Source organism: Phenylobacterium sp. (genome assembly GCF_030679875.1).
Taxonomy (GTDB): domain Bacteria; phylum Pseudomonadota; class Alphaproteobacteria; order Caulobacterales; family Caulobacteraceae; genus Phenylobacterium.
Window position 1 is genome coordinate 1 of the sequence record NZ_JAUXSP010000019.1, and the last position, 450451, is coordinate 450451.

Genomic DNA, 450451 nt, shown 5'->3' on the forward strand with positions numbered 1-450451 from the left:
GCGACCCAGCCTCAGCCTTGTTGGAGGTCCTCGATCCCTCGCAGAACTCGACCTTCGCCGACCACTATCTGGAGGTCGACTACGACCTGTCGCCTGTGATGTTCGTCACCACGGCCAACTCGCTCAACATGCCCCAGCCCCAGCTGGATCGCATGGAGATCATCCGCATCCCCGGCTACACCGAGGACGAGAAGGTCGAGATCGCCAAGCGCCACGTCCTGCCCAAGCTGACCAAGGACCATGGGCTGACGCCTGAGGAGTTCGCGGTCTCCGAGGACACGATCCGCGAGCTGATCCGCTACTATACGCGGGAGGCCGGGGTCCGTTCGCTGGAGCGGGAACTGGGCAATCTGGCGCGCAAGACCGTTCGCGATCTCGCCCGGGAAAACGTCACCAGCATCACCATCGATCCGGAACGTCTGGCCAAGTACGCCGGGGTCCGTAAGTACCGGTATGGGGAGATGGACGCCGAGGATCAGGTCGGGATCATCACCGGCCTGGCCTATACGGACTTTGGCGGCGACATCCTGACCATCGAGGCGGTCAAGATGCCGGGCAAGGGGCGCATGTCCATCACGGGCAACCTGAAGGACGTGATGAAGGAGTCCATCGCGGCGGCCAATTCCTACGTCCGCAGCCGGGCCACCCAGTTCGGCATCGAACCCCCGGCCTTCGAGAAGACCGACGTTCACATCCACGTGCCGGACGGCGCCACCCCCAAGGATGGTCCCAGCGCCGGCGCCGCCATGGCGACCGCCATCGTCTCGGTCCTGACCGGCATACCGATCCGCAAGGATATCGCCATGACCGGCGAGGTCACCCTGCGTGGCCGGGTGACGGCCATTGGCGGCCTGAAGGAAAAGCTGCTCGCGGCCCTGCGTTCGGGGGTCAAGACCGTGCTGATCCCGCAGGAGAACGAAAAAGACCTGGCGGACATTCCGGCCAAGGTGAAGGAGGCCCTGGAGATCATCCCGGTGAACACCATGGATGAGGTCTTGGTCCGCGCCCTGACCCGGATGCCGGACCCGATCGAGTGGACCGAGCCTCCGACCAAGGGGCCGGTCGCCGGCGACGATGGCGAAGCTGAGGCGATCATGACCCACTAGGGTCGGGGCGCTTCCATACCAGACCACAGGCGGCGCGGGCTCACCCCCGCGCCGCTTTGTTTGACGCGCCTGCTTTAGCCCGCATAATCCCTTGGCGCGAAGGCGTTCGCCGCTGCCGGTGCTTCGCGAAAAACAGAAAAAGGGCAGGGAGAGGAAACCACTATGACCAAGGCTGAACTGGTTTCGGCGATGGCCGACAAGGCGGGGATCACCAAGTCGCAGGCAAAGGACGCCCTGGAAGCGTTTGTCGATTCCGTCACCGGGTCGCTCAAGGGTGGCCAGGAGGTGCGTCTCGTCGGCTTCGGCAGTTTTGTGCCGGTGAGCCGAGCCGCAGGCGTCGCGCGCAATCCGCGCACCGGCGAGAGCGTGAACCGCCCGGCCTCGCAGACCGCGCGGTTCCGGATAGGTGAGGGCCTGAAGAACGCGCTCAATAGTTAGACGATCGAGATACGCAGGATTTTAGAGGGGGCGGCCGCCACAGGTGACCGTCCCCTCTTTGCGTCATCGCCCAAAAGCGGCTCCGAATCTGCGCCAGGAGCAGGTATGAGTGCCGGCGAGGGCGGCTAGCTCAGTTGGTCAGAGCACCTGGTTTACACCCAGGGGGTCGGGGGTTCGAGCCCCTCGCCGCCCACCATTGGTCCAAGGCCCAGCCTGACCGGAGGACGCATGCGATACCGTCCCCTGGGCCGAACCGGGCTCACCGTCTCAGAGATCGGCTTCGGCTGCGCCAGCTATTGGGGCCTGCCCAGGTTCGATGAGGATGAGGCGGTGCGGCTGGTTCATCGCGCCCTCGATCTGGGGATCACCCTGTTCGACACCGCGCCGGGCTACTCCCGGGGCGAGGCTGAGCCGCGATTGGGCCGCGCCCTGAAGGGGCGGGTGACCAATGGTCTCGTGATCGCCACCAAGGTCGGCACCTTCCATGCCGGCGGGGGCCGCACAGGGAGGGACTTCTCGCCCGCCGCCATCACCCCCAGCGTCGAGGCGAGCCTGAAGCGACTGGGGGTCGAGCACCTCCAGCTGGTTCAACTGCATGGCCCGGCGGTCCCTGAGCTGAATGATGATCTGTTCGCCGTGCTGGAGCGTCTGCGAGATCGGGGTCTGGTGACGGCCTTCGGGGCCAACAGCTTCGATCCCGCCGTGATCGCCGCCATCATCGCCGCGCCCAGCCTCGATGTGGTGATGCTGGACTACAACGTTCTGAGGCCAGAGCGCCGAACGCTCATCGATGCGGCTGTGGCGCAGGGCAAGGGGGTGCTGGCGGGCATGCCTTTGGCCATGGGGCATGTGGACGGCCAGATCCGAAAGGTGAGGGGCCTGCGCGATCTCTGGTACGCGGCCCGCGCCCTGAAGAACCATCGGGAAGAGCTGTTGCTGGCCGAGCGGTTCGGCTTTCTGAGGCGTCTGGAGGGCATGAGCGCCGCCCAGGCGAGCCTTTCCTATGTGCTGGAGCATCCCGGCGTGTCGGCTGCGGTGACAGGCACCACCCGTCTGGCCCATCTGGAGGCCAATGTGGCGGCGTCCGGCATGGTGTTGCCGCCGGAGACGCGGACGCGCCTGCGCGCTGCTCAGGGGGTCTGAGGCTTCGTCCTCTGGCGAGCCTTATATTGGCGCTCGGCGTCCCGACCTATGACGATGGAGCCGATACCGCGCCGCGGCGCCGGATCAGACCGTGATCGAGCTAATCACCCTGGCCGGAGGCGGCTTCCAGGCCACGATGCTGGCTTCGGCCAAGGCCGAACGGATCAAGCCCTTCGCCAAGCTCTTCGCCCGGCAGGAACGATGTCGTCTGAGGAGAGGGGCCCGCGCCAGGTTTTCTCAAAGAAGACCATGGCGCGAGTGACGGGACTCGAACCCGCGACCTCCGGCGTGACAGGCCGGCGCTCTAACCAACTGAGCTACACCCGCATATGGCGCTCGCGTCGCCGCGAGGGGCGTCTGATAGGTCCCGACCGGAATCGTGTCAACTGGGCACGAGCGATGATGTGGCCTGCGGCGGCGAATAATGCACGCCAGCCTGTGGACCGAGGGGCAACTCCAGCGCCGACCACAGCCCGACCAGGATCAATCCGGCGCTCATCATCGCCGCCGAGTAGGGCAGCATGGCGCTGATCAGGCCGCCGACGCCAAAGCCTGGCCGCCATCTTTGGCAGAATCCGAGGACCAGCGCGAAATAGGGCATGAGCGGCGAGGCCATGTTCACGCTGGAATCCCCCATCCGATAGGCGGCCGTGGTCATCTCGGGGCTCACCCCCAGCAGCATCAGCATGGGCACCAGGACCGGCGCCAGCGCGGCCCACTTGGCTGAGGCCGAGCCGATCAGCATGTCGAGGCCGGCGGTCAGGACAACGATCGCCATCAGCAACACCGGGATCGGCAGGCCGGAGGCTCGCACGGCCTCCGCCCCATTGATGGCGATGATGACGCCCAGGTTTGACCAGGTGAACATGGCGATGAAGTGGGCGGCGGCGAAGGCGAGCACGATGTAGGGCGCCATGGCCGCCATCGAGTCCGAGGCCAGACGCACCACATCCTTGTCTGAACGAATCTGCCCGGTCAGCCGGCCATAGGTCAGGCCGCCGGCCAGGAAGAGGATGAAGAACCCGGCGACCAGCGACCGGAAGAACGGGGTCCAACGGCCTGGGCCCTCCAGGCTGTCATCGACGAGGGGCGCACCGGGCGCCAGCGCGAGCGCGGCCCAGAGGACCATCACGCTCAGCACGGCGACTCCGGACCACCGCAAGGCGCGGCGCTCCTGCGTAGACAAGGGCGCGTCCTGTGGGGGCAGGTCTGCGGGGGGTGTCCAGGGACCCAGGCGAGGCTCAACCACATTGGCGGTCACCCACCAGGCGACGGGAATGAACACTACGGCGGCTGCGGCGGTGAAGTACCAGTTTCCCACCAGGTTGGCGGTCCAGGTCGGATCGATCAGCCGGGCGGCGGGTTCAGACAGGCCAAGAATCAGGGCGTCGAACTGACCGGGCAGGGGATTGCCGGCGAAGCTGCCCACCACGCCGGCGAAGGCCGCGGCGATTCCCGCCACGGGATGGCGGCCAACCGCAGCGAAGGCCGCGCCTGCCAGGGGCAGGAGGATGACAAAGCCCGTATCGGCGGCGTGGTTGGCGATCAGGCCCAGAAAGATGACCACGGGGGTCACGAGCCTGTGGGGGGTGCGGCTCATCATGGCGCGAATCGCCGCTGAGAGCAGACCGACCCGCTCGGCGATTCCCGCCCCGAGCATGATCAAGAGGACGTAGCCGAGAGGGGCGAAGCCCGTGAGAGTCCTGGGCATCTCCACCAGCAGGGTGCGGATATTGTCCGGGGCGAGCAGGCTCTGGGCGCGGAGGAGCTGTCCATCCACTGGATTGATCGCGCTGACGCCGACCCAGGCGCAGAGGACGCTGGCGAGCACCAGGGCGCCAATGATCCAGGCGAAGATGAATACGGGATCGGGCAGGCGGTCGCCCAGGCGCTCAATGGCGTCGAGCGCCCGGTGAAGTATGGGTCTTGCGGTCAATTTCCCCTCCCCGCTGGACGATCAGCCTAGGCCGCAGGGGAGGTCGCGCAAACCGGCGTCGCAGCTCTTGCGAGGCATTCGCAGAATAATCCCAACAATGCCCGGTTCTCAGGCGCGCCGCTCCACTCGCGACGTCTGGCCGCAGCCGCGGGAGGCGTGGCCATGGCGTATCTCTGTTGTCGGAATCCGCTGTTTGAACCCTGCGCATTGCTGGTCTAGAAGGGCCCGCGACTCCTTCGAGGACTCCATGAACGCGTTCCTTCTGCAGTACCTGCCCATCGTGATTTTCTTAGGGATCGCGGCGGTCCTGGGCCTGGCCTTCGTGCTGGCCGCGGCCGTTCTGGCGCCCAAGGCGCCCGACCCGGAAAAGCTCTCGACCTACGAGTGCGGCTTCAACGCCTTTGACGATGCGCGGATGAAGTTCGACGTCCGCTTCTATCTGGTGTCGATCCTCTTCATCATCTTCGACCTGGAAGTCGCGTTCCTGTTCCCCTGGGCCGTCAGCCTGATGAACCTGCCCACCGAAGCCATGCAGTTCGCCTTCTGGTCGATGATGAGCTTCCTGGGCATCCTGACGGTGGGATTCATCTATGAATGGAAGAAGGGGGCCCTCGAATGGGAGTGATCGTTCCGGCCAATTCGGCCGCCCGGGCGACCGTCGAGGGCTATGATCCCAAGGTCCACGACCCCTTCTTCGATGGGGTCAACGATCAGCTGGCCGACAAGGGCTTCATCACCGCGGCCGCCGATGACCTGATCACCTGGGCGCGCACCGGCTCGCTCATGTGGATGACCTTCGGCCTGGCCTGCTGCGCGGTGGAAATGATGCAGGCCTCGATGCCGCGCTATGACCTGGAGCGCTACGGCTTTGCGCCGCGGGCCAGCCCGCGCCAGTCGGACGTGATGATCGTGGCCGGCACCCTGTGTAACAAGATGGCTCCAGCCCTGCGCAAGGTCTACGACCAGATGCCAGAGCCCCGCTACGTCATCTCCATGGGCTCCTGCGCCAATGGCGGCGGCTACTACTATTTCAGCTACTCCGTCGTTCGCGGCTGTGACCGGATTGTGCCGGTGGACATCTATGTCCCGGGTTGCCCGCCGACCGCCGAGGCGCTGGTCTACGGCGTGCTGCAGCTTCAGAAGAAGATCCGCCGCACCGGGACGATCGAGCGATGAGCTGGCCCGTTTCCGCCACCGACCTGCAGGTTCTCGGCCAGGCCATGGTCGCCAACAGCGCCGGGTCGCTGACCAGCGCTCAGGTGGCCTTTGATGAGCTCAGCCTGACGGCGCCGCTGCCGCGGATCGTCGAGGCTCTGACCTTCCTGCGCGACCATCCTGATTACAGGTTTGAGGTGTTGGTCGACCTGACCGCGGTGGATTACCCCGAGCGCGAGAAGCGCTTCGAGGTGGTCTATCACCTGCTGTCGATGAGCAAGAACCTGCGCGTGCGGATCAAGCTGGTGACCGACGAGGATACTCCGGTCCCCACCGCGACGCCGGCTTACCCTTGCGCCAACTGGTATGAGCGCGAGGCCTTCGACATGTACGGGGTCTTCTTCGAAGGCCATCCGGACCTGCGCCGCATCCTCACCGACTATGGCTTCCACGGCCACCCGCTGCGCAAGGACTTCCCCATGAGCGGCTATGTGGAGCTGCGCTATGACGACGAGCTCAAGCGCGTGGTCTATGAGCCGATCAAGATGACCGAGTGGCGCAACTGGGACTTCCTCAGCCCCTGGGAAGGCGCCGAGCGCGGCTTCGCCGCCCTTCCGGGCGACGAAAAGGCGGAGCCCAAGGCATGACCGGCGAAGTCGTCCCCGCCTCCGAGGCCCAGCTGGCCCACAGCCCCTCGACCGAAACCGAGATTCGTAAGTTCACCATCAACTTCGGTCCCCAGCATCCGGCCGCGCACGGGGTGCTGCGCCTGATCCTGGAGCTGGACGGCGAAGTCGTCGAGCGGGTGGACCCCCATGTGGGCCTGCTTCATCGCGGCACCGAAAAGCTGATGGAGTACCGGCCCTATCAGCAGACGATCCCCTATTTCGATCGCCTGGACTATGTGGCCCCGATGAACCAGGAGCACGCCTATGTGCTCGCCATCGAGAAGTTGCTGGCCGTCGAGGTTCCCTATCGGGCGCAGCTGATCCGGGTGCTCTACTCGGAAATCGGCCGGATTCTGAACCACCTGCTCAACGTCACTACCCAGGCCATGGATGTCGGCGCGCTTACCCCGCCGCTCTGGGGTTTCGAAGAGCGCGAAAAGCTCATGGTCTTCTATGAGCGGGCTTCGGGCGCGCGCCTGCACGCCAACTATTTCCGCGTCGGCGGCGTGCGTCAGGACCTCCCGCCGGCCCTGGTGGCCGACATCTCGTCTTGGTGCGACGCCTTCCCCAGGGCGCTCAAAGACATCGACAGCCTGATCACCGGCAACCGCATCTTTAAGCAGCGCAATGTCGATATCGGCGTGGTCAGCAAGCAGGAGGCTCTGGATTGGGGCTTTTCCGGCGTCATGGTTCGTGGCTCGGGCATCGCCTGGGACTTGCGCCGCAACCAGCCCTACGAGTGCTACAACGAGCTCGAATTCGACATTCCGCTTGGGGTGAACGGCGACTGCTACGACCGCTACCTCTGCCGGATGGAAGAGATGCGCCAGTCGGTCCGCATCATGAAGCAGTGCTGTGATCGCCTCGAAAAGACGCCAGGCCCGGTGCTGATCGAGGACAACAAGATCGGCGCGCCGCGGCGCGGCGAGATGAAGCGCTCGATGGAGGCGCTCATCCATCACTTCAAGCTGTTCACCGAAGGCTACCGGACGCCGGCCGGCGAGGTCTATGCCTGCGTCGAAGCCCCGAAGGGCGAGTTCGGCGTCTTCCTGGTCTCGGACGGCTCCAACAAGCCCTACAAGTGCAAGATCCGCGCGCCGGGCTATCCCCACCTGCAGGCCATGGACTGGATCAACCGCGGCCACATGCTGGCTGACGTCTCGGCCATTCTCGGCTCGCTCGATATCGTGTTCGGGGAGATCGACCGATGAATGCGACCGCAACGCCCACGCCGTCCGATCTCGCCCAGGGCCAGCTTGACGCCTACAACGCCCAGGACGTGGACGCCCTGTGCGGCTTCTTCGCCCAGGATCTGATCGTGGCCGACTTCAATGGCGCGGTGACCGTCGACGGGCTTGAGGCCTTTCGGGCCAGGCACGTGGCCCTGTTCGCCGAGCACCCGCAGAACCGCGCCGAACTCGCCCATCGCGTGGTGATCGGTGACCGGGTGATCGACCACGAGCGCGTCTATCGCCAGCCTGGGCCAGTGAGCTTCGAAGTGGCGGCCATCTACACCATCGCCGGCGGCAAGATCGCCCGCATCGACTTCGTCAAGTGAGGGGCAAGTGAGCGTTCGTCGTCTTTCGCCCAATCAGCCTGCCAGTTTCGCCTTCCAGCCTGAGACGCTGGAGAAGGCCAAGTGGTGGATCGCCAAGTTCCCGCAAGGCCGCCAGCAGTCGGCGGTCATCCCGATCCTGTGGCTGATTCAGAAGCAGGACGGCTGGGTCAGCGAGCCAGCCATTCGCCTGGTGGCCGAGATGCTGGGCATGGCCCGCATCCGGGTGCTGGAGGTCGCGACCTTCTACACCATGTTCATGCTGGAGCCTGTGGGCAGCGTCGCCCTGGTCCAGGTCTGCGGCACCACGCCTTGCCAACTGCGCGGGTCCGAGAGCCTGATGGCGGTCTGCAAGCGCAAGATCGGCGCGAAGGATCACCTGTCGGCCGACGGCAAGTTCACCTGGCAGGAGGTGGAATGCCTCGGCGCCTGCGCCAACGCCCCCATGGCCGCCATCAACGACTATTACTACGAAGACCTGACGCCCGAGAGCTTCGAGGCGCTGCTGGACGATTTTGCGGCCGGCAAGGCGCCAGCGCCGGGCTCGGCTGTGAAACGCCAGGGTTCCGCGCCTGAGGGCGGGGCTCTGACCCTGTCTGATCCGGCGCTCTATGACGGCTCAGCCGCCAAGCCGCTGAAGAAGATTCCGAATGCTGCGCCTAAGGCGACAGCCAAGGCGGAGCCGACGGCGTGAGCGCAGACGCAGGCATCAAGACGCGATTCATGCGCATGGCGGTGATCAACGGCGTTTGTGTGGCGATCGCCGTGGCCGCGGTGATCGGGGCGCTGATCTCAGGCCAGGACTGGCTGTTCGCCATCTTCGGCGTCGCTCTGGCTGCGGGGTTCGCGGCGCAGATCTGGTTCATCGCCGCCTTCCGGCGCGCGAAAGAAGGAGTTTGAGGGGCGTGGTCGGGATTCTCGAAGACAAGGACCGCATCTTCACGAACCTCTATGGCCTGCACGACTTCGGGCTTGAGGGCGCGAAGCGGCGCGGCGCCTGGAACGGCGTGCGTGAAATCCTGTCGCAGACCCCGGAGTGGATCTGCGATCAGGTCAAGAATTCCGGCCTGCGCGGTCGCGGCGGGGCGGGCTTCGGCACCGGCCTGAAGTGGACCTTCATGCCCAAGCAGGAGAGCGAGCGCCCGCACTTCCTGGTGGTCAACGCCGATGAGTCTGAGCCGGGCACCTGCAAGGACCGCGAGATCCTGCGCAACGATCCGCATCTGTTGATCGAGGGCTGCCTGATCGCCAGCTACGCGATCCGCGCCCACGCCTGCTACATCTACATCCGTGGCGAATATGTCTTCGAGCGCGAGCGCCTGGAGGCCGCCATCAAGCAGGCCTATGAGGCTCGTCTGATCGGCAAGGACAATGTCCACGGTTGGGACTTCGAACTCTATGTGACCCACGGGGGCGGGGCCTATATCTGCGGCGACGAAACCGCCCTGATGGAAAGCCTCGAAGGCAAGAAGGGGCAGCCGCGACTCAAACCCCCGTTCCCGGCCGGCGCTGGCATCTATGGCTGCCCGACCACCATCAACAATGTCGAGACCATCGCCACGGTCGGCTCGATCCTGCGCCGCGGGGCGGAGTGGTTCGCGGGTTTTGGCCGGCCCAACAATACCGGCACCAAGCTGATGGCCATTTCCGGTCATGTGAACCGGCCCTGCGTGGTCGAAGAGACCATGTCGATCCCCCTGCGCCAGCTCCTCGAAGAGCATTGCGGTGGGATTCGGGGCGGCTGGGGCAATCTGAAGGCGATCATTCCCGGCGGCTCGTCGGTGCCGATGATCACCGCCGAGATGGCCGAGACCGCGCTGATGGACTTCGACTCCCTGCGCGAGATGCGCTCGGGCCTCGGCACGGCGGCGGTCATCGTCATGGACAAGGACGCCGACATCGTGAAGTCGATCGCCCGACTGTCCTATTTCTACAAGCATGAGAGCTGCGGCCAGTGCACCCCGTGCCGCGAAGGCACCGGCTGGATGTGGCGGGTCATGGAGCGGATGGTGACGGGCGAGGCCGACATGGCCGAGATCGACATGCTGCTCGACGTCGCATCGCAGGTGGAAGGTCACACGATCTGCGGCCTCGGCGACGCCGCCGCCTGGCCGATCCAGGGCCTCTTCCGCCACTTCCGCCATGAGGTGGAGGATCGCATCACCCAGTACCGCGCCGGACGCCCGCACGTGCAGGGCGCCACGCTCGTGGCGGCGGAGTAAAACACATGCCCATCGCAAAGGTCGACGGCGTCGAGGTCGAGTTCGAACCCGGCATGACAGTGCTGCAGGTGGCGGAGCTGGCTGGGAAGGAAATCCCGCGTTTCTGCTATCACGAGCGCCTGTCCATCGCCGGCAACTGCCGCATGTGCCTGGTCGAGGTGAAGCCTGGTCCGCCCAAGCCGCAGGCCTCCTGCGCCCTGCCGGCCGCCGAGGGCCAGGAGATCTTCACCGACACGCCGATGGTCAAGAAGGCCCGTCACGGGGTGATGGAATTCCTGCTGATCAACCATCCGCTCGACTGCCCGATCTGCGACCAGGGCGGCGAGTGCGACCTGCAGGACCAGGCCATGGGCTATGGCCGCGACGATTCCCGCTATGGCGAGAACAAGCGCGCGGTCGAAGAGAAGTTCATGGGGCCGCTCATCAAGACAGTGATGACCCGCTGCATCCAGTGCACCCGCTGCGTCCGCTTCATCACCGAAGTGGCCGGCGTGCCGGAGATCGGCCTGATCTCCCGGGGCGAAGACGTTGAAATCACCACCTATCTCGACGCGGCGGTGACCTCGGAACTCAGCGCCAACGTCATCGACCTGTGCCCGGTCGGCGCGCTGACCTCCAAGCCTTACGCCTTCAATGCGCGGCCCTGGGAGCTGAAGAAGACCGAGAGCATCGACGTCATGGACGCCCTGGGTTCGGCCATCCGCGTGGACGCTCGCGGCCCGGCCGTGCTTCGCGTGCTGCCGCGCATCAATGACGACGTCAACGAAGAGTGGATCAGCGACAAGACCCGCTACGCCGTCGATGGCCTGTCGCGGCAACGCCTGGACCGCCCCTACATCCGCGAGAGTGGCAAGCTGCGCCCCGCGACCTGGACCGAAGCCCTGCAGACCGTAGCCGCCAAGGTAAAGGCGACGTCGCCCGACCGCATGGGTGTGATCGCCGGTGACCTGCAGGACGCCGAATCCATGAAGGCGGCGCTGGACCTGTTCGGCGGGCTGGGCGTGACCAGCCTTGACTGCCGCCAGGACGGCATGGCCCTGGGCGACGGGCCCCGGGAAAGCTGGCTGCTCAACTCGACCATCGCCGGCATCGAAGACGCTGACGTGATCCTGCTGGTGGGGACCAATCCCCGCCTGGAAGCCCCGGTGTTCAACGCCCGCCTGCGCAAGCGCTGGCTGGCCGGCGCCCTGCGGATCGGTGTGATCGGCGAACAGGCCGACCTGTCCTACAGCTATGACTATCTCGGCGCCGGGCCTGAGACCCTCATGGGTCTCGCCAAGTCCCGGAGCGACTTCGCCAAGGCGTTCAAGGGGGCCGAGAAGGCCGCGATCATCGTCGGCGCTGGGGCTCTGGCCCGCACCGATGGCGGCGCCGTCGTCAAGGCCGCCGCCAGTGTGGCCCAGACCTTCAAGGCGACCTGGAATGTGCTGCATACCGCCGCGGCCCGGGTCGGCGGCCTCGATCTCGGCTTTGTGCCCAAGGCCGGCGGCAAGACGGCCCTGGAGCTCACCGCCAAGGGCGGCGCCGACCTGCTGTTCCTCATGGGCGCCGACGAGATCGACCTGTCGGCCACCGACGCCTTCGTCGTCTATATGGGGACCCATGGGGACGCGGGCGCTCACCGGGCCGACGTCATCCTGCCGGGCGCAGCCTACACCGAGAAGAACGGCCTCTACGTGAACACTGAGGGCCGTGTGCAGCGCGGCGAGCGTTCGGTCTTCCCCAAGGGCGAGGCCAAGGAAGACTGGGCCATCCTGCGGGCGCTCTCCGAGCTGCTGGACGCCAAGCTGCCCTATGACAGCCTCGACCAGCTGCGCGCCCGCCTGTTCGCCGATCACCCCACCTTCGGCCGAATCGACTATGTGCCTGAGGCGCCCGGCGCCCTGGACCTGTCGGCTCTGGGCGGGGAGGGCGCGCTTTCGGATGCGCCCTTCGCCAGCCCGGTGAAGGCCTTCTATCTGACCAACCCGATCGCACGCGCCAGCGTGACCATGGCCGAGTGCCAGGCGCTCGTGCCGGGCGCCGAAAAGATCGCCGCGGAGTAGGGCATGGACGCCACCACAAGTTTCTGGGCGACGCCGGGCGGCTGGACCTTGATCACCGTGGGCCAGATCCTGGCCGTGATGATCTGGATCCTGCTGTCCCTGGCCTTCCTGCTGCTGGCTGACCGCAAGATCTGGGCCGGCGTGCAGATGCGCAAGGGGCCCAACGTCGTGGGTCCTTTCGGCCTGCTGCAGTCCTTCGCCGACTTCCTGAAGTTCGTCCTGAAGGAGATCGTCATTCCTGACGGGGCCGACAAGGTGGTCTTCATCCTGGCCCCCCTGATCAGCTTCGTCCTGGCCTTCGCCGCCTGGGCCGTGGTGCCCCTGGCGCCGGGCTGGGTGGTCTCCGACATCAATGTCGGCGTCCTCTACCTGCTGGCGATCAGCTCGCTCGGCGTCTACGGCATCATCATGGGCGGCTGGGCGTCCAACTCGAAATACCCCTTCCTGGGCAGCCTACGGTCAGCCGCCCAGATGGTCAGCTACGAGGTCTCCATCGGCTTTGTGATCATCACGGTGATCCTGCTGGCCGGCACCATGAACCTGCAGACCATTGTTGAGCAGCAGGGCGGCGGATTCTGGAACTGGTACGTGTTCGGCGGCGGCCTTTCCAACCTGCCGATGATCCTGATCATGGTCCCCATGGCGGTCGTATTCTTCATCTCGGCCCTGGCTGAGACCAACCGCCCGCCCTTTGACCTGCCCGAAGCCGAGTCTGAGCTCGTGGCCGGCTATCAGGTGGAATACTCCTCGACCCCGTACCTGCTGTTCATGATCGGCGAGTACGCCAACATCGTGCTGATGTGCGCCATCATCACCATCCTGTTCTTCGGCGGGTGGCAGGCGCCGTTCCCGACGCCGTTCATCGAGAGCTGGCCGGCCACCGCGCAGAGCTTCTTTGGCTTCATGTGGTTCTTCGCCAAGACGGTGTTCTTCTTCTTCCTGATCGCCATGGTGAAGGCGATCGTGCCGCGCTACCGCTATGACCAGCTGATGCGCCTGGGGTGGAAGGTGTTCCTGCCCTTCTCCCTGGTGGCCGTGGTGCTGGTCGCCGCCTGGCGGGTGTTTGGCCCGGCCCAAGGAGCGATCTGATGAGTTTCGCCGCCCGTATCAGCCAGGCCGCCAAGGGCGCGGCGCTGATGGACTTCATCGGGGCCTTTGGCCTGGGCATGAAGTACATGATGCGCCCCAAGGCGACCGTCATCTATCCGAACGAGCGCAACCCGCAGTCGCCCCGTTTCCGCGGCGAGCACGCCCTGCGTCGCTATCCCAATGGGGAAGAGCGCTGCATCGCCTGCAAACTCTGCGAGGCCATCTGCCCGGCCCAGGCGATCACCATCGAGGCCGAGCCCCGGGACGACGGCAGCCGCCGGACGACCCGCTACGACATCGACATGGTCAAGTGCATCTACTGCGGCCTGTGCCAGGAGGCCTGCCCGGTGGACGCCATCGTCGAGGGACCGAACCTGGAGTTCGCCACCGAGACGCGCGAAGAGCTCTATTACGAAAAGGATCGCTTGCTCGACAACGGGGACCGTTGGGAGCGGGAGATCGCGAAGAACCTGGAACTCGACGCGCCCTATCGCTAAGAGACAGGCGCGATTCCGGGGCTTTTGGACGTTGGCGTCCGACCGGGGCCAAGCGCCCTGCGGGCGGACCAACCTGATGATTGAGGGGCGAAAGTAGAGCCGTCATGGCCTTGCAGGCGATCGCATTCTATCTGCTGGCGACAGTCACGATCGGCTCCGGTCTGGCCGTGGTGTCCGTCAGGAATCCCGTGCACTCGGTGCTGTTCCTCATCCTGACCTTCTTTTCAGCCGCAGGCCTCTTCCTGCTGCTGGGGGCGGAGTTCCTGGCGATGCTGCTGGTGGTCGTCTATGTGGGCGCCGTCGCGGTGTTGTTCCTCTTCGTCGTCATGATGCTCGATGTGGACTTTGGAGCCTTGAAGCAGGGCTTCGCTCGCTACGCGCCTGTCGGCGCCTTAGTGGGCGGCATTCTGGCGATTGAGATGATCATCGTCGCCACGGCGGTGGCCCGGGGCGGGGCGGCCAGCGGAGTTCGCGAGCCGATGTCGGCCCTGGACGGCCTGTCCAACACCGAGACCATCGGCCGGGTGCTCTACACCGACTATGTCTACTTCTTCCAGGCCGCGGGGCTGGTGCTGCTGGTGGCCATGATCGGCGCCATCGTCCTGACCCTGCGCCACAAGCCCGGCGTCCGCCGCCAGGTGATCTCCGACCAGGTGGCGCGCACGGCCGAGAGCGGCATGCGCACCGTTCAGATCAAGCCGGGCGAAGGGATGGGCGAATGACCATCGGGCTCAGTCACTATCTGGCGGTCGCCGCCATCCTGTTCACGATCGGGGTCTTCGGGATCTTCGTGAACCGCAAGAACGTCATCGTCATCCTGATGTCGATCGAGCTCATCCTCCTGGCGGTGAACATCAATTTCGTCGCCTTCTCCGCCTACCTGCATGACGTGGTGGGGCAGATCTTCGCCATGTTCGTCCTGACCGTGGCCGCCGCCGAGGCGGCTGTGGGCCTGGCCATCCTCGTCACCTTCTTCCGCAACCGCGGCGGCATCGCCGTGGACGACGCCGCCGTGATGAAAGGCTGACGGAGCCCATGACCCCTCAGTCTATCGCCATCACTCTGGTCTTTGCGCCCCTCCTGGGCGCCCTGATCGCGGGTCTGTTTGGCCGCCGCATCGGCGATTTCGCCTCCCAGGCCGTGACTACGGGCCTGCTGATCCTCGCCTGCATCCTGTCCTGGACCCTCTTCATCCAGTGGACCTGGGGGGGGCTTGAGGCCTTCACGCTCACCCTGTTGCCCTTCATCAATGTCGGCGACTTCCAGTCGGCCTGGTCGATCCGTATCGACGGGCTCTCGGCGGTGATGCTGATAGTCGTCACCTCGGTCTCGGCCCTGGTTCACGTCTATTCGTGGGGCTACATGGCCGAGGACGACTCCCGGCCGCGCTTCTTCGCCTACCTGTCGCTGTTCACCTTCGCCATGTTGGCCTTGGTGACGGCCGCCGACTTCATGCAGCTGTTCTTCGGCTGGGAAGGGGTGGGGCTGGCCAGCTACCTGCTGATCGGCTTCTGGTTCAAGAAGCCCACGGCCAACGCCGCCTCCATCAAGGCGTTCGTGGTCAACCGGGTGGGCGACTTCGGCTTCGCCCTGGGCATCATCACCGTCTTCTGGATGTTCGGCACCATCGAGTTCGCCGAGATCTTCCCGCGGGTCGAGGAATTCGCCGCTGTCGGCTGGCAGTTCGCTGGCCAGACCTGGCGCGCCATGGACCTGGCCTGCGCCCTGCTGTTCATCGGCGCCATGGGCAAGTCGGCCCAGTTCTTCCTGCACACCTGGCTGCCCGACGCCATGGAAGGCCCGACGCCGGTCTCGGCCCTGATCCACGCCGCCACCATGGTGACGGCGGGCGTCTATATGGTCTGCCTGCTGTCGCCGATGTTCGAATACGCCCCGGTCACCAAGCAGATCGTCACCCTGGTCGGGGCGATCACCGCGCTCTTCGCGGCCACGGTCGGCTTGGCGCAGAACGACATCAAGCGGGTCATCGCCTATTCGACCTGTTCGCAGCTCGGCTACATGTTCTTCGCCGCCGGCGTCGGCGCCTATCAGGCGGCCATGTTCCACCTGTTCACCCACGCCTTCTTCAAGGCCCTGCTGTTCCTCGGCGCCGGCTCGGTGATCCATGGCATGCACCACGAGCAGGACATGCGGAAGATGGGCGCCCTGTGGAAGCTGCTGCCGGTCACCTATGCGGTGATGGTCATCGGCACCCTGGCCATCACCGGCTTCGGCATCCCTGACCTGCACCTTGGCTTCGCCGGCTTCTATTCCAAGGACACGATCATCGAGGCGGCCTACGCCGCCGGTGAAGAGAACGGCATCGCCTACTTCGCCTTTGTGATCGGCATCCTGGCGGCGGGGCTGACCGCCTACTATTCGTGGCGCCTGGCCTTCATGACCTTCCATGGCCACGCCAAATGGGGTCACGAGCCCCATGACGACCACGCCCATGCTCCGGCTCAGCATGAGACCCACGATGAGCCGTTGCCGGACGCTCACGACCATGGGCATCACCACGCCCATACCCCGCACGAGAGCCCCTTGGTGATGATCGTTCCGCTGCTGCTGCTCGCCCTGGGCGCCGTGGCCGCCGGTTTCGCCTTCGTCGAGCATTTCGTGGGCGATCATCAGGCGGAGTTCTGGCGCGGCGCCATCTTCACCGCGCCCACCAACCATGTGCTCGAGCACGCCCACCATGTGCCGCATTGGGTGCTCTATGCGCCCCTGGTGGCCTCGATGCTGGGCTTGGCGATCGCCTTCTACATCTACGTGCTGCGTGAGGGCCTGGGCGCCCGGATGGCGGCCAAGGAAGGGCCGGTCTGGAGCTTCCTGTACAATAAGTGGTTCTTCGACGAGCTGTACAACGCCACCTTTGTCCGCGCCGCCCGCGGTCTGGGCGACCTTTTCTGGAAGGTCGGAGACCAGAAGATTATCGACGGACTGGGCCCCAATGGCGTGGCGGCTGTTTCGGCGGCGGTTGGCCGGCGGACCGGCAAGCTGCAGACCGGCTTCGTCTACCACTATGCATTTGTGATGTTGCTTGGCGTGGCGGGGCTTCTGGCCGTCGCGCTCGCGTTCTGGCGCGCTTGAGGCGGGGATAGGTCATGACTGGCATTCTCTCCCTCATCACCTATGCGCCGCTGGCGGGCGTCGCGGCCATCCTGGCCCTGCGCTTCGTGGCGCCCTCGGGCAGTCCGCGGTCAGCTGAACTGGCCAAGTGGATCGCGCTGGTCACCACACTGGTGACCCTGGCCCTGTCCCTGGTCATGCTCGGTCTGTTCGACCGCACCACGGCCGACTTCCAGTTTGTCGAGGACTTCGCCTGGTTCGCCGGGCTCCACTACCGGATGGGTGTGGACGGCATTTCGGTGCTGTTCGTGGTCCTCACCGCCTTCCTGATGCCGCTCTGCATCGCCGCCTCCTGGCGTTCGATCGAGCACCGCATCGAGGAATATCTCATCGCCTTTCTGGCGCTGGAGACCCTGGTCATTGGCGTGTTCTGCGCGCTGGACCTGATCCTCTTCTATCTGTTCTTTGAGTTCGGCCTGGCGCCGATGTTCCTGATCATCGGGGTCTGGGGCGGCAAGAACCGGGTCTATGCGGCCTTCAAGTTCTTCCTCTACACCCTGCTGGGTTCGGTGCTGATGCTGGCCGCGGTGCTGGGCATGATCGGCATCACCGGCACCTCCTCGATCCCCGAACTCATGACCTATGACTTCGGTCAGGAGATCCAGATCTGGCTGTGGCTGGCCTTCTTCGCATCGTTCGCGGTGAAGATGCCCATGTGGCCGGTGCACACCTGGCTGCCCGACGCCCACGTGGAAGCGCCAACCGCAGGCTCGGTGATCCTGGCCGGCGTGCTGCTGAAGATGGGCGGCTATGGCTTCATGCGCTTCTCGCTGCCCATGTTCCCCGACGCCTCGGCCTATTTTACGCCCCTGGTCTTCGCCCTGTCGGTGATCGCCATCGTCTACACCTCGCTGGTGGCCTTCCGGCAGACCGACATCAAGAAGCTGATCGCCTATTCGTCCGTGGCCCACATGGGCTTCGTGACCCTGGGCATCTTCTCGGGCAACGCCCAGGGCGAGCAGGGGGCCATCTTCCAGATGGTCAGCCACGGCCTGATCTCCGGCGCCCTCTTCCTCTGTGTCGGCGTGGTCTATGACCGGATGCACACCCGCGAGATCGCCTTCTATGGCGGGTTGGTGAACCGGATGCCCTGGTACGCGGCGATCTTCCTCTTGTTCACCATGGGCAATGTCGGCCTGCCTGGCACCTCGGGCTTTGTGGGCGAGATCCTGACCATGACCGGCGCCTATCAGGCCTCGACCTGGGCGGCCATCGTGGCGGCCAGCGGCGTCATTCTCTCGGCCGTCTACGCCCTTAGCCTCTACCGGCGGGTGGTGTTTGGCGAGATCACCAATCCGGCCCTGGCCGAGATCAAGGACCTGAACTGGCGGGAGGTGGCGATCTTCGCCCCCCTGATCATCGGCACCCTCTATCTCGGCATCTATCCGGCCGCCGTTTTCGATATCACCCAGGCCTCGGTCGACAATCTGGTCGCGGTCTACCGCGCTGCGACCGGCGGGTGAGGGGGCTTTTGCGATGAATTTTTCCGCTGATCTGAGCCTCGCCCTACCCGAGGTGATCCTGGCCGTAGGCGCCCTCGCCCTGCTGGTGTGGGGCGCCTTTCAAAGCCGGGCCAACATGGTGTTCAGCCTTGCGGCTGTGGCCCTGCTGGTGGCCGCCGGCGCGGCCGCCGTTCTCGGCCCCATGGGCCGTGGATTCTCCGGCGGACTGATCGCCGATCAGGCTTCGGCCTTCGCCAAGGTGGCCATCTACGCCGCCAGCGCCATCGCCATCCCTCTCGGCCAACCGTGGTTCCAACGCCGGGGCGTGAACAATTTCGAGTTCCCGATCCTGATCGTCCTGGCCGCGCTCGGCATGGGCATGATGGCCTCGGCGGGCGATCTGATCTCGCTCTATATCGGGGTCGAACTCCACTCCCTGGCGCTCTACGTCCTGGCGGCGATCCACCGCGACAACGCCAAGGCCTCCGAAGCCGGCCTGAAGTATTTCGTGCTCGGCGCTCTGTCCTCCGGCCTGCTGCTGTACGGCGCCTCACTGATCTATGGCTTCGCCGGCTCCACGCATTTCGACATCATCGCGCAGTCCGTCGAGGGCGGGGCCAATGTCGGCGTGCTGTTTGGCCTGGTCTTCCTGATCTGCGGTCTGGCCTTCAAGATCTCAGCCGCCCCGTTCCACATGTGGACCCCTGACGTCTATGAGGGCGCCCCGACCCCGGTTGTGGCCTTCTTTGGCGCGGCCCCCAAGATGGCGGCCATGGTGCTGCTGGCCCGTGTCCTGGCCGAGGGCTTTGGCGGCGCCGCCGAGCAGTGGGCTCAGATCCTGGTGATCGTGGCGCTGGCCTCGGTCGCGGTCGGCGCCTTCGCCGGTCTTGTCCAGACCAACCTGAAGCGTCTCTGGGCCTATTCCTCCATCGCCAATATTGGCTATGCGGTCCTGGGCCTGGCCTCTGGGGACGCCGCCGGCGTTCAAGCCATGCTGGTCTTCATGGTGCTCTACATGGTCGACGTGACGGGCTTCTTCGCCTGCCTCGCGGCCCTGTCGCGCGATGGCCGTCCCATGGAGACGATCTCCGACATGGCGGGCCTGTTCAAGGAGCGCCCTGGCATCGCCTTGGCCATGAGCGCCTTTGCGCTGTCCGCCCTCGGGCTTCCGCCCTTCTCAGGGTTCTGGGCCAAGTTCTACGTGTTCAAGGCCGCCATTGGCGCAGGCCTCGGCGTGGTCGCGGTCATCGCCCTGGTCGGTAGCGTGGTCGCGGCCTTCTATTATCTGCGACTGATCAAGGTGATGTGGTTCGACGCCTCGGCCGGCGCCACTGATACGCCACCGGTAGAGGCGCGAGTCATCGCCCTTAGCCTGGCGCTGTTCACCTTCCCCGTGGTTCTGGTGGCGCTGGTCTTCATCGATCCGCTCGCAGCGGCTGCGGCCGCCGCCTTCGGCCTGGCCTGAATTGGCTTCCGCTAGCCCGCCGATCGCGTTCTACGACGAGCTCGACTCCACCAATGCCGAGGCCCGTCGTCGGGCTGAGGCTGGGGAGAGCGGTCCAGTCTGGATCGCCGCCCTTCGGCAGACCGCGGGCCGGGGCCGTCGGGGCCGGGCCTGGGAGACCGGGGTCGGCAATCTCGCCGCGACCCTACTGATGACCACGGACCGCCCGGCCGCAGAAGCCGCCCAACTGTCCTTCGTCGCCGCCCTGGCCGCCGCAGACCTGGCCGACACCTGCCTGCGGCCTGGTCTGGTCAGTGTGAAATGGCCCAATGATCTGCTGATCGCGGGACGCAAGGCCGCGGGCATCCTGGTGGAATCGGGCGCCCGTCCGGACGGCCGCCTCTGGCTTGCGGTCGGCATCGGGATCAATCTCGTCAGCGGCCCTGAGGCGGCTGAGCGACCCTCCAGCACCTTCGCCGAACACATGGCTGTCGACCCGCCAACGCCCCAGGCGGCCCTGGGCGTGCTGGCGGACTCCTTCGAGACCTGGCGCAGCGCCTGGAGCGCTCAGGGCTTTCCCGCCATCGCCGAGGGCTGGACCCATCGGGCCCATGGCCTGGGTCAGGCCTGCGTCGCCCGACTGCCACAGGAGACCGTCGAGGGCGTGGCCGAGGGGATGGAGCCTGATGGCGCCCTACGCCTGCGCCTGGCGGATGGTCAGATCCGGCGGATCACCGCCGGTGACGTATTCTTTGGAGACGCCTGATGCTGTTGGCTATCGAGCAGGGCAACACCAACACCCTTTTCGCCGTCCATGATGGTCAGACCTGGATCGCCCAATGGCGGGCGGCGACCGACTCCACCCGTACGGCCGACGAGTACGCCGTCTGGCTCTCCCAGCTGCTGCACATGGCCGGCCTGCAGTTCGGTGTGCTGGACGCCTGCATCATTTCCAGCGTCGTGCCGCAGTCGATCTTTAATCTGCGGAACCTCGCCCGGCGCTACCTGCATGTGGAGCCCCTGGTCATCGGCGAGAACGCCGAGCTCGGGATCGAGGTGCGCATAGACAAGCCCTCGGAGGCCGGCGCGGACCGCCTGGTCAACGCCATCGGGGCGCACATGGTCTATCCTGGCCCCTTGATCGTCATCGACTCCGGCACAGCCACCACCTTCGACGTGATCGCCGGCGATGGTGGGTTTGAGGGCGGGGTCATCGCCCCCGGCATCAACCTGTCCATGGAAGCCCTGCACGCCGCGGCCGCCAAGCTGCCGCGGGTGGCGATCCAGAAGCCGCAACGGGTGATCGGCAAGGATACGGTGGGCGCCATGCAGTCTGGCGTGTTCTGGGGCTATATCGCCCTCATTGAGGGCCTGATCAGTCGTATCAAGTCAGAGTGGCCCGAGCCCCTGACGGTCATTGCAACCGGCGGCGTCGCGTCGCTGTTCCATGGGGCCAGTCTGCAGATCGACCACTTCGATCCAGACCTGACCATAAGGGGTCTCCTCGAGATCCATCGCCGTAATTCCGGAGGCGCCTGATGGCTGCCAACAAGACCCAGGACGAACTCGTCTTCCTCCCGCTGGGGGGGTCGAACGAGATCGGGATGAACTTCAACCTCTATGGGTTCGGACCACCCCACGCCCGCAAGTGGATCATTGTCGATCTGGGCGTCACCTTTGGCGATCTCACGACGCCGGGGGTCGATCTGATCCTGCCCGATCCGACCTTCATCGAAGAGCATGCCGATGACATCCTCGGCATTGTCCTCACCCACGCCCATGAGGACCATATCGGCGCCGTATCCTGGCTGTGGCCGCGGCTTCGTGCCCCCCTCTACGCCACCCCATTCACCGCCTTCCTGCTGCGCGAAAAGCTGCGCGAGGGCGGGCTCGAGGGCCAGGTCGAGATCAATGTCGTCCCCCTGGGCGGCCGCGTGACACTGGGTCCGTTCGAGATTGACCTGATCACCCTGACCCACTCGATCCCTGAGCCCAACGGCCTGTCCATCCGCACGCCCCTGGGCACAGTGCTGCACACCGGCGACTGGAAGATCGATCCCGACCCGGTTCTGGGTGAGGCGACCGATGAGGCCTTCATCCGCCAGCTTGGGGACGAGGGCGTCCTGGCCATGGTCTGCGACTCCACCAACGTCTTTGTCGAAGGTGAGTCAGGCTCCGAGGCCGATGTGCGCGATGCGCTGGCACGGCTGATCGGCGAGCTGAAGGGCAAGGTCGCCGTCGCCTGCTTCGCCTCGAATGTGGCGCGGATGGATTCGGTGATCCGGGCGGCGGAAACCAATGGCCGCCGGGTATGCCTGGTGGGTCGCTCCATGCACCGCATGGCCGCGGCCGCGCGCTCGGTGGGCCTGTTCAAGGGTCTCAAGGATTTCGTCAATGAGAGCGAGGCGGGCTATTTCCCCGCCGACTCCATCCTCTACCTCTGCACCGGCAGCCAGGGGGAGGCCCGCGCCGCCCTGTCGCGCATCTCCGAGGGAACCCATCCCCATGTAAACCTGGGCAAGGGCGATTCCTGCGTCTTCTCCTCCCGGGTCATTCCCGGCAACGAGATCGCCATCCGCAACCTGCAGAACCGCATGGCTGACCGGGGCGTGCGGCTCTACACCGATAACGACCATCCGGGCATCCACGTGTCTGGCCACCCCTGCCGGGATGAACTGGCCCGCATGTACGCCTGGGCCCGCCCGCAGATCGCCATCCCCACGCACGGGGAGCGCCGCCACCTCCTGGAGCATGCGGCCTTTGCGCGGGACCTGCAGGTTCCGCAGACGGTCGCGCCGCGGAACGGTGACATGGTTCGACTCGCGCCTGGCCGCGCGGAGATCATCGACGAGACGCCCGCAGGCCGGCTCTACGTCGACGCCAATGTGGTGGTCAGTGAGAACGGCGAGGCCCTGCGCGAGCGTCGTCACGCCGCACACAATGGCGTGGTGACGGTGGCCGTGGTCCTGGATGGCCGGGGTAAGATCACCTCGGGCCCGCAGGTGCGCGCCATCGGCCTGCCCACGGACGAAGACTATCCCCTGGACGAAGCCCTGGATGACTTGGCCGAGGAGGCCGAGCGCGCTCTCGGACGGCTGTCGGGGGCCGATCGTGAGGTCGATCAGGCGGTGGAGACCGCCATGTCCCGGGCGGTGAAAAAGGCCTGCCAGCGGGTGTGGGGGCGTCGCCCTGTGGTCGAGACGACGGTGCTGCGACTTTAGGGCCTTCGCGCCGTAGGGGCAGGGGGCGTATAGGTGCCTGCATGATCGGGAAACTGAACCATGTGGGCGTGGCCACGCCGTCCATCGACGCCGCCGTCGCCCTCTATCGCGATGTCCTGGGCGCCACCTCCATCACCGAGAAATGGGCGATGGAGGAACAGGGTGTCTGGGTGTGCTTCGTCAACCTGCCCAATTCGCAGATCGAGCTGATCGAGCCCTTGGGGGACAATTCCCCGCTGAAGGGATTCCTGGCCAAGAACCCCGCCGGGGGCCAGCATCACGTCTGTTTCGAGGTCGAGGATATCCTGGCCGCCCGCGATGAGATGCGCGCCAAGGGCGCCACGGTGCTGGGCACGGGCGAACCCCGCATCGGGGCCCATGGAACACCCGTCATCTTTGTCCACCCCAAGGACATGGGCGGGGTGCTGGTTGAGCTCATGGAAACGCCGAAGGAGAACCACTGATGGGCGTCACGACGGCGATCGCCATCTATCTGATCATCTGGTGGGTGGTGCTCTTCACCATCCTGCCCCTGGGCGTGATCAGCCATGCCGAGGCGGGCATCGACAAGGGTGACGGGGGAGACCCCGGCGCGCCGGTAGATCCCAAGCTGAAGAAGAAGTTCTTCACGACCACCTGGGTCTCGGCCCTCGTTTTCGCCGTGGTCTATCTCGTGATCCGCCTGGGTCTGGTGCCGATGCCAAGCTCGGCCGCCAACTTCTGAGGTCGTCTTTAGGCTCAGGCTGTAGCGTTCTGCGCCAAATGCGGCCGGTAGCGCCTGCAAAATGGGCGAAGCTGGCCTGGTGAGCGTCAAGGCGCCCGCCGCGGTAGGTCACCGATGTTACAACGGTTACTTTGGGGTCAGCCAAACCGGTCCGGCCGGCTTGCGCGCGTTTTCCCCGATGACCGACTTGGAGGCCGCCCGCCCACAGCAGGCGGCCTTCTTTTCGCCGCTTCGATTGCCAAGGTCGGACGCACGGGGCTAATCAGGGCCTCCCGTCCGAGTTTCGTGTCCGAAGGCCCGCCGCATGCGTCTGTCGCGCTATTTCATTCCCACGCTGCGTGAGGCGCCATCTGACGCCCAGATCGCCTCGCACCAGCTGATGCTGCGGGCCGGGATGATCCGGCAGGAAGCCGCCGGCATCTATGCCTGGCTGCCGCTCGGCCTGCGGGTCCTGAAGAAGATCGAACAGATCGTCCGTGAGGAAATGGACCGCGCCGGGGCTATCGAGGTGTTGATGCCCACCTTGCAGCTGGCCGATCTGTGGCGCGAGAGCGGTCGCTATGACGACTATGGCGACGAGATGCTGCGCATCAAGGATCGCCATGAGCGTGACCTGCTCTATGGGCCCACCGCCGAGGAGGTCATCACCGACATCTTCCGGGCCCATGTGAAGAGCTACAAAGAGCTGCCCAAGAACTTCTACAACATCCAATGGAAGTTCCGCGACGAGCGCCGCCCCCGGTTCGGCGTGATGCGTGGCCGCGAGTTCCTGATGAAGGACGCCTATTCCTTCGACGTGGACGAGGCCGCCGCCCGCCGTTCCTACAACCGCATGTTCGTCGCCTATCTGAACACCTTCTCGCGCCTGGGGCTGAAGGCGGTTCCCATGCGGGCTGATCCTGGTCCCATTGGCGGCGATTTGAGTCATGAGTTCATCATTCTGGCAGAGACCGGCGAGAGTCAGGTGTTCTGCCACCGCGACCTGGTGGAAATGCCGCCGCCCGGCGAGGTCGACTGGGACGGCGATCTGCAGCCCATCGTCGATCAGCGCACCGCCCTCTATGCGGCCACCGAGGACATGCACGACCAGGGCCGGTTTGAGGCCGAGGTCGCGGAGTCAGACCGTCTCTCAGCCCGTGGCATCGAGGTCGGGCATATCTTTTATTTCGGCGAGAAGTACTCCAAGCCCATGCGCGCCGTGGTCACGGGCTCCGATGGTCAGGAGCGGCCGATTCACGGAGGCTCCTATGGGGTTGGCGTGTCGCGTCTGGTGGGGGGCATCATCGAGGCCAGCCACGACTCGGCGGGCATCATCTGGCCCGAGGCGGTCGCGCCGTTCGGCGTCGCCATCATCAACCTGCGCCCGGGCGACTCCGCCGTCGACCTCGCCTGCGAGCAGGCCTATGGCGCGTTGCGCGAGGCGGGTAAGGACCCCCTCCTGGATGACACCGACGAGCGGCCTGGCGCCAAGTTCGCCGCCATGGACCTGATCGGCACCCCCTGGCAGCTGATCATCGGCCCCAAGGGCGTCGCCGAAGGCAAGGTGGAGATCAAACGTCGCGCCACCGGCGAGCGGCAGTCCCTGCCTCTGGAAGATGCATTGAAGGCGATCACAGCGTGAGCACCGTGGCCGCGCCTTTCGGACGCTGGGAGCGCATGCTCGCCAGCCGCTATCTGCGCGCCAAACGCAGCCAGGGCGGCGTGGCGCTGATCTCCATCATCTCGTTCGTCGGGATTATGCTCGCCGTGGCGGTGCTCATCATCGTCATGTCCGTGATGAACGGTTTCCGCACAGAGCTGCTGGATCGCACCCTGGGCTTCAACGGTCATGTCTATGTGGCCGGCGGTTCGCTCTATGAGCCTGAGGTCCAGACCCTGGCCGGCGAAATCGCCGCCCTGCCCGGGGTGGTCCAGGCCTCGCCCCTGGTGGAGGCTCAGGCCATGGCCCTGGGCCAGGGACAGATCAGCGGCGTCGTGGTGCGGGGCATCAGCGAGCCTGACCTTCGCCGGACCGAGATCGTGTCCGGCAATATCGTCCGCGGCTCCCTGGAGGGCTTCGGCGCCGGGGAGTACGGCGGCGACATGCTGCTGATTGGCGACCGGCTGGCCGAGACCCTCGGGGTCCAGCCAGGTGATCCCCTGACCCTGATTTCCCCTAGCGGGGGGGCCACGGCGTTCGGCTACACCCCCCAGCGCAAGACCTACACCGTCGGCGGCACCTTCAGCGTGGGGATGAGCGAGTACGACCAGCTCTTCATCTATATGCCGCTGGAGCAGGCCCAGCTGTTCTTCGCCCGCGAGGGCATGGTCGATGTGGTGGAGATCCGCGTGGCCGATCCCGACCGCGCTCCAGCCATGAAATCGGCCATCGCCGAACTGGCCGGTCCTGGCGCGATCGTCACCGACTGGACCCAGCGCAACGCCAGCTTCTGGAACGCGCTGAAGATCGAACGCAGTGTCATGCGTCTGATCCTCATGCTCATCGTCGCCATCGCGGCCATGAACATCATCTCTGGTCTGGTCATGCTGGTGAAGAACAAGGGGCGCGATATCGCCATCCTGCGCACCATGGGGGCCGGTCGGGGCGCGATCCTGCGCATCTTCTTCATGGCTGGCGCCTCGGTGGGCGCGCTTGGCACCCTGGTCGGGCTCGTGCTCGGCGTGCTGTTCTGCCTCTTCATCGGGCCAATTCAGAACGCCGTTGAGTGGGCGACCGGCGCCGAAGTGTTCAGCTCAGACATCTATTACCTCGCCCATATCCCAGCCAAGGTCGACTCCCTGGAGGTGATGATCGTGGTGGGCTGGGCCCTTGCGGTCTCGTTCCTGGCGACCCTGCCTCCGGCCCTGCGGGCCTCTCGTCTCGATCCTGTGGAGGCCCTTCGCTATGAGTGAGCCGCCCATTCTTTCGGTACGGGGCCTGGAGCGCACCTACGTCACCGGCGACCGTAGCCTGACGGTCCTGCGCGGCGTGGATCTGGATGTTTCCCCGGGGGAGATTGTCGGCCTGATCGGCCCGTCCGGGTCGGGCAAGTCATCCCTGCTACACGCCGCGGGATTGCTGGAACGTCCCAACGCTGGACAGATCTTCATCGAAGGTCGCGACTGCTCGACGCTCAATGAGCGGGCGCGGACCCGGGTTCGCCTGGGCTCCATCGGATTTGTCTATCAGTTCCACCATCTCCTGGCCGAGTTCAGCGCCCTGGACAATGTGGCCCTGCCGATGATGATCGCCGGTCAGGACCACGAGGCGGCCAGGGAACGGGCGGCCATGCTGCTGGGGCAGTTGGGCCTTGCCGAACGGGTCGATCATCAGCCGGCCCAGATGTCTGGCGGGGAACAACAGCGGGTGGCGCTCGCCCGCGCGCTCGCCAATGCGCCGCGACTGCTGCTGGCGGACGAACCCACGGGCAACCTGGATCCCACCACCTCAAGCGAGGTGTTTGAGAGCCTTTACCGTCTGGCCCGGGAGACCGGGGTGGCGGCTGTGATCGCCACCCACAATCTCGAACTGGCCCGCCATATGGACCGGGTTCTCGCCCTCAAGGATGGCCACCTGGAGCCGCAGTCGCTGTTCTAGGACAGGATCTCAGGCGCCGAAGGTGGTCGAGCCATCGGCGCCGATCACGCTGCCCGGATTGTGCGCCACCTCCCAGACATGGCCGTCAGGATCGGCGAAATACCCGGAATAGCCGCCCCAGAACACCGGCTCAGGCGCCTTTAGCGCCTGGCCGCCTGCGGCCAGCGCCTCAGCGAATGTGCCGTCCACCGCCTCGCGGCTGGGCTCATTGATCGCAATGGTCACGCCGCTGAAGGTTCCATCGATGGGGCGCCTGGCGTCCTCCGCCAGGGCCGCGCGGCCAAACAGTCCCAGGGCCAGACCGCGGAGCTGATAGAAGCAGACGTCCTCGGTGGCGCTCACCGGGCGCCAGCCCAGGCCTTCCTCGTAGAACTGACGCGCTCGGTTGAGGTCATCGACCCCCAGGGTGATCAGGCTGAGACGTTGATCCATTAAGAACCTCCAGAACGCCTGGGCGGCGGGGTTGACGAGGAGAACAAAACTAGAATAAGAACATAAACGGAACATCCACAAGGGGTATGTCATGGTCGTTCATCTGGCGCGGGAATCGCTGGCTTTTGTCTCGGTGGCGGGCTTCGTGTGGGTCGTCTGTCAGTTCGCCTATCTGGTGGGCTAGACCAGCGAAGGCGGGGAGGCGGAGATGAACCAGCAGCAGAACGAGGGCTTCGTTCACCTGCGGGTGCGTTCGGCCTACTCCCTCCTGGAGGGAGCCATCAAGGCCGACGCCATTGGCGCCTTGGCGGCCGCCCATGACATGCCCGCCGTCGCCTTGACCGACCGCACCAACCTCTACGGCGCCCTTGAATTCTCGGTGGCGACCCAGGGGCAGGGGGTTCAGCCGATCATTGGCTGCGCCCTGGCGGTGAGCGGGATTGGCGAACGGCAGCCCGACAAATGGGCCAGAACCCCGACTGTCGTTCTGCTGGCCCAGACGGAAGCTGGCTATCTCAACCTCTCTCGCCTTTCGTCCATGGCCTATATCGACAGCGTCGGGGGGGTCGAGGAGCCGGCGGTGAGCTGGGCCAAGGTGGTCGAGCACTCAGAGGGTTTGATACTGCTGTCGGGGGGCTGGGATGGCCCGGTCGATCCCCTGATGGCGGCCGGGAAGGTGGCTGAGGGTCGAGCCGCGCTTGGCGAAATGTTCCGCGTGTTCGGAGACCGCTTCTATGTAGAACTTCAGCGTCATGGCCTGGCGCCGCAAGCCCTGGCTGAACCGGAGCTGGTGGCCTTCGCCTATGAGATGGACGTCCCGTTGGTGGCCACCAATGACGCCCACTTCACCTTGCCGGACATGCACGCGGCCCATGACGCCCTGCTGTGTATCGCTGACGGCGCCTTTGTCGGGCAGGACGAGCGCCGTCGGGTGAGCGGAGAGCACTGGTTCAAGCCGGCCGCCGATATGCGCGCCCTGTTCGCCGACCTGCCTGAAGCCTGCGACAACACCCTGGAGATCGCGCGCCGGTGCGCCTTCATGGTCCGCAAGCGTGATCCCATCCTGCCGCGCTTCCCCACCGAAGGCGATCGCACCGAGGCCGATGAACTGGCCCACCAGGCCCGTGAGGGCCTGAAGGGTCGGATCGCCCGCGGGCAGGCGAACCACGCCCCGGAAGCGGAATATTTCGAGCGCTTGGAGCGGGAGATCGGGGTCATCACCGAGATGGGCTTCCCGGGTTACTTCCTGATCGTTGCGGATTTCATCAAGTGGGCCAAGGCCCATGACATCCCTGTGGGGCCTGGCCGGGGTTCCGGCGCGGGTTCGCTGGTGGCCTATTCCTTGACCATCACCGACCTCGACCCCCTGCGCTATGGCCTGCTGTTTGAGCGGTTCCTGAATCCTGAGCGGGTGTCCATGCCCGACTTCGACATCGACTTCTGCCAGGACCGGCGGGAAGAGGTGATCTCTTATGTGCAGCAGCGCTATGGCCGGGACCGGGTGGCCCAGATCATCACCTTCGGCACCCTGCAGGCCCGGGCCGTCCTGCGTGATGTGGGCCGCGTCCTTCAGCTACCCCTGGGCCAGGTGGACCGACTGGCCAAGATGGTGCCCGCCAACCCGGCCAATCCCGTGACCCTGGCCAAGGCCATCGAGATCGAACCTCGCCTGCGGGCGGCTCGCGACGAGGACGAGGCGGTCTCCCGCCTGCTGGACGTCGCCCTGAAGCTGGAGGGGCTCTATCGCAACGCCTCCACCCACGCCGCTGGCGTGGTGATCTCCGATCGGCCCCTGACCGAGTTGACGCCCCTCTATCAGGACCCCCGCTCGGACCTGCCAGCCACCCAGTTCAACATGAAGTGGGTCGAGAGCGCCGGCCTGGTGAAGTTCGACTTCCTTGGCCTGAAGACCCTGACGGTGATCGACAAGGCGCTGAAGTTCCTGGATCAGCGTGGCGCCCGGGTGGATATGGGCGTCCTGCCCGTGGACGACGCCAAGACCTATGAGCTCATGTCGGCGGGCCATACGGTGGGGGTCTTCCAGATGGAAGGTCAGGGGATGCGCGACACCCTGCGCCAGCTTCGACCGAACTCTATCGAGGACGTCACCGCTGTTGGCGCGCTCTACCGGCCAGGCCCGATGGATAACATCCCGGCCTTTGTCGACTGCAAGTTCGGCCGCCGGACCATCGACTACCTGCACCCCTCCCTGGAGCCCGTGCTCAAGGAGACCTACGGGATCATCGTCTACCAGGAACAGGTGATGCAGATCGCCCAGATCCTGGCGGGCTATTCCCTGGGCGGCGCCGACCTGTTGCGTCGGGCCATGGGCAAGAAGAAGAAGGACGAGATGGCCGAGCAGAAGGCCATGTTCGTCGCCGGGGCCTCCACCCGTGGGGTGCCGGAAAGCCAGGCGGCCTCCATCTTCGAGCTTGTCGACAAGTTCGCGGGCTATGGCTTCAACAAGAGCCATGCGGCGGCCTATGCCGTCGTGTCCTACCAGACGGCCTGGCTTAAGGCGAACGCCCCGGTGGAGTTCTTCGCGGCCTCCATGAGCCTGGACATGGCCAATACCGACAAGCTGGCGGTCTTCTACCAGGACGCCAAGCGGTTCGGCGTGGAGATCCGGGCCCCCGACATCAACCGATCCGGCGCTGACTTCGAGGTGGAGGACGGCGAAGTGCTCTATGCCCTGGGCGCTGTTCGCAATGTCGGCCTGGCGGCCATGCAACACGTCGCTGACCTGCGCCGGGAGGGCGGGCCCTTCCGCGACATCTTTGATTTCGTCGAACGGGTCGACCCGCGGCATGTGAACAAGCGGACCTTCGAGACCTTGGCCAGGGCCGGCGCCTTTGAGTCCATCCACCCCAACCGGGCTCAGCTGGTCGCCGCCGCCGACGGCCTGATCGGCTACGCTCAGAGCGTAGCGGCTGACCGGGCCTCAGCGCAGGCCAGCCTGTTCGGCGGCGACCAGGCGGGCGTGGGGCGTCCGCGGATGCCACGGGCCGAGATGTGGACGCCTGTGGAGCGGCTGGATGAGGAATTGGCGGCGGTAGGATTCTATCTCTCCGGCCATCCCCTGGAAGACATGATTCCGGCCCTGCGCCGACGCCGGACCGAGCTGCTCACCGAGGTGATCGTCAAGGCCGAGGCTGGCGCGGAGGTGTTCCGCATGGCCGGCGTGGTGCGCCGCAAGCAGGAGCGCGCCTCCCAGTCCAGCGGGGAGAAGTTCGCCTTCGTCACCCTGTCGGACCCGACCGGGGAGTACGAGGTGCTGTTTCCGCCGGAGTCCCTGCGCCGCTGTCGCGACGTGCTGGAGCCGGGCAAGGCGGTGTCGATCAAGGTCCGCGCCAAGGCCAGGGACGGGGAGGTGCGCTTTTTCGGCGACGAGGCCGAACCCGTGGAGAAGGCGATTGAGAACGCCGTGGCCGGCCTACGGGTCCACATCTCGCCACGGAGCGCAGAGATCGATGCGCTGAAGCGACGGCTCGAAGGCGCCGCCAACGCCCGTGGCGGCGAGATCATCCTTACCGCGCCCCTTGGGGGCGGACGCGAGGTGGAGGTGAAGCTACCAGGCCGGTTCACCCTTGATGGGGCCATGCGCGGCGCGCTGAAGACGGCGCCTGGGGTTCTCTACGTCGAGGAACTCTAGGTTCCGCAGCCCAGGGCGCGTGGGCGCTGGGCGTGGCGGGCTTGCATTTTCTGTCATCTGGACGTATGCCGCGCCCATCACACACGCAGGCGTGCGGCGACTCTCGGGGAGACATCCTGTGAGTTACCGTTCCGGGCTCCTCGAAATAGGGGTTTTGGCTTGCGGAGGCATACCGGAAAAAGGAGCCATTCATGGCGCTTCCCGACTTCTCCATGCGTCAGCTTTTGGAAGCTGGCGCCCACTTCGGTCACCAGACGCACCGCTGGAATCCGAAGATGGAACGCTACATCTTCGGTTCGCGGTCGAACATCCACATCATCGACCTGTCGCAGACCATCCCTCTGCTGCACCAGGCCCTGGTCAAGGCCCGCGACGTGGCCGCCGGCGGCGGTCGCATCCTGTTCGTGGGCACCAAGCGCCAAGCCTCGGATCCGGTGTCTGTCGCGGCCAAGCGCTGCGCCCAGTACTACGTCAACCATCGCTGGCTGGGCGGCACGCTCACCAACTGGCGCACCGTGTCGGGCTCCATCGCCCGCCTGCGCGAGCTGGAAGGCCTGCTGGAGGGCGAAGGCGCCAAGCGCGGCAAGAAGGAACTGCTGCAGCTCACCCGCGAGCGGGACAAGCTTGAGCTCTCCCTCGGCGGCATCAAGGACATGGGCGGCATTCCCGACCTGATGTTCGTGATCGACACCAACAAGGAAGCCATCGCCATCCAGGAAGCCCGGAAGCTGAACATTCCGGTGATCTCCATCCTGGACACCAACTGCGATCCGGCCGGCATCACCTATCCGATCCCGGGCAATGATGACGCCGCCCGCGCCCTGCAGCTCTATTGCGACCTGATGGCTGACGCGATCCTCGACGGCCTGACGGCTGGCCAGGTCGCGGCCGGTGTCGATCTCGGCGCCTCGGAGGCTCCCATGGAGCCGGCCCTGGCCATGACGGCTGCGGCCGAGCCTGCGCCTGCCGCCGCTGAAGGCGAGACCACCCAGGCCTAAGGCCGGTCCGCCCCTTATGGGGTGGGCCTCGACATTAAACTGTGACGGCTGGGGCTCTATCCAGAGGCCCAGCCGTTGATTCTAGATCAAGGGAGCCGAGCCATGGCGGAGATCACCGCTGCGCTGGTCAAAGAGCTGCGCGAGAAGTCTGGCGCAGGCATGATGGACTGCAAGAAGGCGTTGCAGGAGAACGGCGGCGATATCGACGCCGCGATCGACTGGCTGCGCACCAAGGGCCTTTCCAAGGCCGCCAAGAAATCCGACCGCGCCGCGGCCGAGGGTCTGGTGGCCGCCGCGGTCCGCAAGGATGGCGCGGGCATGACAGGGGTCGTGGTCGAGCTGAACGCCGAAACCGATTTCGTGGCGCGGAACGAGCTGTTCCAGTCTGCCGCCAAGGACATCGCCCAGGTCGCCCTGGACGTCGAGGGTGTCGAGGCCATCTCGGCGGCCAAGACCGCCAAGGGCGAACAGGTGAGCGACGTCGTCACCAACCTGATCGCCACCATCGGCGAAAACATGATGCTGCGCCGGGCCTCGCGCCTGACCGTGGCTCAGGGCGCTGTCGCCGCCTATATCCATGCCGCGGCCGCCCCTGACCTTGGCCGCATTGGTGTGCTGGTGGCCCTTGAGGGCGCTGGCGATCAGGCCAAGCTGCAGGAAGTCGGCCGCAAGATCGCCATGCACGTGGCCGCCACCAATCCCATGTCGCTCTCGACGGACGACCTCGATCCCGAGGCCGTTGAACGCGAAAAGGCGATCTTCACCGAACAGGCGCTGGCGTCCGGCAAGCCGGCCGGCGTGGTGGAGAAGATGGTCGAAGGCCGCATCCGCAAGTTCTTCGAAGAAGTGGTCCTGCTCAAGCAGGCCTTCGTGATGAACCCGGACCAGACGGTCGAGCAGCTGATCGCCGAGCTGGCCAAGGAGACCGGCGCGCCGGTGACCATGACCGGCTTTGTGCGCTTCGGCCTCGGCGATGGCGTGGAAAAGAAGGTCGACGACTTCGCCGCCGAAGTGGCCCAGCTCAGCGGCCAGGCCTAGTCCTCAGACGATCTGCACTGCGGGGCGCGACGCGTTCGACGCGGGTCGCGCCCTTGCGCTATCTTGCCCAAGCCAGATTCGGAAAGACGCGCCAATGCCCACGACCACCCCCGCCCTGCGCTACAAGCGGATCCTGCTGAAGGTCTCCGGCGAGGTTCTGATGGGCGAACAGGGATTCGGTATCGATCCGAACACCCTGGAAGCGGTGGCCAAGGACATCGCCGAGGTGGTCAGCCACGGGGTCGAGCTGTGCCTGGTGATCGGCGGCGGCAATATCTTCCGCGGCGTCTCGCTGGCGGGCAAGGGCATGGAGCGTTCCAGCGCCGACTATATGGGCATGCTGGCGACGGTGATGAACGCCCTGGCCCTGCAGGGCGCCCTCGAAAAGGAAGGCGTCTTCACCCGGGTCCAGTCAGCCATCCCCATGGACGCGGTCTGCGAGCCCTATATTCGGCGTCGCGCCATGCGCCATCTGGAAAAGGGACGGGTGGTGATCTTCGCCGCTGGCCTGGGCGCGCCCTATTTCACCACCGATACCCCTGCGGCCCTGCGGTCGGCCGAGATGGGCTGCGAGGCCCTGTTCAAGGGCACCAGCGTCGACGGGGTCTACACCGCCGACCCGAAGAAGGACCCGGCGGCCGTCCGCTATGAGTCCCTCAGCTATCACGACGTCCTGGCGCAGGACCTGCGGGTGATGGACGCTTCGGCGATCGCCCTGATGCGTGACAACGACATTCCGATCGTGGTGTTTTCGATCCGCGAACGGGGAAATTTTCTGAAGGTTCTAAAGGGGCAGGGCGTCTTCACCACGATCGCCTGATCCCTCTTAGACGCCCACCTGAGATCGAATGGAGGAGCCCCATGGCCGTTGCACCCAAGCCGGTTCTCGCTAACTACAAGGACCGCATGGACAAGACCGTCCTGACCTTGAAGGACGAGTTCGCCTCTCTCCGTACCGGACGGGCCTCGGCAGGCCTCCTGGACCAGATCATGGTCGACGCCTATGGCGCGATGGTGCCGATCAGCCAGGTCGCCGCGGTCAGCGTTCCTGAGGCTCGGATGCTGACGGTCAGCGTCTGGGACAAGGGCGTCGCTGTGTCTGTGGAAAAGGCTATCCGAAACAGCGGCCTGGGTCTCAATCCCGTGGTCGATGGCCAGACCCTGCGAATCCCGATCCCGCCCCTGACGGAAGAGCGACGCAAGGACCTGGTCAAGGTCGCAGGCAAGTATGCCGAGCAGCAGAAGGTGGCGGTGCGCAACATCCGCCGTGACGCCAATGACGACCTGAAGCGGGCTGAAAAGGACGGCGTCATCAGCCAGGACGAGCAAAAACGCATGGAGACCGAGGTGCAGAAGCTCACCGATGAGTCGGTCAAGCGCGTGGACGAAGCCTTGAAAATCAAAGAACAAGAGATCATGCAGGTTTGATCGGCTAGCCTGTCGCCAAAGGACGCGCGAGAAACCCATGGCCCGCAGCCCAGAGCCGAACGCCGCCGGACCGGCCGCCGAACATCCGGCGGGCGAGGCTCTGCATGTGGCCCTCGTGATGGACGGAAATGGCCGTTGGGCCAAGCGTCGGGGCTTGCCGCGCAGCCTGGGCCACAGGGCCGGCGTCGAGGCGCTCAAACGTACAGTCGCCGCCGCCCCAGACCTCAACATCCGCTATCTCACCGTCTTCGGTTTCTCGACGGAGAACTGGAGCCGGCCCGCCACCGAAGTGGCCGAACTGATGGCCCTGCCGCGTCGCTATTTCGAAAGCGATCTTGGCCGGCTGGAGCGTGAAGGGGTCCGGGTAAGAGTGATCGGCCGCCGCGCGGGGCTGAATCCCGACCTGATCCAGATCATTGAAGAAGCTGAGCGACGCACGGCTGGCAACGACACCTTCTTCCTGCAGGTGGCGTTCAACTACGGCGGCCAGGCCGACCTGACGGACGCCGCCCGCCGGTTCGCCCAGGACGTCGCCGCCGGGCTCGCGCGCCCCGAGGATCTGGATGAGGCCCGATTCACGGCCTATCTCTCCACCGCATCAACCCCGCCGCCCGACCTGATTGTGCGCCCGTCGGGCGAGCAGCGACTGTCGAACTTCCTCCTGTGGGAAGCGGCCTATTCCGAGCTCATCTTCCAGGATGTCCTCTGGCCCGACTATGGCCCTGAGCACCTGAAAGCCGCCATAGACGCCTTCCGCACCCGCGATCGGCGCTATGGCGCCGTCGCCGATGACGCCCTTGCCGCCGGGTAAACACTTCGACTGGTCAAACCTCGCCATTCGCGCGGCCTCGGCCCTGGTGCTTGTGCCAGCGGCCGTCGGTGCGGTCTGGTGGGGCGGTCTGCCCTTCCTTCTGCTGATATCCGTGGGCGTGGCTCTGCTGTCGATCGAGTGGTCGGGCATGTCTGCGCCCAGAGCGCCCTTGCGGGTGCTGAGCGTCGTACTGGTTTCAGTCCTGGCCGGCGTCTTTCTGATCTATCTGCTCTATGTGCCGCTGGCCTGGGCAAGCCTTGCGCTTGGGGCCGCCATCGCCGCGCTGATCGCCAGACGGGTCGCCGAACGGCCCGCAGACGCCGCCTTTGGCGTCGTCTATATCGGCATCCCATGCTTGGCCCTGGTCTGGCTCAGGGGCACTCCGGAAGGGGCGCTCTGGGTTCTGATGTTGTTTGCGGTCACCTGGTCAGCCGACATTGCGGCCTTCCTGGTGGGAAGTCTGCTGAAGGGTCCGAAGCTCTGGCCCCGGTTCTCGCCCAACAAGACCTGGTCGGGTTTCGTCGGTGGACTGGCCGCGTCCACAGCGACCGGGGCCCTCTGCTCGGCCCTGTTTGGCGTAGGCATGGGGCCGGTCACAGGCGCGGTCATCGGGTTTATGGGCGGCTTGGCGACCATGGGCGGCGATCTCTGGGAGTCGATGCTCAAGCGCCGGTTCGGTGTAAAGGACTCAGGGGATCTGATCCCCGGTCACGGGGGACTCCTGGACCGGGTCGACGGCCTTATGTTCGCCGTGCTGGTGCTGGCAATTGCCCGTCTTGCGGAGCTTTTTAGATGAACGCCCACGCTCTTCCGCGGAAGGTCACCGTCCTTGGCGCGACAGGCTCGGTGGGCATGTCGACGCTCGACCTGTTTGATCTGGCCAAGGTCGAGGTTGAGGTAGTCGGCCTGACCGGCGGGCGCAATGTGGCGCGCCTGGCCGAGCAGGCCCTGCGTTGGCGGCCGCAGATCGCAGTGATCGAGGATGAGGCGGGGCTGCCCGAACTGCGCGATCGGCTGAAGGGCTCTGGTGTGCAGGCTGCAGCCGGGGCCAACGCTATCGCCGAGGTGGCCGCCGCTGACGCTCAGTGGGTGATGTCGGCGATCGTCGGCTTTGCGGGCCTGGCCCCGACCCTGGCCGCTGCGCGGGCCGGGGCGGTCGTGGCTCTGGCCAACAAGGAGAGCCTGGTCTGTGGCGGACCAGGGCTTCTCAGGACGGCCAAGCTGGCGGGCGGGGTGATCATCCCCGTCGATTCCGAGCACTCTGCGATCTTCCAGGTCTTTGATTCCCGGGCCAATGCTCAGGTGACGCGGGTGATCCTGACCTCATCGGGCGGGCCGTTCCGAACCTGGACCCGGGCGCAGATGGTCCATGCGACCCCCGAACAGGCGGTCGCGCATCCGAACTTCAGTATGGGCGCCAAGATTTCGGTCGATTCAGCGTCCATGATGAATAAAGGCCTCGAAATCATCGAGGCCGCCTATCTGTTCGCCATGCCGCCGGAGCGTCTTGAGGTCTTGATCCACCACCAGCAGATCATCCACTCCATGGTGGAGTACGCCGACGGATCCACCCTGGCCCAGCTGGGGCCGCCGGACATGCGTGCGCCGATCGCCTGCGCCTATGCCTGGCCCGACCGGCTCCCCTGGCCCGCGCCGCGGCTGGACCTGGTGGCGTCGGGTCCGCTCACCTTCGAGGAGCCCGACCTCGAAAAGTTTCCCGCCCTGGGGCTGGCCAAGGCGGCCCTGGCGGCCGGCGGCGCCGCGCCAGGCGCCCTGAACGCCGCCAATGAGGTGGCGGTCGCCGCCTTCCTTGACCGAAAGATCGGCTTTCTCGATATTGCCGCCACCGTGGCCGAGACCCTGGAGCGCCTGGAGCGCACTGGGGACCTCGCCGGAGGGGCGAGCGGAGACGCCTTGGAATCAGCTCGGGAAACAGACGCTGCGGCCCGGCGCATCGCCTCGGTCGTCACCGCTGGGCTTTCTGGCTCTCGCCAGGCCCACTAGGAGCATAGCCCCCTTCGATGTTCAGCCTCATTGAGACCGCGCTGACCTACATCATCCCGTTTTTGCTCGTGCTCACTGTCGTGGTGACCATTCACGAGCTTGGGCACTATTGGGCTGCGCGCGCCTGCGGCGTGGCCATCGACCAGTTCTCCATCGGCTTTGGCCGCCGGATTTTTGGCTGGCGCGATCGGCAAGGGGTGGAGTGGCGGATTGGCTGGATCCCCTTGGGGGGCTACGTAAAGTTCTCAGGCGATGAGAACGCCGCCAGCGTTCCGGACCACGAAAACCTTGAAGCCATGCGGCAGCGGATCGACGCCGAACAGGGGCCGGGATCCTCCAGCCGCTATTTTCACTTCAAGCCTGTGGAGCAGCGGGCCTTCATCACCGCAGCCGGGCCGCTGGCCAACTTTGTCCTGGCGATCGTGCTGTTCGCCTTCCTGTTGATGAGCGTGGGCGAGACGGTGATCCCAGCCCGGGTCGCCGCTGTGCAACCCGATAGCCCCGCGGCGCGGGCAGGCTTCATCGTGGACGACATGGTGGTGCGGGCGAACGGCCAGAAGATCGACAACTTCTTTGATCTCCAGCAGATCATCGCCGTCCGTTCCAACGCCCCGACGGCCTTTGTCGTCGACCGGGGAGGGCAGTTGGTCTCCCTGACGGCCACGCCGGAACGGCGACTGGTGTCCGACCGCATGGGCGGTGAGCAGAAGATCGGGGTGCTGGGCATCGCCAGCCCCGCCCAGATGGGCGAGCGCACCGTCCGTCGCTATGGGCCTCTGGAGGCCGTGGCAGGCGGGGTGGAGCGAACCTGGCGGGTGCTGAGCACGACGGTCTACTATCTGGGCCGCGTGGTCACGGGGCGCGAGAGCGCCGATCAGCTGGGCGGCCCGCTTCGGATTGCTCAAGCCTCGGGTCAGGTGGCGCAGTCAGGCGCCCAGGGCGCGCCAGACACCGCCTCCATGCTACTGGGCAGCGGGGTCGCCCTGCTGGGGCTGACTGCGGTGCTCTCGGTGGGCATTGGGTTCATGAACCTGTTGCCAGTCCCGGTTCTCGATGGCGGGCATCTGGTCTTCTACGCCTATGAGGCCATCGCGCGCCGCCCTCTTGCGGCCAAGGTTCAGGCGGCAGGGTATCGCGTGGGCCTTGCGCTGCTGCTCGGATTGATGTTGTTCGCCACCTGGAACGATCTGCAGCAACTGCGTGTGTTCAAATTTCTCGGCGGCCTGATTTCCTAGGCCCGCCTTCCTCCCTTTACGGCTGATCAGATGCAAAGATCTCGCGCTCGCAGCGCTGCGCTCGCTTCCGGCTTCGCCCTGCTGCTCTCCTCGACCGCCCTGACGGCGCCGACACTGGCCGTAGCCCAGGCCCAGGCGCAGGCCGAGGTCGTCCAGCGCATTGCGGTCCGCGGCAATGAGCGGATCGAACAGGCGACGGTGCTGTCCTATCTGCCAATCCAGCCCGGCGATCGGGTTGACGCTGCGCAGCTCGATCTGGCGCTGAAGGCCCTCTACCGGACCGACCTGTTCGCCGATGTCCGCATCAGTGCTGTAAATGGCGAGGTGATCGTCGAGGTGGTGGAAAACCCCATCATCAATCGGGTCATCTTCGAGGGGAACCGGGGCCTTAAGGAAGACAAGCTTCGCGACGAGGTCACCCTGCGCCCCCGCGGCATCTTTACCCGCGCGCGTATCCAGCAGGATGTGCAGCGGATCGTGGAGCTCTATCGGCGGTCCGGTCGGATTTCGGCCAATGTCACCCCCAAAATCGTCGAGCTGCCGCAGAAGCGGGTCGATGTCATCTTCGAGATTGACGAGGGGGCCAAGAGCGGCGTCCTGCGCACCAGCTTTCTCGGCAATGTTCAGTTTTCCGACAACGACCTGCGCGATGTGATCGTGACCGAGCAGAGCGCCTGGTACAAGCTGTTCACCAGCAACGCGAACTATGACCCTGATCGACTTGAGTTCGATAAGGAAAAGCTCCGCGAACACTACCGAAATCGGGGCTTCTACGACTTTCGTGTCGTCTCGGCGATCGCTGAGCTTGCCCCGGACAAGAACGGCTTCGTGGTGACTTACACGATCGAGGAGGGCCCCGAATACAAGTTCGGGAACATCCAGGTCGCCACTGAGCTTGAGAAGCTCAACAAGGAAACCCTCGTCCAGATCCTTCCCATCCGGGAAGGCCAGATCTATCAGGACGAACGTATCGAGCAGGCGACTGACACCCTGACCTTCGCCGCTGGCGCAGCCGGGTTTGCCTTCGTGGATGTCCGTCCCCGCTACACGCCCAATCGCGAGACCCGGACCGTCGACGTGACCTTCCAGGTCAACGAAGGTCCCCGGGTCTATGTTGAGCGCATCGACATCATCGGCAACACCCGCACCCTGGACTACGTGGTCCGCCGTGAGATGAACCTGGCTGAGGGCGACGCCTATAACCGGGTGCTCGTGGATCGGTCGCGAAATCGCATCCGCGCCCTTGGCTTCTTTAAGGATGTCACGATCGAGGAAATCCCGGGGTCGGCGCCTGACCGCACCGGCCTCCAGGTGCAGGTGGAAGAACAGCCGACGGGCGAGTTGTCGTTCAGCGCCGGCTACAGCTCAGTCGATCAGCTGATCCTCGATCTGGGCGTCACGGAGCGGAACTTCCGCGGCCGTGGCCAGAACGTGCGGGCTCGGATTTCGGTCGGATCTCTGCGCCAACAGGTCGACTTCTCGTTCACAGAGCCCCGGTTCATGGGCCGTGATCTCGGGGCTGGCCTGGACCTCTATTCCTATCGCTATGACCTGACCGACTTTTCAGCCTACCGGACCAACACCATCGGCGGCGGCGTGCGTCTGGGCTTCCCCTTGACCCTCAATGCCCGCGGTTCGGCCCGTTACACCCTGCGGCGCGATGAGGTCGAGATCCCGGCCTCGTTCTGCGACCCGGGCGCGCCTGTGGTGTCGATCTCGCTCTGCCAGCAGCGCGGATCCTACACCACCTCCCTGGTGGGCTACGGGGTTCGCCTGGACCGACGGAACGATCCAATCAATCCGACCCGAGGCTTCTACACCGCCTTGAACCAGGATCTGGCCGGGGTCGGGGGTGATGTGAACTATCTGAAGACCGAGCTCGAGGGCGGAATCTACTACGGCTTCTCGCCGAGCTTCATCCTCAGCGGCACCGGCTCGGCGGGTTATGTCGATGGCTGGAACGGCGACACGGTGCGGATCAATGAGCGGTTCTACAAAGGCGGCAACAGCTTCCGTGGCTTTGAGACGGCGGGCATCGGCGCCCGCGATCTGAATTCCAGCCGTGGTGACGCCTTGGGCGGTAAGGCCTATGCTATCGGTTCGGTCGAGCTGACCGTGCCGACCTTCCTTCCGGAACAGTACGGGGTGAAGGCGGCGATCTTCTCCGACTTCGGCACCTTGGGGATGCTGGACGATGAGGATAAGCTGACCGTCGCTGGAGCCGTTGATCCGAACATCGTCGACGACCTCTCCCTGCGCGCCTCCGCAGGGGTCAGCATCTTCTGGCGCTCGCCCATGGGTCCGATCCGTTTCGACTTCAGCCAAGTTTTGGCCAAAGAAGATTACGATAAGACCGAAACCTTCCGGTTCTCCACCTCAACTAGGTTCTGATTTCATGACCACCAAAACCCTCGCCGCCGGCCTCTCCGCCGCGGTGCTCGCGCTGGCGCTCGCCCAGGGCGCCCAGGCCCAGCAAGCGCCCGCCGCTCCGCAGGTCACTCATGGCGCCGCCATTCCGGGGGTCTGTGTGATGTCTCTCGACGGCGCGATCGGAGGCTCCACCGTGGGCCAGTATGTGCAGACGCGCCTGCAACAGATCGCCACGCAGGTCGAAGCCGAGCTGAAGGGTGAGGAGACCGCGATCACGAACGAGGCCCAGGCCATCGAGACTGGCCGCGCCAGCCTGAGCCAGGACGCCTTCGACAAGCGCCGGGCTGACCTGCAGGTGCGGGTCAACGCCTTCCAGCGCAAGGCCACCCTGCGCGAGCGTGAACTGGCTGTGACCCAGCAGAAGGCCATCGCGCGCGTCGGTCAGGAAATGGAGCCGCTGATCCGGCAGGTCTATCAGCAGCGTCAGTGCGCCATGCTGGTCAACCGGGAGGCCCTGCTGTTCTCCAATCCCCAGATGGATGTCACGGCCACCCTGGTCACCGCCCTGAACGGCAAGATCACCCAGTTCGCTTTCGACCGTGAACGGCTGGACCAGCAAGCCGCGGGCGCCCAGACTAGATAAGCCAGCGACTCGCCCACGGGGCGCGGGTTGCGCCTGGAATCCAAATGCCTGACCCGCGCTTCTTCGAGGACCTCGGTCCCATTGGCCTCTCCCGCCTCGCCGAACTGACGGGCGCCCAGCTTGCGCCCGGCGCAGGGCATGTGGGCGACGTGACGGGGGTGGCGGTATTGAACCGGGCGACGCCTGGGACCGTCACCTTTCTGTCTGATCCCCGCCGCGCCGACGAACTTGCGTCGACCAAGGCCGCCGCCTGTTTCGTCCATCCCAAGCAGGCCGCAGCTGCGCCCGTCGGATGTGCAGCCCTTCTGACTCCGTCACCCCAGGCCGCCTACGCGCTGGCCGCGGGGGCCCTCCACCGGCCCCGCCGCAACACCGCTGATCGGATGGTCTCCCCCAGCGCCAGGCTCGAAGATGGCGTCCGGGTGGAACCCGGGGCGGTGATCGGTGACGGGGCCCAGATTGGCGCTCGCTCGGTGATCGGCGCCGGCGCCGTCATCGGTCCAGGCGTAACCATCGGCCGGGACTGCGAAATTGGCCCACGCGCGACCGTCACCTTCGCCGTGATCGGCGACCGGGTGCGGATTTTCGCGGGCGCGATGATCGGAGAGGCCGGGTTTGGCGCCACCGTCGGCGCGGGCGGTCTGATCGATATTCCACAGCTGGGCCGGGTCATCGTACAGGACGGGGTCACCATCGGCGCAGGCGTCTGCGTTGACCGCGGGGCCTTTGACGACACGGTGATCGGCGAGAACACCAAGATCGACAACATGGTCCAGATCGCTCACAACGTGCGGATCGGGCGCAACTGCGCCATCGCCGCCCAGACAGGGATCTCGGGCAGCGTCGTGGTCGGGGACGGGGTGCAGTTTGGCGGTCGCGCAGGCGTGGCTGACCACCTGATCATCGGAGAGGGCGCGCGGGTCGCAGCGGCTGCGGGCGTCATGCGGGATATTCCCCCGGGCGAGACCTGGGGCGGCTTTCCGGCCCGACCTTTGAAGAAATGGATGCGCGAGGTTGCGTGGCTGTCGAGGATGGCTGAGCGTCGCGGAAATGGAGCAGGCGCATGAGCCGCAAAGCGCCGGTCAACGAAAACCCGGACGAGATCGACATCTCGGAGATTCTGCGGCGGATACCCCACCGCTATCCCTTCCTGCTTGTCGACCGCGCAGAAGACTACAAGGCCAGCGAGTCGATCGTCGGCATCAAGTGCGTGACGTTCAACGAGCCATTTTTTGCCGGGCATTTCCCCGAGTATCCGGTGATGCCAGGCGTGCTGATCGTCGAGGCTCTGGCTCAAACGGGCGCGGTGCTGATGTCCAAGTCACTGGATGTCGATGTGGCCGGCAAGACGATCCTTTTCATCTCCCTCGACAACTGCCGTTTCCGCCAGCCGGTGCGGCCGGGAGACGTTCTGAGAATGCCGGTCGAGGTCGTCCGCCATCGTGGTGACCTGTTCAAATTCAAGGGACGGGCCATGGTTGGCGACAAGGTCGCCGCCGAGGCCGAGTTCGCCGCCATGGTGGTGGCCACACAATGAGCGCCGACATCCATCCCACCGCCATCATCGCGCCGGGCGCCCAGCTGGCCGAAGACGTGAAGATCGGGCCGTACTCGATTGTTGGCGAACATGTACGGATCGGGCCGCGGACCGAACTTCTGTCCCATGTGGTGGTCGAGGGGCACACGACCATCGGTGCAGACTGCAGCGTGCGCAATTTCAGTAATCTGGGCGGACCGCCGCACCATACGGGCTACAAAGGCGAGCCGACCGAGTTGATCATCGGAGACCGCAACCGCCTGTGGGAGCATGTCACCATGCACATCGGAACCCCCGATGGCGGCGGCGTCACCCGGGTGGGCAACGATGGCATGTACATGGCCACCAGCCATGTAGGCCACGACTGCACCGTGGGGGACAATGTCGTCCTGGCGCACTCGGCCACACTGGGCGGACATGTCGATGTCGGCGACTTCGTGATGGTCAGTGGACTGGCGGCGGTTCACCAGCACTGTCGGGTGGGGCGCTATTCCTTCATCGGCGGCCTGGCGGCGGTGACAAAGGACGTCATTCCCTACGGCCTGGTCTGGGGCAACCATGCCCATCTCGAAGGCCTGAACCTGGTAGGCCTCAAGCGCCGCAACTTCTCCCGCGAGATGATCGCGGAGTTGCGGTCGGCCTACAGGCTGATGTTTGCCGAGGAAGGCACCTTCCAGGAGCGGATCGAGGACGCCACGGCCACATTCGGTCACAGCGCGCCGGTCATGGAGATCATCGACTTCATTCGCGCCGAGGCCAACCGGCCGCTCTGCCTGCCGGAGCGGGAGGTCTAGGATAGTGTCCAGGCTCGGCCTGATCGCGGGTGGCGGCGGACTTCCGGTGGAGATCGCCACGGCCTGCCAGCAGGCGGGCCGGCCGCTGTTCGTCGTGCGACTCAAGGGATTCGCCGGCCCTCAACTGGCCGGGTTTGCAGGCGCCGATATCGGCATCGCCGAGCTCGGGAAGTGTATCCGGGCTTTGAAGGCGGCCGGCTGCGACGCCATCTGCTTTGCAGGCCAGGTGAACCGGCCAGACTTTGCCGCCCTACGCCCTGATGTACGTGGCTTGAAGGCTCTGCCTGGGTTGATCGCCGCGGCGCGTCACGGGGATGACGGCCTGCTGCGGGCGCTGCTGCAGGAGTTCGAGAAGGAGGGGTTCCGGATCGAGGGCGCCGACGAGGCCATGGGCGATCTTCGCCTGCCCCTGGGGGTGCTGGGACGGATCAGCCCGGAAATTCGCCATCAGGCCGACATCGACCGGGCCCTTCATGTGGCGCGCGAGATGGGACGAATGGATATCGGCCAGGGGGCCGTGGTCTGCGAGGGACTGATCCTGGCCGTGGAGGCTCAGGAGGGCACTGACGCCATGCTTCGCCGCGTGGCCGATTTGCCGGGCGCCATTCGTGGCGCGCCGGACGCCCTGCGCGGCGTTCTGGCCAAGGCGCCCAAGCCGATTCAGGAAACCCGCGTCGACCTGCCCACCATCGGTCTGGCCACCATCCAGCGTGCGGCGCGGGCTGGCCTGGCCGGGGTGGTGGGGGAGGCGGGGCGGCTCCTTGTGCTTGATCGCGCGGAGCTAATCACCATGGCCGACGACCTGGGCCTGTTCGTGCTGGGCGTCGAACCCAAGGCGTCATGACCCGGCCCGTCTGCATCATGCTGGTCGCCGCCGAAGCTTCGGGAGATGATCGCGGCGCCGGCCTGATGGCGGCCCTGAAGCGCCACCTTGGGGCCGATGGCGTCAGGTTTGTCGGCCTGGGCGGCGCCGGTATGAACGCTGAAGGGCTCACCAGCCCCTTCGACATGTCCGAACTCTCGATCCTGGGCCTTCTGGAAGGCCTGCTGGCCTATCGCCGTGTGGTGCGTCGGGCCGACGAGATGGCCGCCCTGGCCCGGCGCGAACAGCCCGACATGGCGATCTTGATCGACTCGTGGGGCTTCACCCTCAGGGTGGCTCAGCGACTGAAGGCTCAGTCGCCCGATCTGCCGGTGGTGAAGTATGTCGCGCCTCAGGTCTGGGCCTCGCGACCCGGTCGCGCCGCGGTCCTGGCGAAGGCGGTGGACCACCTGCTGTCCATCCACACCTTCGATGCGCCGTTCTTCGAGAAGGTCGGTCTTCCGACCACTTTTGTGGGCAACAGCACGCTCAGCCTTGATTTTGGCGCCGCTGATCCAGCCACGCTGCGCCGCAGGCTAGGCATCAGTCCCGATGCGCCGGTCGTGATCGTGCTGCCGGGAAGCCGCCGCAGCGAGATTGAGCGGGTCATGCCGGCCTTCGAGGACGCGGTGGCTCTGCTCAAGGCCGCCCGGCCAGAGCTTCAGATCATCATACCGGCCGCATCCACAGTCGCCGACATGGTCAAGACCCGGGTGGCGGGCTGGCCCTACAGGGCTCATGTGTTGGAAGGCGAGGCCGATCGGTACTCGGCGATGAAGGCCGCGACCGTCGCCCTGGCCTGTTCAGGCACGGTGACCACGGAACTCGCTCTGGCGGGCGTGCCCATGGTGGTGGGCTACCGTCTCGGCCCGGTGACCTACGCCATCCTCAAGCCGCTGATCCGCACCGAATATGTGACGTTGTTCAACATCGCCGCGCAACGCTTCGTGGCGCCCGAACTCATCCAGTCCGACTGCACGGGGTCGGCCCTCGCGCGGGAAGTCGCCCGCCGGCTGGATGATGCTGATCTGCGGCGCTCGCAGATCGCCGCACAGGATGAAGCCTTGGTCCAAATGGGACGCGGCGGCCCCGATCCCTCGGAGGCCGCCGCGCAGGTCGTTCTGAAAATCCTGGGCCGGGGCGCCGCTTAACCGCGCTTGTCGACCGAGGAGTAGTCCCGCTGGGCCGCGCCGGTATAGATCTGGCGCGGACGCCCGATCTTCTGTGACGGATCCTCGACCATTTCCTTCCACTGGGCGATCCAGCCGACGGTCCGCGCAAGGGCGAACAGCACCGTGAACATCTCCGGCGGGAAGCCAAGGGCCCGCAGGGTGATGCCCGAATAGAAGTCCACGTTCGGATAGAGCTTGCGCTCGACGAAGTAGGGGTCGCTGAGCGCGATCCTCTCGAGCTCCATGGCCACCTTCAGGAGCGGGTCGTCGGTATTGCCCACCTCGGCCAGCACTTCGTGGCAGGTGGCCTGCATGACCTTGGCGCGGGGATCGTAGTTCTTGTAGACCCGATGGCCAAAGCCCATGAGCCGGTAGCGACGATCCTTCACCCCTTGAACGTATTCGGGGATGTTCTCCACCGACCCGATCTCGGCCAGCATATTGAGCGCCTCTTCGTTGGCGCCCCCATGGCTGGGGCCCCACAGGCAGGCGATGCCGGCGGCGATGCAGGCGAAGGGATTGGCTCCTGACGAACCGGCCAGACGAACGGTGGATGTCGAGGCGTTCTGCTCGTGGTCAGCGTGCAGGATGAAGATGCGGTCCATGGCCCGGGTCAGGACCGGATTGGGCTTCCAGTCCTCGGCCGGGACCGAGAAGCACATCCGCAGGAAGTTTTCGGCATAGGACTCGTCGTTGCGCGGATGCACGAACGGCTGGCCCTTGGAGTATTTGAAGGCCCGCGCGGCGATCGTCGGCATCTTGGCGATCATGCGGTGAGCCGAGATCATCCGCTGCTGCGGATCATCGATGTTGGTGCTGTCGTGATAGAAGGCCGACAGAGCGCCGACCGCGCCGACCATGATGGCCATCGGGTGGGCGTCGCGGCGGAAACCGGCGAAGAAGCGGTCGAACTGCTCATGCAACATCGTGTGATAGGTGATGTTGTGATCGAACTCGGCGAACTGGCTCGCCGTGGGCAATTCCCCGTGCAGCAGCAGGTAGCAGACTTCGAGGAAGCTCGACTTCTCTGCCAGCTGGTCGATCGGGTAACCCCGGTGCAGCAGGATGCCGGCGTCACCGTCGATATAGGTGATCTTGCTCTCGCAGCTCGCTGTCGACGTAAACCCCGGATCGTAGGTGAAGACATCGGCCTCGGCGTAGAGTTTGCGCACGTCCACCACATCCGGACCCGTCGTACCCTTCAAGATGGGTAGTTCGACGGTTTTGGCGCCGATGCTGATCTTCGCCGTATCGCCCATGCCATCCCCTTTCAATGAGTAGGAATTAAAACGTCTGTTCGCTTGGCCTTATAGCGGTTTACGCAGCGGGCGAAAGCGCGTCGTGGAGCCGCCCCAGGCTTTCATCCTGTCCGAGGGCGGTAAGGGCGCCGGCCAGGTCTGGGGCCGAGGCCGCGCCGGCCAGACAGATCCGCAGGGCCGGGCCGAACTTGCCGATGCCCACGCCTTCAGACTCGGCGAAAGCGCGGATCTCCAGCTCGAGAGCCGAGACGTCCCAGGCCTCTGTCGCAGCCAGCCGCTCGCTCAGGCGCGAGAGCCTTGCGCGGGTCTCCTCGCTCAGCAAGGTGGCCGCCTTCTCGGGAAGCTCGAGGGGCCGTCGCCCCAGGATGAACACCGTGGAGTCGGCCAGATCCAGCAAGGTCTTGGCCCCGTCCCGCACCAGGGGAATGGTCCGCTCGAGCACGGGACGCGCCTCTGACGACACCTCGAGGCCTCGGCTGGAATGGATCGCGGAGACGAGATCGGTCAGTCGCTCGATCTGCGCCTGACGGATATAGTGGTTGTTGATGTGGTTGAGCTTGGCCCAGTCGAGGCGGGCCGGGGCGCTGACCACGTCGACGATGTCAAACCAGGCGACGGCGTCGTCGTCACTGAAGATCTCGTCGTCGCCATGGCCCCAACCCAGCCGCGCCAGATAGTTGCGCATGGCCTCGGGGAGATAGCCCATCGAATCGAACTCGCTCACCGCCTGGGCGCCGTGGCGCTTGGAGAGCTTGGCGCCGTCCGGCCCGTGGATCAGCGGCAGGTGCGCCCAGACCGGAACCTCCCACCCCAGGGCCTTGTAGATCAGGGTCTGTCGGGCGGCGTTGTTCAGATGGTCATCGCCTCGGATGACGTGGGTCACACCCATGTCATGGTCATCCACGACCACGGCCAGATTATAGGTCGGCGATCCGTCGGTGCGCAGCAGGATCAGGTCGTCCAGATCCTTGTTCTGGAACCGCACATCGCCCTTCACCTTGTCGGCCACCAGGGTGTCGCCCGACAGCGGGCTCTTGAGCCGTACGACGAAGGGGCGGTCAGGGGCGTCGTTGGGGGCGATGTCGCGCCAGGGCGAGCGGACGACCCGGCCTTCGGCCCGGGCGGTCTCTCGCTCGGCCTCGAGCTCCTCGGCGGTCATGTAGTCGCGATAGGCGCCGCCGCGGGCCAGGAGCTCATCGGCGGCTTCGCGATGACGATTCGCGCGGGCGGCCTGGAACACCGGCGGCGCGTCTGGTTCGAGGCCTAGCCACCGCATCCCCTCGAAGATCACTTCGACGGCGGCCTCAGTAGAGCGCTCGCGATCAGTGTCTTCCACGCGCAACAGGAACGTGCCGCCGGTGTGGCGGGCGTAAAGCCAGTTGAAAAGCGCTGTCCGGGCCGTGCCTATATGCATCGAGCCAGTGGGCGAGGGGGCGATCCGGGTGACGACGGGGCGTTCGGGCATAGAGGTCGGGGGTCTTGAGGGGTCGCAAACCGGCGGGATCGCCGGGCGATGGGGCCGGCGTCTTAGCATGCGCCTGTCGCGGCCTCCTAGTGCGCGGGACCTGCTGATCGGCCTGGGTCGTCAGATGGTCAACCAGGCGGACCGCTGGAGCCTGTGGACGCCGGTGGCCTTTGGCCTCGGCTGTGCGGGTTATTTCGCCCTGGATCGGGAGCCGCTAGGGCTGGTGGCCGTCGGATGCGCCTGTCTGGCCGTCGCCCTGCTGGTCTGCGCCCGGCGTCTGCCAATCAGCCGCGAAGCAGCCCTGGCGCTCATCCTGGCGGCCTTCGCCCTGGGAGGGTTTGCGACCGCCAAGTTCAGAACAGAGGCGGTCGCAGGTCCCATCGCCCCGGCGATTGACGGCCCCAGCCACGTGGAAGGTTGGGTGGTGGACCTGGCGAGTCCCGGACAGGGCGGCGGCAGCCGCATCATTATCGCGCCCACCCGCATCGACGGCCTCTCGCCGGCCGAGACCCCCACCCGGGTCCGCCTGACCTTGCGTGACACCATCCCGCCCGTTCCCGGCACGGCGGTTCGCACACTGGCGCTGATCAACCCGCCCCCGCCGCCGGCCAGCCCGGGAAGCTACGACTTCGCCAGAGACGCCTTCTACGAGAGCATCGGCGGCGTAGGCTTCGCCCTGACGCCTCCCGCGCTTATCGATCTTCCGCCGCCCCCGGCCCGGCTGGCCCTGGATATGAAGATCAACGCCGCCCGATGGAGCCTGGCGCGTCAGATCGTGAAGAGTATGGGCCCAGAGACCGGGGGCCTGGCCGCGGCCATGGTCATGGGCAACCAGGCGTTCATTCCCCCCGAGCAGATCGAGCATATGAGGGCTTCGGGCCTCGCCCACCTGATCGCGATTTCGGGCCTCCACATGGCCATTGTCGGGGGTTTTGTCTTCGCCGCCGTCCGGGCCGGCGTCGCCGCCTGGCCCTGGCTCGCCCTTCGGGTGTCGAGCAAGAAGGTCGCCGCCCTGATGGGCCTGGGCGCGGTGGGTTGTTACCTCGTCGTCTCTGGAGCCCCCGCGCCGGCCGAGCGCGCGGCGATCACCGCCTCGGTGGCCTTTGCCGCGGTCATATTTGATCGCAGAGCCATCAGCCTGCACGGCCTGGCCCTGGCCGCCCTCATCGTCTTGCTGATCCACCCCGAGGCGGTGACCGAGCCTGGCTTTCAGATGTCGTTCTCAGCCACAGCAGCCCTGGTCGCCCTGGCTGAAGTCTGGCCCAGGGCGATCCGGGAAATCAGCGCGCCCTGGCCCATCCGCGCGGCCCAGACGGCGATGACCTGGCTGGCCGCCAGCCTGGCGGCGAGTTTCGTCGCCGGCATGGCCACGGGCCCCTTCGCCCTGCAGCACTTCAATCGCATGGCCACCTATGGCTTAGCGGCCAACCTCGCGGCCTCACCAATTTCGTCCTTTCTGATGATGCCCAGCCTGGCCCTCGGCGCGGCCCTCACGCCGCTGGGTCTGGGAGACGTGCCGCTGATGGTGTCCGGATGGGGGATTGAAGCCATCACCCGCGTGGCCCAGGCGGCGGCCGAGGCCCCGGGGGCGAACCTGCTGGTGGCGAGCGCCCCGGCCTGGGCGCTTCCCAGCGCCTTCCTGGGCATCCTCTGGCTGTGCCTGTGGCGTGGCCCCGTGCGCTGGATCGGTCTTCCGTTTGCGCTGGCCGTGAGCCTGGCGCCCCGACCGGAGCCGCCGAACCTATGGATCGCCGCTGACGGGGCGCAGGTGGCCTTGCGAGTTGGGGATGAGGCCATTCTCATGCGACCCGATGTGAAGCGGTTCGGCGCCGAACGGTGGGCCCAGCGGCATGGACTGGCGCCCACTTCGGATGGGGCCCGGGAGCCGTACTTCGCCTGTGATCGCTGGACCTGCCGTCCCGCACCAGGCGCGCCCGTGGCGGTCGCAACCTACTGGAGTCGAAAGATCCCGGAGGCCGATGTGCTGGATGAGCTTTGCAAGTCGGCCGATCTGGTGGTGATCCGGCCGGCGATGCCCGCCAGCGCCTGTCCCGGAAAGATCGTGTTGAGCGGCGCTGACTTCGCGCGTGGGGGCTCGGTAGAGCTAGGGCTGGGCCGCGACGGTGTCTGGCGCGCCCAGTGGGCCCAGGATCTGCGCGGCCGCAGACCCTGGAGCTGGGGCGTCAGTGATAGCGGCGAATGAGGCCCACCAGTCGGCCTTGGACCGCCACCTGATCTGGGCCGAAGATGCGGGTTTCATAGGCCGGATTGGCGGCCTCCAGCGCGATTGAGGCGCCCTTGCGCCTCAGGCGCTTGAGGGTGGCTTCCTCGCCCATGACCAGGGCCACGACGATCTCTCCGGAATTGGCCGAGTCGGCGCGCCGGATCACCACATAATCCCCGTCCAGAATGCCGGCGTTGATCATCGAATCACCCTGGACCTCCAGGACAAAGTGCTCGCCGGCGCCGAGCATCGACTCCGGCACATGCAGCCGATCGCGCTCCTGCTGGATGGCTTCGATGGGGGTGCCCGCGGCGATCTTGCCGAGAACCGACAGCTCCCGGGTGTCGTTGGCCGCGGTGGCCGGCGCTGGGTCGCCAGGGCCGACCAGCTGCGGCTTGAAGGCCTGACGCCCCTTGGGCGGCGCGGACGTGGTGGCGTCCTGAGGAAGCTTCACGACTTCAAGCGCCCGGGCCCGGTGCGGGAGACGGCGAAGAAAGCCGCGTTCCTCCAGAGCCGTGATCAGCCGGTGGATCCCGGACTTGGACGCCAGGTCCAGCGCCTCCTTCATCTCATCGAAGGACGGCGAGACGCCGGTCTCTTTGATCCGCTCATGAATGAACATGAGCAATTCGTGCTGCTTACGGGTCAGCATTGGACTTCCCAACCTTGAGAACAAAGCGCAAACGTTAGCGATGTTCTCTAGGCGTTCTATCTTAATGTCAAGTTACCGGCCGGTGGCGCCCCGGAGTGGGCGTCTGCTCGCATCAGGGGGCTGCGAAATTCAGCGGCACCGTGGTCGGGTAGGTGGCCAGAAAGCGTTCTGCGACAAAGTGCAGGACGATATCGGGCTGCTCTCGACGGATGATCTCAGCCAGGACGTCGCCGTCATGCCAGACATAGACTGACCGGGAGAAGTGCTCGGCCAGGAACGGAATTGATTCGGTGGCGGTGGAGTCCCGAAAGACCACGGCCCGGGGCAGGCTCGGATCGGGCGTCTCGTAGATCAGCATCTCGCGACCGTGGAAGCCGGTCTGATCTTCAGGAGTGAGAGCCAGACGTTTCGCCCGGACCAGCGCTTCGTCCAAATTGTACTTCAGGGTGATCTCGAGCATGGCGCGCCAGCGGGCATAGTCAGCGTCGATGTCGAAGCCCGGCTTCTGGTTCTCGTCGAGCTGGACGAACAGATCGCCTTCGAAGCCGGCCCGGGCCGGCAGGAGTTCGCTGGAAGTGATCGCCGGGCGGGTCGTCAGACCGGCGGCGTCCAGGGTCTCGATCACAAACCGGTAGAGCAGGTAGCCGCCGAGCCAGTTCACATGGGTGTCGCCGCGGAAATACAGGAAGCCCAGCCGCTTCATCCGCTCGAACCACGGCTGCAGATAGTGGATCTGGGCCGGAAAGCGCTTGGCGAGCCAGGTGGCGGGACGGCTCGGGTCTGAGTTCAGATCCACCAGACCCTTGGGCAGGTATTCCTGATAGGCGACGCTCTTTTCCGGCGTGATGAACATCAGGTAGGGCGTGGGCGCCAGCGCCTCAAGCCGGGCCTTAATGACCCCCTCGACCTGAGTCCGCTCACGCCGTGTCCAGCGCGTCACGCCAAACTGCCAAGGCAGGAAGTCATTGGTGTCGTTGACCAGGAAGACCCAGCCCCCAGGCGCGGCCAGGGCCTTACCTGGCTGACGCGCCTTGGCGGCCGCGACGCGGCGAGCGGCCCTGCGCGGCCAGATCAAGACATCAGGCCGCGGACAGCCGCCGTGACGTCGGCCTGACGCATCAGGCTTTCCCCCACCAGCATGGCCCGGGCGCCGGCCGCCTCCAGCCGACGGACATCGGCGGGGCCAGCTATGCCGCTCTCGGTGACCAAGAGGGCGCCTTGCGGCGCCAGGGCCGCCAGTCGTTCTGTTGTGGCCAGGTCTGTCTCAAAGGTGCGCAGGTTGCGGTTGTTCACCCCCACCAGGGTCGCGCCCATCCGACCGGCGCGGTGCATTTCGTTCTCGTCATGCACCTCGACCAGGGCGTCCATGCCCAGCCGGGCGGCTTCGGACTGCAGCTCTCCAGCCAGCACATCATCGACCATGGCCAGGATGATCAGGATGGCGTCGGCCCCCAGGGCCCGTGACTCGGCCACCTGCCAGGGGTCCACAAGGAACTCCTTGCGCAAGGCCGGCAGACCGACGGCGTCTCGGCCTGCGGTGAGGTAGGAGTCCGCGCCCTGGAAGCTGGGGGTGTCGGTGAGAATGGAAAGGCAGGCGGCGCCGCCCGCCTCATAGGCTCTGGCCAGGTTCGGGGGATCAAAGTCGGCCCGGATCAAGCCCTTTGAGGGGGAAGCCTTCTTGATCTCGGCGATGAGCGCCAAACGTCCCGGGGCATGAGCGCGAACCAAGGCCGCGCGAAACCCGCGGGGGGGCGAAGGGGCGGCGGCGGCGGCCTCGACCTGCGCCTGTGAACGCTCGCGCTTGCGGCTCGCCACCTCGTCGCGCTTGTAAGCGGCGATCTTGTCCAGCACGTCGCTCATCAGGCGGTGATCTCGCAAAGCTTGTTCAAGGCGTGGAGTGCGCGACCGTCGTCCAGCACCTGGGCGGCCAGTTCAACGCCCTCACGCAGGGTTTCGACCCGCTCGCCCACCAGGAAGGCGGCCGCGGCGTTCAGGGCGACGATGTCGCGATAGGGGCCCGTCTCGCCCTCCAGCAGGCGACGCAGGGCCGCGGCGTTGACCTCGGGCGCGCCGCCGGTGAGATCTGACAGGGCCGCCCGGGGCAGGCCGACGGCCTCTGGCGTGACCGTGAACAGGCGCACCTGACCGTCTTTCCACTCAGCCACCTGGGTCTCACCTGTGGTGGTCATCTCGTCCATGCCGCCACCATGGACGACCCAGGCGCGTTCGGCCCCCAGACCGCCCAGGACACGAGCCAACGGCTCAACCCAGCGTTCGGAAAACACCCCAAGCACCTGCCGTTGGGCGCCGGCGGGATTGGCCAGAGGCCCCAGCAGGTTGAACAGGGTGCGAAAGCCAAGCTCGGCGCGGATCGGCGAGACATGCTTCATCGCCCCGTGGTGGGCCTGGGCGAAGAGAAAACAGATGCCAGCCTCATCAAGCCCGCGACGCTGTTGCTCACGGCCAGCGGTGATGTTCACGCCCAGCGCAGAGAGCACGTCGGCGGCTCCTGAGCGGGAGGACAGGGCGCGATTGCCGTGCTTGGCCACCTTCAGCCCGCCGCCCGCGGCCACGAACGCGACGGCGGTGGAGATGTTCAAAGTGTGCAGCCCATCGCCGCCCGTGCCGCAGACATCGATCACCTGATAGGGATGATCGAGCACGATGGCGGCCTCGCGCATGGCCCGGGCGCTGGCGGTGATCTCGCCGACGGTCTCGCCGCGCATGCGCATGGCGGTGAGCGCGGCGGCCACCTGGGCTGGGGTCGGCTCGCCGCGCAGACAGGCGGCGAAGAAGACCTGGGCGTCTTCCTCAGACAGCGTCGCCCCGTCGGCGAGGCGGGCAAGGAGGGGCTTGAAGGCCTCGGACATCTGCGCCCCTCAGGCTGGGCTCAGGCGGCGGGCGCCAGCGAGGTCCAGGAAGTTGGAGAGCAGGGCGTGACCGCCCTCCGTGGCGATGGACTCCGGGTGGAACTGCACGCCGAAGATTGGCCGGCTCACATGCTGGACCCCCATGACCTCGCCGTCCTCGGTCCAGGCGGTGATCTCCAGCACCTCGGGCATGGTCTCGCGACGCACCGAAAGGCTGTGATAGCGGGTGGCGGTGAAGGGATTGGGCAGGCCAGCGAAGACGCCCTTGCCGGTGTGGTGGATGGCGCTGGTCTTGCCGTGCATCAGGCTTGCCGCCCGGATGACCTCGCCGCCAAAAGCCTGGCCGATGGCCTGATGGCCCAGGCAGACCCCCAGGATCGGCAGGTCCGTGGGCGCCTTGGAGAGCAGGTCAAGGCAGATGCCCGCCTCATTGGGCGTGCAGGGCCCTGGCGACAGCAGCACGCCTTCCGGTTTCAGCGCGATCGCCTCTTCGGCGCTCAGCGCGTCATTGCGATGGACCAGCGTTTCGGCCCCAAGCTCGTTCAGATAGTGAACGAGATTGTAGGTGAAGCTGTCGTAGTTATCGACGACCAGGATCATGGATTTTCTCTAGGCCAAAGCTCAGGGCGGCGCAAAGCGCCACATTGCATATGGGCGCGGGCAGGGCGATGCTCCAGCCCATGTCGCTCACCGATTCCGCGCTCGATCCCGACGCCATGGCCCAGGCGCGCACCTTGCTGACGCCGGCGCCCGTCCGGGAACGACTGTGGCCGGTGGTCGCCGCCGCCGCCTTCGCTGCGATTGCCGCCTTGGCCCTCGCCGGCGCCATGATCACCGCCCCGCCGGTGGTCAGCCAACCGATGACGACCAGCCAGGATGAGACCCTGACCCCCGTCCTCTAGACGAAGCGCCAGGCGTCCTCGGCGGCCCGACGAAGCGCCCGGGCCTTGTGCATAGTCTCGTCGTATTCGGCGTCAGGATCGGAATCGGCCACCACCCCGCCGCCTGCCTGGATGTACATTTGGCCATCCTTGAAGCAGGCAGTCCGCAGGACGATGCAGGTGTCGACCGAGCCGTCCGCGCCGAAATAGCCCACGGCGCCGGCATAGGCGATGCCCCGCTTCTCGATCTCAAGCTCGTCGATGATCTGCATCGCCCGGACCTTGGGCGCCCCTGAGAGGGTTCCAGCCGGCAGGGCCGCCATCAGCACGTCCACAGGATCGACCCCCTCGGGGGCGTCCCCCTCCACATTGGAGACCAGATGCATGACGTGGCTATAGCGCTCGACAAAGAAGCTGTCGGTCACGCGCACAGCCGGGCCCTTGGCCCGGGGCGCCTCGGCGTTGCGACCTGGCTGGCGCAGCATGGCCACCCGGCCCACATCATTGCGGCCGAGATCGAGCAGCATCAGGTGTTCGGCCCGTTCTTTCGGGTCGGCGATCAGCTCCTGCTCCAGGGCCAGGTCCTCTTCCGGCGTCGCGCCACGGGGGCGGGTGCCGGCGATCGGACGGATGGTGATCTTTCCGTCCCGCAGACGCACGAGGATTTCGGGGCTGGAGCCCGCCAGCTGGAAGTCGCCAAAGTTCAGATAGAACAGGAAGGGCGACGGGTTGGTCCGGCGCAGTGACCGGTAGAGGGCCAGGGGATCGAACGGGAAGGGCGCCCGGAACCGATGGCTCGGCACCACCTGGAAGATGTCGCCCGCCCGGATATAGGCCTTGGCCTTCTCGACAATCCCTCGATAGGTCTCGCGACTGACCGGCGTGGTGAAGGCGTCGGGGGCGGCGACGCCCTCGCCCGTCAGTCCGGGGGCAGGGGCGCGCAGGTCCTCGCGGACCGCCTCAAGGCGCGCCTTGGCAGCCTCATAGGCCGCCTCTGCCGTTAGGGCGCCGGGACGCACCGTGGTGGCCAGGATGATCTCCTGGCCGATCGAGTCGAAGATCGCCACGATGGAAGGACGGGTCATGATGCCGTCGGGCAGATCAAGCGGGTCAGGATTGACGTGGGGCAGCCGCTCCACCAACCGGACCATGTCATAGCCCAGGGCGCCGAACACCCCGGCCACCATCGGAGGGAGCCCTTTGGGGATATCCAGCCTCGCGCTGGCCACCAGATCCCGAAGGGAATCCAGCGTGCCCGCCGCCTGGGTCGTGAACCGGCCCGCGGCGATGTCGCCCCCTTCGGCGATTTCAGCGACCTGACCCCGGCAACGCCAGACGAGGTCCGGCTTGAGGGTGATCACGGAATAGCGGCCACGCCAGGCGCCGCCCTCGACTGATTCGAACAGGAAGGCGTAGGGCTGCCCCTGACCGATCTTCAGATAGGCCGAGACCGGCGTCTCCAGATCATCGATCAGGCGGGTCCAGACCACCTGCGCCGCACCGTTCGCATGGCGTGTGGCGAAATCAGCAAATTCCGGCTCAAGGCTCACTCAGCCGATTCCTTCGTCGCAGGCGCCTTGGGCGCCGCCTTGGACGGGGGGGCTTCAGGCTCCAGTCCGAGCGCGGCCCGCGCCCGCGCCTCGCTGGTGCGAACCTTGACCTTGTCACGGGCCGCCAGACTCGAGGCTTCGGCCATGTCGCGGAACAGGGCCATGCTGGCCTGGCCGCGGCCGTCCTCCACCGCCTGGGCGACCTGGGCGGTCGCCCCAGGCCGAACGGCTTCGAGCTTGCCCACAATCATGCCGAGGGTGACGTCTCGAGCGGTGAACACTTCCAGCGGCGCGGCGCCGAAGGCCCGGACCAGGGCGTCTTCGGAGAGTTGCTCGCCAGGACGCGCCGTCGTCCGGCTCAGGCCCGTGGCGCGGGTGACCCGGGCCCCGACGCTGGTCGCCGCAGCCTCCAGGGTCTGGCCGCCGCGGACGCGTTCGGCCACCTCGGTCGCCTTGGCCTCGAGCCGCTGCACCATTTCCCGCTGCATCCACACCTGGGTCAGGAGGGGGCGGACGTCGTCGAGGGGGGGCAGGGCGGCGGGAATGACCCGTTCGGCGCGGACCGCGAAATACTCCCCTTCCGTCAATTCGGTCAGGTCAGACTCGCTGCCCTCAGCCAGGGCGAAGGCGGCCTCCAGCAGTTGAGGCGTCACGCCCTGGACCGGCTGGCCCTCCTGGTTGCGGCCCTGCTGGCTCACGGCGGGCAGGGTGATCACGGTGGCCCCCGCCGCCTGGGCGGCTTCGGCCAGGGAGGCGCCGCCGATATGGGCCTCCTCATAGGCTTGGGTGCGCTCATAGACCTTCTCGGCGGCCTGATCGCGGCGGATTTCAGCTTCCAACATGGGCCGGACATCTTCGAGGGTCGGCTCGCGCCCTGGATTCACCGCCGTCACCTTGACGACGGAGAGGCCCAGGTCGCCCTCGATGGTGTTGCTGACCGCGCCGGCGGCCAGGGCGAAGGCCGCTTCGGCCACCTTGCGGTCGGCGATGGCGCTGCGGGGGCGAGAGTCGTAGGTGACCGGCTCCACACCGATATCCTGGGCCACGGCGACGGGATCCTCACCCTCGCGCAGGCGCTGGGCGATCCGCGTCGCCGTCGCCTGATCCCGGGCCGGAATCTGCACCAGGGTCCGGGTTTCGGGCTGGGAGAGGGTGTCCTTTCGGAACGCGAAGCGCTCCTCGAGGTCTGCTGCGCTGATCGGGCCCGCCATGTCCTGGGGGCGAGGGGCGAAACGCACCACCGACAGGACCCGGTACTCGGGCATGCGCAGTTGCTCGGCGTTCTCCTGCATGAAGGCCTGAAGCTGCTCGTCGGTCGGCAAGCCCGGCGCCTCGACGGAGGAAATTCCGATCTGGAAGTAGCCAATGTCGCGTTCTTCAAGATCGACCATGGCCGCCAGGGCGCCATAGGCCCGGGGGGCCCTAAGTCCGCTGACCAGGCCCGAGGCGAAATGCTGTTGGGCGATCTCGTCCTCCAGCAGGGCGATGAAGCCGTCGGAGGTCAGGTTGGTCTCCCCCAGACGCTGCTCCATCAGGTTCCGATCGAAGCGACCGCTGATCGGGTCGAAGAAGGCGGGGATCTGCCGCAGTTGATCGGCCACAAGGCTGTCGCCGGGGCGCAGGCCAATGCGGTCCAGCATCTCGGCCAGGGCCTCGCGGGTGGCGATCTGTTCCAGCAGGCTGGGGATGACGCCGTTTTCCGCCGCCATCTGGGGGGTGATCGGCTGGCCCATCTGCTGCTCGGCGTTCTGGCGCCACTCATCATACGCCCGCCGGAAGCCTTGATCGTTGACGCTGCGGCCACCGGCCTTGACGACCCATGTGGAGAACTGGCCCTGCAGCACATCGGACATGCCGAACACGGCGAAGCTGATGACCAACAGGCCAATCAGGATGGCGGCCACCCAGGATTTGGCGAAGGCGCGGAACGCGGTAATCATGGAGGACCCTTCCTCGGGCGCGAAGTCCAGTGGAGGCGGGTATAGTGGAGGCGGCTTCCCCCCCGCAAGCACGTGACAGCGTCGATCGCTTGGCTTATCGGCCTGACCGACCCCACGGAGAGGCCAAATGAGCGCACCCATCCCCCTGATCGCGGGCAATTGGAAGATGAACGGGGCCGGCCCGGCCCTGGCCGAGGCCAGCGCCATCGCCGCTGGCGCGCCCGCCGCTGGGGTTCGTGTCGCCCTCTGCCCGCCAGCCACTCTGGTCGAGCGGATGAGCCGGGCCCTGGCTGGCTCGCCGGTCGAATTGGGCGGCCAGGACTGCCATGCCCAGCCAGGCGGCGCCTTCACCGGCGATATCTCGGCCGAAATGCTCGCCGACGCCGGGGCGAGCCTGGTGATTCTCGGCCATTCGGAGCGTCGTGCGGGTCATGATGAGGGTGACGCCGATGTCGCCGCCAAGGTCAGCGCCGCCTTGAAGGCCGGGCTGGAGCCCATTGTCTGCGTGGGTGAGACCCAGGCTGAGCGGGAGGCAGGCCAGGCGCTTGAGGTGGTGACCCGTCAGGTGCGCGCGTCCCTGCCGGCCGAGCTGGCCGGTCGCGCCTTCACCCTGGCCTATGAGCCGGTCTGGGCCATCGGAACGGGCCTGACCCCCAGCCTGCAGGACATTGTCGAGGTCCATCAGGCGATCCGCGCCACCCTGCGGGACATGTTCGGCCAAGCCGGGGCGGCGCCCGCCATTCTCTATGGCGGCTCGGTGAAGCCCGGCAACGCAGCTGAAATCCTGGCCCTTCCAGAGGTGGGCGGCGCCCTGGTCGGCGGCGCATCGTTGAAGGCCGCGGAGTTCCTGGCCATTGTCGAGGGCGCGCCCAGGGCTTAGCTAGGGGCGTCGCCACCTTGGCGGCCGCGCCCTTGATCTCCATCTCGTCGGTCCACGGCCCTATGGCCTTGAGCCCCGTGGGATGATAGAGCGCGCGCTTGGTTTTTCGGCGCGGGTTTCCTCCAGGAGCCCCGCGTCAAGACGTTTTGGACTAGTCCATGCTTCTGAACATTCTGCTCGCCATTCAAATCGTCGTCTGTCTCACCCTCATCGGCCTTGTGCTGCTGCAGCGGTCGGAGGGCGGCGCGCTGGGCATGGGCGGCGGCGGGTCCGGCAATTTCATGAGCGCCCGGGGCGCTGGGGATTTCCTGTCGCGCTTCACCTGGATCCTGGGCGGGGTGTTCTTCGCGCTCAGCCTGACCATCACCCTGGTGGCGGGTCGGGTCAGCGGCGGGTCTGCCGTCGACCGACTGAATATTGAGGCGCTGGATCCGAGCCAGCTCAACCAGGCTCCCGCTGTCCCCGCACCCGCGGCGCCCGCGACCGCGCCAGCCACGGGCGGCGCGCTGGACGCCCCGGCAGCCCAGATCCGCAACCCGTTCCTCGACGCCGAAATGGGCGAAGGGGAGGGCGCGCCGGCCGCGCCTGCGCCCGCACCTGCGCCCTAGCGCTCAACGCCTGCACGGCTCTGGCGTCCCATCGCGTGTCGCCAGGGGCGTAAGCTTCCAGTCACCGGCCGCCCCTTGCGGCCACCCAAGACGTTATGGCGCACCCGTTGATGCGGGGCCGCGCCCCGAATCGATGGTAGGTTGACCGCCCATGACCCGGTACATTTTCATCACCGGCGGCGTGGTCTCCTCCTTGGGAAAAGGTCTCGCCTCCGCCGCCCTTGGCGCGCTCCTGCAGGCCCGCGGCTATAAGGTCCGCCTGCGCAAGCTCGACCCCTATCTGAACGTCGATCCGGGCACGATGAGCCCCTATCAGCACGGGGAGGTCTTCGTCACCGAGGACGGGGCCGAGACCGACCTGGACCTGGGCCACTACGAGCGGTTCACCGGCGTCAACGCCACCCGCGGCGACAACGTCACCACGGGCCAGATCTATAAGACCATCCTCGAGAAGGAGCGGCGCGGCGACTATCTGGGCGCCACCGTCCAGGTGATTCCCCACGTCACCGACGAGATCAAACGCTTCGTCCTGTCCGATCCGGGCGAAGGGGTGGACTTCGTGCTGGTGGAGATCGGCGGCACGGTCGGCGACATCGAGGGCCTGCCCTTCTTCGAGGCGATCCGTCAGCTCGGCCAGCAGCTGCCCCGGGGCCATGTGTGTTTCGTCCACCTGACCCTGCTGCCCTATATCAAGACCGCCGGTGAGATGAAGACCAAGCCGACCCAGCACTCGGTCAAGGAGCTGCGGTCCATCGGCATCCAGCCCGACATCCTGCTCTGCCGCTGCGAGACCGAGATTCCGGCCAGCGAGCGGCGCAAGATCGCCCTGTTCTGCAATGTCCGCGAGAGCGCGGTGATCGAGGCCCAGGACTCCTCCAGCATCTACACCGTGCCGCTGGACTATCACCGCCAGGGCCTGGACACCGAGGTGCTGGAGGTGTTCGGCATCACCGATGCGCCGGCCCCGGACCTGTCGCGCTGGGAGACCATCGGCCACACCCTGACCCACCCGGACGGCGAGGTGAATATCGCCATCGTCGGCAAGTACACCGGCCTGACCGACGCTTATAAGTCCCTGGTCGAGGCCCTGGTCCACGGGGGCGTGGCCAACAATGTCCGCGTCCGCTTCGACTGGGTTGAGGGCGAGGCCTTCGAGGGCGGCGAGGAGGCGATGATCGCCGAGCGTCTGACCGGCGTACACGGCGTGCTGGTGCCCGGCGCCTTCGGCCAGCGGGGCTCCGAGGGCATGATCGAGGCGGTCCGGTTCGCCCGGGAACACGAAATCCCCTATTTCGGCATCTGTTTCGGCATGCAGATGGCGATGATCGAGGCGGCCCGGAACCTGGTCGGTCTCAAGGACGCCTCCTCCACCGAGTTCGGCCCGACCTCAGAGCCTGTGGTCGGCCTGATGACCGAATGGGTGCGGGGAAACGCCCGGGAGACCCGGGTTGAGGGCGACAACCTCGGCGGGACCATGCGCCTGGGCGCCTATGACGCCGTCCTGACCCCAGGCTCGAAGGTGTTCGACATCTATGGCGGCCCGGCCATCAGCGAGCGCCACCGGCACCGCTATGAGGTCAATATCGGCTATCGGGAAGCCATCGAGGGCACGGGCCTGACCTTCTCTGGCCTGTCGCCGGACGGCGTCCTGCCGGAAATCTGCGAGCGGGCCGACCATCCCTGGTTCATCGGCGTCCAGTTCCACCCCGAGCTGAAAAGCCGTCCCTTCGAACCCCACCCCCTCTTCGCCAGCTTCATCGGCGCGGCGAAAGAGCGGAGCCGGCTGGTTTAGGGGGAGGAGACCTGCATTCAGCTTGCAAAGACGTCCGCACGGCCGCGCATGCAAGATCAACGGGCCACGGTGTTCCTCTCCCCCAGACAGGCGCTTGAAAGTCCCGGCGGATTGCGTCATACACGCGCGCTCATGTCGGCGGCCCCCGCGGCCGCCGTCTCAATTTTTATACGCCTGCGAGATTCCCATGGCCGTTCCTAAGCGAAAAGTATCGCCCTCGCGGCGCAACATGCGGCGCTCCCACGATGCGCTGGGCAAGAATTCCTTCGTCGAAGACAAGGAAACCGGCGAGCTGAAGCGCCCCCACCACATCGACCTGAAGACCGGCATGTATAAGGGCCGTCAGGTCCTGACGCCGAAGGAAGACTAGGCGCTCCACGCCTGTCGACCTGTCGCAAGACATCGAGGCCTCGCCCTGATCGGGCGGGGCCTTTTGCGTGGCCGATTGCCCGCCCGGGCGAAGGTGGCTAAGCCTCCCGGGCCTTTCTGAAAACCCTGCGCCGCCCAGCCTGTGAGGACCGCCATGACCGAGATCGTCGACATCACCGCCCGCGAGATTCTCGACAGCCGCGGCAACCCGACCATCGAGGTCGATGTGATCCTGGAAGACGGCGCGCTCGGCCGCGCCGCCGTGCCCTCAGGCGCGTCGACCGGCGCGCATGAGGCCGTCGAGAAGCGGGACGGGGACAAGGCCCGCTATCTCGGCAAGGGCGTGCTGGAGGCCATCGATGCGGTGAATGGCGAGATCTATGACGCCCTGGCGGGCTTCGAGGCCGAAGACCAGCGCCGGCTGGACGCCACCCTGATCGCCCTCGACGGGACGGCCAACAAGTCGCGCCTGGGCGCCAACGCCATCCTCGGCGTCAGCCTGGCCGTCGCCAAGGCCGCCGCCATCAGCGCCGACCTGCCGCTCTATAAGTATGTGGGCGGGGTCTCGGCCCGGGTGCTGCCGGTGCCGATGATGAACATCATCAATGGCGGCGCACACGCCGACAATCCCATCGACATCCAGGAATTCATGATCCTGCCCACCGGCGCCGACACCTTCGCCGAGGGCCTGCGCATGGGCGCCGAGATCTTCCATGGCTTGAAGAAGGCCCTGAAGGACGCCGGTCACAACACCAATGTCGGCGACGAGGGCGGCTTTGCGCCGAACATCGGCAGCGCCGAAGAGGCCCTGGCCTTCATCGTCAAGGCCGGCGAGGCGGCGGGCTATCGCTGCGGCGACCACTTCCACCTGGCCCTCGACGTGGCCTCGACCGAGTTCTTCAAGGACGGCAGGTACGTGCTGGACGGGGAGGGCCAGACCTTCGATCCGGCTGGCATGGTCGACTATCTCGCCGCCCTGGTGGCCAAGTTCCCCATCGTCTCCATCGAGGACGGCTGCGCCGAGGATGACTTCGCCGGCTGGAAGCTCCTGACCGACAAGCTGGGCGCCAAGGTCCAGCTGGTGGGCGATGACCTGTTCGTCACCAATCCGGCCCGGCTGTCCGACGGCATCGACCAGGGGCTGGCCAACTCCATCCTGGTGAAGGTCAACCAGATCGGCACCCTGTCGGAGACCCTGGACGCCGTCGATATGGCCCACCGCGCCGGCTACACCGCCGTGATGAGCCACCGTTCGGGCGAGACCGAGGACTCCACCATCGCCGACCTGGCGGTCGCCACCAACTGCGGGCAGATCAAGACGGGCTCTCTGGCTCGCTCCGACCGGACGGCCAAGTACAACCAGCTGCTGCGCATCGAGCAGGAACTGGGCGACCAGGCCCTCTATATGGGCCGCAAGGCGATCAAGCAGGCCTAGGCGTCCCGCCGCAGAACCAGCGTCAGGACCAGCAGGAGCGCGGGGACGGCCACATAGAGGCCGAGCCCCGCCCCCAGCCCCCACTGGTCGGCGACCCGCCCCACAAGGGCGGGGAAGGCCGCTCCGGCCAGGCCGATGACCGACACCACCGCGCCGGTCGACCCGGCCTGACCCGGCCGCAGGGTCAGGACCAGGCTCTGGAGGGCGGTGTAGAAGACCGCGCCGCTGAAGCCGAACACCAGCCCGCCCGCGACCACCATCCAGGCCTGTGCGCCAAAGGCCAGAACCGGCAGGCTAAGCGCCATGGCCAGGGCGCCGGGCGCCAGGACCGCTGCGGGCGAATCATCCGGGATCAGGCGCTCGGCGAGGCCGTATCCGATCAACCCGCCGACCAAGGCGCTGGCGGACAAGGCCACCGCCATGCCCGGGCCGTGGCCGGCGATGTCCTCCAGATAGGCGATGAGGAAGGCCAGGAGCGGTTCGTCCAGCAGGGCGAACAGGCCCATCATGACCGCCATCATCAGCACCCGCCCATCGGTCAGCACCGCCAGCAGTTCGCGGCCAGCATCGGCGTGCGCGCGGGCATGGGGCGGGGGAAAGGGCTGACGGGCCAGCCACAGCCCATAGCCCAGCATCAGGACGCCCCCGGCCAGGAAGGGCCCCCGCCAGCCCAGGCCGAACGCCCCAGCCAGCACCAGGGTTAGGGGCGCGAGCAGGTCGCCGGCCGCCGACCAGGCGTTCACCCGCGCCAGGGCTCGGGGCAGGTCTGATCCCGCCACGTCCACCAGGGCCACCTCGCACCCATGAACGAAAGCGTCGCTGGCCGCGCCCCAGACAAAGGCCGCCATGAACAGGGGCCAGAACGAATCGGCCAGACCAAAGGCGATCATCGACCCGCCATAGGCCAGGGTGCCGAGGGCTGAGAGGGCGCGCCGGCTCACATAGTCTGCGGCCGCCTGGAAGACGACGCCGACGACGCCGCCAAGACTCAGGGCTGCGAGGACTAGTCCGCCCTGGGCGTAACTTAGGCCTGCATCTTCACGCAGGTCCTGGAGCAGGCCGGCCGGCAGGAAGGTGAACCACTCGTCGGCGAAACCGACCAGCATCAGGGCCGCCGTCAGGGCATAGGGGGCCCGGGCGAGCGGCGGCAGCGCCCAGAATGCGACGCGCTTCAGTCGGGCTGCGAGAGCCTCAGATCAATTGGGCGGGTGCTTGCGATCCATGGAGCAGAGTTTCCCCGGCAAACGGCTGAGCTGCAACGCAAAATTAAGCACAACTGGCGAGTCTGTCCCAATCAGCAGCGTAGAATCACAGTGCTCACAGCCGTCCGCTCCTACATCTCGACCGCCGCCCTGGCGCTCCTGATCACCTATTTCGCCTACCACGCCTTCACCGGCGATCAGGGCCTGCTGACCTCGACCCAGCGGGACTACGCCTTGGCGGTCAAGTCGGCGGAGTTGAAGCAGCTGAGCGCCCAGAGGCAGGACCTGGAGACTCGCGCCCTGCTGCTGCGCGACACCTCTCTGTCGGCGGACCTTCTGGAAGAGCGCGCCCGGTCTCTCCTAGGCTACAGCCACCCCAGAGACTATGTGATCCGCATCCATCAGGATGACTCGGCGGGCGGCTGACGAAGCAGCCGGCTCTGGGTTAGGGTGGCTGAACGCAACACGACCCGGGAGACAGACATGGCGCGCGCCAAACAGGCGGCCAAGACCGGCGGTACGCCGGCCGAGGCGGGCGAGAGCCTCAGCAAGGACCAACTGCTGGGCTTCTATCGCGACATGCTGCTCATCCGACGGTTCGAGGAACGGGCCGGACAGCTCTACGGCATGGGGCTGATTGGCGGGTTCTGCCACCTCTATATCGGCCAGGAAGCCATCGCCGTGGGCGTCCAGTCGATTCAGGAGGACGGCGACCAGGTCATCACCGCCTATCGCGACCACGGCCATATGCTGGCCTGCGGCATGGACCCCAACGAGGTCATGGCCGAGCTCACCGGCCGGTCCGGCGGCTCGTCCAAGGGCAAGGGCGGGTCGATGCACATGTTCTCCCGCGAGGCGGAGTTCTATGGCGGCCACGGGATCGTCGGCGCGCCGGCGCCCCTGGGCACCGGCCTGGCGCTGGCCAACCGCTACAAGGACAACGGCAAGGTGGCCTTCACCTATTTCGGCGACGGGGCCGCCAACCAGGGCCAGGTCTATGAAAGCTTCAACATGGCCGCCCTGTGGAAGCTGCCGGTCGTCTATGTGATCGAGAACAACCAGTACGCCATGGGCACCTCCCTGGAGCGGTCCTCGTCCGAAACCCACATGTACAAGCGCGGCGCCTCCTTCCGGATTCCCGGGGAAGAGGTCGATGGCATGGACGTGCTGGCGGTACGCGACGCGGCCAGACGGGCGGCGGCCCATGCCCGCAGCGGCGAGGGCCCCTTCATCCTGGAAATGAAGACCTATCGCTATCGCGGCCATTCTATGAGCGATCCGGCCAAGTACCGCACCCGCGAGGAAGTGGACGAGGTTCGCAAGACCCGCGATCCCATCGAGCATCTGCGGGAGAAACTCGAACGGGACGGTGTGGCCGACGAGGCGACGCTGAAGGCCATCGACGCCGAGGTGAAGCGGATCGTCGCTGACGCGGCTGAATTCGCCCGGACGTCCCCCGAGCCGGAACTGTCCGAGCTGTATACTGAGGTCTATGTGGAGGCGCCCCAGTGACCGACATCCTGATGCCGGCCCTGTCTCCGACCATGGAGGAGGGGACGCTGGCCAAGTGGCACGTACAGGTGGGCGACACCGTTTCCGCCGGGGACGTGATCGCTGAAATCGAGACCGACAAGGCGACCATGGAGGTCGAAGCCGTCGACGAAGGCGTCGTCGAGGAATTGCTGGTTGAGGCCGGCGCGGAGGGGGTCAAGGTCAACGCGCCGATCGCCCGCCTCGCGGGCGGCGCTGCGCCTGCGGTCGCTGAGCCGGCCGCCAAGGCTCCAGCGGAGGCCTCCGGCGATCCCGAAAAGAAGGGCCCCGCCGAGGCCAAAGGCGATGAGCCCGAGGGCGAAGGCCCTGCTGCGGTGCGTCCCGCAGCCCCCCTGGCCGATCCGGAGATCCCGGAGGGCGCCAAGCTGGTCAAGACCACGGTCCGCGACGCCCTGCGCGACGCCATGGCCGAGGAGATGCGCCGGGACGAGACTGTCTTCCTGATGGGCGAGGAGGTCGCCCAGTACCAGGGCGCCTACAAGGTCAGCCGGGGTCTGCTGGAGGAGTTTGGCGAGCGTCGGGTGATCGACACCCCGATCACCGAGCATGGTTTTGCAGGGCTCGGCGTCGGCGCGGCCATGGCGGGTCTGAAGCCCATCGTGGAGTTCATGACCTGGAACTTCGCCATGCAGGCCATCGACCACATCATCAACTCGGCGGCCAAGACGCACTACATGTCCGGCGGCCAGATCACCACGCCCATGGTCTTCCGCGGGCCCAACGGCGCGGCCTCGCGCGTGGCGGCCCAGCACAGCCAGGACTATGCCGCATGGTACGCCCACATTCCCGGTCTGAAAGTCATCGCGCCCTATGACGCGGCCGACGCCAAGGGCCTGCTGAAGGCGGCGATCCGCGACCCCAACCCCGTCGTCTTCCTCGAGCACGAGATGCTCTATGGCCAGGAATTCGACGTTCCTGAGGGCGATGACTATGTGGTCCCCATCGGCAAGGCCAAGGTCCGTCGGACCGGCGCTGATGTGACCATCACGGCCTATTCCCGCATGGTGGGCTTGGCGCTGAAAGCCGCCGAGGAGCTGGCGGCTGAGGGGATCGAGGCCGAGGTCGTCGACCTGCGCACTATTCGCCCCATGGACCACGCCACGATTGTGGAAAGCGTCCGCAAAACCCATCGCCTGGTCACCGTCGAGGAGGGCTGGGGTCCCATGGGCGTCGGCGCCGAGGTGATCACCCGGGTGATCGAGCACGCCTTTGACTATCTGGACGCGCCGCCGGCGCGGGTTTGCCAGGAGGACGTGCCTCTGCCCTATGCGGCCAACCTGGAGGCCCTGTCGCTGCCGTCGGTGGAGAAGATCGTCAAGGCGGCCAAGGCGGTCTGCTACAGGCCATGACTGAGGCGGGCGATCTGATCTGGCGCGGTGGCGGATGCCATTGCCGGGCGGTGCGGTTCGAAGCGTCCCTGCCTGGGCGCGTGGCCGCCCAGGCCTGTAACTGTTCAATCTGCGCCATGACAGGCTTCATCCACGCCATTGTGCCAGCCAGTCGCTTCCGCCTGATCCAGGGCCAGGACCAGATCACCACCTATGTTTTCAACACCGGCGTCGCGCAGCACACCTTCTGCAAGGTCTGCGGGGTGAAGAGCTTCTACCGGCCCCGGTCCAATCCCGACGGCTGGTCGGTCAATGTCCGCTGCCTTGATCCGGCGCAGGACCTGGACTTCGACATCGAGCCATTCGACGGCCAGAACTGGGAGGCCCACGCCGGGGGCCTCGCGCATCTCTCCAAGGAATCCGCATGACCGACATCCTGATGCCGGCGCTGTCGCCCACCATGGAGGAGGGCACCCTCGCCAAATGGCTGGTCAAGGCGGGCGACACGGTCGCCGCCGGCGACGTGATCGCCGAGATCGAGACCGACAAGGCGACCATGGAGGTCGAGGCGGTGGACGAAGGCGTCGTCGAGGAAATCCTCGTCGAGGCCGGGACGGAGGGCGTCAAGGTCAATGCGCCCATCGCTCGCCTGTCGGGCGGAACCGAGGCCAAGGCGCCTGAGCCCAAGCCTGCGGAAAGGACGCCAGCTGAGGCGCCGCCGGCCAAGGCCGCGGCCAGGACGGAGGCGCCGACCAAGGCCGATCCAGCTCCAGCCAAGCGCCAGGAGGGAGAGCGTATCTTCGCCTCGCCCCTGGCCCGGCGGATCGCCGAGCAGAAGGGGCTCGACCTGTCAGCGATCAAGGGCTCAGGCCCCCACGGCCGGGTCATCGAGCGCGACGTCAAGGACGCCAAGCCGGGCGCGAAACCCGCCGCGACGGCGGCCGCCGCGCCGGCCGAGCGCCGGGGCGAAACCCGGCCGGTCCAGTCCCTGCAGCAGATGGGCATCCCAGAAGGCAGCTACGACCTGATCCCACTGGATGGCATGCGCAAGACTGTGGCGCGGCGGATGACCGACTCTTTCCGCGATGTGCCGCACTTCCCCCTGACCATCGACCTCGAGATCGACCGCCTGCTCGAAGCGCGCGGGCGCATCAACAAGATGCTCGAAAAGGACGGGGTTAAGGTCAGCGTCAACGACATCATCCTCAAGGCCTGCGCCGTGGCGTTGAAGCGGGTGCCGGAGGCCAACGCCTCATATTCCCCCGAGGGCATCGCCCTCCACCACCATGCGGACATCGCCATGGCGGTCGCCGTCGAGGGCGGCCTGATCACCCCGATCATCCGCAAGTGCGAGACCAAGGGCCTGGCGCAGATCGCCCTAGAGACCAAGGACCTCGCCGAGCGGGCCCGGACCCGCAAGCTCAAGCCCGAGGAGTTCCAGGGCGGCACCTTCAGCGTCTCCAACCTGGGCATGTTCGGGATCAAGTCATTCGGCTCGATCATCAACGAGCCACAGGGCGCGATCCTGTCGGTGGGCGCGGGCACCAAACAGCCCGTGGTTCGCGGCGACCAGCTGGCCATCGCCACGGTGATGTCAGTGACCATGACCTGTGACCACCGCGTGGTGGATGGGGCGACCGGCGCCCGCTGGCTCGAAGCGTTCAAGGCTCTGATTGAAGAGCCCCTGGCGATGATGGTCTGAGGGGCCGAGAACCATGGATTTTGACGTCATCATCGTGGGCGCGGGCCCAGGCGGCTATGTGGCCGCGATCCGCGCCAGCCAGCTTGGCCTGAAGACCGCCATCGTTGAGCGCGAGGCCCTGGGCGGGGTCTGTCTGAACTGGGGCTGCATCCCCACCAAGGCCCTGCTCAAGTCAGGCGAGGTCTATGAACAACTGCATCATCTGGCCGACTACGGCCTGGCCGCCGACAAGCCGCGGTTCGACTTCACCAAGGTGGTGGAGCGGTCCCGCAAGGTGGCGGGCCAGCTGAACTCCGGCGTCGGCTTCCTGATGCGCAAGCACAAGATCGAGGTGATCGAGGGGACCGCCAGGCTCGAGAAGGGGACCCCCGCGCCCAAGGTGGTCATCGCCCAGAAGCGGGGCGGCGAGCGCACCATCCAGGCCAAACACGTGATCCTGGCCACAGGCGCCCGGGCGCGCACCCTGCCGCAGATCGGGCTGGAGCCGGACGGCGACCGTGTGTGGTCTTACCGCGAGGCCATGGTTCCCAAGGCCGCGCCCAAGTCGCTCATTGTCATCGGATCAGGCGCCATCGGCATCGAGTTCGCCAGCTTCTACCGCGCCCTGGGCGCCGAGGTCATGGTGGTCGAAGCCCTGTCACGCATCCTGCCGGTGGAGGACGAAGAGGTGTCCACGGCCGCCCGCAAGGCCTTTGAGCGCCGGGGGCTGAAATTCCGCATTGGGGCCACCGTCAAGAAGCTGACCAAGTCCAAGACCGGCGTCGCCGTCGAGATCGAGACCGGCGGCAAGACCGAGACCCTGGAGGCCGAGCGCGCCATCGTCGCGGTCGGCATTGTCGGCAATGTCGAGGATCTTGGCCTTGAGGCGCTGGGCGTGAAGATCGACAAGACCCACATCGTCACCGACGCTCACAGCGCAACGGGCGTGCCCGGCCTCTACGCTATCGGTGACGTGGCGGGTCCGCCCTGGCTGGCGCACAAGGCGAGCCATGAGGGCCTCCACTGCGTCGAGCATATCGCCGGCCAACCGGCCAAGAATCTCAACGCCCCGATCCCAGGCTGCACCTACGCCAACCCGCAGATCGCTTCGGTCGGCCTGACCGAGGCGGCGGCCAAGACGGCGGGTCGCAAGGTCAAGGTGGGTCGGTTCGCCTTCCGCGCCAATGGCAAGGCGATCGCCGCGGGCGAGACCGAGGGCTTTGTGAAGACCCTGTTCGATGCGGAAACCGGGGCCCTGGTCGGCGCGCACATGATCGGCGCCGAGGTGACCGAGATGATCCAGGGTTTCGCCCTGGCCATGACGCTGGAAGCCACGGAGGCCGAGCTTCATGCGACGGTCTTCGCCCATCCGACCCTGAGCGAGGCGATGCACGAGTCCGCCCTCGACGCCTATGGCCTCGTCCTGCACGCCTGACCTGGGATCACAGCTGGCGAGGCCTTAAGCCACCCGACGCAGTTCGGCCTCCGCCATCCGCTGGATGGCGACATAGTCCGTCTTGCCGGTGCCGAGGACCGGAATTTCCGGGACGCAGACGATCTTGCGCGGCACGGTCAACTCCGGGGCGCCGATGGTCTTGGCGTGCGCCAACAGGGCGTCGACCTCAGCCTGGCGACGATCCGTCAGCAGGATAAGTCGCTCACCTTTGCGCGGATCGGGCACGGCGATGACGGCATGACGGCTGTCAGGCCAGACCGCGACGGCGATGTCCTCGGCCGCTGTGAGGGAGACCATCTCCCCGCCCACCTTGGCGAAGCGCTTCACCCGACCCTGGATCTTGATCCAATGATCGTCGGTCATGCTGACCACATCCCCGGTGTCATGCCAGCCGTTCAAGGGGGCTTCGATGGTCCCGTCTGCGGCCAGATAGCCGGACATGATGTTGGGGCCGCGGACAAAGAGCTGGCCGCCGCCTGGAATACCCTCGACCGGCTCCAGCCGGGTCTCGATGCCTGGCAGCAGGCCCCCGACGGTGCCGCGGCGGTTGTCGAGCGGCTTGTTCACCGCGATGACGGGCGCCGCCTCGGTGGCGCCATAGCCCTCCAGCAGCGGAATGGGACCAAAGCGCTCGGCCACCAGATTGTGTGTCTCCTCACGGACCTTCTCAGCCCCGCAGACCACGAACTTCAGCCCCGACAACTCTCCCGGCTCAGCGGCCCGGGCGTACTGATTCACGAAGGTGTCCGTGGCCAGTAGGATCGAGGCTTGGGAGTCGCGGATCAGCGGCGGAATCTGCTTGGTGTGCAGGGGAGAGGGGTACTGAAAGGCCTTCATGCCGGTCAGAATTGGCAGCAGGACCCCGCCGGTGAGGCCAAAGCAGTGGAAGATGGGCAGGGGGTTGAACATCACCCAGTCGGGATCAAGGGCGATGTGGGCGGCGATCTGCTGGACGTTAGCCACCAGGTTGGCCTGGCTCAGCACCACGCCTCGCGGCGCGCCAAAACTGCCGGAGGTGAACAGAATGACCCCCGGATCAGAGGGCTTGCTGGCCGCCCGGAACTGCCGGGTCATCACCCCGCCGGCCGCAGCGAACAGCTTGTCGGCCAGGCCGACCTTCTCTCGAACCTCTTCGAGATAGACCACCTTGGCGATCGGCTCGAGGGCGTCGACCAGGTCGTGCAGCTTGCCCTGCTCGATGAACCGGTGAGACGTCAGCACTGTCCGCACCCCCGCAAGCTCGCACGCTGCCTTCAGGTTCCGGATTCCGGCGGTGAAGTTCAGCATGGTCGGCGTACGGCCGATGGCGTGCAGGGCGAAGAAGGTGACGACGCCGCCAGCGCTGGAGGGCAGCATCACGCCCACCCGTTCTCCCTTGGCGGTGAAGCCCGCGATCCTGCGGCCCAGGGCGAAAGAGGCCTGGATCAGGCCGGTATAGGTGAGCGGATTGCGCTCCTGGTCTTCCAGGATCGGCTTCTTGGCGCCGAACTGCGCCCGGGCGGCGATCAAGGCGTCGAAGATCGAGATCTGGCTGTCACGGGGATCATATGCGGCGGTCACGGGCGAAGGCCTCCCAAGTCCCTGACGCCATTCTGTCGGGCGTCTTATGCTGGCCGCGACCGTAGAGGCGTCGCTCGCCGATGAAAAGATGTGTGACAGTTCGTGATCTTGAGGTGGCTATTCAATGCCACCGTCGTCGCGGGCCGCTGGGGCCGTCGGGGGAATCTGTTCGTCCAGGAAGGTGGTCACCTCGGTGAGCCAGGCTGCGCGGACCGCCTCAAGCGACAGATGAGGCGCAGATCCAAACTGGGGCTGGATGGCCAGCCTGCAGCCCTGTTCCGTCCGGCAGGTGTCCGCCGTGGCGATCCCCTCGGCCTGAGCAGCCAGGATCAGGAGAGGGCGAGACATTGACAGTTGAGGGACTCCGCCCGCGTGGGCCTCCGACCGCGTAGCGCGCCAGCCCAGGCTCTGGCCGCTCTGACGCAGATCGGGGTTGGCGAGGCGCCAGCTGTGGATCAGTCGTCCGCGCCAGGGGTCTGCGCCAGGCGGTTGGGCCTGAGCGGAGTCTGACCGCGACCACGGCCGCCAGTCTGGACTGGGCAGGCGACTGAGGCCCGCCCGCACGGCGAGCCCCTCCCAGGGCGTCTGAGACTGGGCGGCCGTCAGTCTTGGGGCGCTCAGTATGGCCGCGCCCACGGGGGCGTTCCCTTGGAGGGCCGCAAGGGCGACGGTAGCGCTGTCCCCGGACGCCATCAGGGTCAGGGGGCGGTCTGGGCTAGGGCGGATCACCTGGGAAATGAGCGCGGCGACGGCGTTCGCCCCGGCGCCCGCGGTTTGAGCGTGGATCATGTCATAGGGGGGCAGGGGGCGGCCTGACCCGCCAAACCCCTCCCATTCCAGGGTCCACACCACATAGCCCGCTGCATTGAGAGCCGCGGCGGTTTCGAACCAGACCTCCGCCGGCTCATCGCTGTCGGGCAGGATCAGGACCTCCGCCCGGCGCCCCGTTCCCGGCGGCGCGGTGACGCCATATCGTAGCTCCGGACCGTCCGGGGGCTGGACGGCGCCCCAGGCCCAGCCCTCGGGCGCCAGGAAGCGGGGCGCCAGACCGGGAGGCGCGCGGCTGTCCAGGAGCGCCGGGCGCGGACCGCCCGAATCGCAGGCCGCCAAAGCGAGGGCGGCGAGGAGGGGGAGCCATGGGCGCATGGGGCAGTTTCAGCGCAGTTGGGGCCTGCTACGCAAGAGCGCACAATCGCGGCTTGATCCTGAGCCTCGGAGGGACGATCTAGGCCACTATGACCGTCGTCATCGACAATCTGGCTAAGCCCCGTCCACGCCATCCTGAAAAACAGGCTAGGCCCGACACCCCGCTCCTGCGTAAACCCGACTGGTTGCGCGTGCGCGCGCCCGGCTCCGAGGGCTATGCCGCCACCCGCAGCATCGTGAAGACCCACGGCCTGGTCACGGTCTGCGAAGAGGCCGCCTGTCCCAATATCGGCGAATGCTGGTCCCAGAACCACGCCACCATGATGATCATGGGCGAAATCTGCACCCGGGCCTGCGCCTTCTGCAATGTCACCACGGGCAAGCCGAACCCTCTGGATCCCACAGAGCCCGCCCGGGTGGCGGACGCGGTGGCCAAGATGGGCCTGAAGCATGTGGTCATCACCTCAGTTGACCGGGACGATCTGGCCGATGGCGGCGCCGCCCACTTCGCCGAGGTGGTGCGCGCCATACGCGCGGCTGCGCCCCTGGCCACGGTGGAGATCCTGACGCCCGACTTCCTGCGCAAGCCGGTCTCGGCGATGGAGACGGTGATCGACGCCCGTCCGGACGTCTTCAACCACAATCTCGAGACCGTGCCGCGGCTCTATCTGTCGATCCGCCCCGGAGCCCGCTACTACAATTCCCTGCGCCTGCTGGAGCGCGTGAAAGAGCGTGATCCCATCCAGTTCACCAAGTCCGGCCTGATGGTCGGTCTCGGTGAAAGCAAGGAGGAGGTCATGCAGGTCATGGACGACATGCGTTCGGCCGGCGTCGATTTCCTGACCATCGGCCAGTACCTGCAGCCAACCCGCAAGCACGCGGCCATTGACCGGTATGTGACGCCTGAGGAGTTCGGGGCCTATGAAGAGATCGCCCGGGCCAAGGGGTTTCTTATGGTCTCGGCTAGTCCGCTGACCCGCTCGTCGCACCATGCTGGCGAGGATTTCGCCAAGCTGCAGGCCGCGCGACAGGCGCAGGACGCTCGCGCGGCCGCCCAGGCGGCGATACAGGCCTAGGCCGACCCACTTGTACCATCGGGTCCAGAAGGTGTTGCCCTATGGGGCTGACCAGTTGTTCACCCTGGTCGGGGACGTGGACCGCTATCCGGAGTTCGTGCCCTGGATCACCGGGATGCGAAGCTGGAACCAGCGGCCGGCGGGCGAGGGGATCGATATGCTCGACGCCGAGGCCGCGGTCGGGTTCTCGTTCCTCAAGGAGCGGTTCTCCACCCGGGTGAGACGGGATTCAAACAGCCGAACCATCCAGGTCAGCCTGATCTCTGGGCCCTTCAAGAGGCTGGAGAACCGCTGGCGGTTCCACGAGGACCCGGCCGGGACCCGGATCGAGTTCGAAATCGACTTCGAGTTCAAGTCGCGGATGCTGGCCGCCCTGTTGAGCGCCAATTTCCACAGCGCCGTCGACCGGCTGATCGGCTGCTTCGAGGCCAGGGCGCGCACCCTCTATGGCGCGGGGGATGGGATAGGCTGAGATTGTCAGGCCAGGCGCTCGCGTAGCATCTCGAGGGCGGCCTGGGTCGCCGCCTGCTGGATCTCGAACCGGGTCTCAAGCTCGAATAGCTCAACCCGGTGAGTCAGGCCGTGATTGGTCCGCGCTGTGGCGATGTGCACGGTGCCCACCGGCTTCATCCGGGTGCCGCCGTCAGGACCAGCTATTCCGGTTATGGCCACGGCGAGATGGGCGTTGGAATTTTCCAGGGCGCCTTCGGCCATCATGCGGGCGACGGGTTCGGAGACCGCGCCCAGGTCAGCGATCAGGTCCCCTGGCACCCCGAGCATTTCCTGCTTGGCGCGGTTGGAATAGGTGACGAACCCCCGCTCCAAAACGTCGGAGGCCCCGGGAATCGCGCAGATGGCGGCGCTGACCAGCCCTCCGGTGCAGCTTTCAGCAGTGACGATTCGCAGGGATTTCTGCCGAGCTTCGTCGATGAGAAGCCGCGCCAAGGTCTCGATTTCCAAGGAAAACATGGGCGTATCCGATGCCAGGAACGAAAGGGCGCTAGGCGCCGGGTCGGCCAGACCACAACATCGGCCGCCCTGACCTTACAAGCCGAATCGGCCACATGACCCTGCAGGACACCCTTCCGAAGACCGGGCGCACGGTCGCCCCGGCCCTGTTCGGGATCACGGTCTTCGCCAGTGCGACCCTGGTCTTCATGGTCCAGCCCATGGCGGCAAAGCTCCTCCTGCCGCTCATGGGGGGCGCGCCGGCGGTGTGGAACACCAGCATGGCCTTCTTCCAGGGCGCGCTGCTGGTCGGCTACGCCTACGCCCATCTGTTGCAGCGGGCCGGGACTGTGCGCCGTCAGGCGATGATCCACGGGACCGCTCTGCTGCTGGCGGCGTTGGTGCTCCCCTTGCGGGTGCACGAGCTGCTCGGACCGCCGACCTCGGATCACCCGGCGCTCTGGCTGCTCGGCGCCCTGGCGCTCATGGTCGGCGCGCCGTTTGCGGTCCTGTCAGCCACGGCGCCGCTGGCCCAGGCCTGGCATGCGCGAATCTATCAGGAGGGGGAGGGGCGCGGCCCCTATGTTCTCTATGCGGCGAGCAATCTCGGCAGCCTGATCGCCCTGCTGGCCTATCCCCTTGTGGTGGAACCCTCGCTGGCGGTCCAGGCCCAGACCTTTGTCTGGAGCCTCGCCTACGGCGGCTTCGTGGTGCTGATGGCCAGCCTGGGTCTGTTGGTGGCCCGAGCGCCTGCCGTCGAAAACGCAGCGCCTCATCCTGCCGCCCAACTTTCAGCCGCGCTCAGCGGTCGCCCCTGGCGCCGGCGGCTGATCTGGATTGGCCTTGCCGCCATACCGTCGAGCCTCATGCTGGGGGTCACCACCCACATCACCACGGATGTGGCCTCAGCGCCCTTTATCTGGGTGGTGCCGCTGGCGCTCTATCTGCTGACCTTCATCATCGCCTTCCAGGATCGGCCGCTGATCTCGACCGAGAGCGCGCTGATGTTCCAGGCCGCCGCCGTGGTGGCCTGTGCGGTGATCATGCCCTTCCACACCACCAACCTGGTGATCCAGCTGGGCATCCACTTGGCGGCCTTCTTCCTGACGGCCCTGGTTTGCCATCAGGCTCTGGTGGCCCGTCGACCCCCGCCGGCTCAACTCACCGAATTCTATCTGTGCCTGTCGATCGGCGGCGTCGTCGGCGGAGCTTTCAACGCCTTTGTCGCGCCCGTCATCTTCACGAACGTGTGGGAGTACCCCCTGGTCCTGGCCCTGTCGTGCCTGGCGCGGCCCTGGGCCTGGGAGACCGGCAAGGCCTGGCGGTGGGGGCTGTTCGCCATCAGCATCGTCGCCGTCATCGCCGCACCGGTGCTGGCGGGACTGTATGCGCAGAGCGAGGCTGTGGTCCGCATCCTGCTTGGCGTCGTCACGGTTTCGGCCTTTCTCCTTCGCGGCAGCACCCTGCTGTTCATGGCCGTGGTCTCAATGCTGCTCATTTCAGCCCAGATGGCCGGGGACAGGGTGGATGTCCGGCAGACCTGGCGCAGCTTCTTTGGGGTCGCCCGCCAGTCCGTGATGCCGGTGCAGGCCCTCGGCGGCACCGTTCATATGCTGGCCCACGGGACGACCTTGCACGGCGCTCAGGCCCGGGCGCCAGAGCATCGCTGCCGGCCCCTGGTCTACTACGCTCCCGAAACCCCCATCGGGCAGGTCTTCGCCGCCAAGCGCGCGGAGAAGGCGAGCCTGACCATTGGAGCCGTCGGGCTCGGCACCGGAACCGTCGCGACCTATGTCCGGGCCGAGGACCGGCTGACCTTCTTCGAGATCGACCCGCTCATGGTGCAGATCGCCAATGATCCCGCCTATTTCACCTACACCACAGAATGCGCCAAGGGGCCCATCGACTACGTCATCGGCGACGCCCGCCTGACCCTGGAGGATCAGCCCGAGGGGCAGTACGATCTGCTGCTGCTGGATGCGTTCTCGTCAGACGCTGTCCCGGCCCATCTGCTGACCGTCGAGGCGGTCCAGATGTATCTGGCCAAGCTGAAGCCGGACGGGATCTTGGTGATGCACCTGTCCAATCGCAACCTGGACCTCATCTCGCCCGCCATGGCCGTGGCCGAGGCGGCTGGCGGCTCTGCGCTGCTGCAACGTCACGCCGCAGCCTACAACAGTCCTGTTCTGTGGGAGTCCGCCGAGGACGTTCTCATCGTCACCCGGACGCCCGAAGGCCTGCTGCCCTACGAGAATGACGTCCGGTGGGAAGCATCTGACGGCAGTCTGGTCGCCCCCTGGACGGACGCCTACACCAACCTTCCTGGGGCGCTCTACGCCCGGATGAGGGAGGTTTGGACCTGGCTACCGTGAGCCACGGGACCACCTTAGCCGTCCAGACGCCCGGAAGTGTTGAATCACGCTCCGGGCGCGCTCAGCGCGGCAGCTCAATCGTGGCGATCGCCTGGGCCGCCAGGCCCTCCTGGCGACCGGTGAACCCCATGCCTTCGGTCGTTGTCGCCTTCACGCTGACCTGATCTTCCAGCAGGCCCAGAATTTCCGCCAGTCTCGCCCGCATGGCGTCGCGATGCGGTCTGATCTTCGGTCGCTCGCAGATCAGGGTGACGTCCACATTGACGATCTGACCGCCGCGGGCGCGAACCAGATCCGCCGCGTGGGCGAGAAACCGGTCGGAGGACACCCCGCGCCATTGGGGATCGGTCGGGGGGAAGTGCTCCCCGATATCGCCGGCGCCCAGCGCCCCCAGCAGGGCGTCGGTGAGGGCGTGCAGGCCGGCGTCCGCGTCAGAGTGGCCGACCAGCGTCTGGTCATGGTCAATGCGGACACCACAGAGCCAGACCGCGTCACCTGGTCCCCACCGGTGGGCGTCATAGCCCAGGCCCGTGCGCACCTGTCGCGCGCCGCTCGCCAGATGCTCGGCCATGGCGAAGTCCTCCGGGTAGGTGAGCTTGAACAGCATGGGATCACCAGGGGCGAGCACCACGCGCCCCCCTGCGCCGGTGACCACCTGGGCGTCATCAGTGGGGTCTGTCTGGAAGTCCCAAGCGCCATATCCTCGCCGCAGAACGGCGAGTTCGAACGCCTGCGGTGTCTGGGCCCGCCAGAGCCCGTCACGAGCCGGTGTCGCCAGATGATTGGGCTCGTCTCGTTTCAGGGTGTCAGCCAGGGGCAGGGCGAGCACCGCGCCATCGGCGCCGGTCAAGGCGCCGAGGAGTCGTTGAACATGCGCTCTCGTGACGAACGGGCGGGCCGCGTCATGGATCAGCACCGGGCGGTCTGGTCCCTGTTGCGCCAGCGCAGCCAACCCGGCCTGGACCGACGCGGCGCGGGTCGGGCCGCCGGCGACAAAAACCACTTCGGACAGGCCTGCCAGCGCCCTCTGGGCTTCCGACCGCATGTCGTCGGCGACCACCACCACGACCGGGCTCGCGCCCGCAGCCGCCAGGGCCTCGACCGACCACCTGGCGACGGCGCGACCGCCGAGATCTCGCCAGGCCTTGGGGGGTCCCGATCCCGCGCGAAGGCCGCTTCCCGCGGCGACCACTATGGCCGAAAAGCTCATGGCCCGTGTTTAGGCGCTCGGGCGTTGTTGTCCAGGCTTTACGGCGCCGCACAAATTGCCTAAAAAGGCAGCGGTAGGGGTGATCATAAAATGAGCAGACAGCTCAAGGTCGGTACGGTCAAGGTTGGCGGGCGCGTCTGGATCGCGCCGATGACCGGCGTGTCTGACCTTCCATTCCGTCGTCTGGCCAGCCGTCTCGGGGCGTCATACGTGGCGACCGAGATGGTCGCTTCGGATGAGTTCGCCAAGGGGCGCCCCGACGTGGTCCGCCGGGCCGCGGTCGGTGAGGGCTTGCCGCTGATGGTGGTCCAGCTGGTAGGCAAGGACCCGGCGACCATGGCCCAGGGCGCGCGTCTGGCCGTTCGCGCTGGGGCCCAGATCATCGACCTCAACTTCGGGTGTCCGGCCCGTGAAGTGACCGGCGTGGCCTGCGGTTCGGCCCTGATGCGCGAGCCCGACCTGGCCGAAGACATTGTCGCCGCTGTGGTCGAGGCCGCAGAGGTCCCGGTGACGGTGAAAATGCGCCTGGGATGGGACGAGGGGTCACGCAACGCCGCTGAGCTCGCCGTGCGGTTCCAGGCCCGGGGCGTTCAGGCGATGACCGTGCACGGTCGCACCCGCAGTCAGTTCTATCGCGGCGCAGCCGACTGGCGCGCCGTGGCCTCGGTGAAGGCCGCCGTGGATGTGCCGGTGATCGTCAATGGCGACATCGTCGATGGGCGTACCGCCCAACTGGCTCTCGACCAGTCGGGCGCCGACGGGGTGATGGTCGGCCGCGCGGTGTACGGCCGGCCTTGGATCGCCGCCGAGATCGAGGCCGCCCTGGCAGGAACGCCGTTCGAGAGTCCTGACGTGGAGACGCGGCTGGCCCTGGTGATGGCTCATCTCGACGACAGCCTGGAATTCTATGGCGAGCGCCTGGGCCTGCGCATCTTCCGCAAGCACCTCGCCGCCTACATCGATAACGCGCCCTGGCCCATGCAGGCCGAGGCCAGGCGAGCCGCCCGCGGGCGGCTCTGCCGACTGGAGGATCCGTCCCAGGTGAAACTGGAGTTAATCGCCTTGTGGCGTGATCCCGAAACGAGGTTGGCCGCATGACCAGTCGGACCCGAAGCACACAGGCGGGGGTTGATTTGAACGCCCTGAAGTCCGCCGCCTTTGACCTTAGCCCCGAGCCTGCCCTGGTCATCGACGGAGAGGGCGCGCTGGTCGCGGTCAACGAGGCCGCCGAGGCCCTATTCGGCCAGGGCCTCGGCCTGTTGGCCCGGGGCCGGTTCCGCGCTGCGCTTCCGCCGGGCTCGCCCATGGTCGCCCTTCTGAACCGCGCCCTGGAAGAGGGCGGCGCCGTGCGGGAACGGGGCCTGGAGATCAGCCTCTTTGGCCAGCCGACCTTCGAGGCCGACGGCGCGGCGGTTCCGCTGGGGGACGGTTCGGTCCTGCTCTCCCTGCAGGTCAAGGGCGGTGTCTTCTCTGAGTTTGGCGGCGACGCCGCGGGCCTCCGCTCGATCATGGGTCTGGGGCGCATGCTCGCCCACGAGATCAAGAACCCCCTGGCCGGCATCCGCGGGGCCGCCCAGTTGCTGAAGGCCGGCGCAAAGGCCGACGACGTGCCCCTGGCGCAATTGATCGTCGATGAGACCGATCGGGTGAAGCGGCTGGTGGACCGGATGGAGGTTTTCGCCGACGACGCGCCGCCGGCTCGTGATCCGGTCAACATCCACGAGGTGCTCGACCGGGTTCGGGCCTTGGCCGTCAACGGCGTGGCCGATGGCCTGCTGCTGCGCGAGCAGTACGATCCGTCTCTGCCTTCGACGCCAGGGGATGAGGATCAGCTGATCCAGGTCTTCCTGAACCTGGTGAAAAACGCCTCGGAGGCCGCCCACATGCGCGGTGATGGTCGCGGCGAGGTGCTGATCACCACGGCCTATCGTCATGGGGTTCGGGTGCGTTCGGCCAAGGACCGGCAGCTCCGCGGGGCGCCCCTGGAAATTCGCATCCAGGACAACGGTCCCGGCGTGCCAGTCCATCTTCGCGAAAGCCTCTTCCAGCCGTTCGTGACCACCAAGCCGATGGGTGCGGGCCTCGGCCTGGCCCTGGTGTCCAAGCTGGTCGTCGGCCACGGCGGCATGATCGACTTCGAATCCGAGCCCGGTCGGACAGTGTTCCGGGTGCTGCTTCCCATTGTGACTGAAAAGGACGTTACGGCATGAGCGCCGCCGGAAAGAAGATCCTGATCGCCGATGATGACTCCTCCATCCGGCTCGTGCTTTCGCAGTCCTTCACCCGGCTCGGCTACCAGGTCCGCGCCACGGGCAACGCCTCGACCCTGCTGAAATGGGTGTCTGAGGGCGAGGGCGACCTGGTCATCACCGACGTGATGATGCCGGACGAGAACGTGTTCGATGTCCTGCCCCGCATCCGCAAGGAGCGGCCCAAACTGCCGGTCATCATCATGAGCGCGCAGAACACCCTGCTGACCGCCGTCAACGCCGCCGAGATCGGCGCCTTTGACTATGTGCCAAAGCCCTTCGACCTGGACGACATGACCGCCCTGGCGCGGCGGGCCCTGGCGCGCCCGGCCGATCCGGAGGCGTCCAGGGCCCAGGCCCGCGCCATTCGCGACGAACGTCTGCCGCTGATTGGCCGCTCAGCCCCGATGCAGGAGGTCTATCGCACCATCGCGCGCCTGGTTGGCGCGGACCTCACCGTTCTGATCCTGGGGGAATCCGGCACGGGCAAAGAGCTTGTGGCTCGCGCCCTTCATGACATGGGACGGCGCAAGGACGGCAAGTTCGTCGTCATCAACCTGGCCGCCACCCCGCGGGAGCGCGTTGAGGCCGAGCTGTTTGGTCGGGCAGACGGCGACAGCGGCAAGCTGGTCGAGGCCGACGGTGGCACCCTGTTCCTCGACGAAATCGGCGACATGCCCCTGGACGCCCAGACCAGGCTGCTGCGGGTCATCGACGGATCGGAACCTGCCCTCAATCCCAAGACTGGCCGGCGGCCCAACGCTCGGCTCATCGCCGCCACCAACCGCGACCTGCGGGCGCTGATCGCCCAGGGCCTGTTCCGAGAGGACCTTTATTTCCGCCTGAACGTGGCTCCGATCCGTTTGCCGCCCCTGCGCGACCGCACAGAGGACATTCCAGATCTCGCCCGCTCCTTCCTGCTGCGCGCCAACCGCGAAGGGCTGCCTTCCAAGACGATCGACCAGGCCGCCCTTGAGCGTCTGAAGCTGCATGCCTGGCCCGGCAATGTGCGCGAACTTGAAAACCTCATCCGCCGGGTCTGCGCCCTCTATGCTGAAGAGCTGATCACCGCCCGCATCGTCGAGAAGGAGCTGGCCGATCAGCAACCGAGCCAGCCCGGCCAGGAGGGGCCGCTGACTCTCGCCCAACTCGTCGAGCGCCACCTGGGCGGCTACTTCGCCGAGCAGCCTGATGGCGTGCCACCGGTCGGTCTCTATGACCGGGTCCTGGAGGAGGTCGAACGTCCGCTCATCCAGCTGACCCTGGCGGCGACCCGCGGAAATCAGGTGAGGGCGGCTGAGATCCTCGGCTTGAACCGCAACACTCTGCGCAAGAAAATCCAGGATCTCGGCGTAGATCTAACCCGCGGCCGCCGTTGACGCCGGGCGATCTCGCAGCAGGCAACAACCTGACGTAATCAAGCAACATCTGTGTTGAGTTCCAGACACAGTTGGGCCTAGGCTGCGTCATCATGACCTCGCTGCTCGGGAGCCTGGAAGCCACCAAACCGTCCGCCAGACTCTGGCGCGCGATGCAGTCCCGCTATGTCCTCGGCGGCGGGTATCTGCTGGCGTCAATCCTGACGGCGGTGGCGATCCTGCTGGCGGCCTCGCCGCCTGAGGCCGGGCCCCTGCGGCCGGCGTCAAACGCCATCCTGACCGTGCTCAGCCTCAATCTGGTGCTGATCCTGATCCTGGCCGCCCTGGTGGGGTTTCGTCTCCTCGCCCTGTTGGACGCCCGATCTGTCGACGCTGGCGCGCGACTGCACCTGCGCTTCGTCACCCTATTCGCCGTGGCTGCGGTCGCGCCGGCGGTGGTGGTCGCCCTGTTCTATGGCGTGCTGGTCAATCGCGGGGTCGACAACTGGTTCAGCGAACGGGTCCAGACGGTGGTGGAGAACTCCGCCACTGTGGCGCGGTCCTATGTGGAGGACCAGAAGCGCTACATCGGCGAACATGTGTCCCTGATGTCGGTCGACCTCAACCGGGCGGCCCCGGCGCTGGCCACCTCGCCGGTCACATTTGCGCATTTCCTGTCCTATCAGGCGGCCTATCACGCCTTTCCGGCCGCCTATCTGATTGATCGGGAAGGCCGGGTCCTGGCGCGGTCCGAGGCGCCTGATGCGCCGCCGTTCGTCATGCCCCCGGAGTCGAGTTTCCAGGCGGCTGACGAGGGCGATATCTCGGTGCCCGCGTTCGACTCCTCAGACCTCATGCGGGCGCTCTATCGCCTCAATGACTACGATGACGCCTACCTCTATGTGGCGCGGCCCGTGGAGACGGGAATCATCACCCATCTGATCGAGGCGGAAGGCTCCCTGATATCCTATCGGGAAGCCGCCCAGAGCCGGGCCCGGATCCAGACCGTGTTCGCCTTGAGCTATGTGGAGACCGCCCTGCTGGTCCTGGTCGGGGCGGTGTGGCTCGGCATGTCGGCGGCCAACGCCATCTCCGGGCCTGTGGCCCGACTTGTTCAGGCGGCGGGCCGGGTGGCCGGGGGCGATCTCAGCGCCCGGGTCGACGCCAGGAATGATCTTGAAGAGATCGCCGTTTTGTCACGCGCCTTCAACAGCATGACTCACGACCTTCAAGCCCAACAGGAGGCGTTGAAGCGGGCCAGTGACGAGGCCGAGGGGCGACGGGAATTCATTGAGACGGTGTTGTCGGAGGTCAGCGCCGGCGTGATCGGCTTGGACAGTCATGGGCGGATTTCCGCACTGAACCGGCAGGCCGCGCAACTGCTGGATCTGAAAGAGGGACCTGTGGAAGGTCTCACCTTGGCCGAGCTGGCGCCGGAGCTTAGCGCTGTGGCCGGACAGGCTGCAGTCTCCGGGGAGGCCGAGGCCGAGGTCGACCTGCAGCGGGACCGGGAAAGCCATCGCCTGAGGGTTCGCGCCAGCCGGAGCGAGAGCGGCCTTGTGCTGACCTTTGACGACATAACCCGCCTGGTCGCCGCACAGCGGAATGCGGCCTGGAAGGACGTGGCCCGACGCATCGCCCACGAGATCAAGAACCCGCTGACCCCGATCCAGCTGTCGGCCGAACGCCTCCGCCGCAAATTCCGCAAGGACGTGTCGGCCGCCGACCTGGAGACCTTTGACCGTTGCACCGACACCATAGTGCGGCAGGTCGGCGACATCGGTCGGATGGTGGACGAGTTCTCGGCCTTCGCCCGGATGCCGGCCCCGAGATTTTCGCCTCAGGACCTCGCCGAACTGGTTCGGGCCCAGATCTTCGCTCAAGGGGTGGCCAATCCCGACCTCAAGATCGTCCTGGCGGCGCCGGCGCCCGAGGTGACCGTCATGGCGGATGGTCGAATGCTGGCTCAGGCCCTGACCAATATCCTCAAAAACGCCGCTGAGGCCGTGCACGCCCGCCTTGAGATCAGCCCCCGTCCAGCTGGCCGCATCAATGTGCGCATGTCCGCGTCGGCCGAGACCGTCACCATATCGATCGAGGACAATGGAGTCGGCCTTCCCGATAAGGATCGCGACCGCCTGACCGAACCCTATGTGACGACCCGGGAAAAGGGCACGGGACTGGGGCTGGCCATCGTCAAGCGCATCCTGGAAGACCATGGGGGCGAACTGTCCCTGACCGACGCCGCCCGGGGGCGGGGCGCGCGTGTGATCCTGAGCCTGCCGGTGGCTGGCCGTCCTGCCAGCGCCTCGCATGACCCTGAATTGATGTTCGAAGGAGAAGCCCATGGCCGCTGACGTGCTGGTGGTGGACGACGAGGTCGACATCCGCGACCTGGTGGCCGGAATCCTGGCCGACGAAGGCTATGAGGTCCGCACAGCGTCGGATTCCGAAAGCGCGCTGGCGGCGGTTCGCGCCAGGCGGCCGTCCCTCCTCATCCTCGACATCTGGATGCAGGGCGGAGGCATGGACGGTCTGGAACTGCTGGACCTGCTCAAGTCGCTGGATCCAGACCTGCCTGTGGTCATGATTTCCGGGCACGGCAATATTGAAACCGCCGTCAGCGCCATCAAGCGCGGGGCCTACGACTTCCTGGAAAAGCCCTTCAAGTCCGATCGGCTGCTGCTGGTGGTCGATCGCGCCCTGGAGGCGGCCAATCTGCGCCGGGAGAACCGTCGACTGCGGACCCAGGCGATCATGCCTGAGGGCCTGATCGGCAAGTCCATGCCCGCCCAGCATCTCCGCCAGATGATCGCCAAGCTGGCCGCCGCCAACAGCCGTGTGCTGATCGCGGGGCCTCCGGGCTCCGGCAAGGAGACGGTGGCGCGCCTGATCCATTCGGCCAGCCCGCGGGCCAAGGGCGAGTTCGTCGCCATCAGCGCCGCCGGTATGACACCCGAGCGCATGGACGTGGAGTTGTTCGGCGTCGAAGGGGAGGGCGGTCGGCCAGGCAAGATCGGGGTCTTTGAACGCGCCCATGCCGGCACGCTCTATCTTGACGAGGTCGCCGACATGCCCCGCGAGACCCAGAGCCGCATCCTGCGGGTGCTGGTGGAGCAGCGGTTCCGCAGGGTCAATGGCGACGCCGACGTCCAGGTGGATGTGAGGGTGATGTCCTCGACCTCACGCAATCTGCGTGAGGAGATCGCCGAGGGCCGGTTCCGCGAGGACCTGTTCCACCGTCTCAACGTCGTCCCCGTGGCTGTGCCGGGCGTGGCGGAGCGGCGGGAGGACATTCCAGAGCTTGTGGAAAACTTCATTGAGCGGATCTGCGAGGCCAGCGGCATGCCGCGGCGGGTGCTCTCGGAGGACGCTATCGGCGCACTTCAGGTCCGGCCGTGGCCGGGGAATCTGAGGCAGTTGCGCAATGTGGTCGAACGGATGCTCATCCTGACCTCAGGCGATCCCAAGGAGCCGATCACCGCCGAAATGGTGCCATCTGACGCGCCGCCGACCGATGGCGGCGGCCTGCTGGGGGCTGACAGGATTATCGCCCTGCCGCTGCGCGAGGCCCGCGAAACCTTCGAACGGGAGTATCTCAGCGCCCAGATGATGCGGTTTTCCGGCAATATTTCGCGCACCGCAGCCTTTATCGGCATGGAGCGCTCCGCGCTCCATCGGAAACTCAAATCCCTTGGCTTGTCGGGGGCCCGCGCGCTTGAGGAGGGCGTCGAATAGTCATGGGGCGCATCGCCTATGTAAACGGTCGCTACCAGCGGCACGCCGAGGCCGCGGTTCATATCGAGGACCGGGGCTATCAGCTTGCGGACGCGGTCTATGAGGTCTGGTCCATATTTGGCGGCAGGCTTGCAGACGCCGAAGGTCACTTCGCCCGGCTCAAGCGAAGCCTGACTGAGCTGCAGATCCCTGAACCCATGTCACGGGCCGCGCTCACGATCGTCCTGCGCGAGGTGCTGCGACGCAACCATGTGCGGGAAGGTTTGATCTATCTCCAGGTCAGCCGCGGCGTCGCCCCCCGTGACCACGCCTTTCCGGATGGCGACATCTCCCCTTCGGTGGTGATCACCGCCAAGTCACTCGACCGCGCGGCCTCCGAAGCCAAGGCTGCTCAGGGAATCTCGGTGATCACCACGCCTGAGAACCGCTGGGGCCGTTGCGACATCAAGACTGTGGGCCTGCTGCCCAACGTCCTGGCCCGGCAGGCCGCCCGTGAGCGCGGGGCCGGCGAGGCGCTGTTTGTCGATGAGCTTGGGTTGATTACGGAAGGCGCCTCAGCCAATGCCTGGATTCTGGATACCGCTGGTGTGCTGCGCACCCGTGACACCCAGGCCAACATCCTGCGCGGCGTTACGCGCCACACCCTGCTCGAGGTCATCGGCCAGGCGGGGCTGAGGGTCGAAGAGCGCCCCTTCACGCCCGAGGAGATGGCGCAGGCGAAGGAAGCCTTCATCACCGGCGCCGGCTCATTGGTCCTGCCGGTGATCGCCATCGACGGCAAGCCCATCGGGGGCGGGGCGCCGGGGCCGGTGGCGAAGCATCTGCGGAGCCTCTATATCGAGCGGGCGAAGCAGACCGCCCTCTGACGGGCCGACCGTGATTGCACGGCGGCTCCGGTATGGACTAGCTTGCCTTGTGTGTGTGGGGGCGCGTGGCCCCTTAATCGGAGAAAAGGGCGAAAAGCCATGAGCGAAAAAAAGCAGAACCTGCAGGACACCTTTCTCAACAGCGTCCGCAAGGCCAAGACTCCCCTGACCATCTTCCTCGTCAACGGCGTCAAGCTGCAGGGCGTGGTCAGCTGGTTCGATAATTTCTGCGTGCTCCTGCGCCGTGATGGTCAGTCACAACTGGTCTATAAACACGCCATCTCCACCATTATGCCGGCCCAGCCCGTCCAACTGTACGAGCCGGCGGAAGACGAGACCGATTGAGTTCCGCACCCGTAGACCACGAGACGCCCGTCCAGGGCGCGCTCATCATCCATCCTGAGCGGGAAGGTCGCGGCGGCGCCCGTTCCTCCCTGGCGCGCCTGGAAGAAGCCCAGGGCCTGGCCCTGGCTCTGGATCTTGAAATTCGCCGCGGCCTGGTTGCGCCTGTTCGAAAGCGCATGCCCGCCACCTTGTTCGGCAAGGGCAAGGTGGCCGAGCTCGGCGAGCTCTGCGAAGAGCTTGAGATCGATGTCGCGGTTGTCGACGACGCCCTGACGCCGGTCCAGCAGCGCAATCTGGAAAAGGCCTGGAAGGTAAAGGTCATAGACCGCACCGGCCTGATCCTGGAAATCTTCGCAAGGCGAGCTCGAACCCGCGAGGGGCGGCTTCAGGTCGAATTGGCCAGGCTCTCCTATGAGCGTTCCCGCCTGGTGCGGACCTGGACTCACCTGGAGCGCCAGCGGGGCGGCTTTGGCGTCATGGGCGGGCCTGGCGAAACCCAGATCGAGACCGACCGCCGCCTGCTGGCCGAGAAAATCGGGCGGCTGAAAAAGGAACTGGTGGAGGTCCGCCGCACCCGCACCCTGCAGCGCTCAGCCCGCAAACGCCGGCCGTACCCGGTCGTCGCCCTGGTTGGTTATACCAACGCCGGCAAGTCGACCCTGTTCAACCGACTGACCAATGCCGAGGTCATGGCGGAGGACATGCTGTTCGCCACCCTCGACCCGACGTTGCGGATGCTGAACCTGCCGGACGGGCGCCCCGCCATCCTGTCGGACACGGTCGGCTTCATCTCAGACCTGCCGCACGAACTGGTGGAGTCGTTCAGGGCCACCCTGGAAGAGGTGAAGGAGGCCGACGTAATCCTGCACGTCCGCGACATCGCCAGCCCTGAAAGCGCCGCCGAGGCCGCCGATGTCCGCGAGGTGCTTGAGCGTCTGGGCGTCGACATGGACGAGCGCCGCGTGCTTGAGGTCTGGAACAAGATCGATCTGACCGACGCCGAAGACCGGCCAATGATCGAGGGGGACGCGCGGCGCGCCCATCCTCCGGCCCTGCTGGTCTCAGCCGTGACGGGGGAGGGAGTCACCCCTCTGCTGCTGGCCGTCGCGGGTCTGGTGGACGAGTCGCCGGCTGTGGAGGCTCATCTTCCCGCCGGCGAAGGGGCGGCCATCGCGTGGCTCTATCAGAACGGCCGGGTGATCGATCGGCATACCGAGGACGACGGCGCCGTGCGCATGGCTGTCCGATTGACGCCTAAGGCCTTGGGCCAGTTCGAACAGCTTTTTCCCCGGATCGATCTGGGCGCCGTGTCGGTCGCCGAGGATGAGGCCTAGGCCCGCTCGGCGACCTTGGCGGCGTCCCACAGGGCGTCCATCTCGGCCAGGTCGGACTGGTCAGCGGTGCGGCCGCGCTCGGCCAGCGCCGCCTCAATGAACTGGAAGCGCCTGGCGAACTTGGCGTTGGTGGAGCGCAGGGCGTCCTCGGGCTCGATATCCAGCTTGCGGGCCAAATTGGCCATGACGAACAGCACGTCGCCGATCTCCCCGCGCAGGGCCTCAATGTCCCCAGAGGCGATCTCGGCCTCCATCTCGCTGATCTCCTCGCGGAGCTTTTCCAAGACGAAGGACACGTCTGGCCAGTCGAAACCGACCCGGGCTGCGCGCTGGGTGAGCTTCACGGCCCGCGTCATGGCCGGCAGGCCTGCGGGCACGTCGTCGAGCAGACTGTGATTCCGCCCTTTGCCGGCTCGCTCCTGCGCCTTCATGGCCTCCCAGGCGGCGGTCTGGGCCTGCCCCGTGGCATAGGTTTCCTCACCAAAGACGTGGGGATGACGCCGGATCATCTTGTCATTGATCGCCTGGGCCACGTCTTCGAAGGCGAAGGCGCCCTGTTCCTGCGCGATACGGGCATGGAACACCACCTGCAGCAGAAGGTCGCCGAGCTCTTCCTTGAGGTCGACGAGATCATTGCGCTCGATGGCGTCGGCCACCTCATAAGCTTCTTCCACCGTGTAGGGGGCGATGGTCGCGAAGCTCTGCGCCAGGTCCCAAGGACAGCCCTCCTTGGGATCACGCAGGCGAGCCATGATCGCCAGCAGGCGCTCGAGGGGCGGCAAATCGCTGGGCGGGGCGGGTGACGGCATGAATCTCCTCAGACGTCATGAGCTTGACGCCGAATTCTGGGCTCAGCGCAAGGCGTAGAGTTGCCCCCGGCTGAGGCGGTGGCTGAACCGCTCGAAGGTCCACTGAGCGTCACCCCAGACAGACTGCCGCCGGGAATCGGCCAGGTCAGAGGCGTACCAAGTGTAGGCGACAGGCGTGGTCGCGCCATCAAAGCTGGTCATCTGGCCCTGGATGCTGGCGCCGCCGAGGGCCGCGCTGCGGAACGACAGCCCTGGGCGGGAAGACATCTCCTGCCGGGTCGGCCGGCTAGGGCGCACATCGACCAAGATCAACGTGACCTGCCCGCCAGCCATGACCCCCATGCGCTGCAGATCCTCCGCCACCAGGGCGCGAAGGCGCTCAGCCTGCGCCTCGACCTCGGCCAGTCCGTAGGTGTCCTGCGCTTTCTTCGCCAGTTCAGGGCTGAGCTGGATGCTCACCTGGGGCGCCAAGGGGCGCGCAGTAAGCGTCGCCTCGGCAGGATCAGCCAGGGCGAGGCCGCCGATCGTGAAGGTCAGGATCAGACTGAGCGCCGGCGCAATGCTGCGGATGACACGCATGGAACAGCCTCCTTTGGGTCGCCGACAGGTTGAGGCGAAACCGTGGCGCGACTGTGACGCTCACCAGGATGTCGCCGCCGAGCAACTAATCGACTGCGTGCAGCCCTTTTGCTTCCAGAAGGCTCCAGATTTCCTCTGGGGTTTCGGCGTAGCCGAACAGGTCGAGATCCTCGGGCGAGATCATCCCGTGTTCTGCCAGGGCCTCAAAATTGATCACGTTCGACCAATAGGCCTTGTCGCAGAGAACGATGGGAATGGGCGGACTCTTGTGGGTCTGGCGAAGGGTGAGGAGTTCGAACAACTCGTCCAGAGTGCCGAAGCCGCCCGGAAAGATCACCAGGGCGCTCGCCCGCATCGCCAGGTGCATTTTGCGCATCGCGAAGTAGTGGAACTGAAAGGTGAGTTCCGGGGTGGAGTAGGGATTGGGCGCCTGCTCGTGGGGGAGGGTGATATTGAAACCGATGGAGGGCGCTCCCGCGTCGTGGGCGCCGCGATTGGCCGCCTCCATGATGCCCGGTCCACCGCCGGTGGCGATGACATTGTGACGGCCCTCCCGGCCATCCAGCAGGGCGCCGCCGACCTCGGACGCCAGACGACCGAACCCGCGGGCAGTCTCGTACCATTGCGCCTGGCGGCCAGGTCCCTCAGAGGAGACCCGGGCGCTGCCGAACACGACGATCGTGGACACCACCCCCCAAGCCCGCAGCGCCTCCTCGGCCTTGGCGAATTCGAGCAGGAATCGGACGCCGCGCATGGAGTCTCCCAACAGAAATTCCTGATCCAACGCGGCCAGTCGATAGGACGGCGAAGCGAGGTGCGCGCTGACATCTGGCGGGGGGGTGGGGGTGACAGGCATGCCCAAACCGTGCCGGAGTCGCGGCTCCAGGTCCACCGCAGCAGGGCGAAACCGAAACCCCAGGCGGACAAGTGACACCGCCATTCACCTTAAGCGTGCAAAATTCCCTTGAATCCGGGGCGATTGGACCATTTGCTAAGGTGACACCGGCGCCGGCCCTTGGCAGTGTCGGAAGCTGATTCCCAACCTGGAGCCATCCATGAACACCTCCGACATCATCGATCGCGTCGCCGCGGCCGACGACAAGCTGACCAAGGCGCAGGCCAAGCAGATTGTGGATGGCGTTTTCGCCGCGATCCGCGACGCCGCCATCAGCGGCGAGGAAGTGTCCCTGCCAGGCTTCGGCAAGTTCAAGGTGCAGAACAAGCCGGCGCGCACGGGCCGCAACCCCCAGACCGGCGAAGCCGTCCAGATCGCCGCCTCCAAGAAGGTGTCGTTCCAGCCGGCCAAGGCCCTCAAGGACGCCGTCAACGGCTAAGGCTGCGACCGCCCTTAAAGCCAGCGCCGCATTTGATGGCCGCCACCTGCGCGTGGCGCCTGTAGAACTCGGCGAACAAGGCCGGCGCCACCGCGGCGCCGGCCTTTGTCTTGAGCGCCATCTTCCGAACCGCGCCTGGCGCGGGGCAGGGAGGCGGCCGCCGCTGACACGTCAGGCTTCCACGGTGAAGTGTTGAGCTTCCTCATGGGCCTCATTCGGATATCCGTCCCATGGGGACAGGCGCCTGTGAGTCTTGGCCGCGAGTTCAGCGCAACGTCGCAACGCATCAGCCAGTCCAAGGGCGCGATCCAACTCCGCAACGGGCAGACGACCCTGGGCTGTCGCCTGCAGCAGGTCGGCCTTCACATCCTGATACGCCTGTTCTGAATTGCCGATCAGACGGTCGTATCCGGGATCAGATCCGCCCTCACTCGCCCTGGCGGTCTCGAGAGACTCCGACAGGGCCTGCTGCAGGTCTGACCAGCGCGGGGAAGCCGCACTGGCCTGTGCAGGCGCCGACTGAAGGCGAAAACTGATGCGCTCCAGCTCCTCCAGGTGCTGAACAGCCCGGATCACATCGGGGATGGCCTTCACCACGGGGGCGGGAAGGGCGCCCGTGCTCATGTGGCCGATGAAGTTTCGGATGGCTTGCCCCAAAGGTTGAAGCTGACTTTCGGCGTCTATCGGAGACAGGTTTCCAGCGAGACGCCGCTGAGCGACCATCGCAAACGCGGCCTCGCGCATCCGCTCGACCTCAAGGATCAACCCCCTCAGGGCCAGTGACGGCACGGAGGCCAAGGTCGCATCCAGGTGCCGGGGCCTTGAGAGGCTTTCCTCGGCCGAAACGAACCGCCTTTGCAGGAAGGCGACCAGTGTGCCCCCCGTCAGGGCCATGGGCAGCACGCCGAGCAAATTGAAAAGCGTGTGAAACATAGCGAGGGTCGCAGGGGTGTCTCCCTCCAGCCCAACGACGCCGATCAACCAACGGCTCAATGCCAGCAGGGGGGCCAACAGGATCAACGCCGCGGCCGCCGCCACGATGTTAAAAATGACGTGGGCGCTGGCCACGCGCCGCGCGGCCGGCGTAGCGCTAAGGGCTGCGAAGATCGCCGTCGACGTTGTGCCGATGTTGGTGCCAATGACCGCCATGGCAGCGATCTCAACAGGCACGCTGCCGCTGGCGGCTGCGGTCAAGGTGAGGGCGATCGCCGCGCTGGATGATTGGGTGAGGACGGTGACCATGACCCCGATCCCCAGGGCCACCAGCAGACTTGAAGCCGTCGCCGCTGTAGGAACCAGATGGCCGACCTCGCCCAGGAGTTCGCCAAACCCTTCCTGCAAGACGCCAACGCCGAGGAAGAACGCCCCGAACCCCGCGATAGCCTGGCCGGCCCCGTACAGCCGCGACCGGCCCCGAAACGCAAGCCGGGTCAGCATTCCCACCCCGACCAAGGGGAGCGCCAAGGCGCCGACATCGATCTTGACGCCGACCATGGCGACCAACCAACCGGTCATGGTGGTTCCGACATTGGCTCCGATGATCAGCCATACGGCCTGAGCTAGGCTCAGGAGGCCTGCATTCACAAAGCCAAGCGTCGCAACTGTGACGGCGCTCGATGACTGCAACAGCGCCGTGATCAACACGCCGGCCAAAAAGGCGCGAGGCGCAGATCGCGTCCAGGACTCCAGGACAGCTTGAAGGGCGCCGCCGGCCGCCAGCTTGAGCCCTTCGGTCATCAGCCACATGCCCAGCAGGAACAGACCAATCCCGCCCACCAGCGACGCCAGCACACTCAGGCTCATCGGCGATCATCCACAGTCAGCCACCTCCATCCGGCGAGCGGGGGGAGACCATACAGCGACCCGCCAGCGCGCCACAGCCAAAGGGGCGGCTACACACCATGTCGACGCCGACTGGAGAGGACGCTGTTCGCCCAGACAGAGATGTCACCCACCAGCGTTGGGCGGGGGCGGCGGCTGTCGCGGAAGGAGCGGCAGAGTAACCCGATCTCCATGGTTGCCGAATAATTTCGCAACGGCCTAGCTTGGGGGGAAATATGTCGGACTGCGTCGAAGGGGAGAGGTTGCGGTCGCTCCGTAGCTACGGCGTGCTGGATACGCTGCCCGAAGAGGCCTTCGATCGACTAACCAGCCTGGCCGCCGAATTGTTTGATAGCCCCATTGCGCTGGTCTCTCTGATCGACGAGCAACGGCAGTGGTTCAAGTCCCATCACGGGCTCGACGCGACTTCCACACCAAGGGAGTGGTCCTTCTGCGCGCACGCTATCAAGCAATCGCCAGGGACGACCTTTGTGGTCGAAGATGCGTCAGTTGATCCACGTTTCAGCGCCAACCCGTTGGTGACGGGCGATCCGAATATACGCTTCTATGCCGGGGTCGTTCTGACAGGGTCAGACGGCCACAACCTTGGCACGCTGTGCATCATCGATCGCGAGCCCCGTCCCACACCTACGGCCAACGAGCTGGAGCGTCTGCAGACCCTGTCCAAGGTTGTGGTTGACCAACTGGAACTGCAACGGAGTCGCCGAAAGATCGATGAGAAGAATGCGCTTCTCCAAATGGCGGAGCGCATGTCCGGGTTGGGTCGTTGGCGCTTTGATGTGGCTGACGCCAAAATCTCTTGGTCCGACGAAGTGTTTCGAATCCACGGCCTGCCGGTGGGTGCAAATGAACCTGACTTTGAAAGTCTCTTGGCGCTTTATCACGACGAGGATCGCGACATCCTCGCCGGTCTCGTCGATCGCGCGCTGACGACCGGGCAGGGCTATGAATTGGAAGCTCGGGTGCGCCGGCCAAACGGCGAAGTGAGGAACGTCACCACCAAGGCTGAGTGCATCCTGGACGAAGCTGGCGCCATCCAGTCCCTCATCGGTGTGTTCCAGGACGCCACAGATCAGGTCGACGCCGCTCGCTTTGTACGAGCGGTGACGGACAGTGTTCCTGGCATGATCGGCTATTGGGACAACGACTTACGGTGTCGTTTCGCCAACGCCGCCTACCTCGATTGGTTTGGGCGCTCCTCGGAACAGATGCTCGGGATCACCATGCAAGACCTGATGGGCGAGCGCCTGTTTGCTGAGAACGAGCCTTTCATTCGCGCGGCGATGCGCGGCGAGCATCAAAATTTCGAACGTACTCTGACCAAGCCATCAGGCGTCATTGGCCACACGAGCGCCAACTACATTCCGGATGTCGATGATGCCGGGCGGGTCAGGGGAATGTTCGTCCAGGTGACGGACGTGACCGCGCTCAAAGAGGCGGGATTGCGCCTTGAGCACACCAATCAACTGTTGGAAGAGGCTCGCGACCGCGCCGAGACGGCCACGGCGGTGAAAAGCGAATTTCTCGCCAATATGAGCCACGAAATCCGCACGCCGTTGACCTCGATTCTGGGGTTCACGAATCTTCTCAAGGAACGCGCAGACCTCGACGTGTCGGCGCGCACGCAGATCTCCAGCGTCGCCGGCGCCAGTCAGGCCCTTCTGTCGATCGTCAACGATATTCTGGACTTCTCGAAGCTTGAGGCGGGTCACGTAAAAATAAAGCCACAGCCGGTCGCCCTGTCCGCAATGTTGCGCGACGCGCTGCTGCTGTTTTCACCGATGGCTCAGGCCAAGGGACTTGGCCTTGAATTCGTGGCGGCCGGTCTCCTCCCCGAGGGGGTTTCGATCGACCCGGACAAGACCCGTCAAATCCTGATCAACCTCATTGGCAACGCCGTGAAGTTCACCGACTCTGGCGTCGTCAAACTTGTCGCGACGTATGATAGGGCGGCCGAACGCCTGAACATCGACATTGAAGATACCGGCGCCGGTATGACGCCTGAACAGCAATCAGTCTTGTTTCAACGGTTCTCGCAAGTGGACGGTTCATCAACCCGTAGCCACGGCGGGACCGGTTTGGGATTGGCGATTTGCAAAGGACTTAGTGTGGCCATGGGCGGCGACATCGGCGTCCGCAGCAGCGTTGGAAAAGGGACGACGTTCTTTTTTCACATCGCCGCCCCCATCACCAAGCTCGCGGATGCTAGGTCGGAAACGACGTCTTCCTCGGCGGCGCCTCTTGAGGATCTGCGCGTCCTGGTCGTCGATGATAACCCATCCAATCGGGAACTGGCGCGCATCATCCTGGAAGGGTTAGGGGCCATCGTAACCGACGCAGAGGACGGATTTGTAGGTCTGCAGGCCGCCAGGACAGAGCCCGTGGACGTCATTCTGCTTGATTTGCGTATGCCGCGTCTGAGCGGTCCCGAAGTATTGATGCGTCTGCGATCAGAAGACGGGCCCAACCAAAACGTTCCTGTTGTGGCCTTCACGGCCGGCTCCGATATTGACCGGCTTGATGATGCTCACAGCTTTAACGGACTAGTTCACAAACCCATTGCACCCTTGGAGCTCATCGAGACAATCATCAGCTCAGTGAATGGTCACAATCGCCTATCTATGTAATTGGCAACACTCATTCGGTCGTTTAGACGCGCCTACAAACGCCTTGTGATCGTCGACGACGGGGCTCGCCCCCCTCGATCATATTGCCACCAGTCTCTCGCTTGCTGAATACCACACTGTTGTCGCAAGAGACGGTCGCCGCGCCCTTAATCCCCTTGGCGAATTCACGCCTACCGTTCTGCACCAACAGCAGGTGCTTCAGACGGCCAGTGGCGTCATTGATGAAGACGAGTAGGGGGCATTGCGGCTCGCGAGCCTCGAGCCACCAATGCTCCGAACCATCCGCTTGGACCACGGACCTCGCGCAGCGTCTCAACGGCCAGGGTCGGACCGAAGTCCGCCTAACGCGCCTTGATCAGGTCCAGGGCCGGGACTTGATGTCGGTCGGCATCTGCCGGTTGGCCAGGTCGCGCTTTTTGGAAATCAGGGGCGACGCGTCGCACACCAACATCGCCTAAGATAGATTATCGGAAATATTGTATCGGGGTCAGGCCGGTTGTCGGGTCGCGGGAAAATCTGGCTGAGTTGGGCGGTTCGGCGATGGGACGGCGGATGGCTCAGAACAGATCGAGGTCGCCGTCGTCCTGATCAGAGCCATAGCTTGCGCCGGTGGCCGCGCCTTCGATCCGCTTGACGACATCGCCGAGCGTGATGTGGCTCAAGGCTGACGTCAGGTCGACAGCGGCTTCTTCGCTGGCCTGCAGGCCCAGGTCTCGGGCGAAGTTGGCCAGGGCCGTCAGGTGCTGGTTCAGAAGGTCGATGGCGTGCAGATCCTGCATCACCTTCAGCCGCTCTTCCGGCGCGATAAGTTCCAGCATCTTGCCGAGGGTGTCGTCGAGATGCTGTGACGCATGGCACGCCATGGCGATTTCGCCGGCCAGCAGATCAAGCGCCTTCGCCGGGCTGATGCGAACGCGTTCCATAATCGTGGCGGCCGTTGCGGTCATGAATCGCTCCCCTAGGACGCCTCACACTGCCCCGCCGCCGCTTAAAGGCAAATGAATGATGTTCGGCGAAAACGTCGCACCGTGACGAGCAAGCTTACGTCGTCTGCGGACCTCAAGGCGGAGGCAGAACGCGGTCCCCGCGGGCGATTTCCTGAAGCGTTTGCAGGTAAAAAGAAGGCTCAAGCGCCGTCATCCTGCCTTCCAGGCTCTCAGCCGTCTCTCCCGGCTGCAGCGGCAGGTCGAGACGGGCGACCTCTGGGCCATGGTCATACTCGCCATCGACCAGATGGATGACTGCGGCGCTTTGCCTTTGGCCCTGAGCGATGACCGCCTCATGGACGCGCCGCCCATACATCCCCTCCCCGCCGAAGGCCGGCAGGGGGCCCGGATGAATGTTCAGCACCCGTCCACGGAAACGCGCCAGGAAGATGGGACCCAGGCGGCGCAGATATCCCGACAGGATCACCAGGTTCACCCCTGCGTCGGCCATGGCGTCAGCGAGCGCCCGATCCGAGGCTTCTGGATCAGCCTTGGTGGGAATGCAGGCCGTGGCCACCCCGGCGGCGGCGGCATGGGCCAGCGCCGGCGCATTGCGGTTGTTGCTGACCACAAGGCGCGGCTCGGCGGGGAGTTCGCCCTGCGCAATGGCCGCCAGGATAGCGCGCATGGAGCTACCATTTCTTGAGGCGAGAAATCCGAGTCTAAGTGGCTCAGACATCATTGAAAAATAGCCCCTAGATCATGTTCAAAGCGAAGGCCGTCATAGGCCGGTTCCACCCCAGCCGGCAGGCGTGTGGCGAGATCGGCGAAGTCCAGGTCGATATGCATGTTGGTCAAAATCGCCCGCCGCGGGGCGACCCGCTCGATCCATGAGAGGGCCAGGTCCACATGGGCATGGGTCGGATGGGGCCGCCAGCGAAGGGCGTCCACGATCCAGACATCCAGACCTCGAAGGGCCTCGAACGACGCCTCGGGAAGGTCGACGAGATCGCTGGAATAGGCCACATCGCCAAAGCGGTAGCCCACGGAGCGAACGCCGCCGTGGTCCTGGTCAAAGGTGGTGACGGGAACGATGCCGGACGGGCCTGATACTGAGAACCCCTCCCCTAGCGGCGGCAACGCGACAGGCTCGCAGATGGCGGGATAGCCGCCCTCGGCTTCGAAAATATAGCCGAACCTGCGCTGCAAGGTGGCCCAGGTGGCCGCGTCCATGTGGCACGGAATCCGCGCCCTCTGGCGGATGAAGAAGGCCCGCACGTCGTCTATGCCGTGCACCTGGTCGGCATGATCGTGGGTCAGCAGCACAGCGTCCAGGCGGCGAACGCCAGCGGCGGCCGTCTGCAGCCGCAAGTCGGGCGAGGTGTCCACGAGGATCGAGGTCATGGCCGCGCCATCTACGTCAGCCTCAGCAGCCTTACGCCTGACCAGCAGAGAGCAGCGCGAGCGTCGGTTGCGAGGGTCGGTGGGGTCGCAGGCGCCCCAGTCCCCGTCCGCCCGGGGCACGCCGCCGGACGACCCGCTGCCCAGAATGGTGAACTCCAGAGCTCCGCTCACGGACGCGGTATCCGATGGAACAGATCGAAGAAGGCGGCCTCGGTGCGGGCCTCGGCCTCCCCCAGGGTCCAGCCGCGAATCTCAGCCAGCTTGGCCACAATATGTGGCAGATAGGCCGGCTCATTGCGTCGTCCGCGCTGGGGAACAGGCGCCAGGTAGGGGCAGTCGGTTTCGACGATGATGCGCTCAGCCGGCATGTCCGCAATTACATCGCGCACATCCTGGGCGGCTTTGAAGGTGGCGATCCCCGACACCGAGAACCAAGCGCCGAGCGCCGCCGCCCGTCGAGCCAGGTCAGCCCCGCTGGTGTAGCAGTGCATCAGGATCCTGAAGGGGCCTGCGGCATATTCCTCCTCCAGGATCTGGCCCATCACCTCGTCCGCCTCACGGGTGTGGACCACCAGGGGCAGGCCAGTCTCCCGGGCTGCGGCCACATGGGCGCGAAAAACGCGGGCCTGGATGTCCCGAGGGCTGAGATCATAGTGAAAGTCGAGGCCGGTCTCGCCGATCCCGACCACCTTGGGATCGGCCGCGAGATCGATCAGGGTCCGGGCCGACAGGTCAGGGTCTTCCTTGGCCTCGTGGGGATGGGTGCCCACGGTGCACCAGATGTCGGGCGCCTCGGCCACGGCCCGCACGGCGGCGAAGCCAGAGACCTTGTCGCTGATATTGACCATCAGGGCGATGCCGGCGGCGCGCGCGCGGGCGATCACCTCAGCCCGGTCTTCATTGAACTGGGGGGCGTGCAGATTGACGTGGCTGTCGATGAGCATGGATCAGGGACGATCGGTCAGGCGCGGGCGGCGGTCCGCAACTCGCGAAGCGCCATGAACAGGGCGTCGGCGCGGTCGAGGTTCAGGCCCTCCACCTCGCGCGGCAAGGCCGTCAGCCTCTCCCATGCCTGCGCCCAGGGATCAAGGCCGCCCCGCCCCACGGCCGCCCGCTCCCGCGCAAGGGTGTGAACGCGCTCGCCCAGGCGTTCCATGAACAGGGAGAAATTGGCCGCCCCCTCGCCGCCCCGGAACCGGTCAGTGAGCGCCAGGGCGGCGGCTTCATCCAGATCCGGGAGGCGGGCGAGGATCTCCCGGGCGGCGTCGTCGAGGGCCAGGGCCGCGCCGGCCGCCATGGTCAGGGCCCGCCCGGGCGCTTCCCCTGACATGCGGGCCAGCCGCAAGGCCTCCTCGGGATTGGCTCGCGTATGGTCGCGCACGAAGGCCGCCGTCGCCTCAAGCCCCAAGGGACGGAACAGCAGGCGGCGGCAACGGGACCGGATGGTGGGCAGAAGCCGGCCTGGCGAATGTGACACGAGGAAGATCACGCCCCTGGGCGGGGGCTCCTCCAGGGTCTTCAGCACCGCATTGGCGGCGTTGATGTTCAGATCATCGGCGGGGTCAATGATCGCCACCCTGTGGGGAGCGGCCGCAGGGGACTTGGAGAAGAAGTCCGAGAGCTTGCGGGCCTCGTCCACCGGGATGGATTTGCGGAGCTTCCCGTCCTCGCCCATCCGCTCGATGACCAGCAGGTCGGGATGGGATCTGGCCGCCACCTGGCGGCTCACCGGATGGTCAGGATCAACGCCGAGCAGGCCATGCCCCTTGGCGGGGGGCGCGCCCAGCAGGCGGCGCGCCGCACGGTAGGCGAAGGTGGCCTTGCCCACGCCTTCCGGACCCGTCAGCAACCAGGCGTGATGCAGGCGGCCTCGGGCTCGGGCGTCCTCAAAGGCGGCCTCCGGACCCTCGTGACCGATCAGGTCGTAGACGTCCCTGGGATGGGGCGGCGTCGCGGTCTCAGCCATCGCCACGGCTCAGCAGGTCTTCAACCGCCGACCATATGTCGGCGCTCACCGTCTCCAGGGACCGGCTCGCATCGATCACCCGGCATCGCTCAGGCTCGGCGGCGGCGATGTCCAGGAAGGCCTCGCGCAGCCGGGCATGGAAGGCCTCGCCTTTGGACTCAAAACGGGTTTCGAGCCCCGCCCGGTCCGCAGCCCGGCCGAGACCCGTCTCAGGCGGCAGGTCGAGGACCAGGGTGAGGTCAGGGCGAACGCCCGCAAGAACATGGTCTTCAAGAGCGGATATCAAGGCCGGATCTGTCCCGCCGGCCGCCCCCTGATAGGCGCGAGTAGAATCGGCGAACCGGTCGCAGAGAACCCAGGCGCCCCGCTCAAGGGCTGGTCCGATCACCCGCTCCACATGGTCCCGGCGGGCGGCGTACATGAGCAAGGTCTCGGTCAAGGCTGACCAGCGATCAGCCTGACCCCTGACCAGCAGATCGCGGATGGCCTCTGCGCCGGGCGAGCCCCCCGGCTCACGGGTCGATACGACGTCCCGGCCAGGACCTGAGAGACGCTGCGCCAACAGACGCAGCTGGGTGGACTTTCCGCCCCCCTCCCCGCCTTCAAATGTAATGAAACGACCCTGGTTCACGCCCTTCAAATTGGCCGTTTCGCCGCGTAAGTCCAGCCACGGCGACTCAGTAGGGGTGGATGACCCTGGCGTCAGCAAAACCGGCGCTCGCCACCTGATCGCGGACCGCCCAGGCCCGGCCCTCGTCGGCCCCGACCTCCAGGACGACCCGGAAGAGCCCCGCACCGGTGGGCTCAATGGTGGCCGCGCCGGCATGGGCCAGCTGACTGGCCGCCCGCTCGGCGTTGATACGGTCGCCAAAAGCCCCGGCCTGCACCCGGTAGCTCACCGTCGGGGCCTGGACGACGGCCTCTGGCGCCGGCGGCGGCGCAGATTGTGGCGTGGCGATCGGGGGGGGCGGCGCGGATCGGGACAGGGCGGCATAGGGGACCGGCGCTGCGGGTAGGCCCGTCGGCGCCTGAGCCCGGCGCACCCCTGGATCACCCCGGCCGCCGAGGGGGGCTGGCCCCACATAGCGTACGCGCACCTTGGCCAGGCCCTTGGATTGAAAATCGAGCTCCCGCGCGGCGGCCCGTGACATGTCGATGATTCGATCGCCCACAAAGGGCCCACGGTCATTGACCCGGACCACCACCTTGCGGCCGTTCTCAAGGTTGGTGACCTCCACCAGGCTGGGCAGAGGCAAGGTGGTGTGGGCCGCCGTCATGGCGTCCATGTCGAAGATCTCACCATTGGCCGTCGTCTTGGCGTGAAACTGCGCGCCATACCAGGAGGCGGTGCCGACCCGGTTGTAGCCGGGATCCTCCTTGGGCACGTACCAGACGCCGGCCACCTGGTAGGGTTTGCCGACCTTGTAGACGCCGCCCGCGCCGCTGGGCGCCTTGCCGACCTGGGACTGAGCCTGGGGAACGCGGCTGGCGAGCTTGGGCTTGGGCGCCGCGCAGGCGGTGATCACCAGGGCGGCGAGACTCAGGCCCACCAGGGATCGGATCGTTGCGGTTCGCCCCCGCGGCTTCTCGAGCATGGCCGGCTCCTCTGCGCGTCCTTACCCGAGTGTGAACATTGAGCCTTGAGACGAGGTTAAGCCTAGCTGGGGCCTTGGAACATGCGGCCGGCCCCTGCTATAGCCCGCCCCTCCGGACGGGTGGCCGAGTGGTTTAAGGCAGCGGTCTTGAAAACCGCCGTGGGTGAAAGCCCACCGTGGGTTCGAATCCCACCCCGTCCGCCGCCCCAGGCGTTCGCCCATGAGCGCACGCGTTCGACAAAATCCGATTTTTCCTATATATTACAAAGCGGCGTGGCAGTTTCTTGCTGGGCCAATGTTCGTTGGCATTCGCCGACGACCGCCGAAATCACCAATCAATTTGTATAAACCTTTGTAGGAAGGGTTAGCGATGACGCGCGCGTCAGCGAGGCTAAAGCCTATTGAAGTCCCCCGCCTGGCTAGGAAGCCAGGCATGTATTGCGACGGCGCAGGTTTGTATCTGCGAGTCGCGCCACCAAGCGCCGCGTCGTGGGTGCTCCGCTACATGCTGGATGGAAAGGCCCGTACGATGGGCCTCGGCCCCTTTCCGGAAATCGACCTCAAGGAGGCGCGCGCTCGCGCGTTGGAGGCTCGGAAGCTAAAGGCAGATGGCATTGACCCGATAGAAACACGCAAAGCCGCTAAGCTGGCTAAACGCTTATCTGCGGCTAAGGCTCTGACGTTCAAGCAGTGTGCGCAAGCTTATATCGCGTCTCAACGCGATGGCTGGCGCAACAATAAACATGCGGCTCAATGGGATAGCACCCTTAAAGCTTACGCTTATCCAATCATCGGTGATTTGCCCGTAGCAGCCATAGATACGGCTCTCGTGATGCAGGTTTTAGAGCAGGAGGTGGGACCCACTGATAACCGGCAGCGTCTTTGGAGCGCTAAGAACGAAACAGCGAGCCGCGTTAGAGGCCGTATCGAGTGTGTTTTAGGTTGGGCGGCGGCGAGGGAGCTTAGAAGCGGGGACAATCCCGCCCGCTGGAAAGGACATCTGGCGCACCAACTGCCCGCGCGCTCTAAAGTCGCTAAGGTTAAGCACCATCCAGCGCTACCATATGGTGATATGCCAACATTTTTCTTAGCCTTACGTCAGCAACCGGGCTTAGCCGCTAAGGCGCTGGAGTTTACCGTTTTAACCGCAGCTAGAACCGGTGAAGTGTTAGGCGCTAAGTGGCGCGAGATCGACGCTGCTAACAAGCTCTGGATAGTCCCGGCCGAACGTATGAAATCCGGCCGGGAGCACCGCGTGCCGCTTAGCGACCGAGCTATTGCCGTCCTTTCGCTGCTTAAACCAGAGGAAGGCGCGACAGAAAGCGAGAGCTATATTTTTCCTGGCGCTAAGCCCGGGAAGCCGTTGTCCAATATGTCGATGCTAAAGCTATTGGAGCGAATGAAGCGGACGGATTTAACCGCTCACGGCTTCCGTTCAACCTTTCGCGACTGGGCGGCTGAACAAACCAGCACGCCTCGCGATGTGGCCGAGATGGCTTTAGCACACGTCGTTAGCAACGCTGTTGAGGCTGCTTACAGGCGTGGTGACATGTTAGATAAACGCATTGAGCTTATGGAAATCTGGGCCGCTTACTGCGCTAGCAAGCTACACTTAGAAGCTAACAATAGCGATCCTTGCAGCCCTCAGTCCGACGCCACACAGGCTTGAATATAAAATACAAGCAGCAGCAGCATTGTATGGGTAGATATATATAAACCCCTATAAGAGGGCAGCAAGGACACAACAATCCAATATAATAGCAATTGTATCCATTAGTTCATACGCATTTCTATGGGCATATTATCTACGATAACGCCACCCCTAACAGCCACATTTATTAAAACGTATAGCTTAGAAAATGGTATGGCATTCAACACCGATAAGTAATGTGTAGCAAATGGCTCGGGGACACGGCCACCACTATGGCGAACCCTATCCGCACCCCTAAGCCCATTATTGGTGCCTTTTACCCAATGCGATTTGCTTATGTAGCTGACCTGATAAGCTGGGTTACCCAGTGCGCTAACGAATACCGGCCGGACAATATAATCGTCACCTCGATAGGCGGGTTTTTTGGCCACCCTGCCCCTTAGAAAGCTAGCCATTTCCCCGGTGCATATGCAGTGGAAATGGAGAACGAAAAGCTCGTTATCGACGTCGAACTCGCCATCCAGCTTGGCAATCAAATGGCCCTTCAAACCTTGAGCCTCTTGCCGACGAAAGTTTTCCTCGAACTCCCTTAGGATGCTGAGCACCCGGCCTGTCGTTAGTTCCTCAGGCTTTAGGACCCATTTTTTGGACATAACGGTAGCGGCGTAAGCGCTATAACCCCGTGGCCCTAGCTCGCTTAGAAGCCGCAGGATTGCTCCGGTTATCCGAACCTGCACCCAGCGAAAATGTACCCATCCGGCGTGGGCCGCAGCCGGTGAAGGATCGCGAAGCAGATCTGGCTGGTCTGCTCAGGCCGCGGCGGCGGTGAGCGCCTCTTGGCGCAAAGCCTTCCAGTTCCAGGGCAGGAGCTCCTCGATCCGGTGAGCTGGATGGGTGGCGATGCGGGCGAGCACATCGGCGAGCCAGGCGTGGGGATCGACGTCGTTCATCTTGGCCGTGACGATCAGACTGTACATGGCTGCGGCCCGCTGACCGCCCCGATCTGAACCGCAGAACAGCCAGGACTTACGGCCGAGCGCGATGCCGCGCAGGGCGCGCTCGGCGGCGTTGTTGCTGAGGCAGACCCTGCCGTCATCGAGAAACAGGGTGAAGGCGGGCCAGCGCTTCAGTAGATATCTGATCGCCTTGTAGAGGTCGTGGGTGCGGGAGAAGCTGAATTGCTTCTCCTCGAGATAGGCGTGCAGCGCCAGGGCGATCGGCTTGCTCAGCTCCTGCCGGACGGCGTGGCGCGTCTCGGGGGGCTGGCCATTGATGTCGCGCTCGATGTCGAAGAGAGCGTCGATCCTGCGGACCACCTCAAGGGCGACGGGCGAGACCACGACGGGCTTCTTGCCTGCAGCCTTGCGACGGGCGGCCTCTTGGAGATCGGCGAAGATGAAGAACGGCCGGCGCGCGTGGGCCCAGCAGGCGGCCTGCAGGATCTGTCCGGGGGTGCGATCTGGCGCATAGAGCTTGTCGTAGCCACTGAAGGCGTCAGCCTGGAAAACCCCAGACCACTGGGCAAGATGGGCCTGCGGGTGCACGCCGCTGCGATCGCGCGAATAGTAAAACATCGCGGCGGGTGGGTCTGTGCCGCCGAACGGCTTGTCGTCGGCGACATAGCCCCAACATCGGGCGATATCGGTCTTGCCGGCGGCGAGAACGGGCACGGTCGTGTCATCGCCATGGAGCCGCTCGGCTGAAAAGACGTGGCGCTCCAGCGCGCTCAAGATCGGGCTGAGCGCGAAGCAGCCGGCGCCCACGGCGTCGGCCATGGTGGACAAGGCGATCGGAACGCCCTCCAGGGCGTAGCGCTCACAGAGGCGGTTGAGCGGCTGGTGGGCGCCGAACTTCTCATAGAGGATCATCGCCAGCAGGCTGGGGCCGGCCCATCCCCGGGGAATGACGTGGAAGGGCGCCGGCGCCTGGCTGATCTTCTCGCAGTCTCGGCAGGTGAACTTCTCGCGCACCGTCTCGATCACCTTCCACTGGCGGGGGATGGACTCCAGGGTGCGGGTCACGTCCTCGCCGAGCTTGCGGAGCCGGCCGCTGCCGCAGCAATCGCACGCCGTCGGCGGGGCGAGCACGACGCGCTCCCTGGGCAGATGATCGGGAAAGGTGGTGCGAGGCTGGGGGCGTTTGCGCACGAAGCCTGCCACGGTCGTGGTCTTGGCTACGGCGATCTCGGCGGCGATCTCATCTTCGGTGGCGCTGGCCTCGCGCTCCTCGAGCTCAAGCTCCATCTGGTCCTGGAGCTGGGCGCCACGCTCCTTGCGTGACCCGTAGACCTGGCGCTCCAGCTTGGCGATCTTGAGCGCCTGATGGGTGATGAGGGCTTTGTCCTCTGACGCCATGGCCTTGGCCACGGCCAGCTCGGCAGCGACATCGAAGTGCTTCTGCTCGGCGCTCGTCGCCTTATCCTGGGCCTCGCCGGCCTTGGCGAGCGCGATCTTCAGCGCTGCCTTGAGCGCTTCGACATCGTCCGGAATGGGCAGGGCCGTGACGTCCATAACCCTGATGGAATCATACTTTTGCGCGCTTGTGGCGCCCCTAAATGCAGGCCCAGAAAAGAAAAATGAGCCCCTATCCGGCGCTGGTCGGACGCCAGGTGTGCTGGGGGTTACGCCAGTCGATCCCCTCCAGCATGTAGCCCAGCTGGGCCGACGTCAGGGCGACCGCACCGCCCTCCGTGGCGGGCCACACAAACCGCCCGCGGTCCAGGCGCTTGGCGTAGAGCGACATGCCCAGGCCGTCATGCCAGATGATCTTGACCAGGCTGCCGCCGCGGCCTCGGAACACGAATAGATCGCCGGCATGGGGATCGCGCTTCAAGTGCTCCTGGACCAGCAGGGCCAGGCCCTGCATGCCCTTGCGCATGTCTGTGTGGCCAGTGGCGATCCAGACCCTGACGCCCGATGGAACTGGGATCATCGAAGCGCCCGGAGCGTGGCGGTGACCAAGGCCGCGGGCGTGTCGGCGCTGATCGTCACCCGGGCGCCACGCGGCAGATCAACGACGATGGCGGGCCCCAGGCTCGCAGCCGGCCCAACGTCCGCGCCGCCATCGACGACAACCGCCGGGACGAAGCCGCCCTCATCGCGGGCGGCCAACACTTCGCGTCGCCACTTGTAGATCAGGCTCGTGGCGACCTCGTACTGCCGCGCCACGTCTGACACCACGGCGCCGGGCGAGAAAGCCGCCATCAGGATCTCGCGCTGCTCGTCTGCGCTCCAACGACGACGGCGCTCGGGCCCCGTCATCAACGTCATATGGGCCATGCTGCACAGCTATGAGCGCTCATAAGGTCTCCTTACGAGCGCAGCATCACGTCCAGGCTACCCCTCAGCAAGGCGGCCGACGGCGGAGGGGTACCGTCAATCTCGCCGTCCAACTGCTTGAGGATGGACGGGTCATCGGATCGGTTAGGCTGGGGCTGGATGGGCAAGATGGGGCCGACCTAGGTTACGTCTTCGGAAGTTCCTGGTGGGGCGTCGGTTACGGCTACGAGGCAGCGTCAGCGGTTCTTGCAGCTGCGTTTGAGACGCTTGAGCTCCATCGGGTCTGGGCGACCTGCGATACGCGCAATGCCGCCTCGGCCAGACTTCTGGAGAAACTCGGAATGCGCCAGGAGGGAATGATGCTCCAAGACCGCAAGGTTAGGGATGGGGGGCGCGACACTGGCCTGTTTGCCCGGCTAAATGAAGAGTGGCGCGCCTGACCTGGCAGATGAATGTCCGCAGTCTGGCTCGGGGTTTATGCCCGCTCCTGGCGCATCTTTGCCATCGCCCTCATCGCCGAGCGGGCGGCCGCATTGCGGACGTCATGAACCGCCGGGAAGGGTGGGAAGCTGACTTCGTGTCGGGCAGACTGGCGAGGGCGCTGCAGCCTGGGTTGCTAGGTCGATTGCCAATGAGGATAGTCATTTCCGCCATCGCCCTCCTTGCGCTGGGGGTCTCAAGCGGTGCCGACGCCGCACCAATATTCACGGACATGTATCGCGTACGCGTCGTGGCCGGTCACTATACGGGGCTGTACGAGAGTGTCGCGCTGCGGAAGGTCGCGTCATCCGGAGGTCCGTTCTGGATGGCCGAGCGCCGCAAACGGACGACGGCGGGCATCACGGGGCCGACCGTTCAAATCGAACGTCACTGGATAGACGGGAGGCAATGCCCAGCCCTCGCAATGGTCGTCGAGAGTATCGCCGCCATTCCTCAGCCAAAGACTTCAGCGTCGATTCCGCCGTTCCATGGCGCGCGTGTCTACCTGGGCTCTAATGAGGCCGACAGCGGCTACGCTGTGCGGTCCGACTACGAGGGGCCGATCACCGCGTGGTGGAGGCAGGCCGAGGAAACGCTCAAGCCATGCTGGGGCACGCCGATTTTCACCAGCGACGGCGAACGTCTGCCACTCACGCTTGAACTAGACACAGATGAGGAACCCTACAGGGCTTTGGAACGCATGGAGTAACCGCCCGATCGCGGACTATGCAATGTCCGCAACGGGGTCGGGTTCAGCCGCAACCAATGGGCCGGCAACCGGACCCTCGTCCGGCTGAGGAATGTCTCGAATCCGGCCGTCAGCCAATGACCGCAACTGGCGCGATCCTGAAGTATTGCACCCTGTGAGGCGCGGGCTAGCCCGCTCGCGCCCGGGATAACCAGTCGTGAGCAATGTCCGGATAGCCTGCTGGCGCCGTTGGTCCGGAGGTGAACGCCATGACGTCGCTGTCTCGTCGAACTCTGCTGGGCGTCCCGATTGTCCTACTAGTTCCTGCGTGCGGGCCGAGTGCGCCGTCGGCGAGCCGCGCTTCATTGGTGATCCCACACCTTCGCCAGGAGACTCTGCTTTGCGTCCCAACGGCGGCCGCGATGGTGCTAGCCCACTATGGTGATCCGCAGTCGCCGCGGAAGTTGAAAGCCCTGGCATCTGGGCGTGACTACAATCCAGGTCAACCGTTCGCCGACTATTCGATCACACCCTTCGCGGCCTTGATCTCAGGCCTTAGAACGCTGGGGTACGAGTGGGAAGAAGTCACATTCCCGCAGACTCAAGGCGGTTTCCGTAACGGCGTCAGCTTGATCGAAGCTGATGTCGACCAAGGGCGGCCGCCCTTGGTCGACATCAGCGTCGGCGGCATCGGCCACACTTTGGTTGTCTCGGGCTTCGACCGTGAGCGTCAGCGTCTTACGTTTGTGGACCCAGACTTGCCAGACCCCGGCGTGTCGTCGGCAACCTACAAAGAGTTCGAAGCCGTCTGGAACGAAGCGGCCTACGGCGGCGCCTTTAGAGCGATGATCCGTACATCAAGGGCGTAACAGGCCCACCGGCGTGACGACGTAGTCAGCAACCGGCGCCACGTTGTCGTCGACGACCCGCCCGATCGCTCCAGACCTCGCAGTCCTAACGGTCGAGATGGCGCCGATGCGCGCGCCAATCGGCCTGGGTCAGCCGCCAGTAGGCCTTGTTTCTGACCCCCTCCACATAGCTGTCAGTCGCCATACCGACCGGCGGCGAGGTCTCCGACATCAAGGGCTACGGCTCGCTGTGGTCTAGTCAGGGCCTCAGCCAAAGGTGCTCATGGGCGACAAGGGCTATGACACCGACGCCATCTTGGGCGACCTCGAAGCCCGAGGGATCGAGCCCGTCAACCCGCCCAAGCGAACACGCGGGATCTGCGGGCCGATCAGCGGCCAACTCTATGCACGGAGGAATCTCGTCGAGCGGTGCTTCTCCACGCTCAAGCACAGCCGCAGACTGGCCACCCGATATGACGGGGCCGCGACAACTATCACGGCTTCACACACGTCCCCTCGGCTCGACTATGGGTTAGACACCTCGTCAACAGAGCCTAGGCTAGCGGCCAGTGTAATCTTCTCTGTTCAAACCTCTAGACAGCGAAAATCCAGTCACCTGTCAGGCTGCCAATATCGACGCCGACGAGGACCATCTGAGCCCCGCCAACCATGTTGATCGCAACGTCAGCGCCGACCTGCGCAACTGTGTAAGCTGTGCCTTTCTCGAGCTGCACTCTGTCCCCCTGCGCTCGACTGAAGTCCAACACCATATCGATGCCGGCATCGCCGAAGGTATGGAAGATATCGCTGCCTGCCCCCCCGCTGAGCGTATCAGCGTCCCTATCACCTGAAATCCAATCATCGCCGGGGCCACCGTAGAGCACATCGTTTCCCTTGCCCCCTCGGATAAGGTCACCACCCCCTAAACTCGTCTTGGCGCCGCCATAGCAAGTATCATTCCCGAGGTTTCCATAGACGATATCCCGCCCTTCGCCTCCAATCAGAAGGTCATTGCCTTTTCCACCAACAACCCAGTCATCGCCTTTGCCGCCATTCAGACTATCATCTCCAGCGTTACCGTGAAGGTCATCAAATTCGTCGCTACCTTCAATGGAGTCGTTGCCATCTTCCCCCCGAACATAACCCGATCGACCGACCCTGATGACATCGTCCCCACTCCCACCAAAGACGGTATCGTTTTCCAACATCTGGCTTGTGTTTACAGATGTCGAAATTGTGTCGTTTCCTCCGCCTGCAAAAATAACATCGCTTCCCAACCCCGAATAAATGCGATCTGATAAATCCGAACCATATACAAAGTCATCACCGTCAAGGAACGGATAAAATCCCATTTGTATATCGTAGGCTACATCGGCTAAATTAGTAGATATATCCTCAATTGAACCGACAAATTGCCCACTTGTAAAAACTTCAATTCTATTGACAATGCCGTTTGTCAAAGAATTGTTGCTATTAATACCAAATGTTCCCCACACACGGATTTCGTGGGTGAAATTCGTCAGCTTTGCAAATGAGCTGGAATATTCTTCGACCTCGAAATATTTGATCGTACTCAGTACGTTAACGAAGTTAATCCCGGATACATTTACGATAGCCATAGTTTTAACCCAACCTAACAACTGTATATATTGTGGGGCGGTCTAATTTTCTATCTAGAGATTTTCGACGCTGCCTAGCGCTCAGAAAGTTAGCGACAGAATTAAATCAATAAAATCACCGGCTCCTGTGTGGTGATTTTTAACCACGGTCAGTCAACTCCGCGTTGAAATTTTACTGACCCGGTTCGCGAAAGCTGGATCGTTCTGAGCTAGAATTTTCGGCGCCGGATTTCCCAAACGGGGGCGCGCGAAGGTCCGGTTTCTGATCCGGGCCCAAGGTCTGTTGATGGCGCGATGCGGCGCTACCGGACATGGGCGTTCAGCCTGGCCCTTCGTCGTCTGCCGCAATGCCGAACAGTCGCTCGAATAGATCGGGATCGAGTTCAGTTGGCTCGCCCGGCACGGGTAGGTTGGCCGCCCTACGAAAGTCCCCAATCGCGGCGAGAAGGTCTTCCAACTCTTTTGGCTTGTTTATGCGGCCGGGCGATTTACGTACCGCGTCGACGGCACTCTCCACCTCCTGCAGAGATCTGCTGAGCCAAAGGAGCCTTCGCCGGAGCTTGGCTCGAGCACTGGCGCGAGGCCTTTTGGAAGCACGCCCGAACGTGCTTCGGCGGAAAAGCTCCCGAAGTTCGGCAGGGGAGATGTCGCTCCCATATTCCTCCCGAATCTCGTCGTCGGTGACGCCATCAGGATCGGCCTCCATTCGACGTTGGAAGGCCAACAAAGACTCAAACGAAAAATCGTCTTCGCGAAGCCCTATGCCAGCAAGGCCTTCGTTCTCAGCCATGTCTCTTTCTCGTGTCGCCAGCGGAAAGCGTCAGGCATGCGCCTTCCGCAGTCAGGAGCATGTCCGACTTGGGGCGCGGTGCCAACGTCCGCTCTTGGCGCAGACCTGAAATGGGGCAGCCGGGGCCCTCCCGCGTCAGCTGGTTCACGGTCGGCCGTAAGCTCGCAGCGTCCGCACCGCACGCACTGTTACCAGGCCCCTCCACTCGGCAACGGCAGCCGACCCCGGCGGAGTCCAGTTGATGGGCCATCCGCCGTCATCCTGTTGCGCCTGCTCCAATTGCGTGAGCGTCGTTCAGTCCCAGGCGAGGACCTGGCTCTGTCCTCACAGCAGCGTCAACGAGAGCAAGAGGGTGCTGCTCGGAACCGGACCGGGACTATGGCCCGTGGATGACAATCCCTCGGACCCTGCCATCACAGCACCCCCCATTTCCGCAGATCGCGAGACACTCGCCCGGGCCAACCGGCCCGCCAACCCTGACGCTACGGACTTCGTAGACCGGGTGAGGGCCGTCTTTGGCCCAGGCGTCGCGGTCACATACTTGGGCCCCGCTCGCCCTCGACGCGTTGGGGGGACCCGCCCTCGGGCCGCTAAGTTACAGGGTTATATTCTCTGTTAAGGGTAGTTGCCGGGCTCACAACCTACTGGAAAAGCAGCGTTCTTGACCAAATCCAGTTCCCATCATCCCGAACGCGAGTTCCGTGAAACCCGACCGTGGGGTTCCCACACTCCCGCGCCCCCAGTTCCTGTAGTCCCGAAATCGCCGAGATCGGCCTTCTATGGTGCGGCTGAAGTTCCCCATTTCCCGAGGCTAGTTCCTATAAGCCCGTGCCAACCCCCTAAAAGGGTTCCTGTAATCCCGACTCACGCGCGATTTTGGTTCCCACAATCCCGTGCTCGCCGCCGCCAGCAGAGAAAGCAGCCATTGTGTAGCTTCGCTGGCCCCCTTCCGTTCCGCTCTTGTTCCTGGTTCCTTCCTCGACCCGGGATTTGAGGAACCTCTACTGCCCAGCTTTGTCGGCCTGCCCGGACGATTCGAGCATCAAACCGGGCTGCGACTAGCGGTCGCGCGGGATTAGCGGAACCTCACGCACCGCCGTCGACCTTCAGGTCGGGATTTCGGGAACCACCCAATTGCGAGAGCGCAGCGCGAATGAGCGCATGCTCCATCCATTGGGCCACCCAGGCCGTAGGCGTGCGGGCATAGAACAGTGCGTCGAGGCCGTATTCTGAAGCGGCCGGATCCGACTTGAACATCCGCGTACTCGGAAGCTGGCGCACTAGGCGCTCGGCGAGTTCTTCGGCGCGGCGGCCACGATTGCGCTGAGGTTCGCGGTAGATGATCCAGTCGCCGACGGCCGCCTGGGCGGCGTCTACATAGTTGCGCTGCGTAGGAAAGTGACAGCGGCGCACGGCCTCATCGTCGTAGCCGGAATTCGGCTTGGTATCGAAGACCGCCTTCATCGGTGCAGTGGAGCTTTGCTCGGTGGTCGCGTCAATGGGCGAGCGTCCGGCCTCCGGCGTAGACCACGCGCGCCACTCACCGGCGGCCGGGCGACTGAGATTACCAAGCTGGCCTAGCCGACCAGCCTGCAGCTCCGAGACCGTCCCTCCGCGGCTTCATTCCGAGGGGCCGAACGGCAGGTGATTTCGTTAACGGGGCGGGGGCTGAGCCGGCGAATTTCAATAGTCTTACGGTCGTCCCACGATCGTCTCACATTCTGTCCGATTTTGGCTCACGTGAGCTCGATCTTCTCACTTCCTTCTCACTTCCTTCTCACTTGCTTCTCACTTGCTTCTCACTTGCTTCCTACTTCCTTCCTACTTCCTTCCTATTCGTCTCACGTTTGGCCCTCTGCGCGGTCCATGCGCCACCGCCTCCGGCTGCGCTGGTTGGAGACCCCCTTTTTTGACGTTTCTGACCCCCTTTTCGGCTGCTGTTGTCTCGAGGTTTGGTGATTTTCCGACCCTTAATCTGGCGATAGACCATACGCACCCTCACAGGGTGGGTAAGTCTCTGTAATTTAATGGAAACGCGGCGTGCCCAGTCGTGAAGTGGTAGTACCAGAGCGACTACAGCGCGCTGCTAAGTCTTTGAACTTAAAGCGTGAGATGCCCGAAATTGGTATTACCAACGGTATTCCAGCGGTCCTGCAAACCGGCGATGGCAGAGGCCTTGCGCGCTGAGACGCCAGTCAGGCCGCGAAAGGCCGCTACGACCGGCGAGCCGGTCGCCAAACTGTTAACTGCCTTTGCCCCGGACGACCGGGTGATTGCATCAATTGAAACCGCGACCTTGGGCCGGCGCTCATCCTCGAGAAAGGGAGAAGGAAGGGAGGAGGGGAGCGACGAAGCGTTTGAAGGAGAGATCGCATGTCGCACTCACATGTCTCGGAATCCCCTGGCGGGGGTCAGTTGTCGGCTGAGGCCGCGGCCCTGATCGAGGAGCAGCTTTGTACCTCCATCCCCGATGGCGCCGGGCGGGTCGCCCACCACAATATCGTTCAGCGGCGGCTGAAAGCGGTAGGGGACCGCCTGGGGTACGAGGCCAGATTGGAGCACCACGTCCCGATCGGGTGTCGTGGCGACGCCGGGCGTGTCGATCTGGTCTGGGAGAGCGCCGATGGCCGCCGCCGGGTGGCCTTCGAGGTGGGCTCCTATCGCCGTCGCGGGTCCGCCGCCAAGCTGCTGCACATGGCCACCACCCATCAGCCTGTGTGGGTCTTGATCGGTCCCACCAGCCCGCCGCGCTAGCGCGACCTCGATCTCTCAGAGTTACAGTTCATCTGCGTCGACCGAGAGCGGCTGCCGCCATTCAAGCCCAAGACGCCGCATCATTTCGTCTATGCTGCGGTTGTGCGGCGCGGGCAGGCGGGGTTCACCCGGGCATGATCCGCGCTATCATCCGCCGTGCCCAACCGACCGTCGCTGCAACCCAGGAAAAGATGATGGACAGCGCCAATGACGCCCCGAGACAACCCGCCACCAGCGCTGATCTCGATGCGAGGTTCGAGCAACTTGGGAAGCGGGTCAGCTTCCGCATTGTGCAGCTCTGCTTTGTCGTGGCGCTAACCTACACCGCGGTGCAGATCTGGCTGGCGGGGTAAGGCGGGCCAGCGGGAGGCCGCCTAGGGCGCTGATCCTCAGCGAGTCCGGGGGGCGCTGCAGTCCCTAGCGTGCCGACCGATTGATGTTGGCGCATTCGGATCGTCGCCACAAAAGCTGAGAAAATCTGATCCGGTCCCCGAACCCCTTGCTGTCGCCGGTTGAGAGACGGGCGCCGGGTCAAGGAGCCCAATCACGCGTCTGGGTTGCCAGGATGCGTCCGGATGGTGCTAGCTAAGCCGCTCGGGGGCGTGCGCTTATGAACCACCAGACATTGTCGGCCTTCATCTGGTCCGTGGCGGACCTTCTGCGGGGGGATTATAAGCCCGCCGACTACGCCAAGGTGATCCTGCCCTTCACGGTGCTGCGGCGGCTGGACTGCGTCCTCGCCCCGACGAAGGCCGCTGTGCTGGCGGAGCTGGCGGTGCGCTCTCAGGCCGGCGTGAACCCCGACCCCTTCCTGAAGCGCAAGGCCGGTCAGAGCTTCTTCAACGCCTCGCCCATGGACCTGCAGAAGCTGCTGGGCGACCCGGACAATGTGCGGGCCAACCTGGAGGCCTACGTCCAGGGCTTCTCCGAAGAGGTCCGCGACATCTTCGAGCGGTTCGAGTTCGCCGTTCAGATCGACCGGCTGGCCAAGTCCAAGCTGCTCTATCAGGTGGCCGAGAAGTTCGCGGCCATCGATCTGCATCCCGACCGGGTGACGAACAGCCAGATGGGCTCGGTCTTCGAGGAGCTGATCCGCAAGTTCGCCGAGCTGTCCAACGAGACCGCGGGCGAGCACTTCACCCCCCGCGACGTCATCCGCCTCATGGTGGACCTGCTGTTCGTCGAGGACGATGACGCCCTGACCAAGCCCGGCATCGTCCGCAGCATCTATGACCCCACGGCGGGCACCGGCGGCATGCTCTCGGTGGCCGAAGAGTATCTGACCAGCGGCGGCCATCAGGCGGCGGTGCGGCTGTTTGGCCAGGAGTTGAACCCGGAGTCCTACGCGATCTGCAAGGCCGACATGCTGATCAAGGGTCAGGACGTGTCGAACATCGCGTTTGGCAACACGCTCTCGGAGGACGGTCACGTCGGGAAGACCTTCGACTACATGCTGGCCAATCCGCCCTTCGGCGTGGAGTGGAAGAAGGTCGAGAAGGAGGTCCGGCGGGAGCATGATCAGATGGGCCATGCCGGCCGCTTTGGCCCTGGCCTGCCCCGGGTGTCGGACGGCTCGCTGCTGTTCCTCATGCACATGCTGTCCAAGATGCGGCCCCATGCGGAGGGCGGCTGTCGGTTCGGCATCGTGCTGAACGGCTCGCCCCTGTTCACCGGCGGGGCCGGCAGCGGCGAGAGCGACATCAGACGCCACCTGCTGGAGAACGATCTGGTGGAAGCCATCGTCGCCATGCCCACCGACATGTTCTTCAACACCGGCATCGCCACCTATGTCTGGATCATCAGCAACCGGAAGCCGGACCACCGCCGGGGCCTCGTCCAGCTGATCGACGGCTCGGGCTTCGGCCGCAAGATGCGCAAGACCCTCGGCTCCAAGCGCAAGGAGCTGGGGGAGGCGGAGATCGCCGCGATCACCCAGCTGTTTGGCCGCTGCGAAGCCGCAGATGTCGCTATCACTTTCGACGCCGCCGGCAAGGAGGTGGACCGGGTGGCGGTTCCTGAAGGCGAGGCCGCGCCCGCCCCGCCGGTAGGGGGGAGGGTGAAGATCGCTCCCTTGTCGCGCCTCTTGCCGACCACTGCCTTTGGCTATCGCACCATCACCGTCGAGCGGCCGCTGCTGGACGAGCTAGGCCGCCCTGTGACGTTCGAGAAGGGCAAGAACAAGGGCAAGCCCCAGCCCGACAGCGCCTTGCGGGATACCGAGAATGTGCCGTTGTCCGAGGATGTGCAGGCCTATTTCGAGCGCGAGGTCCTGCCCCACGCCCCCGACGCCTGGATCGACCCCGCCAAAACCAAGGTCGGCTTTGAGATACCCTTCAACCGCCAGTTCTATGTCTTCGAACCCCCACGCCTCCTGGAGGAGATCGACGCAGACCTGAAGTTGGTGACGGACAGGATCAAGGCGATGATAGCGGAGTTGGCCGCGTGAGCCTTCGACATCGAAATGGTTTTAGGGATGCCGGAATCGAGTGGGTAGACAGTCTCCCGACGGACTGGAGGGAAGGCCGCCTTCGATGGCTAGCCCGGCTCTACGCCGGCGGCACTCCTAACCGTGCGGACGAAAGCTTTTGGACAGACGGCACGATCCCCTGGCTGAACTCTGGCACGGTCAATCAGGGGCTTATCAAGGAGCCTTCAGCATTCATTACTGAAGATGCGTTGGCGAACAGTAGCGCGCGGTGGGTTCCTGCTGGGGCTCTGGTGATGGCCCTCGCTGGGCAGGGCAAGACCAAGGGCATGGTCGCGCAAATGGGCTTCACTGCGACTTGCAATCAATCCATGGCGGCTATCGTGCCGAGAAGAGGGGTCGATGCTCGCTACGTCATGTGGTGGCTGACCGCCAACTATCAGAACATAAGAAACATGGCCGGAGGCGACCTGCGCGACGGGCTTAACCTGGATCTTCTTGGCGATATCGGGTGCCCAGTGCCGCCAACTGATGAGCAACAATTCATCGCGTCTTTCCTCGACCGCGAGACGGTCAAGATCGACGCCCTAGTGGATGAGCAGCGGCGGCTCATCGAGCTGTTGAAAGAGAAGCGACAGGCCGTCATCTCCCACGCCGTCACCAAGGGCCTCGACCCCTCCGTGCCCATGAAGGACTCCGGCTTCGAGTGGTTAGGCGAGGTGCCGGAGCATTGGGATCTGGTCAGTGTTGGCCGATCCTGTGAATTGCTGTCATACGGCTTCACCAACCCGATGCCGACCACGGATGAAGGTCCCTATCTGCTGACGGCAAACGATATTGGTGAAAACGTTGTTGCCTATGAAACGGCAAGAAGGACAAGCCGAGAAGCGTTTGAGCAGCTCCTTACCGACAAGAGTCGTCCAAGGCGTGGAGATGTGTTGCTGACGAAGGATGGAACACTTGGCCGACTGGCCGTGCATGACGGCCGAGCCGCGTGTATAAATCAATCCGTTGCGGTTCTCCGCCCGCGGCAAGAAGTTGTTCCTGAGTTTCTCGCCAATGCGTTAGCTAGCGAGCCCTACCAAGGCAGAATGATCTTTGAGGCGGGGGGCACGACAATCAAGCACATCTACGTGAGCAGATTGGCCAAGATGCCGTTCGCCCTGCCCCCAAGGCAAGAGATGACACGCATTGCCAAGTTCGCCAGCGAGCAACGACTTAAGCTTGATGGCCTGAGCCGGGCAGCGGCTGATGTGGAGGCGCTATTGCTCGAGCGACGCGCGGCCCTGATCTCAGCCGCCGTCACCGGCGAGATTGACGTTCGCGCGTCTGAGGAGGGGTCCAGAGCAGCATGAACCTCCAGTCGCTTCTGGCGCGCCTCCCGTCCCTCTCGAATGCAGACCGCGCCCAACTCCGGGCAAACTGCGAGCGTTGGCGTGCGAGCGGGACGGCTGAACAGAAGGCCGCCGCTGAAGCCGTCTTTGAGGCGATGGCAGCGCAGGAGGAGGCAGACGTCGCCAGCCTTTATGAGCGACTAAAGAATCAACCCCTCTCGCATCGTGTGGTCGAGGCCTTTCGCGTCGCACCGATGAGCGAGAATGAGCGCAAGACGATCCAGGCGCTGCTGGACAACCCCGGTGCGTCATCGACCGAGTTGAGCCGTGTGTGCGGACACGACAGCATGATCTGGCAAATGCACTTCGGGAACCTCTGCAAGGAGCGGGAAGCCCGCCTGTGGCCCGCGCCCAAGGCTGAGACCCGTGAGGGGCATTTTTATAGTGGCATCCTGGCGGACATCGATCCTGAGACCAACCGGTTCACCATGAGGCCCGAAGCGGTCGCGGCGTTCGCCGAGCTGGGTCTGAAAGCGCGCCCACGGTGAGTTTGCACCAAGAGGTCAGCTTCGAGGACGAGGTCTGCACCGTCCTTGCCGGCAATGGCTGGCTCTATCAAGTGGGCGACGGGCAGGCCTATGACCGCGCCCGCGCCCTGTTTCCTACTGATCTGATCGCGTGGGTGGCGGCGAGCCAGCCCAAGGCCTGGGAGGCCCTCCAGAAGGCCCACGGGGCAGCCGCAGAGGCCGCCCTACTGGACCGGGCGCGCAAGTCCCTGGACGCCCGTGGAACGCTGGACGTGATCCGCAATGGGATCGACCTGTTGCCGGCCCGGGGCACCATCCAGATGGCGCAGTTCAAGCCGGCCATGGGCATGAACCCGGACATCGTCGCCCGCTACGCCGCCAACCGTCTGCGGGTGGTTCGGCAGGTGCGATACTCTCTGGCCAACGAGAACTGTATCGACCTGGTGCTGTTCCTGAACGGCATCCCCGTGGCGACGGTGGAGCTGAAGACCGACTTCACGCAAGGGGTCGGCGATGCGGTGGACCAGTATCGGTTCGACCGCAATCCGCGCCCCGCCGGCGGCAAGGCTGAACCCCTGCTGACCTTCCCGTCCGGCGCGCTGGTCCATTTCGCGGTGTCGAACCGCGAGGTGCGGATGACCACCAAGCTGGAGGGACCGAAGACCATCTTCCTGCCGTTCAACAAGGGCGACAACGGCGGGGCGGGCAATCCCACGCCGCCCTTCGGCCACCCCACCGGCTACCTTTGGGAAGAGATCTGGAGCCCTGACAGCTGGCTGGAGATCATTGGCCGTTATCTGGTGACCGAGAAGGACGACAAGGGGCAGATCAAGCGTATCCTGTTCCCCCGCTTCCACCAGCTGGACGTGACCCGCAAGCTGCAGGCTCAGGTGCTGGAGGAGGGGGCCGGGGGCCGGTTCCTGGTCCAGCATTCGGCGGGCTCGGGGAAGACCAACTCCATCGCGTGGTCGGCGCACTTCCTGTCGGAACTGCACGACGCCAAGGACGAAAAGCTGTTCTCGACGGTGATCGTCGTTTCTGACCGCCGGGTGATCGATGGCCAGCTTCAGCGGGCGATCTTCGACTTCGAGCGCACCAAGGGTGTGGTCGAGACCATCAAGAGCGAGGGCGAGGCCAAGGGCGAGCAGCTGGCCAAGGCCCTGGCTGGCGGCAAGAAGGTCATCGTCTGCACCATCCAGTCCTTCCCCACGGCGCTGAAGAAGGTCCGCGAGCTGGCGGCCACCGAGGGCAAGCGGTTCGCGGTGATCGCCGACGAGGCCCATTCCAGTCAGACGGGCGAGGCCGCCGCCAAGCTGAAAGAGGTTTTGTCGCCTGAGGAGCTGGCGCAGCTGGCCGATGGCGGCGAGGTGGATGTCGAAGACCTGCTGGCCGCCCAGATGACCGCGCGGGCGAGCGAGACGGGCATCACCTATGTGGCCTTTACCGCCACCCCCAAGGCCAAGACGCTGCAGCTGTTTGGGCGATCTCCGGGGCCTGACGGATTGCCGGAGGCCTTCCACGTCTATTCGATGCGCCAAGCCATCGAGGAGGGCTTCATCCTCGACGTGCTGAAGAACTACACGCCATACAAGATGGCCTTCAAACTGGCCCATGATGGCCAGGAGCTGGACGAGGTCGCCGTCGAGCGCAGCGCGGCCATGAAGGGCATCATGCGCTGGGTGCGGCTGCACCCTTACAACATCGCCCAGAAGGTCCAGATCGTCGTCGAGCACTTCCGCGAGAACGTCGCGCCGCTGCTGGAGGGCAAGGCCAAGGCCATGGTGGTGCTGGCCAGCCGCCAGGAGGCGGTGCGGTGGAAGCTGGCCATCGACCGTTACATCAAGGAGCAGGGCTATCGCCTGGGCGCCCTCGTTGCCTTCTCAGGCGACATCGAGGTGGAGGAGGCCGGCCCTGACAAGGTGACCGAGACCAGCGCGTCCCTAAACCCAGGCCTGAAGGGCCGCGACATCCGCGACGCCTTTGAGGACGAGGCGTTCCACCTGCTGCTGGTGGCCAACAAGTTCCAGACCGGCTTCGACCAGCCCCTGCTGTGCGGCATGTATGTGGACCGCAAGCTAGCGGGCATCCAGGCGGTGCAGACCCTGTCGCGGCTGAACCGCTCGCACCCTGGCAAGGACACCACCTACGTCCTCGACTTCGTCAACAGCTCCGAAGAGGTGCTGGGGGCCTTCAAGACTTACTATGACGTGGCCGAGCTGGAGGGGCTGACCGACCCCAACCTGATCTTCGACCTGCGGGCCAAGCTGGACGCCACGGGCCACTATGACGCCTATGAGGTGGACCGCGCCGCCCGGGTGATCATGGACGTGAAGTCCACCCAGGGCGACCTGATCAGCGCCATGGAGCCTGTGGCCGACCGCCTGCTGAAACTCTATGCCGCCGCCAAGGCCCGTTGGGCCGCCGCCGTGGCGCGGGAGGACGAGAAGGCGACTGCGGAGGCCCACGACGAGATGGAGGCCCTGGTCCTGTTCAAGGGCGACCTGGGCAGCTTCGTGCGGGTTTACACCTTCCTGTCTCAGATCTTCGATTACGGAAACACCGAGATCGAGAAACGCTTCCTGTTCTTCAAGCACCTGATCCGACTCTTGGAGTTCGGCCGCGAGCGCGACACGGTGGACCTGTCGCAGCTGGTCCTGACGCACCACACACTGAGGAGCCTGGGCAAGCAGAACTTCACCCTTGGCGAGGGCGACGCCCCCAAGCTGCCCCCGGTCGGCGAGGTGGGGTCCGGCTCGGTGCAGGAGAAGCAGAAGGCCCTGCTGAACGAGATCATCGCCAAGGTGAACGACCTGTTCGGCAACGACGTGTCCGAAGACCACGCGCTCGCCTATGTGAATGGGTTCCTCCGCAGTCAGATGATGGCCTCTGAGGAGCTGAAGGTTCAGGCCAGGAACAACACGAAGGCGCAGTTCTCCGCCTCACCAAGCCTTCGCGGCCGGCTTTTAGACGCCGCCATGGATAGCGACGCTGCATTCCAGAGCATGAGCCGGCAGCTGCTGGCCTCAGCCGAGAAGCAAGAGGAGCTGCTGCGACTGCTGCTGGGACCAGCGCAGCTCTATGAGGCGTTGCGAGGTGAGCAACCCAAGGGGCGTCCATGACCGGGAAAGGCCCGGCGCGCGGCGGCGCTTCCAAGGCCGCCGTTCGGAAGCGCCGGACCAAGTCAAAGCGGTCGGCTCGCCCGGCCCCCGCTTCTCCGAGAGAACTGAATGTTCGCGCTGGTCCTGTCCTGGCCCGCCTACCGCTGCAGGGGCCGGAGGAGACGCTAACCATCTGGGCGAATGCACTCCGGATTATCTCCACCTCGATAGATGCCGCGAAGCGTCGGGAGGCGCAGATGGTCGCAGACGCTGTCGAGGATGTCTGGGCTATACGCGCTGGCGGTGACCTGCCTGAGGGCTGGTTCAAATGGCCGACGACGAATGCGCCGGGCGGCAACGGCAGCCTTGATGGGTCAAGGTGGCTTGAGATCGGCCCCCTCAAAGCCTTGGGCTACGTGGTGGGAAATGAAGGCAAGCCAGCGGCCTTGCGCCGGGCGATCCTGAAGCGTGTGTTTGAGGGCTCCATACCGCCCCTCTTCCCGCCGACCTACCTCCGGGCCTGGGGCGTTCCGAAGTCTCCCGGGCGCCTGGAGCGGATCGCCGATTCGATTGCCAGCTTCGCCCGTTCCGCAAAGCGCCGCGATCCTGAGGCGCTTGCCGAGGCCATCGCCGATTGGGAGGCTGACTTAAGGCACCTACACTCGACCTATTATGTGGGCCGCTACGGCTTTGCGTGGCCGGCGGTCGGCGTCACCTCTTCCTAAGCGGGGTCACCTGAGCGTCTGCGGGAGCGCGGCGCGCCATGGCTTCGCGGATGCCCTTGCAGTTCTCTTGCTGAGCTCCCAGAGCCGCGCTGGCTCCGCTACGTGCTTCATCGAGGTGGCGATATCGGCGTGGCTAACGGTCAGCATGATGTAGATGGCGCTGGCTCCCGCCCTCCGCCAGCTGGGTGACGAAGGTGTGCCGGAACGAGTGGGGCACGCTGAACGCGCACTAGGTCGCGTGGCCCTTGTAGTAGACGTTATAGGCTGGATTGGCTGGCGTTGGCTGGATCGCCCACTTGGGCGGCGTGCGCTTACCCAGGCCAATCGCAGCCCGAAAGCGTCTTTCGTCGGTCTTGGTGAACCTAGCTCCGCTTTCGAACTTGCTCTCCCTGCGGCTGTTGAAGAATGGGATCGCCCCATTCGCTTTCTGGAAATCGCGAATAAGCCGGGCCTCCACATGTTTGAAGAGATCGGCACGAGCACGGCGGCGCGGGCGGCAGATTCGCACCTCGATGCGGATTTCGTGCCCAAAGGTTCGCACCTCGGTCAGCCAGTTACGAAGGTGGTGGCCCAGGCGTACCGAGGCATCGCCCCGTCCGATATAGAGCACTGGCGAGTAGTCCTCAGGATAGGCAATCGAGAAATCGCCGATCATGCGGATGACGTAGACGCAGCGCTCAAGATCCTTACGCTCGTACCCCTGGGCCTCAAGCGCCGCTCCCAACTCGCGACGCAGGGCTGAGGCCAAGGCCTTGGGCGTGGCATGACCCGACTGTTCGGGATTAAGGACGATGGGGTCTAGCCAAACAAGGTGGCCCTGCAGTTCGGTCGCCATGCAGCTCCGTCGGACCCCCTGGGCATTGGGTTGATCTGTTTTCACGGTAGAGCCCCACCGTCTGGACGCAAGGGTCTCTCGCCGTCCTTGGTCCCCTCGCGAGGACGTCCACGGCTCAAGACTCTCGACTTGGTTGCGTTCGGTGCGCCAACTGGTGAACGGTGAACGTGCCAGCATGAGCGAAACGCCCAATTCAGAGCCTGATCTATCCGTCAGAGAAGTCGGCAAAAAGTTCTCCCTGAGGGGCGAGCAACTCCGGAAGGCGGCACCATTCCTAAAGCTCGACCAGGTCCGGGCTGGCGATGTCTTGATCAGTTGCAGCGAAAACCCGCGCGGAAAGGCGACAGCCATCGGCAGCGACGGGCTCTATTCCCATGCCGCACTCTTTCTTCCGGGTCGGCCCATTCCGGACTTTCCGCCTCATCTCGAGCTCGTCGAGGCCGACGAGCACGGCGTCGGCGCGACTTGGCAGGACATCCTGTCGCTCAGCCAGGGCAAGGTCGCGCCAATACCTGTGGTGTCTTTCCCGGGCCTCCGCCGCCTGCTGCTTCTGCGCCATCCGCAGTTGGCAGCAATGTCACCCGACCTCATCCTCTCTGCCGCCGAACGCCTGCGTGCACAGGAGTTTTACAGGGCCTATTCGCTATATGAGCGCTTGGCACGAGTCTCCTTTCTTGGTCCGCTGTGGCATCCAATTCTGCGGCGAGCTCTCCGCCTGATTGACCGGCGGCGCGCCTACGATCCTGGTGCTTTTTGTTCCGAGCTCGTAGCCAAGTTCTTCCAGGAGCTGGACGTCCCGCTCTTTCACCATCATCTCGAGCCGGCCAGCGTATCGCCCAGCCGCCTTATCGCCCTAGATTGCCGCCTGGTGCTGGCGTCGGCCCAACCCGTCATCTGGGAAGAGAGCCTTGACGTCCATGACGTCGCCACAGGAGTCATCCCATCCAACGCCGGAGGCATTGCTCGCGCGACGTTGTTGCCCCGCCAAGTCCGCCAGCACGAAGCGATGCAAAAGGTCACCAGTGCCGTTGAGGTCTTCAATAAGGGGTTTGAGGCGGTCGGCGCCGAGCGACGCGAGGACGCTCGGGCGGCAAGCGCCGTGCGGGCGCAACTGATTCAATCGCAGGCGTTCGAAGGCGGCACTTGGCATCCTGCTGTCATCCATGCGAGCGCAGCGCGCCTGCTCCGCAGGGTCGACGCCTTGCAGCAACTGGAACATGCGCTCGCCGACCTCGAGTCGGGGCCTGATTGGCTCAGCACTTTGCCCGCGCAGTTTGCACTACGCGAGTTCGCAGCTATGCTTGGTCGAGAGCTTAGTTTTCAGGCGTCACGCCGTCAGGCTCTAGCCGCACTTTGGAGCTCCCGGGGCCGCTGTGGCGGTCCCAAGGCGCGTCGGCGAATCGCCCGCATATCAATTCTGCACCGCAGGGATCACTACAGAGACCTGAACTTCTCAATTCGGCTCGGTAGACCGCGCACAATAGACGCTCTAATGGCAAGTGTCGAGGCTGACCAGCGACAAATACTCGTCGATATATTCGACGGACTGGATACCCAGGCAGGCGGGGGCTGGAGCCGTCCGTGGAGTCGAGAGTGACGCAAGCCCGCGCCCGAGTCCACACGTCCTAACTTTTCGGCTCGGCACCACCCGAGCCCGCAAGCGGAAGCTCGCAGCTCAATAGATCGATGGACTTGGGACCCGCTCCGCCGCGACCTCGTAGATTGCTGGCCCCTGAGCAGGCTCGCGGCTTTTTATGACCGCGACGCGAGCGCCGCACAGACACATGGGCGGTTTCGCGTCCGATTATGCCGTCGGGTCACCCAACCGCTTGAAGCTGCCGCCAACGGCCGTGATCGCCGAGCCGACGATGCTGGCGAGCTCATCCATGAATGCCTTAGCTTCCTGGCTCATAACGACGTCGGGCACGGGCGCCGCCGCCGCGTAGATCGCGGCGATGCGGCGCGCACGCCGGCTTGTCGACCCTGCGCCCTTCTCGGCAAACGCCTCTCGCCAAGGTTCGAGGCTCTGCCCGACAAGGCGTTGCCGGACCACCTTCCTCAAGCTCGCGGCCACCAACTGGCGAATCCGCGTGGTGGCAGGCTGTTCCTCGTCGACCTCCGGTGCAGGTTCGCTCGCCGGAGCGTCGAGATAGCGTGAGATGGCCTCGAGCAGGCTGGTCTGAAGGTCGGCGAGTGGGCGTAGGGTATCGTATTCAACGCCTTCCTCCGTGGCGAAGCGCTTGTTTAGCGCCTTGATTCGCGTCCAATGCTCCTTGCGCAGGTTCGCCTCGGATCCCAGCCCGAGTCTCGCCTGCCAAGTGCGATTAAAGCGCGCCGCGCCGCTCTGCACCGCGAAGGAAATGCCGATCGGGTCGTAGGTGATCGCGACGTCCGCGTCGGTCTTCGGTTCAGCGGCCTTGATGCACAGCTCGATGAGGCCTTTGAGCTGCCCTGTCATGTAGGTGGCTGACTTCGGGTTCATGCTGCTGAGTTTTCTCTGGGTGCCGCCGAGCATGAAGCAACGATCATCGACGCCCCTTTCCAACGTGCGGACGATCCTCCCCCCAACAGCTTCCTGTAGGCTCGACAGGGCGCTCATTACGGAGGCCATCACGTGGGCGCGCCGTTCGGTCAAGTTCCGAAGGTTCTGCCCCTTGATCTGGTCAAAGTGGGTGAAGGCGATGGCCAGCTTGTCCTCATAGCCACTAATCGCCAGGGCCTTCATAACTGACAGCGGGGCCGCCTGCATGGGTTGCTGGGCGTTGTCGACCAGAAGCACGATGTCGACGTCCGCAAACCTGTCCGTGATGTGGGTGGTCACGCTGGTGGCGTCGTCGGGCGTGTGGCCAAGCCCCTGGCCGTCGATCAACACCAACTTCGCGCCTTCCGGCATGATGTCGGGATAGAGTGGGCCCCGTACCCGGATGCCGTTGACGATCGGCGTGAGCAATCGACCGAATTGCGGCCAGTAGTTGCTGGAGAACCACCGAATGTGGCGGATGAAGTCTGTCCGATCAGCTGTCGCGTAGGCCCAGGATTGCGGCCAGCCGGACGGCGCCAGAGTGATTTGGCCCTGCTCAATGCGATCGAAGCGAGCGCGGATCAGGTCAATGACGTCGTGAACCAGATTGTGGAAGGCGTCGTGCGCGTGGAGTTCACGTTCGAATTCCTCGCCGAAGAGTTCAAGGTAGGCATCTTGGTCCTCCTTGGAAACCTGGACGTCAACGACCCCAAGGCTCTCGTCAATCTGCTCCGAAGTCTTCCGCGCAAGCGCGACGATTCGGCCCAGTAGCTTCTCAAGCGCTTCACCGTTGGCGCGCCGCTCGTCCGCGGGAACCGCGTCTTCACCTAGCAGGGCCAGATCGGGCTCATCGTCCCCGTCGTCGTCCTCGTCGAACGACAGTTCGTCGTCGTCATCATCCACACCATCGCGGGCCCAGGGGCCGAGGATGTAGCTCAGGCGGAACTTCTGATCGCGGTGGTTTAGGAATCGCTCGGCGACGCGGGCAAGGGGTTGCTGGGCGTGCGACGCCAGCGCGGCGTCGAGGATGCACTCCTCGACATAAGTCTGGACTTGGAACTCCGTGAAAAAGGTGACGATTGCATCGAACGAGCCGCTGGCGGCGATCACCTCGATGTCGGCGATGGTCGTCTTCGCTGGCGCCGTAGACGGGAATCGATCGATGTCCGGGTCCGAACCGATCAACTGTCGAAGCAGCGTCGTCTTGCCCGCACCGGTGGTTCCGACGAACAGCACCCTCGAGTACCCGGCGTCCTTCCCTGGGAGCTCCATATATTGCTCCCGCAGTTGATGATGCGGGGTAGCGCCAGCCTGCAGGTCGTCGAAGAATGCCTTGATTATCGGCGTGGCGAATTTCTTCTCCGCCTCTCCCCGCCGCGATAGACTCCACCAAGCCGGGTCACGCAGCAACTCATTCATCTGGCCGACCAATTCGTCGGCCTCTGCGGCGTCGCTGGTGCCGAGGCCGCGTCGCACTTTCAGGCCGCGCTTGCCCTGGCTGTCCTGCCGCAAAGGGTGCCGGAATGTGATCGACCATCCGGGTCTATTGGTCCGGGTCTTAGAGGCCGTCAGCGTTCTCGTCATGTTGTTCCGCGTTATCCCGAATGAGCCGTTGACTCTGGGTCCGGGCTTCGACACCCTCTCAGAGGACAACAGGGAACAACGTACCCGCCGAAGGGCGCGGATACAAGGACAGCGGCTATGGACGGCAGCGACAGTGACCAGCGTACGACTAGCAGTCACCTCGCGGCGGGGACGCTTCTGGTCTGGGAAGTCGACACCCAACGCGCTGCCAGCATGGCGGCGACCGTGGCCACCATGGTGCTCGGGTCGTCATCGATCAACCCCATCGGCCTCCGCGGCCAGAGTTGTTACTTCGACGTCATCCTTGAACGCGAGGAGAGCGAGCTGGCCATTACGCTGGCGCTGGGCGCACAGCCCCGACGCTACTAAATGGCGGCGGATTCGTGGCTGCTCCCGAAGCGAGTGCGTGAGCTACGCGTCTCCCAACTAACCAAGGCCTCCAGTCGCCGCAACGCCGCAGCAGCCCGGGCCTTTGCCGACCGCGCTCAACGGCGAAGCAGCACGTTACGGCCCGATCACCATCCGGCAGATAGCTCGATAAAAGCATAGGTTGAGAACGCCAGGATGCGGTTCTCCGGTGGCCTCGGAACGCTTGGCTTGGTGTGCTGATGATGCGTGATGACGATGTCTGCGGCCCATCGGATCAAGGTGCTGGCAGGTTCGAGACAGCGCAGGCCTTTGAGCGGAGACATCTCACGCCGAAGTCCAACGAGCTCAGGCGCTACTCGCGGGTCAAAGTGGCTCGGCTGGACGCCTCGTTGGATTAGTTTCCGCGAAGTCTCGTGGCCCTGGCGGGTGTTCCCGGCGTTTCAGGATGACCTTGAAAGGCGGGCCGGCGTCCCACGCGCACTGGCGACCTGAGGTGATCGCCATTTTCCAACAGAGGTTTTCCGGCGGGCGCCCAGTAGAGTGAGCAAGCTGGGATCGTTGTCAGCTGGAGAGACCGCTCCGCCCTCGGGCCCATTGCCAAACATGGACTTCTGTCTTGCGACACGTCGAGCATTTGTCCTGACCTTCTATAGACCCTGCGACAGGCAATGGCCGACATAGATGCAGGGAAGTCTGCGACGCACGAGGAGGTGAGCGCTTGGCTCGAGCGATGGGGTCAACCTGGTGGGCCCGGCCCAGCACCTCGGCCTTGGCTCGATAAGGATCGTTGAGATAGACGTCGGGCGTAGCTCCCCGCCAGCAAGGACGCCTGGCGCCGCCTTCCAACTTGTAGGCTTGACCTAGATGGGCTGCCCAGGTCGGTTGGGTATCGCTTTGGTTGATTCGAAGGGGATACGCAACGCGGCCAACTATGGGCGAACTTCTTAACCTAATGCTGGCCTGGTTACGGTGCCCTCAACGAGCGCCGGAGCTGCACGACCCCATGGATCACACCCGTCGGGCCCGAATTACGATTCCCGGACGCCGCCCCGTTATCGCGGACCTCTTCGCCGGTGCTGGCGGATTCAGCTTGGGCGCCTATATGGCCGGCGCGGATATCGGCGTCGCCGTAGAGAACAATAGGAACGCAGCAGAGACTTACAGGCGGAACCTGGTCCAGAGCCGCCTCACGAGCGCTAGGCTCTTTGATGAGGACATCCTCGACCTCGATCCCTCGGACCTAATGCGGCAGACAGGGATCGATCCCGGCGACTGCGATATCCTGCTGGGCGGTCCACCCTGTCAGGGCTTCTCGGCGCATCGCCTGAACGACGCGGGAGTGGGTGACCCCCGCAATCGCCTGCTCCTGCGCTACTTCGAGTACGTCAGGGCACTCCGGCCAGCGTTCTTCCTCGTAGAAAATGTACCGGGACTCCTGTGGCCGAGGCATAAGGACTTCGTCGAGACGTTCTATGCCACGGCCGACGCTGCGGACTACGGTACGTTCCAGCCCATTTTGCTGAACGCGTGCGACTACGGCGTTCCACAGAACCGCCGTAGGGTCTTCATCCTGGGTTATGATCGCAGACGCACAGACGCTCCGACCTGGCCGCCAGCGCCGACTCACCAGGCGCCCAGCCTCACCCCGACGGGGGCTACCTGGAAGACGGCCGCGGAGATTTTTGCGACACCCGCGCCGCGAGGCGACATCAATGACGTGCATATGAACCACGGTGCCACCCTGCTAGAGGCCTTTGCGCGGACCCCCCCCAATGGCGGATCACGGAAGGATTCTGGTCGGGTGCTGCCGTGCCACGCCGAGCATCGAGGACATCACGACGTCTACGGGCGCATCGATCCCGCGCGGCCGGGGCCCACCATGACCACGGCGTGTATCAATCCCTCCAAGGGCCGCTTCGTGCACCCGACCGAACACCACGGGATTACACTGCGCCATGCCGCGCGCTTCCAGACTTTCCCCGACTGGTACACCTTCGAAGGCGGACTGATGGCGGGAGGTGTGCAGGTCGGAAACGCTGTGCCGGTGGACATGGCGCGAGTGCTCGTCGAACCGTTGGTCCAGGCAGCGCTCGAGCTCCGCGCCGCCGAGACCGTCGCGAGGGACGGCACATACGGATGACACGCGAGGTCAGCTTCCAGACCCGAGCGCGGACGATCGACCACCTGGGCCGCGGTCAGATCGCCGACGCACCCACCGCAGTCTCCGAACTCTGGAAGAATGCCTACGACGCCTACGCATCGCGGGTCTCGCTTCACGTCTTCTCGGGAGCCCCCGCGATCGCAGCCATCTTCGACGACGGCTTCGGGATGTGTCAGCGTGACCTGCTGGAGCGGTGGCTAGTGATCGGCACCGAGTCCAAAGTCGAGGACGCTCTCGCCGGTCCCGATACGCTGGGCCTGAAACATCGTCCGCGCCAGGGCGAGAAGGGCATCGGGCGGCTCTCGGCGGCCTTCCTGGCGCCGGCGACGATCCTGCTCTCGAAGCAGCTCGGCGGCGGCTTCGCGGCGCTGCTGGTCGATTGGCGGCTGTTCGAGAATCCATTCCTGGCCCTCCAGGACGTTCGGCTGCCCGTCGCGGAGTTCGATACGGCCGACGAGGTCCTCGAGGGGCTGACCTCGATGGTGGAGGTCCTCCTCTCAAATCTCGAACCTGGGCCGGATGGTTCGGATGACGAGGGGCGCGTCGAGGCGTGGCGGCGCTACGCCGCCTACGAGCTCAAACTTGAGCAGCCGCAGACGGCGGAGGCGATCCGCCGAACCTGGTCCCAATTCCCGCTCGGCCAGCGGCACCTCGAGGAATGGCCGGTCTTCGTGGGCTTGGCCGACCACGGTACCGCGATGTTCCTGGTGGGAGTGAACCGCGAGCTCGACGTCCTGGTCCGCCCGTCGGACCTGTCAACCGAGGCGAAAATGGTCAAGGACGACCTGCGCGAGACGCTGATCGGATTCACCGATCCGTTCGCAGAGCCTCGACCGGACTTCGACTACGAAGTGTGGGCCCACCATGCCGACGGCGCGAACGAGTGTGTCATATCGGCGGATGCGGTGTTCGGCGCTGGCGATTTCGCGGGACTGGAGCACTCGGTCGAGGGGGTATTCGACGAGAGCGGTGTCTTCAGCGGCCGCGTTGTCGCCTTCGGCCGCGACCTCGGCATACAGAGCTTCGTGCCGCGTGAGCCGCCGCCGTCGTCGCCCCGCGATCGCGTGGGCAGCTTCCGCTTCTGCATCGGCACGTTCGAACAGGAGCTTCGCCGGTCGACCCACGACGAGCAGGTGCATGCGGGGCTCATGAAGAAGGCCGAGCAGTTCGGCGGCATCAACGTGTATCGCGACGACCTGCGGGTGATGCCCTATGGTCGGGAGGACGCGGACTTCCTCGGGATAGAGGCACGGCGCGGGCGCCATGCCGGTCGCTACTTCTGGGCCCATCGGCGAAGCTTCGGGCGGATCGCCTTCCGCCGGGGCGAGAATCCGAACCTCCGCGACAAGGCGGGGCGCGAGGGCCTCGTTGACAATCGCGCGCGGCGTGAGCTTCGCCGCATCGTCACCGACTTGCTGGTCGACTTCGCCGCCCGGTTCTTCGGCACCGACTCCTCCTACCGGAAGGACCTCCTCCCGGAGATTATGGCGCGCAACGCCGCAGCGAAAGCCGCGGCGGACAAGGCCCGGACCAATCGCAGGAAGGGCATCCGGCAGTTCCTGCGGGAGCAGCAGGCACCTTTGGACGACGCGCTGCAGCGGCTCGAGTCGCTCCAGTCGCTGGCTGAGTCGGTCCGCGAATCTGGGGATCAAGTCGAGGCGACTGTTATGCAGTCGCGCTATCACGACATGCTCGCCGCGCGGGATGGACTTCGGCCTCCGGTGGTGGCGTCGAAGCTCGGCGAGCTCGAGGCCGACTACCGCGCATATCGGGACGGCTACTCGACATTCACCGAGCGGCTGAGCGACCTGGGACGCGTCACCGCTGAGGTCGAGGCCGTGGTCGGCACAATGTCGCCAGCGGAGGCCCTGGAGCGGAGCTTCGCACGGCACGAGGAGACTCTCGGACGCCGGCTCGACGCCTATGACAGCTCCATCGGTCAGGCTTTGGGCCAGCTTGGCAACCGCTGGCGAGAGACGATCACGGGGGAGCGCAGCGAGTATCGCCGTCGGTTCTCCCACTACATGTCGGGGCAGCTCGAGAGCCAAGGACTGCTGGCCGCCCTGAACTTGCTCGACGCCGGGCGCGCGGAGATGGAGGAGGAGTTCGCTGGCCGCTATCCCCCGCTCCTGCGGGCGCTGCAGCAGCTGCGGGACGGGATCGACCTCGACAGCGCCTTCGCGGCCACGGAGGACGACCGGGCAGAGCTCGAGGATCGCCTTCGTGACCTGCACACCGTCGCGCAGGTCGGCGTTACGGTGGAGATCCTCGGCCATGAGCTCGAGTCCTTGGAAGGAGAGGTGCGGCGCAACCTCGGCAACCTGCCGACGGAGGTCAGGGCATCCACGGCGTTCCAGCGCGCGATGCATGCCCACGTCGCGCTCGCGGAACGGCTGCGCTTTCTCTCGCCGATGAAGGTGGCGGGCTACCGTGCGAGGGAGACGATCACCGGCGCCGACATCGCGGACTACGTCGGCGAGTTCTTCGAGAAGGTGTTCCGCGATCAGAGGATCGACTTCACGGCGAGTGCCGCCTTCCGCGATGTCCGGATCGTGGACATCCCGGCCCGCATCTATCCGGTGTTCCTGAACCTCGTGAACAATGCCGTCTACTGGGTGTCGCAGCGCGAGGAACGGCGCATCCGCTTGGACTTCGTCGACGGAAAGGTCGTCATCGCCGACAGTGGTCCGGGTGTCGATCGCGATGACGTCCCCAGCCTCTTCGACCTCTTCTTCACCCGGCGCAGCTTCGGTCGCGGCGTCGGCCTCTATCTCAGCCGAGCCAACTTGGCGCTGGGCAATCACCGCATCCGCTATGCGACAGCTGAGGATCCGAAGGTCCTCGACGGCGCAAATTTCATCATCGAGTTCCGAGGGGTTGAGCCGCAATGACGGATGCGTACGAGGGCGCGATCGTCGAGACGTTCCGCAGGAACGCCCTGCGCACGGCGCACATCATCGACGACTGCTTCCCGACCTACGGCGAGCTGGCCGAGGGCGAGAAGGCCAAAACCAAGTTCAAGGAATGGAAGCTCGCCACGGAGCTCTATGATCTGTTCCGCGCGAACCAGATCCCCTGTGATGTCGAGAACACCGTCAACTCCATTCAGGAGGACGTGGAGCGGATCCGGAAGAGCGACCTCATCGTCCTCGACTACAATCTTCGGCCCATGGACACGCGGCTCTCGATCTCGCTGGTCCGATCCCTGGCGAGAACAAAGCACTTCAACACCATCATCGTCTACACGGCCGCCGACGACCTGCACGAGGTCTGGCTGAATATCGCGATGGCGCTTCGCGGCGGCTGGGCGCGTGCGGCGGATGAGAGCGGCCCCGAGGCTCGCCTGGAAGGGCTCGAAGACGAAGACAAGAAGTTCCAACCGCCCTCACGCGAGCTGATGGCCGACCATATCGTGGGGCGGTCCGTTCCGGTGCATCATACCGGCGAGTGGAAAGCCATCTGTGACGAGGTCGCTGACCGAGACCTCACGAAGGAGCAGCGGCTCGAGGTCGTGGACGCCCTCGTCAGGCGTGAGGTTCGGAAGATGCTAAAGGACGACCAAGACAGCATCCACGCCGAGGTCCACAGCGTCGACGGTCGGTGGAAGAAGGACGGGCCGCTCTGGCTGCAAAGCGGCAATTGCTTCGTCGCGATCATGGGCAAGCCGACCTCTGACGGTCGGTCTGTCGCGCCCGACAAGCTGTTCGACGCGCTCGACGCGGCCCTGTGCGACTGGCGGCCTAACCTGCTTCAGATCATCGTCTCTGAGATCCAGAACATCCTGGAGTCGGACGCTATCGCGACACACGAGCTGCACCTCCGCGATCCCCACACCCAGGTCAGCCTCAGTTATTTCCTCCTCCTCGCGCTGAGCGGCGGGGCTCCCCCGCGGGACTCGCTCGACGGCCCGATCCATGCCCTGCTCGACAAGCTCGTGGAGGGGGTGCGCCAGAGGCTCGTCACCGATCGCGATCTCAGCAAGCTCGCCGGTGACCTCCTGGCGAAGGAGCTCGAGCGTCTCGAGATCCCCGACTACGGCAATGATCGAAGAGCGCGACGGACCGGCCTATTCAAGAAGGCGCAAGAGATGGCGGGTCGGGAAGACGAGCTCGACGCCCTGCAGGCGCTTCTTAAGCTGAACGCGTTCCTTTCGTCCGAGCCGTTCCGCGGGCAGCTCACGACCGGGACAGTCTTCGAGAGCGGCGGAGTCCACTGGGTCTGCATGACGCCGTCCTGCGACATGGTCGATCGCCCACCCGCCGACGATCAGGATTGGTTGAAGCGGCTTCATCCGATGAAGCCGATCGTCGCCATCCGCCTGAAGTCGAAGGACGCGCCGAAGGGCCTGAAGGAGGCGGAGAACTCGCGTAGCCTCTTCATCCGCAAGGACAAGGTGGTTCACGTCTTCGACGTCACCTCCGACGTGGGCAGCCAGAACTACGAGTTCATTTACCTCCGTGGCGGTCCCATGGTCCTCGATGAGGAGACCCCAACGTTCGAGGGCTTCAGGATGTGGAGGGACGAGAACGCCGTTGAGCTGCCGGCGACGCTTCAACCGATCACGTACAGGGTCGTTGGGCAGGTGCGCGCCGACTACGCCAGCCGCTTCCTCCAGCAGACCGGCGCCTGGCTCTCACGGATCGGCGTGGACTTCATCCGTTCCGCTAACTGAAGCTTACCGAGACGTCGCCTTCGCAACCGGACCGATCGACATGACGCCCCTGGAGCGGCGCTGGCCAGGTCGACATCCTCCGGGAGGACCTGACCCCCGTTTCTCATCCAGCGATAACGAGAGGCTCGGGTTAATTTTGACCTTGGTTGAGTTGGCTGGCAAGAGGCCGGTGCGAGGAGTGGCGAGGATGGATTGGGAGATGTCAGGTTCAATTTGGTCCATGGATTGAGAGACGTTCAAGCTCAGCCTTGCTCGCGAAACGAACTGCGCTCACCGGAAGAGCCCCGCGACCGCCTCTTGCGCTGCTAACACCTCGCCCCTGGACCGGCTGGTGACCCCAGCCTCGGTCGCCAAGCGCCCCCACTCGGCGACCGCGGCACGGACCTCCTCGACAACCACATCGATGACCCGGTTGGATAGGCCGTGGCGGCGACCAAGAGCCTGTACGTGCTCTCGCGTGGGGTTTCGGCCTTCGCCCTCGATGTCGAGATAGTGCTCGCCGCCGGGGCCGGCGGAATAGGTGAGGTCATAGGCCGGCGCCAGGCGCCATTGGCCGTGCTCGTCCATCAGATAGCTGTGCTGGCGGGTGCGGTCTCCCCTTCGGCGACCGAGATCCGCCCTTGTCCGTCGAACCCCACATGGATCTTGGGCCGCGCCCCGCCCGAGCCGCCGCCCAGGGTCGCGAGCGTTGCGGCGAGTTCGCCCTCGTCACCGGCCAGGAGGGCCTGGGACTCTTTGGCCAGGGCGTCCAGGTCGAGACTTTGCACCTCTGGAGGCGGCGCGGTGGCAGGCCTGTAGGTCAGCGCGCCACGGCCGCCGTCGCCCACCAAGGCCAGGCGATCGAGGGGCGTCAGGGCGTCTATGTTCACGCCTAGCCGGCTCAATCGCCGTCGCATGACCAGATGGCCCCAGCCTTCGGGCAAGCTGTCGGACAGGAAGCCGTGCAGTCCGTCAAACTCACGACTACGGGCGGGATGGAGTCCTGGCTGCGGTGGATAGAGGAGGCCCGACACAGGCAGGTCGGCCGCGATCATCTCCGGTGACCACTCGAGCTGCGCCAAGCCGTCGGCCATCGCCAGGCGCCCGACGGGGGAGCCGGGGGCGTCCTCCTCGAAGCACAGGCTGGCGGCCAGCGGAGTCCCGGGAACGAGCCTCATGATTTGCCGGTCCTGGTCCGCGGAGCGCGCGTGCGGGATGGGCGCTTCGCGGTGAGGGCCTGCCGCGCCAGAAGCTCATCCAAACTGGCGGCGGCCGGCAGGGGAAACAGCGCCTCCAGGCCTTCGTCGCATCGCAGCGCCACAGCGGCCTTCACCATGTCCTCCAAGGAGGCCTGGCCCCCATTCTCCAGCCGGCGCCAGGTCCGATAGGCGACACCGGCCCGCTGAGCGGCGTCGACCTGCGTCCAGCCCAAGGCCACACGGCGGGCCTTGAGGCGCCCCGCGAGGGAGTGCAGAAGTTCGGTCGGGGTCTGTAGCATTGTCCATATGTGGCCGATTCAGTCAAGGAAGCCAAGTTAAATGGCCAAAATAGGAAGATGGCGAGATCCTGCGGCGGGTCGGGTGCAGCTATTGTTTGCCTCTGTCGGAACGCTCTGAGCCCCGCCCGATCGGGTACCCGCCCTGCGAACCGATGCTGCGACCCGCCGCTCAACCCACTCGGTGGCGCGTCCACGGCCTGGCCAATCAGCCGCCGCAACAGCAGCGCTCGGCCGCCCTCAAGCGCGGCCACCGCAGCGAAGCGGTCGGCGAGGTCGTCCGGGAGGCGGAGGTTGATCACAGCCACGGCGCAGCCCTGTCATACAACGGCGCCGCTAGGCCTATCCTGCCCTAGACAGCGACCCACGCAGACTGGCTCATTTCGCCCGGGTTCCTCGATACGTAAGCTTACGGGCCCTCGACTCGCCGGCGCACGCAACCTGCCCACTCAATGTCGCTGGCATCTGCCCCCACCGGCTCGCTGCGCTCGCCGCCCGGCCGAGGTCTGAGAACGCGCACACCGTAAGCTTACGGACCGCGCGCGTGAGACCGGCCTCCTACGGTGCGACAGGGGGCGCGGCTCCGGCTTGGCCGGAAGCAGGGTGAGATGGCGATGGTCACGGCCCCGCCCTGGCCGGTATTCATGCGGACCCGTGAAGTGGCCGACTTACTGGGCCTGTCTCCCCGCACCCTGGAGAAGCACCGCACCAGCGGCACCGGACCCAAGTTCCGCAAGGTGGGCGGCTGCGTGATCTACGCCCTGTCCGACGTCGAGGCCCGGACCGACGACGGCGCCACCTTCAAGACCGATGGGCGTCGCACGCGTGGTCTCGACCCCTGGGCCAATGCGACCCAACCCGACCTGCCGTTCTAGACGGGCCGCGCGCGCCGAGGTCCGCTGGATCACGCGGCGCGAGGCATGGCGACGCTAGCCTATCGCGCGAGGTCCACGAGGACATAGCTGGTGCTCCGTCCTCCGCCCGGCTCCTTGGCGAGGATGCCCCGGTCGACAAGGTCATTGATGTCGCGAAGGGCGGTGTCGGGCGAGGTCTTCGCCAGGGCCGCCCATTTCGAACTGGTGAGCTTGCCTTCGAACCCGTCGAGCAAGCGGTTGATGACCTTGCGCTGGCGGTCATTGAGCGCCTGCCCGGCCAGCGCTTCCCAAACCCTGGCCTTGGCGAGGACTGCGCTCAGGATGGTCTCGGCGCCGTCAAAGGCTCGCTCCAGACAGAGCAGGAACCACGCCAGCCAAGCGGTGATGTCGAGATCGCCCTTCTGGGTGGATTCGAGGAGGTCATAGTAGGCCTTCCGCTCCAGCTGGATCTGCGCCGACATGCTGTAGAAGCGCTGCGGACTGCCCTCGGAGCGGGCGAGGGTCATATCGGCGATGGCTCGCGCGATACGGCCGTTGCCGTCTTCGAATGGGTGGATGGTGACGAACCACAGGTGGGCGACGGCCGCCTTCAAGACGGGGTCGATCGTGGCGTCGCCATCGAACCACGACAGAAAGCCATCCATCTCCTCCGAGAGCCGTTTGCCGGCCGGCGCTTCGAAGTGGACCTTCTGGCGGCCGTAGGCCCCGGAGACGACCTGCATCGGATCAACCTCGGCCGGCCTCCAGGCCCCGACCGTGAGCTTCGAAACACCGCTGTAGCCTGTCGGGAACAGGGAAGCGTGCCAGCCGAACAGTCGATCGACCGTGAGGGGTCGGGCGAAATTCTGGGTTGCGTCGAGCATCATCTCGACAACGCCTTCGACGTTGCGGTCAGCCTCGACGGCGCCGCCGGCGTCCATGCCCAGCCGCCGCGCGATCGACGAACGAACCTGGTCCTTGTCGAGGATTTCGCCCTCGATCTCGCTCGATTTGATGACGTCCTCGGTGAGGGTTTCGAGCAGGGCTTCGGCCCGCAGTTCGAACCCGAGGGCCTCCATTCGGCCGAACAGTCGGCCCTGACGGTAGCGAACCGCGCTGAGCTGTTGGAGCAGCGCGTCCGTGTCCCACCGGAACTCAGGCCAGTTCTCCCTCTCATGGATATAGCCAGACATCATATTCCCCGCATTTTATGCCGGGAACATACACCGCAATCTCCGCACAGCAAGGTTATTCACCGCACATTATGCAGAGATTAAGCGCGGTATTCGCCGCATCGGCATGTGCGAATGTCCGCGCCCAATGGCCTCACGAGGCTGAGGTTACGATCACTTCCGGATCGTCGTCTAACGGCGTGCTGCCATCTTCGGCCCCTTCTGTTCGAGCGAAGGAATTCCGGCTCCAGGCTTCAGGCGAAGAATTGGCGGGCGGCTCCAGCGAGTCGCCCGCCCTCTGCAGCCCGCAACAGCCCGACAGACGGAAAATGACCGGGGCTCAATTCAGTCGGAGCTTCTCCCGCAGCCAAGCCTGAATGACCGGCTCGATGGATTGCCTCAGTCCGTCATTGGCATAGCCACACCAGTAGACGGGGCTTTCAACATCACACGTTGCATCCAGCTCGCGGCCATAGCGGTGTCGCGTCGGCGCACCGTGACCGACAGGGCCCGTGCGAGGGTATCCTGTGCGGGCCAGGTGGATTGGCTCTCACCGAACATGTGGGTCAGGTGGCAGGGGAGCAGCTTGGCGAGCTGTCCGAGGTCTGGATCCACAATGACGCGCGCCTGCCAGGAGAGCTACGCTGCGGTGAACGCGCGGCTGTCCAACTGCGGGCTCAAGGTGCAAAGCCCCCATGATTCGCCAGGATGAGGGGGCCAAATCGGTTTGCAGCCGCCCAAAAATCTCTAACGAAAACAAACCCCCCCGGAGGGGGTGGTTTGCAACTTTCCTCAATCAAATCAACGAAAAACGTCAGCCTACGAATCTGAGGGTCGGACGTTCGAATCGTTCCGGGCGCGCCATTTCTCTTCCAGAGCGGTTCAGGTCTCGGCCTGCGGGCGGGCCGGGAGTCAGGGTTTGTGGAACCCATCTGAGCCCCCACGGATTTTCCCTCGATCAACTGAGGGAGCTCAAACATGAAACGTTATCTGATCGCGACCGCTGGCGCGGCCGCCCTGCTGGGGCTGGCGGCGTGCGGCGACCAGAATGATGGGACGACCGTCGGCCAGAGTGAGCCGGTGAACGCCGCCCAGGACGCCACCTCTGCGGTGGTCGGACAGACCTCGGCGGCGACGCTCGGGGCCAACACCCTGGGGGGCTATGTGAGCAACGCCGCCATCGGCGACATGTACGAGGTCGAGGCCGGCCGCATGGCCCAGGAGCGGGGGAGCCGCGCCGAAACCCGGGCGCTTGGCGAGATGCTGGTGAGCGACCACACGGCCGCCTCTGAGCGAATGGCGGGTCTCGCCCGGGCGGCGGGTGAAACCCCACCCACCGAAATGGACGAGCGTCGCAAGGGCCTGCTGGACAACCTCCGGGCGGCTCAGGGCGCGGAGTTCGACCGCGTCTTCGCCGAACAACAGGTCGCCGCCCACCAGGAGGCCCTGACCCTGCACGAGGGCTTCGCCGACAATACCGACCACCCGACGCTGGCGGCTCACGCCCGGGAGACCGTTCCCAAACTGCAGGCGCATCTCGAACGGGCCCGCGCCCTGGAGACAGCGACCGCTCAATAGGCTTCGCCCTGTTGAAAGAAGGGGAGCCCGCCGCGCCTGCGCGGCGGGTTTCTTCGTGCCTGTGACTATTCGCCGGGCACGTTGGCTGGCTCGCCCAGGGTGTTGCGGATGTAGAGGATCTTCACCATCACGAAGAGCACCACCAGCAGGGGGGCGGCGAAGACCACGCCCAGGGGGCCAAACAACACCCCGAAGCCGAGCACCGAGAACAGGGTGAGGGCCGGCGGCAGGTCCACCGCCTTCCGCTGGATCAGCGGATAAGTCAGGTTGCTCTCGATCTGCTGGACGATGATGTAGACCAGGATGGTCCAGACCACCATCATCGGCCCGTCCTGCAGCGCCAGCATCACGGCCGGGACCACAGACACAATGGGCCCGACGATCGGGACAAAGGCGGCGATGGCGGCAAACAACCCCAGCGCCACCGGCGAGGGCAGCCCGATCATCCAGACTCCCAGACCGGTCAGGACCCCGACGATGGTCATCGAGACGAATTGGCCCAGCAGCCAGCGCCTCAAGACATTCCCACTGACGTTCATCGCGTGGCGCACCGGTTCCCGGGGGCCGGCGGGCACCAGGCTGAGCAAGCCATCGCGCGCGGTCAGGGGACTGATCGCCAGGTAGATGCCGGCGAAGATCACCACCAGCAGATTGGTCAAGGCGCCGGCCGCCGTCATGGCGAAGCCGCCAACCTGGCCAAGGATGCTCTGGATTGGGCCTGCGGCGCTGCGGGCCGACTCCATGTCGAAATTTTCGAGCTGGGCGCTGATTTCCCCGGCGAGGGGCAGTTGAGCCAGGCGCGCCTGGAACTCCTCAGGGGACTGCGGAAGACTTTCGATCAGCTCCTGAATCTGCTGGGTCACCGTCGCCCCGAACAGCCATCCCGCGCCCGTCAGCAGCGCGATGATGATCAGGCCTGCCGCCAGCAGGGACAGGCCCTCGGGCAGCGGCGTGAGGCGGTGGATGGGATTGGCGAGGCTGCGCAGCAGGACCGCAACCAGTATGGCCCCGAAGACGAGGAGCAGGACGTCCAGCAGCTTCCAGGCCACCAGGAGAACTAGGCCGACACCCACCAGGAACAACACCCGGCGTACGAAGACAGGGGAAAGAGCGGCGGCGACAGCCCCGTTTTTCGCCGGGACCGGTGTGGGGCGCGCTTCGGTGTCAGCCAAGGTCTAGCCCCTTTGCGATCAGTACCCGCCGATGATCGGCAGGATTTCACCGGTGATGTAGCTCGACATCTGAGGGGACGCCAGAAAGACGAAGGCCGGCGCGATTTCCTCAGGTTGAGCCGGCCGTCCCATAGGAACCCCGGATCCGAACTGGGTCACATCCGGGCGATCGGCGGGATTCAGCGGCGTCCAGACTGGACCGGGCGCCACCACATTGACCCGGATCCCCCTGGGGATCAGCTGGGCCGAGAGGGAGCGTGCGAAGGCGTGCAGGCCGCCTTTGGTCATCCCGTAGTCAAGCAGTTCCCCCGAGCCCTGCAACCCGACCACTGAGCCGGTCATCAGGATGGCAGACCCTGGCTTCATATGCGGAACCGCCGCCCGGACCAGATAGAAGCCGCCATAAAGATTGGTCTTCAGGGTCCGGTCGAAGTGCGCATCGGTGATCTGTTCCAGATCGTCGGCGTGTTCCTGGAAGGCGGCGTTGTGGACCAGGACGTCGAGGCGGCCGAAGGCCTCCAGGGTCTTGTCCACAGCGTGGCGGGCATAGGCGGGATCGGCGACGTCGCCGGGCAGCAGGATGGCCCGGCGCCCCTCCTTCTCCACCGCGGCCTTGGTGACCTGGGCGTCCTCGTCCTCATTGAGATAGCCGATGGCCACGTCGCAGCCCTCCCGGGCATAGAGGACAGCGACGGCCCGGCCGATGCCGGAGTCCGCGCCGGTGATCAGGGCCGCAAACCCCTCAAGCTTGCCGGAGCCCTTGTAGAAGGGGGCGTCGTACATCGGCTCAAGCTTGAGGTCCGCCTCAAGGCCCGGCTTCTTCAGATGCTGCTGGGGAAGCGGCGGAGCGGGGTATTCTCGGGCGCCGGCCTGCATGGCCTTGGGCTCATCTTCAGAGTCGCCGGCCTTGGCGTCATGGCGATCAATTGTCTTCTGAATGTCCCGCTCGTCGCGGGCGACGCGCTCGGCGTCTTCTCGAAAGCCCTCGTCGGGGGGTGTAGCTTTGTCGTCGGTCATGGCGGGTCCCTCTCTGACGAGGCTCCAATCCGCAGGCGCGCCAGAGAGTTCCGGGAATGATGGGGCCGCCCGGGGCCTAGCGCTCGAACTTGGTCGACAGCACGATGGAGGAGTTGGTCCGCTCGACGCCTTCAAGCCCGCCGATCTCGTCGATCAGGGCGTCCATGGCCGCCACCTCGGCGGCGGAGACCGTGGCGATCAGATCGAAGGCGCCGCTGACTGACTGCAGCCGGCGCACGCCGGGCATCTTGCGCATGGCGCTGGCCACCACACCGGCCGCCTTGGGCTGGACGGTCAGCATGACGAAGGCGTGGATCTGCCCCTGCTCGTGGGCCTGCGAGGTGCGGACCGCATAGCCGGCGATGATCCCCCGCCGCTCCAGCCGGGCGATCCGGCTCTGGACGGTGGTGCGCGACAGACCAAGGCTGCGAGCCAGTTCGGCCACCGGGGCGCGGGCGTTCTCCTGCAGGCGTGCGAGCAGGTGCTGGTCCAGATCGTCCATGACAGATCGCCCGAAATATTCGGCATATCGCCGAGAATTACCGTCATTTACGCCGAAACTGCAATTGGTGTCGACGACGAACTCGATGACCTTGGCGATGGACTCGCAAGGAGGGGTGGTCATGCGGAAAATAGCGGTTGTGGGGGCCGGCAAGATCGGCTCCGCGATTGTCGACATGTTGCGGAGCTCCGGCGCCTACCAGGTCGCCGTGCTCGACCGTGACCCCGGCCGCCTGCGGGCCGCCGAGGCTGGCCTGGAGCAGATCAGTGTCGATGTGGCCGACTCCGCGGCCCTGGCCCGCGCCCTGGAGGGCGCCTTCGCGGTGATCAGCGCCGCCCCCTATCAGCTGACCGTCCCCATCGCCCAGGCCGTGAAGATGGCCGGCGCCCACTATCTGGACCTCACCGAGGATGTCGCCGCCACCCGGGAGGTGCGCGCCCTGGCCGAGGGCGCCGACAGCGCCTTCATCCCCCAGTGCGGCCTGGCGCCGGGCTTCATCTCCATCGTGGCCAGCGATCTGGCGCGGCGGTTCGATGACCTGCACGAGGTGCGCCTGCGGGTCGGCGCCCTGCCGCGCTATCCCACCAACGGGCTGAACTACAATCTCACCTGGAGCACCGAAGGGGTGATCAACGAGTACTGCGAGCCCTGCGAGGCCATTGTCCAGGGCCGACGCCAGGAGGTCGCCGCCCTGGAGGGGCTGGAGGAATTCGCCCTGGATGGGGTGACCTATGAGGCCTTCAACACCTCCGGCGGCCTGGGCAGTCTGTGCGAAACCCTGGCCGGCAAGGTGCGCAACCTGAACTATCGCACCATCCGCTACCCCGGCCATGCGGCGATCATGCGGACCCTGCTGGATGATCTGGGCCTGCGACACCGCCGGGACCTTCTGAAGGACATCCTGGAGCACGCGGTGCCAGCCACAATGCAGGACGTGGTCATCGTCTTTGTCACGGTCAGCGGCATGAAGGCCGGCGCCCTGATGCAGGAGACCTATGTGAACAAGATCTATGCCCAGCCTGTGGCCGGGACCCAGAAGAGCGCCATCCAGATCACCACAGCCGCCTCGGTCTGCGCGGTGGCCGACATGCTGGCGAGCGGTGACCTGCCGTCCCGCGGCTTCATCCGGCAGGAAGACATCCCCCTGGACCGGTTCCTCGCCAATCGCTTCGGCCGCTGGTACGCCGGCGACGATCAAGCCCTGCGCAGCGCCTGAGAGAGGGCCCCATGACCCTGACCCTGAAACCCGCCCCCGCCCAGGACGCCGCCGCCGACGTCGCCGCCACCCTGTCGCGCCTGGGGGTCGCCCCCTCCCTCTGGCAAGAGGGAGAGCGGACCGTCTCATCGCCCATCACAGGCGAGGCTGTGGCCACGGTGCGAGACGCCACGGCAGGCGAGGTCCAGGCGGCGATCGCAAAGGCTCAGGTGGCGTACCTGGCCTGGCGTAGAGTTCCCGCGCCACGACGGGGAGAGCTGGTCCGGCTGCTCGGCGACGAGCTTCGAACGGCCAAGGCTGACCTTGGGCGTCTCGTCACCCTGGAAGCCGGCAAGGTGGTCTCCGAGGGCCTCGGCGAGGTGCAGGAGATGATCGACATCTGCGACTATGCGGTCGGTCTTTCCCGCCAGCTGTTTGGCCTGACCCTGGCCACGGAGCGTCCGGACCACCGGATGATGGAGACCTGGCACCCCCTGGGCGTGGTGGGGGTCATCAGCGCCTTCAACTTCCCCGTGGCGGTGTGGTCCTGGAATGCGGCGCTGGCCCTGGTGTGCGGCGATCCGGTGATCTGGAAGCCCTCGGAAAAGACCCCGCTGACGGCCCTTGCGGTGCAGGCCGCCTTCGACCGCGCCGCCGCCCGGTTCGGGGAGGCGCCCCCCGGCCTGTCCCAGGTGCTGATCGGCGGCCGTGAGGTGGGCGAAGCCCTGGTGGATGACCCCCGCGTGGCCCTCGTCTCGGCCACCGGCTCCACCGCCATGGGCCGGGCCGTGGCGCCAAGGCTGGCGCAGCGGTTCGCCCGCGCCCTGCTGGAGCTGGGCGGCAACAACGCCGCCATCGTGGCCCCCTCGGCCGATCTTGACCTGACCCTGCGCGGCGTCGCCTTTGCGGCCATGGGCACGGCGGGCCAGAGGTGCACCACCCTGCGCCGGCTGTTCGTGCATGAGAGCCTGTATGACGCCTTCATTCCCCGGCTGAAGGGGGCCTACGACTCGGTTTCCGTGGGGGATCCCCGGGCCGACGGAGTGCTGATCGGACCATTGATCGACGGGGCGGCGGGCGAGGCCATGGACCGCGCCCTGGCGCAGGCCCGTGGCGAGGGTGGCCAGGTTCACGGGGGACAGCGGCTGGAGGGGCCCGGCGTCTATGTCCGTCCAGCCCTGGTGGAAATGCCGATCCAGAGTGCGGTGATGCTGCGCGAGACCTTCGCGCCGATCCTCTATGTGACCCGATACCATGAGCTCGGCGAGGCCATCGCCGCCCAGAACGCCGCCCCCCAGGGCCTGTCGTCCGCCATCTTCACCAACGACCTGCGGGAAGCCGAGCAGTTCACCTCGGCCTGGGGATCGGACTGCGGCATCGCCAATGTGAACATCGGCCCCTCGGGCGCGGAGATCGGCGGAGCCTTCGGCGGCGAGAAGGAGACGGGCGGCGGCCGGGAGGCGGGCTCTGACTCCTGGAAAACCTACATGCGCCGGACGACCAATACGGTGAACTTCGGCGCGACCCTGCCCCTGGCTCAGGGCGTTCGCTTCGACCTTTAGGCGCGGCGCCTCAACGGCCCTGGGCGGCCCGCATTGCGGCGGCCTTCACCGCGTCGGGCAGGGTGGTGAACCAGGCCTGCGGCGATAGCCGCTCGGCCACCCGCCGGCGGCCGGCGGCGGCCATCCGCGCCCGCCGCTCCGGCTCGGCCCGCAGGGCGCGCAGGGCGCCGGCGGCCTGATCGACATCGGGCTCGGCCCAGCTTTGTCCGGCATAGATGCCCTGGGGGTCCTCCACCGGCGTGCGGCCAGCCGAGATCAGCACCGCCACCTCATCGTCGAGAAAGTCCGTCACGCCCGACCAGCCTGTGGCCACAGCCGGCGTGCCGAGCGCCAGGGCTTCGGCCAGGGTCAGGCCAAAGCCCTCGGCCCGGTGCAGGGAGATCAGCACATCGGACCCGGCGATCAGGCTCTTGACCGCCTCATAGGGCCAGACGCCGTCGATCACCTCGACATTGGCGGGCGCCGCAGCCCGCAGGGCGTTCAGGGCGTGTGGAAAGCGCGCGCCGTTCTGAGTCTTGATCACCAGCCGCGCAGACCCATCCTCGCCAAAGGCCCGGGCGAAGGCGGCGAGCGCCCCGTGCGGGTTCTTCCGGGCGGCGGAGGAATTGAAGTCGAACAGACTGACAGCCTGAAACTCGGCCTGGCGCGGGGCGGGGCGCACGGAGTCGTAGTCTTCGAGAAACAGCGGATGGGGGACCACGCGGACGGGCGCCTGCGCCCCCGACATGGCCTGAGCCACATAGCGGCTGGGAACCCAGACCTCATCAATGAGGCCGGCGTCCTTCAGCCAGAGGGGCGGGGCCTTCGGCAGCTCCCACGCCCAATAGCCGTAACGGGGCCCGACCAGCCGCGCGGCCCCCATCTGACCCAGGGCGGCCAGCAATTCGGGGGGGTTAAGATGAAAAATCCAGGCGCTGGCTGGCGTGGGCGCCGGGCCCTTCGCCTCCCAGGTCAAGGCCGCGCCAGCGGCGTCGATCTGTTCGACGGGGACGCCCAGGGCGGTGAAGGCCCGCGCAGCCAACCGGGCCGATGCGGCGATGCCATGCGATCCGGAGAAGTAGCCCACGATCCGCAGAGGGCCGCCGGCCTCGCCGCCGGCGCCATGGGGGCGGCGGGCCTGTCGGCGGACATGGGCCTCGAGCAGGGGCGAAAGGAACGGCTGAACCGCCCGCCGCAGGCTCTCGGGCGCCAAGCCTCGCCAGGACCGGCGCAGACCGCCCACCAGGCTCATGACGCCATCAGTCCGGCGAGTTGCGCCTGCAGCGGCATGTCGGATGACAGGATATCGACCGGGCGGGGCCTGGTCCGCGTGGCGGCCGCATTGCTCCAGACCTCGTCGACGAAGCCCCAGGCGGGGTGGTCATCGTCAAGCGCGTTCAAGGTGGCGGCGCTCCAGACGGCGGCGGCATGGCGCCAGCTCACCCCTTGGGCGATCAGCGTCTGGGCGTCGGCGGCGACAAAGCCCGGGCATGAGCCAAAGATGACCGTGTCGACCTCCGTCGGCCCGACGGGGGCGCCGTCCGGCCTGCGAAGGCGCCCGGAGCTGGCCTCGCAGATGAGAACCCCGTTGGGCCAATCCGCCATGGCCGGGGTGAGCGTCTGGACCACCACGATCGCCGCCGCCCGGCCGGGACTTCCCCGCCGGGCAGGGGGGCGGGCGTCGCGCACGCTGAGCCGGGCCAGGCGGTAGACCACGCTGTGGGTCAGGCTCTCCGGCAGGCCGTCGGGCTCGATGTCGTATTCGCGGAGCCCCCCGCCGATGAGCCAGCGCAGATAGGCCAGCCGCCCGACAAGGGTGTGGAGCGCAAACAGCCTTTGCAGATCGGGGCGACTGTCCCAGATGCGCAGCAGCACCCGGGGGAAGGGGTAGGGGCCAGACAGACTTCCCACCAGCCGGTCGCCCTCGCCGCGAACGGCCCGGCGCAGGGTTTCGGGCCAGCGGGCCCGCACGGCGACCCCATAGCCCGCCGAGATCTGCAGGCGAATATCGGAGGTCTCCCCATGGGCGGCGCGGGCGAATCGGGCCGCGTCCAGCAGGGGCGCGATGTCCTGGCTCAGGTCGAGAAGGGTGGGGCCGTCCAGAAGCGCCGGGGCGAAACGCCCGGCCTCGGCCTCGGGCCCCAGGAGCCAGGCGAGCAGGGTCTCGGGCGAAGCCTCGCCAAAACGCTCGCGCAGGTCCCCCCGGGCGGCGAGCAGGCCCGCAGCGGCCCGCGGCCACGGCCCTTCCGACGGCGCCGAGACCCAGTCGGCCACGCCGGCCGACGGACCGGTCCAAGGGGCGTCGACCTGCGGCCAGGGGGCGCTACGGCGGGCGCCGGCGCGCCAGGCCTCAACCAGCCCGCTGGCTGCGGCCGCGGCGGCGGGATGGGTGTCGCTGCGGGCGACGAACCAGGCGTGTAGGGCCAGCCGGTCTTGGAGAGAGTTGCGGGAAAAACGGACCGCCGCGGTGGGATCGTCGCGCCAGACCTGGTCCATCTCCCGGCTGATGTCAGGCAGGCCATCGACGGCGGCCAGGGGCTCTGGCGCGTCCATCCAGGCTTCGACCTCAGGGGTCAGGCCTGACTCGAAGGACTGGCCCGCCCGCGCGGCGCGCAGGGCGCACCGACGCATGGCCCGGCTGACCGGGCGGCCGGAGGGGAAGGCGCCATAGGCGTAGGCGATCCGGCTGGCCTGATCATGGCCGTTGTCCAGCAGCGCCTGGGCGTAGTCCGCCAGCAGCTGCGACAGGGGGGAGTCCCGCGCCACGACGATCCGGTCCTGGTGCTTGCTCAGGACATCCTTCCGCCGGGGGTCGAAACCGGAAAAGTGGAAAAATCCCAGGGGCTGGCCATTGACCCGCCAGCCCTCAGGACCCCGCGCCAGGGTGCGCCCTTCCAGGTTCCAGTAGGCGATGTCGAGGCCCGGATCTCGCAGGATCGCCACATCGCTGACCAGGCCGGGCGCCAGGTCCATCCACTTCTGGTCGGTGAACAGGCCGTTGGCGAAGTCCACCCGACAGTCGAAGCGGCACTTCTCGGCCCACCAGTCCATCAGGGCGAAGATCTCGCTGGTCCGCCGGGCGGCCAGGAAGCCGAGATTATAGGCGCCCGAGGTCAGGATGGTGTGGTCGTTGGGACTGGCCTCGCCGGCCAGCGGCCGGGTCAGGTGAGGGATCAGCGCCAGGGGCGCCTGCGCCAGCGCCTCGCGCACCGGCGTCAGGGGCGCATAGACGAAGATATCGGGGTCCAGATAGGTGACCGAGGTCACGCCGGGCTCGGCCAGAAGCCTTCGGAAGGCGTGGGGCTTGATGGCGGTGTTCAGCTCCAGGGCGTCGTAATAGACGCTCATGGCTGGGATGGGCGCGCCGGTGTCGGACGCCTCGATCACCCGCGCGAGGGACTCGAGCTGCGGAATGGGGCCGTCGGCGGCGATCACCACCCGGGCGGCGTCCGGCTCAGCCGCAGCCAGGCTGCGCATGAGCACAGCGGCCTGGGCGGCGTAGTTCCGCGAAACGATGGTGAAGACGACGTCCAAGGGCCCGCTCCCGACGGCTGCGCCTGTCTAACAGCGGGCTGAGGCGCCCGGCAATGTCAGGCCGCGGCGAGAAGTTCGTCGAGGCGCCTGATGTCCTTGACCTCGGAGGCCACGCCGCCTTCGAGGCGCATGACCTTGTTGCAGTAGAGCCGCAGCAGTCCCGCGTCGTGCGACGACAGCACCAGGATGCCGGCCCGCTCCACCAGGTTGAGCAGGCGGCGATGGGCCAGCTTCTGGAAATCGGCGTCGCCCACAGAGATCCACTCGTCCATCAGCAGCACATCGGCCTCGACCGCGGTGGCCACGGCGAAGGCGAGCCTGGCCTGCATGCCCGCCGAATAGGTCTTCATGGGCATGGCCAGGAAGGGGCCGAGGCCGCTGAACTCGGCGATCTCGTCCATCTTGTCCTCGATCTCCTTGGAGGACATGCCCGCGATCCGGCCGCGGAGGCGGATGTTGTCGACGCCGGTGGCCGAAGGGTCGATGCCGAGCGACAGGTCGAGCAGGGCGGCGATGCGTCCACGGACCTCGATCTGGCCCTCGTCGGGCTCATAGGCGCCAGACAGCGCCCGCAGCAGGGTGGTCTTGCCCGAGCCATTGTGGCCGATCAGCCCCAGCCGGTCGCCGGCCCGCAGGTTCAGGTTCAGGTGCGACAGGGCCGTGACTTCGGTGGCGCCCGTCTGGGAAGAGCTGAGGCGTCCCCCCACCGTCACCCGGGCCAGGTTCTTTTTCAGCGACTTGGCGTCGACCCCATAGACCGGGAAGCGCAGAGTCAGGTCGGTGACCTTGATGGAGACTTCGGTCATAGGAAGTGGACGATCCGGCGGCGGGTGATGGCGAAGACCGAGAAGGTGAGCGCCCATCCCAGCACGGCCATGATGGCCAGGACGACGTAGGACAGCCCGTCCGCCTCTTGACCCAGCAAGGGCGCCCGGATGGTGGTCAGCATATGGTAAAATGGGTTCAGCGTCAGGAAAGCGTGACGATCGGGGAAGGCGTCGGGCTTCCAGAACACCGGCGTCATGAAGATGGCGAACTGCATCACCGACATGACGAACTGGGGAATGTCCCGGAACCTGGCTGAGGCGATGGCCACCAGCATGCTGATCCAGGCCAGATTGACGATGGTCAGCAGCAGGCCGCCGAGGGCCGGAAACACGTCCATCACCCGCCAGAGACCAAAAAACAGGATCACGCCCACGATGATCACGGCATGGTGCGCCAGGTTGATCAGGTTGCGCAGGACCGTGCGCCAGATGAAGGTGAACATCGGCAGGGAGGTCTGGCTCAACATGCTTGAGGCCTGCACGAAGGTGTCGCACCCTTCGTTGATCGTCCCAGCCATCAGGCCGAAGAAGACGATGCCCATGGCCACATAGGGCATGAACTCGGCCACTGAGATGCCGAACAGCTTAGCGTAGAGCAGGCCGATGCCCAGCACCATCAGGCCCATCGAAATGGTGATCCAGAACGGGCCGAGGATGGAGCCGCGATAGCGCGAGACCACGTCGTGCCAGGCCAGGGACCAGGCCAGCCCCCGGCGATGATAGGACGTGACGAGGTCCCTCAGAGCCATGCTGAACTCGAACAGCGTGCCACGCCGTCCGGTCCGCAGCATGTGTTGACCGGATTCCATAGGGTCTCCCAAAGCGAGCGCCGCTGGTATCAGGTGGATTTTTGCGGCGCAAGCATGGCGCCTTGCCTTCGACTTGGCCGCAGGCGGGCCCCGTGCTAGCCCACGACCCGAGCGCGTTCCGTAAAAGGGAAACCGGTTTTGCGGCCGACACGCGCTCAAACTTTGGATTCTGGGGCATGATTCAACGGTCAGACGGGTCCGTCTGATCGCGTTACGCTCTAGGGAGGCCGCGCCGCATGTCGTCCATGGATCAGTTCGCCCGGCCTCACTTCGTCCCGCCGCAGGACCTCCGCAATCTCGAGCCCGCCCTTGAAGGCGCCGGGGTCTGGCTGGTCATTCCCTGCTACAAGGTCACCGATCACATCATGAGGGTGATCTCCCGCACCCCGGCCTGGGTCGAAGGGATTGTGTGCGTCGATGACGCCTGCCCCGACCGGTCCGGCGACCTGATCGAGGCTCAGAGCGACGATCCCCGGGTGCGCGTCTTGCGTCTGGCCCAGAACCAGGGCGTCGGCGGCGCGACCCTGGCCGGCTATCAGGAGGCCGCGCGCCTCGGCGGCCAGATCCTCGTCAAGGTGGACGGGGACGACCAGATGGACCTGGGCTACCTGCCTCAGCTGGTGACGCCGATCCTGTTGGGGGAGGCCGACTACGCCAAGGGCAACCGGTTCTCCTCGGTCAGTCACCTGCAGGCCATGCCGGGCCTGCGCATCTTCGGCAATGCGGGCCTGAGTTTCCTGGCCAAGCTCTCGACCGGCTACTGGAACGTGTTTGATCCCACCAACGGGTTCACGGCCATCGAGGCCAGCGTGGCCCGCCTTGTGGCGCAGAAGCCGGTGGCCCGACGGTTCTTCTTCGAGACCGACCTTCTTTATCACCTGGGCACCCTGCGGGCCGTGGTTCGCGATGTGCCCATCCCCGCCCGCTATGGCGACGAGGTAAGCAATCTCAAGGTCAGCCAGATCATTGGCCCCTTCGCCGGGCGTCACCTGCGCAACTTCATCCGCCGGGTGTTGGGGCAGTACTTCGTCCGCGATTTCAATGTTGCGACCCTGGAGCTCATCTTCGGCGCCCTCTTCCTGGGCTTCGGAACCCTCTATGCGCTGAACTGGATGGCGGTCCGCGAACCGGGCATGGCGGCCTCGGCCGGCGTGGTGATGACCGCGGCCCTGCCGATCATCATCGGCGTCCAACTGCTGTTGCAGGCCATGAATTTCGATGTGGTCAATGTGCCGGTGCGGCCCATCCACCCCTATCTGCGCACCCTGGCGCGGATCGAAGCCGCCGCCCAGGTCGAGGGCGAGTTGGCCGACGGCTCTCTATCGGCGGCGCCCCAGGCATGATGGCTCTGCGCGACACCCTGCTGTGCGTCGTCTTCGCCGCGGCCCTGCCCCTGGGTCAGATCATGTTCAAGTGGGCGGCCCTCTACAACGAGCGCCTGGACGGGCCGCTGATCCTGCGGCTGATGAAGAACCTGCCGCTGATCGGCGCCTTCTCCTGGTACGGGCTGACCGCGCTCCTGTGGTTCTACATCCTGACGCGGGTGCCGTTGTCCCAGGCCTATGTCTTTTCCATCCTGGGCTCGGCCCTGGTGCCGATCCTGGCCTGGGTCCTGTTCAAGGAGCCGATGTCCTGGCGCTTCGCCCTGGGCTACGGCCTGATGCTGGCCGGCTTCGTCGTGGTCATGCAGGCGCAGGGCAAGGCCTGAGCTCCGGTCCGACGACCCCTGCGACGGCGGCGGCCACCGCCGCGTAGGACACCCCGAAGCGCCGCTCGTACAGGAGGTCGCCCTCGTGGGGCCGCTGAAAGAGGCGGGCGGGATCCAGGGCCTGAACGCCGTAACCGCCCCGCAGCAGAAAGCCGGCGAACATCGAGGGCCAGAGGCCAAGCCAGCTGGTCGCCTGTGAGGGATAGCAGCGCACCAGCAGCGCCCACCGCAGCCACTCAGCAGGGCTGAGCCTAAGCTGGCGCACGGCCCCGTTTTCCGGGATCGGCGCGCAGGCCTGGAAGGGCAGGATCGTCAGGCCGCGGCGATTATAGAGGCTGAACTGCTCGATCTCGACGCCGCGCTCGGCGGCCAGTACGGCGGCCAAGGCCGCGCAGGCGTCGTGGTCTGGGTGCCCGCCCTCCCAGGCGGCGATGATGATCCTGTCCACCCGCGCGATCGCCTGAAGCCGTTGGCGCAACGCAGCCAGACAGGCGGGCAGATGAAGGTGGACCTGGCCGTCATAGGCCCCCGAACCTGGCGCGGCGTACTGCGCGCGCTCAGGCGGCAGACCAAGCTCAGCCAGGAAGGCTCGCACCTCGGCAAGGCGCCTGTCGGGCAGGTCTGGCCCGGGATTTTCCGCCACATAGAGGAACATCTGATCGCGACCTGCGGCCCTAGCTTCCAGGATCAGGGGCAGGGCGGCGTACTCGTCGTCGCAATGGGCGAGGATATAGACGTCTGCCATCTCAGTAGGGATCGAAGTCCAGGAAGCTGATCGCCGTGGCCCGGGGGTCCAGGCTGCGCGGCGCCCGTGCGCTCAACGGCCGGTAGATCAGGTTCAGGGGCGAGGGGCGGAAGCGGTCCGGCAAGGGCCAGTAGCCGAGCTGACCCAGTTTTATCCGGGGGTCCAACCCCATGAACAGTGTCAGGCCGAGCGGGGCGGGCCGTGGGGCTTCGCCGGCGTCAGTCTCGACAAATCCGGCGCATCGCACGCCGGGAAGGTGGGTGTCGGCATAGACGGCCGTGAGATCGCCCCGCCGAACGGTCCTGTAGGCCGCCGCCGGATTGGCCAGACGCCAGGCCAGGGTCGCCTCGTCCCAGGTCCCGCTGAACTGCAGCTCAGCGGGGGCGAACCGGCGCGGCGTCCGCAACAGCAGGCCGGCCTCAAGGCGGCCCACCTGCTGGAAGCCGAGGCGACCGAGGAAGCCCGGCGTGCTCTGGGCGTTGGCGACGCCGATCACGAAGTCATAGCCGAGCTCCGCGCCCTGGTCATAGGCGGTCCGGGCCAGCCGGGTGAACAGACCCTGGCCCTGGAAGTCGGGGTGGGTGGCGGTGTTCAGGGACAGCAGGCCCTTCAGCGCCTGGCCCTCGACGCTCGCCCGCAGGGGGCAGGCGACGTAGTGGGCGGCCAGGGTCTCGCCGGACCAGGCGTCGGCCCCGACCACGGACCCGGCAGGGTTGTCGCGATAGCGCCAGGCCAGCGCCTGGGCCGCGAACTTCGGCCCGTCGCCGAACACCGTCGACAGCAGACCGGAATAGGCGTCCAGGGCCTCAGCCGAGGTCTGCGTGGGGCGCACGTGTAGGGGGGCGTTGTCCATCGGCGTCAAATGACCACGAATGGGCGGTTGCGCCAAGAAAGCGACGATTGGCGCTTTGCGTCTGCGCGGCCCGGTCGTACCAGAGGGCGATCAGGGGGCGGGCTCGATCAGAATGATGACTTTGCCAAGGCCGAGCTTCACGGCCAGTCAGGCCCTGGGGGCCGTACTTCTCACCGGCTATGTGCTGATGCTGGCGCTCAACCTGCCAGGGCATCTGTCCTACGACTCGCTGGCCCAGCTGCACGAGGGCCGGATGCAGGTCCGTGAGACCTGGGGCCCGGCCCTCTACGCCTGGATCCTGGGGGCCTTTGATTCGGTCTCGCCGGGAACGGGCCTCTATGTGGCCGCCAGCGGGTTTTTGGTCACCGGCAGCCTGCTGTCCTTCCGCCGATTGCGGCGTCAGGTCTCCTGGGCGGCGGTGGTGCTGGGCGCCCTGATGGTCCTGACCCCGACTCTGCTGATCTATCAGGGGGTGGTCTGGAAGGACGTGCTGTTCGCCAATCTGGCCCTGGCCGGCTTCGCCTGCCTGGCGCAGGCGGCCAGGGTCTGGGACGCCCCTCGCCGGCCGTGGTGGGCGCTGGCCGGCGCCCTCCTGGCCTTCGCCGCCGCCGCCCAGGTGCGCCAGAACGGCCTGGTCGCGCCGGTCTTCGGGTCCCTGGCCCTGGCCTGGATCGCCTATGGTCGAGGCTGGCGCTCCAGCCTCGCCTGGGGACTGGGCGGGCTCGTCGCCACCCTGGCGGCCTCCATGGCCATGGGATTGCTGTCCCAGCCCGCGCAGGCGGGCCCTGACCAGGCCGGCTCCCGGGGCGTCCGCATCGTCGCCCACTACGACATCATCGGCTCGGCGGCGGTCAAGCCGACCCTGCCCCTGGATGTCATCCGCAACCACGACCCCCTGGCTGAGCAACAGATTCGCCATCGGGCGACGCCCCTCTACACACCCGAGCGGGTGGACTATCTCGGTCACGACGACAAGATCGGCGCCGCCCTGTGGGGCCTGCCTGACGAGGTGGTGTTCGCCCAGTGGCGGGCCATCCTGATCCAGCATCCCGACGCCTATCTGCGCCACCGGTGGGATGTGTTCCGCTGGGTGTTCGCCACGCCCAAGATCGATTCCTGCCTGCCGGTCTATGTGGGGGTCAGCGGACCCGAGGCCCTGACCACCGCCCTGGGGATCGCCCCGCTGATGGAGCCCTCCGATCAGGCGCTCTACAACTACAGCACCTGGTATCTGGACACCCCGCTGTTTTCCCACGTCTTCTACGCCCTGGTGGCGCTGGTCAGCGCCGGCGTGCTGCTCTGGCGCCGGGAAGCCGCCGACGTGGTGATCGCCGCCATGCTGCTGTCGGCCCTGGCCTTCACGGCGAGCTTCGCCCTGATCTCGATCGCCTGTGACTACCGCTACCTCTACTATCTCGACCTGGCGGCCCTGGCGGGGCTGCTCTATCTGGCGCTTGATCCACCCTATGGCCGCCTGCGCCGACGTTGGCGCTGGAGTCGCCGGGAGATCGCCCCATGAAGTCGCCCGTCCTGTCGATGCTCGCCCTTTGCGCCGTGCTGCTGGCGGCCTGTGATGAACCGCGCCCGCGGGAGCCCCAGCTCAATCCCAGACCCCAGCCGGCCGACGACCGGGTCCTGCCGCCCCCCGCTCGCTCTGCGGCGACGGCGGTGGAGCGCCCTGGCCCCTATGCCTGGGACGCCGCGGCGGGGGCCTTCACGTTCGAGGGCCAGCCCCTGCGGGCTGGCCGGCTCTGGACCTTCGAGGGCTCCACGGACGGTTTCGTCATGGCCGGCGGCGAGGTGCTGCCCGCCGAGACCAGCGGCCTGCGTCTGGCGGCCCGGGCCTTCGACCCGGCCCTGCGCAGCCCCTCAGGCCTGGCCCTGGAGGGTCGGCGGTTCAGCCATGTCCTGGTCCGGGTCACGCGGCTGGCGGCGGCCTCCGATTGGGACGGCGCCCTGCACTATGTCACCGCTGCTCACCCCGAGGCGGCTGGCTTCATGGCCAAGCCCTTCCAGGGCGCAGCCCCAGAGGTCAATGAAACCGTGATCCTGGCCTATGACATGCGCAACCCCACCCTGGGCGGCGAGGATTGGGTCACATCCCTGATCGAGAGCATTCGTCTCGACTTCGACGACGCCGCCGGCGGTGAATTCCTGATCCACCAGATCGCTGTCACCGAGCCGCCAGCCAACGCCCCGGCCCCCACCCTGCGCCCGGCCGCCTGAGGCGCGCGGGGTCAGGCGGACCGCAGGGCCTCCAGCGCCTCCAGCCCGACGGTCTTGGGATTGAGGTGGACGCGGATGCTGCGCCGCGCGCGCTCGGCCATGGCCCGCGCCTGGGCCGGACGATCCAGCACCTGCTCAATCAGCCGGCTGGCCTGGGCGACGTCGGGCTCGGCCCAGTGCTGCCCCTCCCCATGCAGATATTCACCGGGTTTCACAGGAACCAGGCGATGGTCGACGAGCAGGGCCGTCTCGGCGTCCATGAAGTCCATATTGCCCGACCATCCCGTCGCGACCACCGGCGTCCCCAGGGCCATGGCTTCGGCCAGGCCCCGTCCGAAGCCCTCGGATCGGTGCAGGGAGACGAAAACATCGGCGTTGCGGAACAGGTTCTTGACCTCGTTGTCCGACATCTCCCGGGTGATGGTCTGGACCCGGCCGTTCAGACGCGCGATCCGGCCCTCCAGGGCCTTGCGGTCAGGATTGTTCGGGTCGCCGCCCTTGTACTTGATCAGGGCGTGGAGGGGGGCCTCAGGGCGCCGCTTCACCAGTTGTTCGAAGGCTTCCAGAACCGCGAAGGGGTTCTTGCGCGCCGCGTAGGAGGAGAAGTCGAAGGCGAACATGACCACGAAGGCATGCTCGGGAATGTCCGACCAGCGACGCCCCAGAAAGGCCGAGAGCTTCATGTCCACCGCCAGGGGAATCCGGGTCACCGGGCGGCCCGTCGCCCGGGCTATGGCGTCCTGGACAAAGGCGCTCGGGGCCCAGAGGCCGTCGAAGGCCGCCAGCGTCTCCACCCAGGCTTGCGGATAGTCGGGCAACTCCCAGGCGGGAAAGATGATGTTGCGGGCCTGGGCGAAGTCCGCCGGATCCAGCCGGGCGCAGACCTCGTCGACCTCATTGGCGTTGATGCAGAAGAGGTTCACGGACCGGGAGAGCTTGCGGGTCACGTCGGGGCCATAGGCGCGTTCCAGGTCGGGATCGCGCCCCCGGTCCAGCCCATAGACGTCCAGCAGTCCAGGTCTCAGGCCCGCCGCCCGTAGGGCGCGCACGGTGGAACGCATATGTTCCCCCATGCCGATGGGGGCGAAGGGGTGACCCACCACCACCAGGTCGGAAAGATCGCCGTCGCGGTCGGGGGCGCTCATGGGCGGGGCTCCAGCAGGTCGGCCTCGGCGGCGTTGCGCAGGGCCTCCAGCCAGCCGTGGCCGAAGCGGACGTCGGGCTCCAGGTGGGCGCCCTCGGCCCATTCGTTCCAGGCGTTGATGAAGACGATCCGCTCATCGCCGAAGTTCTGGCGCCTGGTCTCGGCCAGCATGGCCTCGGTCCAGGCCTGGAAGGCGCCGGGGCTGGCATGGTGGAAGACATAGGCGTTGTCCTGCCTGCGCGCGGTGTTGTCCCAGGAGGGCGCCACCCCGCGGAAGCGGGTGTGGGCCGGGGTCGGCGCCTTCAGGAAGTGCCGCACCAGTTCGCGGTAGTCGCTGACCACCCCCTTGAACCCGCGGTTCTGCAGCGGACCTGGCGGGTTGATGGGCTGGGCGGCCCCCATGGGCGGAAACTCGATGGCCGCATCAAAGCCCAGGGCGGCGGGGTCGGGATAGGTCCCGGCCACGTCGAAGGTCTCCACGAAGGCCAGATAGATTTCCCCAAGACCAAGGGTGCAGGCGGTCTCCCGCCAGGTCCTGGCCCAGGCCGCGGCGTCCGGCAGCAGGCCCGGACGATAGATGACCAGCAGGGGCCGGCCGTCCACCCGGATATAGTTCGGCAGCGCCATGAGCGGGGCCATGTCGGTGATCAGGGCCACGGCGTCTTCTGGGCTGTAGGTCTGGGCCAGCAGCACGTCCTGCTCCTGGCCGTCCCAGGTCCGGGTCCAGTTCTCATTGGCCCAGCAGACGCAGAACGGGAAGTCTGGCCCGTCCTTGGCCATCAGATGATTGAGCGGAGTCTCCAGCACCCGTCGCCCGCCGGAGAACCAGTAGTAGTAGAAGCAGAAGCCCCCCAGGCCATAGCGGGCCGCCAGCGCCGCCTGGCGCTTCAGGGCCGCGGGATCGGACAGGTCATAGAAGCCCAGGTCGGCGGGCAGGTGCGGCTGATAGTGCCCGCGGTAGCTCGGCAGGGCCCGGGTGACATTGGTCCACTCGGTGAAGCCCGCGCCCCACCAGCGGTCATTCTCCGGAATGGCGTGGAACTGCGGCAGGTGGAAGGCGATGGTGCGCACCTGGTTCAGGGCGTCCAGCCGGTGGGCCCAGCGCTTGACGAAGCGCTGCTGGTTGCGGGTCGCCAGGCGCAGCTTGTAGCCGGCGTCGATGGAGTTGGCCGTGATGCTGAGGTGGTGGATGATCTCCGAGCGCGGCTCGTAGACGATCTTGGCGCCCCGTTCCCGCAGGCGGAAACAGAGGTCGGCGTCCTCGCAATAGGCCGGGGCGAAGGCCAGGTCGAAGCCCTCCAGCGCCTCGAAATCGGCCCGCCGCACGGCGAGGCAGGCGCCCGAGGCGTAGTCCACCTCTCGGCGGACGTTCCACCGGGGCAGGTCCGGGTCCTGGAACAGGCCGATCATCTCGCTGGTGCCGTCGGCGTTGATCCGGGCGCCGGCCTCCTGAAGCCGTCCGTCCGGGAACAGCATCTTGGGCGCCACGGCGCCGACCTTCTGATCGGCGAGGGCCTCGACCAGGGGGCTGAGCCAGCCCGGCCGGACCTGGACATCGTTGTTCAGGAAGATCAGCACCTCGCCGCGGGCTTCGCTGGCGGCCCGGTTGCAGGTGCGGATGAACCCCAGGTTCTCGGTGTTGGTGACGATCCTCAGGCCCGAGACGGCCGGCAGAACGGCGGCCGTGTCGTCGGTGGAGGCGTCGTCGATCACCAGGGTTTCGGCCTCGTCCAGCCCCCCGGCCTCGGTCAGGGCCTGGAGGCACTCCAGGGTGAAGCGCAGATTGTTGAAGGCCGGGACGATGATCGAGACCTTGGGCTTGGCGGGCGCCGGAACGGTGATCTTCCGCGCCGCCGCCGCCAGGTCGCCGCTGACCGTGACCATCCTGGGCGGGGTGGGCGCGAACCCTTCCACCCGCTCGGCCTGGATCCTGGCCCAGTTGCGGGTCAGATCATCATAGGCCTGCAGGTCATAGGCGGCCGGATCGCGCCGACGGCTCGTCTCGCGCAACTGGTCGAACAGGGCCGCAGACCCCTGCGCCCCGGAGCCGGCCAGGGGCGCAGGCTTGGCGCCGTCATGGCGGGCCCAATGCTCCAGGCTGCTGTAGGGGGCGGCCGCGGCCTCAGGATTGGCCAGAAGATAGGCGGCCTCGTCAAAGTCCGCCGCCGGCCACAGTCCTTGGAAGGCGCCGCGGGTGACATAGTCGCTCAAGGGGTCGGTCCCCGCGTGCTCGGCGACGCCGTCCTGTTGCAGGTAGTAGGCGGTGTCGAAATGCGGGCAGGGGTCGCGATGCTCCCGGGCCCCGAAGCGGACAAAGTGGGCGAGCGGGTTAAAGCCCGGCGTGCGCAGGTCCCGGTAGCGCTCGGCGTACCAGGCGCCGTCGAACAGCGGATGCGGGTCGCGGCCCAGCTCCGCGCCGCCGCTGACATAGTCCAGCAGGGGCGCGATCCCGGCGGCCGCCACCTCCGGGTGACGTTCCAGGTACCAGTCATTGGCGAACAGGGGGTGGGGGTCGAGCCCCTGGCGCCAGCCTTCGCGCAGATAGTGGATCAGGGGATCTTCCCCGGAGAGCGCCACCGCCTCGCACTGTCCCACATAGTGGCGCAGGTCGAACAGCGGGTGGGGATCAAGGCCCTGGCCCGCGCCGACCAGCAGGTAGTGCTGAAGCACGCTCAGCCCACTGGCCTCCAGCGCCGCCCCATGGCGCAGGCGGTAGTCATTGACGCTGAGCAGGGGATGGGGATCCAGGCCGGCGCCATCGCCCAGGGTCAGGTAGTGGGCCAGCGGCGCCCACCGCGAGCCGGCCAGCTCGGGCGCCCTGGCCAGATAGGCCGACTGGTCGAACAGGGCGCGCGGCTGAGCGGCGGGGTCAGGTCCGGCGCGGACATAGTCGTCGAGATTGGCGGTCAGGGTCGGCTCGCCGCCAAGCCCCTGAAGCTCGTCGCTCCTCCAGACCCCCGACAACAGGATCAGAAGCGCCCGCCCGGGCCACTTGCCCCGGGCCAGGATCGCGGCGGCCCGCCGGGAAAGCCGTGGCAGGACGAGGCTGGCGGCCTGCCGCGCCCGGGCTTCGCGATAGCGTCGCCAGCGTTGGGCGGCGGCGGCGGCGGCCTGCAGGCGGACATAGCGCCGCTGGCCAAGGCGTTCGGCGGCCTGATCGGTCGGCGAGGAAGAGCTGGAATCTGACACGGCGATCCGTCGGTAAGCGGGATTTCAGCTTTCGCCGAGGAAGTCGTCGAGGAGGTCGTTCACCGCCCCCTCCAGCCTGCGATGCGCCTCGGCCTGAGCCGCATGCTCGGCCATCTGGGCCTCAAGGGCGCGGATCTTGGACTGTTCGAAGGCGGCGATCTGGCGCGCTTCCAGCAGCTCGGCGCGGGCCAGGGCGAGGTCGGATGTCACCGGCGAGACGAACACCCCCATGGACTGGCGCATGTCTTCCAGGGTGCGGGCCGCGGCGGCCAGCTCCTCGGCGGGGCGCGGCTGGTCGCTGGCGGCGGCCTCGAACCAGGCATAAACCCGGGCCGCCAGGGGGCCGACCAGGGGGATCTGGGTCAGATCGTCCGCCGCGGCGTTGTGTCGAAGCTCTCGGGTCAGGAACCCGTCGATGGCCTTGGCGGCCTTCGGGGTAAGGGCGGGCAGGGGCGCGCCGTGGGCGGCTTCAATCCGCGCCGCCTGTCCTCGCCAGTCGCTGAGCAGTCCGTCATAGGAGACAAAGGCCCGGGGCATGTCGCGGCTGCAGTTCTCGGCGCCGAGCATGTAGGCCACCCACAGCAGGAGCGACTTCTCCACCGGGAATCCATCGCGTTTGGCGAGCGAGCCGGCCACTTCCAGAGGATGGCGCACAGGGATGACCGCCCGGGCTGTAAGACCGAGGTCCTGCAGCACCGTCCGCCACAGGGGGCCCAGTACGCTGACCCGGGGATCCTTCATCAAGGGATGGCGGGCGCCGGCGAATTCCTCGTCGAACAGGTCCGTGGCCCGGGTGATCCAGCGTTTCTCCTCCCGGGGGTCCAGGGCGCGATAGGGGAAGATGAACGGGTCGTCCCAGGCGCCGCCGGCGGCGCGAAGGCGTTGATCGTTGAACACCGCGATCCGCCAGGGCTCGAAATAGCCCTTGGCGTTGTGCTCGTCCCCCGGCATCACGTTTTCGGGCAGGGAGGCGCCGGCCAGGGCCAGCACCTGGGTGATGGCCGAGGTGCCGGAGCGGTGCATGCCCAGCACGACATAGGCCGCCCGGCTCGATGAAGAGCTGACGGCTTGGCGGTCCTCAGGCTGGCTTGCGGCTTGGGTCACACAAGGTGCTGTATGGCCGTGCGGGCCGCGCGGCAAGACGCGAACGCTGCGGTTGATCCCTTCGATCAACTGATGCACACAACCCTCCGGCCTCTACAGGGAGCCCCGCATGGCCGCTCCGGCCGCCCAAGACTTCACCTTTGCGCTCGTCAGCACCGCTCTCGACCCGGTTTTTTACCGGGGCGCCTATCCCGACGTGGTCGCCGCCGGCTCAGATCCCTACTCGCACTATGTCACGGCGGGCTGGCGCGAAGGTCGCGACCCCGCGCCCTGGTTTTCCAGCGCCGCCTATCTTGAGGACCATCCCGACGTCGCTGCGACCGGCGGCGAGCCGTTTGCGCACTTTCTGCAGTTTGGCGCCGGCGAAGGCCGCCAGATTCGCCCCTCGGCCCTGGCGCCAGAGCGACGGGGCGGAGACGTCGCTTGGTCGGGATGGGACTACAGGCCGGCGCCGAGCGCGAACCTCGAGCCGCCCAGTCCGACGCAGGAGGCTGGAGCGGCGCAGGAGGATCACCAAGACCCCGTCTACGATCTCGTCGCCGAGGCTTTCGACCACCGATTCTATCTGGCGGAGAATCCGGACGTCGCCGAAAGCGGTCTTGATCCGGTCGCACATTTTCTCGAAGCAGGCTGGCGGGAAGGTCGCGATCCGGCGCCGTGGTTTTCGGTGTCCGACTATCTAGAGCTCAATCCCGATGTCGCGGCCTCGGCCATGCATCCCTTTGTGCATTTTCTCCAGGCCGGTCGTCAGGAAGGGCGTGTCGCGCGCCTGGAACTCGGGTTCCGCTACCGCATCCTCGCCGCCCTTGCGCCCCTGGAGGCGCGTATCGAGGCGGCGGAGATCCATGACGAATGGCCAGAGCCCGGCGATGCGCAGCACCTCGCCAGCCTGCTGGCGGAGTCTCGTTCGGGCCTCGCCGATCTGCATCTGACCTTCAGTCATGACGACTATTCAACCAATCTGGGCGGCGTGCAGCTCTGCCTTCAGCGGGAGGGTGCAGCGGCCGCCGCGACGGGCCGCGATCACCTGCACCTCTATCCCGTCAATTCCCGGCCTCTGCTGAGGCGCCCTGGCCATGCCGAGCCCCTGGGCGTGGTGTGGAACGGGACGCCGGTCGGGATCTTCGGCCTCTCCACCCTGGTCGAGGGGCTAGAGGCGCATCTGGCCGACATCTCCCCTGGGCGGCGGAGCCTGGCCATCCACAGCCTGCTGGGCCATTCGGTGAGCGACGTTCTGGCCATCGCCCGGGCCGTCGGCCTCACTGAAGGCTGGTTCTGGGTCCATGATTTCGCCAGCGCCTGCGCCAGCTATCACCTGCTGCGCAACGATGTGGCCGACTGCGGCGCGCCCCCGCCGGGCAGCGCGGCCTGCGGGGTCTGCGTCTATGGCCCCTATCGGCAGTTTCACCTGGACGAGCATGAGCGGCTGTTCAGGGCCCTGCGGATGTCGGTCGCCGCGCCAAGCCAGGCGGCCCTGGACACCTGGCGCCGCGGCGCAAACCTGCCGGCGGCGCAGACGGTGGTGGCGCCCCTGGCCAAGCTTGTGTCTCGGGCGACCAGACCAGCCTCGGCGACCGAGACGGATCGACCCTTCCGCCTGGCCTTCCCGGGTCTGCCGAGTCCGCTCAAGGGCTGGCCGGTGTTCCGCGACCTCGTCCTGCGGTTCGCCGACGATCCCCGCTATGACTTCCTCCACCTGGCCCGCGATCCGGCCGTAGGCCTGCCGCTGGCCTTCCACTCGGTGACGGTGACGCAGAAAAACCCCAAGGCCATGCAGGCGGCGATCGAGGCCGAGGGCGTGGACGCCGTAATGGTCTGGTCCCTGTGCCGCGAGACCTTTTCCTTCACCACCCACGAGGCCGCCGCGGCGGGGGCCGCCATCCTCACCGGGCCCGACAGCGGCAATGTGGCCGCCTTCGTGCAGGCCACCGGCCTTGGCGAAGTGATCGCCGACCAGCAGGCCCTGTTCGACCTGTTCGAGAGCGGCGACATCGTGCGGCTGTCGCGCGCCCGCCGGACCCCGGCGCCGGCTGACCTGACCTACAGCCGCCTGACCATCGACCTGCTCGACGGGGAGGACGCCCGATGAAGGTGCTCTGCTATTCCAGCTTCACCTTCTCCTATCTCAACCGCGCCCGGGTGCTCTATTCGACCCTGAGGCGCTTCCACCCGGACTGGGAGCTGGTGGCCCTGATCACCGACGCGCCGCCGCCGGGATTTGATTTCGACCCCGCCAGCGAGCCCTTCGACCGGGTGGTCTGGGCGCAGGACCTGGGCATCGAGAACTTCCGCAACTGGCTGTTCCGCCACGACGTGGTCGAGGTCTGTACGGCGGTGAAGGGCCCCTTCCTTCACCAGGCCTGCGACCAGGCCGACATCGCCATCTATCTGGACCCGGACACCGCCCTGCTGGCGCCGCTGGACCCGCTGATCGAGCTGTTGGGCGAGCATCAGATCCTGCTCACGCCGCACCTGATCGATCCCAATACCGAGCGGACGGCGATCCTCGACAACGACCTGTCGGCCTCGAGGACCGGAATCTATAATCTGGGCTTCGTGGCCATCCGCACCACCGGCGAGGGCGCGCGCTTCGCCAAGTGGTGGAATGATCGTCTGCTGGAGTACTGCTACGACGACATGCCCCGGGGCCTGTTCGTCGATCAGCGGTGGTGCGACCATGTCCCGGCCCTGTTCGACGGGGTCAAGGTGGTGCGCGATCCGGGCTACAATGTCGCCAGCTGGAACCTGTCCCAGCGCAAGGTGGCCATCGGCAAGGACGGGTCGATCACGGTCAACGGCTCCCCCTTGCGCTTCTGGCACTTCACCAAGCTGGGCCCCACGGGTGATCTGATGACCAAGAAGTACGCGGGCGACAACTTCGAGGTCTATGAGATCTGGAACTGGTACAAGCGCCAGGTGGCCCAGGCGACCGACCCCGCCATCCCTGGACGCTACTGGGCCTATGGCGCCTTCGCCGACGGGACCCCCATCGACAAGGCCCATCGGGTGCAGTGGCGCGAAAGCCCCGACCTTCAGGCCCATTTCGACGACCCTTTCGCCTCGGGACCGGGCAGCTATCAGGAATGGCTGGTCGCCCACGGCCGCGCGGCGCCGACGGGAGCCGCCGCATGATCGCCCCTGCGCCCCGGGACCGGGAGACCGCTCATCCCCTGCTGGCGAAGGTCCAGCGCCTGGTCGAGCGCCACGCCGAGCGCGAGCGCACCCTTGAGACCGCGCGGCTCAACGCCGAGACCGAAACGGCCTTCACGCGGGCCCGCCTGACTCTGGCCCTGATGCACGCCCTGGAGGGCCGCGCCACGGCCGAGGCGGGCCTCCGGGCCCAGCGGACGAGCCTCTACAGACGCTCAGCCCTCCAGTCGCCGCGACGGCGTAACCGGATATCCAAGACCCTGGACCGGCTTCTGCTGCGGCTCGGCGGCCCGGGCCGGATCACCGTGATCCTGCGGTCGGGGCTTTGGCCGAGGCCGCCTGGGGCGGGATTGATCCAGACAATGGGCGAGATCAGAACCTGTCTGGCCGCCGGCTCCTCGGCCGCGATCCAGCCGCCGACCCTGGTGGACGAGGAATTCTATCTGGCCTGCAACCCTGATCTGACTGGGGTGAGCTCGCCGCTTCTGCACTATGTGACCAGGGGAGCGGACGAGGGCCGCGCGCCCCATCCGCTGTTTGATCCGGCCTATTACACGGCGCGCAACGCCCTGGCCCTGAGCGGCTGCGGACTGGGGGCGCTGGAGCATTTCGTTCGGGTCGGGGCGGCCGAGGGCTGCAGCCCCCACCCCCTCTTCGACATCGACTGGTATGTCGCCCAGGATCCGGAACTGGCGCAGAGCGGCGCCAATCCCCTGGTCCACTACATGACCGAGGGCTGGCGGGCGGGCCTGAGCCCCCATCCCCTGTTCGCCCCTGACTTCTATGTGGCGCAGCTGCCGCAGGCCGAGCGCCAGGGCCCGCCCCTGGTCCATTATGTCACCCGCGGCTGGCGCGCCGGGCTGAAGCCCCATCCCCTGTTCGATCCGGCCTGGTATGTGCGCCAGGACCCGGAGATCGAGGCCCAGGGGGTCGAGCCCCTGTCCCACTTCCTGGGGGAGGGGGCCGCCCATGGTCTTGACCCCAGCGGCTGGTTCTCCTGCGCGGCCCATCGTCAGGCCCGCGGGGCAGGTCTGGCTGCGGACGCCAACCCGCTGGTCGACTACCTCACCGGGGGCGCCTGGCTCGCCGATACGGCGCGGCCGGGGTTCGCCCCTGCAGCCTATCTGGCGGCCAATCCCGACCTGGTTGCGGGCGGCCTGACGCCCCTGGAGCACTGGGCCCTGCGCAGCCAGCCGCCATCCTCACACCGGTGAGGTCGTCGCGTCTCCGGCGCCCAGTTCAGCCAGGGCGTGGCTGATGTCGTCATAATAGGCCGGCACATAGTGGAAGGGGCTCAGCCCCCAGCGATGATCCGGATCGGCCAGCAGGTGCTCTGGCCTTGCGCGCACCACATGAACTTCCGGGATCATGGCCAGGAAGTAGGCCTCATAGCGCGCCAGCATCTGGTTGTGCGCCGCCAGATCGGCCGGGCGGCCATCCCAGATGTGCGGATATCCTTGCAGGGGTTCGGACGAACCGTCTGAGGCGCCCTGGCGGCTGGCCCATTGGGCGGTGTGCAGAATGATCTTCGCCTCCCGCAGGACTGTGTGCCGGAGAAGCCCGACCAACTGGACCACCGCGTCCCGCCAGAGGCGCTCGGCGGCCGCCGACAGTCGGGGGATCGGCTGCGGATCAGCCAGCGCCGGATGCTGCAGATAGCCCCCGCTCTCCAGCTCCCAGCTATGGGTGATCAACGAGCCGGCGGGCAGCCGCAGCAGATCGAAGCGCTCATCGATGAAATCGAAAATCAGATGGGTGGGCCGGTGGGCCAGGAGTTGGGGCAGGCCGGTCTTCAGGAGATCAGCCTCCACCGCCATGTGCTGATAGCGGGTGAAATCAGGCGGCGGGCTTGGCCGTGGGGAATAGTCGGCGACCGGCAGCGACAGCAGGCTCGGAAGGCTGGTCCGCGACACATAGAGCAGGTCCCGTGGGGCGGCCTCGCGCAGGGGCCAGAGGTCACGGGTGATGCAGCTTCCAATGATGGCGATCCTGGCCATGAATCCTTCCCCGGGCCGGTTTCAACCCTGGCCTTAGCATGTTCGCCACATAAGGGCGGCGCCATTGACTCGCCCCGCTAGCCTCGTCATGTGTCGCGGCCTCAACCGCCCCAGGCCCTCGGGGCGAATTGGCTCCGACGGACGCCCGCACGCATGAAGATCCTCAATCCGTTCGCGTCGCTGCCGGACAACTTGCTGACGCGGGCGCTCAAGGATGGCTCCACGCCGCTGGCCTTCGCCGGCGGGTTCAGCCTCGTCAGCAACCTGCTCTATCTCGCCCTGCCGCTCTACACCTTCCAGATCTATGGCCGGGTGCTGGCGAGCTACAGTATTTCCACCCTCGTGGTCCTGACGATCGGGGCGGTCCTGGTCTTCGTGGTCTCCGCGGTGATCGATGAACTGCGCACCCGGGTGCTGATCAACTACGGCATCGCCCTGGACCAGAAGGTGTCGAGCCATGTGTTCGCCGCCCTGTTCGAGGCTGAGACCAAGGGGCAGGGGCAGGGGAGCGCCCAGGCCCTGCGCGATCTGGACAGTTTCCGTCAGCTGCTGACCGGGGCGGTCTTCGCGGCCATCTTCGACCTTCCGTGGATGCCGATCTTCATCGCCATCCTGTTCGTCATTGATCCCGCCGTGGGCTTCATCACCCTGTTTGGCGCCTTCGCCCTGTTTGGCCTCGCCATGCTGCAGGACCGGCTGTCGCGCCCGCCGCTGCAGGAGGCCAATGAGGCCACCTTGAAGGGCTACGCCTTCACCGACGCCGCCCTGCGCAATGGTGAGGTGGTCCGGGCCATGGGCATGCTGCAGGCGATCGGCGCCCGCTGGTCGGCCTATCGCGCCCGCGCCATTGAGCGCGGCGCCTGGGCCTCCCAGCGCGCCAGCTTCATGGGCAACGCCACCAAGTTCACTCGCATGTTCATCCAGATTCTGGTGATCGGCGTCGGCGCCTATCTGGTGGTGATCGGCAAGATCGGTCCGGCCATGCTGTTCGCCAACATGATCCTGGCCAGCCGCGCCCTGCAACCAATCGAAAAGCTCGTCAGCGCCTGGGACGGCATCGTCAACGGCGGTCGAGCCTATGACCGGCTGAACAAGGCCCTCGAAGGCTACAAGCCGGCCGCCTCCACGACCACCCTGCCGCGCCCCCTGGGCCAGCTCAGCATCGAGGGCGTCAGCTTCGCCCCGGCCGGGGCCGACCGCTATGTGCTTCAGGGGCTGAACTTCAAGATCGAGCCCGGTGAGATGCTGGGAGTCATCGGCCCGTCCGGCGCCGGCAAATCGACCCTGGCCCGGCTGCTGATGGGGGTCTGGCGCCCCAACATCGGTCATGTCCGCCTCGATGGCGCCGACGTCTTCTCGTGGAACCGGGCGGAGTTTGGCCGCCATGTGGGGTATCTGCCCCAGGACACGGAGCTGTTCGCCGGCACCCTGCGCGACAACATCGCCCGTTTTCTGCCCGACATCACGGACGAGGCGGTGGTCAGAGCCGCCACCCTGGCCGATGTCCACAGCCTGATCCTGCGCCTGCCCAAGGGCTATGAGACCGAGCTGACCGATGGCGGCTACATGCTCTCGGCCGGCCAGCGCCAGCGGGTCGGCCTGGCCCGGGCCCTGCTCGGCGATCCCCGGCTGCTGGTGCTCGACGAGCCCAACGCCAGCCTGGATGCTGAGGGCGAGGACGCCCTGATGCGGGTCATCGATACTCTGAAGGCCCAGGGGACGACCATCGTGGTGGTCTCCCACAAGCCCACCATCCTGCGCGCCGCCGACAAGATGCTCGTCCTGCGCGACGGGCGGATGGAGCTGTTTGGCCCCAAGGACGCGGTGATGGCCAGGTTCACACAACCGGCGCCCGCGCGGCCCGTCGAGGCAGGTCAATGAAGTTCGACCTCGAGCCCATCAAGCGGATCCTGGGCCCTGTCCGCCCCGTGGACGCGCGCTTCGACGTCACTGAGCCTGGGCCCGACAAGGCCTTGGACAAGCGCATGTGGCGGCCCATTCTGATTGGCTGCGCCGTGGTCGGCGTCTTTGTGTTCGGGGCGCTGATCTGGGCGGCCATCGCGCAGATCAGCTCGGCCACCTCGGCGCCCGCCGAGGTTCGCGTCGAGGCCAGCCGCAAGACCCTGCGCCACCGGGAAGGTGGCGTGGTCTCCGAGATTCTGGTCCGCGAGGGCCAGCGGGTGGCGGCCGGGGCCCCCCTCCTGCGTTTCGACGCCGTCCAGGCTGACGCCGCCGTCGACGTCCTGCAGAATCAGCATGACGCGGTCCTGGCAGCATGTCCTCGACTGCGTGGCCGGCTACCTGGTCTTCGCCCAGGCCCTGGTGCAGAGACCCGACACCCCGCGCGCCCTGAACTTTGGCCCCCGTCCCGGCGCGGCCGAGATCACCGTCGGCGACCTGGCCACCCAGGCCATCGCCGCCCTGGACGCCGCCCCCTGGCGCCACGAACCCGACCCGGCTTCCATCGAGGCCCGGAGCCTGGCGGTGGACGCCAGCCTCGCTCGCAAAACCCTCGACTTCGAGAGCACGCTCGACGGCCCCGCCGCCGTGGCCTGGACCATGGACTGGTACCGTCGTCAGGGCCTGGGCGAAGCCGCCCGGGACCTTTGCCTGGCGCAGATCGAAGCCTACGAAAGCCTGTGATGACGACGCCTGTCTGCCGTTTCTGCCGCACACCACTCACCCACACCCTGGTGGACCTGGGCCGTCAGCCGCTCGCCAACAGCAACCTGACCGCCGAGCAGCTCGCCGCCGGGGGCGAGAAGACCTACCCCTTGCACGCCCGGGTTTGCCCTGAGTGCTTCCTGGTGCAGGTGGATGACCCCGTCGCCGCCGACGAGATCTTCGACGCCGGCTACGCCTATTTCTCCTCCTATTCGGCCAGTTGGGTGGAGCATGCCCGCCGCTATGCTCAGGCGATGATCGGGCGCTTTGGCCTCGGCCCGGACTCCCTGGTGGTCGAGATCGCCTCCAACGACGGCTACCTGCTGCAGCACTTCAAGGCCGCCGGCGTGCCCGTGCTGGGGATCGAACCCACCGCCAACACCGCCCAGGCGGCTATCGAAAAGGGCGTGCCCACCGAGGTCATGTTCTTCCATGGCGAGACGGGCAGGGCCCTGGCGGCGCGGGGCGTCAAGGCCGACCTGATGGCGGCTAACAATGTGCTGGCCCATGTGCCGGACATCGGCGGCTTCGTGGCCGGCTTCCGCGAGGTGTTGAAGCCCGAGGGCGTGCTCACCTTCGAGTTTCCGCACTTCCTGAACATGCTGGAGATGGTGCAGTTCGACACCATCTATCACGAGCACTTCTCCTATCTGTCCCTGCTGGCCGTGGCTCAGGTGCTGCGGGCCAATGGCCTGCGGGCCTTTGATGTGGAGCTGCTGCCGACCCACGGGGGGTCCTTGCGGCTGTTCTGCGCCCATGAGGCGTCGGGCCATCAGGAGACCGAGGCGCTCAAGACCCTTCGCGCCCGCGAGGCGGCGGCCGGCCTGCACGCCCTGGCGACCTATGAGGGCTATGCCGCTCGGGTCGATGAGGTGCGCGACAGCTTCCTGGCCTTCCTTCGCCAGGCCAAGGCGCAGGGCAAGACCGTCGCGGCCTATGGGGCGGCGGCCAAGGGCAACACCTTCCTCAACTATGCTGGCGTCGGGCCTGGCGACATCGTCTGCGCCTTCGACGCCAATCCGCACAAGCAGGGCCGCTTCCTGCCCGGCAGCCATGCGCCCATCTACGGGCCCGACAAGGTCGCCGAGATCAAGCCGGACTATGTGTTGATCCTGCCCTGGAACCTGAAGGACGAGATCATGGGCCAGCTGGCCTATATCCGCGACTGGGGCGGCCAGTTCGTCATCGCCTCGCCGGTGACCAAGGTCCTCGACTGATGCGGTTTGCGCCGACGATGATCGCGGGGGTGGTGGTGGTCGAGGCTGACCCCGTTCTCGACGATCGCGGCGCCTTCGCCCGGCTGCATTGCCCCGCCGAGTTCGCAGACGCCGGCATCGATTTCGCCCCGGCCCAGACCAGTCTGTCGCGGAACACTGCGGCGCTCACCCTGCGTGGCATGCACTATCAGCCGGCGCCCCATGGGGAGACCAAGCTGGTGCGGGTCGTGCGGGGACGGATCTTCGATGTGGCCCTTGATCTGCGCCCGGGCAGCGCCACCCTCGGCCGCTGGACCGGGGTGGAGCTGGACGCCGCCGGCGCGCGCGCCCTCTTCATCCCCGAAGGCGTCGCCCATGGCTTCCTGACCCTGGAGCCTGACACCGACGTGCTCTACCAGATCGCGCCGATGTTCGAGCCGGGACACGGGGAGGGCGTGCGCTGGAACGACCCGGCCTTCGCCATCGCCTGGCCGGCGGCGCCTCAGGTGATTTCCGAACGGGACGCCAGCTATGCTGATTACCGTCCCGAGCCCGGGCCTGGAGGCCGCTGATGCTCAAGATCGATCCTACGGCCGTCATCTCGCCCCTGGCTGACATCGAGCGCTCGGTGCGGGGCACGCTGATCGAGATCGGGCCCGGTGTGCTCATCGACTCCTTCGTCAAGATCAAGGCGGTCGGCGGGTCTGGCGAGGTGGTCATCGGCGCGGATTCCGCGGTCAATTCCGGCACCGTGATCTACACCGGCAACGGCGTGCGCATTGGCGAGGGGGTTCTGATCGCCGCCAATTGCACCCTGGCGCCGACCAATCACGAAATCGCCGACCGAAACGCCCGCATCCGCGACCAGGGCTTCATGGAAAGCCGCGGCGGCATCGTCATCGAGGATGATGTCTGGCTGGGCGCCGGGGTCGTGGTCCTGGACGGGGCTGTGATCGGCAAGGGTTGCGTGGTGGCGGCCGGCGCGGTGGTGCGCGGCACGCTCGAGCCCTACGGGATCTATGCTGGCGTGCCGGTCCGCCGCATTGGCGAGCGCGGCAAGGCGTGACCGGCTGGACCGTCATCGGCGCTGGCGGCTTCATCGGCGGACGGCTGGTCCACGCCCTGCGGGCCCGCGGCGAGGACGTCTATGCCCCGGCCCGGGGCGAGGGCGGCCTGTTCGAGCGCGATCTGGGCCGGGTCTTCTATTGCGCGGGCCTGACTGGCGACTTCGCCGTCCGGCCCTTCGATACGGTCGAGGCCCACGTCACCCTGCTCGCCCAGGTGCTGGCCAAGGCCCGCTTCGAGCGCCTGATCTACCTGTCCTCCACCAGGCTCTATGACAGCCTGGGCGCCGCCGGCGGGCGGGAGGACGACATCCTGGCCTTCGACCCTGCCGCCCCGCGCAATGTCTATGACCTGTCCAAGGCCCTGGGGGAGAACCTGACCCTGGCCAGGTCCGATGGCCGTGGCGCTGTGGCCCGCCTGTCCAATGTGTTCGACCTGGCGCAGGGGGCCAGCGGCTTCCTGCCGGAGCTGTTGCAGAAGGCGCGGCTGGCCAAGGCGATCACCCTGGACTCCGCGCCCGGCGCCGTGCGCGACTATATCCACGCCGACGATGTGATCGCCGCCCTGCTGGCCATGGGCGAGGGGGATACCTCCGGCATCGTGAATGTCGCCAGCGGCCGGAACGTCTCCAACGCCGACCTGGCCCAGGTCTTCGCCGCGGCCGGCTGGACCCTGAACCTGGCGCCTGAGCGCCCCATGCCGCCGGCCCCGCATTGTGCGGTCGAACGGCTGCTCGCCCATGGGATCAGTCCCCGCGATCCCCGCGAGCTGATCGCAGAGGCCCTGGCCGCGCCCGGCTTCTACCTAGGCTAGGGCCTCGGCGGGCTCATCCCGCGCGGCCTGTTCGGCGGCGCGCCGGGTGGCCACCGCAGCTTCCAGCATCTTGTAGAAATCGACGGCGAAGGCCTTGGTCTGTCCCAGGCGGCTGGCCTTCAGCGTCGGCCGCAGCCCCCGCCGCAGCTTGCGCAGCCGTTCTACGTCGCCGGCCAGCCTGACCGCGGCCTCGCGATAGCCGTCCAGGTCGCCGGTGCAGAGGTCGTGCAGCCCCGCATTTCCGAGGATCGAGCAGCTCAGGCGCTCGAATAGCCCCGCCCCCACCAGGGTGACGACTGGGACACCCATCCAGAGAGACTCGCACGTCGTGGTGCCGCCGGTCTGGGGGAAGGTGTCCAGGGAGATGTCCATCTCATTGTAGAAGGGCATGTGGGCCCCGCGCACCGCCTCAAAGCGCAGGCGGTCACGGCTGACCCCTTCGGCCTCGAAGATGGCCGAGATATTGTCGCGGAAGGCCGCCGTGCCGCCTTCGGGCCGCACGAACATGAAGCGGGAATTGGGAACCGCGGCGGTCACCTTGGCCCATTCAGCGACCATGGCGCGGCTGTACTTGTAGGGGTTGTTGGCGGTCCCGAAGGTGACATAGCCATTGGCCACGACGGGCGGCTCGGCGGCCATGGGGCGCTCAGGGAAGGCCAGCTCACCCATGGCGATCCAGCTGGCCGGCATCAGCAGGGGCTGCTCAATCAGCAGATCGCGCCGCGGCGGCACGAGATAGGGGTCGAGGATCAGATGGTCGATCGTGTCCAGGCCCGAGGAATGCGGATAGCCCAGCCAGCTGGCCTGCAGCGGCGCGGCCTTCCAGGCCATCACATTGAGCTTGTTCATGTGGGTCGAGCCTCCCAGCTCGATCAGCATGTCCAGCTGGTCGTCGCAGATCATCTGGGCGGCGTCGAAATCGCTGATTTCCTGCTCCCAGCGGAAGACGTCCACCAGGTCGGTGATCCGCTTCTGCAGGCTGTCTTCCTGGCCCTGATAGTAGGAGTAGCAATAGATCTCGAAGCGATCGCGCGGGATGTTCTCGAACAGGGGCAGCGAGAAATAGGCCACCGGATGCATCCGGAGGTCCGAGGACATGAACCCGATCCGGATCTTGCCATTGTCCGGCCGCGGCGTGGTGGGGCGCCGCAGGGGATAGTGCTTCACACGCTCCTGAACATATTCCCCCCAGATTCGGTGCTGAAGGATCAGCTCACCGCGATCCTCCGGCGTCTTCACCCGGGAGAGCTGGCTCAGCAGGGCGGTGTGGCGCCCTTGGTCAGCCCACAGACGGCCCGTCTCCTTGAAGTCGCAGACCGCATCCAGGCCTTCGAAATCCGCCACCCGGGACAGCACCTCGGAGGCGACCTTGAGCTGGGCCGGGCTGGTCAGGGTTCTAAGTGCGCTGGCTGCCTTCAGTTCGGCATAGGCGTCGTCCAGGTGGGCGGCCTCATCCCCATGGCGTGAGCGCACCAGGCTTTCGACCAGGGCCATCCGATAGTCCAGATCCTCTGGATTCAGCTCGACGGCCCGTCGCAGGTGGATATTGGCCCGGGGGCGATCGATGTCGGAAATCACCCCGCCCAGCTGATAGTGGGCCCAGGCTTCATTGGGGTTGTCCGCCAGGACCTCCTTCAGATAGGCCTCGGCCTGGCGCAGTTTCTGGCCGCGGCGGATGGCGACGGCCTTGGCCTCCATCAATCGGGGCGATGACTGGCTCTTCAGCGCCTCCTCCAGCACGGCGATGGCCTCATCGGCGCCCTTGGTCTCCGCCAGCAGGGCTGAGAGGTCCAGCCAGGCGTCGGCGAGATCAGGCTTCAGCTTGGTGGCCAGACGAAAGCGCATCTCAGCCTTGTCCGTGTCGCTGGCGTGCCAGTACCCCCGGCCCAGGGCGCGCTGCATCTCGGCGTTGGTCGGCGCATTCCGGACGAGCTTGGTGAACACCGCAACGGCGCCCGGACCATCCTTCAGATCATTGAGCACATTGCCCTTGTTCTGCAGCAGGCCGTCGTGCCGGGGCTGGATCTTCAGCCCGGCGTCCAGGGCCTTCACCGCCGCCTCCGGCTCGCCCATCCTGCGCAGGCAGACGCCGAGGATGTTCCAGAGCTCTATGTCCCTGGGATGGACCTCCAGGCCCGCGCGGCACCATCGGGCGCCCTTCTCGAACATGCCCTTGCGGAAAAGGAGGCCGGTAAAATTCTGATAGAGCCGCAAGGGGGAGCGGGGCTCGTCCGTAAGCACGGCCTCAATCAGGGCGACGCCCTCCTCAAGGCGGCCAGCCTGCAGGGCGGCCTCTGCTTCGGCGATCCGATCGGTCATGTGCAGGTCCTGGGAAGCGGCGTCGGGCGCCCACGCCCCGGGGGCGCGGGAATGGCGCTGATCCTAGTGACCCGGCGCCCCGGCGCCAACCGCATCCCCCGCCGCCTCGCGCCGGGCCACATGGTCGGGGCGCGAGAAGCGCCACTTCATGGCCAGGATCAGGGCTGAGAGCATCAGGCAAACCGAGTTGGTCAGCATGACTGGCAGGCTGCCGATCATCACCCCGTAGGTCACCCACAGGCCAAAGCCGGTCACCGTGACCACGTACATTCGAAGGGAGATGGAGCGGGCGTCCTTCTCCCGCCAGGTCTTGATGATCTGTGGCGTGAAGCTGACCATGGAGCACAGGCCGGCGCAGAAGCCGATCGCCTCAGGCAGGAAGGCGTGTTCCATCACCTAGCCCGCCGCCTCTAGCTGATCGACTCCCCAGCGCCGCACGAATGTCTCTGACAAAACCAGTCCTGGGGGCGGGAGCTCCGGCGCGGCGCCATCACGCAGACACCGCGCCACGAAGGTGATGGCCCGGCGGACCGCCCGGTCGGAATAGGGTTTGCCGATCACTCCGCACGCCCCGGCCAGATCGTCGGGCAGACGCTTCAGGTTCGCGGTCATGAACAGAACGATGGCCCCCGCCGACCCGGCGATCTCACGGGCGGCGTCCACGCCGGTCGGTCCGTCAGACAGATGCACGTCAACCAGGGCCAGGTCGGGCTTGAGCGTCCGCGCCAGTCGGACGGCGTCGGCCGAATCCAGGGCGTGACCGACATCAACCCCTCCAGCCTCCCGGACCAGAAAGCCTAGCTCGACAGCCAGCAGCACCTCGTCCTCGACGATCAGGACAGACAGCGGGTGGGACATGGGGGCCTGCCTATCCATCGGCCGGGAGCTTCAGGGTTGCGCGGACACCAGGCTCACCCGACTCGAAGGTCAGGGTCGCCCGGAGCTGTTGCGCCAGAAGTTGGGTGATGGTCAGGCCAAAGCCGGGTTCGAACTGTCCACCGGGAGGCAATCCGGGTCCGTCGTCGCAGACCTCGATAATAAAGTGCCCGTTCAAACGTCGGACCCTCAGGGCCAGGCGTCCGGGTCGGCCAGGCGCCAGGCCGTGCTTGAAAGCATTGTCCACCAGCTCGTTCACGGCCAGCGCCAGGGGCGCAGCCTGGGCGGCGGCGATGTCGACACTTTCCAGGTCAAGCTCAACCTCCACCTCTTCGCGGCCTGACGTGGCGTCGCCCATCAGGTCGCGGACAAAGGTCGCCACGTCGAACCGCTCCAGATCGTGGCTCTGGAACAGACGCCGATGCACCGTGGCGATGGCGCCGACCCGTGACAGCATGCTTTGCAGGGCCGCCCGGGTGCTGTCGTCCAGGGTGCGCCTGGTCTGAAGCACCAGCAGAGACGTGATGAGCTGGAGGTTGTTCTTGACCCGGTGGTCCACCTCATGGAGCAGGGCGGTGCGGTCGGCCAAAGCCTGCTGCGCGGTCTTGGCCTGCTCCGCGGCGGCGGCTTCAAGGGCGGTCTCGGCGGCCTTGCGGGCGGTGACGTCAACCTGGGAGCCGATGAAGTACACGACCTGGCCTTCGGCGTTGCGGACCGGGCTGATCTGCAGGGCGTTCCAGAAGGGGACGCCATCCTTGCGGTAGTTGAGAATGTCGAGGTTCACCGGCTCGCCGGCGCTTGTCGCGCGCGCCAGTCCGCGGATCGCGTCCTGCTCGGTGTCTGGGCCCTGCAGGAACCGGCAGTTGCGGCCCAGCACCTCGTTGCGCGCATAGCCGGTCATGTTCAGGAAGGCGTCGTTGACGAATACGAGGGGCATGTCGGGCGCCTGGGCGTCGACGATGGTCATCGACATGCGGGTGGCGTGAACGGCCGCGGCGAAAGGATCGTCAATCCCCACCTTGGGAGCCAGAAGGCTGTCGGCCAAAAATCTGTTTCCTTGTTCCGCCATGCTCGACGCCGCCTTACCCCGGATGCAGCAAACGCCGGCTCCCCTCCCGGGTTCCACGCGGGCGCGGCGGACGGCCGCAGCTTGAGCGATCAAGGTTTCATGTGTCACGCCAATGACACATGCCTGCGGCTTGGTGGATGATCCGGCGAACGGAGATTCGATTGTGCCGCAGCCGACCTCATCCCTGCCCCTGAGACCCCGACCCGGGTTCGTCGCCAGGCCAGTGGTCGTAACGGGCCTCGCCGGCCTTCTGGCGCTGGTCGCCATGGCTCTGGTGACGGACGCCGAGGTCCTGGCCGCCCTTGTCCTGGCCGCCCCCCTGACGGCGCTGACCCTGTTCCAGGCGAGGCGGGCCAGACAGGAGGCTGACCGCCTGCGGGCCGAACTGGCCCAGACCCATGTGGAGGTGGCCGAGGGAGCCCTGTCGCTGCCCTATACCTCGGTGCTGAACGCCCTGCCGGATCCGGTCATGGTGATCTCCGCCCACGAGCCCGACGATTTGACCGGACGACGCTTTGTGATGGTCAACCGGGCCGGCAGGCGGGTTCTGAAGATCCAGCGGGAGGCCGGGCTGCTGGTGACCGCCATCCGGGATCCCGACGTCCTGGAGGTCGTGGACGAGGCGCTGTTTGGCGGGCTGGAGGGCGAGGCCGTCTATGAGCCGGGCGGCATGCAGGAGCGAATCTTCCGGGTCTATGCCCGACCGCTGGGCGCCGCCGGTGACGGGTCGCGGCTGGCGCTCCTGGTCCTGCATGACGAGACCGACATCCGCCGGGTGGAACGGATGCGCGCTGACTTTCTGGCCAATGCCAGCCACGAACTGCGCACGCCGCTGGCCTCCCTTTCAGGTTTCATCGAAACCCTGAGGGGCCACGCCCGGGGCGACGAACTGGCCAGGGACCGGTTTCTGGGAATCATGCATGTCCAGGCCGAACGGATGTCGCGGCTGATCGACGACCTGATGTCGCTCAGCCGGATCGAGCTGAACGAACACGTGCGGCCGCTCCAGGACGTCGACCTGTCGGCCGCCGTGCTTGACGTCATCGATGCGCTCGCCCCCCTGGCCCGGGACAAGGGCGTCACCCTGGAGGCTGAGGCTCCCCCCAGGGGCGAGGTGACCATCACCGGAGACCGGGACCAGGTGATCCAGGTGGCGCAGAACCTGGTCGACAACGCCCTGAAATACTCCGAGCGTGGCGGGCGCATTCGCATCCTTCTGGAGACGGGCCTGGCCGCCGAGGCCTGTGTGGCGCCCCGGATGGAGCCCGCGGCCCGCCTGTCCCTGCTGACGCCTGACCATGGACCCGAACGCTACGCCACCCTGTCAGTGATCGACGCCGGCCCTGGGATGCAGCGCGAGCACCTTCCCAGGCTGACCGAACGATTCTACCGGGTGGAGGGGCAAAAGAGCGGCGAGAAACTCGGCACGGGCCTGGGTCTGGCCATCGTCAAGCACATCATGAACCGCCACCGGGGCGGCCTGTCCGTAGAAAGCCGCCCCGGAGCCGGGACGGTCTTCACCGCCTACTTCCCCCTGGCGGAAACGGGCGCGGCGCCTGCGCCCGACAACTTTTACGATGTCGCAAAACTGTCATGAAACTGTCGCGTTCCGTCAGCAAACGGTAGGCAGGTTCCGCCCCGCGCGAGCCTGGGCGGCGATGGGCCATCCGGGCCGCATGACGCGCGTCTCCACCGGCAAGACGAAGGCCTGAATGCTCATCTGGATCGCCCTCCTGGGGCTCATCCTGTTCTCCGTCACGGCCTATACGGCCGGCCGCCGCAAGGTGCTCAGCGCCGCGGGGGGACGCTCGCGCCTGCTTCACTCCCTGCCGGGCTATCACGGCGCCTATCTGGCGCTCTGGACCGCAGCGCCGGCGATCATCCTGCTGCTCCTGGTGGGCATGCTGGGCGCCCAGGTCGAGGAGCTCATCCTGCGCGGCGAGCCGCCGGCGGCCGTGTCCGCCCTGCCGGCCAGTACGCAGGACGTCTTCTATAATGATGTGGTGGCCACGGCGACCGGCGGGCAGGTCAGCCAGACCGTTTATGACGGAGCCCTGGGGGACGCCTTCGCGGCAAAGCTCGCCCAGGCCCACGAGATTCATCGCAATCTGATCACCGGCGTCCTCGCCGCCGCCCTCCTCATGGCCCTGGCCGGCGCCGCGATAGCCTGGCCGCGCCTGAGCGCCGACTTCGCCGCCCGGCCGAGGGTGGAGCGATGGGTCGCGGCCCTGTTCCTGGCCTGCTCGGTGGTGGCGGTGCTGACCACGCTCGGAATCGTCGCCTCTCTGGTTTGGGAAAGCTGGCGGTTCTTCCAGGCGGTGCCGATCTTTGACTTCCTGTTTGGCCTGACCTGGGACCCGCAGATCGCCATTCGCGCCGACCAGGTGGCCTCGTCGGGCGCCTTCGGGGCCGTGCCCCTGTTCATGGGCACCTTCCTGATCATGATGATCGCCATGACCGTGGCTGCGCCGGTGGGCCTGTTCGCGGCCATCTACCTGTCAGAATATGCAGGGCCATCCGTCCGCGCGGTGGTCAAGCCGCTTCTGGAGATCCTGGCCGGCATCCCGACGGTGGTTTACGGCTTCTTCGCCGCCCTGACCGTGGGACCCCTGTTCCGGGGCTTCTTCAACGACATCGGCGCGCAGTTGATCGGCGGCCCCTTCGACAGCCTGGGCCTCTATCTGATGCAGGTTCAGAACCAGATGGCCCTGGTGGCCGGCGCGGTCATGGGCATCATGCTGATCCCGTTCGTCTCTTCCCTGTCGGACGACATCCTCAACGCCGTGCCCCAGTCCCTGAGGGACGGGTCCCTGGCCATGGGCGCCACCCGCTCAGAGACCATCACCCGGGTGATCATGCCTGCGGCCCTGCCAGGGGTCATGGGCGCCCTGATGCTGGCGGTCTCCCGCGCCGTGGGCGAGACGATGATCGTCACCATGGCTGCGGGCCTTCAGGCCCGCGCCACCATCAATCCCCTCGACACGGTGACCACGGTGACGGTGCAGATCGTCACCCTGCTGACCGGCGACCAGGAGTTCGACAGCCCCAAGACCCTGTCGGCCTTTGGCCTGGGCCTGACCCTTTTCCTGATCACCCTGATGCTCAACATCATCGCCCTGCGGATCGTCCAGCGCTATCGGGAACAGTATGACTGACGCGGTCATCTCCCCCGCCCAGGCCGCCAAGGCCCGCGCCCGCGCCGAGGCTGAAGCCCGCCTGAAGCGTCGCTACCGGGCCGAGGCGCGGTTCCGGTTCTATGGCCGGACCGCCATCGTCCTGGCCCTGGCCTTCCTGGTGCTCCTGCTCGGCCGGATCGGCCTGCAAGGCTATTCCACCTTCACCGACTACCGGGTCAGTCTGCCGGTCCAGGTGACCGCCGAGCGGGTGGACCTGTCGGACCTTGGCGGGTCGAACTTCAACCTGATGGTGGCGGAATCCGCCCTGGCCCTGCTGGGTGAGACCGACGATCCGTACGGCGAGGCCAGCGCGGAGATGATGGCCATCCTGTCAGGCGACCTGGGATTCCAGATCCTCGACCGCCTGCGCGCCGATCCGAGCCTGGTGGGTCAGACCATCACGGTGCAGGGCCCGATGAAGGCTAACGCCAGTCTCTACTACAAGGGTCAGATCAGCCGCGACACCGAGGTGGGCGGGCGGTTGCTGAGCGATCGGCAACTGGACTGGCTTGATGAGCTTCGCGAGCGCGAGCTGGTCTCCGGGGGCTTCAACTGGACCTTCCTGTCGCGCTCGGACTCCACCGAGCCTGAACAGGCCGGGGTCTGGGGGGCGGTGGTCGGCTCGGCCATGATGCTGTTTGTCACCGCCATGCTCGCCGCGCCCATCGGCGTCCTGGCCGCCACCTATCTCGAGGAGTTCGCACCGAAGAACCGGTGGACCGATCTGATCGAGGTGAACATCAACAATCTCGCCGCGGTCCCCTCGATCATCTACGGCCTCCTGGGCCTTGCCGTGTTCATCAACTGGCTGGCCGTGCCACGCTCCTCGCCCCTGCTGGGGGGCCTTGTGCTGGCGCTGATGTCCCTGCCCACCATCATCATCGCCACCCGCTCAGCCCTGCGCGCGGTGCCGCCCTCGATCCGTGAAGCGGCCCTGGCCGTGGGCGCTTCGCGAACCCAGACCGTCTTCCACCATGTCCTGCCCCTGGCCATGCCCGGCATGATGACCGGCGTCATCCTGTCCCTGGCCCACGCCCTGGGGGAGACCGCCCCCCTGCTGATGATCGGCATGGTCTCCTTCGTGCCCGGCGCGCCGGAGACCCTGACCAGCGCAGCCACCGTGCTGCCCGTTCAGATCTTCATCTGGGAGAACGCCTCGGAGCGGGCCTTCCACGAGCGGACGGCCGCGGCCATCATCGTGCTGCTGGTCTTCATGGTGCTCATGAACCTGACGGCGGTGATGGTGCGTCGCCGCTTCGAGCGCCGGTGGTGATCTGATGACCCTTTCGACCAACCCCAGTTCGAGCCTCAAGATGACCGCGCAAAGCGATGACGCCCTGGCCGCGGGCCTTTCGGCTGCGGCCCGCCCGGTCCCGGTCGGCAAGGTTTCGGCCAGCGACGTCAGTGTATTCTACGGGGACAAGCAGGCCCTGTTCGACGTCTCGTTGGAGATGCCCGACCGCATGGTCACCGCCCTGATCGGTCCATCGGGCTGCGGCAAGTCCACCTTCCTGCGCTGCATCAACCGGATGAACGACACCATCCCCGGCGCACGGGTCGAGGGACGGATCATGCTCGAGGGCGAGAACATCAACGACCGCGGCGTTGACCCCGTCCTGCTGCGCGCTCGGGTGGGCATGGTCTTCCAGAAACCCAATCCCTTTCCCAAGAGCATCTTTGAAAACGTGGCCTATGGCCCGCGCATCCACGGCTTCGCCGACAACAAGGCCGAGCTGGCCGACATCGTGGAGTCGTCGCTCAAGCGGGCCGGTCTGTGGAAGGAAGTGGCCGACCGCCTGCAGGCGCCGGGCACCAGCCTTTCCGGGGGCCAGCAGCAGCGCCTGGTGATCGCCCGGGCCATCGCGGTCAGCCCGGAGGTGATCCTGATGGATGAGCCCTGCTCGGCGCTGGACCCCATCGCCACGGCCAAGATCGAGGAACTGATCGACGATCTGCGCAGCCAGTACTGCATCATCATGGTCACCCACTCCATGGCGCAGGCCGCACGGGTCTCTCAGCGCACCGCCTTCTTCCACATGGGCGCGGTCATCGAGGCCGGCGCCACCGACGAAATCTTCACCAACCCCCGGGACTCCCGCACCCAGGACTACATCACCGGCCGCTTCGGCTGACCGGAAGGACGCCGCCATGAACGAACACATCGTCAAGGCCTACGAAGACGAGCTCAACATGCTCACCGCCGAGTGCGCGCGGATGGGCGGCCTGACCGAGGCCGCTGTCGCCGACGCCCTGGAAGCGGTGGTCCGCCGCGACCAGCAGGTGGCCGATTCCGTGGTCGCCCGGGACGAACGGCTGGACGTGCTGCAGGCTGATATCGAGCGCAAGGCGATCCGCATGATCGCGCTGCGTCAGCCGCTGGCCAATGACCTGCGCCGCACGGTGGCGGCGATGAAGATCGCCAACAACCTCGAGCGGGTGGGCGACCTGGCCAAGAACATCGCCAAGCGCACCATCGTCATCATCGACTCCGATCCGATGGTGCCCCTGACCCGGTCCATCGAGCGGATGGGCCGCCTGGTGGTCACCCGTCTGAAGGAGGTGCTCGACGCCTATACCGCCTCCGACCTGGAGCGGGCCATGTCGGTCTGGTCGCGGGACGACGAGGTGGACGAGCACTACAACAGCCTGTTCCGCGAACTGCTGACCTACATGATGGGCGACCCGCGGACGATCACCGCCTGCGCCCACCTGCTGTTCGTGGCCAAGAACCTGGAACGCATCGGCGACCACGCCACCAACATCGCCGAGATCATCCACTACGAGATCACCGGGGATGAGGTGATCGCCGCCACCCGTCCCAAGACTGATCCCCTTCAGCGCCCGTGACGGGAGCCAGAACCTTGATCCCCAATATCCTGATCGCCGAGGACGAGGACTCCCTCGCCACCTTGCTGAACTACAACCTCGAAAAAGAGGGCTACGCCGTCGCGGTCGCCGCGGACGGCGAAGAAGCCCTGATGCTGATCGACGAGAAGCTGCCGGACCTGATCCTGCTGGACTGGATGCTGCCGAAGGTCTCCGGGATCGAGGTCTGCCGCCGGCTCCGGGCGCGCACCGAAACCCGCAACATCCCGATCATCATGCTCACCGCCCGCGGGGAGGAGACCGACCGTATCCGCGGCCTCGACACCGGCGCCGATGACTACATCGTCAAACCCTTCTCCATGTCCGAGCTCTCGGCCCGCATCCGCGCGGTGCTGCGCCGCCTGCGGCCGGGCCTGGCTGAGGACCGGGTGCGGATCGGGGATCTGGTCATCGACCGGGTGGCCCACCGGGTGCGCCGCGGCGGCCAGGAGATCCATCTCGGCCCCACCGAATTCCGCCTGCTCGACTATCTGATGCAGCATCCCGGCCGGGTCTTCTCCCGCGAGCAGCTGCTGGACGCCGTCTGGGGCTCGGATGTCTATGTGGAGGCCCGTACGGTGGACGTCCATGTGGGCCGCCTGCGCAAGGCCCTGAACCGTGAGGCCGCCGCCGATCCCATCCGCACGGTGCGCTCGGCGGGCTATTCCCTCGACCTCGAGGCCTGAGGCCGCCAGCTTGACGCCCCGGGCCGGGCGCGGCAAAGCGCGCCCATGAACATCCTCCTCGTCGGTTCGGGCGGGCGCGAGCATGCGCTGGCCTGGAAGATCACCCAGTCGCCCCGGCTCAGCCGTCTGGTTATGGCCCCGGGCAACCCCGGCATGGCCGCCCTGGGGGAGACCCGGCCGGTCAAGGTCACCGACGTCCCGGCCCTCGTTTCCCTGGCCCGGGAGATCCAAGCGGACCTGGTGGTGATCGGCCCGGAGTCGGCGGTGGAGGCGGGTCTCGCCGACGCCCTGGCCGCCGCGGGCGTCCCCTGCTTCGGCCCCAGCCGCGCCGCCGGACAACTTGAATCCTCCAAGGCCTTCACCAAGGCCTTCTGCGCCCGCCACGGCCTGCCCACCGGCGCCTATGTGGTCAGCGACCAGGCCGCCGAGGCCAAGGCCGCCCTGGACCAGTTCCAACCGCCCTATGTGATCAAGGCCGATGGCCTGGCCGCCGGCAAGGGCGTGGTCATCGCCCCCACCCGGGGCGAGGCCGAGGCCGCCATCGACGACGCCCTGGGGGGCCGCTTCGGCGCCGCCGGCGCCCGGGTGGTGATCGAAGAGTTTCTCGACGGCGAGATCGGCTCCCTGTTCGCCCTGTGCGACGGGACCCACGCCATGGTCTTCGGCCACGCCCAGGACCACAAGCGCGCCTATGACGGCGAGCAGGGCCCCAATACCGGCGGCATGGGGACCTATGCCCCCGCGCCCCTGTTCACCGACGACCTCGTGGAGCGGGTGCGCAAGGAGCTGGCCGAGCCCGCCTTCGCCGCCATCGCCGCCGAGGGCTTTCCCTATCGCGGGGTGCTGTTCGTCGAGTTCATGGCCACCGCCGAAGGGCCCAAGCTGGTCGAATTCAATGTGCGGTTCGGCGATCCGGAATGCCAGGTGCTGATGCTGCGCCTGGAGAGCGACCTCGTCCCCTATCTGATGGCCTGCGCCACCGGCGAGCTGAATCGGCTGGCCCCGCCCGTCTGGCGCGATCAGGCCGCGGTCTGTGTGGTGATGGCCGCCGAGGGCTATCCTGACGCCCCGGTGGCCGGCGCCTCGATCACCGGGGCCGACGGCGACTTCGGGCGCGAGGTCGAAGTCTTCCATGCCGGCACGCGACGGGACGAGACCGGCGTCTTGCAGGCGGCGGGGGGCCGCGTCCTCAATGTCTGCGCCCTGGGGAGCGACCTCGTTCAGGCCCGGGCCCGGGCCTATGAGGCGGTGTCGCGCATCGATCTGCCCGGCGGCTTCCATCGCACCGATATCGGCTGGCGCGCCCTCGATCGCTGACCTGCCCCAGGCGTTGCTTTTCTAGAGCCTGGTATGGGCAGGCGCCGAACGCCTTGCGGCGCCCCGTCGCAGGTCGGTAAGGTGGGTTCAAACAAGCGTAAGACACACGCGAACCCAGACGTGAGTAAAGGGAAACCGCCCATGGCCGTGGACGCCGCCGAACAACAGCGCGAACAGCTGAACACCGGCACCAAGGAGGTCGCCGAGTCCCATCGGTTCGACGAGGCGCGGCTTGAAGCCTGGATGCAGGCCCATGTGGAAGGCTTCCAGGGCCCCCTGGAGGTTCGCCAGTTCAAGGGCGGCCAGTCCAACCCCACCTACCAGCTTGTGACGCCCACCAAGAAGTACGTCATGCGCCGCAAGCCCCCAGGCAAGCTCTTGCCCTCGGCCCATGCGGTGGACCGGGAATACAAGGTCATCAGCGCCCTCTACCCCACCGGCTTCCCGGTGGCCCGCAGCTATGGCCTTTGCACCGACGATGACGTCATCGGCACCATGTTCTACGTGATGGACATGGTCGAGGGGCGCATCCTCTGGGACCAGCAATTGCCCCAGTATGCGCCCGAGGAGCGCCGGGCGATCTTCATGGCCAAGCTCAAGACCCTGGCCGACCTGCACAACACCGACCATGAGGCCATCGGCCTGGGCGACTACGGCAAGCCCGGCAACTATATGGGCCGGCAGGTCGATCGCTGGACCAAGCAGTACCGGGCCTCCGAGACGGTCAAGCTCGAGGACATGGAGCGGCTGATGGAGTGGCTGCCCCGCACGGTGCCGCCTCAGGAGCGCACCTCCGTCGTCCACGGGGACTACCGGCTGGACAACATGGTGCTGCACCCCACTGAGCCCCGGGTCATCGCGGTCCTGGACTGGGAGCTGTCGACCCTCGGCGAGCCCCTGGCCGACTTCACCTATCTGCTGATGAACTGGGTCAACGGCTCCATCGCCCAGATCCCGGACCTGGAGGCCCATGGGGTCCCCTCGATCGAGGAATATGTGGCCGAATACTGCCGCCTCACCGGCCGCGACAGCCTGCCGGACCTCAACTGGTACTTCGCCTACAACATCTTCCGTCTGGCGGGCATCATCCAGGGGATTGTCGGCCGCGTCCGCGACGGCACGGCCAACAGCCCCCAGGCCGCGGCCATGGCCGAACGGGTCCCGCTGCTGGCCAAGGCCGGCTGGAGCTTCGCCCAGAAGGCCGGCGCGACAGCCTAAGGGGCAGGGGTCATCGCCCTGGACAACAGCGCGTCCAGGGCGGCCTCGTTCTCGAACTTCGCCCGCACTGGCCAGGCGTTGACCCGGTCACGCCAGTCGGCGGGCAGTCGGGCCCAGTCCTTCTCCGTCGTCACCAACCCTGCGCCAAAATCCTCAGCCCGGGCCGCGAGCCGGCGAAGGGTGGCGGCGTCATAGGCGAAGTGGTCCGGAAAGGGCGCGAAGTCGGCCAGCTCGCAGCCGGCGGCCTTCAGGGCCCGCTCCACCTTCCAGGGCTTGCCGACGCCGGCGAACCCCACCTGCGGCCCCGGCGGCGGGGGGGTGACAGCGCTCAGGCGTGCGATCAAGACGGGCGTGGCGCCAAACAGGGCCAGCAGTTCGGGGTCGGGCGCCGCCACCTCTTCGGGCAGCATCAGCACGACGGCGTCGGCCCGGGCGAGGCCCGCGGCCAGGGGCTCGCGCAGGGGGCCGGAGGGAAACACCGCCCCGTCGCCGAACGGCCACTCTCCATCGCGGGTCTCGCCATCGACGACGATCAGCGACAGGCGCTTGGCGAGGCCCGGATTCTGGTGGCCGTCATCCATGACGATGGCCCGCGCACCGGCGGCTGCAGCGGCCAGGGCGCCGGCCGCCCGGTCCCGGGCGATCCAGATGGGCCCGTCCTTGGCCATCATCAGCGGCTCATCCCCCACATCGGCGGCGGTGTGGACGGCCAGGTCCACCGAGACAGGGCCAGGCAGGCGGCCCCCATAGCCCCGGGACAGGCCCTGGGCCTCGACGCCCATGGCGCGCAGCCGGGCGAGGATCTCCCGGACCACCGGGGTCTTGCCGGTCCCGCCCATGGTGATGTTGCCGACGCAGATCACCGGCGCGCCGGGATCGACAGGTCTCGCCCGGGCGATCTTCCGCGCCGTGACCGCCGCCCAGATCCAGGACAGGGGTTTCAGCAGGATCCGGGTCATGGGCATGGACGCCCGGTCGCGTTCGCGAACATACCACCAGCGGGGCGTGGACAGCTTCATGGGGACTCTCGAGGCGGCAGCAGCGGCGCAAGCTGCGCCAGGGCCTCATCAAGGGCGGCCCCATATTGCTGCGCGTGGGCCAGGGCCGCCTCGCCCATGCGTTGGGCGATGGCGGGATTGTCCAGCAGGCCCCCCAGATGGCGGGTCAGCGTCGCCCCATCGGGGGCGCACAGGGCGGCGACCTCCTCGAACATCGCCTGGTAGGTCGCCGAAGCGTTGAACACCGAGGGCCCGGTGAGGATGGTCGCCCCCAGACGGGCCGGCTCCAGGGGGTTGTGGCCGCCCACGCCCGGGGCGTAGCCGCCCCCCATCACCACCAGGTCAGCCAGGCGAAAGAAGAGACCAAGCTCGCCCAGGGTGTCGGCCACATAGGCCGTGGTGAGGGGGCCGGGGATCTCGCCAGCGCTGCGGCGGGCGGTGTTGAACCCGGCATCGGTCAGGAGTTCGGCCACCGCAGCGCCCCGTTCGGGATGCCGCGGGGCGATGATCAGCAGCAGGCCCGGCTGGTGGGCGCGCAGGGCGTGGACCGCCTCGGCGATCAGGGTTTCCTCGCCGGGATGGGTGCTGGCGGCCAGGACCACTGGCCGGCCAGCGGTGAGCGTCCGTAGACGGATCAGTTCGCCGGCGTCGCAGGGCAGGGGCGCGCCCACCTGCTTGAGGTTCAGTCGCCGCCCGGTCGCTCCGCCCAGCCCTTGCAGGCGCCGGTCGGTCTCCGCATCCTGCGGCAGGATCAGGTCGAAGCTCGCCAGCAGGGCGCGGGCGGCGCCCGGCGCCTGGGCCCAGCCATCGGCGCTCTTCTGCGTCATTCGCGCCGAAACCAGGGCCAGGCGAACCCCCCGCTGGATGGCGGCGGTGATGAGATTGGGCCAGAGCTCGCTCTCCACCAGCACGCCGGCCGCCGGCCGCCAGTGGTCGAGGAAGCCCGCCACGGCCCTTGGCCCGTCCACCGGGGCGTACTGGTGGATCACGCCGGCGGGCAGGCGACGGGCCAGAAGCTCGGCCGCCGTGCGGGTGCCGGACGTCACCAGCAGGGTGAGGTCAGGCCGGCGTGTCATCAGGGCCTCGGCCAGGGGCAGCAGGGAGACGCTCTCCCCGACGCTGACCCCGTGCAGCCAGACCACCTCGCCGGGCGGGCGCAGGGCGTGGGGGCGGCCCAGGCGCTCATCCAGGCGGTCGGCGTCTTCCTTGCCCCGCCGGGCGCGGGCCCGCAGCAGGGCGGGCGCCAGGGGCTCCAGGGCCGCCAGGGCCAGGGCGTAGGCGCGCAGGCCCAGGGAGCGCGGCGGGGCCTTCACACCACCTCGGCCGGGGAGAGGCGACAGTGGGCGGCTTCGCCCGTCTCCACCTGCAAGGTGGCGTGGCCGATGCCGAACCGGTCCTGCAGACCCGCGCAGACGGCGTGCAGAAAGGCGTCGGACTCGGTGTTTTCAGGGCGGGTGATGTGCACGGTCAGGGCCGTTTCGGTGGTGCTCATGGCCCAGATGTGCAGGTCGTGGATGTCGCTCACCCCGGGCAGGCCGGCGAGCCAGGTCCGCACGGCCTCGACATCAATCCCCCGGGGCGCCGCGTCCAGGGCCAGGTCGACGGAGTCCCGCAGGAGACCCCAGGTGCCGACCAGGATCACCGCGACAATCAGCAGGCTGAGCGCCGGATCGAGCCAGTAGAGGCTGGTGAGCGCGATGACCCCTGCGCCGATGACCACGGCCAGCGAGACCGCCGCGTCGGCGGCCATGTGCAGGAAGGCCCCGCGGATGTTCAGGTCGCCCTTGGCGCCGCCCATGAACATCAGGGCCGTGGCGGTGTTGATGACCACGCCGATGGCCGCGACGATCATCACCGGGCCTGCGGCCACCTCGGCGGGCTCGGCGATGCGGCGGACGGCTTCGGAGACGATGGCGCCGACGGCGACCAGCAGGAGGATGGCGTTGGCCAGAGAGGCCAGGATCGTCGCCTTGCGAAGCCCGTAGGTGCGGCGGCCCGAGGGCTTGCGCTTGGCCAGGCCCACCGCCCCCCAGGCCAGCAGCAGGCTCATCACGTCCGACAGGTTGTGGCCGGCGTCAGCCAGCAGGGCCAGCGACCCGAACCACAGGCCCGCGGCCACCTCGGCGGCGACGAAGCCGGTGTTCAGGATCACCCCGACGGCGAAGGCCCGGCCGAAATCCTTCGGCGCGTGGTGGTGGTGACCGCCCAGGCCGTGGGCATGGTCGTGCCCATGATCGTGCCCGTGATCGTGGCTGTGGGCATGACCATGATGGGGGCCATGATGGGGGTCTGTGTGATCGTGCGCCACGGGTTCAGGCCTCGCTGGGTCTGGCGGCGGGGGCGCCGACCAGGGCCTCGGCCTGTCGGGTGGCGGCCGAGAGCCTCGCCGACCAGTCTGCGCCGAGGGCCGTGATCTCGGCCTCGCCGGCGCCCGGCGGCACATGCAGCGGGCCGTCCCAGACCACCACGCCGCGGCCGAACGGGGCGGCCAGCATGACGTGGTCCCAGGTGTCCAGCCGCAGGGCGGGGCTTGCGGCGATACCCATCAGGAAGACCGGGGCTTCGGTGCGCTTGGCGATCTGCAGGGCGCCCGAGGCGATCACCTCATGGGGCCCGCGGGGGCCATCGGGTGTGATGATCAGGGCCCCGCCGCCGCCGACGAAGTTGAGGGCCTCGCGGAAGCCGGCCACGGCGGCCCGGGCCTTGGTGGCGTCGCCCTTCTTGGCCGAAGACATGCGGATGGCCGGAAAGCCCGCCCGCTCCAAAGCCTGGGCGACGAACTCCCCGTCCGCGGAAGGGGAGATCAGGGCCTTGGTTCCGGCCTTGCGCCACCATTGCGGGGCCACCGACAGGCAGAGCGGGATGCGGCCGTGCCAGAACAGGGCCACCGCCCCCGAGGGTCCGGCCAGCACCGGCTCGACACAGTCCACATTCACATGGCGCCAGCGCACGGTGCGCAGGATCAGCTTCAGATAGGCGGCCAGCATCCAGCCCAGAAAGGTCTGGACGCCCGGACGGCGCAGCAGGCCCTTCACGCGGCGCTCTCCGTCTCCAGGTCCTGACTCTTGGCCAGACGGGCATAGAGCCCCTCGGCCCGGACCAGGCTGGCATGGTCGCCGGTCTCCACCACCTGGCCCTTGTCGATGACATAGATGCGGTCGGCGCCGCGCACGGTCGACAGGCGGTGGGCGATCAGCATGGTGGTCCGCCCGGCCATCAGGCGGGTCAGCGCGGCCTGAACCTGGGCCTCACTCTCGGTGTCGAGCGCGCTGGTGGCCTCATCCAGCAGCAGGATGGGGGCGTCCTTCAGGAAGGCCCGGGCGATGGCGATCCGCTGGCGCTGGCCGCCGGACAGCCGCGCGCCGGCCTCGCCCACCAGGGTGGCGTAGCCCTCGGGCAGGCTGGAGATGAAGTCGTGGGCCGCCGCCGCCCGGGCGGCCGCCTCGATCTCGGCCTCGCTGGCCGTGGGCCGCGCATAGGCGATATTGGCCCGGATGGTGTCGTCGAACAGGAAGGGCTCCTGGGTCACCAGCGCGATCTGGTCGCGCAGGGAGGCCACTGTCAGATCGCGGACGTCGATCCCGTCGATGGTCACCTGGCCCGCGGTCACGTCATAGAAGCGCGGGATCAGGTTCAGGATGGTGCTCTTGCCGCCGCCCGACGGACCCACCAGGGCGATGGTCTCGCCGCGACGGGCGCTTAAGCTCACCCCGGTGAGCGCCGGCGCCCCCTCGCCATAGGCGAAGCTGACGGTCTCGAACGCGATGGCTCCTTCGCTGTGGGGCAGGGGGCGGGGGCTGACCGGCTCCCGGATCAGCGGCTCCACGTCCAGGGCGGTAAACAGCCGTCTCGCGCCCGCCAGTCCCTCGGCGAAGACGGTCTGCAGATTGGCTAGCTGGCGCAGGGACTGGGACGCCATGCCCAGCGCGCCGATGAAGGCCACGAAGGCCCCGACATTCATCGCACCCGTCGAGGCCCGCCAGCCGGCATAGGCCATGACGCCGGCCACGATCAGGGTCATCAGGGTCTCGGTGGCCGGCGCGGCGGCGGCCCGGGCGTTGGCGCCCTTGACCAGATGGGCCTGGCGCCTGGCCACCACCTCGGCGACGCGGGCCTCCTCGAAGGCCTCGCGGTTCTCGATCTTGACGACGCGGACCCCGTCCAGGCTCTCCATGATGGCGGTCGAGAGCGCCGAGGTCTCGGCCATGGCGCCCCGGGCGGCCTTGGTGGTCTTCTTGGAGAACCGCCGCATGATGCCCGTCGCCAGCGGCGCGGCCATCAGGATGGCCAGGGTCAGGATCGGATCGTTGGACAGCATGACCAGCACCGCGCCGATCACGGTCAGGAAGTGCTGGGTGTAGTTGACCAGGCCCGAGGTCGCCGCCTCGCGGATCAGGCCGGCGTCATACAGCACCGAGGAGACATAGGCGCCCGAATGCTGGCCCCGCAGGCGGGCGAGGTCGGCCCGCACCAGCTTGCCAAACAGCTGCACCTGAACATCGCCCACCACCCCATTGCCGATCCGGTTGACCAGGGAGGCCTGAGTCACCTGGGCCACGCCCCGCAGGATGGCGTAGCCGGCGATGGCCAGCGGAATGGCCCAGATGGCGCCGGGCTTCTGCTCCACCAGCAGGTCGTTGATCGCCGGCTCCAGGATCTGCACCAGCTTTGCGCTGGAGAAGGCGACGATGACGGCGGCCACCAGCGCCAGGGCGAAGCCCTTCCAGCGCGGCTTCAGATAGACCTGCGCGATGCGGCCGATCAGGACGCGGGCGGGCGTCTGGACCGGCTCCGGTGTGGCCGTGGAACTCATGGTCCTGGCGTCGTCCGTCACGGCCCGCAAGTCAAGTAAGCCCCGGGGCCAGACGCGGCCTCAAGGCTTCCGTTCAGGCCCCCGACCGCCTAGTTATGCGGCAAATCCCGGAGCGCCCCTTGGCCCAATTCGACCTCAGCACCCCCGAAGGCCGCAAGCGCGCCCGGCGGGACTATATGTGGAACGACCACGCCTTCCTGCGCCTGCGCTTCCAGAACGCCCACTGGATCAGCGACGAGCTGGTGCGCACCAACCAGCCCTCGCCCGAGCAGCTGGCCGGCTGGAAGGCCCGGGGGATCAAGACCATCATCAACCTGCGCGGCGGCTTCGACGGCAGCTTCCACGTCCTGGAAAAAGAGGCCTGCGAGGCCCTCGGCCTGACCCTGGTGGACTTCACCATCACCTCGCGCGAAGTGCCCAGTCGCGCCCGGGTCCTGGGCGCCCGGGACCTGTTCCAGACCATCGCGTACCCGGCCCTGATGCACTGCAAGTCCGGCGCGGATCGGGCCGGCATCATGAGCGTCTTCTACATGCACTTTCGCAAGGGCAAGACGATCGCTGAGGCCCTCGACCAGCTTCACCTGCGCTACCTGCACGTGAAGGCCGGCAAGACCGGCGTGCTGGACTACACCTTCGAACGCTACTTGGCCGAGGGCGAACCCGCCGGTCTGTCCTTCATCGAATGGGTCGAAAGCCCCGCCTACCAGCCCGACGCCATCAAGGCCGACTTCCGCGCCAAGTGGTGGGGAAGTTTCTTCACCGAGCGCCTGCTGAAGCGGGAATAGGCGGCGGACGCCCGCGCCAGGGGCTTTAGCTGCGCACGCGCTCTACAAGCTCGTGCACGTTGCCGCCGGGCGCCAGGAAAGCGGCGTAGCTGAGCCCCGCAAGCGCGTTGCGGCCAGGGCTCTCATGCAGGAAGGTCACGCCGCGCGCTCGCAATCGGGCCATCTCGGCGTCCAGGCATTGCACCTCGAACGTGACGACGGAGGCAGCATCCTCGCCGTGCTGAATTTCGGTTCTCTGCTTCTGGCACCGGAAGACGTGAAGGGAGCTTGCGCCCACGTCGAAGACCAATTGGTCTTCTGCCCGTTCCCTCAGGGGCAGGCCTAGAACCTCTCCATAGAACGCCAGCGCTGCGTCAAGGTCGGGCGTCATGACGAGCGCGGGGCCAAGTTTCATTCTACCGCTACCGCACCGTTTCCTTCTCCCGCGGCGCCGACACCTTCTGGGGCTTGGCCTGCGCCTTGGGCTTGGGCAGCAGGCGGAACCGCGACTGGCACCAGGCGAAGTCGATGCCGACATCGATGAGCGCGTCGGAGCGGCCGCAGGGGCAGACGAAATCCATCACCGCCCAGACCCGATAGGTCTCACCGGCCTGCAGGGGCACCGGCCGCCCCGTCGCGTGATTGGGGGCCGCATTGACGCACAGAACCAGATCGCCAGGGCCGACCGCGTCGCTCATCTCATCCATCCACTTGCCTGCGGCGAGTTTAAACCCTTCGCCGTCCTGGGACAAAGACCGTCTCCACCCGCCCCCTCCGCCCACCAAAGGCCGGTGACGTTCCTGTGTCCGATGGGCGACAATTGGCGTCGTGACGCTCCCTGATCCCCATGCCAGGATGCGGGGTCGGCCGTCGCGGCCAGAGCGTCGCGGGGCCGGCCAGGGCGTCGGCGGTCTCGCCGCCTTCCCTGCCAAAAACCAAAAAGCCCGGCGACATGATCGGGCACGGGAAGGAAACGAAGATGCGCGTCGCACACGAGGCGGCGGCGGAGGGGACGACCTTGGTCGGTCCGCCCTTCCTGTCGCGCCCCATGGCCGGTCCCCTTGGCGGGGCGGACAATCTGGACTCCTTTGTCCCCCTGCTGATCGAGATGTTTGGCGAGGGCTGGTGCGCCGGCGGCAATCTGTCGGTGATGTTCAAGGGATCGGCCGCCGAAGGCGACCCCCTGCGGGCTGAGGCGACGCCGGGGCGGGAGCGGGCGAGGCTGGAGCTTCGCACCAAGGCCATGGTCCTGGTGTGCCAGGGCACAGGCGCCGACCATGCGGACGCCGGCTCGGAGCTGTCCCGGCGCCTGCTGAGCCAGGAGGCCGCGCCCCGCAGCGCCGTCCGGATCCTGACGGGCCTCACCGTCGGCGCTGAGGCCCAGGGCATCGCCCTCAGCCTCCCGGCCGAGGCGGCGAAGGCCGCGCCCCAGGCGGCGCTGGCGCCCTCGCAGGCGGTGGAGCTGGCCGGTGTCGCGATATCTCATGCAGTGGGGGCTGAGCTGGCGGCCTCGGGTCGTCTGGGCGGGGTGGAGATCCAGTTCCTGGAGGGGCCCTTGCGCGCCGGCGCGGACTATCTCGCCCGCACCCGGCTGCACGCCGTCACCGAGAGCCTGGAGGCCGAGGCCGTCTGGTTCGACGTGCTGATCGCCGATCCGAAGACCGGCCGAGACCAGGCGCGGCTCACCTTCTGCCTGACCTTCAGCAAGGCCGCCTCGCCGCTCTGGACCTAGCGCCGGCGGAGCTGGACGAAATATTCCCGGTCAAACAGCCGGTAGTAGAGCCAGGCCGGCAGGCGGTCATAATAGGGCTGTACGTCGGCGATGATCTTGGCCTGAGACGCATGCACGTCCAGCAGGGCCCGCTTGGTGTGCGCCTCATAGGCGATGTTCACCGCCATCTGCGGCGGGGGCAGGCCCTGGCCCTTCCCCTTGGGATAGTTGTTGCGAAACGCCTCGACCAGCCGCAGGGCTAGCCGCACCAGGGCCTTGGGCAGGGTCACCTGATAAAGCAGGCGCGGCCAGGCGCCGTCCCGCGGCGGACTTTCGAACAGCTCGCGGACCCAGGCGCCGGTGCGCACATGGTCGGGATGGCCGTAGAAGCCGACCTTCTCGTCAAAGCTCACCAGCACCTGCGGGCGATAGCGGCCGATCAGCTCGGCGATGGCGGCTTTCGGCCCGGCGGGATCGATCCGCGACAGGCCGCCGTCTGGAAAGTCGAGCACCTCCACGGCGTCGGCGCCCAGCAGGCGTCCGGCGGCCTTGGCCTCCTCGATGCGCACCTTGGCCAGCGCCGCGGGGGCGTAGCCGGTGTCCTGGGCGGCCTCGCCCCTTGTGAGATAGACCAGCACCACCCGCGCCCCGGCCTTGACCATCTGGGCGAGGGTTCCGGCGCAGGTGATCTCGTCGTCGGGGTGGGCCCAGATGGCCAGCACCGTCACCCCCTCGCCGACCCCGGGCAGGACCCGGGTCTGGGGCACCGATTCGTCGTTCAGCTGGCCCCGGGCCAGCAGGAAGCCGCCCACCAGGGCGGTGGGGATGGCCACGGCGGTCAGCAGGGCCCAGGGGACGCCCCGGCCCCCTTCGGTCTGACGGTCTGCGCGGTGACGAGGTCCCACCGATCTATCCCCCATAACGCGCCTCGGCCGGCCGGGCGCCGTCGCCCCTGGCCGCCTGGGTCGCCCAGTCCAGATCCGCCAGATAGGTATCGGCGACCGACTTGTGAACGGGCGACAGCATCAGGTGCAGGCCGGCCGGCTCGGTCACCGCACTGGTCACCCAGCCGCGCTCATAGAGCTTCTTGAGCACCGCGAACGGGTTCACGTCGTCCCGGGTGAAGGCCAGTATGCCCAGCCTCGGATCGCCGAGCAGGCGCCAGCCTTGGGCCTGGGCGCCCTCGGCTATGGCCTGGCGGGCGTCGGTGACCTCGGCGTGCTTGGCCCGGTAGCCCTCGACGCCGAGCACATTCATCACCGCCCAGGCCGCGGCGATGGCCCCGCCGGGCCGGGTGCCGGCCAGGGTCGGGGTGACCATCTTGCCGGCCGGCCAGTCGCCAACCTCGAAGATCATGTGGGCGCGCAGGGCCTCGCTGCGGAAGAAGACGGTCGAGGCCCCCTTGGCGCAGTAGCCGTACTTGTGCAGGTCCGCCGAGATCGACGAGACGCCCTCGACCTCGAAGTCGAAGGGTGGGATTGGCGCGCCATTCATCCGCACGAAAGGCGCGATATAGCCGCCGACGCAGGCGTCCACATGCAGCCAGACCCCCCGCCGAAGGGCCAGCGCGCCCAGGGCCTCAATGGGGTCGATCAGGCCGAAGGGAAAACAGGGCGCCGAGCCGACGATCATGATGGTCTGGCCATCGATGGCCGCCTCCATCGCGCCCGGATCAGCCAGCAGATCCTTCAGCGGCGTGCGCCGGACCTCGATCTCCATCACTGCGCAGGCCTTGTCGAAAGCCGGATGGGCTGAGCGTGGCAGGACGAGGTTCAGCCGCCCCGTCAGGCCACGCACCTTGCGGGCATGGTCGCGGGCGGCCTTCACCGCCATCAGGATGGAGTCGGTGCCGCCGCTGGTCATGTTGCCGACGCAGGTTCCATCGCCGTGCAGCAGGCCAAGGCCAAAGCCGACCACCTCGGCCTCCATCTGCTTCAGGCTCGGAAAGGCCGCCGGCCCCAGACCGTTTTCGGAGGCGAACTTCGCATAGGCCTCCTTCTGCACCTGTTCGATCTCCGGGCCGGCGTTGAAGACATAGACGGCGGCCTTGCCCTCGCGCCACTTCACGTCGCCCTGGCCCATCTGGTCCATGCGCGCGGAAACCTCGGCCCAGGGCGCGCCCTTGGCCGGCAGTCCCTCGGTCGGTGGCCCCTTCGTGGGTGGAATCGTCATCGGGTTCGCCCTCCCCGGGGCTGGTCGGCCGCTTGGCGGCTCTGATCGTTAGAGGCCCCCAAGGTGGCACAACGCAGGGTGATCGCAAGGGGGCCCACGCTCATGCTCGCCTGCGTCGGAGGCCAGGCCCTCACCCTCAGCGACCCCATGATTCGTGGTTCGGAAGCGGGATGGGCCTTCAGGCCGGCGGGGGCGCCTGATCGAGATCAGCCATGGGCGGCTTTCCACGCCCCCATGGAGCCCAGATAGACATCGAGCTTGTCGAAGCCGCGACTGGCGAGCCACCCCGCGGCTACGGTCGCCCGCATCCCGCTGGCGCACATGAGGGTGTAGTGTTTCGCCGGGTCGAGGTCGCGATAGCGCTCATTGAGCTCACCCACATAGATATGCTGCGACCCGTCGATCGCACCTTCTTCCCGTTCGTCGGCGTCGCGCACATCCAGCAGAACCCAGCCGTCGGGACGACTGTCGAGGCGGTTTTCGACTTCTCTGGTCCCGATCATCGGAATGGTCTTCATGGCTTGGCCCTGCGCGGCCGCGGGAACAACGCCCACATAGCCGCCGGCGACATTGTCGAGCGAGATGCGAACGAGGTGGGTCATGGCGGCTTCGAGCTCCCCCTCGCCCGATGCGACCAGGGCGACCTCCTCCCCCTCACGGACGAACCAGCCGGCGAAGGCGGAGATCATGCCGACGGGCAGGTTCATCGCCCCGGGCAGGTGGCCTGCTGCGTAGGCCAGCGGCTCGCGCACATCGATCAGGTGGTCAACATTGAGCGCCTGCAGTTCGCGCAGGGACAGGGGGCGCGGACGCATGACGCGAGGCGCAGGAGATCCGCCTTCGAGGTTCAGCCGCTCCATCAGCCGGAAATAGGGCGGCTGATAGTGGTTCTCTTCAATCTTGAGGTCGATGAAGGCCTCGCGGCTGTTGATCTGCAGACGCGGGTTGTTTGCGCGCTCGTGCCCAAGCGTGGAAAATTCCCGTTCCGCCATGCCGGACCCGCAGACCGAGCCTGCGCCGTGGGCGGGGTAGAGGATGACCTGATCGCCGAGCGCCAGAATCTTCTGGAGGGAATCGTAGAGCAGTCCCGCCACTTCGCGTTTCCGGTCGGGGTAGAAATCAGTTCGCCCCACATCGCCGACGAACAGGGCGTCGCCGGTGAACACGCCCACCGCGCCCTTGGGATAGGCCGTATCGTACAGGACGAAAGCCAGATGGTCGTCGGTGTGGCCCGGTGTTTCAAGCACGTCGATCTTCAACTGGCCGATCTCGAAGGCGTCACCTTCACGGGTGGTGTCGGCATAGACCACCTCACCACCGGGATTGGGGCCGTGCAGCACGCGGGCGCCGGTCAGCGCCTTGAGAATCGGCGCCCCCGAGACAAGGTCCTCGTTGCGGTGGGTTTCGAAAATGTGCGTGATTTCCAGGCCTTCGGCGCGGGCCATCTCCAGATAGCATTCGCAATCCCGCCGGGGATCGATCACGGCCGCCTTGCCGCCGGAGCCAATGAGATAGGACAGGTGGGAAAGGCCGGGGGTCTTGATCTTTTCGAGCAGCATATTTCTCTCCTCCGGTAGGAAAAGCGGGAACGGCGCGAAGCGATCCCGAATTTTTCAGGCCATCGTCGCGCTTGCGTTCCAACGACCTTGACCGTCCGCAGGCCGGGGCAAGCCGCGGGGTCGCCAGAGGCGGAGACTTGACCTCACTGGCGGCGGAGGCCAAGGCGATGGCCTCGACGGGAGGGGAAACCATGTCGCAAGCCACAGAGGTGCTGAAGGCGCCCTCCACCCGCCGCGTGCTGGGCGCAAGCCTGGTGGGGACGGCGGTGGAGTTCTACGACTTCTACATCTACGCCACGGCTGCGGCCCTGGTGTTCGGTCCCCTGTTCTTCCCGGCCGCCTCGCCCTCGGCCCAGCTGCTGTCGTCCTACGCCACCTTCGCCATCGCCTTTTTCGCGAGGCCCGTCGGGGCGGCGCTGTTTGGCCACTATGGCGACCGGATCGGGCGCAAATCGACCCTGGTGGCCTCCCTGATGCTCATGGGGGTCTCCACCTTCGCCATCGCCTTCCTGCCCACCTATGCCACGGCCGGTTGGATCGCCCCGGCCCTGCTCTGTCTGCTGCGCTTTGGCCAGGGGCTTGGGCTGGGCGGCGAGTGGGGCGGGGCGGCCCTGCTGGCGGTGGAAAACGCCCCGCCCGGCTGGAAGGCGCGGTTCGGCATGTTCCCGCAACTGGGCGCCCCGGTGGGCTTCATCGCCGCCAACGGCCTGTTCCTCATTCTCGGCCTGCTGCTCACCCCTGAACAGTTCATCGCCTGGGGCTGGCGGATCCCCTTCCTGCTCAGCGCGGTCCTGGTCGGCGTCGGTCTCTGGGTGCGCCTGAAACTCACTGAGACCCCGGCCTTCGCCAAGGCCCTGGAAGAAGCCCCGCCGCCGAAGACGCCCCTGTTCGAACTCCTGGCCCGCCATCCTCTGGAGACGCTCGGCGGCACCTTCGCCGTGGTGGCCTGTTTCGCCACCTACTACCTCTCGACCTCGTTTGCGCTGGGCTACGGCGTCACGACGCTCGGCTATTCTCGCGAAGCCTTCCTGGCCATCCAGCTGGGCGCCATCCTGTTCATGGCCATCGGCATCGTCATCGCCGGCTACTGGTCGGACGCCACCACGCCCCGGGGCGTGCTGATGTGGGGCTGCGGCATGGTGATCATCGCAGGCCTCCTGCTGGCGCCGATGCTGGGCTCGGGCTCGCTGCTGCTGGTGTTCGGCTTCCTGTCGCTCAGCCTGTTCTGCATGGGCTTCGTCTACGGCCCGCTCGGCGCCTTCCTGCCGGGCCTGTTCCCGGCCCGGGTCCGCTACACCGGCGCCTCGGTGGCCTTCAATGTCGGCGGCATCCTGGGCGGCGGCCTCGCCCCCCTGGTGGCCCAGCTCCTGGCCGACCGGGGCGGCCTTGTGCCCGTCGGCTTCTACCTCGGCGCCGCGGCCCTGGTCAGCCTCGTGGCGCTCGCCCCCCTGCGGCGGACGGTGGAGGACTAGACGCTTACCGCAAGGCGCCGAGATGCGTTGGGATATCGCGGTTCGGCAGGTCTGCTTTCTGGCGTGTGCGCTGAGGTCCGCTTTTGGCTCCGGGCTCTGTGACGGGATTCGACCCTTAGGTGGCTTTGGCGTGTTGCGCAGAACCGGATATTGAACCCACGCGGTGGCAGATGCTGTCGACCGCCCCCCTAGCCGCAGGCCCGCCCGATGTTCTCGCCACAATTCCAAGCTCTGACTAGCGAAGCCGGGATCGCCGCGTCGGCCATCGCTCACGGCATCACCAGCATCGGCAAGGCGAACTACGCGGCCAAGGACTACTACCTCGCCGCCTTCTTCAACCTGTCGATCGCTTTCGAGCGGCTGGCCAAGCTGAGCTTCGTCCTCGACCATCTGTTGGCCAATAATGCTTATCCGACCGACGCTCAGCTGCGAGTGCTGGGCCACAGGTTGGTCGACCTACTTGCGGCCGTGGAGGAGATCAGGGTCCGACGGGGCCTCGAGCGGGCGGTCCCGCTGCCGACCGACCCTATCCGGGTCGGCATCATCGACGTACTGTCCGACTTCGCGACGGCGACGCGCTATTACAATCTCGACCTACTGGTGGGTGGTCGAGCCGCGAGGATGCAAGAGCCGATCGCGGCGTGGCACGCACGCGTCGGAGCTCCCATCCTCGTCGCTCACTACAGCAATCGTCAACGAGCTAAGGACGAAATGCAGGCTCAGATCATGGGGCCGCTGCTAGGCGACGTAACCTCCGTGCTGCACACAGCCGAGGATGGCTCCATGATCACCTCGATCACCGCGGCATCGACGGCGTCGGGCCAGATCAACACGCTGCAGCGCTATGGCCGGATGTATAGTCTCGGGATCATCCGCTTTCTGAGCCTCGCTATGAATGAGTTAGGTCACCAAGCCCAGCTCGCGGGCCACGAGGTGCCCTATTTCAGCGAGTCATTCGGCATCTTCGGCAACGACGACGCGTACTTCCTGCGGCGCAAAACGTGGGACCCTTACCGCCCCTAGTGCATGGGGTGTATCTCGAGCGTCACCGCGACATCCGGGCGGGACCAAGGAATACCGCATGACGATCTCGCTCGCATGGGTGCGGCGGAATAGGGACGCCGTCGAGTTGGTTGTCGCCTCCGACAGCCGACTCCGCAGTCGCGGGGCGCTCAACCAGGCTCAGAAGATCATCAGACTGGAGCGTGGAGATTGCGCACTCAGCTTCTGCGGCGATGCGCAGGTGGCCTACCCGCTGTTTATGCAGGCCGGGTCCACCCTCAACAACTTCATCAAGACCCGGTCCCGCGCAACGGACCTCAATGTCCTGTCCCACATCTTCAGCGAATTGCTCAACGCTCTGGTGGGCAGCTGGGACCTTGCCGCCAACGAGAAGGCGGAGGAACTGAACAGCACCCGGATCGTGCTGACCGGCTGGTCCGCACGGTCACAGGAATTTCGCCTGGGTCTGTTCGAGTACGAAAATGGCGAATTTGTCTTCAGGCGCGCGCGGACCAAAATTCCACACCCCTGGTACGAGAACGATCGGTCCTTCCTTTTTGTAGGCGACTACAAGCGGCAGTACCTCGACGAACTTGCCGCGGTCTTGGCGGAGAGACATGGCGTGTCGGAGCGGCGCGATGAGAAGCGGTTTGTCGATCTGGAGTATGAGCCGCTTATAGCTTTGCAGAGGCTGCTCGCCCGACCGGGCGCCGAGCACGAGTTCTCCGCCATTGGCGGTGCACCTCAGATGTTGAAGATCTATCCGTTTAGCCAGAGCCTACCTTTTGTGGTGCGGACCGCACCCGACGCGCATTACCTGTTCGGTAGGAAGCTGTTCGAATGGGAAAAGACCGAGTACCCCGTGATCGATCTCACCGGCGAGCAGCTAAGGTTCCTCTACCCGATGAGCGAAATCCCCCTTCCCGCTGATCTCCAGGATGGCAAAGAGGAGGAAATCGGGCCGGAACCACTCGCTGCGGAACCGGGCGTCGCCACGGAGTAGCGGACGGTGATCGCGCTGGAAGCAAGCCAGACGTCGTCATGCGCTGGAGGATTGAGGCCCTTGACGCCAGAAGACGGGGCGCGGCGCGAGCGGTGAAATTAAAGACGCGCCAGATTCAAAATCTGGCGGGTTTTGGAAGCAGACGTTTGGAGAGTCGCCTTTCCACCCTTCTCAGCCGCTCAGAGTGTCGGCTACTGGAGCTTGAGGGAGAATGCCCTATCGGCCGCTTCCGAGCAGGGTGGGAGCCAAGGGGCTCTACCGGAAAGCGTCGACCACCTGGGCGATCCAGGCTTTCACATTGTCCTTCTTGTCCAGCGGCGTCTTGCCGTGGCGGACGACGATCAGGTCGAGGTCGGGGACCAGGACCGTGTACTGGCCCTCATAGCCGTTGGCGCTGAACGAGCCGGGGCCCGCGATATTCAGCCACCAGTGGGCGCCATAGTCGCCCTCGCGCACCGCCGGCTGCGGCGTGGGCGTGCGGGCATAGTCGACCCAGTCGGCCGGCAGCAGCTGGCGATCCTCCCAGCGGCCGCCGCGCAGATAGAGCAGACCAAACCGCGCAAAATCCCGCGCCGTCGCAAAGCAGAAGGACGAGCCGATGAAGGTCCCGGCCGCGTCGAACTTGGGGACCGGGCTGGTCATGCCCAGGGGGCCAAACAGGCGCTCACGCATGAAGGCCTCGAACCCCGCCTCATCGACGCCCAGCGCCCTGGCCGCGCAACGGGCGACGATGTTGGTCGTGCCGCTGGCATAGGACCAGGCAGTCCCCGGCGGATGGGCCAGGGGTCGGCTGGCGGCATAGTGGGCCACATCGGCCTTGCCGGAGCCGAACAGCATCTCGATCACGTCGGAGACGTGGCCCGGCACATAGTCCTCCACAAAGGCCAGCCCGCTGGACATGCGCAGCAGCTGGTCCAGCGTGATCGCCGCCCGGGGGTCACCCGGGGTCTCACGCCATTCGGGGACATCGGCCGGGGCGTGGATATCGATCCTTCCGTCGGCGACCAGCAGACCCGCCAGGGCCTGGGTGATGCTCTTGCCCTTGGACCAGGAGGGATAGGTGGCGTCCGGGCCAAAGCCCTCGCCATAGCGCTCCAGAACCAGCCGGCCCCCCTGGATGATGACCAGGGCGTGGGTTTCGCCCAGCAGCTCGGTGTCTGGCGCGGCGAAGGCCGTTTCGACCAGGGCGTCCAGAATCACGCCGTCAGCATGTTCAGGCTCTCCCAGCGGCCATTGCGCCGTGGGCCAGGGCGTGTGGGCGGGTTGGGTCGGCAGGATGGGAAGGCTCATGGCGCCCAGGTGAACGCGCCGAGGCGGCGATGTCAAAGGCGGCCCCTAGGTCAACTTCGCCGCCACGGCCCCTGTCCGTCGCGCCCGGTTGGAGTCAGGATGGGGCCATGGAAACCCCCGACACCCGATCGCCCGCCCATCCCCTGGACCTTGGCGGCGAGGCTGGCGATGACGCCCGCGAGGTCCGGCTGCAGGCTGGCCTGCTGTCTCAGCTGCTGCGCGAGGCCATCGCCTATCTGGACGGGGAGGCCGCCGCCGCCGGGGTGGACGCGGCCCGGGCGGCCGAGGGCCTGCGCCCCTATGAGGAGCTGTCGGCCGACGAGGCCGAGTTCCTGGCGCGCGCCTTCGCCTGCCACGCCCTGTTGGAAAACATGGCCGAGGAGGTGACCGGTCGGCGCCGTCAGGCCGAGGGCCGCTCGGCCGGGGCCAGTCGCGCCGTCACCCTGCGCGGGGCCGTCGAGGCCCTGGCCAAGGCCGGCCGCAGCGAGCGCGAGATCGCCGAGACCCTGTCGCGCCTGCGGGTCGCGCCGGTCTTCACCGCCCACCCCACCGAGGTCCGCCGCCGGGCCCTGGTGGACCGGGAAGGCGAGATCACCCGGCTCATGGCGCTGCGCCGCCACCGGCTGCCGAGCGCCCTGGAGGCCGAGGCCCGCGAGGCCCTGTTCCGGGAGGTGGCGCTGCTCTGGCGCACGCGACTGAACCGGCCCGAAAAGATCGCCGTCGCCGACGAGATCCGCAATGTGCTCTCGGTGGTGCGCCAGTCGGTGCTGCCGGCCGTCGCCGCCCTCTATGCCGACTGGCAGGGCCTGCTCAGCGACGCCGAGACGCCGCCAGTGCTCAGCCTGGGATCGTGGCTGGGGGGCGACCGGGACGGCCATCCCGGCGTCGACGCCGAGGCTCTGCGCACCGCGCTGGAGGCCCAGGCCCGGCTGATCTGCGACTTCTATGCCGGCGAATTGCGCGCCCTATGGCGTGATCTGGCCATTTCATCGGGCTTTTCGGAGGTTTCTGAGGCGGTTCGCGCCCTGGGCGAAACCATGCCCGACCCGTCCCCCCACCGCCGCGACGAACCCTATCGCCTGGCGCTCGAGGCCATCTTCGACCGGCTGGGCGCGGTGTCCCAGAAGCTGACCGGCCAGCCGGTGGCCTTCGCCCTGACCGCCTCGGAGGTCGAGCCCTATGGCGAGCCCGAGGACTTCATCGCCGATCTCCGCGCGGTGGCGGAGTCCCTGGAGGCCAACGGCGGCGAGCGGATGGTCGGTCCGCGTCTGAAGCGGCTGATCCTGGCCGTGCAGGCCTTTGGCTTCCACCTGCTGACCATCGACCTGCGGCAGAACGCCGACGTGCATGACCGGGTGATCGCCGAGCTGCTGGACCGCGCCGGCGTCACCAAGGACTATGCCGCCCTGGACGAGGCGGCGCGGCGGCGCGTCCTGCTGGCCGAGCTCGCCCATGAGCGGCCCCTGCGCTCGCCCTATCTCGACTATTCGGCCGAGACGACCAAGGAGCTGTCCATTCTCGACGCTGCGGCCCGGGCGCTGGACCTCTACGGGCCCAAGGCGCTGGGGGCCTATGTGATCTCCAAGGCTGCGGCGGTGTCGGACATCCTGGCCCTGCTGGTGCTGATGAAGCAGGCGGGCCTGGCGCGGGGCGGGGCGCGACCGACGACGCGGATGCGGCTCAGCCCCCTGTTCGAGACCATCACCGACCTGGAGCAGGCGCCGGACATCCTGCGCGACTGGCTGGCCATGGCGCCGGCCCGGGCCATTGTCGGTCAGGCGGGCTACCAGGAGGTGATGCTCGGCTATTCGGACTCCAACAAGGACGGCGGCTACATCGCCTCGCGGCTGCATGTGGCCCTGGCCGCCAGCGCGCTCTCCACCGCCTGCCTGGAGAACGGGGCGGCCCTGCAGATCTTCCACGGCCGCGGCGGCTCCATCGGCCGGGGCGGGGGGCCAGCGGCGGCCTCGGTCATGGCCCAGCCCTTCGAGGTCATCCCCAGCCGCATGCGCTGGACCGAGCAGGGCGAGATGATCTCCCGCCGCTACGGCGACGAGGAGTCTGCAAAGCGCCGCATGGACGAGCTGGTCGGCGCCGTCCTGGCCGCCGGCGCCCGCCAGCAGATCTCCCCCAGCGAAGCCCACGCCGAGCGCCTGGCCCGGCTGCGGAAGGGGGCGTTTTCCGCCTATCGGGAGCTGGTCTATGAGAACCCGGCGTTTGAGGACTTCTTCTGGTCGGCGACGCCGGTCGGGGAAATCGCCGAGCTGAACATCGGCAGCCGGCCGGCTTCGCGGACGAAAAGCCGGAAGATTGAAGACCTTAGGGCCATTCCGTGGGTGTTCAGCTGGACCCAGTCGCGGTTCATGCTGCCGGGCTGGTTCGGCTTTGCGGGGGGGGTGAAGCGGGCCGGACTGACCCCCTCAGAACTGGCCGAAATGGCGCATATTGGGCGCATTTTCCCCGCTTTATTGGCCGATATGGAGATGGCCCTGGCCCAGGCCGACATGGAGCTGGCGGGCGCCTATGCCGAGCTGTCGCCGGACCGGGACGCCGCGCGCGCGATCATGGACGTCATCCGCGCCGACCATGAGCAGGCCTGCGAACTGGCGGTGTCGATCCGCCGCGGCACGCGGCTGCTGGATGATCGCCCGGCGCTCGCCGAATGGGTGCAGGTGGCCTCAGACTCCATCGCTCCGCTGAACCGGCTGCAACTGGAACTGCTGGCAAGGCGGCGCCGTGGGGATGACGATCCGCGTCTAAAACGGGCGGTGGAGTTCACGGTTGCGGGCATTTCCGCCGGACTTCGCGGCACCGGCTGAGCGGCCCTGGCCACGGCGTAGCCGGCGTCTATGGTCCCGGCCTTCGTTCTCTTCAGCGATGAGTGTCCCATGAGCGCCGGCGTCTTCGACCTCTTCAAGCTCGGGGTCGGGCCTTCCAGTTCCCACACCATGGGGCCGATGACCGCGGCGGCCCGCTTCCTGGCGCGGCTGGAGGCGGCCGGCGCGCTGGCGGCCACGGCGCGGGTGGAGACGACGCTCTATGCGTCCCTGGCCATGACGGGCCGCGGCCACGCCACCGACCGGGCGGTGATCCTGGGCCTGGCGGGGTTCGAGCCGGCGACCATCGATCCGGACGCCGCCGAGGCGCAGCTGGCGCAGGTCAGCGAAAGCGGCCGCCTGACCCTGGGGGCCGGCGGCCCGGAGATCGGGTTTTCGGCGGCCGAAGACATCCTCTGGCAGGGGCGCACCCGCCTGCCGCAGCATCCCAACGCCCTGCGGTTCCGGGCCCTGGACGGGGCCGGTGAGACCCTGGCCGAGGGGCTCTACTTCTCCATCGGCGGGGGCTTCGTGGTCGATGAGGCGCAGTTCGACGCCCCGCCGGCGCCGTCGGGCCCGCCCATCCCCTTCGACTTCGCCAGCGCTGACGAACTGTTGGAGATGGCGCAAAGGGAAGGGGTGAGCATCGCGCAACTGATGTGGCGCAACGAGATCGCCCGGCGGAGCCCTGAAGAGGTGAACGCCGGCCTCGACGCCATCTTCGAGGCCATGGAGGCCTGTATCGAGCGGGGGCTGCGCCAGGACGGCTGCCTGCCCGGCGGCCTGAAGGTCCGGCGCCGGGCCCGCCAGCACTTCAACGAACTGACCCGGCGGATGGAGCGCAATATCAGCGACCCCCTGGCCGCCCTTGACTGGGTGAACCTGTGGGCCCTGTCGGTGAACGAGGAGAACGCCTCGGGCGGCAAGGTGGTGACGGCGCCGACCAATGGGGCCGCAGGCCTGCTGCCCGCCGTGCTGCGCTTCTATGACCGCTTCTACCGGGGCGGGGCCGAGGGGCGCCGGACCTTCCTGCTGACGGCCGCAGCCATCGGGGCGCTCTATAAGCGCAACGCCTCGATCTCGGGCGCCGAGGTGGGCTGTCAGGGGGAGGTCGGCGTGGCCTGCTCGATGGCCGCAGCCGGACTGACGGCGGCGCTGGGCGGAACCAACGCCCAGATCGAGAACGCCGCCGAGATCGCCATGGAGCACAATCTGGGCCTCACCTGCGATCCCATCGGGGGCCTGGTTCAGGTGCCCTGCATCGAGCGCAACGCCATGGGGGCGGTGAAGGCCATCGACGCCTCGCGCCTGGCGCTGTTGGGGGATGGCCAGCACTCGGTGAGCCTGGACAAGGTCATCGCTACGATGAAGCGGACAGGCGAGGACATGAACGAGATCTACAAGGAGACCTCGCTCGGCGGACTGGCCGTCAATGTGGTGGAGTGCTGAGGCGGGCGGGCCTTAGCTGGCGCGCGTTTCGCTCCGATAACCGGTTCCCACTTATCGGAACGCGCTTTAGGCCGCCGCCAGCTCCGGGGCGGGCAGGATGCCGCTCATGTCGATCAGGGTGATGATGCCCTCATCAGTGGTGATCATGCCCCGGGCCAGACCCTTTGAGGAGGCTGAGCCAATGACCGGCGCGGGCTGGATCTCGCCCTCGCCCACATTGATGATGTCGGAGACGGCGTCCACCAGCAGGCCGACCGTGCGGCCCACCAGATCGACGACGATGACGACGGAGGAGGAGCGGGCCTCGCTGGCCGGCAGGCCCAGGCGGGCGGCCAGGTTCAGCACCGGCAGCACCGCGCCGCGCAGATTGATGACGCCCAGCACATAGTCCGGCGCATTGGGCAGGGGGGTCGAGTTGGTCCAGCCGCGGATTTCCCGGACCAGCTGAATGTCGATGGCGAACCGCTGTTCGCCAATGACGACGGTGATCAGTTCGCCGCTGGTGGCGAGGGGCTGTCCGGTCATGCTCAGAACGCCTCCCAGCGCTCGGCTGTGGCCCAAGGGGGCCGGCTGGGATGGGCTATCCCGAATCCAACGCCCGTGATCGCACTGTCGATGATGATCAATGAGGGGAGGTTAACGAGACCTCTCCGGCCAAGCTTTTTGCTGCGACCTTTTGTCGGGGGGCGCTCTGCGTCCTTCGAGGCTCGCTGGCGCTCGCACCCCAGGATGAGGGAGTGGGGTTGGGGTGGGTCTCGCTCACGCCGTCATGGTCGGGCTTGACCCGACCATCCATGAACACGGGACTGGCCGCGGTGTGCATGGACCCTCGGGTCAAGCCCGAGGGTGACGGAGAGTGCGGGCGCGTTGCGTCCTTCGAGGCTCGCTGGCGCTCGCACCTCAGGATGAGGGAGGTGGGGGGCTGAGGCGTCGCGGGGGCGCTGGTCGCTTAGGCAGCCTGGCGGGCTTCCACGGGGGCGAGGCGGATCAGGTAGTCGAAGGCCGACAGCGCCGCCTGGGAGCCTTCGCCCATGGCGATGACGATCTGCTTGTAGGGCGTCGTCGTGGCGTCGCCGGCGGCGAACACCCCGGCCACCGAGGTCTGGCCCTTGGCGTCGACCTCGATCTCGCCGCGCTGGGACAGGGCCACCCCGCCCTCGGCCAGCCATTCGGTGTTGGGCACCAGGCCGATCTGCACGAAGATGCCGTCCAGCTCGACGGTATGACCCTCGCCCGTGCCCCGGTCGTTATAGGTCAGCGCCGTGACCTTGGCGCCGTCGCCGATGACCTCGGTGGTCAGGGCCGAGGTGATCACGTCGACATTCTTCAGGCTCTTCAGCTTGCGCTGCAGGACCTCGTCGGCGCGGAGCTTGCCGTCGTATTCGATCAGGGTGACGTGGGCGACGATGCCGGCCAGGTCGATGGCGGCCTCGACGCCGGAATTGCCGCCGCCGATCACGGCCACGCGCTTGCCCTTATAGAGGGGGCCGTCGCAGTGGGGGCAGTAGGCCACGCCCTTGTTGCGATACTTGTCTTCGCCAGGCACGTTCATCTGCCGCCAGCGGGCGCCGGGCGCCAGGATGACGGTGCGCGACTTAAGCGACGCGCCGTTCTCCAGCACCACCTCGACCAGCCCGCCGGTCTCAGACGCCGGGATCAGCTTGGCGGCCTTCTGCAGGTTCATGATGTCGACCTCATAGTCGCGCACATGGCGCTCCAGGTCGGCGGCGAGCTTGGGGCCCTCGGTGTGCGGGGTGCCGGTCAGGTTCTCGATGGCCATGGTGTCGAGCACCTGGCCGCCGAAGCGTTCGGCCGCGACGCCGGTGCGGATGCCCTTGCGCGCCGCATAGATGGCCGCGGCCGCGCCAGCCGGACCGCCGCCGATGACCAGCACCTCGAAGGGCTCCTTGGCCTTGATCTTGGCGGCGTCGCGGGCGGCCGCCCCGGTGTCGAGCTTGGCCAGCACCTGTTCCAGGGTCATGCGGCCCTGACCGAACTCGACGCCGTTCAGCATGATGGTCGGCACGGCCATGATCCCGCGCGCCTCGACCTCGGCCTGGAACAAGCCGCCGTCGATGGCGGTGTGGCGGATGCGCGGGTTCAGCGCGGCCATGGTGTTCAGCGCCTGCACCACGTCGGGGCAGTTCTGGCACGACAGCGAGAAATAGGTTTCGAACACGAAGTCGCCGTCGAGCGCCTTCACCTGTTCGATGGCCTCAGCGTCGACCTTGGGCGGATGGCCGCCCACATGCAGCAGGGCCAGCACCAGCGAGGTGAATTCGTGGCCCATGGGCAGGCCGGCGAAGGTCACGGCCACATCGGTTCCGGCGCGGCGGATCTCGAAGGAGGGCTTGCGGGCGTCATCGCCGTCGGTGCGCAGGGTGACCTTGCCGCCCGACACCGAGACGATGTCTTCCAGCAGTTCGCCCATCTCCGCGGCCTTGGGGCCGTCGCCCAGCGAGGCGACCAGCTCGACCGGCTGGGTCACGTTCTGCAGATAGCCCTGCAGCTGGCTCTTCAGCGTGGCGTCCAACATGGCTCGGGTCCGGTGTCTTTAAGCAAGAGCGCGCAGGGCCGTGATCGGCGCGCACCCCCGCAGGCGGGGAGGGCGAGAGAGGTCTTCAAAGGATAGGGACGGCGGGGCCCCCAGCGTCCAGGGGACGCCGGGGCCGGTGGGGGGCGCCGCCCTCGCCTGCCAGCCGCAAGGCCAGATGGCGGGGGGCGACGCCCCTTATTCCGTCAGTTCGTCCGGTCAGTTCGTCCGGTCAGTTCGTCGGGGGGGGGGCGCTTGGCGCGCCCTTAGATCTTGCCGACGAGGTCGAGGGAGGGCGACAGGGTCTTTTCGCCTTCTTCCCACTTGGCCGGGCAGACTTCGCCCGGATGGGCGGCCACGTACTGGGCCGCGCGGATCTTGCGCAGCAGCTCCATGGCGTTGCGGCCGATGCCCTCGGCGGTGACTTCCATGAACTGGATCACGCCTTGCGGGTCGATCAGGAAGGTGCCGCGGTCAGCCAGGCCCTGGCCCGCGCGCATCATGCCGAAGTTGTTGGTGACCACGCCCGAGGGGTCGCCGATCATGGTGTAGGCGATCTTGCCGATGGCCGGCGAGGAGTCGTGCCAGGCCTTGTGCGAGAAGTGGGTGTCGGTCGAGACCGAATAGATCTCCACGCCCAGCTTCTGGAATTGCGCGTAGTTGTCGGCCAGGTCCTCAAGCTCGGTCGGGCAGACGAAGGTGAAGTCGGCCGGGTAGAAGAACACCACCGACCACTTGCCCTTCAGGTCGGTGTCGCTGACCTCGACGAACTTGCCGCCCTTATAGGCCTGGGCGGTGAAGGGAAGAATGGACGTGTTGACGGAAGCCATGCGCGATCTCTCCGGGCGTTGGTTTGGATAGGAGGGGGAGGAAACACCGCCTTCCTACCACCGCATGCTGCATCGCAGAAATCGATTTTATCTGGGGGGTCGATAGAGGGGGTCGATGGGGCTGGCCAGTGAAGCATCCTCGCAGCGATGCCAGCGAGCCCAGACTGAAATTGGATTCCAAGCGACTACTACGTCGAGGCTTCTCGGCGCCTGCGACCAAACGTGTGAACACCCACCCTTTTGGTTGGGCAGACCAGACGATCGGGCGAGTGGGCTATTTGAGCCACTAGCCCACAAGGCCTCACGCGCCGATCGCCGTCATTCTTGGCAGAAACCGGAAAGAAATTCGTTCAGATTGTGTTCATAGCGATATCGGCAGATATTCGGTCGTGGCCGATACTGGCTCGCTGGCTCAGCCAATCTGTATTTTTGCTGCGCCAATTCGAAAATGGGGGGAACAGGAAGTGAATAAAAAGATCGGGCTTATAGTTGCTTCTGTCGTCTTGCTGGGCAGCGGCGGTGCTGCCTTCGCCGACGCTGTTTGGGACGCTGCGGACAAGGCCTGCAAAGGAGCAGGTGCTGACTGCTGCGCCGTAGCCGACGCAAACGGTAATCCGAAAAAGACCAATGGCATGCAACACTGCGCTTGCGGTTTGGCTATCGCCTCAGCTGGCCCCATTACGAACCTGCGGCAACGGCTGAAGCTGACCACGGCAAAGGGCGTGAGGCAGTCACTCGCGCAGGTCAGGCTTGCGCCGGACAACAAAGCCGCCATTCGCAACTGAGCGCGCGGGGGCGCCGTGAGCCTAGGCGCCCCCGCCAATTCTCTGGAGAGACTTTTGATGAAAAAGAATGTTCTTTCTGTAGTTCTCGGGGTGGGGCTACTGGCCTCCAGTGCGAGTTTCGCTGCCGAGCCCAACTGGGATGCGGCAGATGCCGCTTGTGCGCCTGGCTGCGCCGAGGTCGGGCCTGATGGCTATCCGACTTATGTTGGCGAGCGATACGGATGCATCACCGGCAAGCTTGTCGCGGCGACGCCCCGCGAGAAGCTAACTCCGAAGTTGCGGCGGGAATTCGCTGCGCGCTATGGCGTAAGATACGTCGGCGTCCACAAAGAAAAGAAGACGGTTAGATAGCTTAGAATACAGAGATAAATGGATTTATTGCCCGCTTTGTTCGGTGGATTTTATTCGATACCGGCGATAATTCGCGGCTTTAAATTCGGCTATGTATAGACCTAATGAGCTTCATGAATTGATGCCTGTTGATTTTATGGCATCAATTGTTCTTTTTAGCTGAAGGTCATGGGCGGATTTCAGGTGTGCGACCCTCTACAAGCGGTGTCGCCCGTCTCTCGCCCCGCCCGATCTCCTTCATCAGATCATGGACGTAGACCCCGAAGTCCACCTGGATGGTGTGGCGCTGGCTCTTGTAGAAGTGGCCGAGGTGGGTGGCTTCGTCCTTGGCGATGATGGCTTCCATCTCAGCGCGCGGCGGCGGGACGTAGCGGCCGGTGAGGCAGGCGGCCGCCAGCTTGGCCTGCTGCTCGGCGAAGTTGACCAGGGTCGGCAGGGGCTGGGCCAGGCCCATGAAGAAGAGGTTGGGCACGCCGGGCTTCATCATCCGCTTGAACAGGGGGAAGCGGTGCTCGGCGTCCGGCAATAGGTCCGGGTCGTCGAAGAAGGGGAAGCTGATCTTGTAGCCCGTGGCGTAGATGATGACGTCGACCGCCTCCACGCTGCCGTCCTCGAAGCGGACCTGATCGCCCATCAGCTGCGCGATGTTCGGCTTGAACTTGATGTCGCCGCAGCCGGCCCGGGTGAGGAATTCGCCGGAGACCGAGGGGTGGGCGGTGAGCGGCTCATGGTCGGGCTTGGGCAGGCCATAGTCCTCCATGTTGCCCACCAGCTTGCGGATGCGTTTGGCGGCCAGGCGCAGGCCCAGCTTGCGCGGCATCCAGTGGGGCATGGCGGCTTTGTCGGCGACCTTGCCGTTCATGTATTTGGGCAGCACCCAGACGCCCCGGCGCGCAGCCACCCACAGGGTTTTGGCGATCGGCTTCTGCGACAGCTCCGAGGCGATATCCATGGCCGAATTGCCCATGCCGACCACGACGATGGTCTTGCCGCGCAGGTCCACGGGCGCGAACGGGCTGCGATAGGCGTGCGCATGCATGGCCACCCCTGAGAACGGACCGGGATAGTCCGGCGTGCGCGGGTTCCAGTGGTGGCCGTTGGCGACGAAGAGGACGTCATAGGTCCTGGTCTCGCCGGTCGAGAGCGTGATGGCCCAGGCGCCTTCGTCGGTGCGGGCGGCCTTCGTCACGGCGGTGTTGAAGGTGATGTGCGGGCGTAAGCCGAAGTGGTCCACATAGTCGCGGAAATAGGCCAGCAGCTGGCTGTGGTGGGGGAAGTCTGGCCAGTCGGCGGGCACGGGATAGTCCTCGAAGGCCAGGCGCCATTTCGAGGTGTCGATGTGCAGGCTCTCGTAGCAGGCCGACATGCCGTTGGGATTGTTGAAGTACCAGTTGCCGCCCACGTCGTCGGACATCTCGAAGACGTCGAAGGATATGCCCTCGTCCTTCAGCCGCTTGGCCGTGGTGAAGCCCGAGGGGCCGGCGCCGATGATGCAGGCGGTGGGGCGGCTCGTCATGGTCATCCTCCCGCGCCGATGTCGCCTCGGCGTCCGCGGGCGAGGATGGCGCCCCTTCCCCTAGGGTCGGCAACCGGGGGGCCTTCGCGTCCTTCGAGGCTCGCCTTGGCTCGCACCTCAGGATGAGGGAGGTGGGTGACAAGGACCCTCCGGGAAAGCCCGAGGGTGACGGTGCGCGCGAAGGCGCTAAGCTTCACCATCAGAGACGGCGAAAAGCCGCTGGGACCGTGGGAGCGAGACGATGGATGCCAATGGCGGATTGCCCGGCGTGCGGCGCGTGGGCCTGTTCGACCCGTTTCTCTGGCTCGGCCAGGGATTTTCCGACCTGATGCGGGCGCCGGTCCCCATGCTGGCCTATGGCATGGTGATCGCCGGTCTGAGCTCTGGCCTGCTTTACGGACTCTATGTGTCGGACGCGGCCTTCTGGGCCCTGACCCTGACCTTCGGCTTTGTCTTCATCGCCCCGATCCTGGCCATGGGGCCCTATGAGGCCGGGCGGCGGCTGGAGGCCGGCGAGGCGCCGAGCCTCATCCAGGTAGCCCTGGTCAAGCCCGCCTTCCGCCAGGACGTGGCCTATCTGGGGCTGGCGCTTCTGCTGATCTATCTGTTCTGGGGGCGGATCGCCCAGATCGTGTTCGGGCTTTCCACCTACCAGATGTACGACACGGTCGAGGCGTTCACGACCTTCGCCCTGACCACGGCTGAGGGGCACAACATGCTGCTGGCCGGGACCGTGGTGGGCGGGGTCTTCGCCTTCTTCACCTTCACCCTGATCGTGGTCTCGGCGCCGATGCTGCTGGATCCGCGGGCCAATGTGTTCGCCGCCACCCTGACCAGCTTCCGCACCGTGGCGCTCAATCCCGCGCCCATGATCCTGTGGGCGGCCCTGATCGCGGGCCTGCTGCTGGCCAGCGCGGCGACGGGTTTCCTGGCCCTGGTGGTGGTGTTCCCCTGGCTGGGGCTGTCCAGCTGGCGGGCCTATCGCGCCCTGGTGGCCGAACCTGAGCCCGCGCCCCTGGGCGTCCAGCCGGCCTGAGGCCTCAGCCCGTCGCCGCCAGGCGCGGGGCGCTCAGATGGACGATGGGTAGCGACTCAAAGGCCGGCCGGGCCAGCAGATAGCCCTGGATATGGCGCACGCCGATGGCGCGCAGGGCCGCCAGCTCGCCCTCGGTCTCGATCCCCTCGGCGATGACGTTGATCCCGAGTTCGGCGCACATGCGCACGATGCCGGCGACAATGATCCGCCGGGGCAGGCTCTCGTCCAGGCCGCGGACCAGCTCCATGTCGATCTTGATGATGTCCGGCTGGAAGCGGGCCAGCAGGTTCAGCCCCGCATGGCCGGCGCCGAAGTCGTCCAGGGCGGTGCCAAAGCCCATCTGCTGATAGCTGGCGACGATATTGGCCACATGGGTCGGGTCGGCCATCTGCTCGTTCTCGGTGAACTCGAAGATCAGCCGCTCGGAGGGCAGGGCCACGGCGCTGGCGGTGGCCAGGGTCAGCCGGATACAGGCCTTGGGCGAATAGACCGCATTGGGCAGGAAGTTGATCGACAGCCGCGCAGGCCCGTCCAAGAGGCCGGCTCGCACGGCGGTCTCGATGGCCTTGACCCGGCACTGCTGGTCGAAGGCGTAGCGGTTTTCCTCGGTGACCTGGGAGAGCACGCTCCAGGCCGATTCCCCGGCCGGACCCCGCACCAGGGCCTCATAGGCGAAGGGCTGGCCGGTCTCCATGTCCATGATCGGCTGGAAGGCCATGGAGAAGTCGAAGTCGAGGCCGGCGCCGTCACGGCAACCCTGGCAGGGGACGGCGGCGGCAGACGCGTTGATGGTCATGCAAATGAATCCCAGAAACAGGCCGCAACCCTGCCGGGAAAGTTTGAATCAAGGGTGGAGGGCCCCCGCGACAGCCGGTCGCAGGGGCCACCGCTTCAGATCCCCTGGCGCGCCTTGCCGCCGGGGGCCGACTGGATCAGGTCGAGGATGGCCTCGGTGACCTTGGGCTCCAGGCCCTCGGTGTGGCCTTTGTTGATCCGCACCACGTCGGCGACGACGCGGCCGTCCTGGCAATCGGACCAGGCGAAGATCTCCGCCGTCCCGGGCGCGGCCGCCAAGCCCCAGACCTTGTAGGTCGAGCGGGCATAGTCCCAGACGTGGCCGGGCTGGTCATCGACCACATCAGGCCGGCGGACGCGGGGTCCGCAGGCGTATTTTTCAGCCCAGGGCGAGGTGTCGGGCAGGGACTCGATCTCATGCTCGCCAATGGCGAAGATGTGGGAGATGTCGCAGGCGATGGTCATCTCGCCGCGCATGGCCGTCCGCGGGGGCGGCGGGGAGCCGTCGGCCAGGGGCGGACCGAAAGCCGCCACGAAGGGCGCCTGGCCGATGCGGCCGCCCGAGAGGCTGAGCCAGCCGTCGACCTTGTCCTTGAAGAAGTCCGAGCAGACGATCCGGCTGGAGGTGAAGCCCCCCTGGCTGTGGCCCGCGAGCCAGAAGGCCGCCACATTGGCCAGGCCGACCTTCTCGAACACCATCTCGGTGATGTTCTGCAGATGGGCGTCGTCGGCCTCGCCATCCCAGCGGCGCACCGCCGCGCCCCCCGGCCACATCGAGGTCTCCGTCGCCGCCGTGGGGGTGGCGATCACCAGCCGGCGCTGATCCTTGTAGTCAGCGGCTGGGAAGTAATGCCGCTGCCAGTTTCCGATGGAGCCTGCGCCATGGAGGTTGAGGATGAAGGTCACCTCTTCCCCCGGCTTCAGATCACAGGGCATGTCGAGGAAGAAGCTGCGGCCGGTCTTGGGATCGGTCACATCGCCCAGATTGGCGAGGACGGGCGAGGTGGCGCATTCGGCGCCCGAACAGCGAGCCACGGGCGGCGTCTCGCAGGCGGACTGGGCCGCAGCCGGGCCAGCCAACAGAGCCCCGAAGGCGGCGAGCGTGAACAGTCTGGTCTTCATGATTGTTGTTTTCCCCTTGGCCCGGACTCCGCCAGGCGCCTGAGCCCATGATAGGCGAACAGCGGTTGGGGAGTCTCGTCTCTACGCTACGGTATGTTGGTGTTATAATGTTTCAAGAACCGGCTTGACCGCCCTGCACCCCTTGTAGATGTTATAGTATAACATCAAGAGGATCGGGCGCATGACGCGACTGCCGGTGACCGTGCTCTCAGGCTTTCTGGGGGCGGGCAAGACCACCCTGCTGAACCACGTCCTGCGCAATCGCGAGGGGCTCCGCGTCGCCGTGATCGTCAACGACATGAGCGAGGTGAACATCGACGCCGAGCTGGTCCGCGACGGCGGCGCCGAGTTGTCGCGCACCGAGGAGCGGCTGGTGGAGATGAGCAATGGCTGCATCTGCTGCACCCTGCGGGAGGATTTGCTGGCCGAGGTGCGCCGCCTGGCCGCCGAGGGACGCTTTGACTACCTGCTGATCGAGAGCACGGGCATTTCCGAGCCCATGCCGGTGGCCGCCACCTTCGATTTCCTGGAGGAGAGCGGCGACTCCCTGCGCGACGTGACCCGTCTGGACACCATGGTGACGGTGGTCGACGCGCTGAACTTCCACCGTGACTATGGCAGCTATGATCGCCTGGCCGACCGTGGCGAGAGCCTGGGGGAGGACGATGTCCGCTCCATCGTCGACCTGCTGGTCGATCAGGTGGAGTTCGCCGACGTCATCGTGCTGAGCAAGATCGACCTCGTCGAGGCCGTCGTCGCCGATGAGGTGGAGGCGGTCTGCCGGGCCCTAAATCCCAGCGCCCGGATCGTCCGCGCCGTGAGGGGCGAGGTTCGGCTCGCCGACATCCTTGATACCGGCCTGTTCGACATGGAGAAGGCCGCCGCCGCCCCGGGCTGGCGCCAGGCCCTGGAGTTCGGGGCGCCCTCGGAGTCGGAGGAGTACGGCGTGGCGACCTTCGTCTACCGCGCCCGGCGGCCCTTCCACCCCGAGCGTCTGAAGGCGCTGCTGGATCAGGAATGGCCCGGCGTCTGGCGCTCCAAGGGATTCCTCTGGATGGCGACCCGGATGTCCAAGGCCGGCGCCTGGAGCCAGGCCGGGGCCGCCATGACCTTTGAATGGGGAGGCTATTGGTGGGCGGCGATCCCGCCGGAGCGTCGCCCCCAGGATGCGGAGACCCGGGCGGCCATCTCCAGCCGCTGGCGCGCGCCCTACGGGGACCGCCGACAGGAACTTGTTCTGATCGGCAAGGACATGGACCAGGCCGGCCTCACGGCGCTCTTTGACGCGGCGCTGCTGACGCCGGAGGAGACCCGACGCGGCCCTGACGCCTGGAAGCGTCTGGCCGATCCCTTTCCGGAATGGGGGCCTGCGCCCCAGCCCGAAGTCGCGCTCGCCTGAGCCCTGCGATCTGACGAAATCGAGTCTCCCATGAAGCTGTCCACCCCCCACCTTCTCGATGGGTCCGCCATCGGTCTTTCTGGCCTGTGCCTGATCCATTGCCTCGCCCTACCGGTCGCCGCCGCCTTCGCCCCCCTGCTGGGGGTATGGAGCGAGGCCGAGTGGGTCCACTTGACCCTCGTCCTGCTGGCCGCCCCCCTGTCCGCGGGCGCCCTGCTCCTGACGCGGCCCCGCCGCCCCCTGGCCATCGCTCTGGCGGCGACGGGGCTTGCCCTGATGGCGACAGCCCTGTCCTATCCGGACGCAGAGACCCTGATGACGGTCGCCGGCGGATTGACCCTGGCCGGCGGTCATCTGGTGAACTGGAGAGGCCGCGCCGTCCCGCCCCATGCGCATTCGACCTGACTCCGCCCTGCTCCTGGCCGTGCTGCTGCTTGGAGCCTGCGGCGAGCGACCGGCAGAGGCGCCAGATGCAGCCCCGCTGGCCCCGATCGCGGCTGTAACGGCAGAGGCTGGCGAACCGACAGAATCAGATGTGACCGCTGAGGCGGCTCCCAACGCGGAGATGTGGGCTGAGTTTGAGTCGGGTCAGTCGCCGATGGTCGAAGAACTGGCCAGCGAGCGGGCGCTGCAGCTGACCTTGCCCACCGCCGATGGCCCCCAGTGGGCGAAGCTGCGCAAGACGACGGTCTGGGTCGATGAACCCACCCAGCTGTTCCGCGCCCGGCACCCGGCCGAGGTCCGCGCCCTGGCGGGCAAGACGTTCAAGATCCAGGGCTTCATGCTCCCCCTGGAAATGGCCGAACGGACCCGGCGCTTTCTGATCTCGCCCTATACGCCGGTCTGTTTCTACCATCCCCCAGCCGAGCCCAATGAGGTGATCGAGGTCTGGCTCGATAAGCCGATCCGCGCCGGCTACCATCTGGTGGAAGTCGAAGGGGTTCTGGCGCTCACCGACAACGGTGAGAAGGGCCTGTTCTTTCAGATCCACAATGGCGCGGCCCGGGTCGTCCAGGAAGTGGACGGCGGCCTCTGATCGCCTCAGCCCGCCAGCGCCGCGGCGCTCACCGCCTCCAGGTCCTCAGCCCCTTGCGTCACCGCCGCCACGAGGCCTGGGGCGCCGGCCAGGACCTGGCCGGCATAGAGGCGCAGCAGGGGCAGGCGGGCCTGCAACCAGGGATCCTCCGATCCCGCGGCGGCCAGGGCCTGACGGGCCAGGACGAAGCCGCCGAGCACATCGCCGGCCAGCTTTAGATAGGGCGTCGCGCCCGCAGCCGACGGGGTCCCACGGTTCTTCAGCAGCCAGTCCGTCGCGGCCTCCAGGGCGGCGACCCCCTGCGCCAGGCGCCGGCCGGCCTCGGTCAGGTCCGGGCGTTCGGTGAGCGCCTCGGCGGTCATGGCCATCTCGGCGCAAAGCGCGTCCATCACCGAGCCTTCGCCGATGGAGAGCTTGCGCCCGGCCAGGTCCAGGGCCTGGATGCCGTTCGTGCCCTCATAGATCGGGCCGATCCGGGCGTCGCGATAGTGCTGGGCGGCGCCGGTTTCCTCGATGAAGCCCATGCCCCCGTGGACCTGGACGCCCAGGGAGGCCACCTCGACCCCCACATCGGTGGACCAGGCCTTGGCGATGGGAGTCAGCAGTTCCTGGCGGGCCTTGGCGCTGGCCCGGGCCTCAGGGGTCGGCGCCAGCCGCGCATGATCGGCCAGCACGCCGGTCATGAAGCAGATGCCCCGGGCCGCCTCGATCTTGGCCTTCATCAGCATCAGGGTGCGGCGCACGTCAGGATGGTCATAGATCGGGGCCGGCGAAGCGCCGGTCCAGGCCGACTTTCCTTGCGTGCGGTCCTGGGCGTAGGCCAGGGCCTGCTGGAAGGCGCGCTCGGCGATGCCGACGCCCTCGACGCCGACCTGCAGGCGGGCGGCGTTCATCATGACGAACATGTGGGCCAGACCCTGGTTCAGCTCGCCGACCAGTTCAGCCCGGGCGCCCTCGAACATCATCACGCAGGTCGGCGAGGCATGGATGCCGAGCTTGTGCTCGATGGAGGCCGGCCACAGGCTGTTGGCCTCGCCAAGGGAGCCGTCGTCTTGGACGATCCGCTTGGTGGCCAGGAAGAGCGAGATGCCCTTCACCCCGGGCGGGGCGTCGGGCAGCCTCGCCAGGACCAGGTGGCAGATATTGTCGGCGGCGTCGTGGTCGCCCCAGGTGATGAAGATCTTCTGGCCAAAGAGCTTGTAGCCGCCATTCCCGTCCGGCTCGGCGCGGGTGGTCAGGGCCGCCAGGTCGGTGCCGGCCTGGGGCTCGGTCAGGTTCATGGTGCCGGTCCATTCGCCGGAGACCAGCCTGGGCAGGACCAGGCGCTTCTGGCGCTCATCCCCGTGCAGGGTCAGGGCCTCGATCGCCGCCTGGGTCAGCATGGGGCAGAGACCAAACGCCATGTTGGCGGCATGAACCATCTCGAAGACGGCCAGCTCCATGGCCTTGGTCAGGCCCTGGCCCCCATGTTCGGGGTCGGCCGACAGGCTGTTCCAGCCCTGCTGCGCAAACGCGCGATAGGCCTCGGCGAAGCCCGGCGCAGCGGTGACCTTGTTGTCCGCATGACTGGCGCCGGCCTGATCGCCGGCCCAGTTCAGCGGCGCCAGCACCTCGGTGGTGAAGGCGCCGGCGGCCTCCAGCACGGCCGCGACCGTGTCGGCGTCCAGCTCCGGGAAGCTCGTTTCCACAAGGTCCCCGTGGCCGGCGACGTGCAGGGCGAAGGCGATGTCGCGGACCGGGGCGCGAAAGGTCATGGGCGGCTCCTGTTGAGGCAGGGCTATTTAGGCCCGGTGACGTGGCGTCACCAAGGCTTGCGGGGCCGCGAGGCGACAAGCCCAGGACTTTGCGGCTATCACCGGCGCGATTTCAGGATGGAACCGAGACCATGACGCACGCCGATGAGGCCGCCTCTCGCGCCGCCCGGGCCCTGGCCAGCGGCGCGCTCGCCATCCTGCCCACTGAGACGGTCTATGGACTGGCCGCCGACGCCGCCGATCCCCGGGCCGTCGCCGCCCTGTTCGAGGCCAAGGGTCGGCCGCGGTTCAATCCCCTGATCGCCCATGTGTCCGATATCGCCATGGGGCGGCGGGTCGGGGTGTTTGATGCGCGCGCCTCCGCCCTGGCTGAGGCCTTCTGGCCTGGTCCCCTGACCCTGGTCCTGCCGGTGGCGGATACCGAGGCGGTCTGTGATCTGGCGCGCGCGGGCCTCGACAGCGTCGCCATCCGCGTCCCGGCCCACCCCGTCGCCCGGGCGGTGATCGCCGCCCTGGGGCGTCCGGTGGTGGCGCCGTCGGCCAACCGCTCAGGCCGACCCAGCCCCACCACATTCGCAGACGCCCTGGAGGAGACCGGGGTCTTCGCCCTGGCCGCCCTGGACGGCGGGCCCTGCGCCGTGGGCCTGGAGTCCACCGTCGTCGCCCTGCTGGACGCCCCGCGGCTGCTGCGCCCCGGGGCGGTGACCCGTGAGCAGATCGAGGCGGTGATCGGCCCGCTGGCTGAGGCCGAGGATGACGCGCGGCGCTCGCCTGGCCGCATGGCCCGCCACTACGCCCCCCAGGCGCCGGTGCGCCTGGATGTCACCGCGCCAGAGCCGGACGAGGCCTATCTGGCCTTTGGACCCGGCGCGCCGGAAGGCCCGCGGGTGTTCAATCTCAGCCCGACCGGCGACCTGGCCGAGGCGGCGGCCCATCTGTTCGCCTATCTGCGGGCGGCGGACCGCACCGCGCCGCGGGCCATCGCCGTGGCGCCGATCCCCCGCCACGGCCTGGGCGAGGCCATAGAAGATCGCCTGCGCCGGGCGGCGGGCTTTGTCGGCTAGGCTTTGAGAGGCTAGATTTCCGCCATGACCATTTCCGTGCCTGCTGACGTCATTTCCCGCCTGAAGGCCGTGCTCGGCGAGGGCGGCTGGAGCCAGGACCCTGAGCGCCTGGCGCCCAAGCTGCTGGAGTGGCGTGACCGCTGGAGCGGCCAGACCCCCTTCCTCGCCCTGCCGGGCTCGACCCAGGACGTGGCCGCGGTGGTGGGGATCTGTTTCGAGGCTGGCGTCCCCATCACCCCGCAGGGGGGAAACACCGGCCTGGTGGGCGGCCAGATCCCGATGGGCGAGATTCTGCTGTCCACCGAGCGCCTGCGAGCGGTCCGCGATGTGGACGCCCTGGACGATGTCATGGTGGTGGAGGCCGGCGTGACCCTGGCCGGCGCCCATGAGGCGGCCCTGGCCAAGAACCGCCGGTTCCCCCTGGACCTGGCCTCCCAGGGGACGGCCACGATCGGTGGGGTGATCTCGACCAACGCCGGCGGCACGGCTGTGCTGCGCTACGGGACCACCCGGGACCTGGTGCTTGGCCTGGAGGCTGTGCTGCCCAATGGCGAGGTTTGGAACGGCCTGAAACGCCTGCGCAAGGACAATACCGGCTATGACCTCAAGCAGCTGCTGATCGGCGCCGAGGGCACCCTCGGCGTGGTGACCGCCGCCAGCCTGAAGCTCTTTCCCATTCTGCCGTCCCGGGCCGTGGCCATGGTCGGCCTGGCCAGTCCCCGGGCGGCGCTGGAGCTGCTGGCCCGGGCCAAGGAGACGGCCGGCGGCGGCGTCGAGGCCTTCGAGCTGATCAGCCGGGTGGGGGTGGATTTCGCCCTGAAGAACATCGCTGGCCAGCGCGACCCCTTGGACGAGGTCCATCCCTGGTACGTGCTGGTGGAGCTCGCCTCGGGCGAGCCGGGATCGGCCGAAGCCGCGCTCGAGCGGCTGTTGGGCCAGGCCCTGGAGTCTGGCCTGATCGCCGACGCCGTCGTGGCCCAGACCAAGACCCAGGCCCACGCCCTGTGGTCCCTGCGGGAGAACCAGTCCCCGGCCCAGAAGCCCGAGGGCGCGACCTGGAAACATGACGTCTCGGTGCCGGTGAGCCGTGTCGCCGACTTCCTGGACCAGGCCGGCGACGCCATGAACGCCTTTGCGCCGGGCTGCCGCATCTGCGCCTTCGGCCATGTGGGAGACGGCAACATCCACTATGACGTCCTGCGCCCCGATGGCGGGGACGACGCCGCCCATTCGGCGGCCCGCGACGAAGGATCGCGCCGGGTTCACGATATTGTCGCCAGCCTCGAGGGATCGATCTCCGCCGAGCACGGCCTGGGCGCCATGAAGACCCAGGAGGCCTTGCGCTATAAGGCCCCGGTGGAGGTGAACGCCCTGCGGGCGATCCGCACCGCCCTCGATCCCAAGCGCATCATGAATCCGCGGGTTCATTTCTGAAGCCGCTAACCGCCTTGGCTTTGTCACGAAGACAGGTCAAAGGACCGCGCCATGCTGTTCCTCCTTTCACCGGCCAAGGCGCTGGATTTCTCCGCCCCCGACAAACTCCTGGGCATGACCGCCCCGCAGTTCGACCAGGACGTGGCTGAACTCGCCAAGACGACCCGCAAGCTCAGCGTCGCGGACCTCAAACGCCTGATGTCCCTGTCGGACAATCTGGCGGAGCTGAACCGCGCCCGGTTCCAGGCCTTCGATCCGCAGAGCGAGGACGGCCTGCAGGCGGCGCTCGCCTTCAACGGCGACGTCTATGCCGGGCTGGCGGCCCGTCAGATGAGCAAGGCTGATCTGGATTGGGCGCAGGATCACCTGCGGATTCTGTCGGGCCTCTATGGCCTGCTGCGGCCCCTGGACGTGATCCAACCCTATCGCCTGGAAATGGGCACGCGGCTGAAGACCAAGCGCGGGGCGACCCTCTATGACTTCTGGGCCGACAGGATCGCCCTGGCCCTGAACGTGGCCGGCGAGGGTCATGCCGACCCGACCCTGGTGAACCTGGCCAGCCAGGAATATTTCGGCGCCGTCGACGCCCGGGCCCTGAAGCTGCCGGTCCTGACCATCCGGTTCCTGGACGAGAAGGACGGCCATGCCCGCATCGTCAGCTTCTACGCCAAGAAGGCCCGGGGCCTGATGGCCCGCTGGGCCATCGACAACCGGATCAGCCGGGCCGATGATCTGAAGGGCTTTGATGGGGAAGGCTACCGTTTCGCGGCGGCCGACTCCCAGCCCGGCGAATGGACCTTTATCCGTCAGCAACCCAACGCCGCCGCCGCGGCCTGAGACCACCCCGGGAGAGCGCAGCATGGCCGTGGACTATGGAATCGCCGGGCATGTGGCCATCGTCACCGGCTCCACCAGCGGCATCGGCTATGCGCTCGCCTCGGCCCTGGCCGAACAAGGGGTGCATGTGATCCTCAACGGCCTGGGGGACCCCGCCCAGATCGAGACCAACCGGCGCGAGCTGCAGGCCCGCACCAATGCGTCGATCCGCTATCACGGCGCCGACATGACCCGGCCCGACGAGATCGCCGATCTGGTGGACTATGCGGTGCGCGAGTTCGGCCGGCTCGACATCCTGGTCAACAACGCCGGCATCCAGCATGTCTCGCCCATCGAGGACTTCCCGCCCGAAAAGTGGGACGCCCTGATCGCCATCATCCTGTCCTCGGCCTTCCACGCCACCCGCGCGGCCGTGCCGATCATGAAGGCGCAAGCGCGCGGCCGGATCGTCAATATCGCCTCGGCCCACGGCCTGGTCGCCTCGCCCTTCAAGTCGGCCTATGTGGCGGCCAAGTTCGGGGTGGTGGGTCTGACCAAGGCGGTCGGTGTCGAGCTGGCCCGCACCGGCGTCACCTGCAACGCCATCTGCCCGGGCTATGTGAAGACCCCCCTGGTGGAGGCCCAGATCGGCGACCAGGCCCGCTCCCGGGGCATTTCCGAAGACCGGGTGGTCGAAGAGGTGATCCTGGCGGCCCAGCCCAACCGCGCCTTCGTGGAATACGATCACCTGGCCGGCATGCTGCTCTACCTGGTGTCCGACATGGGCGCCTCCGCCACCGGCGCCGCGCTGTCTGTAGACGGCGGCTGGACGGCGACCTGAGGGTAAAGGGCGCGTCGTATATTTTGGCGGCCAGATCCGGACGTATCGCGGTTAGAGTTTTGGCTTGGTCGCGAACATCGGGAAGAATGATCGCTGACGCTTGAGCCGCAGGGTGTCCTCGACCGAGATCGTATTGCCCTTGCGTCGCACGCCCCCTTCCGGCGTCAGCACTTCAAGGTCCTCGTTTTCAAGCATTGCTGAGTGGATGTCGTCCTTGTGGGCGGGCGTGGCGCTGTAGGCGGACTCGTAGAAGTCGCTCATCGGCATGACGTCGCCAGCTTCCATCACCAACTTTGGGATGTCCGAGTGGAGTTGGTTTCGGGCTGCGGCGCGGTCGTCGTCCTTGAAGAGGTAGAGGCGCCCTTCGTTGGCGGGGTTGTAGTTGAACATCCGCAGGCCCGATCGGCCGAAGTGGTCGAGTTCGCCGTTGTCGTGGAGGACGTTGTTATAGACTTGGCGTGCCCGGTAGTTGTTGGCGAGGTGGAGCATCCAGTATCGCCATCCATCGGGATTGCGGATCGAGAAGGGGCTGACAAAGGGCGCGCACGATTTGAGCGCCTCATAGACCGTCTTCTCTGCGGCCCCAAGCCACTCCTTCTTGGACATCAGTTTGTCGTCCAAGTGGCGCAACTGCTCCGGCGTCACGCTTAGATGTCTCAGTTGGCGTTCTAGAAGTTCAGGGTCGCGTTGACTAAGGTAGGTCACCAGCGTCTGGATCGCAAAGGTGTAAAAGACTTCTGTCGAGGCCGTGGTGCGCATGATGTCCTGGACGGTTGCGACTTGAACGTCGGCGTGTCCGTACTGGTCGAGGTTGAAGATGACGCTGCGATAGCGCCCCCCTTCAACGATCGCCTTCATCGCCGGGTAAGCGATCTCGAAAGGGTCGGAGAAGTATTGAGTTTGGATGTGAAGCTTGGAGGGCTTGTCCTTGATCGCCGCCACCAGCGGCTCACATCGCGAGCGCAGCAGTTCCACGACATCGGGTGACGCGTCGTTGAACACCAACATCGCTTCGATTTCGATCGGACTAATACCCTGCACAGCGCGTTGGGTGTTGATCGCATCGAGGGTGTTTTCGAGTTCTTCGAGGAAGATCACGGGTGAGCCTGCGGAGCCGCAGTTGTACCGGCCGCCGCCCGCAAACCCGTCGACGATCGCGAGGCGAAACCGCTCGCGCTTGGGCAGTTGGCAACGCACGATCAGGTACTGACGGAAGTAATCTCGCAGGATCTTGTGCTTACGCCGACTATGGTCGTCCAGCTTGGCCTTTTCGAGCCAATCGTCATAACCCGCAGTCTTCAAGCCCCATCCCCCGTCGAACCTGGCCCCGGCGTTAAGCCTCCAGTGCCGCTGGCATGTCGTTCCAGGTGCGGCCGCGATACTCGCGGCCGTTGGCCTTCTTGGAACGCTTCTTGTTATCCTTGCCCCAGGTGCCCCACTGCTTGAAGAAGAAAGCGGTACCGTAGGTATCGCATTGCGTGTAAATTTCGTCGATCCAATCTTCTTTGATTGGACGAGCGTTGAGCCCGCTCTCCCCGCCAACGATGGCCCAGTGCACGTCGGTGAGATTAACGTCACCAACCGGGCCGATCAGAGGCTCGAAAGAGATAAAGCGGATCGCCGCGGGCACGTCGCGCAGATGGTCGATACGCTCGGCGACATCGGCGTTTTCAACGCTGGTGCCCAGCCAGACATTTGGCAGGACGTCGGGGATCAGGCGCGCGACCACTTCGGCCATTCGCTCGGGGCGCTTGGTAAGGATCTGATAGTTGTGGTGGGGCGTCTCGCGCATCACGCGCCAAACGTCGACGATGAATTCCTCGCTCACCGCGTCGTGGAAGAGGTCGCTCATCGAGTTGACGAAGATCTTCTTGGGCTTGCGCCAGCCGTAAGGGATTTCGAGTGCCGCACGGTCCTCGCGGACCACGCCATTCCAGATGACGCGTTTGCCACTCTTGCGAGTCAGGCCCTTGTACTTGGGGACGCCCATGGCCTCTAGCCGACTAGCCATCTGCATGGCGTAGCAGTTGGTGCAGCCGGCGGTGACGATGGAGCATCCCGCCACGGGGTTCCAGGTGGAGTCGGTCCACTCGATTTGCGTCTCAGCCATGGTCAAACTCTTCTGTCGCGTCTCATGCGAAGCTTGCGTCGCGGCGCACCATCCACTCCAAGCGGAAAGGCTTTCTTAAGCATAACCTTTCCGTGGAAAAATTCCTGCAACTACTCTGAAACACCTCGACGCCAATTGCGGACGTGAGCGGACCCTCAACAGGATCAGGCCGCGCCGCAGACATGTCCTGCGGATAGGTGGCCGAGCTCCTGCGTTGCCAGGATCGACGTCGCTAGCGCGTCGGCCGCTGCAGGAGACAGACCTTCCCAAGGTCGCCTCAGAGCCCATCTCCGACCATTGGGCGCACCCCACCCCACCCTCGCCCTTGACCTCCCGCCTTCGCCCGCCTCTCTTCAAGCCCAACAAGTGTTTGAAAATGAGGAGGACGCCGTGGCCTACAATCCCTTCGACCTGACCGGGAAGGTGGCCCTGGTCACCGGCGGCAATGGCGGCATCGGCTTTGGCATGGTCGAGGCGATGGCCCAGGCCGGCGCCGACATCGTCATCTGGGGCTCCAATCCCGACAAGAACCGGGCGGCGGAAGAGAAGCTCAAACCCACCGGCGTGAGGGTCCTGACCCAGGTGGTCAATGTGGCCGATGAGGCCGCCGTGGCTGACGGGATGGTAGAGGCCGTGGCCAGGATGGGGGCGGTCCACACCGTCATCGCCAACGCCGGCATCGGCGGCGGGGCCAGGTCCTTTTCGGAGTTTCCCACCGAGACCTATCGCAAGGTGCTGTCGGTCAATCTGGACGGGGTGTTCTTCACCTTCCGGGAGGCGTGCAAGCACATGGTCGCCCGGGGCGCAGACGGGCAGGGGGGCTCTCTGGTAGCGATCTCGTCCCTGTCGGCCCTGGACGGGGCGGCGCGCAACCAGGCCTATGCGGCCACCAAGGGCGCCCTGATCCCCATGGTCCGGGCCATCGCCGTGGAGCACGCGCGATATGGGGTTCGGGCCAATGTGATCCTGCCCGGCTGGGTCGCCACCGACATGACGGCTGCGGCCCAGGACAATGACAAGTTCAATGAGAGCGTCATCAAGCGCGTGCCCATGCGCCGGTGGGGCGATCCGGCCGATTTTGGCGGCATGGCGGTCTATCTGGCCTCGGACGCCTCGCGCTTTCACACCGGCGATTCCTTCCTGATCGACGGCGGCTACGGCGTCTTCTGACCCCCGATCACCGCTTGGTGGTCGATCTTCGGGCTTCGCCCCTGACGCAGGGTCAGTGTTTGCGGCCGGGGCCGACGGCGCCATGGTGGGGACAAAGAGAACACCACGGGAGATGACGCCATGACCTTGCACACGCCCCTTTGCGACCTGTTGGAGGTCAAGCACCCGATCATGCAGGCCGGCATGGGCGGGGTGGCCTATGCCGAGCTCGTCGCCGCGGTCTGCGAGGCTGGCGGCTATGGGGTGCTGGGCATGGCGGGCCGCTCGCCGGACTTCATCCGCGAGGAGATGCGCAAGGTCCGCAAGCTGACCGACAAGCCCTTCGGCGTCGACCTGCTGGCCGCCTCGCCCGAGAGCCTGACGGCCTCGGTGGAGATCATCATTGAAGAGGGCGCGTCCTCCTTCATCGCCGGCCTCGGCGTGCCCATGCCGATCATGGAGAAGCTCAAGGCCGCCGGCCTTCTGGTGATGGTGGTCTGCGGGGCGGTGAAACATGCGGTCAAGGCCGAGCAGGCCGGCTGCGACGCGGTCATCTGCCAGGGAGGGGAGGGCGGCGGCCATACGGGCCTGGTCGGCACCCTGCCGCTGGTCTCCCAGGCTGTGGAGGCGGTGAAGATCCCGGTGGTCGCCGCAGGCGGTATTTCAGATGGTCGGGGCCTGGCCGCGGCATTGGCCCTGGGGGCGCAAGGAGTCTGGATCGGCACCCGGTTCATCGCCTCGACCGAGGCCCATGCGGGTCAGGCCTATCGCGAGGCTGTGGTCGCGGCCCAGGACGTCGATACGGTCCGCACCCGCTGCTATTCGGGCAAGCCCATGCGGGTGGTGAAGAACCCCTATGTGGAGGACTGGGAGACCCGGCCCCAGGAGATCCAGCCCTTCCCCATGCAGGCCATGCATTCGTCCAAGGCCGGCGTCATGGGCGGCATCGGCGGACAGATCGAGGGCCTCGATCCCGACAAGTCCTGCTTCGCCATGGGTCAGTCAGCCGGGGGGGTGCACGACATCAAGCCCGCCGCCCAGATCGTCGCTGAAATGGTCGCCGAGGCCGAGGCGGCCATTGACCGGATGGCCCGGCTTCGGGGTCTCGTTCCGGCCTGAACCGCCTCAAGGCGCCCCGAGGAAGGCCTCGGGGTCGTTGGCCAGGCCGGCGAAGGCGCCCAGGCACCGCTGCCAGACGGCGACCTGATCGCGCAGGTCGCCTTCTGTCTGGCTGTCAGCCAGCAGCAGGCCATAGCGGATATCGGCCTGGTCCCCCCGCATCACGGTGCGGCAGAGGATGTCGCGGCTGTTGAAGGCGTTGAGATGCTCGAGGGTCAGGGCGCGCTTCTCCACGCTGGCCGAGAAGCCCAGCGCCCGACAGGCCCGGCCGGCCTCGTCGCAGCCGATGAATTCGGCGCCGAATATGCCCCCCGGGGTCACAACGTTGAGGCGGACCTGACCGCCTTCGCGGCCCTCCATCTCGCCCCGCGCGCCCATGCCGGCCAGCACGGCGATCAGGGTGCTGGGATCGCGCGCCGGGGCCTCGGCCCGGGCCGCGCCTGCGACCATGGCCAGCGCCAGACCGATGGCCAGGGCCTTTGTGAGCTCAGCTTTAGCCATCATCTCTTCCCCCAAGGATCTCCTCTGATCCGCTATCAGAAGTGCGTGACCCGCGCGAGCATTCGCCCCACAGGCGCGAGATCGTGACAAGGACGCCCGGCGACGCTTAACCTCGCCCCATGCGTCCTGCCGCCCTTCTCCTTGCCGCATCCCTGCTGGTCCTGGCCACGGCTCCGCCGGCCGCGGCGCAGGAGCGCACGCCATCTCAGCGCCAGACCCTGGCGGACATCGCCTATGTGCTGGGGGAGAGCCACGCGCTTCGACAGTCCTGCGAGGGCGCCTATGACCAGCACTGGCGCGACCGCATGATGGGGGTCACCGACGCCGAGGCCCCCGATGCGGCCCTGGACCGGCGGCTGAAGGAGGCGTTCAACGCCGGCTTCGCCAGCCGTCGGGCGGAATATCCCGAATGCAGCCGGGCCAGCCGCATCGCCGAGGCGGCCGCCGCCCGCCGGGGTCAGGCTTTGGCCTCCAGCCTCGCCGCCGTCCGCCACCGGGTCGACCCCCGGGAGGCTGAGGCCCGGCGCAAGGCCTTGGAAATGGAGCAGATGGAGGAGGATCTCGCCCTGAGACCGTGACGGGGTTCGCGCCAGGCGCGACGGACCTTGACAGCGAACGGCGCGACGCCAATTTGTCCGCTGCGGACCGGGCCCCTCTGACAGTCGTGGTGACTGTGATGTCGGACCGCATCGAGGGTGCTCGATGCCTGGGCTCGGACCGATTTCATCGCATTGTGCGTTTGATCGCGATGTCCGCCGTCCAGCCGGCGCGGGCGCCAGAAGTGCAATGGGGCCTGAGGGCCGTCGTGGAGACATCCGATCCCGATGATTATTAGCCTGCTCATTCTTGGAGGTTTGGTCCTGCTCGCCGTGGGTGGCGAGTCCCTGGTCAGGGGCGCGGTCGGCGTCGCCCGCACCCTGGGGGTCTCACCCCTGCTCACCGGCCTGGTCATTGTGGGCTTTGGCACCTCGACCCCGGAACTGGTCACCAGTCTGATGGCCGCGCTTCAGCATTCTCCCGGCATCGCCGTGGGCAATGTGGTCGGCTCCAATATCGCCAACATCCTGCTGATCCTCGGGGTGACGGCCGTCATCTCGCCCATCATGATCCGGCCGTCGGCGATCCGTCGCGACATGATCGTGCTGGGCCTGTCGTCGGCTGCGGCCCTGCTGGCGGTGCTCGCCGGCTTCATCGACCGGTGGTTCGGCGGGCTGCTGGTGGCCGTGCTGATCGCCTATGTGGCTTTCGCCTATGTGCGCGAGCGTCGGCGGATGGCGGCCGTGAACGCGGCCTCCGACGTGACGCGCGCGCCGGCGGACCTCAGGGCGGTCGGCAAGTTTCTGCTGATGGCCGCGGCTGGGATCGCGCTCACCGTGCTGGGCGCTCGCCTTCTGGTGAGCGGGGCTATCGATCTGGCCGAAGGGTTCGGCGTGTCCCAGACCGTCATCGGCCTGACCATCGTGGCCGTGGGCACCTCGCTGCCGGAGATGGTGGCCTGCGTCATCGCCGCCCTGCGCCGTCACTCTGATGTCGCGGTGGGCAATGTGATCGGCTCGAACATCTACAATGTGTTCGGCGTGCTGGGCGTCACCGCCATGGTCTATCCGATCCGCATCCCGCCAGAGATCGCCAGCCTGGACATTTGGGTGCTGCTGGGGGCCACGGGCCTGCTGGTGGTGTTCCTGCGCACCGGTGGCGGACTGCAGCGGCTGGAGGGCGTCGCCTTCCTGATCGCCTACGCCGCCTATCTGGGCTTCCTGGCCATGGGGTGATCCCACGGCGGGCTGATCAGACCCTGGCGGCCTGAGCCTCTCGCAGGCCCTTGCCCGCCAGGGCGTCGGCTCGTTCGTTGAGGACGTGGCCGGCGTGACCCTTGACCCAGCGCCAGTCCACCTGATGGCGCAGGCGAGCCTCGTCCAGTCGCACCCACAGGTCGGCGTTCTTGACCGGCGCCTTGGCGGCGGTCTTCCAGCCGCGGGCCTTCCAGCCCGGCAGCCACTCGGTGATGCCCTTCATCACATACTGGCTGTCGGTGTGCAGTTCGACGTGGCAGGGACGATTGAGGGTTTCGAGCGCCTGGATGGCGGCCATCATCTCCATGCGGTTATTGGTGGTCGCCGGCTCGCCGCCACAGATCTCCTTTTCCTTGTCGCCAAAGATCAGGATGGCGCCCCAGCCGCCGGGGCCGGGATTGCCGCTGCAGGCGCCGTCAGTGAAGACCGTCACCTTGGGCGTCACGACCGATCTCCGAACAGGACCAGGTCGGTGGCGCTGCGATGCACCGCCAGCTTGCGTTCGTATTCCAGGGGATCCTTGGGCCGCACCAGGGCGCCGGCGGGCGTCGCGCCCCAGTCGTTCAGTCGGGTCAGGAAGAACCGCATGGCCGCCCCGTGCGCCAGGATCGGCAGGGCGTCGCGCTCAGGCCCGCTCAGCGGACGGTGGCGCTCATAGCCGGCCACCATGGCGCGGGCGCTGGTGATGTTGAAACTGCCATCGGCCTCGAAACACCAGGCGTTCAGGGCCACGGCGAGGTCGTAGGCCAGCGCGTCGACACAGGCGAAGTAGAAGTCGATGGCCGCGGCGAACCGCTCGCCCTGGAAAAAGACATTGTCGGGAAAATAATCGGCGTGGATGACGCCTTGGGGAAGGTCCGTCGGCCAACGGGCGGCCAGATGCGCAAGGTCAGCGGCGATGGTGGCGGCCAGGCCGGGCTTCAGGCTCTCGGCCGCATCTTTCAGGCCTGAGAACAGCGGCTCCCATGCGGCCTGACCCAGGTCATTGGCCCGGCCCATGGGGAAGCCCTCGGCCGCCAGATGCAGTCGGGCCAAGCCTTCGCCGGCCTCGCGGCAATGGGCGACGCCAGGACGCCGGACCGACAGGCCCTGCAGGAAGCCGACGATGGCGGCGGGCTTTCCCCGCACCGTCTGGATCAGCTCGCCGTCGCGGCCGGGCATGGGGGTGGCGCAGGGATAGTCGTGATCGGCCAGCCAGCTCATAAGGCCGAGGAAGAAGGGCAGGTCTTCTGGCCGCACCCGGCGCTCATAGATGGTCAGGATGAAGCGGCCGCGATCAGTCTCCAGCAGGAAGTTGGAGTTCTCCACCCCCTCGGCGATGCCCTTGAAAGCCTGTGCCGCGCCCAGGTCATAGCGGGCGAGCAGCTCGGCGAGCTCTTCATCGGAGATGTCGGTATAGACGGCCATGGCGCGGGCATGGGGGAGGCTGTTGGCGCGGTCAAGCCAGAGGACGGTCGGCCGTCCATTTTCCTCTGGCAGGCTAGGCGGTCTCGGTCTCGGTCTCGGCCAGCAGCCGCGGCAGCTTGAAGGTCACGGCCTCGCGGGCGGCCTCTTCCATCTCGATGGTGAGGTCGAACCGCTCGGCAAGCTTGTCGATCACGCCCTGAACGAGGTCCTCCGGCGCCGAGGCGCCCGCGGTCACGCCCACGACGCGCACGCCGGCAAGCCAGGCGAAGTCCAGGGCCTGGGCGTCGTCGATCAGGTGGGCGGGGCAACCGGCCCGAGCGCCGACCTCAGCCAGCCGGACCGAGTTGGAGGAGTTCGCCGAGCCGATCACCAGCAGCAGGTCAGCCCGGGTCGACACCGACTTCACCGCCTCCTGGCGATTGGTGGTGGCGTAGCAGATGTCTTCCTTGTGCGGCGCCGCCATCAGCGGAAAGCGAGCGCGCAGGGCGCTGACGATGCCGGCCGTGTCATCGACCGACAGTGTGGTCTGGGTCGCGAAGGCGAGGTTGGCGGGGTCCTTGGGCGTGAAGGTCTGCACGTCTTCCACGGTCTCGATCAGGGTCACCGCGCCGTCAGGCAGCTGGCCCATGGTGCCGATGACTTCCGGGTGGCCGGCATGGCCGATCAGCACGATCTCCTTGCCGGCCTCATGGTGGCGCTGGGCTTCCACATGGACCTTGGAGACCAGGGGGCAGGTGGCGTCGAGATAGAGCATCTGCCGGCGGCCCGCCTCGGCCGGCACCGACTTGGGCACGCCATGGGCCGAGAACACCACGGGGCGGTCATCGGGACACTCGTCCAGCTCCTCGACGAACACCGCGCCCAAGTCCCGCAGCCGATCGACGACGTGGCGGTTGTGGACGATCTCGTGGCGCACATAGACCGGCGCCCCGAATTTCTCGATGGCCCGCTCGACGATCTGGATGGCGCGGTCGACGCCGGCGCAGAACCCCCTGGGGGCGGCCAACAGGACGGTGAGCGGCGGTCGGGCGGGGGCGAGGGTCATGGGGGGAATTTAAGGGTTCCGACGCGAGGCCGCCAGCCGCGTTGCGGCCTCAATCGAGAACCATTAGTAGAGGCATCTCATGCGCGGTCCCACCGCGCCGACAGAGTTGGACGTTTTATGCGCCGTTCCCTGCTATCGGTCCTCGCCCTGGCGCTCGCCGTCACCTCGTTCCCGCTGGAAAGCGCGGCGCAAAACCGTCGCGGCCAGGAGGCTGACGGTCAGGAACAGGCCACTGACCGCCGCCGTCGTCAGTCCGAATGGGGCGACCGTCAGGCCCCGCTGCCGCAACTGCGCAACGCCGGCCCCTGCCCCTTCGCCAAGACGCTCTACGACGCCAGTCGCTATGTGGAGTTCGAGGGTGGCCGGGAAGCCTCCGCTGCGGTGGGCTTTTCCGGTGAGGTCCAGGGCATTTCCGCCGGCTGCTCCTACGAGGATGAGCAGCCGATCAAGATGGCCATGGAGGTCCTGTTCGAGCTAGGACGCGGGCCGACCGCCCAGGGATCGCAGAAGACCTATCGCTACTGGGTGGCCGTGACCAAGCGCAACGACGCGGTTATCGCCAAGGAATATTTCGACCTTCCCGTCACCTTTGCGTCAGGCCAGGACCGGGTCTACGCCCGTCAGATGATCGAGGGCATCGTCATTCCGCGGGCCCAGCTGACCACCAGCGGCGCCAACTTCGAAGTCCTCGTCGGCTTCGACGTCACCCCCGAGATGGCCGAGTTCAACCGCGCCGGTAAGCGGTTCCGTATCGATGTCGGGACCGATGTCGCCGCTGGGACCGCCCAAGCCAACCAATGACCGATCTCAAGCGCGGCCTGGGTGAGGCGGTTGCGGCCGCCTTCGCCTCTGCGGGTCTGTCGGCCGAGCTTGGCCGTGTGACGCCGTCCGACCGGCCCGACCTGGCCGACTTCCAATGCAACGGCGCGCTGGCCGCGGCCAAGCAGGCCCGTCGCGATCCTCGGGAGATCGCCGCCGGCGTGGTGGCCGAACTCGCCAAGGACCCACGACTGGCCTCGGTGGAGATCGCCGGGCTCGGCTTCATCAATATGCGGGTTGCGCCTGAGGCCCTGTCGGCCCGGGCCAACGAGATCGCCGCAGACCCCCGCCTGGGCGCGTCAAAGGTCGAGGCGGCGCGACGGATCCTCGTGGACTATGGCGGCCCCAACGTCGCCAAGCCCATGCATGTGGGGCATCTGCGGTCCTCGATCATCGGCGAGGCGGTCAAGCGGCTCTATCGGTTCCGCGGCGATGAGGTCGTCGGCGACGCCCATTTCGGCGATTGGGGCTACCAGATGGGGCTGCTGATCGGCGCGGTCTGCGATGAGGACGCCTTCGTCGCCCGGCTGGTCGAGCAGGTCAGCGCCCGCACCTCACCCCTGTCGCCGCAGGATGAGGTCCAGGCCTTCGCCGCTCTGGACGAGCGGATCAGCCTGGCTGATCTGGACCGGCTCTATCCCCTGGCTGCGGCCAAGGGCAAGGAAGACCCTGACTATCGCGACCGGGCCCGCAAACTGACCGCTGAGCTCCAGGCGCACAATCGCGGCTATCATTTGCTGTGGCGGCACTTCGCCCGGGTGACCCAGGTAGCCCTGGCCCGGGACTTTCACGCCATCGGCGTGGACTTCGACCTCTGGAAGGGGGAGAGCGACGCTGATCCCCTGATCCCTGACATGGTCAAGGACCTCGAGGACAAGGCCCTGCTGGTCGAGGACCAGGGCGCGCGGATCATCCGGGTGAATCGTCAGGGGGACAAGCGCGAGCTGCCCCCCCTGCTGGTGGTCTCCTCCGAAGGCTCGGCCATGTATGGGACGACCGATCTCGCCACCATCCTGGACCGCAAGCAGGGCTTTGACCCGCACCAGGTTCTCTATGTGGTCGACCAGCGTCAGGCCGACCATTTCGAGATCGTCTTCCGGGCCGCCTATCTGGCGGGCTATGCCGAGGAGGGCAGTCTCGAGCACATCGGTTTTGGCACCATGAACGGGATTGACGGCAAGCCGTTCAAGACCCGCGAGGGCGGGGTGCTCAAGCTGCACGACCTGATCGAGATGACCCGGGACAAGGCCCGCGAGCGCCTGAAAGAGGCGGATCTCGGCGCCGGTCTCGACCCCGAGGCCTTCGAGGACACCGCCCACAAGGTCGCCGTCGCGGCCCTGAAGTTCGCAGACCTGCAGAACTTCCGCGGCACATCCTATGTGTTCGATCTCGACCGCTTCACCAGTTTCGAGGGCAAGACCGGCCCCTATCTCCTTTACCAGGCGGTGCGGGTGAAGTCGGTCCTGCGCAAGGCCGCCGACGAGGGCGCCCCTGCCGGAGAGATCGTGATTGTCGAGCCGGCCGAGCGCGAGCTCGCCCTCTTGCTGGACGCTTTCGACCACGCTCTGGCTGAGGCCTATGAGCGCAAGGCGCCGAACTTCATCGCCGATCACGCCTACAAGCTGGCCCAGGCCTTTTCGCGTTTCTACGCCGCCTGTCCGATCCTGATCGCCGAGCCGCCGGTCAAGGCCTCGCGCCTGGCCCTGGCCAGGGTCACTCTGCAGCAGCTTGAGCTCGCCCTGGAGCTCCTGGGTATCGCGACGCCCGAACGGATGTAGGCTGTCCCGCTCCAGCAGAGGCGGGGACCCATGCAGATTTCGCTCCTGGCCTATGTGGGCGCCGCGATCGCCGAGATCGCCGGCTGTTTCGCCTTCTGGGCCTGGCTGCGACAGGGACAGAGCATCCTCTGGCTGATCCCGGGCATGGCGGCCCTGGCCCTGTTCGCCTGGCTCCTGACCCTGGTGGACGCCCCTCATGCAGGACGGACCTACGCCGCCTATGGCGGGATCTACATCGCCTCGGCCCTGATCTGGCTCTGGGCGGTGGAGGGGGTGCGGCCCGACCGATGGGACGTCATCGGGCTCCTGGTCTGCCTGATCGGCGCGGCGATCATTCTGTTTGGACCCCGCCAGCCCGTGGCCTGACCCCTTGACGGCCCTCCTTATTTCTATAATCATAGAAATATAGAAACGAGCTGGGGTTCGAGGCCTGTGAGCCAGAAGATCCGCAGCGCCTCTGAAGGAGCCTGCCATGAAGCGTTTGCATGTTCACGTCTCGGTCGAGGATCTCGACCGGTCCATCGGTTTTTACGCCACCCTGTTCGGGAGCGCCCCGGCTGTGGTCAAGGGTGACTACGCCAAGTGGATGCTGGAGGATCCGCGGGTGAACTTCGCCATCTCGACCCATGGCGCGCAAGTGGGCGTGGACCATCTGGGCATCCAGGTCGATGAGGCTGAGGAACTGACCGAGCTCTCGGGCCGGCTGAAAGCCGCAGGCGAGACCACGTTCGATCAGGAGAACGCCACCTGCTGCTACGCCCGCTCAGACAAGGCCTGGGTCAGCGATCCGGCGGGCCTGCGCTGGGAGACCTTCCACACCTTCGGTGAAGCGGTCACCTATGGCGAGGACGACGTTCCCGCCGCCGTCGAAATGCAGCCTGAAACCGCGGCCTGCTGTGGTCCGGCGCCGAAGGCTGAGCCTGTCGCCGCCTGCTGCTGAGGCGCCTTTGCCGGTCGGGGGGAGGCGTCGACTTTGCGCGTTGACTCCCGCCCGGTGATCGCGGAGTTTCGGCCTACTCCTCGCGGGAGAGACCGACCCCTGATTGGGTCGGCGCCGAAGGCGCAACCGCCCCGGAAACGCTCAGGCAAACGGACCGCGAAGAGCTGATGAACGCTGGAAAGCAGCCCGCCGACAGGTAGGGCTCGCCGAAGGAGCAATGGGCGCGGGCCCGCTTGTCCGCCTCTAAATCTCTCAGGCTCAAGGACAGCGGGGGCGCGTATGGGGAATGGGCGACCAGGCCCCCGGCGCGTCGCAACATCAGCCGGAGGCCCGCCGTGTCGGACGAGACGCTCAAACTGACCCCCCTCTACGCCGCCCATCTGGAGGCCGGCGCCCGGATGGTCCCGTTCGCCGGCTATTCCATGCCGGTGCAGTACAGGGACGGCGTGCTCAAGGAACACCTCTGGACCCGCGAGAACGCCGGCCTGTTCGATGTCTCCCATATGGGCCAGGCCCGCCTGCGCGGGGTTTCGCCCCTGTCGGCCTTCGAAGAGGTCACGCCGGGCGACTTCATCGGCCTCAAGCCCGGCAAGCAGCGCTACTCCGTCCTTTTGAACAAGAAGGGTGGGATCATCGATGATCTGATGGCCGGTCGTCCCGATGACGACGGCCTGTTTGTGGTGGTCAACGGGGCCTGCAAGGAAAACGACTTCAAGGTCATAGACGACGAACTGGCCGGTCAGGTGCGAATCGATCGTCTCGAGGATCGGGCCCTGCTGGCTCTGCAGGGGCCGAAGGCTGCAGAGGTGCTGGCCATTCATGCGCCGGACGCCGCAAAACTGGCCTTCATGGAGACGGCCGCCCTGCAGGCCTTCGGGGTCGACGCCATCGTGTCGCGCTCGGGCTATACCGGCGAGGACGGCTACGAGATTTCCGTGCCGGGCGAGGCGGCTTTGCGCATCTGGAACACCCTGTTGGCCGATGAGCGGGTGCGACCCATCGGCCTGGGCGCCCGTGACAGCCTGCGCCTGGAGGCGGGACTCCCCCTCTACGGCCACGACCTGGATGAGACGGTCTCCCCCATTGAGGCGGGCCTGGGATTTGCGGTGTCCAAGAAGCGCCGCGACGCCGGCGACTTCCCCGGCGCCCGCCGCATCACCGCCGAGCTGGCAGGGGACCTGACCCGCAAGACGGTGGGCCTGAAGGTCGAGGGCGCCCCGGCCCGGGAAGGCGCCGAGATCGCCGATGCTGATGGCGATGTCGTCGGCCTCGTCACCTCCGGGGGATTTGCGCCGAGCCTGGGCTACCCCATCGCCCTGGGCTTCGTGCCGCCGGCCCTGGCCGCCGTCGGGACCGAGCTGAAGGTGATCGTCCGGGGCAGGGCCCAGCCCGCCCAGGTGGTTGCAACCCCATTCGTCCCCCATCGCTATGTGCGCAAGGTTTAGAGAAGGAACGTCCCGAAATGCGCTTCACCAAGGATCATGAATGGGTTTCCCTGGACGGGGACGTGGCCACCATCGGGATCACCGCCTACGCCGCTGAGCAGCTCGGCGACGTGGTCTTCGTCGAGACCCCGGACGTCGGCAAGACCGTCGCGGCGGGTGACGGCCTCGCCGTCGTCGAGAGCGTCAAGGCGGCTTCGGATGTCTACGCGCCCCTGTCGGGCGAGGTCCTGGAGGCCAACGGCGCCCTGGCCGAGGCCCCTGAGACCGTCAACCAGGCGCCTGAGGCCGGCGGCTGGTTCGCCAAGGTCAAGATCGCCGATGCTTCGGCCTATGAGGCGCTGATGGATCGCGCCGCCTATGACGCCTATCTGGAGACCCTGTAACCCCCATGCGCTACCTGCCGCTCACACCCGACGACCGCGCCCAGATGCTGGGGGTGATCGGCGCTGCGACCATTGATGACCTGTTCGCCGACGTGCCCGCCGCGGCGCGCAAGTCCGAGCCTTTCGCCCTGCAGCACCATGCCGGCGAGCTTGAGGTGGAACGCGAGCTGTCGGCCCTGGCGGGGCTGAATCGCGCCGCCGGCGCGGGGCCGTTCTTCTGCGGCGCAGGCGCCTACCGCCACCACGTTCCGGCGACGGTGGACCACATCATCCAGCGTTCGGAATTCCTGACCAGCTACACGCCCTACCAGCCCGAAATCGCCCAGGGCACCCTGCAGGTCCTGTTTGAGTTCCAGACTCAGGTCGCCGCCCTGACCGGCCTCGATGTGGCCAATGCTTCGATGTACGACGGCTCCACGGCCTGCGCTGAGGCGGTGATGATGGCCAGGCGGGTCACACGCCGGAAGCGGGCGGTGCTCTCAGGCGGCCTGCATCCGCACTATGCCGCCACCACCCAGACCATCGCCCATGCCGAGGGCATGGACATTGTGCGCCAGGCGGTCGCCCTGGACGCCGAGGCCGCGGTGATCGACGCCATTGATTCTGAGACCGCCTGCGTCGTGGTTCAGACGCCGAACGTCTTTGGGACCGCGACCGACGTGACCGCCATCGCCGAAGCCGCCCATGCGGCCGGCGCCCTGCTGATCGTGGTGACCACCGAGGCGGTGTCCTATGGCCTTCTGAAGTCGCCCGGCGAGATGGGCGCCGACATCGCCGTCGCCGAGGGGCAGTCCATCGGCAATGCGCTGAACTTCGGCGGCCCCTATATCGGCCTGTTCACCTGTCGGGAAAAGCTGGTCCGCCAGATGCCGGGTCGGCTCTGCGGCGAGACCGTGGACGCCGAGGGGCGTCGGGGCTTCGTGCTCACCCTGTCGACCCGTGAACAGCATATCCGCCGGGACAAGGCGACCTCCAACATCTGCACCAATTCGGGTCTGTGCGCGCTCGCCTTCACCGTCCATCTCTCCCTGCTGGGGGAGACGGGCCTGCGCCAGCTGGCGGCGATCAATCACGCCAAGGCCCAGCGTCTGGCCGGGGCCCTGGGCGCGGTCACAGGCGTCGAGGTTCTGACGCGGCGCTACTTCAACGAGATCGCCATCCGGCTTCCGGGGGACGCCGCCCGGATGGTCGAGGCGCTGCTGGAGGACGGGATCGTCGCCGGCGTGCCCTTCTCGCGGCTCGACCCGGCCGCCGGGCTGGACGATGTGCTGCTCTGCGCGGCGACCGAAACCACCCTGGATGAGGATATCGACGCCTTCGCCCAGGCCCTGTCCCGGAGGATCGGCCAATGACCATGCAGACTGTCGGCCGGCCCACCCGGCCTGAGGATGTCCAGCCCCTGGACGCCGGCTTCACCTCCCTGACCGGCGGCCGTGGCCTGTTGCAGGACGAAGCCCTGATCTTCGAGCGGGACGGCTGGGGCAAGACCGGCGTCGACCTCCCGCCCGTCGAGGGATCAGCCGATGACCTCGGGGACCTGGTTCGCACGCGCCCGATCGGCCTGCCTGGCCTGTCGGAGCCCGAGGCCATGCGCCACTATGTGCGCCTGTCGCAGAAGAACCACGCCATCGACTTGGCCCTCTATCCCCTGGGGTCCTGCACGATGAAGCACAATCCCCGCCTGAACGAGAAGATGGCGCGGCTGGCCGGTTTCGCCGATCTGCATCCCATGGCGCCCCTGGCCACCATCCAGGGTGCGCTGACCCTGATGGACCGGCTCTCCCACTGGCTGAAGACGCTGACCGGCATGCCGGCCGTGGCCCTGTCGCCCAAGGCCGGCGCGCACGGGGAGCTGTGCGGCCTGCTGGCCATCCGGGCGGCCCATGAGGCGAAGGGCGATCCCCGCCGCCGCGTCCTGGTGCCGACCTCCGCCCATGGCACCAATCCGGCCACCGCGGCCTTCGTCGGCTATTCGGTGACCGAGATCGCCCAGACCGATGACGGGCGCGTCGATCTCGCCGACCTGGCCGCCAAGCTGGGTCCGGACGTGGCGGCCATCATGGTCACCAATCCGAACACCTGCGGCCTGTTCGAGCGCGATATCATCGAGATCGCCCGCCTGACCCATGAGGCCGGGGCCTACTTCTATTGTGACGGCGCCAATTTCAACGCCATCGTCGGCCGGGTCCGCCCCGGCGACCTGGGCGTCGACGCCATGCACATCAACCTGCACAAGACCTTCTCCACCCCCCACGGGGGCGGTGGTCCTGGCGCGGGCCCCGTGGTGCTGTCGGAGGCCCTGGCGCCCTTCGCGCCGGCCCCCTGGGTCGTGCACGGGCCTGACGGCCTGACCCTCGTGGAGGAAACGGTGGAAGAGGCCGCCCAGGCCTTTGGCCGGATGAGCGCCTTCCACGGCCAGATGGGCATGTTTGTCCGCGCCTACGCCTACATGCGCAGCCACGGCGCCGATGGTCTGCGCCAGGTGGCCGAGGACGCCGTCCTCAACGCCAACTACATCAAGGCGCGCCTGTCGGGCGTCATGACCCCGGCGTTCCCGGAGGGGCCGTGCATGCATGAGGCCCTGTTCGACGATTCCTGGCTTGAGGGGACCGGCGTCACCACGCTCGACTTCGCCAAGGCGATGATCGACGAGGGCTTCCACCCCATGACCATGTATTTCCCGCTGGTGGTCCATGGGGCGATGCTGATCGAGCCCACCGAAACGGAGTCCAAGCAGGAACTCGACCGGTTCTGCGACGCGCTCATCGCCCTGGCCGAGGCGGCGAAGGCCGGTGATGTGGATCGCTTCAAGGGGGCGCCCTATCTGGCTCCCATGCGCCGTCTGGACGAGACCCTGGCGGCGCGCAAGCCGCGGCTGACCTGGAAACCGGAGCCGGGTGTGGCGCCGGCGCCGCTCGCCGCAGAATAGCAGCGGTCGGGCCTCGAAAGGGCCCGGCTGTCGCCTTACTTTCAGACTGACGCTGCACATATGAGGAAGATGCGCGGGGGCCCCGCCTCCCCGGAAGGGTCGGCCCGCGCACCATTCCAGGTTTGCCAGCGTGTCTCTCGCCCTCTCCGCGCGGACTTATGACCCCACCGCCGCCCGCGGGGGCCTTGGCCGGCTGTCGCGTCGGCTGATCCGGCTTGGGCTGACGACGCTTGGCGGGGTGATTGTACTGGCCGGGGTCCTCATCGCGCCCTTGCCGGGGCCCATGGGGCTGCCGGTGGCGACGGTGGGCCTGATCCTGATTCTGCGAAATTCCTACAAGGCTCGCCGGGCCTTTGTGCGCTTCCAGCGCGCTCACCCGCGGGCCTTGCGTCCGGTCCGAAGACTTCTGCGGCGTCGACCAGAAGTGCTTTCGGTGATGTGGGAAATGACCCTGAAGACCGAGCGTCTGCTGGTCCCGCGGCGCTACCGGGTGGCGATCCGCGGGCGGCGCCTGTTCCGGCGCCGCCGCAGGGCTTCGACTATTGTAGCTTAGCGGCCATCTGGCCGATGGCCTTGTCCACCAGGGGATCGGTGGTCGCAGCCGCCAGGCGGCCGGCCAGGACGGTGCGCGCGGCCTCGGCGGCGAGCTCCGCAGCCGCGGCCTTGACGTCGGCCATGGCCTGCGCCTCGGCGGTGGCGATCTTGCGCTCAGCCATTTCGGTGCGGCGGACAATCTGCTCCTCGAGCTTCACGGCTGCGTCCTTGCGCATCCGCTCGGCGTCGTCCTTGGCCTGGGCCAGCATGTCGGCGGCCAGGCGTTCGGTCTCTTCCCGCTGAGCCTTGATCTCCGTCAGCAGGCGCTCGGCCTCGGCCCGCAGCTTCTGGGCCTCGTCCAGCTCAGCCTGGATCCGCTCAGCGCGGGCGTCCAGGGCCCCCGCCAGGGCGGCGGGCACCTTCAGATAGATCAGCAGCCCGAAGAAGATCAGGACGGCGACCAGAACCCAGAATTCGGCGGTTATGAAAAAGGACATCTGGTCTCTCCTCAGGCGGCGTTGCGCGCGATCGCAGCGTCCACCTCGGCGCGAGTCGGCGCCTGGCCGCTCAGCTTCTCGACGATGGCTTCAGCGGTCTCGGCGGCCAGGCTGCGCACATTGGCCATGGCCTTCTCGCGGCCGGCCTGAATGCCGGCCTCGGCGACGGCCAGCCGTTCGTGCAGCTTGGCTTCCTCGGCGGCGTTGCGGGTGTCAGCCTCAGCCTTGGCCGCGGCCTTGGCGTCGGCGGCGGTCTTCTGCGCGCGTCCCCGGGCCTGGGCGAGTTCCGCAGCGGCCTCGGCCGACTGGCGCTCGGCCTCATCGCGGGCGGCGCGGGCGTCGGCGAGGTCACCCTCGATCTTCGCCGCCCGGGCCTCGATGGCCCCGCCCACCCGGGGCAGGAACAGCTTGGACAGGATGACGTAGAGAATGGCGAAAACGATGAGCAGCCAGAAGATCTGGCCCGGCCAGTAGCCGAACTCGAACTGGGGCAGGCCCGACGTACCGTGTTCGGCCGCTTCCGTGCTCTCGTGCAGATCGTGGCTCAGGGTGGTCGGTGGGGTCTCGACGATCGCCCCGCCCGGCTCAAGCTCTGTTGTGGTCTGGGCCATTCAAGGCGCTCCGTTGAGTCTGCTCAGGTCCATGCGGCTGTAGGGGCCCTCCGCAGGGCGGGCCATGCGAAAGGCGGGCCGTTCTCCAGCCCGCCCCCCAACGCACGGATAGTCTCGCCTTAGGCGGCGAACAGGATCAGCAGCGCGACCACGAAGGCGAAGATGCCGAGGGCTTCGGTCAGGGCCATGCCCAGGAAGAGCATCGGACGCTCGCCGGCCGAGGCCGACGGGTTGCGCAGGGCGCCGTTGAGGTATTGGCCGAACATGGTGCCGAGGCCGATACCGGCGCCGATCATGCCCAACATCGCCAGGCCAGCGCCGACGTATTTAGCAGCAAGGGGATCCATCGAGAGTGCTCCGTGTAAGCGATGGGGTCGGGAAACGGGGGTGAGCAGTCGGTCGTGATCAGTGGCTATGCAGGTTCACGACGTCGTTCAGATAGACGCAGGCCAGCACGGCGAAGACGAACGCCTGCAGGAACGCGACCATGAACTCAAGGGCGGTGATGGCTACGGTGCCGGTCAGGGTGACCAGGGCGCCGACGATCCCCAGCGCGCCCAGCGCGCCCAGGGAGACCACGAAGCCGCCGAAGACCTTCAGGACGACGTGGCCGCCGACCATGTTGCCAAACAGTCGAAGGGCCAGGGTCACCGGACGAACCAGGAAGGAGATGACCTCAATCACCACCACCAGGGGCAGGACGAAGAAGGGCACGCCTGAGGGGACGAACAGCTTGAAGAAGCCCAGGCCGTTGCGGGCGAAGCCCACGGCGATGACCACGGCGATCACCAGGACGCCCAGGGTGGCGGTCACCGCCAGCTGCGAGGTCGAGGTGAAGAAATAGGGGACCATGCCCAGGAGGTTCATGGCCAGGATGAAGGCGAACAGGGTGAAGACGAAGGGGAAGTAGCGCTTGCCCTCGTGGCCGATGATCGAGTCGGTCAGATTGTGGATCAGCTCATAGAGCATCTCGCCAACCGACTGCAGTCGGCCCGGCACCACGGCGGCCTTGGCCGAGGCGGCGGCGAAAAACAGGGTGACGCTGGCCGCGGCGATGATCATCCACAGGGCCGAATTGGTGATCGAAAGATCGAAGCCCGCAACAGCAGGAAGCTCGAGAACCTGCTGGATCTCGAACTGGTGCATCGGATCGGCCACGCCTCAGTCCCTCTTATTCTGGCCAGGCCCCGCGGGCCAGCCGTCGTCGTCTGCGTCTTCGTCGTCGAAGGGGACCGAGGAAACCGGTCCGGCCTTCGCCGCCGCCTGCGCGCTCATGCGTCCCGCAGAGCGCGAGATCAAGAACATCGCCAGGGCGGTACCCACTAGCACGCCCAGGAGCAAGCCCCACGGCGAGGTTCCAGCCCATTGATCGAAGAGCCAGCCAAGGCCGAGCCCCCCAAGAACACCCCCGATCAGCTCCGCCACCAGCTTGTAGCCAGAGCCGATCGCGCCCGTATCGAACTTCCCCTTCCGCTCGCGCGCCGCGCGCTGGACATCGACGGCGTCCAGTTGAGCATCGAGGCGTTTCAGCGCCTCTTCGTGCGGATCGGTCGGTTGCGACATGAGCGGATGGCGCCTTCCGGGGGCGTGGGCGGCCTGCCGGCGCCCCTGGTTCGATCGCGGCGGAACCTAAAGGGGCGAGGGTACAGCGTCAAGGCGCTGACGCCTGTGTCTAATTGTTTGATTTGTATTGGCTATCGGCCTAGTCCGTCGATTCGGCCCCTGTCGGGCCTATTCCGCGGCCAGGGCCTCGGCCTGGCGAAGGTCCACCGAGACCAGCTGGGAGACCCCCCGCTCGGCCATGGTCACCCCAAACAGCCGGTCCATGCGGGCCATGGTCACCGGATTGTGGGTGATGGTGATGAACCGGGTCTCGGTGCGGCTGCGCATCTCGTCGAGCATATTGCAGAACCGGTCCACATTGGCGTCGTCCAGGGGGGCGTCCACCTCGTCCAGCACGCAGATGGGCGCCGGATTGGCCAGGAAGACAGCGAAGATCAGGGCCGCGGCCGTCAGGGCCTGCTCGCCGCCGCTCATCAGGCTCATGGTCGCCATGCGCTTGCCCGGTGGGCAGGCGAAGATCTCCAGGCCGGCCTCAAGGGGGTCGTCGGACTCCACCAGGCGCAGCTCGGCCTGCCCGCCTTCGAACAGGGTTTGAAACAGGGTCTTGAAGTGGCCGTTGATCACCTCGAAGGCGGCGGTCAGCCGCTCCCGGCCTTCGCTGTTCAGTTCGTCGATGCCCTGCCGCAGCCGGGCGATGGCGCCGGTCAGATCGGCGCGCTCGGTCTGCATGGTCTCCAGGCGCGTGGCGCTCTCGCGGGCCTCGTCTTCGGCGCGCAGATTGACGGCGCCGATAGACTCCCGTTGCCGCTCCAGGGCCACGAGGTGGGCCTCCATGCCGCCGGCGTCGGCGGGAATGGCGACCGCCTCATCGGCCAGCAGGCGGGCCAGTTCCGCGGGCTCCACCTGGGCGGTGTCCCGGATCTGCTCGGTGATCTCGGCCAGCCGCTGCGCCGCGGCCTCCCGATGGGCGTCCAGGGCGGCGCGGGCTTCGCGCGCCTGGGCGGCGGCGGCTTCAGCGGCGCGCAGGGCCCGCTCGGTGGTCGATCGCGCCGTCTCGGCGCCCAGCATGGCGTCGCGAGCCTGAGCCCGTCGGGTCTCGGCCGCGGCGAAGGCGTCCAGCAGGGCGATGCGGCGGGACTCCAGGGCCTTGGGGGCCTCCCGGGCGGCGTCCAGGGCCTGCAGGCTGCGGGTCCGCTCGGCCTCCAGGCTCTCCAGCCGCCGGGCGGCGGTGTCGGCCCGCCGCGCCCAGTCGTCGCGTTCGCGGACCAGGGTGGCCAGGCGCCGGGAGCGCCCCTCCCGTTCGCGGGTCTCGACATCCAGCGCCGAGCGGGCGGCCGCGGCGGCTTCCCGGGCAGGGCCAGCGGCGGTGCGGGCCGTGGCCAGCGCCTGGGCCAGGTCGCCATTCGCGCTCGCGCCTCCCAGCTCGGCGAGGACGGCGGCGTGGTGGCTTTCGGCCTCGGCCAATTCGGCCTCGAACCGGCCGATCATGTCATCCAGGGACTGGGCCTGAGCCTCCCGTCGGGCGGAGTCCCGCTCCAGCCGCTCCAGCGCCGCGCGGGCCTGTCCCAGGCGGTGTTCGCAGGCCGGCGGCTCCCGCCGCGCCGCCCTCTGGGCGAGTTCGGCCTCCGCCTGCATGCGCTGTGCGGCCGCCAGGGTCGCCTGGGCGCCCTGGGCGGCGGGGGTCAGCGCCTCGATCTCCGCCTCGACCTCGGCCAGCCGCGTCTTCTGCTCCAGCCGCACCGCGGCGGGCTTCTTGGCCTCGGCCCGGGCGGTGAAGCCGTCCCAGCGCCAGAGATCGCCTTCGCGGGAGACCAGCCGGCAGCCGGGGGCGATCAGCTTGGCCAGAGCCTCGCCGGCGTCCCGGGACACCAGCGCGACAAAGGCGAGCCGCGCGGCCAGCTGCGGCGGCGCCTTGATGTGGTCGCTCAGGGGCGTGGCGCCAGCCGGCCAGATGGGCGCCTCGGCCTCCCCGCCGCCCCAATAGGCCGGCGCCTTGGCGTCGAGGGCGGCCTCAAGGTCATCGCCGAGGGCCGCGGCCAGGGCCATTTCATAGCCCCGCTCAGGCGCGACGGCGTCCAGGGCCGGGGCGAAGCCGCCCCGCAACTGGGGGGCGACGATCTGGGCCAGCGCCCGGGCCTCGGCGGTGAGGCGGGCGATAACCTCGTCTTGCTTTCGTGCGGCCTCGCGGGCCTCGGCCTCGGCGGCGGCCGCCCGGCTCTGGGCCTCCTCGGCGGCCTCGAGTTGCGCTCGCGCGGCGCTTAGGGCGGCGAGGTCGGCGTCGAACCGGGCCTTGGCCTCTATGATGGCGGGATCCTGCGCCGGCCCGATGGCGGCCCGCTCGGCGCGGGTCTGATCAAGGGTGCGGCGGGTCCGGGCGACCCGCGTCTCGGCTTCGCTGATCCGGGCGGCGGCTGCGCGGCTTTGAGCCTCCTGGGCGGCCAGGGCGGCGGCCAGGCGCTCGACCTCGGCGTCGGCGGCCGCCCGCACGGCCTCGGCCTCGCTGAGGGCGGCCTGAAGCTCGGGCTGGCGTTCGGGCGCCTGGGCCACGGCGGCCTCCAGGGCCTCGACGTCTTCGACCAGGCGGGCGAGGGCGGCCTGAGCGTCCTCGACCATCTGGCTTTCGCGACCCCGGTCAGCGTCGATGCGGTTGATCTCCGCCTCGCCGCGGGTCACTTCGGCGGCCAGGGCCTCGTCTTCCCGTTCGATGCGGTCCTTGTCGATGGCGAGCTTGCCCAGCACGGCGGCGGCCACCGCTTCGGCCTCACGCAGGGGGGCGAGCGCCGCCTCGGCGATGGCGGCGTCTGTCGTGGCGGCGGCGGCGGCGCGAGCGGCCGCCTCCACGGCGCGACCTGCTTCGCCAGCCTCCCTGTGCAACCGCTCCGCAGCCAGGCGCGCCTCAGTCCAGCGGGCGTGGAGCAGGGCCGATTGCAGGGTGCGGATCTCGGCGGACAGGCGCTTGTAGCGCTCGGCCTGCCGGGCTTCCCGGCGCAGGCGGTTGAGCCCGCCTTCCAGTTCCTGGGCCACGTCGTCCAGGCGGGCGAGGTTGGTCTCGGCCGCCCGCAGCCGCAGCTCGGCCTCATGGCGGCGTGAATGCAGGCCTGAGACGCCGGCCGCCTCCTCGAGGATCAGCCGCCGGTTCTGCGGCTTGGCGGCGATCAGCTCGGAAATCTGTCCCTGGCGCACCAGGGCGGGGGAGTTGGAACCGGTGGAGGCGTCGGCGAACAGCAGCTGGACGTCCCGGGCGCGGACCTCCTTGCCATTGATGCGGTAGGTGGAGCCCGAGCCCCGGTCGATCCGGCGCACCACCTCGAGAACCGGATGGTCGTTGTAGGCGGCCGGCGCGCGTCGGTCGGCATTGTCGATGGTCAGGGTGACGTCGGCATGGTTGCGGGACGGACGCTTGCCCGACCCCGCAAAGATGACGTCGTCCATGCCGCCGGCCCGCATGGCCTTGGCGGAATTGGCGCCCATGACCCAGCGCAGGGCTTCCAGCAGGTTCGACTTGCCGCAGCCGTTCGGCCCGACAATTCCCGTCAGCCCCGGCTCGATCCGGAACTCGGTCGGATCGACGAAGGACTTGAAGCCGGTGAGCCGAAGCCGCTGGAAGCGCACGGGCGCCTAGGTCCCCCTCAGGCCTATTTCTGGGCTGCAGCCACGGCGGCGTCGATCTCGGCCATGCTCATCGCGCCTTCCTTGGCCACCTTGCCATTGATCGTGAAGGTGGGGGTCGAGGTGATACGCGCTTCGCGCTGCGTCTTGTCGATCCGCGCGTTCAGGGCGCGCAGGCCCTCTTCGCTCGAAATGCAGGACTGGAACTGCTCTTCGCTGAGCCCAGCCGAGCGCGCCACTCTCAGCAGGGTCCCGCGGATGTCGCCGGAGGTGAACATCTCCTGCTGGCTGTGGAAGATCGAGTCGATCACGCCGAAGTACTTGTCGTCGCCCGCGCAGCGCGCCAGCAGGAAGCCCGCCGCGGCCACCTCGTTCGGCGGCGTCAGGAATTCCTTGAGGGTGTAGTGGACTGTGCCGGTGTCGATGTACTTGGCCTTCAACTCCGGAAAGACCTCGTTGTTGAAGGTGGCGCAGTGCACGCAGCTCAGGGAGGCGTACTCCACCATCTTCACCGGCGCATTGGGGTCGCCCAGGCTCATGTCGCCATCGGCGGCGGCGGAGGACTGGCCCGAGCAGGCGCCCAGGAAGAGGGTCGCAGCGGCGACGGCCATCATTAGGCGGCGGCTGAGGTTCGGCATGGTGGTCGGCCCTTTGTGCATGAAGGTCGAGATTGTGAAGTAAAACGCGATTCCCAGGGTAAGGCCCATGGCGCCTTTGGACGGCAAGAACGGCCGCAGACCAACAATGTCAACGTCGCTGGGCGTTCCGCATCACGCCGCGCCCCAGGGCCAGCAAGGCGGACTTGAGGGGCCCCTCGGCGGCGCCGGCAAGGCTCTGGCTCAGCTCGGCCTCCTGAGCGGCGTCCAGGGGGGCTTGCCGTTTGCGGGGCGCCTGGGCTGTGCTGGCCGGCGCGGGCCTCAAGGGGCCCTGGACGATGCGCAGGCGCTCCACCGCGCCGGAGCCCAGAAACAGATTCACCCGGGACAGGATCTCCGGCGCCTGGTGCTGGACGAGGGCCGCTGAGGGCCCGGCCACCCGGATCTCAAGGGCGGCGCCGGCGCCATTGCGACCCTTGACCAATTTCACAGGTTCGGTGCGCCGGGCGATCTGCTCGCCGACGATCTCGCGCCAGCGGGCCTGCAGGGCGCCGGGGCCCTGGCCAAAGCGGGCGTCGAGCTCGCGGATCAGCTTGGACAGGCCGCGCCCCGCCGGCGGCGGCGGTCGCGGCGCCGGGCGCGTGCGACGGCTGGCCAGGATCTGACGGGTCTCTTCCAGGTCGGGCAGGGAGCGGGGGGCCATGTCGGCGCTACGATACACCCGGATACGCCCGTCGCGGAGTCCCCCTGCACAAGGCCGGCAAGAGGCCTTAAGTCTCTGGCGGTGAGCCCTGAACAGATCCGCCTCAACCTGTTGTCCTGGTACGACGCCCATGCCCGCGACCTGCCCTGGCGCACGGGCCCCGCGGCCGGGCAGGACGGGTTGCGTTCCGATCCCTACCGGGTCTGGCTGTCGGAGGTGATGCTGCAGCAGACCACCGTGCCGCACGCCGCCCCCTACTTCCTGAAGTTCACCGCCCGCTGGCCCACTGTGTCTGACCTGGCCGCCGCGCCGGACCATGAGGTCATGGCCGCCTGGGCCGGCCTTGGCTACTACGCCCGCGCCCGCAACCTGCTGGCCTGCGCCCGGGCGGTGGCCGATCAGCATGGGGGCGTCTTTCCCGACACCGAGGCGGCCCTGCGCGCCCTGCCGGGGCTCGGCCCCTATACGGCCGCGGCGGTGGCGGCGATCGCCTTTGACGAGGCGACCAATGTGGTCGACGGCAATGTGGAGCGAGTAATGGCGCGGCTGTTCGCCGTGGAGACGCCCCTGCCGGCCGCCAAGCCGGAGCTCAAGAGCCTGGCCGCCGCCCTGGTCCGAGGTGAGCGCCCCGGCGACTGGGCTCAGGCGCTGATGGACCTGGGGGCCACGGTCTGTCGGCCGAAGTCGCCGCTGTGCGACCGCTGTCCTCTGACGAGCGCCTGTGCGGGCCTCGCGACGGGCGCGCCTGAGACCTATCCGCGCAAGACCGCCAAGGCGGCCCGGCCCCATCGCCACGGGGTGGCCTATATCCTGACCCGTGGAGACGAGGTGGCCCTGGTGCGCCGCCCGCCCAAGGGCCTGCTCGGCGGTATGCTGGCCCTGCCGACCAGCGACTGGCGGGACGCCCGGTGGTCAGAGGCCGAGGCGAGGACTGCAGCCCCTGTGTCAGCCGACTGGCGGGGCGCTGGCGAGGTGGAGCATGTCTTCACCCACTTCTCACTGACCCTGCGGCTGCTGCGGGCCGAGGGCGAGGCCGACGGCGTGATCTGGAGCGCCCGGCGCGACCTCGACGCCCTGCCGAGCGTTTTCCTGAAGGCTGCGCGCGCGGGGCTGTCGAACCTGCTTTAAGCCGCGACCGCCGGGATTTCCTTGCGCATCTTGATCCGCAGGACGTCGATGGGGGCGAGGCCCGCGTCGGTCTTGAAGTGCCAGTAGGTCCAGCCGTTGCAGGCTGGGGCCGACTGCACCATCGCCCCGACCTTGTGGATCGAGCCGGTCATCTCGCCGACCGCCAGGCTGCCGTCGGCGCGGACCCGGGCCGCCCGCTCACCCTTGGGGCAATAGAGGACGTCACCAGGCCGCAGCAGGCCGGCCTCAACGATCTGGCCGAAGGGCACCCGGGGCTCGGAGCGCTTGGAGCCGGTCACCTGAACGTCTTCGGGCGAAACGGGAAGCACCTTGGAGATACGGGTCTTGGCGACGGCGATGTACTCGTCTTCCTTCTCCAGGCCGATGAAGCGCCGGCCCAGGCGCTTGGCGGCCGCGCCGGTGGTGCCCGAGCCGAAGAAGGGGTCGAGGATGACGTCGCCGGGCCTGGTCGAGGCCAGGATCAGGCGGTGCAGCAAGGCTTCGGGCTTCTGGGTCGGATGGGCCTTGGCGCCGGTGGCGTCCTTGATCCGCTCCTCCCCAGTGCACAGGGGAAAGGTCCAGTCCGAGCGCATCTGCAGTTCGTCATTGGCCATCTTCATGGCGTCATAGTTGAAGGTGTAGCGCCGCCCGCCCCGGGACTTGGCCGCCCAGATCAGGGTTTCATGGGCGTTGGTGAAGCGGGTGCCCTTGAAGTTCGGCATCGGGTTGGTCTTGCGCCAGACCACGTCGTTCAGGATCCAGAAGCCCAGGTCCTGCAGGGTCACACCGACCCGGAAGATGTTGTGGTAGCTGCCGATGACCCAAAGGGCGCCGTCGTCCTTCAGGACGCGGCGGCATTCCGCCATCCAGGCCTTGGTGAAGGCGTCATAGGCCGCGAAGCTCTCGAACTGATCCCAGTCGTCGTCCACCGCGTCGACCTTGGAATTGTCCGGCCGCAGCAAGTCGCCGCCCAGCTGCAGATTGTAGGGCGGGTCGGCGAACACCAGGTCCACAGACCCCGTCGGGAGCTTCTTCAGCTCCTCGATGCAATCGCCCTGGATGATGGTCTCGGCGGGAAAGCTCATGGACGCCCCTCAGATCTACAGAAGGGAATCTTCCCCTATCGTGGTGAAGGGGCCGTTTCGAAACGTAGTGAACGAGGGGTTAAGTCAAGAACGACCTAGGCTGTCGCCAGGGCTTCCAGCTGGGCCAGGGTGCGGGCCAGCTCGCTCTGCCGGCGGAGCCCGAGCTTGTCGAAGATGGCCCGGAGCTGGTTGCGGACCGTGTTGACGGAGATGTCGAGGTCGCGCCCGGCCTCGGCGAGGGTCAGGCCAGCCTGGAGCGTGAGAGCCAGCCGGGTCTCCGCCGGCGTCAGTCCAAAACTGCTCATCAGGGCGCCGGCCACCGCTTCAGTGCGGGCGAGCGGGGGCAGGACCAGGGCGTAGCAGTCGCCGCCGCCTGACAGGAGGGCGAAGAAGGGTCCGCCCGCGTCGGCCTCGAACCGGATGATGACCTCGCCCAGGCGGTCCTGGCGCAGGCGCTGCCGGGCGGCGGCCAGGGCCTCGGCGCAGGCGACGTCCCGGAAGGCCAGCCGATCACCCTCAATCACACCCAGCATGGCGTTGAACTGGGCCGCACCGGCGGGGTTTCCGCCCAGAACCCGATCGCCGCCATCGACCACCAGCACCGCGCCGCTGGACTGGGTCAGCGGCGGTGCGAGCGCCCAGGCGGTCGAGACGGGGATGTGAGGCCAGGTGTTCAGGGTCTGGTGCGTCATGATGGCCGAGGATGCGGCCGGTCACGCTGGCCAGGAATCCCCGGTTGGGGGGTCAGGTAAGGCCCGCCACAACCTCGGCCACGATCTCGGGGTGGGAGGCGTGGATCAGCCGGCCAGCCTCCGGAATTCGGATCACCCGGTGGCCGGGCAGGGCCTCGTCCCACACCTCGTCGCCTTCGCCTGGCAGATAGAGGACATCCTGCTCGCCCAGCAGCCGCGTCCAGGCCCGACCGTCCGCCATGGGAGGCGGGCGCCAGCCGACATAGGCGCTCTGTTCCTGGATGAAGCCCCACGGCGTGGCCAGGGCGGCCAGGCGCGCAGACGCCACATAGTCGGCCAGGATCCTTTGGTCCTCCAGAGCAGCGAGGTCAGACGGGCTGGCCTTCACCGCCTCGCGCACAATACCGGCCATTGACCTCGGACTGGCGCGCCGCACTAGGAAGGCGGCGATCGACTCGATCAGGTGTGGCTGGGCGGCGATCATCCGCTTGGCCATGTTCATCAACCCGTCCCACCGGGTGTCGACCTCATAGGGCCGAAAGGGATTGAGCAGGACGCCGCCCGCGAACAGTTGGGGATGGGCCTCGGCGAAGATCAGGGCGGCGGCTTCGCCCCCTCGGCAGAGGAGGCGGACCCGCTTCAGTTTCAGCGCCTCGGCGGCCAGGGCCATGTCGGCGGCGGCCCGTTCGGCCGCGCTCTCGCTGCCGGTCGGTGGTGGATCGGTGAGGCCAAAACCCGGCCGCTCGATGGCGATAGGCCGAAGGCCCCGGCGCTGCAGGGCCTTGATCAGGCCCCGGTCGATGAGGCTGCCGGTCAGCGCGCTATGCATGAGGAAGGTTGGCGCGCCGCTGGCCGGTCCGTAGTCCGACAGGGCGATCCGGCCGCCCCCTTCGGGCCGGCTCAGTAGACGAAGGGGCCGCAACTCGTCAGCCTGGGCCGCATGGGCCAGATTGTCGGCGCCCGCCAAGGCGAGGAGGATCGAGGCCTGGACGGCCACCTCGCTCAAGGCGCCGGCTGTGCGCACCCCAAGGGTTTCGAACAGGCGCTTGAGCTCGGCCTTCACCACATGCTCGCTGACCCGCAGGGTGGCGGCGATCTCAGGCCGCGTCAGGCCCATGGCCACCAGTCGGCACACCGCCGCCTGGCGAAGGGGCAGACCAAGAGCCGGGGCGAAGAGACCGACCTCCGCCAGATCAAACTCTCCGACTCCGGCGGCCATGTGCAGGCGGCGGACCAGATCGGCCTGCCGGCGCGCGCCGGCCTTGCGCAGGGCCGCGGCGATTGCTTCCCGGGCGGTCTCATAGGCGACGCCAGCCGTCCGGGCGGCGACCTTAAGGTTGTCGTTCGCGAGAAGGGCGGAAACCACCCGGGTCTCCAGGGAGGTCAGCCGCCACCCCTCACAAGCCCGCCCGACCAGGTTGGGGTGGGCGAAGGGGCGATAGGTCAGGGCGACAAACCGGGCTTCGCCCGCCACAGCGGCTATCGTCGGTGACAGGGGCCAGCCCCGGGCGGCCAGGGGCGAAGCGATCAGCATCACCGCCACCGAGCCGTCCTCGCATGGCTGGACGAGGAGCCGATAGGCCCCTGGGGCCGGGGCGGCGTCCAGCTGCAGATCGAGTCCGAAGGCGTCTGTGAAGGCGGGGTCGGCGATGATCAGACGGCCGGAGCTGGAAAAGGCGGCGCTGGCCAGGGCCTGGGCGGGCACGGACAGGGGCGCCCCCGTCGCTGGCGCATCCTGAGACACGCGGGCGATCGAGGCCAGGAGGCGCTCAGCCCCCAGCCCGCCGGTTGCGGTCCCCGCCGCCAGCTTACGCTTCTCTCCTGGCTGCATGACCGCGGCCAAGCCCCTGTTCACACCAACACGTCCTGGTTGTCATTCGCCGGGGGCGGAGGGCGCAGGTCAAGCGCCATCGGTCGGTGAACCCGAGTCGCCAATCAGCCTTGCGGGGGGGCGGCGTCGAACTCGGCGAGGTTCCCCGTGATCTTCTCGCCGCGCAGCACCTTTTGCACCGGCGCCCAGGTGGTGCGGTGAATCTCGCAGGGGCCAAGCCGTTCCAGGGCGTTGATATGGATCGGCGCGCCATAGCCCTTGTGGCCGGCGAAGCCGTAGCCGGGATAGCGCTCGTCCATCTCGACCATCAGCCGGTCCCGGGCGACCTTGGCCAGGATCGAAGCCGCGGCGATGGACAGGGACTTGCCGTCGCCGCCGACCACCGTCTTGACCGGGCAGGGGAGCTTGAAGGGATAGTTGCCGTCTACCAGGGCGAAGACCGGCGTCACCTCCAGCGCCTCGATGGCCCGGCACATGGCCAGGCCCGCGGCGTGCAGGATGTTGAGCTCGCCGATCTCCCCCACCGAGGCGAAGCCCACGCCCCAGGCGATGGCGCAGGCCTTGATCTCGATCTCCAGGCCGGCGCGGGCCTTGGCGGTCAGCTTTTTGGAATCGTTCAGGCCGGCCGGAATGCGCGCCGGATCGAGGATCACGGCCCCGGCGCTGACTGGCCCCGCCCAGGGCCCGCGGCCCGCCTCGTCCACGCCGCACACCGGCGAGGGACAGGCGGTTTCCAGCAGCAGGTCGGGGACGACAAGAAGGGGGGCGGGCTTGCGGGCCATCAGGCGCTCATAGCCGCAACGTCGTCGTGACGGAAGCAGCAGGTGAGGTGGTCGTTGACCATGCCCACGGCCTGCATGAAGGCGTAGACGATCACCGGACCGACGAACTTGTAGCCCTGCGCCTTCAGCGCCTTGGACACCTCCACGGCCAGGGGCGTCTGGGCGGGAACCTGGCCGATCTCGCTCCACTGGTTCTGGATCGGCTTGCCGTCGGTGAAGGCCCAGAGGAAGGACGACAGGTCCTGGCCCTTCTCGCGCATGTCCAGATAGATCCGCGCACTGTTGATCGCCGCGTCGATCTTGGCGTTGGAGCGCACGATGCCAGCGTCCGCCATCAGCCGGGCGCGGTCGGTCTCGCCGAAGCGGGCGACGATCTCGGGATCAAAGCCGCCAAAGGCTTCGCGGAAAGCCTCACGCTTGCGCAGGATGGTGATCCAGGAAAGGCCGGCCTGGAAGCCGTCGAGCACCAGCTTCTCCCACAGCGCCTGGGGGTCGTACTCGGGCACGCCCCAGTCGGTGTCGTGATAGGCCTCGTACAGGGGATCGCCCGCCATGCCGCGCCAACCGCATCGAATCAGGTCGCTGCTCATGCCAGCGAGTCTTGCGACCCAGGCCGCTTCGGGCAAGCGCCCCTAGAAAGGGGCGGCCATTCGCGCATCGAACCAGTCCGGCCGAACCACCCGCGCGGGTTGGCCGTCCACGCTCAGGTCGGCGCCTGCGATTCGGTCGAGGCGCAGGGAGGCCATGGCCAGGCCGTCGGCGCCGCTCAGCACAACGCCGGCCCTCAGCTCGCCGGCCAGGATTTCGGCGCCGGGCGGCGGCGTCTCGCCGTCGAAGGCGATGGGCAGGAAGCGCGTCTTCACCGTCCCGCGGCGCTTCATGCGCGAGGTGGTCTCCTGGCCGACAAAACAGCCCTTCTTGAAGTCGATCCCGTCCAGCAGGTCGAAATTGGCCTCGATGGGATAGGTCTGCTCTACCCCCCAGTCCGCCGGTCCCGGCACGCCGAGCGACCGGGAGAAGGCGGCGTAGTCAGCTTCACCACCTTCGATCAGTCCCTGCGGGGCCGGAAGACCATAGCCCCGCCAGCCCAGGTCCGGCAGGCGCGGATCGGCCAGCCAGCCTTCACCTGGCGCAGGCCCCCCGCCGAACAGAACGGTCACCGGTGCCTCCTCTGCGGCGATCGTCACCTTGGCCCGCAGGCGGTAGATCATCAGCCGCTGCAGGATGGCGTCGCGGTGCTCGGCGGCCACGTCCAGCCAGCAGCCGTCCTCGCGGCCGACCACGAACAGGTCGTAGAGCACCTTGCCCTGCGGGGTGAGCAGGGCCCCGAAGCGGATCTCGCCCACGGCCAGAGTTTCGACATTCTGGCTGATCAGATTGTGCAGGAAGTCCCGCCAATCTGGCCCCCCCAGGGCGATCAGGCTTCGGGAGTCGAGGCGGGCGTAATGCAGAGTCTGGACCATGGTGTCGCACTTAGGATCGCGGCGGCTCGCGCGCCAGCCAGACCCACTCTATAACCGGCAGATGACGCAAGGGTCCTTCCCCATACTATTCATCACGGCGACCCGGATCGGGGACGCCGTGCTGTCGTCAGGCCTTCTGGCCAAGCTTCGCGAAGAAATTCCCCACGCCCGCTTCACCATCGTCGCGGGTCCCGCCGCTGCGCCCCTGTTCGCCGATACGCCCAGCCTGGACGAACTGATCGTTCTTCAGAAGTCCCCCCATGGCGGCCATTGGCTGTCCCTATGGCGCCAGGTGCGCCGCCGTCGCTGGGGCCTGGTGGTCGACCTGCGCGGCTCAGCCATGGCCAGCTTCGTGCGCACCAAGCGCCGGGCGATCTTCAGGCGCCAGCCGGGCTTGCCGCTTCACAAGGTGGTGGAGGCCGCTCGCCTGCTGAAGCTGGAGGAGGAGCCGCCGGCCCCGCATCTGTTTACCAGCCCCGAGACCGAGGCCGCCGCGGCGGCCCTGACCCGCGGCGAAGGGCCGATCCTGGCGCTGGCCCCGGCCGCCAACTGGGTCGGCAAGACCTGGCCCCTGGAGCGCTTCGCCCAATTGGCGATCCGGCTGCTGGGGGAGGGGGGCGCCTTGCAGGGCGCGCGGCTGATGGTGCTCGGTTCATCCGATGACACCGGCGTCGTCGCCTCCCTGCGCCACGTGGTTCCCAAGGCGCGGTTCATCGACCTCGTGGGCAAGGTTGATCTGCTGACCAGCTATGCGGCGCTCAAACACGCACGGCTGTTCGTGGGCAATGATTCGGGCTTGATGCACATGGCCGCCGCCGCCGGCGCGCCGACGCTCGGCCTGTTTGGCCCCTCGGATGATACGCAATATGGGCCGTGGGGCCCGCACACCCGCGTGGTCCGCGGGGTCCGTGATTTCGAGCAAATCCGCCTGCAGGATCCAGGTCTCAATCAGAGCTTCTGTCACATGATGGACCTCAGCGTCGACACCGTGGCGAAGGCGGCTTACGACCTCTTGGCGCAGACGGAGAAGAGCCATGGCTGAGACCTATGACCTGATCGTCCATGGGGGCGAGATCGTCAATCATGACGGCCGTGGGGCCGCCGACATCGGCGTGCGGGGCGGCAAGATCGTCGCCATCGGCGATCTGTCCCAGGCCTCGGCCGGCGAGCGTTTCGACGCCACGGGGCTGACTGTCCTGCCGGGCGTCATCGACACCCAGGTCCACTTCCGCGAGCCCGGACTGGAGTGGAAGGAAGACCTGGAGACCGGCTCCCGCGGGGCGGTGCTCGGGGGCGTGGTCGCCGTCTTCGAGATGCCCAACACCGAGCCCACCACCACCGACCCCGACGCGCTGGCCGACAAGCTGGCCAGGGCCAAGGGGCGCATGCACTGCGACCACGCCTTTTATGTGGGCGGCACCCATGAGAACGCGACCTTCCTGGGAGAGCTGGAGCGTCTGCCCGGCTGCTGCGGGATCAAGGTGTTCATGGGCGCGTCGACCGGCACCTTGCTGGTGCAGGACGATGAGGGCGTGGAACAGGTCCTGCGCCATGTGAACCGCCGGGCGGCCTTTCACTCCGAGGACGAGTACCGCCTGGCCGATCGCCGGGACCTGGCCCGAACCGGCGACTGGACCAGCCACCCCGAGGTGCGCGACGCCCAGGCCGCCATCCAGTCCACCGAACGGCTGCTGCGCATCGCCCGCAAGCTCGGCAAGCGTATCCACGTCCTGCACGTGACCACGGCTGAAGAGGTGGAGATCCTGGCCCGTCACAAGGACGTCGCCAGCGTTGAGATGACCCCCCAGCACCTGACCCTGGAAGGTCCCGAGGCCTATGAGCGGCTGAAGGGCTTCGCCCAGATGAACCCGCCGATCCGGGACGCCCGCCACCGAGCAGGCCTCTGGCGGGGTCTGGCGGCTGGCGTCACCGACGTTATCGGCTCCGACCATGCGCCCCACACTCGGGAGGAGAAGGCCAGGCCCTATCCCGCCTCGCCCTCGGGCATGCCCGGCGTCCAGACCCTGGTCCCCATCATGCTGACCCATGTGGCCGAGGGGCGGCTGTCCCTTGAGCGGTTCGTGGACCTGACCAGCCATGGCGCCAACCGGCTGTTTGGCCTGGCCGACAAGGGTCGGCTGGCGGAGGGCTATGACGCCGACCTGACCATCGTCGATCTGAAGGCTCGCCGCACCATCACCCACGCCGCCCAGGCCAACCGCGCCGGCTGGACCCCGTTTGACGGCATGGAGGCCAAGGGCTGGCCCGTGGCGACGATCATCCGCGGCCGGGTCGTGATGCGTGACGACGAGGTGGTGGCCGAGGGGACTGGGGAGCCGGTGCGCTTCGCTGAGACGTTGTCGGGCTAGGGGGCCTGCAACCAGACGTTGGCGACCTTCACATTTCCATGCCAAGCTCCGCCTTAGGGGAAGGGGAGTTTTCAGGTCATGCCGGAATCTATGGTCGCGCCAGAGGCGGCGGGGACGTCGTTGCGCCTGGAGCAGAGGGCGAAGCTCTCGTCCTATCTCGGGCTCAGCCTGAAGAACGGGTTTCTCAACCTTCTGACGCTGACGCTCTACCGGTTCTGGGGCAAGACCGAGGTTCGCAGACGCATCTGGTCTTCGACCTATCTCAATGACGAGGCGTTCGAATATACCGGGCGCGGCATGGAGCTGTTCATCGGCTTCCTGATCGCCACCGGCCTGACCCTGGTGTTCCTGCTCTTTGTCTTCGGTATCCAGTTCCTGGGGCCCTTCGCCGTCCTGCTGATCCTCCCCCTGTATGTCGGGCTGATCGGTCTGATCGGTTTTGCGATCTATGCGGCCTTTCGCTACCTGGCCAGCCGCACCGCCTGGCGCGGGGTGAGATTCCATCTGGCCGGCTCAGCCGCCAGCTATGGCTTGAAGTATTTCGGCCTGATGATCCTGACCGGCGTCACCCTGGGTTGGGCCTGGCCGTTCGTCGAACGCAAGCTCGCCGAGCCGCTCTGGGCCAATCTTCGCTTCGGCGACCGCCCCTTCCGGTTCAGCCTCGTCGCCGCCCGCAAGGAGAATGTCTACGGCGCCTTCACCCTGATGTGGCTGGGCGGCATCGTAGGTTACGCCGTCTTGGCGAGCCTCTTCATGGGCGTGGCCATGCAGCCTGACTTCGATCCTGAGGGGGACCCTGCTGCCTTCTTCGCCATCTACGCCGTGGCGCTTCTATTCGGCCTTCTCTTCCTGCTGATCAGCCTGCCCTACCGGGCGGCTATGATGCGATCAGTGGCCCGCGGCATTCAGTTCGAAGGGGTGAAGGTCCGCCTGAAGATCGGCGCGTTGGCCGTCGGCTGGCTGTACCTTGGCAACTTCCTGCTGGTCATAATCTCCCTCGGCTTTCTCATGCCCCTGGTGCAGGCGCGATCGGCCAGGTTCATCCTCAACCGCCTGGTCCTGGAGGGCCAGGTGGACTTTGACGCCATCCACCAGTCGGCGGAGTCTGGTCCCCGACAGGGCGAAGGCCTCGCCGACGCCTTCGGCCTTTCGATCATCTGAGCATGCGCGCCCGCGCCCATGATGGTGAGACCGCCGCGGTCCATGAGGTTGAGGTGGAGGTCTCCAGCTGGGCGATCAGCTTTCGCCTGGGAGGCGAAGCCCAGCTCTGGCGCATGTCGGAGGTCGAGGTCGAGTCCCTGGGCGATCAGGTCCGCCTGAGACGCCGCGGCCAGGCTGCGCGCCTGACGGTGGCCGCCGAGGACTGGCGCGCTGCGGTGGCCGGCGACGCCGCGCCCGTAGAGCGTCGCCATAGACGGCGGGAGCGGCGTCTGGTCATCGGTCTGTTCATCGCCGCCGCCGCCATTCTGCTGTTCGTCTTCGTCGGCGTGCCCCTGGCCTCGGGTCCCCTGGCGAGAATGACTCCCCCGGCCCTGGAGGAGAGTCTGGGCGACACCTATGCCGCCCAACTCAGCATCGCCTTTCCTCCCTGCGCCGGACAGGAGGGCCAGGATGTCCTCCACGCGTTCGGCGATCGCCTCGAAGACGGCATGGACAGCCCGTTCAACATCATGGTCGAGGCGGTGGAGGCGCCCATGGTCAACGCCTTCGCCCTGCCGGGCGGGCGCGTCCTGATCACCGGCGACCTCATCGCCGAGGTCGAGACCCCTGACGAACTGGCGGCCGTCATCGCGCACGAGGCCGCCCATGTGGAACAGCGCCATGTCATGCAGGCGGTCTGGCGTTCCCTTGGTCTTGGCCTGATCCTTGACGCCGTGGTCGGCGGCGGCACAGGCGCTGGCCAGCAGGCGGTGCTGTTGGCGGGATCGGTGACGGAACTCCGCTACAGTCGGGACGCCGAGGCTGAGGCTGATGTGCGCGGGCAGGAAATCCTGCAGTCGCTGGGCTATTCCTCAGAAGGCATGGGCCCCTTCTTCCGCCGCCTGGCGGGTGAGGAGCAGCGCGGCGAGCCCGCGGCGGGCGTGATGGAATTTCTGTCGACCCACCCCGACAGCCTGCGCCGCGCGGAGGCCAGCAATCTACGCGCCCGGCCCGGCGCCCCGGCGTTTTCGCCCGACGACTGGCGAAAGATCAAAGCCGCCTGCGATGACCAGCCGCGCCGCCCTAGTTCGGACTAGCCGGGCGCGTGAGCTGCACAGCCCCCCTTTCCAGGCGCCATCGCCCGCGTCCATAAAGTCGCATGGACGCAGAGCTTCGCATCGAGACGGTCCCGTTCCGTGATCCCCGCTACGCCCCGCGGCGGCTGGAGATTGAGCGGCGGGCGGACGGGACCCTGGTCCTGGCCAACCCCACGCCGTTTTCCCACGAGTTCCAGACCGCCCTGGACGCCCTGGACCATTGGCGGACCGCCGCGCCAGACCGGGTCTGGCTGGCTGAACGGGCGGGCGAGGGCTGGCGCGCCCTGACCTATGGCGAGGCCTGGCATGCGGTGACTCACCTGGCCGGCGGGCTGGTCGCCCGGGGACTGACGGGTCCCAGGCCGATCCTGATCCTGGCGCATAACGGCATCGACCATGCGCTCCTGATGTATGCGGCCATGAGTCAGGGGACGCCGGTGGCGCCGGTCTCGCCCCAGTATGGGCTGGCGGGGGCGAACCTGTCGCGGCTGACTCACGCCTGCGAAGTGCTGAAGCCGGCGGCGGTGTTCACCGAGGACGCCGAGCGCTTCGCCACCGGCCTGTCGGCCGAGATCCTGGCGGGCCTGCCGGTCGTGGCCGCGCATAATGCCCATGCGGGCCACATCGCCTTGGCCGAACTCTATGGAGCGCCGACCTCGCCCGTCGCACGGGCCGACCACCATGCCAAGTATCTGCTGACCTCCGGCTCCACCGGCCTGCCCAAGGCGGTGATCATCACCCAGCAGGCGCTCGCCCTGAACTCCGCCCAGATCACCGCCGGCTTCGAGGACGCCGAGCCGCCGGTGATGGTCAATTCCGCCCCCTGGAGCCACAGCCTGGGGGCCAATTCGATCCTGCACATGTGCGCCACCCGCGGCGGCACGCTTTACATCGACGCCGGACAGCCCACGGCCGCGCGGTTCGCCGAGACGGTGCGCAATCTGCGGGAGATCGCGCCCACCTATCACAACATGGTCCCGGCCGGCTGGATGCTGCTGGTGGACGAACTGGAGAAGGACGAGGCGCTCGCCCGCACCTTCTTCTCGCGATTACGCCTGATGCAGTACGGCGGCGCCAGCCTCGGCCAGGACATCAGCGACCGCATCCAGGCCGTCGCCGTGCGAACGGTGGGCGAGAAGATCAGCTTCGCCAGCGGCTATGGCGCCACCGAGACCGGCCCCACCGCCTGCAACGTCCACTGGCCCAACGACCGTATGGGTCTGATCGGCCTGCCCATCCCCGGCACGGCGGTGAAGCTGGTCCCCGTGGCCGGCAAGATGGAGTTCCGGGTCAAGGGACCACAGGTCAGTCCCGGCTATCTCGGTCGGCCGGAGCTTTCGGCCCAGGCCTTCGACGAGGACGGCTTCTATATCCTGGGGGACGCCGCGCGGCTGGTGGACCTGGAGGCGCCGGAGCAAGGCCTGGCCTTCGACGGACGTATCTCGGAGAATTTCAAGCTGGCCAGCGGCACCTTTGTCGCCGTGGGCGAGGTGCGGATCGCGGCCCTGTCGGCGGTGGGCGGGACGGTCACCGACGCGGTGGTCTGCGGCGAGGGCCAGGCGGGGCTGGGCCTCATGTTCTATCCCGACCCCCGCAGACCGCGGGCCGAGGTCGAAGCCGCTGTCCAGGCGGGGTTGGTGGCCTACAACGCCAAGACCCGGGGTGGTGGTCGAATCCCCCGGGCGCTTGTCCTGCCCGACGGCCCCGACGGCGCCTCGGGCGAGATCACCGACAAGGGCTATATCGCCCAGGCCCTGGCCCGCACCCTTCGCGCGGAGGCGCTAAGCCGCCTGTTCGCTGATCCTCCACCCCCTGAAGTGATGGTGTTTGACTGATGAATGGCGCCGACGCCCTGATCGAGACCCTGTTGGCCAATGAGGTCGACGCCTGTTTCGCCAATCCCGGCACGAGCGAGATGCAGTTTGTCGCCGCCCTGGACCGGCGACCGACCATGCGTCCGGTGCTCTGCCTGTTCGAAGGGGTGGCCACCGGGGCCGCCGATGGCTTTGGCCGCATGGCTGACCGCCCGGCCTGCACCCTGCTGCACCTGGGCCCCGGCTACGGCAACGGCCTGGCCAACCTGCACAATGCGCGCCGCGCCTACACGCCCCTGGTCAATGTGATCGGCGACCACGCCACCTATCACCGCCAGTATGACGCGCCCTTGAACTCCGACATCCCGACGCTGGTGGGACCCAACTCCCTGTGGGTGAAGTCAGCGGACCGGGCCGACGATGTGGCCGCCATCACCGCCGAGGCGATCGCCGCCAGCTACGGCCCTCCGGGCGGACCGGTCAGCCTGATCCTGCCGGCCGATTCCGCCTGGACCGAAACCCAGGCCGGTGCGGTAAAGGCGCGCAAGCCGCAGAGGGCCGCGCCATCAGCGGACGCCGTCGAGGCCGCGGCGCGGGCGGTCCGCGCAGCGCAGAAACCCGTGATCCTCATCGGCGGTCAGGCCTGTCGCGCTGAGGCCATGGTCCAGGCCGCCCGGCTGGCGGCCCACGGGGTTCGGGTGCTGGCTGACACCTTTGTCGCCAGGCAGGCTCGAGGCGCCGGCGCTTTCCAGCCTGGCCGGATGCAGTACTTTGGCGAGGCGGCTCTGGCGGACCTGGAGGGGACCGATCTGATGCTGCTGGCCGGTACGACCCAGCCGGTGGCCTTCTTCGCCTATCCCGACCGTCCAAGCCTGCTGGTCCCGGAGGGCTGCGCCCTGATGACCCTGGCCACCCGCGCCGAGGACGCCGCGGCGGGCCTGCGCGCCCTGGCCGACGCCCTGGGCGCCCCGGCCTCTGGCCCGGTGCAGCCGCTCAAGCGGCCGGAGGGCGCGCCCACGGGGCCGATGACCCCCCAGGCGGCCGGAGTCTCCATCGCCCGTCACCTGCCCGAAGGCGCCATTATCTGCGACGACTCGGTGACATCTGGCGGCGGCGTGGCCAGCCAGACCGGCACGGCGGCGCCCCATGAGGTGCTGTCGCTCACCGGCGGGGCGATCGGCCAGGCCATTCCGCTGTCCATTGGCGCGGCTGTCGCCTGCCCTGATCGGAAAGTCCTGTCGCTGAACGGCGACGGGGCGGCGATGTATACGGTCCAGGGGTTGTGGACGATCGCGCGGGAGAACCTGGACGTCACGGTCGTGGTCTTCGCCAACCACGCCTATCGGATCCTGGGGATCGAGCTTGGCCGCACCGGCGCGGGCGAGGCGGGGCCGTCTGCGGCCAAGCTGCTGGACCTGGGCGATCCGCGGATCGACTGGGTGTCCATGGCCAAGGCCATGGGTCTTCCCGCAGTGCGCTGCGAGACCGCCGAATCCTTCGAGACCACCTTCGCCTCAGCCATGCGTCAGACCGGCCCGATGTTCATTGAGGCGGCCATCGCCTGATCGGTCCGATCTTCGGCCAAAGCAAAGGGCCCGCGGCTTGCGCCGCGGGCCCTTCTTCGTGCTGTCTGATCCGAGGGATCAGGTGTTGCCCGGCAGCTTGCAGCCGCCGGCGATGCCCTTGGCGAAAGCGCAGCCCATGGCTTCCACCGAATTGATCGGGTTCTGCTTGTACTCGATCATGTAGCCGGCCAGGCCGTCGGAGCAGGCGACCTCGATATAGGCCGAGCCGTCGGCGGTCTTGCCCACCAGGCGCTGGCCCGAAACCGTGCAGCTGTCGCGGCCGTGCTTCTTCAGGTCGGCGGTGAGAGCGGCATAGGCGCTGTTCTCGGGGTTCAGGCCGCAGCGGTAGCCGACGATCGGGGCGTAGGCGCAGTTGTATATGGCGCTCTTGGTGGCTTCGAAGACGCCAACGCCGCCGGGCTTGCCGCCCTGGCAGACCAGCTCGACCACGTCCTTGCCGCCGGACGCCGGGAAGACCGCATACTTCTCGACATCGCAGTCGAAGCCCGCGGCCTTGGACAGGCGGGTATAGAGGGCGGCCTGTTCGGTGGCCGCTTCACGGGCGTCGGTCAGGGTGCAGCCGCCCAGGATGCCCAGCGCACGGGCGCAGTCCCAGGATTCCGCCAGCTGGCCGGTGTTGGCCACCTTGTAGATGTAGCCCTTGCCGTCTTCGCAGGCGGCTTCGAAATAGTTGGAGCCGTCGGTGGTGGCCCCGACAAAGCGGCGCTCCTTGACGGCGCAGCTCTTGGCGTCGGCGGTCGCCATCTGGTCCACGACCCGCAGGCGCGAGGCGGCGTCGCCCAGCTCGCAACGGATGTTGGTCTCGGTCTGGTCGTAGACGAGGCAGTTGGTGGCGTCGACCTTGGTGTCGGCGGTGGCCGGATAGCCGGTGTTCAGGATGTAGCCCGAGACGCCGTCCTCGCACGCCACTTCAAAGAAGGTGTTGGTGGCCGAACGGCCGATGGCGCGGCTGTTGACGATGGGGCAGGTCACCCCGTCCTTGGCGGCCAGCTTGGCCAGCTCAGCCTGCGGGTTCTGGTTGCCGGGCAGTTGGCAGGCCAGGGCCGACGGCTTGCCATCGGGGGTCGGGGCCGCAGCCTCGATGCAGCTATAGAGGTTGGTCGCGCCGCCGGCCACGGCCTCAATGACGAAGCCCATACCCTCCTGGCAGTCGACTTCGTAGTAGGAGGTCGAGGTCTTGGCCCGGCGGTCTTCGTTCTTGCCGACGAAACGGGCGTCGACGACCTGACAGTTCAGACCTGCGGCCTGCGCCACGGCGGGGGCCTCGGCCATGCCCTGGGTGCGGGCCTTTTCGGTGACGCCGGCGTCGCGGGACTGCGACATGACTGCGGCCGGCGCCAGGGCGACCAGGGCCAGGGCTGCGGCGAGCCCGATTGTCTTGCGCCTCATGATAAGCTCATCTCCTGGGGGTGGTTCCTCTGCGCGGAGATAAGCCTCCGCGAACCATTGGGGTCAAGGTCGTGTCTTTTGACGACCGAACTGTGGCGCCGCTACGGACGGCTGAGTGACGAGCGCCGCAAGCAAGCTTTCGCCTGGCTTTTGGCCTGGATCCACCATCGGATATGGAAGATGAACGACGGCTGACGGGGACGCGCACTGTTGCGGCGCGTCGTTGGTCCTCAATCGGATCAGCGGGAAGAAGGCCGTCGACGGTGGCGGCGTCCGGGCCTAGAATTTACGAAGTAAGATCAATTGGGAGGACCGACATGAGCCAGCATGTCATCGCCGAGACGTCCGACGGGGTCCTGACCCTGACCTTGAATCGTCCGGAAAAGAAGAACGCGCTCACCCGGGACATGTACCAGGCCCTGGGCGACGCCATCGACGGCGCAGAGTTCGACAAGGACGTGCGCTGCGTCCTGTTCCAGGCCGAGGGCGACATGTTCACCGCCGGCAACGACCTGTCTGACTTCGCCGCGGTGAACGCTGGCGAGGCGCCGGCCAATGAGGCCCGTCGCGGCGGCAATCCGCTGCTGGCCGCGCTCGCCCGGGCCAAGACTCCCCTGGTGGCCGCGGTCAATGGCCGCGCCGTCGGCGTCGGCGTGACCATGCTGCTGCACTGCGACCTGGTCTATCTGAGCGAGGATTCGGTGTTGACCACCCCGTTCGTGAACCTGGCCCTGGTGCCGGAGGCCGCTTCCAGCCTGACCCTGCCCGACCGCATCGGCCATGCGCGGGCCTTTTCCATGTTCGTGCTGGGCGAGGCGGTGGACGCCCAGAAGGCGCTGGCCTGGGGCATCGCCAATGAGGTCCTGCCCCGCTCGGAGCTGCGCGCCCGGGCCCGGGCCGCGGCGCTCGCCGTCGCCGCCCGGCCGCCGGCCGCCGTCACCATCACCAAGGCCCTGATGCGCGATCCCGTCGCCCTGGCCGAACGGATGGACCGGGAGGGCCGTCACTTCTCCGACCAGCTCAAGTCGCCGGAGGCCAAGGAAGCCTTCTCGGCCTTCGCCGAAAAGCGCGCGCCCGACTTCGCCAAGGTCGGCGGCCGGTGAGGTTCGGCGCCTTTACCCCCGCCCGCATCGTCGCCGGCGAGCATGACCTGAACGGCCGCAACATCATCGTCACTGGCGGGGCCAGCGGCATCGGCCTGGAGACCGCCCGGGCCCTGGCCGGGGCTGGGGCCGACGTCATGCTGGCGGTCCGCGACCGTTCGGCCGGCGAGCGGGCGGCGGTGCAGATCAATGAGAGCATCGGCGCCGACAAGGTGGTGGCCGGCACGCTCGACCTGTCCAGCCTGTCCTCGGTCAGCTCCTTCGTCGACGCCTGGGGGGATGAGCCCCTGGACGTGCTGATCAACAACGCCGGGGTCATGGCCTGCCCGCTGGAATACACGTCCGACGATCTGGAGATGCAGATCGGGGTCAATCACTTCGGCCATTTCCTGCTGAGCATCGGCCTGGCGCGGGCGCTGATGAACGCCGCTGACGAGGACCGCGCCGCCCGTGTGGTCACCCTGTCCTCCATCGGCCACCGCCGCAGCCCGATCCATTTCGACGACATCCACTATCGCAACCGCCCCTACGACAAGTGGGAGGCCTATGGTCAGTCGAAGACCGCCAACGCCCTGTTCGCACTGGCCTTCGATGAGCGCTTCGCCGAGCACGGCATCAACGCCAACGCCGTCATGCCCGGGGGCATCATGACCCCGCTGCAGCGCCATCTCTCCCAGGAAGAGATGGCGGCCATGGGTTGGCTGGACGAGGACGGCAAGCCGGTCGAGGGCTTCAAGACCCCCGAACAGGGGGCGTCCACCAGTGTCTGGGCCGCCGTGGCCGATGAACTGGAAGGAGAGGGCGGCCTCTATCTGGAGGACTGCTCCGTCGCCATGCCCTGGACCAAGGACAAGCCCAACCATGGCGTGATGGACCACGCCCAGGATCCCGAAGCCGCCGAACGGCTGTGGATCCTCACAGAAGAAACCGTGGGAGCGACCCTATGAGCCTGCAAGGCAAGACCCTGTTCGTCACCGGCGCCAGCCGCGGCATCGGCCTGGCCATCGCGCTCCGCGCCGCCCGCGACGGCGCCAATGTGGCCATCGCCGCCAAGACCGCCGAGGCCCACAAGCACCTGCCCGGCACCATCTATTCCGCCGCCGAGGAGATCGAGAAGGCCGGCGGCAAGGCCCTGCCGCTGATCGTCGATGTCCGCGACGAGGCCAATGTGATGGACGCGGTGGAACAGGCCGCGGCGAAGTTCGGCGGCATCGACATCTGCGTGAACAACGCCTCGGCCATCCAGCTGACCGGCACGCTTGCGACCGACATGAAGCGCTATGACCTGATGAACCAGGTCAATGCGCGCGGGACCTATCTGACCTCCAAGGCCTGCCTCCCGCACCTGAAGCGGGCCGCCAATCCTCACGTCCTGATGCTGTCGCCGCCGCTGGACATGAACCCCCGCTGGTTCAAGGGTCATGTGGCCTACACCATGGCCAAGTTCGGCATGAGCATGTGCGTTCTGGGCATGGCCGAGGAGTTCCGCGAGGACGGGGTGGCCTTCAACGCGCTGTGGCCCCGGACCGGCATCGCCACGGCCGCCATCCAGTTCGCCCTGGCCGGCGAGGACGGCATGAAGAGCTGCCGCACCACCGACATCATGGCTGATGCGGCCTACGCCATCTTCAACAAGCGCTCGCGAGACTTCACTGGCAACTTCCTGATCGACGACACCTTCCTCTATGGCGAGGGCGAGCGGGACTTCGACAAGTACCGGGTCGATCCCACCGCCCCCCTGATGCCGGACTTCTTCGTGCCGGAAGACTCCGTTCCGCCGCCGGGCGTCAAGATCGGCTAGGGCGAGACCCATGAGCGCCCCGCCGGTCACGGTGCTGCAGGCGACCCCGGAGGAGGAAGCCGCCATCCGCGCGGCCGTGCGGGCGGTGAACGACCGGGTGCTGGCCGGACCGGAGCATGTGGAGGGTCTGCTGGCCCTCTTCCTCGACCCCCGGGTGTCCGAGCCGATCTACGACCTGCCCCGGCCCTTCACACGGGCCTCGGTGGCCGCATGGGTGGAGGAGGGCCGGGCGGCCCATGAGCGGGGGGAGTGCATCCTGTCGGTGACCCTGGATGATGCGGGCGAGGTGGCCGGCTATGCCCGCATCACCGTCTGGCCCGACCGGTCCTCGGCCGAGATCGCCGGCGCTGCGCGGGCCGACCGCCAGAACGCCGGCCGAGGGCGCGGCGGGGTGTCCAATGCAGCGGCCTTCATGTTCGAGACCCTGGGCGTGCGCCTGATCGGCCTGACCGCGGCGCTGGACAATGTCCGCTCCATCGCCGCCATCGATGGCGCGGGCTTCGTCCGTAGGGGCGAGCGGGAGACGGTGCGCCCCGATGGGACTGTCCGGCGGAGCGTCTATTGGGAGCTGACGCGAGAGGCTTGGCGCGCTGGACCACCTTAGACTGGACGGCGATTTGAGCGTCCATGCGTCGCCAACCGGTGCGCCCCAGGGTCAACACGAAGGTGCGGCCCGCAAATTGCGTAGAGCATCCTCAGGAAGGCCCGCACACTAGACCGTTACAGCGCCCAAGCTTGGCCGTGAGCGGTTGCTTCGAAGCCATTGCCACGGCGCGGGCGCCTTTCTACTGATACGCAGCAGCCTAATTCCTCGAGCAATGATTCCGTCAGCATGCCACAGTCAGTCGGGTTGGATAGGGAACGACTTGGCCGAATCGTCGAGGAAGCCGCGAGCGAGGTCTATGTTTTTTCAGCCGACGACTTTCGCTTCAGGCTTGTCAACAAGGGCGCGCGGGAAAATCTCGGATACAGTCTTGATGAGCTCGCCGGCCTGACCCCCTGGGATCTGAAGCCCCATCTGAGTCGCGAAGACTTCCTCGATCTCGTTAAACCTCTGCAGGACGGTCGAGTTGACCGCGTTGATTTCGAGACGGTTCACCGGCGGAAGAACGGCACGGAATATGACGTCTCCGTCAAATTACAGCTCTTCGATGAGGGTGATGACGCCGTCTACTATGCGTCCGTCCAAGATGTGACAGAGGCCCGGAACCTCGAATCTGAGCTGAGACGAACAGCCAGACGCTTTGACAGCATTTTGGGCAACACAACCATGGCCGTGTTCCTCATGGATGAGCAGCAGCACTGTGTATTCATGAACAAGGCGGCAGAGCAGCTCACAGGCTACGCTTTCGATGAGACGAGAGGGCGTCCGCTGCACGACGTCATCCATCACACCTATCCTGATGGTTCACATTTCCCGATTTCGGAGTGCGCCATCGATCGCGCCTTTCCGGAGAAGTCCGGAACGCAAGGGGAGGAGATTTTCGTCCATAAGGACGGCTCATTCTATCCTGTCGCCTTCACCGCGAGCCCGATCCGCGACGACGAGGCGAAGGTGGTCGGGACCGTCATCGAGGCCCGTGACATCAGCGAGGATAAGCGCAACGAAAAGGCGCGCAGACTTCTGATGCACGAGGTGGACCATCGGGCGCGCAACGTCCTGTCCATTGTCCTGTCCCTCACGCGTTTCACGAGCGCCGACGATCTGGAGACCTACAAGGACATCCTGGCCGGGCGCATCAGCGCGCTGGCGCGGGCTCAGTCCTCCCTCGCCAGCCGCCGGTGGGAAGGCGGGCGGCTGGAAGATGTGGTCCGGGAGGAATTGGAGGCCCTTTGCCCTAAGGACAGCGTGGTCATAGAAGGCCCTGAGGTTAACCTCGCCCCTCAGCAGGTTCAGCCTATCAGCATGCTGCTCCACGAGTTGGCGACCAACGCCAACAAGTACGGGGCCTGCAGCCGCAACGGCGGGCGGGTGTCGGTGACCTGGACGCTGGACGGGCCTCAGGTGAGGCTTCAGTGGCGGGAGGCGGGCGGCCCGTCGGTGGCGGCGCCCACGCGAGAAGGTTTCGGATCCTCCCTCAAGGCCAATGTGGTGCGCCAGCTCAATGGCGAGATTTCGCGCCACTGGGAGCCGACGGGCCTGGTCGTCGACGTCACCTTCCCCCTTTAAGGTCTAGGTCGCATCCAGCCTCCGGAGGCTCACCTGTCATCCGTCACCCTCGGGCTTGACCCGAGGTCCATGCACACCCTGCTGGCCGCGGTGTTCATGGGGTCAGATCAAGTCCGACCATGACGTGGAGAGAGTCGTGCGTCCCCACTTCCAAACCTCGCCTTTGGGCTCAGCCGCTGACATGCAGGATTTGGCTCAGGCACAAACCCACGCCAACGAAAAGGCCCCGGCTCTTTCGAACCGGGGCCTCGTCGTTTGGTCTAGGTCGACCGGCTAACGCTTAGGAACCGGCCTTGGCCGGCGCCGCGGCGCCCTGGCTGGCGAGCGGCGGGCGCGAGAGCGGGAAGAACTTGTCGCTCATGGCCGGCATGGCTTCGGACAGGATGGTGTCGACGCTCCAGCCCTCTTCCTTGGTCTGGGTCGAGATCGGGCGGGGCTGCGAGTAGAGGATGATGTTCTCGCCCGAGGCGCCGAACACCTGGCCCGAGATGTGGGCGGCGGACGGCGAGACGAGCGCCACCGACAGGCGGGCCGGCTGGTCGGCGCGGATGGCCTGGGCCATGACTTCGCGGCGCTTGGCGGCGGCTTCGTCCTTGATCGGCACCGACTGGGTCATGCGGGTCCAGGCGACGGGCGCCAGGCAGTTGGAGCGGACGTTATTGCGTTCGCCCTCCATGGCGATGATCCGCGACAGGCCGGCGATCCCCATCTTGGCCGCGCCGTAATTGGCCTGGCCGATATTGCCCAACAGCCCCGAGGTCGAGGTGAAGAACATGTAGGCGCCGTCGTTCTGGTTGCGGAACAGCTCAATGGTGGCGCGGGCCACATTGAACGAGCCGCGCATGTGCACGTCGATGACCTTGTCCCAGTCGTCTTCCGACATCTTGTGGAACATCACGTCACGCAGGATCCCGGCCGGATTGATCACCGCATGCAGGCCGCCAAAGGTGTCCATGGCCTGCTCGACCATGCCTTGAACCGCCTTGTAGTTGGTGACGCTCTCGGAGTTGGAGGCCGCTTCGCCGCCGGCGGCGCGGATTTCCTGAGCGACCTGTTCGGCCGGACCGGCGGAACCTTCGTCCTCGCCCTTCAGGCTGCCGCCCAGGTCATTGACCAGAACCTTGGCGCCCTGTTGCGCGGCGATCAGCGCGCACTCCCGGCCAATGCCGTTGCCGCCCCCGGTGACGAGGACAACCTTGCCGTCTAATACGCCCATGGATCTATCTCCCTAAAAGAATATCGCGCGAATTGTTATTCGAGGCGGTCAGCCTTGCGCAAGTCGGGAAAGAGCTTGGCCCAAAGGCCGGTGACGATCAACGTCCCCACCCCACCGACCACGGCGGCCGCCACCACCCCCATGAAGCGGGCGAAGACCCCGGCGCGAAACTCGCCAAGTTCGTTGGAGGCGCCGATGAACAGGGTCGAGACCGCCGCCACCCGGCCGCGCATATTGTCGGGAATGACCAGTTGGATCAGGGTCTGGCGCACATAGACGCTGAGCATGTCCGCCCCGCCGAGGATGGCCAGCGCCGCGACCGACAGCCAGAGCGAGCGCGAGACCCCGAAGATGATGGTCGCCAGGCCAAAGACGGCGACGCCGGCGAACATGGTCACCCCGGCGTTGGAGCGGATTGGCCGGGCCGCCAGGATCAGGGCGATGACCGTGGCGCCGGCGGCAGGCGCGGCGCGCAGCAGGCCAAAGCCCTCCTCGCCCACATGCAGGATGTCCCGGGCGAACACCGGCAGCAGGGCCGTGGCGCCTCCCAGCAGCACGGCGAACAGATCCAGGGATATGGCGCCGAAGACGATCTTCTGGCGCCAGACATAGACTAGGCCTTCCTTGATCAGGGCCAGGCGCGAGCCCGGCTGCAGATCAGGCTTGGTGCGGCCGTTGATGAAGAAGGTCAGGGTCGCGGCGGCGATGTAGAGGCAGAACGCCGTCTCATAGGCGAGCGCCGTCGAGCGGGCGAGCAGCAGGCCGCCAATGGCCGGGCCCACGATCGAGGCCGTCTGCCAGGCCAGCGAGTTCCAGGCGATGGCCCGGGGCAGCAGGCTGCGGGGCACCAGCATGGGGCCCAGCGCCGTGCCGGCCGGCGACATGAAGGCGCGGCCCGCCCCGAACATGGCCGCAACGCACAGCAGCAGGGTCACCGAGGCGAAGCCCTGCCAGGTGGCCACCGCCAGAATGCCGGCGCTGGTCATCTCGATCACGTAGCAGGCCAGCAGGATCTTGCGCCGGTCATAGCGGTCCACCGCCTCGCCGGCCGGCAGGGTCAGGAGGAAGACCGGAATGAAGGTCACCAGGCCGACCATGCCGACCACAAAGGCGGCCTCGGCCACGCTCATGGTCTCCCGGGCCAGCGCATAGATGTGCCAGCCCAGGGCGACGCTCTGGATCTGCACCGCCAGGGAGCCGGCCCAGCGCGAGCCCCAGAACAGCAGGTAGCTCCGCTGGCTCAGCAGGGCGCGGGCGGAGGGAAGCGGCTCGGGGGCGGGGGGCTGCGACATGGGCGGCGAACTTGGCCTGAGCCGCCCCGCCCCGCAACGGCCGTTTCGGGTTTCCATTGACCTGGCGGAGCTTGCGCCTTATCCGCGCGTTTCCGGCGATGAGATCGCCGAGGCCGACTGCGAGGGGCGCCATGCGTGCGCTGCGACGAACCGGGCGCGTGATCCGCGCCCTCTAGAGCCGACTGGACCTGCCAAACGGCGGGCCGGTTTCGTCTGTCCCGCAGCCTGCAAAGTTCATCCATGACCGCCGCCGTCGCCTCCCTCGCGGACTCCGCCCCGAGTCTCGTCCCTGAAATCCGCCCCGAGACGCCCCAGGACCGCGGCGCCATCGAGGCCCTGCTGGACCACGCCTTCGGTCCCGGCCGCTTCGCCAAGGCCTCGGAGCGGGTGCGGGAGTTCGCGCCCCTGCGGCCAGACCTGTCCTTCTGCGCCTGGGAGGCCGGACGCCTGGTGGGCGTGGTGCGTCAGTCCGAGATCGCGGTGGGGGGCCACCGGCTGATCTTTCTCGGCCCCCTGGCGGTGGACACCCGGGCCCGGCGCCTGGGGGCCGGGGCCAAGCTGGTGGAGATCGCCTGCGCGGCGGCCCAGGCGGCCGGCTTTGGCGAGGTGCTGCTGGTGGGCGATCCGTCCTTCTTTGGGCGGCTGGGTTTCTCCGCCCAGGCCACGGGCCAGATCCTCATGCCCGGCCCAATCGATCCCCGCCGCCTGCTGCTCAAGCCGCTTGGCCTGGCGGGCGAGGGCGACGACTTGGTCCTGCAGGGCGCCGTTACGGCGCCTTGAGGCGTCCCGCCCACGCGCCTACCTTCTGGCGATGACAGAGATCGACGCCAAACCCGGCCTGGACGGGGTGATCGCAGCGGCCAAACAGGCGCCGGGGCGCGGGCTGCCGCCGGTTCACCTGTGGAACCCCGCCCATTCCGGCGAGATCGACATCGTCATCGCCGCCGATGGTCGCTGGATTCACGAGGGCGCGACGATCAACCGCGCGCCCCTGGTGCGGCTGTTCTCCACCGTCCTGCGCAAGGACCCGGACGGCTACTGGCTGGTGACGCCGGTGGAGAAGATGAAGATCACCGTCGAGGACGCGCCGTTCATCGCAACTGCTCTGGACGCCGCCCCTGACGGCCCCTCTGACGCCGATGCACGCCCCCGCCTGCGCTTCACCACCAATGTGGGCGATGAGGTCGAGGCCGGGCCAGACCACGCGATCCGGGTCGAGATCGACCCCGCCACCCAGGAGCCCAGGCCCTATCTGCACGTTCGCCGGGGACTGGAGGCCCTGATCAGCCGCCCGGTCTTCTATGAGCTGGTGGAGATGGCGCAGGAGCGGGACGGCATGCTGGGCGTCGAGTCTGGCGGGACCTGGTTTCCCATCGGCCCAGTGGAGGCGCCGGTCTCGTGAGCCCCAATGCGCCCTTTGGCGCCTTGCGCGAGTGGATCACCCAGCGCCTGGACCCCCTGGAAGACCGCGAGCCGGCCGAAGGTCTGGTGGAGTCGGATTTCGGACCGCACAGCGCCGATCTGGCCGATGCGCCTGCGCCCCTGACGCCGGCGGCGGTGCTGGTGGGTCTGGTGGAGCGGGAGCACGGCTATTCGGTCCTGCTCACCCGGCGGGCCGACACCCTGCGTCGCCACACCGGCCAGATCGCCTTTCCCGGCGGCCGCCGGGACCCGGGCGAGACCATCTGGGAGACCGCCCTGCGGGAGACCGAGGAAGAGGTGGGCATTTCCCGCAGCCTGGTGACCCTGGGCGGCCTCTCGACCCCCTATCGCACCGGCACGGGCTTTCTGGTGACGCCGGTGGTGGGCTTCATCGCGTCGGACTTCACCCTGACGCCCAATCCCGCCGAGGTCGCCGACGTGTTCGAAACCCCCTTCGGCTTTCTCATGGATCCGACCAACCATGAGGAGCACGAACGGGAATTCGCGGGCCAGTTGCGCCGCTTCTATGCCATGACCCACGAGAACAGATTCATCTGGGGCGCCACCGCCGGCATGCTCCGATCCCTGTACGACCGGCTATACGGAGGCGCGCTTGCTTAGGGTCATCCTCATCCGCTCAGTGCTGATCGCGCTGCCCTTCATCATCTGGTTCGCCTGGGCCGAGTGGGCCAAGCGCAACGGCCGCCCCATGGGCGCCACCCCCTGGGCCTGGCTGGCCACGGCCTCAGCTGTGCTGTTTGGCCTTTCTCTGATGTTCATGGTCGTGTTCCAATCGGACAACCGCGGCGAGGTCTATGTGCCCGCGGAAGTCACAGAAGGCGGCCGGGTCAGCCCAGGCCGCTTCCAGGAGAAGGAAACGCCGGCCCGATGAGCGAGAGTCTTGGTCCCCGTCCCTGGTTGAGCGCGCCCGCGACAGCTGCGGTGTTTGACGCCCTGGAAGCCAAGGGCGGCCCAGGTTGCGCCCGGGTGGTGGGCGGCGCGGTGCGCAATGCGGTGATCGGCGCGCCCGTGGGCGATATCGACATCGCCACCCAGCTCACCCCCGATGTCGTCACAGAGGCCCTGATGGCGGCGGGGCTGAAGGCCATTCCCACCGGCGTCGATCATGGCACGGTGACAGCGCTGGCCCAGGGCCAGACCTTCGAGATCACCACCCTGCGCCAGGACGTCGAGACGGACGGCCGCCGCGCGGTGGTGGCCTTTACGACGGACTGGGCGCAGGACGCCCAACGTCGGGATTTCACCCTCAACGCCCTCTATGCTGATCGCGATGGGACGCTGCATGACCCCCTGGGAAGCGGCCTGGCCGACGCCAGAGCCCGCCGGGTGGTGTTTGTCGGCGAGGCTCGCACCCGGATCGCCGAGGACTATCTGCGCATCCTGCGCTTCTTCCGCTTCCAGGCCTGGTATGGCCGCGGCGAGGCCGATCCAGACGCCCTGGCCGCCTGTGAGGCCCTGCGCGACACCTTGGCTGACCGGCCAGGGGAGCGGATCTCCAAGGAGCTGCTGAAGCTGCTCGCCGCCGACGATCCGCGAGCCAGCATCCGCCAGATGGCCGCCGCCGGAATCCTCGACGTGATCCTGCCTCCTGTGGGCGACCTCCACGACTTTGAGGCCCTGGTCGAGATTGAGAGCGAGATGCTGTTCGAGTGCGATCCCGTCCTGCGCCTGGCCTGCCTGTTGCCGGCCGACCAGATCGCCGTGGCCCAGGCGGCCGAACGCCTGCGGCTTTCGAACGCCGAGCGGGACCGTCTGGTCGCCGCCAAGGGGCAGGGGCCGCGGATCACCAGCTGGATGAGCCCGCGGGAAGCCCGCCGGGCGGTCTATGCGCTGTCTGCGCCGACCTTCCATGACCGGATCAAGCTCGCCTGGGCCAAGTCAAACCGCACCGCCACGGCCGCCCAGTGGCGGGGCCTGCTGGCCCTCTGCGACAGCTGGGCGCCGCCGCCCTTCCCCCTGACCGGGGACGAGGTGGTCCATGCCGGCGTGCCGAAGGGTCCGATGGTCGGCCAGGTGCTCCGCGAGGTCGAGGACTGGTGGATCGACCACGACTTCCTGGAGGACAAGTTCTCGGCCATCGAGAAGCTCAAGGCCGTGGCCCAGGGCCTGGCCTACTGACCGGCATGAGGCTTGGCATTCTGAAGACGGGCGCGCCGCCAGCTCCGCTGGACGCGCAGTTCGGGAGCTATCCCGACATGTTCCAGAACCTGCTGGGACCCGACGCCTACGACTACGTGATCTTTGATGTGGCGGCGGGTGAAACCCCCGCGCGCCCAGAGACCTGTGACGCCTATCTGGTCACGGGGTCCTCGGTCGGGGTCTATGACCCCGAGCCCTGGATCGCCGACCTGATCGCCTTCCTGCGGGCCGCCCGGGGCAGGGCGGGTCTGGTCGGCGTCTGTTTCGGTCACCAGGTCATGGCTCAGGCCTTCGGTGGTCAGGTCACCAAGTCGCCGAAGGGCTGGGGGATCGGCCTGCATGCCTATGCGCTCCAGGAGAAGGTCCCTGGTCTGGAACAGCGGCAGGCGCTTTCGGCGCCGGCTTCTCACCAGGATCAGGTGGTGAGCCTGCCGCCCGGTGCGCGGGTCCTGGCCTCCAGCGCCTTCACCCCCTTTGGCATGCTGGCCTATGGCGACCAGCCAGCCACCTCTGTCCAGCTTCATCCCGAATTCGAGCCCGCCTACGCCCAGGCGCTGATCGAGGCCCGTCGCGGCAGCCGCTATGAGGATGCGCAGGCCGATCAGGCGCTGGCCAGTTATGCGGCGCCGGACGACCGGGCCGCCCTGGGCGAGTGGATTTCAACCTTTCTCGCAACACTTCCGAGCACCAGGGATTAGGTCTGTCTGGAGCCCGCCAAACAGGGAGCCTCGTTAATGAAGCCCTTTCGTCTGATGATTGTCGTCGCCAGCGCCGCAGCCGCCCTGATGGTGGCGGGGATGGAATCCGAGGCCGCCAATCCAGAGCCGATTTCGCCCGATGTCTTTGTCGCCATGCTCGACGATCTGACCTGAGTCAGGGCGCGCCGTAGCGGATCAGACCTCCGCGGCCGTCCACATGAAGGCGCTCAGCCGCGCACTTTGATCGAGGTACTCGGCCTCAGGGGTCTGATCCTCAAGCCCCTCGAATCCGGGCAGATCCACCACATAGCCGAGGCGCGGCGCCCCGGCCCGGTAGCAGATCAAGGCGTGCGACATATCGTCCTGACCGCGGCCGCAGGATTCGGCGTCGAAACCCAGAGACTGCCAGTCCGAGCCGATCTCTTCGCCGAGCGGACCCACCACCGGTCCGGCCAGCCCGACGATCTTTCCCACCTGCTTGGGGTCGGCGCCGGGGTGCAGTTCAAGCCTCAGACCGTCCGGTCGGCTCACGGTGATGACGCCTGATCCGGAAGGGCCTGCGCGCTGGACCGTCGAATTGGGGAAGTAGTCGCCGACGCTGCGCAGGCTGAACGGCGTGGCGCCGTTGATCTCGCCGGCCCCCGTCTCATTGAAGGTGATCAGGATCGGGCCAACCACCGCCGGGCTCTGGGAGCGCTGGGCCGCCGCCGAGGGCGATGGCCCGGCTGGCTCGGGGGTCTGCGGGCCGCAGGCGGCCAGAAAAAGGCCGACCGCGACAGTACTCAACAGGGCTCGCATGTCGTGACCCTCGCATAGCCAAGCTGGGTAAGGCAAATTTGCCGGGGCGGCCTCAGGGCCAGCTGACCATCGGCGGCATGGACGACAGGATCGAGGTGATGTTGCCGCCAGTCTTCAGCCCGAACATGGTGCCGCGGTCGTAGAGCAGGTTGAACTCCACATAGCGGCCGCGGCGGACCAGCTGCTCCTGCCGGTCGGCCTCGGTCCAGGGGGTGGCCATGCGGCCCCGGGCGATGGCGGGATAGACCTCGGCGAAGGCCCGGCCCACATCCCGGGTGAAGGCGAAGTCCCGCTCCCAGTCCCCGGAATTGTGGTGGTCATAGAAGATGCCGCCGATGCCCCGGGGCTCATTGCGGTGGGGCAGGAAGAAATACTCGTCACAACGGGCCTTGTAGGGGGCGTACCAGGCCGGATCGTGAGCGTCGCAGGCGGCCTTCATGGCGGCGTGAAACCCAATGGCGTCAGGGTTTTCCTGGGTGCGCTGATAGTCCTGGGTCGGCGTCAGGTCGGCGCCGCCGCCGAACCAGCTCTGGCTGGTGGCCAGGAAGCGGGTGTTCATGTGCACGGCCGGCACATGGGGATTGTGCATGTGGGCGATCAGGCTGATGCCCGTGGCGGTGAAGCGGGGGTCCTTGTCCGCGCCGGGCATGGTGGCGGCCATTTCCGGGGTGAAGGTCCCGTGGACAAGACTGATGTGGACGCCGCACTTCTCGAAGAAGCGGCCGCCCTTCATGAAGCCCATCACGCCGCCGCCGCCGGCGGGTCGGTCCCACGGGGTCAGCTCGAAACGGCCTGGCTCGCCGGGATAGAGATCGCCTGGCGCTTCATCCTCGAGCTGCTCGAAGGCGGCGACAATCTGGTCGCGGAGGGAATCAAACCAGGCCCGGGCGCGGGTGTTGCGGTCTTCAAGCGTGGCGGCGAGTTCGGCGGCGTCTGTCATGAGGCAAAGGGCTTAGGGAATCCGTTGGTTTGGCGCAACGCCTCCGAAAGGCCGATGGCCGCCGAAACGGTCAGGTTGAGGGAGCGGGCCTCTGGCGCCAGGGGGATGAGGAGCCTCGCCTGGGCCGCCTCATGCACATCTGCAGGTACGCCGGAGCTCTCCCGGCCAAACAGCAGCGTGTCCCCCGGCTGGAAGGCGAAGCTGTGCAGGGGCTGGGCGGCGCGGGTGGTGAACAGGACCAGACGGCCCGTCTGGCGCTCTGGCGCGGCCATGAAGGCCGCGAAGCTTTCCCGCCTCGTCCACCTGGCCAGACGCCCGTAATCCAGGGCTGCGCGCTTCACCGCCTTATCGGATAGCGGGAATCCACAGGGCTCGATCACCTCGAGATCAATGTCGAGGCAGGCGGCGAGACGAAGAGCCGCGCCGACGTTTTGCGGAATGTCCGGTTGAAAAAGGGCCAAACGCATTCTAAGCGATCCACCGACGGAATTAGCTGGGGCGTGGGACGAATCGCGAGGCTTGTCGCTGCATATGTGCGGCATGGCTAGTGCGACATTTCCCGTGGCCCTGTATGGGTTCCATAGCAGGCTTGGCTCAGGGCTCCTGATCAGGCCGACAGACGGGGCGTCGCGGCATACTTCGTGAGCGTCCGAACGGGCGGCGGTTCCAAGGGGCCGGCGCCAAAACCGAAGGGTAGCTTAAAGGTGGCTGACACCGTCGTGGGCGAAAATCCCGATCCGCATGCCGCGGGCGAAGACCCGAACCGGCGCGACTTCATTCATATCGCCGCAGGCGCTGCGGCCGTGGGCGCGGTGGGCGCGCTGGCCTGGCCGTTCATCGATCAGATGAACCCCTCGGCCGATACGCTGGCCCTGGCCTCGGTTGAGTTCGATCTGTCCAAGGTCGCGCTGGGGCAGCAGGTCACGATCAAGTGGCGCGGCAAGCCCCTGTTCATTCGCAAGCGCACCGAGGCCGAGATCGCCGCGGCGATCGCCGATGACGGCGCCAACCTGCCTGACCCGCAGACCGACGCCGAGCGTCATAAGCCCGGCAAGGCCGAGTGGATGATCCTGATTGGCGCCTGCACCCATCTGGGCTGTGTGCCGACCTTCGCGGGCGGCGACTACGGCGGGTGGTTCTGCCCCTGCCACGGTTCGCACTACGACACGTCAGGCCGGATCCGCAGGGGGCCTGCACCCCTGAACCTGCCGGTGCCGGACTACGAATTCCTTTCCGACACGACGGTCAAGGTGGGCTGACAGCGATGAGCGGACACTCCACTTACGAACCCAAGACTGGCGTCGAGCGCTGGCTCGACACCCGCCTGCCGATCATCCGGCTCGGCTGGGACAGCATTGTCGATTATCCGACGCCCAAGAACCTGAACTACTGGTGGACCTTCGGCGGGATTCTGGCGGTCTGCCTGATGATCCAGATCGTCACCGGCGTCGTGCTGGCCATGCACTATGTGCCGCACATCGACCACGCCTTCGCCTCGGTCGAGCGCATCATGCGCGACGTGAACTATGGCTGGCTGGTGCGCTACATGCACGCCAACGGGGCCTCGATGTTCTTCATCGCGGTCTACATCCACATGTTCCGCGGCCTCTATTACGGGTCTTACAAGGCGCCCCGCGAGGTGCTGTGGATCCTGGGCTGCATCATCTACCTGCTGATGATGGCCACGGCCTTCATGGGCTATGTCCTGCCCTGGGGTCAGATGAGCTTCCACGGCGCGGTGGTCATCACCAACCTGTTCGGCGCTCTGCCGATCGTGGGCGAGGCCATCACCACCTGGCTGTGGGGCGGCTTTGCGGTGGATAACGCCACCCTGAACCGCTTCTTCTCCCTGCACTTCCTGCTGCCGTTCATGATCGCTGGCGTGGTGGGCCTGCACATCTGGGCCCTGCACGTGCCGGGGAACAACAACCCGACCGGCGTGAACGTGAAGTCCAAGGCCGACACGGTGCCCTTCCATCCGTACTATACGGTGAAGGATGGCTTCGCGATCGTGCTGTTCCTGATCCTGTTCGCCACCTTCCTGTTCTACAATCCCAACGCTCTTGGCCACGCCGACAACTACATCCCGGCCAACCCGCTGGTGACGCCGACCCACATCGTGCCCGAATGGTACTTCCTGCCCTTCTACGCGATCCTGCGGGCGGTGCCGGACAAGCTCGGCGGCGTGATCCTGATGTTCGGCGCCATCGCGGTGCTGTTCGTCCTGCCCTGGCTCGACACCTCCAAGGTGCGGTCCATGCGCTATCGGCCGACGGGCAAGCTCTACTTCCTGATCTTCGTCCTGGCCTGCCTGGTGCTCGGCTATTGCGGTGGTCAGCTCCCCGACGACCATGTGATCCCGGGGCTGTCGACCTTCACCCTGATCGACGCCGATCTGAACAGCTTCGTCTGGCTCTCGCGCTTGGCCACGCTCTACTACTTCGGCTATTTCCTGGTGGTCCTGCCGATCCTAGGCCTCACCGAGACGCCGACGGCCCAGCCAGAATCCATCTCTACGCCTGTCCTGTCCCATCCGGCGGGTATGCCGGCCGGCGCAGTCGCTGCGCCTGAAAAGAAGGGTTGAGCCCAGATGCTGCGTAAAGGTATCGCCCTGGCGGCGCTTGGACTGGCCCTGGTGGGCGGCCCGGCGCTCGCCGCGGGGGCCGCTGCGGCCCCCAAGCACGTCGACTTCAGCTTCAAGGGTCCGTTCGGCAAGTTCGACCAGGCCCAGCTGCAGCGCGGCTACAAGGTCTATCGGGAGGTCTGCGCGGCCTGTCATGGCATGGACCTGCTCTCGTTCCGCAACCTTGGCCAAAAGGGCGGACCGTTCTACGTCCCTGGCGTCCAGGAAAACGACAACCCGTACGTGAAGACCATCGCGGCGGAGTACCAGATCAACGACATCGACTCCGAGACCGGTGACGTGATCCAGCGTCCCGGCACCTCGGCCGACGCCTTCCCGAACCCCTATCCCAATGAGGCGGCGGCGCGGGCTGGCAATGGCGGCGCCATGCCGCCGGACCTGTCGGTGATGGCCAAGGCCCGCCACCATGGGGCCGACTACATCTACTCGCTGCTGTCGGGCTATCGCGAGCCGCCGGCCGGCCTGACGGTGACGCCGGGTCAGTACTACAACCCCTATATGGCCGGGGACACGACCCCGTTCTGGAGCGGTGATGGCCATGCGCCGGAGGGTGGCTTCATCGCCATGCCCCCGCAGCTGGCGCCGGACAAGATCACCTTTGACGATGGCACTCCCTCGACCATCGATCAGCAGGCCAAGGACGTGGCCGCATTCCTCTACTGGGCGGCCGAGCCCAAGATGGAAGAACGCAAGGCTTTCGGCTTCGGCGCCATGATCTATCTCGTGATCTTCGCCGGCCTGCTCTATGCGAGCTACCGCCGTATCTGGCGCAACGTCGCCCACTAGGCGATCAGCCAGACCTGACGAAAGACCCGCCGGGGAGACCCGGCGGGTTTTGTCTTACCGGTCCGCCAGATAGAGCCGCGCGGCCGGAAAGTCGAACCGCAGCCGCCAGCGTCCCAGAACCTGAAGGCCCAAGGCGCCGTCTGCGGCCCCCGCGCCATCGGTCAGGCCTGTCTGCACAGCTTCAAAGAGCTCGCCCCCGAGGGACAGGGCGCGCAGCTCCGCCCGCCCGCTCTCAAAGGGCCCCACGGTTTTTGCGTCGGCCCCCGGGATGTCGGCGATCTGCGGCGAGAGCCGCAGCCCGGCGTCCAGGCCTGTGGCGGGAGTCAGGGCCAAAACCATCGCCCTCGGACCATCGCTGACCGCGGCGTCAATGGTGGGCGATGGGCCAGTCCAGCTGATCGGCAGGCCGAGGCCTCGCGCCGGCGGCGGCTCGCTCCCAGTGGCCAGGGTCAGGCGACACGGCGCGACGTCCAGTTCGACCACGAAGGCCCGCAGGATGTCCGCGCCGATCACCCCGGCGATGGGGGTGGGAAAGGCCCAGGTCCGGGCGTCCAGGTCCTCGATGGCCAGGCCCTGACGCACGACCCTCGCACCCGCCAGGCTGACCTCGCCTGACAGGGTCTCGCCCTCATATCCGGCCGCCTGGGCCCGGGTGTTGTGGATCGCGCTGTGGTCGGCGCCCGTATCGATGATGAAGTCGCCGCTCACCCCAGCGGCCGTGGCCGGCGCCACGAGCACCCCGCGGTCCAGCCAGCAGGCGATCTCCGAGGCGAGGGCTTCGCCGCTCCAGGCGGCCAAACCGCAGGCCAGTAGGGCGGCGCGCGCAATCATCGTCAGATCCCGTCGCGGCCATAGCCAGGGCCGCATCCCGTCGGCCATAACAGAGGCCCGCCAGAGAGGGGAGAGGTCATGGACCTGCGCGCCGCTATTCGCACCATTCCGGACTATCCCAAGCCGGGCATCCAGTTTCGCGACATCACAACCCTGCTCGCCGATGCGCGGGCCTTCCGCCGGGCCGTGGACGAACTGGTGCAGCCCTTTGCGGGGCTGAAGATCGACAAGGTGGCCGGCATTGAGGCCCGCGGCTTCATCCTGGGCGGGGCGGTCGCCCACCAGCTGTCGGCGGGGTTCGTTCCGCTGCGCAAGAAGGGCAAGCTGCCGCACCAGACGCGGGCGGTGGAATACGCCCTGGAATACGGCTCAGACACCCTGGAGGTTCACCTGGACGCCTTCGTGGCCGGCGAAAGGATCATGTTGGTCGACGATCTGATCGCCACCGGTGGCACGGCCCTGGCCGCGGTCGATCTGCTTCGCCAGGGCGGGGCGGAGATCGTGGCCGCAGCCTTCGTCGTCGACCTGCCCGACCTCGGCGGCGCGGCGCAGCTCGCGGCCGCCGGCGTGCCCGTCTCGACCCTGGTGGCGTTCGAAGGGCATTGATCTCGGTAGGCCTTGATCAAGCCCCTTCGCCCCGGCCTCCGCCGCTGCGGGCGAAGAGTTGCAGGGTGCGCAGGCGGGCCAGGCGGGCGGCGTCAGGCTGGTAGTCCTTGCGCCGGTCCGAGGCGAAGCCGTGGCCGGCGTCGTACAGGTGCACAGGCATGTCGGGATAGCGCTCGCGAATCTCCTCGACCTTTTCCATCGGGATGGAGGCGTCGGTCTTCCCAAAGTGCAGGATGGTAGGACAGCGGGGCGGCTCACTCAGCAGCTCGCTGATCCGCCGGCCGTAGAAGCAGGAGGCGGCCGCTACGCCCTCGCAACGGGCCGCCACGGCCCAGCTCGCCGCGCCGCCCCAGCAGAAGCCGGTCACGAAGACAGGGCCCTGAAGGGCGTCTATCGCCGCCTGGGCGTCGCCTGCGACCTTGTCCCACGGGGCGGCCTGCGACAGAGCCACCGCCCGCGTCATGTCGTCGGCCTCATAGGTGGCCTCAAAGCTTCGCTGCTGGCGGTCGAAGAAGGCTGGCGCGATCACCTCATAGCCATCCACAGCGAAGCCGTCGGCCACCTCGCGGATGTGGTCGGTGACCCCGAAGATCTCCTGGATCAGCACCAGGCCGCCGCGGCGGGCGTCGCCGGGCTTCACATGATAGGCGTCGAAGGAAAAGCCGTCGGCGCGGCTCTCAAGCCGGATCGTCTCGCCGGCCCGGCTCATGCGCTTTCGAACAGTTCGCGGGTGCGCAGGCGGGCGAGGTCGGCGGCCTCCTCGTGATAGCGCTCGGGGCTCTCATTGTTGAAGCCGTGGCCCGCGCCCTCATAGATATAGACCGGGACATCCGGATGGGCGGACTTCACCGCGGTCTCCACCTCCTCGGCTTTGATGCCGGGATCGGTGTGGCCGAGGTGGACGATGACCGGGCAGGCCAGCGGCAGCTCGGCATTGGCCTTGACCATGCTGCCGTAATAGCTGGAGGCGGCGGCGATCCCCTCGACCTTGGCCGCGCTCAGCCAGGCCAGAGAGCCGCCATAGCAGTAGCCGACCACGCAGACCTTGCCTCGGGGTTGAAGAAAGTCGCGGGCCGCGGCGATGTCGGCCAGGGCCTGATCCAACGGAGTCGCCCGGGCATGGGCGATGCCGGCGGCCATGCCCTCGGCGTCATGGCCGGCGGTGAAGCCCCGCTCGCGGCGATCAAACAGGGATGGGGCGAGCGCCTCGTAGCCCGCCTTGGCCCAGCGCTCGACATCGGCGCGGACATATTTGTCGATGCCGAAAATCTCCTGCAGCACGATGACCCCGCCCTTGCGCGGGGTGAACGGCGCCTCGTGATAGGCCGACAGCTGATAGCCGTCGGCGCCGCTTTTCAGCGTGATGGTCTCGCCCATGGTGTTCTCCCTTGGCCTCAAGCCTAGGGGGAGGACCGGGGTGCTGTCACGCCCTGTGAGCGATCAGACGTTGAAGCGGAAGTTCATCACGTCACCGTCCTGGACGACGTACTCCTTGCCCTCCTGGCGCAGCTTGCCAGCGTCCCGGGCTCCGGATTCGCCATTGAACTTGATGTAGTCCTCAAAGGCGACGGTTTCGGCGCGGATGAAGCCCTTCTCGAAGTCGGTGTGGATCACGCCCGCGGACTGCGGGGCGGTGGCGCCCACGGGGATGGTCCAGGCCCGGGTCTCCTTGGGGCCGCAGGTGAAGTAGCTCTGCAGGCCAAGCAGCTTGAAGGCTTCGCGGATCATCCGGTTCAGGCCCGGCTCCTCGAGGCCGAGGGTCTCCAGGAACTCCGCCCGCTCGGCGGCGTCCAGCATGGCGATCTCGCTCTCGATCTGGGCGGAGATGACCACGCTCTCGGCGTCGTCGCGCTTGGCCCGCTCGGCCACGGCGTTGGACATCTCGTTGCCGGTCCCGGCCGCGCCCTCGTCCACATTGCAGACATAGAGGGTCGGCTTGGCGGTCAACAGTTGCAGCATCCGCCAGGCCTTCTCGTCATCCTCGGAGATCTTGGCTACCCGGGCCGGGCGTCCGGCGTTCAGCTCTTCCAGGGCGAGTTTGGCCAGGCGCAGGGTGTTGGCGCTCTCCTTGTCGCCGGTCTTGGCGCGCTTATCGAGGTTGCTGACCCGCTTTTCCAGGCTCTCCAGATCGGCCAGCATCAGCTCGGTCTCGATGATCTCCAGGTCAGCCAGGGGATCGATGCGCCCTTCGACGTGGGTGATGTCGTCATTGACGAAGCAGCGGGCGACGAAGGCGACGGCGTCGCAGTCGCGGATATTGGCCAGGAACTGGTTGCCCAGCCCTTCGCCCTTGGACGCGCCGCGGACGAGGCCCGCCACATCGACAAAGTTGATGCGGGCTGGAATGATCTCCTTGGAGCCGGCCACCTTGGCCAGGGCCTCCAGGCGGGGCTCAGGCACGGCCACGTCGCCCACATTGGGTTCGATGGTGCAGAACGGATAGTTGGCCGCCTGGGCCGCTGCGGTCTGGGTGAGCGCGTTGAACAGGGTGGACTTGCCGACATTGGGCAGGCCGACGATGGCGACTTTGAGAGCCATGGAGTCCTCGGAGAATTGGAGCCGGGGCCGTCTTAGCCGAGCCGGCCGGGATTGTCGTCAACGGCGGAGCCTAAGGGGTCTCGCGGCCCTGGCGCTGCTGGCGGGTGTCGGCCTTGTCGGCCGGGGCCAGGCGCATGACCTCAGCCTGGTATTTTTCATCTTCGCCCGCCGCCAGCAGGGGGGCGGCGTCGGCGCAAGCCCGCAGCAGATCGTTCAGCCAGGCCTGCTCGACCTTGTGGAAGTCTGACAGCACATGGCCCTGGACCAGTTCCTTGTGGCCGGGATGGCCGACGCCCAGCCGGGCGCGGCGGAAGTCAGGACCCACCTGGCCGGTGATGGAGCGGATACCGTTGTTGCCCGCCGCCCCGCCCCCGGCCTTCATGCGAAAGCGGCCGGGCGCCAGATCGATCTCATCGTGGAAGACGACCAGGTCGGCCGGCGTCAGCTTGTAGAATTTCAGCGCCTCGCCGACGGCGTTGCCGCTGTCATTGTAGTAGGTCTGCGGCTTCAGGATCAGGGTGCGGACAGCGCCGGTCGGCGTGTCGATGCCGCCTTCGCGGGCCAGGGACTGAAACCGGGATCGCTCGGGGCCAAAGCTCCAGCGGCGGGCGATCTCGTCGACCGCCATGGCGCCGACATTATGCCGGTTGGCGCCGTAGCGGCCGCCCGGATTGCCCAGGCCAGCGAAGATCAGCATGCGACCCTCCGCGACAGATGGCCGCCGGATGGACGGCTCCGGGCTCGGCGCAGCGTCAAGGGCGGGCCTGGCCCGGTTCAGATGAGGCCATCTGAACCGGAAAGAAACCTAGGCCTCGGTGGCGCCGGTGGGACCAGCGGTCTCAGCGTCGGCGGCGGCGTCTTGGGCGGCCTGGGCTGAGGAGCCGGCCAGGGTCGCGACGACGAAGTCACGGTCCAGGGTGGTCTCGACGCCCTTGGGGAGCTTGAAGCCTGAGATGCGGATGGTGTCGCCGATTTCCAAGCCCGTCAGGTCGAAGATCAGCTCTTCGGGGATGGCGTCGGCCAGGCAGGACAGCTCGACATCGTGACGCACGACATTGAGGGTGCCGCCGCGCTTCAGGCCTGGGGACTCTTCGTGGTTGGTGAAGTGCACCGGCACGGAGATCTTGATCTTCTGGTGCTCATCGACCCGGTAGAGGTCGAAGTGCCAGGGCTCGTCGGACACCGGATGCATATCGATGGCCTTGGCGATGACCGGCTGGGTCTCGTCGCCATACTTCAGGGTCACCAGGTGGCCCAGCAGCTTGCCCGTGTAGAGCGCCTTGCGGAACTCGTTGGCCGGCACGGCGATCGCCACCGGATCCTTGGAGCCACCATACAGCACGCCTGGGACCTTGCCGCTGCGGCGCACACTGCGCGTGGCGCCGGTGCCGGTCTGCTCACGCACTTCAACATTCAATACGATATCGGCCATCGCCCTGCCTCAAAACGAAACCGCCGCGCGAACCCGCGCGGCGTGGGTCGCGATCCCAGGGGGGATCGGAAGGTGGGCGTCATTACACAGAAGTTGTCCCTCTGGCAACGGCGCCCGCCGTCTTCAGCGCGCTTTTACGCCGCTAAGAGCCACGGTCTCGGCCGAGGCGCCGGTTTCGGCCACCTGGACCGGCGCGGCCTTGGTCGGATCAGGCAGGCCCGCGCCCTTCATCAGGCATTGACCCGTGTCCATCAAGGCGTGCTGACCCAGGCAGAAAACGTCCTCGTAGTGCGGCTTGGAGACGGCCAGACACTGATAGAGATTGAGCTTGGCCATGTTGAGGCAAGAGGCCGAGGTCGGCTCCACCATCACCGCGGTGAGCAATTCAGCGCGGTTCTCGCCGGCCTCGCCCAGGACGGCCAGGGCGGCCACGGCCAGGCTTCGCAGGACCATCCGGCTGTAGGGCGGCTCCACTGGGCCTGCGGCCAGGTCCAGGACGCCCGCCCCGACCGCCGCCTGCTGGAGACGGACGGTTTCTTCAATCTCGCCGACAATCGGGGTCGCTGACAGGGCCTTGGCCTGGGACAGGCGCAGGGCGCGGTTCTCGACGTCGGCTTTGGACCACTTGGCCTTCTGGACGTCATAGGCGGCCTGCTTCACCGCAGAGCCGGTTTCGAACAGACGCTTGCCCTCGGCGCCATAGGCGGCGATCACCAGGCCAGCCGCGCTGCGGGCGCCCGGCAGGGTCGCGGCATAGGTGGGATCGGCCACCAGATCGGCGAACATCTTGTTTCGGGTTTCGGGGTTGGTGGAATAGCTCCGCACCGCGGCGACGAATTCCGGATCCTGCAGGGCGGCCACGGCGCCATAGGCCACCGCGCCCTTCAGGAGCTGGATCGGCTCATAGGCCGCGCTGGTCTTGAGCGATTCGGCGATCTCGGCGCCGTCGTCAAAGGCCGGCGAAATGGCCGAGGAGCGGGACATGTAATAGCGATAAGCGCTGGCCTGTTCGATCAGCGAAGGGGCGAGCGCCAGGGCCGGCGGAGCCGGCGCGGGCGCCTCCGGCTTGGGCTCGGCGCACCCTGCAAGCACCGTGGCGCTGATCAGCGCCAGCGCGGTCAGCGCGCTACGAAAGCCAATAGCCGAGCTCATGGGTCTGTGTTCCCCTAAATGGTTCGCGTCGAACATAGCATGTTCGGTCAGGCGAGATCATGGCCCCCAGATCGTAAACTATTGTTCACCAAGCTTAGCCAGTTGTCTCACCTGTGAAGCGAGGCCGAGAGGCGCAGGGGTCAGTCGAACAGCTTGGAGACAGACTCCTCGTTGGCGATGCGACGAACCGCCTCACCGATCAGGGCCGCGCAGCTGACATAGCGGATCTTTGGCGCCGAGGCGGCGCGCTCCGGGGCGCTGATCGAATCGGTCATCACCAGCTCCTTGAGCACCGAGGCGTCGACCCGCTCGATGGCCGCGCCTGACAGCACCCCGTGCGTCACATAGGCCGAGACCTCCGACGCGCCGCCGTCCACGAGGGCCTGAGCCGCGTTGCAGAGCGTGCCGCCGCCGTCGATGATGTCGTCAAACAGCACGCAGCGCCGGCCCTGGACGTCGCCGATGATGTTGGCCACCTCGCTCTTGCCGGGCCCCGAACGACGCTTGTCGACGATGGCCAGCTCGGCGTTCAGGCGGCTGGCCACCGACAGGGCGCGGACCACGCCGCCCACGTCGGGGGAGACGATCATCAACTCGTCGGGTTTGGGGTAGTGGGCCTTGATATCGTTGGCCAGCAGGGGCGCTGAGAGCAGATTATCGGTCGGAATGTCGAAGAAGCCCTGAATCTGACCCGAGTGCAGATCCATGGTCAGGACCCGATCGGCGCCGGCGCGGGTGATCAGGTTGGAGACCAGCTTGGCCGAAATCGGCGTGCGACCGCCGGTCTTCCGGTCCTGACGGGCATAGCCGAAATAGGGCATGACCGCGGTGATCCGCCGGGCCGAGGCGCGCTTGAGCGCATCGATGCAGATCAGCAGCTCCATCAGATTATCGTTGGTGGGATAGCTGGTGGACTGGATGACGAAGACGTCCTCGCCGCGGACGTTCTCGTCGATGGTCACCCAGACCTCGTTGTCGGCGAACCGTTTGACCTGAGCCCGCGTCAGGGGGACGTCGAGATGGTCGGAGACGGCCTGGGCGAGGGCCTGGTTAGAATTGCCCGCCAGCAGCTTCATGGGATCCCTCGGGGTCGTTCCGCATCTGTCAGGCGGGCTTTAATGCAGGGGGCCGACCCCCGGCAACCCTCAGCTAGAGAACTATGGCCGAGAGCAGGCGACCATAGTCCTCCTCGCCGCGCTGAAAGGCCCGGCGGTTGGAGAAGAAGTGGTCGGCCTCCGCGCAGGTGTCGCGCCCGACCCATTCCCGCTGCTCCACGCCCGCAGCGGCCAGTTGGGCCAGGACAAAGGCCGGCAGGTCGAACTGGCGCTTGTCCGGCGCAGCGCCCGGCCTGAAGAACCGTCCATGAGCTGCGTCGGCCTCCACGAAGCGGTCGATGAACTCCAGGCCAACCTCATAAGAGGCTGGCCCGATGCACGGGCCGACGGCGGCCAGGATGCGATCGCGCCGGGCGCCCAGCCGCTCCATCTGCGCCACCGTATCTGCGACGATCCCTGAGAGGGCGCCTTTCCACCCGGCATGGGCGGCGGCCACCACGCGACCTTCCGGGTCGGCCAGCAGGATGGGGGCGCAGTCGGCCGCCAGGGCGCCGCAGATCAGGCCAGGGGTGGCCGTCACCACCCCGTCGGCCTCCGGCCGCGCCGCGCCCCAGGACCGCTCGGCGATCTCGGCCCTGGCGGAATGAACCTGGTGGCAGGTGTTGAGGGCTTCGTGCGGCAAACCAAAATGGGCGGCGGTCCGGCGGCGGTTCTCAGACACGTCTTCGGGCGAGTCCGCCGATCCAGGCCCCACATTGAGTGAGGCGTAAAGGCCCGCCGAAGCGCCCCCCTGTCGCGTGAAGAAGGCGTGGCTCACGCCCGCTTGGGTCAGCAGGGGCGAGGTGATCACCGGCAGGGCGGCGGTGGATTCAGTCATATGGTCAATCCGCCTCGAAGGCCGGAGGGATGAAACCTGGCCCATGCAGGGCCAGGACCTTGAACAGAACCCCCATCTGGTCGGGGGCGGTCAGCCGGTCGAACTGGCGGCCGATCTGATCAGCCAGGTCGGGGCGATTCCCGGCCAAGCTCGCGGCCCGGGTCTCGATCCCGAGCCGGCGGAGAAATTCTGCCTGGGTCAGCAGCCGCCTCGCCAGAGCGCCTTCGGCGCAGGCCGCCTGGGCCACCCCCGCGAAATCGGCGTGGAAGGTCAGGTCGGCCTCACCAGGACAGGCCAGGGGATCGACCTTTTGATGACCCTTCAGGGCCTGAAAGGTGTCGCCGCCCGCTTCGCCGGTCGCGGGCCCATAGTCGATCAGCAAGGCCGCGCCCCCGTCGGCGGCCAGGCGGGCGCCGATCTCTGAACCCAGGGCGGCCTGGGCGGGCGAGGCTTCAACCACGGCCCCCAACGCCCCGGGGCGGCCTTCGCCGGGCAGGGGGGCCGACAGGCCAAAGACCAGGCCCCCCGCCTCGTCCAGCCCCACCATCCGCTCAGCCCAACCCTGCGGGGTGCGGACGAATTGGCGGCTCGGCAGACAGTCCAGCAGTTCATTGGCCACGAGGATCATCGGCGCCCCCTCAGGCACCGCCGCCAGGCTTTCAGCCCACTGTGGGGCGGCAGGCGCCAGACGCTCGGCTTGCAGGACCCGCAGGGGCGGCGAGACCTCGACCAGCCACAGATCGGCGGCGGCGAGAAAGCCGGGGACGGTTTCTCCCGCCCGCAGCAGGTCAGCCATCAGGGTTCCGTCGCCGGGGCCCATCTCCACCAGCCGGAAATGGGATGGCGCGCCCAGGCTCCGCCAGCAGGCCGCCGCCCACAGGCCGATCAACTCGCCAAACATCTGGCTGACGAGTGGCGCGGTGAGGAAGTCTCCCCCCGCCCCCAGGCCGGGGCGTGTGGCGTAGTAGCCGGCCTGCGGATCATGCAGGCAGATCGTCATGTATTCGGCGAGGCTTATGGGCCCGGTGGCCGCGATCTGACCTGCGAGCCGTTCACGCAGGGCCATCGGATCCCGGGGCCGGACGGATACTGAAGGGGTCTTCGGCCTTGGTGTTCGGCTGCGATTCCGCGAGCAGGGGTTCGGACGGCGCCTGGCCGGCCGGAACGGGCTCGCGCAGGCCGCGCCAGATCAGGAAGGCGCCGCCCAGCAGCATGGGCAGGCTCAGCATCATCCCCATGGTCAGGCCAAGCGGAAAGTCCGGGAGATAGGAGTCGGGCTCGCGCACCTGCTCCACCAGGGTCCGAAACACCGCATAGCCCACGAGGAACAGGCCTGCGACCGCCCCGCGGCGCTCTAGCCAATGGGCCTTATGGGTGGCCAGGCGGAGGAGGATGAACAGGACCAGGCCTTCCAGCAGAGCCTCGTAGAGCTGGCTGGGATGCCGGGCATAGGGCCCCGCCCCGGGGAAGACGACGCCCCAGGGGAGCTCTGTCGGCCGTCCCCACAGCTCGCCATTGATGAAGTTGGCGATCCGGCCGAAGAACAGGCCGATGGGCGCGCAGGCGGCCACCAGGTCCCCCAGGCGCAGAAGGTCGATGCCGTTGGACCTGGCGAAGGCGGCCACCGCGATGGCGACGCCGAGGGCGCCCCCGTGGAAGCTCATCCCGCCCTGCCAGACCTGCAGGATTTCCAGCGGGTTCGTCCAGATGGTCTCGGGCGTGTAGAAGAGGATGTAGCCGAGCCGTCCGCCGAGGATGATGCCCAGGGTCACCCAGAGGATCAGGTCGTCGATCTGAGCCGGGGTGGCCGCGGGCCCGCGGGTCGGCGCCAGCCGCGGATTGCGGACCAGCGTCACCACGTATCGCCAGCCGATCAGGATGCCGGCCACATAGGCCAGGGCGTACCAACGGATGGCGAAAGGCCCGATCTGGATCAGAATGGGGTCGAAATCAGGAAAGGGCACCGGCGCGTTCTCCAGCCAATTGTCGCCTGTTTAGCCGACAAGGCCTTCGCATTCATCCCCCGGCGCCCCATATTGATGGTGCGCGGCGGAAAGTCCCGCGCCTCTTGAGCCCCCTATGCAGACCCAGAACCCATTTCTCGACGAAATCGCCAAGCTGACCACCGCCGCCATGGGCATGGCCCAGGCCGCCAGCGAAGAGGCCAGGTCCGCCTTTCGGGCCCAGGCTGATCGGGCGGCGGCCGAACTGGACCTGATCCGACGCGAGGAATTCGAGGCCCTGAAGGCCGAGGTGGCGGGCCTGAGAGCGGAAATCCAGACCCTTCGCGGACAGGCCGCCGAGGACTGAGCCCCGCGTTCACGAATACGCGAAGGGGCTCGCGCACCGGAAGAACCCGGTGACGGGGCCCCTGCAAAGCAGATTAGTTTCACGACTGCCGGTGAGTCGGTCGGGCCACGCGCCTGATCCGCCGCAGCGAAAGGACCCTGGGTTCCATGGATATGCCCCAGCCTGACGAAGACGTCGTCCTCGGCCTCGATCCCCTGGACGTCGTCGAACACGTGCTCACGGCCGAGAATCTGGAGTTCGACCGCACTGAGGACGGCGACCTGGCCTTCACCCTGGCCGGTGAGTGGAAGGACTATGAGCTCTGGTTCGCCTGGCGGCCGGAAGCTGACTGTCTGCAGCTCTGCCTTTCGCTGGGCCACACGATCGATGCGGCGGCGCGGCCTGCGGCCCATGAGTTGGTGGGCCTGGTCAACCAGCGTCTGTGGCTTGGCCACTTCGAGCTATGGGACGATGGCGAGATCGTCTTCCGTCACGCCATGGCCCTGACCAGCGCCGAGCGGCCCAGCCTGTCCCAGGCCGCCGCCATGATCGACATTGCGGTGGAAGGCGCCGACCGGTTCTTCCCTGCCTTCGACTTCATGGTCCGCGGCGCCAAGACACCCGCCGAGGCCATGGCCGCCTGCATGTTCGAGACGGTCGGCGAGGCCTGAGGCCGCGCGCCGGCCCTCGCCCCGGGGCTTGGATTCGATGCGTCAGGCGGTATCGTCTGGTCTTTGAATCATGACCTAGATTCAAAAGGTTGAGCGCGTTTCGACCGCGAGACCGGGTTCCACTTTTACGGAACGCGCTCTAGAACCTTCGCTCCAAGAGGCGGAGGAGGATCCCATGGGGCCGTTACTGATGCTGGGCGCTGGCCGCATGGGCGGCGCGCTGATCTCGGGCTGGCGACTCGCCGGTTTCATGATCCCTCAGGACCTGATGATCCGCGACCCGCACCCCGGCGACGAGGCCCGGCTGGCGATTGCCCAGGGCGCCCTCCATGATCCCGACGCCCAGACCATGGGCCGGGCCGCCATTGTCCTGCTGGCCACAAAGCCCCAGCTCTGGCGCGAGGCCGCCGCGGAGGTGAACGCAGCCCTGTCGCCGGACGCCGTCATCGTCTCCATCGCCGCCGGTGTGTCGTCCGCAGATATCTCCCGCGCCTTTGGCGGCCGGCCGGTGGCCCGTATCATGCCGACCACGGCGGCGGCGATCGGCCAGGGCACGGCCAGTCTCTACGCCGCCGATCCCAGGGCGGCGGAGATCGCCCGCAGGCTGTTCAGCGCCGTGGGCGCGGTGGTGGAATTGGAGGACGAATCTCTGATGCACGCGGCCACCGCGGTTTCAGGCTCGGCTCCGGCCTATCTCTACGCCTTTGTCGAGGCCCTGGAGGCCGCAGGCGCCGGGGCGGGTCTGTCGCCAGACGCGGCCCGCACCCTGGCGCGGGCGACCATCAGCGGCGCGGCGGCCCTGCTGGCGCAGAGCGGGGCTGAGCCGGCCGAGCTTCGCCAACAGGTGACGTCGCCCGGGGGGACAACCCAGGCGGCCCTGGAGGTCCTGATGGGTCCCGATGGTCTGGGTCAGCTGCTGGCGCGGGCGGTGGATGCGGCCGCCGATCGCTCCCGCGTCCTGGGCGCCTGAGCCGCGCGTCGGATCGAGGCGTTCAGAGCAGGTTGATCAGGCTCTCAAACGAATCTCCCAGGGCGCCGACAAAGGTCACCGCCGCCAGGATCAGGGCGTTCCAGATCAGGGCCAGGATGATCACGCTGAGGGCCGCGGCCACGGCGCCCACCAGGCCTGCTACCCCGTCACGCTCCAGCAGGCCGAAGCCGAAGGCGGCGATGGCGAAGGAAGGCAGCATGTTGCCAAAGGGGATGGGCAGAAAAACGATCACGGCCAGCATCAGGCAGACCGCCCCGATGAACCGGTCGGCCACGCGTCCGTACAGAACCCGCCAACGGGGCCGCAGGTGGCGCTCCAGGCGCTGAAGATGGGGCGCCAGGCGCACGGCCATGGTCTGAAATTCGGCCCGCTGCATCGAACGGTTCATCAGCGCCTTGGGCAGCCAGAGCGTCGGTCGGCCGATCATCAGCTGAAAGGCGATGAAGATCAGCGGGGCGCCCAGAATGGCGGAAACCCCGGGGGGCATGGGCAGGGCCAGCGGCGCGGCGAACACCGCCAGCAGGGCGCCGAACGCCCGGTCTCCGAACGCGTCGAGCACGTCGGCGACCGTCACCTTGGGGTGCGACCGCTCGGCGAGACCGGCGAGAATGTCGGAGAATCGGTGGACGTCGTCGACCACGGTCGGACCTGCGGGCTGGAAGGTTTCGGCTGTGGCGTTCAAATGGACGTGCGCGGGGCAAAATGCACCCCCCCAATGCGACATCCTGGACGAAATAGCGGCCTTGTGGCCCAAGGCCCACGGAGAGCTCTTGCGCGTGGGCTCAGGCTGCGGCGTGCTGACCCAGAACCACGCCCACCAGCACGGCGGCATAGTGGACGCCTGCGCCCCCAATCACATGGCCATGCCAGATAGCCCGGCGGAAGGGGAGGCGGTGCATCATGTAGAAGATGACGCCAAGGCTGTAGACCGCCCCGCCGATGGCCAGCAGCAACATGGCCGTCGCTGGCAAGGCCGCCATCAGGGGCTGCAAGGCCACCACCACCGCCCAGCCCAGGGCCAGATAGATGCCCACCCACAGTTTGCGGTCCAGGCCGTTCAGGAACAGCTTGCCGGCCACGCCCAGGGCCGCGACGCCCCAGATCACGGCGGTCATGGCGACAGCCCAGGCGCCGCTCAGTCCCGCCACGGTGAAGGGGGTATAGGAGCCGGCGATCATGATGAAGATGCCCGCATGGTCGAGGCGCCGGAGCAGGGGGCGGTGCCGGGCTGGGGCGAAGTTGTAGGCGGTGGAGCAGGCCAGCATGAGCAGCAGGCCAGCCGAATAGATGCCTACCGCCGTCGTCAGCAGGGGCGATCCCCGCCAGACCGACAGGCCGATCAGGACGCTCCCGCCGATCAGGGCCGCCGTCAGCCCGATCACGTGGACGCAGAGGTCCGCGCACTTGGCCGAGGGGGTCGGATAGTGACGGGGTGGCTTGGACGTCTGGACAGGTACGGTGTTCATCTCAATGCGCCCCTTGTACCCTTCCGCAACTCGGGGCGCCTAGGGCCTCTGGTCGGTTTGTCGCCGATGCGGCCCCGGCGCCTCAGTTGACGCCCGCGACCGCCAGGATGGCGAGCAGGCCGACCGTCATGCCCCGCAGGCTCTCCACGGGCTCGACGTCGATCCACTCGTCCAGGGCGTGCGCCCGGCCGCCGGTCCCACCAGCCCCCATGGTGATGGCTGGGATTCCCAGGCTCATGGGGATGTTGGAGTCGGTGGAGGAGGCCGACAACTTCGGCTCAAACCCCTGAAGCCGGTTGGCCGCCATCACGCTGCGCACCAGCAGGCTCTCGGGATCGGTTCCTCCTGCGGGCCGGTCGCCGATGACCAGGGGCTCCACGGTGATCTCGCCCTCGGAGACCGAGCGGGCCGAGTTTTCCGCCGCGACCGCCTCATTGAAGACGGCCAGCAGCTGGGCTTCCAGGCGGGCGAGCGCCTCGGGGCTCTCTGAGCGCATGTCGTACTCGGTATAGACCTCGGCCGGGATCGAGTTCACCGATACGCCGCCACCGGTGACGCTGGCGGAATAGGTGGTGCGCGGGGTCTGCGGGACCTCAATCTCATAGAGCCCCACCGTCGCCCGGGCCATGGCGGCCATGGGATTGACCAGGCCGAAGGCGCCATAGGAATGGCCGCCAGGTCCGCGGAAGAATGTCCTGTAGCGCTTGGATCCCACAGCCCCGGTCACCACCCGCGAAGGATCAGACCCGTCAAACGAGAAGAAGGCCTCGACCCGGTCCTTGTAGGCGCCCTGGGTGAACAGGTGGCGCACCCCGCGCAGGTCGCCGGGCCCCTCCTCGCCGACGGTGCCGACGAACAGGATGTCCTTTTCCGTGACGATCCTGGCGGCATCCATCGCCCGGATATAGGCCAGCAGCGTCGCCAGGGAGCGCGTGTCGTCGCCGACGCCGGGCGCCATGAGCCGTGTACCCTCCCGACGGACGGTCACGTCCGTATCCGCGGGGAAGACGGTGTCCAGATGGGCCGAGACCACCAGGACCGGGCCGCCCGGGGCGCCCGAACCCCGCCGCAGCCCCATAACATTGCCTTCATCGTCGGTGGTCGTCTCCGTCAGGCCGTGCGCCGAGAGCATGGCCAGATAGGCCTTGGCCCGTTCAGCCTCCTGGAAGGGCGGAGCGGGGATCTCGGTCAGGGTGATGATGTCGGCCACGGTGCGCTCAAAGTCCTTGGCGAGATAAGCCTTGGCCTCAGCGAAGGCCGCCGAGGCGGCGATGGCGGGAACCGGTGTCTCCTGCGCCTGCGCCGCCCCGCCCAGGCTGAGAAAACAGGCCGCCGAAAGACCGGCGAGGGCGGGCGCGAGACGGTCTCGAAGGGTCATCCGTGGGGTCTCTCTTGTGGCTTATGGCTGCGACGCAGGCGCCATGATGCGCTGAACGCTCCTGCAGCGCACAGGTCTTTCGTTGCTGGTGGGGCCCCAGGCTCCATGATGCGTGGCCCCTGGTCAAATCCGCGCCAGGAGAGCTAGGTTCGCGACTTCGCGCGACGGGCGCCTGTCTAGGGGGACATTCATGCCGGAAGAGACCAGCGCCGTAGAGGCCTTCTACGCTCAGGTGACCAATGTCAGCGACTTCATCTGGGGGGGCTCCTGGAACGGGGTTGCGGTTCTGCCCTTCCCGCCGATGGTCATCGCCCTGTTTGGGGTCGGCCTATGGATGATGTTCGGTCTGCGCTTCTACCCCATCACTCACCTGGGCAAGGCCTTCGTCGGCCTGTTCAAGAGTGAGAAGGACGCCGACGCCTCCGGTGATGGAAAGAAGGGCGAGATCTCTCCCTTCGCCGCTCTGTCCACCGCCCTGTCGGGGCAGGTCGGCACCGGCAACCTGGCGGGCGTGGCTACGGCCATCACCCTGGGAGGGCCAGGCGCCCTCTTTTGGATGTGGGTCACCGCGCTGATCGGCATGGCCTTGGCCTTCGCCGAGGGCGCGCTGGCCATCCGCTATCGCGAACAGGGGCCCAATGGCGACTACCGTGGCGGCCCCATGACCTATATCCGCCTCGGTCTTGGCAAGAAGTGGGGCTGGCTGGCGGGGCTGTTCTGCGTCGGCACCCTGTTTTCCTCGGTCACCACCGGCAACATGATCCAGGCCAATTCGGTGGCCGACTCGATCCACGCGATCACCGGCGCGCCAGAGTGGGTGGCGGGGCTGGTTGTCGCCGCCGCGGTGTTCGCCGTGATTATCGGCGGTATCAAGTCCATCGGCTCCATCGCCGAGAAGGTCGTGCCGACCATGGCCCTGGCCTATGTGACCATGGCCGTCATCGCCCTGATCCTCAATTTCGAGGATCTGCCCGGCGCCTTCGCGACCATCTTCGAAAGCGCCTTCACCGGCCATGCGGCGGCCGGCGGCTTTGTCGGCGCTGGCATGATCATGGCCATCCGGGCAGGGGTAGCCCGGGGCCTGTTCTCCAACGAGGCGGGGCAGGGCTCCACCCCCATCGCCCACGCCGTGGCCCAGACCGAGGATCCAGCCCGCCAGGGCCGGTTCGCCATGATGGGCACCTTCATCGACACCCTGGTGATCTGTACGGCGACGGGACTTGTCCTTCTGACCGTCCAGGGCGCCTTCCCGGCCACCAACGCCGAAGGCGTCACGGTGATGCAGGAGCATGTGTGGAGCTCCGACCTCAACGGTTTCGCCATGACCGAGGCGGCCTATTCAGCGGCCTTCCCCTTGGAGGTATTCGGCTTCGCCATCGGCGGACTGATCGCCTCTGTGGCCCTGATCCTGTTCGTCTTCACGACCCTGTTGACCTGGAGCTACTACGGCGAACGGGCGGTCACCCACCTGTTCGGCGAGAAGCTGGCCATCCCGTTCCGCCTGCTGTGGGTGCTGATGATCTTCATCGGGTCGTTCCAGGAGATCACCTTCGTCTGGCGACTGGGGGATATCTCCAACGCCAGTATGGCCCTGCCCAATCTCGTGGCCCTGGCCCTGCTGTCTGGGGTGGTGTTCAAGCTCGCCAAGGGTGATCGGAAGGCCGGTCCTGACCACGACTGAGTCCGCTGTCGCGGGATCGGCGCCAAATTTCGGGGCCGATCCCGCCTTTCGGGTTTTCCTCGCGAGCCACGCCCCTTAGCGTGGCTGGTAACAGAGGTAACAGTCACCGTGAGGAATTCCGTCGTGCAGACCCGTCGTCAGATGCTCTTTGGCGCGGCCGGCGCCCTGGCCTTGGCCGGGACCGCAGGGCGCGCCAACCTGGCCTTCGCCCAGACGCCCGCTCTGGCAGGAGACCGTCTCGACACCCTGCTGGAGGCCTTCTACCAGCAGGCGCTGGACGATGTGCCCGAGCTTGTCACCCGGCTTGGCCTGGACTCCGGCGCCCGCGCCGGCGCCAAGGCGCAGTTGAGCCCCGCCTCCGTCGCCGCCCTTCAGTCTGACCGGGCCAAGACCGCCGATCAGCTGGCGCGGATGCAGACCCTGCCGCGGGCCGAGCTCTCCGGGATGGACGCCATCAACTATGACGCGGTGAAGTTCTCCCTGGAGACTGAGCACGCGGCCAATCGCAGTTTCGTCTATGGCCGGCGTGGCGCAGGCCAGCCCTATGTCATCTCGCAGCTGTCGGGCGCCTATCAGAGCGTGCCGGACTTCCTGGGATCTCAGCACGTCATCGAGACCAAGGGCGACGCCGACGCCTATCTTTCCCGCCTTGAGGCCTTCGCCACGGTGATGGACCAGGAGGTCGAGCGGGTGCGTCGCGACGTGGACCTCGGCGTCATCCCGCCGGACTTCGTCATCGAACGCACCCTGACCCAGATGAGCGGCCTACGCGCCGAACCGGGGCAATCCCCCCTGGTCACATCGGTGGCTGAGCGGGCCGCGGCCAAGGGGATCGCCGGAGACTATGCCGCCCAGGCCCAGGCCATCTATGCCGACAAGGTGCTGCCGGCCCTGGAGCGCCAGATCGCCCTGATGGGCGAGCTGGCCCCCCGGGCGGTCCATGACGCCGGCGTCTGGCGGCTGCCCGATGGGGAAGCCTATTACGAGCACGCCCTGCGCGCCTCCACCACCACCACACTGAGCGCCGAGGAGGTCCATCAGATGGGCCTGGAGCAGGCCCGTCAGCTATCGGCCCGGGCCGATGTCATCCTCAAGGCGGAAGGCTACACCCAGGGGACGGTCGGCGAGCGGATCGCGGCCCTGTTCAAGGAGCCGAAATATCACTTCCCCGACACCGACGCCGGCAAGGAGGAGCTGATCGAGTCCCTCAACACCATGACCGAGGCCATGTACAAGCGCCTGCCCGAATATTTCGGGACCCTGCCCAAGGCGCCGGTCGAGGTCCGTCGGGTTCCCAAGTTCATCGAGGCCGGCGCGCCCGGGGGCTACTACAACCAGCCGACCCTGGACGGCTCCCGGCCGGGCATCTTCTGGATCAACCTGCGGGATTCGGCTGAAAACCCCACCTGGACCCTGCCGACCCTGACCTATCACGAGGCGGCGCCAGGTCATCACATGCAGCTCGCCCTGCAGCAGGAGGCGGATCTGCCAATGATCCGGCGCGCGACCTTCCTGTCGGCCTATGGCGAGGGCTGGGCGCTCTATGCCGCGGAGCTGGCCAAGGAGATGGGGGTCTATGAGGACAACCCGCTCGGCGAGGTCGGCTATCTGCAGGCGGCTCTGTTCCGCGCCGCCCGTCTGGTGGTCGACACCGGCATTCACGCCAAGCGCTGGAGCCGTGAGCAGGCCATCGAGACCATGTCTTCGATTGACGGCTCTCCGATCTCATCTTCGACCACCGAGATTGAGCGTTACGCCGTGTGGCCGGGCCAGGCCTGCAGCTACATGGTGGGCAAGCTCGTCTGGCTGCGGCTGCGGGAAAAGGCCCGGACGGCCCTGGGCGACCAGTTCGACCTGCGGGCCTTCCATGATGCTGGCCTGCTGTCGGGGGCCGTGCCCCTGACCGTGCTCGAGGCGGTGATCGACAACCACATCGCCGCCCGCCGGGCCGCCTGACCTGCGCCGCAATGAACCCTGGGCGATCGCCCAGGGATTCAGGCCGGCAGGCGGATGACGGCCCGCAGGCCGCCCAGGGGCGAGCGGTCGAGCAGCACCTCGCCCCCATGGCCCCTCGCCACGTCCCGGGCTATGGCCAGGCCCAGGCCGACACCCTTGATGTTCTGATTGCGCGCCTCGTCCAGGCGGTTGAAGGCCTTGAAGGCGTCCTCGTGCTGGGCGACCGGAATGCCGGGGCCGTCGTCGTCCACCGCGATCTCGACCCCGCCCGAGGGGAGCCTGCGGGCGATCACTTCGACGGTCTCGCCGTGAACGGCGGCGTTCATCACCAGATTGGAGACCGCCCGGCGTAGGGCGCTTGGGCGGACCCGGGCTGTCAGGCCCTCGGGCGCCTCGACTCGCACGGCCGCGCCCGCGCGGATGGCGCCCTCGGCGACCTCCTCCAGGAGGGGGCGCAGCAGGATGTCCTCGACGCTCTCGCCCCCCTCGCCGCGGGCGAAGGCGAGGTACTCATCGATCATGTGCTCCATCTCGGCCAGGTCGCGCTTCATGTCGCCCGTGCGCGAGGACGGCGGCGCCAGGGCGAGCTCCAGTTTCAGGCGCGTGAGGGGCGTGCGCAGGTCGTGGCTGACCGAGGCCAGCAGGGCGGTGCGCTGTTCGATATGGCGTTGGATGCGGGACTTCATGGCCAGGAAGGCGTGGGCCGCCTGTCGCACTTCCCGGGCGCCGTGCGGCTTGAAGGCCTTGTCGTCTTCGCCTCGGCCGAAGGCGTCCGCCGCCGTCGCCAGCCGTTCGATGGCCCGGGTCTGGTTGCGGATGAACAGGATGGCGATCGCTGTGAGCAACAGGGTCGCCACGGTCATCCACAGGATGAAGATATGTCCCTGAGTTGCGAAGGCCCGGTCCCGCGGCGCCAGAATGCGCAGCACGCCCTCGTCCACCTGCACCCGGATGTCCACATAGGCCGGGTAGCGGGTCGTATCGAACCAGAAGGGGACGTCCAGTTGCTCCGACAGGGCCCGCTTCAGGGACCTGTCGACGGGGGCGAAGAAGGAGTAGCGGCGGTTCAGGGGCAGGTCGCGCCCCTCCTGCAGCGCGATCGACAGACTGAGTGATTCTTCAGCCCGGGCGGCGAGCACGGCGAAGGCCTCGGGGCTCTTGTCGTCCTCATAGCCCGCCACCGCCCAGGCCACCTCGCCCGCCAGGCCATCGGACAGGCGGCTGGTGACAGTGTCCCAGTGGGCGTCGAAGAAAATCCAGGTGACCGCCACCTGCATGAGGGCCACCGGCAGGACGATGATCAGCAGGGAGCGGCCGAACAGGCTGGTCGGCAGCCGGCGCTTGATCAGCCGGCCCAGATAGCGCGGCGGCAGCCGGACCCGCATCAGTCCGGCGCCAGCATGTAACCGACCCCGCGGACGGTCTGCAGATAGCGCGGCGCCTTTGGGTCGGCCTCAATCTTGCGGCGCAGGCGCGTGACCTGCACGTCCACGGCCCGGCCAGAGGGATCGACGGTGTCGCGAGCCAGCTCCAGCCGGTCGACCGGCTCATGCGGAGATTGGGCGAGCCGGCGCAGCAGCACGGCCTCGCCCTCGGTCAGGCGCACCGGCGCCCCCTCCCGTGACAGTTCGCCCCGGGCCAGATCAAAGGCGCAGGCCCCAAGTGAGAAGCGGCCGGCGGCCGGCGCGCGCTGGGCCGTGCGGCGCAGGATGGCCTCGATGCGCAGCAGCAGCTCCTGGGGCTCGAAGGGCTTGCCCAGATAGTCGTCGGCGCCGACCTGCAGGCCCTCGATCCTGTGCTCGGCCTCGCCCAGGGCGGTCAGCATCAGCACGGGCGTGCGCCCCGTCTCGCCCCCGCGGCCGCGCAGCCAGCGCGTGAGAGAGACCCCGTCTTCACCGGGCATCATCACGTCGAACACCGCCAGATCGAAATCCAGGCTGTCCAGAAGCCGCCGCGCAGCCGGCCCGCCGGCCGCCGTGGTGACGCGAAACCCCTCACGGCTGAGAAAGGCTTTCAGCAGTTCGCGGATGCGGTCGTCGTCATCGACCACCAGCAGATGGCGGGCCAGGGGCCCAGAAGCTTCAGCAAGGCTCATGCGTCTGGCGGCTCCCCGTGGCGCAGGGTGACAGGATAGGCCGCTCTGGTCTCCGCGGCCATCGCGTCGGCGTGGCCATTTCGTTTGACGAGCGCGATCTGGAGCGTTGTAAGGGGGGCGCATTGAAAGGAAGGCTCTACGCCGATGGCTCTCGTTCCCTTTGACGATCGCGATGGATGGATCTGGCTGGATGGCCAGTTCGTGGCCTGGCGCGAGGCGAAGGTGCACGTATTGACGCACGGCCTCCACTACGCCTCGGCGGTGTTCGAAGGCGAGCGGATGTATGGCGGAGAGATCTACAAGCTTACCGAACATACGGAGCGCCTGTTCAAGTCGGCGGAGATGCTGGATTTCGAGATCCCCTTCACGGTGGCCGAGATCGATCAGGCCTGCAAGGACACCTGCGCCAAGAACGGCCTGACCGACGCCTATGTCCGGCCTATCGCGTGGCGCGGATCGGAGATGATCGGCGTCTCGGCCCAGGACACCAAGATCCACGTGTCCGTGGCGGTGTGGGAGTGGCCGAGCTACTTCTCGCCAGAGGAGAAGGCCAAGGGCATTCGGATGTGCTGGGCCAAGTACAAGCGCCCCTCGCCTGAAACCGAGCCGGTCCACGCCAAGGCCACCGGCCTCTACATGATCTGCACCATCTCCAAACATGCGGCGGAGAAGGACGGCTACACCGACGCCATGATGCTCGACTATCGCGGCTATGTGGCCGAGAGCACCGGGTCCAACGTGTTCTTTGTCCAGGACGGGGTGCTGCACACGCCGACGCCCGATTGCTTCCTGAACGGCATCACCCGCCAGTCGGTGATCGCCCTGGCCAAGGGCAAGGGCTTCGAGGTGGTCGAGCGCCACATCAAGCCCGAGGAGCTGGCCGGCTTCACCGAGTGCTTCGTGGTGGGGACGGCGGCCGAGGTGACTCCGGTCTCGCAGATCGGCGAGTACCGCTTCACCCCCGGAAACATCTCGCTGAGCCTGATGGACGATTACGCCAAGATGGTCCGCCGTCAGTTGCAGCCGGCCTGAGTACGCCCCTGGCGTCCGCCGACAGACACGCCCCCTTCGCCCCTGGCGGAGGGGGCGCTTTCGTTCAGGCCATGATCCGGGCCTCAAGCTCCTCAAGGCGCAGTCGGGTGGCGGCCAGATCGGCGCCGTACCGACCGGCGTCGGTCTCGGCCAGATCGGCGGCGATCGCCTCGCTCTCGCGGTAGAGATCAAGCGCGCGGGTGCGGTGACCCCGATCCTCGCGGGCGTCGGCCAGACGCTCCAGGGCTATGGACAGGGCGCGGCGGGCGTCGGCGTCGCCGACCTCCTGGGCGATCTGGCGACGCAGGATCAGCGCCGTCTCATAGGACTCCACCGCGGCGTCCAACCGGTGTTCCTCATAGGCCATGTCCCCCACATTGAGCAGGGCGTCGGCGATCAGCTCCGGCGCCTCGGCCTGGCGGGCATAGGCCAGGGCCAGGTCATAGGACTCGATGGCGTCGTCGGTGCGCCCCTGGGCGCGGGCGAAATCCCCCGCGTCCTGGGCGGCCAGCATCTGCTGGCGATCGGTGGCGGCCAGGGCGGAAACCCGTTGCAGGGCCTGGGCGGCGGGAGCCCAGGCCTCTGCCCGGGCGTGGGTGCGCAGTTCGGCGCGGGCGGCGTCGAAATCGTGTCCGGCCGGCGGCGGCGAATCGGGCGCGCCCTCGTCCAAGATGGTCGAGGGCGACGCGGCTTCTGAGGCGGGCTCAATCCCAGGCTCAATCCCGGCCTCGGACGGCGGGGTGAGCGAGGCGGCCGCCACCGCGGCCAGGGGCGCCGGAAGTTCGGCCGCGGGCTCAGACTCTTCCTCAGCAGAGGGCAGGGCGCCCGTCGCCGGGGGCGCAGGCTCGATCACTTCTGTTTCCAGCTCCGGCTCGGGGGCGCTGTCGAGGGCGTCCGCCACGGTCGCGGCGGGGAAGGGCGCAGGCTCAGGAACCGGCGAAGCCTCAAGGGCTTGAAGCGGGCTCAGGCCTGGAAAGGGACGGGGCTCTTCCGGGAGCGCCGCCTCCTTTGCGTCCTGGACGTCGTCGGCGAACTTGAAATCGGCGATGACCGGCAGCCCGTCGCGGGCCTTGCGTCGTGCGGGGCTGCGCATCAAGGCCGCGACCACCAGGGCGGCGCCCAGGAGGCCCGCGGCCAGAGCGACGCCGCGCCGCACGCCCTCAAAGGCGCCAAGATCAATGGAAGGTATCTGTCCCTCCAGGCCGCCTGGATTGAGGACAGCATAGGCGAGGCCGCCCAGTCCGAGCCCCAGAAGCAATCCGATAATCCGCCCCAGCATGCCAACTCCCCCGTTGTCCGCCTGTATGGTTAAGCTAGGTGAGCTACGGGCGGCGGCCTCAAGGGGATGCAACCCCTGGGGTAGGGCGGCGGGCCCCGGCCGCCCCCGAATTGGGCAGGGCGCCTCTAAATCAGCCAGTTCAAAGGCCGCGGATAGGCTTCGCCGCGCGCCAGATAGATGACCCCCAGCACGCAGCGCACCGCAAACCAGATCCAGACGGCGCCCATGATGAAGACGCCCAGCATCACAGCTGGGATGCCGATCAGGACGAACGACAGCGGGATGCCAAACAGCAGCAGCAGGCCGCCGATGACGAACCAGCCGATCGAGAGCCAGAAGGTGCGAATCTGGAAGGTGTAGTGGCTGGCCATCACCGGCCCCGCCCTGTCGCGATTAACATAGGCGATGACCAGTCCAATAAAGATGGTGATCACATTGGCCAGACCCAGCAGGTAGAGCCCGTAGACGACCGCGGGCATGGTGCGGTCTTCGCTCGGGGCGGCCGGCGGCGTGGCGTCGGTCAAGGCGTCGGTCATGGCGGGATCCTTCAAGGCGTTGGTCGTGATCTTGCGGCGCCGGGGGGCCGCGAGCACCTTAATTCGGCGTTATCTGCTGTCGATCGATCCAGGGCAGAGCGGCGGCCGTCAGGATCAGGACGAAGATCAGTCGCGCCGCCAGGGCCAGGCCCAGCGCCCAGGCGCCGATCATGGCGGCTGCAGCCATTACCGCCAGGGCCCCTGAGCCGCACAGGACAATGGTCCAGACCAACATCTCCGCCGCCTGGCGCCGGGGTCGCCCCAGGCGAAGCTGCGGGGCGTAGGCCGCACTCTCGGAGGCCAGGGCTTCCGTCAATTGGACGAAGCTTGGCCCATGATCATCCAACCGCCCGCCTCGGCCAAAGCTGCGAGCGGGAATACGCACCCGGCCCCGGGCGAAGTCAGCCCGCGCCAGCCCCTCGGTGATCGACAGACGCCGCAATTCGCTCAGAGGGAATCGACGAACCCGGACGCCACGCCGTTCTGTCAGTTCGCCCTCGACCAGGGTCCATTCCGTGATGGGCAGGAGGGGCGAAATCCGCGCGCGGTGGACCGTCGCCATGCTGTCAGGTCCGAACGAGGACAACCTCGACGCCGGCGCTCGCGGCGTGCGGGGCCAAAGCCTGCGGCTTGTCGACCCGCACCCGGGCGCGGGTGACCCTGGGATCGGCCAGGCAGGCCCGGGCCAGCATCTCGGCGAAGGTCTCCACCAGGCCGATATGGCCTGATGCGGCCAGGGACCGGGCGGCCTCCGCCACCAGTTCATAGTTCACGGTGTCGGACAGGAGCTCAGCGCCGGCGACGGCGGCGTCTAGCTCGACATCGATGACCAGGGGCTGGCTGCGCCCGCGCTCATGGGCGTAGATTCCCACATAGGCGTCGACCCGCAGGGTGGAGACGAAGATCTTGCTGGCCACCACCCGGCAGCCGCCGGACTCCGGGGACAGCTGGTCTTCGGTGACGGGGGACAGGGCCATGGGGACGCCCTCCGGGCTCGCGGGGGTCAGGCCAGATGCTGGCCGGAATCGATGGCGATCATCTGGCCCGTCACTGACGGAGCGTCAATGAGGTAGCGCAGGGCCTGGGCGATCTCCCTGGGGTCAACGGCCCGGGCCAGAGGCGTGCTGGCGGCTTCCTGGGCGAAATCCTCGGGGGTCTGGTGGATGGAAGGCAGGACCGGGCCTGGCCCGATGCCGTTCACCCGCACCCGGGGAGCGAGCGCCAGAGCCATCATGCGGGTCGCCTCCCACAGGGCGGCCTTGCTCAGGGAGTAGGAGAAGAAGGCCGGCTGTGTGCGCAGGACCCGCTGGTCGAGAATGTTGACGATCAGGCCCTGTCGCTGACCCGTGATCCGCCGGGCGAAGGCCTGGGAAAGAACCAGGGGCCCGCGGAGATTGGTCTCCATGTGCAGGTCCCAGGACTGGCGGTTCATGGTGGTGAAGGCGTCGTCCTCGAACACTGAGGCGCTGTTGACCAGCAGATTGACCGGCCCAAGCTCGGCCTCAGCCTCACCGACCAGGGGCGCGGTCTCCGATTCCTTGCGAAGGTCCCGGGTGAACAAGGCCGCGCGGCGACCCAGGGCGCGGATCTCGGCGGCGACGGTCTCGGCGTCGTCATCTATGGCCCGGCAGTGCAGAGCCACGTCATAGCCAGCCTCGGCGCAGCTGAGCGCCAGAACCCGACCGATGCGTCGCGCCGCCCCGGTGACGAGGGCCGCGCCGCGGGGCTCGGTCAAGGCCGCCCGCTCCGCTAGCGCAGCTTAGTCCGGCCGTCCGAACTCATAGATGTTGATCGCAAAGATCACGACGAGGAACGCCAGGATGGTGAGGATGGCGGTCATGGAGCTCTCCAGGAAACATAACGCCCCCCGGCTTTAGCGAGGCCCGCGCCGGCCCGCAAGGCGAGCCATGGGTTCAAGCGCGGCGCAAAACCGCGCGGGGCCTGTTGCGGCGAGCGCCCAGGCGCGCCACCTTGGGGTGGGATGTGGCGCGCGACCCGCGCCGACCGGATTGATGTTCCCTTGGTGAACATCGATAACTAAAATGCCTGTTTGAAATTGCGCGGGCCGTGGAGCCGGCGCCAAGAAATCTAGGGTCCAGGAGGACGGCATGCGCGAATATCTGAAGTTCTATATCGACGGCCAGTGGGTCGAGCCGGCGTCGCTTAAGACCCTGGACGTCATCAATCCCGCCACTGAAGAGGTGGTCGGCAAGATCGCCCTCGGCGGCGAAGCCGATGTGGACAAGGCCGTAAAGGCGGCCCGCAAGGCCTTCGCCACCTGGTCCCAGACCAGCCGCGAAGAGCGTCTGGACGTCATGCAGCGGGTCCTGGCCGAGTACCAGAAGCGCTTCGGCGACCTGGCCAACGCCGTCACCGAGGAAATGGGCGCCCCGGCCTCCCTGGCCCAACGCGCCCAGGTCCCGTCCGGTATGGGCCATCTGGCCACGGCCATCGGCATTCTGAAGGACTTCAAGTTCGAGGAAGACCGTGGCTCGACCATGATCGTCAAGGAGCCGATCGGGGTCTGCAGCTTCATCACGCCCTGGAACTGGCCGCTCAACCAGATCATGTGCAAGGTCGCTCCGGCGCTCGCCACCGGCTGCACCATGGTGCTGAAGCCGTCGGAAGTTGCGCCGTTCACCGGTCAGATCTTTGCCGAGATCATGCATGAGGCCGGCGTGCCGGCCGGCGTGTTCAACCTCGTTCACGGCGATGGTCTCGGCGTGGGCGTGCCGCTCTCGACCCATCCGGAAGTGGACATGGTCTCCTTCACCGGCTCCACCCGGGCCGGCATCGAGGTGGCCAAGAACGCCGCCCCGACCGTCAAGCGCGTCCACCAGGAACTGGGCGGCAAGAGCCCCAACATCGTCCTGGACGACGACGTCTTCGCCAAGAGCGTGGCTGGCGGCGTGCGTCAGGTGATGACCAATTCGGGCCAGTCCTGCAATGCGCCCACCCGGATGCTGGTCCCCTCCAAGCGGATGGGCGAGGCGATCGCCGCGGCCAAGGAAGCCGCCGCCCAGGTGACTGTGGGCGACCCCACAGGCAACGCCATGCTGGGTCCGGTGGTCTCCCAGACCCAGTGGGACAAGATCCAGGCCCTGATCCAGAAGGGCGTCGACGAAGGCGCCACCCTGGTCGCCGGCGGCCCCGGCCGTCCCGAGGGCCTGGACAAGGGCTACTACGTCCAGCCGACGGTGTTCGCCAATGTGACGCCGGACATGACCATCTCCCGCGAGGAGATCTTCGGTCCCGTCCTCTCGATCCTCGGCTATGAGGACCTCGATCAGGCCATCGCCATCGGCAACGACACCGAATACGGCCTGGCGGCCTATGTGAATGGCGCCGACCTGGCCAAGGCCCGGGAAGTGGCTTCCAAACTCCGCGCCGGCCAGGTGTCGATCAATGGCGCCTCGGACATGACGGCCCCCTTCGGCGGCTTCAAGATGAGCGGCAACGGGCGCGAGTGGGGCGATTTCGCCTTCCACGAGTTCCTGGAGGTCAAGGCGGTCATGGGCTACGCGCCCAAGCAGGCCGCCGAATAGGGGCTGCAAGGCCCACGAGACCCACGGCCCCCGGCGATGCGCCGGGGGCCGTTTTCATGACCGCGCCGGCAAGAGCGCGACCCTGCGAACGAGGAAATCGCCGATGATGGACCCCCACTTCCAGGCCATGATGGAGGCCCAGGCCAAGGCGGCCGAGGGCCAGGCCGCCCCGCCCCTGGACGCCCTGCCGCCGGACATGGTCCGCGCCGGCTATCGCATGCAGCGCCAGGCCACCGACCAGAACGCGCCCAAGGATGTCGAGACCCGCGACCTGCAGGTCGACGGCGCGGCCGGCGAACTACCGGCCAGGCTCTACACACCGGCTGGCGCCGCGGCGACCACCGGTGGGCTGGTCTATTTCCACGGCGGCGGCTTCGTGATCGGCGACTTGGAGAGCCATGACGGCCACTGCCGCCGTCTGGCGGGCCTGGCTGGCGTACGGGTCCTGTCGGTTGACTATCGCCTGGCGCCGGAAAACCCCTTCCCCGCCAGCCATGACGACGCGCTGGCGGCCACCCGCTGGGCCTTCGACCATGCTGCCGAGATCGGCTTTGATCCCACCCGCCTCGCCGTCGGCGGCGACTCCGCCGGGGGTAATCTAGCCGCCTCAGTCGCCTCGGACCTGAAGAACGACCCCCAACGCAAGATCGCCTTCCAGCTCCTGCTCTATCCGGGCATCTGGCCCGAGGAGGAAACCGCTTCACGCAAGGCGCTGGATGGTCCTCTGCTGACCAAGCAGGCCATCGCCTGGTTCGACAAGTGTCTGGCGGCCATCGGCCATCCGCAGTCTCACCGGGCCATGCTGGGCAAGGTCGATTGCGCGGGCTTGCCGCCGGCCCTGGTGGTCACCGCCGGCTTTGATCCCCTGAAGGACGAAGGCCGCGATCATGCCGAGCGGCTGCGGGCGGCCGGTGTGGCGGTGGAGCACGTGGAGTATCCCAGCCTGATCCACGACTTCTACATCATGGCCGACGTCTCGCCGGCGGTAGGTGAGGCGGTCAAGGCCACGGCGGCGTCGCTGAAGGCGGCGCTGACTTAAGGATGTGCAATCAGATCGTCTGGGGCTCGCCCTGGACGATCTGTTCCACCTGCGCTGTGAGGTCGTTCCAGGCGCCCTGCATGGCTGGGGTCCAGTCTTCCCCAAGGATGTCGGCGAAGGCCTCGGCCATGGCCTGGTAGAACCTCGGGAAGATCTCGCCCGGCACGCCGATGTCGTCGTGATTGCGTAGCTCGGCCCGCAGGAAGTTGGCGGCGAACGCGTTGGGCCCCAGATAGTCCAGCAAGGTCTCGATGGCCTGGCGCAGCATCTGGCCCCGGGCCGCGCCGCGGGTGTCGCCCATGAACAGGGGCTCGGTTTCGGGATAGCGGGCGAACAAGCGCTCATAAACCAGCGGCGCAGGATCCTCGCTGCGGTCGGCGACGAGGTCGAGACTGTCGAGTAGGGCCTGAGAATCCATGACCATCAGCCTAGTCCCAGGATGCGGACACGCCCAGAACCTTTCGGATCGCGTCCGTCAGCCGCCCCAGCTCCGCGTCCGTGGTGACGAAGGGCGGTGTTAGATAGATCACCTTGCCCATGGGCCGAATCCAGCAGCCCAGTTCGGCGAACTGCTGGCACAGGCCGCCCGCGTCCACCGCGGCGTCAAACTCCACCACGCCTATGGCGCCCAGGGTGCGGACATCGACCACACCCCTGGCCTTGCGACAGGGCTCCAAGCCTTGTTGCAGAGCCGCCTCGATCCGCGCCACATCGGCCTTCCAGCCGCCGGCCTCGAACAGGTCCAGCGAGGCGCCGGCCGCCGCGCAGGCCAGCGGATTGGCCATGTAGGTCGGGCCATGCATCAGGGCCGCGCCGGCGTCGTCGGACCAGAAGGCCTCGAAGATCCGGCGGCTGGCCACGGCGGCCGACAGGGGCAGGGTGCCGCCGGTCAGCGCCTTGGACAGGGTGATGATGTCCGGCGTCACGCCCGCGCCCTGACAGGCGAAGAGATCGCCCGTTCGGCCAAAGCCGGTGAAGATCTCGTCGAAGATCAACAGTACGTCGTGGCGATCGGCCAGGGCCCGCAGGCGGCGAAGCACCTCATCGTCATGGACCAGCATGCCGCCGGCCCCCTGGATGCGGGGCTCGACGATCAGGGCGGCGATCTCGTGCCCCTTGTCGGTCAGCAGGGCGTCCAAGGCGGCCGCGCTCTCTGCGTCCCGGGGCAGGGCGATCACATGCTGGCTCGGCATGACGCCGGCGAACAGACTGTGCATCCCTTCCTCGGGATCACAGATGGTCATGGTGGCCAGGGTGTCCCCATGATAGCCGCCGAGGAAGCTGACGAAGCGGTGGCGGCCCTGGACGCCCCGGTTGATCCAGAACTGGATCGCCATCTTCATGGCGATCTCCACCGAGACCGAACCGCTTTCGGCGAAGAAGACGTGGTCGAGGTCGCCCGGCAGGAGGGCGGCCAGCCGCCGGGCCAGGTCATAGGCTGGCGCGTGGGCCAGGCCCCCGAACATCACGTGCGGCGCCCGGGCCAGCTGGTCGGCCACCGCCTTGGCGATGTGGGGATGGTTGTAGCCATGGCAGGCGGTCCACCAACTGGCGATGCCGTCCACCAGTTCGCGGCCGTCCTCCAGGATGATGCGCGACCCTTGCGTCCGGGCGACGGCCAGGGGGGCCGGGGCGGTCTTCATCTGGCAATAGGGCCGCCACACGTGGGGAGCGCCCCGTTCGAGCCAGTCGGTCATGGAGGCCTCCTTCGCCAAGGAAGGCGGCTTTAACGCGGGCGCGGCCTCGTGCATACCGCGCCCCGTGACTGACACCCTTTCCACCTTCGCCGCCGCCAAGCTCGCTGACCTGGACGCCGCCCAGCTGCGCCGCCGGTTGACGCCCACTCATCGGCTCGACGGGCTATGGGCGGAGCGGGACGGCCGACGGCTGCTGTCGTTTTCTTGCAACGATTATCTGAACCTGTCCCACCACCCGGCGGTGATTGAGGCCGCGGTCGCGGCCGCAAACGCCTATGGCGCCGGCGCCGGGGCCTCGCGGCTGGTGACCGGCGACCATCCGCTGCTGGGCCAGCTTGAAGCGCGGCTGGCGGCCTTCAAGGGGACGGAAGACGCGTGCGTCTTCGGCTCCGGCTACCTCGCAAACGCCGGCCTGATCCCGACGGTGATCGGTCCTGGCGACGGCGTCTTCATCGATGATCTGGCCCATGCCTGCATCTGGGCCGGGGCGCAGCTGTCGGGGGCGAGGATCATACCCTTCGCCCACAACGATGTGGCCGACCTTGCGGCGAAGCTCGGGGCCGAGCGGGCAGGCCTGCGCCACGCCCTGATCGCCACCGACGGGGTGTTTTCCATGGACGGCGACATCGCGCCGCTGGATCGCATCAGCGACCTGGCGCGGGGGCATGAGGCCTGGCTGCTTGTGGATGACGCCCATGGCCTGGGCGTGGTCGGGCAGGGCCGCGGAACCGCCGCCCTGTTTCCCACCGCCCAGATCGACCTGGCCATGGGGACCTTCTCCAAGGCGCTCGGCGGCTACGGCGCCTATGTCTGCGCCAGCGGTCCGGTGATCGATCTGCTGCGCACCCGGGCGCGAACCTTCGTCTATTCCACTGGCCTGCCGCCGGCGAGCGCCGGCGCGGCCCTGGCGGCCCTGGAGATCATCGAGGGAGATGATGCGCTGACCGTTCGGCCGCTGACCAAGGCGCGGCGGTTCACCTCAGCCCTCGGGCTGGCTGAGGCGCAGAGCCCGATTGTTCCGGTGATCCTGGGTGACGCCGCTCGCACGCTCTCGGCCATGCAGGCCCTGGAGGCGCAAGGCTTCCTGGCCGTCGCTATCCGCCCGCCGACTGTGCCCGCCGGGACCGCCCGGCTGCGACTGGCCTTCACCGCCAACCACGACGACGCCGACATTGACCGTCTCGCTGATGCGGTCGGTGTTCTGATGGAGACCGACTGATGCGCGCCCTGTTCATAGCCGGCGCCCATACCGATGTGGGCAAGACCTATGTAGCCTGCGCCCTGATCGCCGCGGCGCGGGCCCAGGGCTTGGCCGTCGGGGCGTTCAAGCCGGCCGTCAGCGGCATGGACCCGAGCGACTGGGGCGACAGCGATCCCGGCCGGCTGCTGGCCGCCCTCGACAGGCCCCTGACGGCGGCCAATCTGCAGGCCATGTCGCCGCTCCGTTTCCGGGCCGCCCTGTCGCCCCCGATGGCTGCGCGGCTGGAGGGCTATGATCTGCGCCTGGAGACCCTGGTCGGGCTTTGCCAGGACGCTCTTGCGGCGGCTGGGCCTGAGCTGATGCTGATCGAAGGGGCCGGCGGGGTGATGTCCCCGCTCAGCGAAGACGCCACCAATCTCGACCTGATGGCGGCCCTTGGCCTGCCGGTCATCCTGGTCGGGGGCTCCTATCTGGGGGCGATCAGCCACACCCTGACCGCCGCGAGCGTCGTCCAGGCCCGGGGTCTCGACCTGGCGGCGGTGATCCTCAGCCAGGACGCCGATCCCAGCGCGCCGGACTTCGCCGAAACCGCTAAGGATGTGGCGCGCTTCCTCCCCGGGGCTCTCATCATTTCCGCGCCTCGCAACGGGCAGGACTGGGCTCGGGCGCTTATCTGACGTCCACCCCTGCTCAGGAGCTGCACGCCCATGCCGATCTCGCCCGCCTACCAGCCTGATCCGCAGTTTGGGGCCATGGGCCCGGACTTCGCCGATCCCGTTGCGGCGACCGACTTCCCGCAGACCCTGCTGCGCTACCGCAATGACCGCGCGGCGATGCATGTGGGGATGGCCCGGCTGACGGACGAGGAATGGATCGCCCACTTCGGCCGCTTCGTCCCCCTGCCGGACAATCTGAAACAGCCCCTGGCCATGCGCTATCACGGCCACCAGTTCCGCACCTATAATCCAGACCTTGGGGACGGGCGGGGCTTCCTGTTCGCCCAGATGCGCGAGGCCGGGAGCGGCCGCCTGCTGGACCTCGGCACCAAGGGTTCGGGCCAGACGCCCTGGTCGCGGTCCGGTGACGGACGGCTGACCCTGAAGGGTGGCGTCCGCGAGGTGTTGGCCACCGCCATGCTGGAGGCGCAGGGCGTGCCCACCTCTCGCTCCTTCTCCCTGATCGAGACCGGCGAGGCCCTGCAGCGCAACGACGAGCCGAGCCCCACCCGCGGGGCGGTGCTGACCCGACTGTCGCACAGCCACATCCGGTTCGGGACGTTCCAGCGGCACGCCTTCGAGGAGAGCCCTGAGCGCATCTCCGCCCTGATCGACCACGTGATCGCCCACTACTATCCGGCGCTGGAGGGCGCGGAAAATCGACCCGCCGCCCTGCTGGAGGCGGTGATCGGGCGCATGGCTCGGCTGACCGCCTCATGGATGGCGGCCGGCTTCGTGCATGGGGTGCTGAACACCGACAACATGAACATCACCGGCGAGAGCTTCGACTACGGCCCCTACCGGTTCCTGCCGCGCAACGATCCCAATTTCGTCGCCGCCTATTTCGACCAGACAGGGCTCTACAGCTTCGGACGGCAGGCCGAGGCGGTGTTCTGGAATCTCCGCCAGCTGGCCGGCTGCTTCACCCTGGTCGTCGAAGACGAGTCGCTTGTGGCCGCGCTGAACCTGTTCGCTGGGATCTATCGCGCAGAACTGGCCCGGGCCATGCGCCGACGGCTGGGCGTGCGGAGCCGCGGCGCCGAAGTGGACGCCAGCCTCGCCCAGGCGGCCTTCCAGGCCCTGGCGGGGGGAGGTGACGCGTTGCGGTGGGAGCCCTTTTTCTTCGACTGGTTCGGCGGCGATGAGGCCCGCGCCCTGGCGGGGGTGCGCGGTGAGATCTACCGGGAGGAGCCCTTCACCGAGTTTCGCCGCCAGCTCGCCCACTACGAGCCGACCGATCCTGGGGCCCTGCAGCATGACTATTTCGCCGAGCCTGAGCCGCAGGAGCTGATCTATGAGGAGATCGAGTCGATCTGGGCGCGCATAGATCAGGCCGACGACTGGAGCGCCTTCGAAGCCAAGCTCGCCGCCATCGAGACGGCCCGCCAGGCCTATGGCCTGAGCGACGATTAGAGCGGTTTTGGCGCGTCCGGGGCGGCGATCCTGGGCGGCCTTGCGGACCATTGGGCGAGCGCCACCCCGGCCAGGGTGATGGCGCCGCCCAGGGTCTGGATCGGACCCAGGGCCTCGGCGAACAGCCACCAGCCTGCGGCGGCGGCCACAACGGGTTGAATCAGCACCACCACCGAAGCGGTGGCCGGCGGCAGGCGTCCCAGCGCCCAGGCGATAGCGCCCTGACCGGCCACATGCAGCACGCCGAGACCGGCGCAGGCCGCCCAGCCCCCCAGGCTGGCGGGCATGACGCTCTCCCCCAGCAGCAGGGCGGCGATCAGCAGCAGGGGTGCGCCGGTCAGGCTCGACCAGAACATGATCCTCAGCGCGGCTTCCGTCCGCCGCGCCGCGCTCACGGCCAGGAAGTAGAAGGCGTACCACAGGGCCGTCAGGGCGGCTGCGGCGTTGCCGAGGCCAGGGGCGGGTCCTATTGCGCCGCCTCGGGCCGCGGCCATGGTGAAGGCGCCGGCCAGAGCCAGGGTCACGGCCAGCAGGAAGAGCTTCCGCGGCGTCTGGCGCAGGAAGATCCAGGCGACCGCGGTCACCACCACAGGGGTGAGATTAGTCAGCACCGTGGCGTTGGCTACGGAGGTCAGGGCTATCCCATAGTGCCAGAAGCCCAGGTCGAGGGCGAACATCACCCCGGCGATCATGGCCAGGCGCGAGGGCGCGCGTCCCAGGCCAGCGCCGGCTCGCCGGGTCAACAGGGCCAGCAGGGGTAGGGCGAAGGCCAGACGCCAGAAGCCGGCGGCAGCCGAGCCAGTGTCGGACAGGCGCACCAGGATGGGCACGAAGCCGATGACGATGGCGCCGAAGATCAGCACGGCCAGGGCGCGGCCATCCCCCGCCCTTGGCTCTTGTGGCGCGGTCACAGGCCCATCTCCTGGCGCAGGCGCTCTGGGGTTAGGCCCGCGCCCCGCAGGGCCTGGAGGGTCTCAGCCCGGTCGCGCTTGGCGTAGCGTTTCCCGTCGGGGCCCGCCAGCAGCCGGTGGTGGCGATAGATTGGCGTCGGCAGGCCCAGCAGGGCCTGAAGCAGGCGCTGCACATGGGCGGCCTCGAACAGGTCGCCGCCGCGGATGACATGGGTCACCCCTTGCAGGGCGTCGTCCACCACCACGGCCAGATGATAGGCGACCCCCACATCCTTGCGCGCCAGTACGACGTCGCCGCCAAGCTCCGGGCGGGCCGCTATCAGGCCGGTCTCGCCGCCGGGTCCTTGGCCCTCTTCCTGGAAGGCGAGGTGTTCGAACCCACCGAGCAGCGCCGCCGCCGCATCCAGCGACAGGCGCCAGGCGAAGGGCTCCTCGCGCGCCAGACGCTCTGCCTCCTCGTGGGCCGGAAGGGGGGCGCTGCGGAAGGTGTCCATGGCGCCGTGGGGGGCGCTGGCCATGGCCTGGGCCACCTCCTTGCGGGTGCGAAAGCAGCGATAGATGAGGCCATCGGCCTGAAGTCGCTCCAGGGCGGCCCCATAGTCAGCCAGATGTTCGGACTGGCGCCGCACCGGCTCAGGCCAAGAGAGGCCGAGCCAGGCCAGGTCCTCGAAGATGGCCGCCTCGAACTCCGGCCGCGAGCGGGTGAGGTCGATATCCTCGATCCGCAGCAGGAAGGTCCCCCGAGCGGCGCCCGCGGCCTGATGCGCCAGCAGCGCCGAATAGGCATGTCCCCGGTGCAGCAGCCCGGTGGGGGAGGGGGCGAAGCGGGTGATGAAGGGCGGGCTCACCCCAAGGCCTCTAGCGCTAGAGGCCCTTGGCGAACACCCCCACATGGGCGAGCACGCCGCGGAGGAAGGCGTCCTCGCCGCCGAGCGCGGCCTTCAGGGGCTCGAACTGCTTGAAGCTGGTCATCTCGGCCAGACCATGGGCGGCGCACCAGCAGGCGATAGTGGCCAGTTCCAGCCCCACCTCGCCCGCCGGATCGGCGCCGGCCGAGATCAGCACTTCCCGGACCCGCCGATAGGCGCTTTCCTCGTTCTCGTGGACATGGGCGGGCATGTCGGCCTTGTCCCGGGAGCAGTCGTACATGACCCGGTAGAGGTCGGGATGCTGGCTGGCGAACCGGACATAGGCCACGCCGAGCTCCCGTACGCGGTCCGGCGGTGAGGTCTGGGCGTCCCGGGCCGCCTGAAAGGCCAGGTCGAGTTTTTCCCAACCCTCGTGGGCCACGGCGTCGAGCAGCTCGCTCTTGTCCTTGAAATGGTGATAGGGCGCGGCCGGGCTGACGCCGGCCTCCCTGGCCACGGCGCGCAGGGACAGGGCCTGGGCCCCCTCTTTTTCCAGCAGACGGCAGGCGGCCTCCACCAGGGCCCGGCGCAAATCGCCGTGGTGATAGGGGCGCGACTCAGGGGTTTCAGATTCTCTCATTACCTCGAGTGTAATTCTCTATCTGATCGCCGTAAAGATCATCTTGACGACGCTTAGATGTGCACTATCTTAGCGTTGTTCAAATAAGAAACCGGCCCCCTCCCCGGGGCTCCAACTCACAAGGTGTGTGTCATGTCTCTCGCTTCCCTCTCGGCCGCCGAGCGCGTCTTCGACCGTCTCACCCCCGCTCTGTTCGTGGCGCTCAGCCTCGTCCTGGTGGGCGCGCTCCTGGGCGCCTTCGCCTGAGGACGATCTGTTTTCTCCCAGTCTGTCGCCTAGAGGGGGCCCTGCCGGGCCCCCTCTTTTTTTGCGCGCGACGGCTCGCGAGACGCCATGGAGCCGTCACAGAATCGGCCCTATGGTAAAAGGGTCCACGGGGTTCCCGGCGACGACACGAGAGGGAGGATCTGCGTCTTCAGTCTCAGTGCTTTTGACATAGGGCGTTCTGCGCCCCGGCGGGCATGGACGTTCCGGCGATGCAGGTGATCCAGCATCCTCCGTCGGGCTGGCCAGCCCTTGTGCTCAACGCCGACTACCGGCCGCTCAGCTACTATCCCCTGTCGGTCTGGCCCTGGCAGGAGGTGATCAAGGCGGTCTTCCTCGACCGGGTCGACGTGGTCTCGACCTACGACCACATGATCCGTTCCCCCTCCTTCGCCATGCGTCTGCCCAGCGTCGTGGCGCTGAAAAGCTATGTGACGCAGGATCGCCCGCCAGCCTTCACCCGCTTCAACCTGTTCCTCCGCGACGGCTTCGCCTGCCAGTACTGTCGCTCAGGTGAGGACCTGACCTTCGACCATGTGGCGCCGAGGTCCCGGGGCGGCCGCACCAGCTGGGAAAACATCGTCACCGCCTGCGCGCCCTGCAACCTGGCCAAGGGCGGCCGCACCCCGCAGGAGGCCGGCATGCGCCCGCTCACGGCGCCCCGCCGTCCCCATGCCCACGAGTTGCAGGAGCGGGGCCGCCGCTTCCCTCCCAACTACCTCCACCAGAGCTGGCTCGACTACCTCTACTGGGACATTGAGCTGGAAGCCTGAGGGCGGCGTCCCTGCGCCTGCGCGTGAGGGACAAGCCCCGTCATGGTACAGCTTCTGCTTGTGCCGAGGTGGCTGCTCCTCCTATTTGCATGAGCCCAATGTTTGGGCTCATGGGGGGACTCAATGCTTCGGACTATTTTGATCGCCAGCTCGATGCTGGCGCTGACGGCGTGCGCGACGGTAACGCGCGGAACCAACACCACCTGGACTGTCGAGACCGAGCCTTCCGGGGCCACCGTCAAGACCAGCAATCAGTTCGCCTGCGACGCGACGCCATGCACCTTCAAGATGCCGCGGAAGTCGGAGTTCGGCGTGACCATCAGCAAGGACGGCTACAAGACCTGGTCAGGTCAGGTGACGACCCGGGTTTCCGGCGCGGGTGGCGCGGGCATGGCGGGCAACGTCCTGCTGGGTGGCGTGATCGGCGCCGGCGTAGATGTGGCCTCGGGCGCCATGCTCGATCTCGAGCCCAACCCGCTGATCATCAAGCTGGAGCCACAGGATTAGAATCACCCTTGGTTCAGCCGACCTCTGGTTGAAGCAAGACCAATGAGGTTGGAGCGCAAGGGTGGCCCTCTACCGCTTTTGCGCTCCTGCTTTCTCTCCTATCCAACGGCCCCTCTTCATAGGGGTCCCAGCGCCCTCCGCACGGCCTCCACCAGGGTCGCCCGGTCAAACGGCTTGGCCAGGGCGGCCTGTGCGCCCAGGGCCTTGGCCGTCTCCAGAATCGTGTCGGGACCAATGGTGCGCCAGCCGCCTGACATGGCGACGATGGGCATCTGCGGCCATCGGGCGCGAATCTCGCCGATGGTCTCCATACCGTCCTGATCGGGCATGAATATATCTACGACAACCAGAGATACTGGCAGTTCTTGCAGAAACTCAATTGCTTGAGCCGCAGTCTGAGATAGCGTCGTCTCAGATCCTTCCAGGTGAAGATGGGAAGACAAAATCTGTAACAGCGTTACATCATCATCGACCAACAGTATCAACGGTCGAAAAGTCATGAAATTAGGCTCCAAAATTCGAGCCGTTTCTAGTTGTGTTCGCGGCGAGATGCATGGGCCCTCGCCTGCTGGGCGAAGGCTGCACGTCTTGCACGCGGTGACTAGGTGGGGATGGTCGCCTGTTGGGTGAAGCGCCAGAAGATCGCAGCGCCCACGGCCACAAGCCCCGCGGCGAACGTGACTGACAGGGCCCCGGTCTGTGTCAGCAGGGCCCCACCTAGCGCACCCCCAAAGGCCTGGCCAAGGGCGGCCGAAGACCCGTTGAAGGCCAGGGCCAGGGGGGCGGAGGCTGGGGCCTTGGCGATCAGCCGGGTCTGGATCACGGGCATAACCGAGAACAGGGACGTGGAGCCGGTCAGGACCGCCAGCCCGACGATCCCATAGGCCAGGGCGCCTGGCGCGCCCGTACGGGCGAGCTCAATCCCGTGCAGCGCCGCCGCCACGGCCAAGCCGAGGAAGCCCAGGGTCACACTCAGGCCACCGGCGCGCCGGTCGGCCGCGCGGCCGCCGAGCGCCAGGCCCAGAAAGCTGCCCACACCCACCAGCATCTGGAAGGCGGCGACGCCGGCGCCGGTGACCTCGATCTGCAGGCGCAGGATCGGCGCAATATAGGTGGTGATGGTCATATTGGCGCCGAAGGCCAGGAAGGTGGAGACGAAGAGGGGCAGGACTCCTGCGCCCCTCAGCCCCTGACCCACCCCAGGCGCCGGCGGCGTCACGCGCGGGATGAAGATGAGAATAGCCGCCAGGGCGAAGGCGCTCAGCCCCGCCGACAGCAGGAAGGTGGCCCGCCAGCCGAAGGCCGCGCCCACGACGCTGCCCAGCGGGATGCCCATCAGAAAGGCGACAGTCATGCCGCCCATGACGATGGCCAGGGCTGAGCCCCGTCGTTCCGGAGGGACCAGGGCGCTGGCGGCCGCCGAGGCCGCCGGTCCGGCCATGGCGCCAATCGCCCCAAGGACGGCACGGAGGATCAGCAGGGCGCCAAACCCCGGGGTCATCAGGCAGGCGAGATTGAGCAGCACCGCGACGCTGAGGGCCACCACCAGCACGCGCCTGCGCTCGAACCGACCCACCAGGAAGGCGAGCGGAGGGCCGGCCAGGGCCGAGGTCAGGACATAGACGGTCTGGAGCTGGCCAGCCGCGCCGACGGAAACCCCCAGTTCGGCGGCCATGGGCTCCAGCAGGCCCGCGAAGATGAAGGCGCCCGACCCGAAGGCGAATGTCGACAGGGCCAGGACATAGATGCGGAAGTTCATGAAGAGGGGTTCGCCACTCGACGCAGGTTTGCGGCCCGTCGGGTCTTTCGCATCAAACAATCCCCCTCTGGCCAGTCTCGCGCCGCCTGATCCTCGATCAGTAGACCCGACCCACCCAGGGTCAACCGCAGGATTTCATTTGGAGGTATCCGTCGTCAGGCGGGCCGCGCCGTCAGACTTTTTCGCTGATCCGGATCGCGGTGCGGCAACCCGCCTGGATCACCGCCGAGAGCAGGGCGTAGCCGGGGGCGTCGCGGGCGCCTTCCTCGACGGCGAGGTCCCGGTGGGCCAGTTCCTCGTCGCGGAATTTCGCCAGTTCGGCCGCCAACTCGGGCTCGCGTTCCGACAGCTCGGCCACCTGCCCGGCATAGTGCTTCTCGATCACCGATTCGACGGCCTCGGTGCAGGCGTGGGCGGCCTTCTCGCCCATCAGGGCGGTCCCGGCCCCCAGGGCGAAACCGGCCAGACGCCACAGGGGCGTCATCATCGTCGGACGGACGCCGTGCTGGTTCAGCAGCGCATCGAAACGGGCCAGATGGACAGCCTCATGCCCCTCCATCTCCTCGAGCTGAGCGGCCAGGCGTTCCTTGCCCTTGGCGGCGCCCAGCACTGCGCGCTGGCCCTGATAGATGTGCACGGCGCCCAACTCGCCCGCATGGTCGACCCTCAGAATCTCGGCCAGTCGGGCTTCCAGGGTTCCGGCGCCGGGCCGGGCGGGCAGGGGTTTGTCGCTCATCGCTTGGCTCTTTCATGGACGGCCGCAGCCAGGCTCAGCGCCGCCAGGATCAGAGAGATCACGGCGTTCCAGCCAGCCATCGACAGACCGATGAACACCCAGGGCGCGGTGTCGCAGGCCGGCGCCGTGATCGCCTGGCCGGCCAGCAGGCCGCTCATGGCGTCCAGGCTGACGGCGCCTCCGGAGGAGGCGCAGGCGCTGGGGCCTGGCCACCACTTCCACTCCGCCCCGGCGTGATAGACGGCCACCGCCGTCCCCCCGAGGAAGATCAGGCCCAGCAAAAGATTGAAGGCCGGACGGAACCGGGCGCCCCCCTGAAGCCTGGTCAGGATCATACCGGCCAGGGCGACCGCGGCGGCGACCCAATAGACCTCACGCTGGCGCAGGCAGAGCGTACAGGGCGCCAGCTCGCCGAAGGTCTGGAAGCCATGAGCGATGGCCAACATGCCCGCAGAGGCGAGAAGGGCGGTCAGGCGCCAGCGATGGAGGATCGGATCAAGGCCAGGGATCATGGGTGTTGATTGAACCGCACTTTCGCCGCCGACGCCACAGGTCCGCAGCATTGGCCTGCAATTGTCCCGACGGCTTGCGCGGCGCGAGGCCTTTGGTAGATAGTTGCAACTGATACTATCTCGCCGACGGGAGACCACCATGACCGCCCTTGCGACCGCCGACACCTCCGGTTCCGACCTGTTCGAAAACCCCCTGGGCACGGACGGGTTTGAGTTCGTGGAGTTCACCTCGCCCGAGCCGGAACGGCTGGGTGGCCTGTTCGAGTTGATGGGCTTCACCGCGGTCTCGCGGCACCGTTCCAAGAATGTGGTCCGCTATCGCCAGGGGGACATCAACTTCCTGCTCAACATGGAGCCGTCGGGCCAGCCGGCCGACTTCCGTCAGGCGCACGGCCCCTCGGCCAACGCCATGGCCTTCCGGGTGCGGGATGCGGCCAAGGCCCTGGCCCTGGCGGTGGAGCGGGGTGCGACGGCGGTCCAGGGTCCTGTGGGGCCCATGGAGCTCAAAATCCCGGCCATCGAGGGGATTGGCGGATCGAACCTCTATCTGGTGGATCGCTATGGGGCCCAGGAGATCTACGATGTGGACTTCGTCCCCATCGCCGGGGCGGCGGAGGCCGAGGCTGCGCGTGAGGTGGGCCTGACCTATCTCGACCACCTGACCCACAACGTATTCCGCGGGAACATGGCCAAGTGGGCCGACTTCTATGAGCGGATCTTCAACTTCCGCGAAATCCGCTATTTCGACATCGAGGGCGCCCAGACGGGCCTTCTGTCCAAGGCCATGACCAGCCCCTGCGGCAAGATCCGCATCCCGCTGAACGAGAGCCGAGACGATCACTCCCAGATCGAGGAGTTCCTGAGGGACTACAAGGGCGAGGGCATTCAGCACCTGGCGCTGGGGACTGACGATATCTTCGCCGCCGTTGAGACGATGCGTGAGCGGGGTGTGCGGTTCCAGGACACCCCGGAAACCTACTACGACCAGATCGAGGCCCGGGTACCGGGCCACGGCGAGGATCTGCAGCGTCTGCGCGCCGACCGTATCCTGGTGGACGGCGCCCCGACGCAGGGCCAAGGTCTGCTGCTGCAAATCTTCACGGAGAACATGGTCGGTCCGATCTTCTTCGAGATGATCCAGCGCAAGGGCAATGAGGGATTCGGCGAGGGCAACTTCAAGGCGCTGTTTGAGTCCATCGAACTCGACCAGATCCGCCGGGGCGTGCTGCCGAAGAAGGACTAGATATGCGGACGTTCGCTTTGGCGGTGGTGCTGGCGAGTTTTGTGACGGGAAGTGCGATGGCGCAGCCGAAGTGGGCGATTGTGGTGCATGGGGGGGCGGGCGTCATCGAACGCGCGGACCTCACTCCTGAGCAGGAAGCGGCCTATCGCGCCGCTCTGACCAAGGTGACGGAAGCCGGCGGCGAGGTCCTGGCCAAGGGCGGTTCGGCCCTGGACGCCATCGAGGCGGCCATCCACCTGCTGGAGGACGACCCCCTGTTCAATTCGGGCCGTGGGGCGGTGTTCACCGCCGAGGGGCGTAACGAACTGGACGCCTCGATCATGGACGGGGCGACCCTGAAGGCCGGGGCGGTGGCCGGGGTCACGCGTACCCGACATCCGATCTCTCTGGCGCGGGCGGTGATGGAAAAGTCGCCCCACGTCATGCTGATGGGCGCCGGCGCAGACACCTTCTCCCGCGAGAGTGGCGCCGAGCAGGTGGAGCCCGCCTACTTCTTCACTGAACGTCGTTGGCGCTCCCTGGAGAAGTTCCTGGCCGAACAGAAGCTGCCGGTTCCCTCCCGACCCACGGGCGCGGTGGTCGCCGACGAGGCCGCCGCCCTGGCCCATGACGAGGGCAAGTACGGGACGGTGGGCGTCGTGGCCCTGGATCAGGCCGGCCATGTGGCGGCGGGCACCTCCACCGGCGGCACGACAGGCAAGCGTTGGGGACGGGTGGGCGACAGCCCGATCATCGGCGCCGGCAACTATGCGTCGGACGCGTCCTGCGCGGTCTCGGCCACCGGGACCGGCGAGTATTTCATCCGCCTGACTGTGGCGCGCGAGGTTTGCGCTCTGGTTGAGCACAAGGGCTTGTCCCTGCAGGCCGCCGCCGATGAGGTGATCCAGACCAAGCTCACCGCGCTTGGCGGCGACGGCGGCGTCATCGCCGTGGCGCCCGACGGCCAGATGGCCTGGAGCTACAACACCTCTGGCATGTACCGCGCCCGCCTGGCGGCCGGCGAACCCCTGAGCGTGGGGATCTACAAGGACGAACCCTGATGGCGACCCGCAACTGGATTCCATCGCGCGGCGCGCAGGGAACGCACTCCCGCCAGGCCCATGCCGACATGCCGGCCGGCACCTATGAGCGCGAGATTTCCAAGGAGGGCTTCTTCGGCCCTGCCGCCTTCCTGCATCATCCCCGGCCGCCCACCGGCTGGACGAGCTTCGAGGGCCCCTTGCGCCCCCGGGCCTTTGATCTGGCCCGGCTGAACCAACCCCAGGCCTCGCCCTGGAGCGCCCCGGTGGTGCTGCACAACGCCGCCACCGAGATCCGCTTCTGGAAGCTGGATCAGCCCATGCCCGGCCTCGTCCGCAACGCTGATGGGGACCAACTGCTATTCGTCCACCAGGGGGCCGGCGAACTCTTCTGCGACTATGGCCGTATCGGCTTCGTCGCGGGCGACTACCTTTATCTGCCCCGAGGGACCATGTGGCGCCTGGCGCCGAACGAGCCCTGCGCCATCCTGACCATCCAGGCGACCAACAGCCACTTCACCCTGCCCGACAAAGGGCTCCTGGGCCCCCACGCCATCTTCGATCCCGCGATGCTGGATACGCCGGTGATGGATGAGGCCTTCCGGGACCATCAGGCGCAGGACGGCGAGACGATCGTCGCCATCAAGAAGCGCGGCGAGGTCTCGACCGTGACCTATCCCTACAATCCCCTCGACGCCGTGGGCTGGCACGGAGAGCTGGCGCCCGTGCGCCTGAACGTCGCCCACATCCGCCCGGTGGTCAGCCATCGCTACCACTTGCCGCCCAGCGCCCACACGACGTTTCTGGCCGATCGGTTCGTGGTCTGCACCTTCGCGCCGCGGCCTTTCGAGACGGATCCCGGCGCGCTGAAGGTGCCGTTTTTCCACAACAATGACGACTATGACGAGGTGCTTTTCTATCACGCGGGCGACTTCTTCAGCCGCGACGGCATCGATGCAGGCATGATGACCTTCCACCCGTCGGGCTTCACCCACGGGCCCCATCCCAAGGCGCTGAAGAACATGCTGTCCCAGCCCAAGCCCGCCACCGACGAATATGCGGTGATGATCGACACCCGTGATCCGCTGGAGGTGGGCGAGGCGGCCGGTCCGGTGGAGAACACCGCCTATGTCGACAGCTGGAAGGCCCGATGACCGCTGCGGTCCGTGACGACCTGGAGGCCGCCGCCCAGGAGGAGCTGACCCAGGCCTGCGATCTCGGCTGGCGGGCGCTTGCGCCCTGCACGCCCTGGGGTGACACCTTTGAAGGCTTCAGCCCCCAGGGCCGACCGGTCTGCTTCGAGCGCAACTACATGTGGGAGGCCGCCCCCGGCGGCGACATCCGCGTGGAGGTCCATGTCTATGAGGCCCGGGCTTTCGAGGCCGGGGTGCGCCTGTTCCAGACCCTGATCCAACAACAATCCTAGCCCTCAAGCGGAGACCCCAAGATGAAGCTCGCCTCGCTGAAATCCGGCCGTGACGGCCGTCTGGTGGTGGTCTCCAATGACCTGGCCTGGTGCACCGACGCCGCCACCGTGGCGCCCACCCTGCAGGCGGCCCTCGATGATTGGGACCGCTGCGAGCCCATGCTGCGGGCCCTGGCCGAAAGCCTGGAACATGGCGGCGTGCCCAGGGAACGCTTCCACGAGCATGAGGCCGCCAGCCCCCTGCCGCGGGCCTATCAGTGGGCTGACGGCTCAGCCTATGTGAACCACGTGGAGCTGGTGCGCCGGGCGCGCGGCGCGGAAATGCCCCAGAGCTTCTGGACCGATCCACTCATGTACCAGGGGGGCTCCGACGGCTTCCTGGCGCCCCGCGACCCCATCCCACTGGCCGACGAGGCCTGGGGTTGCGACCTGGAGGCTGAGGTGGCCGTCGTCACCGGCGATGTGCCGCAGGGGGTGAGCCCCGACGAGGCGCTGTCGCATATCCGGCTGATCCTGCTGGTCAACGACGTCTCCCTGCGCAACCTGATCCCCGACGAGCTGGCCAAGAGCTTCGGCTTCTTCCAGTCGAAGCCAGCCTCGGCCTTCTCCCCCGTCGCCGTCACCCCTGACGTTCTGGGAGAGGCCTGGCGCGACGGCCGCCTGCATGGCGCCGTGGAGGTGGAGCTGAACGGCCAGGTGCTGGGCTGCGCCGACGCCGGCGTCGACATGACCTTCGGCTTCGGGGTGCTGATTGCGCACGCGGCGAAGACCCGGGCGCTCGCTGCAGGCACGATCATCGGCTCGGGCACGGTGTCGAATCGTGGCCCCGATGGCGGTCCAGGAAAATCGATCGCCGAGGGCGGCGTCGGCTACTCCTGCCTCGCCGAGGTGCGGACTGTGGAGACCTTGGCCCATGGGGCGCCCAGAACGCCATTCCTGAAAGTCGGCGATACGGTGCGGATTGAAATGCGCGACGGGCGCCGCCACTCGATATTCGGCGCCATCGAGCAGGAGGTCCAAGCCCCATGACCGCGCAGTCCCGGCCGGAGCCGGCCGACACCGCCGGCCTCCAGCTGGACGCCTATCTGCCCTACCGCCTGTCAGTCGCCTCCAATGCGGTGAGCCGGCTGATCGCCCGGGCCTATGAGGATCGCTTCGGGCTCACCATCCCCCAGTGGCGGCTGATCTGCGTCCTGGCCGAGGACGGTCCGATAAATCAGAGCGCCCTGGTCAGCCGCACGGGCATGGACAAGGTGACCGTGAGCCGCGCCGCCCAGGGGCTGGCCAAACGCCATCTGCTGGAGCGATCGCAAAACGACCTGGACGGCCGCTCCCACGTGGTGGCGCTGAGCCCCGAGGGGGTGCGGCTGTATGCTGAAATCGCCCCCCTGGCGCTGGCCTACGAGGCCGCCCTGATCGCGGGCCTCGATCCCAGCGAGGTGGCCCTGCTCAAGCGGCTGTTGATGCGCCTGCAGGGCGCCGCCGGCGTCCTGGCCGGTGAACGGGGCGAGGGAGCCTAACCCCAGCCGAGTGCGACCGCGCCATGATAGACGCCCATGGCCGCCAGATAGGCCAGGGTGATCATGTAGGCGAACATCACGCTCGGCCACAGCCAGCTGTTGGTCTCGCGCTTCACGACGGCCAGGGTCGGGGCGCACTGGGGCGCAAAGACATACCAGGTCAGGAAGGCCAGCCCCATGGCCAGCGACCAGTCGGCCGAGAGCGCCCCAGCCAGGGTGCCGACCTGCTCCTCGGCGTTGGCCACGGCATAGACGGTGCCGAGGGCGCCGACGGCCACTTCCCGCGCCGCCATCCCCGGGATCAGCGCCACGGTCATCTGCCAGTTGAAGCCGATCGGCGCGAACAGGGGGTGCAGCAGGTGGCCGAGCTGGCCGGCGAAACTGTAGTCGATGGCCGGCCCCGTGGCGCCTTCCGGCGGATAGGGGAAGGTCGACAGAACCCAGATCAGCACCATCAGCGGCAGGATGATCCGCCCGGCGCGGTTCATGAAGATCGCCGCCCGCTGCCAGAGGTTACGCAGCACGCTCTTGGGGTCAGGGGTCTTGTAGGTCGGCAGCTCCATCAGGAAGGGCTCGACCTGACCCCGCCAGAACAGCCGGCGGGCGATGAAGGAGATGGCCAGCGCGCTGGTTATGCCGGCCACATAGAGGCCAAACATCACCAGCCCCTGCAGGCTGGCGAAACCCCAAACCGTCTGGTTGGGAATGAAGGCCGCAATGATCAGGGTGTAGACCGGAATCCGCGCCGAGCAGGTCATCAGCGGCGCGACCATGATGGTGGTCAGGCGGTCGCGCTTGGAATCGATCACCCGGGTGGCCATGACGCCAGGGATGGCGCAGGCGAAGGAGGACAGAAGCGGGATGAAGGCCCGGCCGTGCAGGCCAGCGCCGCCCATGATCTTGTCCATCAGGAAGGCGGCCCTGGCCATATAGCCAAAGTCCTCCAGCAGGATGATGAACAGGAACAGGATCAGGATCTGCGGCAGGAAGACCAGCACGCTGCCCACCCCGGCGATCAGGCCATCGACAATCAGGCTCTGCAGCAGGCCGTCTGGCAGCACAGTCGCCACCAGGCCCCCGAGGGCGCCGATGCCCCCTTCGATCCCGTCCATCAGCGGCCCGGCCCAGGCGAACACCGCCTGGAACATCACAAACAGCAGGGACAACAGGATGGCGAGGCCGGCGACGGGGTGCAGCAGAACGCCGTCGATCTTGCCAGTCAGGGTGTCGGGGCGTTCCGCCGGCCGCACATGGGCCTTCATGATCTGCTGAGCCTCAGCATGGGCCTGGCGGATCTCGGCGGGGCTCGGCTCATGCCAGGTGTTGGCGGCCTCTAGCCTGCCGGAGGCGGCCAGGGCCTCGACCTTGGCCTCGATCTGGGCGACCAGGTCCTCAATACCGCGCTTGCGGGTGGCCACTGTGGTGACGATCGGCGCACCGATGTCGCGAGAGAGGCCCTCAAGGTCGATGCGCAGGCCCTGGCGCTGGGCGATGTCGAACATGTTGAGCGCCAGCACCATGGGTCGCCCCACCTGGCGGAGTTCCAGGATCAGGCGCAACACCAGCCGCAGATTGGTGGCGTCGGCCACGCAGACCACCACATCGGGCGGGGTCTCGCCCTTGAGCTGACCAAGGATCGCGTCCCGTGTCACCGCTTCGTCAGGGCTGCGGGCGCGCAGGGAATAGGTGCCGGGCAGGTCCAGAACCGAGACGACGCGTCCGCTGGCGGTGGTGATCGTCCCTTCCTTCTTCTCCACCGTGACGCCGGCATAGTTGGCCACCTTCTGGTGGCTGCCGGTCAGGGCGTTGAACAGGGCGGTCTTGCCGGAATTGGGATTGCCGACCAGGGCCACCCGGGCGGAGGCTGCGCTCATTGCGCCGCTCCGGCCAGGCGAACCAGGATCTGCGCGGCGTCCTTGCGGCGCAGGGCCACCCTCATGTCGTCGAGGCGCACGGCGATGGGGTCGTGGCCGATAGCGCCCTCATGGATCACCTCGATCGCGGCGCCCTCCACAAATCCCAGCTCCAGCAGTCTGCGCTCCAGCTCCTCGGCGTCCAGACCGGCCTCTGCTGCAGGCGCGCCGACGGCGCCGATGATTCCCTTGTCCCCCCGTCGCGCATGGCTCAGCCGGACCTCGCCTGGGGCGAGATCCCCGGCGGCGGACGGCTGGCGAAGGTGAAGGTCGTCCATGTCAGGATCCCGGAGGTCTGGGCGGGTGGTCGCGCCGCGGCGATATTCTGCGAACGATTATCAGTTACAAGTCTGGCGCCCGGGATGCAAGCCCTGTGACTGCAGGCGACCTGCCGGTTGTGGCCACGCGCCGTTGACGCGCCGTGGCGTCTGGCTAGATTGCGCCACCCGCGGGCCCCTGTGGTGGAATTGGTAGACGCGCCGCACTCAAAATGCGGTACCGCAAGGTGTGTCGGTTCGAGTCCGACCGGGGGCACCAGACCTTGCGCGCGATGGCAGATTAGCTCGCCGCAAAGATCATCGGCACGGCGATCAGAGCGATCGCCGAGATGACGACCACCCCAATCAGGTTCAGCCACAGGCCCGCCCGGCTCATCTGGGCGATGCTGATCAGGCCCCCCCCGTAGACGATGGCGTTGGGGGGCGTGGCCACCGGCAGCATGAAGGCGCAGGACGCCGCCAGCGCCAGGGGCACGGCGAACAGCAACGGGTCAGCCCCTATGGCCAGGGCCAGCGCGCCGCCGATTGGCAGGAAGGTGGCGGCTGAGGCGGTGTTGCTGGTCAGTTCGGTCAGAAAGATCATCGCCAGGGTGACCATGACCACCAGGGCCGCCACGGGCCAGCCGCCGAGAATGGCCAGCAGGTCTCCAAGCCAGGCGGCCAGCCCGCTCGTGGAGATGGCCGCGGCCAGACTGAGGCCGCCGCCAAACAGGGTCAGGACGCCCCAGGGCAGGCGCTTCAGCTCAGCCTCCGTCACCAACCGGTCGCCCGGGGCCTTGCCTGACGGCGTGAAGGCTAGCGCCACGGCGGCGGCGATCGCCACCCCGGTGTCGCTGAGCCAGGGCGCGTAGGGACTCAGCAGCGGGCGGAAGATCCAGGCGAAGGCGGCCAGGGCGAAGATGATGCAGACCCTTGTCTCCGCCCGGCTCATCGCGCCTAGACGGGCCTTTTCCTCGCGAAACAGGACGCCGGCCTCCGGCAGCACCAACTTGACCGGATTGAGCAGGATGAGAATTCCCCAGGCGGCCGCCAGCAGGATCAGCGCGACGGGAACCCCGACCATCATCCACTGTCCAAAGCCAATCTCAACACCATGTTCCTGGGCCATGTAGCCGGCCAGGAGCGCGTTGGGGGGCGTGCCGATCAGTGTGGCGACCCCGCCGATGCTGGCGCCGTAGGCCACCGCCAGCAGCAGGGCGACGCCCAGATTGCGGTGAGATGCGGGGTCATCGCGTCCGCCGTGGTCTTCGGCCAGGGCCAGGACAGCCATGGCTACCGGCATCATCAGCACCGCCGCCGCAGAGTTGCTGACCCACATGGAGACGAGCGCCGTGGCGCCCAGCATGCCCGCCACCAGCCGGCGCGGGGTGGCGCCCGCCGCGGCGGCGCAGCCCAGGCCCACCCGTTTGTGAAGACTGCTGCGCTCCATGGCGGCGCCGAGGATGAATCCCCCCAGGAACAGGAAGATCACCGGGTCGGCATAGGGGGCCGCGGCGGTGCGGATATCGCTGACCCCCAGGGCTGGGAAGAGCGCCAGGGGAATGAGGGCGGTGACGACCAGGGGCGCAGCCTCGGTCATCCAGAGAATCGCCATCAGGACGGTCACAGCGGCCACCGGCTGAACGGCGGGCCCGGCGCCAAACTCAGGGGCCAGCATGATGGCGATGAAGGCGCCGAGCCCGATCCCCAGTCCCGCCACCTGGCGACGGGCCCGTGCGCGCACGGTCTCGCTGTGCTTCTGTTCGCCCACCCGTCTTCTCCCCTGGCCGCCCGAGTCTCTTCACTGGCCGGCAGCCTTAGCCATGCACAATATGAGCCCATCCCCCGCCCCCGCGCCAGCGGGCGGGCGGCTCCTGGCCGCAAGACATGCTAACCTAGCGTCATCCGGAGTCTCCAGACGCCGCGGAGGTCCCATGGACGAGACCAAGGCCAGGATGGGCGTGAGCGATGGCCCGCGACCTCGGAGGGGCGCGCTCGAGCCGCTCTCCGATGGGTCGAACGGTGATGAGGTATCGCGTCTGGTGCTCCAGTGCGCCGTCCCATATTTCCTCGATGGTCTGCAAAGAATGGCTCATCTTTCGGGGGGCGATCCCTTATCGGCCATTCTCACCCTCGCGATTCTTGAGGCCAATGTCCGCCATGTGGCCCGTGACCCTGTCCTGGCCCTGCGACATGCTCAGTTCGACGCGCCGCCTCCAGACTCCACCCGCCGGCCGGTCAGCGTCAGCGCCTTGGCGGAGTCCCTCAGAATCCCATACGAGGCGGCTCGGCGGCGGGTGGCTACGCTGGAGGCGGCGGGGGTCTGCGTCCGGACAGGCAAAGGCGTCTATATCCCGACCGCCGTCCTGATCACTGAGGAAAATCGGCTGGCCCTGGCCGGCACCTTTCGGGCCCTGGAGAGCCTCGCCACCGAAATTCAAGCCGCCGCCCCGAGCTTTGACCTGACCGGCGGCGCGCCGGGCGCGCCAGGCCCTCCGCCCCCGGCGCCAGATCGCCTGGCCGCCAGGGTCAGCGCCGAATATGTGCTGCGGTTCGCCGAACGTCTGGGCGTCGTGGCGGGCGACGTCGGTCGCGGCCTGATACTGTTGGCGATCTTGCGCCATAACTTCGAGCCGCTGCACCGTGACCCCGCCCTGGCGCGCAAATATGGTGGTCTGGCCCATCTGCCCCCTGACGATCTGCTCGCGCCGGTCAGCGTACTGGCCCTCGCCGGCGAACTTGGACAGCCCTTCGAGACCACCCGTCGAAACGTCAACAGGTTGATCCGCGGCCACCGCTGCGCCCGTACCCGGGGCGGGGTGATCGTCCCGGCCCGCGCTCTGAAAACGGCGGTCGCGCGCGGCGTTCTGTTGGCGCATCTGGGCGACATCCAGCGAACCTTCGGCGCCTTGGCCCGGCTTGGCCTCACCTTCGGGGGAAATCAGCCCGCGCCCACGCCCGCCGATTGACCTTGGACGAGGTCCAGGTCATGGCCAGCCATGCCAAGTGACACGCCGATCCCGATCCTTGATCCGACCGGACGACCCCCCTCCCGGATTGGTCTGGGAATTTTTCTGCGGATCTGCGCCATGGCGTGCATGGCCGGCTTGTTCGGTCTGGTGAAGGTGGCGTCCGAACGGGGGATTCCGATCTTCGAGACCCTGTTTTTCCGCAACGCCTTCGCCTTCATACCCATCGCCATCTACATCCACCGGACCAGCGGCTTTGGGGTCCTGCGGACCAGCCGGCCGGGCGCGCACGCCGTGCGAGCTATGGTGGGGCTGACCGGCATGATCGGCGGCTTTGTCGCGGTCTCCCACCTGCCGCTGACTGAGGCGACGGCCCTTTCCTTTTCGGCGCCCCTCTTCATGACCGCCCTGTCGGTCCCCCTGCTCAAGGAGGCGGTGGGGCCACACCGTTGGGCGGCTGTGGCCGTGGGCTTTGTGGGGGTGATGATCATGATCCGGCCAGACCCCGCCAACCTGGCCGATATCGGCGTCATTTTCGCCCTGATCGGGGCGATGGGCTCGGCCCTGGCGATGATCACGATCCGCCAGATCAGCATGACCGAGCCGGGGCCCAGGATCGTCTTCTACTTCACCATCGCCGGCGCCCTGGCAGGCCTGGCCAGCCTGCCCTTTGGCTGGGTCATGCCGGACGCCGGCGTCTTCGCTCTCTTGGGGTTGATGGGGCTGCTGGGCGGCGTCGGCCAGCTCCTGCTGACCGAAGCGATCCGGGTCGCCCCCGTCGCGGTGGTGGCGCCGTTCGACTACACCCAGCTCGTCTGGGCCAGCCTGTTCGCCTATCTCGTCTGGGACGAGCTACCGAAGGCCCTGACTTTGGCTGGCGCCGGGGTGGTCGCGGCAAGCGGCCTCTACATCCTCTATCGGGAGACGATCAAGCGCCGCGAGCGGCAGAGCTGAGACCTCCCAAGGTTGATTTCTCAAGCTAAATTGCAGCGCTGACGTGTTCTGTCACATTGACGGAACGAGGATACGGGAGGACTCTGCGATGAGCGTCGGCGCTGGGTCGGCGAATCCTCCCGAGGGGGTCAGACCATGGGTCGTCGACTTTCCATCCTGGCGGCGCTTGCCGCCCTCACCGCCACCGCCACCGCAGGCGCGGCTCATGGCGCGGTGACCGTTATTGGCGGGGGCATGGCCGAGGCCTGCTCCAAGGCGGCCGTGGCCGGGCGGTCCGATGAGCGCTTCGAAGAGTTTTGCGACATCGCCCTCGACACCGAGTTCCTCAACGCCCGGGACAGGGCCGGAACCTATGTGAACCGCGGCGTACTCAGGATGCGCCGGGGCGAGTACGTTCGGGCGATTTCCGACTTCGATCTGGCCGTGAAGATGAAGCCGGATCTGGGGGAGGGGCATGTGAACCGCGGCGCGGCGCTGATTGGTCAGAAGCGCTACGCCGACAGCCTCCCGGCCATTGACCGGGGCCTTGAGCTTGGCGTCGAGGAGCCGGCCAAGGCCTACTACAATCGCGCCCTGGCCCATGAGGGGTTGGAGGACGCCCGCTCGGCCTATTTCGACTACCAGAAGGCGCAGGAACTCGCCCCTGACTGGGCGGCGCCGACGGAGCAGCTGGCGCGGTTTTCGGTCACCACGCGCACGGTTCCAAACTGAGCGAGGGAGCGGCCCGGGCCGCCACGCGTTGTGTTGTCATGACGACGCCAAAGCCCCGCCAGACCAGAGTTTCGCTGCTGTTCGCCACCCTGACCCTGTCGGGGCTGGTCATCGCCGCACCGGTCGCAGCGCAGGACGCCTACACCCAGCATCAACTGGGCGTGCTGGAGGCCCAGCAACAGATGGACCGCTATCGCGGCGTGGTTCAGCAGAACGAACTGAACGCCCTGTCGGCTGAGGTTCAGACCGAGCGGGCCTTGCAGGACATGCGCCGCCAGCGCCAGGCGCCGGTCCTGGCGCCCACGACCCTGTGGGCCGCGCCTGCGGCCGGACCTGATGAGGTCCGGATTCCCGATGATCGCCTGGCCGACTCCAACGCCCGGATCCGTGCGATCCTGGAGCGCGACAAGCGGTAGTCTATGACCCCCGACCAGGGCATGGTCGCCACGAGGCCGGCTTGGCTCGGGTTTCTGGAGACGTGACGTATGCGCTGGCGGGGTGGACGGCGATCCGGAAACATCGATGACCGTCGTGGGGTTGGCCCCGTGGCGGGCGGGCTCGGCGTCGGCGGCGTGGTATTGGCCCTGATTGGCTACTTCGTCTTCGGCATCGATCCGAGCACCACGCTAAGCGTCGTGAACGGCGCCGGGGCCCCCGCCGCCCAGGCGTCCGGCGTCCGCGGCGCGCCCGATGACGAGTCCGGCCAGTTCGTCGATGTGATTGAAACCTCCACCGCCGAGGTGTGGACCGAACTCTTCCAGCAGTCGGGCCAGACCTATGAACCGCCGGCGGCCATGGTGCTCTACGAGCAGGCCACAGGCACCCGCTGCGGCACAGGCCAGGCGGCCATGGGACCCTTCTATTGCCCGGCTGATCGCAGCGTCTATCTGGACCTGTCCTTCTGGGACGATCTGGAGAACAGGTTCGGCGCAGGAGGCGAGGCCGCCCGGGCCTATGTCATCGCCCATGAGATCGCTCATCATGTTCAGAACCTGACGGGCCAGATGGATCAGGCCCGACGCCTGGGCTCCCAGGGGGCCGAAAGCGGCGCGGTACGGCTGGAGTTGCAGGCTGACTGCTATGCCGGCGTCTGGGCGGCCCGGGCCGAAGTCGCCTCGGGCGGCGCTGTGGCGCTGGGGCCGGACGACATCGCCGAAGGTCTGGCGGCGGCCTCGGCTATCGGCGACGACACTCTGCAGAAGCAGAGCCAGGGTCGCGTGGTCCCCGACGCCTTCACCCACGGCTCCAGCGCCCAGAGGATGGCCTGGTTCCGGCGCGGCGCGGAGACCGGTGATCCCAACGCCTGCGACACCTTCAGCGCGAGCCGTCTCTAGCCAGCTCAGATGGGCGGCGGCGGCTCATGTTCCAGGCAGACCGCCACGCAGCGCCGGGCCAGGAGGTCGCCGGCGTCGATCAGCGGGACCGAAATCTCGGCGGCCGACAGCACCAACGGCGCCTCGGTGCAGCCGGCGATCAGGGTCTCGGCGCCCTCGGCCACCAGATCATGGGCGAGCGCCGCCATTTCCAACCGGGCCTCGGGCGACAGATCGCCACCCTTGATACGATAGAGCAGCGCCATGAAGGCCTCCTGGCGCTCAGGCCCCAGGGCGACCAGACCCAGGCCCCGGGCGGCGAGATACTCCCGGTAGAGCCGTAGCGCCCCCTTGGTGCCGAGCACCCCGACGCGGCGGGCGCCGGTGTCGGCCGCGGCCTTGGCGGCGCCGCCGATCATGTCGATCAGCGGCAGGCCGCTGGCGCGAACAATCAGGTCCGCATGTGCGTGGGCGGTATTGCAGGGCATGGCCAGCACCTCCGCGCCGCCGCCCGCCAGGCCGCCGGCCATCTCGGCCAGCACCGGACCCGCGGCCGCGCCCGGCGTGTTGCGATCAGGGACCTGCGGATTGAGGTCCATCAGGACGCGGATGTGGTCCTGATCCCGCTCGGCGGGGGTGTAGGCCTGCAGCCTGCCCAGGAAGTCGAGGGTGGCCGCCGGCCCCATGCCCCCCAGGACGCCAAGGATCAGGCTCATCCCAGAAGGCCTTCCAGCTCGCCCTGATAGCCGAACAAGCCCTGGGCGCCGCCGGTATGGAGGAAAACCACGGTCTCACCCTGGAAGGCGCCCTTGGCGCAAAGGTCGATCAGCCCCTTCATCGCCTTGCCGCTATAGACTGGGTCCAGGATCAGGGCCTCCGTGCGGGCCGCCAGCTTCAAGGCGTCGATCACCGCCTGATCGATGAGGCCGTAGCCGGCGCCCACATAGTCGCAGTTGGCCGCCACGCGATCGCGGGTCACCCGGCCCGCCTGGCCCAGCAGCGCGCAGGTCTCCTGGGCCAGCTTGAACACGTTGGCCTCCTGGGTGGCTTGCGGCGCCCGGACGCCAATGCCCAGGACGGGAATGTCAGCGCCGATCACGGCCAGCCCCGCCACAAGCCCCGCATGGGTGCCCGCGCTCCCCGTGGCGGTGATGATCCGGTCAATTTTCAGCCCCAGGGTGTCGGCCTGGACCACCAGCTCGCGGGCGCAGTCGGCATAGCCGAGCGCGCCAATGGCGTTGGATCCGCCGCCGGGAATGACATAGGGCCGGCCGCCGCGCTCGCGCACGGCTTGAGCCACGCGCTCCAGGGCTGCGTTCATGTCGCTTCCGCCGGGCACGGTCTCGATATTGGCGCCCAGCAGGCGGTCGAGGAGGACATTGCCGGAGTTGTTGTAGTCCACCGCGCCAGAGCCCGTTCGGGCTTCCAGGATGATCTCGCAGGCCATGCCCAGCTTGGCGGCGGCGGCGGCCGTCTGGCGCACATGATTGGACTGGATCGCGCCCTGGGTGACCAGGGTGTCGGCGCCCTCGGCCACCGCCTCGCCGGCCAGGAATTCGAGCTTGCGGGTCTTGTTGCCGCCGCCGGCCAGGCCCGTGGCGTCATCGCGCTTGATGAACAGATTCAGCCCCCCAAGGGCCTCCCCCAGGCGGGGGGCGGCCTCAAGGGGCGTCGGCAGGTGCGCGAAGCGGACGCGGGGAAAGCGGGCCAGGTGCATGATCGGCTCCTCAATGAACTTGAGCCTGCCCTAGCACGCGCCTTGCCCCGGCGTCTGCGCCGCAGCAGATCAGGGAACTAGGATTGGAGCGGCCACGAGACCCAACCCGGCGATGCTGACCAGCCAGGCCAGGGACCGCAGGCCCCGCACCCCGAAGGCGTAGAGCGGGACATAGGCGACGCGGGCCCAGAAGTAGACCTGAGCGCCGATGGCGCTGAGGTCTGAACCCCGTCCGGTGACATGGGCGATCAGGACCACGCCGATGAAGATGGGCAAGGTCTCGAACAGATTGGCCTGGGCCCGCTGCAGCCGCTGGGCGCGGGGACTGAGGGACGGCATGTCCTCGTCCCGGGCCCCAGTGTTCCATTTCAGCCCGTACTGGGCGGTGCGCGCCATGTCGAACAGCAGGATCTGAATGAAGGCCAGGACCAAAGTCCAGGCCAGCATGACGAGTTCAATGGTCATAGCGTTCTCCCCCTTAGCGCTCCCTGGTGGAGCTTCAGCTTGAGGGGACGCCGACGCCGGGCCGCCGTCAAGGACGACCCGGCGTCAACGCCGCGCGGTTCAGCGGGAGATCAGCCGCCGAACTTGCGGGTGAACCGCACCCCGATCGCCCGGGGCGGCAGGACATAGGTGTAGTAGCTGCGCACATAGACCGGGTCGCCGTTCCCGTCGAAAACGGGCTGGTTGTACTGGCTGGTCGCCCGGGCGCCGGTCTCGGCGAACTCGTTGAAGAGGTTCTTCACATAGAGGGTCGCCGTCCAGTCGCTGGCCCCCAGGGAGACCGCGGCGTTGTGCACCTGGTAGCCGTCCAGGGTCAGGCTCTCAGCCCGGCCGCCGGTTCGGGTCAGCACATCGCCAAGCGCCGTCACCCCATAGTTGAAGCCGAAATCCAGGCCATTGCCGAGGGTGCGCTCATAGTCGACAAACAGGCTGCCCTGATGTTCCGGTGAGCCCGGCAGCCGGTCGCCGGGCATGCCGTCCTCATAGGTGATGGTGCTCTGGAAGCCCGGCGGGTTGAAGCGCGGCACCAGGTTCGGCGTCACCTCGGTGAGCTCAGAGGTGTTGTAGGAATAACTCCCCCTCACGGTCCAGGACTGGGCCAGACGGCCAATGAAGTTGAGCTCAACGCCCTTTGATTCCGCGGCCGAGCCATTCTTGGTGATCGGGATGAGGCCATTTTCGGTGGCTGAGGAGACCTGCGGATCGCTCCATTCGATGAAATAGGCCGAGCCGTTGAGGGTCAGGCGATCATCGAAGAGTTGGGTCTTCAGGCCCACCTCGTAGTTCAGGGTCTTGTCGGGCTGGTAGGCCAGTTCATTGGGCAGGGCGCAGCTGATCTGGTTGGCTGGCAGCGGCACGGGGCAGGGGCCGACCCCGTTGGAATTACCGATCCGGTAGCCTTCGCTGACCGTCAGATAGCCCAGAATGTCGTCGGTGAACTGGTAGGATGTGTTGAACTTGTAGAGCCAGCCGTCGTCCTCCTGGCCGCCAGGCTCGAAGTTCAGATTGATCTCGTCGGGTCCGGCGCCGAAGAAGACGCTGTAGAGCAAGGGGAAATCGACGGCCTGGAAGGTCTTCAGCTCGTAGGAATAGCGCCTTGCGCCCACGGTCACCTGCCATGCCGGCGTGATCTCGTAGGTGACCTCGCCATAGAGCGCCTGCTCCTTCAGGTCGGTGAGGCCGACATTGTAGTATTCCAGGGCGTCTGGGCGCTCGCCACCCAGCCACTCGGCGTAGCCTGGGGTGAATTCCTTGCTCGAGGTGTTGGAGTCGAGTTCGTAGTAGTACCCGCCCAGGATCCAGCTGATCGGCCCCTCATAGGCCGAAACCAGGCGAAGTTCCTGGCTCAAAACCTGCTGGCCGGACTCTTCCAGCGTGTAGGCGGTGAAGGTCGGGAAGGCCTCGTAGCTGTATTCGAGGCTGATCAGCAGATCGGTCTGGTCCCGCTGCCCGCGCTCGGTATAGCGCGACTTGCCGGTGGACGAGGTGAGCTGGGCGAAGCCCAGGTCGGCGGTCACCTCCAGCGCCAGCAACTCGTTCCACCGTCGGTTCGGCTCCAGGACCCGTCCGGCCGATACATAGTCGCCTGTCGCCAGGGTGCTGCGGCGGTGGCTCACCTGGCGGGCGCCGACGTCCTTTTCCTGGAAATGGTAGGTGACGGTCCCGTCCAGCCAGTCGGTCGGCGCCCAGCGCGCCGCCAAGCGGCCAGACGTGACCGACTCGTAGTTGGCGTCCTTCTTGTTGGTCAGGCTCTGGGAGACGGCGGCCGGGTCGCTGAAGTCGGGGTCCGGGTCTGAGATGCCCGGCTGCTGGACCAGGAAGTTGTAGTCGATGAAGCCGCTGTCATGCAGCTGGTCGAAGGAGGCCCGCAGGGCGAAGGAGTCGCCGAGCGGCGCGTTGAAGGTGACCCCCAGGTCGCGGGAGAGACTGCTGGCCTCGCTATACTGATAGGCGTCGGCGCGGACCTCCATCATGGGGGCGGCGAAGTCTGGCCTGTTGGGGATGTAGCGGATCGCGCCGCCCAGGGTGCCGGCGCCATAGAGCGTGCCCTGCGGCCCCAGCAGAATCTCGACCCGCTCCAGGTCATTGGTCTTGAGGTCCACATAGAGCGGGATTTCGCCGACATAGGTCGCCACCGTGCCGCCGCCGCCGCTGACCCCCTCCGCCGAGCCGAGGGGATCGGCGTTCAGGCCGCGGACGATGATGCGATTGTCGCCCCGGGAGCCCTGGTCAACGATGTGGATGCCGGGCACCCACTTGGCCACGTCCGACAGGTCCGACAGGCCCTGTTTCTCCATTTCGACCGCGCCTACGGCGGCGATGTTGATCGGCGCATCCTGCACGGTGGAGTCCCGCCGGGTGGCGGTGATGATCAGTTCCTGGACCTCGACGGCCTGGGCCGACGCGATCGTCGGGATCGCGGTGGTGACGGCGAGCGCGCTGATCGAGGTCAGCAGAGTGGCTCGCGGAGACAGGTTGAGACGCATGATGGTTCTTCCCCTCGGCTTTGCTGAGAGGCAGGCTGCGGACCGGCGTGCTCGGGTCTCAAGGCCCTTGTTGCACTGCAGAACGCAAATATTCAGTATGACGAAAATATGTGCGCGTATGCACTGGTTTGACGGCGCCCCATGACTGCGATCCCCCCGAATGTCAGCGTCGAGCGCCTCGCCCGGGCCGAGCGATTGATGGCTGACAAGGCCTATGAGCCGGCCCACGCCCTGTGCATGGAGGTTCTGTCGGTTGATCCCAGCGCGGCCCGCGCCTGGTTCCTGCTCGGCGTCCTGGCCGCCGATCACGACAACCCGACCAAGGCTGCGGAGCTCTTCGCACGCGCAGCGTCCCTCGATCTCGACGACCCTCGGGCGCCGGCCCAGCTGGCCCGCTGCCTGATCGCCCTCAACCGGCGGGACGAAGCCTTGACCCAGGCCCAGGTGGCCGCGGGCCGGGGGCCGGCCGACGCCCTGACGCTGGACACCCTCGGCGTGGTGTACAGCCGGGCCGGCCTGCATGAGCGCGCGATCGGCTTTTTCGAGACGGCCTTCGCCCGGGAGCCTCGCAACGCCAGCTTCGCCTACAACCTGGCGGCTTCGCGGCAGTTCTCCGGCGATTTCAACGGCGCCGAGATGGCCTATGCTCGGGCGCTGGACATCGATCCCAGTCTGCACCGGGCCTGGTCATCCCGGGTGCAGCTGCGTCGCCAGACCCCCGAGGCCAACTTCATACCAGAGCTGGAGGCCCAGTTCGCCGCCGCAGGCCCGGACCCCGAGCGCCGGCTTCACCTGGGCCACGCCCTGGCCAAGACTCATGAGGACCTCGGCGCCCCCGAAGTGGCGCTCGACTGGTTGATCAAGGCCAAGGCCGCCAAGCGCCGGCAGGTCGGCTATGACCGGCGGGCTGACGCCGATCTCTTCGCGGCGGCCAGGGCGACCTTCGGTTCCGGCGACGTGGCCGCGGGCGCGGGCTCTGACAGACCGATCTTCGTGGTCGGTCTGCCGCGGACCGGCACCACCCTGGTCGACCGCATCCTGTCCAGTCACCCACAGGTGACCTCGGCCGGGGAGCTGACCAACTTTGGCCTGATCCTCAAGCGTATGACTGGCTCACCTGGCGCCTATGTTCTGGATGAAACCACCCTGGAAACCGCCCGCGGCATCGACCTGCGCGAGGCCGGCGCGGCCTATCTGCGGAGCGTGGCGCCGCTCGTGGCCGGGGAGGCTCGCTTCGTCGACAAGATGCCGCTCAACATCCTCTATGCCGGCCTGATCCACCGGGCCTTGCCCCATGCGCGGATCATCTGCCTGCGCCGTCATCCCATGGACGCCTGCCTGTCCAATTTCCGGCAGCTCTTCGCCACGGGCTTTTCCTACTACGACTACGCCTACGACCTGGCCGACACCGGGGCCTACTACGCCGAGTTCGACCGGTTGGCCGCTCATTGGCGTACGGCCCTGCCTTCCGACCGGTTCACCGAGATCGCCTATGAGGATCTGGTGGCGAACCAGGAGGGCGAGACGCGACGCCTGCTCGACTTCTGTGGCCTGGACTTCGACCCGCGCTGTCTGGCCTTCCATGAGAACGCTGCGCCGGTGGCGACCGCCAGCTCGGTGCAGGTACGCAGTCCGATCTATTCCAGCTCCATCGGCCGCTGGCGCAGATACGGACCGGGTCTGGCGCCCCTGCGCTCAGCCCTGGAGAAGGCGGGCATCCCGATCGACGACTAGCGCATGATCCAGGCGGCTGAGCGCCCTAGGGCCGTTGGTTGGACGGCAGGGCGGCGACCTCGGCGGCGTTCAGCTTGCGCATGCCCTGGATCAGACACGGCGTGGCGCCGATCGGGGTCGAAACCTTGATGTCCAGGTCCATGCGGTCGCAGATGACATCGGCGCCGCCAGATGGGATCAACACCAGGGGGTCGGACGTCGCCGTACTCAGGCAGGCGTTGCGCATGTCCACGCGGAACACATCCTGCGGCCCGACGCTGGTGCGGAACAGGACGGTGCTGCGATCCACGATCTTCTGGCCCCGAATGCCGCTGACACGGAAGCAGGCGCGCTCTTGGGCGGGCGCTGTGGCCGCGGCCATGACGCCCGAGGCGGCGTTGGCCTGCTGCCCAGGCGTGTTGGCGGCGCAGCCGGCGAGGGTGAGGGCGGCGAGGGCGGCCACTGGCGCTGCAAAATTTAGGCTCATGTTCTTTGATGGCTCCTTGGGTGAACAACCACGGCCGCCGGCCCAATGTTCCATACTGGTTTTACGAGCCATTGCGGCCAAAGCGGGGCGTTGGCGCGGCCCCTTGGCGTGAGGCCGCGTCGCGACTAGAGTTCAGTTCGTCCTCGGGGGGCCGCGCGTGAGCGGCTGAGAGGCGGGTGAGCCCGCGACCCGTAGAACCTGATCCGGGTCATGCCGGCGAAGGGAAGGGGAGCGCCATGGCGCGGGTACTGGATTCGACACGACTGACCGCCCGGATTCTCGGGCCGTTCCTGGCCGTGGCCGGTGCGGCCTCTGTGTTGCGCCGTGATGATCTCCTCGCCCTCATCGAAGGTTTCCAGGGCGACGCCGCCCTGACCTTCGTCACCGGCATGCTGTTGACGCTGGCGGGTCTGGCCCTGATGGCGGTTCACCAGCGCTGGCGTACGCCCGCCGAAATCGCCCTCAGCGCGACCATCTGGCTCCTGACCCTGCGCGGCGTCTTCCTCATCTTTGCGCCCAGCGTCCTCTTCGACCTCGCCGACAATGTCATCGCCTCCACGCCCCTGGTGGTGGCCGCAGGCCTCGCCGCCGTAGGCGTCGGGGTCTGGCTGACCCTGGTCGGCTATCGCCGCGCGGCCGGCTAGGCCGCCTCCCCCATGCTTCCTCGCAGAGACCAACCATGAACAACAAGCCGCTGACACCGACCCTGGACGCCGACGCCATCCCCACCGGCGAGCGTCCGGGCTCTAAGAAGGTCTATGAGGCCGGGCGGCTCTGGCCAGATATCCGGGTGCCGTTCCGTGAGGTGGCGGTCCATGAGAGCGCCGGCGAGCCGCCGGTGACCCTCTATGATCCCTCAGGCCCCTATACTGACCCCACCGCCAGCATCGACATCGACAAGGGGTTGCCGCGCACCCGCGAACCCTGGGTCGTCTCCCGCGGCGACGTGGAGGTCGTGGCCGAGCCCCGGAACGTCAAGCCGGAGGACAACGGCTTCGCCCGGGGGGCTCACCTGGCGCCGGAGTTCAGCCAGCCCCGCCGGGTCTATCGCGCCCGCCCCGGCGCCAGCGTCACCCAGATGGACTACGCCCGCCGCGGAATCATCACGCCTGAGATGGAATATGTGGCCATCCGCGAGAACCTGCGCCGCAAGGAGGGCGAGGCCTTCATCCGCGACGGCGAGGACTTTGGCGCCTCGATTCCCGACCTGGTGACCCCGGAGTTCGTTCGCGACGAGATCGCCCGCGGCCGAGCGATCATCCCGGCCAACATCAACCACACCGAGCTGGAGCCGATGGCGATCGGCCGCAACTTCCTGGTCAAGATCAACGCCAATATCGGCAACTCCGCAGTGCTCTCCACCGTCGCCGACGAGGTGGACAAGATGGTCTGGGCCATCCGCTGGGGCGCCGACACGGTCATGGACCTGTCCACTGGCCGCAACATCCACAACATCCGCGACTGGATCATCCGCAACAGCCCCGTGCCCATCGGCACCGTGCCCATCTACCAGGCCCTGGAGAAGGTCAACGGCGTCGCCGAAGACCTGAACTGGGAGGTGTTCCGCGACACCCTGATCGAGCAGGCCGAGCAGGGGGTGGACTACTTCACCATCCACGCCGGCGTGCGCCTGGCCTATGTGCCGCTGACCGCCAACCGGGTGACCGGCATCGTCTCCCGCGGCGGCTCGATCATGGCCAAGTGGTGCCTGGCCCACCACCGCGAGAGCTTCCTCTATGAGCACTTCGAAGACATCTGCGAGATCATGCGGGCCTACGACATCAGCTTCAGCTTAGGCGATGGCCTGCGGCCTGGCTCCATCGCCGACGCCAATGACGCCGCCCAGTTCGCCGAGCTGGAGACCCTGGGCGAACTGACGCAGGTGGCCTGGAAGTACGGCGTCCAGACGATGATCGAGGGGCCGGGCCATGTGCCCATGCACAAGATCAAGGCCAATATGGACAAGCAGCTCGCCGTCTGCGGCGAGGCGCCCTTCTATACGCTCGGTCCGCTCACCACCGACGTGGCGCCCGGCTATGACCACATCACCAGCGCGATTGGCGCGGCCATGATCGGCTGGTTCGGCACCGCCATGCTTTGCTACGTCACGCCCAAGGAGCACCTGGGCCTGCCTGACCGCAAGGACGTGAAGGACGGCGTGATCACCTACAAGATCGCCGCCCACGCCGCCGACCTCGCCAAGGGGCATCCCTCGGCCCGGGCCTGGGACGACGCTCTGTCGCGGGCCCGGTTCGAGTTCCGCTGGGAGGATCAGTTCAACCTGGGCCTCGATCCGGAGACTGCGCGGCTCTATCACGACGAGACCATGCCCAAGGAGGCGCACAAGACGGCGCACTTCTGCTCGATGTGCGGCCCCAAGTTCTGCTCGATGAAGATCAGCCAGGACATCCGTGAGGCCGCCCGCGCTCAAAACGACGTGGCGGACAAGGGCATGGCGGAGATGAGCGAGAAGTTCCGGGCAGCCGGCGGCGAGGTCTATGTGCCGACGCCCAAGGGCTGAGGGCTCAGCCCTTGAGGACGGCGCTCAGGCTGCCATCGGACTCCAGGACCACAAAGGCGGCGTCGGCAAGATCGGCGCCGCCGGACGTGCGGATGGCCGCGCGCAGCTCGTCCTGCGTCACCCGTTGCTGGCGCAGGGCGCCGGGCAGGGGCTCTCCGTCCTTCAACAACAGGGTCGGCTCGGACTTGACCAGCTGGTCGATCCCCTTGATCCGCACCGACAGGAAGGTGACGGCGTATTGCAGTCCGACCAGCAGGGCCAGCGCCGCCACACCCTCGGCCAGGGCCAGGTCCTTGGAGGTGAGGATGCTGGAAAAGGTTGAGCCGATGGCCACCGTCACCACCAGGTCGAAGGCGTTGAGCTTGGACAAGGTCCGCTTGCCCGAAGCCCGCAGCACGACGACCAGGGCGAAATAGGCCGCCGTTCCCACGACGAGGATGCGGATGATCGGGTCCCAGCCGGTGAACAGGGCCTCAGCGTCCATGGGATCGGCTTTCGATGTGTCTCATCGCCAAACAACCCCTTCGCCCTGACAAAGGCTCCCCCACCCTGCCGGCTTGACGCCGATCAAGGCGCAGTCTCCACAGCGTGGCAGTCTGACGCCTCACGGGGAGCAGGATGATGGACGGCGACGGTTTTCAGCCCGAGGCAGACCGGCGGTCGCCCCTGCGCCGGGCGGCGTGGGGCATGGCCGCGGCCCTGGCCGGGTTCGCCCTGGTGAGCGCCATGCTGGCGGTCTCCTATGGCCACACGCCAGCCCTTGAGCGGGCCTTGTTTCAACTGGGGCTCGGGGCGACCGCCCTCATCGCCGCCATCGGTCAGGTGCTGATACTGGGCGGGCTCGGGCTGCTGTGGAGCGCCTTGCGCCGCCAGGGGTGAGGTTTTGACCGGCCGGCATTGACGCCGCGCGCCCAAAGGGAAAGTCTCGCCCGCTCAATCGTTCAGAGGCCGATCCATGGTTTTGCGTGCAGTTTTCGTCGGAGCGGGCCTGGCCCTGCTGATGGCCGGTGGGGCCTTGGCCCAGGTCGAGCGCCGGGAGATCGGCCAGCTGGTCTATGAGGGCGTTCCGGCCGCCCCAGCCGGGCTGCAGGCGACCATCTCGCCCTATTATGAGGTCCGTTCAGCGGAGCTGAAGGACTGGCTGGCCGACGGCTCGATGCTGATCTCCACCCGGTTCGGCGAGACGACGCAGATCCACCGACTGGCCGCGCCAGGGGCGGCGCGCACGCAGCTCACCTTCTTCAATGAGCCGATCACCGCGGCCAAGGTCCAGCCCGGAGCGGCGCGGTTCGTCTATCGGCGCGATGAGGGCGGCTCAGAATACTATCAGGGCTTCCTGCGGGACCTGGACGGCGCCGAGGTCCGCCTCAGCGCGCAGGGCACCCGCAATAGCGACTTCGTCTTCTCCAAGGATGGCGCGGTGGTGGTCTGGAGCCAGGTCACCCCAGGCGATCCCAACTACGACATCATGCTGGCCCAGACCTCGGCGCCTGAGTCCCGCCGGGTCGTGCTGGAAGGGCAGGGCGCCATGGCGCCCACGGCCATCTCTCCCGATGGTCGGCGCATCCTGATCAGCCGCTATAACTCGATCGCGTTTGTGGAGCTGTTCGTCCTCGACGTGGCCTCCGGGCAGTTGACGCCGGTGGGGCCTACCGATCGTCCGGTCTTCTATGAGGGGGCCGCCTTTGCTGAGGGCGGCGCCTCGGTGGTGACCCTCTCGGACGACGGCTCGGAAGTCGCCCGTCCCGTGGTGTTCGATCTGGCCACCGGCGCCATGCGCGACCTGGCGCCGGACGCCGCGTGGGGCGCCGAGGCCTTTGATCTTTCGCCGGATGGAAGGACCCTGGCCTATGTGGTCAATGAGGAGGGCTATTCGAAGGTTCTGATGCGGGATGTGGCTACCGGCCGGCTCCTGGCGGGGCCCGACCTGCCCAAGGGTGTGCTGACCGCTCTGAAATTCTCCAAGAACGGCGCGCGCCTGGGGCTCAGCCTCTCGACCTCGACAACATCAGGGGACGTCTGGGACTACGAGCTGGCCAGTCGCGCGCTGACCCGCTGGACCCAGAGCGAGATAGGCGGGCTTGATCCCGAGCGGCTCGTGGAGCCGACCCTATTCCGCTACCCGACCTTCGATGACCGCTCGATCCCGGCCTTTATCTATCGGCCGGAAGGCGCCGGCGGGAAGCTGCCGGTGGTGATTCAGATCCACGGCGGCCCCGAGGGTCAGGAACTTCCCAACTTCAATCCCCGCCGTCAGTCCTGGGTGAATGAACTGGGCGCCGCCGTGATCATCCCCAATGTCCGGGGCTCCACCGGCTACGGAAAGACCTACCTGTCTCTCGACAACGCCGAGAAGCGCGAGGATTCGGTCAAGGATATCGGCGCCCTGCTGGACTGGGTGGCGACCCAGCCGGACCTGGACGCCAACCGCGTGGCCGTGGTCGGCCAGTCCTATGGTGGCTACATGGCGCTCGCTGTGGCCGCCCACTACAATGACAGGCTCGTCGGCGTTATCGACCTCTACGGCATCTCCGACTTCATCACCTTCCTGGAGAACACCGAAGGCTATCGCCGCGACCTGCGCCGGGCCGAATACGGCGATGAGCGCGACCCGGCCATGCGCGCGGTGTTCGAGAAGATCTCGCCGGTCAATATGAGCGACCGGATGAAGAAGCCGATGATGATCTATCAGGGCGCCAACGATCCCCGGGTGCCGGCCTCGGAATCCGAACAGATGGTCGCCAGTCTCCGGGCCCAGGGCACGGAGGTCTGGTACATCCTGGCCAAGGACGAGGGCCACGGCGTACACAAGAAGTCGAACCAGGAAGCCGTGCGCGCCACCGAGGTCCAGTTCTTGAAATCGGTGCTGAACCCGGCTCCTTGAGGCGGTTAGCGGATGATCATCGACTCAAAGCCGCCGAAGATCATCCGCTTGCCATCGAAGGGCAGCTTGTCCGGCTCATAGGCCATCCGGGAATCGGCCATCACCTTGGCCATGACCTCGTCGCGCTTTTCGCGGGAGTCATAGGTGGCCCAGGCGAACACCACGACCTCGTCATCCGTGGCCTGGACGGCGCGGGGGAACGAGGTCACCTCGCCAAGGGGCACATCGTCACCGACGCATTCCACATAGCTCAGCGCGCCATGCTCCATCCAGACCTCCGAGGCCTGGGTGGCCATGGCCTTGTAGGCGTCCAGGTTGGCCTTGGGGACTGCGAGCACGAAGCCGTCGACATAGGGCATGGGTCTCTCCTTCGCGGGGTCAGGTTTCAGCTCAAGGACGAACGCCTCCGCCGCGATCCGACAGCCGCCGCGAAATTCTCATCCCCGCTTGCGGCGCTCCTTCTGGATCACCTGGTCCAAGGCCTGGAGGAACCGCGAGCGGTCATTGCGGTCGAAGGGTTTGGGTCCCCCATAGATATCGCCGGTGGAGCGGAGCTGCTCCATCAGGGCGCGCTGGGCGATGGCCGAGCCGATGGAGTCCTCGGTGAAGGGCTTGCCGTTCGGAGCAATGGCGTGGGCGCCCGCCTGTAACACCCGCTCGGCCAGGGGAATGTCGTTGGTTATGGCCACGTCGCCGGGCGCCACATGCTCGGCGATCCAGTCGTCGGCGACGTCGGGGCCGGCGTCGACGATCACCCGCTCCACCATCGCTGAGGTCGGAATCATCATGAAGGCGTTGGAGACGACCCAGGTCTTCAGGCCGTAGCGCTGGGCGACCTTGTAGATCTCGTCCTTCACCGGGCAGGCGTCGGCGTCGATGAAAATTTCCATGTCAGGCCAACTCCAGGTCACCGGAGCCGGATCAAGGGACCGCCGGCGCGAGCCGTCAAGACCGGCCGTGCGGTTCCTTGTGGGAGGATTTAGCCGGTCTGTCCAAGCGGTAGAGCGTCGAACAGCCGCCGTTCAGCGCCCCTGGGATCGCTGACCACCTTGGGCTCCAGGTCAAAGATCATGGCCTGACGATCGGCAGGCCCATAGGCGGGCCAGGCGGGGACCAGGGGGTTGTTGGGGTCACCGGCCTTGGCGAAGGCCAGCCAGCTCTCGCTCATCAGGTCCGCGATCCGCTGCTGCTCGGGCCCGATCCCGGACATGGACTCCGACTTGGCGACATTGTCGAAGACGAAGCCAATCTCCAGGGCGTGGGGCGAGCGCCACTTGCCCCCGTCCACCGGCGTGTCCCAGTCGAGCATGTAGACGTAGACCGGGGCCCCGCCCTGGGCGGCCTTGCGATCAGCCTGGACGATATGGCCCCGCAGGAAGCGGCTGTCCGTGGTGACGGCGAAGAAGATGTCGCTGGCGGTTTCCTGCGGATGCATCTGGCGGTAGCTCGCAATGACGGAACCGACGTCGAGGCCCGGAAGGAACGGCGCGAGCTTGCCAGGTAGGGCCTCCCAGGTGAGATCAAAGGTCGAGGGATCCCGGGGGCCTACCAGCAAGGTGCTCTCGGTTCGGTTGAGGCCAATGAGCAGGGGCACGTTCAGAGACTGAGGCGGTGCATCGGGGGTGAACGGATGGCGCTTCAGAGCACGGCCATCGCGCACCGGTCCTGATCCCACCCCAAGGCCCCCTGGCCGTGCCGCGGCCTGGAGTTCCGCCACCGGGACGGTGAGAATCCTGTTGATCGTCGCAGGGGTCAGGCCAAGGCGCCCCACCACTCCGGCTGCGGCCGTGGCGGCGGCCTCCGGCTCATTGACGGTGAGCCAGGCGCCGCTCTGAACCGCAGCCCTGTGGAAGAGACCCCGGGCCTGATCCATGGCCATCAGGGTGGAGACCTTGGCCCCACCACCGGATTCGCCAAAGATCATCACGCGCCCTGGATCGCCGCCCATGGCTTCGGCATTGTTCCGAACCCACTGGAGCGCCAGGACGATGTCCAGCATCCCGACATTGCCGGAGTCCGCAAAGCGCTCTCCAAACTCCGCCAGATAGAGGTGGCCGAAATAGTTGAGGCGATGGTTGATCGTGACGACGACGACATCGCCCCGCTTGGCCAGGCGAACGCCGTCATAGGCATGGCTGGTGCCGGAGCCTGCGGCGAAGCCACCGCCATGAAGCCAGACCATGATCGGCCGTTTCTTTCCGTCGGCCACGCCAGGCGTCCAGACGTTCAGGAACAGACAGTCCTCGCTGTCGGGCATGCGATTGGCCCAGGAGGTGAACAGGCCGCCCGCGTCCCCGCCCGCGAACTGCGGGGCCTGGTCGCCGAACGCCAGGGCGTCGACGACGCTGTCCCAGGCCTCAGGCGGCCTTGGCGGTTGAAAGCGCGTCGTGGCGGTGTCGGCGCCGTAGCGGACTCCCTTGAAAACATGGACGCCCGCCTCGACGGCGCCGCGCACCGGACCATGGGCCGTTTCCAAAACCGGACCCTCGGCGGCGTGGCTGCGGCCCACCCCCGCGCCCAGGGCGGCCAGGGCTGCTCCCGTCGCCAGGACCGTGCGTCGTGTCGGTTCCATAGGCCTCTCCCTCTGCTGATTGTTGAGGCCACTATGGGCGCAGCGATCCTCTAGTCAATGCTGACTACAGACTGTCGCGAGGGTTCGCGTTAGGTAGACTGATGCCTGTCCCTGAAACCAAGCCCGATCCCGCTGCAACGCTCCGTCGAGGTCCCAACGCCGCGCGGCGTTTGGCGACGCGCATCCGCCTGCTGGACGCCGCGATCGCCTGCCTGCACGAGCGCGGCTATCACCGCACCACGACCACTGAGGTGATTGAACGCGCAGGGGTCAGCCGCGGCTCGCTGCTGCATCAGTTTCCCTCCCGGACCGACCTGATGGTGGGGGTGGCCGAGCACATCGCCACCCTGCGCGGCGAGGCTCACCTGGCGGGCGCCAGCCAGGCGCCGGATGGCCCAGAACGGTTGGGTTGGCTGGTGGACGTTCTGTGGGGACAGGTTTCATCGCCATCGGGCGTGGCTCGGCTGGAACTGATGCTCGCCTCCAGGAGCGACCCGGAGCTCGCGGCTCGCTTGGGAGAATTGAACGCCCGGCTTGAAGCCCGCCACAAAGAGCTGGTCTGGAGTCAGCTTCGCCGGATGGGCCTCTCCAATCGGGCCGAAAGCGACGCCCTGGTGGCCCTGTACTCCGCCGCCCTGAGGGGGCTGTCTATTGATGCTCTCTTTCCTGAGGCCCAGACGCAGGTGGAAGCCGCCGTCGAGTTGCTGAAGCAACTCCTCATGGACCGTGTCCGCGGCGGTCCAGGGGCGATCGACTAGCGCCTGGTGGGACGCTTCGCTTCGCCCGTCTTGATCTGGATCAGGGGGCGGGCCCCGCAGGCGTCGGATGGTCCTGGCCGGTTCACTGCGGCTTGAAGGCGTCTCCATGTCCATTTCCCTCACCTTCCACGGCGCCGCCGGCTGCGTCACCGGCTCCTGTGTCGAGGTCGAGACGCCGCGGGCGCGACTGCTGATCGATTGCGGCATGTTCCAGGGTCCGAAGACCCTCAAGGCCCTCAACTATGGCGACTTTCCCTTCGATCCGCGGAAGGTTGACGCGGTCCTGTTGACCCACGCCCATCTCGACCATGCCGGCCTACTGCCCAAGCTGGTCAAGGCGGGGTTCACAGGGCCGATTCACGCCACGGCGGCCACCCGGGATCTCTGCGGGGTGATGCTGCCCGACGCCGGCGGAATCCAGGAGACCGAGGTGCGCCACCTGAACCGGCGCAACCTGCGGCGGGGTCTGCCCCAGGTGGAGCCGATCTACACCGCCCGGGACGGCGAGCGCACCATCCGGCAGTTCTCCAAGGTCAAGCTGGGGGCGCCTGTCGAGGTGGCGCCTGGCGTGCGCGCCATCTACTGGGAGGCGGGTCACATCCTCGGCGCCACGTCGATCGAACTGCGGGTCGAGACCGAGGATGGTGAGACCTCGCTCCTGTTCTCAGGCGACATCGGCCAGGGCGGCCGCGATTACGCCGCAGATCCGGAAGGCCCGGCCGGGGTCGATCATCTGATTCTGGAGTCGACCTATGGAGATCGTGACCGGCTGAACCTGTCATCCCCCGAGCGCCGGGCGGTGCTGGCCCAGGAACTGCGGGACGCCCATGCCGCCGGCGGGCCAGCCCTAATTCCCACCTTCGCCGTGGAGCGCGCCCAGGAGCTCATCGCCGACCTGGTGGCCCTGATGGAGGCCGGCGAGGTCCCGGAGGCCGACATCTTCCTGGATTCTCCCCTGGCCATTGAAGCGACAGAGGTCTTTCAGCAGAGGGGCTTCAACCGCACCACCGGGGTCAACCCCTTCGAACGCCTCCGGGCCGGCGGTCGGCTGAACTTCCTGCGCAAGCCGGCCGAGAGCGACCGGATCGATCGCCTGCGTGGCTGGCACATCATCCTGGCTGGCAGCGGCATGTGCGACGCCGGTCGCGTCCGCAAGCATCTCAAACGCCTGCTCTGGCGACGCGAGGCCACGGTTTTGCTGTCGGGCTATCAGGCGGTCGGCACGCTCGGCCGGATCCTGGAGGAGGGGGCGAGCCGGGTCAGCATCCAGGGCGAAGAGGTCCAGGTCCGCGCCAGAATCCGCGCCCTGGACATCTATTCGGGGCATGCCGACGCGGGCGGTCTCGTCTCATGGGCCAAGGCGCGCGGGCCAGTGGCCGGCGGCGTTTTCCTCTGCCACGGAGAGCCCCGCGCCCTGGAGGGCTTGCGCGACCGCCTCGCCACGGCCGGCTTTCCCCCGGCGGCCATCCGCATCCCGGACATGGACGACACCTATGTCGTTTCCGGTCCTAAGGTCGACGGCCGGCTGGACGCAGCTCCGAGGCGCAAGCCACGCCTCGCCCCGGGACAGGCGGTAAAGGCCGACTGGCATAACGCCCGTGTGGCTCTGAACATGGCGCTTAACACCAGGCTGGCGGAGGCGCCCGACGATGCGTCACGCGAGGCTCTCCTGGCGAGGCTGGCGGGCGCCCTCAGCGAATTTGAACCGGCCGCCACGCCAGACGCCTAGTCTTGGCCCCAGGGCTTTGGCAGTCTGCGACACAACTACAGGGAGATCGATGATGTCGTTTCGTCAAATCATTGTGCAGGTTGATGAAGGACGCGCCTCGGGGCTGCGGGCGAGGGCGGCCGCCGATCTGGCCCAGAGGCAGGGCGCCCGGCTGACCGGCGTCTTCCTGACCAGCCAATATGTCCGCCAGTATATGGCGGCCGAGAGCCTGACCGCCCTGCCGGCCGATGTGGTCCAAAGGGTGCTCAGCGGACATGACGAGGCCGTGGCCAAGATCGCCGCCGAAGCCAAGGGTCAGTTTGAGGCCGCCTGCGCCGACAGCGGCGTGGAGCACGACTGGCGCATGGTGGGCGGCGACTCTCCGGCGGCCTTTCTGGCGGTCGCCCGGCGCAGTGACCTGACGGTCTTCCCCCGCCAGGCCAAGGCCTGCCTCAGCGAGCACGGCCTCAGCGCCGCCCAGGTGACCCTGGCCAGCGGCGGGCCGGTGCTGATCACCCCTGATGATGACTATGCCCCGCCCGTGGGGCGGCGCGTGCTGGTGGCCTGGAATGGCGGCCGGGAAGCGGCGCGCGCCCTTCAGGATTCCTGGGCGATCCTGCGACAGGCCCAGGAGGTCCATGTCCTGACGGTTTCCCCTGACGGGGAGGGCGGTCCCGATGGACTGCTGCAGAGCTTGCTGGCGAAGCATGGGGTCACGGCGCAGCTGATCACCGATCCAAGCCAGGATGAGTCCGCCGTCGAGGTGATCGAGCGACAGGTGGCTGAGCTTGGAGTCGATCTGCTGGTCATGGGTCTCTACGGCCGACCCCGGCTGCAGGAACTGCTGCTGGGCGGGGTCAGCCGCAAGATGGTCGCCGACAGCCCGATCCCGATCTTCGCCTCTCACTAGGGGGGCAGGCGCCCATTTTCTGAAGCCCCAGAGCGGGGCGACCGCCAGTCTCGGCAAAGAGCTTGACTCGACGATATGTTATAACGTTACACAACCTCCGATCTTTGTTGGAGGCGTTCTGTGCTGCTGTCTGTCCCATCTCTCCGCCCCATGGTCTCCAACCGCCGGGCGGCCCTGCTGGCGAGCCTTGTCTGGCTGGCGCCGCTAAGCCCGGCCCTGGCCGACGACGCGACCGACCTGACGCAGGTGGTGGTGACGCCGATGGCCGGGCCACAGGCCCTGCGGGACGCGCCGGCGACCATTTCGGTCGTCAATCGGGAGGATCTGGAGGCGCGGCCTATCGCAGACCTCAGCGACGCCCTGCGCAATGAACCGGGGGTCACCATCACCGGCATCGGCATGACCCGGCGGGGGATCAGCCTGCGCGGCATGCCGGTGGAGCACACCCTGGTCCTGGTGGACGGACGACGGATCAGCGCGGTCGGCGGCCTGGTCGCTCATGCCGACTACGACCTGGCCTGGACGCCGGTCGAGGCGATAGAGCGCATTGAGGTCGTCCGGGGGCCCATGTCCTCTCTCTATGGCGCCGACGCCCTGGGTGGAGTGGTCAACATCATCACCCGCAGCGCCACCGACTCCTGGCTACGCAGCGCCACACTCAATGGGACGGTTCCCGAACGTGGTGCTGGCCGGGCCTATCAGATGGGCGCCTATGCTGGCGGACCTCTGGTGGAGGGCGTGCTCGGCCTGAGCCTCTACGCCGACGCCTCTGGCCGCGACCCCACCTATCAGGAGGCCGACCCCCGGTTGGCCGAGCTGGAGGGCCGCCGGGCGCTCAACGCCTCGGCCACCCTGAGCTGGACGCCAGATGATTCCCAGCGGATCGATCTCACCTTTGGGGCGGGTACAGACTTCCGCTACCGGGACACGGTCACCACAGGCGCGGCGCCGGTCTATTACCGGTTTTCCGACGACATCACCCGCCAACAGGTGTCCGCCAGTCATCGAGGCGACTTTGGCTTTGGCCAGACCTTGGCGCGGGCCTATCGCAGCGAGGTTGAGCGGGTGAACATCCGCTCGCAGAACCAGACCCCCAGCGGCACGGTGCGCATCGTGGAATCTGTGGTCGATGGCCATGTGACCACGTCCTGGGGCGCTCATGTGCTGAGCGCGGGGGGCGAGGCGCGGCGCCAGGAGCTGCGCAACCCCGCCGTCAACGCGCAGGGCCGGAGCGAAGCCGACCAGTATGGCCTCTTCATTCAGGACGTCTGGAGCATCACTGAGCAATGGTCCCTGGTCGGCGGCGCGCGCTTCGATCACCACGACACCTATGACTGGCAGACCAGCCCCCGCCTCTACACGGTGTTTCATCTAAATGAACGCCTGACCCTGAAGGGCGGGGTCGGTCGCGGGTTCAAGGCGCCCAGCCTGACTCAGCTGTCGCCGGACTATCAGGTCGTGGCGGCCGGCGGCCGGTTCACCGTCTTTGGCAATCCAGACCTGAAGCCAGAGATTGGCACGACCTACGAGGCCAGCGCCGACTATGCGGGCGAGGGCTGGTCGGTGCGGCTCGGGGTCTTTCAAAACGATCTGGAAGACCTGGTGGAAACCCAGTGCGTGCGCCTTTGCGGCGTCCGGGGGCGCGAGGTGCGGGTCTATGGCAACGTCGCTGAGGCGCGGATTCGCGGACTGGAGCTTGGAGGCGACCTGGACCTCCCGGCCAACCTCAACCTGGCGGCCAACTACACCCGCCTTGAGACTGAAAACCGTCAGACCGGCCAGGCGCTGTTGGAGCGGCCGGAGTCCCGCGCCAACGCCACGCTACGCTGGCGGCCGAGCCCGGCCCTGAGCGCCCAGCTCCGGACGGAATATGTGGGCGAGCAGACTGTCAGCACGGGCGGCCTGCCCGACTACACGCTCTGGTCGATTGAAGCGAGCCAGCGGCTGTTCGAGGGCGTGACCCTGCGTGTCGGGATCGAAAATCTGAGCGATCAGCGGCTGGCGGACAAGTCAGGCTCCTTCACCTATGCCGAGCCTGGTCGCCTCTATCACCTCGGCTTCAATCTGAGCTTCTAGGTGGGCCGCGCACGCCTTTGGCTCGCGGGGCTCAGCCTCTGGCTGGCGGCGGCCCTGGGGTCGCCGGCCCTGGGGGCGGCCCCTGAGGATATCCCGCGCATGCGGGTCATCACCACAGACTTCGTCCTGCCCGGCAAGCTTGAACGCATGCGGGTCGTGGCCGCGGCTCAGGGCCTGGGCCTGGATGGGGTCTGGGTCGAGACTGACCCGCGGCCCGCGCAAGCCTGGCTTGAAGGCGTCGACCTGATCCTGATCGACACCCCGCGGGCCAATGACTTGGCCAAGGTCATGGGGCGACTGGAGGGCGTCCTTGAGGATGCTCCGGTTCCCTGGCTGCGGGTCGGCGGCGGCCCCCCAGCCTTTGGCGGCGGCCTGCGGCCCGAGGCGGCGGCGCGGCTGAGCGCCTACTTCGCCAATGGCGGGGCGGCCAATCACCAGGCGCTGTTCGCCTACGCGTCCGCCGTGATCGCTGGCGCAGACTTGAGCGGGTTTCCCGAGCCGCAGGCCCTGCCGGCCAGCGGGATCTACCACCCGGATGCCCCCCGGCCGTTCGCCGCAGTGGCGGACTATCTCGCCTGGGGCCAGGCCCGCTGGGTCGCGGACGCCCCCCGCCTGGGGATCATCACCTATGGCGGCGCCATTTCCAGCGGTGAGACAGCCCTGCTGGACGCTCTGGTCCGCAGCGCCGAGGCCAAGGGAATCGCACCGGTGGTCTTCTGGTTCGAAGCCGCCCAGGCCGACGCCATCACCGCGATCGCCAAGCCGGCGGGCCTGGATGTGCTGGTCAATCTGCAGCACCTGCAGAACGGCGGCGCACGCAAGGCGGAGTTCGAGGCGCTCGGCCTGCCGGTCCTGTCGGGGTTCGTCTACCGGGAGGGCGACCTCGCGGCCTGGCGGGCCTCTCCCACCGGCCTGGCCACCCAGTCCACCGCGGTTCTGCTCGCCACCCCGGAGGCGTGGGGGGTCAGCGACCCCATGGTCCTGGCGACGGTGGATCGGGGCGAGACCCGCCCTATCCCGGCCCAGGTCGACGCCTTGACCGCCAAGGCCGCCCGTCTGGGCGCCCTGCGGTCCAAGGCCAACACCGACAAGCGCCTGACCTTGATGTTCTGGAACCATCCAGGGGGCGAGAAGAACCTGGGGGCGTCCAACCTCAACGTCCCGCGCAGCCTTGAGGCCTTGAGCGCCCGACTGGCGGCCGAGGGTTATGATGTGCCGCCAACCGACGAGCAGGCTCTGATCAGCGGGGCTCAGGCCCTGCTCGGAGGCTATTATCGGCCAGAAACCCTGGATGATCTCCTGGCCCGGGACCTGGCGGCCACCCTTCCGGTCGCCGCCTATCGGGCGTGGCTCGACGCCCAAGCCCCGGAGATCGGCGCGGCGGTCCGCCAGCGCTGGGGCGCGCCTGAAGACCACTGGGCGGTGCGCCGCGTGGCTGGCGAACCCCACTTTGTCATCCCCCGGCTAAGCCTGGGCAAGCTGACCCTGATGCCCCAGCCCCCCCGGGCTGATCGCCCAGGCGAGTCCTATCACGACACCAAGGTCCCGCCGGGCCACCTCTATCTGGCCGCCTATCTGCTGATGCGGGGGTCGTTGGCCAGCGACGCCCTGATCCACTTCGGCACTCACGGGACCCAGGAATGGACCCCGGGCAAGGATCGCGGCCTGTCGGTGGAGGACTATCCCTTCCTGACCGTCGGGGACGTCCCGGTCTTCTATCCCTACATTCAGGACAATGTCGGCGAGGCCATCCAGGCGCGCCGACGCGGCCGGGCGGTGACGATCAGCCACCAGACCCCGCCCTTCGCCCCGGCCGGCCTCTATGACGAACTGCGCGACGTCCACGCCCTGGTCCACGAGTACGGCCAGCTCGAGGATGGACCGGTGCGCGACCGCACCGCCGACCAGATCGCTGACCTGACCCTGCGCGAGGGCCTGGCCCAGGACATCGGCTGGGATGCGGCGCGGGTTGAGGCGGCCTTTCCGGACTATATGCTCGATCTGCACGACCACCTGCATGCCCTGGCGGCCTCGGTGACACCGCTTGGCCTGCATACTTTCGGGGAGGCGGCCGCGCCTGAACAGCGCCTGATGACGGTGATGCAGCAGCTGGGCCGGCCCTATTATCTACAGCTCGGCCTCGACCCCGACGAGGTGTTCGCCGAAGACGCCGAACAGATCCGCCAGAGCGAACCCTATCTTTTCCTCCACCGGCATCTGCGCGAGGACAGGCCCCTGGAGGCGGTGGCCGACGAGCCTCTGCTCGCCCTTCTGAAGCGGGCCGCCGAGCTGGATCGCCATCTGGCCGAGACGGGAGAGATGGAGGCGCTGCTGGCCGGGCTCGCTGGCGGCTTCATCGCCGCGGGCCCTGGCGGCGATCCCGTGCGGAATCCAGATGTGCCGAGCGGTCGCAACCTGTTCAGCTTCGAGCCTGACAAGCTACCGACCCTGGCGGCCTATATCGCTGGCGGCGAGGCCTTCGACAGCCTGCTCGCCGCCTACCAAGAACAACATGGCGAGCCGCCGCGAAAACTCGCCTTTACCCTCTGGTCAGGGGAGGCTGTGCGAACCCTTGGCGTCGTGGAGAGCCAGGCCCTGCATGCGCTCGGTCTGCGGCCGGTCTGGGACCAGGGCGGGCGAGTGGTGGACCTGGAAATCGTCCCGACCGCTGAGCTTGGACGGCCCCGGGTGGATGTGGTGTTTCAAATCACCAGCGTCTATCGCGACCAGTTCGACGGATTTATGCGCCTGCTGGGTGGAGCGCTGGCCCGGCTGGGCGCGCTTGAGGAGGTCGGCAATGAGGTCGCCGCCAACAGCGCCCGGGTGGAAGCCCAGCTGATCGCGGCGGGCCAGCCGGCCGATCAGGCCAGGCGCTTGGCGGCCATTCGCCTGTTCAGCAACGCGCCCGGGGACTATGGCAGCGGGGTTCCAGCGGCCATTCTGGACTCTACGGCCTGGGAGTCCGACGGGGAGGTGGCTGACCGCTTCCTCTCGCGGCTGCAGTACGCCTATGGGGCTGAGGCCTGGGGGGAGACGGTCGAGGGGACCAACCTGTTCGCCGCCCAGCTCAGCGGCGTGCAGGCCGCGGTGCTGTCGCGCTCGTCCAATCTGCACGGCGTACTCTCCACCGACCATCCGTTCGAGTATCTGGGCGGCCTGTCCATGGCGATCCGCAAGCTGGACGGGGCGAGCCCGGACCTTTTCATCACCGACGCCAGGGGGGCGACTCCGCGGGTGGGGACCGCCGCCTCGGTCCTCTCCGACGAACTGCGCAGCCGCTATCTGAACCCCCAGTGGATCACCGCCATGCAGGGGGAGGGCTATGCCGGGACGCTGGAGATTCTCGACGTCACCAACAACCTGTTCGGCTGGCAGGTGACCGATCCGGCCATGGTCCGTCCCGACCAGTGGCAGGCCATGCACGAAACCTTCGTCATGGACCGCCGGAATCTGGGGTTGAACGACTGGTTTGAGGCTCATAATCCTACCGCCCAGGCCCAGCTCATCGAGCGGCTGACCGAGACCATCCGCAAGGGCTACTGGACCCCGGACGCCGAAACCCTGGCCCAACTCTCCGAACGCTGGGCAGAGCTGACCAAGGCCGGGGCCATGGCCGGCGAGGCGACCACCACCGCCCTGCTCAGCAGCGGCTTTGGCCTGTCGGCGCAGGCGCCAGCGACAGGCGCCGCCGCACCTCAAGGCCAAGCGCCCACGGGAGAGACCTTACCTCCGGCGCCAGCGGCCGAACTCACGCCCGCCCCGCCGCCCCTTGTTCGGGGACAGGTGCTGGAGAAGGTGCGACCGCCAGCGCCCCCGATCCCTACGTCGCCCTGGCGCGCCCTGCTGGGCCTCGCGGCCCTTCTGACCTTCACCCTGATCGGGGCGGCCGGCCAGGCAAAGTCCCGTCAGCGTCCCTTACTGGAGTTGTCCCATGCACGGCCTTGAGGCGGGTCTGTTCGACCTTGCCCGACTTTTTCTTCTGCCGGCCCTGACCCTGATCGTCATCGCCCTGGCCTATGCCTTTGTGGCCCTCGGCGCCTTCCTGATGGAGTCGATGCAGCGTCGCTCTGGCGCCTACAGCTCGCGCCTCCTCGCCCATCAGGCGGCGACAGGCGCCTCCAGCGAGGATCTGGAGCTGTGGATCATGAAGCGCCTGGAGTGGCTGCGCATCACCTCGCGCAGCGCCCCCATGCTGGGCCTGGTGGCGACCATGATCCCCATGGGGCCGGCGCTGCTGGCCCTGGGCGAAGGCGACGGACGGACGATCGGTGAGAACCTGGTGGTGGCTTTTTCCGGCGTCGTCCTGGCCCTGATCGCGGCGAGCATCACCCATGTCATCCTCACCATCCGCCGACGCTGGCTGCTGGAGGAGCTGCGCAGCTTTGAGCGGGGTCAGGCCTGATGCGATTTCTGGAGGACGATGAGGCCGACGACCCCATTCTGTCGGTCGTCAATCTGATCGACGTCTTTGTGGTGGTGATCGCGATCCTGATGATCGTCATCGTTCAAAATCCGCTGAACCCCTTCAACGCCGAAAACGTCGTTGTGGTGCAGAATCCGGGCGCCGCGGACATGACGATGATCATCAAGGAAGGCGAGGAGCTGACTCGCTACGAATCCTCAGGCGCCATTGGGGAAGGCCAGGGCGTAAAGGCCGGGATCACCTACCGCCTGCCTGACGGCAAGATGGTCTATGTGCCCGAATAGTTGACCCGGGTGGGGTTGCCGGCGGCTCATAGACCCTCTTGATTGGCGACCAATCTGTCGCCCCGCGCGTCGCCGGCTCGCCGGCGCGGCGACATCCCGTGTGACCTGGAGCCTCCTGAATGATCCCTCGTCGTCTCTTCGCCTTCGCCGCTCCCAGCGCCCTCGCCCTGGCCGTGACGCTTAGCCTGCCCGCCGCCGCAGAGGCTCAGGGCCGCAGCGTCCAGGCCTCGGCTGCGACCGTCGCGGTTCCAGCCAGCCAGCGCCAGGTGACCTTCACGGTGGACGCGCCGGCGCCCGGGGGCGTCCTCGTCCTGCCTCTGGCGGCGGAAGGCGATCTGGCCCGCCGCGCCACGGGGCTCGACGCCGCCGAGCGCGAGGCTGTGGCCCGGGCGCTCACCTCAGCCCAGTTCACCTATGGGGACGGCAAGTCCCTGACCCTTCGGGGCCTGGGCGCATGGGACGCTATCTATGTGGCAGGCCTGGGGGAGACCCCTGAGGCCAAGACCTGGCAGTCGTCCGGCGCGGTCGCCGGCCGCGCCCTGCGCGATGAATCGGGCGGCCTGACCGTCCTGGCCGGCGGTTTGTCGGCCGAGGCGGCCGCGGAGTTCGCCATCGGCCTGGGGCTCGGCGAATACCGTTCCGACTTCTATCAGGCCAAGGCCCGCGAGCGCGCCGCCCCGGGGCCCGTGACCGTCGTCACCGAGGCGGCCTCGGCCGCGCAGGCCCTGTTCCGTCCCCGAGGCGAAGCGCTGGTGGCGGCCATGGCCTGGGCCCGGGACGTCTCCAATGAGCCGGCCAACAGGCTCTACCCTGAGACCTTTGTGGATCGCGCCCGCGGAGCCCTGAGCGGCGTGTCAGGCGTGACCATCGAGGTGCTGGATGTTCCGGCCATGGAGCGCCTGGGCATGGGGGCCATTCTGGGGGTCGGAAAGGGCTCGGAGCGGCCGCCGCGCATGCTGATCATGCGCTACCGCGGGACCGGCGCACCGGCCGCGCCGGTGGTGCTGGTGGGTAAGGGCATCACCTTCGACACCGGCGGCATCTCCATCAAGCCGAGCACGAACATGGGCAATATGAAGATGGACATGTCCGGCGCCGCCAGCGTGACCGGGGCGATCATGGCCTTGGCCAAGGCCGGGGCCCCCGTCAATGTGGTGGCCATCGCCGCCCTGGCCGAGAACATGCCCGACGGCCGCGCCACCCGGCCGGCTGACGTCCTGACCGCCATGAACGGCAAGACCATCGAGATCATCTCCACCGACGCTGAGGGCCGGCTGGTCCTGGCCGACGCCCTGTCCTGGGTGGACGCCAATCTGCAACCCGCCGCTGTGATAGATGTGGCCACGCTTACGGGCGCGGTGCGCGGCGCCCTGGGGGATGAGTATGCGGGTCTGTTCAGCCGCCACGACGCCCTGGCCGACCAGTTGACCGCCGCCGGAGATCGCGTCGGCGAGCCCCTTTGGCGTCTGCCCTTGCATCCCAACTATGCCGCTGACATCAGCTCCACCATCGCCGATCTGAAGAATGGCGGCGGCGAGGGCGCGGGGGCTGGAACCGGCGCCCACTTCATCGGCGAGTTCATCAGCCGCGACACCCCCTGGGCCCACCTGGATATCGCAGGCGTCGCCTATGGGGCGGCCACCGATACCGGTCCTGCGGGTTCGGCCGGCTATAGCGTGCGATTGCTGGAGCGCTTCGTCCGCGATTTCCAGCCTTGAGCCGCAGCGCGCCCTAGCAACACCCCCCCGCCGCACCCGCCTCGGCGGGGGGACTGAAGGGCAGATCCAAGCCACAGCCCTTGAACACCCCGAAGTGCCGGCTGCGGTCGCCCATGAATTCGAAATGGGGGGCCAGCCGGCTTTCGGCCAGCATCCGCCAGGTGTTGCCGCAGACCGGAAACAACCGGCCCGTCTCGATGTTGTGATGCTTGTCGAGGGTGAAAACCCCCGGCGAGCCGGGGATCGTGCCCCTGTAGCGCACGGCCTGCCCATAGTCCTCGCAGGCGGGCTCCAGTTCCTCCAGCTTGAACAGGCGATAGGTGGCCGAGAAGAAGGCGATGGGCGCCACCATCTCCTTGACCCGAAGGTCGTTGAGGCCCAGGGGTCGATCCGACACCAGGCGAGGATCACCGAACCCGGCCCCCTTGGCGAGACCGAGGAAATCCCCCCAATAGAGTGCGCCGGCCAGGCATTCCCCATGCAGGACAGGGTCTCGGCGAAGGGTCTCGGGGACCCGGCGGTCGGCGTAGACGTCGGAGAAATAGAGCTCGCCGCCCGGCTTCAGCAGGCGCCAGGCTGCGGCGAACACCGCGGCCTTGTCCTCCACGAGATTGATCACGCAGTTGGAGACAATGACGTCGTAGCTGCCGGCCTCCAGACCGAGGTCTTCAAGCCGGGCGATGTCCCCGTCCAGGAAGGTGACGTTGGAGGTGGGATAGCCGAACCGCGCCTGGTGCCAGGCCTCATGCCGCCGGGCGACCTCTAGCTGCTGCGCCGTAGCGTCGACCCCGACCACATGGCCGGCCGGGCCCGTGAGTTGCGAGAGCACATAAACGTCCTGGCCCGAACCGCAGCCGAGGTCGAGAATGCGCGCGCCGTCCAGGGCTTGAGGCGCCACGAGGCCGCAGCCATAGTAGCGCGCCCGGACGTCGTCATGCACCTGGGACAGGGCCTGGCGAATGGCCAGGGGTGGCGCCTCGGCGGTGGCGCAGGCGTCGGTGCGCAGGTCGCCGGAGTGCGTCAGCACCTCGCCATAATAGGCGCGTGCGTTGTCCAGTCCCATGACGGTCATATGGCGTCTCTCCAGCTTGAGCGGCTATCTGACAGCCTTCGGCGCAGGAGGCTAAGGGGTTACAGAGCCGTCTGGATCGGCGATGAAGCCGGCGATTGCGGCCCAGATCTCGGCGTCATGACCGGCCCACAGATGGCCGCCCTGGTCGAACAGGATCAGCCGTCCCCGCGGGGCTAGGGCCACGGCATGAGCGGCGGCGTCCGCTGTCCCATAGAGGTCGTCCCGGGCGCTGATCGCCAGGACCGGACAGGTCAGGTCCTGAAGCGGGTAGGGGGGCGGACTGCCGGCGGTGGCGGAGTCCATGGCGATGCCTCTTCGCCGCGCGCTGATGGGCAGGATGTGGAACAGCACGTGGGCGGCCCGTGCGGATTCCTCAGCGCCAGCCGCCCTTAACACCTCAGGTTCGGTGGCGAGCACCATGCGGGTCATGAGGTCGGGCGCCCCACGCACGGCCAGCCAGAAGACCAGGTCCGATCCGAGGGCCAGGTCTGTCAGGGTGCGGACGGTCCAGGAGGCCGGCGCTCTCTCCTCCGGGGCGCGGCCAGGCCCGTAGAGAGCCGGAACCCCCAGAGCCAGACCGCGGCAAAGCCGCGGGTGGCGCAGGGCCAGTTGGGCTGCGGACAGCGCGCCTGCAGAGCCGCCGAAGATCACCGCCTGCTCTACCCCGAGGTTGTCCAGCAAATAGGCCAGGGCGTCGGCCTGCATCTGCGGGCTGGCGTCCTGCGGCATGGCGCTGCGCAGATAGCCGAAGCGCGAAGGTGCGATGATGCGCGTCTGGCTGCGGTCAAGTCGCGCCGAGAAGGCCAGACCCTGGTCAAAGCCGCCGCCGCTACCGTGGATCACCAGGACCACAGGCCCATCTCCCACATCGGCGTATTCGATGGGGCCGAACGGACTGTCGATGAGCTGGCTGCCGGCGGTCAAGGGCGCCCGCGCCCGGATCATGTCATGCTGAAACGCGTCGATCGCCAATCCAGCCAGAACAAGACCCAGCAGGACGGCGGCGGCGACAACCCACCGGATCGGCGTCATGGAACAACCTCCTGACCAGGGGCCACGCTGAGCTCGCCCAGGGTGGCTAGGCCATGATCGAGGTCAATCTGGCGTTCAGCCCTGTCTCGCTGCCGGCTCTTCGAGCGAGTCATTCCCCGCCGGAGAAAGGGCTCGGCCCATGGCTTCGATCAGCCTTGCCGCATCGATTGGCTTTAGAACGTGATCATTCATGCCGGCGTCGTGGCAGGCAGCGATGTGGGCTGGCTCCCCGGCCCCGGTGACGGCGATGACGGGGGTCTGCTGGTTGGGACCGGCGCGACGGCGCAGTTCGCGGGTCACAGACAGGCCGTCCATACCCGGCATGTGGCAATCCATCAGCACCAGATCGAAGGGCTGCTGCTCCAGGAGTCCCAGGGCTTCGAAGCCGGACGCGGCCTCAGTCAGGCTGACATCCAGTTCGCGCAGCATCAGGCCTATGGCGCGGCGATTGATTTCATGGTCGTCGACCACCAGCACGGCGGCGGGCGGCAGATCAGGTTGCTCTGCGGCCTGCAGGGGCGAGGCTGGCGTTGAGGCCTCCGGCAGGGGCAGGGCAAGGGTGAAACAGGCCCCGTGGCCTGGCCGCGACTCTGCGACCAGGTCGCCATTCATGAGCCGCGCCAGATCGCGACTGATGGCCAGGCCAAGGCCGGTCCCGCCGTGAGTTCGCGCCACATCCGGCGCAGCCTGCTGAAAGGGGGTGAAAAGCTGCTCCAGGGCCGCAGCGTCAAGTCCGCGGCCAGTGTCCTGAACCGAAAGGACCACCCGACCCTCCCCGTCGGCGCCCAGGCTAAGGGTGACGCCGCCAGCCTCGGTGAACTTGATGGCGTTCGACAGCAGATTGTTGAGGATCTGCCGCAGTCGGGTGGGGTCACCTGACACCCATTGGGGAGATGATCGTCCGCCTTCAAGCCTCAGGCGCAGACCCTTGCGGCGCGCCTCGGCTCGCCAGAAAATCAGTTGCTGGGCCAGGAGATGACGCAGGTCGAACGGAATGGTCTCCACACTCATACGGCCAGCCTCGAGCTTGGCTTGATCCAGCAGGTCGTTGAGCAGGGTGCGCATCATTGCGCCGGCTTCGGCGATCATTTCGGCCTTTGCCGCCTCGCTTCCGTGGGCGTTGCGCCGAAGGTCTTCGGCGCCGGCCAGAATGGCGCTGATCGGGGTGCGCAGCTCATGACTGACCACAGCGATGAAGGCCGACTTTGCGGCGACGGCGCTTTCGGCTTCGAGGCGACGTCGCTCGCTCTCGTCACGAGCCGCCGTCTCGCGTGCGCGCGCCGCGGCGGCCGCTCGCCACAGGGCGCCGGCGACGCCCAGGACCATGAGCCCCGCGGCGCCCATTGTGAATATGCTGCTCCAGGGAGCGCCAACCCATCGCGATTCAATCAGCAGCAGGACCATCATGAGCGCGAAGGGTGCAAGCGCCGCGCGGAACATCTGCCGGGACGCTATATTGGATAGAACGACGTAGCAGGTGGCGCCTGCCAGCATCCAGGCTCCGCCCGTGGCCCCCCACGGGCCGTCCACAAGGGGGCCGACCAGGGCGATCGAGGCGAAGACCACGGCGTTCAGAGCCGTGAGCCACAGCAGGCCCCGCGCGGAACGGGGCGTCAGGGAGCGGGACAGCGGATAGGCGTGTTTCTCGTAGGTCTGCAGGAGGACGAATGCCGCCCACCAGGCCGCCATGAGCCCCCAGCCGACGAAGGCGCCGAACAGCGCCCCCAGGACCGTCGCCGCAACGATACGTGCCCGCGTTGTGCGATGCCGTTCCCGCAGGACGGTGGTGATATCGGCGATTTCCTCGGGCGACATAGAAAACTCCGTTCGCTGAAAGAACGGTGCCATGTCGCCGTTAAGGCCCACCTAACTCAAATGCGGCCGCGGGTCGCGGGACCCCTGGCTGTACTCGATAAGTTTTCAACCTTAGGTCAGCCGGCGGCCTGCGCCTTCCGCTCCCGACGACGGCGGGTGAGGATGTGCTCGGTATAGCCGTTGGGCTGGACCCGGCCTTCGAACACCAGTTCGAGGGCGGCCTGATAGGCGACGCTGGCGTCGAGATCGAGGCTCATCGGTTGGTAGAGTGCGTCCCCGGCGTTCTGACCGTCGACCACCTTGGCCATGCGGGCGAAGGTCTCGCGCACCTGGGCTTCGGTGCAGATGCCGTGATGCAACCAGTTGGCGATGTGCTGGCTGGATATCCGCAGGGTCGCCCGGTCTTCCATCAGCCCGACGTCGTGGATGTCCGGCACCTTTGAGCAGCCGACCCCGTGGTCGATCCAGCGGACCACGTAGCCGAGGATGCCCTGTACGTTGTTGTCCAGCTCCTGAGCGATGTCGCCGGCGTTCCAGTTGGACTTGGCCAGCGGCAGGGTCAGCAGATCTTCAAGACCCGTGGGCTCGGTTGAGTCCATCGAGGCCTGCAGGGCGGCGACGTCCACCTGATGATAGTGCAGGGCGTGGAGCGCCGCGGCGGTTGGCGAGGGGACCCAGGCTGTGTTGGCGCCGGCCTTGGGATGGCCGATCTTGGCGGCCAGCATGTCCTTCATCATGTCGGGCGCCGCCCACATGCCCTTGCCGATCTGGGCGCGGCCAGGGAAGCCGGTGGCCAGGCCGATCTCGACATTGCGCTTCTCGTAGGCGGGCAGCCAGGGCTCGGCCTTCATGGCGTCCTTGCGGACCATGGGGCCAGCTTCCATGGCGGTGTGGATCTCATCGCCGGTGCGGTCGAGGAAGCCCGTATTGATGAACACGATCCGCTCGCGGGCGGCGTAGATGCAGGCCTTGAGGTTGGCGCTGGTGCGGCGCTCCTCGTCCATGACGCCGATCTTGACGGTGTTGCGTGCGATGCCCAGCGCGTCCTCGACCAGGTCGAAGAGGTGGACGGCCAGGGCCACCTCGTCGGGACCGTGCATCTTGGGCTTCACCACATAGATGGAGCCGGCCGGGCTGTTGGCCCGTGCGCCCTTCAGGTCGTGCAGGGCGGCGGCCACGGTGATCATGGCGTCGACGGCGGTTTCATAGGCGTCCTGGCCATCCAGCCGCACCATGTCGGTGGTCATGTGGTGGCCGACATTGCGCACCAGCAGCAGGCTGCGGCCGCGCAGGGTCAGGTCCGAACCGTCGGGGGCCGCATAGGTGCGGTCGGGGTCCAGCCGGCGGGTCTCGGTGCGGCCGCCCTTGGGGAAGCTCGCCTCAAGGTCGCCGCGCATCAGGCCGAGCCAGTTGCGATAGACGCCCGTCTTGTCCTCGGCGTCGACAGCCGCGACGGAGTCCTCGCAGTCCTGGATGGCGGTGAGGGCGGCTTCCACCAGCACGTCGGCCACGCCGGCCGGATCGTCCTTGCCGATGTTGTGGCTGCGGTCGACCACGATCTCCAGATGCAGGCCGTTGTGGCGCAGCAGCACGCCGTCGGGGGCGTCCTTGGCTCCCCGCCAGCCGGCCAGCCGCCCCTCAGTGGAAAGGCGCGCCTCGGTCCCGTCCTTCAGGCGGACCGCCAGGTCCTTGCCGACGATGGCGTAGCTGACCGCGTCGGCATGGGAGCCGACCGACAGGGGGGCGACCTGATCAAGAAACTGGCGGGCATAGGCAATCACCTTGCCGCCGCGCTCGGGATCGTAGCCCTTGCCGCCGGTCGGCGGCTCCAGGGCGTCGGTGCCATAGAGGGCGTCATAGAGGCTGCCCCAGCGGGCGTTGGCCGCGTTCAGCGCGTAGCGGGCGTTGGACACCGGAACCACCAGCTGCGGACCGGCCAGGCGTGCGATCTCGGGGTCGACGTTCTGGGTGTCGATTTTGAAGGCCGGCGGGGCGGGCAGCAGGTAGCCGATCTCGCGCAGAAAGGCGGTCTGCTCGGAGATGCTGACATCCTTGCCGCGGCGCTCGCGCCACCAGGCGTCGATGGTGGTCTGCAGCTCGTCCCGGCGCTTGAGCAGTTCTGTGTTGCGCGGGGTGAAGTCGGCCAGGACGCCCTCAAGGGCGGCCCAGAAGGCCTTCGGCTCTATGCCCGTCCCCGGCAGCAGCTCGCCTTCGACGAAGGCGTGCAGAAGATCGTCGACCGAAAGGGTGTTGCTGATGTCCATGCGCTTAACCAGGCTCTCGATATGGCGTTCTCGAAGAGGCCGCCCCTAGGCGACATCCTCGCTCGGCCGCTTTACTGCACGGAAGCGACCGCCTTTGAAGCCCCTATCGCGAGGGAGGCCCCAGGCCGCCGCGCACCTGCCTGCCGGCCGCGCCCGGAGATTGCAGGATGAAGCTTGCGCATGCGAGGGCGAGCCGGCGCAAATCCTTGCGGCCGATCGCCCATCCTGGGGAAGACGTCGCCCCGCAACCTAGTTGTCGGAAAATCCGAACGGGGCGCTGGTGCGGCGGATATCGTCCACCAGGATCTGGCGACCGATGGGGGGCGCCGAGCGGGCGGTGCAGTCGGTGCGGTGACAGAGCCGGCAGGTGACGCCAATCGGGGTGGCCTGCTCAGGGCCTGGACGTCCCTGGGTGTAGATCAGGCGATCAGCGTGCTCAGCCGCGCAGCCCAGCGCGATGGCCCGCTCGACCCGCAACGCCCCATAGGCGCCGCCACCGGCGCTGACCGTGCGGGAGATCGAGAAAAAGCGGTGGCCGTCGGGCAGCTCCAGCCACTGGGTGACGATCTGACGCGGCGTGCGGAAGGCGTGGTGCACCGACCACAGGGGGCAGCCGCCCCCATGCCGGGCGAAGGGGAAGCCGGCCCCGTCCAGCCGCTTGGACACATTGCCCGCCTCGTCGACCCGGATGAAGAAGAAGGGCACACGCTCCTGGCCGGGCTTCTGAAGGGTCGTCAACCTGTGGGCGGTCTGTTCGAAACTGGCGGCGAACTGCCGGGCGAGGGCCTCGACGTCATAGCGCCGCGCCTCCACCGCACGGGCAAACGCGGTGTAGGGCATCAGGATGGCGGCGGCCGCATAGCTGGCCAGGGCCCGTCTGGTCAGGCGCTCGCCGCTCTCAGTAGTGAAGCTGCCCTCGGACAGCACCGTGGCGACCTCCGTCCGCATCTCAAGATAGGCCAGTTGAAGGGCGAGCTGAAAGGTCTGGCTGGCGGTGTCGAGGGAGTCGTCGAGCAGGATTTCCTTGCGGTGCTGGTCGAGCCGACGGACCGATCCGACCATCACATTGGCCGGCAGACGCCGCACCCGCAGGCCGTGGCGGGCCTTCAGATAGCCGGTCAGGCCCTCATGGCTGGCGACGTTCTGGGCCAGACGTTCGGCGGCGTCGTCCAGGGTGGGAAAGTTGTTGCGCCGGGCCGCCAGGAAACGGCGGGACTCCGCCACGGGGTCAGGCGCCTCAATGGCGGTTCCAGCCCCGGTCGCGTGGGCCTCGGCGGTGCGATCGGCCAGGGCCAACTGCTCTTCCTGATAGGCGGTATAAAGGCGCAGCAGGGCCTCGGTGACGCCGGGAAAGTTGGTCGCCGCATCGGCGCTCTCCAGGGACGGCAGGTCGATGTCGGCGAACATCGGGTCCTTCAGCACAGCCTGCAGCCGGGCCGCATCGTCGGAATCGGCGTTGCCGGCCAGGGCGGCGACATCGATGCGGTAGGTCTGGGCCAGGCGCAGCAGCATCTCGGCGCTGAGCGGCCGGTGGTTGCGCTCCAGGAGCGCGATATAGGAGGCTGAGACCTCAAGGTCGGCGGCCATGTCGGCCTGGGTCAGGCCCAGGTCGCGGCGCATCCGGCGCAGGTTGGCCCCGACGTAGAGGCGTCGCTCGGTAGACATGGAAAAGTCCTCAAGTCGTAGGCGTCATTACAACATTACAAGCAATTTCTGTAAAGTTTGACAGCGCAACCGCGCAGGGGGTTTCGCAGCGCCGCTCGGCCCCTGTAGGGAGCCCTCAAATCCCCGGCGGATTTCGAGGAGAAGCGCATGTCCTACCAAGATCACACCACCAAGATGAGCGAGCTCATCAAGAGCAAGAGCGGAACCTGGGACGGCATCAACGCCGAATCCGTGGCCCGTATGCGGCTGCAGAACCGCTTCCAGACCGGCCTGGATATCGCCCGCTACACCGCGGCGATCATGCGCAAGGACATGGAGGCCTATGACGCCGACTCGTCCAAGTACACCCAGTCGCTGGGCTGCTGGCACGGCTTCATCGGTCAGCAGAAGATGATCTCGATCAAGAAGCACTTCGGCAATACCGACCGCCGCTATCTCTACCTGTCGGGCTGGATGGTCGCGGCCCTGCGCTCGGACTTCGGCCCGCTGCCCGACCAGTCGATGCACGAGAAGACCTCGGTCCCGGCCCTGATCGAAGAGCTCTACACCTTCCTGCGCCAGGCTGACGCCCGCGAACTCGGCATGATGTTCCGCGACATCGACGCCGCCCGCGCCGCCGGCGACAAGGCCAAGGAAAAGGCCCTTCTGGAGGCCGCCGACAACTATCAGACCCACGTGGTTCCGATCATCGCCGACATCGACGCAGGCTTCGGCAACGCCGAGGCGACCTATCTGCTGGCGAAGAAGATGATCGAAGCCGGCGCCTGCGCCCTGCAGATCGAAAACCAGGTCTCCGACGAAAAGCAGTGCGGCCACCAGGACGGCAAGGTCACCGTCCCGCACGAGGACTTCATTCAGAAGATCCGCGCCTGCCGTTACGCCTTCCTGGAACTTGGCGTGGATGACGGCATCATCGTCACCCGCACCGATTCGCTCGGCGCTGGCCTGACCAAGCAGATCGCCGTCAGCCATGAAGCCGGCGATCTGGGCGACCAGTACAACAGCTTCCTGGACTGTGACGAGGTCGATGCTTCGCAGGTCGGCAACGGCGACGTCATCATCAGCCGCGACGGCAAGCTGCTGCGCCCCAAGCGCCTGCCCTCCAACCTGTTCCAGTTCCGCGAAGGCACCGGCGCCGACCGCTGCGTGCTGGACTCCATCACCTCGCTGCAGAACGGCGCTGATCTCCTCTGGATCGAAACCGAAAAGCCGCACGTCGAGCAGATCGCCTCGATGATGGACAAGGTCCGCGAAGTCGTCCCGAACGCCAAGCTGGTCTACAACAACAGCCCGTCGTTCAACTGGACCCTGAACTTCCGCCAGCAGGTCTATGACGCGTACAAGGCGGCCGGCAAGGACGTCTCGGCCTATGATCGCGACAAGCTGATGAGCATCGACTACGACGCCTCCGAGCTGGCCGTCGAAGCCGACGAAAAGATCCGCACCTTCCAGGCCGATGGCGCCAAGCGGGCCGGCATCTTCCACCACCTGATCACCCTGCCGACCTATCACACCGCAGCGTTGTCCACCGACAACCTGGCCAAGCGCTACTTCGGCGACGAAGCCATGCTCGGCTACGTCAAGCAGGTGCAGCGCGAAGAAATCCGCCAGGGCATCGCCTGCGTGAAGCACCAGAACATGTCGGGCTCCGACATCGGTGACGATCACAAGGAGTACTTCGCCGGCGAAGCCGCGCTGAAGGCGGGCGGCGCTCACAACACGATGAACCAGTTCGGCTAAGGCCGGCGGTTCGCCCTGTTGGGGTGAAGGATCGGGCGGCCTGGAGCGCAAAGCTCCAGGCCGCCTTTTCTATGTTTGAAAGCGCCGCGGGCGACGCAGGACGAGAAACAGCGTCCAGCCCAGGACCGCGAGGGCGCCCGCAAGGGCCGCTGCTGCGGCCAGCGGCTTGGGGCCGGCCTCGGCCACAGCCACGGCCACGAGACCCCAGCTCACAGCCAGGCCATAGGCGCCGACCCGCACGACCGGCGCGGTGAACAGGGCCACGGCGGTCACCCCGGCGATACCTGCCAGAGCGGCGGGCAGGGCGGCGTCCGGGCCGATGACGCCCTGGGCGGTGAATACGGTGAGGATGTTCAGGGCGGCTGCGGCGGTCAGCCACCCGGCCAGGAGGCCAAGCGGCCAGACCACGAGTCGCCGCGCCCACCCCGCTTGGCCGAGACCCGAACGCCTTGCCCGGGCCAGACCGAAGATCATGGCGCCAGCTGACGCCAGGATGACGGCCACCGAGGCCCAGTCGAGGTCGGCGGCCGAGGCGATGATCCACATCCCGCACCCGAGGGCGGCGAGGGCGGAGGGCCAGCCCACGGCGGCGAGCAGCCGCGGCTCGGCGCGCCGCGGCAGGGCCTGGTACACGGCGTAGGCCACGAGGCCTGCATAGATCACGCTCCAGATGGAGAAGGCGTATCCCGCCGCCCGAAGTGTGGAGTTTCCGTCCTCAGAAAATTCCGCCGCGCTCTGCCCCCAGCCGGTCAGGGCCTGAACGGCTGGAACCAGGATGGCGAAGGTTACAGCGCCGATCACCGCCAGCTTCCGCCCCGCATGTAGATTGCTCACCTGAAGTCTCCCCGTTTACCCGTTGGACTGTACGGCCGCTGGCGGTCCCCAGACGCGGCATGTCGCGCCCAGCCGTTCATCGCGTCTCGCATCGGCATGTGACAAACGCCTCTGGCGCAGCCATGTTCATCGACCGGCTTGAGGGGGCGTTTGGGCATGTCAGAAGATTCGGGGGGGCCAGCCGAAGAGCAGGCTTCGGAAGTGCGCCACCGCACGGCCAACACCCTGCAACTGCTGGCCACCCTGGCGCGGATGCGTGGTCAGAAGGCGAGCGACGCCGAGGTTCGACGGCAGATGATCTGGATGGCCGAGGCCATTGGAGCGCTCGGATCCCTGGAGCGCCGCAGGACCCCGGAGGGCATCGACTTTTCCGGCTATATTGAGGAGATGGCGCCGGTCTGGCGACGTCGGCAGGCTGGGGACGCCGTCAATGTGGTGATCCGGGTCGACCCGATGCATGTCCGAGACCAGGCCGCGTCAACCCTCGCCCTGATCGTCAATGAGATGGTGGCCAACGCTCTCACCCATGGCTTGCGGGGGGCGGCTGTTCGACAGATCGAGATCGAACTGACCCATTCTGACGGCATGGGTCGGTTGTGCATCACAGATGGTGGTCCAGGACTGGGAGCAGCCGGCGAGAATGTCCGCGAGCGGTTCGGCCTTTGGCTCGCCCGCAGTCTGGCTACCCAGGTCAGGGGCGAGTTGGCGCTTTTGCCAGCGCCCGGCGGAGGACTTACGGCTCAGCTAATCTTCCCGCTCTAGCTCGAACTTCGCCCTCAGGTAGAGCTTTGGGCCGAGGCGGATGAGTGATGATCGCCGGGAACCATGATCCGGCTGGCGGCTTCCTGACGGCAACAAGGGAGCCAGCCAAATGATGAAATCCGTTCTCAGCCTGACCGCCGTCGCCGCTCTGCTGGCGGCTTGCGGTGGTCAGAACGACACCGCCGAAACCGACACCACCGAGGGGCCGATGGTCTCCGCCTCGGAAGCCCCCCGCAACGAGGCGATCGACACCGAACCCAACATGGGTGACGGCGCCCAGACGCCTGGCGCGAACTCCTTCACTGAAGGTCAGGCGCGTAGCGCTATCGAGTCCGCGGGCTACGCCCAGGTCGGGCCGCTCACGCAAAATGAGCAGGGCATCTGGCAGGGAACCGCCCAGCGCGACGGCGCCGAAGTTCAGGTCTCCGTCGATTATCGCGGCGCTGTGACGCCGGCCGTCGCCGCCGCCAACTAAAAATCTGTTCAGGGATATATGACATGACCAAGACTGTTACTCGGCTGTTCGACAGCCACACCGAAGCCCTCCGCGCAGTCGACGACCTTGAGCGCGCTGGCATCCATCACGATCGCATCAGCCTGGTGTCCAACAATGCGGACAACTGGCATGCCGGGCATCACCATGATGAGGCCAAGGCCCGGGGCGGCCCTCTGGGCGATCGCAACGGCGACGGCGAGAATGACGTCGCTGACGGCGCGGGCAAGGGCGCGGCGACCGGTGGCATGATCGGCGGGGCTGGCGGTCTGCTGGCCGGCCTGGGCATGTTGGCCATTCCGGGGCTCGGACCCGTCGTTGCGGCGGGCTGGCTCGCCTCCACGGCGGTTGGCGCGGCGATCGGCGCGGCCGCCGGCGGCGCAACCGGCGGCCTGCTGGGCGCTCTGAAAGAGGCCGGCCACTCTGACGACGACGCCCATGTCTTTGCTGAGGGCGTGCGCCGCGGCGGCACTCTGGTCAGCGTCAAGGTCGAGGGCGACGATGCGGCTCGGCTCGAGCAAATTCTTGACGAGCAGCGGGGCATCACCGCGCAGATGCGTGGCCAAGCCTACCGCGATACGGGCTGGACCCGTTTTGACCCGGAAGCCCAGCCCTACACGGTGGAAGAAGTCCAGGTTGAGCGTAGTCGGTTCGCCGAAAATCGATCCTTCGCCAACCAGGGCGGCGGTGAGACCTTTACCGAGACGGGCCGCAGCACGGGCCAGGCGGGCGGCGATATCGTCAAGCCGATCCCCGGCGTCGACCGCTAGTCGGATCGAACACTAGAGAAGAGATCGCCCCCTGGTCGGAAACGGCCAGGGGGCCTTTTTCATACCGATCCTGTTGAACCGGTCGGCAGCCCGGCGAAGCGGAGGGCGCCGCTTAGGCCAGATAGAGATAGGCCAAGGCAGCTGAGCCGAGCGCGATACGGTACCAGGCGAAGGGGGCGAAACCATATCGCCCCACGACGGCGATCAGGCTCTTGACCACCATCAGGGCCGTGGCGAATGCGACCAGGAAGCCGATGGCGATGCCGGCGAAGTCATCGAAGTTGAGGAGATGCCACGACTTGAAAAGGTCATAGGCGGTGGCCGCGACCATGGTCGGCGCCGCCAGGAAGAAGGTGAATTCCGCCGCGGTCTTGCGTTCCACCCCCATCATGAGCGAGCCCATGATCGTCGCCCCAGAGCGGGAGACGCCGGGGATCATCGCCATGCATTGAAAGAGGCCGATCAACAGGGCGTTGCGCCAGGACAGTTCCTCAATGCCGTGGATAACCGGCGGCGGTGCGATCTTCTCGATAATCAGGATGGCGACGCCGCCAATGATCAGCATCACCGCCACAATGGTGGGGTTTTCCAGCATGAGCTTGATGGCGTCATAGGCGAACACCCCGATCACCATGGCCGGCAGCACAGCCAGGGCGAGGTTGCGGACGAAGGCGATATCCGCGGGCCTCGCCTGCAGCGCCCCCAGCCCGACCCCGACGAAGCGTTGGGCGTAGACCACCAGCACCGCCAGGATGGCGCCCAGTTGGACCACGATCTTGAAGGTTGTCTCCGCCGGGCCTTTGAAGCCCAGGAGTTCGGCGGCCAGGATCAGGTGGCCGGTGGACGACACCGGAAGGAACTCAGTCAGTCCCTCGATGATCCCGAGGATGATGACGCTGATGAGCGAATTCTGATCCAAGGCGGCCCCCACACTGTCCAGGGGCTGCGATAGCGAAAATCCTTGGCCATGGCGAGGCGGCCAGGCGCCCGCGTCGGGAAAGGCCCCTATTTTCCGCTGACGCCTTGTCGGAGCGAGGCATAATCGCCCGTCCTTGGATCAACAGGAAGATCACCCATGCTGTACGCCATCCTTTGCTATCACTCCGAGGCCGTGGTCGGCGGCTGGTCCAAGGCCGAGGATGACGCGGTCATGGAGAAGCTGGACGTTGTGCATCAGAAGTTGACGGCTGAGGGTCGGCTGGGTCCGGTGGCGCGGCTGCTCCCCACCTCGGCCGCCACCACGCTTCGAAAGGACAGTGACCCGCCGCTCGTGCTCGACGGACCGTTCGCCGAGACCAAGGAGCAGCTGTTGGGGTTCTACATCGTCGATTGTGAAGGCCTCGATCAAGCGCTGGAGGTCGCCCGCGATCTCGGTCGCGCAAATCCCGGCGGCGCCTATGAGTTGCGTCCTATCGGGGTGTTCTATCCCAGCGCCCTGCCGCCCGCCGAAGGGCGATGAGCGACCTGGCCTGGATCGACGGGGCGCTCGCCGCCGCGCGACCCCAGGCCCTGGCCGCCCTGCTGCGCTACTTCCGCGATCTCGACGTCGCCGAGGAGGCGTTTCAGGAGGCGAGTCTCCGCGCCCTGCGCAACTGGCCAGACAAGGGGCCGCCGCGGGATCCCACCGCCTGGCTCATCCTGGTGGGGCGCAATGCCACCCTGGACTCGGTGCGGCGCCGCTCCCGGGAGGCGCCATTGCCCCAGGAGGTGCTGATCTCCGACCTGGAGGACGCCGAGGCCGATCTGGTGGAGCGGCTGGACGGCGCCGATTATCGCGACGACGTGCTGCGTCTGCTGTTCATCTGTTGTCATCCCGATCTCCCGGCCACCCAGCAGATCGCGCTGGCGCTGCGGATCGTCTGTGGTCTGAGTGTAGCGGAGATCGCCCGCGCCTTCCTGGTGAGCGACAGCGCCATGGAGCAACGGATCACCCGCGCCAAGGCGAAGGTGGCGAAGGCGGGGTCGCCCTTTGAGACCCCCGGGGCCATAGAGCGCGCCGAGCGCTTGGCGGCGGTGGCGGCGATGATCTACCTGCTGTTCAACGAAGGCTATTCCGCCAGTAGCGGTGAGGCCCCGCTCCGCAGCGGATTGTGCGACGAGGCGATCCGCCTGGGTCGACTTCTGCTGCGGCTGTTTCCCGCTGAGGCGGAAATCATGGGCCTAACCGCCCTGATGCTGTTGCAACATGCCCGGGCCGAGGCTCGGTTCGATGCCGCTGGCGATATCATTCTAATGGAAGACCAGGACCGGACTCGCTGGAATGGCCGGATGATCGCCGAGGGTCTGGCCCTGATCGACAAGGCCGTCCGCCACCGGGTCCCAGGTCCCTACCAGATCCAGGCGGCCATCGCGGCGCTGCATTCGAGGGTCCCCCGGGCTGAGGACACCGACTGGCCGCAGATCGCAGGGCTCTACCAGGCCCTGGAACACCATATGCCCTCGCCGGTGGTCACCCTGAACCGGGCCGTGGCGGTGTCGAAGACCGAAGGCCCCGCCGCGGCCCTCGACCTGATCGAGCCCCTGGCCCACCGGCTCGGAGCCTATTTCCACTTCCATGGGGTGAGGGGGGCCATGCTGCTGAAGCTGGAGCGCAAGGCTGAGGCCCGGGAAGCCTTTGATCGCGCCATCGCCCTGGCGCGCACCCCGGCTGAAGCCGCGCACATTCGCCAGCACATCGATCGCCTGCGTGTCGAGGCGGGCGAAGCTTAGTCCAAATGAAAACCCCCGGCCTTGCGGCCGGGGGTCCATGTCATCCGACGCTTCCGACCGAAGTCGGAAGAAGCGTCTCAGTAGCCCTGGATGCGGGCGTAGCGGTCGCGGTGATAGCCCTGGTTGCCAAAGGCCGCCTCGGCCGCACGGGCGCGCTTCATGTAGAAGCCCGCATCGTGCGCGTCGGTCATGCCGATGCCGCCATGCATCTGGACCATCTCGTTGGACACCAGATGGAAGACGTCGCCCATCTTGGCCTTCGCCAAGCTGACCAGTTCCGGAACGTCGGGGGTGTCGGCGTCAATCGCCTGGAGGGCGGCTTCGACGGCCGAACGGGCCAGTTCCAGATCAGTGAACATCTTGGCCGCACGATGCTGCAGGGCCTGGAAGGAGCCGATGACCTGGCCGAACTGCACCCGGACCTTGAGGTAGTCCAGGGTGACTTCGAAGGCCTGCACGGCCGAGCCGAGCATCTCGGCGCAGAGGCCGGCCCGGGCGCGGTCGAGGGTCTTTTCCAGCAGGGCGTGGCCCTTGTCGACTTCGCCCAGGACCGCGTCGGCGCCGACTTCGACACCGTCGAAGGTGATGTTGGCGGCGCCGCGGCTGTCGGCCAGGTGCAGACGCTTGCGGCTCACGCCCTTGGCGTCGCCGGCGACCAGGAACAGGGTGATCCCGTCCGTGTCGCCCGGCTTGCCCGAGGTGCGGGCCGAGACGATCAGCAGGCCCGCCGCCATGCCTTCCAGCACGAAGGACTTGGAGCCTGACAGCTTGTAGCCGGCGCCAGCCTTTTCAGCCTTCAGCGCGACCTTGGCCGGGGCATGGTGGGCGCCCTCGTCGATCGCCAGGGCGCCGACGACTTCGCCACCGGCGATCTTCGGCAGCCATTCGGACTTCTGGGCGTCGGAGCCGCCGAGCACCAGGGCCGAGGCCGAGGCCAGGGCCGAGGTCAGCAGCGGGGAGGCGGTCAGGGTGCGGCCGGTTTCCTCCAGGATCAGGCCCATGGAGAGGTAGCCGAAGTCCGAGCCGCCGTACTCCTCGGGGATGATCACCCCCGCCCAGCCCATTTCCGCCATCTCGTTCCAGGCGTTGGCGTCGTAGCCAAGCTCGACCCCGCTGTCGCGCATCTTGCGGAAGGCGGTGACCGGAGACTTTTCCTGCACCCAGCTCTTCGCGGCGTCGCGGAGCATTGTCTGTTCTTCGTTGAGAACGGCCATCTTATTGTATTCCCTATAAAATTCGAATGAGTGCTTATTTGGGGTCGGGCAGGCCGAGGATGCGCTTGGAGATGATGTTGTTCTGCACCTCCTGCGAACCGCCATAGATGGTCGTCGCCTTGCCGCCCAGCCAGGAGCGCACGGCGCCCAGCTCTTCCGGCGTAAAGTCGTCGCCCTCCCAGCCCAGGCCCTGATGGCCCATGAGCTCGATGGTCAGCTCGGCGCGATCCTGCATCCAGCGGGTGCCCGCATTCTTCATGATCGAGGTGGCGGCCGAAGGTCCGGAATTGGACTTGGATTCGGCCATGGCGCGCATGGCGGTCAGCTGGAAGGCGCGACCGTCAATTTCGTTCATGATCACCCGGGTGCGCAGGTCGGTGTCGGCCAGGCGGCCCGCCTCGTCGGCGCCGACATAGTCCTTGGCCAGCTTGACCAGGGAGCGACCGCCAAACCCGCCGCCGCCGCCGGCGCCAGACAGGCCCGAACGCTCATGCTGCAGGAGGCGCTTGGCCACCGTCCAGCCGCCGTTGACCGGGCCGACCACCTGGTCCTTTTCGACGCGGACGTCGGTCAGGAAGGTCTCGCAGAAGGGCGAGTTGCCGGCGATCAGCGGGATCGGGCGGACTTCGACGCCAGGCACGTCCATCGGGAACAGCACGAAGGAAATGCCCTCATGCTTCTTGGTGGTGTCGGTGCGCACCAGGCAGAAGCACCACTGGGCCCACTGGGCGCCCGAGGTCCAGATCTTCTGGCCATTGACGATGTAGTGGTCGCCCTTGTCCTCGGCGCGGGTCTGCAGCGAGGCCAGGTCAGAGCCGGCGCCCGGCTCGGAGAAGCCCTGGCACCATTGCAGTTCGCCCTTCACAATCGCGGGGATGTGCTGCTGCTTCTGGGCCTCGGTGCCGTACTCCAGCAGGGTGGGGCCGAACATCATGACGCCCATGCCGCCGATGGGGTTGTAGGCCCCCACGCGGCCCAGCTCCTGCTGGATGATGCGGCCTTCCGCCGGGGTCAGGCCGCCGCCGCCGTACTGGGCCGGCCAGGTGGGAACGCCCCAGCCCTTCTCGCCCATGGCCTTGCGCCAGGCGTCCATGTCCGGCGTCGGTTCAGAGCGCTCTTCGCGCATCATCATGCTTCCCTTGCCCTTCAGGGACTTGGGGAAGTTGGCTTCAATCCAGTCGCGCGCTTCCGTACGGAAGGCGTCCAGATCAGAGCCGCCAAAATCAGCCATTAAATTTCTCCTTGAAAATCAGTCGTTTTAATCATTTCGACGGCGCAGCGTCCGGAAGGCCGAGGATGCGCTTGGAAATGATGTTGTTCTGCACCTCATTGGACCCGCCGTAAATCGAGCCCGCCTTGCCGGCTAGCCAGCCGCGGACGGCGGCCAGCTCTTCTTCGGTGAAGTCCTCGCCTTCCCAGCCCAGGCCCTGGTGACCCATGAATTCCAGGGTCAGTTCGGCCCGGTCCTGCGCCACCTTCATATTGGCGTTCTTCATGATCGAGGTCGTCGCCGAGGGACCCGAATTGCCCTTGGCTTCCAGGGCCGCGCGCTTGACGGTTTGCTGGAGGGCTTTCAGGTCCATGTCGTTCATGACGATGCGGGTCCGCAGGTCGAGATCGGCCAGGCGGCCATGCTCATCCTCGCCCACATACTTCTTGGCGATGACGCCGAGCGCCTCGCGCTTGCCGCCTTCGCCGGCCCGACCGCCCATGCCGCTACGCTCGTGCTGCAGCAGGCGCTTGGCGACGGTCCACCCGCCGTTCAACGGGCCGATCAGATTTTCCTTGGGCACCTTCACATCGGTGAAGAAGGTCTCGCAGAAGGGCGAGGAGCCGGCGATCAGGCGGATCGGCCGAACCTCGACGCCCGGCTGACGCATCGGGAAGACCACGAAGGAGATGCCCTCATGCTTCTTCGTCGTGTCGGTGCGGACCAGGCAGAAGATCATATCCGCCCACTGGCCGCCGGAGGTCCAGATCTTCTGGCCATTGACCAGCCAGTGGTCGCCCTTGTCCTCGGCCCGGGTCGCCAGCGCGGCGAGGTCGGAGCCTGCGCCCGGCTCCGAGAAGCCCTGGCACCAGCGCACCTTGGCGGTGGCGATGTCGGGGATGTAGGCCTTCTTTTGATCCTCGGTGCCGTATTCCAGCAGGGTCGGGCCGAACATGCCCACGCCCATGCCGCCGATCGGGTTCCAGGCGCCGATGGCGGCCATCTCCTGGTTCAAGGCCCGGGCTTCCTGGGGCGAGAGGCCGCCGCCGCCGTACTGGGCCGGCCAGGTGGGAACGCCCCAGCCTTTTTCGCCCATCCGATCACGCCACAGCGCCATGTCGCCGGTCAGTTCGACCCCCCCGGCCATGGCCCGTGTCTGGGCTTCGGTATCATGGGCCAGCGACTTGGGGAAATTGGCCTGCAGCCACTCACGCGCCTGCGTCCGGAAGCCGTCCAGATCAGCGCCACCAAAGTCAGCCATGAATATTCTCCCTTAAATTCATTATGTTATCGTTCTTTATAGCATAAATTCCGTGGCTCGGGGAGTCGCACGCTTACTTCGGGTCCGGCAGGCCGAGCACCCGCTTGGAGACCACGTTCAAATTGATTTCCGAGGTTCCGCCCTCGATGGAGTTGCCCTTCGACCGGAGCCAGGCGCGGACCATTCCAAGCTCAGACTCGGCGTAGGCGTCGCCATCCCAGCCGAGGCCCTGATGGCCGATGGCTTCGATCAGCAGCTCATTGCGATCCTGGGCGACCTTGGCGCCGGCGTACTTCATGATCGAGGTCGCGGCGCTGGGGCCTGAATTGGACTTGGCCTCGTCGGCGGCGCGGCGGACGGTGAGCTGGAAGGCGCGGGCCTCCATCCGGTGCTCGATGATCCGGCGGCGCAGGTCGTGGTCGGCGATCCGGCCGGTCTCGTCGACGCCGACATAGGTTTTGGCCGCATCCTCGACGCTCATCACCGCGGTCGGCGCGCCGATATTGCCGCCGCCCAGGCCCGCCGAGATATTGTCGCGCTCGAACTGCAGCAGGCGCTTGGCCACCGTCCAGCCGCCGTTGAGCGGGCCGAACAGCTGGTCCTTGGGGACCTTCACATCGGTGAAGAAGGTCTCACAGAAGGGAGAGCCGCCATTGATCAACAGGATCGGCCGCACCTCGACCCCCGGGGTGGTCATGTCGATCAGCAGGAAGGAGATGCCCTCGTGCTTCTTTGAGGTGTCGGTGCGGACCAGACAGAAGCACCAGTCGGCGAGATTGGCGCCCGAGGTCCAGATCTTCTGGCCATTGACCAGCCAGTGATCGCCCTTGTCCTCGGCGCGGGTCTGAAGGGAGGCGAGGTCGGAGCCGGAGCCCGGCTCAGAATAGCCTTGGCACCAGCGGACGGAGCCGGTGATGATCCCCGGCAGATGCTGGCGCTTGAGCTCTTCGGTCCCATACTCGATCAGGGTCGGCCCGAACATCATCACGCCCATGCCGCCGATCGGATTGCGGGCGCCGATAGCAGCCATCTCCTCGGCCAGCACTCGGGCCTCCTGGCGCGACAGACCGCCGCCGCCGTATTCGGCGGGCCAGGTCGGCACGCCCCAGCCCTTGGCGCCCATGGCCTCGCGCCACTGGCGGGCCTCAGCGCTTTCCTTGCCGCCGGCCGCCGCGGCGGTCTGAGCGCCGAGGTCGCCCTTCAGCGCCTTGGGGAAGTTCTCTTCGAGCCAGGCCTTGGCCTCGCCGCGGAAGGTATCGAGATCGCCGCCAAAATCGGCCATGGAAATCCGCCTTTGCAAAAATGTCGTCCGGGGTGTCCGCCGGCCGAAAATGCGACCGGCGGCTGTGCGCGACCGCCTACTTCGGGTCGGGCAGCCCCAGAACACGCTTGGAGATGACGTTCAGATTTACTTCGCTGGTGCCGCCTTCGATGGAGTTCCCCTTTGAGCGCAGCCAGCCGTGGGTCGCCAGCAGTTCGCCGGGCTTATAGGCCTCGCCGTCCCAGCCCAGGCCTTGGTGGCCCATGGCTTCGATCATCAGCTCCGACCGCTCCTGGGCGAAGGTCGCCGCAGCGTACTTGATAATCGAGACCGCGGCGCTGGGGCCATTGCTCGCCTTGGCCTCGGCGGCCGTGCGGCTGATGGTCAGGCCCAGGCACTGCATGTTCATCTTGTTCTGGGTGATCCGGCTGCGCAGGTCGGTGTCGGCCAGCAAGCCGCTGGCGTCCAGGCCATGATAGCCCTTGGCCACCTGGGCCAGATCGCCTGCCGTGCCGCCGGCCCCGCCGCCGCCGCCGAAGCCGCCCGAAATGTTCTGCCGCTCATACTGCAACAGGCGCTTGGCGATCTCCCAACCGCCGTTGACCTTACCCACAAGATTGCCCTTGGGGATCTTCACGTCGGTGAAGAAGGTCTCGCAGAACGGGCTCTCCCCGGAGATCAGCTGGATCGGGCGGGTCTCCACGCCGGGGGAGCGCATATCGATGAGCACGAAGGAGACCCCCTCATGCTTCTTCGAGGTGTCGGTCCGCACCAGGCAGAAACACCAGTCGGCCTTGTCGGCATAGGAGGTCCAGACCTTCTGGCCGTTAATCAGCCAGTGGTCGCCCTTGTCCTCGCAACGGGTCTGGAGCGAGGCGAGGTCAGACCCCGCGCCGGGCTCGGAATAGCCCTGGCACCAGCGGGTTTCACCCTTGATGATCTTGGGCAGGTGCTCGCGCTTCTGGTCCTCATTGGCGTATTCCAGCAGCACGGGGCCCAGCATCCAGACACCAAAGGAGGCGAGCGGGGTGCGATAGCGGCCGGCGTTCAGCTCCTGGTCCAGGATGCGCGCCTGGGCCGGGCTCAGGCCCCCGCCGCCGTACTGAGCCGGCCAGGTGGGCGCGGTCCAGCCCTTCTCGCCCATCTTCCGCATCCAGGCGATCTGCAGATCGTCGGACTCCAGAAAGGCCTGGCCGCCCCACATGGCCTCGGGGTCGACCTTGGCGGTCGGGTCGCGCAGCTCAGCGGGATAGTTGGCCTCCAGCCAGCTGCGGACGTCTGACCGGAAGCTGTCGAGGTCTGCGCTGCCGAAGTCGGCCATGGCTGTCTCCCAAAAGATGGCGACGGGGTGGAACCCGATTTTGCGCGCCACATTAGCGCCGGGCGAACGCAGGGCAAGCCGCCTTGCGAACACGTGTTTGAAGCCTGGTCGGCGCCGTCCTTAACGAATCCGGTCTATATACGGGCCGACTCTTCATCAGGACGCTCCGCTTCATGAGGCTCATGCGCGAACTGCGGCCCGCCGGCCTGGCCGCGGCCCCGCTGGCGGGCGCCATCCTCACCCTGGCCGCTGGGGTCATGCTGGTGGTGTCCGCGGCCACGCCGTCGGTGCCAAACCGGTTCCTGCTGCTGGCGGAGTTGGCGCCCGGCATACTGATCGAGCTCTCCCACTTCTTGTCCAGCGTCCTGGGCCTGATCCTGATTTTTCTGGCCTTTGGCCTGCGCGCCCGGCTGGACGCCGCCTGGATCGCCACCATGGTCGCCCTGGGCGTCTCTCTGCCCCTGACACTGCTCAAGGGGATCGTCTGGGAGGAAACCGCCTGGCTCGGGGCGCTGATGCTCTTTCTGGCGCCCTTCCGAGCGGCCTTTTCCCGGGAGGCGCGCCTGTTGCGCATGGAGATCACGCCGGGCTGGCTGGTCTCGGCGGCCGCCCTGGTGGTGGGGGCGGGACTGCTGGGCATGTGGTCGTTTCAGAATGCCGACTATGGGCATCGCAGCTGGATCAGCGTGATGGTCGAGGACGACGCCGCTCGCGCGATCCGCGCCTGGGTCGGCGCGGCCCTGGGGCTGATGGCGTTCGGGATGTGGCGGCTGTTTGCGACGGCGGCCACGCCGCGCGTGGTCAGCCCCGATGACCAGGATTTCCAGCAGGTTCGCGCCATCCTCGCCTCAGCCCAGGCTGCTGAGCCGGCCTCGAACCTCGCCCTCCTGGGCGACAAGCGGTTTATCTTTTCCCAGAGCGGGCAATCCTTCCTGATGTTCGGGGTTCGGGGACGCTCCTGGATCGCCCTGGGCGCGCCGGTCGGCCGCCGCGACGAGCGGCTGGAACTGTTCTGGCGTTTCCGCGAGATGGCCGACGCCCATGCCGCGAGACCCGGCATCTACGCCATGGGCGCCGATGATCTGCCTGAGGTGGTGGAGCTGGGCTTCTCCCTGCAGAAGATTGGGGAGTCTGCGGTCGTGCCCCTGGAGACCTTTTCGGTAGAGGGCCGCAAACGCGGCAATCTACGCCGGGCCTGGCGCAAGGCCGGCGAAGAGGGCGCCACGTTCGAGGTGGTCCCGCCGGCTCAGGTCCCCGAGGTGCTGGACGAGTTGCAGGTGATCTCTGACCAGTGGCTGGATCATCATGCCGGGGGCGAAAAGCGTTTCACCATGGGGGCTTTTGCGCCCGCCTATGTGTCGGAGTTCCCCATCGCCCTGGTGCGACAGAACGGGACAATCGTGGCCTTCGCCACCCTCTGGACCACCAGCGGGCGGACGGCGTTTTCCATGGACCTGATGCGGTATTCCGACGCCGCGCCGAAGAACATCATGGACTACCTGTTCGTGGAGCTGATCGCCTGGGGACGCGCCCAGGGCTATCAGGCCTTTGAGTTCGGCATGGCGCCCCTGGCGGGTCTTGAGCACCGCCCCTTCGCCCCGATCATGTCCCGGGTTGGTCGGCTGCTCTATGAGCGGGGCGAGGAAATCTACAATTTCCAGGGCGTGCGCCGCTACAAGGACAAGTACGACCCCCTTTGGCAGCCGCGATACCTGGCGGCTCCGCACAAGTGGGCGATACCGCTGCTGCTGGCCGATGTGGGCCTGCTGTCCTCTGGCGGCATGGCGGCGCTGGCCAAGCGCCCGCGAAAGGCCGAGCCGCGCCAAGAGGGCGGGCCAGGCGATGGTTCCGACACCTAGAAGCGCGTAGGCCCGGTGCTGACGCCCATCAGATTGACCAGATGGACGAGGACCATGATCAGGCCGGCCGCCCCCATCAGCATGATGAAGCGGTAGGGCAGGAGTCTTGGCCCCCGGCGAAAGTCGGGCGGCCGGGCGCCCATCCATCCTGAAAAGACGGTCACGGCGAGCAGGGCGGCCCCAAGGGCCAGGGTAAGGGACAGCTCCATCTGCGACGCCGTACCGCAGTGTCGCGCCCTTCGCAAACGGGACCGTTTACCTTTGGTTAACCCTCTCGCCCCCTGTTGCGGGCTAAGGGATTCCGCATTGGGCTCCTCATCCACAGCTCATCGCGCCAAACGCTATATCTAGCGTTAACCGTGCGTTTACACCCCAAGGTTCGGTGGCTAGCGTCGAATCGCGGGTAGGAGATCGATTCGAATGAGCGTGGCGACGCCATGGAGCGTCAAGGGCATTGACCCGAAGGCTCGGGAGGTCGCTAAGGACCTGGCCCGACGCTCGGGTATGACCTTGGGCGAGTGGCTGAATCGAATGATTCTGGACGATGAAGGTCCGGAGGACGCCGTCTCCGAGGCTGATATCGCGCGCCGCCCTGCTCCCCTCTACTTCGAGAGCGCCCGTCGGACCGATGACGCGCCGCCGCGGGTCGAAGCGGCTGAACATCCTGCCGACGAGATGGGCCGCATCGCCCTGGCGCTCGACCGGCTGAGCGAGCGTCTGGAGGTCTCAGAAGGCCGGACAGGTCTGGCGGTCTCGGGGGTTGAGCACTCTGTCCGTGCGGCCCTGGCCCGCATTGAGGCCGCCGAGCGTGAGCATATCGCCGTGGCCGCCCGCTTCGAGGGCGCGGTCGAGGGTGTGTCCACCGAGCAGATGCGGATCGCCGAACGCCTGCGTCGCATGGAGGCCGAGGCCGCCGGGCCCCGCTCGGCTGAGGCCCTGCGGGCTCTGGAAGGGGCTGTCGCCAAGGTCGCCAACCATCTCTATGACGGCGAAACCCGCACGCGGGAGGCGCTCGGCGCCATCGAGGCCCGTGTCGATCGCGTTGAGGCGCAGGGGGGCAGTGAGTCTCCTGGCCTGATCGAAGAGGTCGTCGGCCGGGTGTCGCAGCGCTTGAGTGAAGCCGAGATCCGTACCGGCGAGGCGCTCGAAAGCCTGCGCGAATCCTTCGCCCATCTCGATGGTCGTATGCAGTCGGTGGAGTCGGGCGAGGCGCCTGGCATCGACCATCGGCTCGAGGAAATGGCCGCCCGCCTTACCGAGCGCGTGGAAGCCGCCCGGGTCGAGATGACCCAGAAGCTGCACGCCGCGGCTGACGGGCGGTTCGACCGCATGGAGCGTCGGTTGGGCGAGATGACCAACCATGTCCGCGCCGCCGAGCAGCGCTCGGCCCAGGCCATCGAGGCGATGGGGCGCGAGGTGCTGAGCATGGCTGAGAACCTCAATCGCCGGGTCCAGACCGCCGAGCATCACAGCGCCCAGGCTATCCAGACCGTCGGGGGCGAGGTCGCGCGTATCGCCACGGCCATGGAGACCCGTCTGGGCCGCTCGGACTCCCTGCATGCCGAAGCGCTGGAGCGCCTGGGCGGCGAGATCGCCAAGATCACCGAGCGCCTCGGGGAAAAGATCGCCACCGCCGAACGCCGGTCGGCCCAGGCCATTGACGATGTTGGCGACCAGGTCGCCCGGGTCACCGAACGCATCAGCAGCCGCCAAGATCGCGCCGCCGAAGAACTGTCTGAACGCATCCGGCTGAGCGAAGAACGCACGGCGCGTCTGCTCGAAGAAGCCCGCGAGCGGATCGATCGTCGGCTCGCCGAGACGCCAAGGGATGTCGAGGCCGCCGCTGCGGTTCCGGCTTCTGTTCCAGCGCGGCCGCCCGCTACTGTCCAGGATTCGCCCTTCGACCTCGAGGACTTCGCCGGCTTTGGCGCTTCAGAACCTCTGCCAGAACCCCGGGGCGGTGAGGTCTTCGCCGCCGCGGACGACAGTTTCCCCGCGCCGCAGACCTTCTCCGCCGAGGCCGAGCGCCCGCCCTTCTCGCCTGAGGATTTCGAGGCCGCCGACGGCTTCGCCCCGCCCCCGCCTCAGGCCCGCCGAGCAATCCCAGCTCCGGCCCCGGTGGTCGAGCCGTACATCGAACCCGAGCCCGAGCCAGAGCCGGTCCCACAATCGCCGTACGCCCGCGCCGAAAGCGTAGCTCCCGCGCCTCAGGTCCGCGCCGACTACGACGATGACTTCGGATTCGAAGACGAGGCGGAATTTGTCGCCCCGGCGCCGGCGACGACAAAGGCGACCAGCCCTCAGGCCCTGTCGACCCGCGAGGTCATTGCGCAGGCGCGGGCCGCGGCGCGGGCGGCGCCTGCCGCTGAGACCAAGGGCCGAAAGCCCAAGGTCAAGACCAAGCCTGCCCCGGAGCCCAAAGAGGCCGGTGGATCCCTCTTCAGCAGCTTCTCGGTTCGTCCCAAAAAGCGGGCCAGCTCGACCCTGCAGACCGCACTTCTGATCTCCGGGGGCGCGGCGTTCCTCGGCATGGCGGCGGGCGGGATGGTGCTGATCGGGGGCGATCCTTCAGGCGATCTGCCGGCGCGGGTCGCTCAGGCCGTCTCGGCTGGCCGCACGGCGCCTGATGACCTGGCCGGACTGAACGGCGACAGCGCCGCGCCGCGGGCGGCCATCGCCCTGTCTCCGCAACCCTCCCTTGAGGATGTCGACGCAGGTCCCTCCGGTCAGATGCGTGCTGATTTCCCGGCGCTCTATGCCGAGGCGGTCCGTCGGGTCGAGGCTGGAGCCCCAGGCGGTGTCGACGAGGTCAAGCGGGTCGCCAATCTCGGCTACGCGCCGGCCCAGTTCTACCTGGCCAAGCTCTATGAGGGCGGTGGCGCGGGTGTCGCCAAGGATATGGCCGAGGCCCGTCGCTGGACTGAACGCGCCGCCCAGGGCGGCGACCGCAAGGCCATGCACAATCTCGCCCTCTACTATTTCGAGGGCGTCGGCGGGCCGAAGAACTCCACCACGGCGGCCCAATGGTTCCGCCGGGCCGCAGACCTTGGCCTCGTGGATAGCCAGTACAATCTTGGCCGCCTCTACGAAGAGGGCTTCGGGGTCAGCCAGAACGCCGCTGAGGCCTACAAGTGGTTCATGATCGCCGGCGGCGCTGGCGACAAGGACGCTGCGGCCAGCGCCGAGCGCATCAAGGATGCTCTGACGCCGGCGGCTCAGGCTGTCGCCGAGCGGGCCGCCAGCGCATTCCGTCCGACAGAGCCGGCGCCGCCGACAGCCGTCGCGGCCGCCGCAGCCCCAGGCGTATCTCCCGAAGCCCTGCAGACGGCGCAGCGGGCCCTGTCGCGGCTGGGCTACTATCAGGGGCCGACGGACGGCGCCGCATCTCCGGCCCTGCGCCTTGCGGTCGCCGCCTATCAGCGCGATCAAGGGCTGGCCGCCACGGGCGCTCTCGACCAGACGACGGTTTCAAAGCTCTCCGTCTTCACGCGTTGATCGGCCTGAGGCGGGCCGACCGCTTGGACGCAACCACGCGTCCCTAGATCTGTGAGGCGCTAAAGGCGTGGACATCTACCTGCCCATAGCAGAGGTCTCGGTGAACGCCGGGGTTCTCGTGCTGCTCGGGGCGGTGGTGGGGTTCATCTCCGGTCTCTTCGGCATCGGCGGCGGCTTTCTGATGACGCCGATCCTGCTGTGGATGGGCATTCCGCCGGTCGTGGCGGTGGCCAGCGAGGCCAACCATGTGGCCGCCTCTTCGGCCTCCAGCGTCATCTCCTATAGTCGCAAGCGCCAGGTCGATTTCCGCATGGGTGGGGTCATGGCGGGCGGCGGGGCGGTGGGCGCCCTCCTGGGGGTTGAGGTCTTTCGCTGGCTTCGCCTGCTTGGCCAGGCTGATCTGGTGGTCTCGCTCTCCTACCTGATCTTCCTGGGTCTCATCGGGGGGCTCATGCTGGTGGAGTCAGTGGCCTCGGTGTTGCGCCAGCGCCGCGGCCAACCGCCGGCCAAGCGACGGGATCGCCGGCCGGTCTGGCTCTATGGCCTGCCCTTCAAGGTCCGTTTTCCCCGCTCCAGGCTCTATATCAGCGTCATTCCACCGCTGGCCCTGGGTGTTTTTGTCGGGATTCTCTCGGCCATCATGGGGGTCGGCGGCGGCTTCATCCTCGTGCCAGCCATGGTCTATATCCTGCGCATGCCCGCTGGCGTGGTGGTCGGCACCAGCCTTTTCCAGATCATCATCACCACGTCGCTGGCCAGTATTCTCCAGGCTGGACGCAATCAGTCGGTGGACATCGTCCTGGCCACTCTGCTGCTGGTGGGCGGCGTGCTGGGCGCCCAGTTTGGCGCCCGGGCCTCGTCACGGTTCAGGGCCGAGGAACTGCGCGCGCTGCTGGGCCTCATTGTCCTGATCATGGGCCTGCAGATGGGGCTGGTGCTGTTCATCAACCCCGAGGACCCCTTCATCCTGGTGGGGAGCGGCAAGTAATGGCCATACCCGCCCTGCCGCCACCGGCGATCATGGCGCCTGAGCCCGGGCCCACCGTTTCAGCCGCCCTCACTGACGCCAATGTGCGGGTGACCTCGGCTTTTTCCGGCGCCCAGATCGTCCTCTATGGGGCGGTGTTCGATCCCGAGACGCGGCCGTCGGACGTGGTGGTCATCGTGCGGGGGCCAGACCAGCCGATCCGCATCGCGCGAAAGGTTCGCGTGGCCGGCCTGTGGGTGAACTCACGCCCTGTGGTCTTCGAAGGCGCTCCGGGCTTCTACATGGCGGCGTCCTCGCGCCCCCTGACCGAGATCGCCAGCTTCTCAACCCTTCGTCGGCTCGGGGCCGGCATCGACCACCTGCCGATGAACGCCCCGGAAGAAGAGCGGATCGAGACGCGGTACGGGGTGCGCGACGTGGTGGTCAGCCGCCTGGGGGGCGACTATCTCGAATGGCGTCGGGCGGTCATCCGCCTGAAGGAAAAGGCCAGCCTGTACGCCACCGACCATGAGGGCGTGCGGTTCGTGGACCGTGGCCTGTTCCGCGCCGAGATCGACCTGCCCACCTCGGCCCCCATCGGCGAATATCAGACCGAGATCATCCTGTTTCAGGACGGCGAGCCGGTCTCGCGCCGGGCCCGGACCATCACGGTGGAAAAGGCGGGGCTGGAGCGCTGGCTGTTCCTGTTCGCCAATGAGCAGCCCTGGCTCTACGGCATCGTCTCGGTGCTGATCGCCCTGACCTCGGGTTGGCTGGCCTCGGTGGTCTTCCGCCGGCGCTAAATCCGGTTCAGTCGCCGGTGAGCGAGCGCCAGCCTACCGCATGAACCCGGTCACGGCCCAGCGCGCCAGCCAGGGGCGGGCGGCAAAACAGGCCTGTGAACGCCGCATCCTTCAGATTCAAGCCCCCGGCATAGGCGCCGAAGGCCGGCAGGATCATCCGTGTGCCGTCGGTGGCGAAGCAGCGTCGGCGCACCGTGCCGCGGCCTGAACTGACCCGGGCGCAGGGGTGCAGGTGGCCTGACAACTCGCCGGGCTGTTCGCCGGACTCGGGTTCGTGCCGCAGGACAAGCGGGCCCAGGGGCATGGTGTCCACCACCTGGCCTGGCAGGCGCTGAGGCCCCTCGGCGTCGTGATTGCCCACCAGCCAGATCAGGGTGCGGCCCTGGGCCAGGGCGACAAGCCGGGCGGCGTCATCGGGCGAAAGGCGGTCCTCGGCCCGGCCATCGTGGAAGCTGTCGCCCAGGAAGATCACCACCCGTGGTGACAGGGCCGCCACCTCGGCCTCCAGGCGGTCCAGGGTGTCGCGGGTGTCATAGGGCGGCAGGAACTGGCCGCGCATGCCGTAGGCCGATCCCTTCTCAAAATGCAGGTCGGCGACAATCAGGGCCCGATGGGCGAGATCGAACAGAGCGCCTGAGGCGCGCATCCGCAGGGCTGCGCCCATGATCTCCATCTCCAGCCCGCCGCAGGGGCTCTGGGCGAAGGCATAGGGGGCAGGGACGGGTCTGTGGGCGAGGGCGGTCATGAACTGGCTTCGGCGATCAGGTCTTCGGCGGCTTCGGCCAGGATCATCTCGCCGGCGGCGCCTGGCACCCGCTCCTTGCCGATCTCCAGCAGCATGGGGACTGAAAAGGGCGACAGGTGGTCGAGGACGGCGTGGCGAATCTTGCCCTGGATCCGGGCCAGCATATGCCCCACCCGGGCCACGTCGATAAGCCCTGTGGCCGCATCGTCCCGGGCGCAGCGCAACAACAGGTGATCGGGCTCGTGCCGACGCAGGACGTCATAGACGAGGTCGGCCGAGAAGGTGATCTGTCGCCCCGACTTCTCGGCGCCAGGGAACCGCCGCTCAATCAGGCCCGCCAGGATGGCGCAGCCCTTGAACGCGCGCTTCATCATGTAGCTTTCGGCCAGCCAGTCTTCCAGGTCATCGCCCAGCATGTCCTGGTGAAACAGGGTGTCCAGATCCACCCCGTCCATCGGGTTGAGGGACCAGACGGCCAGGGCATAGTCGTTGCAGACAAAGCCCAGGGGCGCAGCCCCCATCCGCTCCAGCCGCCGGGTCATCAGCATGGCCAGCGTGGTGTGGGCCAGGCGGCCTTCGAAGGGGTAGCAGACCATGAAGTGACGTTTGCCGCGGGGAAAGGTCTCCACCAGCATCTCGTCCTCGGCCGGGATCAGCGAGCGGTCCCGCTGCAACTCCAGCCATTCGCGTACATCGGCCGGCAGCACCGCCCAATGGCTCTGGTCGAACATCAGTTCGCGCACCCGCTTGGCGAGGAAGGTGGACAGGGCGAACTTCGAGCCGCCCCAGGAGGGCATCTTGGGATCGCTGCTCGGGGCTGGGCTGACCAGGACGTCGAGGGCGGTGACCCCCATCAACCGCCAGACCTGTCCGGCGAAGATGAAGGTGTCGCCGGGTTCCAGGGCTTCCAGATAGCCTTCCTCGACCTCGCCGATCTTGCGTCCCGCCCGTCCCCCGCGCCCGGCGAGCCGGACGCTGAGCACGGCGGGTGAGAGGATGGCGCCGACATTCAGCCGGTGCCGCAGGATGGTCTCGGCGTTGCGCGCCCTCCAAAGCCCGTCCTGGCCCTTTACGATCCGTCGGAACCGGTCATAGGCCCGCAGGGCGTAGCCCCCGGTGGAGACGAAATCGACCACCAGCTCGAAGTCCTCCCAGGCCAGCGCCCGGTAGGGACCTGAGGTGCGAATTTCGTCATAGAGGGCCAGCGCATCGAAGGGCTCGGAACAGGCGCAGCCCATGATGTGCTGGGCCAGGATATCCAGGGCGCCCACCCGGGGCGGATCGCCGTCGAACCGGTTCTCGGCGATGGCCTCCCGGGCGGCCTGACACTCCAGCATCTCGAAGCGGTTGGCCGGCACGAACAGGGCGCGGCTGGCCTCGTCCATCCGGTGGTTGGCCCGGCCGATCCGCTGCACCATCCGCGAGGCGCCCTTGGGCGAGGCCAGCTGGATCACCAGGTCCACGTCCCCCCAGTCGATGCCGAGGTCCAGCGTCGAGGTGCAGACCACGGCCCGCAATTCGCCCCGGGCCATGGCCGCCTCCACCTTTCGGCGCTGCTCGGCGGCGAGCGAACCGTGGTGCAGGGCGATGGGCAGGGCGTCCTCGTTCAGCCGCCACAGCTCCTGGAAGGCGAACTCGGCCTGGAAACGCGTGTTGACGAAGACCAGCGCTGTCTTCGCCTTCCTGATCACCTCATAGACCTCGGCCATGGCGTGCTGGGCGGTGTGGCCGGCCCAGGGCACCCTGCCTTCCGATAGCAGCACATCGACAATGGCCGGCGTGCCGGCCGGCCCCAGCACCAGATCGACCGGGGGCGGGGCGCCATCGCCCCCATGAAAGCCCATCCAACGGCGGATGACGTCGGGATCATCCACCGTCGCCGACAGGCCCACCCGACGCAGGTCAGGGCTGAAGGTCTGCAGCCGGGCGATATCCAGCGCCAGCAGGTCGCCGCGCTTGGTGGAATGCAGGGTGTGGATCTCGTCGAGAATGATGCAGGACAGATCCTCGAAATAGGCCCGCGCCCCTTCCCAGGCGCAGAACAGGGCCAACTGTTCGGGCGTGGTCAGCAAGATGTCCGGGGGCTTGACCCGCTGGCGCTGACGTCGGGCCGCGCCGGTGTCGCCGGTGCGGGATTCTGCGACGATGGACAGCCCCATCTCGCGGATCGGCGTGGCCAGGTTGCGCTCCACATCCACTGCCAGGGCCTTGAGCGGCGAGATATAGAGGGTGTGGATGCCCCGCGGCGTATTAGCCGGCGGCCGCTGCGCCAGCTCGATCAGGCTGGGCAGAAAGCCGGCCAGTGTCTTGCCCCCACCGGTCGGTGCGATCAGCAGGGCGTCCCGGCCAGCCCGAGCGCGGGCGACCATCTCCAGCTGATGGGTCCGGGGCGCCCAGCCACGCGTGGCGAACCAGTCGGCGAAGGCGGCCGGCAACAGGTCTGCGGGAAGGGCGGCGTCTTCGGCCATAGACCCGCCTCATAGCATGTTCCCGTTCCGTTTCACGGCAAATCCCGTTAGGAGTCGCGGCGTGAACGCCCTTGCCCCCGCCCTTGATCTGGCGCCTGCCCTTGTGGTCCTGCCGGGCCCCCGCGCCGGCGCGGCTGACGCCGAGCGGGCCGAGGCCCTTCGGGCGCCCGACGCCCGGGACCTGTTCGAGCGCGGACCGGTTCTGGTGGCCCATGCGGCCATGACGGCGCGCCGGCTGGCGCTCAATCCGCCGCCCCGCAGCCCGCGCACCTTCGACGCCCTGGAGCTATTCGCCTTCGTTCGGCCGGCCAAGTTCTGCGCGCCCTCGGCCGCCGGTCTCGCCCAGACGCTCGGTCTGCCCGAGCCCAAGGGCGCGCCGGCCCAGGCCCGGGCCCTGCGCCAGGCCTGTCTGCTGCTGCTGGAGGAACTGGCCCGCACCCCGCAACCCAATCGGGAGGAGGCCCTGGCCCAGGCTGAGACCCTGGCGCGGGCCGGTTGGTCCTGGGGCTCAGCAGTGATCGGCGCCCTGCGCTCGGCGCCGGTGGGCAACGCCTTTCGGGGCTCAGGCCTCGACGTCTGGAGCCGGATTGTCGAGTGGGAGGATCAGGCGCCCCCCGGGGAGGCCGGCTCGCGCCCCATCCAGGGCGCGGAGGCCGCCCAGCGGTTGTCGGAACTGCTGCACCGGGCTGGCCTGGACGAGGCCCGTCCCGCCCAGGCGGAGTTCGCTTCGGAGGCCGCCTACGCCTTTCAGCCCCGAGAGAAAGAGGGCGAGCCGCGCATGATGCTGGCCGAGGCCGGCACCGGCATCGGCAAGACCATGGGCTATCTCGCGCCCGCCTCGCTCTGGGCCGAGGCCAATGGGCCGGCAGTCTGGGTCTCGACCTATACCCGCGCCCTGCAGCGGCAGATCGAGCGCGAGAGCCATGCCATCTATCCCGATGAGAAGGTCCGCGCCCGCAAGGCGGTGGTCCGCAAGGGCCGGGAAAACTATCTCTGCCTGCTGAACCTGCAGGATGCGGTCAACGCCGCCCAGCTCGGCAATGGCGACCTGGTCGGCCTGGCGCTGGCCGCCCGGTGGGCCAGGGCGACGCGGGACGGGGACATGACCGGCGGCGACTTCCCGGCCTGGCTGCCGACCCTGTTTGGCCTGCCGACCCCGATGCAGGCCTCGGCCGCCAATCTGGTGGACCGCCGGGGCGAGTGCGTCCATGCCGGCTGCCAGCACTACCGGACCTGCTTTGTTGAAAAGGCCATCCGTGGATCGCGCCGCGCCGATCTGGTGATCGCCAACCATGCGCTGGTCCTGACCCAGGCGGCCTTTGACGGCGCCCGCGCCGCCCGCGGCTCCAAGGCCGACAGCGAGACCGCGCACCTGAAGCGCCTAGTGTTCGACGAGGGCCACCACCTGTTCGAGGCCGCCGACAGCGCGTTCTCCGCCGCCATTTCCGGCGCCGAGTCCGCCGAACTGCGCCGCTGGCTGCGCGGGCCAGAAGGACGTGGCCGCCGGGGGCGGGGGCTGGAGGCCCGGTTGATGGATGTGCTGGGCGACGCCGATGAGGCCAAGCGCGCCTTGCTGGACGCCCTGCACGCCGCCGCGGCCCTGCCGGGCGAGGGCTGGTCGGGGCGCGTGGCGCCCGCCACAGGCGAGGTGAATCCCATCGGCGCCATCGAGGCCTTTCTGGTCGCCGTGCTCGAGCAGCTTCGCGCCCGGGCTGCGCCATCTGAAGTCGGCATGGAATGCGCCGCGCGCCCGGCGCTCGACCTGGTCCGCGACACCGCCCGGGAGGCGGCTGCGGCGCTGGCCCGCATCGAAGCGCCCCTGCTGGCGCTCGCCCGCCACCTGGAGGACCTGCTGGACGCGGAGGCCGCGACGCTCGGTCCCAGCGAACGGGCGCGGATCGAAGGGGCCCTGCGGGGGCTGGACCGGCGGGCGCGGATGACCCTGCCAGCCTGGCGCTCCATGCTGCGGGCCATCGACGAGGACGCCGAGGATGACCCGGACTTCGTCGACTGGTTCGACGCCACCTTCCTCTATGGCCGTGTGGTCGACGCCGCCTGCCGCAGGCATTGGGTCGATCCCACCGAGCCCCTGACCAACGCCGTCATCGCCCCGGCCCACGGGGTGCTTGTGACCAGCGCCACCCTGGCCGACCCGGGCCTCGATGATCCCTTCGCGCTGGCCGAGATGCGCACTGGCGCGGCGCGCCTGCCCGACCGGCCAAAGACGCTGAAGCTCGCCTCGCCCTTCGACTACGCCGCCAATGCCCGGGCCTTCGTGGTCACCGATGTGGGCAAGGATGATCCCCGCCAGGTGGCCGCGGCCATGCGTGAGCTGTTCCTGGCGGCCGGCGGCGGCGGCCTTGGCCTGTTCACCGCCATCCGCCGCCTGCGGGCGGTCCATGAGCGCATCGCAGGTCCCCTGGCCGACAAGGGCCTGGCCCTCTACGCCCAGCATGCCGACGGCCTTGAGGTCGGCGCCCTGGTGGACATCTTCCGCGCTGAGGAGGACGCCTGCCTGCTGGGCACCGACGCCGTGCGCGACGGGGTCGATGTGCCCGGTCGGTCCCTGCGCCTGCTGGTCTTCGACCGCGTGCCGTGGCCCAGACCCGACATCCTGCACAAGGCTCGCCGGGTCCGCTTTGGCGGCAAGGGCTATGACGACTCCATCGCCCGCGGCCGCATCGCCCAGGCCTTCGGCCGCCTGATCCGCCGCGCCGACGACAAGGGGGTCTTCGTCATGCTCGACGCCGCCGCCCCCACCCGCCTGTTCTCCAGCCTCCCGCCGGGCGTGGAGATCCAGCGCCTGGGCCTGGTGGAGGCCATCGAGGCGACGGCTGAGTTTTTGAAGGCTGAGAGCTGAGACCCTGAGCCGTCATGCTGGGCACAGTGCCCAGCATGACGGCGGTGGGGGAGATGGCCTCTAAGCCGTCGCCTTGGAAAACACCTGAATCACCACCACGCCGGCCAGGATCAGGCCGATGCCGATGAGGCCGGCGGTGTCGATCTGCTGGCGGTAAAGGACCCAGGCGATGGCGGTGATCAGCACGATGCCGACGCCCGACCAGATGGCGTAGGCCAGGCCGACGGGCACGGTCCGCATGGCCTGGGACATGCACCAGAAGGCGATCCCGTAGCCGAGAGCGGTGATCACCGAGGGGGTGATGTGGCGAAATCCGTCCGAGGCCTTCAGGGCCGTGGTGGCGATCACCTCGGCGACGATGGCGATGGAGAGCCAGGCCATGCCAGGCATCAGGCGCCTCGCTTGCGGCCGAAGTCGGGCTCGGCGCTCTCCTGGCCGGCCTCGATGACACCCCGACGGATCTCCCGGGTGCGGCTGAACAGGTCATAGAGCTTGTCGCCCTCGCCCCAGCGGATGGCCCGCGACAGGGCCTGCAGGTCCTCGGTGAAGCGGCCCAGGACCTCAAGCACCGCGTCCTTGTTGGTCAGGAAGATGTCCCGCCACATGGTCGGGTCGGACGCCGCGATACGGGTGAAGTCACGAAAGCCGCCGGCGGAATACTTCATCACCTCGGCCCGGGTGACCTCCTCCATGTCGGCGGCGGTGCCGACGATGTTGTAGGCGATCAGGTGGGGCAGGTGGCTGGTGACGGCCAAAACGAGGTCGTGGTGCTTGTCGTCCATCTGCTCGACCTGGGCGCCGAGCGCTGTCCAGAAGTCAGCCAGGCGCTGGACGGCCTCCAGATAGGCCTCATCCTCCCGGGCCTGCGGAGTCAGGATCACCCAGCGTTGATGAAACAGCTCGGCGAAACCGGCGTCGGGCCCCGACTGCTCGGTGCCGGCGATGGGGTGGCCAGGCACGATATGGACCGTGTCAGGCAGGACGGCGGCCAGGGCCTCGCTGACCGCAGCCTTGACCGAGCCCACATCGCTGACGATCGCGCCCGGCGAGATGGCGTGGGCGCAGGCCGCCGCCGCCTCACCGATGGCGCGCACCGGCGTGGCGAAGATGATGAGGTCAGCGCCGGCCACCGCCTCTTCGGCGCTGAGCGTCACCTCGTCGGCCAGGCCCAGCTCGGCGATCCGGGCCCGGGCGAAGGCGCTGGCGTCATGGATGACGATCTGGCGCGCGGCGCCGGACGCTCGCGCGCCCCTGGCCAGGGACGAGCCGATCAGGCCGCAGCCAATGATGGCCAGGCGGGCGAAGACGGGGTCGGCCATCAATCGGCCTGCATGAAGTCGGCCAGGGCCTCGACCACGGCGCGGTTGTGCGCCTCAAGACCGATGGTCATGCGCAGATGGTGGGGCAGGCCGTAGCCGCCGACGCCGCGGACGATCAGGCCGCGGCTGGCGAGGAAGGCCTCGGCCGCCTGGGCGTTCTTGGGTCCCGTGGTCGGAAAGCCCACCAGGACGAAGTTGGTGGCGCTGGGCACCGGCGACAGGCCCATGCCGCCGAACTGCTGGGCGAGCCAGGGCCGCCATTGGGCGAGCAGGTCCAGGGAGGCTTTCTGGAAGTCCTTGTCGGCCAGGGCCTCCACGGCGGCCAGCTGGCCGGGGATGGTGGTGTTGAAAGGTTGGCGGATGCGGTCCAGCGCGCTGATCATCTCGGCCGGCCCATAGGCCCAGCCCACCCGCAGGGTGGCCAGGCCGTGCAGCTTGGAGAAGGTGCGGGTGACGATGACATTGTCGCTGGTGCGCGCGAGATCGGTCCCGTCCTCGAAGGCCGGATCATCGACGAACTCGGCATAGGCGCCGTCCAGCACCAGGACCACGCTCTTGGGCAGGGCGGCATGCAGGCGACGGATTTCCTCACCGCCGATATAGGTGCCGGTGGGATTGCCGGGATTGGCGATGAAGACCAACCGCGTGCGGTCGTTCACCAGCTTCAGGAGCTCGTCCACATCGACGCGGTAGTCCAGTTCGGGCGCGCTCAGGACCTCGGCCTGGCAGGCCCGCGCGCCGATGGCGTAGGCGCCGAAGGCGAACTCGCCTTGGACGATGTTGTCGCCGGGCTCCAGATAGACTTGGCAGAGCATGTGGAAGATCTCGTCCGAGCCGCAGCCGAAGATCAGCTGCTCGGGCTCCAGGCGGAACTCCGCGGCGATGGCCTGGCGCAGCGGGGTGGCGCGGCTGTCGGGATAGATGTGCAACTGGTCGATGGCGCCGGCATAGGCGGCCTTGGCCTTGGGGCTGCAGCCCAGGACGTTCTCATTGGCCGACAGCTTCAGCGGATGCTCGATCCCGTCGACCTTGGCCTTACCGGGGACGTAGGCCGAGATATCGAGGATGCCCGGCTTGGGAACCGGGCGGTCGGCGGCGGCGCGATCGGAGGACTGGGACATGGGAGGGCCTGGGTTTGGACGTATCAGGCCCTGGCTCTTACACGTCGAACGGTTCCGGCGCAGCCCCGATGACGCCGCTGAGCCGACCCGGCGCCCGGGCCAGCCGCTCATCATTGGCCTGATAATAGCCCGCCAGGGTGAAGAGCTTGAGGCCACCGGCCTCGCTGAGCAGTTCAGCGGCGACGCCATCACGGCTCAGGGTCTCGGCGACCTTGGTTGAGGAGCCGGGCGCATCGGTGACCCACAGGGTGATGTCGGCCCCGGTGGGCTCGACCTCGACCTCGGCGAAGGCCAGCGCCGAGGGCGGACCCCAGACGTTGAGGCAGGGCAGGACGGCGAACACCTTGAGCTTCGGCTCGGCCAGCAGACGGCCCCACCAGGCGGTCTCGCCGCTCAGCATGGCCACGCCGACGCCGCCCTTGAGCTTGGCGGCGGCGAGGGCCTCTTCCGGCTTCTGGGTCATGCGCAGGGCCGGAGCCGCGCCAAACCGCAGCCGCGCCAGTTCCAAAGCCCGGGCCGGCGTCGGGCCGCCCCAGACGGTCAGGGCGAAGGGCCCCTGCAGGGCCAGGCTCTGGCCCATCATTTCGCGCCAGATGCGAACGACCAGGGCGTCGCTGGCTCCAGTCCGTGGCATGGCCAGCAGTCGGCGCAGGATTTCGGTCTCCCGGCCCGGGCGCAGACCGAAGCGGTCGGCCTGGCCGGCGGCGGCCTTGGCGGCGGCCACCTGCTTGCCCAGCGCCGTGCGCTCATCCAGCAGCGCCAGCAGACCTGCGTCGATCTCGTCGATGCGCGCCCGCACGGCGTCCAGAGCGACTGGCGAAGGCGCGGCTTGCGGGGCGTCGGCCATTTCTATTCCCGAAACGAAAGCCGCGACCTAAGTCATTGCGTGAGAGGGCGCAATAGGGCCGGCTGACGCAATAAAGTTGCAGGCGAAACCATCGACCTCAATAGACCCGGGGCGCTGGCCCGATGGCCACCGGCCCCAGGGTCGTCTGGCCCGCCTGGAAGGTGATGGCGGCCTGGGCCACATTGTCAGCCCCCTGCCGAGCGGCGGCCACGGCGGCTGCGGTGTCAGCTGTTTCAGGGGGCAGAACGCCACCGGCGCCGAGGGCGGCCAGGGCCTCTGGCGCCTGACGCAGGGTGACGTCCAGGGTCCCGCGCAAGCGACCGTCGGGGCCGACGAACAATTGCCCCCGATTGACGCCGATCACCGCCTCGCCAGCGGTCAGGCCGGCCTCACGGACCTGGGCCATGCCGCCAGCCTGGCTCCAGTTGCGAACCGCCTGGGGCCAGTCGGCGCCCTCAAACGCGCTCATCTGGGTCAGCAGGGTGTCCCATTTGAGATCGATGTCGCCGTCCTGGGCGATGCGGGCGAACAGGCCGCTCATCTGCGCCTGGCCATCCTCGACCTCCAGGAACAGGGCCCCCTGATCTTCAGGGCCAGGTCGCAGGTGGAAGGCCACCTTCTGCGCCCGCGACAGGGCGAAGGGCTGGGCGCCCGGGGTGGGCGTGAAAATGAGCTCGCGCCCCTCGAAATCGAAGCGCGGCGGCTTTGCGCCGACATCCCCCAGGCTGGCGCGCAGCAATGCGCCGGACACCTGCACCGACCCCGACTGCGGCCGGGTGAAGGTCAGGCCATCGGGTGCGGCGAAGATCCAGCGGCCGAGCGCATGCATATAGGCCTCTGACTCCAGGCGTGGCGTGGCCAGCGCCCAGCCCGAGGGCTCACGGATCACCGCGTCGGTCAGGGTGACGTTGAGGCGGAAGGGATAGCCGCCGATGCTGCGCGTCCCCCAACTGACCTCATAGCCCGCGCTGCGCAGGGCCTCGGCGGTGGCGTCCATGCGGTCGCCGGTCTGGATGCGGGTCCAGAACCAGAATCCGCTCCAGACGATCATCGCCAGGATCAGGAGGGCGAAGGGCAGGACTAGGCCCAGGCGGCGGGGTTTGCGAGCGGGCGCGGTATCGGGCACAGACATGGAGGGCTTTGCAGGCTTTTCTTCTGACGGATCGGGAATGTCGGGCGGCGAGGGGCGGTGGGTGTTTGGCTATGGGTCGCTCATGTGGCGGCCAGGCTTCAGCTTTGTCGAGCGCTCGAGCGCCATCCTACACGGCCGCCGCCGGGCCTTCTGCATCTATTCGGTCCATCACCGGGGCACCTATGAGCGCCCGGGCCTGGTGCTGGGCCTGGCGCCTGGCGGGGCGGTCAGGGGCGCGGCCTACCGCGTGGCCGAGGCCGACTGGCCCGAGGTCTATGCCTATCTGATGGAGCGAGAACAGCCCACCGAGACCTATGTGGAGGCCAGGCGGCCCGTGCGGCTGGCTGATGGTCGGCGCGTGGAGAGCCTCGTCTTCCTCTCTGACGTCGGCCATCCTCAGTGGGCTGGCGCCCTGTCCCTGGAGCGTCAGGCGGAGCTGATCACCGGCGCGGTCGGACTGTCGGGTCCCAATGAGGCGTATCTTCGAGACCTTGTGGGCCATCTCCGCGACGAGGGCGTGCGCGACCGGGCCATGGAAGACCTGCTGACCCGCGTGGAGCGTCAGGCCGCGGGGGCGCTCGCCTAGAGCTCCAGCAGCCTCATCGACGCGCTCTCGATCCGCTCCTCCAGGGTGCGCATGAACTCGGCGCGCTTGAGGCCGGGTGGGATGGGCTCCAGGTACTCGAAGACGATGACGCCGGGTTTGCGCAGGAAGCCGTGCTTGGGCCAGTGGACGCCGGAATTGGTGGCGACCGGATGCACCGGCAGGTTCAGTTCCCGATAGAGGGCCGCGATGCCGGGCTTGTAGCTGCCTCGCACGCCGGGTTCGCCGCGGGTGCCTTCGGGGAAGATCACCAGCTGCCGGTCTTCCTGCAGGCGCTCTTGGGTGTCGCGCACCAGCTTCTTCAGCGCCGCGGCCTGGGCTTCGCGGTCGACCACAATCATGCCCGCCTTCTGGGCGTACCAGCCGAAGAACGGAATCCACATCAGCTCCTTCTTCAGCACGAAACAGGAATCCGGCAGCCAGGCGAACTGGGCGAAGACGTCGAACATGCACTGGTGCTTGGGCGCCACCAGGGCCTTGCCCTTTGGCACGTGTTCCAGGCCCCGGACCTCGACCCGGATGTCGCAGATGCGCAGGAGGCCGATAACCCCGTAGCTCCAGACCTCCAGCGCCCGGAGGACCCAGGTCCGTGGGGCCAGCAGCAGGGGGGTGATCAGGATCGCCACGCTGGCCGACCAAAGATAGAAGAGCGCCACGAAGAGCAGCGAGCGCAGAGCCGTCATGGCATGCCTCTTTCTTGCATTGACCTGGATCCCTGGATTGGCGCGCCGCGTCGGAAGATCAACCGACCTGGGCCGCTGGCTTGGCGGCCTCATTGTCCTTGGGACCCAGGCGCAGGACCATCTCGCGGCCGAGGATGGCGAGGTATTTCGAATACTCCATCACCATCAGCCGCGTCCCCCCCGCGCTCCGCCACCATCGACGGGCGTCCAGGGTGGGGGTCGCCACGGGATAGGCCTGCAGGGTGACGCCTGGCAGGGCCGAGCCGAGCTCCAGCATGGCCCGGGGCATGTGGAAATCGGCGGTGACCACGATCAGGCTGTCATAGCGCCGGGCCTTCACCCAGCCGGCGGTCTCCTGGGCGTTGCCAAACGTGTCCGCGGCCTCGAAGCCCAGATCGACGCAGCAGTCATAGAGCAGCTGGGCTGCGCGGCTCAGCTGGCGGATGTCCGCGCGGCTGACCTCACGGTTGACGCCGGACACCAGCATCCGGTCGCCCTTGCCCGCCTCCAGCAGGCGCATGCCCGCGGCGATTCGCTCATTGGAGCCAGCGCCAGTCAGGGCGACAATCCCGTCGGCCACCGCGGGCTCACGGGCTGGCGTCGACTGCTCCACCCGCGTGGCGAAGGCCAGCAGGCCAGCGGCCCAGATCAAGGCGGCCACGAAAAGAAGGGCGAGCGTTTTCATGGGGCTCTCACGACAGCTCGCGAATGAGGCTCGCGGCCGTCATCCGCGCCGCCACCGCCGCCACAAGGGCTGCGGCCAATGGACAAGGTAGAACAGCCAGCAGATCGCTCCAAGCCACCGGCAGCACCGGGGTCAGCCCCTGTCCCCCGCCCCCGAGGCGCAAGGCCGCCCCAAGGACCGCTGCGCCGGCCGCGCCGACCAGACCGGCGCCAGCGGCCATCTGAGCGAAGCGCACCTGGAAGAGGCGGGCGATGAAGGCGTCTTCCGCCCCGGTCAGGTGCAACAACTCGACCACCTCGCGTCGGGCGGCGAGGCCGGCCCGGGTGGCGAAGGCCACGACGGCGGCGGCGGCGGCGGAAATCAGCAGGAAAACCCCAAGCCCCACCCAGCGGGCGATCGCCGCGCCGCGCTGGATGTCGGCCAGCCAGGTGGTGTGATCATCCACCACCGCATCAAGGCCCCTGGCGCTCAGGGCCTGCTGGAGGCTGCGTGCAGACGCCGGCGACTCGCGGTCGAGGATCACGGCCACCAGCCTGGGCACGGGCAGGTCGGCGAGATCGGCGGCCTCTCCTAGCCAGGGCGCGATGAGGGCCTCGGCCTTTTCCCGTTCAAGGGCTCGAGCCTCGGCCACCCCATTTACCCCGGCCAGGGTCTCTGCGGCGCGGGCGGCGGCCGAATCGGGGGTCTCATTGGCCTTGGGCCGGACGATCACCGTCATTTCTCCGGTGAGCTGGTGCGACCATCCCCGGGCCGCCCGGTCCGAGGCGATCACCCCAAGGGCCGTCAGGCAGGCGAGAAAACATAACACCGCAACCACGAACACCAGGGCGCTGTCGCGGGTGTCGCGCTCGGGAAGGAAGGGCGACGGCCGCCAACGGTCGAGGTCGAAGGACCCGCTTCCCCGGCGCCGGCTCATGCTCGCGCTCCCGCGGGGATAGGCCCCATATGGACCAGGCGTCCATCCTCCAGATGCAGGACGGGCATGCCCGAGCGGGCCACGAGGTCCTGGTCATGGGTGGCGATCAGGACGGTGGTGCCCAGGCGGTTAAGCTCAAGAAACAGCCGCAGAATGCGCAGGCCCATTTCGTGATCCACATTGCCCGTGGGCTCGTCGGCGAGCAGGATGTCGGGACGGCCCACCACCGCCCGGGCGATGGCCAGGCGCTGCTTTTCTCCGCCGGCCAGGGTAGGGGGCAGGGCGTGCATCCGGTCCTTCAGCCCAACCCAGGTGAGCAACTCGGCGACGTCCTGGCGGTAGGAGTCCGGTTTCTGTCCCGCGATCCGCAGGGGTACGGCGGCATTGTCGAAGGCGCTCAGATGATCGAGCAGACGGAATTCCTGGAAGACCACGCCAATGCGGCGGCGCAGGAAAGGCCGCACCTGGGCCGGAGTCTGCGCCACATCCTGGCCGAACAGGTGCAAGAGTCCCTTGGACGGCTGGGCGGCCAGATAGATCAGTTTCAAGAGGGAGGTCTTGCCCGCTCCCGAAGGCCCGGTGACGAAATGGAAAGACCCTTGCGGCAAGGAGAAGGTGAGGTCCCTGAGCGTCTCAGGCTCGCGTCCGTATCGCATGGAGACGTCGTCGAAACGTACGACGGCGTCCCAGGCGTCGGCCGTCTCTGCGGCGTTCGGGTTTCTGGACATGGAGACCGGAATCGGCGACCTCGATACGGTGGGCTGGAGGGTCCGATACAGCGGCCATGATACTGACCTGTCCAGACTGCTCCACCAGCTATTTCGTGGACGACGCAAAGATCCCTCAACAGGGGCGCGTCGTGAAGTGCGCGAGCTGTGGAAACCGGTGGACGGCCCGCCACGAAGCGCCTGTGACGGCGCCTGAGCCGGTCGCAAGCCCCACACCCGCCCCCGCCGATAGCCCCCTGGGGCCGATCGATCAACCCACGCTAGAGGCCGCCCCCGATCCTGGCGCCGAACCGACCGGCCGTTCGGGCGAGGCCCTGCCGCGGGCTTTCCGGGCCAAGGCCGATGATACGCGCCGCCTTCGCGAGGCCGCCGCCACTGGCGTGGTGTGGGCCGGCATGTCGGCGGCGCTGGCCCTGATGGTCGTGGTCGCCGTGGTTTTCCGGGTTGATGTGGTTCGCCTGTGGCCGAGTACGGCCGGCGCCTTCGCCAGTGTGGGCCTGCCTGTGAACAGCATTGGCCTGGCCATCGAGGGGGTGGAGTTCGAGCCCGCCCTGCAGGATGGCTACGCGGCGCTGTCGGTCTCCGGCATGATCCGCAATATCGAGGACCGCACCATCACGGCCCCGCCCCTGCAGATCAGATTGCTGGACAAGAACGGCGTGGCTGTGGCCACCAAGATCGCGCGACCAGCCGACCCGGTGATTCCGCCTGGCGAGACTCGCCACTTCGCCATCGCCCTGATCGATCCCCCTGGCGCGGCCGCCGACCTGGAGATCACCTTCGCCGAACTGCGGGCCGCCGCAGAGCCGCCCTCGGCGCCTACGGAACTGCTCGACCTGCGTGGCGCGGCTGAAGCCACCCTCCCCGAAGTCGCCCAGCGCCCAGTCATCGAGGCCGTCGCCCTGCCGGACGCGGCGCTTGCGGTGTCGGGCAATGAGTGAACCGACCATCGAAGTCCTGCTGGACGAGGCCGAGGTCGCCCATCGGGTCGAGGCGCTGGCGCAGACCATCGCGCCACGCATCGACGACGACACTGTGGTCATCTGCCTGCTGACAGGCGGCCTGTGGTTCTGCGCCGATCTGACCCGGGCCCTGGCCAGGGCCGGCCGCCACGTCCGTTTTGACGCCCTGTGGCTGGCCTCCTATGGCGACGCCCGGGCCAGTCTTGGGCGATGTGAGGTGCGCGCCGATCTGCAACGTCCCCTGGAGGGCCGTCGCGCCCTGATCGTCGACGATGTGATCGACACGGGCCTGTCGCTGAGCGAGGCCGCGCGTCTGGTGCGGGACTCCGGCGCCTCGGAAGTGCTGACCTGCGTCTTCGCCACCAAGCCCTGGCCGACCCCCCGGGCCATCGAGCCCGACTTCGTCGCCTGGACCGCCCCGCCGCGCTTCCTCGTGGGCTATGGCATGGACGCCGCCGGCCAGTACCGCGGGCTGCCCTATGTAGGCGCCTTGGACTGAGGCTTCAGAGCCAGGGCGCTGGCGTCTCGCGGCCGAGCATTTCCTCATAGGTCGGGCGCGGCCGAACGACGGCGTAGTCGCCGCCCTTGACCATGACCTCGGGAACCAGGGGCCGGCTGTTGTACTCGCTGGCCATGGAGGCCCCGTAGGCCCCGGCGCTCATGAAGGCCACGAGGTCACCGGCTTCGAAGGTGGGCAGGGCCCGGTCGCGGGTGAAGGTGTCGCCGGTCTCGCAGACCGGCCCCACCACATCATAGGTCTTGGCCTCGCCGTCCCGGGGCCGCACGGCGCGGATGTCGTGATAGGCGTCATACATGGCCGGGCGCAGCAGGTCGTTCATGGCTGCGTCCAGCACCAGGAAGCGGCGTCCCTCTGGCCGTTCATGGATATGCACCACCTCGGCCAGCAGCACCCCGGCGTTGGCGGCGATCACCCGGCCAGGCTCGAAGGCCAGGGTCACATCCAGGTCGCGGGTCGCCTCGGCGACCACCTTGGCGTAGTCAGCCGGCGACGGCGGCTCGGGTTGATTGAAATAGGGCACGCCAAGCCCCCCGCCCAGATCCAGGCGCTCCACGTTCAGGCCCTCAGCCTTCAGGCGTCGGACGAGGCCGGCCATCTTGGCGAAGGCTTCGGCCATGGGGGCCAGATCGGTGATCTGGCTGCCGATGTGGCAGGCCACGCCCACCGGTTTCAGCCAGGCGTTGTTGGAGGCCTGGGCGTACAGTCGCTCCGCCTCGGTGAAGGAGACGCCGAACTTGTTCTCAGACTTGCCCGTGGCGATCTTGGCGTGACCACCCGCCGTCACGTCGGGGTTAACCCGGAAGGCGATGGTCGCCCGCTTTCCCAGACCTTGCGCCACCTGGGCGATGGCCAGCATCTCGGGCTCGGACTCGACGTTGATTTCGCAGACGCCGGCCTCAAGCGCGAAAGCGATCTCAGACCGGGTCTTGCCGACGCCGGAGAAGACGATGCGCTCCGGGGGCACGCCGGCCGCCAAGGCCCGTCGGATCTCACCTTCGGAGACCGTGTCCGCCCCGGCGCCAAGCTGGGCAAGGGTTCTCAGGACGGCCAGGTTGGAGTTGGCCTTCACCGCGAAGGCGATCAACGGCTGGCGGACGCCCTCAGCTTCCAGGGCGTCGCGCAGGACCGTGTAGTGCCGCTCGAAGGTGGCGGTGGAATAGACATAGACCGGCGTGCCCACCGCCTCGGCGATGGCCGACAGCGGGACGTCCTCACAGAAGAGCTCGCCGTCCCGAAGCTCGAAATGGTTCATCGGGGATTGGCGTAGGGGTCAGGCAGGGCGCCTTGCGGGCCCGACGAGCTCGGATTGGACGAGGTGCCGTCGATGGGCAGGGTGCGGGACGGCGCGGGGTTCGTGGCCCGGGTGCGCGGATCGACCGTGTCCACCGGCTTGTTGGCGGAGGGGCGCGGGGCGACGACCTCGCCGGTCGCCGGATCGCCCCAGAGGGGCGGCGGACGATCCAGGGCGCCGGCCTTGCCACAGGCGGCCAGGGCGAGCGTGCTGGCCAGGGCCATGAGAAGCGGAGCGCGAAGGGTCATTTCAGCAGGTCCTTCCAGCGGGCGACCTGGGCGCGAACCTGGTCGGGGGCGGCGCCGCCATAGCTTTTGCGGCTGGCCACGGATGCGGCCGGTGTCAGAACGTCATAAACGCCAGAGCCGATGCGCGGGTCCAGGGCCTTCATCTGGTCCAGGGGCAGGCCCGCCAGATCACAGCCCAACTGCTCAGCCCGCTTCACGGCCGCGCCGGTGATGTGGTGGGCGTCGCGGAAGGGCATATCCAGGGTTCGCACCAGCCAGTCGGCCAGGTCCGTGGCGGTCGAGAAGCCGGCCCCGGCGGCTGCGGCCATGCGCTCGGCGTTCGGGGTCAGGTCGGCGACCATGCCGGTCATGGCGCCGAGCGACAGGTCGAGGACGTCGAAGGCCTCGAACGTCGGGACCTTGTCCTCCTGCATGTCCTTCGAATAGGCGAGCGGCAGGCCCTTCATCACCACGGCCAGCTGGGTGAAGGCCGCCAGCATGCGGCCGGCCTTGGCCCGGACCAACTCGGCCGCGTCGGGGTTCTTCTTCTGCGGCATGATCGACGAGCCGGTGGTGAAGGCGTCCGACAGGGAGATGAAGCCGAACTGTGGCGTCATCCAGATCACGATCTCCTCGGCCAGCCTCGAGAGGTGCGTGGCGCAGATGGCGCCCGCCGCCAGGGCCTCGAGCGCGAAGTCGCGGGACGAGACGCTGTCCAGGGAGTTTGCGGTGGGTCGTTCAAAGCCCAACGCCTTGGCCGTGGCGTGCCGGTCGATAGGGAAGGGTGAACCCGCCAGGGCCGCAGCGCCCAGGGGGCACTCGTTCATCCGGGCCGCTGCATCGGTGAAACGCGAGGCGTCGCGGCCGAACATCTCAACATAGGCCATCAGATGGTGGCCGAAGGTCACCGGCTGGGCCGGCTGCAGGTGGGTAAACCCCGGCATCAGGGTGTCGGCGTGGGTTTCGGCCTGGGCGACCAGGGCGCGCTGCAGGGCCTGGAGCTGCTCGGCGGTGCGGTGGCAGGCCTCGCGGACCCACATGCGGAAGTCCAGCGCCACCTGATCATTGCGCGAGCGGGCCGTGTGCAGCCGCCCGGCCGCCGGACCGATCAGTTCGCGCAGACGGGCCTCCACATTCATGTGGATGTCTTCGTATTCGTCGCGGAAGGGGAAGGTTCCCTCGGCGATCTCCGCCTCGATACGGGACAGCCCGCCCTGGATGGACGCTTCGTCGTCGCTGGAGATGACACCCTGGGCCTTCAGCATGGCTGCATGGGCGCGCGAACCCGCCAGATCCTGTGGCGCCAGCCGCTTGTCGAAGCCGATGGAGACGTTGATCGCCTGCATCAGGTCGGCGGGCTTGGCTGAAAATCGGCCGCCCCACATGGCCTGGCCCTGGCCGGGGGCGTCGCCCTTCGCCATATGGACGCTGTGTTGCGGAGTCTTGGAGGCGTTGTCGGTCATATGAACGGTCAATCAGAGGCGAAACCCGGACCAAGCCTGTTCCGCTGGATCCTCTGGGGCGTCGCCGCCTTCGGCGTCGCGGCGGTGGTCTACATCATCGGCCAGGCTTCCACCAATCCCGATGCGAGCCGTGGCCTCCGGGCCTTCGCCAAGGGGGAGATGGCGGCTCTTCAAACCCCCAAGGAGCCACGGCCTGCGCCCGTGACGACCATCTATGATCCTGACGGCCAACCGGTGCGGTTGGGCGACTTCCGGGGCGAGGTGGTGGTGCTGAACCTCTGGGCGACCTGGTGCCCGCCCTGCGTGGCGGAAATGCCCACCCTGGCGGCGCTGGCGTCCCACTATGAGGGCCAGCCTGTCCGGGTCCTGGCCGTCAGCATCGATCGCGCCGTCGATGTCGACAAGGCGCGGACCTTCATCGGCCAGCATGCCCCCCTGGCCTACTACAGCGACCCCAATATGAAGCTTGCCTTCGATCTGGTCCCGCCCGCGCCAGGCATGCCCACCACCGTGATCTACGGGGCGGACGGCATCGAACGAGCCCGACTTTCCGGCGGGGCGGACTGGGGTGGCGATGACGCCAAGGCCTTGGTGGACCACGTACTCGCCGCCGAATAGCCGGCCCTTGCAGATGGCCGACGGGCGGCCGATTCTGCCTTGGTCGTCAGGCCGGCTCGCGTCTGCGTGCGCCCGCCGCAGCAGGAACCGAAGCTGACGCGCCGGGCGCCAGGATGCGCAGGAAGCTGACCAAGGCCGTGCGAGCGTCCTGCGGAAGCTGTTCGTAGACCGTCAGCAGTTCCAGGGCGCCCGGGGTCCGCATCCGCGACAACAGGTCCAGATCGACGCTGGGCTCATCATCCGGCGTATCCAGCACATCCAGCAGATCGGTCACCCGGCAGCGCAATGCCCGGGCGATCTGCACCAGGCGGGAGAAGGAGATGCGATTGGCCCCGTTCTCGTACTTCTGGATCTGCTGGAAGCTCACGCCGCATTGTTCCGCCAGAGCCTCCTGAGACATGCCGATGGTCCGGCGGCGGATGCGCACGGCCGCCCCGAGGGCGGTGTCCATGGGGTCTGGGCTCTTGGTGGTGGACTCCGTCAATTCGGTCTCCTTGTTCACACGCCGCTTACCCAACGGAATGTCCGCCAGATAAAATATTTCAAGTGTGAGAAGTTGTGAACGCTCCTCGACACCCGCCTAGCGTCGGTAACCCACAAGTTGCAAGAATGACGTTCTACGAAAATGGGTAGATGGTAACGTGACGGGATGTCGCGTCAGGGCCAACGGGGGACAGGCGAGCCCTTCTAGCCCCGCAAATGCATCTCAAACGCGCCTCGAACCGCGAAAGTTCGCCATCAGCCAGGCTCCGAAGTCCCCAGACTGTGACGTCTATCGGGGCCACGCCTCGGCAATCTGCGGCTTCGCAATAGGCCCAGACATGCCGCGCCCGACATTTCGGGCTTGCAACAAACTCGCCTGAGCCCAGATCTTCAAACCCCTGTGAGCGCCCATCAGCCATGCTCGTCTCCCTACCGGAACAAAAGCAGAACTCATGGGGCGTGGCGACTCCATTCAGCGTGAAGCGCGTGTCAAAGAGGCGAGCCGCGCCCTGCGCGTTTCGTAGAACTGGGAACCCCGAGTGCGAGAGGGTCGCTGATACGGGCGAAGGGTCCTCGACTGCCGATCCAGTCCCCGAGTTGGGGTCGCGATACCCCAATGCACACGTTAAGTATGTTGATAATACACCGCAAATCGTCGCATGCGGCGATGCGGCCTCGCCTGATTCAGGCTACGGCGGGGCTGGGGCAGGCAAGTCCGGGTCGTCAGGACGCCGCGGCGTAGGCGGGCGTGGCGGCGGCGGCGTCGAGAAAGGCTGTCAGGCGGGCCAGAGGCAGGGCGGGCGAGATCAGGTAGCCTTGAATGAGATCGCAGCCAAGGTTCAGAAGGATGGCCTCCACGGCCGCGTCTTCCACGCCCTCAGCCACCACACGCATGTTGAGGCTGTGCGCCAGCTCGATGGTCGAGCGCAGGATCAGGCGATCGCGTTCTGTATCCACCGCCGTGGCGATGGTGCGGTCGAGCTTGAGTTCGTCGGCGTCCAGGATCTTGAGATAGGACAGGGACGACAGCCCCACACCGTAGTCGTCGATCGAGATGGCCAGCCCCGCCGCCCGGAAGGCCGCCACGGCCTCGATCGCCGCCTGTGGGTTCTCGATGACGGCGGTTTCTGTGACTTCCAGGCACAGTTCGTGGGCTCGGCCCCGGACGGCGCGCAGCACAAATTCCCTGAAGCTGAGGTCACCCAGGACCCGGCCCGAGACATTGACCGAGACCAGCAGCCGCCGCCCGGCGGCGCGCAGGGTGGCGCTGTCGGCCAGGGCCTGGGTGAGGGTCCATTCCGTCAGCTCCCGGATCGCGCCGGTCTCTTCGGCGGCCGGGATGAAGATGTCGGGTCGGATCGCCCCTCGGGTCGGGTGAGTCCACCGCATCAGGGCCTCGACCCCGGTGATGTCCCCGCTGGCCGCCCGCTTGGGTTGGTAATGCAAAGAGATCTGGCCGTCCGCCAGGCCCTGGCGCAGGTCGCTCATCAGCGAGAGATTCAAGGTCGGGTCCTGGAAGGCCGCCGGTTGGAACATCATCCGCCGCCGGTTCAGGCGCTGGGCCTCGTCGAGGGCTATGGTCGCCTGCTCCAGCAGGCGTTCATGGGTTTCAGCCGGGTTCCAGTCATAGGCCACCCCCAGCCGCAAAAAGGCGTCCACCAGCGCCCCATCCACCTTGTAGGCGGGCTCGAGGGCCTCCAGACAGGCCAGCTCGGCCTCCAGGGCCGGCAGATCGCCGCGGCGCACCACCAGGCCCAGGACCCCCGTGGAGAGATAACCTAGCCGGCTGGCATGAGTGGTCCTCAGCAGGCGCGCGGCGATGGCGCGCACCACCTCATTGGACATCCCGTAGCCAATGGCCGCCCGCATTTGGGCGTAGCGATCGACGCCGAGGGCGATGACGGCCACCGCGCCGGGTTCACCTTGCCGAATCCTCGCGATCTCGCTCAGCAGGGCCCGGCGGTTGGGGAGTTCTGTCTCGGGTTCGTGCATGGCCAGGTGCAGCAGGCCCGCCTCCCGGGCGCGCACAATGTCTTCCCCCCGGCGCGCCAACTCCTGCCGGATGGTGGCGACCAGGCAGAGCGCCTGGGTGAGCAGCAGCGGGGCCACCGGCAGGAAGGCCGGCCCGAGGGCCTGGACGATGATCGGCAGCGCGAGGATCAGCGCCAGCACCAGCATGTGGCGACGGGCCAGAACCTCAAGATTGATCGCGCTCTGGCTGGGACGCAGGCCCAGGGCCACGGCGAGGATAATGACCAGGACGAGCAGAGGATGCGGCCCATTGAGGGCTCTTCCCTGGGCCAGACTCTCATAGGCCAGGGCATGAACGAACACGCCGGGCAGGATGCCGTCGCGCGGTGTGGCCAGATTGTCGCCCAGCTCCAGGGCGGTCGCCCCGACCAGGACCACGCGCCCACGGACGAGGGCCGGGTCAAACCGGTTCTCATAGACATCCTGAAAACTCAGGGTGGGTATTGTCTGGGGCCGGATACCAAAGTCGATATGGAAGGGCGCCGTGCGGCCATGGGGCTCGCCGGCCATCAGGGCGGCCATGGTGGGCCGGTAGGCCTCATCTGCGGCGAAGCCCCGAAGGTATCGCCGGAGTTTCCCATCATCGTCGACGATCACATTGACGCTGGCCAGCAAGGCGTCCTCGGAGAACTCCGCCAGTGGCGCGTTCTCAATCATCTGCGCGTCCCGAGAGTTTCGACGGTCCGGCTGGATGAAGGTCGGCAGGATGACCGTCCCGGGCGCCGCGCCGATGGCCTCGGCGAAAACACGGTCCATCTCCTCTGACGACCGAGCGCTGAAGTCGACGTCGAAGCCGATGAGACGGGCGCCCGCGTCGTCAAGATGTCTCAGGGCCTGGGCATAGCGATCCCGCTCCCACGGCCAGACATCGGCCGCAGCGAGACTTGCGGCGTCGATCTCCACCACCACCAGCTGCTGGCTGGCCGGACGTTGGATCAGTCCGAACCGCTGAGCGGCCAGAGCGTCCTCAACTGGCCGCAGCACGCCGCTGGTCATGGCCAGCACGACCAGAGCCGCAATCAGGCTCACGGTCGCCAGGCAGCGGGCGAGGGCGATCCCCGAGGGCGTGGTGAGGCGCTTCAGCATCAAATTCAGGGCTGGCGGCCCTGGCCTCCGCCGTTGCCATTGCCGTTGTTGGCTCCCGGGCCGGCAGGGACGTTCGCCGGGGGCCCATCGCCATTGCCATTGCCATTGCCATTGCCGTTGTTGGCGCCGGGGCCAGCGGGCGCGTCCGCAGGGGGGCCATTACCGTTTCCGTTATTGGCTCCCGGGCCGGCGGGGACATTGGCCGGGGGCCCATCGCCATTGCCATTGTTGGCGCCGGGACCCGCGGGCACGCCTGCAGGGGGCCCGTTACCATTTCCGTTATTGGCGCCTGGGCCGGCGGGCACGTTCGCCGGTGGCCCATTTCCATTGCCATTGCTGGCGCCGGGACCCGCGGGCGCGCCTGCAGGGGGGCCGTTACCATTTCCGTTATTGGCGCCTGGACCGGCGGGCACGTTCGCCGGGGGCCCATCGCCATTGCCATTGTTGGCGCCGGGACCCGCGGGCGCGCCTGCAGGGGGACCATTACCGTTTCCGTTATTGACGCCTGGGCCGGCCGGGACATTCGCCGGGGGCCCATCGCCATTGCCATTGCCATTATTGGCGCCGGGACCCGCGGGCACGCCTGCAGGGGGACCGTCGCCATTTCCGTTATTGGAGCCCGGACCGGCGGGGACATTCGCCGGGGGGCCGGCGGCGTCGCCATTGCTGGTCGGCGGGGCGGTTGCTGGCGCCGGAGCCGTGGACTGGGCCGCAGACTGCGCTACAGCCGCCATGGAGGCGCTCGCCAAGCTCATGCCAGGCGAGCCCCCGTTGTTCGCTTCTCCAAGGAGACTGTCGGGTCCAGCCTGTGCGCCTGGCGCCCCTGCGGCCATCTCGCGTCCCAGGACTGCGACGGGGCCGGCCACGACGCCCTCGGATAGTTGGGTGTAGTCAAGCGAGGGGAGAATTTGAGCGGCCGGCTCGGGCGTCGCCACGGCCGCGGGGGCGATCACGCCGACCTGATCAGGCTGGTCACGCGCCACGCGACCCGTGACGCCTGCGGGGATATCGTTGGGAATTCCGCCGCCATTGGCGCGGACCTCCACCAGCCCTTCGGCCACATGGACCGAATCGCTGACCGCGCCGACGGCGACGGTGAAGGTGGTGCCCTTGACCACCGCGGCCAGGAGAGGGGTGTCGACGCGGAAGTGCGGCTGAGCCTGCTTGTTCACCTGAAAGACGATCGAGCCGAGATCTTGCATGATCCGGGTCATGCCGGCCGGCTGGCCCGCCGCGACGGTCATGCGACTATTGGGGCCGATCACGATGCGCTTGTCGCCATCGGTGAGCACGGCCCGGGCGCCTCCAGCGGTGGTGATATCCGCGCCGGGGGGGATGGTCAGGTTCGCCGCGCCGACCTTGGGATCTTCACCCGGGACCGATACTCGTACGCGGCCCGTGACCTCGGTCAGTCGCCATTCCGCCGCTGCGGCGGCGCCCGCGCCTAGCAGGAGGGCGGTCGCCATGAGGCCCGCCAGGGTCCGTTTTGCGTAATGCATCTTCTAGCTTCCTACGCCAGACCGCGCTTCGGCGGCTGTGGATCGAAGCTCAACCCTAGTGAGACACAGCTAATCGAGGGCTAATATTTGAACAAAAATATATCGTTAGCGCCCCATTCACCTTCTTGAGGGACCCTGGCTAACCCTACTCACAATCCCGAGGCTGGTGTTGTCTGTGCGTTTGGCTCTGCGTCGCGCGACGCCTGTCCTGATTTCCGTCGCAGCGGTACTGACCGCAGGCTTTGGCGGCGGTCCTGCAGACCTGGCTCTGGCCCGGGCCAATGATGCGGCCCGAGAGGCCCCGGAGCCTGAAGGGGTGGCGGAAGGCCGGTTCGTACTGACGGGACTGACGATCGATGGGGTGAGCGCCTATCATCAGGGCGATCTTGCGCCCCTTTACGCCAATGCCCTGGCGACCGAGATCGGCGTTTCAGACCTGGCCGGAGTCGCTCAGGCCCTGACCGATCAGTATCGCAGGGACGGCTACTTTCTTGCCCGCGCGGCCACCCCGCGGCAGGTGGGCGCGGAGGGGCACGCCCGGCTGGTCGTCTATGAGGGCTATGTGGGCGAAGTGGCCTTCGAAGGCGACGCGGTGCCTGCGGTCGGCGCCCTGCTGAGCGATATCGTCGACATTCGCCCCCTGAAGCTGGCCGATCTCGACCGTCGCCTGGCCCTGGCCAATGACCTGCCCGGGATCAAGGTGAGCGCGCGACTGGAGCCGGACTTTGATGATCCGGCCCGACACCTGCTGGTGGTGACCACGCAGCTCCGCCGGGTTGAGGGGCAGGTCTACGTGGACAACCGCGGCGGCGCTCAGGCGGGGCCATGGCAGGTCTACGCCCGCGGCGCCGTCAACTCCACCATGCGTTCCGGCGACCAGTTGGGGGTGGGGGTGCTGACGACGCCGGGTCCCGCGCCGCGGTTCACTCAGGTGGATATCTCCTATGGCGCGCCCCTTCCCGACGGCGGCCAGCTGCGCGGCGCGGTCGCCGCTTCCAAGGCTGACGGGGATGCCGATGGTCTGGCCGCGGCCCTGGGAAATGAGAGCCAGTCGGCCAGTCTGCGAGTTTCCGCGCCCCTAGTCCGACGCCAGGACAGGTCCCTGTGGGTGCAAGCCCAGGCCGATGTGCGACGGGTGGAGCAGAACTGGACGACGGCCGACCTGGTGGACGAACTGGCGGTGGCCCGTGTCGCGGTCCAGGGGGAGCGCCGGAACGACGGCGCCTACTCCACGGCGTTCGTCCAGGTCAGTCGTGGCTTTGGCGGTCTCGGCGGCGAGCCTCGGGATGGCCGCACCCGCTGGGACGCCGACGGCCGGTTCTGGAAGCTGTACGCCTATGGATCACACTACCGGGACCTGGGGGCCAAGGCGGGCCTCTTTGTCACTGCGTCCGGCCAGTGGTCTCCTGACCCTCTGTTGTCCTCTGAGGAGTTCGCGGCGGGCGGACTTCCGGTGGGGCGCGCCTATGACTACGCCGAGATCATGGGCGATCGGGGAATTGCAGGCTCGGCCGAGCTCCGGGTCGGCTGGGACCCACAGCTGCGGCCCCTGACCTTCGTGCAGTCCTACGGCTTCATCGATGGGGCGAAGGTCTGGAACTACAATGCCGCCCCAGGCTGGGGGGACATTGACCTCGCCTCTGCAGGCGCCGGCGTCCGGTTGGTGTTTGAGGAACGGCTGAGCCTGCGTTTTGAGCTCGCCAAGCCCTTGACCCGTAAGCCCTCCACCCGGGCCAACAAGGGACTGCGCGGCTTCATCTCCCTGTCGTCCAGCTTCTGAGATCCGAGAGCCCGCCTCACTGATTTGAGCGAGGCCCGGCGAACTAGGCTGCGGCGGGGCCCTGGCCTTCGGCGACCCTCTGCAGGACCGCGATCAGGCGCTCGGGCTCAATGGGCTTGGGCATGTGAAGGTCCGCCCCGGCCGCCAGGCTCGCCGCCTGATGCTCGGGCAAGGTGTTGGCGGTGAGCATGACGATGGGGGTCCGGCCTTTGTGGGCGGCGTCTTCCCGGGCGCGGATATTTCGAATGGCGGTCAGGCCGTCCATCACGGGCATCTGCATGTCCATCAGCACCATGTCGAATGGCGCTGTCTCAAAGGCTTGGCAGGCCTCCAGCCCGTTTTCGGCCAAGACCAACTCCACGTCGAACTCAGCCAGCAGAACCTCGACCACCTGGCGGTTCACCGGATGGTCGTCGGCCACCAGGATGCGCAGGGGGCGGTTGGCGGGGATCTCCCGCGCACGCGGCTCGGCCTGCGTCGCGTCCTCGGCAGGGGGAAGTGAAATATCGACCCAGAAGCTGGCGCCGTCGCCAGGGCGCCCCTCGGCGTCAATCTCCCCGCCCATCAGCTCCACCAGCTCCCGGCTGATCGCCAGACCAAGGCCCATGCCGCCAAAGCGGCGCCCGATGGAGGCGTCCCCCTGGGAGAACCGCTTGAACAGCTCCGCCTTCCGGGCTGGATCAAAGCCCATGCCGGTGTCGTCCACCTTCAACCTCCAGCGTCCATCGGGCAGGGGGGTAAGGCTGACGCCGATCCTGCCGGTCTCTGTGAATTTGATGGCGTTGGTAAGCAGGTTGGCGAGAACCTGCTTGAAGCGCACCGGGTCGCCCATCACCCGGGCTTCGGCCTCCGGCGCGATGGCCAGGTCGAGGCTCAGCCCCTTCTCCAGGGCCCGAGGGCGCAGCAGCGTATCGATGGTGCGGGCGGCCTCGGCCAGATTGAACGCCTCGGAACTGATGCGGACGGCGCCGGACTCCATGCGGGCCACATCCAGCAGGTCCGACAGCAGCCGCTCCAGGCTGATCCCCGAGGAGCGGATGATCTCCACCATATTGCGCTGAACGGGGGTGAGCGTGGTGGATTCCAGTGCGGCGGCCACAGCGCAGACCCCATTCAGGGGGGTGCGGATCTCATGACTCATGTTGGCCAGGAATTCGGTCTGGGTGCGCTGGGCCTCCATCTGTCGCCGCCAGGCCGCGCGGCCTCGGGCGACCATCACCGCGCCTACCGCGCCGAAAGTGAGCAGGACCGCCAAGATCGGCAGGACGGAGTTTCGGAGCAGCAAGGCGCCAGGTCTCTGCGGCGTCCAGGCCAGGATCAGAGGGGCGTCTGAGCCCAGCACATCCATCCGCACCTGCGCGTCGCCCGGCTTGAGATGATCCTGCCCCAGTGCGGTGCGCAGATCGTTCAGCTGATAGCGCGCTGCGAGGAGATCAATGGAGACCTCGCGAACCGGCAGGACAGTGAGCATGACCAGTCCACGATCCTCGCGAGGCATGGCGACGCCCGTGTCCGGCTGGATCAGGGTGGCCGTGGCCAGGACATTGCCGCCATCCACGACGGCGAAGCCGCTGGCCTGGATCGGCGCAGGCATGGATTCCCAGGGCGCGGTCGCGGCGCTCAAGGGGGCGCGCGCCAATTCCGCGGCTCTGACGTCGGCCAGGAGGCCCTCGAAGATCTCGGTGGTCGCCTCGTCCAGGGCGGCGCGGGTGCGCCCCCGTCGGTGGTAGAGGAGCTGATCCTGGGGATCGAGGACCGTCAGCTCGCTGAACTCAAAGCCCAGGGCGTAAAAGTCATTGAGGTTGGCGTCGGCCCAGGCGAGGTCTCGGCGGTTGTCGAGAAAGTCGACCACCTCGTCCCAGGTGGTTTCCGTCACCATGGCGGCTTCGACCTCGCCGATGGCTGAGACGAGGCCCTGGCGCACCAGTTCCTCTTCGCGTGCGAGGGTGCGACTGTCGACGCCGCGGCTCCACAGCACCAGGCTGAGGACGAAGACGGCCATCGCCGCCAGGGCGATCGCCACGGCGGGGGCCAGCAGGTTGCGATTGCTGAGGCCACGCATCTCGCTGTGCTCCAGTCCCCCGACGGTCTCCAGAGGCAAGCTTTCCCAATCCACAAATCAACGTTAGATGAAGTAGGGTGTCGGGTGACGCAGGTCTAGTCCTGGCGATCTCGGGAGCTGCGGGCCTCGACCGGATCTGCGGCGGGCCAGATGCGGACCGCGATCGCGGCGGTCAGGGAGCCGAGGATGGCGACGAGGGCGCCGAGCGCCTGGCTCTCGTTCATACCCGTCGCCAGCAACCGGCCGGTCATAGCGCCTGAAACAAAAACAAGGCTGGCGGTGCCCCACTCGGCCATGCCTTGCGAAAACAGCCCTTTGAGCATGTTGATCTCCCACCTTCTGCGGTCGGCTCAGCATCGCGCAGAACGCCCTTAGACATTCCTTACAAGGGCGGAGCCTGCGGCGTCGGGACGCAGCTTGGCGAACGTTCCGGGCGCGGGCGCGCCGCAGGGAGGGCCGCCAATTAGGGCATGTTCATCTTTTAGGCCCGGTGCGGCTTGACCCGCCACGGAACCGACCGCCAAGGTAGGCGTATTGAGGGGGTGCTTATGCGTTTGAAAGCCCGGCTAGGACGTGAGTTGCGGTTTATGCGCAAGCTCCGACGCACCCTGACTCGGGTGAAGTCCATCGCGCCAGATTCGCCCAACCTCATCTGTGACGACCTGCAGGCGGCGGTGGATCAGTGGCGCGACCGTCCGGCCATGACCTTCGAAGGTCGGACCGTCACCTATGCCGAGCTGGACGGCATCGCCAATCGCTACGCGCATTGGGCCAAGGGTCTGAATCTGCGCCGCGGTCAAACGGTCGCCCTCTTCATGCCCAACCGGCTGGAGTACTTTTGCGTCTGGTACGGGCTATCCAAGGTCGGCGTGATCACCGCCCTGATCAACAATCAGCTGACCGGCGCGGCCCTGGCTCACTGTCTCAACATTTCCGGCGCCAGCCACTGCATCGTCGACCCGGAAACCTCCCCGGCCTTCGAAGAGATCAAGGACGGGCTCGACACCCATGTCCAGCAGTGGGTGCTTGGCGAGGCGCGCAACGAACAGCGCGACCTGATCCAGGCGCTGAAGAGCTGCAGCCAACTGCCCCCTGATTGCGGTGTGCGCGAGGGGATGACCGCGCAGGACACCTGCCTCTACATCTATACCAGCGGCACGACTGGCCTGCCCAAGGCCGCCCGCATCACGCACGTTCGGGCACAGCTGTACATGCGGGGTTTCGCGGGTTCCACAGGCGCTCGAGAGAGCGACCGGATCTATGTGGCGCTGCCGCTCTATCACGCCACCGGCGGCCTTTGCGCCCTGGGAGCGGCCCTTCTGAATGGCGGCTCGGTGGTGCTGAAGAAGAAGTTCTCGGCCACTCAGTTCTGGCCGGACATCTCGACCGAGGGCTGCACTATGTTCGTCTATATCGGCGAGCTGTGCCGCTACCTCGTCAACCATCCCGAGAGCGAGGTTGAGACCCGGCACAAGCTGCGCCTGGCCTTCGGGAACGGCCTCCGGCCCGACGTCTGGCCCGTGCTCAAGAGCCGGTTCCGCATTCCCGACATCCTGGAGTTCTACGGCTCCACGGAAGGCAATGTGTCGATGTTCAACTTCGACGGGAAGGTCGGCGCCATCGGGCGGGTGCCGCGCTATCTGCGCAAGCGTTTCAACTTCCGACTGGTCCAGTTTGACGTGGAGAACGAGATCCCCGTCCGCGGGCCCGACGGCTTCTGCGTCGAGTGCGGCCCCGGGCAGATCGGCGAATGCCTCGGGCGCATTACCGGCGACGCCCGGGCCGAGTTCACCGGCTATGTGGACAAGGCCGCGAGCGACAAGAAAGTGCTTCGGGACGTCTTCGAAAAGGGCGACGCCTGGTTCCGCACCGGCGACCTGATGCAGCAGGACGCCGAGGGCTATTTCTACTTCATCGACCGGATCGGAGACACCTTCCGTTGGAAGGGCGAGAACGTTTCCACCAATGAGGTCTCAGCGCGGTTGGGCGAGGCGCCTGGGGTGCTGGAGGCCAACGTCTATGGGGTCGAGGTCCCTGGGGCTGACGGGCGGGCTGGCATGGCCGCCCTGGTCACTGACGAGTCTTTCGATCTGGCGGCGTTCGCCGATCATGTGGGTCGTGAGCTGCCGCCCTATGCGCAGCCGCTGTTCCTGCGGATGATGCCGGCCATGGAGACCACCGGCACCTTCAAGCAGCGCAAGGTCGACTTGGTGAGCGAGGGTTTCGATCCGGCCAAGGTCAAGACCCCGATGTATTTCAGGGATTCCGACAAGGGCTATGTGAAGGTCACCAAGACCGTGTTCACCAAGCTGGCCGCGGGCGCCTACCGACTCTAGCGCCAGGGGTCAGGCGGCTGCTTCGCCGGACCCCTGCGTCTGCAGGCGCAGGCGCAGATGGCACTTCAGACCGTTTTCGTCGAAGTCCAGCCGGGCTTCGCCGCCAATATCACCCTGCAGGCTGCGCTCGATCAGCCGAGACCCGAATCCCTGGCGGCTCGGCTGAGAGACCTTCGGGCCGCCCTCTTCTGACCAGGTCAGATCGATGCTCGGCCCCGCGCCCTCATCGCGCAGCCGCCAGTGAACGCGGACACAGCCCTCCGAGCTGGACAGCGCCCCGTACTTGGCTGCGTTGGTCACCAGCTCATGGAAAACCAGCCCTAGGGTCAGGGTTTCGGGGGCGGACAGGGAAACGGGCGGCCCTTCCAGCTGATAGCGCTCCACCCCGTGCGGGCGCAGCTCCATCAGGATGACCTCTTCCAGCGAGGCGCCCTGCCAGACCGACTGGGTCAGCAGATCATGGGTCGCCGACAGGGCCAGCAGCCGGGCCTCGAAGGATTCCCGAAAAGCCGCCGGGCTCGTGGTGGTGCGCAGGGTCTGGGCGGCGATGGCCTGGACCGTGGCCAGGGTGTTCTTCACCCGGTGGTTCAGTTCATCGAGCAACAGTTTCTGCTGGCGCTCCGCCCTTACCCGGTCGGTGACGTCGCTGCCTTCCACGAAGACACCCCATGGGGCGCCGCGGGCGTCCAGGATGGGCTGATAGATGAAGTCCACAAAGCGCTCTTCCGGGGGGTGATCAATCTGCCGCTGCAGCATGACGCTGGCCGCCTGGCCGATATAGGGCTGGCCGGTGCGCATGACCTCGACAAGGATGTTCTGAAAGACCTGGCCCTCGAGTTCCGGCAAGGCTTCAATCAGCGGGCGGCCAATGACCGCGCGCCGGCCGATGAGGCTCTGATAGGCGTTGTTCACCAGCCGGAAGACAAAGTCGGGTCCGATCAGCACGGCCATGAAGCCTGGGGCCTGCATGAACAGATTTCGGATCTGATTGGTCTCTTCAAGCAGGATCAGGTTTGTCTCCTGGAGCTCCTGGGCGCGTTGATAGAGTTGGGTGGCGCTCTCGACAGGGGCCTCGACGGGGGCGCCTGAGGGACCGAAGGCCATGTCCTTCAGGCGCTGGACCTCAGTGACGTCCACAGTGTTTTGCAGGACATAGACGGTCTGGCCCTGGTCATCGAACAGGGGCGTGTGAACGGCGGACCAGAAGCGCATTTCCAAGCCGCCGCCCAACGAAACAGGCAGGGGGATAGCGTAGGGAATCAGCGCCAGGGTGTCGGATTGACCGGTCGCCAGAACCCGTTCGAGGGAGTCCCGGAGCCGTCGCCCGCCCTCACCCGCATTGGGAAAAAGATCGAAGATGTGGCGGCCGATCAGCTCGTCCCGTGACCGCTCTGTGGTGCGCTGATAGGCGAGATTGGCTTCGACGAAACAAAGGTCGCGGTCCAGCACCATGTGCGGACTCGGCAAGGTGTCGAACAAGGCTCTGAAATCGATCTGCAGCAAAGCTATGCCCCCGTTTCTGGTGAGGTTTTTCACCGGGGAAGCGATCCACAGGCGCATGTGGGCCATAGCGGGCGGGGCCCGAGACATCAACAATCTCGTCCGCGCGCTAACGCCGCGCCTCTGGGTCTGACGGAGAGAGTCGCCTATATCGGCGCTATGGCTGAACGCGACGCCGCGCCCTTCATCGGCGCCGCCCTCATCAAGGATCACGTAAAACGCCTCCCCGACGCGCCCGGCGTCTATCGCATGGTCGGCGAGGATGGGGAGGTGCTCTATGTGGGCAAGGCTCGTTCGCTCAAGAAGCGGGTGACCCAGTACGCCCAGGGCCGCTTTCACACCCAGCGTATCGCCCTGATGGTCGACCTGACCCGGTCGATGGAGTTCGTCACCACCCGCACCGAGACTGACGCCCTGCTGCTCGAGATCAATCTGATCAAGCAGCTGAAGCCCCGGTTCAACGTCCTCTTGCGGGACGATAAGAGCTTTCCTGAGATCGTCATTCGGCGGGACCATGACGCCCCCCAGCTGCGCAAGCATCGCGGCGCGCACTCGATCAAGGGGGACTATTTCGGCCCCTTCGCCAGCGCCTGGGCGGTGAACCGGACCCTGAACACCCTGCAGAAGGCCTTCCTGCTGCGGTCGTGTTCGGACAGCGTCTATGACAGCCGGGCCCGGCCCTGCATGTTGCATCAGATCAAGCGCTGCGCCGCCCCCTGCACGGGTCTGGTGTCGCTCGAAGATTACAACGCACTGGTGGACGAGGCCGAGGCCTTCCTGAGAGGCAAGAGCCGCGCGGTGATGGCCAAGCTGTCGGCCGAGATGCAGACCGCCTCGGACGAGATGGAGTTCGAGCGCGCCGCCCGCCTGCGCGACCGTATCCGCGCCCTGGCCTCGGTGGCCCAGGAACAGCAGATCAATCCCGAAAGCCTGGAGGAGGGCGACATCATCGCTCTGCACGGCGAGGGCGGCCAGGCCTGCGTCCAGGTCTTCTTCTTCCGCGGCGGCCAGAACTGGGGCAATCGGGCCTACTTCCCCCGGGTCGACAAGAGCGACGAGGCGGCCGACGTCATGGCCGCCTTCCTGGGTCAATTCTATGAGGACAAGCCGATCCCCAAGCTGATCCTCACCAATGTGGAGCCAGCTGACCGCGACCTGCTCTGCGAGGCCTTCGCCCTGAAGGCCGGCCGCAAGGTGGAGATCCTCCAGCCCCTGCGCGGGGAAAAACGCCAGCTGGTGGAGCACGCCCTGACCAACGCCCGCGAGGCCCTGGGCCGGCGGATGGCCGAGAGTTCGGCCCAGTCCAAGCTGCTGATCGGGGTCTGCGAGGCCTTCGGCCTGGACGCCCCGCCCGAGCGGATCGAGGTCTATGACAACAGCCACATCATGGGGACCAACGCCGTCGGCGGCATGGTTGTGGCCGGGCCCGAGGGCTTCCTCAAGAACCAGTATCGCAAGTTCAACATCAAGGGGACCGACCTCACGCCGGGCGACGACTACGGCATGATGCGCGAAGTGCTGCGCCGCCGCTTCGCCCGGATGGTCAAGGACGAGGAGGCCGGCGACGCCGCCCCGCGTCCCGATCTGGTGCTGATCGACGGCGGGGCCGGACAGCTGGCGGCGGCTCTGGAGATCATGGCCGACCTGGGCGTCGACGACATCGCCGTGGTCGGCGTCGCCAAGGGGCCGGACCGGGACGCAGGTCTGGAGCGGTTCTTCATGGCCGGGCGTACGCCCTTCATGCTCGAGCCCAAATCGCCGGTGCTCTACTACCTCCAGCGCCTGCGCGACGAGGCTCACCGTTTCGCCATCGGCAGTCACCGGGTTCGCCGGGCCATCGATATGAAGAAGAACCCCCTGGACGAGATCGAAGGCGTCGGCCCGGGGCGAAAACGAGCCCTGCTGCACGCCTTTGGCTCGGCCAAGGGCGTGTCGCGGGCGTCTGTGGAGGATCTGGCCAAGGTGGACGGAGTCAGCCAGGCCCTGGCCCAGCGGATTTACGAGCGTTTCCGCAAATAGGCGCCCCATTGCCTGCGGGTCAGCTATGCTCGCGGTCAACCCGTGGATTATCTGTACGGAGACGCGCTTGCTCCTTCGCCTCAGCCTGATCGCCGCCGCCGCGACCGCCGCCCTCTCCGGGTCGGCCCTGGCCAGCTCGCCCGACGCCTGGGCGGATTTCCGCACCGAGGTGCGTGGCGCCTGTCTGGCCGCCGCAAGGGCCCAGGGTATGAGAAACCCCGAAGTGGTCACCCATCCCTTCGGCTCGCCATCCTATGGAATCGCTGTCCTGCGGGAGGGCGATGACAAACGCATCTGCGTGTTCAACAAGGCCACCAAGGCCGTCGAACTCACCTGAACGACAATTCAAGGCCCGTGATGAAAGCCCTCCCGAACATCCTGACCTCCATGCGCCTGGTGCTGGCGCTGTTCATGTTCGTGGCCCTGGCCACGGCGGCAGGCGCCACCCCCTGGGTCAGCGAGCGCCTGACCCTTGAGGCGCAGTTCGCCCTGCAGCGGTGGGCCTTCTACGCCTTCGTGGTGGCTGCGGTGACCGACTGGTTCGACGGCTGGCTGGCGCGCAAATACGATGCGGTGACGGTCTGGGGCTCGATCCTCGATCCGATCGGCGACAAGGTCCTGGTCTGCGGCGCGGTTCTGGGTCTGATGTCGCTCGGCCCCCACCCCCTGGTTCTGCTGCCGGCCGGCCTGATCCTCTTCCGGGAGTTCACGGTGAGCGCCCTGCGCGAGGTCGGCGCCGGCAAGGGCGTGGTCCTGCCTGTCACCATGCTGGCCAAGTGGAAGACCGCCCTGCAGATGACCGCGCTCGCCGCCGAGCTGTTCGTGGCCAGCTGGGGCGCGTTTGGCCTGCCGCACACGCCCGAACTCCTGGGTCCGGCGAGCCTGGTGGCGCACACCCTGTTCTGGCTGGCGGCCCTGGTGACGGTGATCACCGGCGCCCAGTACTGGGAGCAGACCCGCAAGGCGCTGGCGGAGTGAAGGACGGCGGGCGGGGCGGTCGCGCCGCAGTAGACGGGCCGGGCGACCGGTCCAGCTGCATCAGGCGCACCAGCATCGCGTCTCCGGTCATCCGCAGCATCATCGTGTCTCTCCCGGCTCAGATCAGCCTCAGATAATGAGAATGAATCGCATAAACGGTCAAGGGTCAGCTTTGCTGTGGAGCTAATGGCGCCGCGATGCGTTATGCTGGCCTAACAACGAAGAGACAGTCCCATGCGCCCTATCGCCTATTCACTGGTCGCCGCTCTCGCCCTCTCATCCGCCCCTGGGCTGGCCTCGGCCCAGGCGGCCGGAACGCCGCTTGGCAACTTCTTCAACTGTGACGCCAGCGGTCAGCGCCAGGAAACGGGCGCCCTGCTGGGCGGCGTCGCCGGAGCTCTGCTCGGCAGCCAGGTCAGCAAGAACGAACGCGCCCTGGGCGCGGTCCTCGGCGCTGGTCTGGGCGCCGCGGCCGGGTCCTGGATCGGCTGCCGCATGCAGGTGAGCGAACAGCAGCGCGCCCGCACCGCCTTTGAGGCCGCGCTGAACACCAATCAGAGCCAGACCTGGAACGATCCCACCACCGGATCCACCGGCCGGGTCGATATCCTCAACGCCAATTACGGCGGCGGCGCGAGCGCTGGCGCGACCTTTGGCCAGCCGACCTCGGCGGCGAACCTGCGCTTCAGCGGCCGGGCCCAGCCCCTTCGGACCTCGTTCGAGCCGACCAACGCCCAATACACGACCCGCAACACCGTCAATATGCGCGCCTCGCCGACGGCCAACGCCGCAGTGGTGGGCCAGCTTCGCGGCGGCCAGACCTTCAACGTCGCTGGCCGGGTGGCGGGCGACCGCTGGCTGCTGGTGGAGCAGAACGGCTACATCGCCGGCTATGTCGCCGAATGGGTGGTCCAGCCTGTCGCCAGTGGCGGCGGCTATGCCAGCGTCAACTGCAAGGTGATCCAGCAGACCATCCAGCCCCGCATGGGCCGGGCCACCACCGAGCGCTACACCGCCTGTCCGGAAGCCGGCGGCGGCTGGCGTCTCAGCGCGGCCTGATCTGATCTGACCGCAACGACCAAGGCCCGGGGTTTCGCCCCGGGCCTTTTTTGCGTCACGACATGGGATTGGCTTCCGGCGGCGGATCGCCGGGCAGGGGGATGAACTCGCCGTCGTCGGCGTCGGGCAGCTTCATGCGGCCGGCCCGCCAGTCGGCCTTGGCCTGCTCGATCCGGTCCTTGGAAGACGAGACAAAGTTCCATTCGATGAACCGCTCGCCCACCGGCTCGCCGCCGAGCAGCATGACGATCGCGTCGGTGACCGCTGTGAACAGCACCGGCTGGCCAGGGGCGAAGACCAGCATCTTGCCCTCGCCATAGGTGTGGCCGTCCACTTCCACCTCGCCCCGGGCGACATAGGCCGCCCGCTCGGGATATTCAGCCGGCAGCTGCCCGCGGACGCCGGCCGGCAGGGTCCAGTGGACGTAGAACAGCGGCGAATGCACGGGGACCTTGGACTTCGCGCCAAAGGCCTCACCGGCGATCAGCACAGCCTTCAGCCCGTCGGCCTCCGCATGGGTCACAAGGTCCTCAGCGCCAAAGTGAACGAAGCTGGGGTCGATCTCCTCCTGCGCGTTGGGCAGGGCCAACCAGGCCTGGATGCCGTCCATCCGGCCCCCATGGCTGCGCAGATGCTCGAAGCGCTCCGAATGGGTGATGCCCTTGCCCGCCGTCATCCAGTTGACCTCGCCGGGCTTGATCTCCTGCACCGCGCCCACGCTGTCGCGGTGGGTCATCTGGCCATCGAACAGATAGGAGAGCGTCGACAGGCCGATATGCGGATGGGGCCGCACGTCAACATTGCCTGGAAAGCCCGGATCAAACCGCGCTGGCCCCATGTGGTCGAAGAAGATGAACGGCCCGACCATCCGTCGGCGCCCATAGGGCAGCACCCGCCCCACCTCAAAGCCCCCGAGATCCTTGCGGCGCTGGTCAATGACGAGATCGATCATGGGCGGCTCCAGTAAGGGTTGAGGATAAGAACATAGGGACGCCACCCGGCCTTGTCGCCCTGCCGACGGGTGCTGTCAGGTCGTTGACGGGGGGCTGTCGTGGCGGCTGAATGCGCCAAGGCGGCAGGTTCGGAGCGATCGCCGACAAGGGGAATGGGCGCGTGTTGATCCAGAAACTGAGGTTGCAGCGGGGCTGGTCACAGGAGCAGCTTGCCGAAGTGTCCGGGCTCAGCGTGCGCACGGTCCAGAGGCTGGAGCGCGGCCAGACGGGCAGCCTGGAGTCCCTGAACGCCTTGGCGGCGGTCTTTGAGATTGAAATCTCCCAACTCTCGGAGCCCGACATGGACAAGCCCAGTACTGAGACCGTCAGAACCGACGAGGCCCTGGCCCTGGCCCAGGTGCGCAAGCTGAAGGGGTTCTATGTCCACCTCGCACAGTACGGCGTCGTCATCCCCTTCCTCGCCCTGATCAACCTGATCGGCCAGCCGGGCTATTGGTGGTTCGTCTGGCCCGCGCTCGGCTGGGGGCTGGGCGTGGCCGCCCATGCGGCGTCGGTGTTCGACATCTTCCCGTTCCTGAACGGCGACTGGGAGAAGCGGCAGGTCGAAAAGCGCCTGGGCCGCGAACTCTAAGGCGCGGCCGCCCCTACTCAGCCCCGCGCAGCGCCCGCGCCAGGAAGTCGCCGCCCAGCCTCAGGCCGGTCTCATCGATGCTGTGGCCGAGGCCTGGGGCGGTGTGGGTGGTGATGTCGAAGTCCAGGGCCTGGAGGTCCGTCTTCGCCTGTCCCAGGGCGGCGAAGGGCACCATGGTGTCGGCGTCCCCGTGGACCAGCAGCAGGGGCGGCCTGGTCTTCATCTCAGACTGCAAGGCCTCGGCGTCGGCCAGCATCCCGGAATAGCCGACCACGCCGGCCAGGGTCTCGGGGCGGCGGGGGGCGACGTGCAGGGCCATCATGGTCCCCTGGCTGAAGCCCACCAGGGCGACCTTGCTGTTGGGCAGGTCATGGGCGGCCCGGTGCATGTCGATGAAGGCGTTCACCAGGGGTGCGGCCTGGCGCACGCCGGCGGCCCGACTCTCCCGTCCGAGGTCCGTGAGCGCCCACCACTGATAGCCGCCCGGCGCGGCGGGGCACGGCTCTGGCGCATTGGGGGCCATGAAGGCGGTGTCGGGCAGGGCCTCTCGCCAATAGGGGACAAGCCCCATCAGGTCGGCGCCGTTGGAGCCGTAGCCGTGCAGCAGGATCACCAGCGACTGCGGATCGCGGCCGCTGGCCGGGGCGGCCATGGGGCCCGTAAGGCGGGTCAGGTTGCTCATGGGCCGGTGGTGAGACAAACGGGCGGCCTGGTCAACATCGACGGGACGGTGGCTGCGACGCCGCCTTGCCAACGGGGTGCTTTTCCGCGTTCTAGGGGGGATGGGCAAATATGATCCTCTGCGGGAACACCTGAAACGCCAGCAGGCCGACGAGTTTGTGCTCAGCTTCGCAGAGATTGAGCGAAAGCTCGGGGCCATGCTGCCCAACAGCGCCAGTCGCCCCCAGTGGTGGGCCAATATCACCGAGGCCGACACGTCCCACGTCCAGCGCGAGGCGTGGCGGGCCGCCGGGTTTGACGCCTTCCTGATCGCCGGCGAGGACCGGGTCCGCTTTCGCCGGGTGGGGTGAGACGCGATGGCGCGTCGCCCCGCAGGCGGGAAGAAGGCCCTCTCGGAGGCCAATCTGGCGGCCCTTGGGGCTGAGCGGCTGGCCGCCCTGCTGATGGAGACGGCGGGCCCGGCCCTGAAGCGGCGCCTGCGGATGGAGCTGGCCGCCGAGACCGGCGCCGCTGACCTGGCCTTTGAGCTCGACAAGCGCCTGACCGCCCTGGAGGCCAGCAAGACCCGGGTCTCCTGGCGCAAGCGGCCGGAGCTGCTGGCCGAACTGAAGATGCTCCTGGCCATGATCGTCGAGCGGCTGGCGGGGCTGGAGTCGGCCCTGGCGCTCGACCGTCTGGTCGCCTGGTTTGATCTCTATCCGTCGCTGACCCGCCGGGTTCAGGACCCCAAGGGGGAGCTGGCCTTAATCTTCGACGCGGCCTCAAGCGATCTGGCCGCCCTGGCCTCGCAACTGGGGCCAGAGGTCGCCGGACCGCCTTTGAGCGAGGCCCTGGCCACACGGCTGAGCGAGTGGGCGGTGTGGATCGGTCGCGGCGCCGGGGCGCTCAGCCCGGGCCTGGCGCGGCGCCTGCTGGTCGATCTGACGTCAGGCAAGCCGCCGCCCACTGGACGCCTGGCCCTGGTGGTGCGCCGGCTCGCCGACCGGGCCGGCGACCCGGACGCCTGGATCCTCTCCCTGTCCGAGACCGACCGCAAGAAGCCGGACATCGCCGCCGAGATCGCCCGGCGCCTGGCTGATGACGGCCGGGCAGGCCCGGCTCGCGAGGCCCTGGAGGCCGCCCGTGGCTCAAACCCTCAAGCCCGCCCGGCCCGGGGCAAGGCCGCCGGACCCGAGCCGCAGAGCGAGACCTGGTACGCCGCCGAGATCGCCGTCCTGGAGGTCGAGGGGGACGTCAGCGCCGCCGATGCGGCCCGGTGGCGGCTGTTCGAACGTAGCCTCTCGCCAGACGCGCTACGGGCGCTGGTGGCGAAGCTCGCAGACTTCGAGGACGTGGTGGCGCTCGACCGCGCCTTCGCGATCGCCGCCGCCCACGGGGACCTGATGCGGGCCCTGGCCTTCCTCATGGAGTGGCCGGCGCATCGCGAGGCCGCGGCCTTGATCCTGAGGCGAAGGGCGGAGCTGCGCGGGTCCTGGAATGATCTGCCGGCCTGGTCCGAGCGGCTCTCGGCGCGTCATCCGCAGGCCGCCCTACTTCTGGTGCGCGCCCGGGGCCTGGCCCTGCGCCGCCTGGGGGCCGGCTTCAACGACGAGCTGGCCGACCTGATCGTGGAGGCCGAGTCCCTGGCCGTTGGCCTCACTGATCCGACCATCCCCAGCCACGAAGCCTTCCTGGCCGAGCTTCGCTAGGCTTCCAGGGCCTTGATCATCGACACCCGCGCCGCGTGACGGCCGCCTTCGAACTCGGCGCCCAGAAAGGCGTCGACGATTTCGAGGGCCAGGCCTTCGCCCACCACCCGGGCGCCGAGGGCCAGCATGTTGGCGTCATTATGCGCCCGGATCATGCGAGCCGAGAAGGTGTCGGCGCAGACGCCGCAGCGCACGCCCTTGACCTTGTTGGCGGCCATCATGATCCCCTGGCCGGTCCCGCACACCACGATGCCCAGCGCGCAGTCGCCGGAGGCGACAAGGCGGGCGGCAGCCTCGCCGTGCTTGGGATAGTCGGTGCTCTCTGGGGTGGTGGGTCCGATGTCGACCACCTCCCAGCCTTTCGCCGCGACATGGGCGGCGATGGCCTGGCGCAGGGGGATGGCGGCGTGGTCGCTGGAGAGGACGATGCGCTGGCTTGCGGTCATGGGCGGCGCGCTCCTAGCCCTGGCTGCTCACATAGGGGCTGATCAGGCCGAGGGGCGCGGCCGTTGTGTTCTTCACCGCGCGGATGACGATGCGGCTTTCGATGTTGGAGACGAGGCCCAGCGACAGAATCTGGTCGCGGAGGAAGTTGTCGAAGGCGTGCATGTCCCGGGTGACGATACGCAACTCATAGTCGGCGGAGCCGGTGACGGTGGCGCACTGGACCACCTCGTGCAGCTTGGTGATGGCGGTCTCGAAGGCGTCAAGATTATCGCGGGTCGGCAGGGACAGCTTGACGGTGCAATAGACCTCGAAGTTCAGGCCCAGGCGCTCGCGGTCCAGGATGGTCACCCGGCGCTGGATGACGCCGGCGTCCTCGAGGCGTTTGATGCGGCGCCAGCAGGGGCTGGAGGACAGTCCGACCCGCTCGGCGATCTCGGCCACCGACAAGCCGGCGTCGTGCTGAATCAGATCCAGGATCTTGGCATCAACCGCATCAAGGGTCTCAGGCACGCTTTTCTCCCCGATTTTCCGCATATGCGCCCGTTTCGTGCCCTGGAACCGGATGTGAGGGGCACGCCTTAGGTAAGCAATTGCGGCGTTCTTATATGATCTTGCAAGCCTACAGGGAGCCCCAAAGGGAAAGATATTGCGATGCGGCACACAGAAGTGACGCTCGACGACAAGTTTCTGCTCAACGAGGGTCGGGTTTTCATCACCGGGGTCCAGGCCCTGCTGCGGGTCCTGATGGACCAGCGACGGCTGGATGAGGCGGCGGGACTCAGCACGGCGGGGTTCCTGTCGGGTTATCGCGGCTCGCCGCTCGGCGGCCTCGACCAGCAGGCGCACCGGGCGTCCAAGCATCTCGACGCCGCCCAGGTGGTGTTCAAGGAGGGGCTGAACGAGGACCTGGCGGCCACCGCCGTCTGGGGCAGCCAGCAGGCCAACCTCTTCCCCGGCGCCAAGTACGATGGCGTGTTCGGCATGTGGTACGGCAAGGCGCCGGGCGTCGACCGCACCGGCGACGCCTTCAAGCACGCCAACTTCGCCGGGACCTGGGCCCAGGGCGGCGTCGTCGCCGTGGCCGGCGATGACCACAACTGCAAGTCCTCCACCCTGCCGTCCCAGTCGGAGTTCGCCTTCCAGGACTTCGAGATGCCGGTGCTTTCGCCGGCCGATGTGCAGGAGGTGCTGGACTACGGCCTGATGGCCTATGCCATGTCGCGCTTTTCCGGGCTGTGGGTCGGGCTGATCGCGCTCGCCGACACCATGGATTCCGGCATGACCATCGATGTGGCGCTCGACCGCCACCGCTTTGTCCTGCCCCGCTTCGACATGCCGGCGGGGGGCCTGGGCATCCGGCTGAAGGACCAGCCGATGGACAAGGAGCGCCGGCTCCGGAGCTACAAGATCCCAGCCGCCCTGGCCTTCGCCCGGGCCAATCGGATCGATCGGGTGACGCTGGCCTCGCCCCGCCCGCGACTGGGCATCGCCTGCCAGGGCCAAGCCTATAAGGACGTGATCGAGGCCTTCGCCGCCATGGGGATCAGTCCGGCCCAGGCCGCCGACCTGGGGGTCTCGATCTACAAGATCGGCATGCCCTGGCCCCTGGAGCCCACGGGCTTGCGCGCCTTCGCCGCCGGTCTCGAGACCCTGATGGTCATCGAGCACAAACGTCCCCTGATCGAGGGCCAGGCCCGCGCCGCCCTCTATGACCTGCCGGCCCAGGCGCGGCCGAGGATCATCGGCAAGACCGACGAGCAGGGCCATCCCCTGCTGTCGGATCTCGGCGCGCTTTCGGTGGCCGAGGTGGCGCTGGCCATCGCCGACCGTCTGCCGCCGGGTCCGCACATGGACGGGGTCTATGACTATCTGAACCGGGTCTCGGCCGCCGGCGTGGCCGCCGTCAGCCTATCGTCGGACCAGCAGCGCAAGCCCTTCTTCTGCTCGGGTTGCCCGCACAACACCTCGACCCGCCTGCCGGAAGGCTCCCGGGCGCTCGCCGGCATTGGCTGCCACTACATGGCCAGCTTCACCGATCCCAATACCGACCTCAACAGCCACATGGGCGGGGAGGGGTTGAGCTGGGTCGGGGCCGCGCCGTTCACCACGGAAAAGCACGTCTTCGTCAATCTGGGTGACGGGACCTACAACCACTCTGGCTCGCTGGCCATCCGGGCGGCGGTCGCCGCGCAGGCCAACGTCACCTACAAGCTGCTGTTCAACGACGCCGTGGCCATGACCGGCGGCCAGGCGGCCGAAAGCGGCTTCACGCCGGCCCAGATCACCCGCCAGCTGGCCTCGGAAGGGGTCGCCCGCACGGTCATCGTCGCCGATGACCCCAGCCGATACGACGGCGTCCGCGACCTGGCGCCTGGCGTCGAGGTCAAGCCGCGGGCCGAGCTGATGGCGGTTCAGCGGACCCTGCGCGACACGTCCGGTGTCACCGTCCTGCTCTATGACCAGGTCTGCGCTACTGAGAAGCGCCGGCGGCGCAAGCGTGGCAAGCTGGCCGCGGCTGAGCAACGGGTGATGATCAATCCCCTGGTCTGCGAGGGCTGCGGCGACTGTTCAAAAGCCTCCAACTGCGTGTCGGTGGAGCCGCTGAACACCGAGTTCGGCCGCAAGCGGAAGATCAACCAGTCCACCTGCAACCAGGACTATTCCTGCCTGGACGGCTTCTGCCCCTCCTTCATCACCCTGGAAGGGGCCGAAAATCCCCACGCCGCGCGCCTGCCGGCGCTCACGGCCGACTCCACGCCCCTGCCGACCTTCGAGCCCTCGCCGGGGGTGCGCAACATCGTCTTCACTGGCGTCGGCGGCACGGGCGTGACGACCACCTCCTCGATCCTGGCCATGGCCGCCCATGTGGACGGCAAGGCGGCTTCCGTCGTCGACATGACCGGCCTGGCCCAGAAGGGCGGAGCGGTGTTCAGCCATGTCCGCATCGGCGAGGACGAGACGAGCATCGTCGGCGGCCGCACGCCGGCGGCCAGCGCCCATGTGTTGATCGCCTGCGATGTCATGGTGGCGGCGGGCGCCGACGCCCTGGCCCTCTACGCCAAGGACCGCACCGTCGCCTTTGGCAACGCCGACCTGTCCCCGACGGCCGACTTCGTCACCGACCGGGACGTGCGGTTCGACTCCGGCGGCATGGCCCGACGGATCGCGGCGGCCGCCAAGGCCTATGACGAGACCCCGGCCCATCACATGGCTGAGAGCGAACTCGGCGACGCCATCTACGCCAACATGATCATGCTGGGCTTCGCCTGGCAGAAGGGGGTGATCCCGATCTCCAGCCGGGCCCTCTATCGCGCCATCAGGCTCAACGGGGTGGCCGCCGAGCAGAATCTGCAGGCCTTCGAAATGGGCCGCCGGGCGGCTCACGACCCCGCCAGCCGTGGCCGACGGGACGCCGATGTGGCGACACCCGAGACCCTTCCGCTGCCAGAGCTGATCGCCCACCGCACCCGAGAGCTGGCGGCCTATCAGAACGCGGCCTACGCGATGCGATATCAGGCCCGCGTCGAGGCCATCGCCCACACCGAGGCGTCCCTGGGGTCGGAGACCCTGACCCGGGCGGTGGCCATCAATCTCTACAAGCTGATGGCCTATAAGGACGAGTATGAGGTCGCCCGCCTCTATGCCGATGGCCGCTTCGACGCCTATCGCAGCCAGAGCTTCCAGGGGGGCAAGGCCAAGGTCTGGCTGGCGCCGCCGATCCTGGGCGCCAAGGATGATCAGGGCCATCCCCGCAAGATCGCCTTTGGCGGCTGGATGCTGGCGTACGGCTTCCCGGTGCTGGCGAAGCTCAAGGGGCTGCGAGGCACGGCGCTCGACCTGTTCGGCTATTCCGAGGAACGCCGGATGGAGCGCGGCCTGATCGAGGGCTTTGAGGCCGATCTCGACAAGATCGCCCGTGATCTCACGCCTGAGCGCCTGGCCCTGGCCGTCGAGATCGCCCAGGTCCCGCAGGACATCCGCGGCTTTGGCCACATCAAGCAGGCCTCGGTGGGCCCGGCGATGGCCAGGCGGGCGGCCCTGTGGGCGCGGTGGGACAAGGCTGACGCGCAGGTCAGCGCCTGAACGGCGTGAAATCCGTTTCCCTTCGCCCCCTCGCGCGGTAGCCAGAGACCATGGCTGAATTCGATTTCGACGCCCTGGTGGTGGGAGCTGGCGCCGTGGGCCTGGCCTGTGGTTACGCGCTCGCCCGTCGGGGTCTGACCGTGGCGGTGCTGGAGGCTGACCTGGCCATTGGCCAAGGAGTCTCCTCGCGCAATTCCGAGGTGATCCACGGGGGGCTCTACTATCCCACCGGCTCACTGAAGGCCCGGCTCTGCGTGCAGGGACGGCGGATGCTCTATCCGTTCCTGGAAGCCCGCAACGTGGCCTTCGACCGCTGCGGCAAGCTGGTGGTGGCCAATGGGCCGGAGGAGGTCGCCCGGCTCGAACCGATCCTGGCCCAGGCCAAGACCAACGATGTCGAGGAGATGGCCCTGCTCACCAAGGCCCAGGCCCTCGCGTTGGAGCCGGACCTGTCCTGCGACGCAGCCCTGATCTCGCCCCAGAGCGGGGTGTTCGACAGCCACGGCTACATGCTGGCCCTGCAGGGTGAGATCGAGGCCGCGGGCGGCGCGGTGGTGGTCTCCACGCCCTTCGAAGGCGCCGAGCCCATGGTCACCGGCGGCTGGAAGGTGCGGGCCGGCGGGGCCGAGCCGACAACGCTCACTGTGCGTTTGCTGATCACCGCGCCGGGCCTCTCAGCCCAGGCGGTGGCGGGCCGTATTGAGGGCTTTCCCAAGGCTGAAATCCCCAAGGGCTACTACGGCAAGGGGCGCTACTTCCGCCTGCAGGGCAAGGCGCCCTTCGCCCGGCTGATCTATCCGCCGCCGATCCCCGGCGCGCTCGGCACCCACTATCGCCGGGACCTGGGCGGGCAGGCGGTGTTTGGCCCGGATCTGATCTTCGTCGATGAACTCGACTACAGCGTCGAGCCGGACGCGGCGCAAGCCGTCTACGCCACGGTGCGCAGGTTCTGGCCCGCCCTGCCGGATGAGGCCCTGAGCCCGGACTATGCCGGCATCCGCCCCAAGCTGCACGGCCCGGGCGAGCCCCATTCGGACTTCCGGATCGACGGACCTGAGGCCCATGGGGTCGAAGGCCTCGTCACCCTGTTTGGCATCGAAAGCCCTGGCCTCACCTCTTCCCTGGCGATCGGGGAAGAGGTGGCCAGTCGGTTGGGGCTCGCGCAGGCGTAGCCCACGCCCCCCATCATCATGCCGGTCTACGTCCTTCGAGGCCCGCTCGCGCGGGCCTCTCCGTGGGCCCTCAGTCCGCCTTTGGAACCAGCTTCAAAATCTTGCCCTGGGCGCTGTCGGTGGCGAGGTAGATGGCCCCGTCGGGCCCGACCTCGACCTCGCGGATGCGCTCATTGACGTCAGTGGCCAGGCGTTCCTCGCCCGCCACCCGATCACCGTCGAGAGTCAAGCGGACCAGATGCTTGTCGCGGAGGGCGCCGACGAACAGGCTGTCCTTCCAGGCCGGGAACAGGTCGCCCTGATAGAAGACCATCCCAGACGGGCCGATGACGGGATCCCAGTAATAGACCGGCTGCTCCATGCCCGGCTGAGCTGTCTGGCCCTCGCCGATCGCCTTGCCCGAGTACTCCAGCCCATAGGCGATGGTCGGCCAGCCATAGTCCTTGCCGGCCTCGATGATGTTGAGCTCATCGCCGCCTCGGGCTCCATGCTCGATCTCCCACAGCTGGCCGGTGGTGGGATGCAGGGCGGCGGCCTGAATGTTGCGCACGCCGGACGCGAAAATTTCGGGCCGGACCCGGTCGCGACCAACGAACGGGTTGTCCTCAGGGATGGAGCCGTCGCGGTTGATGCGGACCACCTTGCCGAGGGCGGAACTCAGGTCCTGGGATTGGACCCGGCCTTCGATGATGGAGCGCTCGCCCAGGGCGATCAGCAGTCGCCCTTCACGGTCGAACACCAGCCGATTTCCGTAATGCAGGGTCGAGGCCATGGCGGGCGCCTGCCGGAAGATAACCTGGACGCCTTCAATCCGCGCGCCGGCGGGGTTCTCAACCAGCTGGCCGCGAGCCACGGCGGTGGTGTTGGTCCCGTTCCCGCCAGGCTCGGCATAGCTCCAGTAGATCAGATTGTTCTGGGCGAACTCAGGGTCGAGAGCCACGTCCAGCAGTCCGCCCTGGCCGCGGGCGTCCACCTCTGGCAGGCCGCTCACCGGAGCCGAGAGCTGACCTTGCGCGGTGACGATGCGCAGCCGCCCGGGCTTTTCGGTCACCAGCATGCGGCCGTCCGGCAGGAAGGCGATGGCCCAGGGTTTGTCCAGGCCCTCGGCGACAGTGACGACCTCATAGGCGACATTCGCGGTGACTTCCGGCGCGCGAGTCTGGCCGGGGAAGGCGGGGGTCTGTGACGGGGCGTTCGCGGCCCGAGTCTCCCACGGCTGACCAGCCGGCGTGGGGCCGGCCGCAGACTGGGCTGCGCCATCGGTTCCGCCGCAGGCGGCCAGGACCACGGCGAGCGCGGTGGTGAGAAGCAGGTTTCGCATGGACGGATCTCCCTATGGTCGAGCTTTGAAGACGCAGACGCCTCAGTTCGTTCCCACCACCGCCTCCAGGGCCTCCTGGGGCGTGGCGCCGTCCACATGTATGAGCGACCAGACCGCAAGGAAGAGCAGGGGCCAGCGTCGCGAGTCGTTTTCATTTAGGAACACGTGCTGGGCCTCATGCGCGCCGATCGCCACGCCGATGGGGATCACATCGGCGATGCGCTCGGCGATGGCTCGGGCGCGGGGCGCGATCCAGGCCTCCACCGGTACGGTGAACCCCTGTTTGCGGGCCCAGGGGGCGGCGGCCGGACAGACCCCCTCCAGCCACTTGCGCAGCAGCCACTTGCCGTGGCGCCCGCGCACCTTGAACCGGTCTGGCAGGCTGAAGGCGAAGTCGGCGACGACGGGATCCAGGAAGGGCGTTCGGCCTTCCAGGCCGTGGGCCATAAGGCAGCGGTCGAGCTTGGTCAGGAGATCATTGGGCAGCCAGGTGGCGATGTCGGCGTACTGGGCCTGCTGCAGCCGCGTCAGGCCGGCCGGCGGCCGGGCCTGGGCCCGCCAGCGCGCCAACAGCTCAGGATGGACGCCCCTGGGCTCGGCCGGGCGGCCCCCCAGCCATCCTGGGCGCAAGGCGCGTCGATAGCGGCCATAGCCGCCGAACAGCTCATCGCCCCCCTCGCCAGTGAGGACCACGGTCAGGGTCCCCTTGGCCGCCTTGGCCAGCTTGAAGGTGGGCAAGATGGCGTAGTCGGCGGTGGGGTCGTCCAGGGCGGCCGCCACCTGGGGCAACAGGGTCCAGAAGTCCTCCTCCGTGAAGGTGGTCTCCCGCCAGTCCAGGTTCAGCGCCCGGGCGACCCGCTCGGCCTGGGTCCGCTCGTCCCGGGCGCCAGGCGCGTCAAAGCCGCAGGTGAAGGCGGTGACCGGCCGGCTGTTGAGCCGGGCCATCAGTGTGGCGATCGCGGCGGAGTCGATCCCGCCGGACAGGAACAGCCCATAGGGCACGTCGGCGCGCTGATGGACCCGCACGCTGTCTTCCAGCACCCCGTCGAGCTGCTTCAGCAGGGCGGCTTCGCTAGCGCCACGGCGGCGCGGGGGCGGCGAGGGCAGGGCGGGGCGGACCGCGTAGGGAACAAGTCGACCGTCCACCACCTCGATGATGGCGCCGGGCGCCACGCGGCGAGCGCCATAAAGGGCGGTCTCTTCGCCTAGGGTGTAGCTGAAGGCCAGCATCTCCCGGGCGCCATTGGTGGTGATGGCGGGCGGCGCGAGGCCCGCCTTGACGAAGGCCCCGGCCTCCGAGGCGAAGGCCAGCCCGGTCTCCAGCTCCATCACATAGAGGGGTTTGATGCCGAAGGGGTCGCGGACCAGCCAGGTGCGGCCGTCAGGCCCGATCAGGCAGAAGGCGTACATGCCCCGCAGGCGCTGAAAGGCGGCCGGGCCCTCCTGGGCGTAGAGGTGCAACAGGGGTTCAAAGTCCGAGCCGGTCGACAGCGCGTCTTCCAGGCCGAACTCCTGGGCCAGCTCCAGATAGTTGTAGATCTCGCCATTGCCGATCACGACGCCGCCGGCCGCATGCAGTGGCTGCCAGCCGCCCTCCAGGTCGATGATCGACAGTCGCGCATGGGCCAGCGAGCGTCCCGGCGTCTCCTCCACGCGGATTCCGTCGGGACCCCGGTGGGTCATGGCCTCGATCAGCGGGCGGGCGGACATCTCGCCGTCCAGGATCCCGGCGATGCCGCACATCAGCCAGCCCCGTAGCGGGCGAAGAGGTCACGCCACTGGGCGACCACCGCACCTTGCGAGAAATCGGCCTCCACGCGATCAAGCCCGTTCTGCGCCAGGCGGATGCGCAGCATGGGGTCGTCCAGCAGCCGGCGGACGGCCGTAGCCAAGGCCTCGGGGTCGTCGATGGGGACCAGCAGGCCATCCTCGCCCTCGCGGATCAGGGCGCCAGGACCCTGACTGGCGGCCGCAGCCACCGGCAGCCCGTGCGCCCAGGCCTGGATCACCACATTGCCCAGAGGTTCGAACCGCGAGGGAAAGACGCAGACATCGGCCGCCCGGTAGAGCGCTGAGGGGTCGTTGCGCCAGCCGAGGAACCGCACCCGGGACGACACCCCCAGGGCCACGGCGAGCGCCTTCAACCGCGCCTCTTCCGGGCCCGTGCCGGCGATCCACAGATAGGCGTCGGGCAGGCGGGTGAGCGCGTTCAGCGTGACGTCATGGGCCTTGGCCTCGTGCAGCCGGCCCATGGCCAGCAGCAGGGGGGCGTCAGCCGGGGTGTCGAGGATGGCCCGGTCAGCGGGCGCGGCCTCGGCCGGCGCCTGGGCGAAGTTGGGGATATAGGCGACCTGGCCCGCCGGCCAGCCCTGGCCCACCACCCACTCGGCGATGTCCTCGGTATTGGCCACCAGGAAGTCGAAGCCGGCATAGTATTTCAGATTGTAGTAGCCCCCCAGACGACCGATCCGCGCCCAAGGTCCCTTGGGCGTGTGCCTTGCCGCACGGTTCATCCAGGCCATGGCCACCGTGACGCTCTGCGTGCGCGCAAAGCCCGCCACTCTGCGCCGGGTCATCAGGTCCAGCGGACCGCCAAAACCGAACCGCTCCACCGCCACGCCGGCCGCGCTCAGCGCCTGCTCCCGAACGGGGTGGGGACGCAGGGCCGCGGCCTGCGCGACCCCGTCGCCAGCCAGCGCGAGGACCAGGTCGACGAAATAGGTCTCCGCCCCGCCTTCGCCGGCCGTTCCCAGAAGATGAAGCACGCTCATGCGGGCGCGAACCTAGCCTCGCTTTGAGCTGCGCCCAAGCCGCTTGATGCGTCGATCCGAAATCCCTATAACCCGCGCCTCGCGCGTCAGCGGCGCGAACCCATGGCTGGGTAGCTCAGCTGGTTAGAGCGGTGGATTCATAACCCACAGGTCGGCGGTTCGAGCCCGCCCCCAGCTACCATGGCTTCCCGGCCGCGACAGGGGCCTTCCAGAGCGCGGACTTTGTGAAGATCTAAGGCGGGTGGTGGTCAGCTGGTGCTCGCAAGGCGCCTAGGGCAGGCTCTAGCGATCTCCGAGCCACCACGGCTTCCCCTGGCAAGCACAGAGCCCCCTTGCAATTCCCGGCGTCAGAAGGCCCCTTGCGGCCTCGTTCGCGACGGAGGCCTGCGATGGCGAGGAATGTGTATGACGCGCCGGTCAAGAAGGGGCGCGGCTTCGCCATGCTGGCCGTCGTCGGCGTGGCTGCTGTGGTGCTGATTGGCGGCGTTCTCGCGGCCTTGGGCCAGCAGCGCACCGCTGCGGCCGAACGCTGGACGCCACAGGGACCGGAATGTCCGGTCTGGGAGGGCGCCCTGCCGGTTTCCAAGAGCCGTCCCGACCTGTTGAGCTTCGACTATGCGGGGGTGACGCTCGGCCGGTGGTTTGGTCACGCCAACTGCGTGGAGCTGTACAAGACCGCCCTGCCCGGCGGCGGGGTCTATCAGGCCTGCCACTTCACCGGCCCGGACTTCGTGCGGGTCAAGGTGGGCGAACAGGAGACCACCTATCGCCCTGGCGTAGGCAAGCCGACCATCGTCACCATTCGCGATGGCGTAGCCACCTGCGCCACCGATCCCAGGGCGGCGGCGCCGGCCAAGCCTTAAGGGCCCCACGCCGGCGGGACCTTCCCGCAAGAGGCTTGGCTCCGGCCCTGCGCAAACTCTATATTCGAAGCCATAAGGGGCGGGCGTCGCGGTCAGCGACGTCCGCCCAACGGCTATATTGCTGATGCATAAGAATATTCCGGGGATGCGACCATGGGCTCTGAAACATCGACGGGTTCGGCCGGTCGGGCAGTCGACAAGCAGGCCCTGCTCGCCAAGTACGTCGCCGAGCGGGACAAGCGCCTGCGGGCCGACGGCAACGATCAGTACATCCGGCTGAGCGGCCGCTTCGCCGACTATCTCGATGATCCCTACACCCCGCGGGTGGAGCGCGAGCCCAAGACCGATCACGTCACCTTCGCCTTCATCGGCGGCGGGTTTGCGGGCCTGGTGACCGGCGCGCGGCTGGTGGAGGCCGGCGTCACCGACGTGCGGATTATCGAGAAGGGCGGCGACTTCGGCGGCACCTGGTACTGGAACCGCTATCCCGGCGCCCAGTGCGATACGGCCTCGATGATCTACATGCCGCTGCTCGAAGAAACCGGGCACATGCCGAGCGAGAAGTACGCTCATGCGCCCGAAATCCTTGAGCAGTGCCAGCGGATCGGCCGCCAGTATGGCCTCTATGACAATGCGCTGTTCCATACCGAGGTCGAGGACCTGTCCTGGGACGAGGGCGAAAGCCGCTGGCTGATCCGCACCAACCGCGGCGACGCCTTCACCGCCAGCTTCATTGGTCTCGGCACCGGCCCGCTGCATGTGCCCAAGCTGCCGGGCATTCCGGGCATCGAGGATTTCAAAGGCCATTCCTTCCACACCAGCCGGTGGGACTATGACTATACCGGCGGCGATCCCCGCGGCGGGCTGATGGACAAGCTGGCCGACAAGCGGGTGGCGATCATCGGCACCGGCGCCACCTCGGTACAGGTCGTGCCGCACCTCGCCCGGGCCTGCCAGAGCCTCTATGTGGTGCAGCGGACCCCGTCTTCGGTGGATGTTCGGGCCAATGCGCCGATTGATCCCGACTGGTTCAAGACCGTGGCCGAACCCGGCTGGCAGCAGCGCTGGCTGGAGAACTTCACCGCCAACCAGGGCGGGAGCCTGGCCGAAGTGGACCTGGTGATGGACGGCTGGACCGACCTGTCCCGCCGGATCCGCAGCAGGATCAATGAACTGCCGCCGGAAGAGCGGACCCCGTTCAAGATGCTGGCGGCCTTCGAAGACTCTGATTTCGAGAAGATGGAGGAGATCCGCGGTCGGGTGGATGCCATCGTGTCGGACACCGAGACCGCCCAGAAGCTCAAGGCCTGGTACCGCCAGCTCTGCAAGCGCCCCTGCTTCCACGACGCCTATCTGCAGGCCTTCAACACCCCCGGCACGGAGTTGATCGACACTGACGGCAAGGGCGTGGAGGCGATCACGGCCAAGGGCTTCGTGGTCGGCGGCGTCGAGTATGAGGTCGACTGCATCATCTACGCCTCGGGCTTTGAGGTGGGTACGCCCTTCGAGCAGCGGGCGGGGTTCGACCTCACCGGCCGTGGCGGGCTGAAACTGTCGGACGCCTGGGGCGAGGGGATGAAGAGCCTGCACGGAATCCATGTGCATGACTTCCCCAACGCCTTCTTCGTCCAGCCGACCCAGGGCGCCAACCTGATCTCCAACATCCCGCACAATCTGACGGAGTCAGGCCGCACCATCGCCATGACCGTCCGCCACGCCCTCGACCGGGGCGCCAAGGAGGTGGAGGTGACGGCGCAGGCGCAGGAGGCCTGGGTCAGTCTGCTGCTGACGGGCATGGGTCGGATGCTGGGCGCGCCCGACTGCACGCCGGGCTACTACAACAATGAGGGCCAGGACCCGGGCCCCGCGGCGCAGCTCAATGTCGGCTATCCCCAGGGCGCCAGCGCCTACTTCAAGTACATCGATGGCTGGCGCCGCTCTGGCGCCTTCGAGGGTCTGGCCTTCCGCTGAGTTCAGAGCTCGAGCCGATAGGTCCGCTTGGCGGTGTCGTGGAACAGGGCCGCCTTCTCGTCGTCTGAGGCCCCGGCCGCCAGCCGCTTGAAGGCGTTCCAGAGCGTGGCGTAGTCGCAGGTCCCCGCATCGACGGGGAAGTTGCTCTCGAACATGCAGCGCGTCGCGCCAAAGGCCTCCACGGCGGTCTCCACATAGGGCCGCCACTCCTGGGCCAGCACCTCCGACGTCGCTGGGGGATCAGCCAGGAAGCTGTCAAAGCCTGCGAATGGCATGGCCAGCCCGCCGATCTTGCAGACCACATTGGGACGCTCGGCCAGGGCCAGGATGCTGTCGCGCCAAGGTCCGAACCGCGCCTGACGCTGGCCCCGATGGGCGCCGATCCCAAGCGGCGTACCCAGATGGTCAAGGATGATCGTCGTCTCAGGGAAGGCGCTCGCCAGATCGATCAGGTCGGGCAGCTGAGGCTCCAGCAGCCAGGCGTCGAAGGACAGGCCGTGGCCGGCGAGGTGGCCAAAGCCCGCGCGGAAGGCGTCGCTGCGGTAGAGGCCCGGCGGCGTGCGGGCCAGGGGGCCCAAAACCGCGGGGTCGGCATCGTGGGAGGCGCTCTGTCTCACACCACGGAACCGTCCGCCGCCGGCGGCCAGATGCGCCTCCAGCACCGGGGCGGCCGCGTCCCCCAGGGTCAGGTCCGCGTGGCCCACAATGCCGGCGCAGGCCCTGGCCTCCCCATAGAGGCCACTGGCGCTCATGGCGGCGACCCCATTGACGAATTCGGTCTCGCCGACGGGGGCGAACGCCGCCGGGACGCCAGCCCGGTACATGGCTCCGCATTCGATGAAGACGGTGCCCCGCACATTGTGGCCCGCCCCCAAGTCGGCGAGCAGTTGGTCAAGCAGATAGAGGGGTGAGCGGCGGAGCAGGGCCTCAAACCCGTGGCGGGGCGGCGGCGCGTCCGGCCCGAACCGCCCGCGCATGTCCCAAAGATGGTGATGCGGATCAAGGATCGGCAGGTCGGGCTCGAGAATGGCTTCTTGGGTCATCGCGGTCTCCTGCCTGCAGCATAGGCTCAGAGCCCAATTTGTCGCGGCTGTCGGAAATCAAATCGTAGGTATTCGGATGCCACTGTTCGGCTAGCTGAGCAGAACGCCGAGGCCAGGACTTGCCGAATCTGACGACCCCCAATCCCGACGACATCAAGGTCGAACCGGCGGTGCTGGCTGAGTCGCAGACGCCAATCCTGCGCATGTGCGCGGCCTTTGCGGCGATCTACTATCTGGTCATCACGCTCTCTCACCCGTTTTTCGAAGTCGGCCCGCCCCTCTGGGTTTTGACTGGCCTCTCGGCGACCACCACCGTCAGCGCATTTTTCGTTTGGCGGCGTCTTCGCGATCCCATGAGCCTGCCCCGCTTGGAAGCGGCGGCCGTCCTGCTCTACGGGCTCTTCCTCACCAACGTCACGGTTCAGCTCAGCTTCCACTTCGAGCCTCTCAAGCTGATCTACTATGTCCTCCTGGCCCTGGCCTTCGCCACTTCGGCGCCCACGCGACGGGTGGGCTACAGCGCTGCGCTGGTGTCCCTGGCCGGACTCGTGCTGATGGCCCGGGGCGGGCCGGGCAATCTGATCGACGAGTACGTCTATGTGGGGTTCGCCAGTCTGTTCGCCGCCATCGGCATCTCGTCACTTATGCGCGAGGCGGTGATGCGGGAAATTCGCGCCCGGCTCGCCACAGACAGGCTGAACCGCGCCCTGCGGCACGAGCTGGCCCGCAACCAGGACCTGGCCCGAGAAGCTCAGGGACTGGCGGTCGCCGCCCGGGCCGCCGATCGCGCCAAGAGCGAGTTTCTCACCACCATGAGCCATGAAATCCGCACGCCTCTGAACGGCGTGCTCGGCATGGTGCAGGTGATGGAGCGTGACGATCTGGCGCCCACCCAGCGCGAGCGCCTCGCCACGGTTCGCGGCTCTGCGGTTGATCTCCTGGATATCCTCAACGCCATTCTCGACGTTTCCCGCATTGAGGCCGGCGAGATGTCGCTGCATGTGGCGCCCTTCGACCTGGACCGGTTCGCTGACACCCTTCGGAAGCTCTATGGTCAGCTGGCTGCTGACCGCGGCCTGGGCTTCCGGCTCGACGTCTCGTCGGCAGCCTCCGGTCAGCGTGTGGGCGACGAGGTCCGCGTGCGGCAAATTCTCAGCAACCTCATTTCCAACGCCCTGAAATTCACCGAGGCGGGCTCGGTGGTCGTGAGAATCGGGGGCGATGACCAGCGACTGATCTGCGAGGTGCAGGACACGGGCATGGGCATTCCGCACGAGCACCAGGCGCGGATTTTCGAGAAGTTCGTCCAGGCGGATTCCTCCAACACCCGGCGCAGCGGCGGCACCGGTCTGGGCTTGGCCATCTGCCGCGAGCTGGCCGAGCTGATGGGCGGAAAGATCACCTTCGCCAGTCAGCCGGGACTGGGCAGCCGGTTCACCCTGGAACTGCCCTTGTGCGCCGTCGAGAGCCGCGCCGAAGCGCCTCTCGACAAGCCGCAGGTCAAGACCCAGCCTGGCCTGGCACCGAAGCCGGCTCTGAACGGACTCGTCGGCAGGCGGATTCTCATCGCCGATGACAACCTGGCCAACCGCGCCGTCCTTCAGACGCTGCTGGAAGGGGAGGGGGCCGAATGCGGCCTGGCTGCCGATGGTCTGGAAGCTCTGGACGCGTGGGAGAGCGGCCGGTGGCATGTCATCCTGATGGACATCCACATGCCCAGGCTCGATGGCTTGGCCGCCGCCCGTCAAATTCGAGCGCTGGAACGCTCAGCTGGCCGCCACCGCACGCCGGTCATCGCCGTCACCGCCAGCGTCATGGCTGAGGAAATTCGTCGCTATACCGGGGCCGGCATTGACCTCGTTGCGGCCAAGCCGATCCAGTTTGAAACCCTTCTCAGTCAAATCGAACAGGTGGTCGCCGCTAATTCGACTGCCTTGCCGAGCCTGGCTGAAGCGCCCGAGGTCCGGGCGATCTGAAGCCTCTGGCCACAGGAGGGGCGCGGGCTGTCCCTCCAGGTTGAACCCTTCTGCAGTCTCGCGCGCTTCTGCGTCGGCTCCAGAGGAGGAACACGCCATGGCTGACGACATCTACGGAAAACGCAATCCTGGCGCGGGCGGGGAAACCCATCAGACCGCCTCCGGCGACACCCCGGTCCTGACCACCCAGCAGGGCGTTCCGGTCGCCGACGATCAGAACAGCCTGAAGGTCGGCGCGCGGGGCCCAGCCCTGCTGGACGACTTCCACCTGCGCGAAAAGCTATTCCATTTCGACCATGAGCGGATCCCTGAGCGGGTGGTCCACGCCCGGGGCTTCGGCGTACACGGCTATTTCGAGGCGACCGAATCCCTGGCCGACTTGACCCGCGCCGACCCCTTCCAGAAGGCGGGTCAACGCACGCCTGTCTTTGCAAGGTTCTCCACCGTCGCTGGCGCCAAGGGCTCTCCAGACCTGCCCCGGGACGTCCGCGGCTTCGCGGTGAAGTTCTATACCCAGGAGGGCAACTGGGACCTGGTGGGCAACAACATCCCAGTCTTTTTCATCCAGGACGCCATCAAGTTCCCAGACCTGGTCCATGCGGCCAAGCCGGCCCCCGACCGCGGTTTCCCGCAGGCCCAGACGGCCCATGACAACTTCTGGGACTTCATCACCCTGACCCCAGAATCCATGCACATGATCATGTGGGCCATGTCCGACCGGGCCATTCCTCGGTCCCCGCGGTTCATGGAGGGGTTCGGGGTCCACACCTTCCGGTTCATCAACGCCGAGGGGAGGTCGAGCTTTGTGAAGTTCCACTGGAAGCCGAAGCTTGGCCTCCAGTCGGTGCTGTGGAACGAGGCGCTCAAGATCAACGGCGCCGATCCGGACTTCCACCGCCGCGACCTGTGGGACGCGGTCGACAGCGGTCAGCCGCCGGAATGGGAGCTGGGGGTCCAGGTCTTCGACGAGGCCTTCGCCGACGAATTCGAGTTCGACATCCTCGACCCCACCAAGATCATCCCCGAGGAGCGGGTTCCTGTCCGGATCATCGGCCGGATGGTGCTCGACAACAACGTCCAGAACTTCTTCGCCGAGACCGAACAGGTGGCCTTCTGCACTCAGAACGTGGTGCCAGGCATCGGCTTCACCAACGACCCCCTGCTGCAGGGGCGGAATTTCTCCTACCTCGACACGCAGCTGAAGCGACTGGGGGGACCCAACTTCACCCACATTCCGGTCAATGCGCCGCGCTGCCCCGTCCACAATTTCCAGCAGGACGGCCACATGGCCATGCGCAATCCGGTCGGTCGGGCCAATTACGAGCCCAACAGCTGGGGCGATCAGGGCGGTCCGCGTGAAAGCCCGGAGCGGGGCTACCCCCACTTCGCGGCCGCCGAATCCGGCGAGACTCGCCAGATCCGCGCCGAGACCTTCGCCGACCACTACAGCCAGGCCCGGCAGTTCTTCGTCAGCCAGACGCCGATCGAGCAGAAGCACATGGGCGACGCCCTGGTCTTCGAACTCAGCAAGTGCGACCGGCTCGACATCCGCGAGCGCATGGTGGGCCATCTGCGCAATATCGACGAGGGCCTCGCCAAGACCGTCGCCACGGGCTTGGGGCTTGCGAAGATGCCGGCCGCCCTGAAGCCCGCGCGCGCCGTGATCGATAACCTGCCGCCATCGGATGCGCTCAGCATGCTCAAGCGGCCCCTGGCCAGGTTCGAGGGCCGCAAGTTCGGGCTCCTGATGACCGACGGCGCCGATGCGGCGCTGTTCAAGGCTGTGACTGAGGCCATCAAGGCGGAGGGCGCGATCTTCGAGGTGATCGCACCACACATCGGCGGCGTGAAGCTCAGCGACGGGGTGCTGCTCGCGGCCGACCAGAAGATCGATGGGGGTCCGTCGGTCCTCTACGACGCCGTCGCCGTCCTGGTGTCGGAAGAGGGCGCAGCCATGCTCTCCAAGGACAAGACCGCCAAGGACTTCGTCAACGACGCCTTCGCCCACTGTAAGTTCATCGCCCACACCGAGGCCGCGGCTGTTCTGTTCGAGAAGGCTGGCGTCGCCGAGGATATGGACGAGGGCTTCATCGCCCTGTCGGGTGCAAAGGACGCCAAGACCTTTGTCGAAGCCTGTCGCAATATCCGCCTCTGGGCGCGGGAGCTGAAGGTCGATCTGGACGCTGCGGCCCTCAGCTAGCTCGCGGGATGCGCCGTCGCCGGCATGGGCGGCGGCGCATCCTTTAGGCCTCCAGCCTTCA

412 protein-coding genes, 5 tRNA genes, 3 pseudogenes and 2 riboswitches are annotated in these 450451 nt (G+C 67.2%); of the genes and pseudogenes, 236 read left to right on the forward strand and 184 right to left on the reverse strand.

Annotated features, from left to right (window positions below; translation table 11 throughout):
* The 4 genes from Q8K84_RS11180 to Q8K84_RS11195 all read left to right on the forward strand — a co-directional run.
* Nucleotides 1-1106: S16 family serine protease (locus Q8K84_RS11180; protein WP_305282694.1), on the forward strand; the 1106-nt coding region annotated here is incomplete at its 5' end.
* Between the two features lie 162 nt (nt 1107-1268).
* On the forward strand, nt 1269-1544 hold the full coding sequence (locus tag Q8K84_RS11185) for an HU family DNA-binding protein (RefSeq protein WP_304753166.1): 276 nt from the start codon (nt 1269-1271) through the stop codon (nt 1542-1544).
* Nucleotides 1545-1663: 119 nt separating this feature from the next.
* Nucleotides 1664-1740: transfer RNA gene (locus Q8K84_RS11190), tRNA-Val, on the forward strand.
* A gap of 32 nt (nt 1741-1772) precedes the next feature.
* Nucleotides 1773-2687, forward strand: coding sequence for an aldo/keto reductase (locus Q8K84_RS11195; RefSeq protein ID WP_305282695.1), 915 nt, complete (start codon nt 1773-1775; stop codon nt 2685-2687).
* A 250-nt stretch (nt 2688-2937) separates the two neighbouring features.
* Here the strand turns inward: Q8K84_RS11195 and Q8K84_RS11200 are convergent.
* Nucleotides 2938-3014 (reverse strand) — tRNA-Asp (locus Q8K84_RS11200).
* 55 nt (nt 3015-3069) lie between these two features.
* Nucleotides 3070-4623, reverse strand: coding sequence for an AbgT family transporter (locus Q8K84_RS11205; protein WP_305282696.1), 1554 nt, complete (start codon nt 4621-4623; stop codon nt 3070-3072).
* Nucleotides 4624-4870: 247 nt separating this feature from the next.
* Between Q8K84_RS11205 and Q8K84_RS11210 the strand changes: the two genes are divergently transcribed.
* The 24 genes from Q8K84_RS11210 to Q8K84_RS11325 all read left to right on the forward strand — a co-directional run bounded on the left by Q8K84_RS11210 (nt 4871) and on the right by Q8K84_RS11325 (nt 27394).
* Nucleotides 4871-5248: an NADH-quinone oxidoreductase subunit A gene (locus tag Q8K84_RS11210; protein WP_305282697.1), complete on the forward strand. Its 378-nt coding sequence runs from the start codon at nt 4871-4873 to the stop codon at nt 5246-5248.
* The gene (locus Q8K84_RS11215; RefSeq protein ID WP_305282698.1) at nt 5218-5799 is read left to right on the forward strand and encodes an NADH-quinone oxidoreductase subunit B family protein; all 582 of its coding nucleotides are present in this window, start codon (nt 5218-5220) and stop codon (nt 5797-5799) included. The genes Q8K84_RS11210 and Q8K84_RS11215 overlap by 31 nt, the downstream gene beginning before the upstream one ends.
* On the forward strand, nt 5796-6425 hold the full coding sequence (locus Q8K84_RS11220) for an NADH-quinone oxidoreductase subunit C (protein WP_305282699.1): 630 nt from the start codon (nt 5796-5798) through the stop codon (nt 6423-6425). The genes Q8K84_RS11215 and Q8K84_RS11220 overlap by 4 nt, the downstream gene beginning before the upstream one ends.
* Entirely contained in the window at nt 6422-7657 is a 1236-nt protein-coding gene (locus Q8K84_RS11225) for an NADH-quinone oxidoreductase subunit D (RefSeq protein ID WP_305282700.1), read from the forward strand. Before Q8K84_RS11220 ends, Q8K84_RS11225 begins: the two co-directional genes overlap by 4 nt.
* Entirely contained in the window at nt 7654-8004 is a 351-nt protein-coding gene (locus Q8K84_RS11230) for a nuclear transport factor 2 family protein (RefSeq protein ID WP_305282701.1), read from the forward strand. The genes Q8K84_RS11225 and Q8K84_RS11230 overlap by 4 nt, the downstream gene beginning before the upstream one ends.
* 7 nt (nt 8005-8011) lie before the next feature.
* Entirely contained in the window at nt 8012-8695 is a 684-nt protein-coding gene (nuoE, locus tag Q8K84_RS11235; protein WP_305282702.1) for an NADH-quinone oxidoreductase subunit NuoE, read from the forward strand.
* Complete coding sequence (locus Q8K84_RS11240; RefSeq protein ID WP_305282703.1) at nt 8692-8901, forward strand: hypothetical protein; 210 nt, start codon at nt 8692-8694, stop codon at nt 8899-8901. Before nuoE ends, Q8K84_RS11240 begins: the two co-directional genes overlap by 4 nt.
* Before the next feature lie 5 nt (nt 8902-8906).
* The gene (gene nuoF, locus Q8K84_RS11245; protein WP_305282704.1) at nt 8907-10223 is read left to right on the forward strand and encodes an NADH-quinone oxidoreductase subunit NuoF; all 1317 of its coding nucleotides are present in this window, start codon (nt 8907-8909) and stop codon (nt 10221-10223) included.
* Nucleotides 10224-10228: 5 nt separating this feature from the next.
* A complete protein-coding gene (gene nuoG / locus Q8K84_RS11250; protein ID WP_305282705.1) occupies nt 10229-12268 on the forward strand; it encodes an NADH-quinone oxidoreductase subunit NuoG in 2040 nt (679 codons plus the stop codon).
* 3 nt (nt 12269-12271) lie between these two features.
* Complete coding sequence (gene nuoH, locus Q8K84_RS11255; RefSeq protein ID WP_305282706.1) at nt 12272-13357, forward strand: NADH-quinone oxidoreductase subunit NuoH; 1086 nt, start codon at nt 12272-12274, stop codon at nt 13355-13357.
* Nucleotides 13357-13854 carry an NADH-quinone oxidoreductase subunit NuoI gene (nuoI, locus tag Q8K84_RS11260; protein ID WP_305282707.1) on the forward strand — a complete coding sequence of 166 codons (498 nt, stop codon included), beginning with the start codon at nt 13357-13359 and terminating at the stop codon, nt 13852-13854. Before nuoH ends, nuoI begins: the two co-directional genes overlap by 1 nt.
* Before the next feature lie 104 nt (nt 13855-13958).
* A complete protein-coding gene (locus Q8K84_RS11265) occupies nt 13959-14576 on the forward strand; it encodes an NADH-quinone oxidoreductase subunit J (protein ID WP_305282708.1) in 618 nt (205 codons plus the stop codon).
* Nucleotides 14573-14881, forward strand: coding sequence for an NADH-quinone oxidoreductase subunit NuoK (gene nuoK, locus Q8K84_RS11270; RefSeq protein ID WP_305282709.1), 309 nt, complete (start codon nt 14573-14575; stop codon nt 14879-14881). The genes Q8K84_RS11265 and nuoK overlap by 4 nt, the downstream gene beginning before the upstream one ends.
* Nucleotides 14882-14889: 8 nt before the next feature.
* A complete protein-coding gene (gene nuoL / locus Q8K84_RS11275) occupies nt 14890-16947 on the forward strand; it encodes an NADH-quinone oxidoreductase subunit L (protein WP_305282711.1) in 2058 nt (685 codons plus the stop codon).
* Between the two features lie 14 nt (nt 16948-16961).
* Nucleotides 16962-18449 (forward strand): NADH-quinone oxidoreductase subunit M, encoded by a 1488-nt coding sequence (locus Q8K84_RS11280; protein ID WP_305282712.1) that lies wholly within the window; start codon nt 16962-16964, stop codon nt 18447-18449.
* 13 nt (nt 18450-18462) lie between these two features.
* Nucleotides 18463-19893 carry an NADH-quinone oxidoreductase subunit NuoN gene (gene nuoN / locus Q8K84_RS11285; protein WP_305282713.1) on the forward strand — a complete coding sequence of 477 codons (1431 nt, stop codon included), beginning with the start codon at nt 18463-18465 and terminating at the stop codon, nt 19891-19893.
* Between the two features lies 1 nt (nt 19894).
* Nucleotides 19895-20638 carry a biotin--[acetyl-CoA-carboxylase] ligase gene (locus Q8K84_RS11290; RefSeq protein ID WP_305282714.1) on the forward strand — a complete coding sequence of 248 codons (744 nt, stop codon included), beginning with the start codon at nt 19895-19897 and terminating at the stop codon, nt 20636-20638.
* On the forward strand, nt 20635-21411 hold the full coding sequence (locus Q8K84_RS11295) for a type III pantothenate kinase (protein ID WP_305283193.1): 777 nt from the start codon (nt 20635-20637) through the stop codon (nt 21409-21411). The genes Q8K84_RS11290 and Q8K84_RS11295 overlap by 4 nt, the downstream gene beginning before the upstream one ends.
* Nucleotides 21411-23093 (forward strand): ribonuclease J, encoded by a 1683-nt coding sequence (locus Q8K84_RS11300; RefSeq protein ID WP_305282715.1) that lies wholly within the window; start codon nt 21411-21413, stop codon nt 23091-23093. Before Q8K84_RS11295 ends, Q8K84_RS11300 begins: the two co-directional genes overlap by 1 nt.
* A 41-nt stretch (nt 23094-23134) precedes the next feature.
* Nucleotides 23135-23557, forward strand: coding sequence for a methylmalonyl-CoA epimerase (gene mce / locus Q8K84_RS11305; RefSeq protein ID WP_305282716.1), 423 nt, complete (start codon nt 23135-23137; stop codon nt 23555-23557).
* On the forward strand, nt 23557-23817 hold the full coding sequence (locus Q8K84_RS11310; RefSeq protein ID WP_305282717.1) for a DUF1467 family protein: 261 nt from the start codon (nt 23557-23559) through the stop codon (nt 23815-23817). The genes mce and Q8K84_RS11310 overlap by 1 nt, the downstream gene beginning before the upstream one ends.
* A 304-nt stretch (nt 23818-24121) precedes the next feature.
* On the forward strand, nt 24122-25438 hold the full coding sequence (gene proS, locus Q8K84_RS11315) for a proline--tRNA ligase (RefSeq protein ID WP_305282718.1): 1317 nt from the start codon (nt 24122-24124) through the stop codon (nt 25436-25438).
* Nucleotides 25439-25473: 35 nt separating this feature from the next.
* Nucleotides 25474-26709: a lipoprotein-releasing ABC transporter permease subunit gene (locus Q8K84_RS11320; RefSeq protein ID WP_305283194.1), complete on the forward strand. Its 1236-nt coding sequence runs from the start codon at nt 25474-25476 to the stop codon at nt 26707-26709.
* Nucleotides 26702-27394 (forward strand): ABC transporter ATP-binding protein, encoded by a 693-nt coding sequence (locus Q8K84_RS11325; RefSeq protein ID WP_305282719.1) that lies wholly within the window; start codon nt 26702-26704, stop codon nt 27392-27394. The genes Q8K84_RS11320 and Q8K84_RS11325 overlap by 8 nt, the downstream gene beginning before the upstream one ends.
* A gap of 9 nt (nt 27395-27403) precedes the next feature.
* Here the strand turns inward: Q8K84_RS11325 and Q8K84_RS11330 are convergent, their stop codons facing one another.
* On the reverse strand, nt 27404-27826 hold the full coding sequence (locus tag Q8K84_RS11330; RefSeq protein WP_305282720.1) for a VOC family protein: 423 nt from the start codon (nt 27824-27826) through the stop codon (nt 27404-27406).
* Nucleotides 27827-27917: 91 nt separating this feature from the next.
* Here Q8K84_RS11330 and sidA point away from each other — a divergent pair, with 91 nt between their 5' ends.
* The 17 genes from sidA to lpxB all read left to right on the forward strand — a co-directional run bounded on the left by sidA (nt 27918) and on the right by lpxB (nt 46349).
* Nucleotides 27918-28010 (forward strand): cell division inhibitor SidA, encoded by a 93-nt coding sequence (sidA, locus tag Q8K84_RS11335; protein WP_305282721.1) that lies wholly within the window; start codon nt 27918-27920, stop codon nt 28008-28010.
* Between the two features lie 24 nt (nt 28011-28034).
* The gene (gene dnaE, locus Q8K84_RS11340; RefSeq protein ID WP_305282722.1) at nt 28035-31478 is read left to right on the forward strand and encodes a DNA polymerase III subunit alpha; all 3444 of its coding nucleotides are present in this window, start codon (nt 28035-28037) and stop codon (nt 31476-31478) included.
* 191 nt (nt 31479-31669) lie between these two features.
* The gene (gene rpsB, locus Q8K84_RS11345) at nt 31670-32476 is read left to right on the forward strand and encodes a 30S ribosomal protein S2 (RefSeq protein WP_305282723.1); all 807 of its coding nucleotides are present in this window, start codon (nt 31670-31672) and stop codon (nt 32474-32476) included.
* A 102-nt stretch (nt 32477-32578) separates the two neighbouring features.
* Nucleotides 32579-33514, forward strand: a complete 936-nt coding sequence (gene tsf, locus Q8K84_RS11350; protein WP_305282724.1) for a translation elongation factor Ts — start codon at nt 32579-32581, stop codon at nt 33512-33514.
* 94 nt (nt 33515-33608) lie between these two features.
* On the forward strand, nt 33609-34334 hold the full coding sequence (gene pyrH, locus Q8K84_RS11355) for a UMP kinase (RefSeq protein WP_305282725.1): 726 nt from the start codon (nt 33609-33611) through the stop codon (nt 34332-34334).
* A gap of 41 nt (nt 34335-34375) precedes the next feature.
* Entirely contained in the window at nt 34376-34942 is a 567-nt protein-coding gene (gene frr / locus Q8K84_RS11360) for a ribosome recycling factor (protein WP_305282726.1), read from the forward strand.
* 37 nt (nt 34943-34979) lie between these two features.
* Nucleotides 34980-35753: a polyprenyl diphosphate synthase gene (gene uppS / locus Q8K84_RS11365; RefSeq protein ID WP_305282727.1), complete on the forward strand. Its 774-nt coding sequence runs from the start codon at nt 34980-34982 to the stop codon at nt 35751-35753.
* Nucleotides 35731-36549: a phosphatidate cytidylyltransferase gene (locus tag Q8K84_RS11370; RefSeq protein ID WP_305282728.1), complete on the forward strand. Its 819-nt coding sequence runs from the start codon at nt 35731-35733 to the stop codon at nt 36547-36549. Before uppS ends, Q8K84_RS11370 begins: the two co-directional genes overlap by 23 nt.
* Entirely contained in the window at nt 36546-37757 is a 1212-nt protein-coding gene (gene dxr, locus Q8K84_RS11375; RefSeq protein ID WP_305282729.1) for a 1-deoxy-D-xylulose-5-phosphate reductoisomerase, read from the forward strand. Before Q8K84_RS11370 ends, dxr begins: the two co-directional genes overlap by 4 nt.
* 17 nt (nt 37758-37774) lie before the next feature.
* Complete coding sequence (locus Q8K84_RS11380) at nt 37775-38992, forward strand: RIP metalloprotease (protein WP_305282730.1); 1218 nt, start codon at nt 37775-37777, stop codon at nt 38990-38992.
* Nucleotides 38993-39022: 30 nt separating this feature from the next.
* Nucleotides 39023-41383 (forward strand): outer membrane protein assembly factor BamA, encoded by a 2361-nt coding sequence (gene bamA, locus Q8K84_RS11385; protein ID WP_305282731.1) that lies wholly within the window; start codon nt 39023-39025, stop codon nt 41381-41383.
* 4 nt (nt 41384-41387) lie between these two features.
* The gene (locus tag Q8K84_RS11390) at nt 41388-42005 is read left to right on the forward strand and encodes an OmpH family outer membrane protein (RefSeq protein ID WP_305282732.1); all 618 of its coding nucleotides are present in this window, start codon (nt 41388-41390) and stop codon (nt 42003-42005) included.
* A 44-nt stretch (nt 42006-42049) separates the two neighbouring features.
* On the forward strand, nt 42050-43072 hold the full coding sequence (gene lpxD, locus Q8K84_RS11395) for a UDP-3-O-(3-hydroxymyristoyl)glucosamine N-acyltransferase (RefSeq protein WP_305282733.1): 1023 nt from the start codon (nt 42050-42052) through the stop codon (nt 43070-43072).
* Nucleotides 43069-43542, forward strand: a complete 474-nt coding sequence (gene fabZ / locus Q8K84_RS11400) for a 3-hydroxyacyl-ACP dehydratase FabZ (protein ID WP_305282734.1) — start codon at nt 43069-43071, stop codon at nt 43540-43542. The genes lpxD and fabZ overlap by 4 nt, the downstream gene beginning before the upstream one ends.
* Nucleotides 43539-44336, forward strand: coding sequence for an acyl-ACP--UDP-N-acetylglucosamine O-acyltransferase (gene lpxA, locus Q8K84_RS11405; RefSeq protein ID WP_305282735.1), 798 nt, complete (start codon nt 43539-43541; stop codon nt 44334-44336). Before fabZ ends, lpxA begins: the two co-directional genes overlap by 4 nt.
* Nucleotides 44337-44340: 4 nt before the next feature.
* Nucleotides 44341-45180, forward strand: coding sequence for an LpxI family protein (locus Q8K84_RS11410; protein ID WP_305282736.1), 840 nt, complete (start codon nt 44341-44343; stop codon nt 45178-45180).
* Entirely contained in the window at nt 45177-46349 is a 1173-nt protein-coding gene (gene lpxB / locus Q8K84_RS11415; RefSeq protein WP_305282737.1) for a lipid-A-disaccharide synthase, read from the forward strand. Before Q8K84_RS11410 ends, lpxB begins: the two co-directional genes overlap by 4 nt.
* Here lpxB and gltA read toward each other — a convergent pair.
* Both gltA and gltX read right to left on the reverse strand, forming a co-directional pair.
* Nucleotides 46346-47629, reverse strand: coding sequence for a citrate synthase (gene gltA, locus Q8K84_RS11420; protein WP_305282738.1), 1284 nt, complete (start codon nt 47627-47629; stop codon nt 46346-46348). The two genes, lpxB and gltA, sit on opposite strands and share 4 nt — an antisense overlap.
* A 58-nt stretch (nt 47630-47687) precedes the next feature.
* Nucleotides 47688-49094 (reverse strand): glutamate--tRNA ligase, encoded by a 1407-nt coding sequence (gene gltX / locus Q8K84_RS11425; RefSeq protein ID WP_305282739.1) that lies wholly within the window; start codon nt 49092-49094, stop codon nt 47688-47690.
* Between the two features lie 67 nt (nt 49095-49161).
* Here gltX and Q8K84_RS11430 point away from each other — a divergent pair, with 67 nt between their 5' ends.
* Complete coding sequence (locus tag Q8K84_RS11430; RefSeq protein WP_305282740.1) at nt 49162-51297, forward strand: ComEC/Rec2 family competence protein; 2136 nt, start codon at nt 49162-49164, stop codon at nt 51295-51297.
* Here Q8K84_RS11430 and lexA read toward each other — a convergent pair.
* The 5 genes from lexA to Q8K84_RS11455 all read right to left on the reverse strand — a co-directional run bounded on the left by lexA (nt 51278) and on the right by Q8K84_RS11455 (nt 55440).
* Nucleotides 51278-51970, reverse strand: a complete 693-nt coding sequence (gene lexA, locus Q8K84_RS11435; RefSeq protein ID WP_305282741.1) for a transcriptional repressor LexA — start codon at nt 51968-51970, stop codon at nt 51278-51280. The genes Q8K84_RS11430 and lexA overlap by 20 nt on opposite strands.
* Before the next feature lie 112 nt (nt 51971-52082).
* Nucleotides 52083-53045, reverse strand: coding sequence for a hypothetical protein (locus Q8K84_RS11440; RefSeq protein WP_305282742.1), 963 nt, complete (start codon nt 53043-53045; stop codon nt 52083-52085).
* Nucleotides 53042-53830, reverse strand: coding sequence for an indole-3-glycerol phosphate synthase TrpC (trpC, locus tag Q8K84_RS11445; protein WP_305282743.1), 789 nt, complete (start codon nt 53828-53830; stop codon nt 53042-53044). Before trpC ends, Q8K84_RS11440 begins: the two co-directional genes overlap by 4 nt.
* Nucleotides 53830-54840: an anthranilate phosphoribosyltransferase gene (gene trpD / locus Q8K84_RS11450; protein WP_305282744.1), complete on the reverse strand. Its 1011-nt coding sequence runs from the start codon at nt 54838-54840 to the stop codon at nt 53830-53832. Before trpD ends, trpC begins: the two co-directional genes overlap by 1 nt.
* Nucleotides 54841-54849: 9 nt before the next feature.
* The gene (locus Q8K84_RS11455) at nt 54850-55440 is read right to left on the reverse strand and encodes an aminodeoxychorismate/anthranilate synthase component II (protein WP_305282745.1); all 591 of its coding nucleotides are present in this window, start codon (nt 55438-55440) and stop codon (nt 54850-54852) included.
* Nucleotides 55441-55520: 80 nt separating this feature from the next.
* On the opposite strand from Q8K84_RS11455, the gene Q8K84_RS11460 reads away from it, so the two are divergent.
* Complete coding sequence (locus tag Q8K84_RS11460; protein ID WP_305282746.1) at nt 55521-55742, forward strand: hypothetical protein; 222 nt, start codon at nt 55521-55523, stop codon at nt 55740-55742.
* Here the strand turns inward: Q8K84_RS11460 and trpE are convergent.
* On the reverse strand, nt 55739-57271 hold the full coding sequence (gene trpE, locus Q8K84_RS11465; RefSeq protein ID WP_305282747.1) for an anthranilate synthase component I: 1533 nt from the start codon (nt 57269-57271) through the stop codon (nt 55739-55741). The two genes, Q8K84_RS11460 and trpE, sit on opposite strands and share 4 nt — an antisense overlap.
* Nucleotides 57268-59211 (reverse strand): peptidylprolyl isomerase, encoded by a 1944-nt coding sequence (locus Q8K84_RS11470; protein ID WP_305282748.1) that lies wholly within the window; start codon nt 59209-59211, stop codon nt 57268-57270. The genes trpE and Q8K84_RS11470 overlap by 4 nt, the downstream gene beginning before the upstream one ends.
* Before the next feature lie 127 nt (nt 59212-59338).
* Here Q8K84_RS11470 and tpiA point away from each other — a divergent pair, with 127 nt between their 5' ends.
* From tpiA to eno, 5 genes are all read left to right on the forward strand, one after another.
* Nucleotides 59339-60091 (forward strand): triose-phosphate isomerase, encoded by a 753-nt coding sequence (tpiA, locus tag Q8K84_RS11475; protein WP_305282749.1) that lies wholly within the window; start codon nt 59339-59341, stop codon nt 60089-60091.
* 158 nt (nt 60092-60249) lie between these two features.
* A complete protein-coding gene (gene secG / locus Q8K84_RS11480; protein ID WP_305282750.1) occupies nt 60250-60699 on the forward strand; it encodes a preprotein translocase subunit SecG in 450 nt (149 codons plus the stop codon).
* 151 nt (nt 60700-60850) lie between these two features.
* Nucleotides 60851-62491 carry a CTP synthase gene (locus tag Q8K84_RS11485; RefSeq protein ID WP_305282751.1) on the forward strand — a complete coding sequence of 547 codons (1641 nt, stop codon included), beginning with the start codon at nt 60851-60853 and terminating at the stop codon, nt 62489-62491.
* A gap of 187 nt (nt 62492-62678) precedes the next feature.
* Nucleotides 62679-62861 carry a 50S ribosomal protein L32 gene (rpmF, locus tag Q8K84_RS11490; RefSeq protein ID WP_293409299.1) on the forward strand — a complete coding sequence of 61 codons (183 nt, stop codon included), beginning with the start codon at nt 62679-62681 and terminating at the stop codon, nt 62859-62861.
* A 153-nt stretch (nt 62862-63014) separates the two neighbouring features.
* Nucleotides 63015-64295, forward strand: coding sequence for a phosphopyruvate hydratase (eno, locus tag Q8K84_RS11495; protein ID WP_305282752.1), 1281 nt, complete (start codon nt 63015-63017; stop codon nt 64293-64295).
* Here eno and Q8K84_RS11500 read toward each other — a convergent pair.
* On the reverse strand, nt 64292-65401 hold the full coding sequence (locus tag Q8K84_RS11500; RefSeq protein WP_305282753.1) for a sugar MFS transporter: 1110 nt from the start codon (nt 65399-65401) through the stop codon (nt 64292-64294). The genes eno and Q8K84_RS11500 overlap by 4 nt on opposite strands.
* 207 nt (nt 65402-65608) lie before the next feature.
* Between Q8K84_RS11500 and Q8K84_RS11505 the strand changes: the two genes are divergently transcribed.
* The 6 genes from Q8K84_RS11505 to lpdA are packed head-to-tail and all read left to right on the forward strand — an operon-like array spanning nt 65609 to nt 71492.
* Entirely contained in the window at nt 65609-65923 is a 315-nt protein-coding gene (locus Q8K84_RS11505) for a septum formation initiator family protein (RefSeq protein WP_305282754.1), read from the forward strand.
* Nucleotides 65924-65980: 57 nt separating this feature from the next.
* Nucleotides 65981-67009 carry a pyruvate dehydrogenase (acetyl-transferring) E1 component subunit alpha gene (gene pdhA, locus Q8K84_RS11510; RefSeq protein WP_305282755.1) on the forward strand — a complete coding sequence of 343 codons (1029 nt, stop codon included), beginning with the start codon at nt 65981-65983 and terminating at the stop codon, nt 67007-67009.
* Entirely contained in the window at nt 67006-68397 is a 1392-nt protein-coding gene (locus Q8K84_RS11515) for a pyruvate dehydrogenase complex E1 component subunit beta (RefSeq protein WP_305282756.1), read from the forward strand. The genes pdhA and Q8K84_RS11515 overlap by 4 nt, the downstream gene beginning before the upstream one ends.
* The gene (locus Q8K84_RS11520) at nt 68394-68804 is read left to right on the forward strand and encodes a GFA family protein (protein WP_305282757.1); all 411 of its coding nucleotides are present in this window, start codon (nt 68394-68396) and stop codon (nt 68802-68804) included. Before Q8K84_RS11515 ends, Q8K84_RS11520 begins: the two co-directional genes overlap by 4 nt.
* The gene (locus Q8K84_RS11525) at nt 68801-70078 is read left to right on the forward strand and encodes a pyruvate dehydrogenase complex dihydrolipoamide acetyltransferase (RefSeq protein ID WP_305282758.1); all 1278 of its coding nucleotides are present in this window, start codon (nt 68801-68803) and stop codon (nt 70076-70078) included. The genes Q8K84_RS11520 and Q8K84_RS11525 overlap by 4 nt, the downstream gene beginning before the upstream one ends.
* 13 nt (nt 70079-70091) lie before the next feature.
* Nucleotides 70092-71492, forward strand: a complete 1401-nt coding sequence (gene lpdA / locus Q8K84_RS11530) for a dihydrolipoyl dehydrogenase (RefSeq protein WP_305282759.1) — start codon at nt 70092-70094, stop codon at nt 71490-71492.
* 24 nt (nt 71493-71516) lie between these two features.
* Here lpdA and Q8K84_RS11535 read toward each other — a convergent pair whose 3' ends face one another.
* The gene (locus Q8K84_RS11535) at nt 71517-73073 is read right to left on the reverse strand and encodes an AMP-binding protein (RefSeq protein ID WP_305282760.1); all 1557 of its coding nucleotides are present in this window, start codon (nt 73071-73073) and stop codon (nt 71517-71519) included.
* A 117-nt stretch (nt 73074-73190) separates the two neighbouring features.
* Nucleotides 73191-74219, reverse strand: a complete 1029-nt coding sequence (locus tag Q8K84_RS11540) for an alpha/beta hydrolase (RefSeq protein WP_305282761.1) — start codon at nt 74217-74219, stop codon at nt 73191-73193.
* An 89-nt stretch (nt 74220-74308) separates the two neighbouring features.
* Here Q8K84_RS11540 and lipA point away from each other — a divergent pair, with 89 nt between their 5' ends.
* Together lipA and Q8K84_RS11550 are read left to right on the forward strand one after the other, a co-directional pair.
* The gene (lipA, locus tag Q8K84_RS11545) at nt 74309-75295 is read left to right on the forward strand and encodes a lipoyl synthase (protein WP_305282762.1); all 987 of its coding nucleotides are present in this window, start codon (nt 74309-74311) and stop codon (nt 75293-75295) included.
* 10 nt (nt 75296-75305) lie between these two features.
* Nucleotides 75306-75767 (forward strand): type II toxin-antitoxin system RatA family toxin, encoded by a 462-nt coding sequence (locus tag Q8K84_RS11550; protein ID WP_305282763.1) that lies wholly within the window; start codon nt 75306-75308, stop codon nt 75765-75767.
* A gap of 5 nt (nt 75768-75772) precedes the next feature.
* Here Q8K84_RS11550 and Q8K84_RS11555 read toward each other — a convergent pair whose 3' ends face one another.
* Nucleotides 75773-76264 carry a CinA family protein gene (locus Q8K84_RS11555; RefSeq protein WP_305282764.1) on the reverse strand — a complete coding sequence of 164 codons (492 nt, stop codon included), beginning with the start codon at nt 76262-76264 and terminating at the stop codon, nt 75773-75775.
* A gap of 95 nt (nt 76265-76359) precedes the next feature.
* Here Q8K84_RS11555 and Q8K84_RS11560 point away from each other — a divergent pair, with 95 nt between their 5' ends.
* Nucleotides 76360-78615: a spermidine synthase gene (locus tag Q8K84_RS11560; protein ID WP_305282765.1), complete on the forward strand. Its 2256-nt coding sequence runs from the start codon at nt 76360-76362 to the stop codon at nt 78613-78615.
* 61 nt (nt 78616-78676) lie between these two features.
* Here the strand turns inward: Q8K84_RS11560 and Q8K84_RS11565 are convergent, their stop codons facing one another.
* Nucleotides 78677-79825 carry a bifunctional 2-C-methyl-D-erythritol 4-phosphate cytidylyltransferase/2-C-methyl-D-erythritol 2,4-cyclodiphosphate synthase gene (locus Q8K84_RS11565; protein ID WP_305282766.1) on the reverse strand — a complete coding sequence of 383 codons (1149 nt, stop codon included), beginning with the start codon at nt 79823-79825 and terminating at the stop codon, nt 78677-78679.
* A 90-nt stretch (nt 79826-79915) separates the two neighbouring features.
* Between Q8K84_RS11565 and dusB the strand changes: the two genes are divergently transcribed.
* From dusB to hflX, 8 genes are all read left to right on the forward strand, one after another.
* A complete protein-coding gene (dusB, locus tag Q8K84_RS11570) occupies nt 79916-80923 on the forward strand; it encodes a tRNA dihydrouridine synthase DusB (protein WP_305282767.1) in 1008 nt (335 codons plus the stop codon).
* Nucleotides 80920-82035, forward strand: coding sequence for a nitrogen regulation protein NR(II) (locus tag Q8K84_RS11575; RefSeq protein WP_305282768.1), 1116 nt, complete (start codon nt 80920-80922; stop codon nt 82033-82035). The genes dusB and Q8K84_RS11575 overlap by 4 nt, the downstream gene beginning before the upstream one ends.
* A complete protein-coding gene (locus Q8K84_RS11580; protein WP_305282769.1) occupies nt 82032-83453 on the forward strand; it encodes a sigma 54-interacting transcriptional regulator in 1422 nt (473 codons plus the stop codon). The genes Q8K84_RS11575 and Q8K84_RS11580 overlap by 4 nt, the downstream gene beginning before the upstream one ends.
* Before the next feature lie 92 nt (nt 83454-83545).
* Nucleotides 83546-85789: a PAS domain-containing sensor histidine kinase gene (locus Q8K84_RS11585; RefSeq protein ID WP_305282770.1), complete on the forward strand. Its 2244-nt coding sequence runs from the start codon at nt 83546-83548 to the stop codon at nt 85787-85789.
* On the forward strand, nt 85779-87170 hold the full coding sequence (locus Q8K84_RS11590; protein WP_305282771.1) for a sigma-54 dependent transcriptional regulator: 1392 nt from the start codon (nt 85779-85781) through the stop codon (nt 87168-87170). Before Q8K84_RS11585 ends, Q8K84_RS11590 begins: the two co-directional genes overlap by 11 nt.
* 2 nt (nt 87171-87172) lie before the next feature.
* A complete protein-coding gene (locus Q8K84_RS11595; RefSeq protein WP_305282772.1) occupies nt 87173-88036 on the forward strand; it encodes a D-amino-acid transaminase in 864 nt (287 codons plus the stop codon).
* Between the two features lie 99 nt (nt 88037-88135).
* The gene (hfq, locus tag Q8K84_RS11600) at nt 88136-88381 is read left to right on the forward strand and encodes an RNA chaperone Hfq (protein ID WP_293318910.1); all 246 of its coding nucleotides are present in this window, start codon (nt 88136-88138) and stop codon (nt 88379-88381) included.
* On the forward strand, nt 88378-89715 hold the full coding sequence (gene hflX, locus Q8K84_RS11605; protein WP_305282773.1) for a GTPase HflX: 1338 nt from the start codon (nt 88378-88380) through the stop codon (nt 89713-89715). The genes hfq and hflX overlap by 4 nt, the downstream gene beginning before the upstream one ends.
* On the opposite strand, the gene mazG is transcribed toward hflX, so the two are convergent.
* The 3 genes from mazG to Q8K84_RS11620 form a co-directional block, all read right to left on the reverse strand.
* Entirely contained in the window at nt 89712-90524 is an 813-nt protein-coding gene (gene mazG, locus Q8K84_RS11610) for a nucleoside triphosphate pyrophosphohydrolase (RefSeq protein WP_305282774.1), read from the reverse strand. The two genes, hflX and mazG, sit on opposite strands and share 4 nt — an antisense overlap.
* Before the next feature lie 42 nt (nt 90525-90566).
* On the reverse strand, nt 90567-91103 hold the full coding sequence (locus tag Q8K84_RS11615) for a hypothetical protein (RefSeq protein WP_305282775.1): 537 nt from the start codon (nt 91101-91103) through the stop codon (nt 90567-90569).
* An 85-nt stretch (nt 91104-91188) separates the two neighbouring features.
* Complete coding sequence (locus tag Q8K84_RS11620; RefSeq protein ID WP_305282776.1) at nt 91189-91959, reverse strand: TIGR00730 family Rossman fold protein; 771 nt, start codon at nt 91957-91959, stop codon at nt 91189-91191.
* Nucleotides 91960-92158: 199 nt separating this feature from the next.
* On the opposite strand from Q8K84_RS11620, the gene Q8K84_RS11625 reads away from it, so the two are divergent.
* The gene (locus tag Q8K84_RS11625) at nt 92159-92437 is read left to right on the forward strand and encodes an HU family DNA-binding protein (protein WP_304752677.1); all 279 of its coding nucleotides are present in this window, start codon (nt 92159-92161) and stop codon (nt 92435-92437) included.
* A 171-nt stretch (nt 92438-92608) separates the two neighbouring features.
* Here Q8K84_RS11625 and Q8K84_RS11630 read toward each other — a convergent pair whose 3' ends face one another.
* The gene (locus Q8K84_RS11630) at nt 92609-94240 is read right to left on the reverse strand and encodes a Na/Pi cotransporter family protein (protein WP_305282777.1); all 1632 of its coding nucleotides are present in this window, start codon (nt 94238-94240) and stop codon (nt 92609-92611) included.
* A gap of 305 nt (nt 94241-94545) precedes the next feature.
* On the opposite strand from Q8K84_RS11630, the gene Q8K84_RS11635 reads away from it, so the two are divergent.
* Nucleotides 94546-96906, forward strand: a complete 2361-nt coding sequence (locus tag Q8K84_RS11635; protein ID WP_305282779.1) for an ATP-binding protein — start codon at nt 94546-94548, stop codon at nt 96904-96906.
* A gap of 557 nt (nt 96907-97463) precedes the next feature.
* Here Q8K84_RS11635 and Q8K84_RS11640 read toward each other — a convergent pair.
* The 7 genes from Q8K84_RS11640 to Q8K84_RS11670 form a co-directional block, all read right to left on the reverse strand.
* The gene (locus Q8K84_RS11640) at nt 97464-97853 is read right to left on the reverse strand and encodes a hypothetical protein (protein WP_305282780.1); all 390 of its coding nucleotides are present in this window, start codon (nt 97851-97853) and stop codon (nt 97464-97466) included.
* Between the two features lie 112 nt (nt 97854-97965).
* Nucleotides 97966-98574, reverse strand: coding sequence for a formyltransferase family protein (locus tag Q8K84_RS11645; protein WP_305282781.1), 609 nt, complete (start codon nt 98572-98574; stop codon nt 97966-97968).
* Nucleotides 98571-99407 carry an MBL fold metallo-hydrolase gene (locus Q8K84_RS11650; RefSeq protein WP_305282782.1) on the reverse strand — a complete coding sequence of 279 codons (837 nt, stop codon included), beginning with the start codon at nt 99405-99407 and terminating at the stop codon, nt 98571-98573. Before Q8K84_RS11650 ends, Q8K84_RS11645 begins: the two co-directional genes overlap by 4 nt.
* The gene (locus tag Q8K84_RS11655) at nt 99404-100180 is read right to left on the reverse strand and encodes a TatD family hydrolase (protein ID WP_305282783.1); all 777 of its coding nucleotides are present in this window, start codon (nt 100178-100180) and stop codon (nt 99404-99406) included. The genes Q8K84_RS11650 and Q8K84_RS11655 overlap by 4 nt, the downstream gene beginning before the upstream one ends.
* Nucleotides 100181-100197: 17 nt before the next feature.
* On the reverse strand, nt 100198-101202 hold the full coding sequence (locus Q8K84_RS11660; RefSeq protein ID WP_305282784.1) for a DNA polymerase III subunit delta': 1005 nt from the start codon (nt 101200-101202) through the stop codon (nt 100198-100200).
* The gene (gene tmk / locus Q8K84_RS11665; RefSeq protein ID WP_305282785.1) at nt 101195-101833 is read right to left on the reverse strand and encodes a dTMP kinase; all 639 of its coding nucleotides are present in this window, start codon (nt 101831-101833) and stop codon (nt 101195-101197) included. Before tmk ends, Q8K84_RS11660 begins: the two co-directional genes overlap by 8 nt.
* A gap of 46 nt (nt 101834-101879) precedes the next feature.
* Entirely contained in the window at nt 101880-102797 is a 918-nt protein-coding gene (locus Q8K84_RS11670) for a septal ring lytic transglycosylase RlpA family protein (RefSeq protein WP_305282786.1), read from the reverse strand.
* A gap of 114 nt (nt 102798-102911) precedes the next feature.
* Here Q8K84_RS11670 and Q8K84_RS11675 point away from each other — a divergent pair.
* Together Q8K84_RS11675 and Q8K84_RS11680 are read left to right on the forward strand one after the other, a co-directional pair.
* Nucleotides 102912-102998 (forward strand) — tRNA-Ser (locus tag Q8K84_RS11675).
* Between the two features lie 169 nt (nt 102999-103167).
* Nucleotides 103168-104466 carry a tyrosine-type recombinase/integrase gene (locus Q8K84_RS11680; RefSeq protein ID WP_370867866.1) on the forward strand — a complete coding sequence of 433 codons (1299 nt, stop codon included), beginning with the start codon at nt 103168-103170 and terminating at the stop codon, nt 104464-104466.
* A gap of 791 nt (nt 104467-105257) precedes the next feature.
* On the opposite strand, the gene Q8K84_RS11685 is transcribed toward Q8K84_RS11680, so the two are convergent.
* The 3 genes from Q8K84_RS11685 to Q8K84_RS11695 form a co-directional block, all read right to left on the reverse strand.
* Nucleotides 105258-106958: an IS66 family transposase gene (locus tag Q8K84_RS11685; RefSeq protein WP_305282788.1), complete on the reverse strand. Its 1701-nt coding sequence runs from the start codon at nt 106956-106958 to the stop codon at nt 105258-105260.
* 73 nt (nt 106959-107031) lie between these two features.
* Nucleotides 107032-107379: an IS66 family insertion sequence element accessory protein TnpB gene (tnpB, locus tag Q8K84_RS11690; protein ID WP_305282789.1), complete on the reverse strand. Its 348-nt coding sequence runs from the start codon at nt 107377-107379 to the stop codon at nt 107032-107034.
* A complete protein-coding gene (locus Q8K84_RS11695) occupies nt 107376-107717 on the reverse strand; it encodes a transposase (RefSeq protein ID WP_305282790.1) in 342 nt (113 codons plus the stop codon). Before Q8K84_RS11695 ends, tnpB begins: the two co-directional genes overlap by 4 nt.
* Before the next feature lie 20 nt (nt 107718-107737).
* Here Q8K84_RS11695 and Q8K84_RS17420 point away from each other — a divergent pair, with 20 nt between their 5' ends.
* From Q8K84_RS17420 to Q8K84_RS11705, 3 genes are all read left to right on the forward strand, one after another.
* Entirely contained in the window at nt 107738-108166 is a 429-nt protein-coding gene (locus tag Q8K84_RS17420; RefSeq protein WP_370867867.1) for a GNAT family N-acetyltransferase, read from the forward strand.
* Nucleotides 108167-108270: 104 nt separating this feature from the next.
* A complete protein-coding gene (locus Q8K84_RS11700) occupies nt 108271-108915 on the forward strand; it encodes a hypothetical protein (RefSeq protein ID WP_305282791.1) in 645 nt (214 codons plus the stop codon).
* A 248-nt stretch (nt 108916-109163) separates the two neighbouring features.
* Complete coding sequence (locus Q8K84_RS11705; protein ID WP_305282792.1) at nt 109164-109763, forward strand: C39 family peptidase; 600 nt, start codon at nt 109164-109166, stop codon at nt 109761-109763.
* Nucleotides 109764-110335: 572 nt separating this feature from the next.
* Here Q8K84_RS11705 and Q8K84_RS11710 read toward each other — a convergent pair.
* From Q8K84_RS11710 to Q8K84_RS11720, 3 genes are all read right to left on the reverse strand, one after another.
* Nucleotides 110336-111361, reverse strand: a complete 1026-nt coding sequence (locus tag Q8K84_RS11710) for a calcium-binding protein (RefSeq protein ID WP_305282793.1) — start codon at nt 111359-111361, stop codon at nt 110336-110338.
* 319 nt (nt 111362-111680) lie between these two features.
* Nucleotides 111681-112151, reverse strand: coding sequence for a hypothetical protein (locus Q8K84_RS11715; protein ID WP_305282794.1), 471 nt, complete (start codon nt 112149-112151; stop codon nt 111681-111683).
* Between the two features lie 1086 nt (nt 112152-113237).
* Nucleotides 113238-113615: a hypothetical protein gene (locus Q8K84_RS11720; RefSeq protein WP_305282795.1), complete on the reverse strand. Its 378-nt coding sequence runs from the start codon at nt 113613-113615 to the stop codon at nt 113238-113240.
* Between the two features lie 909 nt (nt 113616-114524).
* Between Q8K84_RS11720 and Q8K84_RS11725 the strand changes: the two genes are divergently transcribed.
* The 7 genes from Q8K84_RS11725 to Q8K84_RS11755 all read left to right on the forward strand — a co-directional run bounded on the left by Q8K84_RS11725 (nt 114525) and on the right by Q8K84_RS11755 (nt 123014).
* Nucleotides 114525-114905 carry a hypothetical protein gene (locus Q8K84_RS11725; protein WP_305282796.1) on the forward strand — a complete coding sequence of 127 codons (381 nt, stop codon included), beginning with the start codon at nt 114525-114527 and terminating at the stop codon, nt 114903-114905.
* Nucleotides 114906-115039: 134 nt separating this feature from the next.
* Entirely contained in the window at nt 115040-115258 is a 219-nt protein-coding gene (locus Q8K84_RS11730; protein WP_305282797.1) for a hypothetical protein, read from the forward strand.
* A gap of 257 nt (nt 115259-115515) precedes the next feature.
* On the forward strand, nt 115516-117351 hold the full coding sequence (locus tag Q8K84_RS11735) for a class I SAM-dependent DNA methyltransferase (protein WP_305282798.1): 1836 nt from the start codon (nt 115516-115518) through the stop codon (nt 117349-117351).
* Entirely contained in the window at nt 117348-118685 is a 1338-nt protein-coding gene (locus Q8K84_RS11740; RefSeq protein WP_305282799.1) for a restriction endonuclease subunit S, read from the forward strand. The genes Q8K84_RS11735 and Q8K84_RS11740 overlap by 4 nt, the downstream gene beginning before the upstream one ends.
* The gene (locus tag Q8K84_RS11745; RefSeq protein ID WP_305282800.1) at nt 118682-119212 is read left to right on the forward strand and encodes a hypothetical protein; all 531 of its coding nucleotides are present in this window, start codon (nt 118682-118684) and stop codon (nt 119210-119212) included. Before Q8K84_RS11740 ends, Q8K84_RS11745 begins: the two co-directional genes overlap by 4 nt.
* Complete coding sequence (locus Q8K84_RS11750; protein ID WP_305282801.1) at nt 119209-122310, forward strand: type I restriction endonuclease subunit R; 3102 nt, start codon at nt 119209-119211, stop codon at nt 122308-122310. Before Q8K84_RS11745 ends, Q8K84_RS11750 begins: the two co-directional genes overlap by 4 nt.
* Nucleotides 122311-122546: 236 nt before the next feature.
* Nucleotides 122547-123014, forward strand: a complete 468-nt coding sequence (locus tag Q8K84_RS11755) for a hypothetical protein (RefSeq protein WP_305282802.1) — start codon at nt 122547-122549, stop codon at nt 123012-123014.
* A 229-nt stretch (nt 123015-123243) separates the two neighbouring features.
* Here the strand turns inward: Q8K84_RS11755 and Q8K84_RS11760 are convergent, their stop codons facing one another.
* A complete protein-coding gene (locus Q8K84_RS11760) occupies nt 123244-123849 on the reverse strand; it encodes a hypothetical protein (protein ID WP_305282803.1) in 606 nt (201 codons plus the stop codon).
* 175 nt (nt 123850-124024) lie between these two features.
* Here Q8K84_RS11760 and Q8K84_RS11765 point away from each other — a divergent pair, with 175 nt between their 5' ends.
* A complete protein-coding gene (locus Q8K84_RS11765; RefSeq protein ID WP_305282804.1) occupies nt 124025-125446 on the forward strand; it encodes a hypothetical protein in 1422 nt (473 codons plus the stop codon).
* Nucleotides 125447-125653: 207 nt separating this feature from the next.
* Here the strand turns inward: Q8K84_RS11765 and Q8K84_RS11770 are convergent, their stop codons facing one another.
* The gene (locus Q8K84_RS11770; RefSeq protein ID WP_305282805.1) at nt 125654-127954 is read right to left on the reverse strand and encodes a Rab family GTPase; all 2301 of its coding nucleotides are present in this window, start codon (nt 127952-127954) and stop codon (nt 125654-125656) included.
* Between the two features lie 117 nt (nt 127955-128071).
* Here Q8K84_RS11770 and Q8K84_RS11775 point away from each other — a divergent pair, with 117 nt between their 5' ends.
* From Q8K84_RS11775 to Q8K84_RS11790, 4 genes are all read left to right on the forward strand, one after another.
* On the forward strand, nt 128072-128323 hold the full coding sequence (locus tag Q8K84_RS11775; RefSeq protein WP_305282806.1) for a hypothetical protein: 252 nt from the start codon (nt 128072-128074) through the stop codon (nt 128321-128323).
* A 1003-nt stretch (nt 128324-129326) separates the two neighbouring features.
* Nucleotides 129327-130463: a DNA cytosine methyltransferase gene (locus tag Q8K84_RS11780; protein ID WP_305282807.1), complete on the forward strand. Its 1137-nt coding sequence runs from the start codon at nt 129327-129329 to the stop codon at nt 130461-130463.
* The gene (locus tag Q8K84_RS11785; protein WP_305282808.1) at nt 130460-133375 is read left to right on the forward strand and encodes an ATP-binding protein; all 2916 of its coding nucleotides are present in this window, start codon (nt 130460-130462) and stop codon (nt 133373-133375) included. The genes Q8K84_RS11780 and Q8K84_RS11785 overlap by 4 nt, the downstream gene beginning before the upstream one ends.
* Nucleotides 133372-135156 carry a response regulator receiver domain gene (locus Q8K84_RS11790; protein ID WP_305282809.1) on the forward strand — a complete coding sequence of 595 codons (1785 nt, stop codon included), beginning with the start codon at nt 133372-133374 and terminating at the stop codon, nt 135154-135156. Before Q8K84_RS11785 ends, Q8K84_RS11790 begins: the two co-directional genes overlap by 4 nt.
* Nucleotides 135157-135426: 270 nt before the next feature.
* On the opposite strand, the gene Q8K84_RS11795 is transcribed toward Q8K84_RS11790, so the two are convergent.
* Genes Q8K84_RS11795 through Q8K84_RS11805 form a run of 3 tightly spaced genes read right to left on the reverse strand, consistent with a single transcriptional unit; the run spans nt 135427 to nt 136633 of the window.
* Nucleotides 135427-135723, reverse strand: coding sequence for a hypothetical protein (locus Q8K84_RS11795; protein ID WP_305282810.1), 297 nt, complete (start codon nt 135721-135723; stop codon nt 135427-135429).
* Nucleotides 135723-136313 carry a HipA N-terminal domain-containing protein gene (locus Q8K84_RS11800; protein WP_305282812.1) on the reverse strand — a complete coding sequence of 197 codons (591 nt, stop codon included), beginning with the start codon at nt 136311-136313 and terminating at the stop codon, nt 135723-135725. The genes Q8K84_RS11795 and Q8K84_RS11800 overlap by 1 nt, the downstream gene beginning before the upstream one ends.
* Entirely contained in the window at nt 136310-136633 is a 324-nt protein-coding gene (locus Q8K84_RS11805; protein WP_305282813.1) for a helix-turn-helix transcriptional regulator, read from the reverse strand. Before Q8K84_RS11805 ends, Q8K84_RS11800 begins: the two co-directional genes overlap by 4 nt.
* 605 nt (nt 136634-137238) lie before the next feature.
* Here Q8K84_RS11805 and Q8K84_RS11810 point away from each other — a divergent pair.
* Nucleotides 137239-137505, forward strand: a complete 267-nt coding sequence (locus tag Q8K84_RS11810) for an AlpA family transcriptional regulator (RefSeq protein ID WP_305282814.1) — start codon at nt 137239-137241, stop codon at nt 137503-137505.
* Nucleotides 137506-137564: 59 nt separating this feature from the next.
* On the opposite strand, the gene Q8K84_RS11815 is transcribed toward Q8K84_RS11810, so the two are convergent.
* Nucleotides 137565-138677, reverse strand: coding sequence for a Fic family protein (locus tag Q8K84_RS11815; RefSeq protein ID WP_305282815.1), 1113 nt, complete (start codon nt 138675-138677; stop codon nt 137565-137567).
* A 957-nt stretch (nt 138678-139634) separates the two neighbouring features.
* On the opposite strand from Q8K84_RS11815, the gene Q8K84_RS11820 reads away from it, so the two are divergent.
* Nucleotides 139635-140234, forward strand: coding sequence for a DUF4142 domain-containing protein (locus Q8K84_RS11820; RefSeq protein WP_305282816.1), 600 nt, complete (start codon nt 139635-139637; stop codon nt 140232-140234).
* A gap of 65 nt (nt 140235-140299) precedes the next feature.
* Here Q8K84_RS11820 and Q8K84_RS11825 read toward each other — a convergent pair whose 3' ends face one another.
* The 3 genes from Q8K84_RS11825 to Q8K84_RS11835 all read right to left on the reverse strand — a co-directional run bounded on the left by Q8K84_RS11825 (nt 140300) and on the right by Q8K84_RS11835 (nt 143048).
* A complete protein-coding gene (locus Q8K84_RS11825) occupies nt 140300-141406 on the reverse strand; it encodes an AI-2E family transporter (RefSeq protein ID WP_305282818.1) in 1107 nt (368 codons plus the stop codon).
* An 18-nt stretch (nt 141407-141424) separates the two neighbouring features.
* A complete protein-coding gene (locus Q8K84_RS11830) occupies nt 141425-142423 on the reverse strand; it encodes an SDR family oxidoreductase (RefSeq protein WP_305282819.1) in 999 nt (332 codons plus the stop codon).
* Between the two features lie 76 nt (nt 142424-142499).
* Complete coding sequence (locus Q8K84_RS11835; RefSeq protein ID WP_305282821.1) at nt 142500-143048, reverse strand: Lrp/AsnC family transcriptional regulator; 549 nt, start codon at nt 143046-143048, stop codon at nt 142500-142502.
* On the opposite strand from Q8K84_RS11835, the gene Q8K84_RS11840 reads away from it, so the two are divergent.
* Together Q8K84_RS11840 and Q8K84_RS11845 are read left to right on the forward strand one after the other, a co-directional pair.
* Nucleotides 143047-144141 (forward strand): saccharopine dehydrogenase family protein, encoded by a 1095-nt coding sequence (locus Q8K84_RS11840; RefSeq protein ID WP_305282822.1) that lies wholly within the window; start codon nt 143047-143049, stop codon nt 144139-144141. The two genes, Q8K84_RS11835 and Q8K84_RS11840, sit on opposite strands and share 2 nt — an antisense overlap.
* Nucleotides 144142-144152: 11 nt before the next feature.
* Entirely contained in the window at nt 144153-145682 is a 1530-nt protein-coding gene (locus Q8K84_RS11845; RefSeq protein ID WP_305282824.1) for an aldehyde dehydrogenase family protein, read from the forward strand.
* A gap of 10 nt (nt 145683-145692) precedes the next feature.
* Here Q8K84_RS11845 and Q8K84_RS11850 read toward each other — a convergent pair whose 3' ends face one another.
* From Q8K84_RS11850 to Q8K84_RS11865, 4 genes are read right to left on the reverse strand one after another with little or no spacing between them, the layout of a single operon-like run.
* Nucleotides 145693-146913, reverse strand: a complete 1221-nt coding sequence (locus Q8K84_RS11850; protein ID WP_305282825.1) for a glycosyltransferase — start codon at nt 146911-146913, stop codon at nt 145693-145695.
* Complete coding sequence (locus Q8K84_RS11855; protein ID WP_305282826.1) at nt 146910-149195, reverse strand: hypothetical protein; 2286 nt, start codon at nt 149193-149195, stop codon at nt 146910-146912. The genes Q8K84_RS11850 and Q8K84_RS11855 overlap by 4 nt, the downstream gene beginning before the upstream one ends.
* Nucleotides 149196-149251: 56 nt before the next feature.
* Nucleotides 149252-150001, reverse strand: a complete 750-nt coding sequence (locus tag Q8K84_RS11860; protein ID WP_305282828.1) for an ABC transporter ATP-binding protein — start codon at nt 149999-150001, stop codon at nt 149252-149254.
* Nucleotides 149998-150831, reverse strand: a complete 834-nt coding sequence (locus Q8K84_RS11865) for an ABC transporter permease (RefSeq protein ID WP_305282830.1) — start codon at nt 150829-150831, stop codon at nt 149998-150000. Before Q8K84_RS11865 ends, Q8K84_RS11860 begins: the two co-directional genes overlap by 4 nt.
* Before the next feature lie 236 nt (nt 150832-151067).
* Here Q8K84_RS11865 and Q8K84_RS11870 point away from each other — a divergent pair, with 236 nt between their 5' ends.
* Nucleotides 151068-152174: a glycosyltransferase family 2 protein gene (locus Q8K84_RS11870; protein ID WP_305282831.1), complete on the forward strand. Its 1107-nt coding sequence runs from the start codon at nt 151068-151070 to the stop codon at nt 152172-152174.
* Complete coding sequence (locus tag Q8K84_RS11875) at nt 152171-152539, forward strand: EamA family transporter (protein ID WP_305282833.1); 369 nt, start codon at nt 152171-152173, stop codon at nt 152537-152539. The genes Q8K84_RS11870 and Q8K84_RS11875 overlap by 4 nt, the downstream gene beginning before the upstream one ends.
* On the opposite strand, the gene Q8K84_RS11880 is transcribed toward Q8K84_RS11875, so the two are convergent.
* Both Q8K84_RS11880 and Q8K84_RS11885 read right to left on the reverse strand, forming a co-directional pair.
* The gene (locus Q8K84_RS11880) at nt 152514-153284 is read right to left on the reverse strand and encodes a hypothetical protein (RefSeq protein WP_305282834.1); all 771 of its coding nucleotides are present in this window, start codon (nt 153282-153284) and stop codon (nt 152514-152516) included. The genes Q8K84_RS11875 and Q8K84_RS11880 overlap by 26 nt on opposite strands.
* Nucleotide 153285: 1 nt before the next feature.
* Nucleotides 153286-154116: a GNAT family N-acetyltransferase gene (locus Q8K84_RS11885; RefSeq protein WP_305282835.1), complete on the reverse strand. Its 831-nt coding sequence runs from the start codon at nt 154114-154116 to the stop codon at nt 153286-153288.
* 136 nt (nt 154117-154252) lie between these two features.
* On the opposite strand from Q8K84_RS11885, the gene Q8K84_RS11890 reads away from it, so the two are divergent.
* Nucleotides 154253-155656: a hypothetical protein gene (locus tag Q8K84_RS11890; protein ID WP_305282836.1), complete on the forward strand. Its 1404-nt coding sequence runs from the start codon at nt 154253-154255 to the stop codon at nt 155654-155656.
* Nucleotides 155653-156363 (forward strand): hypothetical protein, encoded by a 711-nt coding sequence (locus tag Q8K84_RS11895; RefSeq protein ID WP_305282837.1) that lies wholly within the window; start codon nt 155653-155655, stop codon nt 156361-156363. Before Q8K84_RS11890 ends, Q8K84_RS11895 begins: the two co-directional genes overlap by 4 nt.
* 11 nt (nt 156364-156374) lie before the next feature.
* On the opposite strand, the gene Q8K84_RS11900 is transcribed toward Q8K84_RS11895, so the two are convergent.
* Genes Q8K84_RS11900 through Q8K84_RS11910 form a run of 3 tightly spaced genes read right to left on the reverse strand, consistent with a single transcriptional unit; the run spans nt 156375 to nt 161800 of the window.
* Nucleotides 156375-157508, reverse strand: a complete 1134-nt coding sequence (locus tag Q8K84_RS11900; RefSeq protein ID WP_305282838.1) for a glycosyltransferase family 4 protein — start codon at nt 157506-157508, stop codon at nt 156375-156377.
* Nucleotides 157505-160696: a glycoside hydrolase family 99-like domain-containing protein gene (locus Q8K84_RS11905; RefSeq protein ID WP_305282839.1), complete on the reverse strand. Its 3192-nt coding sequence runs from the start codon at nt 160694-160696 to the stop codon at nt 157505-157507. The genes Q8K84_RS11900 and Q8K84_RS11905 overlap by 4 nt, the downstream gene beginning before the upstream one ends.
* Nucleotides 160697-160720: 24 nt before the next feature.
* Nucleotides 160721-161800, reverse strand: a complete 1080-nt coding sequence (locus Q8K84_RS11910; protein ID WP_305282840.1) for a sulfotransferase family protein — start codon at nt 161798-161800, stop codon at nt 160721-160723.
* Nucleotides 161801-161909: 109 nt separating this feature from the next.
* Here Q8K84_RS11910 and Q8K84_RS11915 point away from each other — a divergent pair, with 109 nt between their 5' ends.
* The 3 genes from Q8K84_RS11915 to Q8K84_RS11925 are packed head-to-tail and all read left to right on the forward strand — an operon-like array spanning nt 161910 to nt 166164.
* Nucleotides 161910-163889 (forward strand): hypothetical protein, encoded by a 1980-nt coding sequence (locus Q8K84_RS11915; RefSeq protein ID WP_305282841.1) that lies wholly within the window; start codon nt 161910-161912, stop codon nt 163887-163889.
* Nucleotides 163886-164932 (forward strand): hypothetical protein, encoded by a 1047-nt coding sequence (locus tag Q8K84_RS11920; protein ID WP_305282842.1) that lies wholly within the window; start codon nt 163886-163888, stop codon nt 164930-164932. Before Q8K84_RS11915 ends, Q8K84_RS11920 begins: the two co-directional genes overlap by 4 nt.
* Nucleotides 164929-166164 (forward strand): hypothetical protein, encoded by a 1236-nt coding sequence (locus Q8K84_RS11925; protein ID WP_305282843.1) that lies wholly within the window; start codon nt 164929-164931, stop codon nt 166162-166164. The genes Q8K84_RS11920 and Q8K84_RS11925 overlap by 4 nt, the downstream gene beginning before the upstream one ends.
* Here Q8K84_RS11925 and Q8K84_RS11930 read toward each other — a convergent pair.
* Nucleotides 166153-166947, reverse strand: a complete 795-nt coding sequence (locus Q8K84_RS11930) for a DUF6270 domain-containing protein (RefSeq protein WP_305282844.1) — start codon at nt 166945-166947, stop codon at nt 166153-166155. The genes Q8K84_RS11925 and Q8K84_RS11930 overlap by 12 nt on opposite strands.
* A gap of 153 nt (nt 166948-167100) precedes the next feature.
* On the opposite strand from Q8K84_RS11930, the gene Q8K84_RS11935 reads away from it, so the two are divergent.
* The 7 genes and pseudogenes from Q8K84_RS11935 (at nt 167101) to Q8K84_RS11965 (ending at nt 172685) form a co-directional block, all read left to right on the forward strand.
* Nucleotides 167101-168828, forward strand: coding sequence for a type I secretion system permease/ATPase (locus tag Q8K84_RS11935; protein ID WP_305282846.1), 1728 nt, complete (start codon nt 167101-167103; stop codon nt 168826-168828).
* Between the two features lie 104 nt (nt 168829-168932).
* Nucleotides 168933-169148, forward strand: a pseudogene (locus Q8K84_RS17425) (HlyD family type I secretion periplasmic adaptor subunit); the annotation flags it as partial.
* 55 nt (nt 169149-169203) lie between these two features.
* Entirely contained in the window at nt 169204-169590 is a 387-nt protein-coding gene (locus Q8K84_RS11945) for a hypothetical protein (protein ID WP_305282849.1), read from the forward strand.
* Nucleotides 169590-170828 (forward strand): class I SAM-dependent methyltransferase, encoded by a 1239-nt coding sequence (locus tag Q8K84_RS11950; RefSeq protein WP_305282851.1) that lies wholly within the window; start codon nt 169590-169592, stop codon nt 170826-170828. Before Q8K84_RS11945 ends, Q8K84_RS11950 begins: the two co-directional genes overlap by 1 nt.
* A complete protein-coding gene (locus tag Q8K84_RS11955; protein WP_305282853.1) occupies nt 170828-171379 on the forward strand; it encodes a dTDP-4-dehydrorhamnose 3,5-epimerase family protein in 552 nt (183 codons plus the stop codon). The genes Q8K84_RS11950 and Q8K84_RS11955 overlap by 1 nt, the downstream gene beginning before the upstream one ends.
* On the forward strand, nt 171379-171873 hold the full coding sequence (locus tag Q8K84_RS11960) for a DapH/DapD/GlmU-related protein (protein WP_305282854.1): 495 nt from the start codon (nt 171379-171381) through the stop codon (nt 171871-171873). Before Q8K84_RS11955 ends, Q8K84_RS11960 begins: the two co-directional genes overlap by 1 nt.
* Complete coding sequence (locus Q8K84_RS11965) at nt 171870-172685, forward strand: NAD(P)-dependent oxidoreductase (RefSeq protein WP_305282855.1); 816 nt, start codon at nt 171870-171872, stop codon at nt 172683-172685. The genes Q8K84_RS11960 and Q8K84_RS11965 overlap by 4 nt, the downstream gene beginning before the upstream one ends.
* Here the strand turns inward: Q8K84_RS11965 and Q8K84_RS11970 are convergent.
* The 4 genes from Q8K84_RS11970 to Q8K84_RS11985 all read right to left on the reverse strand — a co-directional run bounded on the left by Q8K84_RS11970 (nt 172677) and on the right by Q8K84_RS11985 (nt 176925).
* A complete protein-coding gene (locus Q8K84_RS11970; RefSeq protein WP_305282856.1) occupies nt 172677-175004 on the reverse strand; it encodes a tetratricopeptide repeat protein in 2328 nt (775 codons plus the stop codon). The genes Q8K84_RS11965 and Q8K84_RS11970 overlap by 9 nt on opposite strands.
* Nucleotides 175005-175067: 63 nt before the next feature.
* Nucleotides 175068-175397, reverse strand: a complete 330-nt coding sequence (locus tag Q8K84_RS11975) for a SemiSWEET family sugar transporter (protein ID WP_305282857.1) — start codon at nt 175395-175397, stop codon at nt 175068-175070.
* A gap of 3 nt (nt 175398-175400) precedes the next feature.
* Nucleotides 175401-175862: a response regulator gene (locus Q8K84_RS11980; protein WP_305282858.1), complete on the reverse strand. Its 462-nt coding sequence runs from the start codon at nt 175860-175862 to the stop codon at nt 175401-175403.
* Nucleotides 175863-175872: 10 nt separating this feature from the next.
* The gene (locus Q8K84_RS11985; protein ID WP_305282859.1) at nt 175873-176925 is read right to left on the reverse strand and encodes a PAS domain-containing protein; all 1053 of its coding nucleotides are present in this window, start codon (nt 176923-176925) and stop codon (nt 175873-175875) included.
* A 187-nt stretch (nt 176926-177112) separates the two neighbouring features.
* On the opposite strand from Q8K84_RS11985, the gene Q8K84_RS11990 reads away from it, so the two are divergent.
* From Q8K84_RS11990 to Q8K84_RS12025, 8 genes are all read left to right on the forward strand, one after another.
* A complete protein-coding gene (locus tag Q8K84_RS11990; protein WP_305282860.1) occupies nt 177113-178546 on the forward strand; it encodes a cell wall metabolism sensor histidine kinase WalK in 1434 nt (477 codons plus the stop codon).
* Nucleotides 178547-178661: 115 nt separating this feature from the next.
* Nucleotides 178662-180104 carry a phosphate ABC transporter permease subunit PstC gene (gene pstC / locus Q8K84_RS11995; protein ID WP_305282861.1) on the forward strand — a complete coding sequence of 481 codons (1443 nt, stop codon included), beginning with the start codon at nt 178662-178664 and terminating at the stop codon, nt 180102-180104.
* On the forward strand, nt 180097-181398 hold the full coding sequence (gene pstA, locus Q8K84_RS12000) for a phosphate ABC transporter permease PstA (protein WP_305282862.1): 1302 nt from the start codon (nt 180097-180099) through the stop codon (nt 181396-181398). The genes pstC and pstA overlap by 8 nt, the downstream gene beginning before the upstream one ends.
* 40 nt (nt 181399-181438) lie before the next feature.
* Complete coding sequence (gene pstB / locus Q8K84_RS12005; protein WP_305283195.1) at nt 181439-182257, forward strand: phosphate ABC transporter ATP-binding protein PstB; 819 nt, start codon at nt 181439-181441, stop codon at nt 182255-182257.
* A gap of 16 nt (nt 182258-182273) precedes the next feature.
* Nucleotides 182274-182972 carry a phosphate signaling complex protein PhoU gene (gene phoU / locus Q8K84_RS12010; RefSeq protein WP_305282863.1) on the forward strand — a complete coding sequence of 233 codons (699 nt, stop codon included), beginning with the start codon at nt 182274-182276 and terminating at the stop codon, nt 182970-182972.
* 14 nt (nt 182973-182986) lie between these two features.
* Nucleotides 182987-183676 (forward strand): phosphate regulon transcriptional regulator PhoB, encoded by a 690-nt coding sequence (phoB, locus tag Q8K84_RS12015; protein WP_305282864.1) that lies wholly within the window; start codon nt 182987-182989, stop codon nt 183674-183676.
* A 45-nt stretch (nt 183677-183721) separates the two neighbouring features.
* Nucleotides 183722-184993, forward strand: a complete 1272-nt coding sequence (gene purD / locus Q8K84_RS12020) for a phosphoribosylamine--glycine ligase (protein ID WP_305282865.1) — start codon at nt 183722-183724, stop codon at nt 184991-184993.
* Between the two features lie 141 nt (nt 184994-185134).
* Nucleotides 185135-186211: a phosphotransferase gene (locus tag Q8K84_RS12025; protein WP_305282867.1), complete on the forward strand. Its 1077-nt coding sequence runs from the start codon at nt 185135-185137 to the stop codon at nt 186209-186211.
* Here Q8K84_RS12025 and lpxK read toward each other — a convergent pair.
* From lpxK to Q8K84_RS12050, 5 genes are read right to left on the reverse strand one after another with little or no spacing between them, the layout of a single operon-like run.
* Nucleotides 186208-187230 (reverse strand): tetraacyldisaccharide 4'-kinase, encoded by a 1023-nt coding sequence (gene lpxK, locus Q8K84_RS12030; RefSeq protein WP_305282868.1) that lies wholly within the window; start codon nt 187228-187230, stop codon nt 186208-186210. The two genes, Q8K84_RS12025 and lpxK, sit on opposite strands and share 4 nt — an antisense overlap.
* Nucleotides 187227-188522 (reverse strand): 3-deoxy-D-manno-octulosonic acid transferase, encoded by a 1296-nt coding sequence (locus Q8K84_RS12035; RefSeq protein WP_305282869.1) that lies wholly within the window; start codon nt 188520-188522, stop codon nt 187227-187229. Before Q8K84_RS12035 ends, lpxK begins: the two co-directional genes overlap by 4 nt.
* On the reverse strand, nt 188519-189517 hold the full coding sequence (locus Q8K84_RS12040; RefSeq protein WP_305282870.1) for a cation diffusion facilitator family transporter: 999 nt from the start codon (nt 189515-189517) through the stop codon (nt 188519-188521). The genes Q8K84_RS12035 and Q8K84_RS12040 overlap by 4 nt, the downstream gene beginning before the upstream one ends.
* Nucleotides 189518-189521: 4 nt before the next feature.
* Entirely contained in the window at nt 189522-190244 is a 723-nt protein-coding gene (locus Q8K84_RS12045) for a lysophospholipid acyltransferase family protein (protein WP_305282871.1), read from the reverse strand.
* Nucleotides 190241-192022: an ABC transporter ATP-binding protein gene (locus tag Q8K84_RS12050; RefSeq protein ID WP_305282872.1), complete on the reverse strand. Its 1782-nt coding sequence runs from the start codon at nt 192020-192022 to the stop codon at nt 190241-190243. The genes Q8K84_RS12045 and Q8K84_RS12050 overlap by 4 nt, the downstream gene beginning before the upstream one ends.
* Nucleotides 192023-192141: 119 nt before the next feature.
* Here Q8K84_RS12050 and Q8K84_RS12055 point away from each other — a divergent pair, with 119 nt between their 5' ends.
* The gene (locus tag Q8K84_RS12055) at nt 192142-192807 is read left to right on the forward strand and encodes a protein tyrosine phosphatase (protein WP_305282873.1); all 666 of its coding nucleotides are present in this window, start codon (nt 192142-192144) and stop codon (nt 192805-192807) included.
* Between the two features lie 25 nt (nt 192808-192832).
* Here Q8K84_RS12055 and Q8K84_RS12060 read toward each other — a convergent pair whose 3' ends face one another.
* A complete protein-coding gene (locus Q8K84_RS12060) occupies nt 192833-193201 on the reverse strand; it encodes a VOC family protein (RefSeq protein WP_305282874.1) in 369 nt (122 codons plus the stop codon).
* Nucleotides 193202-193208: 7 nt separating this feature from the next.
* Nucleotides 193209-193538 carry a hypothetical protein gene (locus Q8K84_RS12065; RefSeq protein ID WP_305282876.1) on the reverse strand — a complete coding sequence of 110 codons (330 nt, stop codon included), beginning with the start codon at nt 193536-193538 and terminating at the stop codon, nt 193209-193211.
* 227 nt (nt 193539-193765) lie between these two features.
* On the opposite strand from Q8K84_RS12065, the gene Q8K84_RS12070 reads away from it, so the two are divergent.
* A complete protein-coding gene (locus Q8K84_RS12070; RefSeq protein ID WP_305282878.1) occupies nt 193766-194518 on the forward strand; it encodes a hypothetical protein in 753 nt (250 codons plus the stop codon).
* Here Q8K84_RS12070 and Q8K84_RS12075 read toward each other — a convergent pair.
* The 3 genes from Q8K84_RS12075 to Q8K84_RS12085 form a co-directional block, all read right to left on the reverse strand.
* Nucleotides 194515-195402: a PIG-L deacetylase family protein gene (locus Q8K84_RS12075; protein WP_305282879.1), complete on the reverse strand. Its 888-nt coding sequence runs from the start codon at nt 195400-195402 to the stop codon at nt 194515-194517. The two genes, Q8K84_RS12070 and Q8K84_RS12075, sit on opposite strands and share 4 nt — an antisense overlap.
* A 4-nt stretch (nt 195403-195406) precedes the next feature.
* The gene (locus Q8K84_RS12080) at nt 195407-196669 is read right to left on the reverse strand and encodes an aspartate aminotransferase family protein (protein ID WP_305282880.1); all 1263 of its coding nucleotides are present in this window, start codon (nt 196667-196669) and stop codon (nt 195407-195409) included.
* A 206-nt stretch (nt 196670-196875) separates the two neighbouring features.
* Complete coding sequence (locus tag Q8K84_RS12085) at nt 196876-198228, reverse strand: rhodanese-like domain-containing protein (RefSeq protein WP_305282881.1); 1353 nt, start codon at nt 198226-198228, stop codon at nt 196876-196878.
* 191 nt (nt 198229-198419) lie between these two features.
* On the opposite strand from Q8K84_RS12085, the gene Q8K84_RS12090 reads away from it, so the two are divergent.
* The 3 genes from Q8K84_RS12090 (at nt 198420) to Q8K84_RS12100 (ending at nt 201705) form a co-directional block, all read left to right on the forward strand.
* Nucleotides 198420-199700, forward strand: coding sequence for an MFS transporter (locus Q8K84_RS12090; protein WP_305282882.1), 1281 nt, complete (start codon nt 198420-198422; stop codon nt 199698-199700).
* 207 nt (nt 199701-199907) lie between these two features.
* Nucleotides 199908-200723, forward strand: a complete 816-nt coding sequence (locus Q8K84_RS12095) for a hypothetical protein (protein WP_305282883.1) — start codon at nt 199908-199910, stop codon at nt 200721-200723.
* A 58-nt stretch (nt 200724-200781) separates the two neighbouring features.
* On the forward strand, nt 200782-201705 hold the full coding sequence (locus tag Q8K84_RS12100; RefSeq protein WP_305282884.1) for a hypothetical protein: 924 nt from the start codon (nt 200782-200784) through the stop codon (nt 201703-201705).
* A gap of 255 nt (nt 201706-201960) precedes the next feature.
* Here Q8K84_RS12100 and Q8K84_RS12105 read toward each other — a convergent pair whose 3' ends face one another.
* Nucleotides 201961-202995 carry a serine hydrolase gene (locus tag Q8K84_RS12105; protein ID WP_305282885.1) on the reverse strand — a complete coding sequence of 345 codons (1035 nt, stop codon included), beginning with the start codon at nt 202993-202995 and terminating at the stop codon, nt 201961-201963.
* Nucleotides 202996-203102: 107 nt separating this feature from the next.
* Between Q8K84_RS12105 and ppc the strand changes: the two genes are divergently transcribed.
* The gene (gene ppc, locus Q8K84_RS12110) at nt 203103-205814 is read left to right on the forward strand and encodes a phosphoenolpyruvate carboxylase (RefSeq protein ID WP_305282886.1); all 2712 of its coding nucleotides are present in this window, start codon (nt 203103-203105) and stop codon (nt 205812-205814) included.
* A gap of 69 nt (nt 205815-205883) precedes the next feature.
* Nucleotides 205884-207260, forward strand: coding sequence for an L-serine ammonia-lyase (locus Q8K84_RS12115; RefSeq protein ID WP_305282887.1), 1377 nt, complete (start codon nt 205884-205886; stop codon nt 207258-207260).
* 66 nt (nt 207261-207326) lie between these two features.
* Here the strand turns inward: Q8K84_RS12115 and Q8K84_RS12120 are convergent, their stop codons facing one another.
* The 3 genes from Q8K84_RS12120 to ahpC all read right to left on the reverse strand — a co-directional run bounded on the left by Q8K84_RS12120 (nt 207327) and on the right by ahpC (nt 210623).
* On the reverse strand, nt 207327-207785 hold the full coding sequence (locus tag Q8K84_RS12120; RefSeq protein WP_305282888.1) for a chemotaxis protein CheW: 459 nt from the start codon (nt 207783-207785) through the stop codon (nt 207327-207329).
* 424 nt (nt 207786-208209) lie between these two features.
* Nucleotides 208210-209796 (reverse strand): alkyl hydroperoxide reductase subunit F, encoded by a 1587-nt coding sequence (gene ahpF, locus Q8K84_RS12125; protein ID WP_305282890.1) that lies wholly within the window; start codon nt 209794-209796, stop codon nt 208210-208212.
* A 263-nt stretch (nt 209797-210059) separates the two neighbouring features.
* Nucleotides 210060-210623 carry an alkyl hydroperoxide reductase subunit C gene (ahpC, locus tag Q8K84_RS12130; RefSeq protein ID WP_305282891.1) on the reverse strand — a complete coding sequence of 188 codons (564 nt, stop codon included), beginning with the start codon at nt 210621-210623 and terminating at the stop codon, nt 210060-210062.
* A gap of 389 nt (nt 210624-211012) precedes the next feature.
* Here ahpC and Q8K84_RS12135 point away from each other — a divergent pair, with 389 nt between their 5' ends.
* Together Q8K84_RS12135 and Q8K84_RS12140 are read left to right on the forward strand one after the other, a co-directional pair.
* Nucleotides 211013-211408, forward strand: coding sequence for a hypothetical protein (locus tag Q8K84_RS12135; RefSeq protein WP_305282892.1), 396 nt, complete (start codon nt 211013-211015; stop codon nt 211406-211408).
* A 57-nt stretch (nt 211409-211465) separates the two neighbouring features.
* Nucleotides 211466-211759 carry a hypothetical protein gene (locus Q8K84_RS12140; protein WP_305282893.1) on the forward strand — a complete coding sequence of 98 codons (294 nt, stop codon included), beginning with the start codon at nt 211466-211468 and terminating at the stop codon, nt 211757-211759.
* 208 nt (nt 211760-211967) lie between these two features.
* Here the strand turns inward: Q8K84_RS12140 and Q8K84_RS12145 are convergent.
* Nucleotides 211968-213275: pseudogene (locus tag Q8K84_RS12145) on the reverse strand (flavin-containing monooxygenase); the annotation flags it as partial.
* Between the two features lie 241 nt (nt 213276-213516).
* Between Q8K84_RS12145 and Q8K84_RS12150 the strand changes: the two are divergent.
* Entirely contained in the window at nt 213517-214311 is a 795-nt protein-coding gene (locus tag Q8K84_RS12150) for a DUF2189 domain-containing protein (RefSeq protein WP_305282894.1), read from the forward strand.
* Between the two features lie 4 nt (nt 214312-214315).
* On the opposite strand, the gene Q8K84_RS12155 is transcribed toward Q8K84_RS12150, so the two are convergent.
* Together Q8K84_RS12155 and Q8K84_RS12160 are read right to left on the reverse strand one after the other, a co-directional pair.
* Nucleotides 214316-215107 carry an EAL domain-containing protein gene (locus Q8K84_RS12155; RefSeq protein WP_305282895.1) on the reverse strand — a complete coding sequence of 264 codons (792 nt, stop codon included), beginning with the start codon at nt 215105-215107 and terminating at the stop codon, nt 214316-214318.
* Between the two features lie 95 nt (nt 215108-215202).
* Entirely contained in the window at nt 215203-216228 is a 1026-nt protein-coding gene (locus Q8K84_RS12160) for a hypothetical protein (protein ID WP_305282897.1), read from the reverse strand.
* A 181-nt stretch (nt 216229-216409) separates the two neighbouring features.
* On the opposite strand from Q8K84_RS12160, the gene zigA reads away from it, so the two are divergent.
* Genes zigA through Q8K84_RS12175 form a run of 3 tightly spaced genes read left to right on the forward strand, consistent with a single transcriptional unit; the run spans nt 216410 to nt 218663 of the window.
* The gene (zigA, locus tag Q8K84_RS12165) at nt 216410-217627 is read left to right on the forward strand and encodes a zinc metallochaperone GTPase ZigA (protein WP_305282898.1); all 1218 of its coding nucleotides are present in this window, start codon (nt 216410-216412) and stop codon (nt 217625-217627) included.
* Between the two features lie 30 nt (nt 217628-217657).
* Nucleotides 217658-218032 (forward strand): MerC domain-containing protein, encoded by a 375-nt coding sequence (locus Q8K84_RS12170; protein ID WP_305282899.1) that lies wholly within the window; start codon nt 217658-217660, stop codon nt 218030-218032.
* A complete protein-coding gene (locus tag Q8K84_RS12175) occupies nt 218016-218663 on the forward strand; it encodes a DUF3299 domain-containing protein (protein ID WP_305282900.1) in 648 nt (215 codons plus the stop codon). Before Q8K84_RS12170 ends, Q8K84_RS12175 begins: the two co-directional genes overlap by 17 nt.
* 5 nt (nt 218664-218668) lie before the next feature.
* Here the strand turns inward: Q8K84_RS12175 and Q8K84_RS12180 are convergent, their stop codons facing one another.
* Nucleotides 218669-220417, reverse strand: coding sequence for an acyl-CoA dehydrogenase (locus Q8K84_RS12180; RefSeq protein WP_305282901.1), 1749 nt, complete (start codon nt 220415-220417; stop codon nt 218669-218671).
* A 131-nt stretch (nt 220418-220548) separates the two neighbouring features.
* Between Q8K84_RS12180 and Q8K84_RS12185 the strand changes: the two genes are divergently transcribed.
* From Q8K84_RS12185 to Q8K84_RS12200, 4 genes are read left to right on the forward strand one after another with little or no spacing between them, the layout of a single operon-like run.
* The gene (locus Q8K84_RS12185; RefSeq protein WP_305282902.1) at nt 220549-221481 is read left to right on the forward strand and encodes an L-threonylcarbamoyladenylate synthase; all 933 of its coding nucleotides are present in this window, start codon (nt 220549-220551) and stop codon (nt 221479-221481) included.
* A 24-nt stretch (nt 221482-221505) separates the two neighbouring features.
* Nucleotides 221506-222915 carry an FAD-binding oxidoreductase gene (locus Q8K84_RS12190; protein WP_305282904.1) on the forward strand — a complete coding sequence of 470 codons (1410 nt, stop codon included), beginning with the start codon at nt 221506-221508 and terminating at the stop codon, nt 222913-222915.
* 51 nt (nt 222916-222966) lie between these two features.
* Nucleotides 222967-223752 (forward strand): peroxide stress protein YaaA, encoded by a 786-nt coding sequence (gene yaaA, locus Q8K84_RS12195; protein ID WP_305282906.1) that lies wholly within the window; start codon nt 222967-222969, stop codon nt 223750-223752.
* 22 nt (nt 223753-223774) lie between these two features.
* Nucleotides 223775-224572: a 3-hydroxybutyrate dehydrogenase gene (locus Q8K84_RS12200; protein WP_305282908.1), complete on the forward strand. Its 798-nt coding sequence runs from the start codon at nt 223775-223777 to the stop codon at nt 224570-224572.
* Between the two features lie 51 nt (nt 224573-224623).
* Here the strand turns inward: Q8K84_RS12200 and Q8K84_RS12205 are convergent, their stop codons facing one another.
* Entirely contained in the window at nt 224624-225874 is a 1251-nt protein-coding gene (locus Q8K84_RS12205; protein WP_305282909.1) for a three-Cys-motif partner protein TcmP, read from the reverse strand.
* A gap of 31 nt (nt 225875-225905) precedes the next feature.
* Complete coding sequence (locus Q8K84_RS12210) at nt 225906-226682, reverse strand: DUF5131 family protein (protein ID WP_305282911.1); 777 nt, start codon at nt 226680-226682, stop codon at nt 225906-225908.
* Nucleotides 226683-227072: 390 nt separating this feature from the next.
* Between Q8K84_RS12210 and Q8K84_RS12215 the strand changes: the two genes are divergently transcribed.
* Both Q8K84_RS12215 and Q8K84_RS12220 read left to right on the forward strand, forming a co-directional pair.
* Nucleotides 227073-227852, forward strand: a complete 780-nt coding sequence (locus tag Q8K84_RS12215) for an SDR family NAD(P)-dependent oxidoreductase (protein ID WP_305282912.1) — start codon at nt 227073-227075, stop codon at nt 227850-227852.
* Between the two features lie 120 nt (nt 227853-227972).
* The gene (locus Q8K84_RS12220; protein WP_305282913.1) at nt 227973-228950 is read left to right on the forward strand and encodes a nitronate monooxygenase family protein; all 978 of its coding nucleotides are present in this window, start codon (nt 227973-227975) and stop codon (nt 228948-228950) included.
* Between the two features lie 6 nt (nt 228951-228956).
* Here Q8K84_RS12220 and Q8K84_RS12225 read toward each other — a convergent pair whose 3' ends face one another.
* Nucleotides 228957-229451, reverse strand: coding sequence for a YbjN domain-containing protein (locus Q8K84_RS12225; protein ID WP_305282916.1), 495 nt, complete (start codon nt 229449-229451; stop codon nt 228957-228959).
* Between the two features lie 119 nt (nt 229452-229570).
* On the opposite strand from Q8K84_RS12225, the gene Q8K84_RS12230 reads away from it, so the two are divergent.
* Both Q8K84_RS12230 and Q8K84_RS12235 read left to right on the forward strand, forming a co-directional pair.
* A complete protein-coding gene (locus tag Q8K84_RS12230) occupies nt 229571-230029 on the forward strand; it encodes a TIGR02301 family protein (protein WP_305282917.1) in 459 nt (152 codons plus the stop codon).
* 246 nt (nt 230030-230275) lie between these two features.
* Nucleotides 230276-231223 carry a calcium/sodium antiporter gene (locus Q8K84_RS12235; RefSeq protein WP_305282919.1) on the forward strand — a complete coding sequence of 316 codons (948 nt, stop codon included), beginning with the start codon at nt 230276-230278 and terminating at the stop codon, nt 231221-231223.
* 16 nt (nt 231224-231239) lie between these two features.
* Here the strand turns inward: Q8K84_RS12235 and rnhA are convergent, their stop codons facing one another.
* The 3 genes from rnhA to ispH form a co-directional block, all read right to left on the reverse strand.
* On the reverse strand, nt 231240-231689 hold the full coding sequence (gene rnhA, locus Q8K84_RS12240; RefSeq protein ID WP_305282921.1) for a ribonuclease HI: 450 nt from the start codon (nt 231687-231689) through the stop codon (nt 231240-231242).
* The gene (gene thrB / locus Q8K84_RS12245; RefSeq protein ID WP_305282923.1) at nt 231686-232651 is read right to left on the reverse strand and encodes a homoserine kinase; all 966 of its coding nucleotides are present in this window, start codon (nt 232649-232651) and stop codon (nt 231686-231688) included. Before thrB ends, rnhA begins: the two co-directional genes overlap by 4 nt.
* A 73-nt stretch (nt 232652-232724) precedes the next feature.
* Nucleotides 232725-233696, reverse strand: coding sequence for a 4-hydroxy-3-methylbut-2-enyl diphosphate reductase (gene ispH / locus Q8K84_RS12250; RefSeq protein ID WP_305282926.1), 972 nt, complete (start codon nt 233694-233696; stop codon nt 232725-232727).
* A gap of 117 nt (nt 233697-233813) precedes the next feature.
* Here ispH and Q8K84_RS12255 point away from each other — a divergent pair, with 117 nt between their 5' ends.
* From Q8K84_RS12255 to Q8K84_RS12295, 9 genes are all read left to right on the forward strand, one after another.
* Entirely contained in the window at nt 233814-234497 is a 684-nt protein-coding gene (locus Q8K84_RS12255) for a Tat pathway signal sequence domain protein (RefSeq protein ID WP_305282928.1), read from the forward strand.
* The gene (locus tag Q8K84_RS12260) at nt 234494-236293 is read left to right on the forward strand and encodes an arginine--tRNA ligase (protein WP_305282930.1); all 1800 of its coding nucleotides are present in this window, start codon (nt 234494-234496) and stop codon (nt 236291-236293) included. The genes Q8K84_RS12255 and Q8K84_RS12260 overlap by 4 nt, the downstream gene beginning before the upstream one ends.
* 30 nt (nt 236294-236323) lie before the next feature.
* Nucleotides 236324-236659, forward strand: a complete 336-nt coding sequence (locus Q8K84_RS12265; protein WP_305282932.1) for a YnfA family protein — start codon at nt 236324-236326, stop codon at nt 236657-236659.
* A 106-nt stretch (nt 236660-236765) separates the two neighbouring features.
* Nucleotides 236766-237233, forward strand: a complete 468-nt coding sequence (locus Q8K84_RS12270) for an ArsI/CadI family heavy metal resistance metalloenzyme (protein WP_305282934.1) — start codon at nt 236766-236768, stop codon at nt 237231-237233.
* Between the two features lie 73 nt (nt 237234-237306).
* Nucleotides 237307-237400: riboswitch (glycine riboswitch) on the forward strand.
* A gap of 168 nt (nt 237401-237568) precedes the next feature.
* Nucleotides 237569-238678, forward strand: coding sequence for a glycine cleavage system aminomethyltransferase GcvT (gcvT, locus tag Q8K84_RS12275; RefSeq protein WP_305282937.1), 1110 nt, complete (start codon nt 237569-237571; stop codon nt 238676-238678).
* A gap of 17 nt (nt 238679-238695) precedes the next feature.
* The gene (gene gcvH, locus Q8K84_RS12280; RefSeq protein WP_305282940.1) at nt 238696-239061 is read left to right on the forward strand and encodes a glycine cleavage system protein GcvH; all 366 of its coding nucleotides are present in this window, start codon (nt 238696-238698) and stop codon (nt 239059-239061) included.
* A gap of 5 nt (nt 239062-239066) precedes the next feature.
* On the forward strand, nt 239067-240413 hold the full coding sequence (gene gcvPA / locus Q8K84_RS12285) for an aminomethyl-transferring glycine dehydrogenase subunit GcvPA (RefSeq protein WP_305282943.1): 1347 nt from the start codon (nt 239067-239069) through the stop codon (nt 240411-240413).
* Entirely contained in the window at nt 240410-241990 is a 1581-nt protein-coding gene (gene gcvPB / locus Q8K84_RS12290) for an aminomethyl-transferring glycine dehydrogenase subunit GcvPB (protein WP_305282946.1), read from the forward strand. Before gcvPA ends, gcvPB begins: the two co-directional genes overlap by 4 nt.
* A gap of 130 nt (nt 241991-242120) precedes the next feature.
* On the forward strand, nt 242121-242543 hold the full coding sequence (locus Q8K84_RS12295; protein ID WP_305282947.1) for a hypothetical protein: 423 nt from the start codon (nt 242121-242123) through the stop codon (nt 242541-242543).
* On the opposite strand, the gene Q8K84_RS12300 is transcribed toward Q8K84_RS12295, so the two are convergent.
* The 8 genes from Q8K84_RS12300 to Q8K84_RS12335 all read right to left on the reverse strand — a co-directional run bounded on the left by Q8K84_RS12300 (nt 242530) and on the right by Q8K84_RS12335 (nt 250103).
* Nucleotides 242530-243021, reverse strand: coding sequence for a F0F1 ATP synthase subunit B (locus Q8K84_RS12300; RefSeq protein WP_305282948.1), 492 nt, complete (start codon nt 243019-243021; stop codon nt 242530-242532). The two genes, Q8K84_RS12295 and Q8K84_RS12300, sit on opposite strands and share 14 nt — an antisense overlap.
* 11 nt (nt 243022-243032) lie before the next feature.
* The gene (locus Q8K84_RS12305; RefSeq protein ID WP_305282949.1) at nt 243033-243632 is read right to left on the reverse strand and encodes a hypothetical protein; all 600 of its coding nucleotides are present in this window, start codon (nt 243630-243632) and stop codon (nt 243033-243035) included.
* A gap of 119 nt (nt 243633-243751) precedes the next feature.
* Entirely contained in the window at nt 243752-243979 is a 228-nt protein-coding gene (locus Q8K84_RS12310) for a F0F1 ATP synthase subunit C (RefSeq protein ID WP_300579263.1), read from the reverse strand.
* A gap of 58 nt (nt 243980-244037) precedes the next feature.
* Entirely contained in the window at nt 244038-244790 is a 753-nt protein-coding gene (locus Q8K84_RS12315; protein WP_305282950.1) for a F0F1 ATP synthase subunit A, read from the reverse strand.
* A gap of 3 nt (nt 244791-244793) precedes the next feature.
* Nucleotides 244794-245195, reverse strand: coding sequence for an AtpZ/AtpI family protein (locus Q8K84_RS12320; protein WP_305282951.1), 402 nt, complete (start codon nt 245193-245195; stop codon nt 244794-244796).
* 168 nt (nt 245196-245363) lie between these two features.
* Complete coding sequence (smc, locus tag Q8K84_RS12325; RefSeq protein WP_305282952.1) at nt 245364-248807, reverse strand: chromosome segregation protein SMC; 3444 nt, start codon at nt 248805-248807, stop codon at nt 245364-245366.
* Nucleotides 248808-248830: 23 nt separating this feature from the next.
* Nucleotides 248831-249511 carry a DsbA family protein gene (locus tag Q8K84_RS12330; RefSeq protein WP_305282953.1) on the reverse strand — a complete coding sequence of 227 codons (681 nt, stop codon included), beginning with the start codon at nt 249509-249511 and terminating at the stop codon, nt 248831-248833.
* 40 nt (nt 249512-249551) lie between these two features.
* Nucleotides 249552-250103, reverse strand: a complete 552-nt coding sequence (locus Q8K84_RS12335; RefSeq protein WP_305282954.1) for a DUF721 domain-containing protein — start codon at nt 250101-250103, stop codon at nt 249552-249554.
* Nucleotides 250104-250184: 81 nt separating this feature from the next.
* Between Q8K84_RS12335 and mutY the strand changes: the two genes are divergently transcribed.
* Complete coding sequence (mutY, locus tag Q8K84_RS12340) at nt 250185-251231, forward strand: A/G-specific adenine glycosylase (protein ID WP_305282955.1); 1047 nt, start codon at nt 250185-250187, stop codon at nt 251229-251231.
* Here the strand turns inward: mutY and Q8K84_RS12345 are convergent.
* The 6 genes from Q8K84_RS12345 to Q8K84_RS12370 form a co-directional block, all read right to left on the reverse strand.
* On the reverse strand, nt 251228-252316 hold the full coding sequence (locus tag Q8K84_RS12345; RefSeq protein ID WP_305282956.1) for a site-specific DNA-methyltransferase: 1089 nt from the start codon (nt 252314-252316) through the stop codon (nt 251228-251230). The genes mutY and Q8K84_RS12345 overlap by 4 nt on opposite strands.
* A gap of 95 nt (nt 252317-252411) precedes the next feature.
* The gene (locus Q8K84_RS12350) at nt 252412-253008 is read right to left on the reverse strand and encodes a helix-turn-helix transcriptional regulator (RefSeq protein ID WP_305282957.1); all 597 of its coding nucleotides are present in this window, start codon (nt 253006-253008) and stop codon (nt 252412-252414) included.
* A gap of 52 nt (nt 253009-253060) precedes the next feature.
* Nucleotides 253061-254863, reverse strand: coding sequence for an alpha/beta fold hydrolase (locus tag Q8K84_RS12355; RefSeq protein ID WP_305282958.1), 1803 nt, complete (start codon nt 254861-254863; stop codon nt 253061-253063).
* 80 nt (nt 254864-254943) lie between these two features.
* Nucleotides 254944-255621, reverse strand: a complete 678-nt coding sequence (locus tag Q8K84_RS12360; protein ID WP_305282959.1) for a ribonuclease HII — start codon at nt 255619-255621, stop codon at nt 254944-254946.
* Nucleotides 255621-256211 (reverse strand): DNA-3-methyladenine glycosylase I, encoded by a 591-nt coding sequence (locus Q8K84_RS12365; protein WP_305282961.1) that lies wholly within the window; start codon nt 256209-256211, stop codon nt 255621-255623. Before Q8K84_RS12365 ends, Q8K84_RS12360 begins: the two co-directional genes overlap by 1 nt.
* Nucleotides 256212-256253: 42 nt before the next feature.
* A complete protein-coding gene (locus Q8K84_RS12370; RefSeq protein WP_305282962.1) occupies nt 256254-257084 on the reverse strand; it encodes a folate-binding protein YgfZ in 831 nt (276 codons plus the stop codon).
* Nucleotides 257085-257145: 61 nt separating this feature from the next.
* Between Q8K84_RS12370 and Q8K84_RS12375 the strand changes: the two genes are divergently transcribed.
* The 6 genes from Q8K84_RS12375 (at nt 257146) to Q8K84_RS12400 (ending at nt 265069) form a co-directional block, all read left to right on the forward strand.
* Nucleotides 257146-258126 carry a glycosyltransferase family 9 protein gene (locus tag Q8K84_RS12375; protein WP_305282963.1) on the forward strand — a complete coding sequence of 327 codons (981 nt, stop codon included), beginning with the start codon at nt 257146-257148 and terminating at the stop codon, nt 258124-258126.
* Entirely contained in the window at nt 258119-259453 is a 1335-nt protein-coding gene (locus Q8K84_RS12380; RefSeq protein ID WP_305282964.1) for a dihydroorotase, read from the forward strand. The genes Q8K84_RS12375 and Q8K84_RS12380 overlap by 8 nt, the downstream gene beginning before the upstream one ends.
* 78 nt (nt 259454-259531) lie before the next feature.
* A complete protein-coding gene (locus tag Q8K84_RS12385) occupies nt 259532-260614 on the forward strand; it encodes a YjgN family protein (protein ID WP_305282965.1) in 1083 nt (360 codons plus the stop codon).
* Between the two features lie 2 nt (nt 260615-260616).
* The gene (locus Q8K84_RS12390) at nt 260617-261690 is read left to right on the forward strand and encodes a M48 family metallopeptidase (protein ID WP_305282966.1); all 1074 of its coding nucleotides are present in this window, start codon (nt 260617-260619) and stop codon (nt 261688-261690) included.
* Nucleotides 261691-261752: 62 nt separating this feature from the next.
* Nucleotides 261753-263525, forward strand: a complete 1773-nt coding sequence (locus tag Q8K84_RS12395; RefSeq protein ID WP_305282968.1) for a feruloyl-CoA synthase — start codon at nt 261753-261755, stop codon at nt 263523-263525.
* A complete protein-coding gene (locus Q8K84_RS12400; protein ID WP_305282969.1) occupies nt 263525-265069 on the forward strand; it encodes an acetolactate synthase large subunit in 1545 nt (514 codons plus the stop codon). Before Q8K84_RS12395 ends, Q8K84_RS12400 begins: the two co-directional genes overlap by 1 nt.
* A 78-nt stretch (nt 265070-265147) precedes the next feature.
* Here the strand turns inward: Q8K84_RS12400 and Q8K84_RS12405 are convergent, their stop codons facing one another.
* On the reverse strand, nt 265148-266479 hold the full coding sequence (locus Q8K84_RS12405) for a hypothetical protein (protein ID WP_305282970.1): 1332 nt from the start codon (nt 266477-266479) through the stop codon (nt 265148-265150).
* Nucleotides 266480-266796: 317 nt separating this feature from the next.
* Here Q8K84_RS12405 and Q8K84_RS12410 point away from each other — a divergent pair, with 317 nt between their 5' ends.
* From Q8K84_RS12410 to Q8K84_RS12430, 5 genes are all read left to right on the forward strand, one after another.
* Nucleotides 266797-267582 carry an enoyl-CoA hydratase-related protein gene (locus Q8K84_RS12410; protein ID WP_305282971.1) on the forward strand — a complete coding sequence of 262 codons (786 nt, stop codon included), beginning with the start codon at nt 266797-266799 and terminating at the stop codon, nt 267580-267582.
* Nucleotides 267579-268529: an oxidoreductase gene (locus tag Q8K84_RS12415; protein WP_305282972.1), complete on the forward strand. Its 951-nt coding sequence runs from the start codon at nt 267579-267581 to the stop codon at nt 268527-268529. Before Q8K84_RS12410 ends, Q8K84_RS12415 begins: the two co-directional genes overlap by 4 nt.
* Nucleotides 268526-269383 (forward strand): NAD(P)-dependent oxidoreductase, encoded by an 858-nt coding sequence (locus tag Q8K84_RS12420; RefSeq protein WP_305282973.1) that lies wholly within the window; start codon nt 268526-268528, stop codon nt 269381-269383. The genes Q8K84_RS12415 and Q8K84_RS12420 overlap by 4 nt, the downstream gene beginning before the upstream one ends.
* A gap of 10 nt (nt 269384-269393) precedes the next feature.
* Nucleotides 269394-269987, forward strand: a complete 594-nt coding sequence (locus Q8K84_RS12425; RefSeq protein ID WP_305282974.1) for a GNAT family N-acetyltransferase — start codon at nt 269394-269396, stop codon at nt 269985-269987.
* Between the two features lie 228 nt (nt 269988-270215).
* The gene (locus Q8K84_RS12430; protein WP_305282975.1) at nt 270216-271553 is read left to right on the forward strand and encodes a PAS domain S-box protein; all 1338 of its coding nucleotides are present in this window, start codon (nt 270216-270218) and stop codon (nt 271551-271553) included.
* A 280-nt stretch (nt 271554-271833) separates the two neighbouring features.
* Here Q8K84_RS12430 and Q8K84_RS12435 read toward each other — a convergent pair whose 3' ends face one another.
* Together Q8K84_RS12435 and Q8K84_RS12440 are read right to left on the reverse strand one after the other, a co-directional pair.
* Complete coding sequence (locus Q8K84_RS12435; protein WP_305282976.1) at nt 271834-272769, reverse strand: SDR family NAD(P)-dependent oxidoreductase; 936 nt, start codon at nt 272767-272769, stop codon at nt 271834-271836.
* Nucleotides 272770-272804: 35 nt separating this feature from the next.
* Nucleotides 272805-274061, reverse strand: coding sequence for an MFS transporter (locus Q8K84_RS12440; RefSeq protein WP_305282977.1), 1257 nt, complete (start codon nt 274059-274061; stop codon nt 272805-272807).
* A 240-nt stretch (nt 274062-274301) separates the two neighbouring features.
* Here Q8K84_RS12440 and Q8K84_RS12445 point away from each other — a divergent pair, with 240 nt between their 5' ends.
* Genes Q8K84_RS12445 through Q8K84_RS12475 form a run of 7 tightly spaced genes read left to right on the forward strand, consistent with a single transcriptional unit; the run spans nt 274302 to nt 278515 of the window.
* On the forward strand, nt 274302-274841 hold the full coding sequence (locus Q8K84_RS12445) for a GNAT family N-acetyltransferase (protein ID WP_305282978.1): 540 nt from the start codon (nt 274302-274304) through the stop codon (nt 274839-274841).
* Nucleotides 274842-274872: 31 nt separating this feature from the next.
* A complete protein-coding gene (locus tag Q8K84_RS12450; protein WP_305282979.1) occupies nt 274873-275463 on the forward strand; it encodes a DUF1285 domain-containing protein in 591 nt (196 codons plus the stop codon).
* Nucleotides 275460-276104 carry a CoA pyrophosphatase gene (locus tag Q8K84_RS12455; protein ID WP_305282980.1) on the forward strand — a complete coding sequence of 215 codons (645 nt, stop codon included), beginning with the start codon at nt 275460-275462 and terminating at the stop codon, nt 276102-276104. The genes Q8K84_RS12450 and Q8K84_RS12455 overlap by 4 nt, the downstream gene beginning before the upstream one ends.
* Nucleotides 276097-276375 (forward strand): hypothetical protein, encoded by a 279-nt coding sequence (locus tag Q8K84_RS12460; RefSeq protein WP_305282981.1) that lies wholly within the window; start codon nt 276097-276099, stop codon nt 276373-276375. Before Q8K84_RS12455 ends, Q8K84_RS12460 begins: the two co-directional genes overlap by 8 nt.
* Nucleotides 276372-277622, forward strand: coding sequence for a CCA tRNA nucleotidyltransferase (locus Q8K84_RS12465; protein WP_305282982.1), 1251 nt, complete (start codon nt 276372-276374; stop codon nt 277620-277622). Before Q8K84_RS12460 ends, Q8K84_RS12465 begins: the two co-directional genes overlap by 4 nt.
* 5 nt (nt 277623-277627) lie before the next feature.
* On the forward strand, nt 277628-278341 hold the full coding sequence (locus tag Q8K84_RS12470) for a type 1 glutamine amidotransferase (protein ID WP_305282983.1): 714 nt from the start codon (nt 277628-277630) through the stop codon (nt 278339-278341).
* A 36-nt stretch (nt 278342-278377) separates the two neighbouring features.
* Nucleotides 278378-278515, forward strand: a complete 138-nt coding sequence (locus Q8K84_RS12475) for a hypothetical protein (protein WP_305282984.1) — start codon at nt 278378-278380, stop codon at nt 278513-278515.
* Nucleotides 278516-278536: 21 nt separating this feature from the next.
* Here the strand turns inward: Q8K84_RS12475 and Q8K84_RS12480 are convergent, their stop codons facing one another.
* From Q8K84_RS12480 to Q8K84_RS12490, 3 genes are read right to left on the reverse strand one after another with little or no spacing between them, the layout of a single operon-like run.
* On the reverse strand, nt 278537-279139 hold the full coding sequence (locus Q8K84_RS12480) for a hypothetical protein (protein ID WP_305282985.1): 603 nt from the start codon (nt 279137-279139) through the stop codon (nt 278537-278539).
* Between the two features lie 52 nt (nt 279140-279191).
* Nucleotides 279192-280079, reverse strand: a complete 888-nt coding sequence (hemF, locus tag Q8K84_RS12485) for an oxygen-dependent coproporphyrinogen oxidase (RefSeq protein WP_305282986.1) — start codon at nt 280077-280079, stop codon at nt 279192-279194.
* Complete coding sequence (locus tag Q8K84_RS12490; protein WP_305282987.1) at nt 280076-280546, reverse strand: tRNA (cytidine(34)-2'-O)-methyltransferase; 471 nt, start codon at nt 280544-280546, stop codon at nt 280076-280078. Before Q8K84_RS12490 ends, hemF begins: the two co-directional genes overlap by 4 nt.
* A 237-nt stretch (nt 280547-280783) precedes the next feature.
* Between Q8K84_RS12490 and petA the strand changes: the two genes are divergently transcribed.
* The 3 genes from petA to Q8K84_RS12505 are packed head-to-tail and all read left to right on the forward strand — an operon-like array spanning nt 280784 to nt 283509.
* Nucleotides 280784-281338, forward strand: a complete 555-nt coding sequence (petA, locus tag Q8K84_RS12495; RefSeq protein ID WP_305282988.1) for a ubiquinol-cytochrome c reductase iron-sulfur subunit — start codon at nt 280784-280786, stop codon at nt 281336-281338.
* A 5-nt stretch (nt 281339-281343) separates the two neighbouring features.
* Nucleotides 281344-282663 (forward strand): cytochrome b/b6, encoded by a 1320-nt coding sequence (locus Q8K84_RS12500; protein WP_305282989.1) that lies wholly within the window; start codon nt 281344-281346, stop codon nt 282661-282663.
* Nucleotides 282664-282669: 6 nt separating this feature from the next.
* Nucleotides 282670-283509 carry a cytochrome c1 gene (locus tag Q8K84_RS12505; protein WP_305282990.1) on the forward strand — a complete coding sequence of 280 codons (840 nt, stop codon included), beginning with the start codon at nt 282670-282672 and terminating at the stop codon, nt 283507-283509.
* A 54-nt stretch (nt 283510-283563) separates the two neighbouring features.
* On the opposite strand, the gene Q8K84_RS12510 is transcribed toward Q8K84_RS12505, so the two are convergent.
* On the reverse strand, nt 283564-284340 hold the full coding sequence (locus tag Q8K84_RS12510; protein WP_305282991.1) for an aspartyl protease family protein: 777 nt from the start codon (nt 284338-284340) through the stop codon (nt 283564-283566).
* A 78-nt stretch (nt 284341-284418) separates the two neighbouring features.
* Between Q8K84_RS12510 and Q8K84_RS12515 the strand changes: the two genes are divergently transcribed.
* Nucleotides 284419-284946, forward strand: coding sequence for an adenine phosphoribosyltransferase (locus tag Q8K84_RS12515; RefSeq protein ID WP_305282992.1), 528 nt, complete (start codon nt 284419-284421; stop codon nt 284944-284946).
* A gap of 16 nt (nt 284947-284962) precedes the next feature.
* Here the strand turns inward: Q8K84_RS12515 and Q8K84_RS12520 are convergent, their stop codons facing one another.
* The 10 genes and pseudogenes from Q8K84_RS12520 to lgt all read right to left on the reverse strand — a co-directional run.
* Entirely contained in the window at nt 284963-285655 is a 693-nt protein-coding gene (locus Q8K84_RS12520) for a dienelactone hydrolase family protein (RefSeq protein WP_305282993.1), read from the reverse strand.
* Nucleotides 285652-286323, reverse strand: a complete 672-nt coding sequence (locus tag Q8K84_RS12525; protein ID WP_305282995.1) for a dienelactone hydrolase family protein — start codon at nt 286321-286323, stop codon at nt 285652-285654. Before Q8K84_RS12525 ends, Q8K84_RS12520 begins: the two co-directional genes overlap by 4 nt.
* Before the next feature lie 63 nt (nt 286324-286386).
* Nucleotides 286387-287484 (reverse strand): redox-regulated ATPase YchF, encoded by a 1098-nt coding sequence (gene ychF, locus Q8K84_RS12530; RefSeq protein ID WP_305282996.1) that lies wholly within the window; start codon nt 287482-287484, stop codon nt 286387-286389.
* 70 nt (nt 287485-287554) lie between these two features.
* Nucleotides 287555-288181, reverse strand: a complete 627-nt coding sequence (pth, locus tag Q8K84_RS12535; RefSeq protein WP_305282997.1) for an aminoacyl-tRNA hydrolase — start codon at nt 288179-288181, stop codon at nt 287555-287557.
* A 108-nt stretch (nt 288182-288289) separates the two neighbouring features.
* Complete coding sequence (locus Q8K84_RS12540) at nt 288290-288916, reverse strand: 50S ribosomal protein L25/general stress protein Ctc (RefSeq protein WP_305282999.1); 627 nt, start codon at nt 288914-288916, stop codon at nt 288290-288292.
* 123 nt (nt 288917-289039) lie between these two features.
* On the reverse strand, nt 289040-290068 hold the full coding sequence (locus Q8K84_RS12545) for a hypothetical protein (RefSeq protein WP_305283000.1): 1029 nt from the start codon (nt 290066-290068) through the stop codon (nt 289040-289042).
* 140 nt (nt 290069-290208) lie between these two features.
* Complete coding sequence (locus Q8K84_RS12550) at nt 290209-291144, reverse strand: ribose-phosphate pyrophosphokinase (protein WP_305283001.1); 936 nt, start codon at nt 291142-291144, stop codon at nt 290209-290211.
* Nucleotides 291145-291217: 73 nt separating this feature from the next.
* On the reverse strand, nt 291218-292000 hold the full coding sequence (pgeF, locus tag Q8K84_RS12555) for a peptidoglycan editing factor PgeF (protein ID WP_305283002.1): 783 nt from the start codon (nt 291998-292000) through the stop codon (nt 291218-291220).
* A gap of 4 nt (nt 292001-292004) precedes the next feature.
* Nucleotides 292005-293066: a class I SAM-dependent methyltransferase gene (locus Q8K84_RS12560; RefSeq protein ID WP_305283003.1), complete on the reverse strand. Its 1062-nt coding sequence runs from the start codon at nt 293064-293066 to the stop codon at nt 292005-292007.
* A gap of 67 nt (nt 293067-293133) precedes the next feature.
* Nucleotides 293134-293964 (reverse strand): annotated as a pseudogene (gene lgt / locus Q8K84_RS12565) (prolipoprotein diacylglyceryl transferase); the annotation flags it as partial.
* 115 nt (nt 293965-294079) lie between these two features.
* On the opposite strand from lgt, the gene Q8K84_RS12570 reads away from it, so the two are divergent.
* The 3 genes from Q8K84_RS12570 (at nt 294080) to proC (ending at nt 295930) form a co-directional block, all read left to right on the forward strand.
* Complete coding sequence (locus Q8K84_RS12570) at nt 294080-294310, forward strand: accessory factor UbiK family protein (RefSeq protein ID WP_305283004.1); 231 nt, start codon at nt 294080-294082, stop codon at nt 294308-294310.
* A 146-nt stretch (nt 294311-294456) separates the two neighbouring features.
* Nucleotides 294457-294960 (forward strand): YbjN domain-containing protein, encoded by a 504-nt coding sequence (locus Q8K84_RS12575; RefSeq protein WP_305283005.1) that lies wholly within the window; start codon nt 294457-294459, stop codon nt 294958-294960.
* Between the two features lie 175 nt (nt 294961-295135).
* The gene (gene proC, locus Q8K84_RS12580; protein ID WP_305283006.1) at nt 295136-295930 is read left to right on the forward strand and encodes a pyrroline-5-carboxylate reductase; all 795 of its coding nucleotides are present in this window, start codon (nt 295136-295138) and stop codon (nt 295928-295930) included.
* A 22-nt stretch (nt 295931-295952) separates the two neighbouring features.
* Here the strand turns inward: proC and Q8K84_RS12585 are convergent, their stop codons facing one another.
* The 3 genes from Q8K84_RS12585 to Q8K84_RS12595 all read right to left on the reverse strand — a co-directional run bounded on the left by Q8K84_RS12585 (nt 295953) and on the right by Q8K84_RS12595 (nt 298795).
* Nucleotides 295953-296633: an exopolysaccharide biosynthesis protein gene (locus tag Q8K84_RS12585; RefSeq protein ID WP_305283007.1), complete on the reverse strand. Its 681-nt coding sequence runs from the start codon at nt 296631-296633 to the stop codon at nt 295953-295955.
* A 100-nt stretch (nt 296634-296733) separates the two neighbouring features.
* Nucleotides 296734-297417 carry a hemolysin III family protein gene (locus Q8K84_RS12590; RefSeq protein WP_305283008.1) on the reverse strand — a complete coding sequence of 228 codons (684 nt, stop codon included), beginning with the start codon at nt 297415-297417 and terminating at the stop codon, nt 296734-296736.
* An 82-nt stretch (nt 297418-297499) separates the two neighbouring features.
* A complete protein-coding gene (locus Q8K84_RS12595) occupies nt 297500-298795 on the reverse strand; it encodes a M20/M25/M40 family metallo-hydrolase (RefSeq protein ID WP_305283009.1) in 1296 nt (431 codons plus the stop codon).
* 190 nt (nt 298796-298985) lie between these two features.
* Between Q8K84_RS12595 and Q8K84_RS12600 the strand changes: the two genes are divergently transcribed.
* Together Q8K84_RS12600 and Q8K84_RS12605 are read left to right on the forward strand one after the other, a co-directional pair.
* Nucleotides 298986-300476, forward strand: a complete 1491-nt coding sequence (locus Q8K84_RS12600; RefSeq protein WP_305283010.1) for a sodium:alanine symporter family protein — start codon at nt 298986-298988, stop codon at nt 300474-300476.
* Nucleotides 300477-300599: 123 nt separating this feature from the next.
* Nucleotides 300600-302432: a DUF885 family protein gene (locus tag Q8K84_RS12605; protein ID WP_305283011.1), complete on the forward strand. Its 1833-nt coding sequence runs from the start codon at nt 300600-300602 to the stop codon at nt 302430-302432.
* Nucleotides 302433-302470: 38 nt separating this feature from the next.
* On the opposite strand, the gene Q8K84_RS12610 is transcribed toward Q8K84_RS12605, so the two are convergent.
* Both Q8K84_RS12610 and Q8K84_RS12615 read right to left on the reverse strand, forming a co-directional pair.
* A complete protein-coding gene (locus Q8K84_RS12610; protein ID WP_305283012.1) occupies nt 302471-303817 on the reverse strand; it encodes an ATP-binding protein in 1347 nt (448 codons plus the stop codon).
* Complete coding sequence (locus tag Q8K84_RS12615; protein WP_305283014.1) at nt 303817-304527, reverse strand: response regulator; 711 nt, start codon at nt 304525-304527, stop codon at nt 303817-303819. The genes Q8K84_RS12610 and Q8K84_RS12615 overlap by 1 nt, the downstream gene beginning before the upstream one ends.
* Nucleotides 304528-304671: 144 nt before the next feature.
* Here Q8K84_RS12615 and Q8K84_RS12620 point away from each other — a divergent pair, with 144 nt between their 5' ends.
* Nucleotides 304672-305559 (forward strand): branched-chain amino acid aminotransferase, encoded by an 888-nt coding sequence (locus Q8K84_RS12620; RefSeq protein WP_305283015.1) that lies wholly within the window; start codon nt 304672-304674, stop codon nt 305557-305559.
* A 64-nt stretch (nt 305560-305623) separates the two neighbouring features.
* Here the strand turns inward: Q8K84_RS12620 and Q8K84_RS12625 are convergent, their stop codons facing one another.
* From Q8K84_RS12625 to Q8K84_RS12645, 5 genes are all read right to left on the reverse strand, one after another.
* The gene (locus Q8K84_RS12625) at nt 305624-306838 is read right to left on the reverse strand and encodes a tetratricopeptide repeat protein (RefSeq protein ID WP_305283016.1); all 1215 of its coding nucleotides are present in this window, start codon (nt 306836-306838) and stop codon (nt 305624-305626) included.
* A gap of 125 nt (nt 306839-306963) precedes the next feature.
* Nucleotides 306964-307374 carry a hypothetical protein gene (locus tag Q8K84_RS12630; RefSeq protein ID WP_305283017.1) on the reverse strand — a complete coding sequence of 137 codons (411 nt, stop codon included), beginning with the start codon at nt 307372-307374 and terminating at the stop codon, nt 306964-306966.
* 58 nt (nt 307375-307432) lie between these two features.
* Nucleotides 307433-307936 (reverse strand): hypothetical protein, encoded by a 504-nt coding sequence (locus Q8K84_RS12635; protein WP_305283018.1) that lies wholly within the window; start codon nt 307934-307936, stop codon nt 307433-307435.
* A 4-nt stretch (nt 307937-307940) separates the two neighbouring features.
* Nucleotides 307941-308351 carry a dihydroneopterin aldolase gene (gene folB, locus Q8K84_RS12640; protein ID WP_305283019.1) on the reverse strand — a complete coding sequence of 137 codons (411 nt, stop codon included), beginning with the start codon at nt 308349-308351 and terminating at the stop codon, nt 307941-307943.
* 26 nt (nt 308352-308377) lie between these two features.
* On the reverse strand, nt 308378-309109 hold the full coding sequence (locus Q8K84_RS12645) for an SDR family oxidoreductase (protein WP_305283020.1): 732 nt from the start codon (nt 309107-309109) through the stop codon (nt 308378-308380).
* A 373-nt stretch (nt 309110-309482) separates the two neighbouring features.
* Here Q8K84_RS12645 and Q8K84_RS12650 point away from each other — a divergent pair, with 373 nt between their 5' ends.
* Both Q8K84_RS12650 and Q8K84_RS12655 read left to right on the forward strand, forming a co-directional pair.
* Nucleotides 309483-310919: an aldehyde dehydrogenase family protein gene (locus tag Q8K84_RS12650; RefSeq protein WP_305283021.1), complete on the forward strand. Its 1437-nt coding sequence runs from the start codon at nt 309483-309485 to the stop codon at nt 310917-310919.
* Nucleotides 310920-311022: 103 nt separating this feature from the next.
* A complete protein-coding gene (locus tag Q8K84_RS12655; RefSeq protein WP_305283022.1) occupies nt 311023-311958 on the forward strand; it encodes an alpha/beta hydrolase in 936 nt (311 codons plus the stop codon).
* Nucleotides 311959-311968: 10 nt separating this feature from the next.
* Here the strand turns inward: Q8K84_RS12655 and Q8K84_RS12660 are convergent, their stop codons facing one another.
* Nucleotides 311969-312382 (reverse strand): globin, encoded by a 414-nt coding sequence (locus tag Q8K84_RS12660; RefSeq protein ID WP_305283023.1) that lies wholly within the window; start codon nt 312380-312382, stop codon nt 311969-311971.
* Nucleotides 312383-312386: 4 nt separating this feature from the next.
* A complete protein-coding gene (locus tag Q8K84_RS12665; protein WP_305283024.1) occupies nt 312387-313655 on the reverse strand; it encodes an adenosylmethionine--8-amino-7-oxononanoate transaminase in 1269 nt (422 codons plus the stop codon).
* A gap of 64 nt (nt 313656-313719) precedes the next feature.
* Here Q8K84_RS12665 and bioF point away from each other — a divergent pair, with 64 nt between their 5' ends.
* The 3 genes from bioF to Q8K84_RS12680 are packed head-to-tail and all read left to right on the forward strand — an operon-like array spanning nt 313720 to nt 316985.
* Nucleotides 313720-314874, forward strand: a complete 1155-nt coding sequence (bioF, locus tag Q8K84_RS12670) for an 8-amino-7-oxononanoate synthase (protein WP_305283025.1) — start codon at nt 313720-313722, stop codon at nt 314872-314874.
* Nucleotides 314874-315533 (forward strand): dethiobiotin synthase, encoded by a 660-nt coding sequence (gene bioD / locus Q8K84_RS12675; RefSeq protein WP_305283026.1) that lies wholly within the window; start codon nt 314874-314876, stop codon nt 315531-315533. Before bioF ends, bioD begins: the two co-directional genes overlap by 1 nt.
* Nucleotides 315534-315563: 30 nt before the next feature.
* Nucleotides 315564-316985 carry a protein adenylyltransferase SelO gene (locus Q8K84_RS12680; RefSeq protein ID WP_305283027.1) on the forward strand — a complete coding sequence of 474 codons (1422 nt, stop codon included), beginning with the start codon at nt 315564-315566 and terminating at the stop codon, nt 316983-316985.
* On the opposite strand, the gene Q8K84_RS12685 is transcribed toward Q8K84_RS12680, so the two are convergent.
* The 3 genes from Q8K84_RS12685 to Q8K84_RS12695 are packed head-to-tail and all read right to left on the reverse strand — an operon-like array spanning nt 316982 to nt 319384.
* Entirely contained in the window at nt 316982-317896 is a 915-nt protein-coding gene (locus Q8K84_RS12685; RefSeq protein ID WP_305283028.1) for a DMT family transporter, read from the reverse strand. The genes Q8K84_RS12680 and Q8K84_RS12685 overlap by 4 nt on opposite strands.
* A complete protein-coding gene (gluQRS, locus tag Q8K84_RS12690; RefSeq protein ID WP_305283029.1) occupies nt 317893-318744 on the reverse strand; it encodes a tRNA glutamyl-Q(34) synthetase GluQRS in 852 nt (283 codons plus the stop codon). The genes Q8K84_RS12685 and gluQRS overlap by 4 nt, the downstream gene beginning before the upstream one ends.
* Nucleotides 318745-318760: 16 nt before the next feature.
* Nucleotides 318761-319384 carry a TetR/AcrR family transcriptional regulator gene (locus Q8K84_RS12695; RefSeq protein WP_305283030.1) on the reverse strand — a complete coding sequence of 208 codons (624 nt, stop codon included), beginning with the start codon at nt 319382-319384 and terminating at the stop codon, nt 318761-318763.
* 476 nt (nt 319385-319860) lie between these two features.
* Here Q8K84_RS12695 and Q8K84_RS12700 point away from each other — a divergent pair, with 476 nt between their 5' ends.
* Nucleotides 319861-320421 carry an HNH endonuclease gene (locus Q8K84_RS12700; RefSeq protein WP_305283196.1) on the forward strand — a complete coding sequence of 187 codons (561 nt, stop codon included), beginning with the start codon at nt 319861-319863 and terminating at the stop codon, nt 320419-320421.
* A 153-nt stretch (nt 320422-320574) separates the two neighbouring features.
* A complete protein-coding gene (locus tag Q8K84_RS12705; RefSeq protein ID WP_305283031.1) occupies nt 320575-320928 on the forward strand; it encodes a PEGA domain-containing protein in 354 nt (117 codons plus the stop codon).
* 116 nt (nt 320929-321044) lie between these two features.
* On the opposite strand, the gene Q8K84_RS12710 is transcribed toward Q8K84_RS12705, so the two are convergent.
* From Q8K84_RS12710 to Q8K84_RS12725, 4 genes are all read right to left on the reverse strand, one after another.
* A complete protein-coding gene (locus Q8K84_RS12710) occupies nt 321045-321428 on the reverse strand; it encodes a response regulator (protein WP_305283032.1) in 384 nt (127 codons plus the stop codon).
* A 101-nt stretch (nt 321429-321529) separates the two neighbouring features.
* On the reverse strand, nt 321530-322687 hold the full coding sequence (locus Q8K84_RS12715) for an MFS transporter (protein WP_305283033.1): 1158 nt from the start codon (nt 322685-322687) through the stop codon (nt 321530-321532).
* Between the two features lie 172 nt (nt 322688-322859).
* Complete coding sequence (locus Q8K84_RS12720; protein ID WP_305283034.1) at nt 322860-323423, reverse strand: demethoxyubiquinone hydroxylase family protein; 564 nt, start codon at nt 323421-323423, stop codon at nt 322860-322862.
* On the reverse strand, nt 323420-323935 hold the full coding sequence (locus Q8K84_RS12725) for a disulfide bond formation protein B (protein WP_305283035.1): 516 nt from the start codon (nt 323933-323935) through the stop codon (nt 323420-323422). Before Q8K84_RS12725 ends, Q8K84_RS12720 begins: the two co-directional genes overlap by 4 nt.
* Nucleotides 323936-324074: 139 nt before the next feature.
* On the opposite strand from Q8K84_RS12725, the gene hppD reads away from it, so the two are divergent.
* From hppD to Q8K84_RS12755, 6 genes are read left to right on the forward strand one after another with little or no spacing between them, the layout of a single operon-like run.
* On the forward strand, nt 324075-325178 hold the full coding sequence (gene hppD / locus Q8K84_RS12730; protein ID WP_305283036.1) for a 4-hydroxyphenylpyruvate dioxygenase: 1104 nt from the start codon (nt 324075-324077) through the stop codon (nt 325176-325178).
* A gap of 2 nt (nt 325179-325180) precedes the next feature.
* Entirely contained in the window at nt 325181-326218 is a 1038-nt protein-coding gene (locus Q8K84_RS12735; protein ID WP_305283037.1) for an isoaspartyl peptidase/L-asparaginase family protein, read from the forward strand.
* Nucleotides 326218-327351 (forward strand): homogentisate 1,2-dioxygenase, encoded by a 1134-nt coding sequence (locus Q8K84_RS12740; RefSeq protein ID WP_305283038.1) that lies wholly within the window; start codon nt 326218-326220, stop codon nt 327349-327351. Before Q8K84_RS12735 ends, Q8K84_RS12740 begins: the two co-directional genes overlap by 1 nt.
* The gene (locus Q8K84_RS12745; RefSeq protein ID WP_305283039.1) at nt 327348-327623 is read left to right on the forward strand and encodes a hypothetical protein; all 276 of its coding nucleotides are present in this window, start codon (nt 327348-327350) and stop codon (nt 327621-327623) included. Before Q8K84_RS12740 ends, Q8K84_RS12745 begins: the two co-directional genes overlap by 4 nt.
* A 21-nt stretch (nt 327624-327644) precedes the next feature.
* On the forward strand, nt 327645-328652 hold the full coding sequence (locus tag Q8K84_RS12750; protein ID WP_305283040.1) for a fumarylacetoacetate hydrolase family protein: 1008 nt from the start codon (nt 327645-327647) through the stop codon (nt 328650-328652).
* A complete protein-coding gene (locus Q8K84_RS12755) occupies nt 328649-329143 on the forward strand; it encodes a MarR family winged helix-turn-helix transcriptional regulator (protein WP_305283041.1) in 495 nt (164 codons plus the stop codon). The genes Q8K84_RS12750 and Q8K84_RS12755 overlap by 4 nt, the downstream gene beginning before the upstream one ends.
* On the opposite strand, the gene Q8K84_RS12760 is transcribed toward Q8K84_RS12755, so the two are convergent.
* The gene (locus Q8K84_RS12760) at nt 329140-331017 is read right to left on the reverse strand and encodes a ferrous iron transporter B (RefSeq protein WP_305283042.1); all 1878 of its coding nucleotides are present in this window, start codon (nt 331015-331017) and stop codon (nt 329140-329142) included. The genes Q8K84_RS12755 and Q8K84_RS12760 overlap by 4 nt on opposite strands.
* Nucleotides 331014-331334 (reverse strand): FeoA family protein, encoded by a 321-nt coding sequence (locus Q8K84_RS12765; RefSeq protein ID WP_305283043.1) that lies wholly within the window; start codon nt 331332-331334, stop codon nt 331014-331016. The genes Q8K84_RS12760 and Q8K84_RS12765 overlap by 4 nt, the downstream gene beginning before the upstream one ends.
* Before the next feature lie 174 nt (nt 331335-331508).
* On the opposite strand from Q8K84_RS12765, the gene Q8K84_RS12770 reads away from it, so the two are divergent.
* Nucleotides 331509-331593 (forward strand) — tRNA-Leu (locus Q8K84_RS12770).
* Nucleotides 331594-331614: 21 nt separating this feature from the next.
* Here the strand turns inward: Q8K84_RS12770 and Q8K84_RS12775 are convergent.
* Nucleotides 331615-333084, reverse strand: a complete 1470-nt coding sequence (locus Q8K84_RS12775) for a DASS family sodium-coupled anion symporter (protein ID WP_305283044.1) — start codon at nt 333082-333084, stop codon at nt 331615-331617.
* Between the two features lie 316 nt (nt 333085-333400).
* Between Q8K84_RS12775 and Q8K84_RS12780 the strand changes: the two genes are divergently transcribed.
* The 5 genes from Q8K84_RS12780 (at nt 333401) to Q8K84_RS12800 (ending at nt 337281) form a co-directional block, all read left to right on the forward strand.
* The gene (locus Q8K84_RS12780) at nt 333401-334282 is read left to right on the forward strand and encodes a hypothetical protein (protein WP_305283045.1); all 882 of its coding nucleotides are present in this window, start codon (nt 333401-333403) and stop codon (nt 334280-334282) included.
* A 30-nt stretch (nt 334283-334312) separates the two neighbouring features.
* Nucleotides 334313-335236 carry a DMT family transporter gene (locus Q8K84_RS12785; protein ID WP_305283046.1) on the forward strand — a complete coding sequence of 308 codons (924 nt, stop codon included), beginning with the start codon at nt 334313-334315 and terminating at the stop codon, nt 335234-335236.
* Between the two features lie 135 nt (nt 335237-335371).
* On the forward strand, nt 335372-335947 hold the full coding sequence (locus tag Q8K84_RS12790) for a tetratricopeptide repeat protein (protein WP_305283047.1): 576 nt from the start codon (nt 335372-335374) through the stop codon (nt 335945-335947).
* Nucleotides 335948-335985: 38 nt separating this feature from the next.
* A complete protein-coding gene (locus Q8K84_RS12795) occupies nt 335986-336363 on the forward strand; it encodes a hypothetical protein (RefSeq protein WP_305283048.1) in 378 nt (125 codons plus the stop codon).
* Between the two features lie 69 nt (nt 336364-336432).
* Nucleotides 336433-337281 carry a neutral zinc metallopeptidase gene (locus Q8K84_RS12800; RefSeq protein WP_305283049.1) on the forward strand — a complete coding sequence of 283 codons (849 nt, stop codon included), beginning with the start codon at nt 336433-336435 and terminating at the stop codon, nt 337279-337281.
* A 5-nt stretch (nt 337282-337286) separates the two neighbouring features.
* Here Q8K84_RS12800 and Q8K84_RS12805 read toward each other — a convergent pair whose 3' ends face one another.
* The 4 genes from Q8K84_RS12805 to Q8K84_RS12820 all read right to left on the reverse strand — a co-directional run bounded on the left by Q8K84_RS12805 (nt 337287) and on the right by Q8K84_RS12820 (nt 341967).
* Nucleotides 337287-337976 carry an aspartate/glutamate racemase family protein gene (locus tag Q8K84_RS12805; protein WP_305283050.1) on the reverse strand — a complete coding sequence of 230 codons (690 nt, stop codon included), beginning with the start codon at nt 337974-337976 and terminating at the stop codon, nt 337287-337289.
* On the reverse strand, nt 337973-338977 hold the full coding sequence (locus tag Q8K84_RS12810; protein ID WP_305283051.1) for a D-cysteine desulfhydrase: 1005 nt from the start codon (nt 338975-338977) through the stop codon (nt 337973-337975). Before Q8K84_RS12810 ends, Q8K84_RS12805 begins: the two co-directional genes overlap by 4 nt.
* A 69-nt stretch (nt 338978-339046) precedes the next feature.
* On the reverse strand, nt 339047-339442 hold the full coding sequence (locus Q8K84_RS12815; protein WP_305283052.1) for an MAPEG family protein: 396 nt from the start codon (nt 339440-339442) through the stop codon (nt 339047-339049).
* Nucleotides 339443-339552: 110 nt separating this feature from the next.
* Nucleotides 339553-341967 (reverse strand): TonB-dependent receptor, encoded by a 2415-nt coding sequence (locus Q8K84_RS12820; protein WP_305283053.1) that lies wholly within the window; start codon nt 341965-341967, stop codon nt 339553-339555.
* Between the two features lie 141 nt (nt 341968-342108).
* Here Q8K84_RS12820 and Q8K84_RS12825 point away from each other — a divergent pair, with 141 nt between their 5' ends.
* Nucleotides 342109-343701: a tetratricopeptide repeat-containing sulfotransferase family protein gene (locus Q8K84_RS12825; protein ID WP_305283054.1), complete on the forward strand. Its 1593-nt coding sequence runs from the start codon at nt 342109-342111 to the stop codon at nt 343699-343701.
* A gap of 25 nt (nt 343702-343726) precedes the next feature.
* Here Q8K84_RS12825 and Q8K84_RS12830 read toward each other — a convergent pair whose 3' ends face one another.
* The gene (locus tag Q8K84_RS12830; protein WP_305283055.1) at nt 343727-344167 is read right to left on the reverse strand and encodes a DUF6491 family protein; all 441 of its coding nucleotides are present in this window, start codon (nt 344165-344167) and stop codon (nt 343727-343729) included.
* A 134-nt stretch (nt 344168-344301) separates the two neighbouring features.
* A riboswitch (TPP riboswitch) is annotated at nt 344302-344409 on the forward strand.
* Here Q8K84_RS12830 and Q8K84_RS12835 point away from each other — a divergent pair.
* Both Q8K84_RS12835 and thiC read left to right on the forward strand, forming a co-directional pair.
* Nucleotides 344404-344811 carry a hypothetical protein gene (locus tag Q8K84_RS12835; RefSeq protein WP_305283056.1) on the forward strand — a complete coding sequence of 136 codons (408 nt, stop codon included), beginning with the start codon at nt 344404-344406 and terminating at the stop codon, nt 344809-344811. It overlaps the preceding riboswitch by 6 nt.
* A gap of 35 nt (nt 344812-344846) precedes the next feature.
* On the forward strand, nt 344847-346688 hold the full coding sequence (gene thiC / locus Q8K84_RS12840; protein ID WP_305283057.1) for a phosphomethylpyrimidine synthase ThiC: 1842 nt from the start codon (nt 344847-344849) through the stop codon (nt 346686-346688).
* A gap of 4 nt (nt 346689-346692) precedes the next feature.
* On the opposite strand, the gene Q8K84_RS12845 is transcribed toward thiC, so the two are convergent.
* Nucleotides 346693-347172 carry a DUF421 domain-containing protein gene (locus Q8K84_RS12845; protein ID WP_305283058.1) on the reverse strand — a complete coding sequence of 160 codons (480 nt, stop codon included), beginning with the start codon at nt 347170-347172 and terminating at the stop codon, nt 346693-346695.
* A 137-nt stretch (nt 347173-347309) separates the two neighbouring features.
* Here Q8K84_RS12845 and Q8K84_RS12850 point away from each other — a divergent pair, with 137 nt between their 5' ends.
* Together Q8K84_RS12850 and Q8K84_RS12855 are read left to right on the forward strand one after the other, a co-directional pair.
* Nucleotides 347310-347567 carry a hypothetical protein gene (locus tag Q8K84_RS12850; RefSeq protein ID WP_305283059.1) on the forward strand — a complete coding sequence of 86 codons (258 nt, stop codon included), beginning with the start codon at nt 347310-347312 and terminating at the stop codon, nt 347565-347567.
* Between the two features lie 76 nt (nt 347568-347643).
* Nucleotides 347644-349572: an alpha/beta fold hydrolase gene (locus tag Q8K84_RS12855; RefSeq protein ID WP_305283060.1), complete on the forward strand. Its 1929-nt coding sequence runs from the start codon at nt 347644-347646 to the stop codon at nt 349570-349572.
* A 5-nt stretch (nt 349573-349577) separates the two neighbouring features.
* On the opposite strand, the gene Q8K84_RS12860 is transcribed toward Q8K84_RS12855, so the two are convergent.
* The 3 genes from Q8K84_RS12860 to Q8K84_RS12870 all read right to left on the reverse strand — a co-directional run bounded on the left by Q8K84_RS12860 (nt 349578) and on the right by Q8K84_RS12870 (nt 352144).
* Nucleotides 349578-349931 (reverse strand): DUF1428 domain-containing protein, encoded by a 354-nt coding sequence (locus Q8K84_RS12860; protein WP_305283061.1) that lies wholly within the window; start codon nt 349929-349931, stop codon nt 349578-349580.
* A gap of 78 nt (nt 349932-350009) precedes the next feature.
* Complete coding sequence (locus Q8K84_RS12865) at nt 350010-350462, reverse strand: YaiI/YqxD family protein (protein ID WP_305283062.1); 453 nt, start codon at nt 350460-350462, stop codon at nt 350010-350012.
* An 89-nt stretch (nt 350463-350551) separates the two neighbouring features.
* Nucleotides 350552-352144, reverse strand: coding sequence for a carboxylesterase/lipase family protein (locus Q8K84_RS12870; protein WP_305283063.1), 1593 nt, complete (start codon nt 352142-352144; stop codon nt 350552-350554).
* Between the two features lie 101 nt (nt 352145-352245).
* On the opposite strand from Q8K84_RS12870, the gene Q8K84_RS12875 reads away from it, so the two are divergent.
* The 8 genes from Q8K84_RS12875 to Q8K84_RS12910 all read left to right on the forward strand — a co-directional run bounded on the left by Q8K84_RS12875 (nt 352246) and on the right by Q8K84_RS12910 (nt 364021).
* Entirely contained in the window at nt 352246-352902 is a 657-nt protein-coding gene (locus tag Q8K84_RS12875; RefSeq protein WP_305283064.1) for a TetR/AcrR family transcriptional regulator, read from the forward strand.
* A gap of 106 nt (nt 352903-353008) precedes the next feature.
* A complete protein-coding gene (locus Q8K84_RS12880; RefSeq protein ID WP_305283065.1) occupies nt 353009-354631 on the forward strand; it encodes an MBL fold metallo-hydrolase in 1623 nt (540 codons plus the stop codon).
* A gap of 52 nt (nt 354632-354683) precedes the next feature.
* Nucleotides 354684-355520 carry a universal stress protein gene (locus Q8K84_RS12885; RefSeq protein WP_305283066.1) on the forward strand — a complete coding sequence of 279 codons (837 nt, stop codon included), beginning with the start codon at nt 354684-354686 and terminating at the stop codon, nt 355518-355520.
* A 120-nt stretch (nt 355521-355640) separates the two neighbouring features.
* On the forward strand, nt 355641-357596 hold the full coding sequence (locus tag Q8K84_RS12890) for a TonB-dependent receptor domain-containing protein (RefSeq protein WP_305283067.1): 1956 nt from the start codon (nt 355641-355643) through the stop codon (nt 357594-357596).
* Entirely contained in the window at nt 357597-361541 is a 3945-nt protein-coding gene (gene cobN, locus Q8K84_RS12895) for a cobaltochelatase subunit CobN (protein ID WP_305283068.1), read from the forward strand.
* Nucleotides 361528-361998 carry a MotA/TolQ/ExbB proton channel family protein gene (locus Q8K84_RS12900; RefSeq protein WP_305283069.1) on the forward strand — a complete coding sequence of 157 codons (471 nt, stop codon included), beginning with the start codon at nt 361528-361530 and terminating at the stop codon, nt 361996-361998. Before cobN ends, Q8K84_RS12900 begins: the two co-directional genes overlap by 14 nt.
* The gene (locus tag Q8K84_RS12905) at nt 361998-362303 is read left to right on the forward strand and encodes a DUF2149 domain-containing protein (RefSeq protein WP_305283070.1); all 306 of its coding nucleotides are present in this window, start codon (nt 361998-362000) and stop codon (nt 362301-362303) included. Before Q8K84_RS12900 ends, Q8K84_RS12905 begins: the two co-directional genes overlap by 1 nt.
* Nucleotides 362304-362422: 119 nt before the next feature.
* Complete coding sequence (locus Q8K84_RS12910) at nt 362423-364021, forward strand: leucyl aminopeptidase (protein WP_305283071.1); 1599 nt, start codon at nt 362423-362425, stop codon at nt 364019-364021.
* Between the two features lie 13 nt (nt 364022-364034).
* Here Q8K84_RS12910 and Q8K84_RS12915 read toward each other — a convergent pair whose 3' ends face one another.
* From Q8K84_RS12915 to Q8K84_RS12935, 5 genes are all read right to left on the reverse strand, one after another.
* The gene (locus Q8K84_RS12915; RefSeq protein ID WP_305283072.1) at nt 364035-365093 is read right to left on the reverse strand and encodes a methyltransferase domain-containing protein; all 1059 of its coding nucleotides are present in this window, start codon (nt 365091-365093) and stop codon (nt 364035-364037) included.
* A gap of 51 nt (nt 365094-365144) precedes the next feature.
* On the reverse strand, nt 365145-366125 hold the full coding sequence (locus tag Q8K84_RS12920) for an alpha/beta fold hydrolase (protein ID WP_305283073.1): 981 nt from the start codon (nt 366123-366125) through the stop codon (nt 365145-365147).
* Nucleotides 366126-366200: 75 nt separating this feature from the next.
* On the reverse strand, nt 366201-367940 hold the full coding sequence (locus tag Q8K84_RS12925) for an ATP-binding protein (protein ID WP_305283074.1): 1740 nt from the start codon (nt 367938-367940) through the stop codon (nt 366201-366203).
* A 116-nt stretch (nt 367941-368056) separates the two neighbouring features.
* Nucleotides 368057-370204 (reverse strand): malate synthase G, encoded by a 2148-nt coding sequence (locus Q8K84_RS12930; protein WP_305283075.1) that lies wholly within the window; start codon nt 370202-370204, stop codon nt 368057-368059.
* A 249-nt stretch (nt 370205-370453) separates the two neighbouring features.
* Nucleotides 370454-371869: a short-chain fatty acyl-CoA regulator family protein gene (locus Q8K84_RS12935; protein WP_305283076.1), complete on the reverse strand. Its 1416-nt coding sequence runs from the start codon at nt 371867-371869 to the stop codon at nt 370454-370456.
* Between the two features lie 147 nt (nt 371870-372016).
* Here Q8K84_RS12935 and Q8K84_RS12940 point away from each other — a divergent pair, with 147 nt between their 5' ends.
* Nucleotides 372017-373609, forward strand: coding sequence for an isocitrate lyase (locus Q8K84_RS12940; protein WP_305283077.1), 1593 nt, complete (start codon nt 372017-372019; stop codon nt 373607-373609).
* 69 nt (nt 373610-373678) lie between these two features.
* Here the strand turns inward: Q8K84_RS12940 and Q8K84_RS12945 are convergent, their stop codons facing one another.
* Nucleotides 373679-374443 (reverse strand): hypothetical protein, encoded by a 765-nt coding sequence (locus tag Q8K84_RS12945; RefSeq protein WP_305283078.1) that lies wholly within the window; start codon nt 374441-374443, stop codon nt 373679-373681.
* A 156-nt stretch (nt 374444-374599) separates the two neighbouring features.
* On the opposite strand from Q8K84_RS12945, the gene Q8K84_RS12950 reads away from it, so the two are divergent.
* From Q8K84_RS12950 to Q8K84_RS12960, 3 genes are all read left to right on the forward strand, one after another.
* Nucleotides 374600-375205 carry a sensor histidine kinase gene (locus Q8K84_RS12950; protein ID WP_305283079.1) on the forward strand — a complete coding sequence of 202 codons (606 nt, stop codon included), beginning with the start codon at nt 374600-374602 and terminating at the stop codon, nt 375203-375205.
* A 109-nt stretch (nt 375206-375314) separates the two neighbouring features.
* Nucleotides 375315-375680, forward strand: a complete 366-nt coding sequence (locus tag Q8K84_RS12955; protein WP_305283080.1) for a hypothetical protein — start codon at nt 375315-375317, stop codon at nt 375678-375680.
* 23 nt (nt 375681-375703) lie between these two features.
* Entirely contained in the window at nt 375704-376468 is a 765-nt protein-coding gene (locus Q8K84_RS12960) for a hypothetical protein (RefSeq protein ID WP_305283081.1), read from the forward strand.
* 112 nt (nt 376469-376580) lie between these two features.
* On the opposite strand, the gene Q8K84_RS12965 is transcribed toward Q8K84_RS12960, so the two are convergent.
* Nucleotides 376581-377387, reverse strand: a complete 807-nt coding sequence (locus Q8K84_RS12965) for an undecaprenyl-diphosphate phosphatase (RefSeq protein WP_305283082.1) — start codon at nt 377385-377387, stop codon at nt 376581-376583.
* A gap of 156 nt (nt 377388-377543) precedes the next feature.
* On the opposite strand from Q8K84_RS12965, the gene Q8K84_RS12970 reads away from it, so the two are divergent.
* Together Q8K84_RS12970 and Q8K84_RS12975 are read left to right on the forward strand one after the other, a co-directional pair.
* The gene (locus tag Q8K84_RS12970) at nt 377544-377927 is read left to right on the forward strand and encodes a YciI family protein (RefSeq protein WP_305283083.1); all 384 of its coding nucleotides are present in this window, start codon (nt 377544-377546) and stop codon (nt 377925-377927) included.
* A complete protein-coding gene (locus tag Q8K84_RS12975; protein WP_305283084.1) occupies nt 377924-379177 on the forward strand; it encodes an RNA polymerase sigma factor in 1254 nt (417 codons plus the stop codon). Before Q8K84_RS12970 ends, Q8K84_RS12975 begins: the two co-directional genes overlap by 4 nt.
* A gap of 77 nt (nt 379178-379254) precedes the next feature.
* Here the strand turns inward: Q8K84_RS12975 and Q8K84_RS12980 are convergent, their stop codons facing one another.
* The 5 genes from Q8K84_RS12980 to Q8K84_RS13000 form a co-directional block, all read right to left on the reverse strand.
* A complete protein-coding gene (locus Q8K84_RS12980) occupies nt 379255-380391 on the reverse strand; it encodes an acyl-CoA dehydrogenase family protein (RefSeq protein WP_305283086.1) in 1137 nt (378 codons plus the stop codon).
* Nucleotides 380392-380425: 34 nt separating this feature from the next.
* Nucleotides 380426-381622: an acyl-CoA dehydrogenase family protein gene (locus Q8K84_RS12985; RefSeq protein ID WP_305283088.1), complete on the reverse strand. Its 1197-nt coding sequence runs from the start codon at nt 381620-381622 to the stop codon at nt 380426-380428.
* A gap of 31 nt (nt 381623-381653) precedes the next feature.
* On the reverse strand, nt 381654-382862 hold the full coding sequence (locus Q8K84_RS12990; protein ID WP_305283090.1) for an acyl-CoA dehydrogenase family protein: 1209 nt from the start codon (nt 382860-382862) through the stop codon (nt 381654-381656).
* Nucleotides 382863-382935: 73 nt separating this feature from the next.
* Complete coding sequence (locus tag Q8K84_RS12995; protein ID WP_305283092.1) at nt 382936-384144, reverse strand: acyl-CoA dehydrogenase family protein; 1209 nt, start codon at nt 384142-384144, stop codon at nt 382936-382938.
* 76 nt (nt 384145-384220) lie between these two features.
* Nucleotides 384221-385444, reverse strand: a complete 1224-nt coding sequence (locus Q8K84_RS13000; RefSeq protein WP_305283093.1) for an acyl-CoA dehydrogenase family protein — start codon at nt 385442-385444, stop codon at nt 384221-384223.
* 173 nt (nt 385445-385617) lie between these two features.
* On the opposite strand from Q8K84_RS13000, the gene Q8K84_RS13005 reads away from it, so the two are divergent.
* Nucleotides 385618-387303, forward strand: a complete 1686-nt coding sequence (locus Q8K84_RS13005; RefSeq protein ID WP_305283094.1) for a GNAT family N-acetyltransferase — start codon at nt 385618-385620, stop codon at nt 387301-387303.
* On the opposite strand, the gene Q8K84_RS13010 is transcribed toward Q8K84_RS13005, so the two are convergent.
* Nucleotides 387300-387512: a hypothetical protein gene (locus Q8K84_RS13010; RefSeq protein ID WP_305283095.1), complete on the reverse strand. Its 213-nt coding sequence runs from the start codon at nt 387510-387512 to the stop codon at nt 387300-387302. The two genes, Q8K84_RS13005 and Q8K84_RS13010, sit on opposite strands and share 4 nt — an antisense overlap.
* A 211-nt stretch (nt 387513-387723) precedes the next feature.
* Between Q8K84_RS13010 and Q8K84_RS13015 the strand changes: the two genes are divergently transcribed.
* The 3 genes from Q8K84_RS13015 to Q8K84_RS13025 all read left to right on the forward strand — a co-directional run bounded on the left by Q8K84_RS13015 (nt 387724) and on the right by Q8K84_RS13025 (nt 392568).
* Complete coding sequence (locus Q8K84_RS13015; protein WP_305283097.1) at nt 387724-390798, forward strand: SEL1-like repeat protein; 3075 nt, start codon at nt 387724-387726, stop codon at nt 390796-390798.
* Nucleotides 390799-390865: 67 nt separating this feature from the next.
* On the forward strand, nt 390866-391786 hold the full coding sequence (locus tag Q8K84_RS13020) for a sulfite exporter TauE/SafE family protein (protein WP_305283099.1): 921 nt from the start codon (nt 390866-390868) through the stop codon (nt 391784-391786).
* Nucleotides 391786-392568 carry a TIGR02186 family protein gene (locus Q8K84_RS13025; protein WP_305283101.1) on the forward strand — a complete coding sequence of 261 codons (783 nt, stop codon included), beginning with the start codon at nt 391786-391788 and terminating at the stop codon, nt 392566-392568. Before Q8K84_RS13020 ends, Q8K84_RS13025 begins: the two co-directional genes overlap by 1 nt.
* 7 nt (nt 392569-392575) lie before the next feature.
* Here Q8K84_RS13025 and pdeM read toward each other — a convergent pair whose 3' ends face one another.
* Together pdeM and Q8K84_RS13035 are read right to left on the reverse strand one after the other, a co-directional pair.
* Nucleotides 392576-393313: a ligase-associated DNA damage response endonuclease PdeM gene (gene pdeM, locus Q8K84_RS13030; protein ID WP_305283103.1), complete on the reverse strand. Its 738-nt coding sequence runs from the start codon at nt 393311-393313 to the stop codon at nt 392576-392578.
* The gene (locus tag Q8K84_RS13035; RefSeq protein WP_305283105.1) at nt 393310-395781 is read right to left on the reverse strand and encodes a ligase-associated DNA damage response DEXH box helicase; all 2472 of its coding nucleotides are present in this window, start codon (nt 395779-395781) and stop codon (nt 393310-393312) included. Before Q8K84_RS13035 ends, pdeM begins: the two co-directional genes overlap by 4 nt.
* Before the next feature lie 61 nt (nt 395782-395842).
* Here Q8K84_RS13035 and Q8K84_RS13040 point away from each other — a divergent pair, with 61 nt between their 5' ends.
* Nucleotides 395843-398641, forward strand: a complete 2799-nt coding sequence (locus Q8K84_RS13040) for an ATP-dependent DNA helicase (protein ID WP_305283106.1) — start codon at nt 395843-395845, stop codon at nt 398639-398641.
* Nucleotides 398642-398701: 60 nt separating this feature from the next.
* On the opposite strand, the gene Q8K84_RS13045 is transcribed toward Q8K84_RS13040, so the two are convergent.
* The 5 genes from Q8K84_RS13045 to Q8K84_RS13065 all read right to left on the reverse strand — a co-directional run bounded on the left by Q8K84_RS13045 (nt 398702) and on the right by Q8K84_RS13065 (nt 403060).
* Entirely contained in the window at nt 398702-399031 is a 330-nt protein-coding gene (locus Q8K84_RS13045) for a multidrug efflux SMR transporter (protein WP_305283108.1), read from the reverse strand.
* Entirely contained in the window at nt 399031-399960 is a 930-nt protein-coding gene (locus Q8K84_RS13050; RefSeq protein ID WP_305283110.1) for a prephenate/arogenate dehydrogenase family protein, read from the reverse strand. Before Q8K84_RS13050 ends, Q8K84_RS13045 begins: the two co-directional genes overlap by 1 nt.
* Complete coding sequence (gene hisC, locus Q8K84_RS13055; RefSeq protein WP_305283111.1) at nt 399960-401081, reverse strand: histidinol-phosphate transaminase; 1122 nt, start codon at nt 401079-401081, stop codon at nt 399960-399962. Before hisC ends, Q8K84_RS13050 begins: the two co-directional genes overlap by 1 nt.
* Nucleotides 401082-401118: 37 nt before the next feature.
* Nucleotides 401119-401928 (reverse strand): chorismate mutase, encoded by an 810-nt coding sequence (locus tag Q8K84_RS13060; protein ID WP_305283114.1) that lies wholly within the window; start codon nt 401926-401928, stop codon nt 401119-401121.
* A 97-nt stretch (nt 401929-402025) separates the two neighbouring features.
* Nucleotides 402026-403060: a DUF2125 domain-containing protein gene (locus Q8K84_RS13065; RefSeq protein ID WP_305283116.1), complete on the reverse strand. Its 1035-nt coding sequence runs from the start codon at nt 403058-403060 to the stop codon at nt 402026-402028.
* Between the two features lie 37 nt (nt 403061-403097).
* On the opposite strand from Q8K84_RS13065, the gene Q8K84_RS13070 reads away from it, so the two are divergent.
* Nucleotides 403098-403646, forward strand: a complete 549-nt coding sequence (locus tag Q8K84_RS13070) for a gamma-glutamylcyclotransferase (RefSeq protein ID WP_305283118.1) — start codon at nt 403098-403100, stop codon at nt 403644-403646.
* Here the strand turns inward: Q8K84_RS13070 and Q8K84_RS13075 are convergent.
* Genes Q8K84_RS13075 through ftsE form a run of 4 tightly spaced genes read right to left on the reverse strand, consistent with a single transcriptional unit; the run spans nt 403643 to nt 406676 of the window.
* A complete protein-coding gene (locus Q8K84_RS13075; RefSeq protein WP_305283120.1) occupies nt 403643-404347 on the reverse strand; it encodes a 1-acyl-sn-glycerol-3-phosphate acyltransferase in 705 nt (234 codons plus the stop codon). The genes Q8K84_RS13070 and Q8K84_RS13075 overlap by 4 nt on opposite strands.
* A 58-nt stretch (nt 404348-404405) precedes the next feature.
* On the reverse strand, nt 404406-405032 hold the full coding sequence (locus Q8K84_RS13080) for a YdcF family protein (protein ID WP_305283122.1): 627 nt from the start codon (nt 405030-405032) through the stop codon (nt 404406-404408).
* A 7-nt stretch (nt 405033-405039) separates the two neighbouring features.
* Nucleotides 405040-405948, reverse strand: a complete 909-nt coding sequence (locus Q8K84_RS13085; RefSeq protein ID WP_305283124.1) for an ABC transporter permease — start codon at nt 405946-405948, stop codon at nt 405040-405042.
* Nucleotides 405945-406676 carry a cell division ATP-binding protein FtsE gene (gene ftsE / locus Q8K84_RS13090; RefSeq protein ID WP_305283126.1) on the reverse strand — a complete coding sequence of 244 codons (732 nt, stop codon included), beginning with the start codon at nt 406674-406676 and terminating at the stop codon, nt 405945-405947. Before ftsE ends, Q8K84_RS13085 begins: the two co-directional genes overlap by 4 nt.
* A gap of 56 nt (nt 406677-406732) precedes the next feature.
* On the opposite strand from ftsE, the gene Q8K84_RS13095 reads away from it, so the two are divergent.
* Both Q8K84_RS13095 and Q8K84_RS13100 read left to right on the forward strand, forming a co-directional pair.
* On the forward strand, nt 406733-407617 hold the full coding sequence (locus tag Q8K84_RS13095; RefSeq protein WP_305283128.1) for a DUF3426 domain-containing protein: 885 nt from the start codon (nt 406733-406735) through the stop codon (nt 407615-407617).
* Nucleotides 407610-408137 (forward strand): phosphoribosyltransferase, encoded by a 528-nt coding sequence (locus Q8K84_RS13100; RefSeq protein WP_305283130.1) that lies wholly within the window; start codon nt 407610-407612, stop codon nt 408135-408137. The genes Q8K84_RS13095 and Q8K84_RS13100 overlap by 8 nt, the downstream gene beginning before the upstream one ends.
* 4 nt (nt 408138-408141) lie before the next feature.
* On the opposite strand, the gene lysA is transcribed toward Q8K84_RS13100, so the two are convergent.
* From lysA to argH, 3 genes are read right to left on the reverse strand one after another with little or no spacing between them, the layout of a single operon-like run.
* Nucleotides 408142-409410 (reverse strand): diaminopimelate decarboxylase, encoded by a 1269-nt coding sequence (gene lysA / locus Q8K84_RS13105; protein WP_305283132.1) that lies wholly within the window; start codon nt 409408-409410, stop codon nt 408142-408144.
* Nucleotides 409407-409697: a hypothetical protein gene (locus tag Q8K84_RS13110; RefSeq protein WP_305283133.1), complete on the reverse strand. Its 291-nt coding sequence runs from the start codon at nt 409695-409697 to the stop codon at nt 409407-409409. The genes lysA and Q8K84_RS13110 overlap by 4 nt, the downstream gene beginning before the upstream one ends.
* Entirely contained in the window at nt 409694-411139 is a 1446-nt protein-coding gene (gene argH / locus Q8K84_RS13115; RefSeq protein WP_305283134.1) for an argininosuccinate lyase, read from the reverse strand. The genes Q8K84_RS13110 and argH overlap by 4 nt, the downstream gene beginning before the upstream one ends.
* On the opposite strand from argH, the gene Q8K84_RS13120 reads away from it, so the two are divergent.
* Nucleotides 411140-411757 (forward strand): TlpA disulfide reductase family protein, encoded by a 618-nt coding sequence (locus Q8K84_RS13120; protein ID WP_305283135.1) that lies wholly within the window; start codon nt 411140-411142, stop codon nt 411755-411757. It begins immediately after the preceding gene.
* A gap of 46 nt (nt 411758-411803) precedes the next feature.
* On the opposite strand, the gene Q8K84_RS13125 is transcribed toward Q8K84_RS13120, so the two are convergent.
* The 3 genes from Q8K84_RS13125 to Q8K84_RS13135 form a co-directional block, all read right to left on the reverse strand.
* A complete protein-coding gene (locus tag Q8K84_RS13125; protein WP_305283136.1) occupies nt 411804-412241 on the reverse strand; it encodes a helix-turn-helix domain-containing protein in 438 nt (145 codons plus the stop codon).
* Nucleotides 412242-412963: 722 nt separating this feature from the next.
* On the reverse strand, nt 412964-415357 hold the full coding sequence (locus Q8K84_RS13130; protein WP_305283137.1) for an EAL domain-containing protein: 2394 nt from the start codon (nt 415355-415357) through the stop codon (nt 412964-412966).
* Nucleotides 415358-415362: 5 nt separating this feature from the next.
* Nucleotides 415363-416823, reverse strand: coding sequence for a FecR family protein (locus Q8K84_RS13135; RefSeq protein ID WP_305283138.1), 1461 nt, complete (start codon nt 416821-416823; stop codon nt 415363-415365).
* A gap of 208 nt (nt 416824-417031) precedes the next feature.
* On the opposite strand from Q8K84_RS13135, the gene Q8K84_RS13140 reads away from it, so the two are divergent.
* Entirely contained in the window at nt 417032-418636 is a 1605-nt protein-coding gene (locus Q8K84_RS13140) for a ShlB/FhaC/HecB family hemolysin secretion/activation protein (RefSeq protein WP_305283139.1), read from the forward strand.
* Nucleotides 418637-418679: 43 nt separating this feature from the next.
* Here Q8K84_RS13140 and Q8K84_RS13145 read toward each other — a convergent pair whose 3' ends face one another.
* Together Q8K84_RS13145 and Q8K84_RS13150 are read right to left on the reverse strand one after the other, a co-directional pair.
* On the reverse strand, nt 418680-420737 hold the full coding sequence (locus tag Q8K84_RS13145) for an ATP-binding protein (protein WP_305283140.1): 2058 nt from the start codon (nt 420735-420737) through the stop codon (nt 418680-418682).
* A 56-nt stretch (nt 420738-420793) separates the two neighbouring features.
* Entirely contained in the window at nt 420794-421021 is a 228-nt protein-coding gene (locus Q8K84_RS13150) for a hypothetical protein (RefSeq protein ID WP_305283141.1), read from the reverse strand.
* Between the two features lie 225 nt (nt 421022-421246).
* Here Q8K84_RS13150 and Q8K84_RS13155 point away from each other — a divergent pair, with 225 nt between their 5' ends.
* Nucleotides 421247-423034: a long-chain-acyl-CoA synthetase gene (locus Q8K84_RS13155; RefSeq protein ID WP_305283142.1), complete on the forward strand. Its 1788-nt coding sequence runs from the start codon at nt 421247-421249 to the stop codon at nt 423032-423034.
* Nucleotides 423035-423043: 9 nt separating this feature from the next.
* Here the strand turns inward: Q8K84_RS13155 and Q8K84_RS13160 are convergent, their stop codons facing one another.
* Nucleotides 423044-424624 carry a sensor histidine kinase gene (locus tag Q8K84_RS13160; protein ID WP_305283143.1) on the reverse strand — a complete coding sequence of 527 codons (1581 nt, stop codon included), beginning with the start codon at nt 424622-424624 and terminating at the stop codon, nt 423044-423046.
* Between the two features lie 69 nt (nt 424625-424693).
* Between Q8K84_RS13160 and uvrC the strand changes: the two genes are divergently transcribed.
* The 4 genes from uvrC to Q8K84_RS13180 all read left to right on the forward strand — a co-directional run bounded on the left by uvrC (nt 424694) and on the right by Q8K84_RS13180 (nt 428590).
* A complete protein-coding gene (gene uvrC, locus Q8K84_RS13165) occupies nt 424694-426553 on the forward strand; it encodes an excinuclease ABC subunit UvrC (protein WP_305283144.1) in 1860 nt (619 codons plus the stop codon).
* A gap of 67 nt (nt 426554-426620) precedes the next feature.
* Entirely contained in the window at nt 426621-426890 is a 270-nt protein-coding gene (locus Q8K84_RS13170) for a hypothetical protein (RefSeq protein WP_305283145.1), read from the forward strand.
* Nucleotides 426891-426910: 20 nt separating this feature from the next.
* Nucleotides 426911-427531, forward strand: a complete 621-nt coding sequence (gene pgsA, locus Q8K84_RS13175) for a CDP-diacylglycerol--glycerol-3-phosphate 3-phosphatidyltransferase (protein WP_305283146.1) — start codon at nt 426911-426913, stop codon at nt 427529-427531.
* A 234-nt stretch (nt 427532-427765) separates the two neighbouring features.
* Nucleotides 427766-428590 carry an SH3 domain-containing protein gene (locus tag Q8K84_RS13180; RefSeq protein WP_305283147.1) on the forward strand — a complete coding sequence of 275 codons (825 nt, stop codon included), beginning with the start codon at nt 427766-427768 and terminating at the stop codon, nt 428588-428590.
* A gap of 55 nt (nt 428591-428645) precedes the next feature.
* Here the strand turns inward: Q8K84_RS13180 and Q8K84_RS13185 are convergent, their stop codons facing one another.
* Nucleotides 428646-429542, reverse strand: a complete 897-nt coding sequence (locus Q8K84_RS13185; protein WP_305283148.1) for a pirin family protein — start codon at nt 429540-429542, stop codon at nt 428646-428648.
* Nucleotides 429543-429706: 164 nt separating this feature from the next.
* On the opposite strand from Q8K84_RS13185, the gene Q8K84_RS13190 reads away from it, so the two are divergent.
* Nucleotides 429707-430174 (forward strand): 2TM domain-containing protein, encoded by a 468-nt coding sequence (locus tag Q8K84_RS13190; protein WP_305283149.1) that lies wholly within the window; start codon nt 429707-429709, stop codon nt 430172-430174.
* A 13-nt stretch (nt 430175-430187) separates the two neighbouring features.
* On the opposite strand, the gene Q8K84_RS13195 is transcribed toward Q8K84_RS13190, so the two are convergent.
* The gene (locus Q8K84_RS13195; RefSeq protein WP_305283150.1) at nt 430188-430856 is read right to left on the reverse strand and encodes an alpha/beta hydrolase; all 669 of its coding nucleotides are present in this window, start codon (nt 430854-430856) and stop codon (nt 430188-430190) included.
* A gap of 100 nt (nt 430857-430956) precedes the next feature.
* Here Q8K84_RS13195 and Q8K84_RS13200 point away from each other — a divergent pair, with 100 nt between their 5' ends.
* Together Q8K84_RS13200 and Q8K84_RS13205 are read left to right on the forward strand one after the other, a co-directional pair.
* Nucleotides 430957-431205 carry a hypothetical protein gene (locus Q8K84_RS13200; RefSeq protein ID WP_305283151.1) on the forward strand — a complete coding sequence of 83 codons (249 nt, stop codon included), beginning with the start codon at nt 430957-430959 and terminating at the stop codon, nt 431203-431205.
* A 6-nt stretch (nt 431206-431211) separates the two neighbouring features.
* Nucleotides 431212-432543 carry a DUF6880 family protein gene (locus Q8K84_RS13205; RefSeq protein ID WP_305283152.1) on the forward strand — a complete coding sequence of 444 codons (1332 nt, stop codon included), beginning with the start codon at nt 431212-431214 and terminating at the stop codon, nt 432541-432543.
* On the opposite strand, the gene rpiB is transcribed toward Q8K84_RS13205, so the two are convergent.
* Nucleotides 432540-432989 carry a ribose 5-phosphate isomerase B gene (rpiB, locus tag Q8K84_RS13210; protein ID WP_305283153.1) on the reverse strand — a complete coding sequence of 150 codons (450 nt, stop codon included), beginning with the start codon at nt 432987-432989 and terminating at the stop codon, nt 432540-432542. The genes Q8K84_RS13205 and rpiB overlap by 4 nt on opposite strands.
* 13 nt (nt 432990-433002) lie before the next feature.
* Nucleotides 433003-433500 carry an Lrp/AsnC family transcriptional regulator gene (locus Q8K84_RS13215; protein ID WP_300575567.1) on the reverse strand — a complete coding sequence of 166 codons (498 nt, stop codon included), beginning with the start codon at nt 433498-433500 and terminating at the stop codon, nt 433003-433005.
* Nucleotides 433501-433641: 141 nt separating this feature from the next.
* On the opposite strand from Q8K84_RS13215, the gene Q8K84_RS13220 reads away from it, so the two are divergent.
* A complete protein-coding gene (locus Q8K84_RS13220; protein ID WP_305283154.1) occupies nt 433642-437073 on the forward strand; it encodes an indolepyruvate ferredoxin oxidoreductase family protein in 3432 nt (1143 codons plus the stop codon).
* 50 nt (nt 437074-437123) lie between these two features.
* The gene (locus Q8K84_RS13225; protein ID WP_305283155.1) at nt 437124-438245 is read left to right on the forward strand and encodes an NAD(P)/FAD-dependent oxidoreductase; all 1122 of its coding nucleotides are present in this window, start codon (nt 437124-437126) and stop codon (nt 438243-438245) included.
* A 70-nt stretch (nt 438246-438315) separates the two neighbouring features.
* On the opposite strand, the gene Q8K84_RS13230 is transcribed toward Q8K84_RS13225, so the two are convergent.
* Genes Q8K84_RS13230 through Q8K84_RS13240 form a run of 3 tightly spaced genes read right to left on the reverse strand, consistent with a single transcriptional unit; the run spans nt 438316 to nt 442337 of the window.
* On the reverse strand, nt 438316-439566 hold the full coding sequence (locus tag Q8K84_RS13230; protein WP_305283156.1) for a PQQ-dependent sugar dehydrogenase: 1251 nt from the start codon (nt 439564-439566) through the stop codon (nt 438316-438318).
* Nucleotides 439567-439608: 42 nt separating this feature from the next.
* Nucleotides 439609-441309: an asparagine synthase (glutamine-hydrolyzing) gene (gene asnB / locus Q8K84_RS13235; RefSeq protein ID WP_305283157.1), complete on the reverse strand. Its 1701-nt coding sequence runs from the start codon at nt 441307-441309 to the stop codon at nt 439609-439611.
* Entirely contained in the window at nt 441309-442337 is a 1029-nt protein-coding gene (locus tag Q8K84_RS13240; protein ID WP_305283158.1) for a glycosyltransferase, read from the reverse strand. The genes asnB and Q8K84_RS13240 overlap by 1 nt, the downstream gene beginning before the upstream one ends.
* A 104-nt stretch (nt 442338-442441) precedes the next feature.
* Between Q8K84_RS13240 and Q8K84_RS13245 the strand changes: the two genes are divergently transcribed.
* From Q8K84_RS13245 to Q8K84_RS13255, 3 genes are all read left to right on the forward strand, one after another.
* Nucleotides 442442-442518: transfer RNA gene (locus Q8K84_RS13245), tRNA-Met, on the forward strand.
* A gap of 208 nt (nt 442519-442726) precedes the next feature.
* Nucleotides 442727-443200: a hypothetical protein gene (locus tag Q8K84_RS13250; protein WP_305283159.1), complete on the forward strand. Its 474-nt coding sequence runs from the start codon at nt 442727-442729 to the stop codon at nt 443198-443200.
* Between the two features lie 153 nt (nt 443201-443353).
* Nucleotides 443354-445171 (forward strand): NAD(P)/FAD-dependent oxidoreductase, encoded by a 1818-nt coding sequence (locus tag Q8K84_RS13255; protein ID WP_305283160.1) that lies wholly within the window; start codon nt 443354-443356, stop codon nt 445169-445171.
* A gap of 2 nt (nt 445172-445173) precedes the next feature.
* Here the strand turns inward: Q8K84_RS13255 and Q8K84_RS13260 are convergent, their stop codons facing one another.
* Nucleotides 445174-446214, reverse strand: a complete 1041-nt coding sequence (locus Q8K84_RS13260) for an amidohydrolase (RefSeq protein WP_305283161.1) — start codon at nt 446212-446214, stop codon at nt 445174-445176.
* Nucleotides 446215-446333: 119 nt separating this feature from the next.
* Here Q8K84_RS13260 and Q8K84_RS13265 point away from each other — a divergent pair, with 119 nt between their 5' ends.
* A complete protein-coding gene (locus Q8K84_RS13265; protein WP_305283162.1) occupies nt 446334-448190 on the forward strand; it encodes an ATP-binding protein in 1857 nt (618 codons plus the stop codon).
* A gap of 97 nt (nt 448191-448287) precedes the next feature.
* A complete protein-coding gene (locus Q8K84_RS13270; RefSeq protein ID WP_305283163.1) occupies nt 448288-450390 on the forward strand; it encodes a catalase in 2103 nt (700 codons plus the stop codon).
* The last annotated feature ends 61 nt before the right edge of the window (nt 450391-450451 follow it).

Excerpts from the sequence above, each read along its gene's own strand:
- Q8K84_RS11185 (WP_304753166.1), top strand. The coding sequence starts at position 1,269 with ATGACCAAGGCTGAACTGGTTTCGGCGATGGCCGACAAGGCGGGGATC.
- Q8K84_RS11195 (WP_305282695.1), top strand. The coding sequence starts at position 1,773 with ATGCGATACCGTCCCCTGGGCCGAACCGGGCTCACCGTCTCAGAGATC.
- Q8K84_RS11210 (WP_305282697.1), top strand. The coding sequence starts at position 4,871 with ATGAACGCGTTCCTTCTGCAGTACCTGCCCATCGTGATTTTCTTAGGG.
- Q8K84_RS11215 (WP_305282698.1), top strand. The coding sequence starts at position 5,218 with ATGGAAGAAGGGGGCCCTCGAATGGGAGTGATCGTTCCGGCCAATTCG.
- Q8K84_RS11220 (WP_305282699.1), top strand. The coding sequence starts at position 5,796 with ATGAGCTGGCCCGTTTCCGCCACCGACCTGCAGGTTCTCGGCCAGGCC.
- Q8K84_RS11225 (WP_305282700.1), top strand. The coding sequence starts at position 6,422 with ATGACCGGCGAAGTCGTCCCCGCCTCCGAGGCCCAGCTGGCCCACAGC.
- Q8K84_RS11230 (WP_305282701.1), top strand. The coding sequence starts at position 7,654 with ATGAATGCGACCGCAACGCCCACGCCGTCCGATCTCGCCCAGGGCCAG.
- nuoG (WP_305282705.1), top strand. The coding sequence starts at position 10,229 with ATGCCCATCGCAAAGGTCGACGGCGTCGAGGTCGAGTTCGAACCCGGC.
- nuoH (WP_305282706.1), top strand. The coding sequence starts at position 12,272 with ATGGACGCCACCACAAGTTTCTGGGCGACGCCGGGCGGCTGGACCTTG.
- nuoI (WP_305282707.1), top strand. The coding sequence starts at position 13,357 with ATGAGTTTCGCCGCCCGTATCAGCCAGGCCGCCAAGGGCGCGGCGCTG.
- Q8K84_RS11265 (WP_305282708.1), top strand. The coding sequence starts at position 13,959 with ATGGCCTTGCAGGCGATCGCATTCTATCTGCTGGCGACAGTCACGATC.
- nuoK (WP_305282709.1), top strand. The coding sequence starts at position 14,573 with ATGACCATCGGGCTCAGTCACTATCTGGCGGTCGCCGCCATCCTGTTC.
- nuoL (WP_305282711.1), top strand. The coding sequence starts at position 14,890 with ATGACCCCTCAGTCTATCGCCATCACTCTGGTCTTTGCGCCCCTCCTG.
- Q8K84_RS11280 (WP_305282712.1), top strand. The coding sequence starts at position 16,962 with ATGACTGGCATTCTCTCCCTCATCACCTATGCGCCGCTGGCGGGCGTC.
- nuoN (WP_305282713.1), top strand. The coding sequence starts at position 18,463 with ATGAATTTTTCCGCTGATCTGAGCCTCGCCCTACCCGAGGTGATCCTG.
- Q8K84_RS11300 (WP_305282715.1), top strand. The coding sequence starts at position 21,411 with ATGGCTGCCAACAAGACCCAGGACGAACTCGTCTTCCTCCCGCTGGGG.
- mce (WP_305282716.1), top strand. The coding sequence starts at position 23,135 with ATGATCGGGAAACTGAACCATGTGGGCGTGGCCACGCCGTCCATCGAC.
- Q8K84_RS11310 (WP_305282717.1), top strand. The coding sequence starts at position 23,557 with ATGGGCGTCACGACGGCGATCGCCATCTATCTGATCATCTGGTGGGTG.
- proS (WP_305282718.1), top strand. The coding sequence starts at position 24,122 with ATGCGTCTGTCGCGCTATTTCATTCCCACGCTGCGTGAGGCGCCATCT.
- Q8K84_RS11320 (WP_305283194.1), top strand. The coding sequence starts at position 25,474 with ATGCTCGCCAGCCGCTATCTGCGCGCCAAACGCAGCCAGGGCGGCGTG.
- Q8K84_RS11325 (WP_305282719.1), top strand. The coding sequence starts at position 26,702 with ATGAGTGAGCCGCCCATTCTTTCGGTACGGGGCCTGGAGCGCACCTAC.
- Q8K84_RS11330 (WP_305282720.1), bottom strand. The coding sequence starts at position 27,826 with ATGGATCAACGTCTCAGCCTGATCACCCTGGGGGTCGATGACCTCAAC.
- sidA (WP_305282721.1), top strand. The coding sequence starts at position 27,918 with ATGGTCGTTCATCTGGCGCGGGAATCGCTGGCTTTTGTCTCGGTGGCG.
- dnaE (WP_305282722.1), top strand. The coding sequence starts at position 28,035 with ATGAACCAGCAGCAGAACGAGGGCTTCGTTCACCTGCGGGTGCGTTCG.
- rpsB (WP_305282723.1), top strand. The coding sequence starts at position 31,670 with ATGGCGCTTCCCGACTTCTCCATGCGTCAGCTTTTGGAAGCTGGCGCC.
- tsf (WP_305282724.1), top strand. The coding sequence starts at position 32,579 with ATGGCGGAGATCACCGCTGCGCTGGTCAAAGAGCTGCGCGAGAAGTCT.
- pyrH (WP_305282725.1), top strand. The coding sequence starts at position 33,609 with ATGCCCACGACCACCCCCGCCCTGCGCTACAAGCGGATCCTGCTGAAG.
- frr (WP_305282726.1), top strand. The coding sequence starts at position 34,376 with ATGGCCGTTGCACCCAAGCCGGTTCTCGCTAACTACAAGGACCGCATG.
- uppS (WP_305282727.1), top strand. The coding sequence starts at position 34,980 with ATGGCCCGCAGCCCAGAGCCGAACGCCGCCGGACCGGCCGCCGAACAT.
- Q8K84_RS11370 (WP_305282728.1), top strand. The coding sequence starts at position 35,731 with ATGACGCCCTTGCCGCCGGGTAAACACTTCGACTGGTCAAACCTCGCC.
- dxr (WP_305282729.1), top strand. The coding sequence starts at position 36,546 with ATGAACGCCCACGCTCTTCCGCGGAAGGTCACCGTCCTTGGCGCGACA.
- Q8K84_RS11380 (WP_305282730.1), top strand. The coding sequence starts at position 37,775 with ATGTTCAGCCTCATTGAGACCGCGCTGACCTACATCATCCCGTTTTTG.
- bamA (WP_305282731.1), top strand. The coding sequence starts at position 39,023 with ATGCAAAGATCTCGCGCTCGCAGCGCTGCGCTCGCTTCCGGCTTCGCC.
- Q8K84_RS11390 (WP_305282732.1), top strand. The coding sequence starts at position 41,388 with ATGACCACCAAAACCCTCGCCGCCGGCCTCTCCGCCGCGGTGCTCGCG.
- lpxD (WP_305282733.1), top strand. The coding sequence starts at position 42,050 with ATGCCTGACCCGCGCTTCTTCGAGGACCTCGGTCCCATTGGCCTCTCC.
- fabZ (WP_305282734.1), top strand. The coding sequence starts at position 43,069 with ATGAGCCGCAAAGCGCCGGTCAACGAAAACCCGGACGAGATCGACATC.
- lpxA (WP_305282735.1), top strand. The coding sequence starts at position 43,539 with ATGAGCGCCGACATCCATCCCACCGCCATCATCGCGCCGGGCGCCCAG.
- lpxB (WP_305282737.1), top strand. The coding sequence starts at position 45,177 with ATGACCCGGCCCGTCTGCATCATGCTGGTCGCCGCCGAAGCTTCGGGA.
- gltA (WP_305282738.1), bottom strand. The coding sequence starts at position 47,629 with ATGGGCGATACGGCGAAGATCAGCATCGGCGCCAAAACCGTCGAACTA.
- gltX (WP_305282739.1), bottom strand. The coding sequence starts at position 49,094 with ATGCCCGAACGCCCCGTCGTCACCCGGATCGCCCCCTCGCCCACTGGC.
- Q8K84_RS11430 (WP_305282740.1), top strand. The coding sequence starts at position 49,162 with ATGCGCCTGTCGCGGCCTCCTAGTGCGCGGGACCTGCTGATCGGCCTG.
- lexA (WP_305282741.1), bottom strand. The coding sequence starts at position 51,970 with ATGCTGACCCGTAAGCAGCACGAATTGCTCATGTTCATTCATGAGCGG.
- trpC (WP_305282743.1), bottom strand. The coding sequence starts at position 53,830 with ATGAGCGACGTGCTGGACAAGATCGCCGCTTACAAGCGCGACGAGGTG.
- trpD (WP_305282744.1), bottom strand. The coding sequence starts at position 54,840 with ATGTCCGAGGCCTTCAAGCCCCTCCTTGCCCGCCTCGCCGACGGGGCG.
- Q8K84_RS11455 (WP_305282745.1), bottom strand. The coding sequence starts at position 55,440 with ATGATCCTGGTCGTCGATAACTACGACAGCTTCACCTACAATCTCGTT.
- Q8K84_RS11460 (WP_305282746.1), top strand. The coding sequence starts at position 55,521 with ATGTCGCTCACCGATTCCGCGCTCGATCCCGACGCCATGGCCCAGGCG.
- Q8K84_RS11470 (WP_305282748.1), bottom strand. The coding sequence starts at position 59,211 with ATGATTACCGCGTTCCGCGCCTTCGCCAAATCCTGGGTGGCCGCCATC.
- tpiA (WP_305282749.1), top strand. The coding sequence starts at position 59,339 with ATGAGCGCACCCATCCCCCTGATCGCGGGCAATTGGAAGATGAACGGG.
- secG (WP_305282750.1), top strand. The coding sequence starts at position 60,250 with ATGCTTCTGAACATTCTGCTCGCCATTCAAATCGTCGTCTGTCTCACC.
- Q8K84_RS11485 (WP_305282751.1), top strand. The coding sequence starts at position 60,851 with ATGACCCGGTACATTTTCATCACCGGCGGCGTGGTCTCCTCCTTGGGA.
- rpmF (WP_293409299.1), top strand. The coding sequence starts at position 62,679 with ATGGCCGTTCCTAAGCGAAAAGTATCGCCCTCGCGGCGCAACATGCGG.
- eno (WP_305282752.1), top strand. The coding sequence starts at position 63,015 with ATGACCGAGATCGTCGACATCACCGCCCGCGAGATTCTCGACAGCCGC.
- Q8K84_RS11500 (WP_305282753.1), bottom strand. The coding sequence starts at position 65,401 with ATGCTGGTCGGTTTCGCCGACGAGTGGTTCACCTTCCTGCCGGCCGGC.
- pdhA (WP_305282755.1), top strand. The coding sequence starts at position 65,981 with ATGGCGCGCGCCAAACAGGCGGCCAAGACCGGCGGTACGCCGGCCGAG.
- Q8K84_RS11520 (WP_305282757.1), top strand. The coding sequence starts at position 68,394 with ATGACTGAGGCGGGCGATCTGATCTGGCGCGGTGGCGGATGCCATTGC.
- Q8K84_RS11525 (WP_305282758.1), top strand. The coding sequence starts at position 68,801 with ATGACCGACATCCTGATGCCGGCGCTGTCGCCCACCATGGAGGAGGGC.
- lpdA (WP_305282759.1), top strand. The coding sequence starts at position 70,092 with ATGGATTTTGACGTCATCATCGTGGGCGCGGGCCCAGGCGGCTATGTG.
- Q8K84_RS11540 (WP_305282761.1), bottom strand. The coding sequence starts at position 74,219 with ATGCGCCCATGGCTCCCCCTCCTCGCCGCCCTCGCTTTGGCGGCCTGC.
- lipA (WP_305282762.1), top strand. The coding sequence starts at position 74,309 with ATGACCGTCGTCATCGACAATCTGGCTAAGCCCCGTCCACGCCATCCT.
- Q8K84_RS11555 (WP_305282764.1), bottom strand. The coding sequence starts at position 76,264 with ATGTTTTCCTTGGAAATCGAGACCTTGGCGCGGCTTCTCATCGACGAA.
- Q8K84_RS11560 (WP_305282765.1), top strand. The coding sequence starts at position 76,360 with ATGACCCTGCAGGACACCCTTCCGAAGACCGGGCGCACGGTCGCCCCG.
- Q8K84_RS11565 (WP_305282766.1), bottom strand. The coding sequence starts at position 79,825 with ATGAGCTTTTCGGCCATAGTGGTCGCCGCGGGAAGCGGCCTTCGCGCG.
- dusB (WP_305282767.1), top strand. The coding sequence starts at position 79,916 with ATGAGCAGACAGCTCAAGGTCGGTACGGTCAAGGTTGGCGGGCGCGTC.
- Q8K84_RS11575 (WP_305282768.1), top strand. The coding sequence starts at position 80,920 with ATGACCAGTCGGACCCGAAGCACACAGGCGGGGGTTGATTTGAACGCC.
- Q8K84_RS11580 (WP_305282769.1), top strand. The coding sequence starts at position 82,032 with ATGAGCGCCGCCGGAAAGAAGATCCTGATCGCCGATGATGACTCCTCC.
- Q8K84_RS11585 (WP_305282770.1), top strand. The coding sequence starts at position 83,546 with ATGACCTCGCTGCTCGGGAGCCTGGAAGCCACCAAACCGTCCGCCAGA.
- Q8K84_RS11590 (WP_305282771.1), top strand. The coding sequence starts at position 85,779 with ATGGCCGCTGACGTGCTGGTGGTGGACGACGAGGTCGACATCCGCGAC.
- Q8K84_RS11595 (WP_305282772.1), top strand. The coding sequence starts at position 87,173 with ATGGGGCGCATCGCCTATGTAAACGGTCGCTACCAGCGGCACGCCGAG.
- hfq (WP_293318910.1), top strand. The coding sequence starts at position 88,136 with ATGAGCGAAAAAAAGCAGAACCTGCAGGACACCTTTCTCAACAGCGTC.
- mazG (WP_305282774.1), bottom strand. The coding sequence starts at position 90,524 with ATGCCGTCACCCGCCCCGCCCAGCGATTTGCCGCCCCTCGAGCGCCTG.
- Q8K84_RS11615 (WP_305282775.1), bottom strand. The coding sequence starts at position 91,103 with ATGCGTGTCATCCGCAGCATTGCGCCGGCGCTCAGTCTGATCCTGACC.
- Q8K84_RS11620 (WP_305282776.1), bottom strand. The coding sequence starts at position 91,959 with ATGCCTGTCACCCCCACCCCCCCGCCAGATGTCAGCGCGCACCTCGCT.
- Q8K84_RS11625 (WP_304752677.1), top strand. The coding sequence starts at position 92,159 with ATGAACACCTCCGACATCATCGATCGCGTCGCCGCGGCCGACGACAAG.
- Q8K84_RS11630 (WP_305282777.1), bottom strand. The coding sequence starts at position 94,240 with ATGAGCCTGAGTGTGCTGGCGTCGCTGGTGGGCGGGATTGGTCTGTTC.
- Q8K84_RS11640 (WP_305282780.1), bottom strand. The coding sequence starts at position 97,853 with ATGACCGCAACGGCCGCCACGATTATGGAACGCGTTCGCATCAGCCCG.
- Q8K84_RS11645 (WP_305282781.1), bottom strand. The coding sequence starts at position 98,574 with ATGATGTCTGAGCCACTTAGACTCGGATTTCTCGCCTCAAGAAATGGT.
- Q8K84_RS11655 (WP_305282783.1), bottom strand. The coding sequence starts at position 100,180 with ATGCTCATCGACAGCCACGTCAATCTGCACGCCCCCCAGTTCAATGAA.
- Q8K84_RS11660 (WP_305282784.1), bottom strand. The coding sequence starts at position 101,202 with ATGGCTGAGACCGCGACGCCGCCCCATCCCAGGGACGTCTACGACCTG.
- Q8K84_RS11670 (WP_305282786.1), bottom strand. The coding sequence starts at position 102,797 with ATGCTCGAGAAGCCGCGGGGGCGAACCGCAACGATCCGATCCCTGGTG.
- Q8K84_RS11680 (WP_370867866.1), top strand. The coding sequence starts at position 103,168 with ATGACGCGCGCGTCAGCGAGGCTAAAGCCTATTGAAGTCCCCCGCCTG.
- Q8K84_RS11685 (WP_305282788.1), bottom strand. The coding sequence starts at position 106,958 with ATGGACGTCACGGCCCTGCCCATTCCGGACGATGTCGAAGCGCTCAAG.
- tnpB (WP_305282789.1), bottom strand. The coding sequence starts at position 107,379 with ATGATCCCAGTTCCATCGGGCGTCAGGGTCTGGATCGCCACTGGCCAC.
- Q8K84_RS11695 (WP_305282790.1), bottom strand. The coding sequence starts at position 107,717 with ATGACGTTGATGACGGGGCCCGAGCGCCGTCGTCGTTGGAGCGCAGAC.
- Q8K84_RS17420 (WP_370867867.1), top strand. The coding sequence starts at position 107,738 with ATGAGCGCTCATAAGGTCTCCTTACGAGCGCAGCATCACGTCCAGGCT.
- Q8K84_RS11700 (WP_305282791.1), top strand. The coding sequence starts at position 108,271 with ATGAACCGCCGGGAAGGGTGGGAAGCTGACTTCGTGTCGGGCAGACTG.
- Q8K84_RS11705 (WP_305282792.1), top strand. The coding sequence starts at position 109,164 with ATGACGTCGCTGTCTCGTCGAACTCTGCTGGGCGTCCCGATTGTCCTA.
- Q8K84_RS11710 (WP_305282793.1), bottom strand. The coding sequence starts at position 111,361 with ATGGCTATCGTAAATGTATCCGGGATTAACTTCGTTAACGTACTGAGT.
- Q8K84_RS11715 (WP_305282794.1), bottom strand. The coding sequence starts at position 112,151 with ATGGCTGAGAACGAAGGCCTTGCTGGCATAGGGCTTCGCGAAGACGAT.
- Q8K84_RS11720 (WP_305282795.1), bottom strand. The coding sequence starts at position 113,615 with ATGAAGGCGGTCTTCGATACCAAGCCGAATTCCGGCTACGACGATGAG.
- Q8K84_RS11725 (WP_305282796.1), top strand. The coding sequence starts at position 114,525 with ATGTCGCACTCACATGTCTCGGAATCCCCTGGCGGGGGTCAGTTGTCG.
- Q8K84_RS11730 (WP_305282797.1), top strand. The coding sequence starts at position 115,040 with ATGATCCGCGCTATCATCCGCCGTGCCCAACCGACCGTCGCTGCAACC.
- Q8K84_RS11735 (WP_305282798.1), top strand. The coding sequence starts at position 115,516 with ATGAACCACCAGACATTGTCGGCCTTCATCTGGTCCGTGGCGGACCTT.
- Q8K84_RS11745 (WP_305282800.1), top strand. The coding sequence starts at position 118,682 with ATGAACCTCCAGTCGCTTCTGGCGCGCCTCCCGTCCCTCTCGAATGCA.
- Q8K84_RS11755 (WP_305282802.1), top strand. The coding sequence starts at position 122,547 with ATGGTCGCAGACGCTGTCGAGGATGTCTGGGCTATACGCGCTGGCGGT.
- Q8K84_RS11760 (WP_305282803.1), bottom strand. The coding sequence starts at position 123,849 with ATGGCGACCGAACTGCAGGGCCACCTTGTTTGGCTAGACCCCATCGTC.
- Q8K84_RS11765 (WP_305282804.1), top strand. The coding sequence starts at position 124,025 with ATGAGCGAAACGCCCAATTCAGAGCCTGATCTATCCGTCAGAGAAGTC.
- Q8K84_RS11770 (WP_305282805.1), bottom strand. The coding sequence starts at position 127,954 with ATGACGAGAACGCTGACGGCCTCTAAGACCCGGACCAATAGACCCGGA.
- Q8K84_RS11775 (WP_305282806.1), top strand. The coding sequence starts at position 128,072 with ATGGACGGCAGCGACAGTGACCAGCGTACGACTAGCAGTCACCTCGCG.
- Q8K84_RS11780 (WP_305282807.1), top strand. The coding sequence starts at position 129,327 with ATGGATCACACCCGTCGGGCCCGAATTACGATTCCCGGACGCCGCCCC.
- Q8K84_RS11785 (WP_305282808.1), top strand. The coding sequence starts at position 130,460 with ATGACACGCGAGGTCAGCTTCCAGACCCGAGCGCGGACGATCGACCAC.
- Q8K84_RS11790 (WP_305282809.1), top strand. The coding sequence starts at position 133,372 with ATGACGGATGCGTACGAGGGCGCGATCGTCGAGACGTTCCGCAGGAAC.
- Q8K84_RS11795 (WP_305282810.1), bottom strand. The coding sequence starts at position 135,723 with ATGGACGAGCACGGCCAATGGCGCCTGGCGCCGGCCTATGACCTCACC.
- Q8K84_RS11800 (WP_305282812.1), bottom strand. The coding sequence starts at position 136,313 with ATGAGGCTCGTTCCCGGGACTCCGCTGGCCGCCAGCCTGTGCTTCGAG.
- Q8K84_RS11805 (WP_305282813.1), bottom strand. The coding sequence starts at position 136,633 with ATGCTACAGACCCCGACCGAACTTCTGCACTCCCTCGCGGGGCGCCTC.
- Q8K84_RS11810 (WP_305282814.1), top strand. The coding sequence starts at position 137,239 with ATGGCGATGGTCACGGCCCCGCCCTGGCCGGTATTCATGCGGACCCGT.
- Q8K84_RS11815 (WP_305282815.1), bottom strand. The coding sequence starts at position 138,677 with ATGTCTGGCTATATCCATGAGAGGGAGAACTGGCCTGAGTTCCGGTGG.
- Q8K84_RS11820 (WP_305282816.1), top strand. The coding sequence starts at position 139,635 with ATGAAACGTTATCTGATCGCGACCGCTGGCGCGGCCGCCCTGCTGGGG.
- Q8K84_RS11830 (WP_305282819.1), bottom strand. The coding sequence starts at position 142,423 with ATGACCGACGACAAAGCTACACCCCCCGACGAGGGCTTTCGAGAAGAC.
- Q8K84_RS11840 (WP_305282822.1), top strand. The coding sequence starts at position 143,047 with ATGCGGAAAATAGCGGTTGTGGGGGCCGGCAAGATCGGCTCCGCGATT.
- Q8K84_RS11835 (WP_305282821.1), bottom strand. The coding sequence starts at position 143,048 with ATGACCACCCCTCCTTGCGAGTCCATCGCCAAGGTCATCGAGTTCGTC.
- Q8K84_RS11845 (WP_305282824.1), top strand. The coding sequence starts at position 144,153 with ATGACCCTGACCCTGAAACCCGCCCCCGCCCAGGACGCCGCCGCCGAC.
- Q8K84_RS11850 (WP_305282825.1), bottom strand. The coding sequence starts at position 146,913 with ATGAGCCTGGTGGGCGGTCTGCGCCGGTCCTGGCGAGGCTTGGCGCCC.
- Q8K84_RS11860 (WP_305282828.1), bottom strand. The coding sequence starts at position 150,001 with ATGACCGAAGTCTCCATCAAGGTCACCGACCTGACTCTGCGCTTCCCG.
- Q8K84_RS11865 (WP_305282830.1), bottom strand. The coding sequence starts at position 150,831 with ATGGAATCCGGTCAACACATGCTGCGGACCGGACGGCGTGGCACGCTG.
- Q8K84_RS11870 (WP_305282831.1), top strand. The coding sequence starts at position 151,068 with ATGTCGTCCATGGATCAGTTCGCCCGGCCTCACTTCGTCCCGCCGCAG.
- Q8K84_RS11875 (WP_305282833.1), top strand. The coding sequence starts at position 152,171 with ATGATGGCTCTGCGCGACACCCTGCTGTGCGTCGTCTTCGCCGCGGCC.
- Q8K84_RS11880 (WP_305282834.1), bottom strand. The coding sequence starts at position 153,284 with ATGGCAGACGTCTATATCCTCGCCCATTGCGACGACGAGTACGCCGCC.
- Q8K84_RS11890 (WP_305282836.1), top strand. The coding sequence starts at position 154,253 with ATGACTTTGCCAAGGCCGAGCTTCACGGCCAGTCAGGCCCTGGGGGCC.
- Q8K84_RS11895 (WP_305282837.1), top strand. The coding sequence starts at position 155,653 with ATGAAGTCGCCCGTCCTGTCGATGCTCGCCCTTTGCGCCGTGCTGCTG.
- Q8K84_RS11900 (WP_305282838.1), bottom strand. The coding sequence starts at position 157,508 with ATGAGCGCCCCCGACCGCGACGGCGATCTTTCCGACCTGGTGGTGGTG.
- Q8K84_RS11915 (WP_305282841.1), top strand. The coding sequence starts at position 161,910 with ATGGCCGCTCCGGCCGCCCAAGACTTCACCTTTGCGCTCGTCAGCACC.
- Q8K84_RS11920 (WP_305282842.1), top strand. The coding sequence starts at position 163,886 with ATGAAGGTGCTCTGCTATTCCAGCTTCACCTTCTCCTATCTCAACCGC.
- Q8K84_RS11925 (WP_305282843.1), top strand. The coding sequence starts at position 164,929 with ATGATCGCCCCTGCGCCCCGGGACCGGGAGACCGCTCATCCCCTGCTG.
- Q8K84_RS11930 (WP_305282844.1), bottom strand. The coding sequence starts at position 166,947 with ATGGCCAGGATCGCCATCATTGGAAGCTGCATCACCCGTGACCTCTGG.
- Q8K84_RS11935 (WP_305282846.1), top strand. The coding sequence starts at position 167,101 with ATGAAGATCCTCAATCCGTTCGCGTCGCTGCCGGACAACTTGCTGACG.
- Q8K84_RS11945 (WP_305282849.1), top strand. The coding sequence starts at position 169,204 with ATGACGCGGTCCTGGCAGCATGTCCTCGACTGCGTGGCCGGCTACCTG.
- Q8K84_RS11950 (WP_305282851.1), top strand. The coding sequence starts at position 169,590 with ATGACGACGCCTGTCTGCCGTTTCTGCCGCACACCACTCACCCACACC.
- Q8K84_RS11955 (WP_305282853.1), top strand. The coding sequence starts at position 170,828 with ATGCGGTTTGCGCCGACGATGATCGCGGGGGTGGTGGTGGTCGAGGCT.
- Q8K84_RS11960 (WP_305282854.1), top strand. The coding sequence starts at position 171,379 with ATGCTCAAGATCGATCCTACGGCCGTCATCTCGCCCCTGGCTGACATC.
- Q8K84_RS11970 (WP_305282856.1), bottom strand. The coding sequence starts at position 175,004 with ATGACCGATCGGATCGCCGAAGCAGAGGCCGCCCTGCAGGCTGGCCGC.
- Q8K84_RS11975 (WP_305282857.1), bottom strand. The coding sequence starts at position 175,397 with ATGGAACACGCCTTCCTGCCTGAGGCGATCGGCTTCTGCGCCGGCCTG.
- Q8K84_RS11980 (WP_305282858.1), bottom strand. The coding sequence starts at position 175,862 with ATGTCCCACCCGCTGTCTGTCCTGATCGTCGAGGACGAGGTGCTGCTG.
- pstC (WP_305282861.1), top strand. The coding sequence starts at position 178,662 with ATGCTCATCTGGATCGCCCTCCTGGGGCTCATCCTGTTCTCCGTCACG.
- pstA (WP_305282862.1), top strand. The coding sequence starts at position 180,097 with ATGACTGACGCGGTCATCTCCCCCGCCCAGGCCGCCAAGGCCCGCGCC.
- pstB (WP_305283195.1), top strand. The coding sequence starts at position 181,439 with ATGACCGCGCAAAGCGATGACGCCCTGGCCGCGGGCCTTTCGGCTGCG.
- phoU (WP_305282863.1), top strand. The coding sequence starts at position 182,274 with ATGAACGAACACATCGTCAAGGCCTACGAAGACGAGCTCAACATGCTC.
- purD (WP_305282865.1), top strand. The coding sequence starts at position 183,722 with ATGAACATCCTCCTCGTCGGTTCGGGCGGGCGCGAGCATGCGCTGGCC.
- Q8K84_RS12025 (WP_305282867.1), top strand. The coding sequence starts at position 185,135 with ATGGCCGTGGACGCCGCCGAACAACAGCGCGAACAGCTGAACACCGGC.
- lpxK (WP_305282868.1), bottom strand. The coding sequence starts at position 187,230 with ATGAAGCTGTCCACGCCCCGCTGGTGGTATGTTCGCGAACGCGACCGG.
- Q8K84_RS12050 (WP_305282872.1), bottom strand. The coding sequence starts at position 192,022 with ATGAGTTCCACGGCCACACCGGAGCCGGTCCAGACGCCCGCCCGCGTC.
- Q8K84_RS12060 (WP_305282874.1), bottom strand. The coding sequence starts at position 193,201 with ATGAAACTTGGCCCCGCGCTCGTCATGACGCCCGACCTTGACGCAGCG.
- Q8K84_RS12070 (WP_305282878.1), top strand. The coding sequence starts at position 193,766 with ATGCGCGTCGCACACGAGGCGGCGGCGGAGGGGACGACCTTGGTCGGT.
- Q8K84_RS12080 (WP_305282880.1), bottom strand. The coding sequence starts at position 196,669 with ATGACGATTCCACCCACGAAGGGGCCACCGACCGAGGGACTGCCGGCC.
- Q8K84_RS12085 (WP_305282881.1), bottom strand. The coding sequence starts at position 198,228 with ATGCTGCTCGAAAAGATCAAGACCCCCGGCCTTTCCCACCTGTCCTAT.
- Q8K84_RS12090 (WP_305282882.1), top strand. The coding sequence starts at position 198,420 with ATGTCGCAAGCCACAGAGGTGCTGAAGGCGCCCTCCACCCGCCGCGTG.
- Q8K84_RS12095 (WP_305282883.1), top strand. The coding sequence starts at position 199,908 with ATGTTCTCGCCACAATTCCAAGCTCTGACTAGCGAAGCCGGGATCGCC.
- Q8K84_RS12100 (WP_305282884.1), top strand. The coding sequence starts at position 200,782 with ATGACGATCTCGCTCGCATGGGTGCGGCGGAATAGGGACGCCGTCGAG.
- Q8K84_RS12105 (WP_305282885.1), bottom strand. The coding sequence starts at position 202,995 with ATGAGCCTTCCCATCCTGCCGACCCAACCCGCCCACACGCCCTGGCCC.
- ppc (WP_305282886.1), top strand. The coding sequence starts at position 203,103 with ATGGAAACCCCCGACACCCGATCGCCCGCCCATCCCCTGGACCTTGGC.
- Q8K84_RS12115 (WP_305282887.1), top strand. The coding sequence starts at position 205,884 with ATGAGCGCCGGCGTCTTCGACCTCTTCAAGCTCGGGGTCGGGCCTTCC.
- Q8K84_RS12120 (WP_305282888.1), bottom strand. The coding sequence starts at position 207,785 with ATGACCGGACAGCCCCTCGCCACCAGCGGCGAACTGATCACCGTCGTC.
- ahpF (WP_305282890.1), bottom strand. The coding sequence starts at position 209,796 with ATGTTGGACGCCACGCTGAAGAGCCAGCTGCAGGGCTATCTGCAGAAC.
- ahpC (WP_305282891.1), bottom strand. The coding sequence starts at position 210,623 with ATGGCTTCCGTCAACACGTCCATTCTTCCCTTCACCGCCCAGGCCTAT.
- Q8K84_RS12140 (WP_305282893.1), top strand. The coding sequence starts at position 211,466 with ATGAAAAAGAATGTTCTTTCTGTAGTTCTCGGGGTGGGGCTACTGGCC.
- Q8K84_RS12150 (WP_305282894.1), top strand. The coding sequence starts at position 213,517 with ATGGATGCCAATGGCGGATTGCCCGGCGTGCGGCGCGTGGGCCTGTTC.
- Q8K84_RS12155 (WP_305282895.1), bottom strand. The coding sequence starts at position 215,107 with ATGACCATCAACGCGTCTGCCGCCGCCGTCCCCTGCCAGGGTTGCCGT.
- Q8K84_RS12160 (WP_305282897.1), bottom strand. The coding sequence starts at position 216,228 with ATGAAGACCAGACTGTTCACGCTCGCCGCCTTCGGGGCTCTGTTGGCT.
- zigA (WP_305282898.1), top strand. The coding sequence starts at position 216,410 with ATGACGCGACTGCCGGTGACCGTGCTCTCAGGCTTTCTGGGGGCGGGC.
- Q8K84_RS12170 (WP_305282899.1), top strand. The coding sequence starts at position 217,658 with ATGAAGCTGTCCACCCCCCACCTTCTCGATGGGTCCGCCATCGGTCTT.
- Q8K84_RS12175 (WP_305282900.1), top strand. The coding sequence starts at position 218,016 with ATGCGCATTCGACCTGACTCCGCCCTGCTCCTGGCCGTGCTGCTGCTT.
- Q8K84_RS12180 (WP_305282901.1), bottom strand. The coding sequence starts at position 220,417 with ATGACCTTTCGCGCCCCGGTCCGCGACATCGCCTTCGCCCTGCACGTC.
- Q8K84_RS12185 (WP_305282902.1), top strand. The coding sequence starts at position 220,549 with ATGACGCACGCCGATGAGGCCGCCTCTCGCGCCGCCCGGGCCCTGGCC.
- Q8K84_RS12190 (WP_305282904.1), top strand. The coding sequence starts at position 221,506 with ATGACCATTTCCGTGCCTGCTGACGTCATTTCCCGCCTGAAGGCCGTG.
- yaaA (WP_305282906.1), top strand. The coding sequence starts at position 222,967 with ATGCTGTTCCTCCTTTCACCGGCCAAGGCGCTGGATTTCTCCGCCCCC.
- Q8K84_RS12200 (WP_305282908.1), top strand. The coding sequence starts at position 223,775 with ATGGCCGTGGACTATGGAATCGCCGGGCATGTGGCCATCGTCACCGGC.
- Q8K84_RS12210 (WP_305282911.1), bottom strand. The coding sequence starts at position 226,682 with ATGGCTGAGACGCAAATCGAGTGGACCGACTCCACCTGGAACCCCGTG.
- Q8K84_RS12220 (WP_305282913.1), top strand. The coding sequence starts at position 227,973 with ATGACCTTGCACACGCCCCTTTGCGACCTGTTGGAGGTCAAGCACCCG.
- Q8K84_RS12225 (WP_305282916.1), bottom strand. The coding sequence starts at position 229,451 with ATGGCTAAAGCTGAGCTCACAAAGGCCCTGGCCATCGGTCTGGCGCTG.
- Q8K84_RS12230 (WP_305282917.1), top strand. The coding sequence starts at position 229,571 with ATGCGTCCTGCCGCCCTTCTCCTTGCCGCATCCCTGCTGGTCCTGGCC.
- Q8K84_RS12235 (WP_305282919.1), top strand. The coding sequence starts at position 230,276 with ATGATTATTAGCCTGCTCATTCTTGGAGGTTTGGTCCTGCTCGCCGTG.
- thrB (WP_305282923.1), bottom strand. The coding sequence starts at position 232,651 with ATGGCCGTCTATACCGACATCTCCGATGAAGAGCTCGCCGAGCTGCTC.
- ispH (WP_305282926.1), bottom strand. The coding sequence starts at position 233,696 with ATGACCCTCGCCCCCGCCCGACCGCCGCTCACCGTCCTGTTGGCCGCC.
- Q8K84_RS12255 (WP_305282928.1), top strand. The coding sequence starts at position 233,814 with ATGCGCCGTTCCCTGCTATCGGTCCTCGCCCTGGCGCTCGCCGTCACC.
- Q8K84_RS12260 (WP_305282930.1), top strand. The coding sequence starts at position 234,494 with ATGACCGATCTCAAGCGCGGCCTGGGTGAGGCGGTTGCGGCCGCCTTC.
- Q8K84_RS12265 (WP_305282932.1), top strand. The coding sequence starts at position 236,324 with ATGCAGATTTCGCTCCTGGCCTATGTGGGCGCCGCGATCGCCGAGATC.
- Q8K84_RS12270 (WP_305282934.1), top strand. The coding sequence starts at position 236,766 with ATGAAGCGTTTGCATGTTCACGTCTCGGTCGAGGATCTCGACCGGTCC.
- gcvH (WP_305282940.1), top strand. The coding sequence starts at position 238,696 with ATGCGCTTCACCAAGGATCATGAATGGGTTTCCCTGGACGGGGACGTG.
- gcvPA (WP_305282943.1), top strand. The coding sequence starts at position 239,067 with ATGCGCTACCTGCCGCTCACACCCGACGACCGCGCCCAGATGCTGGGG.
- gcvPB (WP_305282946.1), top strand. The coding sequence starts at position 240,410 with ATGACCATGCAGACTGTCGGCCGGCCCACCCGGCCTGAGGATGTCCAG.
- Q8K84_RS12300 (WP_305282948.1), bottom strand. The coding sequence starts at position 243,021 with ATGTCCTTTTTCATAACCGCCGAATTCTGGGTTCTGGTCGCCGTCCTG.
- Q8K84_RS12305 (WP_305282949.1), bottom strand. The coding sequence starts at position 243,632 with ATGGCCCAGACCACAACAGAGCTTGAGCCGGGCGGGGCGATCGTCGAG.
- Q8K84_RS12310 (WP_300579263.1), bottom strand. The coding sequence starts at position 243,979 with ATGGATCCCCTTGCTGCTAAATACGTCGGCGCTGGCCTGGCGATGTTG.
- Q8K84_RS12320 (WP_305282951.1), bottom strand. The coding sequence starts at position 245,195 with ATGTCGCAACCGACCGATCCGCACGAAGAGGCGCTGAAACGCCTCGAT.
- Q8K84_RS12330 (WP_305282953.1), bottom strand. The coding sequence starts at position 249,511 with ATGGGCCTTACCCTGGGAATCGCGTTTTACTTCACAATCTCGACCTTC.
- Q8K84_RS12335 (WP_305282954.1), bottom strand. The coding sequence starts at position 250,103 with ATGGCCCCCCGCTCCCTGCCCGACCTGGAAGAGACCCGTCAGATCCTG.
- Q8K84_RS12345 (WP_305282956.1), bottom strand. The coding sequence starts at position 252,316 with ATGAGCTTTCCCGCCGAGACCATCATCCAGGGCGATTGCATCGAGGAG.
- Q8K84_RS12350 (WP_305282957.1), bottom strand. The coding sequence starts at position 253,008 with ATGACGCACCAGACCCTGAACACCTGGCCTCACATCCCCGTCTCGACC.
- Q8K84_RS12360 (WP_305282959.1), bottom strand. The coding sequence starts at position 255,621 with ATGGCCCGCAAGCCCGCCCCCCTTCTTGTCGTCCCCGACCTGCTGCTG.
- Q8K84_RS12365 (WP_305282961.1), bottom strand. The coding sequence starts at position 256,211 with ATGAGCAGCGACCTGATTCGATGCGGTTGGCGCGGCATGGCGGGCGAT.
- Q8K84_RS12370 (WP_305282962.1), bottom strand. The coding sequence starts at position 257,084 with ATGGTCCAGACTCTGCATTACGCCCGCCTCGACTCCCGAAGCCTGATC.
- Q8K84_RS12375 (WP_305282963.1), top strand. The coding sequence starts at position 257,146 with ATGACGCAAGGGTCCTTCCCCATACTATTCATCACGGCGACCCGGATC.
- Q8K84_RS12380 (WP_305282964.1), top strand. The coding sequence starts at position 258,119 with ATGGCTGAGACCTATGACCTGATCGTCCATGGGGGCGAGATCGTCAAT.
- Q8K84_RS12385 (WP_305282965.1), top strand. The coding sequence starts at position 259,532 with ATGCCGGAATCTATGGTCGCGCCAGAGGCGGCGGGGACGTCGTTGCGC.
- Q8K84_RS12390 (WP_305282966.1), top strand. The coding sequence starts at position 260,617 with ATGCGCGCCCGCGCCCATGATGGTGAGACCGCCGCGGTCCATGAGGTT.
- Q8K84_RS12395 (WP_305282968.1), top strand. The coding sequence starts at position 261,753 with ATGGACGCAGAGCTTCGCATCGAGACGGTCCCGTTCCGTGATCCCCGC.
- Q8K84_RS12400 (WP_305282969.1), top strand. The coding sequence starts at position 263,525 with ATGAATGGCGCCGACGCCCTGATCGAGACCCTGTTGGCCAATGAGGTC.
- Q8K84_RS12405 (WP_305282970.1), bottom strand. The coding sequence starts at position 266,479 with ATGAGGCGCAAGACAATCGGGCTCGCCGCAGCCCTGGCCCTGGTCGCC.
- Q8K84_RS12410 (WP_305282971.1), top strand. The coding sequence starts at position 266,797 with ATGAGCCAGCATGTCATCGCCGAGACGTCCGACGGGGTCCTGACCCTG.
- Q8K84_RS12420 (WP_305282973.1), top strand. The coding sequence starts at position 268,526 with ATGAGCCTGCAAGGCAAGACCCTGTTCGTCACCGGCGCCAGCCGCGGC.
- Q8K84_RS12425 (WP_305282974.1), top strand. The coding sequence starts at position 269,394 with ATGAGCGCCCCGCCGGTCACGGTGCTGCAGGCGACCCCGGAGGAGGAA.
- Q8K84_RS12430 (WP_305282975.1), top strand. The coding sequence starts at position 270,216 with ATGCCACAGTCAGTCGGGTTGGATAGGGAACGACTTGGCCGAATCGTC.
- Q8K84_RS12435 (WP_305282976.1), bottom strand. The coding sequence starts at position 272,769 with ATGGGCGTATTAGACGGCAAGGTTGTCCTCGTCACCGGGGGCGGCAAC.
- Q8K84_RS12440 (WP_305282977.1), bottom strand. The coding sequence starts at position 274,061 with ATGTCGCAGCCCCCCGCCCCCGAGCCGCTTCCCTCCGCCCGCGCCCTG.
- Q8K84_RS12445 (WP_305282978.1), top strand. The coding sequence starts at position 274,302 with ATGACCGCCGCCGTCGCCTCCCTCGCGGACTCCGCCCCGAGTCTCGTC.
- Q8K84_RS12450 (WP_305282979.1), top strand. The coding sequence starts at position 274,873 with ATGACAGAGATCGACGCCAAACCCGGCCTGGACGGGGTGATCGCAGCG.
- Q8K84_RS12465 (WP_305282982.1), top strand. The coding sequence starts at position 276,372 with ATGAGCGAGAGTCTTGGTCCCCGTCCCTGGTTGAGCGCGCCCGCGACA.
- Q8K84_RS12470 (WP_305282983.1), top strand. The coding sequence starts at position 277,628 with ATGAGGCTTGGCATTCTGAAGACGGGCGCGCCGCCAGCTCCGCTGGAC.
- Q8K84_RS12475 (WP_305282984.1), top strand. The coding sequence starts at position 278,378 with ATGAAGCCCTTTCGTCTGATGATTGTCGTCGCCAGCGCCGCAGCCGCC.
- Q8K84_RS12480 (WP_305282985.1), bottom strand. The coding sequence starts at position 279,139 with ATGCGAGCCCTGTTGAGTACTGTCGCGGTCGGCCTTTTTCTGGCCGCC.
- hemF (WP_305282986.1), bottom strand. The coding sequence starts at position 280,079 with ATGACAGACGCCGCCGAACTCGCCGCCACGCTTGAAGACCGCAACACC.
- Q8K84_RS12490 (WP_305282987.1), bottom strand. The coding sequence starts at position 280,546 with ATGCGTTTGGCCCTTTTTCAACCGGACATTCCGCAAAACGTCGGCGCG.
- Q8K84_RS12500 (WP_305282989.1), top strand. The coding sequence starts at position 281,344 with ATGAGCGGACACTCCACTTACGAACCCAAGACTGGCGTCGAGCGCTGG.
- Q8K84_RS12505 (WP_305282990.1), top strand. The coding sequence starts at position 282,670 with ATGCTGCGTAAAGGTATCGCCCTGGCGGCGCTTGGACTGGCCCTGGTG.
- Q8K84_RS12510 (WP_305282991.1), bottom strand. The coding sequence starts at position 284,340 with ATGATTGCGCGCGCCGCCCTACTGGCCTGCGGTTTGGCCGCCTGGAGC.
- Q8K84_RS12515 (WP_305282992.1), top strand. The coding sequence starts at position 284,419 with ATGGACCTGCGCGCCGCTATTCGCACCATTCCGGACTATCCCAAGCCG.
- Q8K84_RS12520 (WP_305282993.1), bottom strand. The coding sequence starts at position 285,655 with ATGAGCCGGGCCGGCGAGACGATCCGGCTTGAGAGCCGCGCCGACGGC.
- Q8K84_RS12525 (WP_305282995.1), bottom strand. The coding sequence starts at position 286,323 with ATGGGCGAGACCATCACGCTGAAAAGCGGCGCCGACGGCTATCAGCTG.
- ychF (WP_305282996.1), bottom strand. The coding sequence starts at position 287,484 with ATGGCTCTCAAAGTCGCCATCGTCGGCCTGCCCAATGTCGGCAAGTCC.
- pth (WP_305282997.1), bottom strand. The coding sequence starts at position 288,181 with ATGCTGATCTTCGCTGGCCTGGGCAATCCGGGCGGCCGCTACGGCGCC.
- Q8K84_RS12540 (WP_305282999.1), bottom strand. The coding sequence starts at position 288,916 with ATGGCCGATATCGTATTGAATGTTGAAGTGCGTGAGCAGACCGGCACC.
- Q8K84_RS12545 (WP_305283000.1), bottom strand. The coding sequence starts at position 290,068 with ATGAGCTCGGCTATTGGCTTTCGTAGCGCGCTGACCGCGCTGGCGCTG.
- Q8K84_RS12550 (WP_305283001.1), bottom strand. The coding sequence starts at position 291,144 with ATGAAGCTGCTGGCGGGCAATTCTAACCAGGCCCTCGCCCAGGCCGTC.
- pgeF (WP_305283002.1), bottom strand. The coding sequence starts at position 292,000 with ATGACTGAATCCACCGCCGCCCTGCCGGTGATCACCTCGCCCCTGCTG.
- Q8K84_RS12560 (WP_305283003.1), bottom strand. The coding sequence starts at position 293,066 with ATGGCCCTGCGTGAACGGCTCGCAGGTCAGATCGCGGCCACCGGGCCC.
- Q8K84_RS12570 (WP_305283004.1), top strand. The coding sequence starts at position 294,080 with ATGCAGACCCAGAACCCATTTCTCGACGAAATCGCCAAGCTGACCACC.
- Q8K84_RS12575 (WP_305283005.1), top strand. The coding sequence starts at position 294,457 with ATGGATATGCCCCAGCCTGACGAAGACGTCGTCCTCGGCCTCGATCCC.
- proC (WP_305283006.1), top strand. The coding sequence starts at position 295,136 with ATGGGGCCGTTACTGATGCTGGGCGCTGGCCGCATGGGCGGCGCGCTG.
- Q8K84_RS12590 (WP_305283008.1), bottom strand. The coding sequence starts at position 297,417 with ATGAACACCGTACCTGTCCAGACGTCCAAGCCACCCCGTCACTATCCG.
- Q8K84_RS12595 (WP_305283009.1), bottom strand. The coding sequence starts at position 298,795 with ATGACCCTTCGAGACCGTCTCGCGCCCGCCCTCGCCGGTCTTTCGGCG.
- Q8K84_RS12600 (WP_305283010.1), top strand. The coding sequence starts at position 298,986 with ATGCCGGAAGAGACCAGCGCCGTAGAGGCCTTCTACGCTCAGGTGACC.
- Q8K84_RS12610 (WP_305283012.1), bottom strand. The coding sequence starts at position 303,817 with ATGCGGGTCCGGCTGCCGCCGCGCTATCTGGGCCGGCTGATCAAGCGC.
- Q8K84_RS12615 (WP_305283014.1), bottom strand. The coding sequence starts at position 304,527 with ATGAGCCTTGCTGAAGCTTCTGGGCCCCTGGCCCGCCATCTGCTGGTG.
- Q8K84_RS12620 (WP_305283015.1), top strand. The coding sequence starts at position 304,672 with ATGGCTCTCGTTCCCTTTGACGATCGCGATGGATGGATCTGGCTGGAT.
- Q8K84_RS12625 (WP_305283016.1), bottom strand. The coding sequence starts at position 306,838 with ATGCTGGGGCGGATTATCGGATTGCTTCTGGGGCTCGGACTGGGCGGC.
- Q8K84_RS12630 (WP_305283017.1), bottom strand. The coding sequence starts at position 307,374 with ATGACCGACGCCTTGACCGACGCCACGCCGCCGGCCGCCCCGAGCGAA.
- Q8K84_RS12635 (WP_305283018.1), bottom strand. The coding sequence starts at position 307,936 with ATGGCGACGGTCCACCGCGCGCGGATTTCGCCCCTCCTGCCCATCACG.
- folB (WP_305283019.1), bottom strand. The coding sequence starts at position 308,351 with ATGGCCCTGTCCCCCGTCACCGAAGACCAGCTGTCCCCGGAGTCCGGC.
- Q8K84_RS12650 (WP_305283021.1), top strand. The coding sequence starts at position 309,483 with ATGCGCGAATATCTGAAGTTCTATATCGACGGCCAGTGGGTCGAGCCG.
- Q8K84_RS12655 (WP_305283022.1), top strand. The coding sequence starts at position 311,023 with ATGATGGACCCCCACTTCCAGGCCATGATGGAGGCCCAGGCCAAGGCG.
- Q8K84_RS12660 (WP_305283023.1), bottom strand. The coding sequence starts at position 312,382 with ATGGTCATGGATTCTCAGGCCCTACTCGACAGTCTCGACCTCGTCGCC.
- Q8K84_RS12665 (WP_305283024.1), bottom strand. The coding sequence starts at position 313,655 with ATGACCGACTGGCTCGAACGGGGCGCTCCCCACGTGTGGCGGCCCTAT.
- bioD (WP_305283026.1), top strand. The coding sequence starts at position 314,874 with ATGCGCGCCCTGTTCATAGCCGGCGCCCATACCGATGTGGGCAAGACC.
- Q8K84_RS12680 (WP_305283027.1), top strand. The coding sequence starts at position 315,564 with ATGCCGATCTCGCCCGCCTACCAGCCTGATCCGCAGTTTGGGGCCATG.
- Q8K84_RS12695 (WP_305283030.1), bottom strand. The coding sequence starts at position 319,384 with ATGAGAGAATCTGAAACCCCTGAGTCGCGCCCCTATCACCACGGCGAT.
- Q8K84_RS12700 (WP_305283196.1), top strand. The coding sequence starts at position 319,861 with ATGCAGGTGATCCAGCATCCTCCGTCGGGCTGGCCAGCCCTTGTGCTC.
- Q8K84_RS12705 (WP_305283031.1), top strand. The coding sequence starts at position 320,575 with ATGCTGGCGCTGACGGCGTGCGCGACGGTAACGCGCGGAACCAACACC.
- Q8K84_RS12710 (WP_305283032.1), bottom strand. The coding sequence starts at position 321,428 with ATGACTTTTCGACCGTTGATACTGTTGGTCGATGATGATGTAACGCTG.
- Q8K84_RS12715 (WP_305283033.1), bottom strand. The coding sequence starts at position 322,687 with ATGAACTTCCGCATCTATGTCCTGGCCCTGTCGACATTCGCCTTCGGG.
- Q8K84_RS12720 (WP_305283034.1), bottom strand. The coding sequence starts at position 323,423 with ATGAGCGACAAACCCCTGCCCGCCCGGCCCGGCGCCGGAACCCTGGAA.
- Q8K84_RS12725 (WP_305283035.1), bottom strand. The coding sequence starts at position 323,935 with ATGATCCCTGGCCTTGATCCGATCCTCCATCGCTGGCGCCTGACCGCC.
- hppD (WP_305283036.1), top strand. The coding sequence starts at position 324,075 with ATGACCGCCCTTGCGACCGCCGACACCTCCGGTTCCGACCTGTTCGAA.
- Q8K84_RS12735 (WP_305283037.1), top strand. The coding sequence starts at position 325,181 with ATGCGGACGTTCGCTTTGGCGGTGGTGCTGGCGAGTTTTGTGACGGGA.
- Q8K84_RS12740 (WP_305283038.1), top strand. The coding sequence starts at position 326,218 with ATGGCGACCCGCAACTGGATTCCATCGCGCGGCGCGCAGGGAACGCAC.
- Q8K84_RS12745 (WP_305283039.1), top strand. The coding sequence starts at position 327,348 with ATGACCGCTGCGGTCCGTGACGACCTGGAGGCCGCCGCCCAGGAGGAG.
- Q8K84_RS12750 (WP_305283040.1), top strand. The coding sequence starts at position 327,645 with ATGAAGCTCGCCTCGCTGAAATCCGGCCGTGACGGCCGTCTGGTGGTG.
- Q8K84_RS12755 (WP_305283041.1), top strand. The coding sequence starts at position 328,649 with ATGACCGCGCAGTCCCGGCCGGAGCCGGCCGACACCGCCGGCCTCCAG.
- Q8K84_RS12760 (WP_305283042.1), bottom strand. The coding sequence starts at position 331,017 with ATGAGCGCAGCCTCCGCCCGGGTGGCCCTGGTCGGCAATCCCAATTCC.
- Q8K84_RS12765 (WP_305283043.1), bottom strand. The coding sequence starts at position 331,334 with ATGGACGACCTTCACCTTCGCCAGCCGTCCGCCGCCGGGGATCTCGCC.
- Q8K84_RS12780 (WP_305283045.1), top strand. The coding sequence starts at position 333,401 with ATGGCTCATCTTTCGGGGGGCGATCCCTTATCGGCCATTCTCACCCTC.
- Q8K84_RS12785 (WP_305283046.1), top strand. The coding sequence starts at position 334,313 with ATGCCAAGTGACACGCCGATCCCGATCCTTGATCCGACCGGACGACCC.
- Q8K84_RS12790 (WP_305283047.1), top strand. The coding sequence starts at position 335,372 with ATGGGTCGTCGACTTTCCATCCTGGCGGCGCTTGCCGCCCTCACCGCC.
- Q8K84_RS12795 (WP_305283048.1), top strand. The coding sequence starts at position 335,986 with ATGACGACGCCAAAGCCCCGCCAGACCAGAGTTTCGCTGCTGTTCGCC.
- Q8K84_RS12800 (WP_305283049.1), top strand. The coding sequence starts at position 336,433 with ATGCGCTGGCGGGGTGGACGGCGATCCGGAAACATCGATGACCGTCGT.
- Q8K84_RS12805 (WP_305283050.1), bottom strand. The coding sequence starts at position 337,976 with ATGAGCCTGATCCTTGGCGTCCTGGGGGGCATGGGGCCGGCGGCCACC.
- Q8K84_RS12810 (WP_305283051.1), bottom strand. The coding sequence starts at position 338,977 with ATGCACCTGGCCCGCTTTCCCCGCGTCCGCTTCGCGCACCTGCCGACG.
- Q8K84_RS12815 (WP_305283052.1), bottom strand. The coding sequence starts at position 339,442 with ATGACCATTGAACTCGTCATGCTGGCCTGGACTTTGGTCCTGGCCTTC.
- Q8K84_RS12820 (WP_305283053.1), bottom strand. The coding sequence starts at position 341,967 with ATGCGTCTCAACCTGTCTCCGCGAGCCACTCTGCTGACCTCGATCAGC.
- Q8K84_RS12825 (WP_305283054.1), top strand. The coding sequence starts at position 342,109 with ATGACTGCGATCCCCCCGAATGTCAGCGTCGAGCGCCTCGCCCGGGCC.
- Q8K84_RS12830 (WP_305283055.1), bottom strand. The coding sequence starts at position 344,167 with ATGAGCCTAAATTTTGCAGCGCCAGTGGCCGCCCTCGCCGCCCTCACC.
- Q8K84_RS12835 (WP_305283056.1), top strand. The coding sequence starts at position 344,404 with ATGGCGCGGGTACTGGATTCGACACGACTGACCGCCCGGATTCTCGGG.
- thiC (WP_305283057.1), top strand. The coding sequence starts at position 344,847 with ATGAACAACAAGCCGCTGACACCGACCCTGGACGCCGACGCCATCCCC.
- Q8K84_RS12845 (WP_305283058.1), bottom strand. The coding sequence starts at position 347,172 with ATGGACGCTGAGGCCCTGTTCACCGGCTGGGACCCGATCATCCGCATC.
- Q8K84_RS12850 (WP_305283059.1), top strand. The coding sequence starts at position 347,310 with ATGGACGGCGACGGTTTTCAGCCCGAGGCAGACCGGCGGTCGCCCCTG.
- Q8K84_RS12855 (WP_305283060.1), top strand. The coding sequence starts at position 347,644 with ATGGTTTTGCGTGCAGTTTTCGTCGGAGCGGGCCTGGCCCTGCTGATG.
- Q8K84_RS12860 (WP_305283061.1), bottom strand. The coding sequence starts at position 349,931 with ATGCCCTATGTCGACGGCTTCGTGCTCGCAGTCCCCAAGGCCAACCTG.
- Q8K84_RS12865 (WP_305283062.1), bottom strand. The coding sequence starts at position 350,462 with ATGGAAATTTTCATCGACGCCGACGCCTGCCCGGTGAAGGACGAGATC.
- Q8K84_RS12870 (WP_305283063.1), bottom strand. The coding sequence starts at position 352,144 with ATGGAACCGACACGACGCACGGTCCTGGCGACGGGAGCAGCCCTGGCC.
- Q8K84_RS12875 (WP_305283064.1), top strand. The coding sequence starts at position 352,246 with ATGCCTGTCCCTGAAACCAAGCCCGATCCCGCTGCAACGCTCCGTCGA.
- Q8K84_RS12880 (WP_305283065.1), top strand. The coding sequence starts at position 353,009 with ATGTCCATTTCCCTCACCTTCCACGGCGCCGCCGGCTGCGTCACCGGC.
- Q8K84_RS12885 (WP_305283066.1), top strand. The coding sequence starts at position 354,684 with ATGTCGTTTCGTCAAATCATTGTGCAGGTTGATGAAGGACGCGCCTCG.
- Q8K84_RS12900 (WP_305283069.1), top strand. The coding sequence starts at position 361,528 with ATGCACGGCCTTGAGGCGGGTCTGTTCGACCTTGCCCGACTTTTTCTT.
- Q8K84_RS12905 (WP_305283070.1), top strand. The coding sequence starts at position 361,998 with ATGCGATTTCTGGAGGACGATGAGGCCGACGACCCCATTCTGTCGGTC.
- Q8K84_RS12910 (WP_305283071.1), top strand. The coding sequence starts at position 362,423 with ATGATCCCTCGTCGTCTCTTCGCCTTCGCCGCTCCCAGCGCCCTCGCC.
- Q8K84_RS12915 (WP_305283072.1), bottom strand. The coding sequence starts at position 365,093 with ATGACCGTCATGGGACTGGACAACGCACGCGCCTATTATGGCGAGGTG.
- Q8K84_RS12920 (WP_305283073.1), bottom strand. The coding sequence starts at position 366,125 with ATGACGCCGATCCGGTGGGTTGTCGCCGCCGCCGTCCTGCTGGGTCTT.
- Q8K84_RS12925 (WP_305283074.1), bottom strand. The coding sequence starts at position 367,940 with ATGTCGCCCGAGGAAATCGCCGATATCACCACCGTCCTGCGGGAACGG.
- Q8K84_RS12930 (WP_305283075.1), bottom strand. The coding sequence starts at position 370,204 with ATGGACATCAGCAACACCCTTTCGGTCGACGATCTTCTGCACGCCTTC.
- Q8K84_RS12935 (WP_305283076.1), bottom strand. The coding sequence starts at position 371,869 with ATGTCTACCGAGCGACGCCTCTACGTCGGGGCCAACCTGCGCCGGATG.
- Q8K84_RS12940 (WP_305283077.1), top strand. The coding sequence starts at position 372,017 with ATGTCCTACCAAGATCACACCACCAAGATGAGCGAGCTCATCAAGAGC.
- Q8K84_RS12950 (WP_305283079.1), top strand. The coding sequence starts at position 374,600 with ATGTCAGAAGATTCGGGGGGGCCAGCCGAAGAGCAGGCTTCGGAAGTG.
- Q8K84_RS12955 (WP_305283080.1), top strand. The coding sequence starts at position 375,315 with ATGATGAAATCCGTTCTCAGCCTGACCGCCGTCGCCGCTCTGCTGGCG.
- Q8K84_RS12960 (WP_305283081.1), top strand. The coding sequence starts at position 375,704 with ATGACCAAGACTGTTACTCGGCTGTTCGACAGCCACACCGAAGCCCTC.
- Q8K84_RS12970 (WP_305283083.1), top strand. The coding sequence starts at position 377,544 with ATGCTGTACGCCATCCTTTGCTATCACTCCGAGGCCGTGGTCGGCGGC.
- Q8K84_RS12975 (WP_305283084.1), top strand. The coding sequence starts at position 377,924 with ATGAGCGACCTGGCCTGGATCGACGGGGCGCTCGCCGCCGCGCGACCC.
- Q8K84_RS12980 (WP_305283086.1), bottom strand. The coding sequence starts at position 380,391 with ATGGCCGTTCTCAACGAAGAACAGACAATGCTCCGCGACGCCGCGAAG.
- Q8K84_RS12985 (WP_305283088.1), bottom strand. The coding sequence starts at position 381,622 with ATGGCTGATTTTGGCGGCTCTGATCTGGACGCCTTCCGTACGGAAGCG.
- Q8K84_RS12990 (WP_305283090.1), bottom strand. The coding sequence starts at position 382,862 with ATGGCTGACTTTGGTGGCGCTGATCTGGACGGCTTCCGGACGCAGGCG.
- Q8K84_RS12995 (WP_305283092.1), bottom strand. The coding sequence starts at position 384,144 with ATGGCCGATTTTGGCGGCGATCTCGATACCTTCCGCGGCGAGGCCAAG.
- Q8K84_RS13000 (WP_305283093.1), bottom strand. The coding sequence starts at position 385,444 with ATGGCCGACTTCGGCAGCGCAGACCTCGACAGCTTCCGGTCAGACGTC.
- Q8K84_RS13005 (WP_305283094.1), top strand. The coding sequence starts at position 385,618 with ATGAGGCTCATGCGCGAACTGCGGCCCGCCGGCCTGGCCGCGGCCCCG.
- Q8K84_RS13010 (WP_305283095.1), bottom strand. The coding sequence starts at position 387,512 with ATGGAGCTGTCCCTTACCCTGGCCCTTGGGGCCGCCCTGCTCGCCGTG.
- Q8K84_RS13015 (WP_305283097.1), top strand. The coding sequence starts at position 387,724 with ATGAGCGTGGCGACGCCATGGAGCGTCAAGGGCATTGACCCGAAGGCT.
- Q8K84_RS13025 (WP_305283101.1), top strand. The coding sequence starts at position 391,786 with ATGGCCATACCCGCCCTGCCGCCACCGGCGATCATGGCGCCTGAGCCC.
- pdeM (WP_305283103.1), bottom strand. The coding sequence starts at position 393,313 with ATGACCGCCCTCGCCCACAGACCCGTCCCTGCCCCCTATGCCTTCGCC.
- Q8K84_RS13035 (WP_305283105.1), bottom strand. The coding sequence starts at position 395,781 with ATGGCCGAAGACGCCGCCCTTCCCGCAGACCTGTTGCCGGCCGCCTTC.
- Q8K84_RS13045 (WP_305283108.1), bottom strand. The coding sequence starts at position 399,031 with ATGCCTGGCATGGCCTGGCTCTCCATCGCCATCGTCGCCGAGGTGATC.
- Q8K84_RS13050 (WP_305283110.1), bottom strand. The coding sequence starts at position 399,960 with ATGGCCGACCCCGTCTTCGCCCGCCTGGCCATCATTGGCTGCGGCCTG.
- hisC (WP_305283111.1), bottom strand. The coding sequence starts at position 401,081 with ATGTCCCAGTCCTCCGATCGCGCCGCCGCCGACCGCCCGGTTCCCAAG.
- Q8K84_RS13060 (WP_305283114.1), bottom strand. The coding sequence starts at position 401,928 with ATGGCCGACGCCCCGCAAGCCGCGCCTTCGCCAGTCGCTCTGGACGCC.
- Q8K84_RS13065 (WP_305283116.1), bottom strand. The coding sequence starts at position 403,060 with ATGTCTGTGCCCGATACCGCGCCCGCTCGCAAACCCCGCCGCCTGGGC.
- Q8K84_RS13070 (WP_305283118.1), top strand. The coding sequence starts at position 403,098 with ATGTCGGGCGGCGAGGGGCGGTGGGTGTTTGGCTATGGGTCGCTCATG.
- Q8K84_RS13075 (WP_305283120.1), bottom strand. The coding sequence starts at position 404,347 with ATGACGGCTCTGCGCTCGCTGCTCTTCGTGGCGCTCTTCTATCTTTGG.
- Q8K84_RS13080 (WP_305283122.1), bottom strand. The coding sequence starts at position 405,032 with ATGAAAACGCTCGCCCTTCTTTTCGTGGCCGCCTTGATCTGGGCCGCT.
- Q8K84_RS13085 (WP_305283124.1), bottom strand. The coding sequence starts at position 405,948 with ATGAGCCGGCGCCGGGGAAGCGGGTCCTTCGACCTCGACCGTTGGCGG.
- ftsE (WP_305283126.1), bottom strand. The coding sequence starts at position 406,676 with ATGTCCAGAAACCCGAACGCCGCAGAGACGGCCGACGCCTGGGACGCC.
- Q8K84_RS13095 (WP_305283128.1), top strand. The coding sequence starts at position 406,733 with ATGATACTGACCTGTCCAGACTGCTCCACCAGCTATTTCGTGGACGAC.
- Q8K84_RS13100 (WP_305283130.1), top strand. The coding sequence starts at position 407,610 with ATGAGTGAACCGACCATCGAAGTCCTGCTGGACGAGGCCGAGGTCGCC.
- lysA (WP_305283132.1), bottom strand. The coding sequence starts at position 409,410 with ATGAACCATTTCGAGCTTCGGGACGGCGAGCTCTTCTGTGAGGACGTC.
- Q8K84_RS13110 (WP_305283133.1), bottom strand. The coding sequence starts at position 409,697 with ATGACCCTTCGCGCTCCGCTTCTCATGGCCCTGGCCAGCACGCTCGCC.
- argH (WP_305283134.1), bottom strand. The coding sequence starts at position 411,139 with ATGACCGACAACGCCTCCAAGACTCCGCAACACAGCGTCCATATGGCG.
- Q8K84_RS13120 (WP_305283135.1), top strand. The coding sequence starts at position 411,140 with ATGAACGGTCAATCAGAGGCGAAACCCGGACCAAGCCTGTTCCGCTGG.
- Q8K84_RS13130 (WP_305283137.1), bottom strand. The coding sequence starts at position 415,357 with ATGCTGAAGCGCCTCACCACGCCCTCGGGGATCGCCCTCGCCCGCTGC.
- Q8K84_RS13135 (WP_305283138.1), bottom strand. The coding sequence starts at position 416,823 with ATGGCGACCGCCCTCCTGCTAGGCGCGGGCGCCGCCGCAGCGGCGGAA.
- Q8K84_RS13150 (WP_305283141.1), bottom strand. The coding sequence starts at position 421,021 with ATGCTCAAAGGGCTGTTTTCGCAAGGCATGGCCGAGTGGGGCACCGCC.
- Q8K84_RS13155 (WP_305283142.1), top strand. The coding sequence starts at position 421,247 with ATGCGTTTGAAAGCCCGGCTAGGACGTGAGTTGCGGTTTATGCGCAAG.
- Q8K84_RS13160 (WP_305283143.1), bottom strand. The coding sequence starts at position 424,624 with ATGTCTCGGGCCCCGCCCGCTATGGCCCACATGCGCCTGTGGATCGCT.
- uvrC (WP_305283144.1), top strand. The coding sequence starts at position 424,694 with ATGGCTGAACGCGACGCCGCGCCCTTCATCGGCGCCGCCCTCATCAAG.
- pgsA (WP_305283146.1), top strand. The coding sequence starts at position 426,911 with ATGAAAGCCCTCCCGAACATCCTGACCTCCATGCGCCTGGTGCTGGCG.
- Q8K84_RS13180 (WP_305283147.1), top strand. The coding sequence starts at position 427,766 with ATGCGCCCTATCGCCTATTCACTGGTCGCCGCTCTCGCCCTCTCATCC.
- Q8K84_RS13185 (WP_305283148.1), bottom strand. The coding sequence starts at position 429,542 with ATGATCGATCTCGTCATTGACCAGCGCCGCAAGGATCTCGGGGGCTTT.
- Q8K84_RS13195 (WP_305283150.1), bottom strand. The coding sequence starts at position 430,856 with ATGAGCAACCTGACCCGCCTTACGGGCCCCATGGCCGCCCCGGCCAGC.
- Q8K84_RS13200 (WP_305283151.1), top strand. The coding sequence starts at position 430,957 with ATGGGCAAATATGATCCTCTGCGGGAACACCTGAAACGCCAGCAGGCC.
- Q8K84_RS13205 (WP_305283152.1), top strand. The coding sequence starts at position 431,212 with ATGGCGCGTCGCCCCGCAGGCGGGAAGAAGGCCCTCTCGGAGGCCAAT.
- rpiB (WP_305283153.1), bottom strand. The coding sequence starts at position 432,989 with ATGACCGCAAGCCAGCGCATCGTCCTCTCCAGCGACCACGCCGCCATC.
- Q8K84_RS13220 (WP_305283154.1), top strand. The coding sequence starts at position 433,642 with ATGCGGCACACAGAAGTGACGCTCGACGACAAGTTTCTGCTCAACGAG.
- Q8K84_RS13225 (WP_305283155.1), top strand. The coding sequence starts at position 437,124 with ATGGCTGAATTCGATTTCGACGCCCTGGTGGTGGGAGCTGGCGCCGTG.
- Q8K84_RS13230 (WP_305283156.1), bottom strand. The coding sequence starts at position 439,566 with ATGCGAAACCTGCTTCTCACCACCGCGCTCGCCGTGGTCCTGGCCGCC.
- asnB (WP_305283157.1), bottom strand. The coding sequence starts at position 441,309 with ATGTGCGGCATCGCCGGGATCCTGGACGGCGAGATGTCCGCCCGCCCG.
- Q8K84_RS13240 (WP_305283158.1), bottom strand. The coding sequence starts at position 442,337 with ATGAGCGTGCTTCATCTTCTGGGAACGGCCGGCGAAGGCGGGGCGGAG.
- Q8K84_RS13250 (WP_305283159.1), top strand. The coding sequence starts at position 442,727 with ATGGCGAGGAATGTGTATGACGCGCCGGTCAAGAAGGGGCGCGGCTTC.
- Q8K84_RS13255 (WP_305283160.1), top strand. The coding sequence starts at position 443,354 with ATGGGCTCTGAAACATCGACGGGTTCGGCCGGTCGGGCAGTCGACAAG.
- Q8K84_RS13260 (WP_305283161.1), bottom strand. The coding sequence starts at position 446,214 with ATGACCCAAGAAGCCATTCTCGAGCCCGACCTGCCGATCCTTGATCCG.
- Q8K84_RS13270 (WP_305283163.1), top strand. The coding sequence starts at position 448,288 with ATGGCTGACGACATCTACGGAAAACGCAATCCTGGCGCGGGCGGGGAA.